This is a genomic window from Paenibacillus sp. LS1 (assembly GCF_026013365.1).
GTDB lineage: Bacteria > Bacillota > Bacilli > Paenibacillales > Paenibacillaceae > Paenibacillus.
In genome coordinates, this window is record NZ_JAPDOE010000001.1 from 288,357 (window position 1) to 749,729 (window position 461,373).

Genomic DNA, 461,373 nt, shown 5'->3' on the forward strand with positions numbered 1-461,373 from the left:
GCTGTACCTCATATTGGATTATCGGACTACCGTACATATTATGAAACCATTTTACTCTTGGAAGACGGGAGAAGTGATGAGGCGCGGGAAAGACTTCAATCCATTAAGAAAAAGTGGATGCGATCAACATTGCTTGCCTATATTGAACTCAAAGCAGAAAACCGCAATACCGCCATCCAGCACGCACATGAAGCACTTAACTCTTCCAGAGGTGTTGATCGTTATGTTTTGTATAAGGAATACGAAAGAGTATTACCAGAAGTTGTTGAGCACATATAATAGAATGGTGAAAATATTTTGAAAAAATAAACCGTGTTCCGCGGTTTATTTTTTTTCATTTGCTGGCACAAGGGCCAGTCCATCCTTAGCAAAAATAGAGGGTAGAACAGTCAATAACCTCTCACGGGTAAGGGGATCATCGTAGTTCCAGCCAGCTTCTACTATATGTACTTTACTGGGTGCTAGCATTCCAACCAAACTTTGGAGTGTAGAAGGGATATGTACATTCAACTCCTCCTGAGGTACCATCACGAAGTTTCGGTCTCCAGTGTATTGCGTGATTTTATTAAAATCGATTTGTATCCACGGTCTGCCATCAACGATCAGCTGATTTACGGATTCAGTGGGTCGAAAGCCAAGTGATTCATACACGGTAGCGGCAAATCCCGTCTGTCCCATAACATATATGTTCTTGCCCAGCACCAGATAAACAGTTGCTCGTTCTCCTGCAATGTAATCATCCGCCAATTGTCGCCGTATCCTCCTGACACTCTCCTCATAGCGGTCGATCCACTGTTCAGCCGTTCTGCTTCGACCGAAAAGATCCGCAATATAACGAAGACGCTCAAAAGTGCTGGTTGATTCGCGATAGACGATGGTAGGGGCAATGGCGTCCAGTCGAGGTAACTGCTGCTCACTATAGTTGCCTAGCAGGATAAGATCAGGCTTCAGTAGGGAGACTTGTTCTGGTGCGCCTTGCAGTCCAATGTCCGGGATCTGATGCAGTTTGTTTCGATATATGACTTGTGATTTCATTGTAGTTATACCCGCGCCGACTGGACGGATACCGATAGCAAGCAACTCACCAAGGGTATTGGTGCCTGTAGCTACGATACGCAAAACCGCATCAGGAAGAGAAATCTGCCTGCCGAGGGAATCGGTTATCGTTCTTTGCCTGGTACGCCTTAGTATATTGGCGTATTCCCGTGGAGGGTGTCCTGTGAGCTGATGAAAGCGCCGACTGAAATAATACTCATCCTTAAAACCGACTTGTCTGGATATTTCACGCAAGGTCTCGGTAGAACTGGACAGTAGCCTTTTAGCATGCTCGACCCTAAGATCTGTCAAGTAGTCTGTCGGCTTCTTACCAGTTATTACCTTAAACAATTTGCTATATTGCCATCGAACCATCCCAGCCATTTCGGCCAAGAACTCTACGGTCAGATCTTCGTTGTAGTGCTGTTCCATATAGCTGAGTGTACGCTGTACCGCTTGATCATTTTGCACTGGCGGAGGAGCACTTTCAAGCTGAGCCATCAGGCCAAGTATCAGTTGCAGCCTGGCCTGAGTAACTGCTAATTTTGAATGATAAGTAGGCGTAAATTTCTTCTCCTGCAACCGATTCTGCTTGTTGGATTGCAAAGGCGTCGGAGAAATCCAGTCCTCACTTGCCAACGCAAGTTTTATAGTAGAAAGAGACAGCCTGTAAGGAAAGCCCAGAATAAGAGGAGGGCAAGCCGGAAGCAGAGTCAACTGATCCACTTGAAAAGCAAGAAAGGTCAACCGGGCTACATGCGCTGGCTCTTTTATCGTTTGGAGAATGTAGGATTGCTGAGTAGGGAGCAGAATACAACTGCCTTGGCTCAGATCTTGGGAAATCTGGTTTGTTAATAGCCGAATTCCATGATCCAGAGCAATAAGCAGTGTATATTCATTGGTATCCTTGCTTTTGGTTGATGGATTATGATGTTTGGTTTCCTGCAGTGGTGTGAGCTGAAGCAGATCATGCTGCTGCAGTTGGATGTATAGGGAAGCCATTTGCATTCGGGAGCACTCCGATCTAGTGATAATAATTCTCAATTACTAGTTTACCACATTTTACACGTTAGAGAATGTTTGGTTGCAAACCTTATTACACGCAGTATAAATTTATAAAATCAAAAAAATCCTCCATAGCCCAAAGGGTTTGGAGGATTTTGACGCCATCATCAATGCGTTATTATTGATTCATCCATTTTGGTAATTCATCAAGCAATTGCTCCAGTGCCAGCAGGTTGTCGGTATTCCATTCGGCTGAAGCTGTATAGACGTGTCCTTGCTGAACGGCAGGCAACGTTTTCCACAAAGTGCTCTGTAGCAAGCGTTCAGATTCAGCTCGACTTTCGTCATTATCGAGCGTAAGGACAAAGAGATGATCTCCTGCATAGTCCGGCATTCGTTCTTCCGAAAGTTGGATAAATGTTTGATCCTTGTCGATAATGTTTTGCTGAATTGCTGGTGGAATTGCAAATCCTTGCTCTTGATACAAGACTACACCCAAGGAGCGATTACCCATCACGTAGAGCTGTTTACCCAACTGCAAGAAGATGGTCGCTGTCTCGCCCTCTGCCACATTCAGCTTGTCCCACATCGCTTCCGCTTTTGTATCAAATCTGCTGATCCATTGCTCTGCCTCATCCTGTTTGCCAAAAATGTTGCCAAGCTCTCGTACGCGTTCTGTAAATGGCAACGCCGAGTTGAACGGAATGGTAGGCGCAATCTTCGAAAAAGCAGCGTTTCGGTCAGCATCTTGGTTATAACCATTCAAAATCAAATCAGGCTGCAAGGCCGTAATTGCCTCCAAATCACCAGGGTTCCCGACATCCTCAATACCTTCCAATCGGTCTACAATATAGCTTTCGGAAGCATGAATCAGATTGGCTCCAACGACGGGGATATCCATTGCCAGGAGATCTCCAAGTGTTGAACCAAGATAGATCACTCGTTGAGGCTGAGTTGGTATTTCGATCACTTCGTCTGTTTGGGTTGTATAGCTTTTTGTCGTTTGTTCGTTGGTCTTCACAGGTTCTTGTGAAGGAGCGCTTTCCGAACGGCTGCATGCTGCAAGGACGGATAGAAGAAGAAAGCATGCTCCCCATATGAATAGGTGTTTCTTAATTGTACTGTTCATCATTGTTTCCCCCTGAGTTCTCTTTTTCCCATTGATAACCATTATCAATTACAATGTAATTATAGGTGCCATTTCCGGGGCTTACAATGAAAAAAACGCAGTGAATTTATTTGTACATATGTCAATGCGTGCATCTAATTGTTCGTTGCATTATTTTCGATCCGCAGGTGCGCTGTCATCGGAGTATGCGTGATCAAAAACAGCTTGCTATATAAGGAATTAATAACCTTGGATAATAATGACATTGACAACTGCAGGTTTTTCCAAAATAATAGGATGTAATTGAATACTGGTACCTTTAATTCAGTCCAGAGAGGCTGGCAAGGGCAGCGGATTTCATAATCACGCGAGAATCAGGGCATATTTCGTAATAGGATGCTCTGTGTCTTCGCGCGGATTATGATGCAAAAAGAGGCTACTTGTCAGTGTATAACTTGACGAGTAGCCTCTTTTTTCTGCTTTTTTTGGTATCAGATACACTTTATGTTGGGGGTATTCTGATGAGCAAACAAGATCAAGAGTTTTCATGGCAAGCTGTGCCGAAATCGCAAAGAAACCACTTTTGGAAGACGTTATCCGTCATGCTCGGTTTCACATTTTTCTCGGCAAGTATGTTGGCAGGAGGGACGTTGGGCGTAAGCTTGACGTTCATGGAGTTCATTGGCATCGTACTTGCAGGCAATCTGGTGCTCGGTATCTATACAGGGGCACTGGCACATATCGCTGCCAAAACGGGCCTGTCCACACATTTGCTTGCTAAATATGCGTTCGGTGCAAAAGGGTCGTATCTGCCTTCGTTCCTGCTGGGATTCACACAGGTTGGATGGTTCGGAGTCGGCGTAGCCATGTTCGCGATTCCGGTCGCCAAAGCCATGGATTGGAACGTGTACCTGTTGATCATCGTGTTTGGACTTGCCATGACAGCGTCAGCCATCTTCGGCATGAAGTCACTCGTCATTCTTGGATATATCGCGGTTCCTGCAATTGCCATTCTCGGTGGTTACTCCATGTTCGAAGGCGCAGGTTCGCTGGGGGGTCTGCAAGGGTTGCTTGATTACACGCCGACTCAGTCGCTTACCGCGGCGGCAGCATTGACGATCTGTATCGGATCATTCATAAGCGGCGGAACGCTGACACCCGATTTTGCCCGGTTTTCACGGACATCCAAACAGGCAGTTACCGCAACAGTGATTGCCTTCTTCCTGGGTAACTCACTCATGTTTCTGTTCGGTGCAGTTGGTGCAATGGCTTATAACCTGGCCGATATCTCGGAGGTCATGTTCCTGCAAGGATTAATCATCCCGGCAATCATCGTTCTGGGCTTGAATATCTGGACAACCAACGATAATGCGCTGTACGCTTCAGGTCTTGGTTTTGCCAACATCACCAAAATTTCGAAGAAATTCTTCGTCATCGTAAACGGCATCGTCGGTACCGTATTCGCCATGTGGATGTACAACAACTTCGTCAGTTTCCTGAACGTACTGGGCGCGGCGGTACCATCCATCGGGGCTATTATTATCGCAGATTACTTCATTGTAAAACGGAGAAACTATAAGCCATTTGCCGACATGTCATTCAAAAATGTAAACTGGATAGCGATGGTCGCATGGGCCATCGGCGTGGCATTCGCCCAACTGGCTCCTGGTGTAACACCATTGAACGCACTGCTTGGTACAGCAGTGGCCTATATCATCCTGATGCTGATTGTTCCTGCGAAAGAATCCAAAGAAATGGGGAAAATAAATGATTATACAGAACGCAAAATTGCGGGGTAAAGAAGGACTATGGAATATCGTTGTGAAAGACGGGAAGTTCGAACGAATCACACAATCCCTGGAAGTGACCGAAAATGAAGAGATCCTGGATGTCAACGGATCGCTTGTACTCCCACCGTTCATTGAACCGCATATTCATCTCGATACAACGCTCACAGCAGGCGAGCCGGAGTGGAATCTAAGCGGAACGCTGTTCGAAGGTATCCAGCGCTGGTCAGAGCGCAAGGCTTTCTTGACACATGAGGATGTCAAAACACGTTCCAAAACGGCACTGAAGTGGCAATTGGCACAGGGAATCCAGCATGTGCGGACCCATGTGGACGTTACCGATCCAAGCTTGATCGCCGTTAAAGCGATGCTTGAAGTAAAAGAAGAAATGGCTCCATATATGGACATCCAGCTTGTTGCTTTCCCACAGGAAGGCATTCACTCTTATCCAAACGGGGCAGAATTGCTGGAAGAGTCGTTGAAAATGGGCGTTGACGTGGTCGGCGGCATTCCACACTTCGAATTCACACGAGAATACGGCGTTGATTCAATGAAGGTCGCGTTTGATCTGGCCGAAAAATACGATCGTCTCATCGATATCCATTGCGATGAAATCGATGATGAGCAATCCCGTTTTGTTGAAGTCGTTGCCAAGGAGGCTTACGAGCGTGGACTGGGTTCACGCACAACAGCAAGTCACACGACAGCGATGGGGTCATACAATGACGCTTATACGTACAAATTGTTCCGTTTGCTGAAGATGGCTGATTTGAACTTTGTCTCCAATCCGCTGGTCAACATTCACCTGCAAGGGCGCTTCGACACGTATCCGAAGAGAAGAGGTCTGACGCGTGTCAAAGAGTTGCAGGAAGCAGGTCTGAATGTATGCTTCGGTCACGATGACATCTTCGATCCGTGGTATCCGCTCGGCACAGGCAACATGCTTCAAGTGCTGCATATGGGGATTCATGCTTCCCAGTTGCTTGGTTATGACCAGATCGTGAATTCAATCGACCTCATTACGAAAAACAGTGCAAGAACGTTACACATCGAGGATGTATACGGAATTGAAGAAGGTAAGCCTGCCAACTTCATCGTACTTGAAGCAGAGAATGAATATGAGGCTGTTCGGAAACAATCCGGTGTACTTTATTCCTTCAGAGGCGGCCGTAAAATCGCGGAATCGAAGCCGCGGGACACATCCATCATTTTTGAAGGCGGTACGGAGAAGGTTACGTTCAATAAATAAGTAGCTTACATGACTTGGGTCTCAAACTACATCACACAGAAATCATATAACCATTAAAAGTCGCTATTAGAGCGGCTTTTTTTGCTTTTTGTGTGGTCTATGCAGTATCCTATATGGATTACGAAAGGTAGTAACAATCAAATTGAAAAGACCTCTACATATAGAAGAGGTCTTTTTAGCATTCATATTCTTACATAAAGGAGGGTGCTTTACTTCTCTACAACAAACCTGCCCATTTCAGACCATGCCAGATCCCGTCTTGCTCCGCACTTGCTGTAACATGTGACGCCAGTTGTTGTAGAGGATGTGGGGCGTTGCCCATGGCAATGCTGTATCCTGCATAACGGAACATCTCCATATCATTGAAGTTATCGCCAAAAGCATACACCTGTTCAGGGGAAAACCCCAAGCGGTCTGCGAGTCGGGAAACCCCTTCGGCTTTGGAGCCTCCTGCAGGTAGAACGTCCATGGACAACGGATGCCAACGTATAAAGTGTAGATCACGGAACCTATCTCGATATACCGTTTCCTCTTCTGAGGAGCAGAATAACATCGTCTGATAGATGAGTCTGTTTGTACAAAAGCTCCTTCTATACCCAGGATGCGTGACACCAAGCGAAGTTAGACAAAGGTCTACATGTGCATGATACTCCTGACTGCAACTCATCTGTGAATGATCCAGATAAACGAGTGGATGTCCCGACAACTCAGCGAATGCAGACAATTGATTCAAAGCATCCGAACGAATGGCTTTACTGTGAATAAGTTCTCCTTGATGCATCACATATTGTCCATTGAAACTAACATAAGAATCCAGTTCCAGATCAAGCCGAATCTGTTCCAACATAAACGGAGAGCGCCCTGAAGCTAAAGCGACCGTATGTCCGGCTTCCTTTAAGGCAAGAACGGCTTGTTTCGCGGAAACGGGAATTCGATTATGGCGGTCGAGCAGCGTACCATCAATGTCAAAGAAAATCAGTTTTGGACTTTGAGCCACAACGTCACACTCCTTCCCCGTCGACGGAAGAAAGACTCAGACTGACTTGCTCATTCAAGCCGAAAGGAAAAGGGGAGATGACTTCCCAACGTTTCGTATCACTGCGAATATCATAGTGAAATTCTTTCCCTTGAAACTGGACATTGGCGATCTCGCCCAATATTCCAGCTTGACTTGAAGGCTGTAAATGGAACTGATCCGGCCTAACAGGATACAACCCGTTGGATTTAAAATAGTTTGCGACCTGCTTGCCAGGCCAAGCAATATTCATACCGCCCTCGGGGATGAACATGTCTCTATCCCAGTGACCTTTGACCAAATTGGACTTCGATACAAACCTCGCCACGAATTCGGTCTCTGGTCGCAAATAAATCTCCTGCGGAGTTCCAGCCTGTTCAATCCGGCCATCCTTCATTACGATAATTCGGTCAGCCATGGCAAGGGCTTCCCCCTGATCATGCGTCACATAGACTACAGCTGATTTCGTATTCCGATGTACTTGCTGAATCTCACGCCGCATATCCATACGAAGCATGGCATCCAAACTACTGAGGGGTTCATCCATCAGCAACAAAGACGGTTGGGGGGCGATGGCGCGTGCGATAGCAACGCGTTGTTTTTGTCCTCCAGATAGCTCATGCGGCATACGTTCTGCCAGATGGGACAGCCCCGACATGTTCAGGACTTCCTGAATGCGGTTCTGCTCGTTATTTTTAATATGGGAAGGCGTTGATTTATGCGTTCGGATGGGAAAACGGACATGCTCCGACACATTCATATGCGGCCAAAGTGCGAAGGACTGGAACACCATGCCGATTCTGCGTTTTTCCGGAGGTAGCAATGTCCCTGAACCGGCCACTACCTTGCCATCCATCAGAACATTACCACTGCTTGGCTGCTCAAATCCGGCAAGGATACGCAGTAATGTGGTTTTTCCACAGCCTGATGGTCCAAGAATCGCCACGAATTCGCCATCCTCAATCGTTAAGTTAATGGAATGAAGGGCCTGATAACTTCCGAATGATTTGCTAACCTGTTGAATCTGAATACTCATGACTTCACTCCCTTACGAGTTGCCCAGCGTTGAGCAATGAGCAAAATTACGCCGCCTGCCGCAATAAGTGCGACAATCAGACTGGACAAGGCAGTTGAATAGAGGGTATCTCCCGCCTGTTCAAAACTAAATATGGTAACACCAATGGTCTGTGAACCTGATGAATACAACAATGCCGATACAGTAAGTTCGGTCAAGGCGGTCAGGAAGACCAACATACCTCCGGTCAGAATACCCGGCAGCAGTAAGGGTAACAGAACAGCAGTCCATTTACGCCAGAAACCGGCTCCGGAGATCCGCGCTGCTTCTTCCATGGATGCATCCAGCTGCATAAATGAAGTGACACTTGAGCGGATCTGAAGAATAAGGAATCGACAGATGTAGGCAATAAACAAGATGGTCATGGTGCCATAGATGCCAGGGTTCCAGCCAGGAACCGGCTCCATCCACACCAAAATCATGGACAGTGCGAACACAATACCGGGAAGGGTATAGGGAACAGCAGTGGCCAGCTCCGCCATTTTATTGAATCGATTAGGCTTACGTACCCGGATATAAGCAAACCCTGAGCCAATAATCAGACAAGCCAGCATCGTGACAAGAGAGAGGACAAGGCTGTTCTGAATCGCCTGCCATACACGTTCATTCTCAAAGAGGATATATCTATAATTATCCAGGGTCATATTGGCACGAGTCAGACCGAGACCATACGCTCTTTTTAAAGACATCGAGATCATTGAAGATAACGGAATAATCGTAATCAGTGCGAGACCTGCCCATATAGCGAAGGCTAGCGGCTTACGCATGCGACCTAACTCATATCTCGGGGTAAGGTCGGGTTGCATCGTATCCGAAGCATGACTTTTTCGTAAAAGAATCCATTGCAACAGACTGCCGACTACCGCAGCAGCACCGAGCAACACAGATAACGATGCCCCACGGGCAAATGCCGAAGGTCCGAATCCGATAATCTCTTCATATATAAGTGTACTGAGAACAGAAATATTCACAGGCGTGCCAAGGAAGGCAGGTATCCCGAAATTGTCCAGCGAAGCCAGGAAAACCAGCAATCCGCCTGCCGTTAGACCCGGAAGGGCAAGTGGCAACGTAATCCGGCGGAAAACATCGATCCTGCTTGCACCGCCGGCTCTAGCCGCCCACTCCAGATCACGAGGAATTTTACGTAGTACATCCAACGTAAACATATACACTAATGGAAAATGGTGAATCCCCATTACAAACACAATACCGCCCATACTATACATGCTCCAAGGAGCCAGATCAGGATGAATCCATTGCAATACATGTGCAAGCCAGCTCTGTGAACCGGTAAAAGAAGACCAGGACAACGTGAGAACATAAGAGGGAAGAATAAAACAAAGCATGATTCCCATATGCAGAGCCGATTTGTGTCGTATATCCGTATAAGCGACGACCCAGGCTAGTGCGGTTCCAATCACGAGTGAGAATACAGTTGAACCGATGACGATATACACGGTATTGCGCAGTGTGGACCAGAAACGTTCCTGTTGAAGCAATTCGTTATAATGAGATAACGTTAAGCCTTGTTCACCCTGAAAGCTGAGAAGAACCAGCTTCAGGATGGGGTATACAAAGAATAACAGGACAGCTATAGCACTCAACAGGGCGATCAATCGATTCCAACGAAACAGGCCGGGGAGGGAGAAAACGGACTTACGCCCGTTATCTTGTCCCCTTAGAACGATCATGTTTCTCTTCAATTTCTCCATTCCGACAGCTCCAATCCTTACTCGCCAAACACATTAATGAATTGCTGTTTATCTGTTTCCCGATCAGCTGCAAGTTTGGCCGCATCGCCAGACAAAATCTTCATCTCCGATACACCTTTCAATCCTTCCGGTGGTGCAACGCCTTCGCGAATAGGGGAGTAACCGATCTCAGCAGACAACTTCTGCCCCTCTTCAGAGAGAATGAAATCTACAAAGGCTTGAGCAGCCGGCACATTAGCAGCTTCTTTCATGATCCCGATCGGTTCTGTGATGATGGGAACACCTTCTTCTGGATAGATCAGTTCAACCGGAGAACCTTTCGCTTTTTCACGTGCCACGAGGTAATCCACAACAACGCCATATGATTTTTCACCGCTGGCTACAGCCTTCATAACCGCACCGTTTCCTTTAATTACGGACATGCCGTTCATCTTCGTCTCCTGAAGAAAATCCCATCCAAATCCATCTGTACGGCTAAATACACCGATGTTGTATGCTGCTGCGCCAGAGTATAGGGGACTCGGCATAATACTTGCATCCTTACTGTCCGGCAGGGTCAGCACTTGCCACGATGTCGGTTGAGTTGTGACCTTTTGGGTGTTGGTAGCGAGTACCGTTGCCATAACCTTCGTGCCGGCGTACATGCCATCCGGATCAACCAGATCGGTGGGAATTGCACTTAGTTCCGGCGACTTGTAAGCTTGAAGAAGATCGTCCTTTTTCAAATTTTCAAAGGTAACTGCATCGGCCAGCAGGAGTACATCCGCTTGAGTTTTACCAGCTTGGCGTTCTGCCTGAAGTTTCGCAGTGACTTCTTCTGTTCCAGAACGGAAGATGCTGACTTGAACATCTGGATATTTATCGTTAAACGCATTGACCAGTTTGCCTGCATCTTCCTCAGGCTGGGATGTATAGAAGGAAAGCTTACCTGAGACTGTGCTCGAAGCTGCACCTGAACTATCTTGATCTGGGGTGGCTTGTCCCTGTGCAGAACAACCGCTGAATACAATCATGCCTGCCAGAAGGGGCAGTAGTAACGACTTTTTGAATGGAATCACAGATAATCTCTCCTTTGGTGTCTAGCTGATCATGTATTGGGTTACGAAATTGGGAAAGTGAAAGTAATAATTAGAGCAAGTTATAACAAGTACGTATGGATTGCCTGCGCAACACCATCTTCAGTGTTACTGCCAGTAACAACATTAGCGATTTCCTTCACATGAGGCTCTGCATTTCCCATGGCGATTCCTAATCCTGCCCATTGCAGCATGTCCAGATCATTATCATAATCCCCGACTGCAGCTACCTGCGCACGTTCGATATGATGTTCATGACACAATCGCTCCAGTGCTCCACGTTTACTAACTCCGACGGAATTAACATCAAATCGCAAGCTTCCGGTCCGTGTACACCGGAACACCCCTGATTCATCAAGGATACGAAATAGTTTCTCGCGTGAGTCTTGGTCTGTACAGATAACCGCTGCTTTGAACAGCATGTCTGGCATCTGGCTTACAAAGGTTCTGAAATCCTGTCCAACTTCGACGAAGCGAATAAAATCAGCCTGTTTAGCATCAAGTTCTTCTGGCGAATCTAATTCCGGTCTGTTGACCTTATTGTTCACGGCCCAGTTTCTATTGATATCATTAATCTCTTGAACATAGAGGACATTGTATCCATAGAAATGGATGTAGACGCCTTCTTGCTCGATGATATCCAACATAAACAGCAGATCTTCTATTTTGAGTGCAACACCATCAAGCAGTTGTCCTGTCAAGGGATCTACTGTCACTGCCCCGTTCAAGGCTACCAGTGGGAAATTCATGGAGACTTCCCGAGCGTGTAACCATACGGAAGCGGGGAAGCGTCCGGATGCAATCGTGACATTCACATTTGCTGACATTAATTGTTGAATGGAGCTTCGTGTCTTGAGGGTTATCACTTTGTCTGGATTAAGCATCGTGCCGTCCAGATCAAGGGCTAACAATTTGTACATGAACATATTCCTCCTGGAGGGATTAACTTACACAACATACATACGAAGTGGTTCGGGTATATCCACAGGCCCTTGGAAAGAGCGACTTGCTTCATCCCGCATATACTCCAGATCGCCATCTCCGGGAAGATGAACAAGGACAAGCTGCTTGACGTTTGCCTGACCAGCAATCATGCCTGCTTGAAGGGCATTCATATGTCCTTTGCCGGTCGTGTGCACGCTGCCCTCACAGATCGTAGCCTCGCATAGAAAGATGTCTGCATCACGAGCAATTTCGATCAGGGAATCACAGTAGGAGGTGTCACCGGAATACACCAGTACTTTGCCTTTATATGTGATCTTAACGGCGTAACATGTAATGGTATGCTTCACCTGTACGAATTCGATCTCCGCGCCAGCAAGCTGAATCTTGGATGAAGGATCAATGGAGATGACCTCGGTATGTTCACCATATAGACCATTCAGAATTTCCACTGGACTATCCGGCGCATACAACTTCAGTTTATTCACCATACGACCATTGCGAATCGCTCCTGCTACAGCATATTGGAGGACTCCCAGATCCGCGATATGATCATGGTGCAGGTGAGACAAAATAACACCGGATAGATCTTCCACGCATGTCTCGGTGGGGAGCTTACTCATCACGCCGCTGCCACAGTCCAACAAAATCTGCCCTTCATCTGTGGTTACAAGGTATCCCGCAGTTGCTCCGCCAGCGGCGGGATATCCACCCCAGTAACCTAATATCTTCACATTCATCTTTGCACCTCTGTCTGTCTTGATCTGCATTCTTTACAAATGTTCCGTACAGTTACAATTGTAAAAAGGGTTTGTTACTCTCGTGTCAAACGAAAGTCAATCTTTTGTAAAAATGCTTTTGGAAAAGTTATCCTGGCTTGACTCCGCCGCGAATCCCATTTTATAGTGGGAAATGTGTTAGCAGGGAAATTTAAACGTAAAAGGCGGACTTATATGTGAATATAGACGAACGCAAAAATATGATCAGAGTCTGTAAGATGTACTATTATGAATCCTGGACACAGGAGAAAATTGCTGAGAAGCTTGGTGTATCCAGGCCGGTCATATCCAAGATGCTGCAGCATGCGAGGGAAGAGGGCATTATTGAAATTGTCATTCACGATGATGATTACGAGACGTCCAAATTGGAGAAAAAACTGGAAGACTTATTTAACCTCAAACAGGTACTGGTCGTTCCAACGAAGGATCTGAATAAAGAGTTGTTGTCGAGTGCAGTAGGCAAGGCTGCCGCGCAATTTGTTCAAAAACTGATCAAAAACGGTGACCGTGTTGGTGTCTCATGGGGCAATACGCTCTATCATATGGTGCGAGAGTTCCCTTTGGAGAAAAAAGAGAACGTCAAAATCATTCCACTGGTCGGTGGAACAGGAAATTCACGAAATGAGATGCACTCTAACCAGATCGCCTATGAGTTATCCAAAAAAATGGGTGTGACCTGCGATACATTGTATGCTCCCGCAGTCGTTGAGACAGAAGAGCTAAGGGAGCAAATTATTGGCATGTCTAATATTTCGGCTGTTCTGAAAGAGGGGGAGAATATCAATCTCGCTCTGGTGGGGATCGGAAATCCGTATTCCATGTCAACGATGGAACGATCGGGTTATCTGAATGAGCAAGTGTTAGCTGAATTAGAAGCATTGAATACGGTTGCGGATATTAATTCCGTATTTATCACTCGTGAAGGAACGATCACAGATCATCCCATTAATCATAAAGTGATTGGCCTTGGACTTGAGCAGTTAAAGAAGACAAAAACAGTGGTGGGCATGGCCTTTGGTCTGCATAAAATCGACTGCATTCTGGCTGCTTTACGCGGGGGATATATTAATATGCTCATTACGGATGAAGCGACAGCTAGTCAAATTACGAAAATTTGATGTTCGAGGATTATTATTTCGATTCACACTTGAAGCCAGGAGAACGAAAAAGTTCTCCTGAGCCCATCCATGAAGAAGAACACAACATTCAGCCTGCCTTTAGGGCTTCACTAGATGCTTGCTTTCCGCCTTTTTTACGTATTAAACTAATAATCAGCAGCAACAACGGCAACAGGCCAAATAAAAAAATGGACATATTGCCGAGAAAATCACCCAAAGCTAACGTTTCCTCCAGGTTTTTAGGCAAGTACGCAATGACATACAAGACAGGTAACATCGCGAATTGTATGCTGGTAATAGGTTTGATACGAAACAAATCTCGAATACCTATAGACGCAAAATAGTGCTTAAAGGCATAGGTCGCGAAAATTTGCATCAGCCAAAACACGATGAACAACGATTCATAGCGCTCAAAAAGAAATCCCTCAATTTCAAAACTTCGAACCATGTCGAACGTCGGCCACATCCGCGTCTGAATTCCTGGCAAAGATAAATTTCCTACCACGGTGACAATTGTGATCAAATATATGATCGTACAACTAAGTATGCTATATATAGCGGCTTTATTGCTGGCTTTTAGGTCCGCCATATAAGCTGTAATAATTAGCAATACTTCATATCCGGAATAGGAGAGACACGAAGGCTTAAGCCCTTTCAACACAGGCATAAATCCATCGCCAAGTAGCGGCCGGAGATTGTTGAGTTCAAACATTTTGCTGCTTAAAAGGAAAACCAACGCGAGTAGCAATAGTGTAACAGGCATGACAAGCGCAAAGACTCGGGTGATGACCTTAAGGCCGCCGCTTAACATGTACATGCCAATCCACAAACTAACCATGATGGTTACCCAGCTAGGTGTACGCTCAAGAATATACATGCTTGTAATTTCAGCCATGACTCTGACTTCGAATGAACAAAGAACAACAAAATATACGATAATTACAAGTCCCAACAGATAAGAAATCCAATGACCTGTGATTTCAGGAAGAAACTCGAACACCGTTTTACCGGGAAATCTGCGACATAACGTTACAAGCATCAGGCTGATGACGGTCACGATAACCCCAGATAGAATGACGGAGATCCATACATCTGGTGTTCCTACTGCTTTACTAATCGTCCGAGGGAGTGTTAGAATTCCAGCTCCAAGTATTGAGTTGATAACCACAACAATAACCTCAGAGGTATTGATTTTGGTTGTGGCTTGTTTCATTGGCATCACTCCAAACTGGAGATTTTTTTGTAGTATCGCCCATTGAAGTTATTTTATGTAAGATGTTGAAATCAAACAAGGACTCGTTGTTATTCAAGTTTGTTTTTTTCCTCAAGGAGAATATCCACTTTTTGAATCAAAACCATTAGTTTCTTGTCGTAATGTCTATAGGTATAAAATCCAATCAAGGCCTTACACACAAAAAATAAGACAGCTGCAATGACAATAAGGAGATAATTATGTGCGAATTGCTTTAACCATGTATTGATCTCATTCAATCTTATAACCCCCTCTGTTTAGGCTCTCATTCAACATAAGTTACCCTTCAATATGCAATTGTATTAGCTAGTCTTATATGAAATTTATAAAATGTAATTCTTTACATAAGTTTTACCTTTAGGAAATGAACCCTTGATCTCCTCTTGTTATGCTAGGTTTGTTTGGAGTTACATAAGCCAATCTATCAAACAGATAAGGGAGAGAATTATGATCAGTCACCTCTACAAAAAGATGTTACCCATCCTGTTATCGCTTTCTTTGGTATTCGGATGGTTCGCGGGATTTGGGGGAGCGAGTTCAGCTCAAGCCGCATCGTTATCTGAGCCTGACATTCTGTTAGAACGCAACGCCAATTGGAAATACTTCGATCAGGGACAGAATCTGGAATCGCAATGGCGGGCTTCATACGATGATTCATTGTGGGAGTTTGGATCCGCTCCTTTTGGCTACAAGGATAACGGCAATGGCATAAGCACTTCCTATTTCGGACCTCTCAAAACGGAAGTAAGCTATGGTCTGGACAAAAAATTAAAACACCGTACAACCTATCTAAGAACAAACCTGACCGTCAACAAGGATGTAATTGATGGTTACGGACAGATTCTCGGCACATTCGGTATTGATGATGGGGCAGTAATCTATGTGAACGGTGTGGAAGTCCGCCGCTTTGGCATGCCTGAAGGCGAGATTCAGTACACAACCAAAGCAACCTCAAGTCAGGACCTACCTGTAATGTATGAGGATATAGATCTGACTGAGCCGCTGAAAGCCTACTTGCAGGATGGCAACAACGATATTGCAGTCGAAGTTCATCAACAAAGCGACAGCAGCTCAGATTTGTATTTTGACATGGAGCTTAAAGCATTGGCGGAAGCGCCATCACTGGATATCAGTAAAGTAACGGTTACCTTCTATGGTGATGCAACAACGAGTAAAGGCTTCACTTGGTATACACCTCTTGCATCCACACAAAGCACTGTCCAAGTGGTACCAAACCAAGGATCGGCTGCTGACTTCAGTCAGGCGCAAAGCTTCAATGGACGCTCATCCGTGGCTTCCAATTCCCCGGGAGAGATGGTGCATAAGGCCGAAGCAACAGAACTGACACCCGATACCTCCTATTATTTTCGCGTTGGCGATCAAGACTTAGGCATATGGAGTGAGGTTGGCACATTCAAAACAGCTCCCACTAACGGAGCCTTTACGTTTATTGACCTGACGGATACTCAAGCGAAGGAAGAGGATGAGGCTATTCTATCTGGCGCTACACTCTCCAAAGCGTTGAGCCAGGTTCCAGATGCAGAGTTTGTTGTTCATAATGGTGATGTTGTAGAAAATGGAACGTCAGAGCAGGAATGGAACTGGTTACTTGGTCATTCCCAATCCAGTTTGATGAACACGACCCTTGCACCATCCGCAGGCAATCATGAGAACAAAAATTATGCATTTTACGATCACTTTAACCTGAAGCAGCCAGACAATGCTGCAACAATAACAGGTGCATATTATTCTTATAATTACAGCAAAGCTCATTTTATCGTACTGAATTCTAATGAAAACTCCTCTGAGTATGCCAACTTCTCTAATGAACAAGTGGCATGGATGAAGCAGGATGTTGAAGAGGCAAAAGCTGCCGGAGCAGAGTGGATCATCGTTAACATCCATAAAGGGCCGTATACAACATCCAATCACGCTACGGACAGCGACATCATCGGCGCGAATGGTGTACGAAAGAAAATTGCCCCGTTGATGAACGAACTGGGTATCGATCTGGTACTTCAGGGACATGACCATATCTATGCACGGACAAAACCAATTAAGAGCGACGGTACGGCTGAAGACGTTACCAAAATAACGGAGACGCTGAACGGTCAGAGTATCGAATACGCAGTTAAGCCAGATGGAACGATCTATATGATTCCAGCTACCGCAGGGGCAAAAGTATATTTCAAGAACCAAAAACCCGAACTAGGTGAAGCATATTTCAGCTTGTTCGAACGTGCTGAAGAGAACCATGCAAGGCAGTATGGTGATACTACGAGTGCAGCCAGAGGACAGGTTCAGAATTTCGTGTCATTCACAATCGATGGCAGCAAGCTTACTGCTGTAACGTATGAGATTGACCAACATACCCATAACGGTGAGCCATTCATTGTAGATCAATTCGGAATTCTCAAAGAAACAGATACAGTTCCCGTTCCGGAACCAATTAGCAAAATAACGGTAACGTTCCATGGAGATCCGACCAAGAGCAAAGGTTTTACATGGTATACTTCCGATAAATTAGTGCAAAGCGACCTTCAAGTCGTAGAGAAAACAGCAGCAACACCTGATTTTAAACAAGCCAAATCGTTTGAAGGGCGTTCTGCCCAGCCTGCCAATGCTCCAACGGAGCGCATGCACAAAGCAGAAGCGACAGATCTGAAAGCGAATACGACCTATTTCTTCCGTGTTGGCGACGCTAACAAGCAAGTATGGAGTGCAACAGGTACGTTCCGTACAGCACCGGCAAAAGGCAAATTCACCTTCATTGATCTAGCGGATACGCAAGCTAAGGAAGAAGATGAGGCTATTCTGTCCTCCGAGACATTGGCCAAAGCACTAACAACGGTACCCGATGCTCAGTTCGTTGTGCACAATGGTGATATTGTTGATAAAGGTGTCAAAGAAGAACAGTGGAACTGGCTGCTTGGACACTCACAGGAAAGCCTTTTGAATACGACCATTGTCCCTTCCTCCGGGAATCATGAGGATGAAAACTATGCTTTCATCGATCATTTTAATGTACAGCCTCCGGCGAATTCGGCAACAGAAACAGGAGCTTATTATTCTTACGATTATAGCAATGCGCATTTTGTGATATTGAATTCCAATGAGGATTCAACGGAGTATGACAACTTTTCGTTAGAGCAAGTCAAGTGGCTGAAGGAAGATGTTCAGGCTGCCAAGAAAAAGGGAGCAGAGTGGGTCATCGTTAACATTCACAAAGGCCCATACACAACATCTAATCATGCAACAGACTCTGACATTATGGGAGCAAATGGGGTACGCTCCAAGATTTCTCCGATCATGGCGGAACTTGGCATTGATTTTGTTCTCCAGGGGCATGATCATATCTATGCCCGCACGAAACCGATTGATCAGAAGGGGAAGGCACGTCAACCAGAGATGATCACGGAAATACAAAATGGACAGAAGATGGAGTACTCTGTGAATCCCGATGGCACAATCTATCTGATTCCGGCAACAGCGGGTCCAAAAGTATATTACAAAAATCAAAGCACAAGTCTGGGAGAGGCCTACTACAGCCTTTTTGAGCGCGCGGAAGAAAATCATGCGGCTCAATATGGCCCGGACCCAAGTGACAGCCGTCGTCCAAAACGTAGCCAGGTCCAAAACTTTGTGGGTATTACGATAGAGGGTAGCAAACTGACCGCGATAACGTATGAAATTGATCAGAATGTGAATGGGGCCACTCCGTTCATCATCGATCAGTTTGGTATTGTGAAGAAGACAGAGACAACGAATCCCGGACCTGGTACATCCAATCCAGGAACGTCGAATCCAGGCACAGGTAATGGGTCCAGCAGCGGAAATAACTCCTCAGGAAACGGTGCAGATACGGCAACCGACAACGGTCCAGACAACGGTACTGGCAACGGAAGTAATCCGGGGAATGAGACGGATACAGGATCAAGCAATAATGGAAATGGTGAAAATACACCACCATTGAAAGATACGGCCGGGCACTGGGCCAAGTCTGCCATTGATCGGGCGCTTGCAGCTGGATTCGTGAATGGTTATGGCGACGATACATTCCGTCCCAACCAGAAGGTTACACGTGCGGAATTCATCACAATGCTGGGTCGTGCGTTGAATCTGAATAACGTAACCGACAACGTTCAGTATACGGATGAAAACAAGATTCCATCTTGGTCCAAGCCTTACATTACAGCTGCTGCATCCTTGGGTATTATCAATGGTTACGCAAATGGTTCTTTCGGTCCAGGCAAAACATTAAGCCGCTCCGAGATGGTCACCATGATCGTGCGGGCAGGCGGAATCCCTACGGATTCTAATGCGAAACTAAACTTCAAAGATGCCAACGGTGTTCCAGCATGGGCAGTTCCGTATGTAGCTTCTGCTGTAGAAGCCGGACTGGTAGGCGGTGTGGGTGGTAATCGTTTTGCACCAGCGCAGACAGCTACCCGGGCGGAGGCAATCACACTTATTATCGGGCTTCTGGATAAGGTAGAATAACTTAAAGGAAATAATACAAAAGAAACCAATGGGAGACTTATCTTCTCTCATTGGTTTCTTTTTGTGCAATGTAACAGCAATTATTCTTTCCATAAATGGTATACTGAACGCAAAACTAATATTTTTTCAGATAAGGATGTAGGTTATGCCAAAGAACGATAATATGTTAGCGATTCTATGGATGCTCAATTCAGGCACCAAAGTAACTGCAAAACAAATGTCCGAAAAGTTAGAAATCAATATAAGAACTGTATATCGATATATTGATGCATTATGTACCAGTGGAGTACCGATCATTTCAGATACTGGACACAATGGTGGGTATAGCTTGCTGAATCAGCATATCAAAGCACCTCTCTTATTCGATATTGAAGAAAAAAAGGCACTTCTCCAAGCTGCTGTGTTTGCAAAAGAAGCTGGATACCCTTTGAGCGAGGCATTGGATAATGCGACATCCAAGTTGAAAATGTATTCGAATGAGGAGCAGGAAAACACACTTCGTCGTCATTTAGCCGGATTTAACGTTATTAATCGCATGGGAGACCCTTCCGTTCAGCCGATCTTGGCGGAATTGGAACAAGCCGTGGCTAACTGTTGCTCTGTCGAAATTGACTATCGCACAAGCGGTGAAGAACAACCCAAGAATAGGGTAATAGACCCCTATGGAATGGTTCACTGGAATAATAAATGGTATACCATTGCGTTTTGCCATCTGAGACATGAATTCCGCAGTTTTCGGGCAGATCGTATTCTTCGAATTAAGCGTACTCCGCTCCGTTTTGAGCGTTCGGAAGCTTTTTCAGCTCGTGAATATTTTATGCAAAATTTGTTACCCGATGTAACGGGAAAAGAGGGGTTAATTTCCTTAGTTATCGAAGGTAGATCAGAGGCATTAGATGACTTGGGGTTACATTGGTTTATGGGACATTATCTGAAAGAACGGACGCCCAATCAAGCCATCTTTTTATTTGAGGAAGAATCAATTGATACATATGTCCCCTATTTTCTCCTATCCTACGGGAAATCCATTCAAGTCATCGAACCACAGCGTTTGAAGGACAGACTTGTTGCTGTTGTGTCCGAGTTAATGGAATACTATCAACGTTAATAACTTCACTGACAGTAGATGTCAGTGAAGTTATTTTATAATTAGGACAATCTCGGATTACTGAGAAGGAAGGCGGAGTAGAAACATGAGTGAACAGTCAAAACATCAGGCAGTATCAGGAAAATATACAATGAATGGTACACCTAACGGCGTTACATCGATTACCCCATTTATAACAGTGAAGGACCCTTCTGAAGCAATAGAGTTCTACAAATTTGTTTTCAATACAAGAGTGAAGGATATCACGGAGCATCCGGATGGAAATGGTAATACAATGATCGTTCATGCGGAATTAGATTTTGGAAATGGTTTTTTACAGCTGGGAGCAGCGAACCCGGCATATCAATTGGCTCTGCCGCCAGATCAAGATCATGCATGTTATTCTTTAGGGATTTACGTCATGAATGTGGATGAAACCATTGCAACCGCCGTATCCAGAGGGGCGAAAGTAAGAGAAGAGATTATAAACTTTGCGTCGGGTGATCGATTCGGAAGTATATTGGACCCTTTTGGCGTGAGATGGTCTATTCTAACCCGGATTGAAGATTTGTCGGAAGAAGAGAGTAGTCGGAGGGTTGCTGAGTGGGCCAAAAGTGTTAGCGGATGAATAGTGGAGTTTAGAATAAACCCCTCTAAGGTAGAATTACTAGCAATAAACTGATTGAATTAATAAATTTATCATAACGAAACATGAAGCCTTCTTTCCTTCGGAGAGGAGGTTTTTATGATTCGAAAGAATTTTAGTTGACACATAGCCTAATGTTAGGATATATTTACCCTAAAGTTAGGATAAATAATAATAGGATAAAGAGGAGATTGAATTTATGAGTGTTCTATCCATTGTTTTGCAAGTGATTTTAGGGTTAGGTTTTCTTATGTTTGGGTTTATGAAGTTTGGGTCCAAGCAGATGGTGGAGGGATTTAAGCACTATGGATATCCTGGAGCGTTCCGAGTATTTACAGGGTTGATCGAAGTCATTGCAGGAGTTTTAGTTATTGCAGGTATTTGGAATGAGGGTTTAGCTGCATGGGGTGGTTTACTCATCGTGGTAACGATGATCGGTGCGATCATTACTCACATTAAAATAAAGGATCAATTGAAACAAATGCTCATGCCGATCATTCTACTAATTCTGGGATTGGTCGTATTGCTAATCAATTACGGATCTTTGTTTGTGTGAATGGTCCGTTAAACTAAGGAGTGAGTATAATGGGAATCCAAATTATTAAACCCAAAGATCAAGCGAGTGGTCAGTTCGATGGTGGTAAAATCAAAGAACAAAAACCAATCGGTTTTTCGGGAGAAGGCTCCATCATTACTCGACTAGGACCCCTATTTTACTGGGCTTGGGCTTATTCTCAGGAACCAGCAGAAATCGGCTTCCATCCACATCAAGGCTTCGAAATCATCACTTATGTAATCAATGGTAAGGCATATCATCGGGATACACTGGGTACGGAAAGTGTTGTACAAGAAGGAGGAGCCCAGCTCATGCAAACAGGCTCTGGTGTGCAACATGCTGAGGCGTTAAAGGAACCGACTGAAGCCTTTCAAATTTGGTTTGAACCACATCTAAGCCAAGCCGTTAAACGTACACCTATTTATTCGCAATTTGATTCTAATCATTTTTCGTTAGTAGATATAGATGGTGTGAAAATCAAAACACTTTTAGGAAACGATTCTCCTATGCAAATTGTGACTGATGCTCAAATGTGGGATGTACGTATTTCTAAGGGAACAGTATATACGCATAGCCTTTCCTTGGGTCATACATTGGCTGGTTTAGCCATTAGAGGAGAAGGATCTCTTTTATCAGATACAATCGAAACAACTCATTTTTCACAGAAGGATTTTATTATCGTTCAACCAGAGGAAGAGGAGAAAGTAGCCATACAAGCTATTGATCAAGACCTTCGAATCTTGCTTATTGAAGTTCCGACTGAAGTTGATTATCCTTTATACAGAAAACCAAGATGACAAATACTGTTTTTTGGGAAGGTATCTAATAGGAGGTCCTGTACATGTTTCAAGGAGATGAACAAAGTCAGATCGATTTACGGCTTTTCCGTGTGTGGGTAAAGGCTAGTAAAACTGTTTTTGATGATGTTGTAAAAGATATAGAGCGATCCGGCATTAGTAATGAGAACTTTATGGTTCTGGAACTACTCTACAATAAAGGACCACACACGGTCCAAAATATAAGCGAGAAATTTTCGATCCCAAGCGGGAGCATCACATATGTAGTGGATAAGCTTGAAAAGAAAGAATTAGTAAAGCGAGAACCAAGTCCAACAGACCGTCGATCTTCAAATGTAGTCATAACGGATCAAGGTCAAAATTTATTTAAAGAGATATTTCCTCAACACGTTGAGGTGATATCTAAGAATCTGTCTTCGATTACCAATGAAGAAAAAATACAGTTAACCAATCTTCTCAAGAAACTCGGACTAGGCGCTAGCAAGATCAACGAATGAATTGAGATGAAACCGATTTTTGGTTTCTAGGCCTCCATGGAACTCATATGGAAGGACAGACTAAGATGGAACAATATCGTATTCACCAAGAAAAAGGTATGGAGATCGGTCTCTATTCCATTGGAGATCATTTAAGTAATCCACTAACAGGGCATCGCATCTCTGCACAGCAACGGATTAATGAATTAATCGAAACTGCCCAGCTGGCCGAAGAAGCAGGACTTGATGTATTCGCAGTAGGGGAGAGTCATCAGCCGTTATTTGCAACCCAGGCACATACTGTGATCCTAGGAGCAATTGCCCAAGCAACCAAAACCATTAAAATCGCCAGCTCGGCAACAGTCCTGAGTACATCCGACCCGGTCCGCGTATATGAAGACTTTGCAACGTTGGATCTCATTTCAAATGGACGTGCGGAGATTGTAGCAGGACGTGGTTCACGTCTAGGTGCATATGAACTATTAGGTTATGATGTGCGTAACTATGAAGAATTGTTTGAAGAGAAATTGGCTTTACTGCTGAAGATTAACGAAGAAGAGCATGTTACATGGCAAGGGGAATTCCGGGCACCCCTACATCATGCCGAAATCATTCCCCAACCATTACATGGGAAAATGCCGATATGGCGTGCAGTAGGAGGACCACCAGCAAGTGCGATTAAAGCAGGTTTAGCAGGGGTACCCATGATGCTAACGACACTTGGTGGACCGTCAACAGCATTCAAAACTGCTGTAGATCGTTACCGTGAAGCTGCACGAAGCGCAGGCTTTGATCCTGCAGGATTACCCATCTCCACCACGAGTCTCATGTACGTAGCTGAAGATAGCCAAACAGCCTTACGCGAATACTACCCACATATTAATAACGCTACGATTCAATTAAGAGGTAGTGGTTACCCTGAGCAACAATTCTTGGCTTCTACCGATTATCGAGATGCACTCATGGTGGGCTCTCCTCAACAAATTATTGAAAAAATGTTGTATCAATACGAGATGTATGGTCAACAACGATTCTTAGCTGAGATCGATGCAGGTGGCGTCAGTATGGATCAGATTAAAAAGAACATTGAACTACTAGCAACAATCATTATGCCTGCTGTTAAGAAACATACACAAATCTAATGAATAAAATGATTGCTAACTAATTTATTGTGTGATACTATGATCCAGTAAACGTTTACATCGATAACGAATTGAATATTAGCAGTGTTTGGCTGTTACTGGTAAAGCAGGCATGACCAAAATGATTTTGCATTTTCCTTATGTGAGTAGGGGAAGGCATATCGTTTTGGTCTTTTTTATATCCAAATTCAGAAATGGGGCATAGGCATGGATTATCGCAAGTTGGGACAAGACATAACGGAATTGGTTGGAAAGAAGGATAATATCGCTCGGCTTACGCACTGCGCAACCCGACTTCGGTTCGAATTGCACGACATCTCCAAAGCGGAGACTGAAAAACTCAAAGCACTCCCAGGTGTCATTACCGTTGTGAACAATGGTGGACAATACCAGGTTGTCGTGGGCAATGAGGTGCAGCAGGTCTATCGTGTTATTACTCAGCAGATGGGTTCGGCAACCCGGAGTGCAGACTCCAAATCAGATTCTGGCAAAAATAACGGACCAAAACAAAAACAGAGCTGGATTTCCAGATTCATCAGCGTGATCTCAACGACATTTACTCCGGTCATTCCGGCAATCATTGGCGCGGGTATGATCAAAGCAATATTGGCCGTACTTGTGCTGACAGGCCTCGTAACGACGGAAAGCCAAAACTACTATATCCTTAATACCATTGCGGACGCGGCTTTTTATTTCATGCCTATTCTGCTGGCTTATGGAGCTTCCATTAAATTTGAAACTAGCCCCATTCTGGCGATGACAGTTGCCGGCGTGTTATTACATCCGGGATGGAGCGCCCTGATGGCGGAAGGAAAAGACGTGTTTTTCATTGGTGTGCCAGTTCGACTAACCGATTACGCGGGCTCCGTGCTGCCAATTATTATCGTCGTTTGGCTCATGTCCTATATTGAACGTTTCGCGGATCGGGTATCGCCCTCGATGATCAAATTTTTCACGAAACCAATGATTGTACTATTGATTACAGCACCACTTGCATTGGTGGCGATCGGGCCTTTCGGAACGTACCTGAATGATCTGGTTGCGATGGGTGCAGAAGCGATTAATGCCAGAGCCAGTTGGCTGATTCCTTTGTTAATGGGAACTTTACAACCATTCCTGATCGTAACAGGTACCGCATGGGCGATGACGCCGATTGCAACGAGCCAACTGACCAAAAATGGATATGAAATGATTAACGGTCCGGGAATGCTCGCGTCCAATATTGCTCAAGGTGGGGCTACGCTTGCTGTAGCATTGAAAACGAAAAACAAAAAACTGAAGCAGCTCGCTGCTTCATCCGGTTTCACTGCTGTGTTGGGTATCACTGAACCATCCTTGTACGGCGTAACGCTGAAACTGAAGAAACCTTTGATTGCCGCAATGATTGGTGGTGGTGTAGCAGGAATATATGCTGGTCTGACCGGATTAGTACGTTATGCCTTTGTTTCTCCGGGACTTGCCGCATTGCCGGCCTTCATTGGTAGCAATCCGATGAACATTGTTCATGCTATTGTCACTTGTCTGATCGCCTTTGTCGTTACCTTTGCTCTGACATGGATCATTGGTTTTGAGGATCCAGTGGATGATGATGAAGGCAATACCATCGTTAATGATGACAAGACGCATTCCGGCCAGCCTGTACAAGACAACACCCCAGGCACGAAGTCTGCTGCAACAACAAATGCAAATGTACCGAGCCAAAATGAGATACGCCCACTTACGATTGGCAGCCCGATGCAAGGAGAATTAGTGCATCTGGACCGTGTACCAGACGATGTCTTCTCTTTGGGATTACTGGGTAAAGGCGCTGCGATTATTCCTGCAAAAGGAGAACTGTATGCACCGATCGCAGGTGAAGTTACGGCATTCATGGACTCCAAACATGCAGTCAAATTAAATGGTTACAATGGAGAAGAGTTACTCATTCATATTGGCGTTGATACCGTCAACCTGAAGGGGCGGCATTTCGACTCTTCCATTAAAGTAGGGGATCGGGTACAACAGGGTGACTTGTTGATCAGCTTCGATATCGACGCCATCAAAGCTGAAGGCTACGAAGTCATAACCCCGATCATTATCGCCAATTCGGATCGTTTCCCGGACATTAAGCTGGAGAAACGGAGTTCTGTGGAGGTTGGAGCCACCATTATTCACCTTTCATAACAACCGTAATACGGTCTCTCACATATCTTGATTAATATTAAAATGAAGGAGGGTTTGAGATGTTATATCAACACATCAAACCATTCCCCAATGAATTTCTGTGGGGAGGATCTACCTCGGCTTATCAGGTGGAGGGAGCCTGGAACGAAGATGGCAAAGGCTTGTCCGTCATCGATATGTGCGATCATCCGGCTGGAACCGCCGATTTCACAGTTGCGAGCGATCACTATCACCGATTCAGAGAAGACGTGAAGCTCTTTGCAGAGCTGGGCCTCAAAGCGTATCGTTTTTCCATTGCATGGACTCGAATCTTGCCTGCAGGCACTGGGGCTGTTAATGAGAAAGGACTCGATTTTTATCACCAATTGATTGACGAATTACTGCTCCATGGCATTGAACCCATTGTGACCATGTATCATTTCGACTTACCTTACGAGCTTGAGAAAACCGGAGGATGGAACAACCGAGAGACGATCGATGCCTTTGTCGAGTACGGGCGTATCTTGTTTGAGCAATACGGGCATAAAGTGAAATATTGGTTGAACATTAATGAGCAAAATACGATGATTCTCCATCCTGGTGCCATTGGTACACCGAAAGGCGGTCGTTTGCCTTCCAATAAGGAACTATATCAGCAAAATCATCACATGTTTGTGGCTCAAGGCAGAACGATGAGACTATTTCATGATATGATCCCGCAAGGCAGGATCGGTCCTGCATTAAACATGACTTCCATGTACCAGGCAACCTCCAGACCAGCAGATGCAATCGCTGCACATAACTGGGAGACGATTCGTGGATGGGGGTTTCTCGACTTATCGGTGTGGGGACGGTATAATCCATTATTCTGGAGTTATTTGCAGGAACGTGGCCTCGAGCCGGTTATTGAGCAGGGCGACATGGAGGACATCCAGTCCGGCCGTCCCGATCTGGTAGCTATCAATTATTACTCTACGGCAACCATTGCCGCCAGTATGGGGGATGCATCGGATGTTACAGCTCGTGCAGGGGATCAGCAAATTATGCTTGGCGAGCAGGGAGTGTACCGGGCAGCGGAGAATCCATATACGGAAAAAACGAAATATGGCTGGGTTATTGACCCGGTTGGCCTAAGGCTGACATTGCGTAAGGTATGTGAACGATATGGTCTCCCGATTTTAATTACCGAAAATGGCATAGGAGCTCCGGATGTACTGGAAGCAGATTACACGGTTAACGACACGTACCGAATTGATTTTATCGAGAAACACCTGGAGCAGATCAGACTGGCTCTAACGGATGGCGTGGATGTGATTGGTTATTGCCCTTGGTCCGTCATTGACGTAGTAAGCACCCATCAGGGGTATGGGAAACGCTACGGCATGATCTATGTCAACCGTGGTGAACAGGATCTGAAAGACTTGAAGCGCTTGAAAAAGAAAAGCTTCTCGTGGTATCAGGAGGTCATTAAACAGAATGGCAGATGTATCGGAAATTCGGATCAGGCGGTCACGAAAGAATAAAGGATCGTGATGAATGCATGAAAGTAATCAAAATATTGAATAATAGCTTGCTTCTGACCAAAGATGAACAGGGACAAGAAGTGATTGTCATGGGAAAAGGCTTGGCATTCAAAGGCAAAGTCGGCGAGCGACTGGATGAAGAGCACATCCAGAAACGATTCATTTTGCAAAATAATCCCTCTGCCCAGGCTTACGTACGAACCATCGAAAACATGCCGGAATCACATGTGAACGTCATTAACAAACTCATTTCCAATGCCAAAGAAAAGCTCTCACTTGATGATCAAATCTTCTTTACACTTATGGATCACCTGTCATTTGCCATTGAACGTTGGAAAAAAGGTGTATCATTACAGAATCGTATGTTGTGGGAGATCCAAAGGTTTCATCCGGTTGAATTCGAAATGGGCATGGAAGCCGTCCACTTGTTGAATCAAGAACTTGGCATTAAGCTTACGGAAGAGGAAGCGGGCAATATTGCCTTTCATTTCGTCAATGCTCAAAGCCATGAACAGAATATGGAGCGCACGATGCAATCCGTTAAAATGTTAAAAGATATTTTTAATCTTATTCAATACAGCTTTGACATGCAGTTGAATAAAAACTCCATCCATTATGTGAGACTCGTCACACACCTGCAGTTTTTCATCCAGCGTTTACAAGAGGGCCGCTTGGGCAATTCGCCGAAAGATTTCATCTTTCAGCACATGGTGAAGGAGCATCCACTTGAGTACAAATGCGCGGAGATGATTAAAACCTACGTGCAAAACATGCTGGATATCTCCATCTCAAACGAGGAATTATTATATCTGATGATTCATATTGCTCGAATTGTGCAGGAGGAGCAAGGTGACGAGGGGCAAATATAGCGTTGATATGTTTGCGAATATAAAATAACGAAATGATCATGTAGCTACGACCGTTCTCTGGTATTTCACCGGAAAACGGTCGTTTGGTTTGACTACCCTTGGAAGACTATGTTCATCATTGTGGCTTCACGTCTAACTCAAATGTTGGTCGAGGTAGCATTTTCACACTTGATTTTAATCGAATGATCGTTTAATATAGGTCCAGTGAATGATACGTTGTCTATGAGGTGGAGGGATACTTGGGTATCAAAAAACGACGTTAGAATGCTCTTCATATAGCGCATCCTGGATTGACTTTAATCAAACGATTATTTAATATCATGTACATGAGACATAAAGATGAGAATAAAAGAGAGCGTATTTTTAACGCAGCAATTCAATTAATTAATGAATATGGTTTATCGGAAACCTCGATGTCCAAGATCGCCAAAAAGGCTAACGTATCGGCTTCAACGATATACGTTTACTTCGAAAACAAGGAGGACATGCTGAATAAACTGTATTTAAGCATCAAGAAAGACATGAGTCTGGCCGTATTCCACAATTATGATGAGTCGATTTCGATCCAATCTGCTTTTGAGCATACATTGAAAAATTTTTCGGACTTTATTTTAAGCCACAAAGATGAATTTTTATTTGCCGAGCAATTCTCCAATTCACCACTTCTTCATAAGTTGTCCCTGATGGAAGGAGCCAGTTTATTCGAACCTCTATTTAAGTTGTACGAGAAGGGCAAGCGCGAACAGGTCTTTAAGCAAGTGGATACGAGTTTGCTTCATATGTTTACGTTCAATCCAACCATGCAATATGTTAAAGAGGTTTTTGGCGGCCGGATCGAGTTGGAGCAAGTTCGCTTGGACGAACTAGTTCAGATGACCTGGGATGCGATTAAAGCTTAATAAAGTATTATGTTAGAGGGAATTACATTCACTATGGAAATCCCTCTGTTTTAACACTATATATTAATCGAATGATCGTTTATTTATAATTGAAAACTGATTCACACTTACTATTATTTAGAAAGAGGTAATGTAATGAACTCACAATACAACAACATGTTTGAATCTTTTACACTCAGCAACGGAGTAACGCTTCGGAATCGAATCGTTATGGCACCTATGACCACTTGGTCCAGTAATGATGATTATACCGTTTCAGATGCGGAAGAAAACTATTATAAAAAAAGAGTAAGTGGTGTAGGGCTGGTTATTACAGGATGCACACATGTCCAACCTAACGGGATCGGCTTCACGAATGAGTTCGCCGGTTACGATGATACGTTTATTCCGAGCTTGCGTAAATTGGCAGAGGCGGCAAAAAGTGGAGGAGCTCCTGCAATACTTCAAATTTTTCATGCAGGTAACAAGGCACTTCCAAATCTAACTCCCAATGGAGAAGTAGTGAGTTCCAGCGCTGTACAGACGGAAGCCACAGGATTTGCACCTTCCGTTCTACCTAGAGAGCTTTCGCATGATGAAATATTGGACGTGATTCACGCGTTTGGGGAAACGACCAGACGTGCAATTGAAGCAGGCTTTGACGGGGTTGAAATTCATGGTGCTCATGGATTCCTGCTGCAAAACTTCTTTTCTCCATTCTTCAACAGACGAGAGGATCAATGGGGTGGTTCCATAGAGAATCGCTTACGCTTTCCACTGGCTGTCATTAATGAAATGAAACGTGTCATACAAAAACATGCTTCCAAACCGTTTATTCTCGGATACCGGATTTCTCCTGACGAACATCAGGAAGGTGGTCTAAGAATGAAGGATACCTATGTGCTGATTGATCGCCTGATTGAAGTGGGTGTTTATTATATCCATGCTTCACTGGGGGATGTCTTTACATCCAAGCCAACTGATACTCAAGGTGACAAAACACATCTGGAATTCATTGCTGAACATGTGAGTGGTCGAGTAACTCTCCTGGCTGCAGGTTCGATGGTAACTCCAAATGATGTTAATAAAGCTATGGATCAGGGCGTATCGCTGGCTGCGATCGGACACGCGCTCATCATGAATCCGGACTGGGTCGAGAAAGTTCAAGCTGGACAGGAATCCGAAATCACAACAACGATCAAGGCTTCACAGGTAAGTGAGCTTGAACTACCAGAAAAACTGTGGGGCTTCATTCAAGCTTCTGGTCCATGGTTCAATATCGAAGAATAACAATTACCATCAGACTGAAATATCCTTTCATGTGATAAGAGAATTAGGCAAACATGTAAGACAATCAATATACTCGTATTATGGGTGACCATGACATAATAAAGAAGCAGTTTCCCACACATGAGAAGTGAAATACGAAACAAATGTGCGGAGACATTATGCTGGATAAAAAATGGTGAGATGATAGCGGGCTACGACAAATATAAAATTTAGACGGTTCACGTATACTACTCATTTTACTAGGAAAGGGAGTTATTCATATGTCAGTTTGGTTAATTACGGGTTGTTCCAGTGGTCTCGGCCGCAGTCTTGCAGAAGCTGTACTGAAGCAAGGAGATCAAGCGATCATCACAGCCAGAAAAATTTCGGATATTCAGGATATCGTGGATGTGTATCCAGATTCGACATTAGCTCTCCAATTGGATGTCACAAACCATGAGCAGATTACTCAAGTCGTGCAAAAAGCAGAATCCCGTTTCGGGCAAGTGGATATTCTTGTGAATAATGCAGGGTATGGCTACCGTGCTGCTGTGGAAGAAGCGGATGAAGCACAAGTAGACACATTGTTTGCTACCAATTTCTTCGGGCCGGTCGCCATGATCAAAGCCGTATTGCCTGGCATGAGAGCTAGACGCAGCGGAACTATCATGAATGTTTCTTCCATTGCCGCTCGTAACACTGCACCGGGTTCCGGTTATTACGCGGCAACAAAATGTGCTCTGGAAGGTATGTCCAGAGGGCTGAAAAAAGAAGTCGATCCGCTAGGCATTAAAGTGATTATCGTTGAACCGGGCGCATTTAAAACTGAGTTCTCCGGTCGCTCCTTGGAGCAGTCTAAAATCACTTTGGCCGATTACGCAGAAACATCTGGAAAACGTCGAAAAGAACATGATCAATCCCATGGACTGCAGCCGGGTGATCCCTCTAAAGGAGCTCAGCTCATGATTAAGGCAGCCGAAGCTGCCGATCCGCCCTCATTATTATTATTGGGAAGCGATGCAGTCCGAGTGGTCAGCACTGCGCTCGAAGATGATCGTGCTCAAGTGCAGGCTTGGAAAAAGGAAAGTGTAACTACTGACTTCTCCAGTTAACGCCTGTGGGAGTCGTATCCCAGTAATATAGAGAAAAAAGGTACTATTGTAGCTGTATTAAAGAAATTCGTTGAAGAAGCCATCAGCTTTATGTCTGGTGGCTTCTATTTTTGTAGAATCAAAACGTTTGACATATAAATCGTTAAAACGTATTATTACGATATAACGATTTAGGAGGAATACATTTGAACACTCCCGCTTTTGATAGCACTAATTTAAAACAGTTCGACGAACCTGCTGATCTGCTGAAAGCTTTATCTCACCCCGTTCGTTTGTGCATTGTACGTGGACTGATGCAAAAGAAGAAATGTAATGTTTCATATATGCAAGAATGTCTGGATCTTCCCCAATCCACTGTATCTCAGCATTTGCAGAAGCTTCGCAGTGCCGGTATTGTCGCTACTGAGCGGAATGGTCTTGAAGTGTATTATGTGCTTGCCGATCAACGGATTGAACAGATTATAACGATTTTATTTGGAAAGGAAGACGGTGAATCATGAGTAAAAAAATACTGATTGTTGGCGGTGTGGCTGGGGGTGCATCTGCGGCTGCACGGCTACGCCGTCTGGATGAACATGCCGACATTATTATCTTTGAGAAGGGACCCTATATATCATTTGCCAATTGCGGCTTACCCTATTATATTGGGGGCTCGATTGATGATCGAGAGCGTCTTCTGGTACAGACGCCTAAAGGCATGGCAGATCGCTTTCGTATCGATGTGCGTATAAGAAGTGAGGTCGTTGCTATAGATCCGCACAAGCGTACAGTTACGGTACAAAGCCAAGAGCGTGGTCAATATGAAGAAAGCTATGATGAGTTAATTTTGTCACCAGGTGCAAAACCAATCATTCCCGATCTACCGGGCAAGGATAATCCACTGATATATACCGTGCGAAACATTCCTGATATTGATCGAATCAAAGAACAAATAAATGCAGATAACAACAGTTCTTCAATCGTTATAGGTGGAGGATTTATTGGAGTTGAAATGGCAGAGAATTTAAAGGAAGCCGGGTTAGATGTAACGTTAATCGAGGGGAATGGACAGGTACTCACTCCATTTGATCCTGAATTGGCAGCAGCGCTGGCACAGGAAATGGAGCAGAATGGAGTAAAGTTGCTGTTCTCTCAGCGTGTTCAGGGATTCCATTCACTTGAAAAAGGCATTGGAGTAGAGCTTGCGGATAGTCAGGTTCTGACTGCTGATCTGGTTATTCTGGCAATAGGGGTAACTCCAGATACTTCTTTTGTGAAAAGTAGCGGCATTTCCCTAGGCGCACGAGGACATATTATTGTAAATGAAGCGCTGGAAAGCAGTGTGCCGCATATCTATGCTGTCGGTGATGCCATCGAAGTAACTGAAACCATTCATGGAACAAAGACAGCTATTCCACTAGCAGGACCTGCGAACAAACAAGGAAGAATTGTTGCCGGTCGTATTGCAGGACTTCGTTCCACCTATAAAGGAACACAAGGTACATCCATTATCAAAGTGTTTGGAATGACAGGAGCAACTACGGGTAGCAATGAAAAAACATTAAAACGTCTTGGTATTGATTATAGAACTGTAATCGTGCATCCGGCCTCACATGCATCGTATTATCCAGGTTCCAGCGCGATTACGCTTAAGTTACTTTTCACACCAGAAGGCAAGATTTTAGGTGCACAGGCAGTCGGTTATGACGGAGTGGATAAGCGGATTGATGATATAGCTGTAGCCATACATTTCGGAGGACACATCCAAGATTTGACCGAGCTTGAACTGAGTTACGCACCCCCTTATTCTTCAGCAAAAGATCCGGTTAATATGGCTGGCTATGCAGCAGAGAATATTATAGCTGGACGTGTTCAAACATTCACCTATGATCAGCTGTCTGAACACCAGCCGGACCATTCTATACTACTGGATGTTCGCAGTGATCTGGAGCATCGCAATGGCAACATTCCGGGTTCGATAAATATATCGGTGGATGAGCTTCGTCAGCGGTTAGATGAACTAGACTCATCCAAAGATATCTGGGTATACTGCCAGGTTGGTTTACGTGGATATACAGCTTCACAAATCCTGCGTCAGCATGGATTTAGCGTCAAAAACTTGAGTGGAGGCTATAAAACATATCGCCAAGCCCAGTTTAAGCCAGCTCCATTTTCTCCTGCAAAAACAAATCATCATGAACCTGGGCCAGGCTTGAAGGAATCAGGGCCAATTCCCACTGCTGCGACTGAGCCACAGCGTATCGATCATGAGTTGAACGTATGCGGTTTAAGTTGTCCCGGTCCGCTGATACAAGTGAAGCAGAAGATGGATCAACTATCGAATGGAGAGACCTTGCGGGTAAAAGCCTCCGATCCAGGGTTCTATGAAGATGTAAAAGCATGGGCAACCATGTCTGGCTCCATACTCGTACACCTGGAACGAATCAAAGGCGGAGTTATTGAGGCTGTAATAGCCAAGAATACCGCCCCAACCGTATCTGATGCACCTAATAGTGAGGCTGCCAGCACGATGGTTGTCTTCAGTGGCGATCTGGATAAAGCCATTGCTTCTCTTATTATTGCGAACGGGGCAGCAGCAAGTGGACGCAAAGTAACGATGTTTTTCACATTTTGGGGATTGAGTGTTATTCGTAAGCATCAACCGCAGCCTGTACCCAAAACGATGATCGGTCGGATGTTTGATATGATGCTGCCGCGCAGCAGCCATAAGCTTGGCATGTCCAAAATGAATATGCTTGGAATTGGTCCGAAGATGATTCGTGGCCTTATGAAGAACAATCATGTTGCTTCGTTGGAAGAATTGATTCAGACTGCATCTGCGCAAGGCGTTGAGTTTGTCGCCTGCCAAATGTCCATGGATCTGATGAGTATCCAGCGTGAAGAATTAATAGACGAGGTCAATATTGGTGGAGTAGGTTACTATCTAGGACAAGCATCTCAAGCCAATCATAATCTGTTTATTTAGAGTAGGCTTGTTTATTCATCCATTCATGTACTTATTAGCGGTGTTCTAAAAAAGACAATTTAAGCCCCTGTCGAGCTTTAGCTGTAGCTAATAGTTCGGCGGGGCTTTTCGTTTCTACTTTTTAAATTTCTCTTCCATATGCCTCGAACTGTGTCAGTGCTGGAAATAATGCAGGATCATCCGACTGAATTAATTCGCTCAGTTTCACCCATTCCACTTGCCTTGGCTCTAATAGGATTTCCTGTGATTTTCCAGATTTCTCAAGAGATACAGTCTTAGAGCTACCATCTGAAAAAGACAAGGTAACCTGCTTCCAGTAATTATCATGGGGGAAGTCGGCTCTCAGGTACAATACGATTTTTTCGATTTCAACAAGTCGTCCAAAATGAAGGATGAATTCTGCATCTAATCGTTGGTTAATTCCCCATGATTCGAATGGCCACTCTCCATGGGAATAGGTTACTGTATTGCCGTTAATGGCATTACGCGCAGCAAACACGGCCTCACCACGAGTCTCGACATTAGCCGAAGCATGAGGATATAACGTTGAGTTGGTATGGTGATCATGTGAATTTACAGCCAAATTTTTGTAGGAACGGATCTCCTCAGTGGATGCAACCCGGACAGTTAGCAAATGTAGTTGACCTGTAAATGACTTGGGAGAGTATGAGGTTTTCTTTTCATTAAAAGGGATGCGTAGACGGTACTCTAGCCCGGACAGATATACAAAATCCGGATTCAAAGCATCATCCAGCTGAATGTACAAATACACATTTTCCCTAGAGCTTCTCAGAACAATAGAATCCCCGGGTTGATACGGTTGATCGTATACCAGATGAGTGTGGTTGGTATCGGTATGTTCGGCAAGGATCGTTCCATCCTCACGCTGTACTTCAATCGTTAAATGAATCATAAATACACCTCGATTTAAAAGATTAGAATGACGTTCACTGTAGGGATGTGAACTACTTACAATCCATATTTTTTCAAAATTGTAGCACTCGTCTCCAGAACTCACAAGAGAAATTTTCCAGGCTATCGAAGAACATGAAAAAAATAGAATTTGCCTACTTTTATCATCGGAATTTGGGTTCACTTCTGGTCGATTTTTCTATACGCTTCATGAAGAAAAACAATCCAAGGGAAGGAGATATTAGTTTTTGGAAGCGTTTTCTTATAAACTCGACATTTTAGCGAACCAGGAGGCTGTGAAATGAAGAAGTGCTGCAACCTTATGAAATGGATGGTCATTCGTGTGTTGGTCGTAAGCCTCAGTGTGGTTATAGCATCTGTCCCTGGCAAGGTGGCCGCCGATGATTCGGTGATTCATTCCCAGCCTGCAATTTTGGAGACGATTAGCCCGGAAGGGTTCGTTCATCCTTCTGTGGGTTTCACTGGAAATGCACTGAAGCTGATGCAGGAGAAGGTTGCCATTGGCGCAGAGCCATGGGCGAGCGCTTTCGAGGAATTCAGGACTAGTCCTAGTGGATCACTGGATTATGATATTCGGAACCAAAGCAAACTTGATAAAACAAAACCGGCATATACGAAGATCGATAATGATGCCAAAGCCAAGGAAGCTAAGGTAGATGCGGAAGCTGCATTTACTGATGCCGTGATCTGGGCAGCGACAGGTGATGTTCGTTACCGTGAAAAAGCGATGACCATTGTTCGTCTGTGGTCTCAGATTGATCCGGCCAATCCGAAAGGATTTACAGATTCGCACATTAGTATCGGTGATGCCATGGCGAATATGGTGAGAGCTGCCGAATTGCTTCGTTATACGGAAAGCAGTGGGGAATGGGCGTGGACGGATGAGGACACGACGAATTTTACGCAGAATTATCTGATGGCCTTTTACGATGGTAACTTCTATCATAACAACGGCCGCTGGATGAACCAGCATGGTATTATCACCCAGGCCTATATGATGGCGGCTGTTTTCTCGGATAATCAGCAATGGTACCAAGAGGCTGTGGAGTGGGCTACCGCCAACAAAACGGCTACGTTCAAAGGGCAATCCGGTGATATTTTTCATCAGATTCGTTATGTCACGCAAAATGAACGAACGGGTGCACCGGTTGAGCCTCATGTACAACTTGTGGAAATGTTCCGCGACATGGGCCATGCTTCGGGGAATACAGCAACCTTATCCATGATTGCCTACATGGCTGAAATCCAGGGCACCAAAGTTAATCCGGATATGGCTTCACCAACGTTTGGAGAAGTAACGAATGCTGCGGACGGTGTGGGCATGTTCGAATTCCTCGATAACCGGATATTGGCTGGAGCCAACGAGCTCGCCAGATATAATCTGGGTTACGATATCCTGTACACCCCGGTAAATATCAGCAATGCTGTTATTGGCGATCCGGCCGGAAATTACGCAGATACGGTCAGTGATAACGGCAGAGGCTTGGGTTACGCGTCAGAGGTCACATACGGATACTATATGCATCATATGGCTCAGCCAATGGACCCCGACGATGAACGGATTAAGTATTTAGCGCAAGCTATTGAAAAGCAAGGTGGATTGGAAACGATTCCATCTTATGTTCTGTTACAGGGAACAAAGGACTTGGCGACAGGTGAGGTGGTTGGTCCTCCGAAGCCGTTAAGCAATCCGCCATACACGGAAGTAAAAGCGGCATATGATCGATTGCAGGCGTTCGATTATATTGGCAGGAGCGCAACAACCAGCACGAGCACGTTTCAGGATTTGGACGGTATGCGTTCGGTGCTGTATGACGTTCGTTATGAGAATCAGTACACCTGGTATGATCTCGATTTGGATGACAGCTACAACGAGATTACGATTCGAGCTGCAAGCAACTCAAGTGTGGGCACCAAGGTGGACGTGATTCTGCTGGATGGTGTAGACGGGCTTGACCACACTAATGTTACGACAGCCGATCTTGCCAAAGGTGAAGTGTTAACCACATTACAGGTTCCGAACACCGGATGGTGGACTAATTATGCAACCGTCTCAGGCAAACTTAGCAAGCCTCTGTCGGGCAAGCATCTGATCGCATTCAAATACTATGGCAGTGCAAATTGGCTGTCCTATCAGATTGCGTTTGACTGGTTTGCATTCTCGGATAGCTATGCAGGAAATGAACATGCTGCGCTATCAGGTGTTCTCTCTGGAGGAGCTACAGAGACTTCGGACGGTGTGAAGCTGAATGACGGAGGGGAGATCTCATTCAGCAAAATGAATTTTGATAGCGGTAATAACAGCATTGAATTACAGGCCAAAACAACGGATGCGGCGGGCCAACTGCTGTTATACAGCGGTGAAACGCTGGTATCAACCTACAAGTTGCCAAATACGAGCAATGCCATGGTGAAATTCACCTCCGAAGTTGCAGCAGCAGACTTGGCCAAGATCAAGGGCATTCATGATATTACCCTAAAGTATAAAGGCAGCTCACCGATTACAGTCAAGTCATACCGGAATATCGAGCGCAACCGCTTGGCTAACGTAGATACATCCGGCAGTCAAGCCAATTCTATCGCTGATCAGGCCATTTCGATTTCAGGTGCATTTGAAGTAGGCAAAGAAGGCAGGCGCTCTTATATTCAGACCAAGAATGGAAGCCTCGTTTATTTGAGCAAGGCTGCACTTCAAGTGGATCGTACCAAGGACAGCATCGTTTCCTTCACGGTCAGAACCAATGGGGAGGCCACATTGCAGCTGCAAAGAGATTCATCGACTGCCCCTTTTGCTACGATTCGAGTACCGGATACAAACGGTGAGTGGCTTCGAGTAAGCACGAACATATCAGATCAATATGTGAAACCGGATGACTACCCAACCTATGTGAAAAGTCTTTTTGTGTCCATTATGACGAATATGGAAGATACGGAAGTCATGCTGGACAGCTATACACTTGATCCTGCGGATACCCCGCCGGTAATCAGATTGAAGAGTGAACAAGGATTCGAGCTTACAAGTGTAGCAGCTTATGAGAATGGCGCTGATATGAATTTGAAAGTATCCGTTGAAGATCCAGACTCGGTGAATGTGTCTTTATCAACGGATAATCAGGCTTATATTGACAGTAGCGGACTGAATCGCAAGGCAGGCGGGACGTTAATTGTTAAACCGGCCGGACTTGCGCCAGGTGAATATGTTTTCCATATCTATGCAGAAGATGATACATCCAATTATGTCGATAAGGAAGTGAAGCTGACCATATACCCTGAGGAGGAGAATAAGGCCCCTGAAGGACTGACCGCAACTTTAACCGGGCCGAATTCCGTTCTGCTGAACTGGCAGGAGGTCAAAGGAGCAACCTACTACGCTATCTATCGCAAGCAAGGATCAGCGGGCACCTATACGAAATGGAAAGAAACCACTTCGACTGAATGGACCGATGCTGATCTGAAATCCGGTACTCTATACGCTTACCAGGTTGCTGGTGGCGGCAATGCAGGAGAAACGGCGAAAAGTGAAGCTGTGAGTACAACCACCCTTTCTGCCATTCAAGTTACGGAGTCGATGGTCAAGGCTTCATCCAAGCAATGGGATGCAAGCGACTCAACAGGAATCGGGACTCCCGAGAGTAATGGATGGCGTGCGTTCGATGGCAATACAGAAACGGCACCTGATGCTTTGACCAACCCAAGCTGGATTCTGATTGATTTAGGTCAAAACAATGCACCGATCCTGAGCGGTGTGAAATTTTATCCGCGCAGTACACATCTTAATCGAATGAAGGATGCTGTCATTCAAGGCTCGAATGATGGTACAACGTTTGAAAATCTGTACACTGTCGGAACCATCTCTACTGCCAAATGGTACTTTGCTGGAATTATGAACGATAAGGGATATCGATATCTTCGGTATTACACACCTAAGGGCAATGCCAATGTGGCAGAACTTGAATTCTACCAAAAAGTAGTACACGTAGATGAGCCTAACCAAGCCCCCATGTTTGCCGATTTGGCTCCAGTGACGGTGACGGCAGGGCAAGAGGTGAAGCAGACGCTTATCGCTACGGACCCGGAAGGGGATTCCATCACGTATGCGGGTATAGATCTGCCAGCAGGAGCGAAGTTGGATACAGCTACGGGTGAATTCAGCTGGACGCCAGAAGTAGCAGGGAGCTATGTGCTCCACTTCAAAGCGAGTGATGCCAAAGGTGCAGCAACAGCTGTTATCTGGACCATCACGGTAAAAGAAATAGCAGAACCGCAGCCAGAAACGGAAAATTCGGCTACGCTACGCGGACCCTTAACAGCTGCGCCGGGGCAATCAGTGGACTTGAACATCGGTGTACATGGCGTCACGGATGGTTTCACAACGGCACAATTGACCGTAACTTACGATACGTACAAGTTGCAATTCCCCACAACCGAGGATGAACAAGGACATATTATTCTGGGTGATGAAGCAGTGACTTCTTCAGAAGAAGGCTTGCAAATCATCGGAACAGGGGTGAGACCGGAATCCGGTGAGATTCTCCTTATTGTGGCTAACACGAACCAGAATCAAATTACCAATTCTGGCGATCTTATCGCTCTGCATGGGCAAGTCAAGGCAGATGCGACCACTGGGCAAGCACAAGTCAGCTTAAGTGATTTCGAAGTTTCCGCAGACGGAAATTCTAACATGCTGGATACCTCGACAGCGTCAATCGCTATTCAGATTCAAGTCGATAAGACACAGCTGACGGCTGCAATCCAGTCCGCACAATCCCTGCATGCCACGGCAGTGGAAGGAAGCGATATAGGACAGTATCCGATTGGGTCCAAAAATATATTTGATGCCTCAATTCAAAGTGCAGTGACCGTTCGTGACAATAGTGGAACCACTCAGGCGGAAGTGAACACAGCAGTCACTGCTTTACAATCGGCGATTACTACATTCCGAAATAGTGTTCATACGGCAACACCTCAGCCGACAGACCATACTGCGTTGACAGGACAGATTCAGTCTGTGCAGGGCAAACTGGCTAAAGCTGTCGCAGGAACCAAGATTGGTCAATATCCGCAGCAAGCTATAACGAGATTACAGACCGTTCTCAATGCGGCTATAGAGGTGAAAAACAATAACTCAGCATCACAAGCGAATGTGGATGCAGCGGTGGCCCAGCTTCAATCGGCAGTAAATACATTTGCATCCCAATTGATCACCCTCATATCAGGTCAGATACACGTGAGCATCAAGGACTTGTCACTGATTGCGAAGTATTATGGCACCAAATCAACGGATGCAGGCTGGAATGTTATTGAGAAAGCTGATTTGTTTGACGGAGGTGAAATCACAATCCGTGAGTTGGCTGCTGTTGCTCAAATGATTGTTGGTGACTGGCTGGAAAAATAAAAATAGGAGTAATCATGGGTTGGCGCGTAATGGCGCCTTCCTTCTGATTATTCATGTGACGGGGAGGGCCTCCATTGAGTTTGAAGGCGAGCGTGAAGAAAATGAAAATGAGAAAGGTCTGGACAAGTCTTCTGGTGCTACTGATGTCTTGTGCAACGAGCGTGAATGCAGCCACAGAAGCAGAGCAGTCAACACGTCCAAGTTTTGAGTTAAAGCCGGTGTCTGTCGACAACACACTGGTTGAAATTTCGGTCATCGGACATGATCTTGAGGATCTGTACGCTTATGAAATGAATCTGCAGTTTGATGCGAATACGCTTCGTTTCTCCAAAGCAAGCGCAGGAAATGCTGGATATACGGTCGTGCCGAAAGTGGAGGGGAACAATCTCCAGATTGCGCATACCAAAGTAGGCAGCGTGAAAGGCGATAGCGGGGATCAATTGTTGACGACCCTACAGTTTAGCGTGCAACGTGCCGGTAAAAGCACGATTACACTTCAGAATCTCAAGCTCGTGGATTCAAAGCTGATTATGTCTAAAATGACACCTGCATTGCAGGAGACCATACAGACGGAATCAGGGACCATCTTTAGTGATATAACGGGGCATTGGGCAGAGGATTCCATTCAAAAGGCGGTAGCAGCCGGATTTATCGACGGCTATACGGATGGCACGTTCCGTCCCAAGCAGGAGGTCACCCGTGCCGAGTTTGCTGTTATGTTTAGCAGAGCGCTTAAGCTTGACGTGAATGATTTGCATGCAGCATTTGCCGATGCGAACCAGATCCCGGCTTGGGCTTCCTCTCATGTGCAAGCAGCAGTGCAGAAGCAGTTTATTACCGGTTATGCTAATCACACGTTCCGACCAAGCACGAAAATGATTCGTGCCGAGATGGCGTCGATTGCTGTTCGCGCACTTGGCAAGGAAGGCCATGATGTGACTAACGTGAATGAATTTGCTGATGCAGCCGATATTTCTGCTTGGGCGAAGCCTTTCATTTATGAGGCTATAGAATTAAACATTATGCAGGGTATAGGGAATAATCATTTTTCGCCAAAAACGAATGTGACCCGCGCAGAGGCAGTTACCGTGATTTTGAATGTGTTGGGTAACAAAAATTAATTCAACCATAATTTTAAGATCGATTACATTTTGTTTTTTGTTGTCCATTCACAACTATTAAAGGAGTGATTTTATGTCACAACGGTCTACCAAAGCAAAGCTCATGAGTACCATGCTAATCATCATCATGCTTCTGATCCCCGCATATGGTGTAGTTTTACCGAAAACGGCAGAAGCAGCTACATTCGCTCATCCCGGGATTATGCACAATGCTGAGGATCTCACCCGAATGATTGCCAACCAGAACACAGAACCCTGGAAATCAGCCTTAGCCAATTTCAAAACAGATAGCAAAGCCTCCTCAACTTATACCAAACAAGGACCTTTTAGTATGGTTTGCAGGAACGATTCGACACTTTCCACATGCACGAATGCCAACAACGGAAACAGTGCTTTAGAGAATGACGCGCGAGCTGCATATTATAACGCGCTTCTGTGGAATGTGACCGGAACACAAGCGTATGCCAACAAAGCCATTGAGATTTTGAATGCCTGGTCAAGCACATTGACTACCATTGCTGGAACTGATGCACAGCTTGCTGCGGGAGATAATGGCATTTTCCTGGCTAATGCAGGCGAATTGTTACGCTATAGCAACTCTGGCTGGGCTTCGGCGAATATTACACAACTGGAAACGATGCTGACCAACGTTTTTTATCCTCATATTCAATCACCCGGAGATGCCAATTGGGGTGGATCAGCGATGAAATCCATGATTTCCATCGCTATTTTCTCGAACAATCAAACGATGTTTGATTCTGCAATATCCAATTTCAGAACGAATGCTTGTGCTTCGGTTACACGAAACGTAATGTCTACGGGACAAATTTCTGAATCCGGTCGGGATCAGATCCATGCACTTGGCGGACTTGGTAACTTGACAGTAGTCGCAGAAATCGCATGGAAACAGGGTGTGGATTTGTTTGGAGATGGAGATAATCGACTCTTAGCTGGTTCGGAGTATTGGTCTAATTATAATCTGGGTAATGAACCAACGTCATGGGATTCAACATACGGACGTTGTACCATGGGACCTTGGAGTGGCATTAATGGAACGGGAAGAAGTGCTTCCATTGGATGGGCTCAAAATGAAATAATATATGCTCACTATGTAACGCGTAAAGGATTGACCGCGCCGTATACAACCAGTTATATGAATGGCATGCCGGCGACAAATACCGATAGCGCGCTGCTCACATTTGCATACAGACTGGGCACCATTACCGATTCAACGAAACCATCAGCACCATTGGGGTTAACAGTCAAGCCGTTGTCAGACAAAGTCGTTAATCTAAGCTGGTCGCCTTCAACCGATAATGTTGCTGTGAGTGGTTACAAAATATACAAGAATGGGACCATTGTGGGGTACTCACCAACTACGGACTATACCGATGCAGGACTGACTGCTTCCACAGCTTATAATTATCAGGTAAGCGCATATGATGCAAAATCGAACACATCTACAACAAGCAGTACGGTGACTGCCACAACACTGTCCTCTGCGACTGCGCAGATTTCGTTCTCTTCACAGGACATTGGCAGTGTAGGCGTTGCGGGAAGTTATAGCTACAGCGGCGGAACATATACAGTCAAAGCTTCGGGAAGTGATATATGGGATTACGCGGATCAATTCCGATTTGCTTATGTACCGTTAAAAGGGGATCGCACGATTACCGCTCGGGTTGCCAGCCTGACGAATACACATTCGTCTGCCAAAGCAGGGGTTATGGTTCGGGAATCTCTGTTTGAGGATGCCAGCAATGTGTATGCCGCTATGAAACCAGGACTCGCCGTATTCCAAAATCGGACGGCACCAGGTGCAGTAACGAAATCTACAACATCCGCAACGGTAAGTGCACCATATTGGGTTAGAGCGACCAGATCAGGGAACACTGTTACAACATATATTTCTGCAAATGGCACGACATGGACGCAGACAGGTTCGTCATTAATTTCTGCTGCGAGCACAGCCTATGTAGGTCTTGCTGTGACATCTCATGCGAACACGACGCTTACAACGGCTACATTTGATAATGTAAGTATCCAGTAGAGACATTGTATGATTGGTCTGGTTCGGATCACTTAATATTGATGTCATCATCGTAAAATAGAGCGAGCCAAACACTCTTTATCCGTATTATATTTCAAATAAGAAACAAGAAACCTCCAGATTCCACTTTATTAGTGGGGTTTGGAGGTTTTTTCATGACAAATGTTTTGGAGGCTAACTTATCTTAGATCACATTATAATGCATTCTTTTTCTGATTTATCTTGTACTTCAAAGGTGTGACTTGATACGTTTTTTTGAAACACGAGATAAAATGTGAAACATTCTGGAAGCCAACGCGATGGCTTATTACTTCCACGGGCAGGGTTGTCGTTTCAAGCATATGAGCGGCTACTTTAATTCGTTTTGCAGTAAGGTACTCGCTCAAATTACTCCCAGTTTCTTTTTTGAAAAGCCGGGATACATAGGATCTTGTAAAATGCAGTTGATCTGCCAGCTTGTTGAGTATGTTAGATTCCATATAATGTTCGTCCAGCCACTGCATAATCAGTTCGGAATGTTCTTTCTTACGACGTGTAAGCGTGGACTCCAATTGATTTTCAGGGAAGATCCTTGCCACAGCACTAAGAAACTGAAGAATAAATACGGTAATTTCCTCTTGAGTGTCACCTTGTTCCATATGAGCAATTTGTCCATAATCCTCCATACAGTAGTTAAAGAGGTTCATATCTCTGCTGAAGTCAAATGCGCGCTCAATCTCACTGGAATAGCACAAACGATCAAACCATTCTCTGCGACGTGGATATTCTTTCAAATATTGATTCATAAGCGAATGGTTTACATGGATCACTGCACGTTCGTAAGGACATTCATGAGTTACTTTAGCAAAGACTTTGTGTATTTCGAAAGGTTGAAATACAAAGAGCATACCTTTCTTGATTGGATACGTCTTGTTATTCATCACCACAGTGCCATTGCCTTCAAATACAATCAAGAACTCGCAGCACTGGTGCCAATGATAAAAACTGCTGTTTGATTGACTCGTTCGATGACGATCTGTCCACACCACAGGTTTTCCATGAAACGGGACTGATTCAAAACCGACTTCCATGAAAATCACTCCACACCATTTTTACTAGATTGTAGCATTGCTTTATCTTTTGTCAAAAGTGCAACAGAACGGTATTTTCATTAAACGCAGCAAAACTATTGCGGGTTTTAGCATGATACACTGATGCTGTTCTAACTAAATGATGAATGAGAATCCAAAACAGGAAAGCGGGAACTGGCATGTTAAATACAGAAGAGCAACGAGTCTGGTTACAAGATATTGAGCAACGGATCATTCAAAAATTAGACTGGGTGAGTGACAAATCCAAAAATAAAATTCCATACACAACCGTTCATGGTGTACATGATGACCGTTCTGTTGAAAATCCCAGTGGTACACATGCAGATGGCATTAACTGGTGGACCAATGGTTTCTGGGGCGGAATGATGTGGCAGATGTACCACAACACGGGTCAGGAGAAGTACCAAGCTATTGCAAATATCTCAGAAGACAAGCTCGATGCGGGCTTGCAACAGTATTACGGTTTGCATCATGATGTGGGGTTTATGTGGCTGCCAACCAGTGTCGCAAACTATAAACTGACCAAGAATCCTGAATCTCGAAAACGGGCGCTGCATGCTGCCAACCTGTTGGCAGGACGCTATAATCCGATGGGTGAATTTATTCGCGCATGGAACGACATCAGTGGAGAAGACACTCGAGGATGGGCCATAATTGACTGTATGTTTAACATCCCCTTACTCTATTGGGCAACGGAAGAAACCGGAGATCCCCGATTCATGCAGATTGCCCTCAAGCATGCGGATACGGTCATGAAGACATTCGTACGTCCTGATGGTTCCGTCAATCATATTGTAGAGTTCGATCCGTTTACAGGAGATGTTGTAAAATCATATGGTGGGCAAGGCTATGGTGAGGGCTCTTCCTGGACGAGAGGTCAGACGTGGGGATTATACGGTTTTATGATGAGTTATATTCATACAGGCAAAGCAGAATATCTTAATACAGCGAAGCGCATTGCACATTATTTTATCGCTAACATTCCTGACAACGGAATTATTCCGATTGACTTTAGACAACCGAAGGAGCCAGCATATGAAGATTCAACGGCTGCAGCAATTGCAGCCTGCGGACTTATCGAGATTTCCAAGGCAGTCGAACTTCATGAGAAGGATCTCTATCTGAAACCTGCACTAAAATTGTTGAAAACGTTGGACGAGGACAGAGCAGACTGGACCGAAGATTGCGATTGTATTCTCAAAAATGGATCGGCAGCGTATCATGCCAAAGAGCATCATCAATCCATTATTTATGGAGATTATTACTTTATCGAAGCCATTTATAAGTTAAAAGGAACCGACTTGTATTTCTGGTGAACTTTGGAGGACTTGCTTATATAGCTTGTCCTCTTTTTATGTTTGATTTTTTATTACAAAACAAAGTTGTTTTTCCGTACTAAGGGCGTTGGATTTTACCTCTTAGGTTATTTGTGTTCCATGTTAAGATGGGTTCACAACCAACAAACAAGCATATACACAAGGATCTGGAGGAGGCCTTAGACAAAGTGACGACAAACACAAAAGTTCAACCGTACACTGCCAAGAGCATGAAGAGAACAACTACATTTTGGGCTTTGATCAAAAGAGACTGGTTCCTTTACCTGCTGCTGGTTCCCTTTTTATTATGGTATGTCATGTTTGCATTCAAGCCGATGTATGGCATACAGATTGCATTTAAGGACTACAGCATATTCAGAGGCATTCAAGGGAGCGAATGGGTAGGTCTTCAACACTTTCAGGATTTTCTGCAAAGTGAGTATTTCTACAGGGTGTTAAAGAATACGTTAATCATCAGCTTGTACGCGTTATTATTTGTATTTCCTGCACCGATCATCTTCGCTCTACTTCTGAATGAAGTGAAGAGTTCCAAATTCAAAAAAGTTGTGCAAACGTTTACTTATATGCCTCACTTCATATCAGTTGTTATCGTTGCGGGTATCGTTACGAACTTCCTGGCTCCCGGCAATGGAATAATCAATCTGATTATTGAGAAGTTTGGCGGTGATAAAATATACTTCCTGGCTGATGCCAGTTTCTTCCGAACTATCCTGAACTCCATGAGCATATGGCAGGGTACCGGGTTTGCGGCCATCATATATATCGCAGCGTTATCAGGTGTCAATTCGGAACTGTATGAAGCCGCAGTTATTGACGGAGCAAGCAAATGGAAGCGTACACTTCACGTCACGATCCCGGGAATTCTGCCTACGATCATGATCATGCTCATTCTACAGATCGGTAGCTTGTTGGAAGTGGGCTATGAAGCGATCATTCTTCTCTACCAGCCAGTGACATATGCAACTGCGGATGTGATTAGTACCTATGTCTATCGTGAAGGTATCGTAAACGGAAGGTATGATATGGCAGCAGCTGTTGGACTGTTTAACTCGGTTGTTGGATTTATTCTAATCATCGCTGCAAATAAACTAAGCAAGAAATATACAGAATCTGGACTATGGTAGGTGATCGCTTATGATGGAGAGTCGTGGAGAAAAGATATTCTATGTATTCAATTATATTATTCTGGGGTTGTTCGCCTGTCTGACCCTGTATCCGTTCTTATATGTTCTGTCTGCGTCAATAAGTTCCCCGCAGGCAGTGGTGACAGGGGAGGTGCTTCTGTTTCCAAAAGGAATTACATGGGAAGCGTATACTTCCGTGCTGGGTGAGAAAGGGATTTGGACCGGTTACGGCAATACGATTTTCTATACCGTTGTTGGTACGTTGACAAGCATGATTTTGACAATCTGTGGTGCATACCCACTGGCGAAGAAAAGGCTGAAAGGTCGGACAACGATTAACCTGATCATTTCGTTTACGCTCATTTTCAACGCTGGCATGATTCCGATGTACCTGAACTTCCAAAGCCTCGGTTTGCTGGATAACCGCTTTGGTATTATTATCGGGTTTGCAATCAGTACATTTAACTTCGTTATTCTCCGCACGTTCTTCCAATCACTTCCGGAGGAGATTGAAGAGGCTGCACGCATTGATGGTGCGGGAGATATCGGCGTGATGATGCGTATTGTCATTCCCCTTTCAAAAGCACCGCTGGCTACAATTGGATTGTTCTATGCCGTAGCCAGATGGAATGGTTACTTCTGGTCGATGATCATGTTGAGGGATGAGAGCAAGTTTCCATTACAGGTTCTGCTGAACAGACTCGTCGTACAGATGAAACCGTCTGAGAACATGATGAACGATGTATCCTTTACAACAGGAGAAACCGTCATTTATGCTACAATCGTGATTGCTATTATTCCAATTATTGCGGTGTATCCATTTATTCAGAAATATTTTGTTAAGGGTGTCATGATTGGTTCGTTAAAAGGATAAGGATTATCCGAATGTTGTCCCATCCGACTACATTTTGATATAGAAGTTTGACTATCACAGAGGGGGCATTTGTGTGAAAAGAAAAACATTATTATTAATGGCATCTCTATTGTTAAGCGCATCCGTACTCGGAGCGTGTAGTTCAGACAATACCGCGAACAACACGCAAACTCCATCCCAAGGTTCACCAAGCCAAGAATCAGCTAATCTGAGCATCTTCTATTTTGATGATGCGGGTGTAGTCAAGATGGACTCTCCTGTTCTGAAAAAAGCGGCTGAACTCACCGGAGTAACCTTGAACAATGTGGCTTCGGCTGGTGGGGAAGAGAAGCAGGCCTATAACCTGATGCTCGCTTCCGGAACACTGCCGGATATCGTTAGTTATTACACGGCTGACTTGAATTCCATTGGAGCCGAGGGTGCATTGGAACCACTGAATGATTATATCGATAAACTGGCGCCTAACTTCAAGAAGTTCCTGGATGAACATGAAGAAGTAAGAAAAACGATCACCGCTGCTGATGGAAATATATATGCTATTCCTTTTGTCGCTGATGGTAGCGCTTCCACTGGTTGGTTTATCCGCCAGGATTGGCTGGACAAGTTGAATCTGGAAACGCCAAAAACGGTAGACGAATATTACGAAGTATTGAAAGCTTTCCGTGATCAGGACCCGAACGGAAATGGCAAAAAGGATGAAGTACCTTTCATGCAGCGCGACAATATAGTCGGTGCGTATAGCTTGTTACCCCTATGGGATGCTTATCATTCTTTCTATATTAAAGATGGAAAAATTGTATTCGGCCCCTATGAGGATCAATTCAAGACCGGGATTGAGAATATTGCCAAATGGTACAAAGAAGGTTTGATTGATAAAGAGATCTATACCCGTACCAAGGCTCGTGAAGTATTGCTAGGTAATAACACGGCCGGTTCCACACACGACTGGTTTGCAAGTACATCTAATTTTAATCAGTCTCTGAGTAAAGATGTACCGGATCTGAACTTTATCCCATTTGCTCCACCTGCAAGTACATCTGGCAAAGTCTATGAGGTCGGCAAACGTGCACAGCTTAGCGGATTTGGCTGGGGTGTTACGTCGCAAAGCAAGCATATTGAAGATGCGGTGAAATACTTTGATTTCTGGTGGAGTGAAGAAGGACGCCGATTGTTCAACTTCGGGATTGAGGGCGAGTCTTACACCATGGTTGATGGCAAACCAAAATTCACAGAGGAAGTGTTAAGCCAACCGGCGGTTAACGGATATCTGGTTGAAGCCTTTGGCGCACAGCTGCCGAAGATGGGGGCATGGCAGGACTTCTCATACGAGGAACAGTGGACCAATGAAATTGCATTGAAAGGTATTAAAGAATACCAGGAGAACAACCTGATCTCCGATGATTATGTACTGCCAACATTGAACTTCACGAAAGATGAACAGAAACGTTTGGATGCGTTGAAAGGGCAGATTGATACGTATTTTGCAGAGAAAGCACAGACCTGGGTTATGGGTGGTGAAAGTGTGGAGAGCGGATTCGCTGCTTACCAGGCTCAACTGAAAAATCTCGGTATTGAAGAATATATCCAAATCTACAATGATGCGTACGCTCGTTACTTAAGTATTCAATAGTGGTGTAGCGGTGCAGCAGAGCAATAGGGAAGCCAATTGGCTTCTCTATTGCTATATATTCTTATTCGGCAAGTGCGTTATACTATGAATTATTGATTAGCGGGAGAATGCATATGAAAAAATGGCTACATTCCACTACATTTCGAAAGCGTATTCAATTATCGTTGATTTTGTTTACGATGATCGCTGTGGTTGTCTGCGGAGGAACATCCTATCTTATTGCCTCCCGAATATTAGAGAACAAATCGTATTCACTGAATCAGGGCATTATCGATAAATCAGCGCAATCCCTGGAAGAAAAGCTGCGCAAAATACGACTTGCCGTACTGACCTTTATGTCCAGCGATCAGTTTAATCAGCTGCTCAAGAAAACCGCTAAGGTAGATGAACTCAGCTATTATGATCATTTTAAGTTGAACCAATCGTTACAAACGCCGATTTTTCAGATGAAGCTCATTGAGCCTGGCATAACGTCCATTTTGATTAACACACCTGTTGGTGAGTACTTTTCCAATCCGGATAATCGAACCGGGAGAATCCCGTTCTCTGAGAGCAACGTATATCCTTTTCTGGACAAGGTTCATCTCCCAGGATGGGTGGAGTCACACCCGGATGATCTATTTGGAACCGGGCAGAACGTGCTGAGTTTGATGTTTGTACCTATTGTGCAGAATGCGCCCGCAGACACACATATTGTGGTGGATGTGAGTGAGAGTGCTTTGAAGGAGTACTTGCTCAAAAACAGTGGAGACGCTATCCCCGTTGTGTTTACGGAGAATGGCAGACTGGCGTTTGAGGCCGATCCCCTCTCCAGTCAACTTGCGGCCGACGCGGATTTCAGAAGCCGTTTGAAGGACAATAAAGGGCATTTTGAGTATACAGTCAACCATATTCGTTATCTGGTAAATTACTCTACGGTGGCCTTCCCGGATAACTGGTTGATTGTGCACCTTACAGAACGAAATGTGCTTTTGAAAGACGTACGTTTAATTCAACTCGTCACGGTCAGTGTCATCGTCATTTTCGGTCTGTTAGCACTGCTGATTTCGGGGAAATTAACGAGTTTGCTGCTACGTCCATTAAATCAGCTACAATCCGTCATGAAGAAGGTCGAGCATAATGATTGGTCTGTTCGATTCCAAGGGGAATACAAGGATGAATTCACTCATGTTGGCTTCAGGTTTAATAGCATGCTGGATCAGATTGAAATCCTCACAAGGGAACGGATGGATGCACAGCATGCCGAACGAATCGCTGAGATGAAAGTATTGCAGGCACAGATGAATCCGCACTTTTTGTACAACACGTTAAATACCATATTGTGGAAATCTCACTCCAACAAACAAGAGGAAGTTCGCGAGATGATTATGTCCTTGTCCGTATTGTTCCGCGTAGGGCTGAACAATGGGGAAGAACTCACAACGGTAGCCAAGGAACTGGAACACGTAACCCAGTATTTGAAAATTCAAAAGCTTTGTTATGCGAGTCTGTTTGAATATACGATTGAATGCGAAGAGGAGATCAAACCGCTTCCAACGCTTAAACTGCTCCTGCAACCGTTAGTAGAAAACAGCATCCTGCATGGTTTCAAAGACTATCGCAATGAGGGGCAGATTCATATACGGATTACAGTAGTCGATGGATTCCTGCAGATGAAGGTGAGTGATAATGGTCAAGGATTCGATACTCTTGAGCATGATGTTAATGATCCTCATTTTGATGTGTCTGCGTGTGAAGGTTTTGCGCTTAGAAACATAGGTAAGCGGCTTTCCTTGTACTATGGAAACAGAGCAGAATTCAATGTCAACAGTACACCATTCCAACAAACAAACATCGAAATTCTCATTCCGCTTGAAATCGAGGGGGCATCTTAAGATGAAGCAAACATTTTCAATGGTCGTAGTCGATGATATTCCTGCTGTCGTTGATGGTATAGCACATGACTTGCCCTGGGGAGATCATGCGATCGAAGTGGTAGGTACCGCGTATGATGGTCTGGATGGATTGAAGCTTATTCAGGAGAAACAACCAGATATCATCGTTACAGACATACGCATGCCGAAGCTGAGTGGAATCGAAATGATCGAACAGGCGAAGCATTCAGGTGCCAAGCTTATTTTCATCAGTGGATATTCAGACTTTAGCTACGCACAGCAGGTTCTTAATCTTGGCGGGTTTGATTATATTTTGAAGCCTTTTACACCCGATGAGCTATTGGAGACCATATGCAGAGCCAAGGCACAGTTGGAAAAAGAAAAAGAGAGTCGTCATCATCTCATGGATGTGGAACGGAAATTACGGGAGAGCATGCCCTTGCTAAGGCAGGAGTACCTGAATCTGCTGGTGCGATATTCTTCCCATCCGGAAACGGTGAAGGAGAAGTGGAATTTTCTCAACGTCAACATGAATGACCATTATTTCACAGTATTTACCGTGGAGATGGATAATTATTATACGAATAAGGCAGGAGTAAGCGAGGTTGAATTACAGCGATTCTCATTACAGAATATTTTGGAGGAAACGATTCGTACATACACTGGAGCCGTTGTATTCAGGGACGATATTAACCGGTTCGTGTGTATTGTGAACGATCGTCCGGACGCAGAGAATGATGAAATGCTCAAGATTGCTGAAGCTTGTCGAGAAAATGTGGAAAGATACACGCGGTACTCGATATCCATTGGTGTCGGCACCAAGGTGGAGCATATCCACCAATTGCCCATAACGTACCAACAGGCCATGTATGCCTTATCATATAATTTTTACACTGGCGGTAACAGTGTATTTGCCTATCCAAGTTATGCTGACAATCATGCGACCTATGTGAAGTTTTCATCCGAAAAAGAGCGTGAACTGGTCTATTTGCTTCGTTCAGGGGCTACCAGCAAAATCAATGAAGTGCTGGACGGCATCTTTAGTGAATGGAAAGATAGTCAGGCTATGCCTACACCCGATAAAGTCAAAGTGTTCTGGATTGAGTTGATGGTCAACGTTCGTAATGCTATTAACGAAGATCTGGAGCTGGAAGAACCACATTTCTTCGATCGCAAGATTCATAAGCTGACGTATGATACGGACTCAATAACCGAGTTACAGTCCATCGTGGCCGAGATCTGTCATATGTATTGTGAGAACATAGGCAAGAAGCAGAAAGAGACGGCACATGTGGTCATTAATGAGTCCATCGCCTACATTCGAGATCACCTGCACCTGAATGAATCTGTAGCCGATTATGCCAAACAGGTACATCTAAGCACGAGCTATTACTCCAACCTGTTCAAAAAAGTAACCAACCAATCGGTATTGCAATTTGTGGTGCAAGAACGAATCGAAAAAGCCAAAATTTTGATTTTACAGGGAATAACGCTTCAGGAAGTTGCCATGGAGGTGGGATATGATGAACGATCCTATTTCAGCGACGTCTTTAAGAAAAAAGTAGGCATGACGCCTTCCGAGTTCAAGAAACAATATCAAAATTAATCATTGGCGTTCGTACATTTCGCCAATCAAAGCAGAGGGCTAAGGAGAAAATCCTGAACCTCTGCTTTTTGGAATTCAGTTGTTTTTTGGTACCATTGCAAGCGGATTTTGGCTTCTCTTGTCACTGAAAAATAGTTAGGATACACATAGATAAGCATTTTGCATTAAATCCAGGGAGAGTCTGTCAATCAGAAAAAGTATGATTACGTTTGTTGCAAGCGCTTTACTTTATAGCCGGAATGTGAATTCAATAGTGATTCCATATAACAGATCGAGAGGAATGTTGACATGCTGAATGTTACAAAACACTGGGAAGATCCGACCACCCTTCATGTAAATCGAGAGGACGCAAGAGCCTACTATATTCCTTATCAAGATGATGTGACTGCCAAGACACGTAAGAGAGGCAGATCCCCTTATTTTCAAACACTAAACGGTCAATGGAAATTTCAATATCATGCTAGTGTGGCACAAGTGCATGAAGCTTTTTATCAGGAGGGTCATGATATTAACCAGTGGGACGATCTAACCGTACCTTCCTGTTGGCAAGTCAATGGATATGATCAGCTTCATTATATTAACTACAACTACCCGATTTCATGTGATCCGCCATTCGTACCCGATGATAATCCTGCGGGCTTGTATGTAAGGGATTTCGAGGTGCCATCGGAATGGGATGCCAAAGAAAGGTATGTTGTATTTGAAGGTGTGAATTCCTGTTTCTATCTGTGGGTCAACGGTCAATATGTTGGATACAGTCAAGGCAGCCGAATACCAGCAGAATTTAATCTGTCGACATATCTTCAGTCTGGATCCAATCGCATGGCTTTGATGGTACTCAAGTGGTGTGATGGAACCTACATTGAAGATCAGGATATGTGGCGATATTCAGGAATATATCGGGATGTGTATCTGTTGGCACGGGACAAAACACATATTCGCGATGCATTTCATAAACAGCAATTTGCGGCAGGGGGCAATCAGGTCACGCTGGTGTCAGAGATTGAAACCACAGGCCGTTTGAACGTGAAGGCTGAACTTAAAGATGCCACAGGCAAGCCGGTTGCAGCAGCCGAGGGTGTAATTGAAGACAAAGGTTCGTTGAAACTGGATGTGGATCAACCCCGGATGTGGAGTGCAGAAAATCCGGTCCTGTACGATTTATATGTTACAGCAGGGGATGAAGTACTGCTCTCTTCTGTAGGTTTTCGAACGGTAGATGTAGATAAAGGCGTATTCCGGATCAATGGCAAGGCAGTCAAGCTGAAGGGAGTAAATCGTCATGATTCCCACCCGGCGTTGGGACAGACCATTCCATTGGAAGCGATGATCGAAGATATCAAATTGATGAAGCAATATAATGTCAATACGATTCGGACAGCTCACTATCCCAATGACCCACGTTTTCTGGAGTTGTGCAATGAATTCGGCATGTATGTCATTAATGAAGCAGATCTGGAATGCCATGGCATCGGGCAAGCAGGTAATTTCAAGGATGGCTGTCACCATCAACTATCTGGCGATCCGGCTTGGAAGGAAGCGTTCCTTGAACGGGCGGTTCGCATGGTAGAACGCGACAAAAACCAGGCCTCAGTCATCATGTGGTCGCTGGGTAATGAATCAGGCTATCACGTTAACCACATCGCTATGGCTGAATGGATTCGAAGCCGAGATGAGTCCAGACTGGTCCATTATGAAGGAACAGCACCACAAGCCGGAGGACATCCCAATACGGAATCACTTGATATCGAGAGCAAGATGTACTTTACCTACGATGAAGTACGCAATTATGTCGAGGATAATAATAACCATAAGCCGTTGTTCCTCTGTGAATACAGCCACTCCATGGGCAACAGTTGCGGGGATCTAGGGGACTATTGGGATCTCATCTATGCACATCCGCAGCTTATGGGGGGATGTATCTGGGAATGGACGGATCATGGAATTGCGACCAAAACAGCGGATGGTGAACCTTACTATGCTTATGGCGGAGATTTTGGAGATTCTCCAAATGACGGGAATTTTTGCATCGACGGGCTGGTCACACCTGATCGAAAGCCACACTCGAGTCTGATTGAGCTGAAGCAAATCCATGCACCGATTCGTGTAGAAGCTTTCGATCTGTCGCAAGGATTGTTCAATGTGATCAACCGTCATGATTTTGTAGACCTGTCCCATATTGGACTACATTGGAAAATCACATCGAATGGAGTCACTGAACAGCAAGGGCAGATCTGGCAACTTGAAGCAGAAGCCGGAAGTGAACAGCATATTTCTCTTCCATATGACTTTACTGCATTGAACGGTCAGACGGCGGAGCTGACCCTGTCCTTCTGGAACAATCAGGAGACCACATGGGCGAGTATGGGGTATGAAGTTGCTTTTGCCCAGTTCGTCATTCATGAAGCTCAATCCTTAGCCCGAATTCAAGAGGAGATTACAGCGAGCCCCATAGCATATCGCCAGATTCAGGCAGAAGAGGTTCAAGGAGCTTTGGTAATAACAGGTCAAGGATATCGTTATGTGTTTAGTCTGGATAAGGGAGCTTTTGCAAGTATTACACGGGAAGGGCTGGAGATGCTTGCGAGTCCACTTCGTTTCCACATTTGGCGTGCACCGATTGATAACGATACTTATATGCTGGGCAAATGGCGTGAAGAAGGGTATGACCGTGCCAAAACGAAAATATATGGAACGACATGGGAGCATACGGAAGACGGTGTGTCCCTGAACGTCCAATTCTCGATCGGTGCATCGGACAGGTATCCGATTGTGCGGGGTGAAGGGGTCTGGATTGTGCATCATAACGGTGTAATCCAATTGCAAACCCAGGTGAATGTACGTGAGAATTTCCCTTATCTGCCGCGGTTCGGGTTGGAATGGATCATGCCTGCCGGGAATGAGGAAGTTGAATATTACGGGTATGGCCCACATGAGAGCTATCTGGATAAACATCGGAGTGCACGCAAAGGCAGATATCTCACTTGCGTAGATGATCTTTTCCAGGATGATTATGTGATGCCACAGGAGAATGGTTCTCGTTATGGAACAGAATGGGCGATGGTTACGAATATGCTCGGCATGGGTATGAAATTTGCTTCTTCCCGTCCGTTCTCGTTCAATGCATCACACTATACACCGGAAGATCTGGCAGCTGCTTCCCATACGTATGATCTAAAACCGAGACAGGAAACGGTCGTTCAACTGGATTATAAAATGAGTGGCTTGGGTTCGTCGTCCGTTGGGCCGCAATTGCTGGAAGCTTATCGACTGGATGACAAAGCATTCACCTTCGAACTGTGGCTGAAACCGATCTTCAAAGAGGACGAATAGGCGTGATGGATACAGCATGTGGAAAGGAGCTGGAAACATGAGCGTAGTCAAGAACGCTGCTAATCATAATGGGTCTGCGATATGGTTCGACGAGCCAGCGAAAGAATGGAACGAGTGTCTGCCCATTGGTAACGGTACTTTGGGAGGCATGGTCTACGGCGGTATAACTCAGGAAGTTATTCAATTGAATGAGGACAGCTTATGGTATGGCGGTCCTACGGATCGGAACAACCCGGATGCTGCTGCAAACCTTGGACGTATTCGGGAGTTACTTATGGAGGGGCACCTTCAGGAAGCTGAACGTCTTGCATTACTTTCTTTGTCGGGAGTTCCCGAATCTCAACGTCATTATTTGCCATTGGGTGATCTGAATTTAACCTTTCGATCCGCATTGCCGGGAGAGGCTATTACAACCGAGTCCTACCGCCGTGAGCTGAACCTGGATGAAGGGCATGTCGCGGTAAGTTATACGCAGAACGGAATAACACATCGGCGGGAAATATTTGCTAGTTATCCTGACCATGCAATTATTATTCATCTGACAGCTGATCTGCCAGGAAGCATCGATGTGGATGTACAATTGTCGGGCGGTGTACGCAAACGTCATATGGATGGAATAATTCGCTTAAGCGACAATCGCATGGCGATGCATGGAAGTACTGGCGGGGGCGGAGTCAACTATGCGGCAGCCTTACAGGTACGTTCCGTTGGAGGCTCCGTACAGATGATTGGGGAAACAGCGGTTGTAGATGGCGCAGATGAGGTCATCATTTCACTCACTGCGGCAACCTCATTCCGGTACGACCAACCGCTGGAGGAATGTGATACGCGTCTGCAACAGCTTGCAGACTATACGCTGGATACGTTGAAAGAACGGCATCAGGCCGACTATCAGGCATTATACCAGCGAATGTCACTCCAGCTAGGACCATTAGATAAAGAATTGGAGCATCTTCCTGCCAACGCACGACTGGAACGTGTACAGGCGGGAGAATCGGATCAAGGGTTGATTGGTCTGTACTTTCAATTTGGTCGGTATCTTCTTGTAGCAAGCAGTCGGCCCGGATCATTGCCTTCCAACTTGCAGGGCATCTGGAACGAACATCTTAACCCTCCATGGGATAGTAAATATACGATCAACATTAATACCCAGATGAATTACTGGCCAGCAGAATTATGCAACCTGTCTGAATGCCATGAGCCGCTGTTTGAGCTAATTGAACGGATGCGAGTGCCCGGGCGACACACAGCCAAAGTTATGTATGGATGCGAAGGGTTTGTCGCTCATCATAATACGGATATCTGGGCAGACACCGCTCCACAGGATACGTATATGCCAGCTACACATTGGCCGATGGGCGCGGCCTGGCTATGTCTTCACATGTGGGAGCACTATCTGTACAGTGGCGATTTGCCCTTCCTTGGACGAGCGTATGAAACGATAAAGGAGTCCGCTGTCTTTTTCCTCGACTATCTGAGTGAACTTCCAGACGGGAGACTGGTGACGAGTCCGTCTGTTTCTCCAGAAAATACGTATATGTTGCCCAGTGGTGAAAAAGGTACGTTATGCTTCGGCCCAGCCATGGACAGCCAAATTCTGCATGAGTTATTTACAGGTTGTATCGAGGCATCGATTCAATTGAACAAGGATCAGGAGTTCCGAAATCAACTGGTTTCGGCACGAGATCGCCTTCCAGGGATCGAGATTGGGAAACATGGACAGATCATGGAATGGCTGGAGGATCACGAGGAAGCGGAACCGGGACATCGTCATATGTCCCATCTGTTCGCCCTGTATCCTGGTAATCGCATTACACCAGCGAATACACCAGAGCTAAGTCATGCTGCACGAGTAACACTAGAACGTCGATTGGAGAACGGAGGAGGTCACACAGGGTGGAGCCGGGCATGGTTGATTAATTTCTGGGCGCGGTTGCTTGATGGAGAACAAGTCTATCAAAATCTGATATCTCTGTTACAACACTCTACGTTACCGAATCTGCTGGATAATCATCCGCCATTCCAGATTGATGGTAACTTTGGTGCGACAGCCGGCATCGCCGAGGCATTACTGCAAAGTCACACTGGAACATTGTCACTTCTCCCGGCGTTGCCTCCAGCATGGTCCGCGGGGAAAGTAACGGGCCTGAAGGCACGCGGAGGCTATATCGTGGATATCGAATGGTTTACAGACGGTCGTCTAATCGCCAAATTGATCGCTACACAGACCGGGATATACAACATTCAGGCACAGAAGATCAACGAGGTCAGACAGCAGGGAGATCAGGGAGGAGCTATTCTGTCAGACGATTTAAGCACAAGTAGCGAGCCAATAAAGTTGAATATGGAAGCAGGATATACCTATGAGATATTTGGCAGATACCGTGACTAAAACGAATGGACAACGGAGGGTTACAAATGAATATTAATTTTCAGGGCAACTCGAAACCATTAAATCATATATGGTCTGCATGTGTGGGGGCAGGTAGAGCGAATGAAGGACTGCGTGCAGACTGGCAGAGTCACTTGTCCAAGGCAGTAGAACATGGAGGATTCAGATACTTGCGATTCCATGGTTTGCTTCACGATGATATGCATGTATACAAAATCGTTGATGGACAGGAAGTGTTTAATTTCCAGTATGTTGACGCACTGTTTGATGCGATGCTGGATCGGGGAATTCGTCCTTTTGTCGAATTTGGCTTTATGCCAAGTGATCTAGCGTCCACGGAAAGAACCCAATTTTGGTGGAAGGGTAATATTGCTCCTCCGAATGATTATACCAAATGGGCGAATCTGATCTCGAAGCTGGTGAAGCACTGGGTCATTCGATATGGTCTGGAAGAAGTGAAGAACTGGTACTTTGAGGTGTGGAATGAGCCAAATCTGAGTGCATTCTGGGATGGGACGAAGGAGCAATATTTCAGGTTGTATGAAGTGTCTGTTGCAGCAATCAAGGCTATAGATGACTCTCTTCGTGTCGGTGGACCGGCTACGAGCAACTTTGTGCCGGATGCCCGGTTCGATGGTGAGTTGGAAGATATATCCACCCATCTAACACTGGTGACAGAAGACCTGGATTCGCTGGAATGGAAGGGGGTCTGGATCGAGGATTTCCTCGCTTTTTGTGAGCGAAAGAAACTTCAGGTTGATTTTATCTCAACTCATCCATACCCTACAGACTTTGCACTGGATGGACATGGCGAGTTTCAGGGAAGATCGAGACATGCCGGCTCTACCAAAGAAGATATTGAATGGCTTAAACGTGTGATCGCGAGCAGCGCCTATCCCGATGTGGAGATTCATCTCACTGAATGGAGCAGCAGTCCTTCTTCCCGGGATTGCAGTCATGACTATTTGCCCGCAGCAGCATATGTGGTCAAGACGAATCTCGACGTGTCTGAACTGATCAATTCGCTGTCCTACTGGGTGTTCACGGATGTATTTGAAGAGGTAGGTGCAGGGCCGGCAGCTTTTCATGGGGGATTCGGCATGCTGAACTTGCAAGGTGTACCGAAACCGACCTTCCATGCGTATTCATTCCTGAATCAACTCGGACAGCATGAACTTGCACGTAGTGAGGGTTCGGTGATTACTCGTACAGATAACGGAGGACTTCGCGGGTTGTTTTACAATTATCCCGAAGACTATACAGGGACGGTACCTATGTCTGTTTATCCAGATCAAACGGTAGCACAGACAGCACAATCACTTGGCAGCAGCAGAACGTTCAATCTGGTTGTAGAGCAGATTGCGCCAGGTACCAAATTTGTATTAAGAACCGTAGATCGTGACCATGGTGTTGCTGTGCAGTTGTGGAACGAGATGGGCAGTCCCAATTCCCCGAGCAGGGAGCAAACTCAGCAATTGATTGCCTACGCAAATCAACTGAACGAACGGGAATTCATTGCGGACAGCGAGGGTCGATTAACACTCGATTTCAATATTGGCGCTTGGGCGATCGCCTTATTGTCCGAAAAGGTATAGCGGCGAATATGTTCAAGGGAAGGGAATAGTATCATGGTGAAAACGAAGGAAACTGGCTCCGTCCTGACATTAGCCAAACGTTGGGTGGAGCGTGCAGTAGTAGGAACTGAACCGGGGCAATACGCCGACTACGATTGGAAGGTAATTGTCGCGCTCCTGGAAGTAGAAGAACACGCGCAGCGAGACAAGTCGTGTACCCGGCAACTACTCGATGGAATGGACCAATTCCTGAGCCGGGTACATTGTTCCAACCGGATCATCAATGAAGAGAAGAACCTGCTTGAATATTCAACATATCGACGAGAGCTTACCCGTCTTGTATTCAAAGCCCGGGCCATACTGCTCATAGAGGCAGAGCAATACACGGAAGGTGCAAAGATAGCCCTGCTGGATCAGATCGAGCGGGCAGAGGCCGCGCTGAATGGAACGTACACAGCGCCATTTGTTCGCAATCGTGCTTTTGTGAAACCTCGAGCGGATGAAGATATCCAGGCAGTGACGGAGCATTGTACGATGGCACCCAGCTACAGCATGGGCACATACGGGCTTGGACCTGCACTGGAGTGGTACACCTATCAGCACATTATGACGGACTGTTACCAGACGGAAACGGTATATGCTTCTTCCATCGGATGTGTACACGAAAGTAGTCCAGAGCTGTCGCAGGGTGACCGACCAACCGTAGAACTTAATCCGGGTAGCATAGCCTATTTATCATTTAAGTTGCCTTCTGTAGGTCAACGTAGACTTCGCCATGCTCGTCTACGGCTAGTCAATCATCATATCGATGGTAAACGCGCAGATCTATATGCTGTAGATCATTCCAATCGCGATTTCATGACACTGGAGCAGCTGACATATCGCCAGGTAGAACAGCAACTGGAGATGATGCCTGGTACGGATCATTATCTTCGTTCTTTCCAGCTTGGCTTCGCTGAAGGGTTCAGTTATGCCGATCTGTCCAGGTATGTCATTCGTTCTATCGAGGACGGTGAACAAGTACAGCTGGCACTGTCCCTCGCAGAAGGAGAACTGCCTTGCGGATTCTACACCTGCAATCACCCCGAGGAGCAGAAGAGACCGCTGATTGAGCTATTCTGGGATGATGTGCAGAAGGATGCATGGCAGCAAAAAGCAATCGAACTTTGCCAGCGAGCGAAGCGAATCCTGGAGGATGAACAGCCGGGTAGCGGACTGGGACAGGTTAAACCTGAAGCTTATCGGCAGTTAGAGCAGGAATTAGCCAATATGGAATGTATAGCCCGCTCATCGCTAGAGCGGGAAAGCATATCAGAGTCCGGCAGGGCGCTGGTTCGTCTTCTCAACGCGATGCGTGATCTGCGGCATAGCCGGGTATTACGCAGCGATTTTCCCGGAGCGTGGAATTTGTTTTTCACCGAACAGGGACTGGATGACCTTAGAGCAAAAATTGAACAAAATGCGGAGCTTTCGCGTGAATTCGGGAAGGTCAGGGAATGGACTGAACGCAGAAGTCTGTCCGATCTGCAATCGTATGTATCCGTCATGCAGGAACAACCGGACTGGACTTTACTCAATGAACAATTCGGTTTGTGGACCCGCTCACGGCTGCTTACCTTTACCCCGCCAGAAAACGCAGTGTCAGCATCCCTCGCCTTCGTTCTTCCTTCAGAAGAGAACAAGGAACATGGCAAACTGGGGCATGTCTGGATTGATCGTGTAGACATTCTGCCTGCACATGATGCCAATCTGGAGATTGAAAATAGCGGGTTCGACGAAGGAAATCAACTTCCGAACCATTGGACGCCCGTGGCAATCAAGGGGGAGCCCATACTGCGCAGGGAAGATCAAAAGGAATATGTACAGGAAGGCAATCATTCCATATATCTGGAGAACCCGACGTCGGAAGACGAGGGGGCTTGGGCGTATGAGAAGGACATCCCGCTGCAAGGCGGGGTGAACTACACGCTCACTTATTTTGCAAAGGTCGAAGGGAAATTTAAGCAGGGAGTTCAGGCTGTACTCACGTTCAAGGATGCCTCTGGGAGAGAGGTAGGTTCTTTCCGAGGCCTTCATAACAAGAAATCCCTGCCAGGAAATCCTGAGCTTCAGCTCACGGTGTCTTTTCAGGCAGATGCATTGATGTATGCTTTGACGGGCGAGCGGAGTTATGCTGAAAAGGTAAAACTCCAGATGTTATGGCTGCTGAATGATTATTGTCAGGGTGTAGAGTCCTGGCTTGTTCATAATGTACGTCCTGACGGGCTGGATGCATATGGTGCAGTACAGATCGGACGTGTCACTACGCTGATTGCCACCTCATATTCACTGATCCGGGAAGCGAATGTATTCTCTCATGAGGAATACGACCGGATGATGGCGCAACTGGATTATCTGATCCGTGATCTGATGGATCTGCGTGATCGAACCGAACTTGGAGCATATCGTGCCCAGCAGGGGACCAGTAACTGGCAGACAGACATGGCGGCAGGGGCAGCTATGCTGGCGATGGCATTTCCGGAGATGCCACATGCAAGACAATGGCTGGATAATGGCCGCTTAATCCTGAAAGGTCAGCTGGACTATCACATTAACGAGGATGGCTCCTGGCCCGAGTCGATCCGTTATCTGTTCGCTGTCATTCAGCGTTATGGCACATTCGCCAAGACGCTTCGTCACATGACGGGAGAGAATTGGTTCCAGGGTACGCGCTTTAGCAGTACATTCCAATATGCGTTGTCGGTACAAACACCGCCCTATGTGTTTTTTGATAACAAAATCAGTACACCCAACTTCGGAGATCATACGCTCGATGACGGTGTGGGCTTCGCAGTTCTAGGACTTTATGTGGATGAGATTTTCTCTTCTGATCCTGAACTCGGAGCACAGGTATATGAGACATGGACGAGGGCTGGAAAGCCTTTATGCGGATTCGGGGTGGAATCGAATATGCTGGAAAACTTTTTCATGCCATCCCGGATCGATACCTTGGCCTCTGATTCAAAAACACTGAATTTGACTTCACAACGTTTCGAAGATATTGGTTTATATTTGTTCCGCCAGAACTTTAATAGTCCGAATGAACGCTACCTGTCGGTAATTTCAAGCCAGACACCTGTAGGACATGGACATCATGATCAGGGTTCCTTTATTTGGTATGTGAATGGGATTCCACTGGTTGTCGATCCAGGGGTGGAAAGTTATTTTGACAGCACATTCGCTTGGTATAAAGGTTCATCATCCCATAGCGTAGTACAGTTCCGTCATAAGGGGCAATACGTCGATATGCCGCGGGTGAGTGAAGTCCAGCATTTACGTACTTCTGATCTGTTAGATGAGATTACGATACGTATTCAGAGTCCAACAGGTGCAGGCAGCCATACTCGTCATATCGCATACGTGAAAAATGGACTGGATGCCCTGATTCTATGGGATGTGATCCGGGATGCGCGAGAAGGAACGAGAATGAATCTACCCTTAGCCGCTACATCAACGGTCATTGAAGACCGTCGTGCTTTGTCGAGTGGCCATTATGGGATAGACGTGGAGACAACCAGCCTGCTTCCGCAGCGTGTTGACATCACCCATGAGTGGGGGAGAAGCTGTGCCCTTGCACCACCGGTGGAAGGAAAGTCACAGTTAAGCTATCTGAGAGTAAAGGCTGGAGAAAACGAGCCAATACTGACAGTACTTTATGCTCATCCAACAGGTAGCGAAGGTCTGCACATTAAGCCAATACCTTGCTCGGAAGAGCGTATATCAGCTTACCAGATCATGAATATGGATCGTGTCGAAGCCATACTGGTTGTCAACACAAGTGACGAGCGTACAATAGCAGAGTTGAATTACATGTACTCGTTAATGGATACACGCAACAAGGAGATCATCCCGGAAATGCAGAGCCAGATCCGCTTATCGCTGGATGGAGGACAATTGCGCGTATTCGTTCCGTTTCAAGATACAGATCAAATCTAATGACAACTCATACAGGAGGGAGAGCGGTTGGAAAACCTGCCATCAGACCTATATGCGCAAAGAAAACAATGAACATCGTTATATAAACTCGGGGTTCCCCCAGCCTTGGGGAGACCAAGGTAATGGTCGCTATTGTAATCCTGTACTTCCAGGTGATTATAGTGATGCAGATGTGGTACGGGTGGGGGATGATTATTATTTGGCCTCATCGACCTTCCAGAATTCTGGCGGCGTAGTCATCCTTCATTCCAAGGATTTGGTGAATTGGAAGACGATTAGTTATGCCATCAAGCATGTCTCTGTGCTTGGCCCCAAATTCAATTGGGATCAGATGGATAATTATGGCCATGGAATTTTCGCACCATCCATTCACTATCATGAAGGAGTATTCAGAGTATACGTGAATTGTTATAAAGGGGAAGGTTTCTTCGTTGCCACAGCCAAACAGGCGGAAGGTCCATGGCAAGTAAACCAGTTAAAAGACAAGAATGGCAAGCTGCTTCGAGTAGAGCCATGGACAGACCCGGATGCATTTTGGGATGATGATGGAAAAGCTTATCTTGCCGCGGCATATCTCGGGACCCACTCTCTTTACATCTTTCAAATGAGCCCGGATGGCGCCCATCTACTCGACGTGGATGTGGATGACCTTCCAGGTTCAGGTACGATTTTTTATCAGATTGAAGGTACGGAAGGTAATAAAATATTTAAGCATAATGGTTATTACTTTTTATTTAACGTCGATTTTCAGGGAAGAAGTCCTGCAGGACGCGGAGGTTATATCAAGCGCTCAAGGCACTTATACGGTACCATGCCTGACGGATCGGCAGGAGGACCAGGCGATCTCGGATCGTATGACATTCGTTTTATGGGTCATCAGTTTCCCTCACAGGGTGCTTTCATCGATACACCGGATGGAAAATGGTATTTTATCGGCCAATACGATGACGGTGGCGTAGCCGGACGCAAAGTACATCTGATTCCTGTGACATGGATTGATGACTGGCCTTATTTTGGCGAAATCGAGCATGGTTTTCCTAATGGCAGAATGACTTGGGAAGCTCCAAAGCCTGTGCAAGGACATCCTGTCGAACAACCGCAAGGAAGTGACGAGTTTGATCAGCTTCATCTGTCACCTAGGTGGCAATGGAATCATGAACCTCGTGCAGAATATTGGTCTCTCGCCGAACGGCCGGGACACTTGCGACTGAAGGGTTTCAGGCCTCTCAAGGGAGGCGGCTTTTTCCGGGCTGGCAATACGCTATCTCAACGATATCTCATGACAACAGGGCTACAGGTTGATACCAAGCTTGATCTAGCGGGAATGTCGGATGGGCTTCGAGGAGGCCTGGTCCATTTTAATGGGGGCGTGGACTATGCCATGATCGGCGTTGTACAGCAAGATGGAAAGAGGAGAATGTATACTGAGGTAAACGGTAAATCGGAATATGGACCAGAGTTGGATGCGAATCAGACAGAGATCTGGCTGGCTACCCGAGTGAATGCCGAGTGTGTCAGTGTGTTCTATTACAGTACGAATGGGACAGAATGGTGTAGATTCGGTAACCAGTACCCTTTGCGGTGGGGAGGGTATCGCGGCAACAATATAGGGCTGTATTGTTATAATCAGACGGAAAATCAGGGCTATGTAGACATCGATTATTATTATTATTCTCATACTGGCCCGCGAATGGAGGGAGAGGTATATGTTCCTCATAACGATATTGTTCTTCGCCAAGGTGAGCAGATCAGGCTTCCGCTGCTAAAATCCGATGGATTTGGGCGCACAATTGAGATAAACTCCGAAGCCACGTTTCATTCCATGAACTCTCGGGTCGCCACGATACAACTAGACGGTACGATAACGGGCGTCGGAACAGGAGTAACAGATGTTGTTATCATGTTGAATCAACGTCCGTACATTGTGAGCGTACGTGTCATTAAACAGATATAAACACTATCGTCATGATAGTGTTTTCTTCGTTTTAATAGGAATCATCCCTTAATGTATCTCTATTAATAAACATTTGGAATAATATGTACCCTAATAATTTAATTGAATAATTTTTGTTAGTATGTTTGAATGTAAGCAAATATGATATAGGCTCGAATCGTGAGAGCTAGCCAGAAGGGTGATTTATATATGGAAATTCTACTTGTAGACGATGAACCGCTTGCCTTGGAAAATGTATACGAAATTGTTCCATGGGAGCAGTATGGATTTCACGTCATAGCCAAAACAACAAGTAGTTTGAAAGCGCTTGAATTGTTTCGCAAATACCGTCCGCTTATCGTCATAACAGACATTTCCATGCCGAATATGGATGGGCTGACATTAGGCAGAAAAATACAAGAATTGAATCCGGGAACCCGCCTGATCTTCCTGACGGCCTATCGCGATTTTGATTATGTACGACAGGCTCTTGAATTGAAAGCATCCAACTATGTCCTTAAGCACGAAATAAGTCAAAATCGCCTGCTCGATGAACTACTGCAAATCAAAGAAGAAGTCCAATTGGAGACAACCAAGCTCAACCGGTTGAAACAAAATATCATTTATGACATGGTTGCAGGCAAGGCTCAGTCCGAAGAACACACAGATGTCTTGCTCAGACCATTCCTTAAGGAGCTTAACGGATTACTTATTATGATTTATCTGAAGATCCCATCCCTGTACACGCTAGACGGAGAAATTCGCCACGAAGTGTCCCCACTGAATGAAATGATACTTAAAGAATTGGAGAAGTTACACGCGAACCAACATCAAGAGTTACATTGGCTTTCCATGTTTGCTACAGAGGATGGTGGACATATAGTAGTCCTTAAATGTATTAATCATCACAGCTATTTATTTTGTTGGAATGAGGTCCAGAGCTTTTCAAGATGGTTGCAGTCTCAATACGCAGTGTACACTCAAGCTCCAATTAGACCCAACCTATATGTGACTTTACTGACGAAACGGGAAGAACTGCACAGTAGCTTTCTAAAACTCCTCAGTGCATCGCGGAATGGTTTATTTTTGACCAATGGTACGGTATTCGCTGTGCAAACAGAATCTGATTCCTCTTTTTCTAATCAAACGGATGATCATCAGTTGTTACAATCCAGACTTAAACCTGTTATTGAAGCTCTGAACAAAGGTAACGCAGAGCTTTCCTTGTCTCTGCTCGATAGACTTTGGGATGAAATACTGGACAAGAATCAGGATGAGAAAGGACTGCGTTACGTTTTGCGAGAGCTGGGACGCGTCTTGTCAGATCAGTATCAAGCAGCACCTCATCTCTTGCTTGGGCGAAATAGTATGGAGATTAGAGATACCTTGAAGCAACTTATTCACACCTCCCTGGCTTCAAATCAAACGTATTCTCGTTGGGTGCTGAAAGCGATGGAATATGTTCAGGAACATTATGGGAATTCTGATCTGTCACTAGAGTTGATTGCTCAACACTTGCAAATTAGCATTGCCCATCTACGCGCCTTATTTAAAAGAGAGACGGGGCAAACTTTATCGGATTATATGACGGAGTATCGGATCGAAAAAGCAAAAGAAATGCTTCGACAAGGTCATTATAAAATTTATGAAGTTTCCGAACGAGTCGGGTATAACTCAAGTCAATACTTCTCAAAAGTATTTAGAAAATCAACCTCCAAACACCCAAAAGACTTCACGTAGGAAGCGGTGAAACAACGATGAAACAACGAATCAAACACAAAATTCTAGGCAGTGTTATTCTTATTGTCACATTATCATTAACTGCGTGCGGATTGCTCGCTTTAGGTTACTTTTACTCTTTACTTGAACGACAGACCCTCCGAGACGGGGAAATCCACTTGCAGCAGATCGAGGTGCAAATGAATCAACTTATTGAAGATATCCGCAAATATTCTGCTAATATGGCAAACGACGAATTGATCCAACAGTTTGCGACCAAGACCAACTATGATTCGATCTATAGTGAACTTTCCGCATATTCAGATGTTGTACAACAACTGACGAAATTCAATGTATTACGGGATTATTTGGATTCATCCGCTATTATTCGGACGGATGGCAGGGTGTTCTGGTCATCCCTTACCTTTGATACGTATTACCAGGATGAAATGAATAAGCCCTGGTTGCAAAATGTCCTCCATAATTCAGCCAAAAGCGGATTTACCCTTCCTCATAATTCGTCTCTTTCTGAAGGAAAACAGGTTATTAGTTTTTTTATTCGAGTGAGTGATACTTCAGGTGGAAGTGGGCTATTACTTCTAAACATTAGAATGGAAGCGTTCACGGATATTATCGGATATTTGGATTTGTCATTTGATCGATACGCCTGGTTTAACAACGGTACAGATTTACTTTTAAATCATGGTTTTACATCGGAAGACCACCCGATTATTGTAGAACAAGCGAAGAAGGCACTGCCTGAGAAGGTAGAACAGAAGGGATTTTACCTGAGCAAAAGTTTGCATAATACCGAATGGTCAATCATCACCTTCATATCTCGTGACCGTTTCTACGAGTCTATTCAGACTGCAATTATATATTTTTGCTTCTTTTTTGCTGTCTGCATAATATTATGCTTCTTGATGTTCACACCCCTTATTTCCAGTATGACAAGACCCATCTCATCCATGTCACGAGCGATGAAACAGGTCAGCATCGGTAATTACGATATTCAGTTAAACTTTAATACCAAAGATGAACTGATGATATTAAAACACGGATTTGAATCCATGATCAGCAGCATTGAACAACAAATGAGAGAACAACGGGAGCAAGAAAAGCGCCAACGTCGTATGTCCTCTGAACTCCTTTTCGCTCAGATTAACCCCCATTTTATATACAACACACTTAACACCGTGGTCTATCTATCACGAAAACGTCGACTCGAGGCGATAGAGGGCATGGTAGAAGCACTGATTGCCATTATGCAGGATGCTGTTCATGTAGGCGGACAAGACTTATTTACAAACCTTGAAAAGGAACGGACTCTTACACGACATTATGTAGTCATTCAACAATATCGTTATGCAGATCGTTTTGAGCTGGAGTGGGATGTTCCCGATGAGTTACTTGGCGCATGGATTCCGCGAAGTCTGCTGCAGCCGTTAGTAGAGAACTCCATTTTTCACGGGTTGTCTGAACTTGAGCATGGCGGACTAATTCGAATAAGCGCAATGCGGGAAGGTGATTCAATTATCGTTTCCGTAGCCGATAACGGTAGTGGAATGGAAGCTTCCACGTTAGACCGTCTGTTGAATGGAGGAAAGGGTCAACTAGCACAAGTGAATGAGAGTGGTACGAAAAATATCGGCATCCGTAATATTCAGCAACGAATTCAATATTTGTGTGGAGAAACTTATGGATTGGAAATGAGAACGGGAGTGACAGAAGGCACAGAACTGCGATTACGATTACCTTACATGGAGACACCTCCAAATTTGTAAGCGGAATCATCGAATAGTATACAAAACCATCGATTTGTCCCATTGTTCCGAATTTTGGGGTTAGATAGACTAAAAGAGCAGGGAAACAAGCACAACTGATGGTCGAACTACACAATGCAAAAGGGGGAATTCATCATGCAAAACACAATGAAACAAAAGCGATGGACTATCATGCTGTCAATCTTTATGGTAGTTGCATTACTGGCCGGCTGTGGTTCTAAAGATGAAGGTTCAGACAAGGCTGCAGAACAAGGTCAGGCGGTGGATTCAGGCACAATTACAATGTGGGGGTGGAATAAAGCTTTTTATGAGCCCACAGTCGAAGCTTTTAGCAAAAAGTATCCAGACATTAAAATCAATTTTGTTGAGGTTGCTGCCAAGGATTACTTGAAAAAAATCCAAACTTCCGTTGCTGCTGGAGGCGATCTGCCTGATATTATTTGGGGAGAAGCAGGCTTTCGCGGTGCATTATTTGCATTAAACATCCTCGACGATCTCGAAAGCGCACCTTACAACTTTGATAAGTCATTGCTATTGGATTCAGTAGTTCCCCAGTTGCAAAATGACGCAGGAAAACTCGTCTCACTTCAATGGTCTGTTTCGCCAGGTGCGATGGCATACAAACGCGATCTAGCCAAGCAGTATTTTGGAACGGATGATCCGGAAAAATTGGCAGCTATGCTACCGAATTGGGACACATTCATCGCAAAAGGTAAGGAACTCAAAGAAAAAAGTGGTGGCAAAACGTCTATGCTCGCTGGCATGATGGACGCTTACACCATCGTATATCCACAATACCCTGAGCAATTTATTAAGGGGGATGAAGTGGATACTCAAGCAGTCACTTCTATTTTCACTACTCTAGAAAACATTAGAAATGCGGACATCACTGCTAAGCTGGACATGTGGTCTCCGACTTGGAATGCTTCGTATGCTCAGGATAACGTATTGTTCTATCCTGCTGCAAACTGGACACCAGAATTCGTCATTCAGCCGAATGACAAAAACAGCGACGGGCGATGGGGACTCATGCTTCCTCCAGATGGCGCGTACAGTTATGGAGGAACATCGCTCGGAATTTGGAAAGATTCGAAGAACAAAGGTATCTCGTGGAAGTTCCTGGAGTGGTTTGCTGCAAGTAAAGAGGGTGGCGATCTGAATATGAAAATTGATGAATCACTCGTACCTTTAAAATCCTTGTTCGAGGATCAGACTATATTCTCATCCGGAGCTGACAGTTATTATGGCGGCCAAGATCTTGGCTTGTTCTGGACAGAAAAAGTTCTTCCAACAATGAAGAGTAACCCGTACACCAGATTTGATCAGGATATTTACAACGCTTCATCTCTTGCGATGCAAACGTTTACGAAAGATCCTTCTTATCATGCTGGACAAGCTCTAGAAAACTGGAAGAAGGAACTGCAGAAAAACCATCCGGAAATTCAGTTTAAATAGCAATCCAGTGATGGATAACCGGCAGAAAGTTGCCGGTTATCTTTTATTAGAACACACAGAGAGGAAGTCAAATCATGAAAGTCATGGCAAAACACAAATGGCCGTATTTGTTTATTACTCCGTACTTCTTAGCCTATGCCGTATTCGGTCTGTTCCCGTTGCTCTTTACATTGTACATCAGCTTCACGAATTGGGACTTGTTTGGCAATCACGATTTCGTTGGCTTCGATAATTACAAGCAGTTGTTTTTTCATGATGCCTATTTCTGGAGGTCTCTAGGAAATGTACTTTTATATCTTGTTGCATATTTACCGGCGCTCGTTATTGTCGGGATGTTATGCGCCAATATGATCGAGAGCAAATTTATCCGAAGTAAAGGTTTATTCCGTTTGGGCATTTTTACACCTTATATGACAACTCCGGTCGCTATAGGTATTATATTCGCCATGGTTTTTGACTGGCAGGGTGGAATGTTGAACAACTTCCTCGTTCAGATTGGTATTATTAGCGAGAAAATTAACTGGATGGGAGAAGCAGATACGGCAAGATGGATCATTATTTTGATGATGTTCTGGAAAAATCTCGGTTACTTTATTATGTTCTACTGTGCTGGTATGGCAAGTGTGGAGCCATCCATATATGAAGCAGCTGTTGTCGACGGCGCCTCACCTAAAGACGTATTTCTTCACATTACGATCCCTTTGCTGAAACCCATTAACCTATTTCTAATCATCACTTCAATTATTGCAGGACTGCAGCTCGTAGAAGAACCGATGCTAATGTTTAGCGGATGGGCTTCAGGCTCAGCTCTTGTGGGAGGACCAGAAGGTTCAGCATTTACACCCATTTGGTACATGTTTGATGCTGCATTTAATGGCTCCTCATTCAAATACGGTAAAGGCGCAGCAATTGCCTATTCGACATTCTTGTTTATTGCCCTATTCTCACTTGCAGGCATCAAATGGCTGAATCGGAAGGAGGACTAACATGAGAATTTCAAAATGGTCCGTTATGATCATTTTATCGCTGATCACGATCCTGTTCCTGCTTCCATTTTACATCATGGTCGTTATGGGGACCTACTTCTCTGAAGATTTGTTCAAACAGCTTCCTTTACTCCCAGGCAGTTATTTTATCAAAAACCTAAAAACTGTTCTGTCTGGCGGCTTCCTGCTTAATTACTGGAACAGCTTTTATGTCGCCGTGCTATTTACTGTGATTTCTGTCGTGATGTCAGCCATAACGGGATACGCATTCGGGAAGTTTAATTTTCCAGGAAAAAAAGTGTTCTATTTGATCATTTTGTTTACGATGATGGTGCCTGGACAATTAGGGCTCATTGCCTTTGTTATGGAAATGAAGTTCTTTCATTTGAACAATACGCATATCCCGCTGCTTATCGGAGCATTGAACAACGCGTTTGGCGTTTTCTTCATGACACAATTCAGCCAATCCAGTGTGCCTACGGAAGTGATTGAAAGTGCACGTATTGATGGATGTGGAGAGCTTTCGATTTTCTTCCGAATTGTTACGCCTTTTTTAATGCCTGCCCTCAGCACACTTGGGTTGCTTGCATTTCTGGGTTCGTGGAACAATTATCTGCTACCGCTTGTAACGTTAAACGAACCTGAACTGTACACCCTTCCGCTGGGTATTGCTAATTTATCAACCATGTTCCGTACCGACTATTCGGCCAGTATCCTTGGCCTTACACTAGGAACGCTTCCGTTAATCGTTATTTTTATGTTCGGTTCTAAAACACTCGTTAGAGGTTTGACTGGAGGCGCAGTTAAAGGATAAATATACAAAGACTGTCCGCTTTAACATATCACTATGATCATAGGAGGCACATTCAAATTATGCTAAAAGATCAAAGAAGATACGAAGGAAATCAATTTTTGCTTGGCGTTTGTTATTATCCGGAACATTGGAACCAGAATATGTGGAAAGATGATTTTGAACGAATGGCGGAAATGGGATTTAACGTCGTACGAATGGGTGAGACGGCTTGGAATATTATGGAGCCGAGCGAAGGGGATTATAAGTTCGAGATGTTCGACACAGCAATCGAACTGGCTGCTGCCGCTGGACTGAAAGTTATTATGGGAACACCCACGTATGCCCCTCCGGCATGGTTGACAACGAAATATCCAGAAGTACTTCGTGTGGACTTTCGTGGCGTTCAAATGGAGCACGGTTCCAGAAGGCATTACAACTATACTTCTGCAGAGTACTTGCGTCTCTGCGAGGCTATAGTTACAAAAATGGCGGAACATTATAAGACGAATGATTCTATTATCGGTTGGCAGATTGATAATGAGTTGAACTGTCACTCAGATGTTAGTTTCGCAGACAGTGACCATAACGTTTTCCGTCAGTGGTGTAAAGAGAAGTATAAGGGCGATCTGAATGAACTGAATATCGCTTGGGGGACGGCTTTCTGGGCACAAACTTATAATTCCTGGGAGCAAATATGTCTACCAAAACCCACAGTCACGTATCATAGCCCAAGTCAGTTGCTAGATTTTTACCTTTTCACTTCTGAAAGCACCATTCGGTTTGCGGAATTGCAATATAATATATTAAAGAGAACCCTACCCGAGGAACAGTTTATCACTCATAATGGACTATTTAGCAATATTGATAACTATGAATTAACGGAGCGTACCGTCGACTTCATGTCATATGATTCCTACCCTGCATTCCAGCTGCTTCGTACAGACATTAAATATCCGAATAAGGACCGACTCAGTGGTAAACATCTCAGTCGTGTGCGAGGTTTATCGGCTAAATTCACTGTATTAGAGCAACAAGCTGGACCAGGTGGTCAAGTCGGAAATGTGTTGAACGCGGATCGTAATGATTATTTACAAGCAACACCAAAACCAGGTCAAATGAGACTCTGGACTTGGCAATCCATTGCTCACGGAGCAGACGGAATTCTGTACTTCCGTTGGAGAACATGTCCTTACGGAGCTGAATCGCTGTGGCATGGGCTTAATCTATATGGAAATCAGCCGCATTGGAGGCTGGATGAAGCCAGACGTGTCGCTGAGGAAACCAGCAAGCTGGAGCAAATAATCATCAACACGGACGTCGAGGCAAGAGCAGCAATTATGTATGATTACGCCAATGACAGTAACGTAAAAATTGAACGATATACCGGTTATGAATATTGGAATAGTGAGGAACAGGTGTATTTATCCTTGTCCGAGCGTCATCTGGGTATAGATATGCTGTCCAAGCAAAATTTGAATACAGTTCGTGACCTGAGCCAATATGAGCTTTTGTTTTATGTAAATGCTCAACTGCTAACTGTTGAAGATGCGGAGAAGCTGACGGCTTATGTTGAGCAAGGAGGAACGCTTGTACTTGGCCCACGAAGTGGTTATAAAGATGATCGAAATCAGGCTTATATGACTGCTTCTCCTGGCGTATTACAACATTTAACCGGCGTTCACATCAGTGATTTCACGATGCTTAATCCGGATGAGAAGAATGAATTATGTTTTAATCATAAACCGGCACAGACGCCAAGTCATGTGTTTAACGAAATATTAAAGCCGGATTATACCCGAGGTGTAGAAGTTGCTGCCACATATCAGAGCGACTATTACGCAGGTGAACCCGCAGTAACGATCAGGAAGCTGGGCAAAGGAAAAGTCATCTATTTTGGTACATTCTTCACTTTTGAAAGCACAAATATGTTACTTGATATGCTTCAAATAGCGGACCCGGTTATGCCTTGGGCAGAAATTCCGAAATCCGTTGAAGTTATCACAAGGAAAAGGGCTGCAGGAGAGTACTATATACTGCTAAACTATGCTAAGGAACCTGCAACTGTCCAATTAAAGCAGGCTATGACTGAAGAAATATCCGATAAGCTTCTTGAAGGTAAAGTAGTGATTAACCCTTATGATGTTTGGGTGTTGCGTGCCTAAATATGTATAATCTCTTCGGACGTTGCCATGAATTTATGGCAACGTCCTTTTTGGGTTGAATTTGATTAGCCTTTTGTGGTCGAACTCCAACTTCCTAAACTCATGCGAGATTACCAAATGATAACATTTTGTTATCATTATTAGCATTTTGTTATATGTAAGCGCTATCCAAAGAAATATAATCCATTTATCTGGATGTTAATCCGTTCAGAAATACTGAGACCCAATCAAGAGGAGGAATTGTATGAAACGGTTACGTCAATGGAATATTGCAGCTTTGGTTCTTGTGCTTGTACTCGGGATGCTTCCATTTTCAAATGTCTCACATGCAGCCAAGGCAGTTACGGAATTGGAGGGAAATCATGTGAGTACAAACTTTGAAGACGGTACGCTTCAGGGATGGACTCCACGTATCGGTAACGAAAGCCTGACAGCGACACAGCAGGAAGCACACGAAGGTCAGTCCAGTATGCTGGTTACCAACCGTGAGCGCTCCTATCATGGACCAATGCTATCCATGAAGGATCTGCTTGAGCGTAATCAAGAGTACGAAATTACGGCATATGTAAGACTTACCCAGGAGCCCACCACGAATCAAACACTACAGCTCACCGCATATAAAAAAACAACTGCCGAAAGCTGGAATCCGATCGGCAGCGTGAAGATTGCCAAGGCAGAATGGAATACCTGGCACAAGATCACCGGAAAATTTCAGTATAGCGATGATCCCACTGAATTGAATTTGTTCATCGAAACACCATACATCTCCGATGATAGCGTAGATACGTTATCGTTCTATGTGGATGATGTATCATTTACTCTGGCCAAGCAACTGGAGATTGAAGAAGGGATTCTGTCTCTGGAGGACCTGTATCAAGATGATTTCCCCATTGGAGCAGCGGTGTATCGCTGGCAGTTGGATGGCGCATATGGACAACTGCTCACGAAGCACTTTCACAGCCTAACAGCAACCTATGAGATGAAACCGAAGTACATGTCTCCTTCCGAAGGTGTTTATGAGTTCGAGGCAGCGGATCAATATGTGCAGTTTGCCGAAGAACATGGGATGGGTGTACGCGGACATGCGCTATTGTGGCATATTGACGCAGCAGAGTGGATGCTAAAGGATCCCCAGGGTAACCCTGCGAGTCGAGAATTACTGCTTGCCCGGATTCAGAATTACGTTGAAACCGTTATGACCCGATACAAAGGTAAGATCTATGCTTGGGATGTGGTAAACGAGGCGATTGCGGATAGCAATGGTGACGTCAACGGTTTACGTAAAAGTCCCTTTTATGAACTCATCGGGCCGGATTACATTGAAAAGACCTATGAATTCGCTCGTGCAGCCGATCCGGATGCCAAATTATACTACAACGAATACTTCACGGAAATCCCTGAGAAAAGAGAGCATATGGTTCAGTTGGTCAAACGACTGAAAGAGAAGGGCCTCATCGATGGAGTAGGTTTACAATCCCACTATAACCTGGAATCCCCGCCCATCGAGGAAATTGAAAAAACGATCAACATGTTCGCCGAACTTGGATTGGATATTCAGATCACGGAACTGGATGTCGATAGCGGAATTCCATTCGGTGAAGATATGCCGGAAGAAGTTGCAGTAAAACAGGCGTATCGATATAAGGAACTGTTGGATTTGTACAAAAAACATAAAGACCACATTTCTTCAGTTACCTTATGGGGACTTCAGGATGAAAAGTCTTACAACAATCAGGCGATGCTTTTTGATTCAGCCCTAAAAGCCAAAAAAGCATACTGGGGACTCGTGGATGAATCCAGCTTGCCTGTTATGACACAGAGAGCCGTATCACTTTCAGGTAAACCGGATATCAAAAAACAGTCCTATGATCTGCTCTGGAACAAAGCGGTGTCTACTCCACTGAAGGGCGATTCTTCGGCATCAGCCAGTTTTCGCACCTTATGGGATCAAAGTAACCTGTATATCCTTGTGGATGTTCAGGATGCGAAGGCAGATGTGAATGACAAAGTAGAACTCTTTGTCGATCTCAATAATGGCAAGACCACCTCCTATGAAGCAGATGACCGACACATAATCATAAAGCGCTCGGGCAAAGCTGAGGGCGCGGAGCGGCGTTCATATCGTGTACGTGAGACAAAAACTGGATATTCGGTTGAATTGTCCATTCCATGGGGTGGTATACAAGTCGGATCAGAATATGAAGCCGGTTTGGATATCCGTGTGACTGATGGCGCTGCAAGTGGGACACAACCTTATAGTCCACTGTACTGGAATGATCGAACACAATCTCAGGAACAAGATACAAGCAAATACGGCGTGATTCAACTTGCCCCTATGCCCAAATCTGCACAAGCTGTGCAAGGGATTATTCAGATTGATGGGAAGAAAGACGCCCTATGGAATAAGGCTGTACCATTTGAGGTAAAACGGTTGAATCAGAACGAAGGTGCAGAGGCAGTGGCTCGCGCAATGTGGTCAGGTGAGTATCTATATCTGCTGATCGACGTCACTGATCCAAACATCATAACAGATAGTATCAATCCATGGGATCAGGATTCGGTTGAGATTTTCCTGGATGAGAATCACCAGCGCACACCGTATTTTCAATATGATGATGCCCAGTTCAGAATCAGTGCAGACAATGTGGGAACCTTTGCAGGCAGTGCCTCACCCGGACGTCTTGTAAGTGCTGTGAAGAAAACGAATAAAGGATATCTCGTAGAAGCCAGAATCAAATTACATTCACTGACGCCCAAAGCAGGAGATGTTCTCGGTTTCGATCTTCAAATTAATGACAATCAGGGCGGAGGCAAGCAGAACGTAGCCAAATGGAATGATACGACCAATGAAAGCTGGAGAAATACTTCCCAGTACGGAATACTCACTTTTGTCGGAAAGAACAAACTCGGGCATTAAACCGTTCGCAGTAGCAGCAAAAATGGAAACTATCATGACAATGGTAAAACTCAACCTTTGTTATGATGGTTTTCATAGTTTAAATACGTCACCGAAGCTGATGAGGGGCGATAAAATCTGTCTTGACTATATTTAACAGCCATTGATATACTAAATGGACGTTATTTTCAACTACATACAACCGTTTGCGAGGGAGCCTTAACCGGCTGAGAGGGTGTTAAACCGACCTTACCTGATTTGGATAATGCCAACGTAGGGATGCAACGATGAAACGCTGTACTTGGGTAGCTCATGCCAATCCCTTGTTGTAGTGTATTTGTCTGCGAAACATCCTATGGATGTTTCGTTTTTTTGTTTTTAGATCGTACAATCTGAATTGGAGGAACACATGTTGACTATTTCAGAGCGACTATACCAGGCAGCACAGCCTGTGTGGAAGGAATGTCTTGAGCATCCCTTTGTTAAAGGGATCGGAGATGGTTCCTTACCGGTTGAACAATTTCGTTATTATTTGCTGCAAGACTACTTATACCTGTACGATTATGCCCGTGTATTTGCACTTGGCATCGTCAAGTCGCACGACCCCAAATTGATGCAGTTTTTTAGTAAAAACGTAGATAACATCCTGAATGGTGAAATGAAAATTCATCGTTCTTATATGGAGCGATTAGGAATTACAGAGGATCACGTTTTTCAGGTAAAACCTGCACTGAAAAATGCAGCCTATACTAACTATATGCTCTCTGTTTCCCATGCGGGCGGCATAGCAGAAGTACTCGTATCCATTCTGGCCTGCTCATGGAGCTATGCAGAGATTGGTCAAGTCCTTGCCCAAAAACCAGGTGCAGCTGATCATCCCTTTTATGGAGAGTGGATTACAGGATATGCTTCCTCTGAATACAACAGTAGCAATCAATCCCTTGTGACGTTAACGGATAAGCTATTAGAAGGCTGTAGCGAGGAAACGTACCAACGGATGGAAGATATTTTCGTGATGTGCAGTCGCTTCGAGCTTGATTTTTGGGAGATGTCATGGAGGCTGGAGCCTTGAGTTCACTGTTTGTTAATTCAATTAGAGAGTAGCGTCCATAAACAGGATGTTGCTCTCTTTTTCTCTATCCGTTGTGCAAAACAGCCTGCTAACCTTACTTCTATATTAACAATTTGTTATGGAAGTTATTGTTTTATCATGTTGACTTCAGAGCGACGAATCTATACTGAATATACGGAGATACACCTGAGTACGGCTCGTATCTCTGGAGACAGTAGAGAAGGGGAGCGCACGAATGAATAATGCAAAAGAGACAACACCAATTGGAGCCGAAGTGAAGCGTCCGAGTCCTCGGCGTCCCCATCGCAAAAAAAGCTTCAAGCGTACGCTGGTACTGGATCTCATGTTGTTGCCAGCGGTAGTCTTGACGTTCATATTTGCGTACATACCGATGGGCGGATTGGTCATTGCTTTTCAGGATTACAAGCCCTGGCTTGGGTTTGCCAAATCTTCCTGGATTGGCCTGGAGCATTTCCGATTCTTGTTCAGCATGCAGGAGAATGTGCAGGTGATCTGGAACACCCTGATTATTGCCGGCATGAAACTGATAGGAGGTCTGATTGCACCACTGATATTTGCCTTGCTGCTGAACGAAGTACGAAAAGAACCCTTTAAGAAAACAATACAGACTTTCGTTTATCTGCCGCATTTTCTCTCCTGGGTTATCCTTGGTGGAATATTGCTGGACATGCTGGCAACGAAAGGCATGATCAATCAATTTCTCGGAGCAGTGTTTGGTCTTGAACCTATCTTTTTTCTGGGGGATGGTACCTGGTTTAGAACGGTCGTTGTCACAAGCGATATCTGGAAAGAATTCGGATTCGGGGCGATTATCTTTCTCGCCTCGCTGGCAGGGATTAACCCGGCGCTGTATGAAGCTGCTGAAGTGGATGGAGCGAACCGCTGGCAACAAACCTGGTCCATTACGATTCCTTCCCTTATACCGATTATGATCGTAGTAGGAACGTTATCCCTGGGCAATATCTTGAATGGAGGATTTGACCAAATTTTCAACCTGTATAATCCGCTGGTTTACGATAAGGGTGACATCATTGATACCTTTGTCTATCGAGTAGGTCTTGTGGATGGCAAGTTTGGATTCTCGGCAGCAGTCGGCTTGTTCAAATCGGTGGTCGGATTCGTTCTGATCGTGATCGCATACCGAGCAGCTTACAAATTTGCGAATTATCGTATTTTCTAGGAAGGAGACTTGATGACATGTATCATAAAACCAAACCCTACAAAGTATTCACTGTGTTCAATTATACGTTTCTTATTCTGTTATCCTTGCTCTGTATCATTCCATTGATCCATATTCTTGCGGTCTCCTTCAGCGGGAAAGCAGCTGCCAACGCCAACCTGGTTGGACTCTTTCCGGTGGAATTTACGTTAGACGCGTACGCCAAAACATTAGTTAATGAAAATTTCTTGCGTTCCCTGTGGATCGCTGTACAACGAACGGTACTGGGAACACTCGTGAGTATGATCGTTGTGACTCTCGCGGCATATCCACTATCCCGGGAGAATCGTAATTTCAAAAGGCGGAATCTATACACGTGGTTTTTTGTATTCACGATGCTGTTCAGTGGCGGATTAATTCCATTCTACATTCTAATTCAGAAGCTGAATTTGTTGAATACGATGTGGGTGCTGATTCTCCCTGGAGCGGTATCCGTCTGGAACATGATCCTGTTGTTGAATTTCTTTCGCAACGTCCCCAAAGAGCTGGAAGAAGCAGCCTTCATTGATGGTGCAGGTTACTTTCGAACTTTGATTCTTGTGTTTTTACCTGTGTCGATGCCAGCCATTGCCACGCTATCCCTTTTCTCGATGGTAGGCCACTGGAATGCTTGGTTCGATGGATTGATTTTTTTGACGGATCACGAAAAATATCCGCTTGCGACTTTCCTCCAGACAATCATTGTACAGCAGGACTTTAGTAAGGTGTCCGTACGTCCTGAGGACCTGGAAAATATCTCGCAACGAACGATCAAAGCCGCTCAGATTTTCATTGGCATGGCGCCCATTTTGATTGTGTATCCATTGCTGCAGCGCTTTTTCGTTAAAGGGATTGTGCTTGGTGCTGTGAAGGAATAACACGAGGTCAATGCATTTAATAGGTTAATTCAATTAATTTCATTTATGGGGGAGACAAATATGTTTAAAACATGGAAAAAGCCGCTTCGTATTTTACTGGCTACCACGATGCTGTCCGGTGTACTCGCGGCATGTAGCAGTGAACCTACATCTGAAACCGAGACTAGCGGTGGTGATGGTTATTATTCCGCCCAGTTTGAGAATGGAAAGTATGTAGAGCCAGTCACGATCTCAACAGTTTTTCCGATCACGAGCAGTCTGAAATTCAAAAATGGGGAGAACATCGAGAATAACGTCCATACCAAGTGGGCCAAAGAAACGCTCGGAATCGACATCAAATATCTGTGGACCGTCAGCGAACAGAATAATGCGTACCAGACCAAACTTCGTCTCATGTTGACATCTGGTCAGAAAATGCCGGATATTATCTCCTTCCGCGGTGACCCTACGCTAATCAGTGATTTAATTGAATCGGGTCAATTCACGGATGCGGGAGAACTGTTCGATAAATATGCATCGGATACGTACAAAAAAGCAATGGCGGAAGATCCGAACGTGTGGAATCCATATATCCGTGATGGTCAAAGAATGGCACTTCCCATCCTGGAGAACGCACACAACAATGATCCAGTAATGTACATTCGGGAGGACTGGCTCAAAAATCTGAATTTGAAAGCGCCAACAACACTCGCCGAACTGGAAACAGTTATGGATGCTTTCGTAAACCAGGACCCGGATGGAAACGGTGTGAAGGATACCATTGCTTTATCCGTAGGTTTTAAGAATAACCTGAATACATGGATGTCCGATTCCGGCTGGATTTTCGGAATGTTCGGAGCGATGCCTAATCAGTGGAACAAAGCGCCGGACGGCTCGCTGGTTTACGGCTCAGTTCAGCCTGAGATGAAGCCAGCACTTGCCAAGATGAACGAATGGATGACTAAGGGCTATATTGACAAAGAAGCAGGCCTTTATGACGAGACCAAGGCAACTGAGGCATTCACCGCAGGAAAGTCCGGTATCATTGTTGGCCCGTACTGGATGACAGGCTGGCCCATCCCGGATCTGGAAAAAAATGTGCCGACGGCTGAATACAAGGCTTATCCGCTTCCCGCCGGTCCTGACGGCAAGATTGGACGTCATGGAACGCCAATTAGTGCAGGAGCTGTTCTGATCAATAAGGATATGAAGCATAAAGACGCTTTCTTTGTATATCAGAACTATCTGTACGATAACTGGGCTAATCCAGAGAGCACAACATTCGTAAACGGATTTGCTAAAGGCTATGACTATGAGATAGGTCCAGACGGAGAGGTATATAAAGAGCTGCAAAGCGACAAGATCCCAGGTGGTTGGATCGATGCTATACGTTATACGTTAACTTTTGATGGGGCGATAATACCTAATCTGATGATGAGTACATTGGCCAAGCTTGCAGACGGTCAAAAGCCAGCCAATCAGTATGAGAAGAACTTGTCGGAACGAATACCTGAACAGATCATGGCAGCCAAGATTGTCATCGACCAGAAAGATATTGTTATGCCTGAGATGTTCACGGGTGTACCAACAAAAACGCAGGTATCCCGGGGCGATATGCTGAGCAAGTTGGAAAAAGAAGTATTGAATAAAATCATTTATGGCCAATCCCCAGTCGATGATTTTGACAAATTCGTTGAACAACACTCGACTTCGGGAGGCAAAGAAATTACTGAAGAAGTGAACGCGTGGTATGATACTGTGAAATAAATTACTAACCGCACTCGATGTACACTGGCGAATGAAGCCTGTGTGCGTCAAGTGCGGTTTTTTTCTTCATTGCTCCCGGTAATCTTGAGGCGTCATACCGAATTTGTCACGGAATACCTTGATAAAATATTGGGAGTTAGCGTATCCCAGTTTGTCGGAAATCTCATAAATTTTATCCTGCGAATGGTTAAGCAAGTACACGGCAAGGTCCATTTTGACGCTTAGAATATACTCACTCAAGCTTATCCCTTGAAGTTGTTTGAACAGCTTAGAGACATAGACCGGATGCAATGACACATGATCTGCAATGGACTGAAGACTGAGCGAATCCAGACTATTGGATACAAACGTCTGGATTTGATGAATGACATCATGTTGTTCATCAAAAGACTGTTCTTCCAGCTTCGTTCGCAGCCGTTCAAGAATATTTCCAGCCCAATCCGTAAGTTGCGATACCGAACGAAATGCAACACGTGGAATCCATTCGTTACCGACCAGATCTGATAACAGCGTATGATTTTTGTGGGCAATGTAATGATAGGCGGATAATAATACAATTCGAATCTCATCCAGATGTTCTTCTGTTTGTTCAGGCAGAGCACTGTATGCAGCCTCAATTCGGTGCAGACGCTCTTGGAACGATTCCCACTGTCCCGTCTCGAGCAAGTGATTAAAGGTTGGTGGTTCATACAGAATATGCAATGACCGAACGGAAAGGGTACGTGACCTCTCTGCGAGGGAGAGGAAATACCCTGTGCCATTGCCTACTTGCTTTTTTAGCGCCGAAATGGCTTGCTCATGCATATCACGGATATCCTGCTGGAGTGTGCCCCTATGGCTGAGGATAACGGAAATACCTCCGTTCAGGTATTCGTTGACATTGTGATGCAATTGCAAGGAAAGATGTGTAAGATCCTGCTGCTGCTTCATAGACTGCTCGTTGTGCATCGTCACTGAAGGGGCACTTAACGCGCTCGTCCCAACAGGCTTCAACAGAAATACCAGGTAATCGTGATGATCGCGACAATGCCAGGTATGAAAAGCCATGTTGAATAACTCACATGCAATATTGGTCACGGCATATTCAAACAGCTGCAGACTGCTCGTTGTATGTCGGGTGAAATGTTCTTCCAGCCGAACGAGAATGAGCTGAACATCATCTCCGTCCCTGAAGGGCAGATGATAATGTTGCAACTTGTCGTTCAGTAAATCTTCTGTATAACGGTTACCCTCAATCAACTGATTCAGCAGCTTGTCCTTCAGCGAAGGCAGATGTTCTCGAAACGAGTTCATTGCTTGTTCATAGGATAAGGCTCTGCGAATCTGATCTTCGATCGATAGCACCGTTTTTTCTAGACAGGCTCCTAATTTTTCCACATCAAGCGGTTTTAACAAATATTCCACAACGCCATGTTTGGTCGCTTCTTTAGCGTACTCGAACTCGGCATAACCGGTGAGCAAAATGCAGGGCAGGTTGGGTTTTACAGCCTTGATCTGTCGGATCAGTTCCAATCCGTTTAAGACAGGCATTGAAATATCGGTAATGACAATATCTACGGTCTGTTCATCCAGAATCGATAAAGCTTGCATACCGGAGTAAGCCTTGTGAATGCGCTCAATACGATATTGATGCCATGGAAACGAGATCTCAAGATCGTCAATAACATATGATTCGTCGTCAACTAATAGTACCTGATGCATCTGCAATATCCTCCTTATGTATGGTAATGATGCACAGGGTTCCTTCGGATAAGCTGGAATGAATAAACAATCCCGATCGTTTGCCGTATGTGAGCCTTATTCGCTGATTCACATTACGTACCCCTGTTCCGATTTGTTCTTCCGGACGGGTCAATACATCCATATGTTTGCGAATCTGTGCTAGTCGGTCCGCCGGCATTCCTACGCCGTTGTCCGCAACCGTTATACGTATAGCCTCTTCATTTTGCTCCGCTCGAATCGTAATTTGGCCTGAACCCATGGAGGGCTCGATGCCATGTTTGACGCCATTTTCAACCAGCGGCTGCAAAATCATGCGCGGGATACGGATGGAGAGAAGTTGGTCCGGCACATGGATATCAAAGGTAATACTTTTTTTACGCATATGTATGATGGACATGTAATGATTCACAAAACGAAGTTCTTCGCCCAATGTGGAATCCATATCTTCAATTCGGTGAATGTAACGGCAATAGGAAGCCAGCTCCAAGGTCATGGCTGTAACGGATTCATAATCCTTTATACTGGATTTGCTTTGAATATAGTTGAGGCAGTTGTACAGGAAATGTGGATTGATCTGGGCCTGATATTGCTTCAGCCGGGCCTCTTTGACGGAAATCTCCCCAAGCAGAACCTGTTCAATCAACGTCTGGGTATTCTCGGCCATCCGATTGAATGATCGACCCAATATTCGGAATTCCAGGGTGTGTGTTTCATCGACACGGCTTGAGAAATCTCCCCGGTCGAATCGGTCAATTGCTTTACGCAAACGAATGATCGGCTGTTGAACCTGATTACGCAGAGCCAAGCTGTACAAAAGAGAGAGCAGAAGCAGAGCAATAAGTGCCAGCACAAACAATGTATTGTTACGTGAAATCGATTGTCGAAGCTGACTGGTGGGATGATAGTCGATAAAGTACAAGTCCAGAATACTCGCTTTCATATAACTAATGAAATAGTCCTTGTCCTGAAATGAGATATCGAAGAAGCCACTATCATTCCTGATCTGTGGAATAACCTGAGAATCGGCTTGTGCAAGTTGAAGAGAGCCTGTTCCCCGGATCGCGGTTCCATAATGGGAATCATACAGCATCGGGGTCCCGGAAGTGTATTCTGACATCATTTTCTGCAGCACATCCAGTGAGATCCTGATTTCGATGTACATGGGACCTCGATGTCCTTTGGTAAGATGAGAATAATATCCTGTACCGTCCTTGTTCATGTGCAGCGTCCATTGATTGAGCGGATCTTCGGACATGGAGAACGGTCGAAATGAAAATTCGGGATCAGAAGATACGGTATCCTCTTGGTCCGGATAATAGAGAATAATTGTATTGTTCCATGAGGTTGAAGCACTGTTAAGAGCCAACTTGTCAATCAGCTCAAGTTTGGCTTTATATTTCGCAAAGTCATTTCCGTAATGAAGTACATACGTGTAACCCCTGACGGATTGATCCTCCGATAATGTGAGCGCATTCATTAATACCTGTTCAAATTGATTAGACAGTTGAGAGGACATGAATCGTACTTCACCGAGTTTGTTCTTTTGCAACTCACGCTGAATTTCTTTTACGTTTAATTGATAGATCCACCAGAAGATAAGCACGATGAGCACAAACATCAAAACCAGACCCAGCGCCAGTTTTTGAAAAATAGATCCATTCTCTATTGCATACTTTGCTTTCAACATGTGGTTTCCTCCCATACAACGAGAACGATAAAGCTAAGCTTTATTTTACAATATCTTTCTCTATTAATCACCCAATTCCCTAATCTGAAGATAGTGCAATGGATTGTAAACATAAGCGAAGCAATGTGCTCCAGCTATACATATAATGAAGAAAAAAGGCACACAACACATCCATGAATATTCGTAGAGTGAAGGAGATGAATATCAATATGAATCCTATAGAAAATTCATATAACAACGATATTGGAGAATGGATGAAAGATACAGTAGGGCTTCCTTGTTTCGATTATATCGGGGAGATTCCTTATTCCTCCAGATTACCTGACGGTAGAGCCGTTAAACTACCCGAAGATCCGTGGTTTCTATTAGGAAATTATCAGCTAACACTTTTTACACATGTCAGTGGAGAGTATGAGTTAATTACAGGACAGCGATCCTGGGGACGCATGAATCAGGGCGAGACCAAGAACTCCGGGATGAATCGGTCTGTGCTGGATATTCTGGATGGCGGTAATATAAAAGAATCCATCACGCTAACCGGAATGCAGTCTCTGTCTGCAGATCCATCTGTATGCAAACGCAGCTTCGGTTGCGGGTTCGCGAATTATGCATACACGATTGGAAACCTGTCGGTCGAAAGGAATTTGTCTGTCAAGCCATCGCTTTCTCCCTATGACGGAGCATCAGCTTTTCTGCTTACAGTGACGATCCACAACAGAGATGATCAAGAGGTGGACTTGGCTTATTTCGAGGCAGTAACCGCGAAATACAAGGAGATTCAGTATCAGACTGTAGCACCGGAATCTGCCAAAGTACAGTATCAAACTTCGGTATTTCGCGATGATAAGAACCAGCGAATCGGGGTTCAATTTCAAAGTGTTGCGGATGATCCACTGTTGTTCCCTTCCAGAGAATCGATGTCCCAATACGAGGGATTTCCACCGTCTCTGTTCATGCAGTCGGTTTCTGGCGATACAGATCTAAGCCATAACAACAGTGAAATCTCTGCCCGACATGCGTTTACGATACCAGCCGGCGAGAAGAAAGTCGTTCAGCTGATCATTGGATTCGCGTTCGAAGATGAGCCCGTTGGCATTGAAAAAATCGTAAAAGAGCTTGCGGTACAGCCAAGTGAGGGAAGTACGCTGGATAATCGGCAAGGTCCAGCTTCCGCATTTGCCCAAGAATGGTTGAATATTATTCCTTCATTTGAAGATGAAGCGGATAATCAGCTCAGGCAGGAACTGAGGTGGCATGCTTACGTCTTGGAGGCCATGGCAACCTATAGCCATTTTTACAAAGAGACCAAGATTCCTCAAGGCACCATTTACGATTACGATTGGGGAGTTCATGCCAGTGCGAGGGACAACTTTCAACACGCGCTCCCATTGGTGTACTACAATCCGCAACTGGCGCGCAGCGTGCTGCTCTACATGCTAAAGCGAACAACGCCGTTCGGAGAGATTCGTCTGGTGGAAACGGGTCATGGGTATGCGGGGAACGAACGATACTTTACGAGTGACCAACAATTGTTTTTCTTCATGTTGATCTCTGAGTATTTGAGCGTTACCGGTGATTATGCATTTTTGAAAGAGGAGACTGAGCCATATCCTGTCATTGATCAAGCCAAGACAACTGTACTGGATATGGTGGAAAAATGTTTCCTTTTTCTGCTAAGCGATATCGGAGTGGGTTCACATGGGCTGGTCCGGCTACTGAATTCAGATTGGAACGATGCAGTCTATTATATTGTTGACGTTCCATATAACAAGGTGTTATTCACGGGTGAATCTCACATGAACTCTGCGATGGCCATTAGCATTCTCCAACAACTGATCCCTGAACTTCGTAATGCGCAAAAGGTACCTGCCATGGCAACGTTCGGAGCCAAAATCGACAACCTCTGCACCAGTATGAATCTGTATCGATCGTCTGTTCTGGATGCATTCATGAAGGATATGGGGAGCAGGGCATTTCCAAAGCGTATGTATTTCAATGATCAAGCCTATGGCGAAGACAATATGTTTCTTGAACCTCAGGGTTACACATTAATGATCGATGAGCTGCCCATTGAACGAAAGCAAATATTGTACAGTGAGCTCTCTCAACGGCTATATTCGGGAGAAACCTTGGGCGCACGTGAGCAGCAGCAACCTGAATTTGAAGATGAACACTTCGATAAAGGCTCGAGAGAGAACGGAGGATTCTGGTGGGCATTGAATGGTCCTGTCATACTGGGTGTTTTGCAATTTGACCGTGTAGAAGCCAAGAGACTACTTCAAAACATGACATTTGCTAACTACGCCCAATCGTTCCCGTCATACTGGTCCTCTTATTGGTCCGCTTCTGACAATGTGGAGTCTTCCTTAATTCCCGAAGTTGGATTACCTGACCAGTCAGATGACTATGCCGCCATCCCGGTCTTTTGCGCTCATCCTCACGCCTGGATTCTATACTGCTGGCTGAAACTCAATACACCATCGGCCTAATTCATTTGCCGTCTGTATTGTTGCGGAGTCATTCCAAAATGTTTTCTGAAGGTTCGGTTGAAGTATGACACATTGTTGAAGCCGGACTCCATGGCGATGCTGATGATACTATCCTCCGATGTGGTGAGCTTGAGACAAGCATATCGAAGTCTTCTTTTGATGATATAAGCAGAGACAGGCGTGTTCATGACGTTACTAAAAAAAGTGGAGAAGTAATTTGGATTCATATGCACTTTATCAGCTAGTTCCTGAAGGGTTATCGACTCTGTAAAATGGTTGTCTATGTGGTTAATAGCCTCAATAATCCGTATATATTCATTCTGAAACTGAAGCACTTTCTCGGAATACTGGCTGGTTGTTTCGAAGCTTCGGTACAATATCGCAAGCATTTTCAAAAGAAGAGCTTTGATGACCAGTCTATATCCGGTTGCTTGTTCATTCCATTCCTGTTCGATATCGAAAATGATCTGACCGATATTCTCTGAAATCTGGTTGTCTCGGGTCAGACGATGCTTAAAATGGTCAGACCATTCATAGAAGGCCTTGATATATTGATAATCCATCTGCTCATTCTGCCAGATCAGATCTGGATCAAAAACAATGATCTTAAGTTCCATCTCTTGCGAGGTGCTTAGAGCGGCGTGGTATTCGTAGTTGTTGATGATAAAGATATCATCCTTCTCAATAGGATAAGAACTGTCACCAATGAGATACGTGCCGCCAGAAGCCACAGCGTAATTAATCTCAAGACAATAATGATTATGCATAAACATCGTTCCATTTTCACGGTCATCCCTTGAGAAACCTTTACCATTGTAAAATGCGAACGGAAAGTTTTTTTCCAGGAGAATGAATTCGGTTTTGTATTCCATCGATATTCCCTCTTTTGGCGTAATGGTATCAACCGTATCGTATGCTATATCTGAAGATCGTGCAATTACTTATTAAATGAGGGCAAGGCGCTGGCAGGGCGGCCATGATTGGACGTTCGATGGGGTATACACAAAACCAATAGAAAAGGATGGTAAATAAACATGGAAAAAGTGTACAGCGACTATTTCAAAGCCGGAGAAAACATCATTCGAGATATTCACGATACGCAGATTGAGCATATTGAACAAGCCTCGCAACTGTTTGCACAAAGTATTGCCTCGGATGGGTTGGTACATATGTACGGTTCCGGACATTCGCGTATGGCCGTTGAGGAAGTGTTCCCGCGTTACGGGAGTTTCCCAGGTTTCCATCCGATCGTGGAACTGTCCATGACCTTCCATAATCAGGTCGTCGGTGCAAACGGTCAGCGTCAGGCGATGTTTATTGAAAATATAGAAGGACTGGCGAATCGGATCATGCGCAACTTTGTGTTTAAACCCGAGGACAGTTTCCTGCTCTTCTCAACCAGTGGAACCGGAAATGTCGTCATTGATATGGCTTTGGAAGCACAGGAACGCGGACTGCCGGTAGTGGCAATAACAGGTGTGGAGAACAGCATTCAATCGGCGCCTAAACATTCCACTGGCAAAAAACTATTGGATATCGCAGATATCATCATTGATACATGTGTTCCTCCTGGCGATGCAGCTGTTCAGATTGATACACTGAAATATCCTGTGGGGCCAACATCCACCATTGCTAATACGTATATTGTCAATCTGATCAAAGTACGTACTGCCGAATTATTGACTCAAGCAGGCCAGCCACCGCTGGTGCTCACAAGTGCTCATTTTATCGGTAAAGAAGCATCGGAACAAGTATTTGAAGAAACTTATGACGATTACCGAAGAAGAGTGTGGCGTAATCAGTAAGAGTGAACCAACCCATGGTACAAGAGTCAAACTTCTACAAAGAGAGCAGGGACACGGGTGAGTACAAGTGTTATACAGACCACTTCCGGTAAAATACCAGTGGATGCCATTCATTACGCACATAGTCATGAACATCTCTATACACATGCTACACCAGCCATCGCAGCTGAAAAACCGGAAATGGTGTTGGACAGTGTCCAACGAATCGGTGAAGATATTCAGCTATTCAAGGCTGCTGGCGGAAACTTGATTGTTGAGATGACAACGGTGGACTACGGAAGAGATGTTGCAAAATTGCATGATATAGCAGTTAACAACGACATTCACATCATCACCGCCGCAGGTTTCAACAAAGGATCATTTAACCGTGGCCTGCTAGAACACCAAACTATTAATGATGTGACAGCTTATTTACTACATGAACTCGTTCACGGCGTTGGAGAAACCGGGATTTTGCCTGGAGTATTGAAAATAGGAACCAGTCTGCGCTGTATCCAGCCATGGGAAGAGATCGGATTACGCGCTGTCGCCAGAGCGAGTAAGGATAGCGGTGTCCCGGTATCCACACATACCCAAGAAGGTACGATGGCTGAAGAACAACTCGATTTGTTTAAGGCCGAAGGACTGTCCCCGGATCACATTGTACTGTGTCACCTGGATCAAAATCCAGACTTGGAACTGCATCGAAGACTTGTGGAACGGGGCGCCTTTCTAAGCTATGATTCGATCCCCAAACCGCAATATAAAACGGAGCTGCGTTCAATCCAGTTTATATCGAAATTGGCTAAAGCAGGGCTTCACACTCAAATTGTAGTTGGTGGTGATTTTTCGAGAAAAGGGTACTACAAAGGATATGACGGCACCATTGGACTGGATTACATTCTAAAAACCTTCATTCCTAAACTCCGGTCATACCTCGAAGATGAGGGACAGAATGCTCAGAAGATTATCAACGACATCATGCGAGAGAATCCCAAGCGAGCATTCGCACTGCGTCATCCATGAAATTGAAGCATCTGGAAAGGCGATCCAAAGATTGGAGGAGCAAGTATGTGTTTTGAAGATAAGGTTATTGTTGTTGTCGGAGGCACCAGTGGTATTGGCCGGGAAACGGCCTTTCAATTGGCAGCTGCCGGGGCAAGTATAGTTATAACGGGACGGGATCAGAACAAGGCTGAGGATACACTAAAAGAACTGAAAAGTAAGGCTGTTCACCCGGATCATATGGTCGCCATTGCAGGGGACGCGACCAAGACAGAAGATGTGAAAGCAGTATTCCATGAAACGATGCATCGGTTTGGCAAGCTGGATATTCTCGTTCATGTGGCAGGCATCAGCGGAAGGAAATTCGGTGACGGCCCCTTGGATGAGTGTACGGAGCAAGGCTGGGATGTTGTCATGGAGTCCAATCTGAAGAGTGTATATTTAACGAATCATGAAGCATTGAACCTTATGAAAGCACAACATCACGGAAACATCATCAATGTTTCTTCCGTTTTGGGACTAGTCGGTGCCCGTGAGCATTTTGTAACACATGCATATGCAGCCAGCCGTGCGGCAGTGATTCAGCTCAGCCGATCAGCTGCGGTGTATTATTCCAAGCATAATATTCGTATTAATGTGGTGTGCCCTGGTTTACTGGATACGCCCATGTCACAACGAGCCATTAACGACAATGAAATCAGGGATGCGCTGACCTTGCTGCAACCATTAACACCGCATATCGGTTATCCCGATGATGTCGCACAAGCCATTTTATTTTTAGCTTCGGAAGAATCCAAATTTATCACAGGCATTGCACTGCCTATTGATGGCGGTTGGACTGCGCAATAAAAGACCTGTACCGACCACTTTGTGTATCACAACAGTTATAGGGGAGGTCATTGAATGACCACGAATATTATGGAAACCGATGTATTGGTAATTGGTGGGGGTGCTGCCGGAACCATCGCTGCTATATCTGCGGCAAGAAGAGGTTTGCGCGTTATATTGATTGAATCACAAGGATGTCTGGGAGGCTCCAGAACCGCAACCGGCGTAGATACATTTTATGGATTTTATACACCAGGGGAGAAGAAACAAAGACTTGTTGGTGGCATTCCCTGGGAAGTTGTTACCCGTTTGAGACAGGATACTGCTTGCTTTGAGCGTCCCAATACGTACGGAGCAGGAACCGGAATTACGTATGACGTGGAGAAATTAAAGGTGATATACGAAGACATGGCCATCCAGGCAGGCATCAGGCTGCTCTATCATACGTATGCATGTGAAGTGGAAGTGAAGGCAGGGGATATTGCTGCAATTACAATTGCCAATAAATCCGGTTTAACCCAAATCAAGGCCAAATGTTACATTGACACTTCCGGAGATGGAGATATTGCGGCCCGTAGTGGTGCTCCATTTGAAAAGCTTGACGTGGATCAACTGCAATCGCTGACCACCATTTTTTTCATGGGTAATGTAGATGTGGAGAAGGCGAAGAAAACAACCCACGCTGAAATGGCTCACAAAATGAAAGAGAGCAATCGTAGCGGTGGTTATGTCTTGCCAAGGGAAGATGGTTCCTGGCATATCACGCCACATCCGGGGGTTATTCAGACCAACATGGTCCGTGTCCCGTCTGTGGATGCTACTGATCCCTTTGCTTTGACACTTGCAGAGATTGAAGGCAGGAAACAAGCGCAGGAATACGTGAGATTTCTCAAAAATGAAGTTCCCGGATTTGAAGAATCGTTCTTGATATCCACTAGCCAGCATATAGGCGTGCGTGAAACCCGTCGAATTCTAGGCGAATATATTCTGACAGAGGAGGATGTGATCCACGCAATCAAATTCGATGATGGTATCGCCTGTTGTGGGGCACCTGTTGAAGATCATACCTCGGGAACAGAGACTCGCTGGGCTTATGTACAAGGAGACGGATTCTATCATATTCCATACAGATCATTGATACCTAAACAGGTCAGTAACTTGTTGGTAGCTGGCCGCTGCTTGTCCGCGACACATGGCGCTCACGCATCTGCAAGAAATTCAGCTCAATGCATGGCCATGGGAGAGGCAGCTGGAGTAGCGGCCGATTGTTATATTCAGGATCAGAAACCATTTCGCGAATTAGACTTCACCCAATTAAAGGAAGCCTTGATTGCACAACATGTGATTTTGAATATCTTAGAAGAGTAAGTTGTCATTCAGGAAGTATTGCTCCATGATCTGCTCGGGAAACCTGGTGCTCTGAAGCTTCGTTTCAAATAGGTCGCTTGAACCGAACAGTGAATGGAGTAACCCTTTATTCAACACTAATATCAAATGATCATCCCTATAGTCAAAAAGTATATCTGCTATCCTGTGCAGGAATCAGACCATGTTTGATGAAACTCTTAAATAATCCATCACCTTCAACTGTATCGGTTATGTCATCTGCAATTTCAAGGAGACCTGGTTTGGCATTGCCCATGGCAATCCCTAGTGAACAATATTCGATCATTTCGGCATCATTCATGCCATCTCCGATGGCTACCGTTTGTTCACGAGATTCATTTAAATGATCCAGCAGATCAGCAATAGCAATTGCTTTATGAATACCTGGAATCATAAGTTCACCGCTATCCTCACCAAAGAGGGAGACAGTGCACTGAATGACCTCGAACTTTCCTTCAAACTCTTCTTTGATCCGTTGAAATGGGACATGACTTTCTAAGAAACAAACCTTATTTACATCATCTTTATATAAGTTCGTTTCTCCATACGTAAGGCCGGTAATAAAAGGGTGAGGAGAGTTTTCCATTTTTTCTCTGGCAGCACTATCGTTTATCACATCTCCATACACCAATTGTTCCAAATGAGGCTTTAAATGCTTACTTGCATAAAGCGCCGAATTCGATTCTAAATAGAAATCAATCTTATGTTCATTAAAGAAATCTACCATATGCCGAACATCTTCGGGCATTACCTTTTTATGATAAATTACCTGATGATCAGACTCTACATATCCTCCACCTGCACCTATGAGACCATCAAATCCAATCTCCCAGATCGCATCGTAGACTTCAGCTTTTGAACGTCCTGTACAAAGGTATAACAAATGACCATTTTCTCTCGCTATTTTGCAAGCGATTTGTGCTGACATGGGGACTTTACCGTCATTGCCAACCAAGGTTCCATCAATATCAATAAAAACAATTTTTCTCTGATCCTGTTTCATATCCAATCTGCCCCTTCTCTTATGTGTTATCGTCTGATATGCGTTACAAGACAACCGTAACTCTTGGAACCCGTTTCATGTCAAATGTTTTTTTTCGTGATTTTTAATAATTCAGAAAAATGACCTATTAAGCTCCCATGCAACTTCATGTGTAAGTTTTAGTCTACGGTGAAGCGCTCAACAAAATTGCGTCTGATCCGCCAATTCAAGCGTACGCCTCCTAAAGTGAACACCTTAGCAAATATAGCCACATACCTATTAATTTGTATCATTCAAGTCCGCTCTGTGCCTTATCATCTTCCAGTAAACGTGAAACGGCTTCCTGATGCCTTCTGAGCAGTTCTTTGTGAACTTTCAGAGGTTTCACAACCTTAACTTCCGAACCAAATGACAGTAAGAAGGAATACAACCGTTCACCCTCGTCCAAATAAAAGACTATATTCAGCTTGCCATTGGACTCTCTCCGGATCGAATCAGGATCAAAGAAGTCATACACCCGATAAGCAATGGTTTGTTCAAACAATAGCTCGATCCGAATCTGTCGCGGCCCCACCTGACCCTCTTCGTCTACAATTGTTTCTTTTAAAAAGCTCTCAAATTCCCCGGGGACGAAGCGAAGTTGCGTGATGCGCTTGATTTTATACGTTACGAACGGTGCAGGCTCATTTTCAATTTGTTTTACTCCTTTGAAGTACCAGGTGTTGTTTTTGAAGATCAGCTTAACGGGCAAGACCGTCTCCTGGCTAGATTCCCCGTTGGAGTTCACATAGTGAAACGAGAGCAGTTGGCTGGCAAATATGGCCTGCTTCATCTGATTGAACAGTTCCATTTCTTGTTCAGGGACACTGCCCCACGGAGAGTATTCGAACTCAATCCAGTCTAGTTTGTGCTCAAACAATGTGGTCAATCTACTTAGTATGCGAGCACTGTTTAAGTGCGGAATTGCACTGACACTGTACAGTCCGAGCAAAATTTTGTTTTGTTCATCCTCACTTAGTAGCGACTTATCCATGACAAAATTGTCCATCAGATGGATCCCGCCGTGTTTTCCGGTTGTAGTATATACGGGAACTCCTGCTGCGCTCAACCTGTCAATGTCGCGGTACACTGTACGGGTGGATATTTCAAATAAACCCGCTACTTCTGAAGCCGTAACCTTCTTTTTTTCTAACAACAACAAGAGCATCCTGAATAATCGATTATTTTCCATTCCATAATTATATCATGACAAGATGTGTCAAGATAAGGTTGTTACACTATAAAAGTAAAGTTTATTATTAAAATACGAGGAGGATATATTATGAGTATGAAAGATGGTTTCTTCTGGGGTGGAGCAACAGCTGCCAATCAATTCGAAGGTGGATGGAACAAGGGCGGTAAAGGTCCAAGCATTTCCGACATGGTGACAGGTGGAACCCATGCAGTACCGCGGCGCATTACGCCTGAGCTGGAAGAAGGGACATATTATCCAAGCCATGAGGCTGTAGATTTTTATGGACACTATAAAGAAGATATCGCACTAATGGCTCAAATGGGCTTCAAGATGTTTCGCATGTCCATCAACTGGTCGAGAATCTATCCAACAGGCTATGATTTGGAGCCAAATGAAGAGGGGTTGCAGTTCTACGACAACGTCTTTGCTGAGTTGAAAAAGTACAACATAGAGCCGCTTGTGACCATCTCCCATTATGAGACACCTTTCGGTCTCACCGAAAAGTACAACGGCTGGGCTTCCCGCGAAGTCATCGATTGTTATATCAGATATTGTACAACCCTTTTCACTCGATACAAGGATCAGGTCAAATACTGGCTGACCTTCAACGAGATCAACAGTCTAGCACTGCCGATAGGATCATTCTTGGCCGGAGGCATTCTGTTTGAAGGTGCGAAGTTGCTTTATGATGATAAGGATACTCCGCAAACCCGGTTTCAGGCGCTCCACCATCAATTTGTGGCAAGTGCACAGGCTGTCAAGCTCGGACATGAGATTAATCCGGATTTCAAAATCGGCTGTATGATTGGTTATCTTACAACATATTCCAACAGCTGTAACCCGGATGATATTTTGCTGGCACAGAAAAGAGACCAACTTTCAAACCTGCTTTGTGGGGATGTGCAGGTTCGCGGTGCTTATCCGGGATTCGCTAAACGTTTCTTTGAAGAGCAGGGAGTTGAAATCAATATGCAGCCCGAAGATGCAAAAACATTACGTGAAGGCTGCGTTGATTTCTTTTCCTTCAGCTACTACATGTCTATAGTAGAAAGCACAGATGATTCGCTTGAGAGAACCGGCGGAAATCTGTTTGGAGGCTATAAAAATCCATATCTGGAGACGTCCGAATGGGGCTGGCAGATTGATCCTAAAGGCTTACGTTATACGCTGAATCATGTTTATGACCGTTATCAGATTCCATTGATGGTGGTGGAGAACGGCTTAGGTGCTGCAGATGTGGTGGAAGCAGATGGTTCGATTCAGGATGATTACCGCATCGAATATTTGAAAAGCCATATTGAACAAATGAAGGAAGCAACGGCAGACGGCGTGGACCTCATTGCTTATACCATGTGGGGCTGCATTGATCTGGTCAGTGCATCAACTGGTGAAATGAAAAAACGATACGGCTTTATCCATGTCGACAAAGACAATGATGGCAACGGCGACTTGAGCAGAACGCCGAAGAAGAGTTTCTATTGGTACAAGCAAGTCATTGAATCAAATGGTGAGCAACTATAAGTTGCAATGAGTGTGTTTTTGAACGTTATACTAGTTGATACACAACCTAAACGCATACTTGAATTAACCGAAAGAGCCTGCCAACAGCAGGCTCTTTCCTATTATTGGGTCATGTAGTAATTATTGCTTATCCTATTTAAGTAGGGACAGTATAACAAGAAAAGCTATGGGTGTGGTACCATCGTGAAAGGATACAGTGAAATCAAAGATAAGAAGTGAGAATCTAAGAGTCCCAGACATTTTTTTGTATTTAACCGTTCAATTCTGTGCACGGAAGAACATGAATGGAAAGAACGTTCACACTGCGAAAGAATTGAATAAGAAAGTCAGCCTCAACGTTATTTAATCCCAAAACATAGGAGTGTTTTTTGCGTATCTCAATGAAAGGAGAATAATTTTAACCTGAACTAAGTGCTACTAATTATAACCCAGTGAACCTTTAATAAGGTCTATCATAGGTGGTTATTCATATAGAAATAGAGCGAGTGGGCACCTCATTTCAATAGGTGCCCACTCGCATTGTTTTTTACATAATTTTAAATTTAATTCTATGATTACGGGAAATGATTTTGCAAATAAGTTGAACAGTTGCATACTTAGCTTTCAGTACATTCAGAACTTCGTCAGGCAAGCGGTCATTTGCCTTTACTCTAGTCTCTTCAGATCAGTTGGAAGTCACAAGACGCTGTTGTATATTGGCATAGTTTGCATACATGTCTAAATCACAACAGTCAGAAGATCTTCATTGAATGAGATACTCTTTTTCTCGGTTTCTATAACATCAAGATAGTTATGCGAGTTGGTGATAATCACAGGTGTGGTTAAGATATAACCGGCCTCTTTTATTGCATTTATATCAAATTCCAATAGGAGATCTCCTTTTTTTACCTCCGCACCTTGTTTAACTATAGGCGTGAAATGTTTGCCCTTCAACTTTACAGTATCCTTGCCAACGTGAATGAGAATCTCCACACCGTTGACACTTGTAACGCCGATGGCATGACCAGATGGGAATACATTTGTCAAAACACCATCTACTGGAGAGTACACCTTACCCTCGGTCGGTTCGATAGCAACTCCTTTACCGAGTGCACCACTAGAGAATGCTTCATCATTTATTTCGGTTAGAGAAATTACGTTGCCTTTGAGTGGGCTAATGACAGTTTCCTGTTTGACCAGTACCTCGGTTTTTACAGCCTCATTATTTTCGATTTTGACTTCATCATCCTTGAATTTTCCAAAGAACATCAGCAGAAAACCTAGGATAAAACTAATGATCATTCCGATAATTGCACCATAAAATCCGCTGTCTATGCCCTCAGGGTTAATATAGCTTGGAATACCGAAAATGCCTAAACCGGCAAAAACATAGGTTTTGGTTCCCATTATACCGATAATGCTACCACCGACCGCTGAGGCGATACAGCTTAGAATGAATGGTTTTTTGCGTGGTAACGTAATTCCATAAATCCCAGGCTCTGTTACACCGAAGATTCCTGAGATAAAGGCCGGTATGGACAGGGATTTCAATTTAATGTTCTTGGTTCTAAGCAAAATCGCTAGTATGACACCTGTTTGAGCGAAAGAAGCAGCGAAGGAACCCGTAAGAATTGGATCGTATTTCAATATACTTAAGTTGTTGATTATGATGGGCATAAATCCCCAGTGCAGACCAAAAATTACAAATACTTGCCAGAATGCACCCATGAGAGTGGCTGTAATTACCGGACTCAAGTTATAAAGAGACAGTGTGCCCTCTCCCAGAAGCTGGCCCGCCCATGTTGAAATCGGTCCGATGAAAATCATTGCGAGTGGAACAACGATCAGCAAAGTACAGAATGGAACTAAAAAGGCTCTTACAACACTTGGAATAATTTTCTTGAAAAAGCTTTCAATCTTGGAACCCACATACGTCGAAATGATGATTGGAATAACGCTAGATGTGTAATTCATTAGAATGACCGGAATACCCAAGAAAGTCAGATAGACCGGCGATTCAATAACTGTTCCGCTAAATAACGTATACAACGGCTGGCCAGACGCTGTTATGCTTGAGAAGGTTGGGTAGACCAGAGTTGCGCCGATTCCCATTCCGATAAAAATATTGGCATTAAATTTTTTGGCGGATGTGTACCCCAAAAAGATAGGGAAGAAGTAGAACAAACAGTCTCCAATTGCATTCAGAATTACATAAGTACCTGATGTGCTGGTAAGTAAGCCGATAGAAAGGAGTAGCGCTGTAAAACCTTTAATCATACCTGTAGCACACAGAACTCCCAACGTTGGTGTGAATACGCCAGAAATGACTTCAATAAATTTGTTGAACAACCCAGTCTTTTCATCGGATTTTTCTTCGGAAGCTGTTTGAAATCCACCGGCAGTAGCGATTTCTGCATAGACATCGGGCACATGGTTGCCTATTACAACCTGGTATTGTCCGCCACTCTCAACAACTGTGACGATACCGTCCATGTTTTTCAAGATATCGGTATTGGCTTTGCTTGTATCTTTCAGTTTAAATCGTAGACGAGTGACACAGTGGGACAGGTCACTGACATTTTCTTTGCCTCCGACATTTTTGATGATATCTTTAGCTAATTTTTCATATTTCATAAGTTTGTGCTCCTTCGTGTTGAGTCATATAAAAAAAGGCAAGACTTATAGCTCAGCGTGAGGCACGCTGTCTATTCTAGTCTCGCCTGCATTACCAGTAACAATCCGTATTTTTATTATATTGATCTTTCTGTAACTCTGTGAACGTGAATGGTTAAATACAATTGTTCATCATCAGATAGTTTAGTGTGGAGATATTTCTCTATCTTCAGCATGCAGTCATAAGCTTTTTTATACTTGGACTTCACCTGCTTAAGTAGAAAATCATCGAGTAATATCACTTTCTCTCTGTGATTCAGCCTTTGAAAAAAAAATCTCAAGTGGGTGATAAATCGTTCATAACTGATTGATTCTTCATCAAGATCAATATTATACGAATATCTAACAATATTTAATATGTCTTGAATCTTCTCCATTTGTTGCGCGATATTCGCTACATTGGCATATGAGCTATTCACCTGAGCATTTATAAGATGAAGGGCGATATTACCTGCTTCATCCTCCGGCAATTTTTTATCTACAGTTTCTTCAATGAATTCCAATACCTTTAGGCCAACAGCGAACTCTTTCGGGTAGAATTTTTTAATTTCCCAGATCAAAGGATTAACAATTTTGATTTCTTCGTCGAACATTTTGAACGTGTTGTTAATGTGATCCGTGAGTGTAACATAAATGTATTCACTAAGAGGTGCTTCCAGCCGATTCTTAGCGTACTCTATAATGTCATAGCACAACGATACATATTCGGATGGAACATCTTCCAAGAGTAATTTGAATTTCTCAGAAGCATCTCTCTGTTCAAGAATAAAAACCTTTTCTATTAGAGTTTCATCAACCAAATCTCCAATATTTTTCTTGAATCCAATACCGCGACCCATTACGACAGATTCCTGTCTGTGAAGGTCTTTGGCTACAATCGCATTGTTGTTGAATATTTTTTCTATAATCATCTGATTGCTCCCCTTCATCGGGTATAAAGGTAACCTCCATTAATTCAAAAGAGAATATTATAAAATACTCATTTTTCTGGCTCGACCTTTTTCTATTGCACATCACTCATTCCAAAGCAAAGTTTGGTAACTAAGGTAAAAACGAGAAAAGGCGAAATCCAAAACATGTGCTTCCACATGTTTTGGGTTTCGCCTTTTCAGTAACAATCCCAAAATCATGATATCATGCACTTAACATTTAAGCAATCGCTTTCTTCAATGTCACCCTCCTACTTAAGATTTAGTTAATCGACAACCATGGTAAATGGTTGATTTCATTTTACATGGAAGAGCGAGGGGGGGGGGGGATAGCATGCATAATATGCGTAAAGAATTAGGAATGTCGATTTAAAAATGACCCAATGTAGTATCTTTGTGACCTATGGCCAATATCCCTTATATGAGACCTGAGCTCTTACTCTTGATAACGGAAGTAGGAGTCTAGGTCTCTAAGGTCGTTTCACAATTCAGAAAGCGATTTCAAAACCTGCGGAATTACTGCTCTTAAATTCAATTTTTTATCTGCCAGCAACATAACCACCATCTACAGACAAAGTAACGCCTGTAATCTGACTTGCTAGGTCTGAACATAGAAAAACGGCTGCATTAGCTTGATCCTCAGCGGTTTGCAATTTACCAGATGGAATACTTGATTTGAAGACATCAGCTTGTTCAGGTGCATCATCCAACCAACTCAAAATTGGAGTCGCTGTCATTCCTGGACAGATTGCATTGACACGGATGCCATGCTGAGCATACTCCATAGCAACACTTCTTGTCATTCCATTCATTGCGAATTTTGTAGCGGAATAGATCGCTTGATTTTGTCCACCAATCAAACCAAATCCAGAGGATGTATTAACGATTGCGCCTCCACCCGTTTTTAACATCGCTTGAATTTCGTGTTTTATTGCGTAATATGTTCCATACAAGTTTATTTTAACTACACGATCAAAATCTTCTGAGGAAGATTCAGCCATTGGGGCTGGGGGCAATGTAATTCCTGCATTATTGTGAGCAAAACTCAGTTGCCCAAATTTTGATACGGTAGCTTGCACGAGTCCAATAATATCTTCTTCTTCAGCTACATTACATTTGAAAAAACTTGCAACGCCTCCGAACGCCTCAATTAGTCGTACAGTTTCAAGTCCCGCTTTTTCATTGATATCTGCTACCATAACCTTCGCACCCGCTTGGGCAAAAGCAAGGGCGCTTGCTCGACCAATACCTGAGCCTGCTCCTGTTACTAATCCTGCTTGTTCTGTGAAGTTTAAATTAAACATCGTTGTGATCCTCCTGCAATATAGTATATTTTTCAGTTTAGAATTCAATTGAGCTTGGAAATAATAATCTTTGCTTGAATAACTCTGTGATGTCTGTATATCATTTGAAATGAAGCCATTTCATTTCTAATGCACAGATTAATCATTACCATAGAGAAACAGATTATCCCAAACATGAATCCGTCACATCTCTAATTATAGAATTTTAAATATAAAATTTAAATAATCAGAGATAGTCCGATTTGTAGGATAATAGACATTTAAACAATCATATGTTGGATTGAAGAAAGGTGTTATTGATGAAAGCTGAACATGACCTTCGGGTAGTAAAAACACGTGAACATATTAAAGAGGGTTTTTCTTTATGTGTGAGACAAAAAACATTTCGATCTATTACCATCAAAGATATTTCATCAGCCGCCAGGGTAAACCGCTCCACTTTTTATACTTATTACAGTGACAAATATGAACTACGTGATGAACTTGTCCTAACAACCTTGAAAGAGCTCGATAACGTAATTAATTTGCCATTTATCACGCTTGCCCCTCAAAGCTCACATCAGACACGTCTTCTGATTACACAGCACCTTATGTATTTAGGTAGTCAAAAGGACTGGTACATGAGCATATGGAATAAAAACATGGAACTTTACGTATTCGAGGATATGCAGTCCTTGCTGGAAGACAAAATCAGAATAAGCTTGAGCCAGGGAAAGGGAGGGGAAATTAAAGTGAGAACTGAGCTTTTTGCTCGGTTATATGCTTCCACAGCGATGAGCATCCTGAAGTGGTGGTATGAGATATCTCCCACAACTTCCGCAGCAGAAGTAGCTGATATTATATATGATCATTGGAAATTAGGGATGCAAAGGACATTTTTCCACGGTGATGAGACCTACTAAGCTTTTCGTTTTCCAAGTTGAAAAATGACTGAGATGAGGTTAAAAAGGAGAATAGCAACTCGTTCATCAGCATGTATCATGGAGTCCTGAAATTAGAATGACATAACTCTCCCGAGTATACAGTTTTAGAGACGCTCTTTAATAATGCGTTGGCAAAAGTTCAATTGCCAACGCATTATTTGCGTCTTAAGCCTATATGGTGATAAAACGTGCGATTTTTCTTCCAGATTACGTCCCCTATTTAAACGAAATTACGCCTAATCGACTGTAGAATATCCAATCATTTTTGAAATAAACTGTTCCTTCAAATTAACTAAGTTCTTACATGGTAATAATGTACATAGTTCCTTTGAATATGCTGGAAAGAATGAACAAGCCTGATCGTTTGCCATGTGTGAACAACCGATTTCCCTACGCCGTTGTCAGAAATTGAGTCTAAAGACCCTTATTTTTTTGTCGAATTTTAAAAAAACACAGGAAAAAAGTATTGCTTTGCGATATAGTTTCGTTATAGAATAGTTTCACGGAAGAACAGTTCATAAAGTGAACTAAATTTCGAAAGGAGGATGAAGATGAACACACCGGATGCGAAAAGCTTGGTGAATCGTTATTTAGATGCTTCTTTTCTAGTAACCAAGCAGTTTGATAACCGAATACGTGATCATGTAGGGCAAACTATGACCATAGACCAATTCTGTGCACTCCGTCTAATTGAGGAGAAACCTTCCTGTACACCCTCTGATCTAGCAGAACTTCTATGCGTAGGTAAGAGCAGCATTACAGCCATGGTCAATAAGCTTGTTGCTAGAGGATTGGTACACCGTGAAGGTGATGAGCGTGACCGCCGGGTAATCTATCTTAAACTGACGGATACTGGACACCAGGTATACAGGGAGACAGAGCGGGAAATTCAAATGCTTCTGGAACCGTATCTAGTTCATTTTACACCTGAAGAGGTTCGTAATTTCATTGAATCTTTTGAGAAGCTTGCAGCTTTGCTAACACATGAAGGAGGACGGGAGAACAAATGACAACGATATTGAAAGCACGATGGTGGTTAATGGGGCTATGGGTAGTTGTAACCGCGGTATTGATGTTTACTGCCCCAAATATGAGTGAACTGATTCGGGAGAAAGGACAGATTTCGGTTCCGGAAGGGTACTCTTCCACCAGGGCATCGGCGATTTTGGATGAAGCTGCAGCGCAAAAGGGAGAACAGCAGGGCAGCCAGATCGCCCTTGTATTTTATAATCCGGATGGTCTGGGTACCACGGGGATACAAGAGGCAGAGCAGGCTGTTAAGCAATTGGAGGCTGACAAGGAAAAGCTGGGAGTTCTGTCCATTCTGGAACCTTTCTCTGAGCCTGAATTGTCCGAGAAGATGATTTCAGCTGACGGCAAAACCATTCTAACGTCGCTATCCGTTGATCAGGGAGATCGCACAGTCAAGGAAATGCGGGACGACCTGAATGAAGCATTGAAGTCCGTCAATGTAGAACACTACTTAACCGGTAAAGGTCTGATCGACGAGGATACCATTGACAGTTCACAAGAGGGGCTTAAGAAATCGGAATATATTACCGTTGTCTTTATTTTACTTATCCTGTTCCTGGTGTTCCGTTCGTTTGTAGCTCCGTTTGTACCCCTGTTGACGGTGGGGATCAGTTACATTGTATCGCAACAGATTGTCTCATTCCTGGTGGATAGGCTCGACTTCCCGATATCCACGTTTACCCAGATCTTTATGGTCGCTGTTATGTTCGGGATTGGTACAGATTACTGCATTCTGCTGATCAGTCGGTTCAAGGAAGAACTGGCTCATCATGAGAATACTTGGGATGCTATCATTGCTACCTATCGTACTGCCGGTAAAACGGTACTCTTCTCCGCACTTGCGGTGCTGGTTGGATTCATTGCCATCGGCTTTGCCCAATTTATTTTGTACCGCTCTGCGGTTGCTGTAGCTGTTGGCATTGCAGTCATGCTGCTTGCCCTGGTGACGATCGTACCATTCTTCATGGCGGTGCTGGGCAAAAAGATGTTCTGGCCATCTAAAGGTTCACTTGAACATGCCGAGAGCAAGATTTACGGCGCAGCAGGACGCTTCTCTCTGAAACGTCCATGGGCTGCGTTGCTCATCATTGCAGCTGTCTGTGTGCCTCTTCTGGCAACCTATGATGGCAAACTGTCGTTCAACAGTCTGGATGAAATTGGGGAGAAATATGATTCAGTAAAAGCATTCAACATTATCTCCGACAGCTTCGGTCCGGGGGAATCACTTCCAAGTCAGATCGTCATTCAGAACGATGAAGCGATGGATAATGCGAAGTATATGGCCGTTGCTGAGAAAATTAGCCGGGAAGTAGAGAAAGTACCTGGGATTTCCGGTGTCCGTAGTATGACACGACCTACGGGTGATGAGATCAAAGATTTTGAAGTTACACAGCAAGTGGGAACATTATCGGATGGACTGGGAGAAGGCAAGACGGGTCTGGACAAAATCCGTGATGGTCTGAGTGAAGCCAGCAGTCAGCTGAGTAAAAATGAACCACAGTTAAAAGAAGCTGCCGATGGAGCCGGTGAACTGACCAAAGGAACCACTCAGTTGCAATCGGGTATCGCGCAACTCAGTGACGGGCTTAAGCAGATTGAAAAAGGTATCCGAGATGGTTCCGCAGGTGCGGGTGATCTGAAAGCAGGACTTCAGCAAGCCAAAACGAGCGCAGATCAACTTGCACAAGCGAACAATCAGTTGCTTGAAGCCTATCGTCAGGCGGAAGCAGGAGTCGCTGCATTGGGCGAAGGAACCCGCGAACTGGAGCAACAGCTGAACGGGGTTTCAACGGCTTTAACCAGTCTGTCTGAATCTTTCACAGCACTCGAAGAGCGTTATCCTGAATTGCAGCAAGATGCGGACTACCAGCTTATCAAAGGCACGATTGGTGAAACTGGTTCTGGTACAGCGCAGCTCGCTCAAGGTCTGGGTCAGATTAAGACCAAGCTTGGAGAAGCCGCTGCTGGAATTAATCAGGCCAATGAAGGCTTTGCCTCCGCAGCAGCCGGACAGAAGGCTCTTGCCGATGGTCTAAGCCAGATTGTAACGGGAATCAGTCAGCTTGAGACAGGTCTGAAACAGGCCGCTGATGGTCAAGGAAAAGTCATTAAGGAGATACCTTCCATCCAGAACGGGCTTGGTCAGCTTCAAGGTGGACAGGAGAAAATTCAGCAAGGCTTCTCGGATCTGAGTGGTCAACTGACACAATTGACAGATGGTTTGAATCAAAGTGTCGATGGTATTAAACAGGTATCCGGGGGACTGGATTCAGCGCAGGACTACCTGACGCAATTACAAAATTCACCGGATTCCGATCTGGCAGGCTGGTACGTTCCTGAAGAAGCCCTGAACAGCAATGACTTCACACAGGTATTTGATACGTATCTGTCCCAAGATCGGAAGACGATGACGATTGATGTTATTTTCGCCGAAAATCCATACGGAACAGAAGCCATTGATCGTGTTCCTGACATTGAGGCGGCAGTACATCGTGCGGTACAGGGCAGTACGCTTGAAAAAGCCGATATTGCCGTAGGTGGAGTTACCAGTACGTTTGCAGATCTGCAGGAGATCTCAAATAACGACTATACACGTACTGTAATGCTGATGCTGGCGGGCACATTTATTATTCTGGTCGTGCTGCTTCGTTCCGTGATTATGCCATTGTATCTGATCGTTTCCTTATTACTGGCTTATTTCACATCGATGGCGGTAACCGAAGTGGTTTTTGTTAATATTCTCGGATTCGCAGGCATTAGCTGGGTTACTCCGTTCTTCGGATTTGTCATGCTAATTGCACTGGGTGTGGATTATAGCATCTTCCTGATGGACCGTTTTAATGAAAACAAAGGCATGAAAGTGCAGGATGCTATATTGTACGCGATGAAGAACATGGGGACCGTGATTCTATCTGCAGCCGTCATTCTGAGCGGTACATTTGCTGCCATGTATCCATCTGGTGTTCTCTCGATGATGCAAATTGCCACAGTAGTCCTTAGCGGACTGATCTTGTACTCTCTGTTGTTCCTGCCATTCTTCGTCCCAGTGATGGTGAAGATGTTTGGCCGCGCCAATTGGTGGCCATTCCCTAACAAGGAACAGTCAGAGTCTGTTGAATCGAATCATACGCTCAAGATGTAATTACATTTTAATAGATGAGTTCTGTTGATAATGACTCACTAAGCAAATAACAAAAGAATTGTATAAGTGGCGACTTTCTCCGACATTTAACCTAGGAGAGGTCGCCTCTTTCTGCCGATTTGACTCTTTAAAAATTGATTGTTGAGGCAACACTATAACACTCGGTTGTTTTCAAAACTATTGTAGGACAAAGACCTAATTCATGTTCGATGTCCTGAATACTTGGAGCACTATCACGATACTATCTCTTAGTTGGGGCTTTCTTCTTTAGAATGTCTAGCCATAAATAGGGTTCATATTATCTCTACTCGAATTAAATACACATAGTCATGACAAAAAGGATCAACCAGATAGAACTGGTTGATCTCACATTACGAAAGGGCAGGATAGCGTAGAGCTAATATTTCAAATATATTATTTTTGGTTTTTCCCGGGACCGCAAGTTTTCAAGCCCAGCCTTAGAGCCATCCGTTTGAATGTTTCTTTAGAATGCTTACATTGGGTTCCCAATGTCGCTAATGAGAATTCCATAAAACCATATCAGCATAAGTATCTCACTTACGAAAATGATTTCTCAATATTTATAAGAGCAGCGGCGGGCGTTGTATTAAATTTGGCGGAAGGAAAAGAGAGTTCTAACTTTTTGCTGAAGTATCTCTATTAAATGCTAAGAAAAAAACCATTATAATAATACAAGCTGTTCCAATCCATTGAAAGAATCCAAAAGAATCTTTCAACCAGAATACTGTGGTCAATACAGCTGCTAATGGTTCCAGGCTCCCCATAAGACTTGATTCTTTTGGAGATAAGCTGTTTAAACTTTCGATATAAAACCAAAAGGCCAGCATCGTTCCAAATATAATCACGAACATCAAGTAAAAATAGGCTTCAGGCGGCAAGTTTACAAAATTCATGTCCCAAGGCGGATGTATAAAACTTATAGCAACTCCCCCGATAATCATCGCCCAGCCAACAATAATTAACGAATCGTATTTTTGGAGAAAACGAATAGCATACAGGGTATAAAAAGCGAGGGCAACACCTGATAATATTCCCCAAACAACTGCATCAGAGGGTACGGATAATTGCGACAATGAACCATTTGTTAATAAGAAAAAACTGCCAATGAGAGCAAGCGTTACTGTATAAACATCTTTCTTGGTTGGAGCTGATTTTTCACGGATTAACAGGTACATAATGATCATGACAGGAGCAAGATATTGTAATAACGTTGCTACAGCAGCGTTTCCCCTTTCTATAGAGGCCATATAAGTATATTGAACCCCAAGCATACCAACAAGCCCTAATATAATGAGCTGGAACGAGAGCTTTTTATCAATCAATATCTCAAAAATATTTCTGCAACTACCCGTTTTCCAGCATTGTATTGAAAGGAGTAATATTCCTGCAATGAGTAATCGAATCGTAACGAGCCAACCCAGATCGATGGCATATTGTTGGAACAGCTTCTTTGCAACAGTTCCACCAATGCCCCAAAATATAGCTCCAATAAAAACGAATAATAAGCCTTTCCCTCTATTCATATTCAACACTCCATTAAAGTATTAAAATAGTATCTTGCTTTGACTATAATAAATTGAAAAGGCATAATTATATACAAATATCAGATATTAAAATATAAATATATTGATTTCGGGGTGGAAGCGATGCAAATTAAAGACTTCATAGTAGACAAGAATTTTAAAGAGCTAACCCATCATCGTACTACCGTAATATCAATGGCATGTTATCGCACAACGATCAATCATAATATAAATGGATATATTCCTATGCACTGGCACGAAGAATTTCAATTTGTTCTGATCATTAAAGGACAAGCAATCTTTCAAATACAAGAAGAACAAGTGATAATGGATGAGGGAGAAGCCCTATTTATTAATAGTGGCTGCCTGCACCTTGCTAAAGATTTAAACAATTCTGGATGTATCTATACTTGTTTGAATGTTTCTCCGAGTTTTATTCTTTCTCAAGAGCTATTTAGAACTTATGTATACCCTTATATAGAGGCGACTAACTTATCCTACATTCTCCTGACTACAAAAGAACAGTGGGCAACAAATATTATTGATGCCATATTGGAGATCGACCGATTGATCCAGCAGAGTCCAGCTATATATGAAATAGATATTTCAATAAAGTTAGCTCAGATATGGAGGAATCTGATTGTTAATGGTTTTCAATTAGAGTACAAAGAATCCGAGATGTTAAAAAATCAAAGAATGAAGGAAATGTTGAATTGGATACATTTACATTATACTGAAAGAATTGTTTTAGAGGATATAGCTAGGGCAGGACACCTCAGCAGGTCTGAGTGTTGCCGATATTTTAAACGATTTGTGAAGGAAACACCCTTAAATTACGTGATGGAATACCGGATTCAAAAAAGTCTGCTCTTACTGCAGCAACCCCAATATAATGTCACTGATGTTGCTTATCAAGTCGGATTTAATAGTACAAGTTACTTTATCAATCAATTCAAAAAATCTATGAACATCACACCATTAGCATATAAAAAAAAAATGAAGTGAGGTAATACGTTACAAAACTTCTGATTCAATGAAAGTAAAACAAAGGCGGTTAGTAACAAATTTAGATAAAGTGAACTATTACAACCAATCTAAGACAAAAGTAGAATGTAGCCTTGTCAAGTGATTATCAGAAACTTTAAAATCCCACTAAGTTGTTCATAACCGTGCCATACCATACAAATTGCATAACTAGTTCAGATATTTCTTGCGAAACTGGAGGGGAGATATTCCAACACTTCGCTTGAAACAGGTAGAAAAGTAAGGGGAATATTGAAAGCCCACTTCTGCCGCTATACGATCAATCGACCATTCCGTGGAGACTAGAAGCTGCTTGGCCCACTCAATCCTGAATTGTAGTGAGTATTGAACCGGTGTAACACCATATTTCATTTTCATACAGCGAACGATGTAGCTAGGGTGGAAGTGTAGTGCCGACGAGAGTGTTTCATTGGTGATCTCTTCTTGGTAGTGTTGCTGGATAAAAACAGCTACTTTCTCGGCAAGCCGTGAAGCAGGTGTTTTGGCCATATCGGAGATGCCATTCTCGAGTATAGCCAGAAAGCGGAACAGGAGTTGCTGCTTCTCCCAGAAGGAATCACCTACCGGCAGTTCCAGAAGCTGTTGCATTAGATCAAATGCGAGCTGGGGACTTAGCACCGTGGATTTCTTAGGTATTCGTATGGATTTTGGCTTATCGAATGGCGATAAAGGACTTACCACTTCCGATTCTTCTATTAAGGGACTCTGATGCCAGTCCACATGCTCAAAATGAACCCAGTAAAACGTTGTTTCCTGTTCGCAGGGCCTGAATGAATAATGCTCACCTTCCGGCAGTAATAATAGTGCATCACCTATGCCGAGTGTCCATTCCGTCCCGTTCTCACCGATATGTAATTCCCCATCAACCACGAGCAGTACATCAAACAGGCCGAAGTTTCTTCGATTAGGATGACGGTCGCCTACACGAAACGTTGAACGACCCGATTCCCAGTAATATGGAAGAGGTGGGGTTTGTAACGCAACAATTAATTCTTCCTTCAATGAATTAACCTCATTTTTTAGTGTCATTTTGTATAGAAAAAAGCTCATTCCATTCCTATTCTCACTTTAAGAAAAAGCATATACTCGACTTTGGAAAGAGTCAAATTTTATACTTTTGAGGTGTGTATAATGGGACAGAATCAGATCCAAATTCAAGACCAATTTTGGAATACATATTCCGATCTTGTACGAGAAACGGTTATTCCCTATCAATGGGAAGCTCTGAACGATAGGGTAGAGGACGCTGAACCTAGTCATGCTATTCGAAATTTCCGTATTGCTGCTGGCTTGGAGCAAGGAGAGTTTGGCGGATGGGTATTTCAGGACAGTGATCTCTACAAGTGGTTGGAGGCCGTTGCTTATTCGCTCCGTCATCATCCAGATCAGAGGCTAGAGCAGATCGCCGATGAATCTATCGAATTGATCGGCCAAGCCCAACATAACGATGGTTATCTGAATACCTACTTCACGATCCAAGAACCTGGAAAGCAATGGACCAATCTTTACGAAGCTCATGAGCTGTATTGTGCAGGTCATTTAATTGAAGCAGCGGTTGCTTATTATCAGGCGACAGGCAAGCGTAAATTGCTAGATATCTCTTGCCGATTCGCTGATCTGATTGATCGTATGTTCGGAACCAAACCAGGACAGATAAGGGCTTACTGCGGTCATCAGGAGATTGAATTGGCTCTGGTTAAGCTACACGGGATTACGGGAGAAGAGCGTTATTTGAACCTTAGCCGATACTTCATAGATGAACGGGGAAAGCAGCCCAATTATTTTATCGAAGAATGGGAAAGCGGAAGACGAACAAACATCTGGTCCCAGGGAACGCCTAATCTTGAGGTCTATCAATCTCATCTTCCTGTTCGTGAGCAGAAGGTAGCTGTTGGGCACTCCGTTCGGGCAGTTTACATGTACACGGCGATGGCTGATCTTGCGCGACTAACAGGTGACGAAGAGCTGAAGGAGGCCTGTGAAAGACTCTGGTCGAACACAACAGGCAAACAAATGTATATTACCGGAGGTATTGGTTCGACACATCTCGGGGAAGCCTTTACGTTTGACTACGATCTTCCGAATGATTCCGTTTATGCCGAGACCTGCGCCTCGATTGGCTTGATTTTCTGGGCACGTCGCATGCTTCAATTGGAAGTTAAGAGCGAATATGCGGATGTGTTGGAGAGAGCACTGTACAACAATGTGCTGGGCAGCATGTCTAAGGATGGGAAACACTTCTTCTATGTCAACCCACTTGAGGTATGGCCAGAAGCAAGTCTCAAAAATCCAGATAAACATCACGTAAAGCCCGTCCGACAAAAATGGTTCGGTTGCTCCTGTTGTCCTCCAAATGTTGCACGGTTGCTAGGTTCGTTAGACGATTATATTTACGACGTGTCTGAGGATGGCAAAACGATCTATACCCATTTGTATATAGGAAGTAAAGCCTCGTTCGAGCTTACCGACACCACAATAACTTTGCATCAACGCTCTGAGTTACCGTGGAACGGTCATGTTGAATTCTCGGTTCAGCTTCCCAAGGACAGCGAATGTGCGGAGTTCGAGCTTGCGCTGCGTATACCGGATTGGTTTCAGAACGGACAGCCCACTTTGAAAGTGAATGGTGAACGGCAAGATATTTATGTTGAGAAGGGTTATGCGAAAATAAAACGCAGCTGGTCTGATGGAAATACTGTGGAGTGGCTGCTTCCGATCGAGCCGAAGTTAGTTGCTGCGCACCCTTCAATTCGGGCAAATGCAGGCAAGGTGGCTATTCAACGCGGCCCGCTCGTTTATTGCGTCGAAGAAGCAGACAACGAAGCACCGCTCACTTCACTCGCGTTGGCTGCGGAGCCGCAGTTAACAGCGTATGCTGATCCAGATTTGCTAGGTGGTTGTGTCGTGGTAGAAGGGGACGGTCTCGTGACTGACGACAGCGATTTATGGTCAGATGAGAAGCCGTACCGTTCTTATATTAAGCAAAAAAAGGAAGTACGTTTTAAGGCCATTCCCTATTATCTGTGGGGCAATCGCCTTGCTGGTGAAATGAGCGTGTGGCTGCGTTATTAAAGAGAAAGTACGGACAATTGAATCTTTCTTAGCGTTCTATTCGCAAACGAGTATAATAGAAAAAAACGAAGGCGGTTAATCCACCTTCGTTTTTTTCTGTTTCATGACACTGCCTAACGATTAACCGTTTTTGTGTGCTGCCAAAAATGGTTTGATACGCATTGGATTTTGACCTGTGAGTTCTTTCAAATCCTGAGTTACCAGCTCATATTCTCCTTTAGCTGAAGCCGCATCATAAGAAGCGAGAGCTTCAACTTAGCTCTCCAATATGTTTGATGAAACGCTCGAACGAATTAAATTCGCTCGATTTTTACGTTTACGAATGATGCCCTCCAGCAGAGGTTTTTCAAATATGAATGGATCATGTATAGTTTCCAACAAAAAACAGCTCCCATATAATTAATTATTATAAATGTAATATTCCCTTGGCTTTAACATTTAACAAAATGATACAACACCCCTCCTGACAACAGCATGTCAGTAGCATTTCACTCGATTATCTTAATTAAATCCAGGGTGGAGCAGAGGGGAGGATTATTAGCATATTAATCCATACGAAATGAGAAATCTTCCGAGGCAGATACAACTATAAAACCACATTTATCCATATGTATAACTATCTATTCGGTGACGAAATGAGAACCTCTTCTTAATTAGTAGACACAACTAATAAGAAGAGGGAATTTTGAGCGGTTATCATTTTCGTTCAACTAACTTTAGTTGCTGTTTACTTTTTTTCGTATTCTCAGACTAAGCAATGCTCCTATAGCAGCAATACAGGCAGCCAGCACAAAGGTATCTCCAAATGCTCCAATACTAAACAATTCCACTTGGTTGTTATCTGAATCATATACGCTAGATCGATACGTTAGGAAGCTCGTTAATCCTGCAATAGCAAAAGAAATCACAATGCTGGATGCTGCAGAAGTTAAGGGTGTGACTCTGCTAATGAGTGAAGACGGTGCAGATTGAAGGATAAAAGTATTCAGGGACATCATGCATAATCCCATGCCCATCCCTAATAGTGCTATGGAGAAAACAACGAATGGTAACGAAGAGTCCATGTTCAGGTTTGATAAGATAAGCAATGCGGTGGCGATAATAGACAGTCCCGAAAAAGCTAAAGGACGAATTCCTAAATAATCATACATTTTTCCACCGATGGGCATGAGGACTCCTGAAGTAATAGCCATCACACTCATAATTAACCCTGTTGTGAGAGGGCCATATCCTTTGAATAATTGTAAATATTGCGGAATAAAAACTAATGAGCCGTTCAGAGCCATGTATTGTATCCAGCTCACCGTAATTCCTTTCCTAAAGTCAGCAGAAGAAAATGCACGCAGTTCCAATAGGGGATGCTTATGTTTTAGCTCGTTGATAATAAAGAGGGTCAGTACTATTCCTCCACCAATCAAAGCAGTTAATCCCATAGTATTCATTCGCAGACCATCACTAATATGGGTAATGCCATAGGTGATACTAACAAATGACAAGGGGCCTAATATCATACCTGGAATATCCAAAGCCAGGGTTTCTTTTTTTTCTGTGACGGGTAAAAATTTAATTCCTAACACGAGAGCAAGTATCCCGATTGGAACATTAATAAGGAAAATCCAATGCCACGTTACAAATTCAACCAGCCATCCCGATATAACCGGACCACTAGCGGGAGCTAATAACATAGGAATACCGAGCAAACCCATAACCTGCCCTTTTTTTCCCTCCGGAGCGATTCGAAATACCATGGCCATCCCGATGGGCTGCACCATTCCTCCTGCCAAACCCTGAATGACTCTAAACGCAATCAATTGTTCTGCCGTCTGAGCAAACGAGCAAAGTAGTGAGCTGAGAGAAAATAAAACAACGGTGATCAAAAAGGCTTTTGAAGCGCCCAGCCGATCCGAGATCCAGCCAGCGAGCGGGATCGTTGCTGACATAGCTAACATATAACCCGTTATTGTCCATTGTAATGTTGCAAACGTGGTCTCTAAGTCATGCGTTAATTTGGGAATCGCTACATTCATGGCTGTACTGTCCAGCATAACCATCATCATACCTAGAACAATAGCTATCAATGGACGAATCAATGCCCCTAATCTAATTTCTGAATCCAAACTCAACGTATCTTTACTCATCATTTTTCTCCATTCCCGCATGGTGTTGATCTTCATAATTGATTATTGATCACGTCGATCATTATAATAAAAGAAGGTAGCAACTCAATGATCATTCATTCACCCTGTGTTCATTAATCAACATAAACCGGGGAGATGATCAGTAAATGACAGAGGAATTTTTGAAAGGGAAATGAATATATGGATATAAACGAGGATAAACGTATTATTCGGACGAAACAGATTCTTAGATCCGTTTTTATAGAACTCGCCACGGAAAAGGGATTAGCGAATGTAACCGTAAAAGAGTTGACGGAGCGAGCAGGGCTAAATCGGGGAACGTTCTATCTACATTACAAGGACATCTATGATTTTTGTGAACAATATACTAACGATATCTTACATGGCTATAAAAAAGTCATCATGAAACTCAGTTTTCTACGCAACACGCAAAAACCCTTTATTGAACCTCCTTATGCTTATATCAAACCCTTTGATTACGTGATTGAGAATAAAGAATTTTTCAAGTTCTTTATGGGACCACATGGCGATCCTGCTTTTGCGGTAAAATTAAGGGAACTGCTGAGAAAGCAGCTGCATCAGTCATTTCAGGCGAGACACGGTCAGTTCGTTGAAATTCCGACAAAACAACAATACGTATTTTCCTATATCTCTTCTGCCTATGTCGGCACTCTGGAATTTTGGATATCGCAAGGAATGGATTTATCATCTAAAAATATTGCTGTTCTTTTCTCTGAAATATCACAATTAGGTTCGTCCAGTTTGGCGTGATCTGCTTCAAGAACCGTGTTGGATGTAACTGAACAAACAAAACGATTTAAGCTGCGACCATTTCTCGGTATTCTACTGGGGAACGGTCGTTTTATTTATTTTGAGTCAATCGATGATAACTATGTAAAGGTCATGAATGCATGAATTGTAGAATATTGGTCATTCTACTTGAAAACAGTATGTGATGTAAGGAGATCTGATCAGGTGATGTGGAAACAAATACTGGATCATATACCTGACTGGAATGCCTGGGCGGGCACCGTGTGCCTAACGTTAGTACCTTTTCTCATTATGGGCCTGTTTCGCCAGATCAAGCTTATGGATGCGCGGCTGGGCCAACGAAAGCAGAGAATGGAGAGTCCTCCCGCTGCAGAAGAACAGTCGGGTGACCCTAGTCCTGTTCCAACGGTCACAGATGATAAAGCTTTGTTATATACAGATGAACTTGTGACCAACATGAATCGCTTCAAACAGGTTGCGCTGGATATGGATGATATTAATGAACGAACATTTTACCTAAGTAACCTGGATTGTCGTGCTGTCTTGTATTTTGTCGATGGTTTAACCGATAAGATGGCGCTGGATCATAACGTGCTGAAACCAATGTTGGAGTGGGGAAACACGCCACTTGAGCACGGGAAGTTCACTCCCGAACAGCTGGTACATTTACTGGATCAGCAGCTGTTACTCGTATCTGAAACAGAATTTGTGAAGGAGGTCACTCCGAGCTTGCGCAAGGTACTATTTGGCTCCGTAATCCTTTTGCTGGATGGAGTTCAAGGGGCGCTAATTCTGGGAACGCCAAAGGGGAAATCAAGATCGATCGAGGAGCCAGTATCGGAATCGGTTCTTCGGGGGCCAAGGATTGGCTTCACGGAAGTGCTGAGTGACAATACAGCCATGCTGCGCAGACATGGGGAAACCAATGAACTTGCAATGGTCTCCTGCAAAGTGGGAAGCAGAGTCGAGAAGCAACTGATGATCGTCTATTTTCGGGATATTGCTAATCATGAACTGGTCGACGAAGTCAAACGGCGTGTGCGCGCAATTGATGTAGATGAAGTACTGGAGTCTGGTTATGTGGAGCAGTTAATTGAAGATAATTTCCTTAGCCCATTTGCTCAGATTCAAAATACGGAACGACCAGACAGGGTCATGGGGGCCTTGTTGGAAGGAAGGGTTGCCATCCTGCTGGACGGGTCACCGTACGCCCTGTTAATGCCGGTTACCTATGCCATGATGCTGCAATCACCCGAAGATTATTATGAACGCTGGATTCCCAGTTCGTTTATTCGATTTTTACGCTTTGTAGCGACCCTGATTTCGCTATTTGCCCCAGCCATATACATTTCGTTTATCTCGTTTCATCCTGGACTCATTCCTACCAACTTGGTGATCTCAATCATCGGAACGAGGCAGGGTGTGCCTTTTTCCACGTTAATTGAAGCACTTATTATGGAACTTGCGATTGAGATTTTGCGGGAGGCGGGATTACGTTTGCCGAAGCCTATCGGCCCAGCCATGGGGATCGTTGGTGGTCTCATCGTTGGACAAGCTGCGGTGGATGCCGGCATTGTAAGTCCTATCCTGGTCATTGTTGTTGCGGTGACGGCGATATCTTCTTTTGCCACACCTATGTACAGTGCCGGTATTGCGATGCGGTTATTACGCTTTCCCATCATGTTCACCGCCGCGATGTTCGGATTATATGGTGTGATCATGGCTTTTTTGTTCTTGGTCATCCATATGTTCAAATTAAAAAGTTTTGGCATTCCCTATGTAGGAATGGCTGCCCCGCCTTCCATTAAGGAATGGAAAGATTACTTGATTCGTGCTCCGCTACAGTTCATGCGGCAAAGGCCTGGGCTGTTACAGACCAAAGACCGGAAACGCAAGAGTTAACACGTAACACTTACAACAAGGAGGAACCATAATGGCATCTGGGCTGAATGATTCAGGCAAGCTTACAACATTACAGGGCGTAAGTCTGATCATTAGTTTTATTGTTGGTGTGGAGCTCTTTACGTTACCCAGAGAAGTCGTACATGCTGTTAAAAGCGCAGATGCCTGGTTGTCCGTCATTCTCGGAGGATGTGTAACGTTGGTTCTGGCGTGGATGATGATACGGCTAGCCCGAAAATTTCCAGGGATGAACTTCTATGAATTTGTGCAACAGATTGTAGGTACATGGATTGGCAAGATGATTGGTTTGGTCGTGATAGTCTATTACATTCATTTGGGAAGTTATGAAATGCGGGCGATGGAGGAAGTTACATCGTTTTTCCTACTTGAAGGTACACCATGGTGGGCCATTCAGGCCCTATTTGTCTGGATCTCCTTGTACTTATGCATGGAGGGCACGGATGTGATCGCAAAAGTATGCCAGATCATTGTTCCGATCACGATCGTAATCTATCTCCTTATTTTATTACTTGGGGTGAAAAACTTTGACGTTAGCACCTTGCGTCCTTTTTTATCCAAAGGCATGTCTCCCGTCTTTCATGGCATGAGTACCACTACCTTGGCATTTAGCGGGAGCGAAATCATGTTATTTATATTAGCCAAAATGGAAAAACCCGAAAAAGCAGTTCGAATTATGGGATGGGGAGTTGGCGTAGCTATCGTGCTCTATACAACCGCTACTATTCTGTGCATCGGTGCATTCACTGCGGAGGGGGTTATGACTCGTGTATGGCCTTTTTTCGATCTCACACGCAGTGTTGAAGTAGATAATTTACCGTTGGAACGGTTCGAATCCTTACTCTTGTCAATCTGGGTACTAGAGATTTTCGCGACATTTAATATCGCTTTTTATTGTGCGGCATTGGGATTATCCCATGTGACAAAGCTTTCTTATGCACGAAGTCTCTGTATTCTACTGCCCATCATGCTGATCGTATCTCGCGTCCCTCGGGATATCAACGAACTATTCCAATTGGGGAGATATATTGGTAAAGCCAACCTCATTCTATTCTCCGGTTTGTCTCTGATCCTGCTACTCATTTCGCGCTGGAGGTCAAAGTCGACATGATCTATTCCCGAAATGTTGCTCTGTTTATATTGGTCGCAGTAGCAAGTATGTTAATGACCGGATGTTGGAGCAGCTCACCTATTGAAAAGCGGTATCTGGAGGCAGGTATTGCCTACGATAAGGTACAACCTGAAGAAAGAATTGCTTCTGAGCGCGTAGATTACCCTCAAAAACAGAAGATTCGGCGAACCGTGCAATATATTTTGCCTGAAGCAGGAGCTAAATCCAACAACTCTCCAGGGAAAAAGTTTTATAACAAAGAGGAGATCGGGGACTCCATTATGGAGATGACAAGGGAGACGTATCTTACGAACCGTTCACCTGCCGGTTTCCATCTAAAGACAATTGTGATCAGTTCCAAGCTACTGCAAGAGATTCCGATGCATGAGTTACTTGATTTTTATCTAGCAGATAATGATATTCGACTTAGTCTCCAGGTATATACAACGACAGGAACAGCTAGTGACGTCCTTAAGGAAAATGCCTCCGGAGAGATTCCTGCTTTCCTGCTCAAAGAGCTGTCTGCCAACCGCAAACGAATCTCCCGCCTCATCAAACCCGTTACACTTGCGAACCTGATCGGACCACTAAAATCGGAATCCAGCTATCTTCTGCCAAATGTCAGTGTGGAACAAAGTGCCTTAAAGATCAAAGGTGCGGGGGTGATGAAAGGCAACACTCAAAAGTACGGTGGCTATTTAAATGAATCCTATGTGGAAGGTTTGCAATGGATAAAAGGTGATATTTCAGGGGGCATATACAAGATCAAAGAACCTGAGTTACAGCAGCAATTCGTATATGAGATCAAATCCGTCAAGAGCAAAATCAAGGCAACCGTGCACGGGGATGATATCTCATTTCACGTTGACATGAAGTCGGAAGGGCGCCTCTCTGAAGTCTTTGCATCCGACGTTAAGAAGATGAATAATCGGACGCTCGAACAGCATTCCGAAATCGTGGAAGGTGAGATTAAAACGCTCGTAGAGAACACCATGGACAAGCTAAAAAAAATGCATGTTGAGGTGGCTGACCTGGGTAAAGCGCTGCGCATTCAGCATCCGGCCGTATGGGAAAAGGTCAAAGGAAATTGGGATGACACATTCACCACAATTCCAGTGACCTTCAGTGTGAAGCTGCATATCGATGATTATGGAGCCTCTACCATGAGTATGGATTAAGTTGGAGGCCTATTGACACAAGATCTGCTTGGCCTCCTTTATTCTGATTTGATTGATGAATGGGTACTGGCTAAGGATTTTTGCATAAATATCACTTTTTTGAAACCTGCTTTGGCAGTAAATGGGCCGGATTTCAGTTCTTTTTGGAGCATATAACCGAACCGCTCATATAATTTTTGTGCTGAAGGATTCGTATCCACGACCTCTAGATTGATTTTAGGAATTTGCTTATTGATCGCAACTTGTTCCAACGTACTTAATAACAATTTACCAATTCCACGACCACGAGCTTTTTCAGATACGGCAATAGGGTCGATGTGCAATACATGTTCGTGATACAAATGAAATTTTAAATAAAACGTATAAAATAAAAATCGCCAAGTCGCTACAAATGGGGAGTACACGTTCCGAAAAGCTGCATAATTGGCAGGTGTGAACGCTTTTTTTCCTATATTGTAACCGAGAAATCCGACCACTTCTCCATTTCTTAATGCGTAAATACCTTGTTCAAATTGAATAGACTGAGATAATAGTTGTACTGTTTGTTTTTTCGTTTTTGCATAAAACCACAGATGTGTTACTTTCAATGGAAAAGCTTCGTAAAATAAATGAGCAACTTGTTCTTGTTGTTGTGCATTAAGCTGCTGTGTGATTTGAATTTGGTCCATGGATATCTCCCCAATCCTTCATTTAAGAGTTAGTTGATGTTCTATCATCATTTTCCTAAAATGCAGTAACGTGAACAATTCACATTTCTTTGGGTTGTAGGTACATTTCTTAGATTTCTTCGTATGTTGCTCGAATGTTGCTTGGGATTCGTTGAATTGGAGTGAAAGGAGGAGCTCACAAGATGAGTAGTACGGGTTATTTCACCGCCAGTTCTCCCATGAATGTAGAGTTTCTAAACGTAAAAGATGAACCCTTCCGATGGCATAATTCCATTGAAGTGGTAATTGTGTTGGAAGGTAGCATTCATATTGCCATTGCAGATGAGCAAAGAACATTAGGTGCTGATGCAATAGAAATTTTCAACATCAATCAAGTTCACCGTCTATGGCAGACCGATGAAAACAATGTCGTCCTCCAAATAAATATCGATGCTGAATTTGCAAAAGCTTATTTTCCGGATTTATCATATGTCTGGTTTGCGCATGAATTTAGCCCTGGGGCAAATCTAGGGATAGAACGAGTAGAAGGAATTATTGATGCCATATGCACGTTAATAACTCCGATTGTAGCTACGCGTGAGATGCCATTTTTAACGTTAAAGAATACAGTCGAACAATTGTTGGACCTGCTCATTATGAATTTTGATGCGAAAAGAATGTTTGGAGGGAACCCGACCAAGCTGCAACGAATAGGAAGAATATATGATTACTTATTCAATAACAGGGGCTTTATTAACAAGGCATCTTTGAATGAGATCGCCAAACATACTGAGGAATATTTAAATTTGGATTATTTGTCATCACAATTCAAGTTACTAATAGGAGACACGCTGCAAAACTTACTTCATTACTTGCGTATTGAGCATGCAATCAAACAATTATTGACGACTGATCGGAGCCTGGTAGAAATATCAACAGAGAGTGGTTTTTCTTCGCCTAGATATTTTTATCAACGATTTAATAAGATTTTCCCTGAAGGACCGAAAGTATTTCGTGAACAACATAAAAAGAAACAGAAGATGAAAGAACACTGTAGGGAAATCATCGATCCGGCATTCGTTCTTGCAAGGCATCATGTATTATTTAAAATTCCGGATACTATAGACAGCGCACTAAATAAATGGATTCACATCGATATATTTGGACCTCATGAACAAAATTCAACTTCTCCATATCTGATTAAGGTATCTGAATTGGTAAAAGGTGATTCACATGCGTATTTTAAAATGATCCTTCAGGTAAATAACTTATGCCCCAACAACGTTTTTGGATTGGAAGAAACTTTGGATACAGCAAACCGTGAGGATATTCAAGTTTTGACATGGTTAATCAACCAATTCAGGGAAAACGGTATTTCTCCTGTATTTCTTGTTAGAACGAGTAGTAACGCTATTTCAGAACAGATAACCACCATACAAGGACTACTTCAAAACTATATTCTCACTTATGGCGCAGAACATATGAAGGGATGGAGAATTGAACTTCAATAATAGAAGGAACAAGAGAACAACCACACTCATGATGTTGATAAAAAAGTTGCGAAGCTTTGCTGCTTTGGATATGATTATCTAATGTGCAATCAAGGATAACACTTATGTAATCAATTGATGATAAAGATAGTGAGGTAGAAAAAATGATCGCAAGAACAGAAGAAGATTTTAATGGTTTGAAGGAAATAGGCAAAATTGTGGCTTCAATTCGAGATGAATTGGTTCAAAAAACCATTCCGGGCATAACGACTAAAGAACTTGATGATCTGGCCGGAGAGCTTTTTGAGAAAGCTGGCGCAGTCTCTGCTCCAAAAAGTGAATATAATTTCCCAGGGTTCACTTGTATTAGTGTTAATGAAGAGGTGGCACATGGTATTCCCGGAGAGCGGGTTATTCAAGAAGGGGACATCGTCAATATTGATGTGTCTGGCTCCAAGAATAGTTATTTTGCAGATACGGGAATCTCGTTTGTCGTTGGCGAAGGCGAAGAAGTGTTAACGAAAATATGCGATGTTGTTAAACAAGCATTTGAAGCAGGTCTTAAAAAAGCAAAACCAGGTTCCAAAAAAAGCGGGATCGGAAAAGCCGTATTCCAAACTGCCAGACAGCATGAATTAACGGTTATCAAAAACCTAACAGGACACGGTGTTGGACGTGCGATACACGAAGCACCTGACCACATCTATAACTATAATGATCCATCGGATGATGAATTGTTAAAAGAAGGCATGGTTATCGCATTCGAGCCATTTGTCTCCACTTCAGAAGAAGAAGTATTCCAAACAGGAGACGGCTGGACCTTTGCTACTAAAAACAGCTATGTAGCTCAAATCGAACATACAATAATCCTTTCTAAAAATGGTCCAATTATTGTTACCCTTTAAAATGTTCCAATTAAAAGTCGCTAATTTAGCGGCTTTTCTTGTTTTATTGGTACGTTATAACAGATCGTATTATAAACCCTTGCATATTAATTTATGTTGAAATTATGGAAGGATTTAACGTATATTAAGGACTGATCTTTACGTTATATACAGAGGTGATTGATTGAGTACATCAAAAAAGCGCGTCCAATTAATAGATGGACTGCGCGGATTCAGTCTGGCCGGCATTGTGCTGGCGAATATGCTGGCTTTCCAATACGGAATGTTCGGCCAGAGTAAACCCCAACTGTTCGGGATCGCCGGTGCAGACCAGGCCTTTCTCTCGTTCCTGCTTATTACTGTAGTGGGCAGTTTTATGCCGATTTTTGCATTTATGTTCGGCTTTGGCATGATTAAGCTATCGGAAAGCCTAAAATCACGAGATTTACGACCCAAGTGTCATCTGGCTCGACGCTTTCTACTGCTGTTTGGTATCGGATTGCTGCACATCATCTATCTGTGGGAAGGGGACATCCTGACGTTCTATGGCGTACTCGGTTTCTTCCTGCTGATGTTTCTTAATCGGAAGCCCAAAACACTGCTCATTTGGGCGTTAATACTACTCGCCGGAGCGGGGTTGCTAGGTCTACCGGCATCCAATCCGACGAACCCGCTGGCTATTGAGTCCACGCATATGGAGAACTACATCATTCAAAGTCAGGATGTATACGGCAGCGGCACCTACGCGGAGATCAGGGATTTCAGCAATAACGGCGATCCATTCGGTGGGGATTTAGAGGTGTCATACGCCCTCATAGCCTTGGTGCTGGCCCCACTTATGACGATACCGATGTTCCTACTCGGTATGCATGCTGCAAGAATTGGTACGTTTAACGATCCGCAAGCGATGCGCCGTATATATCTTCGCCGGGCATCGTTATTGATTCCAGTTGGTTTGATACTCAAAGCATACGGTGTATTGGCGCCACAATTGGGTGCGGAAGGATCGCCAGGAATCGGAATCGGGGGAACGCTTGGAGGAACATTGCTTGCACTCGGATACATTTACGCTTTTGCGCTGTTGTATACGGGAAGTCGTCGTTCCAGCCTGATAGGCAGGTTCGAGGCGGTTGGCCGTCTCTCGCTGACGAATTACCTGATGCAGAGCGTAATCTGTACGACCATCTTTTATGGATATGGCATGAGACTGTTTGGTCGTGCTGGCGTGTTCATCGGAGCGATTATTGCACTTGCTGTCTACGGCATTCAATTGTGGCTCAGCCCATTATACCTTAAGAAATTCAGCAATGGACCGGTCGAGTATGTTCTACGAATTTGGACATACCTGTCTTGGAAGGGTCAGCCCAGAAAGAAGAAAAGATCGAACACAAATTTGCATGAAAACGCGCCTGGTGTGAACTGAGATTAAAGCGTTACTGTAAAACGTCAAAAGAAGCCCGTTCTGATAAAGAAAGGGCTTCTTAATCGTATTGATTACTTTCCTAAACTTAAAGATAGATACGTATTTCTACACTTATCTTCAACGTTAGTTAAGAGTAGATTGTTTGTATTAGCTTGGAGAATTACCAAAATTAATTTTGTGTGCTTATATTACCTTTATTTGTTATACTCACTGAAGAAATAAGAAATCCCCCTAATGTTTCCTAATATAATTAGTAATTATTTATAGATTCAACATATCAACACGAATACATAAGCTAACTATCATAGTGCAGGCAGCGTTAAGGTATACGAAATAAACGATGTAGCGTATATCTCCGACTGTTTCCACTCGGACTTGAAAGGATCGTTATTGTGCTAAAAATAATTAATTTTCTTCTTTTCTTGCTGATCATTTGGGTAGTAATTCTGTATCCTTTTCGTTTAGCTTGGTTTGAAGGCTTAAAGCAGATTCCTGCAGATCTTCATGGTATTTATTTACTTTTCTTGTTCTTTGGATATCTGATCTGTTCATCTGGTATGGGACTTATCGTTGGCAAGATGTTTTTTAAACGGAAAGAACAGTAATTTCGGGTGAGTATCGATATATTTCGCAAAAAAACACAAAATTATATGAAGCCACGTACTAAAAGACTCTCTCAAGAAATAGAAGATTTGCACTCAGGGAAATATTTTTCATAGATTAATGTGCAGGAGATCAGGTTGAATTTTCACAGTGATAAGGGGGATTCTGCATGTCCGTTTCAATATCTATTGAAATCAGTTTATCAAAGCAAATCTCAAGAATGGATATTCTTCACAAACTAGAAGAATTTGGTTGGTCATATAACGATCAAGGAAAAGTAACTTTTCTACCTGTTGGGGATGAGGATGACTTTGATTGGCAGCACAAAGATATTCCTATAGACGAGTTACTAAAAATTCTAGCTATAAAGGATAATCAAGGAGAATTACTTGGAGTGGCTATGACTTGGAAGGATACACATGTAGGGGGCACTTTTTTAATTAAAGAGAACGGCACCATACTGATAAGCCCTGATATCAATCGAAAAGTCCTTGATGTAGAAAGTTATAATAAAGTTACTGATATAAATTGGTATACAACTAAACTAGTACCTATATTTGGTCCATTGTTTCAGTCGATTTCTTATGGAGAACATGTGTAATTTTTTATAAGATATTAAAATACTCCCTTGGAGCATACGGGAATAACCTCAACTAAGAAGGATTCCCCGCAGGGATTCATGTCTGATCTAAAGAGAAGAAGGAGCATCGAAATGCCCCTTCTTTTTTCAACTTTTTTTTAACTTATTCTAATGCTGTATTGCCATTACGTTGACTTTGTTTTTCTACATACTTTTCTTCAAGATCGTCGAAGTAATCGAGTTTTTGGGCTATTTTTTTAAAAGCTTTGTCTAATTTATGTTGCTCTTCCATTAATTTAGCTTTGTGTTCTAAAATAATCTCTTTCTTGCTTGAATAGTCCAATCTCCCTCTTGAGTAAGCTCAACGATCTTTCGCAAGTCTGCAATAGATATATTCGTAATCCGCAAACAAGTAATCAGATCCAACCAACTTAAGTCCCCTTCGTTAAAAACTCTTCTTCCACCTTGATCACGTTCAACGAACGGCAGTAATCCTTCTTGTTCATAATACCGTATCGTATGAGCTTCGATTTTAAATATCTTGCTGGGGAAGCGTTTTGCTTTTTAGATCCAGAGATTGCTTCATTGAAAGAAAATGCAACTCGTCTATGTAAAAAATTCAATGAAATTGATACTGTAAATATCCAAGAACAACAAGAAGTAATCCGAAGACTATTTGGTTCCTGTGGTACTAAAGTTTATATGCAGCCACCGTTCAATTGCGATGTGGGTAAAAATATTCATGTAGGGGAAGATTTTCTGACCAATTACAATGTTACAATTCTTGATGTCGATACAGTAACGATTGGGGATTATTGCATGATCGGCCCTAACACTACGATCTCTACGGTAAGTCATCCGATGACAGCCAAAGGAAGAAGAGAGAAGTTGTCCATCACGAAGCCTGTTAAGATTGGTAATGATGTTTGGATCGGAGCAAACTGTGTGATTCTACCAGGCGTAACGATAGGAAACAATGTAATTGTTGCTGCCGGCGCTGTTGTATCCAAAGATGTCCCTGATCATTGTGTTGTTGGGGGTGTACCTGCCAAAGTAATCAAAGAGCTTGAATCGTAGGTCATCACCAGTCGCGGGACAAGAACATAGTATCATTCAAGTCGCTATTCAAGCGGCTTTTTTTTATTTTATCCATGTAATTTCCTATCTAAGGTGGCGAGAACAAGAGCTTGTTCTAATTTCGATTAGATAATTATGCATATCCAATTCGTCACTTGTGCATTCAAATGGAGTTAAATCCTTGTTAAACTTTATTTCTGATAATGAGAATCATTATTAATTATCAAAGCATAAAGTTTTACCTCAGGTCTCTTAGGAGTAAATTATTGAAACGAAAGGTTGGTAGAAATGAATTCAAATCGACAATTATGTATTGGATTATCCTTAAATGCAACATGGAATAAAGGTGACGGGTGGCGGCACCCGGATAGCGGAGTGGAGCAGTCAGGAAGCATTGACTATTATATTCATTGGGCAAAAATAGCGGAGAAGTTCAAGCTCGATTTTCTTTTCAGAGCGGATTATCTGTATATTAGCCCGCAGATGTTAGGCGATTCCTCCAACTTTGGTAGCCCGGATCCTACACTGTTCTTTGCAGCAATCGCTCGTGAAACGAACCGGATCGGACTGGTTACGACCATCTCTACCACGTTCAATCCACCGTATGTTGTTGCCAGACAGCTTCAGTCTTTACACTGGCTAAGCAATGGACGTGCAGGCTGGAATATTGTCACTTCTATTGAAGGAGCCGATAATTTCGGCAATTCACCTATGCCATCACCGGAAGAGAGATATGCAAAGGCAATGGAGTTTACGGATGTGGTATGCAAGCTTTGGGAGAGTTTCCCGGATGAAGCCATTGTCATTGACCGCAAATCAGGCATGTTCTCAGATAAGAATAAAGTGACTGCCATTAATCATTCTGGTGAATTTTTCAATGTAAAAGGGCCGCTAACGTTACCTTCTCATTCATCCGGAAGCATTCCTTTGTTTCAAGCTGGTGCTTCAGATATCGGGCGGAATTTTTCCTCTTCCGTCGCGGATGCTATTTTTGCAGCAATGCCTGATCTTGAATCAGGAGTGGAATTACGAAATGATTTGCGAAGAAGAGCTTTAGAACATGGGCGCGATCCCAATGCCATCAAAGTTTTGCCGGGTCTGTATTTTTTCCTGGGCGATACGCACGAAGAAGCGCTTGAATTGCATAAGGCTGCACATTCACACTTAAGTCTTGAACGAAGACATGCCTCACTCCAATCGGTAATGGGTCTTGATTTAACAGGTTGTCCATTAGATCAACGGGTAACTGCTGCAATGCTTCCCGATCCTAATCAAGCTGTCCGCAGCCGTACACATGCAGAATTACTACGCCGCTTTATTACAAAATATCAGCCGACCGTGAAAGAAATCCTGGATCGACCGGAGGTTGTTGGATCAGCTCATTGGGTATCTGTGGGGACCGTCGAGACTGTAATGAATGATATTATCGAGCGGGTTGAGGCTGGTGCGATTGATGGATTCATAGCGTTGCCGGGCGGTTCAGAAAAATCGATGACAATATTCTTCGAACAGCTGATTCCAAAGTTGGTTGCACGAGGAATGTTCCGGAGCGAATACGAGGGAACTACTTTACGAGATCACCTAGGGATTTAATAGATCAATCATTAATGAAGCAGTGGTACAAAATAATTGATAACTTATCGGATGGGGAGCCATATGAACAGACTAATTGGATGGATTGCAACATTAATGATACTAACAGGAGTACTGGCCGGATGTTCCCAAACTTCCAGCACCGTTACGCCTGAAACCAGCAAGAGCGAGGGGGAGGCATGGCCAAGAACCATTCAGGATGCTAGCGAAAATGGAGTGGTGCTTGAGAAACGACCAGAGCGCATAGCGGTGCTTCATCCTTTATACTTAGATTACTTTTTTGCTTTGGATACACCTCCAATTGCATCAACTAGCGCGGCAGAAGCGATGAAGGAGTTTGCTACATTACAGCCTTACGCCGGATCTGCCGAGATTATTGACTTGGGTAGTGACTCAGCGAATCTGGAAAAGATTATGGAGGCTAACCCTGATGTAATCGTGACCTTTAAGGGTTCAGTGGATACCATATATGATGAGTTGAGCAAGATTGCACCTGTCGTCTTAATCGACTACACCGACACATGGGAAAAAACGACCAAGCTTTGTGCTCAGATTGTTGGTAAAGAGGAGCTTGCGGAACAATTGATTCAGGAAACCCAAGAAATGATCGCAACCACGAAAGAGCATTTAAGTACACTTGAGAATAAAACCTTTGCCTTGTTGCGGGTAGACGGAAAATCCAATTTTAATGCGCAAGGATCTAAAAACACGATGTACTACAATCAAAATGCAGGTTTTGGGTTGTTGGCACCAGAGGGATATCCTGAGGGAGGAGAATCCCTTACGTTAGAGGGGCTTTCCAGCATGAATCCTGATTATATTATTATCCAGCATCGTATTGACGTCGCAGAGGCAGCAGTCAAGGATAAGCAATCTTCAAAGGTATGGAACTCACTGGAAGCGGTCAAAAACAACCATGTGGTTATCTTTGATAATTCCCTGAATAGCGCAAGTATCCTGGCTGTCCGTTTGGCTTCAGAATATTTTGTGAAATTGGCTGAACAATAGATAGGGAATATGGACAGATTTATGTGAATACGTTACGTTTCTTCTTGTACCCGCAGCCAAAAGGCTTGCGGGTTTTCTTTTCTTTTTCTCCATGGATTTGTTATTTACAAATCTTACTTCATATATTATAGTCATTAGAGATAGATTATATCTTTAATTCAAATCCCAAATAAGGGATCCGAAAATGTTCTTACAAAATACGATTAGAAGAGGAGTATGAATATGAATCCAAAAGTACAAAGAAAAATTGAGCACTTGGAGAATATTGAGAGGTTCCCGGCAGAGGAGTTATTTGAGTTCATACAGCTTAATAAAGAGGACGAACTATTAGATCTTGGAGCTGGTACAGGTTATATAAGCTTTGCTTTTGCTAAATATGTAAAAAACGTAGTTGCATTCGATTACGATGAAGATATTTTAAAGTATCTTGAGGTAAAAGCTAAGGAGAAAGGCATAACCAATATTGAAACCACTGCCGCGAATTTTAAAGAAATGCCACTCGCGAACGAAAGATTCGAGAAAGCTGTTGCTTCCATATCGTTACACGAGGTTCAACCTCTTTCAATTGTACTGAATGAAATCCACAGAGTATTAAAAGACAAGGGGATCTTTTTGTGTATTGAATTAGAGAAGTCAGAGGTGCCTACTGTACCTACTGGACCAAGAGTTTCATCGAATGAAATGAAAGAGGAAATCATTAAGGCAGGTTTCTCGGTTATTGACACGATTCATTCACCGACGCAAGTTGCTAACCAACCCGTCTATATCATCATTGCACAGAAGAATAAATAAGTTCAATTTACAGAAGCCACTCCATTACTAATGAGTGGCTTCTTCTTTACATGCCAATGTAACTGATGTGGTCTAACTGCATCTACAGCTTTATTTATTGATCATATTCCTGCGGAACTACATACGTTTGAATTCTAACGAATCACGGAGACGTTATTTCATTAAGTTGGTCCATTTTTATAATGTTTAGGCGGTTTTATGATGGAATAACGATACATGCTGTATTCCTTAAGAATCCGCCATTTAGAGTACGATAGGTGATCCCTTTGGAAAAGGGATCTAGTTACTAGGTCACGAATATTAAATATGGGCCATAATTTGCTTGAGACACTTTGAGCTAAAGAGGAGGCAATCCATGTTTGATATTGAAAGAATAAAAGAGTTAATTCCTCACAGATATCCATTTCTTTTGGTTGATAAAATCTTGGAAATTGATGAGGGCAAGAAATCTGTCGGAATTAAAAATGTAACAATCAATGAGCCTTATTTTATTGGTCATTTTCCCGACCATCCGGTAATGCCTGGAGTCGCGATTATAGAAGCGCTAGCACAGGTCGGTGGTATCGTCATGTCTAAAGGAGAGATCATTAATCATGAAATAGGTTTATTAACTGGTATTGATAATTGTCGATTCAAACGGCAAGTAGTACCTGGAGACCAACTCCTTCTTACATTTCAGACAACTCGTATCAAGGGGCAGATTGTTAAAGGGAGAGGTTCCGCCACAGTAAACAATGAACTGGTTTGTGAAGCTGAAATAATGTTTGCATTCAGTTCAATTTAAGATTTAAGTTCACGGGAAAGATTGTTCCAATTTTTATATTGGGGGTGGGGTTAGGTATGGATCTTAAAATACGAGAAATTATATCAGATGATTATGCTGAAGTTGTTTTTTTATGGAACGATGTACTTGGAATTCGTAATGTTAATGATGCAAACTTCCGAGTGACTATGGAAGAGATGAATAAGGACGGGAAATACAAAACATTTGTCGCATTAATAGAAAATGATGTGGTCGGTTTTGTAACTATTGTTCAGGCATTATCCGTAGGAGTTCCAATTGGTTATCTACATATTCAAGCACTTGCTGTTAAAAGGGATTTTCAAAATAGGGGGATAGGTACAAAACTACTAAGGCACACTGAAAATTATGCTAAAGAACGGGGAATATCAAGTATTATTTTATGTAGTGGAGTTAAGCGAACCGATGCCCATGCTTTTTATGAGCATAACGGCTATGACAGAGATTCATACTGCTTCGATAAGTTGATCGACCTAACCCAAGGTTAAACGCTTATTAATTCACCTCCACAGCTTCCTAAACAAATTAAACAAAGATCATTGCGTCATTCATGAAAGTTTATTTATTAAGTTTCTTTATTAATTGCACTAAAAAGACCCAACTCACTCTTTAAACACAAGAGTAGGAAGTTAGGCTTTTTCGGTACTACATTGGACATATAATTTATGTGAAATTTATTCTAACGAAGTCATTTGTGGATCATATTTCTGCGATACTGGTAGGGCGTAACCCCGTATTCCACTTTAAACAATTGGATAAAATACTGATTCTTTCTGTAACCGACCATTTGCGCTATATCGTTGACACGGAGTTCAGAATCTTGAAGCAGTTGGGAAGCTTTCTCCAGCCTCTTCTTAGAAATGTAATTTGACACATTTTCGCCCGTCTCTTGTTTAAACAGTTTGGAAAAGTAAACGGGATGTAGATGTGCGACTTTCCCCAACTCATCCAGACTAAGGCCATGTGACAGATGATCTTCGATATACGTTTGCACTTTGTCGACGATGGTTTGAATGGACATCTGTTTGTTGTTTCTGATTCGACTGACCCGATGCATGAGGGTTGACCTTAGTTCATCAGGTTGACCTAACTGGTTGAATATCCAATCCACGGTTTCAGAGTCATCCCGATCCGTGTCCGCCAGATATACATATAACATCGTCTCTAGGAGAAAGATTATTTTTTGCTTTCGGAGACGGAGTTGATCATATTTTTTAATGATATTTCCGGCAGATTCCCAATCACTGCATGATGGAGAATGGTTGAATATGCCAATGAAGTCTTCTGAGCGTACGTCCTCATTAAGGAAAAACCTGTAGAACATCTGCCGGGTCACGTTACGTTCGGTCAATGAAAAGGGAGGGGACACGACCGATTGCTCCAGTTCGATAGTCAGTTCCTCAGCAGCTTCTTCCGGAACAAGAGCGAACAGTCGGGTACCCGCAGTCCAAATGAGACGATCCAATTGGTCTCCGACTGTACGTTTTATAACGTTCTCATGTTCTGGTGTGAACCCCTCCAGCTTGAAGCAGCAGAAACGTTGTTCCCCTAAGAATTCAGTATAAGCATCATATTGCCTTCTCAATGTCTCGTTTTGACCAAGCAGCGAAAGCAGGTACCCCAATCCATCGAAGTTCTCCCATGCCATAGGTTGAGCGGGTCGTGTCTTTGTAATATTCTTGATGGCTTTAGACATGGCTTTCTCCACATCATCTTTGTCTACAGGTTTGAGCAGATAGTCAAGCGCACCTAAACGGATTCCTTGCTGTGCATACTCGAACTCGGAGTAGCCGGAAAGGATGATGACTTTGGTTGGCAAACTATGTTGGTGGATATGTTGAAGCAGATCAATACCCGACACCTCGGGCATTCGTATGTCAGTGATCAGAATATCGATATGGTTTTGAGTCAACATGTCACGGGCTTCAATCGAATTGGTCATCGTCTCGATCTGATGAATGCCGAAGTTTTTCCAATCGAGCAAGTGCTTCATATACTCAACGACATAATGTCCGTCATCCACAATTAATAATCGCATTAGTTATCTCCTTTCACCTCGGGTATGCTGATGAGCAGCAAGACGGACAAGCCGTCCCAATCATTCGTAGCAAAATGTAGCCCGCTACGTTCGCCGTACGTATTTTTCAGACGCCGATTTACATTCCAGAGCCCTACGCCTTTAATTCCTTCAGGCGGGGTATCGCTCTCAAGCCGAGCCTCCAGGCTGCGGATATCATCCAGCGACAGACCTTTACCGTCATCGGATACCTTGATCGTTATCGCAGCTTTCGTCTGTTTGACATCAATCGTCACCCGATGGGCCCCTTGTTGTCCTTCAATTCCATGTTGAATTGCATTTTCAACCACGGGCTGGATGATCAGCGGCATGAGGGGAAGGGAGGCCAGTTCTGGCGGCAGATTAATGCTGTACTCCATTTTTTTGCTGAGAGCCATAATAATCAGGAAATGTTCCGCAAACTGGAGCTCGCTTTCCAGCGTGACTTCATGTCGGTCCAACTTGGTTAAATAACGATAATATTCAGCTAGATGCTTGCTCATGCGCATGACAGAATCAGGTGAAAACTGAGCCACCGACATGATGAAAAACAAACTGTTGTATAAAAAATGAGGGTTAATCTGAGCTTGAAGTTGTTGAAGTTCCGCACCTCGTCTCAGTTCCGTTTCAGTCTTCAAGGATACGAACAGATCCTGGATTTCGGTAACCATATGGTTAAAACTTCTGAATAGGCTGTAAAACTCTTTGCCCGTATTTTCGGTGATCCGCGTGTTGTGATTACCTTGCTCGACCTGTGAAAACTTTCTCTCCAACAAACGGAGATTACGGTAGTAGTTCCGATAAAACGTAAAGATCACAACCAGACCAAGCGTGAACACGGCTAAAATGCTGGCAAAGAAAACTTTGCGATTGCGGTCAAGCGGTTGCAGAAAATCGTTCGTCTGTGTATATGTAATCAGGTAACCGTCGATCGATTCAATATATCGCGAAAGAACATAGTAGTCATCCGAATTGGTATGATAATCATATTTTAAAGTGACTTCTGGCTGGGGCGTAAGCATTTCAGTAACCGCTTTCAACAGATCGGTGTCAATTTCTTTCTCACTCCATAACTGCTGGGGGTCAAAAAGAAAAAAAGCGTTCGAACTGTCGTTATTCACAGCCTTTTTTAGCAGGCTTTTTAAATAATCGGTATTCAGCTTTACACCAACCACGTACTGAGTCGGTTCATTTTGTCCTGATTTCTGGATGTAAGGGTAGAGGGCAAAGTAATACAAGCTGTTACCGACGATTTGCCATCCCCGCTCATGAACATCCTTGAACGGAAGTCTTGCCTCCTGGGTATTGTTCGCGGAGAGAAACGCTTCTTCAGTCTTCCAGTAAATGCCGATCGATTCAATGGATCGACTGGAAAGGAGCGTTTGCCGCAAGCGATCCACGATATCGTTTTTTTTCATTTGGGAATCGTAATTGCTCAGCTCGATAACATGCCTCTGGTAGAACCGCACATCACTGTCAGCTGCATACTGAACCCCGTACATATTAGCCTCGTATATAATTCCGTCTAGAATGCCTTTCACATAATCAAGCTGGTTTTTGGAAGCGCTGATCAGATTTTCTTCAAGTGTTTTGGAGCTCAATCGGTTCATCACGAAAAACAAACTCAACGTCAGCAGCAGAAAAAAAACAAAGAAATAGATGAATCGCTTCATATACATTTTTCTGATCATATGCGTTTCCTTTCATATCGCCAAACGTAGAAGTTTAAAATCCATATCGGATTAACTTTAATATAAGCCAAACCTTCGAAAAGCGGAAGGGCAGCATCCGCGATAAATGAAAGCGTTTTTAAAATGCTTCAGCGTGGGGTGATAATCTTGAAATTTTGGCATTTTGGAGTGAAAGCGCTTTTGTTAAGCTTATCTTCAAGGATCGCTTTCGAAGAGCCATCATAGAGGAGGTATGCAACATTAACGAGATCGTGCCCGCCAGATCCGCAAAAAAAACAAAAACAAAGCTTCCCCAGCGAACTTCATTCAAAAAGGAACTCAAGAAAAGCTGGCCTTTGTATGTACTGTGTATTCCCGCTTTTGTATTTGTCTGCATCTTTTCTTACGGCCCGATGGTAGGTTTGCTCATGGCATTTCAGGACTACAAACCATGGCTGGGCATCACAGGTTCACGGTGGATCGGGTTAGATAATTTCGAACGGATTTTCCAGTACAAAGAAGCTACACAAGCGATCATTAATACGCTGATTATCGCCGTTTCCAAAATTATCGTCGGTATTATCGTTCCGATCGTCATGGCTATTCTGCTGAGCGAGATCCGAAATATGGGCATTAAGAAAAGTGTTCAGACACTGGTGTATCTGCCGCATTTCTTGTCCTGGGTTACCGTCGCGGGGTTGATGATCGACATTCTCGGATTAGACGGAGGAATCAATCACATCTTGACCCGGATTTTCGGGAACGATCCCATTTACTTCCTGGGTGATCCTGATCTGTTTCGATTCACGGTTGTGATCAGCGACGTGTGGAAGAGCTTTGGTTTCGGCATGATTGTTTATCTGGCGACTATTGCAGGGATCAATCCTTCTTATTACGAAGCGGCCGAGATCGATGGCGCCACACGCCGGCAGCAAATTCGATACGTCACCTTGCCTAGCATGTTGCCTATGATTATCGTCATTTCTACACTGAGTCTGGGCAATATTCTGGATGCGGGCTTTGATCAGGTCTTCAATCTGTACAATCCGCTTGTCTACAGTACAGGAGATATCATTGATACCTATGTTTACCGTTCATCCTTGTTAAACGGGCAATACGGGTTCGGGACAGCAGTAGGACTGTTTAAATCGGGAATCAGCTTGATCTTGATCGTTGTCTCCTACAGGCTGGCCTATAAATATGCCAATTACAAAATATTCTAACAAGGAGGGAGAGGGATCATGTACCATAAGACGACAGGCTATAGAGTATTCTCCTATTTTAATTACGCATTCATGATACTGGCGGGTCTGGCGTGTTTTCTTCCACTGCTTCATCTGCTCGCGCAATCGCTCAGCAGCAAAGCGGCCATTAGCGGTAATATGGTTTCATTTTGGCCGGTCGGGTTCAACGTGGACGCCTATATCAAAACGTTCAATAATTCCAACTTCAACGGTGCCATGCTGACATCCATCACTCGGACCGTTTTGGGTACGACCATCAGCATGTTTATCCTTACCTGTGCAGGATATGCCCTATCCAAAGAATTCCGGGGACGCAACGTGCTCATGTGGTTTTTTATCTTTACCATGCTTTTCTCGGGGGGATTGATACCTTCTTACATATTGATCACTGCCCTTGGATTAAAGGATACAATTTGGGCACTTGTGCTGCCAGGAGCTTTCGGTGCTTATAATTTGATTCTTCTCGTCAATTTCTTCAAAACGATTCCCAAAGCCTTGGAAGAAGCAGCTTTCATTGACGGAGCGTCCTTTTTCGTAATCCTCAGCAAAATATATTTACCATTATCTCTGCCTGGCATCGCAACCGTATCCTTGTTCATTATGGTGGGGCACTGGAACTCCTGGTTTGACGGAATTTTGTACATGTCCGATGCGAGCAAGTATCCGCTGGCTTCGTTCCTACAGACTGTTGTGGTACAGAGCAACATGCAGAATATGGCGATGAGCCAATCCGAAGTCGCAGCCATGTCGGAACAAAGTATCAAGGCAGCTCAAATTTTTGTCAGCACGCTACCCATCATTTTGGTCTATCCATTTTTACAACGATATTTCGTGAAGGGAATTGTACTAGGAGCTGTAAAAGAATAGAAAACAAATTGAGTGAGTGAAGGGGGCATGTTTCCATGAAGAAAAGAAACGAGTTATGGAAAATGGTAAGTATGGTTATGCTGTCGGCTGCTCTTGTGGCTGGCTGTAGCAAAGGGGAGAGCGCATCCGAAACCGCACCGGTATCGGTGCTTAAGGACGGAAAATATGATCCTCCATTTACGATCACCATCGCCAAACAACAGGATGAGAATGCTGGAAAATACATCAATGGTGAAACGTTGAATGACAATGTGTTGACCCGTTGGGGCGAAGAAAACCTGGGTATCAAAATTCAAACCACCCTGCTGGGAGGTGATGCTTCACAATATAATACCAAGCTGCGGCTGGCCCTGACAGGTTCAGAGAAGCTGCCCGACGTTCTGCCCGTTTATGATACCATGCTGGTCAATGATCTGATCGAGTCGGGGCAGGTCAAGGAGATTACGGAAGACATCTCAACCTACATGCCTGACCGGATAAAAGAAATATACAAACAATACCCGACCACCTTCAATCCAGTGGTTAGGGAGGGTAAGGTCTACGGGATGGCGATCGCGCCGAATCTGACGGAAGGCGAAGTCATGCTGATTCGCCAGGACTGGTTGGACAAATTAAATTTGAAAGCGCCAACAACGATTGAAGAGTTTGAGCAAGTCATCGCGGCGTTCACCAATGAGGACCCGGATGGGAACGGCAAGAAAGACACATATGGCTTTACATTTTCGGGGAAAGATTCCTACAATACGGGCTGGGTCAGCGATCCGGTCATGATATTCAGCGCATACACGGGCAAGCACCTTCCAAGGCAATGGTATAACGAGAACGGCAAACTTACTTATGGATCTGTGGCTGATGGCAAAAAAGAGGCACTGGCCAAGTTACGCGATTGGTATGCGGAAGGCTACTTGAACAAAGAATTGGCCACCCAGGGGGCCTGGGACGCACTGTCCGATTTTACGGAGGGGAAAGCAGGCATTATCATTGGTCGTCCTTGGCTATACGACAGTGTGAAAGACGTAGAGAAAAATGTTGAGGGTGCGAAAATTAGTGCTTATCCGACTATTCAAGGCGTGAACGGAGATAAGACCTATCAGTCCGCCCAATTGAACGATGGGGTGTTCATGTTTAACAAGGACTTTCAGAACATGGAAGCCTTCTTCCTGTACTACGATAAAATGTACGATGCGGCGTTCAGCACGGGAGATTTCAAATTCGGCTACGCTCAGGGATATGATTACGATATCGTCAACGATGAAGTCACTTTCGATCCAACGAAATTCAATACACCATTAGAGGCTGTGCAAGGCGTTGGGAAAATGGCATTTACCAAAAACACACCGAGCGTGGACGGTCCCGGCCAATCTTACTTCGATCTGGCGAACGGTGTCGAAGCCGATACAGGCGTCCTCATTCAGAGCGCTTCAAAGGATCAAACGACCCAAGATGGATATCGAATTTCGTATGAAAACAGGGATGTTTTACTGCCAAATGAGTTCAACGGTCCACCAACGCCAACGATGCAAAATGTGTGGGAACAGTTGACCACCATGGAACAAGAGACATTCACCAAAATCATATATGGCAATGAGCCACTTGAAGCATTTGATACCTTTGTCCAACAGTGGCACGAAAAAGGTGGAGACACCGTTATCCAAGAAGTTAACGATTGGTACAACCAAGCCAGTGAGACCGATGTTATGACACTGATGAATTTGAAATAAAGTCAAGTTTCACCTGGATCAACCTTCCGGCAACAGGAAGGTTGGTCTTCTAAAAAAGGAGATGATGAGACATGATCAAAGGTAAATCGTGGATGGCTATCGTCATTGCATTGATGTTGTTAACAGTTCATTTAACGTCCTCAGCTCAAACCGTTCACGCTGCTGGTGAAGAGACCCATATTGCTGCAACACTGTTTGTGCTGAAGAATGAATCCGAAGTATCCAATGCCAAAATCCATTGGGCACCTGTGCAGGGAGCGACTGCATACGAGTTGTATAGATCCGAAAACAATGAGCCCTATCATTTATTACAGACCCTAACCGGTACAACGACGGATGATTATGACCTCAACATAGGTAGTAACTACAAGTATCAAGTGAAAGCATATGGCGGAACTTCCTTGTTAACCTCCGCTGTTTCGCCAGAATATACCCCCTACAGCCTTCCAGAGAACCTCACAACTTTTGATAACACAACGCAATCAACGCTTATGCTCCCGAATGAACTTAAAGTTGGAGACACCTACTACAGATTCAATTTTGTGCAAAAGTCATCAGGCGGTTTTGGTGAAATGATTCAACAGACGTCAACAGATGACATCACCTATGGTAACGACAAAGTGGTCCTGTCCTACACGGATCATCCCGATCTGGCGAATTCTAAATTTGAGGGGATCAATATCCTCTACCATGCGCCAACGAACAAGTTTGTTTTTTGGGCTCACTATGAAAACAGTACAGACTACACACTTGCCAGAGTATCGGTGGCTTCGGCCACGCCTGGAGAAGACTTTACATTTCACAAAAGCTTTCGGCCGGAAGGGAACCAATCCCGGGATATCTCCATTTTCAAAGATGATGATAATTCGGCGTATCTAATCTCTACGGCCAATAATAATTCGGACACGATTTTGTATAAGTTAACCTCCGATTGGTTGGATGTGGATCATCAAGTTTCTGTTATTTATCAAGGTCAACATAGAGAATTGCCTAAGATGATCAAAAAAGATGGCATTTATTATTTGTTCTCTTCCCAAGCGGCAGGGTGGTATCCGAGTATACCTTTGTATTCTTCAGCAAATAGCATAGACGGAGATTGGTCTGAATTACGGACGATTGGCAACACGTCAACCTTCTCCGCTCAGTCGGGCTCCGTCATGCGGGTGAAGCCAGATACGGGCAACAACGTCGTTATGGTTGCGTATCGCTGGCTGTTCGGTTGGGCAGGCACGCAAAATGGAACAACGGAGGAACGACTGCTTCCCGTTTGGTTCTCTGATGGTTATGCATTTTATGATTATTTTGATCAAGTCCTATATAACACAAGCGATGATGTTGTCGTTCCCGTTCAAAATGGAAAACTACTGTCACAAGGTAAACCGGCAACAGCGCAAACGGCTACCGGAACGAATCCGGCAAGTTATGCGAATGATGGTAACTATCAAACCGAATGGGTCGGCACAGGCAGTTCCTGGCCACATTGGTGGAAGGTCGACCTCGGCTCCGTTCAGCAATTAAATAATGTGCAAATCTCTTGGTGGATGCAAAAAGGCTCCGAAGGTTTTTACAAATATAAAATAGAGACCAGTACGGATAATGTAAACTGGACCGTGGCATTGGATAGAACCAACAATACATCTTACGGTTTCACCTCAGATACGCTATCGAGCACTACTGCCAGGTATGTACGAATTAATATGCAAAATGCGGCACTTCACAACAACCCTAACAACTGGTACACACCAAGATTATGGGAGGTAAAAATATTTGGAACAAGCACAGAATAATCAATTAACCAATGGTGGCATCTGGAATGATTCAAGTGGTCAGCCGATCCATGCCCATGGTGGACATATGTTATTCCATGACGACTATTATTACTGGTATGGCGAAGATCGGAGGGACGATATATATGTGAGTTGTTACCGTTCCAAAGATCTATTCAACTGGGAGTTTCGAAACCATATCTTGACCACCTCTACACCAGCTGCACCCATTCGAGTCCGGACGAATCTGGCATTAGTGAACGATAAAGGTGGAAAGGTGAATCTTGAACGGCCTAAAGTACTGTTCAACACGGTGACAAAGAAGTTCGTCCTCTGGGTTCACTATGAGAATGGTAATAATTACAACGATGCCGCATGCGCCATTGCCACATCTGATTCTCCGGATAGCCATTTCATTTACCATGGCAGCTTTAATCCATATGGTTATATGTCGCGTGACTGCACACTCTTTCAGGATGATGATGGAACGGCTTATTTTATTTCGGCTGCCAGAGACAATGCGGACCTTCACATCTATCGTCTACAGGAGGATTACCTTAATGTCAAAAGCCTTGTCGGAAAGCTATGGCAGGGGGAGTATCGAGAAGCCCCAGCCGTCTTCAAGCGGAACGGGAAGTATTATATGGTGACCTCATTTTGCACGGGTTGGGCTCCCAATCAAGGGAAATACGCGATGGCTAATACGATGGATGGTCCATGGGGGATGCTCAGCGATTTTGGCGATGAAACGACGTATCTAACGCAACCAGCGTTTGTGTTGAAGCGATCAGAGGAGGAGTACCTGTACTTTGCGGATCGGTGGAACAGATCGGATTACTTTCAGTCCAGCTATGTGGTACTGCCCATTGAATTCAATGGGGACATTCCGATTCTAAATGATTATTTCACGTTATCTTTGGGAGAGGATACACATTTAATTCATTTTGAACGATAATTTGAACGATAAAACGACTGATGAGAAAAGACTTTGATCCTACTGAGAATGTAGGTTCAAAGTCTTTTGAATGAATTTTATAATTTCAAATCCAGCGAATAGCCATCACGAAGTACGGATAAATGGTGGAGCTCATGTCCAACCATAATAACGGCGATTGATCGAGCTGAAGCAGGATTATCACTGACGATCCCTCTACAGAGCCAAGCTTCCGGCGTGAGGTGACGAAGCATAAGGAGGGTTGAGCGACGTGTGACGGCATATTCTTCACTCAAATCGGCCAGGGTATATGCATTGAACGGGTGGGTCTGCATAAACACGTCCTGATCGTAGCCGGGATGATTCGCTTGGTCGCCTCTGGCGATACGAAGCAATCGGCTGCTCATGATTCGTTCGTTATCCAAAAGGTGGCCGATGACCTCTTTCACGCTCCATTTTCCTTCGGCGTAACGATAATTTGCTTGATCCTCTGCCAATGAAGAAAGCAGATTTTGTACGATGTTGGCCTGTTGCTCCAACATTTCAATGATGTTCCCTTCAGGAACAAGCCGGATATAGCCTTCATAAAAAGCTGCATATTCATCTGTAGTTGGTCTTTCAACCATGGTAATGCCTCCTTTGGGGTTCGTAGATCTGGAATATATTGTAGCATAAATCTTACTTCCAGCATCTAAATTGGCCCTTCCGCTTGATAGATGGAAGGGCTGCTTCATGTAATTTAGGCAGTTTTTCAAGGTTACGTGTTATTCCACTCCTAATCCGTTCGTCGTATCCCCTTATTTTGAACAAATTTCTCCAAAACCGCAATATCCTCCGTCACTTTTTTGAACGGCAACGTGTCCAGCACCTGTTCCCGGTAACTCTTTTTTGCCGCTGCGCTTAGACGGGAGTCAAGTATGCTGAGTATGCCAAGGTCCGTTTCACTGCGGATCAAGCGACCCGTTCCTTGCCGTAACCGCAGAAGCATGTCCGGTACAAACACCTCCATGAACGGATTCTCCGTTACAGATGCCTTATATTCATAAACAGGATCCGATGGAACAGGGAAGGGCAGACGGAAAATGATAACCTGCGACAGATCAGGACCCTCGATATTCACGCCTTCCCAGAATACACCGGTACCCAGGAGTACACCTTTGCTTTTCCTGAATTCGGCGATGACACTGTCCTGGGAAGATCCTTCTTTTTGAACATGCACTGCCCATGAATTTTCATTAGCACTTGAAATCAACTTCTTGTGAATGTACTTCATGTCCTCCTTTGCTGAAAAAAGGACGATTGTTCTTCCGTGAGTTAAATTACAGAGTTGAACCATTTCCTTATAAGCTGCTTCAAGATAGTTTTCGCGCTGGTCATGGTGGTAATAGGGAACTTTGTTCGAGATGTACATCATGGCATGGTTGGTATAGTCAAAAGGGGAGGATTTGCGATCCATAAAATCCCCCTTATAACCGAGGGACTGCGTCAAATAAGAGTATTGTTCCTCCAATGTATCCCCGCCTTGGCACAGCGTTGCCGACGTCAGGATTACAGGTACCTTGGCATTAAATAAAATGTATTTCAGAAATTGGCTTATATCTTTGGGACAGATACTGATCGTGGCTATTCCCAGGGGACTGCTTGCCCATAAGAGATAGTTGTCCTCCAGTTCAGATAAGACACGAATGAGAGTGACAAGCCCGTTGATGGCTTCAAAAGCGTCATCGATCTCCCGTTCGTGGCGGGAAGTCAAAATGGAAAGCCGTAGACTGAGATCTTTCAAATTGTTCGAGACTTGGTTTAAAGGTATTCCTTTGATATCCGACACTTTGATTCGGTCGTTATCCTGCTTGGCATGGTGGAGCAGATCCGCGTTTACCTGTTTGAAGATGCGCTCAGCGCAGTTTTTTATGAACTTAGATTGTGAGAAGAGACTTTTATCCCCAGACTGCTTCATGAGAAGCTGCACAGTGGTATCGAGCGTGCGGCAGATTCCCCGATAAGTGAACTCAAGCGTTCTGGCATCTCGAACTTTTGCTTCCAGATTATGCGCTTCATCAATGACGATCAGAGCAGGCTGTTCCGAGATAATGCTCTTCGTACCTTCTTTTTTCTTCATCAAATCCCGTATGAGCAGATCCTGGTTCACGATAATAAAATCAATCTCGTGAGCTTTTGCATTTAATTTCGCTCTCATATCGTAGAACAAGCATCCATTTTTATGATGGCAACGTTCGAATTTGCAATCATTCACGGAAACGTGTGACCATTCAGCATCACTAATTCCAGCTTTAATATCGGCTCTTTCATCAATTTCATAATCTAATATGCGCTGGGCGAGGGTAGACACGGAGGAGTTTGCATCACCAGGACTGATTAATTCAGCTGCTCTGCTTCGGCAGGCATACTGACCCATGCCTTTGCCCACGACGGAACGAACCATTGTGAATCCCAACCGGCTACCAATGATCCTTAAATCTTTATGTATCTGTTCCGAAAGCTGAATGGAGGAAGTAGCTATAATAACTGGTTTTTGAGACATTTGATTCGTGAGCAGACTTGGGATCAGGTATGCAAAAGACTTACCGATTCCGACACCAGCTTCAATCATGGCATTATGTCCATGGATATAAGCATCGGCTATATCGAGAGACATTTCTTGCTGTCCGATCCGCTCTCTAAGACCAATTCGGGGGAATCGGTCATAAATTCGGAAGATGGCGTTAACCAAAGAACGTTCGATTTCCTTGTTCGGTTCCTGCTTATTTATTTTATAGAGTCCATTTAACCAATTCATAACGATCGCCCCTCTTCCGAATGATGATCTTCTTGTACTATATTTTGGAGACGATGTACCTCACAATGAGGCTGTGACGGCATTTTTCAATCTGGATACGCCTTCCTGTAACTGTTCATCTGACAAATGTGCAAAAGATAAATATATACCATACTTCGTACCAACTGACGTTGAACTGCTGACTTCTGAGTATACCACACCTTGTGACTTAGCCGATGCCCGAAAGGCCTCATACGTGGACACATTACCTCGCCACCAGCCAAACACGTGCAGACCCGCTTCATTCTCCACCCAATCAAACCATGTAGAAAGTTGCTTGTTCAAAAGTTTGAGTAACAGATCGAATTTGCGACTGTATAATCGATTCATCCTGCGCAGATGACGCTCATATTGACCGCTTGTCATGAATGCAGCTAATGCCCGTTGTTCGATCAGGTTGACGGGTCTTGGCTCGTATAATGCCTGTGCCTTTCTAAAGGTATCTGCCAAGGTAGGTGGAAGAACCACAAAACCAAGTCGTACTTCAAAAGGCAAGGTTTTCGTAAAGCTGCCCAGGTAGATTACACGTCCTGCTTTATCAAGTGTTTTCAGCGGTTCAACATGCATTCCGCGATATCGGAATTCACTATCATAGTCATCCTCGACAATCATGGCATCATGACGATGTGCCCAGTCCAGCAAGGTTTGTCTGCGTTCAAGGCTGAGCATTTCGCCAGTGGGAAACTGTCGTGACGGCGTGACAAACAACATACGCGCTTCCCAGTCTTGGGGCACAACACCCTGACCATCTAGATTGGCTTCAATCAACTTTGCACCCGCAGCCAAAATGGCTTTAGAAATCCCGACATAACAAGGGCTTTCCGTCACGACATGATCCCCAGGATCTGCAAGTAATTGAGTGAGAAGAGCTATAGCTTGCATGGAGCCTGCAGTCACTGCAATATGATGCGGATCGACTTGAATTCCCCGCATTCTTCGAAGGTAGGCGGCAATGGCTTCTCTCAATCTCGGATCCCCGGTTGAACTAACCATCGCAGAGGTTGTTTCCAGGTGATGCTCACGCTGCCGTATCTCTGCATACAATCGATTATTCCATTCATCGTAAGGGAATTTGGATAAATCAGGTTGGTATTTGCTAAAGTCGATCACTTCGTCGCGATCCATTCTGGAATCATGTGTATGAGCATTGGCTGGTGCATTTCTTTGAATCGACTGCTGTTCAAACTGCTGAATACGATTTCCCCAGGCTGATAAGTGATGGTTACAAGCTTTCACGGTGGACGAATCATTGCTTAAATCCAACTGATAAGCAACAAAGGTTCCTCTTCCATGCTCTGATTGAATGTAACCTTGAGCAGTCAACGTATCATAGACCTGATTCACGGTTCCTCTGGAAATGTGATACGTCGCGGCTAACTCTCTAGTCGAGGGTAACTTCTCACCATGCATAAGATTGCCTTCATGAATAGCATCACGAATGGCATGGTAGAGAGCCTTCATCTTGGTATATTTTCGGTTCAAATATGAACTGTAAGCTACATGAAATTGCATAGGACCTCCAGAGTTATAATTGAAGTGGTACAATAAAAACCGAAAATATTGGATCTTTTTATATGACCATTCTCATTTTATACTAAATCATAGATTAGAGCGATGCCTTTATTGAAAACCACCCAAAAGTTACTTAGGAGGACTACAATCATGCAAACAGGTACAGATCGTGTAAAAAGAGGAATGGCTGAGATGCAAAAAGGTGGCGTCATCATGGACGTTATGAATGCAGAGCAAGCTAAGATCGCTGAGGCGGCAGGGGCAACAGCTGTTATGGCTCTTGAACGGGTACCTTCCGATATTCGCGCAGCCGGCGGTGTAGCTCGTATGGCAGATCCAACCATCGTTGAAGAGGTTATGAAGGTTGTATCTATTCCAGTTATGGCTAAAGCACGTATCGGTCATTACATAGAAGCCAAAGTGCTTGAATCCCTAGGTGTGGACTATCTCGATGAAAGTGAAGTTCTTACGCCTGCAGACGAAGTGTTCCATATTGATAAACATGAGTTCACTGTACCATTTGTATGTGGAGCGAAAGATTTGGGAGAGGCTCTTCGCCGTATTGGTGAGGGAGCATCGATGATTCGTACAAAAGGTGAGCCTGGAACGGGTAACATTGTTGAGGCAGTTCGTCATATGCGTCTAATTAACAGCCAGCTCCGTAAAGTGCAAAACATGTCCAAGGACGAGCTGTACGCTGAAGCAAAAAACCTGGGTGTAGCTTATGAGCTACTGCGCGAAGTACATGAAAATGGAAAACTTCCTGTCGTTAACTTTGCAGCAGGCGGTGTAGCTACACCAGCAGACGCAGCACTAATGATGCACCTGGGAGCAGATGGTGTGTTTGTAGGATCAGGTATTTTCAAATCAGATAGCCCGGAGAAATTCGCTCGTGCAATCGTTGAAGCGACTACACATTACACGGATTACAAATTGATTGCCGAAGTATCCAAAAACTTGGGTGCCCCTATGAAAGGGATCGAAATTTCTAAATTGGCTCCAGAAGAGCGCATGTCCAACCGCGGTTGGTAAGGGGAATAGAACATCGGTTTGAGAATACATGGAATATGAATGATATCGAGCAAAGCCGATCAATGGATACAAATTGATCGGCTTTTTTGGTTATTCTTGACGAAAGCAAAAGCAAAGACGAAGAGGGGAATGTCCATTTTTTCATCAATTGAGAATGATTATAATTATCATTTACGAGATTCGACATTTACTGTATACTGACAATAACTATTTTACATAATGCATAAATAGAAAATTAAGAATCGAAAAGGGAGAGAATTAAATGTCTACACGCTTTAAAAAAGGAATGTTATTTTGTTTTATTGCTGCTCTTGTTTTTGTACTTGCAGCATGCTCCAGTAATAATGGCGGAACCGATGAGGCAAATAATAGCTCACAGGAAGCAACGAATAATGTTGCAACAGATGAGGAGACATCGGATGCAAATGCTTCGGGTGCTGCTCAAACCGCATATCCATTAACCGTTTCAAACTATACGACTCAAAATGGGACATGGGTCGCTAAAGAACAAACTTTTGATAAGGTACCTGAACGGGTTGTTGCCAATACACAAGGTGCGGCTGAATTAATGATCCGTCTTGGTTTGACTGACAAAATTGTTGGAGTTGCAGCGCTTTTCGGTAGTGTACCTGACGATATCGCTGATGAATTCAAAAAAATTCCTGTGTTGGCTGAAGGCTATGTCGGTAAGGAAGTGACCATAGGCGCTTCGCCTGACCTGGTTGTGGGGCGTGGTGGATTGTTTGAGGATGCTGATTGGGGCGTTGGAACAGTAAGCAGCTTAAATGATATGGGGATTAAAACGTACGTGCAAAGCACCAGTGTTCCTGATGCATCGTTAGATAGTCTGTATCAGGACATTACTGAATTAGGTGAGATATTCAACGTACAGGCGAACGCAGCGGCATATATTGAGACGCTTAAAGCTCGCGAGACTGCGTTGTCGGCCCGAGCTAGCGCTGAAACGATCAACTATGCATCTTTTTCAGATAATGGTGATGGAACGATTGGAATTTATAACGGAAATGGTGATACGTTTATTGAAAGTGCAATGTCATTAATCAATATGCATAATATGCTGATTAATGAAACCGGCACACTCAGTCTGGAGAAACTAATCGAGATTAATCCGGATGCCATGATTATTTCTAGGTATGCTGGTGGTATTGATCCAGAAGAAACGATTGAAAAGCTGTTAGCCAACAAGCAGGTACAGAACATTAACGCAGTTAAAAACAAGAAAATCTACATTATTGATTTCAACAACTTCTGGGGTTACGGAGATTCCATCTTCACAGGTGTAGAAGGACTCGCCGATGATCTCGGGTTGTAATGAAGCCAAGAACAAAAACATAGTACCATTAAAAGTCGCTATTTTAGCGGCTTTTTTTGGTTATCAGGGACCTAATTTCTGTTTCAAGCTGTTCCCGGTCAGCCCGCTGAATGATAATGAGTTTCTGAACACGCTATCTTAATACAACTTGACTTGTGAATGTATTATCATTATAGTGTGAATCAGTTCACACTTCACATTAAGGAGTAGTCTATGCCAAAAAATACTTTCTTTCGTTTAGATGAGGCAAGGCGCGAGGAAATATCGAATAGCGCTATGCAGCTTTTTGTTAATAGCCTTTACGAGGATATATCTATGAAGATGGTTTTGGATAGTTTGTCCATGCACCCCGGAACATTTTATCGGTATTTTGAAGACAAAGATGACCTATATTGTCACTTAATACGTAATGTGACCCAGAAAAGAGCTGCATATTTTAATAACAGTAATGAAGATTCCCTTTACAGCTATTTCCTTACTGGCTTATTTGGTAACGTTAATGGCATGGTGACCGAGCCACTGAATGAGTTGGAAATCAAACTAACTAAAACATTTTCATATATTCCTGAGGACATTTTACTGAAAGTATATGTGAATGTGTTAAAGGGCGAGTCATTCCCCATGATCAAGGACATTTTACGCCGAATGAGGGTTGATGGATATCTAAGGCCTGATGTTGACGACGATCTGATTTCTTTTATGTTTGAGTCAATGCAGCTTAATTTAATCTTGTTTTTTAGGGAATTCGATATTAAGGACTCTAAGCTGCAACATAAGATCAGCAAGTACTTTGCTGAATTTATGGGTCATGGGCTGCTTGAAGATCATAAATATTCTGAAATGGTTAGCGATCTCAAGGGGGAAAGAAAATGAAAACCTATGACGTATTTCCAGAACCAATTGGCGGCTATACTGTCGGTCGAACCCAGATGGATTTTGAGTACACGGCATCAGATTACTCAAAAAGAGAACTGACCGCTTTTGTGTACTATCCGTCTGACAGTAGCGAAGGTAAGACTACATCAACGTACATGTTTCCTGAAGTCTACGGGATGTTTAATGAGCAGCCACTTGTCACTGCATTGAAGGATGTTTTCTCTATAGATATCAAGACCCAGTGTTATGACGACCTTGCTCTCTCTGGGAAGCAAAAGCGCTATCCGGTGTTATTCTATGTTTGCGGTGGGGGTGGTTCTCCAGAATGGGGTACAGTGCTCTGTACAGACTTGGCAAGCATGGGGTATGTTGTGGTAAGCATCGGCCATCAGAATAGCACGATGTATAAACGTAAAGATGGGCGCCTGTTTAATGTATCCAAGGATTTTTCGGATGTCATTACAGCGTTTGGTGAAGATCCGGAGATGCTGGCGTTGGCTGGTAAGATGGAGATGCGTCCTGACGATGAAACTGCCATTGAGATGTGCCGTAACGTGCTTGCACTACCGATACTTTCCAAGATAACAGAGTATAGTGAATTACAGGCAGAAGATGTGAGGTATGTAGCCGATTATCTTTACAAACTGGACTCTGGAGAGCTGAATTCCATCTTTAAGGGTAGATTACTGCTTGACATCGGCATGGGTATAGTCGGACATTCTTATGGAGGGCCTACGACGGCGATGGTTTGCCGGGATGACGACCGGTTCGCCTGCGGGATTGGCTTGGATAGCAGTGCGTTTGGACTTCTTGACAGCGATCTTAAGAAACCCTTCTTGTTCCTGTTTTGTGAACCTAACTATAATATGAATGCGGTTATTGGCGCTAACAATAGCATGGAAACCTATTATTTCTCAGTTGATCGTGTTGCACATTTGGATTACTGTGACATTGTGTTTACCAGTGTTAATGAGGAACTCAGAGGTGAACGGGATGCTATGGAGATGCGAAATCTTGTTACAAACTATGCGAAGAACTTTTTTGATCATTACATACTGCAGAAGGCAACAAGTGTGGAAAGTCTGGCATACGATGGTGTGGAATTGATCAATAAGACCAGCAAAAATTGACATAACCGAGAGGCTACTGATTAATATATGTAAATTAATGCATGTCCAAGAGCTAGCCGTACAGACGCAGAGCCGATAACCTATTACGCGGTTATCGGCTCTCTGATATTACAAATTGAAATCCTGGTTCCAATAACTGACGCTTATTCGGCCTTAGTCCCGCCAGTGTTTACTTCGCTTCCAGGCTCCATCAACATGATATGACATTCCTTTTCGGCGGAAGGCTTGATCTCAACTCCCTTGGGAACAATGTACATCTCACCCTTAGAAATCTTCACTTGCCCATCACGAAAATCAATAATCATTTCCCCTTCGAGCACGAAAAACAACTTATCGGTTTCTTCATGAACGTGCCACTCAAAATCTCCAGCAATCTTAACGATCTTAAATTGATAGTCATTCATTTCACCAATGAGTTTCGGAGACCACAGATCGTTTAATTTTGAGAATTCCTCATTTAATTTAATAGCTTGATAGTGCATCGTCATTCCTCCTGTGTATTAAGCCTTTATATTCAGTATACGGATTTAATTTTTGGTATAACATGGATGCCTGTTGAAATCAGGATGGATTATTGATGAACTTCTGGCGATACTCCGTAGGAGAAATACCATTTTGTTTCTTGAACACTCTACTAAAATAGAAGGGATCAGCAATGCCAACGGTTTCAGCAATGTGTTGTACAGACGCGTCACTTGCAGACAACATTTGTTGCGCCATGTTTATACGATATTTCAATATATAATCTGCTGGCCCCATGCCCGCATGTCTTCTAAATACATAAGAAATTCGATTACGATTCACATTATATAGCTCTGCGAGCGATGTTACTGTCAGGCTTTGATCATAGTTTTCATGAATATGAGTAGAGACCCGTTCGAATAAAGCATCAGATTCATTACTATTTTGCCGATGATCCACACATATTAATGCCTCATTCAGCACATCACGGAAGAGCATCTCGGTCTGAAACTTTGACATGCCTCCACGCTGATTATACACATGCCAGAGTCTCGTAATTAGTTCGATCAGACGAGGGGATTGACCCGTTGATAATTCGAAATGCTGATGGGAAAAGCTTGATTCATCGAGATCTGAACTACATATTCGGTATAAAACAAGGATGTATTCCCAGTCGTTTTTATTAAACACGGTTTGGTCCAGTTTCATTTTCGCACCCCCGTGTACAACTTTTCCTGGTGAGAAGATATAGGGTGTACCATCAAATTGGAATTGAATCTTTCCTGTCAAAGGAAATACAAATCCAGGAAAAGAATCGGTAAAGTCGGCGTGGGGCACGCCTGGATTTCTAGCATATCGATATATTCCTTCTACTTGAAAAGGAATATGTGCAAAATGCGCTGCCAACTGATTCACATCTACTTTCACATTTCGTACCTCGTTTCAAAAGTGTTTGCTGGTCATGCTGAGATAAATCGCTGTATATCTTACTCCAACACTATTGATAATCATTATCACTGTCAATATATAAAATGAAAAATGATGCTTTTGGCTACGCTCAAACCAGCATTAAACGGTTCCATGCCGGGTAAGCGAACCAACATGGCGAATGCGCAAGCACTTTGTAAACTATGGGCAATGAGGTCCATCTCGTGTTAATATGTGCACTAACTAATTCAATAACAAGGTACTACGTATACAATAAACCCAGTTGGGGATTGGAGTATCGCTTCTTCGGTCACCTTGACACTGGAGTAAAGGAGGCAGTATGAGTAAATCGCTGATCATCGTTGTCCTGATAAGCAGTATGTTGATCGTTCAAGGTTGCGTGCCTGAAATGAGAAACGACTCCAGTGTGGAGGAAAAGGCCATGACTTCAGCAGATGAACAGCTGTTCAAGGCAGTAGAGGACAGCGATACTGAACGCATCGAACAAATGATTCAAGCAGGTGCCAATATCAATGCTCAAGATCAGAGTGGACGAACGGCTGCCATGATTGCAACCTACAACAATGATTTGGCATCAGCTACACTATTAATTGAAGCGGGTGCAGATGTGAATATACAGGACGATATGAAGAATAACCCGTTTCTGTATGCTGGAGCTGAAGGATACTTGGATATTTTGAAGCTGACAATTGAGGCGGGAGCGGACCCAGCGATAACGAATCGATATGGAGGGACAGCGCTTATTCCAGCTTCGGAGCATGGATATGTGGATGTAGTGAAAGAACTACTAACTCAAACTTCGGTGGATGTGAACCATGTTAATCAATTAGGATGGACAGCACTACTCGAAGCGATCATTCTTAACGATGGCAATGTACAGCAGCAGGAGACGATACAATTACTCATTGAGCACGGAGCAGATGTCAACATACCGGATCGTGATGGGATATCACCGCTCAGTCATGCGAAGAATAAGGGCTTCAAGGAAATTGAAAAGATTTTGGTTGGGGCTGGTGCGAGGTAGATCACTGTTATATGGTCAAAGAAATACAAGTTAATGTTCAGTTTTCGGTGGGAATTGATGCCGGACCAGATCATCGTATTACACACAAAAGCCGCTATAATAGCGGCTTTTGTAGTATAAAGAACCAAGTCTACATCCCAAGCAAGAACAGGATTAGAACTTACATTGTATTTAATTGGATGATTATATATTTAGATATCAAGCTTACGATTACTAATCCACTTCACCATTTCAGGATCGTTATGGGAGAAGAACAGGCTCTGTTTGGTATCTAGCGCAGTAATCGACTCGATATCTCCGTGGCTTAATTCGAAATCAAAGATATTGAAGTTCTCAATAATTCTTTCTTTACGAACCGATTTTGGAATGACAACGACTTCTCTTTGGGTCAACCAGCGCAAAACCACCTGAGCAACCGATTTGTTGTACTTTTCACCTATAGATACCAGTACCTCATTCTGGAACAAGTCATTTTTCCCTTCAGCAAAAGGTGCCCAAGACTCGATCTGAACATTATTTTCTTTCATGAATTGTCCAGTTAAGATCTGTTGGTTGAAGGGATGCGTTTCGACCTGGTTTACAGCAGGAGTTACTTTGTTTTGCAGAATCAAATCGATTAGACGATCAGGCTGGAAGTTACTTACTCCGATTGCACGCACTTTTCCTTCACGATACAATTCCTCCATTGCACGCCAAGAGCCATGTACGTCTCCAAAAGGCTGATGAATTAAATATAAATCCAAATAGTCCAATTGCAATCGTTGCAAGGATTTCTCAAATGCTAATTTTGTACGTTCATAACCTGTATCCTGAACCCAAAGTTTCGTTGTAACAAATAATTCTTCTCTCGCCACACCGCTACGTTTAATGGCTCTACCAACGGCTTCCTCATTTAAATAAGAAGCGGCTGTATCAATGAGTCGGTAACCTGCCGATAGGGCATCTATAACACTTTGTTCACATTCGTTTGCATCTGCAATCTGAAACACGCCAAAGCCGAGGATCGGCATTTCAACACCATTATTTAAAGTTACTTTTTCCATTTGTTTTCCCTCCAGTTATAGCATGTCTATATTATGGCACTCCTGATCCAAAAACAGATATCTAATTCGTCTTACATGCTTGCCTAATCCTCTTAGCACCATACTTCTATTAATAACCCATCAAAAAAACGAATGAATAAAGTCTAAAACATCCACATAGTTCGTAAATAACTGTGAACAAATCGTTAATTCATTGACATTTCATGTTAATTTTATTAGAATACGAAATGGACTTCAGGTTAAAACAGATATGAGTATCCTTAGTTTTGGTTTAGACTTAGCTGTTAAATCCTAACGACGAATATAGGAGCGATAATAATACAATCCTATACGAAGATTAGGATTTTTTGTTTTTAGCTTTGGAGTACAATTTGAAGGTTGGAGGCTGGCTTTACCATGGACAATTGGTTCAAACTAAAAGAACGAGGCACGAGCATTTCCACAGAAATTATCGCAGGGGTTACAACATTCTTCACAATGGTATACATAGTTATCGTAAACCCAGGAATACTCAGCAGTACGGGCATGGACTTTAACGGAGTATTCATAGCAACGGTACTGGCTAGTATTGTGGGAACTCTGATTATGGGGCTATGGTCCAATTATCCGATCGTCATCGCGCCGGGTATGGGTCTGAATGCATTCTTTGCCTATAGTGTAGTTGCCGGATATGGCGTGTCTTGGCAGGTTGCACTGGGAGCTGTATTTATAGCAGGGATTTTGTTTATTATTTTATCGCTTACTTCATTCCGTTACATGTTGCTTGATGCAATTCCCGCAAGTTTAAAACATGCAATAACAGCAGGGATCGGATTGTTTATTACAACGGTAGGTCTGCAAAATGCCGGCATAATTGCCGATTCAGAATCGAATTTGATTACGATCGGGAATTTGGCTGAGCCAATGACTTATCTGACCATTATCGGATTGATTATCACCGTTGTGCTGATGGCTTACAATGTGAAAGGTTACCTGTTCATCGGCATGGTCGTTACAGCGATACTTGCCTGGATCATGGGACTATTCCAAATGCCGGAATCGATTGTATCCATGCCGCAAGGCCTCGCGTCAACGGCTTTGCAACTGGATCTGGCTGGCGTATTCTCAAATGGCTTGTATACGATCATATTTACGTTCCTGCTGATCACACTGTTTGATACAACGGGCACGATGCTCGGCGTTGCTGAACAAGCAGGATTGCTCAAGGAAGGTAAATTCCCACGCTCGCGTGGCGCACTGTTGGCCGATGCCGTAGGAACAACGAGTGGCGCTTTGCTCGGAACAAGCCCAACCTCTGCTTACATCGAATCCAGTACAGGGGTCGCTGCAGGCGGAAGAACAGGACTGACGGCGGTAACGGTAAGTGTGCTGCTTGCGCTGACATTGTTCTTCACACCGATCGTAAGTGTAATTTCAAGCATTCCGGCGATTACTTCTCCGGCACTGATCATTGTTGGGTACTTTATGATTAACGTTATCAGCAAAATCAAATGGGATGATCTCGAAGAAGCATTTCCGGCCTTCCTGATTATCATCCTTACTCCGTTGACGCATAGTATTGCGACAGGTATCGGCGTAGGTTTCATCTTTTATCCGGTGCTCAAGCTGCTTCGTGGAAAAGGTAAAGATGTTCATCCGATATTCTACATTTTTGCGGTATTGTTCTTCATCCAGCTTGTGTTCCTGGACCACTAAATGGTCTAATCATAAGGAGAACTGCTCTAAACAAGCAGCTCTCTTTTTTTTGTTTGTTCATATTCAGTTCATATTCCCGTCACGAAGGGTACATCTTACATGGTTACACTATACCTATGTCGCAAGAGCGGCTCTACAGATATAAAGACAGGAGAAGATGGATGTGGCAAAAACAGTAGATATAACAACAACGGGGACTAAGGGCCGTAAAAAACGGAACTTATGGTTAAAAATAATTGGAGGTATTGTCGGCGCGCTGGTGCTATTCATGGGCATCACGTTTGTCGTTCATACAATCAGTAATGGGATCGAGAAAAAGAAAATTGAATCGTATGGCCAATATGTCAACGTTGATGGAAAAAATATGAATGTGTCCATTCAAGGCAGCGGAGAACAAACCATTGTGCTTCTGCCTGGACAAGGAACCCCGTCGCCCGTACTTGATTTCAAATTGTTAATCGATGAATTAACCTCTGATTATAAAGTTGTGGCAATCGAGCCTTTCGGTTACGGATTAAGCGATAAAACCGAGACGGAGAGAACAACGGAGAATATCGTCAGCGAAATTCATGAAGCTGTACAGCAGCTCGGAATTGATCGTTATATTCTGATGGGCCATTCCATCACGGGACTATACGCTGCGACTTATGTGAACACGTATCCGGATGAAGTTTCTGCTTTTGTCGGGATCGATAGCAGTGTTCCAAATCAACCTGGCATGGATGTTAAATTACCTTTGAACTTAATGAAGTTCCTGCAAAAATCAGGTCTAATGAGAGTGATTCAAAAAGTGAGCGGTGATTCCTATAAATCACTTGCATACGATGAACATACTAAAGAACAGATGAAGTTGATTGCGAATCAAGTCTCGACGAATCCGACACTGATTGATGAGCTTAAACACCTGGGTTCCAATTTCAAAAATGGAGAAAATCTCACGTACCCTCGTGATCTGCCGATGCTTCTCTTCGTACAGTCCAATAACGAGCACAATCCACAGTGGATTCCGCTACATGAAGAACTAGTGAAACAATCGGCACAGGGCAAAATGATCCCAATGGAGGGATCGCATTACCTTCATCATACGAAATTTAAAGAAATCGCCGAGGAATTCAAATCTTACATGAAACAAATTCAACCCATTAGTAATTAACTGTAAACGAAAAAACATAAAAAAACGAGTCACCACAAGGTGACTCATTTTTTTGTTTACTGCGATAAGCCTTCTGTTACTTTGTCGATGTTCCATTTGACCATGGTGATGTATGTGTCTCCGTCTTCACCTTTTTTAGCCAGGGAGTCTGTAAAGATTTTCGAGTGAATAGGGGCACCTGTCTCAGTAGATACCGTCTCCATCGTCTTCGGATTAACGCTGGTTTCTACAAACAGAGCTGGAATCTGGTTTGTTCTGATAATATCAATAATCCGGTTCATCTGATCAGGAGTACCTTGGCTATCCGTATTGATTTCCCAAATGTACGCCGCTTCAAAACCATAAGCCTTGGAGAAATACTTGAATGCACCTTCACTTGTTACCAGAATCCGTTTCTCCGCGGGAACTTTGGCAATTTGATCTTTGGCATACTGATCGGCTTCCTCTAATTTGGTAACATAAGCAGCTTGGTTGTCCAAATAATACTGCTCATTTTCCGGATCTTTCTCAATGATACGCTTCGTAATAATGTCCACATACTTGATTCCGTTTTGAATGTCTAGCCAAGCGTGTGGATCTTCCTGCGTTTCTTTGCCTGCTTCGCTAAGATACATCGGTGTTACTTCTTCCGAAACTACGAACGCAGCGTCCGTTTTGTTAGTAACCTTCAGGAGATCCTGGAACCAACCTTTTCCCGTTTCGAGGTTAAGTCCGTTATAGAAGACCAGATCCGCCTCTGATATTTTTTTTGTGTCTTGTGGTAAAGGGTCATACATGTGCGGGTCGGTTCCAATGGGAACCATGCTGTATACTTCGGCTTTGTCACCCGCTACATTCTCCACCATATCCGCAATAACGGAATACGTGGCTACAATCTTTAATTTATCATCTGGTGTAGTCGATGCCTCTGTGCTATTAGATGTTGTATCGGAACATGCGGATATAATAACCATAAGGGTAATAAAAACACCAATCATTTGTTTTTTCATTGTGCTTTCAATCCTTTCTTAAAAAAGTTGTTTTTCGGTGTCAGAATAAAGGAAATGGCGAACCCACTTACACCAACAAGCACAATCGTTGCACTCGTTGGAAGGTTGAATTCAAAACTAAGTATTACGCCAACGACTCCGGATAATGCTCCGTATACCGAAGCAAAGATGATCATATGAAGCAATTTGTTAGTCCATAGATAGGAGGTCGCTGCCGGTATAACAAGCATCGCAATTACCAGTACAATCCCCACCTGGGAGAGGGAAGAGACGGTGACGACGGAGAGCAGAAGCATGAGCAAGTAATGATAAAAGTTGGTGTTCAATCCGTACGCTTTGGACACGACCGGATCAAACGAACTGATCAACAACTCCTTATAGAACAAGGATACGACAGCGATTACGGCAAGCATGATGACAAAGGACTGCGCTAATTCTGACTGTGGAACAGCCAAAATATTACCGAACAGGATATGCGTTAAGTCCAGACCGCTTTTTGCAAACGTGATGAGAACGATGCCTAATGCGAAGAACGAACTTAAAACAATTCCGATGGACGTATCACTTTTAATCGTGCTGCGGTTGGTGATAAATTGAATCAGAATGGCAGCAATAAGTCCGAACACTGACGCGCCAAGCAGCACGTTGATCCCCAAGATGTAGGATATGGCTACTCCCGGCAAAACAGCGTGTGACAACGCATCACCCATCAACGACATTTTCCGAAGCACGATGAAGCTGCCGAGTACCCCTGATACAATACCCAATATAATCGCAGATAGACCTGCGTTCAGTGCATACACCGGAATATCGAGCCATGTTGACAACATGTTAATCATTCTGAACATCTCCCAACCCTTTAATCTGGATATTGCCTAGAGATGATCCATACGCGGCCTGTATGTTCTCCGTTGTAAAGGTGGTGGATACGTCTCCAAAAGCAACCAGCTTTTTGTTGAGAATAATGATCTTGTCAAAATACTCTTCAACCTCATGCAAGTCATGGTGAACAATTAAGATTGTTTTACCTTGCTCCCGAAGTTTTTTCAGCAGATCCACAATGATTCTTTCGCTCACGAGGTCAATACCTACAAAGGGTTCATCCAGAAAGAAGATATCTGCCTGCTGGGCGAGCGCTCTTGCAATGAATACCCGTTGCAGTTGTCCCCCGGAAAGGTTGCTGATTTGTTTGTTCGCGAGATCAGCGATATCCACCAGTTCCATACAGTGGTCCACGTAGGCTTTTTCTTTTTTTCCGGGTCTTCTGAAAAGCTTCAGCTTAGGGTAAGTTCCAGTCAGGATCGTGTCCTGTACCGTGATGGGGAAAGTCAGATCAACATCGCTTTTCTGTGGTACATATGCGATGTTCTTTTTTTCTTGAGCAATCGCGGTGCCGTTAACGGTAACGTTACCCGTACGTTTCTTGATGACGCCCAATAAAGATTTGATGAACGTTGATTTTCCCGCTCCATTAGGTCCAATGATACCGATCGTGAATCCGAGTGGAATATCGATATCTACATTTTGAAGCGCAGGATTACCAAAGTAATCCACATTTAGTTGACTGATTTGTATCATGGTTTTTCGCCCCTTCAAACGTTGACTCTATTAAAATATATTTCCTTAGTATAAAAAACATTCGCAAGCGCTAGTTTGTTTCCTTAGGGAAACTTTATTTCCTTAATCAATATATTATTGAGGCGGGCTTTTTGTCAACCATAAAATATTTTGTTGCGACAACGGATTGACCACAACGTATGGCTTTTATGGCACAACAAAAACCCTTCTATAATTTCTTGGGAAAGAAGAGAAGGGCTGATACTGATTATTTATGCTTAAGTTGAATGATGTCATCCAATCAAATAAAACGTATTTTTTTGCTACTGTACCAAATGTTCCAGATCCGGCTGCAACTTGTTTCGTAGAACATACAGCATGATGGCACCAACAAGGAACGCGACGACATCCGCAATGACGAGTGACCAGATCACTCCATGAAAGCCGCTCATTCGATTGGCGATATACAACACAGGAATCAGCGTGATGCCTTGAATGATGGACATAATAAACGCGGCGGTTCCTTGGGCTGTTGCTTGGAAGATCCCCATAAACAAAGAAGTCATTCCTGTAATGAACAAGGATAAGAAGGTTACATGAAGAATGTAGCTACCCATTTCAATTAATTGCGGGTCACTTGTAAATAAACCAATTAAGTGGTCGGAGATCAGATAGACGATAACGCCGAACACGACGGCTAACCCCAAAATGGACTTGATCGTAAATCCAATGGTTTGTTTCATACGTAATTTGTTCGCTGTAAATGAGAAGGCAATCAACGGCACAACTCCCTCGCATAAGCCCATCAGAATAAACTCAGGAAATTGCAATAAACGTGATGAGATTCCATATCCAGCTATAGCCTGATCGCCATATTCGGCAAGAAAAAGGTTAAGAATAAGCGACATGGCACCCAAGAAGACACTCATAACAAAAACAGGAACTCCGATTTTGAAGACGTTACTCAAGATGTCCTTGGAAATTTTGAACCATTTTAAGGAGACGGTTAAGAATTGACTCTTATAACTCATATGGAACGCGTAAAATGCACTCGCTACCAAGTTAGCAATGACCGTAGCAGATGCAACGCCGATCACACCCCAATGGAAGACAAAGATGAATAGCGCATCGAGAATAATATTCACGACAACACTGAGAATCATACCGATCATCGACGTAATTGCTGCCCCCTCGGAGCGTACGATATTCTCCAGCGTGAAGAATAATATGACGAATGGTGAACCAATAAGCATAATCGTGACATAGTCTTTCGTAAATCCAAAGGATTCAGGCGTTGCCCCCAGCCCATGAACGATTGGCTCAATCAACGGGAGTCCGACGGCAATCACAATAAGTCCGAGAACTAAGCTGCTGTAAAAGGCAAATGAAGACACATGCTTCAGATCATCAACTTTTTTCTCACCCAGCAAACGGGAGATGAATGTACCGCTACCTATACCAATTAAGTTGCCTAGCGCCATGATGACCGCGAATAACGGCAACGTTAGTGCGAGTGCGGTTAACATTGCCGTATTCCCCAGTGTACCAAGGAAATAGGCGTTCAAGATGGAATAGATGACACTCATTGACGTGCCTAGCATCATCGGAACTGCAAAGTGAGCTACGGCTTTGGCGATCGGTGCTTTTTCAAAGTAATGGAGGTTTTCTGCATCCATGTGAGTCACTACTTTCTGCGTTAATATTGATCTAATCTAACACCGTTAGATTGAACCTTACAGTGTTAGATGTTATCATGAACTTATGAACCTGTAAAGCATAAACTTACACTGTTAGATAAAAGGGCGGATACTGATGAAAAAACAACAGCCTCACATTTCGGAAGATAAGATTTTGGAAACTTCGTGGGAGCTTTTGGCGGAAGAGGGGATTGAGAAGTTCAGCATGAGACGCTTGGCAGACAAGCTGGGGATTCAGGCTCCATCTCTATACTGGTACTTCAAGAGCAAGCAGACACTCTACCAACGGCTGGCCAACCAGATATCGAAAATTATTTTGGACGAGTTTCAGTCTGAAGGGGACTGGAAGGAGCAGATGGAGGGGCTTGCGATCACCGTAAGGAGTGTGCTTAGCCGATACCCGTGTTCCACACAACTCATGATGATGACGCTGCCCCACGAACCGGACATGATTCGATTTACCAACCGCATGTTGCTCTGTATGGAATCAACACCACTAGAGCAAGAGCAGAAATTACAAGCAGTTCTCACGCTTGTGAACTATGTATTCTATTTTGTTCTGGACGATTATCAGCATCAGCGCAATATTTCTGCTGTTCTTAAGGACCAGGAAGCACTTCAGGGTGAAGAGATGATCAGCCTTCTGGACTCTATGAGTGAGAAGGAAGCTGGACTATTCAGCAAAATGTATAAGAATGGTCTATTTGAGGTGATGGGAACCGACGGAGCGTTTGAGTTCGGCTTGAAGCTGATTCTGTTGGGCATCGAACAAGTGATAAAGGAAGAAGAGAAGTAGAAGCTCATCGGATTCAAATGAATGGTATGATCCCCTCAAGGTAGACAGTGGGAAAAGAGAACATTTTAGAATGATCTCAACCATGTAAACCGGAGGGGATTTTTGTTATACGAGGAGGACAGCTGGCTTTCGAGAGCAGTGTTCGAAAACAAATATCATGTCATGGGTAAGAAAATAGTCCCACAGAATGCGATTACATATCATAGACTTTGCACAAAAAATCAATATATCTTAGATGGCGTGACGTTATGATCAATTGACGACAAAGAAAAATAAGGAAAACTTCCTATAAAGAAGGAGTTATAAATCAGCGATATAATAAAAGGAAACTTGTTCAACTATTCTATTGATGTGGGGAGATTTTTTCAGTGAAGAAAGTGGCTAGTTTATTAGTGATTGGTTGCATGTTTACAGCATTGTTTATGACATTTTCTGTTTATGCGGCCGGAAGTTCAAACATCTATTATGTTGCTTCAACGGGTAGTGATACGAATGCAGGCACCAAAAATGCACCATTTAAAAGTATAACAAGAGCACAGTCAGCGGCATCTTCTGGAGATACAGTATACATTCGAGGAGGAGTGTACGACGATTTTGAGATCGCAAGAATCGACAACACTTATAATTACGTACATGATATAACAAAGAGCGGGATCACTTATGAAGCATATCCTGGAGAAAGACCGGTATTTGATTTTAAAAACGTACCAACGAATCTGCGCGTAGCAGCATTTTTTGTGGGGGATAAAGTAACCGACATCACATTCAAAGGATTCGATGTAATAGGTATCAAAGTAGGCGATCAAGCGCAATCGGAAGCTTTCAGAATTAGAGGACAAGCTGATTTTGTACATATGGCTGCTCATGATAATGAAGCTATTGGTTTCTACTATACTGGAAATGGAACAGGAACCGTTCTGAATTCAGATGCGTATAACAACATCGGCCCAACGCCACTATCTGCAGGAAATATTGATGGATTCGGTGCTCATGGAGGGGACGTCTCATTCATTAACTCCCGTGCATGGAATAATAGCGATGATGGATTCGACAGTATCAGCTCCAAAGGGACTGTAATATATGACTATTGCTGGTCGTTTAACCATCGGGGCAATCAGGATGGGGTCGGTGACAAAAATGGATTCAAAGTCGGGGGCTATGCCTATAGAACAAGCGGGTTCCCAGATACACTACCTGTTCACACGGTTAAGTATTCTCTTGCTGTGAATAATGGAGCGAATGGCTTTTATGCCAATCATCAACCTGGACAATCAGCTACCTGGACGAACAACACAGCCTACAATAACAGTAGAGCAAATTTTGATATGCTGGAGCGTGTTAGTCTAACGGACATAACGAATATTCCAGGGTACAGAGAAGTATTACATAATAACATTGCGTTTACGGGTCGGGCAATCGTTAATGATAACAATTTGCCGGAGAATGTAACTAATAATTCGTGGACGATTAACGGAGGTCTTGAGATCACAGCTGATGATTTTGTGAGTTTGGATACAACTCAACTATCAGCGCCAAGAAAATCGGACGGTACTTTGCCTGATGTTTCATTCATGCTTCCTGTATCTTCGAGTCCTCTTAGTCAATACAACTTAGGCTATCTTGCTGACTAATCATTTGTGTGTTGAAGAACGACAATTGGTTGAGAGAAACAATGATCCAAATGATCGTAGAACAATCTACCTGTCCCTGACTGATGATGGAAAAGACCTTTTTCTCAGGCTTGATCGAAAACTTCGAGAACTTGTCCAACCTGTCATTTATATGATAATCAAGAGAAAGTGAAGTGCACCCCTAGAATTTCATCGGATAAACCAGTTGTTGATTCCAATGTCTATTCTGAGGGGTGCACTTCTTTATTATCCTAATTTTCTGAATCGATTAAAGCGCAGGAACTTAGGCAGTGCAGTATGGTAAGATTTCAGCCCAAAGTACATCAGCATGCCTGACAACGTAATTAATCCGCCTATGAATTGAAAAGGAGAGATGGTTTCTTCCAACAGTAGATAAGCCAGCATAATGGCCAGAACAGGTTCACCGATAATACCTACAGAAACCGTTGTTGCCCCAATGGATTTGAGCAGCAGATTGAAAATGTACTGACCAAAAATGGTGGGGATGATCGCAAGTAGTAGGAAGTACATCCAATCGGATGATTCGTAATTGGTTAAAGAAAGGTTATTCCATAAACTGTAGACCAGCAGGACACTTCCGCCAATAATAAAGACAACAACACTATATATATTCGCATCGATTTTTCGACTCACTTTCTGTCCCACCAGCATATACGCCGACACCAGTATGGTTCCTATCAGTGACAGACCGTCTCCGATCAGAGCTTCTCTTGACACGCCAATATCTCCCCAGGCGATAATCACCGAACCGAATAGGGCGGTAATCAAACATAGCACGGTAGGTATACTTGCTCTTTCCTTAAACATAAAGTATGACCCGATCATCACAAACAAAGGTTGCAGCGCCAGAATGACCATGGAACTGGCCACTGAAGTATACACCAGCGATTCCATCCAGAACAAGAAATATAGACCAAGAAGCAGGCCAGCCAGAAAAACGGTGCTCCAATCCTTTGAATTCATTTTTAAGAAACGAATCGTTTTCCAAGGGATAAACGGAAGCATAATAATGGCTGATATATACAGCCTGTACATACCGGCTATAGCGGTCGGAGTATCCGAAGATTTGATCATGATTGAAGAGACGGATACCGACAAAATGGCGATAAAAAGCAATACATAAGGATGAAAAAACAGCGACAATTTATTATCTTTCACATATAAGCCTCCAAAGTTCTTATCCGGTCGTCTGTGCACAGGCTATTGTGATAAGTCAAAGATTTGATATAATAATATCATTATTTTTGTGAATTTCGTGCAGTTAAATCGCTATATAATATAGATATATCGTCAAAGAAAGGAACATCATAGCATGGTGAAGCAACTTTATGAGGATATTTTGTATTCCGATCTTTCGTTTCCCTATATCATGTACACACATACACGTCATGCAAGTATCCCCGAAGGCAGAGGGTTCAACGATCTGCATTGGCACGAAGATCTACAGATCACATTAGTCACGAAAGGTAAGCTGGTTATTCAAATTAACGGAATTGATCATACATTGGAAACGGGTCAGGCGATCCTGATCAACAAGAGAATTCTTCATATCACAACAGAGCTGACGCATGATGGTCAATATGTTAGTTTCAACTTTCCCGAAAAGCTATTAGCCTTTCATGTAGACAGTGCAATGGAAAAAAATTATGTACTGCCTTATACCAATTCTTCTTTGGTTTCGCTTGTGATTAAAAAAGATTCGGAGTGGGAAACACAGATATTAGACATGCTTTGGGATATGAGGGAGACGTTTAATGCAGATAAAAAATGGGGATGGGAATATGAAATTTCAATTAAAACAGTACAGTTATGGTTTGTATTAATATCCAATATTTCAGTTCCTCCCGGAGAAACCCCAAGAAGCGAGAAGCGTCAGCAGGAAAGATTACAGTTAATGCTCAGTTTTATCCATCAAAATTACGCTCATCCAGTCACGCTTCGTGAGATTGCTGATGTAGCACATTTGAGCATTTCAGAGTGTACCCGATGTTTTAAGAAAACGGCTCACATGACACCTTACGAGTATTTGATCAAATACCGAATCAAGAAGAGCAAAGATCGCTTATTATCGACGAATGATACAGTAACCGAGATTGCAGAAAAAGTAGGCTTTAATCACGTGAACCACTTTATCCAGTCTTTCAGAAAGCACGAAGAAAAAACACCGAAAGAGTTTCGGTGCTCTCCATACCCTGATAGTCATGCATAAACGCTAAACGAATATTCTTTTACGTTTATAGCGAATTTTAAAATTTTGCCTGAATTTCTTTTAAAAACAAATCCGCAGCAGTCGAAAAGACCTGATGTTTTTTCCAAACCATATTCAAGCCAGATTCAAGTCTCGGCTCTAGGGGTCTGAAACAAAGGTCGCTTTCACTGGACGTATTCACTATTTTATCAAGTGTTAATGCATAACCAATGCCTTCTTCAACCATAATGGCAGCATTATATGCAAGATTGTAGGTAGTAACGACGTTTAATTTGTCAAAATCTTCACCAAACCAGTCCGCAAATTCATTTTTCGAAAATGTCTGCTTCATTGACTGTCGTGAACAGATCAGTGGAAGATGTAATAAGTCTGTAGATCGAATCGTATCTTTGGAGGCGAGTGGACTTTCTTTTCTCATAACCACTCCCCAAACATCCTTGTCGGAGAAGTTGATATAATTATATTTGGAGACATCCGCTGGCTGGATTAGAATACCGAAGTCAAGGAGTCCCTTGTCAAGCCGCTCAGTTACATCATCTTCGTTACCACTGTAAAGGTGATAGCGTATATTGGGATATTTATTTTGAACTTCTTTTGCCACTCTTGCAATCTGTTTCATGGCTTCCGTTTCTCCACCGCCTATATAAATATCTCCACTTATGGTTTCTTCCATGGATTCAAATTCTGCCTCTAATTTATCGACCATACCCACAATTTCTTCAGCCCTATTTCTTAAAAGCATACCTTCATCTGTGAGAATAATACTGTAACTACTGCGAATAAATAATTTCTTTCCCAACTCTTGTTCAAGGTCTTTCAATTGTCTGGACAAGGTGGGCTGCGTAACATGCAAGAAATCAGCAGCGCGTGTAATACTTCCTTCTCTCGCGACCGTAAGAAAATAACGCAATACTCTAATCTCCATCGTAACTCCTCCTTTATCCTTTACATTCTACAATAAACCTAACAGAAATGCCTTTTAAGCATATCTTGATATAAGATATGAGTATTTGCTATGTGATGTATAAACGCTAAACTAAAGAGCGTGGCAACTAGAGAAGAAACTGAAGGGAATGAAGGATATGGATAAGACAAAGGTATGGTTTATTACTGGCGCTGTTCGAGGTATGGGCACAACTATTGCGAAGGCTGCTTTAAATGCTGGACACAAGGTTGTGGCTACCGGCCGGAATCCCGATGCGGTGGTTCGTGCGATCGGTGATTCCGAGAATGTAATAGTTGTCCCATTAGATGTTTGCCAGCCTGCAGATGCACATTCCGCAGTCAAGGCGGCAATTGAACGGTTCGGGGCGATCGATGTACTCGTAAATAATGCGGCACATTTCTGTGGAGGGTATTTCGAGGAACTGACCCCTGACCAGATTGAACATCAGCTACAGGTGGCATTGGTTGGTTCCATGCACGTTACCCGGGCCATATTACCTGTGATGCGCACCCAACGTTCAGGACATGTTATCTCGATCTCTTCGGGCGCTGGCATTTCAGGATTTGAGTTTAATTCGGCCTATAGTGCAGCGAAATTTGCGCTTGAGGGATGGATGGAGGCACTGGCTCCTGAGGTAGCTCCATTCGGTATTTATACGACTATAGTCAATCCCGGATTTTTCCGAACAGAATTTCTTACCGATACATCCTCGACTTTCGCTAAGCCCTCAATTGAGGACTATGATGATCGGAGAGCTGGTCATCTGGAATTTTTCAATAATCAGAACGGGCAGCAGCCTGGAGATCCAAAAAAACTTGCCAATGCTCTCCTTCAAATTGCAAACGAGGCCCAACCGCCGCAACGCTTCATTGCAGGAGCCGACGCGATCGACATTGCAGAGCAGAAAATTGCTAATCTTAAGACAGAGATCAATGCTTACCGGGATCTCTCTAAATCCATGGCATATGACAACTAAACGAAACCACCTGCTTGTATTCATTCTGACCTTTGGTGTATTCGGTATATTAAATACGGAAATGGGCGTAATCGGAATCTTGCCTTTGATTGCAGAACATTACCAGGTCAGCATCTCAACCGCTGGTTTAATTGTGAGTCTTTTTGCGCTTGCGGTTGCTGTATCTGGTCCGATTTTGCCCTTATTATTTTCGGGCATGAACCGCAAGCATGTCATGTTGTTCGTGCTTGGTATTTTTATTGTGGGAAGCCTGGTCTCCGCCATCACATCAAACTTTACAGTATTAGTCATTGCACGTGTCGTTCCGGCCTTTTTCCATCCTGTCTATTGCTCATTGGCATTTACCGTCGCTGCGGCGTCAGTCCCCAAGGAAGAAGCGCCGAAGGCTGTGGCTAAAGTATTTGTTGGCGTGTCGGCAGGCATGGTGCTTGGAGTACCCCTTTCGAGCTTAATTGCTACCAGCACATCGTTGTTCTATGCGATGTTGTTCTTTGCCGCCGTAACAGTCATCGCATTCGTAGCAACACTTCTGTTCGTGCCCTCAATGCCAGTTACGAAAAGAATCTCGATCGGTACTCACCTATATGTATTGAGAAGATCCGTGATTTGGTTATCCATTGCTGGTGTGATCTTCATGAACGGAGCCGTATTTGGGGCCTATAGTTACCTTGCTGAGTTTCTGAAAACCGTGACCAGATATGACTGGAACACCGTCAGTGTGATGTTATTTCTATATGGCTTGGCCAATATGGTTGGGAACATGCTGGCAGGGAAACTGCTCGCTAATCACCCGTTAAGAACAGTCAAGATGTATCCAATTGCACTAATTGCGGTTTACATCTTGCTGTTCACCTTCGGACAATTCAGCGTGCCAACAGCCTTCCTTATTTTCATTTGGGGAATCTTAGGAGGCATAGGGGGCAACATTACTCAATATTGGGTGGTATCTGCAGCACCAGAGGCACCCGAATTGTCGAATGGGATCTTTCTAACCTCTTCCAACCTGGGAACAACACTTGGCGCTAGTGTATGTGGACTAATCTTAACTGGAATAAGTACACAATATATTGTAGTTGGAGGAATCGTATTTCTAATATTTAGTATTGTAACGAATTACTTCAGAATCTCCATGACTGGTCGAATAAAGAGTTCAAATGTCGAAGGATAAGCAGACGAACGTAGTGACAGGCGTTTTAATTAGTCTTTCGGCATTTTGCTCTCGTCCATGTACAACAGGTTCCAGCGGTGACCGTCCAGGTCAGCAAATCCTGCACCATACATCCAGCCGTCTATTTCACCCGGCTTGCCAAAGATGGTTCCTCCAGCAATCTCTACTTTTTGAATAAATGCATCCACTTCTTCTCTGCTATCAGCACCAATGGAAAATATCACTTCTGCACTATGAGAAGTATCTGCGGTTTTGGCACCTGTAAATTTCTCAAATGTTGCGTCCGGAAATAGTAGAATCGTCGTTGAGCCTATGACAAGCTGGGCTCTCTCGTTGCCAACATTCTCCCCATGGAATCCAATCGCATTGAAAAAGGTAGTGGATTTCACAACATCTTTCACTGGTAGGTTCATCCAGATTTTTTGTGACATGGCTGCAGCCTCCTAGTATATACTTTCAACTACGTTTACTATACTCTACTTCTAGCAGGGTTTGAACCCTGAGAGTGTTCTCTATATAATAACCATAACGCTTACCTAACTTACCTAAGTGAGGGATAATTTGAAAGGATGGCGATGGTGGATGAGCGAACCTTGGGCTGCTTCAATGAGTGGTGTTCCGTGGGATGAGGAAAAAATGAAGAACGCTATTACGCAATTGCGAAACCGCGCTACGATAAATTTTGTTGTTGGGCTGGATGAGATGCATAATCTACGTCAACTGGATGAACATGTGTTTGCCAAACGCCCGGATCTGATTCTATCTATTTCTAATACCGACATGAAGGGGCGTTATACTGAAGAATTTCTGGAGATACTCGCCACATTAAAGCATGTCACCGCTTTGCAGCTGGATCTCAAGCAACCACAAGATCTGAGTATACTCGGTGCGATGAAAAGGATGGCGTTTCTCACCATTCGCTCGCCCAAAATTCAAAATTTGGATTTCATCCGCAACTTTAAAACCTTAGACTATCTCGCACTTAGCGGGAAATATTCGGATCTCTCACCAATCGAGGACTGTATTCGCCTACGTACGCTTGTTTTAAATTGTGCCATTGATCAGCTTGATTTTGTTGTGGACCTGCCGTTCATCGAGTATTTGGCTATCGATCAATGTACATTGAATGGTTCACTTGAGGTGCTGGCTGAATCGAATATCCGTATGCTGAGATTATCCTCGGTCCGTAATCTAACCCAGATTGATGCACTGGGGGCGCTGCAAAATCTAGTCTATCTACATCTATCATTACCTAAGATCGAGCGATTGTGTGACTTTTCAGGGATGAACAATCTCCGTCAGCTAGAACTGGATTTCATGAAATCATTACAGAAGATCGATAACCTGTGGACTGCGGATCAATTAGAGGTACTGGTCTTGAAAGAGATACATAAGGGGATCAAGGTGGAAGCTTTCGAACGTTTGACCGAAATGCAAAGTCTTCGCCAGGTGGATTTCCGTTATATCGATCACAGCAAAGGACGTATTGCGGCCATGCGTAAACGAATGATCGATTTAGGAAAAGAGCACCTTCTCTATGAGAATATTGCTGAGGAAGAAAGAATACCTTCCACGGGACTGGTGCATTTGTCAAAAATCCTAATGTAAACATGACATGACTACATACTCAGTTATCGGAGTATAAAAAAATGGTTCGATGGAAAGTCGCTATTTTAGCGGCTTTTTTTCGTGTTTTATACATGGATTGAACATTTTGTTTGAAAATAGCCCTTCATTTGAATGAATATTGATCAATTAGACCTTTTTGTCCGTCCTGACTTCACACGTCCATTTTTTCTCGTATAATAACAAAAAAGATATAAGGGGGAACTCAAATGCTTACAGTTGGATACATTGGCAATGGCAAGAGCACAAATCGATATCATCTTCCTTTCGCGTTGAACCACGATCATGTGATGGTAAAAACAATATATGCCCGTAACCTGGATAAAACGGAATGGGATCGAGTACCGGATGTAAAATACACGAGTGATCTTGATGTCTTGATGAATGACGATGAGATTCAGCTGGTTGTTGTATGTACGCATCCAGAATCACACTTTGATTATGCCAAGACAGCACTGGATCACGGTAAAAATGTGCTTGTTGAGAAACCCTTCATGTTGGACAAGAAGCAAGCTGAAGACATTTTCCAGTACGCCAAGGAGAGAAATCTAATTGTCGAATGTTTTCAAAACAGACGTTATGATTCGAACTTCCTGACCACACAAAAGGTAATTGAATCCGGAAAGCTTGGAGAGTTACTGGAAGTAGAAATGCATTATGATTACTACCGTCCTGAAATCCCAAACAACACCAACCATTTTTCCAAATACAACAGTTATCTGTACGGACATGCCAGCCACACGCTTGATCAAGCCATATCCTATTATGGTAAGCCGGAACGAGTTCATTATGATGTCCGTCAGTTGCTGGGCGAAGGCAGAATGAATGATTACTTTGACCTCGATCTGTATTATGGAACGTTAAAAGTATCTATTAAATCGAGTTTCTTCCGTTTAAAACCTCGGCCATGTGCGATCGTTTATGGTAAAAAAGGGGTGTTTGTCAAAGAAACGGAAGATCGTCAGGAAGAGCATCTAAAGTTATTCCACTTGCCTAAGGGTCATCCTGACTTCGGAATCGACCTGCCACAACATTATGGGACCTTAACGTACATGGATGATGAGGGTGTGTACCATGAGGAGAAAGTCGTTTCCGAAAAAGGAGATTATACCCGTGTGTATGACGCTCTCTATCAAGCCATCATCCATGGCAAGGAGAAAGTCGTCAAAGACGAAGAAACGTTAGCTGTTATGGAAATCCTTGAAAAAGGGATTGAAGCCTGCCGCTAAGATAGGCTGGACCTACCCAAGGAGATTATATACTCCCTACGGATCTCAATATGTCCGTGGGGGGAACACTTTTAACAAAGAAAAGAAAGCGCTTGCTATAAAGTTTAACAGATGTATGATCGCCAAGAAATGACTGCTCCCACCTAAAACACAACATTTTGAGAGTCTTATACTTGATGAAGGGAGGCATTGGATGATCATCCAAAAAATCTTTAACAATAACGCCATTGTAGCTAAAGATGCGCTCCGGGAAGAGTTTGTAGTTATGGGTAAAGGCGTTGGATTCAAGAAAAGTGTAGGAGACACACTAGATGAAAACCTGATCGAAAAACTATTCATTCTGAAACCCAAAGAAACATCAGAAAAAGTGCATGTTGAAAAACGAGAAATATCTGAATACTGAATTAACAGATGAAGATCAATTATATCTCACGATTCACATCGAAAGAATCACACGAAAATCAATTGAATAAAATCTGGGATTGTTACTGGTCATGCAGGCGAGACTCATTGGACAAGGCGTTTTCCGCTTTGTTCCTATGGTCTTGCCTTTTTATTTATATCCAATGTTGGAAGGATGATCACTCATGAAGTATGAGGAATTGGCAAAAGACATTATTCATCATGTTGGTGGAAAAGAGAACGTAGAAAGCCTGGCGCATTGTGTAACTCGTCTGAGGTTCAAACTGAAAAATGAGGGTAAGGCAAACACCGATGTCCTGAAAAATATGGACGGCATCATCACCGTAATGCAAAGTGGAGGACAATATCAAGTCGTAATTGGCAACCATGTTCCTCAGGTTTATGCTGATGTTGTGGCTATAGGCGGACTTCAACTGGACTCCGAACAGTCATCTGGAGAGTCCACCAAAGAAAAAACGAACATTTTCAACACCTTTATCGATGTAGTTTCCGGCGTGTTCACCCCGGTGCTTGGCATCTTGGGAGCAACCGGAATGATCAAAGGGCTAACTGCTCTCCTCGTAGCTGTCGGATGGCTCAGTACAACATCAGGAACCCATCAAGTGCTGAGCGCGATAGGTGATTGCCTATTCTACTTCTTCCCGATCTTCCTGGGATATACGTCAGCGAAGAAGTTTAATGCTAACATTTTCATCGGAATGGCGATAGGTACTTGTCTGGTGTATCCAAGCTTCTCAAGTCTGACCTCAACAGGCCAACCGCTGTACACCATATTTGGTGGGTCTGTGATTGAATCGTCTGTGTATCTGTCCTTCTTGGGGATTCCGGTTATTCTGATGAATTATGCATCCAGTGTCATTCCAATTATCATTGCGACGTATGTTGCTTCAAAAGTTGAAAGGGTTTTCAAGCGAATTATTCCGAACGTTATCAGTAACTTCTTTGTTCCATTCTCTACATTGCTGGTGGTTGTGCCAGTGGCACTGATCGCAATCGGGCCGGCTGCGACTTGGGCAGGTCAATTGCTCGGGGCAGGAACGATGTTCCTCTATAACTTGAGTCCGGTAATCGCAACAACTTTGCTCAATGGATTCTGGCAGGTGTTTACTATTTTTGGCGTACAGTGGGGATTAGTACCGATTGCTTTCAACAATCTTGCCATACTGAAGTACGATCCAATGATCATTACCGCTTCCGTGCTTACTGTATTCTCACAAGTCGGTGTGGTACTGGCCATTTTAATTAAAACCAAAAACAAGAAATTGAAATCCTTGTCCATTCCTGCCATTATCTCGGGTATCTTCGGAGTGTCAGAGCCTGCAATTTACGGGATTACGTTACCACTCAAAAGACCGTTTATTATGGGATGTATTGCAGCAGCTGTCGGCGGTGGTATTACCGGCCTAATGGGAACCAAAGCATATATGGTTGGTGGTATGGGAATCGTTGCTTTTCCAAGCTTTATTGGACCAGAAGGAATAGACAGCGGATTCTATGGCATGATTCTTGGCTCTATTGTGAGCTTTGGTCTAGGATTCCTGCTGACGTTCTTCCGTGGATTTAAAGATCCTCAGCAAACGAACAGCAATCAAGATAGCGATGGAAAAGAAAGTGCTGGCAACGAGGTAGCAGTTAAGCATGACATCGTACAAAGTCCGATGAAAGGTAACATTATTGCTCTAAGCGATGTAAAGGATGAGGCATTCTCCAGCGGTGCGCTTGGTAAGGGGGTAGCCATTGAGCCCACTGAAGGCAAAGTATACTCACCTATCGACGGTGTGCTAACGAATGTGTTCCCATCCGGTCACGCCATTGGCATAACAAGTGCACACGGCATTGAAATTCTTATTCATGTCGGAAAGGACACGGTCAAGTTGAAAGGGAAACATTTCACACCCAAAGTGAAACAGGGAGAAGCCGTTAAACAAGGAGAACTTCTATTGGAATTCGACATGAATGAGATTAAAGAAGCTGGATTCAGTCTAATCACACCTGTTATTGTGACCAACTCGAGTGATTACCTGGATGTCATTGAAACGGAGAAAACAAGTGTCATGTATCATGATGATTTGCTTAAGGTCGTGAACTAATGAGCGTATTTAAAAACGGATTTATGTGGGGCGGTTCAGTTTCCAGCATGCAAGTGGAGGGAGCTTGGGATGAAGATGGCAAAGGTCTTACCGTGTACGATGCGAGTCAGATGAAAAGCAATGCCGAGACCGCTTCGGATTGGAAAGTAGCCATTGATTTTTATCACCGTTACAAAGAGGACATTGCTCTGTTGGCAGGCATGGGCTTTACAGCTTATCGATTTTCGCTCAGCTGGGCCCGCATTTTGCCGGACGGAGAGGGGATTGTGAACGAAGCGGGGTTGCAATTTTATGATCGTGTCATAGATGAGTTATTAAAATATAACATCGAACCCGTAGTTTGCTTGTACCACTTTGATATGCCGCTTACTCTGGCGAATAAATATGGAGGTTGGCAGTCACGGCAAATATTCGAGGCCTTCAAAGCCTACGCTCAAATCGTGATCAAGCGCTTCGGTACACGCGTGAAATATTATATTCCTTTTAACGAACAGAATGCAGCCGTGTCCATCCAGATGAAGAATCTGGAAGAGGTTATCCCGCAATCACACACGCAACATACGGTCGCAGCGGTGCAACATCATATGTTCATGGCTTCGGCAGCAGTACGAAACATCGCACGGGAGTATGCACCACACGCCATGGTAGGGGGCATGGTTAATTTTGCACCCTTTTACCCGGCGACCAGTAAACCGGAAGATGTACTAACCGCTCAGAAAGCGAATCGCAGATATAATTACCGGATGTTAGATGTATTTGCGAATGGAGAGTATCCGGCAGATCAACTGCATGAATGGCACTTGAATGAGGTAACACCGCCCTTTCAGGAGGGCGATCTCTCTTATTTGAAAGAGGGCAAGATGGACTTTCTGGCTCACAGTTACTATCAATCCTTAACGATTCAGAGTGGTATGGAAGTGACTATCGAATCCATTTGGGACTTTTTTCTTGGAGGGAAATCACTAAACAATGCATATTTGAAAACAAGCGAATGGGGCTGGGCTATTGATCCGGTTGGTCTGCGGCTTACGGTCAAAGAGATATATGACAACTATAAGTTACCGGTATTCACCATAGAGTGTGGAATTGGCGTCAAAGAAGAGCTGGATGAGAATGATACGGTGCTAGACGATTATCGCATAGCCTATTTTCGCGAACATATTGAGCAACTCAGACTAGCAGTTTCTCAGGACGGCGTAGATCTGATGGGCTTTCTCACATGGGGACCTATCGATATATTAAGCTCACAAGGTGAAATGAAGAAGCGTTACGGGTTTATTTATGTCGATCGCACCGAAACAGATCTGAGAGATTTGAAGCGTTACAAGAAGAAAAGTTACAACTGGTTTAGAGAGGTTATTTCCAGTAATGGAGAAGACCTGTAATGAATAAATGAATGAATGAACGAAATGATCATGTGGTTACGACCGTTCTCTGGAATACTTCCGGAAAACGGTCGTTTGTTTTGTTTAGATTCACTATTGCACAAATGAATGTTCCACCCAACGGCTTACTTTCTCAATAAATTGAGCTATTTCTTGCGGAGTTTCCTTCATTCCATGTTTAATCCAATTTTTAACGACTGCTGCACTGCCGCTTGAAATGAATGAATAGTATGATTCAAGCGTATTCACATTCATGTGAGGCATTTGTTCCTTCCATACTTCAATACTTCGATCATGCAAAATATAGATCACCCGTTCCAAATAATCTCCATTCCCGTGATCAGAGAACAGGATGGTACACAGGTCACTGTTATCAGCAATATGTTCGCAGATTTCAACGAATGAACTTTTAACATGTACATCATCCAGTATAGAACGTTCTATAAGCTCCTTAATAACCGCAAAAAATGATTCTTCAATGCTTGAAAGCAAATGAACTGGAGAATGATAGTGCATATAGAACGTATTACGATTAAGATTCGCTTGTCTGCATAAGTCAGTCACGGTAATTTTGTTAATTGGACGCTCTTTCATAAGTGCTAAGAGACTTTCTCTTAATACCATTTTGCTATATTGAATTCTGCGGTCTTCTTGCATTCCCCTTAATTACCCTCCTAATGATGCAAAATCATCGAGCTAACAGACACCATTCGTTGTTTCGTTCGTTAACTATCATTTGTTATCGAACTGCCTGTTGTTTATCGAACAGTGTGTACATATACTATAACCAGAGTAACAGATTATTAGCTTTTGGAGGAATAATTAATGAAAGTAACCTATGCAATGATAGATAAAGAATTACGTCTGAAAGGCAGGATTTTGAACATCTTAATGAGTTCATCAAGTGAAGACCGATTCTTAAAAGATATGCTCAAAAGAAAAAAACAAATTGAAAAACGAAAAGGGAAGCATCTGGAAGGGATGCACTGTCGGGAAGAATGGATTGAACGTAAAGACGGATCTAAACAGCGTATGCTTATCTATAGACCTCATCATATCCAAGAAAACCTTCCGGGTATCCTTTGGTTACATGGAGGAGGCTACGCACAGGGAATACCAGAACTGTTCGAAAACATGTACCAAAAGTTAATGGATACAAGTAATTGTGTTATTATCGCGCCGGATTATCGTTTATCTATTGAAGCACCGTATCCAGCAGCGTTAGAGGATAGCTATGACGCTCTTCTGTGGATGAAGCAACATGCTAAGGAGCTCGGAATTCGGAGCAATCAACTCATGGTAGGTGGGGAAAGTGCAGGAGGAGGGTTAACCGCAGCTCTTACTCTCTATGCGAGAGATCAGGGGGAAGTGAATATCGCATTTCAAATGCCGCTGTACCCCATGATCGATGACAGAATGATCACTGAATCAGCCCAAGATAATAATGCCCCCATATGGAACTCTGACATGAATGCATGGGCTTGGAAGCTGTACCTCGGAGAGAATTACGGAAAAGAGGTATCTCCTTATGCTTCAGCTGCAAGAGCTACCGATTATAGTAACCTTCCACCCACAGTCACTTTCGTCGGTGATGTGGAACCCTTCCGGGATGAAACGATCGAATACGTTAAGCAATTAAAAGAAGCCGGCATTCCCGTTGAATTCACGTTATATAAAGGCTGTTACCATGGATTTGATATCATTAATCCCAAAGCCGAGGTAAGCCAGGAAGCTACTTCATTCTTAATGAAATCTTACAAGTATGCAGTAGCGCATTATTTTGCCGAACAGCATCACACTTGAATAGAGGGATGTATGTCTGGAATGGAAATAAACCAAAAGAGCAATCTCCAATGAGGTTGCTCTTTTGGTCATGGTTTATTTTGCGTAACGGTGTATACGCAGTTTCTTCCGCCGGCTAAAATGTATTCTCCCCGTTCAATATGAACATTATCGCCTAGAACCGTTTTGAATAAATGTAATTCATTCTTGCATAGTCCGGTACATACCGCAGCCGCTTCACAGATGGGGCAATGCTTCTCAATGAGTAGGAGACTGCCATCATCCTGCTCCTTAACCTCAGCCATATAACCCTCATTGGTACGAATCTCAGCCAATTTCTCCAATCTCTCTCTAACTTCCGATGCATCGCCAAGATGCTGAAGATATTGTTCTTGCATATTTTTATTTCGCACATCCAGCAGCTTGTCCAGCCCTTCAATACCAAAAGCTTCTTTCATCGAATTGATGAGGCTAACGGATAAATCCGAATATCCACTTGGGAAAAAACGATTAGCCGCAGGAGTTAATATCCATAGCTTGGTAGGTCGACCCATGGGACGTGCCTCATCCACAGTTGTAACCAATCCTTCTTCTTTTAGAGCATTCAAATGTTGCCGAATAGCCATTCCGGATAACGAAAACTGAGTGGAGAGTGCCACAACATCCATTCCCCCGCGCTCCTTTAAGAGATCAATGATCGCTCTCCGGGTACTGGTCGAGGCATCCTTTTTGGTTTGATTTCCGCTCATGGTGCACCTCCTTTTGAAGCAATTGAATCTACATCACTCCCTACATTTTAAACAAAAATGTTGACAAAGTCAAAGTCGAACTGTAGCTTAGACATTATAAACAAAAATGTTTACTAAGTATCCGGATACGATGTATACATACCAATTTTCTTGGAGGTCACATTTCATGTCGTCTAATCATCAAAGTATTTTCAGCCCGCGTTTTTTTGCACTGTCCATAGGAATCATTTTGTCAGTGATGGCCGTTGGATTCGAAGGTCTATCCGTCACCACCATTGCTCCTTCGATTGCTGGAGACTTGAACGGCCTTAGCCTGTTCGGGTGGATATTCAGTACGTATCTGCTTGCGCAGATTATCGGGACGCTGGTCGTCGGTCGGATCATTGATAAAAGAGGACCTGCAGCACCGTTCACTTATGCACTTCTGTTGTTTATTGTAGGGCTGATCGCTGCCGCAACCGCAGGCGACATGTATACCATGATAGGATCACGGGCCCTGCAGGGTTTGGGTGCCGGAGCTATGATGACTTGTGTGTATACGGCTATATCCTTAAGTTACCCGGATGAGTTACGTGCCAAAATTCTTGGAGCATTCGGTACAGCCTATGTTCTTCCGTCCATGCTTGGTCCATATGTAGCCGGTCTTATCGCAGATCAGTGGTCCTGGCGCTTTGTTTTCTGGGGGATCTTACCCGTGCTGGTGGTTTCAGCATTGCTTAGTTTACCTGCCTTTAGGAAATTGAAAGTGCAGAAGACGGGAGGGGATACCGGATCTTCATCCACTTGGATGGCGCTACTCTTAACGTTAGGTACAGGGATTTTCCTGGTTGGTTTAAGTATGCTTCCGAGCATTATGGGATTTGTTTTAGTCGTAATTGGCCTAGTATTGATGTTATTTCCGCTCCGTAAATTGCTACCGAAGGGAACACTTACGTTGCGAAGAGGTATGCCAGCAATTCTGGCAACACGTGGGTTGTTCTTCGCTGCCTATACCAGCACACAGAATTTCCTGGTATTAGCTCTAATCGACGTGAAAGGAATTACACCTTCACAGGCCGGATTAATTGTCGCGAGTGCTGCATTAAGTTGGTGTATCATTGCGTATCTGCAAGGACGGTGGGATGCGGCAGATCAGGGCCGTGGACGTCATATGAGAATTATTCTCGGGGTAGGGCTGCTTGCCATAGGGATTGCCATCGTATTTTGGGTACCTGTTGTGACAGTTACCATTGCAGTCATTGGTCAGATCATTGCAGGAGTCGGTATTGGATTGGCGCATCCGATTAGCGGTGTTGTCGCATTTTCCCAAACGGGGGAGGAAGGCGTAGGCCAGACCTCTGCCAATCTGCAATTTGCAGATTCATTTACACCGGGGGTAGTGATCGGTATTGGTGGTTCCATCCTTGTAGTGTGTCAGGCTGGCGGTATGTCACTTCAATCCGGCTTAATTGTAGCCATGGGGTTCCATCTCTTGTTGATCGTCATGAGTATCATTGCCAGCACTCGGATCTCACCACGCAGATGAATATGAAAGTGGGTGTACAGACCATTGTTCACTGAAGATCCGAATAAACTATTTACAGCTTATCGCATCATCGGAACGAAATGGACCATCCATATTTTATGCACTCTTTCTCAAGGTCCGAAGAAATTCGGTGAAATTTGCGATAACATTCCTTCCATTTCCGAAATGATCCTCTCCAGACGTTTAAAGGGTCTTCAACATGATCATTTGGTCAAAAGAACAATACGGACACGCCCTACACAAATTATTTATGAACTTACGCCAAAAGGAGCTGCTCTTGCAGCATTCATACCTTGTCTAATGGACTGGGATACCAAATTTCAAAATGATACCACCGGGAGGAATAAAAATGATCATTGAGGTCAGTGATACAGCATCGGACAAAATCGTTGAGATCTTATCAAGTGCGGATATCCAAAATGCCTTCCTTAGAGTAGGCGTTGATGAAGGGGGATGCAGTGGTTTATCTTATACCCTTATCGTGGACGAACAGCAGTCAGAAGAAGACATTGTGTTAACTAAAAAGCAATTCAGAATATTGGTTCACACCAATAGTATTCCATATATTGATGGCCTTGAAATTGACTATGAAGAGAGCGGAATGTTAGGCGGATTCACCATGAATAATCCAAATGCCAAAGTTTCGTGTGGATGCGGGGCCAGTTTCAGAATGGCCAACTATCGTGGCGAAGTGAAAAAATGTGATTAAACGGAAGGATTGAGCACGATTCCACTTTTTAAACATATATCTTCACAAAGTAGAGAGAACTGCTTTGTGAACGATATCCGCAAACCGTGTACATTGCTATGGGTACGATCTTAAATAAAAACTTGGACTTCTATCAGCTTTGCTTTGAAGCATTAGGGGATCTACCCGTGAATGTTGTTCTATCTTCAGGAAAATACACAGACATGGAGGCACTGGCGGATCAGATTCCTCCTAATTTTATCGTCAAGCCCTACATCACACAGTTAGACATGCTGCAGCATACAGATGTTTTTATTACACATGCTGGAATGAACAGCACGAGTGAGGCTTTATATTACAACGTTCCGATGGTAATGATTCCGTTAACATCGGATCAGCCTCTTGTCGCCAATCGGGTACAGGAGTTGGGCGCGGGGATTACTTTAAATAAACATAACCTCAGTGCAACTGATTTGAGAGAGGCATTAACAGAAGTACTACACAATTCGCAATATAGACGGCAGGCTTATCTCATTGGTGAATCTTTAAGGCAGGCTAGCGGTTACAAGCGAGCTGCTGAAATGATCATGAATCGTATGGGTTCAGGAGGAGTACTTAATGAGTTTTGATAACGCAGCCAGCTTCATTTAGGCATTGAAAATAGACGATCCTGTTAATCCAGGGTCGTCTATTTTTTAACGTTGAATGATCTTCTGTGAACTTATAACCAAGCTGTACGAAATAGATAATGCCTCTGATCCATGATCAGTGAGTCTAGTTCGTCACCTCGGCCTTTTTAATTGGTAGTAAACGGTTTGTTGCGAATACGACCATTACAACCAGAAGAGCTGTTATCCCGATCAAAAGTTGGATATTGCCTAAAGGATACAAAAAACTCCCAATTAGTGGAGCAGTAGCCATACCAAGATAACGAACAAAGTTATAGACACCCATTGCCGTAGCACGCTCTTCAACAAATTCTGAGGACAAGAGGGTTGGCATCACAGGTGTTGCAAGTCCCATAACAAATCCAGTAAGCATCAGAGAGAGAAGCAAACCAATTAGAGAGTAATCTGCAGCAAAAATAAAAATCACAAGACTCACAATGGTCATTATACCGGCCCAGAAGAGTGTTCGAACTGAACCTATACGGGTTTGTAAACTTCCACTCATTTTACTTCCAACAAGATTGAATATCATGAGGGCGAGGGAGAAAAATCCAATGCTTGCAGCGCCTAAAGCATACTTCGTTTGTAATATTGTAGGTAAAAATACGATGAATGTGTAAAAGACATCATACATGATAAAACCACTCAAAAGAACTACAACGCCGGTTTTATTTCCTAGAATTTTTCCAAATGCTTTTAAACCTAGTCTTGTTCCTGTTGGTTTTATGTTGACCGGTTTTGTCTCAGGTAATATAAATATGGCTGCTATCAGGATGAGAAGAGCACTGACTGCTGCAAAACCAAACGTACCCGTGTAACCGAATTGACTACCGATAATGCCACCGATGAGCGGACCAACTGCTGGTGAAATTCCAAGGATCATCTGATATGTAGCCATACTTTCGGCACGCTCTTTACCCTCAAAAACATCTCCGATCATTGTAGCAGCTACTAATGGAACAGATGATGCGCCTATTCCTTGAATGACTCGAAAAATGAGTAACATTTCTATTGAACCTGAAAACATGCATCCTATAGTAGCAATTACGTAAATAATTATACCCGGGACTAGAATTTTCTTACGTCCATTACGATCAACAATGGGGCCAAGTATGATTTGCATGGTTGCCATGGCCACAGTGAATAAAGTAACCGTCAGATTTACTAAATGTAATGACGTATTTAGATCTTGTTGCAGATCAGGTAGCAAAGGAATGTACAGGCTTTGAGCAAGTGATACAATAGCGGCAGAAATTCCCAAGATGAAGAGCAATCGTCGTTTGTTCATAAAACACCTCCAAATTATATTGACTGACTGTCAGTCATATTGTATATTGAGCTTATAACATTGACTGACAGTTAGTCAAGTTGTACATTTAAACTAATATAAAGGAGTGACAAAGGAGATCTGACAATGACACGTGTAAGCAAGAATCCCCAGGAACGAAAAAATGAAATACTGACTGTGGCTATGGAATTATTCAACTCGAAGGGCTACGAAGATACATCCGTCAGTGAAATCGTAAGAAAAGTTGGTGTTTCACAAGGAACTTTCTACAATTATTTTCAATCCAAAGAAGATGTACTTCATGCTGCTTGTGAACGAACACTAGCATCTCGTTTGGAAGCAATACATCATTTAGTTGAAGATAGCGAGCTCAACGCGCGAGAAAAACTCATTCGTATTTTTATGGATGCAACCCCTGACGAACATGATGAGGATGTATTTGAATATCTTCATAAGGAAAGTAACAGTACTTTGCATCAAAAATGGATTGTTATCGAAATTAATGCATTGATTCCCTATATCAAAAAAATCGTTCAGCAGGGGGCAGAAGAGGGAGAGTTTCTTGCTCAACAACCTGAGCTTAAAGCGGAGTTTCTTTTGGTAGGTGCTGCATTTTGGCTTGATCGTGGTGTGTTTACCTGGAATGAACAAGAATATCTGGAGAGAAAAAATGCTTTGAACGGGATCATTGATCAGCTACTTGCTGTTAATAAGCAATGATTTGCATAGCTTAAACAGACTACGGGAAGAAGGAATACAAGAATGACTGCATTAACAAAAGATTTTAGTGAGGTTTTACATGGCCGTCGTACGATAAAGAAATACGATCCATATTTTAAAATTAGTCGGGAAGAAATTATTGAAATGCTCGAAGATGCTGCTTTGGCACCGTCAGCATTCAATTTACAGCCTTGGCGATTTGTTGTTATTGAAAGTGACCAAGGTAAGGAAGACCTGCTCGAAATTGCGCCTTTCAACTTTTCACAAATTAATACTTCGTCAGCGGTTATCGCCGTCTTTGGTGATCTGAATTTTGTTGACAGCGCAGAAGAGATTTACAAGGAAACCGCTGATCTTGGCTATATAACGCAGGAAATTAAAGATAAGATGCTGGCTATGGTTGTACCTATGTATAATCAATTTTCGACGGATAAGAAAAAAGAGTCTGTGTTGCTGGATGGCGGACTTGTCTCTATGCAGTTTATGCTTACGGCACATGCTCATGGTTATGCGACAAATCCAATGTCTGGCTTTAACAAAGAGAAGATTGCAGCAGTGTTGGGATTAGATCCAGAACGATATGTTCCAATACTGCTCATTTCAATCGGCAAGGCAGCTTCAGATGCGCGCCCGCCTGTTCGTCTTCCGATCAGCCAAATTACAGAGTGGAAATAACAGAATTTTCACTCGAAAAAATGCCTCGACTATAGTACCAATGAAAGTCGCTATTTTAGCGGCTTTTTTTGTTTTAATAGTCTCAAGACTTGACCTACAGTCAACTCTATGTCTTATACTTCGAATAGGCTTGAAAATTATATAAAGAATTGGAGATTTATTTAACATGACGAAGAGTACAAATTGGAGTGTTTTTGGACTGGCAATACTCCTTGGTTTATTTTCTACATTAGGTCCATTCACGATCGATATGTATTTACCGGCATTTCCGGAGATTGCACAAAATATGAATACAACAGCATCACTTGTACAATTTAGTCTTACTGCTTGTTTATTAGGACTAGGTGTAGGACAACTTGTTATGGGTCCTTTGAGTGACGCGTACGGTAGACGTAGACCATTGTTGATCTGTATGGCAGCTTATATTATTTGTTCCTTGGCATGTGCTTTTGCTCCGAATATCGGACTATTGATTTTGTTTCGTTTCACACAAGGATTTGCGGCTTCAGCTGGAATTGTCATTTCCCGTGCGATAGCTAGAGATCTGTACAGTGGACATGAACTCACCAAATTTTTCTCTTTGCTTTTACTTGTAGGGAATTTGGGGCCTTTGGCAGCACCGATTGCAGGAAGTGGGGTTCTTTCATTCACGACATGGATTGGCGTGTTTATCTGCCTTTCATTCCTGGGGATTTTCTTATTAATCATGACAAAGTGGAGTTTAAAAGAAACACACCCCGTAGAAAAACGTATGGTTCCCGACTTCAAACAACAATTGGGGAATTACAGAATGCTTCTGCGTGACCGTAAGTTTGTAGGCTACATGCTGGCACAGGGAATCATGACGGCAGGGGTCTTTGCTTATGTGGCCGGAACACCATTTATTTACCAAAATATATATGGCGTTACACCCACTGTATTTGCTATATTGTTTGCTTCAAACGGAATCAGCTTAATCATCGGATCTCAAATCGTGGGTCGATTGGCAAAACGCATACCTGAGCAGACCCTTCTATTATCTGGTCTATGGCTTGCTATAATAGCAAGTGTGGCTGCTTTGGTGGTAACTCTGGCTCATGGTCCACTTTTCGCTTTGGTCATTCCATTGTTCTTCTTTGTTTGCTCGATCGGCATTACGTCTACAGCGGCATTCCCGCTTGCTATGGAGAGTCAAGCCAAGATGGCCGGAAGTGCAGCAGCACTGCTCGGAGTCGTTCCTTTTCTTCTGGGTGCATTGGTCGCGCCTCTGGTCGGTATTGCAGGTGAGGACACTGCCGTCCCGTTAGGACTCACTTTATTAATGACCAGTATCATTGCAATTGTTACTTATTTCCTACTCGTTAAAAACGTCCCGCAACATACACCTAATCATGCCCAATCTAATGCTGACTTCTAAATAGAAGGAACAGCTGGACAAGCATTGGCGTGAGACATGAACATGATCCCATTAGAAGTCGCTAGCATAGCGGCTTTTTTTGGTTTAAGGGCAGAATAAGTTTAATCTCTCTTGTACAGCATTCTGGACTTCTTCCGGAATCTCCTTAACCTTGAGATCTTCACCTAGGAACAGCAACCAATTGGTGATTTCGGTTAATTCTTCTGAATTATGAACATTCATATATGTCTTTAGCACGGCTGTAGTTTGGTACGGATTCGTATAGGCAATTGTAAACTTCAGAGGATGGTATTTTTTGAATTGGGTAATCGCCTTTGGACCAAGTTCCAGCACAAGATTGATAACTTCTTCCTGTGTACTTAGTTGCTCTATAATCTTTTTAGGACTCAACCTTTTTTTCGTCGGGTATACTTCTACATGAGTGACGTTGTCGACAGATACGATACGTCTCTTTTCTTCCTCTAAGTCATAACCTTCAATGATCCAATGGCCTTTTTGATGATGAAGGTGCAAGAGCACCATGGGATAGGACTTTGTTTCCTTCTCTTCTTGGACAGTAACTAACAAATAATTCTCTAAGAGAAGAATTTGGATGAGTTTTTCCAAGGTAGGGTGGGGCAGGTCTGACAGATCAAGCAAGTCTGGATTATGGGGATTGGTGCCTTCAAAAAGCAATATTTGATTCAAATGTACCAGGTCATCTTGCTGATTTTCGGAGATAAGACCCAATAATTTTTCAGCTAAAGATTGACGACTCTTCAGATAAGGAAGCTGTTGATTTCTTGTTGCCATAAAGGCAATAAATAGCGCTTTGATTTCATTATCGGTAAACCGGACAGTGGGTAAGAGAGAATTGTTCATGACAAAATATCCGCCATCCCGACCAACTTCAGCGACAAGCGGCATTCCCATGGCTTCAATTTCTCTGATATCTCGAATAGCCGTTGAACGAGAAATGTTAAATTCTCGCATGATTTCAGAAATGGTAAAGTGGGCACGGTTATTGATATATCGCGTGATGATATTAATGCGTTCAACTTTTTTCATGGTGCCCCCCTAAACAGTATCAATTTTTGACATGATTTAAGGTTATTATAAACCCATCAAGTGAAAAGACAAATCAATTGATAAACTAAAGAGGACGGTGTAAACCATGAGTAATTATCATTTTGAAGAAAAAGAGAGCTTTATCGTGTTAGGTATTGGAACAGATCTTAAGAGCGACTATACAGACTATGTTGGCATCAGCAAGGAGAAGGCGGATTTTTGGTCCACGGTGAAAGAGGATGGAAGCCTGGACAAATTAAAGTCCCTAGCAACAAACGAGTACATTTTTGCTGTAAACGAAGCAGTGAATAACAAGATGATGCATTATGCTGGTGTCATGACAGAAGAAACTTTGCCAGAAGCAACGAGAGTCATCCAATTTCCTAGGGGAGAATACCTGGTTGTGAAGGGCGAAGCAGAGACAGCTGATGCGTTAAGCAATATGCTAACGGGCATTGCCTTTGGTCAAGCCCTACCGACAGAAAAGGATTATGCCTATGTTGGTGGACCAAATACAACGGTTGAAATGGGGGAGAGAAACGGTATCGTATATGGTGAAATGTGGATTCCTGTTGTAAGGAACTAACGAGAAGGGGAGACTGGAGAGTACGTCGTATATCGTTGATTGAAAGTCGCTAATTTGATGTATCCTCTGTTGGTAGGTAAGAGTGGCGTGCTCAGGAGTACGCCACTCTTACCTACACAACTTCTTTATAGTTTTCCCGCTGTAACCATCTGTCTTATCGTGGAAAGGGTTGTCTCTACCGCTTCTATATAACTCTTTTCCATCTTACTTGAGAACTCTTTCTCAGCTGCTTTATCTTGTTCTCCACTTCTTAGTTCGAAGGTAAAGGTAAATCTCACAGATAAGTTACCATGTTCATCTTCTTCGATTTCGTTTTTAATAAACCCTTTAGTTGGCCCACCTAGTGGTTCAAAGACGATCATCTGTTCAGGGAAAAAATTAACTCGTTCATGCATTTTCTCTCCGTACAGTACGACTTCACGCAGTAGAGATCTATCGTCCTGTTCTATTACTCTGCATTCAGTTATCGCACCTACAAAACGGGTTGCATCTTCTGCTTTCATAACAAGACCTGTCCATACTTGATTTCGATTCAAAAAGGGCTCATTATTCGTGCTATTGTTGACAGGGATACTACTCGATACAGTAAACATTGATATCACTCCTATTTTTTGATGAATTTATCGTTTTCTACCGCTAAATTGTCCGGCCAGCGTCATTGGAGCATCAAGTTTGACGAGGAAGAGCACAAGCGAAGCATCTTTATGAATAAGCATTGTAGACATTTCGGAAGGCGAGTACGTTACCGCGTCCCCTTTATTTATGGCAATGTCCTTAATTGAAATGCTTCCATCCATTACATATAGCCAAGGCTCCATGCCCTCTATGATAGGAGGCTGCAACATAGTCCCCGCTTTAGCATGAGCATCATAAACCGCTACTTGTTGTCGAAGCTCCAGCGGAGCCTTCATTTCTTTCGGTCCTGCAAGTAACGTCCATTCTCCGTTAGCAGGGATGACAGATCGCTCATAGAATTGAACGTTTGAAGGAAGATCAGTCTCTTCCGGTCGAATAAAGATTTGTAGCATTTCAACACTACTATCTGGAGTGGATTCCTCATGATGTATACTTTTCCCAGCATTCATCATCATTAGATGGTTGGGAGATACTTCAATTCGATGTCCTGTTGAATCTTCATGAAGCATTTTTCCTTTCCACATATAACTAAAAATCTCATCATTACTATGTTCATGCATTCTTACAAGCGTTCCAGGTCCAAGAGTTGCGTGATCAATCCTGCTTAAAGGGCCAAAAGCATAATCTTCCAATGAAGGATCTCCCCATATTAATCCCGGACGCAACAAAGTAATTTGAAATTTCCCTTGGTCGATTCGATGTGCTTGATCAGCTTTGAATATTTGCATTTAAACTCCTCCTTGATTGTGTAAAACAATTCCATAGATGCTATCTGTGTATAGAAAAGGGTACTTAGCTCGCCACAGTTCATATTGAGCGTCATGGGCACAGAGTTATTTCACATAAACGCTCTCTAAAATTAAGTTGCCAACCACTTAATTAGTGTAATGGATTATTAAGTGGTTGGCAACCTTTATTTCGATTTGGGAAATTTCTAAGTTTCCTTTCTTTTGCTGTTGCCAAAAAATAGTGCTACAATAGCTAAATTATTGAAAACACACTAATGTAACGTTGACGCTAAGTACGTTGGATTGGATTCTACATAAAATCAAGAAAGATACTAACTAGAAATTTATGAAAGTGGAGTGCACAAATGAGTAAAGATAAAAAGATGCCAGCACCTCACGAGATTCAAGAGGTATTTAAATCGCTCGATTATCCTATAAATTTTGCGATTTTGGCCATTATGCGTTCTCACCGTGCTGTAGCAGCCAGTTTACTTCGGGAGATCGGTTTATTTCCTGGACAAGAACTTATGTTAATGCAGCTATGGGAGGAAGATCACCAGTCTCAGATTTCATTGGGGAAAATATTACGTCTCGACCATTCAACAGTTGCGAAATCCGTGCGAAGACTCGAGGAATCAGGTCTAGTTAGTCGGAGCCGATCAGAAGAAGATAAGCGTGTGACCATCGTTTCACTTGCACCGGCAGGTCATGATTTGAAAATTCATGTTTTAACTGCATGGAGCAAACTTGAAGCAATGACTACAGAGGGACTCACAGAAGAGGAAAAATCAATTTTTATAAATTTGGTGAAGAAAATGGTGTCTAACATTGACTCTTCGTATGAAATTTGACTTTTAAAGTCACGAACATAGTACTATATAGTTCTGGATTATAAGATGATTCCAGTCTTTATTGGCTATGCTTACAAACTTTTTTTATATACATAAAGTCAATGGAAGGCAGGAGATATGGCAGTATGGTTACGCTGATACTTTCGCTCGTTATGATTATGAACATATTACTCTCAGCGGTATTTTTGTTTTTTGAAAGGAGAGACATCGGTTATACCTGGGCCTGGCTCATGATTTTTTACTTCATTCCTATTTTAGGTTTTATCGTTTATCTCTTTCTGGGCCGTAACCTCAAAAAGAAAAATTTCTACGGACTTTCAGCTGAAGAGAGAAGTTCACTCAAGTTAATTGTCGAGAACCAAATAGTGACATTGAAGGAGCAACGTAAGGAAAGCAACCCCCTGCTCATGAAATATGCTGATCTGATTCAATTGAATCTCACTTCATCCAATGCAATCCTAACCAATGACAATGAGATATTCATCTTCGATGATGGACAAGAGAAATTTGATTCTTTATTTGCTGATATCAAGCATGCCAAGAAAGAGATTAACATCCAATATTACATTATACAACCGGATTCCTTAGGGAAGAAATTACGAGATGAATTAACCATTAAAGCTAAAGAAGGCGTAAAAGTGCGAGTTCTCTATGACGAAATTGGTTCAAAGAAACTTTCACTGAAATTTTTCAGAGAACTGATCTCTGCCGGTGGAGAAGTGGAGGTCTTTTTCCCATCACTGATTAGGCCTTTAAATTTCCGCATGAACAATCGAAATCATCGCAAACTTTGTATCATTGATGGAGAGATTGCTTATATCGGCGGATTTAATCTGGGAAATGAGTATCTAGGCATGGATAAAAAGTTTGGATACTGGCGTGATACACATTTTAAAATGCACGGAGATGCCGTTAATCATATTCAAGGTAGGTTTATTTTGGATTGGAAACACGCCAGCAAATCCGGTCAAGTAAGTTACGAACAATTCTCCTTCAACACAGTCAAGCTTGGCGGTTCAAGTCCAGTTCAGATTGTGTCTAGTGGTCCTAACTCACAGGTAGAACACCTGAAGAATATGTACATTAAGCTTATAGTAAATGCTAAAAAGAGTGTGTATATTCAAACGCCTTACTTTATTCCTGACAGCACGTTTATGGATGCATGTAAAATCGCTCTCCTATCCGGGGTGGATCTGCGCATTATGATTCCCAATAAGCCCGATCACCCGTTTGTATATTGGGCAACTTGGGCGTATGCTGGTGAATTATTGGACTATGGCGCGAAGATTCTGTTATATGACAATGGTTTTTTACACGCAAAGACCATTGTAGTTGACGAAGAAGTCGCTTCAGTAGGCACGATGAATATTGATTCCCGGAGCTTTAGGTTGAATTTTGAAGTGAATGCAATTGTATATGATGAGCGAGTTGCGAAACAACTTCAAGAATTGTTTCATCAAGATAGCCAGTTAAGTTCAGAGCTTACTTCTGATCGTTATAAAAATAGGTCCCTTATTATCAAGTTTAAAGAAGGAATATCACGTCTTCTTTCACCTATTTTATAGCTCAGCTTCACTGCCGATGTTATACTCAACCAGGCACGATAAAACTTTTACTGAAGTGCTTCTTAACGACTAGAGTATTATCAAATCTTTCTTTTTAAGTCAACAGTTAAAAGCTCTCTTCCAAATGGAAGAGAGCTTTTCCAATTACACGACAGCATGTAATTAATTTAAAACACCGCTGCCGACTATTTTAACCTTTACTTCTGGGTGAAAACGAACTTGAGCATATTGTTTATTCCAGTCAAGGCTTTTCCACAAGTCAGGGTAATGGGCAATTAAATGTCTGCCAATCCCGAAGGAATCACACCCACTTTGCTGAAGTGTTTTGATAATTTGTTCTGCGTCCTGAGTCATGTCATCGGATAGCTTACGGTTCAGACGATCAATCGTCTCCTTTTCCTGCAGATGGTTCATTGCATACTCAACAATAGTTACAGGAAGTTCAATATGAAGATTTACATCAATCTGACTGTCATCAGCCACTTTTACAGCGAGTTTGCGCTTAATCTGTTCGGTATTCGCTTCGTAAGTGACATAGTTCCGTGGATTGTTGGAAGGGCCAGAATGAATCTTTTTGACAAAACGTGCCGCTTTATTCCATTTACCACTCATAATAATGTATAGAGGCGCCTGTTCGGTATTGAGACTCCCACTGAATCTTTGCCCATGAAACAGGGCGATTCCCCGAGCATCAATTTCTTCTCCATCCTTATAGAGGTATGGTAGCGTAAAATCCTGTCCCGGATCCAGCATGGGAGGGAGAAGAGTCTCTAACGTCATTTCAGGAAAAATGCATAATTCCTCCAGACTCTTAATTTTTTTCGTAATAAACTCACCAATTAATATGCTGCCAACTCTTTTCTGGTGTAACAACTCTCCGGCATCGCCATCGACAATCCCAATTTTCACATGCGAGGTCGGGTAATCGGGTTCCCGATATAAGACATCTAAGTAAGGATAAATGTCATTTTGTGCAAGTTTGTTCCCGTATAAGATCATCCCATATTTGAAGAAACGAATATCGCCAGTCACTTTAGCGCGGATTCTATCTGTGCTTTGACGAACGGATCTCCCGGTACCTGAATGGACTTCATTAACGCTCCCTTGTTGACTCTCAAAATCATCGACAATTTCAAGCGTCTGTTTAATTTCACCTTCTGAGGTGATATCATACGCTGAAGCATTAGCCAGTCTTGCATCTTTTAGACTATCCTGATCCCAGCAACCCGTTACCACCATGAGCAGGATCAGCATACCAAGAGCTATTCCTTGTTTGCTCATATCATCTTCTCTTTTCGTTTCAATATATAAGACAGAACCAGTAGCAATAGAGGTAAAATCATGAGAAAAAAGTAAGCCGATCTATTGGCAATCGTACTAATCAACTCAAGGTTTTCCTTCTGTTGTGGCAGATAGGCAATTACGCAAGAAGCAAGAACGACATAAGGCACGGCTTTTTTATGGTGTTTTTGTTTGAAGAGGTAACTTATACCATAGGATGCCGTATAGTAGTAGCCACAAATGGCCCCAAAAATTGAAATTAACCAGATGGGAAGGAACAGGAAATCGGCCCGATCCATTGTCCCGAGTGGGATAGAGCGGAGCAAATAAATGACAGGTTCAGGCATTAAGTCAACTTGCTGGGGACTGAAAGCCGTTGAACAGATAAACACAGTAAATGCATACAACAATACGACTACAGCACTTGCAGAAGCAACGGACTTAAGTTTACCACCGCTGTTACCTTCAACCATGGGAAACACAACGAGAAAAAATTCAAATCCGAACATAGCCATTAATGTTTCAGTTGATCCACTAATGATATTGGGCCAACCTGCTTCAGTCATAGGCAAAAGATATAACAGATTTATTTCCTTGAGTCCGTAACTGATCAATACCATCATGGGTAAGACCAAAAAAGAAATAAGTACAAGCACGCGGGCAATAACTCGCAATTTTTGACGAACCAAATAGATGCTGCTAAACAAAAAAAGGGCTAGTATAGCCCACCGTGGAGTATCCTGTAGCATCCAGCGATTAATTACACCGTAGGCGTTCACCAGGACAGAAGTGCCCATTAACAGGAAATATCCGATGTAAGCAATAATCAGTATCTTCCCAATCCACTTCCCTGTAATCAGCGTTACAATTTGGTAAATGGAAGAACTAGGGAATCGTCGCATCAAAAGCCAGCACAGCAGTATGACAAGTTGAATCAGGAATCCTCCAAGGAAAACGGAAATCCAACCACCGCCCTTGGACAGAAGGTGTATCCGGTATGGGAGGGACAAAATATCTACACCGATTTCGAATTTGAGGATGAGAAAGAACAATTGTCCCCGAGTGATCGTAGTTTCCTTATTCACGTTTTTTCCAACTCCTAGAGAACTTCTGTTGATTCAACTGCTGCGGACGGGCATCATGAGGACGCTGACGAAGCGCCCAGATGGGAAAGCGGATCCATACATCCTTCATGTCCTTTAATCGGAAAGGGGCGACTGGAGCAAAATAAGACGATCCGAAGTTTTCCAGCTTACAGAGGTGAATCGTTAGAATCACCAGACCAAATGCGATGCCGATATATCCAAAAAGCGCCGCTCCAATCATCATTGGAAAACGGAGGATACGTACTGCTGAACTCATCTCATGCGAAGGTACCAAAAATGACGAGATGGCAGTTAGTGATACTACAATAATCATCGTATAGGATACAAGCCCTGCACGAACAATGGCATCTCCGATAACCAAACCGCCAACGATGCCGATGGTCTGGCCCACTCGGCTGGGAAGTCGGACCCCGGCTTCTCTTAATACTTCAAAGATCAGTTCAAGCAACATGGCCTCTACAAGAGCAGGAAAGGGGATGCTTTGCAATGATTTTTTAATGGTGTGTGCCAGCTCGATCGGTAAAATAGCGGAGTGAAAGGAGATGGTTGCTATATAAACAGCAGGTAATGTAAAAGCAATAACAAAACTCATCATGCGAATTAACCGTAAAAACGAACTGACAATCCAGCGACCATGATAATCATCCGGGCTTTGATAAAAAGCAAAAAACGTAACTGGAGCGATAAGAGCAGAGGGACTTCCTTCGGCAAGTATGGCGACGCGTCCCTCCATCAAGTTGGCAATAACCCTGTCAGGTCTCTCTGTACTCAGCTGCTGGGGGAACAGAGAGAAGGGATTATCCTCGACAAACTCTTCAATAAAGCCTGGAGCCAGGACCATATCTGAGGATATGGATGTAATTCGCTCTTTCACCTCGTTCACCAACTCCGGATTGGCCAAATCTTGAAGGTATACAACTGCGATTTTGGTATGCGTCTTCTCACCGACGTTAAAATATCGAACGATTAAGGATGGACTGATAATTTGTCTGCGGATCAGATTCAAATTAACGGAAAGCTGCTCGATGAATCCATTGTGCGGCCCTCGAATAACACCTTCGTTTTCCGGTTCGGTTGTGCTACGGGCATACGTTTTCTCGGTAGAAAGAATATAAAACTCCGGGTATCCGTCGAGTATGTAAAGACATTTTCCTTGAATGAGTGAGTCTATTCCGCTTTGCAGATCAGTATCTTTTCGACTTTCTAATGTGGTGAACGATGGATAGATTTCCGAATGAGCTTGGTTATTCAGTGCTGTTAAGACATGTGTCTGAATGATCTCCTGATCTACAAGAGAATCGATGTAGAGAAGCACACTCTGTACACCATTGAATAGAAGTGGTTGTTGTTTCAAATCGTCAGTACAATAGAGTGACTGCTCCACATAAGAAATATTCATTTGTAATTCAGAGCATGCATGATTGGTTGGAGTCATATATCCACCTCGTTTCAAAATGCGACATGGATTATTTTGTGCAAAATCTAGACTATTATTCAATAACTCACAATTGAATTAGAAACTTTTTCCTAAATCTAGCGTCTAATACTATGACTTTTTGAGGGGATAAAATTACTAGAGAGCAGAAGGAGCCAAAGACAACGCATGAATATGAAGAAGAAATTGTCCATTTTTACCGCTTTAGCCGTTTTTCAAGCATTTGCAGTCGGTTCTGTAAGTGCGCAGTCAACACCGCAAAGTGACACAGCATCAGTAAACACAGCCAACGTAGAATCGGTTGAGGTGCTAAAGGAAGTGCAACCGATTGCAGAGCGTGAAGTGAAGACGGAGAGCACTAATGCATCGCTCAATACTCCGACCTCTGATGAAACGAAAACTGAGGTGGAGAAACCCGCGGATTCTGCCACTCAGGATGGAAGCACAGAGGAGGTTGAAACGCCAGCTACGCCTGCTCAAGTAGAGCAACCATCCGTTGATGGGAAGTCTCCAGTAGGTTCGGGCGGAAACCTAACGTTGTACATGAATAGCAACAAAATGGAGCAGGATGGAAAAACATATCTTGCTGGTCAGCCCATGACAGTGAAAAACGGTGTATCCTATGTTGCGATTCGTGCATTGGTAGACCGTGTGGGATATGGCGTCAAATATGATAACAAAACCAAGGAAACCATCATTATCAGCGGTGACAATGAGCTTCGATTCACTACAAACAGCAAGGACTATACCGTCAATGGAGAGACCAGAACGATGAAAGGCCCTGCTTATCAGCAAAAGAATACGTTCATGGTGCCGCTAACTTCAATTACTCAAGCTCTGAACATCACCTATAAAGTGAATCAGCCAGCTAAGACGGTTGTGCTGAATCTCAATACGAAACCTGTTGCAAGCTTTACGATTACCCAAAAAGAAATCTTTGCGGGTGATAAAGTGGACTATGTGACTTCTTCCAGTTCTCCAAATGCACTGGATATCGTTGACGAACGCTGGACTGGTCGTCAGGAATCATTTGATCAAGCAGGTACATATACAATTTCATATCAGGTTCAGGATTCCAACGGTCAATGGAGCGATCCCTATTCAACTACGATTGAAGTTTTGACTCCTAATCTTCCTCCTGTAGCCATGTTCTCTACGGATAAAGAACAATATAAAATGGGCGAAAAAATAACATACACAGATCAAAGTACAGATGATGAAAATAATATTGTTAAAGCGGCATGGGAGAACAATTCACTTGCTTTCTTTGAACCAGGTCCAAAAACGGTGACACTTACGGTTACTGACAATCACGGCGCTACAAACACGTACTCCAAAGTCATCACCATAACGAATGAGACCTTATATTCATTTACCGATTTCAATCTACTGTTCACGCCGGTAGGACAGAAATTTACCTTTAACGGCGGCGAAGTGACTACGATGGAAAAAGTACCTTATACGTACATGGATGAGCCCAGTTTGCTGATCCGTAGCAACAGTCCGGAAACCGTAAATACGGAAGGCATCGTATATAAAGAATCATCTTCGGGGCAGACCCGTTTCATGATTCACCACGTAAACAATACAGGCAAAAGAGTGAAAATGTATGTAATTGCAACCAATAACAACCCAAATCCGGCAGTATTTGAACAACAAAATATGGGCTTTGCAGGACCTACACCATACGCTACCGTAGCTGGGAAATTGTCTATTGATAAGTGGTTCAAGTCGATTCAGACCGGAGCTGATCAAAAGAAAGAGTACCTCCAACCTGGAGAAAGTAAACTGATCTTGACCGAACTTAATAAAACGCCGATGAAAGAAGGACAAGTCATCTCGCTCTATTCGGATGCTTATAGTGACTATTCTCTGGACTATAACGTTATCCTGGTGGAAGAAAATAAAGATCCGTTCGAGGCTTTGCCATTGCTACCTGTGCTTGATCGTGACGGAGTGCATAACCGTGGAACGTACCCGAATGCGACTCGCGTCATAACGTACGATCAACAAGTGGGAACCAAGCCAGCACGTCTGCCACTTGGCGACAATTCAAGCGATCCCAATCTGGTAGGAACAGATCCTATGGCTTACACAGACGCGTCCAATGCGGGTAATTTCGGCGTATTGTACAAAATAACGTTGAATAATGTCGCTCCGCGTACACTTATCTCCTTTAACCCTCGTGGTGGGAAGTACTCCGGAGTAGCTCTGGTAAATAATCAGTTGGTTGCGATTGCCGAAGGTAACGTCGCGGTTAGCAATTCAAGTGAACAAAGTGTTCTTTACCGCACAGGGTTAACTGGAGAGAGCGTAACGATTCTTTTCTCTGCCGCGCCAGGAAGCAACCTGCCGGTCAATCTGCTCTTTACACCGCTCCCATCGGAGAAGTAAATGTATATAAGGCTTTATAATTAAATCAAAGGCAACCGAACAGGATGATTCGGTTGCCTTTTTCCGTTTTCGCTAACTAATTCGTTAAGCTAACCGGCAGGAAAGCTGAATAATTAATCGAATTGATTGAAGAATGGCTTTAAGTAACGAAGTTCGCGGAAGGAAAGAGGAGGAAATCGTAATGGATTTGGGATTAAAGGATAAAGTAGCGCTAATTACAGGCGGCAGCAAAGGGATCGGGCTAGAGACAGCAGTGATTTTAGCAGCGGAAGGTGCAAAGGTGGCAATCGTTGCCCGCAACAAAGAGGCGCTCCAAGCTGCGGCGCAACGAATTAAAGAAGCTACTGGTACAGATGCACTAGTCATTTCTGCAGATATTTCAGTAGAAGCAGAGGTACGAGGTGCGGTGGAACGGACTGCAGAGCATTTCGGTGGACTGGATATCTTGGTCAACAATGCGGGAACCTCTGCGGCTAGGCCGTTTGAAGAGGTCGGTACCGAAAGCTGGGCTGCTGACCTGGATTTGAAATTGTTAGGAGCAGTCCACAGTTCTAAGGCGGCAGTTTCTCATATGCGCCAAAGAGGTGGTGGTTCTATCCTTAATGTGACGGCGACTGTTGGGAAGACACCCTCTGCGTCATCTTTGCCAACATCAGTCAGCCGAGCTGCAGGTCTTGCACTTACGAAGGCGATGAGCAAAGACCTCGCCAAGGACAATATTCGTGTTAACGCGGTGTGTATCGGTCTGATTCGTAGCGATCAGATTGAACGGAAATGGCAGGCTTCAGCACCAGAGAAAAGTTGGGAGGAGTTCGCTTCCGACCCAATTCATGACATTCCACTTCAGCGAATAGGTCAGACCGAAGAGGCGGCAAAAGTCATTGCTTTTCTCGTGTCAGGAGCAGCCTCCTACGTAACAGGAACTGCCGTTAACATAGACGGCGGTAAATCCTCTGTACTATAAAAAAAACGATTTAAGCTGCGGGCGTTTCCCGGTATTCCACCGGGGAACGCCCGTTTAGTCTTTTCTGGAATCGGTTCTGGTTATAGAACAGAATATATTCTCTCGCTGACACACTTCCTTAAAATCTTATAAGAAATTCTTGATATCTCAGAAATTTATCCAATAGGCGGGTGCTATTATACAAATACAAACAAAGACGAGGTGATGAAATGCAAGCAAAATTGGCAGCGGACGCCATTCCCATCTCCAAAAAGCGAAAGACATGGATAAGGACGATACAAAAGCACAAAGTGATGTATGCTCTCTTATTACCAGCTTTAATTTACTTTGCGGTATTCAAATACATTCCTATGGCGGGAATCATGATTGCTTTTAAAAACTACAACCTGGCTCTGGGACTATGGGATAGCCCATGGGTGGGATTCAAAAATTTTACGGATTTTATGAACGGAGTCTATTTCTGGGACATCATGAAAAATACGATCATCATATCGTTGTATAAGCTATTGTTCGGTTTCTCCGCTCCCATCGTACTTGCTTTACTCCTCAATGAAGTGTATAGCCAATGGTTTAAAAAAATCGTACAGACAATCACTTATTTACCTCATTTTCTATCATGGGTCATTGTTTATGGAATTATGGTAGCATTACTAGCTCCAGGCGATGGTCTCTTTAACATGATTTTGAAAGATTTTGGTGTTGAACCCATCTCGTTTCTAACGGAACCTGCCTGGGGCAGAATGCTGATCATCTTATCTGAAGTATGGAAGGATATTGGATGGGGGGCGATTTTGTACCTTGCAGCCTTAGCAGGAATAGATCCAAGCTTATATGAAGCGGCTAGAATGGATGGCGCTTCCAAATGGAGACAGCTCTGGCATATCACGTTACCCGGCATTCGAGGAGTCATTATTCTGATGCTGATTCTTAAATTAAGCCATATCCTGGATGCGGGTTTTGACCAAATATTCATGTTTGCCAACACCTTTAACCAGGAAAAGATCGATATTATCGACACATGGGTATACCGGGAAGGGTTGGAGCGTCTTAAGATTGGCTTGGCTACTGCTGTAGGATTGTTTAAAGCTGTCATCGGATTTGCTTTAGTATTGGCAGCGAATAAGCTCGCCAAAAAATTCGATGGGCAAATCTGGTGAGGTGGTCTTTAGAATGATCCATTTGACAATCGGGGAAAAAGTCTGGCAAACCGTCGTTTATGTGATTCTTATTTTTTTATCGCTACTTTGCGTGCTGCCCTTCCTATATGTGGTTGCTGTTTCCGTGACGCCTGAATCGGAAGTACTGAGAAGAGGAATTGTGATTATACCCGAATCCTTCACCTTTCTGGCCTATAAAGAAGTATTCATCTCACATGGGATCTGGCAGGCGTATAAAATTACGTTATTTCGAACGATTGTAGGCACGGCGTTAAATGTGTTTTTTACCGTAATCGCGGCCTACCCGTTATCCAAAAAATATTTGCCCGGAAGAAGTCCGTTTTTACTCTTCATTGTGTTTACCATGATGTTCAGTGGGGGGTTAATTCCAACATATTTGCTAATCCGCTCTCTGGGATTGTTAAACAGTCCTTGGGTATTGATCATTCCAAATCTCATTAGTGCATTTAATCTGGTGATCATCAAAGGTTTTTTTGAGCAATTACCTGGTGAAATTGAGGAATCGGCTAGGGTAGATGGTGCAAGTGAGCTTCAAACGTTATGGCGGATCATTTTACCCTTGTCCTTACCCGTCCTGTCCACCATTTCTTTATTTTACGCAGTTGGGCATTGGAACAGTTATTTTGATGCCATTGTATATATCAATGATTCCAACTACATGCCACTTCAAGTGATTTTGCGCAACATCCTGCTTAACGTCGCAACTCAAAGCGCTGATTCCCTCGCCAATTCCGGGGCTGTCAGTACGTTCGCTGTGCAAATGGCTACAGTTGTCGTGACTACGGTCCCGATTTTGATCGTTTATCCATTTTTGCAAAAGCATTTTACCAAAGGTGTGCTCCTGGGATCCGTTAAAGGTTAAAAGTTGTTCCAACCTAACTTATTACGGGGAAACCGTGATAATATACAAGCAAAGGAGAGGTCAATATGCAGCGTAAAAAGATTTCATTTGCTATTCTGTCGGCAATCTTAGGACTTGGAACGCTTTTGTCAGGATGTGGGGGAAATGAAGAAGTTACATCGACAACTTCGAATAATTCGCAAGGCCAGTCTGGTCAGTTTGCAACCAAAATGAAGATCTCAATGTTTAACCAAGGCACTTTTAACGCTGCTGCTCCGGTACCTCCACGTGATGAAGATATTCAACGCCAAATGTTGGAAGAAGAGATGAATATCGACTTGGAGATGATGATTCCTCAAGCGGGTCAAGCAACAACCAAACTGAATACACTCATTGCAGGCGGGGATATTCCAGACTTAATCTTCTTGAAGAGCCGTGCTGATCTCGCGCAATATTACGACCAAGGTGTTCTTGCGGATTTGACACCGTATTTGGATCAGTTTCCTGAACTACAGAAACGGTTTGGCAACGACTCATGGGAGGCCATGTCCTACCAGGGGAAAACGATTGGAGTTCCAGGCTATGATAATGTAAACGGTATCAGTCGCAGCTTCTTCATCCGCAACGATTGGCTGAAAAAGCTGAATATGGAGGTACCAACGACACCTGATGAGTTGTTCGAAGTTATGAAAGCCTTTACAGAGAAAGACCCGGACGGGAATGGCAAAAACGATACGTACGGATTCATCGGCGGTATGAATAAAGAAGGCAATCTGCAAACCTACGGCTTTGATAGCTTGATGTGGATGTTTGGTGTAAATCCTCCTTCGGCCGTTGAGATAAAAGATAATGAACCGGTATTTCTGTTTATCGATCCCAAAATGAAAGAAGCGCTTGCTTACATTAATAAAATGATGGCAGCCAAGGTTGTTGACCCGGACTGGGTGACGATGAATTCACCTGATTTGTTGGACCAAAAGATGTTTAAGGGTAAAGTTGGCTTCATGATCAGAGATGCTCGTAGACTGGAACCGGATTATCAACAGAAAATGAAAGAAATTAGTGGAGAGGTGCCCGAATGGATCGTTATTCCTCCGATGAAAGGTCCTTACGGGGATCAGATTGTAGAGAGAAAATCATTCCAGGGCAATTCATGGGCCATATCCGCAAAAGCGGACGAGGACAAAATTATTCGGATCTTGTCCATGCTAAATTATCTCTTTACGGACGAAGAAGCCTATCCGAACTTTGCATACGGAATCAAAGGGATTCATTGGGATGTTGTAGACGGCAAGATCAAAAATAAAACCTCAGAGTTATCGAAGGAAATGAAAGAGAAGTACCTGTGGGTTGATCATTATAGAATGCCACGCCGTGGTGATGATGCGGAGTACTTCAGTTTCCAGAATCCGAAGACAGCGGAAGCTTTCAAAAACAATCAGCAATATGTGGGGCCAACGTTGCCCGGAAATTTATTGACCCCAGACCCAAGCGATACCTTGGATGCTGACCGCACACGTTTCATTAATGAAAGCTTAGTTAAATTTATGACGGGCAAAGAGCCTCTTTCCAACTGGGACAATTTCCTCCAAACGTTAGATACCAAGTTTGACATGCAGAAATATAAGGAAACAGCAATCCAGCAATTTAAAGAAGCCGGTCTTATCAAGTAAAATAAACGAAGAGAGAGTGGCTATTCGTAGCCCCTCTCTTTATTAGCATATGCTATTCTTAGTTTAAAACGGAACTAAAAGGAAGATGATGGATGCGAAGAAGAATCAGCTTGCCTTTAAAATTATTTTTTATCGTGTTTGCCTTTGTATTAAGCTGCATCATCTTGATAAGCCAATTGTCTTATCGCTATGTGCAAAAGGAAATAAGAAACAATGACATTTTTTACACCAATCAAATCCTTGACAAGGTAGACCAGTATTTCACCGTTAATTTTTCCTCCTTCCAAACGATCCTCTTCTCGGTCGAAACTTCGGTTAAGGCAAACATTAACAATACCGAAGTGATTAAAAAGCAATTAAGAGAGCTCTATGAACTCAACAGTACTTACGTCAGTAATATTTATTTGATCAAGAGTGATTTATCCATTATAGGCGGAAGTACACCTACCCGAATATTCGATGAACCTTTATCTGAAAGAGAACCTTTATTTGATGCGGCTGATAAGAATAGAAGGGCTACCTTTGTTAGTGAACCTTACAAATCGAAGTATTCCGGCTGGACCGTTACGATGGTTCGATATCTGAACGGTGCTCCGTTTCCTATGGCCATTGCGGTTGATTTGGATCTAAATGCCATCGAAGAAACCTTGTTCAAGATTAATAAACAGGAACAAATGAATCTGGCTCTGATCACCCAGTCAGGTAAAATCATTGCCGGCTTTTCTGAGAATAAAGGACCTCTGAATATTCAAGATCATTCTTTTTCGATCGGCGAGACGTCAGCGGAAGAAATTCTGGATACGGCAGAAACAAGCTTTCAACTGAATACCAAGGATGGCATTCCGGTTTCCCTTTTGAAAAAACCAACGGAGAAATTCAACTGGACTATTATCTCGATCAATGATGAATCACGCTTGAAAGCAGCATTGTCCAGATTGGAAATCTATTATATTGAGCTTCTTGCTGCAGGTCTTCTCTTAAGTTTGTTCATTTCTTTATTGGTTGCTAAATATATCAGGAAACCACTCTATACGCTCAAAACAAAAATGAAACAGGTAGAGCAAGGCATCCTCACAACGAAAATAACCATTAACCGAAACGATGAGTTTGGAGATCTTTCACGAGCATTCGATCGTATGTTACAGCAAATTGTGGAACTGATTCGCCGGGCCGAGCTTCATAATGAGCTTGAGCGGAAGTTGGAAATCCAGGTGTTACAGTCTCAAATTAACCCACATTTTCTGTATAACACACTTGGTTCGATCAGCAATGTGATACGTCTCGGACAAATAGAGAAAGTAGATGTGGTGATCGGGTCGCTTATTTCATTATTGGAATACGGGATAGATGACGCTTCAGAGAAGGTTTCCCTACGTCAGGAACTACGCAATGTAGCGGACTATATCGAGATCCAGAACATTCGGTATAACCGAAACTTCAATCTGATTGAAGATATCGAAGCAGGGTTGATGGATTTTCCGGTTTTCCGAATGCTGCTGCAGCCTCTTGTGGAGAATAGTATCTTCCATGGTTACAACGGCGGGGGAATTGAGGGCCCTATTACGATTCATGCCTACAGGGAGGGTGGCAGCGTCATCATCGAAGTTGTTGACCAAGGTGAGGGAATTCCGGCCGATAAAATAAAGCATATTTTAACCTCAGAACCGAGTGAAGAGGAAGTGAAAAGAAAAAGAATCGGGCTGAATAATATTCAGGGTCGAATAAGACTTCACTACGGAGATCCATTCGGACTGGATATTATTAGCATACCTAAGGAAATAACCCGTATACGCGCCTTATTCCCGGCAGAATTGCAAAAAGGAGATGCATAATGGGGAGAGACTATACCTGCTTCATTGTTGACGATGAAGACCTGATCATTCAACGATTGGAATTGTTTTTTAATGAGCTCTCTCATAGGGATCGACGATTTGTTCTGGTGGGAAAAGCGAATAATGGGCTGAATGGGATCGAGGAGATCATAAAACTTAAGCCGGATATCGTCATATCCGATATCGTAATGCCGCGAATGGATGGCATCTCCATGATTGAGCAGCTAAAGGCAGAGCTCCCCCATACCCAATACATACTGCTGACCGCCTATTCATCCTTCGAATACGCTCAGCGAGCGATTCAAGCCAACGCATTGGAGTACATTGTAAAGGTTCCACTGAGGGAAGCCGATTTGAATCGAGCGTTGGATAAGGCAGCCGGAATTTTAAATGAGTTTGAGAAAAAAGAAGCGGAATTTCACTCGTTAAACGTATCCGTGCTTGAAAATAAATACAGAGTCCGCAAGCAATTTTTTAACGAATTGATCCGAGGTGAAATTCCTTCTCATCGGGCATCGGATTTTGCCAATCGCATGCAGTTTCATTTCTTTCAAGCGAACTATTGCTGCTTCATCGTTGAAATGAATACGTATGAAAGTTTCCGAAACGAATACGCGGCTGCAGATCAAAACATCTTGAAGTATGCGATTACCAATATCATCGAAGAAACGGTGATGAATGGTAGTAGTGGGGTAGCTGCGGATCTGTCCGATAATCGTTTTATTGGCTTTTTATCCTGGGAAAATAACCGCAGTGATATGGAAACGGAATATGCTTGCCTATCCTTGGGAGGGCAGATCATCTCTCATTTGCATCATTATTTGAATAAAAGGGTGTCTGTCGCTTTTGGTGGTCCACATCGAGGCTGGGAATCGATCAAACAGGCATACACGGAAGCTAAAAATGTGAGTGAGGACTTCTATTATCATACCGAGAAAGTCGTGAAAACACCGATGCATCGGTTCCAATACCATAATGACAAAAAAGCAGACTTTCAGCAGAAGCTGGCTGATTTTCTTATACGGCTAAAACGAAAGGTTTCTAAGGAAGAGCTGGACAATGCACTTGCTGATCTGTCGCAATTTGTTACGGACCATAAAATCCACAAGTCTATCATGGCGCCAATGATTAGAGACTTGTACAGAGACATTACCGTGAAATTTAAATCGGGGAATAAGATGGCCACGGAAGTTCCAGACTTCCCCATGGAATTTATGGCTTTTCAGGAGCAGCTCGCCTATATTGGCGACTTCACATTCCAATACGTGCATGCGGGCCAACTGTTACATCGTGCAGAAATTATGAGTGCTATGCATTTTATAGAGACAAACTTGAAACAACGTTTAACGTTGGAGGCAATTGCGGAGGAAGTGAATCTAGCGCCATCGTATTTTAGCAGCTTATTCAAAAAAACAATGAACGAAGGCGTGATCAGCTACATCAACCGTAAAAAAATCCATCTTGCTCTCGAGTTGTTAAACGTCCGGGATTATTCTTTATTGGAATTGTGCGAAGAAGTAGGTATCGTCAATGAAGGGTATTTTTGCAAACTGTTTAAAGAATATACGGGGGATACACCTAAGCAATATCGGATAAAAATGACACGGTAGGAATTCAAATAAGGATGCAAAAAATGTATGATTTTTTCGCGAAATCCTGTAAAAAAAAAGGGGCCAAAACCATTACCATGATAGTAGCATCTAATCATGGAGGTTATCCAAATGGAACTTATGAAAGCAGATTTAACCGTCGTAGGTGGAGGAATTGCCGGGATATGTGCTGCCATTGCTGCCGCACGCCAAGGTCTGCAGGTTTCACTTATTAATGATCGGCCGGTGCTTGGGGGAAATGCGAGCAGCGAGGTCAGAGTTCATATCAACGGGTCGGCATATCTCGGAAATAGTCCATCCTATTATGCCCGCGAGGGCGGGTTGGTAGAAGAACTCAAGCTGAAGATCTTTCATTATAATCCGTTATACAACAAGAAGCTTATGCTTTCGCTATCGGATACGGTCTTGCTCGACATGGTTTATGATGAGCCCAACATTTCTCTATTTCTGAACACATGCGTGCATGAAACAGGCATGGAGAACGGCAGAATTCAATGGGTGGAGGGCCTTCAATTGGCTTCCGAAAGAAAATTCCGTTTTGAAAGCCCTACCTATATCGATTGCTCCGGTGATGGAATTGTTGGATACCAAGCAGGTGCTCACTTCCGATGGGGAAGAGAGGCGAAGCATGAGTACCAGGAGGAGCTGGCTCCAGAAGTGGCGGATCATTACACGATGGGCGATACGATTCTGTTTCAAGCCCGTGACGTAGACTATGCCGTTCCTTACAAAAGGCCTGGATTTGCGTATGATATTACGAAATTGGAGTTTTTCGATAGTATCAGAAAAGGATTAAACCATCGGTCTTTTCCAAGGAAAATCAACGGGCTTGGCGGATTGTGGTGGCTTGAATACGGCGGACATATGGACATTATCAAGAATAATGAAGACATCGCATTGGAACTGCGGAAATTGGTGTACGGGATCTGGGATTATATCAAAAATAGCGGTGAGTTCGATGATGTAGACAATCTCATCCTGGATTATGTATGCCCGATTCCGGGAAAACGGGAGTCGAGACGGTTTATAGGGGAACACATGCTGTCTCAGAACGATCTTACAGTAAAGCCTCATTTCGAAGATGCGGTATCTGTCGGAGGGTGGTATATGGATCTGCATGCGAATAAAGGCATCTACGATGAAGGGCCAGCTACCGCGTGGAACTTTGTGCCGGGATTGTATAATATCCCTTTTCGTAGCTTATTTTCACGCAATATTGCTAATCTCATGTTCGCTGGCCGTAATATAAGTGCTACCCATGTTGCTTTTGGGTCTACAAGGGTCATGTCAACTTGTGGTTGTATGGGGCAGGCGGTAGGAACGGCTGCTGCGTTATGCGTAAAATATGATACAGGCCCTGCGGACATAGTCAAAGCCCATATGGGTGAACTTCAGGCGCAGCTGCTTCGAGACGGGCAAACAATTGTAGGGCTTCAAGAGCCGTTAGAACCTTATTTCGCTGACGGATTAACGATTCGTGCCTCGTCTCAGCGAAGCTATGAACAACTTTATCCAACCGAAGAGATCTCCTTGGAGAAAGCGTTATGTTTGGTCTTGCCGATTAAGACATCTGTGGTTGAGAGTGTGCAGATCAAAATTAAAAATAGATCCGAGCATTCGGAAATGCTGCAAGTGAAGCTGTATGGCGGGGATCGGAAGGAAAACTATATTCCCACCAGCGAGCTGAAGGGCTACAACTTAGTGATTTCAGCGGGTCACGATGACTGGATTACACTGGACCTCAGCTGCAAGAAGCCAGAAGATGACAAAATCTACATCGTATTGGAAGGTACGGCGGGCCTTACTGTGCACAGCAATGAGGAGAAAATGACTGGAGCGGTGAGCTTCCTTTATAAGCCGGAAGAGCCATCCAGGCTGAAGAAACTTAATAAGAGCATTTGCTTCAAAGACCTGATACCATCCCAGGATATGTATAATCCCGCAAATGTCATCAACGGTTTTTCCAGACCTTATGGTTTGCCGAACAGCTGGATTTCGGAACGTATAGAAGGACAGGAATGGTTGGAATTTGGTTTTGCAAGCCCTAAAAATCTGGATGAAATCCATCTTGTTTTCAATTCACAACTGAATTTGGAGCATTTCGACGATCCGATCGAGCCACTGATCCAAGATTATGATGTGACTTTAACCTTGGAAGACGGAACCAAGAGTGAAATTAAAGTCCGTGGGAATTATCTTTCGTTGAATAAACATCAGGTGCATGCACAAGGTGTAACCCAAATCCGGTTTGATTTTTGTGCAACGTATGGTTCGCCTTATTATGAAGTGTTTGCTGTAAAATTTTTTGCTCCTAAAAACGCTAAGTGAGGTCGGGTGAAGTCGAGATGAAGGAATTTTTCCCACGAAGGGGGCTGCCTAATGTCATTCAGAAGTTGGAAAATAGGGAAACCGTGACCATCGTCTATTTTGGCGGCAGTAATACACGTTCGAAAGGATACAGGGTCATGACGGCGGATTGGCTGCGAGGGCAATATCCCCATGCGGATATCCGCTCTGTGAATGCAGCCATTGATGGGACAGGATCGGACCTCGGCTGCGCCCGTTTGGAGACAGATGTACTGCGTCATCAGCCTGATCTCGTGTTAGTTGAATTTGTTGGCAACGATGGCGGAGTTCCCGAATCCAAGGCGCGGATCGAAGGCATTGTCCGACAAATTCGCAAGCACAGCCGGTTTACCGATATCCTGTTTGTATATACGGTTAAGGAGCGGGATTTGACCTCATTTCAATCCGGCGAATACCAGAAGGGAGCTCTTATGCAAGAGGAAGTCGCCGACTATTACGGCATTCCTTCGATTCATCTGGGCGTAGCCGTCAGTCAATTGGTATCGGAAGGAAAACTTATTTTTACTTCAAGGGCAGACGTGTCCATTCCCGGAGCCGTTATTTTTACGCATGATTCGATCCATCCGACGATTCCCGAAGGACACCAGATTTACACGGACACAATCACACGGTCATTTAAGAAAATCAGTGAACTACGAGATCACGTGGGAAAAGTCGAACATCACTTGCCGCAGGACCCCTTGGTCCCGGCCAATCCTTGGGAGTATGCAACCATGCTGCCACTGGATCGTCTTACTCATTTTTCCGCAGGGTGGTCTTACGTGACCTCTGATGACTTTCCTTTAGTGCGTGAGTATGAATGGTTGTTTCCCGGTCTATGGCGAGCAGTTGATCCCGGAGAGACGATCACAGTGCAGTTTGAGGGAACCCACATCGGCTTATTTGATATTGGGGGGCCGGATTCCGGCAGATTGAAGGTGACTGTGAATGAGGGGGAACCCTTTCTTATCGATCGATTCACTTCATATAACGATCATAATCGAAATCAATATGTTTTCTTACCGGAGCTACCTAATGGGAAACATACAGTTCACTTCGAGATCGATCACGAGAAGACTGACAAAGCGGCCGTGTTTGAGGCGGTCGGCAATGAACGAAGTATGGAGCATGTTCGGCAGCATCCTGCTTGGTACGATCAAACGGTCATTCAGCTTGGAAAGTTGTTATTGGTGCAGCCTCCATTATAATTGATTAGTCCTCTTGGAACACCTATATTCTATCTGACTGCAACTGAGCAATCAATTAGGATGTAGGTTTCTTTTTTTTACTTAAAATCGTATAAGAAATTCTTAAAATGAAAGAAATTTCACCGTGATGTAACATGCTAAGATAAAAACGACAGAGCGGGATTAGGCAGAAGGGGAAGGTTAATTGCTTTTTTACAATCATTTGAGCAAAAGGCAACTCATTTTTGAAAGCGTTATCATTATGAGGAGAGGCTGTGAATTGTATGGTCAAAAGGAAGCTGTTTTTATCAATCGTTTTTATGTTGACGATCGTAGTTCCTTTCAGCCTGATCGGAATAAGGGCCGCTTATGCGGAGACCTTACCTTATCAGACCATTATCATCGATGACGGTAGCATTAAGATTAATGATGTTGTGACACCTGATGCGGGTAACGAGAACAACGGATATTCGGCTTCAAATTGGACTACAAGCACAGGGGTAAAGGGGTATGATCTTTCCAGCACCAAATATACAAGTACAGCAGGCAGGACGATAACATGGAATCCACGCTTGGAAGAAGGAACGGCGAAAATATCGTTCTATAAGCTGGACTGGGCAGATAAAGCAGATAGCAATGTGAAAATTGAGATCGTTCATAATGGAACAACGGATGTAGTCTTTATGGATCTTAGACCCTCATCTGGTGCTCCAGCAGGGTGGGTTGATTTGGGAGAGTACTATTTTTCTGGAGTTGGCGAAGAATTTGTTCAATTGACCCGGTCTACCGGCACCACAAACACGATCCTTACGCGCGCGGATGCGGTCAAGTTCGAAGGGAATATAAAGCAGAAAGAGCCACATAAGACAATTATCATTGATGATGGGAGCCTCACAATTGATAATGTCGTCACTGTTGATTCAGGCAACGTCAGTAACGGGTTCTCCGCTCCTTATTGGACGACAAGTGCAGGAGTGAAGGGATACAATAATTCCAGTTCCAAATTTACAGACGCTGTAGGTAGAAGCATCACCTGGAATCCACGCTTGGAAGCAGGGACGGCGAGAATATCGTTCTATAAGCTGGATTGGGCGGATAAAGCAGATAGTAATGTGAAAATTGAGATTGTTCATAACGGGATTACGGATGTTAAATTTTTGGATCTTAGACCTTCGTCAGGTCCATCCGTTGGATGGGTTGATTTGGGGGAGTATGAGTTTAGTGGTGATGATAGCGAATTTGTCAGGCTGACTCGAACACAGCCTTCTACGGGTACAATTATTACGCGGGCCGATGCAGTCAAGTTCGAGGGGAATATCCGTCAACAAGCACCACCGCTGCCCCCGCTAAGAAGCCGCATATTAGCGAATCTCAGTTACACGGAGAAAGGCAGCATCGAAAATGCGAACTATAAGGCAACCTTCTATGAGGCAGCATGGGATGGAGGCAAATCCATCGTTCGGGACATGTTCTACAAAAACACGGACACGGGAAACTGGGTTCCAATAAATAATGAATCGGAAAGACTTGAGGAGCAATGGGTTTTATTGGATGGGAATGCGGGCAGCAGAACCAATTACTACGATACGATGAACAAACGCTGGATTACATTCGACGGAGTCCATTTTCCAGACAGTCACACGGCGGTATTAACCGATTCCTCGCATGGAAGTGATTACGATTTTGAAGTGAACTGGTCCATGGCAGAGGATACACCCGATGTTTCCTTTGCCTTCACGCCTCGCCGCGACGGTAACTACGTGATTGGATACCAGTCCTTCACAACAGAGTCTGTCACGGGCATCAATGAAGTGTTAAATGGATTCAGGTCGCATGCCAAAATGGTAGGTACGGTTGAATCCACAAGCTTGCGAGAACTGAGCGCTCCGATGAGTCTGGTTGAGAAGAAGGATGGTGCGGGAAATCCATTGACGTATGGTGTATTTGTACCTTCGGAAGAGCTTCCGGTTGAATTTGAACCGACGGGAGGCGTTACAAAACAACGGCTTGGTATGAGCTTGGTCAACAACGAAGGCAGCGTGCAGCCCATTATTTACGCCCCTCAGTTGGGGACTTATTCGCAGATGACCGCAGAAAGTACCTATCAATTTCATATGGGGCTAATCGCGCAAAAAAGTAATCTGTATGAGTCTTACGCGGATATTCTACGCAATGAGTACGATTATTCAGCATACCGGGAAAATGTATCAGATCAGTCGCTTACTGACGCGATGTTTAATATGATCGATTTGCTTAAGATAGAGCCGCTAGGGGATGACTCTGTTAATTATGTCCCATCACCCAGCGGGTGGTGGAGCCGTGCCAAGGGCTTTATTGATATCGAAAACGAGGACAGCGTTCGAACAAGCTCAAATGCGGTTCTTTTGGGAGCTTATTATTTAACTGGGGACGACCAGCTTTACGATACGAGAGCACTACCGTCCGTCCAGTATGGCGTATCGCGTAATGGTATTGGTTGGTCGCCAACGCAGAAGAAAGTATACGGTGTGCCTTCCTTATGGAAAATGGCTACTCTGCCGTTTGATGTATCAAGTGTAGCCGCTGTTCATCAGATGATGGGCAATTCGGCAGGCATTGGTGCACTCGCTCAGGAAGAGTACCTCGTGCGTGACCCAGATCAGAAAGACCGGGGGCCTGTTATTCAGCCCCTGATGATGTATCGGATGACGGGAGATGCGCAGTATTTGCAAGCTGCGAAAGATGCAGCCGACAGCTATATCACGCAACATATCGATACGCCTGCATCCGTGGATGTAAGTAAAAATGAGTTCATTTATTATTATAGCAAGCTGTGGATGGAGATCTTGGAGCTATATGAGGAAACGCAGGATCCCAAATACTTGGATGCCGCCTATAAGGAAGCCAAACGGTATGCAACCATGTTTGTTGCTCGTCCAGTTCCTGAAGGTAACGTTACGATTCCTCAGCCGGAGACATATAATTACGCCGAGTCGTTCCATTGGCCGGAAAGTGGTAAATTTCAATATCCAAGACTCAAGCTTCCCGAAGATATTACCGGAGGTGTTCAAGCGAAGCGTTGGCTGGTTTCACCGAGCGGATTGACGTTTGAAGCAGGAAGTACAACCGGCTATTATCGGATGAATGCTCAGGAAGCGCCATTCATGCTGAGATTGTCGCTTTATACAGGGGATAAACTACTGCAAGATATTGCTCATAATGCGGTTATTGGTCGATATTCCAGCTATCCAGGCTATTATTATAAAGGCTTCGCCGTTAGCCAGCTTGAACCGGACTTTCCTCTGGAAGGCCCAAGTGGGGCTACATCTATCTATTATCACCATATCCCGGGGCAGCTGGGGCAAACGATGGATTATTTGATTAGCGAACAATCGTTGAAATCAAACGGGAGTATTACATTTCCTTCCGTATTTGAAACGAATTTTTTATGGTTCAAATATCACCTCTATGGGAATAAACCAGGTCAATTTTATGGGTTCTCCGACGTTTGGCTTTGGATGCCCAAGGGGATTATTAAGACCAACCATCCTCAATTGAACTGGATAACGGGTGAGAGCGGGGATAAATTCTACATCGGGTTAAGCAATGCATCGTCAGAAGAAGTTCAAACTCCGATCGAATTGAATGAACATATCATTGGATTCAACCCGGCACAGGATTACACCGTAACAATCATCCGCGACAATGGTACACCAGAGCAAACGGTTATGAGTGGCGGAATCATTCAAGCCACGGTTTCAAGCAAGGGAATCACCGCGATCATTGTAGAAGGACTTAACATTGATGTACCGCTGCATCAGGTCAGAACGGCTGAACCATCGGATGCAAGTTATTTCTTTGATACCCACAGTCCAATCGATGCAGTTAAAGGCATGCTGCTCGTCAAGCCTGACGAAACGGTCTACGATGCTTATGTGCAGGCAAAAACGACAAAACCCGCGACAATCCATTATTCCTTGGATGGCGGGGCAACGTATACAACTATTCCCGATACGATATACCCGATGGAATGGTCGATACGGGTTAATGATGTATCCCAAACCTTTACGTATTATGTGGAATCGGAGGGGAAACAGACCCGCAAGCGGACACTTTATCTGCCTGATGAGGTAACCGAAACTCCAGTCCAACCCGATGGGCAGGATAGTTCATCTATCATTGTGGATAATACGGAGGCCGAGACAGAAGGCATCTGGATAAGGGATACGACGGCTAACGACTATTATTATGATAATTATGTGTATGCCAAATCTACGACCGGCACAGCGACAAGCAAAATGAGATGGCGGCCTGAACTGCCGGAAAGTGTCACTTACAGTGTGTATTACAAGATTCCGCAAATCACCGCTAGGAGTGAAAATTGGGCAACGAATGCCTCTTTTACCGTTTATTATAGCGGGGGCTCCGAGACAGTTACTGTTGATGAGACAGCAGCGAATGGTACTTGGGTGCACCTAGGGAATTATCCTTTTGCTGCAGGCGATAGCGGGTACGTGGAACTAACCAATAAGGCCAATAAGTCCAGGGTCATTGCCGATGCAATCATGTGGGTGGACGCGAACAGTATCCCCCAATTGGAGTCTGTCTTGATCCTGTCCGATCGGAACGAGCTGCAGATGACTCAAAACGCACAACTGAGTGTAATCGGCTATTTGGATAACGGTTTGATTGGTGATCTAACACAGGCCAATGTACAATATTTCGTTGATCGTACGGATCTGGCTGAAGTGGATAGCGATGGTAAATTGACTCTGCTCGATCTCGATGGGGATACGGATCACATTGAGGTATGGGCTACGATCACGATTGACGGAGTGACCTTAACCACACCACCTTTGAACATCACGATCAAGGACCTAACGGTTATCGTCGATAGTACGAATACAACTGGGTTATATACGACAGAAGGGTCATGGAGTCAAAGCAATTTAGCCGGATACAAAATTGGGGTTAAATCCCGATACTCAACCGTTCAAGGATCATCTGCAACGTGGAAAGGCCAGTTCCCAGAGGGGAACTATACGGTCTCGATCTACAAGCTCGTCCATACGACGGCAAACGATAATAATGTCAAAGTGGAAGTGAAGCACAAGACGGGTACCGAAATCACCTATATCGATGCAACGGTCGGCTCATCGGGTTGGGTTAATCTGGGAACGTTCGACTTTACGGGTGACGGCAGCGAGTATGTCAGGTTAACTAGGGTTACGCCTACAACGGTAGACCCGCCAACGCTTCCTGCGGATATGATCTATACGAGAGTTGACGCAGTTATGTTCGAACGGCAATCCGATGGTTCAGAGCTGCTTGCAAATGAGCCGCCAGGTGAGCCAACACTTTCTGAACAATAAAAATAACCCTAAGAGCCGAGTGGATGAGAACGATCCATTCGGCTCTTTTTGTCTAGGGGCATAGGTCTAGTTATATATCATAAATAACAACCAATCACACATTAAACACTAAAGTTTGCTAGATCCAACTTTTTTGGATTCCCGTAAAACTCTTGCCGCATTCAGATTATGTTTCGCAACACTTAAAACGTTTCTCTAGACCCACACAAATCTTCAATGATACCATCATAAACGTGCTAGAAATGAAGATAGCAGGGGGATATTCATTGTGGATCAACTAAAATACGATAATCTAAAGTTGGGAGAGCGCGGAGCAGTCATCAGCATTATCGCCTACATATGTTTGACGGTATTAAAACTGGTCATTGGAAACATGGCCGGATCAGAAGCACTCAAGGCGGATGGATTAAATAATGCTACCGATATTGTGGCATCCATTGCCGTACTGATTGGTTTGAAGTTTGCCCAACGCCCAGCGGATAAAGATCATAGATATGGTCACTGGAGAGCAGAGACCGTTGCATCACTAGTTGCTTCTTTCATTATGATGGCGGTAGGTTTGCAAGTACTGTTTGAAGCCATTGGTTCTGTGTTTCAGGGTACGCATGAATCTCCGGATATCATCGCCGCGTACACAGGTATTTTCTGCGCGGTTATCATGTATCTGGTCTATCGCTATAACAAGAGACTGGCTACCCGCATTAAAAGTCAAGCGGTCATGGCTGCAGCTCGTGATAATATTTCCGATGCCTGGGTAAGTACCGGTACGGTAATCGGGATCGTAGGTTCCCAATTTGGCCTTCCATGGCTTGACCCTGTAACTGCTGTGATCGTAGGTTTCCTGATCTGCAAGACCGCTTGGGACATTTTCAAGGAAGCCACGCATCATCTGACCGACGGTTTTGATGTTGAACTTATTCAGGAGTACAAAAAGACGATTGCCGGAATTGACAGCGTAGAGACGGTTAAAGACGTAAGAGCGCGGAATTATGGTAATAACGTCGTAGTAGACGTTGTCATAACAGTCCATGCTGGCCTGGACCTTCAACAAGCACATGATATCTGTACAGACGTAGAGAACGAGTTGATGGAGGAACATGACGTATACACCGTTCACGTTCATGTGGAACCTGATATGCTGAAAGAGTGCATTTAATATCAGGAACATAAAAGAGAGACTCAGTAAAAAACCAGTGAATGAGATTACAGTTCACTGGTTTTTTGCTGATATTCATTTTTCATCGCTTCAGTGAACGTTCACTTGGTATACCTTCAATAGTTTACTGTATCCATAAGCAAGAACAAATGGCAGAAGGTATGACAAAAAGGTCCAAAGAATATTCCATCCATTAAAATAAATGACATGCCCCATCATTTTGGCAAGCCATTCTATCAATGTCAGCAACAATGATACAACGAGGATAGCCAACCATGGATTGGCATTTTTGACTAAGATGGCATACATCATCAAGCAGCCAGCGATCGGATAGACTCCAAGATCCATTGGAAGAGCAGCAAAGGATTGGTTACGAGTATTCGGGAGAATATTCCAGAAGTAATTAAACCCGATATTGTTGATGCATGCTGCAATGGCCACACCAAGTGGATAATATAGAATAAAGATTGTAAAGTTCCGACGCAGAATCCATATACCCAATATAATGGGAATGACCATACCCAACAGAATATTTCCTAACATGCACTTCTCCTCCATATATAAAATCCCATGATTGCACGGATGATTATGTTAAGGTACCCATCACCAAGGATATAATGCATCATAGTAAATCAGGGTACATGCAACGCTCTCTCCAGAAATGAAAAAAAGCCCTTTTCTTCGTATAAAAGAAGAGAAGGGCTGATCCTGAGAATTGGATTACTGATGTTTCTTGAGAATATCGAATATGATCTTTGCGTTATCTGTATTGTCGATTAACCCGGAGAACCGATGACTTGCCGGGCCGTAGGCATATACCGGAACATCTTCGCCTGTATGACCACCTGTTGTCCAGCCCGTAAACGAACGATTATCGATAATCGCTTCAATGGCATTATCAATCTTCGTTACATCCGCACTTTTGGCTGCTTCTTTCACCGATTGAATCTCTTCCGCCTTTAACTCCAGTTTCAGATAGCTTTTCAGTGTTTCTTCAACTGAAGCACCTTTCGCAATTTGTGCTGCCATGAAGTCTGGAGTACGAAGTGCAGCTTTGATCGGGTCTACGAAGAAGTTGTATTCTCCATCTTTCCCTAGAGTAAGTCCGCCCGTGGAGTGGTCGGCAGTAGCTACGACAAGTGTTTCACCGTCTTTTTTGGCGAAATCAATGGCTGCCTGAAATGCTGCTGCAAAATCCTCCATCTCACTCATCGCGCCAACGATATCATTATCATGACCTGCCCAGTCGATCTGACTGCCTTCGACCATAAGGAAGAAACCTTTGTCGTTAGAGCTGAGGCGATCAATAGCTGTATTTGTCATCTCAGCCAATGATGGAGTTGCGGCAGTGCGATCAATAAGCTTGTCCATTCCTCCATCCGCAAACAGTCCAAGAACTTGTTGATTCTTATCGGCAAGGAGAGCGGAGCGATCCGTCACATAGCTGAAGCCGGCCTTCTGGAACTCCTTCGTCAGGTCACGACCCTCACGTACAAAATTGGATTTCCCTCCACCCAGCAGCACATCAACTTTATGTTTGCCATTAATCAACTCATCATAGTAATCATCTGCAATCGCATCCATGTTCTTCCGACTAATATCATGGGCACCGAATGCAGCTGGTGTGGCATGAGTAATCTCCGATGTAGCCACGAGCCCCGTGGACTTCCCGTTTTCTTTCGCTTGCTCCAGTACGGTTTTGACTTCTTTCTGTTCAGGGTCTACAGCAATGGCCGCATTATAGGTTTTTACGCCTGCAGACATAGCCGTTGCTGCGGAAGCAGAATCCGTCACATTTTGCTTGTCATCATCCGGATAGGTCATTTGTGCTCCCACAAGATAAGGGTCAAATACAGTTCTGTCCATGCCCTTCGTCGAAGGATCATCCTTCATATAACGGTAAGCGGAGGTATAAGAGGTTCCCATACCGTCCCCAATGAGGAAGATGATGTTCTTGACCTGTTTTTTCTCCACACTTACGGCTTGAACGGCACTTGCTTGTCCGGCTGACAACAAAGTAGAAGCTGATACAGCCAGAGTTAGCGCCACCGCTGGTAATACTCTTTTGGATAATTTCACAAATAATTCCTCCTCGTTATATCTCAAACATGAATGCATGAATCTATATTCATTTGTTCAACATTAAAAAGATTATCATTTATTTGTAAATGCTAACCAGGTTTTTTGTATACCTGAAGTAAAAACAAAATAAGGAGATGGCTTCATTGTAGTACAAAAATATACTCATCCCCGTGTTTTTGAAGTATGATAAAACATAAGTAGAACGCTTTCATTCTTGTATGATAACTACCATAAAGTCAAAATTCATTTCCAGGAGGCTCATACCATTGTCCAAAACAACTCCAAATTATGATGGGTATCTCTTTGTACATTTTATTGGCGAACAGCCAGACGGAGAGCAAGTCTATTTCTCCTATAGCAAGGACGGCCTTCACTGGAAGGACCTTCATGGCGGATTACCTGTACTGTTTTCCGACCTTGGGGAAAAGGGGGTAAGGGACCCGTTTCTGGTTCGGTCGGTCAAAGATAATAAATTTTATCTGATCGCTACGGATCTCCGCATTGCTAGCGGGAAAGGATGGACTCATGCCGTTCATGCCGGGAGCCGTGACGTCATCGTGTGGGAATCCAGTAATCTTGTGAACTGGTCATCCCCATGGAACGTTACATTGGGTATAGAGGATGCCGGATGTGTTTGGGCACCGGAAGCGGTGTATGATGAAGCAACAGATGAGTTTCTCGTATTCTGGGCTTCCGCGACACAGGAACCTCACGAGCATGAACGAAAGCAAAAAATATACAGCGCCCGTACAAAAGATTTTCGCACGTTCTCCGCATCGGAAAAGTACATAGAGCGGGATAATCATATTATTGATACAACGATTCTCCCTTCTGCCAGTGCTTACTATCGGTACTCCAAGGATGAAACGACCAAAAACATTCGGGTAGAAAAAGGGGACTCTCTCGACAAAGAGGCGTTCGATACGCTTCAAGCTCCAGTACTGGAGGCTCTGGCGGGTGTTGAGGGACCTCAAATCTTTAAATTCAATGATCGGGAGGAATGGTGCCTGATTGTTGATCGGTTTGCAGAAGGTAAGGGTTATCTTCCTCTGTTGACTAGAGATCTGGGAAGCGGAGAATTCCGGATTGTGCCTGAAGGTGATTTTGATATGGGAATGACTCAAAAGCGGCATGGGAGCGTCCTGCCAATCACAGCCGAGGAATGTAGCCGGCTTCTAGCGGCTTTCGGATAATCATCAGATGCTTCTCGGAACAATATTTATTTCGATCACAACAACACAAGGATGTCTCCCGATATGCTCATGGCGGGGGACATCCTTGTTTTAACCTATGAATACAAATTATAGCTCTTGGTAACGATAACCTGTAAATCGTAATATGAAAGGAACATCTAACATGCCAGAATGGGCGGAAGTTGCATTTCGAACTTTATCTGCTGTAACTATTTTATTTTTAATCACAAAAATTTTGGGCAAGCGTCAAATCTCTCAATTATCTTTGTTTGAATATATTACGGGTATTACTTTAGGGAATTTGATAGGATACATCTCTTTAGACACGGATACGAAGTGGTATCTTGGTTTTGTGGCACTTTTTGTATGGGTATCTGTATCTACAGGAGCGGAGTTTTTAACGTTGAAAAGTAAAAAGTTTCGAGATATTGTTGATGGGAAATCAACGATACTAATTGAAAATGGAGCAGTCATCGAAAAGGCGTTAAAGAAAGAACGATTAACAATTGATGAATTTTTGGAGCAGCTTCGAAAAAAAGATGTGTATAGAGTTGCCGATGTTGAGTTTGCTGTAATGGAACAGAGCGGAGAGGTCAATGTTATGCTGAAAAAAGAGTATCAGCCACTTACCGCCGATTCGTTAGGCTACCATATTTCCTCAGAGAAAGAACCAAAAACCATCATTATGGATGGGCATATGTTGCCTGGAATTTTAAAAGAAGCAGGATTAAGTGAAGACTGGGTCCAGAAAGAACTTCGCAAGCTTGGTGTGACATTGAATCAAGTGACCATCGGACAGGTGGAAAGTAACGGAGAGCTCTCTGTACAGACGGGTCAAGATTTTTTGCCTAAGTCTGCAAATTCAAACCCTAATGATCAAATAACCGAGTTAGTTAAACAATTGCAAGATGAGTTGAACATGCGTAAGCAGCTTGCATTAAATGATAAGGATCGGCTGAAGTATCAGGAAGCGCTAGATCAATTTCAAACTGCAATGCATGCGTATCAAAAACAACAATAGATACATTCCTTAATCCAATAACATTAATGGGATGAGTGTACGCTTTCTACCTACAGCAAGTGAAGATTCGGAAAGTTACATAGACTGGTGAAAATCGTTTATATCGGAGGGACAGAAAATGGCCCTATTGTAGGTCGCTATAATAGCGGCTTTTTTTACTGTTCGGGAAATGTCACATTATTAAATAAATATTGGTTGAAATTGTTAGAAGGATAATCTATTTCATTACCTTCTGGATTGGACTTATTGACACTTCGTACATTAACATAGATTGAGTGAGTCAATGATCTGTACAATCATGTACCGTTTTTTTGTGTCCAGGGAGGCTGTTTTTCTAAATAGTACCTGATAGAGGTGATCAAGTATGAGTGATAATTTGATAAACAAACCGTATACAAGTTCCCGATCTGATATCCAGGATGTTTTGCGTGATTCTCGTCTGCCTGCTTTGATCTGGGGCATTCTGATTTATTTTTCTGCATTGTACTCCCAGCTACCGATGTTGCCCACATGGTTTGAATTTATGATGTTTACAGCTCTCATTCTGGTTCACATTCTGCTGCATTGGTATGCCGGATACGTTGTTGATCGAAGACCCTGGATTTATTTTGTGACACAAGGAGGTATTGTCTGGGGGTGTGCGTTATTTATGCCTAATGCTCATTCGCTCATCTTTGTAAGCCTATTGACGGCTTTGGCCGGGCAGAGCATTGGCGTATACGCTCAACGGATGAAGGTGCTCCTAGTATGTACCTTTTATTGCACCTTGTTTTCTGTCTCCCTGGTTTGGATCGGGACTACCGAGGATTTGCCTTCTACGGTACCATCTCTTTTCTTCGTCATGTTTTTCGTAATCGGCTATGCTTCTTTATTCTATAAACAAGTTCGTGCCAAGTTGCGGACCCAGTCATTTTTACATGAATTGGAACGAGCGCACAGGAAAGTGGAGGAGTTAACGATTGCCAATGAACGTCAACGGATGGCCCGCGATTTACATGATACCTTGGCACAAGGGCTCGCAGGTCTTATCATGCAGCTTGATGCCGTGGATGCACATTTGGAAAATGATAATAACCATCGTGCCCACGAGATTGTTCAGTTGTCGAAAGCCCAAGCAAAGCGCACGCTTTCAGAAGCGAGAAGCGCAATTGACGACTTGCGTTCGTATTCTGCAGAGGTCATAGATATTTCTAAAGCGGTACAGGAAGAGGCTGAACATTTCTCACATATGACAGGGATTCGTATTGCCACTCAGTTATCGATCGCCCATCATGTGGTGCCGAAGTTGATCTTCGAACATAGCTTACATATCATCCGAGAATGCTTGGCCAATACAGCAAAATATGCTAATGCTACGAACGTGGAGGTTGTGGTTGTAGCACGCGAAAACATCATTGAGCTAAGCATTGCGGATGACGGAATAGGGTTCGATACTAATCTGATCGAGAAACAATCTGGCAGTTATGGTTTAATTGGCTTATATGAACGAACCAGAATTATGGGTGGGGAGATCAAAATTGAAAGTGGAAAACAAGGAACCGACATTTCAGTTCGCATTCCATTACAACAGGAGGACACCAACGTATGACAATTAGGATTCTTATCGTGGACGACCACTTCGTCGTTCGTGAGGGACTTAAGCTGATCCTGGAAACCAATCAAAGGTACGAGGTTGTCGCAGAAGCATCCAACGGTATGGAAGCGGTTCGACGAGTGGACGCTTACAAACCGGACATTATCCTTTTGGATTTAAACATGCCTGAAATGGGCGGCTTAGATACCATGACAGCGCTCAAAGCTAAAGGAGTCGATATACCGGTCATTATTTTGACTACATATAACGAGGATGAGATGATGATCCGCGGACTGGCATTAGGTGCTAAAGGGTATTTACTGAAGGACACGGGAAGAGAGATGATATTTCGCTCGATTGATGCAGCGATGCGGGGTGAAACGTTGCTATTACCAGAGATCAGCGAAAAAGTATTTGCTCACAAGGCATCAGAAAAGGGGAAAGAGTCACCCTCATCGAAAATATCACTTACAAACAAAGAGCTGATCGTGCTTCAAGCGATAGCCCGTGGATCTCGAAGTAAAGAAATCGGCTTCGATATGGGCATATCCGAACGGACTGTAAAGACTCATTTAACGAGTATCTACAATAAATTAAGTGTAGATTCGAGACCGCAGGCCGTTGCCGTCGCGGTGGAACGTGGAATCTTGCATTTATAATCGAACGATTCATATATTTGCCCGATCGTACATTTGGGTTTGCCCTTTTGTACGATTTTTTATTGTTCTCCTCCGTTTATGATAGATGCATGAACACAAATTGGAGGAAAAATGATGAAAAAAAGACTGACAACGATTCTGGCAACTGTTCTCTCACTGACCATGCTCTCTGCCTGTAGTAGCACTAATAGCGGGACTTCCACACAGGAGGGAATTCCAAAAACTTCCAATAACGTTGCTTCCGCACAGAATGAGTTTCCAAAACCGATGGGAAGTTATACGGTCGGGCGTACACAGATGGACTTCAAGTACACAGCATCCAACCATTCAGAAAGAGAACTGACAGCATTATTTTTCTATCCGTCCGACAGCAATGAGGGCAAGCCAACGGCAGAGTATGCATTTCCAGAGTTTCATTCACTGAGAGATGAGCTTCTAGTTAAATTAGGGGGTACAGCGGGTGGTGAGCAGCTGTTTGATTCCAATTTCAAGACATGGTCTTACGACGATCTGGACTTGTCTGAAAAGGAAAAACAGTATCCGGTTTTATTCTTTGTTCATGGCGCAGGCGCTTACCCGCAACAAGGTACTTTGTTCGCTCAAGACCTGGCAAGCGCCGGCTACATTGTGGTATCCATCGGTCATGCCGAAAGTGGTGTGTACAAACTTAAAGATGGACGAACGGTTGGGTTGTCAGATGAATTTATGGACGAAGTAACGAAATACGGAATGGAAGCGGCCACCCTAACTCCACCTGAAATTGTGACAGAGAAGCTTGAGGAAGAAGAAGCTATTGAGATTGCTCGCAAATTAACTTCGGCGCCTGAAGCAGTCAAGTTTGCAAAATATGCCGTTTTACAGAGCGAGGATATTCGATATGTTGCAGATAATTTATACAAAATGAATACAGGTGACATGGAATCCATGTTTAAAGGTAGATTGCAGCTTGACCTCGGTATGGGTGTGTTCGGACATTCTTTCGGAGGAACGACAGCAGCGATTGTTAGCCGTGACGATGACCGATTTGTCGGCGCTGTGAATCTAGACGGTAATATGTTAGGTGCCCTGGATAGCGATTTTAAGAAACCCTTCATGCAGCTCAGCACCGTGCTTGCCTATAATACGAATGCATTTCTGCTTGAATCCAACAGCAAGGACACCTATTTTGCCATTATTGATAATGTAGTCCATGGTGACTTCTCCGATTCCTTGTTTACAACTACGGATAAAGCAGCCAGAGGAACCCGGGACGCGATGGAACAGCGCAACATTATCACTTCTTATACAAAGGCGTTCTTTGATAAATATATGTTGAAAAAGGATACGGATATTGACAGCCTTACCTTTGACGGCGTAGAGATGATTAAAAAACCTTAAAAGCCTTAGCATTGATTGGCCTGGAGTTTGGAAAGGGTAACGAGAGAAGAGGGCGGACGGATATAACCGCACGAGATTTAACTCCGGACTCTTGAAACCAAAATGTAAAAAGACCTTACGTTTACTTTGAAACGTTAAGGTCTTTCTATCATCCAACAGATTCGAGATCATAAATCATACTTGTTACCCACATAATGAAAAGAGTGAATATGCGTTTTGGTGAGTTCAATCACGTTCTTGATAAATGACTCACGTGACTCACGATATCCGCTTAATATCCAATTGTTCAATAGTCCAAAAAAACCGTATGCTGTATAGTACTTAAAATAATCCATGTTAACTGGGGAGTTGTTGATCGTCTCAAAGACAAATTGCTCCTGATAGATTTTGAGTATGGTTTGTGGAAAGCCTGTATGCAGACCAGGTAACGTATCATCGTACTGAATCAGTTCGAAGAAGTCACGATGTTCGTATATATAATCCACGATTTGAAAAGATTCGACATCAAGCTTGTTTGTTAAGACCTTTTGACCATGCCAATAGGGTTTACCTACGGCGCACCTCAATCCTTCGAGTGTCATACTCAGCAATTCTTCGGCGAGAATGTACTTATCCTGATAGTGTAAATAAAATGTACTGCGATTATAACCCGCCTGATCAACGATGTCTTTGACAGAAACACCATGGAAGCCTTTCTTCTTAATGAGCTGAATCAGAGCAGTTTTTAGATGTTCCTTGGTTCGATTACGATGTTGAGTTGTCACAATAAGTTCATCATTCATTCAAAAAAACTCCTATAAATATAGACATAGTTTTATAAAGTGTCTACGAGGTAGACACTTGGTCATATCTTAATGATTGGATTGTTACAATTTTAAGCATAGAATTAGTTTTGTAAACATCATATAGCACTATTTATATAGGCGCTATTCAAAATATTATACTGGGGGATTTATTTATGGGCAAACTTCAAGATAAAGTTGCAGTCATCACAGGAGGAGCATCCGGGATTGGTGCAGCGACAGCTCGCTTATTCGTTTCCGAAGGAGCTAAAGTGGTTTTGGTGGATCTGAATGAAGAAAAAGGCAAGGCGTTCGAGCAGGAACTGAAAGCGCTTAAAGCAGAGGCGCTCTTTATTAAAGCAAACATAACGAGTGAAGAAGAGGTTTCTGAGATTTTTAAACAAACCGTAGAAGCATACGGTCAAGTGGATATCGTATTCAACAATGCAGGAATTGGACGTGTTCATCCGACCCATGAGCTTGACTATGCCGAATGGCGCAATACAGTCAATGTTGACCTGGACGGCGTATTCTTGGTCGCTCGTGAATCGATCCGCGAAATGCTGAAAATTGGCGGGGGCACCATCGTCAACACGGCGTCCATGTACGGATGGGTTGGATCGCCTGGTTCAGCAGCCTACAATGCAGCTAAAGGCGGCGTTGTGAACCTGACTCGTTCGCTCGCACTCGAGTATGCTGAGCAAAATATTCGGGTGAACTCCCTTTGCCCAGGCTTTATCGATACACCGATTATCCCGGAAGAGAGCAAGCAAGCACTTTCTGCGGCAACACCGATGAAACGTCTTGGTCAAGCAGAAGAGATGGCGAAAGCCGTTCTGTTCCTAGCTAGTGACGATTCTTCATATATGACAGGAAATAGTCTGATCGTAGACGGAGGATACACCGCTCAATAAGAGCAGCGTTGTCGAAGTACAAGAACGTAGTCCCATTGAAAGTCGCTATTATTATAGCGGCTTTTTTTTATTTTATCGGAAAAAGTGTAGCTCCCGCACAAAGACAACTAGCACACAGCGAGTTTGGCTATTCATAATAAATGGCCTCGTACGGAAATTCTAACTTATTCATGCGATATTCTTTGGGAGACATGGACATATATTGCCGAAAAACTTTGCCGAAATAGCTGGGACTATCAAAGCCGCAATGTTGGCCAATCTGGGAAATCGGAAGTTCGGTCGTGCGGAGTAGTCGGATTGCAACTTCAATTCGTCTGTCTTTGAGATAGGCTAGCGGTGAAGTTTTCTCGGATTTCTGAAATAACCTGCACAAGTAATGTTTATTGATATCACAATGGGTGGCGAGCAAATCCAGCGTCAATGGAGATGCATAATTCTCTCGGATGAACTTTTTACATTTCTCAATCGTTGTTATGGATAGGGCGCCGATATCCTTCTCCGCATCCCGACTCGTCTGTACCAGTATAAGCAACCACCGATAGACTTGCATGGACAAGCGATACTTGTCCGTAACCTTCTCTTGATGAATCAAATGGATAATTTGCCATAATTCTTGAATCAAGGGAGAGTCCGCGTTTCGTCGTATGACATGTCCCTCAGTATCATGGATCATATCCCAGATTCGATTGGCTTCATCCCCGCGAATGTTTATCCATATAAATTCCCATGGTTCGTTGTTCTCTTGTTTATAGTAATAGCAATGTTCTCCGGAGATTTTAACAAATAGGGCGTGTCCCTTTGGTAAAGGAATCGTTTGATTTTCAATATCCAGATAACCCTGACCATTAAGCGTGTATTGAAAAACCACGTGCCCCGGGTCCGGTCTATCATCACTTGGACAACGGTATTCCTCGCTAGAAACGATCTGCCATCCAATAGAGTCAAGTGTCATGATTGATGTATCGTCATTCCGAAAAGCATAAGAAACCGTATGAACCATCGTTTCATCTCCTTCCTAAAAAAGTCAATTATATTATATAATACGTCACATTTTTTAGATTGTCTGTCTTTTTTTAGACCTGTAAGATAAATGTAAGCGGTAACATAAAGAGGAGGTGGCTGTAAATTGTGTTCATTTGACAACAAACAGGGCAGGATCGAACTGATGATTCTAAAAATGAATTCTTAGATAAGGAGGAGTTAATCGAATGATCCGAAGAACTGTTTCCATCCAGAAATCGATGTTTGTCTCTTTTTTAGCACTCCTTATGGTTATTTCACTGGCTGTTCCTCCAGCGCCGATACGTGCAGAGTCATCAAGTAGCCAGCCGGGTCGCCAAGCTGAATATCTTAACCGGGGTTTGGTTGCGGTTCTTGTAGACAACGGCGTTTTTTTAAGCTGGAGGTATTTGAACAATGATCCGGATAATATCGCTTTCAATATATATAAAAATGGAACCAAAGTGAACACGTCGCCCATAAGCGATGTGACAAACTATGTAGACACCACTGGTTTCGACAGCTCACAATATCAGATCTCCACCGTTATTGCTGGCAAGGAGCAAATGCAGCCGGAGGTTGCATCGGTCTGGCATAACGATTATCTGCCTATCCCGCTGGATAAACCAGCCGACGGACGGACCAAAGACGGTGGAACCTATACGTATTATGCAGGTGACGCTTCCGTAGCTGACTTGGACGGCGACGGTGAATATGAAATCGTATTCCTGTGGAGTCCGAGCAATTCCAAGGACAATTCGCAGGCAGGTTATACCGGCAATGTGTATATCGATGCCATCAAACTGGACGGCACCAAGCTGTGGAGGATTGACCTGGGAGTCAACATCCGCGCCGGAGCACATTATACGCAGTTAATGGTGTATGATCTCGATGGCGATGGAAAAGCCGAGGTGGTTGTCAAGACGGCTGACGGCACTAAGGACGGCCAAGGCACGGTCATTGGTGACGGCACTAAGGATTATCGCAACGAAGGCGGATACATACTGTCAGGACCGGAATATCTCACGTTGTTTGATGGTGAGACCGGAGCGGCCGTATCCACGGTGGACTATGATCCACCAAGAGGCAACGTCAGCGATTGGGGTGATGGCTACGGCAACCGTGTAGACCGGTTCCTCGGCGCGATTGCTTATCTGGATGGCACGAAGCCAAGTGTCGTGATGAGCCGGGGTTATTATACCCGCACAGTACTTGTTGCTTATGATTATGTTGGCGGGGAACTCGTCAAGCGCTGGACGTTCGATACAAACGAAGCAGGATCACAATACCAATCACAGGGCAACCATAATCTAAGTGTGCTGGATGCCGACAATGACGGCAAGGACGAAATCATGTTTGGCGCCTTGGCCATTGACGATGACGGCAGCTTATTGTACAGCACCGGACTCGGTCATGGCGATGCCATGCACGCCGGCCAGCTCGATCCGAACCGGGATGGCTACCAGGTCGTAAGCGTACATGAGCATTCGGATGCGGCATATGGACTGGAGATGCGCGATGCGGCAACAGGTGAAATTCTCTGGGGTGAGAAAACAGGTTTTGACACCGGTCGCGGCATGTCAGCGGACATTGATCCGAACTATCCGGGCTACGAATCATGGGCCACAACCATTACCAACGGGCAAAGTGTCCCTGTAACCAATACCTACTCAGCTGCCGGAGAGGCTATCTACACTGCGGAAGAAGGACCCAAAACTGCCAATTTTGCGATCTGGTGGGATGGAGATCTTCAGCGGGAGCTGTTTGACCATGAGTGGGATAACAGCACAGCCAAAGGAATTCCACTCATTTATAAATGGGATTACGAAAACAAAAAGCTGGATGAAATCTTCCGAGCAACCGGTACGTTAACGAACAACCATACCAAAGGCAATCCGGCGCTTCAAGCGGATATTCTGGGTGACTGGCGTGAGGAGATTCTGCTGCGGAGCGAAGATAGCTCGGAGTATCGTCTCTACACAACGACCATTCCTTCAGACTATCGCATCCCTACGCTGATGCAGGACCCTGTGTACCGACTTGGCGTAGCTTGGCAAAATGTAGCCTACAACCAGCCGCCTCATACCGGCTTTTATCTTGGAGCGGAAGCTACAGCATTCCCTAAAGCCGATCTCGCGCTGACCCGCGAAGCAGAAATGCCGGAGCCGGTTTACCGCTTTGATTTCGGTACAGAGACAGCGTCGGGAAATACAGCTATACAGGACACTCTTTACAACCAAGAGACGGGGTACGGATTCAAGGATACAAGCGGTGTTACCGTAGGAGAAAATGAGGTTTCGGTTGCGACAGGTACAACATTTGCTGTTGACCTGCCCAATGCCAACTACAAGGTGACGCTACGATTAGGCAATGATGCGCATGACTCGAACGTCGGGGTCAAATCCGAATTCGTCCAGAAGATCGCCGTAACCAATGTGACAGCGGGAACACCGCTAGAGTATTCCTATAATGTTGCATTGGTAGATGGACAGCTCGATTTTCTATTCACGGGTACAGCCATAGACATCCAAGACGTTATCATCGAGAAATATCCAGAGAAAGCGGCTGGTGCGGCAACGACGATCTATATGGCCGGTGATTCAACCATGCAATCTTACAGTGAAATACAGGCTCCTCAAGAAGGATGGGGGCAGCAGTTCGGACGTTATTTCTCCAATGGAGCAGTGATCGTGAACGATGCGATCGGTGGTCGAAGCAGTAAATCCTTTATGGTAGACGGTCGTTTGGATACGATCCTGCAGCGAATTAAGCCGGGGGACTTCTTCTTCATTTCCTTTGGTCATAACGACGCCAGTGCAGGGATACCGGACAGGTACGCGTCACCAGAAGACTATAAGATCTACTTGGCTCGTTATGTAAACGGTGCCAAACAGCGCGGCGCTACACCGGTATTGCTCACTCCGGTTGGACGCAGAGATTTCAACACGGTGACTCAAGAATTCAACGTCAGCTTCCCCGCCTATGTGCAGGCAGCCAAAGAAGTGGCGGCGGAGCTTAATGTGCCGCTGATTGATCTCAGCAAGCTAAGTATTGCGTACTATGACAAAATTGGTAATACAGCTACGGAGAAAGTGTTCCTTTATGCTAATCCGGGTGAATATCCAAAATACCCGAATGGGATCAACGATAATACGCATTTCAGCAGCTATGGTGCGCAGAAAATTGCCGGACTCGTTGCCGGTGCGGTCAAAGACTTGGAGCTGAGCATTTCATCGCTGGTCATTGACCCGGATATTACCGAACCTGAGCCTGAGCCGGAAATCCAGCTCTATGAGGAGGATTTTGAAGGCGATGCTGCCAACTACCAGTATGCGATGGTCAATGCCACGGGTATTGCAGGAACCATGACCGGAACGGTAGTTGAAAAATCCGGAAATAAGGTACTTTCCGTCGCGGGTTCCGGATCGGGCAATCGGGCCAAAGTGTTCCGTCTGTTCGATGCCGTGAACGGCGATCAGGTGAACGTGAACTTTGACTGGCAATCCGGTAATGTGAGTGCCTATCCATCAGAAGGTCATCTCACGGTTCAGGATTCGAACGAAAATGCCCTGTTCACGCTGTTTACGAAAACTGGAAGCACCAAAATTCATTATTTTGTCGGTGCATATAATCCGGATTACGGCACAGGTGATACAGCCATACCTGAAGGGGGAACGGCTACAGATATTTCCAAGAACCAGTGGGTCAATGTGGATGCTACCGTTAATTTTGCCGAGAAAACACTTGATCTGACATTAACGAACCTAGCGGATCCGACAGTTACACAAACGATTGCAGATATCTCACTGAGTTCCGCCGCATATGCGGACAATGTCAGATCCATGCGGTTCCTGGGAACGAGAAAAGGCGGTGGAGGCACGTTGAACTGGACTACCCAGATCGACAACGTGCGAATTGAAGGCACGCAGCTCTCTTCGGAGGGTGGCGATCAGACTGCATTGATCACTCTGTGTGATGAGATCAAAGCACTAGATCTGTCGGATTATACAGATGCATCGAAGGCCGTAGTGAACCGGGCTTTGGCAGCTGCGGAAGCCATTTTCAATACGGAAGCTACCCAAGCTCAAGTTGACCATGCGTTTAACATGTTAACTGTCGCGAAGGATTCATTGACAACTGAACCGGACGAAGAGATTAACGAATACAAATTCGACTTTGGTTCTGGCGGCGCAGCCGACGAATACATCAAAGTCGATGCCAAAAGAGCGTACATCGAAGGCAATGGGTATGGCTTTGCTGATACTGCGCTGACCAAAGATGAGAACAGGGAAACTGGAGATTTGCTCAAAGAGGATTTCACACGGGTAAACGGCACCTCCTTCCTGGTGGAAATGGAGCCGGCTAATTACCGGGTAACGATGACCATCGGGGATGCGGAGGAATCGACCAGCGCGAATGTCGTTGTAGAGCAGATGACCAAGCTGCCGCTTACAAGCATTGCCAAGGGCGAATTCAAAGAAATCACGTATGATATTGCCCTGATCGATGGTGTCTTTAACTTCAACTTCACCGGAAATGCACCGAAGATCAATGCGCTGAAGCTGGAGCGTCTGCCAGATCACAGTGCAAGCGATAAACCGGTTATTTATTTGGCTAGCGATTCCACCGTGGCTAATTACGCGGAGAACTATCGTCCGCAAGCGGGCTGGGGCGAAACGTTGGGTGAATATTTTGATCCAAATGAGGTCAGTATTGAAAACCGGGCAGTCGGAGGATTGAGCAGCAAGACCTTCCTGAACGGCGGATATCTCAACAATATTTTGCTCGACATTCATGAAGGTGATTATTTGTTTATGCAGTGGTCTCATAACGACTCCACACCTTCACGTCCAGAGCGTTATCTTACGCCCGAGCAGTTCAAGGTATATTTGAAAGAATACATTAACGGCGCTCTGCAAAGAGGTGCGATTCCGGTTCTGGTCACGCCAGTGAACCGTCGTGATTTTACCGGAGAGGTGCTGAACAAGAGCTTCCCGGAATACGTACAGGCGATGAAAGAAACGGCGCAGGAAACAGACACGCTCATCATCGATCTGAACCAAGCCAGTTGGGAGCATTTCCAGGAGCTTGGCACAGAAGGAACCAAATCGATATTCATGTGGGTAGGTACAACCGAAGACAATACACATTTGCAAATGAACGGTGCAATCAAGGTGTCTGAACTCGTGGCACTACTTGTGAAGGAATTGAATATACCGCTGTCTGACTTTGTTACGCTGGAAGGAGAATCTCCGGAGCAGGAAGCCCCGCATACCACGGCAACTGTACAAGGAGAATCGCAAAACGGCTGGTATACTTCTCCAGCACAAGTAACCTTTACAGCAAGCGATGAAGATTCCGAAATCGAAGGGACCTATTATCAAATCAATGGTGGCGAAACGGTGAGTGGCACACAGTTGACCCTAACTGAAGAAGGTACACATACCATCACCTACTGGAGCGTTGATGTTGACGGTAACAAAGAGAGTGAACAATCTTTGTCCATATCCATTGATCTCGTACCTCCAACCATTGAAATTCAAGGTCAAACCGAGTACACCATTGATCAGCACGTGGAAATTGGCTATACAGCCTCCGATACGGGTTCTGGTGTGGCAGAACCCGAGGGTGTACTCCTGGACACACCGGCCTATACACTGGATCCCGGTCTAAACCAGGTCACGGCAACCGTCTCCGATATGGCTGGCTGGGAACAGACGGTTGAATATAGTTTTGCGGTTATTGCTACGTTCGATAGTCTGATTAATCTGACCAACGCCTTTGCGGATGAATCGATCGATCCTAATGCCGGCGTTCTCGCTGATCAGCTTGCGAACACGATACAACAGGCCAAACAAGCAGCAAACGATCGTGAGGGAGCAAAAGCGCGTCAACTTCTTGCATCCTATGGTAATGACGTTCAGGCAGCTAGAGGAACCGTATTCACGGATGAGCAGGCAATTGTGCTGCTTAAGTGGGAAGAGTGGCTCCATCAGGCAACGCCACTAGCGAACGGGGCCCCTGGCACTCCGGTGTTATCTGATAATAATGGTTATGACACAGGACTCAAAGACGGAGACTATACAGTCACGATGAATCTGTGGTGGGGAAATAACGGCAATCAGTTCAAGCTGTATGAGAATGGAGAATTGATTAAGGATATTTCTCTGGTCGATCAATCCCCATCCGCCCAATCTGTTCAAGTTGATATTACTGGAAAGAAAAATGGCACCTATATCTATACTGGGGAATTGATCAATGCACTGGGCACAACCATGAGCGTCCCGCTGACAGTCATCGTCACGGATGCTTCCCCGGGGCAAGCCGTTCTGTCGAACGACAACTGGGACGGTGACGGCAACTTTAATGTCACCATGAATCTGTGGTGGGGAACAAACGCAACCGAATATGAACTTTACGAAAATGGTGTATTAATTGACACACAATCTCTGCAATCTCATTCGCCTGGTGCACAGGCTGCGGTTACCGCAATCTCTGGAAGGGGACCTGGAATCTACGAGTATGAAGCTGTACTTCGTAATTCTTCAGGGGAAACCAGATCGTACAAATTAAATGTAACGGTTCGCGAGTAGGTTAGGTATATCAAAAGTGCTATTCCTCAACATGTTGAGGCGTAGCACTTTTGTCTTTTTCGAGAATTCGAACGGTACATGTTCTATCCCCAGACTAGGGAGAAAACATTGTATCATCGATTAAGATACCGGTCAGGATGATGCCACCGTTCGGTATGAAAGCGTTTGACTTATTTGAATATCAATCTATAATGATGAAAGGAAATTGGACTTGGACGAGGCCTATGGAGAGAACGATAAACGGCATAGCTGTATGTATATTCACAGCAAGCTTCCATAAGCAGGAGGCTTGCTGTTTCATTTTCAGAAGGAGAATAGGTCCCCATGACACTCAAAAAAAGAATCTTTTTATTGTTCTTTCTCAGTGCGTTTATCCCCTTTATCAGCATATTTGCTATTTCTTACTATACTATTGACTCTATTTTCGCAAATAAGATCGATGATGGCATCCGTAGCAATTTACAGCAGGTGACATCCTCATTGGAGAACTCCATCACCAATCTGAATCACGTTACGCAGCAATTATCTTACAGGGGTACTTTAGGCAAAAAGCTGGATGAATTCTTGAATCCGTCCTCCGATATCTTTGAATTGATTGAGGCCAGAGACGAATTAAAGAGTGAGTTAAGCGTAGTCACGTTTACCAATCCGAATATCGGATTGACCTTATACTATTTCCAGAAAGAAGGCACTACGCAGTTCGGCAACTTTCCGATTAAGGATCATTTTTCTCCTGAGTCTTTGCCGGTGCTCTTCCAAACCTATGGCATTAAGTACTATGGTCCCCACACCAGTATGAACCGATTTGATGACCAACTCGTTCTGTCTGCCATGCGAAAAGTACAACTGTCTGAAAGGAACGACGTTTACATTTATGTAGAATCCGGCTTTCGCCTTACACAGGATATCTTGGGTTACAATCAATACAACGGCGCCTTATCTCATCTCATCCTGGATGGTACAGGAAACATTGTGTACAGTGAAATACCCGAGGCCATGAAGGTCGGGGAGAATTTTTCCAGCTTAACGGTCGATCTTGCCAAGGACGGAATATCCCGCGGGTATCATTGGTTCAAAGAGGATGCCTCACAGAAATGGAGTGTCGTATCTGTCATTTCACAGGCTCAATATCAACAGGAGAAAAACCAGTGGTTGCTTCAAATATTGCTGGTCGCTTTATTTTTCCTGGGCTTTACCGTGTTTCTTGCTTGGCTTCTGTGGAAGATGGTCTACAAACCACTCGGTCTGTTCCATTCGGAAATCAACGGGATGTCCAAAAATCCACAAACGACAGGGAGTCGAGCGCGCACTCAGATTCCCGAATTCGATTTTCTGTTGGGTGAATTTTCGAATATGCAGCATCAAATCGGTGACCTCTTCAAAGAAGTGCAGCAAAAAGAGAAGATTCGTGCAGACCTGGAAGTGGAGAAGCTACTCTATCAGATCAACCCGCACTTTCTAATGAATACGCTGGATACAGTGCACTGGCTGGCCGTCATGAACGGACAAGGGGAGATCGATAAACTGGTGCAGTCCTTGAACAAACTGTTGTATTACAATCTAGGCAAATTAGGGCAAGTATCCACAATGGAAGAGGAAATTGATGCGTTAAGGCAGTATCTGATTTTGCAGCAAATTCGCTATGACTTTGAATTTGACGTTCGCATCACAGCAGATGAACAAGTGCTTCAAATTCCTGTGCCCCGCTTTATTCTGCAACCGCTGGTTGAAAATTCACTATATCATGGACTGAGTGACGAAGGGTTTATTCAAATTGAAGTGACATGCACCTCAACGCTGAACATTATGATCCAAGATAACGGTGCAGGCATGACCGAAGAAACCATTCATAATCTGCTAAACAATCGTGTAGCTGAACATCAAAAAGTCGGAATGGGTATCGGACTCAATTACGTTCACCGCATGTTGAAGGCACAGTACGGGGATCAAGCACAACTGGTGATCGAGAGTGAATTGGGAACAGGGACAAGCATACTGCTCGTATTGCCTATTAAAGGAGAAGATATCTCGTCATGATTAAAGTATTGATTGTAGATGATGATAAGTTGGTACGCAAAGGCATTAGCTCTGCGATGCCATGGAACGATTTCAACATGGAGGTTGTAGGAGAGGCAAGCAACGGTGCGAAAGCACTGGATTTCCTGAAATCCCAACCGGTGGATATGATGTTGACGGATCTTGCGATGCCGGTCATGTCAGGGATTGAACTGATGCGTGCTGCGAGGCAACTCTATCCGGAACTTCATATCGTTGTGTTAACACTGCATCAGGATTTTGATTATATCCAGGAAGCGCTCAGACTCGGAGCCATCGACTATATAGCCAAAGTCCAGCTGGAGAAAGAGCAATTCGAACATGTTCTGCAGCGCATACATACCCGGATTAACGGGTTGACAAACACGATCAGAAAGATGCCTTCGCAGAATGAAATCAATGTCCATTATCCCAATGTGTATGCACTTGTTTCACAGGATCGCAAATCCGAGCATACGTGGCCAATGGATATAACTGCGCATGAAGATGAGATGAGGTGGGAGGTTGAGCGTAATAGCTGCATGTGGGCTGCACCCCCGTCGGAAGAGGATCAACTATTCCATCAATTGAAGGAGTCTCTCCATCAAGTTCCCCATAGTACGTTGTTGGTTTTGTCTGATGTACATGAGCGAACATGGTCACAAATCAAAAACTGGATTATAAATTATACAGAGACGTCTTTATTCTATGCGTACAACCCCAATAACCAAGTCATTGACGTTTCGATGAATGAGGAAGATACATTTTCAAAAGAACCGCAGGATGAAGACATGGACCTTATTAAGCAAAGTTGGTTCCAAACACCCTGGACCCACCATGACAGTTATTACAACCAACTTATGGACCAGTTCAAATCATTACGATTACATAAAGGTCAGTTGATGGGTTTACTTTACTCAATCGTTATGGAATGGAACCACCTGTTTGCCCAAACTTCGCTTGGAAGAATCGCCATGATCCATTCTTTCGATTCCTGGTACGAAGTTGAAGAATGGATCAAACAGACCGCTGCAAGCATTCGCAAGGCGGATGAACAGAGCTCGTATTCGCAGGAAATCGTCGATGCCGTTAAAAAAGCGGTGATGATCGTGCAGCAGGATTTGGAACAGGCCTATACAGCTTCAGGTCTCTCCCAACAACTCAATATCAGCCGAAGTTACTTCAGTCAATGTTTCAAAGATCTGATGGGAAAAACCTTTAATGAGTACTCCCGGTTCATCCGGGTAGAGAAGTCCAAAGAGTATTTGCTCAATACAAACAACACGATTTTCTGGATTGCGGAACGAGTGGGTTATACGGATGAAAAATATTTCAGTCGGATTTTCCGCGAACTGACAGGTCTTCTGCCAAGCGAATATCGGCAGCTAGGTAGAGGAAATAAATAGCCGACAGTTTCCTGTTTTAGGAGCTGCCGGCTTTTGTTTTTGATCGAGACAAGGGGAGATAGACGAATGTCGGTCAGTAGGTAGGATAAATGCTCACAAGTTTACAATGCTTTGTAATACCAATTGAAAACTGTAACCATTTCTCTATCCAAACGGACGTGTAATCCCTATCACGAGGGGTCTTCACTCCATTTTATAATGAAAGCGTAAACATAATTGAACATCAGAATAAAGGGGAATCGAACGAGATGAGAACAAAATGGTCCATGAAAAGCAACCTGTTAACGAAGCGTCTGGCTGTACTATCCATGTCTGCCTTGATGATTGCAACCCTCGCGGCGTGTGGAGACTCTTCCAGTCCTCCTACTGCAGAGGAAGCAGGCAAATATGAGGTAACGCCCGGAGATCCGTTCAGTGCCTATAAAGACGAAATCACCGTAACCATGGGACGGGTGACCACAGCCAATCCAAAACTTCCGGCTGGAGATACTTACGAGAACAACGCGTATACTCGGCTGGTCAAAGAAACGTTTAACGCTCAGATTACAGACCAATTTGAAGCCAATGGTGAAGATTATAGCCGGCAAGTTTCGCTCGCCATTGCATCAGGGGAATTGCCTGACATGATGCGTGTCGATTCCAAAGATGAACTCAAAGAACTGGTGGATAATGATCTGATTGAGGATCTGACAGCCATTTATGATCAATATGCTACGGATGATATCAAGCAGATGTACGATTCCTACGATGGCCGCGCATTAGACAATGCAACGATCGATGGACGTTTGATGGGACTTCCGGCAACTTCCCTCGATTCCGCACCTACGATGGTTTGGGTCCGCCAAGATTGGCTGGACCTGCTGGGAATTCAACTGGATGCAGACGGAGATGGCGCCATCTCGCTCGAAGAAGTGGAGAAAACAGCGCTGGAATTTTTAAAAAGAGATCCTGGCCAATCCGGGAATCCGGTAGGTATTCCGTTTGTGAACACGATGAATACAACGGATTATAATGGTTCTGCCTATACGATGCTGGGTGTAGCCTCAACCGAGGGAGCCTTCCCGCAATATTGGATGAATGGTGAAGATGGCAAAATCGTGTATGGTTCCACGACAGAAGAAACGAAGAAAATGCTGGGCACCATGGCCGATTGGTTCAAAAATGGCATCATTGACCCGCAATTTGGAACCCGCACGTTTGATGATATTACCGCACTCTACGCCAATGGCCAAAGCGGTATTGCTTTTGGACCGTGGCATATTCCAGACTGGGGACTGATCAGCGCGAAACAGATGGATAAAAATGCGAAATTCTCGGCTTATACACTGGAGGATGCAAACGGCAAGGTCAACGTAGCCCATGCCAATCCATCCAATCAGTTTATCGTGGTGAGAAAAGGGTATGAGCACCCTGAACTGGCCGTTAAGATTCTTAATTTGTTCTACGATAAACTGGCCAATGATAAAGATGCCGCAACAACCATGCCTGAAGCTGCCAAGTATCAGGAGACCGGGGTAGACGGATCTACGAGACCTTTTAATATCGAAGTCAACTCGGCTACATCGCTGCTGGATGATTACTCTGACGTTGTTCGCGGGATTAAAGGAGAGATCGGCCTCGACGAGGTTCGCACAACCGAATCGAAAAACAACATCGGAAGCATCAAAACCTATTTGAGCGACATGGATACGGATGATGTGACTGCTTGGTCCAAATATCATTCACGGATCAACGGAGTGGGACTGATCGACAAACTGACACAGGAAAACAAATTTGTCTGGATGACACCTGCTTACTCTGGCACTACACCGAGCATGAAACAGACATGGGCCAATCTGACGAAGTTGGAGCAGGAATCGTTTATCAAAATCATAACGGGTTCAGAACCGCTTGATTACTTCGATACATTCGTCAGCAATTGGAAGAAACAAGGCGGTGATCAAGTTATTCAGGAAATTGAAGACGAGATCGCATCGAAACAATAACATCTATGAACTGTGGCAGGGCTGCGATTCGCAGCCTTTCTTCAACGAAAGGGGTTCGTCCATGAAACAGGGTAACTTGAAAACAAGGGGCCGTCTTGGCCCAGGTGCCATGTACCATATCATGATGCTGCCAGGCATTTTGTTTTTGCTTGTATTCAGCTATGTTCCGATGGTCGGCATTATTACGGCTTTTCAGGACTATATACCGGCCAAGGGCATGTTCGGCTCCGAATTTGTAGGGCTGAAGCATTTTATGTATATGTTCAAGCTGCCGGATATCGCGCAGGTCGTCAGCAATACGTTGGTGATTGCGATTGGCAAGATTCTGCTCGGAACGATGATGGCCATCATTTTTTCCGTTTTGTTAAATGAAATTCGTATTAAATACGTGAAAAAATCCGTGCAGACGATTGTTTATCTACCGCACTTTCTATCCTGGGTTGTCCTAGCATCCGTCGTTGTCAACATGTTCAGCTTGGACGGAATTGTGAATCAAATGTTGGCGTTCTTTGGCCTGGAGAATATTAATTTCCTTGGCAGCAACACCTGGTTCCAGCCACTGATTATAGGAACTGACGTGTGGAAAGAGTTTGGTTACAGTTCCATCGTTTATTTAGCTGCGATTACATCGATTGATCCCGGTCTATACGAAGCGGCAGGAATGGATGGAGCCAGTTGGTGGAGAAAAGTGTGGCATATTACGCTGCCGGGCATGCTCCCCATCATTCTGCTCATGGGTGTAATGAGCCTGACGAATATTTTGAGCGCTGGTTTCGATCAAATCTATAATCTGTATAACCCGGTTGTCTATGAGACGGGCGACATTCTGGATACCTATGTCTATCGGATCGGTCTCGTTGGACGACAGTATAGCTTCGGTACGGCAGTTGGCTTGTTCAAGTCGGTCATCGGCATTGTTTTGCTCATGTCTGCCAACCAGTTGGCCAAAAAATATACGGACCGAAAAATATTCTAAGGAGGCCAAACCTGTGTCCTATTCTGCAAACTTCAAAGAACGAATTGGCCGGTTTGTCATCTATGCCATCGTTATCATGCTGGCATTGGTCTGCCTTCTTCCGTTATGGAATATCGTTGCCATTTCATTCAGCAGCAGCGAGGCGGTAACCGCGAATGCAGTAGGTCTCGTTCCAGTTAATTTCACAACTGCGGCGTATACCAAAATTATCGATGATGCACAGTTCTGGCGTTCCTTTGGCATATCTGTTCTACGTGTTGTGCTTGCCCTTGTGCTTAATATGATTCTGATTATTCTGATGGCTTATCCGTTATCCAAATCGAAGAGGGATTTTAAAGGCAGAAACATTTATATGAATATCATGATTTTTGCCATGTTGTTCAGTGGAGGCATGATTCCAAGTTACCTGCTGATCAAAAATCTGGATATGCTGAATACGATATGGGCACTTGTTCTACCAGGTGCTGTCCCGATATTCAGAGTCATCCTCGTGATGAACTTCTTCTCCGCTGTACCTAAAGCGCTTGAAGAAGCAGCGTTCATCGACGGGGCCAATCCGCTTCAGGTCTTGTTCAAAGTGTATGTTCCCGTGTCTATTCCTGCACTGGCGACCGTCGCCTTATTCAGTATTGTGGGTACATGGAATGACTTTTTCGGTGGTTTGATCTATATGACCAAAGTCAGCAATTATCCGCTAATGACCTATATTCAGTCCCTTAACGTGAATATTGCCGACTTGCTTCAAGCCGGTACAAATTCCAGCGAACTCAGCAACCTGACTGAAATTTCGAACAAAAACCTGAATGCGGCCAAAATCGTAATCGCTGTTATCCCGCTATTGCTGATTTATCCACTGCTGCAAAAATACTTTGTAACTGGCATTGTCGTAGGATCGGTCAAAGAATAACATTAGAAAGGTTGAATGGAACATGGAAAATAAAAAATGGTGGAAAGAAACTGTTGTATATCAAATATATCCACGCAGCTTTCAAGATCATAACGAAGATGGCATCGGCGACTTGAAGGGAATTATCTCGCGATTGGATTATTTACAGGAACTGGGCATTGGTGCAATCTGGTTATCACCTGTTTGCAAGTCCCCTCAAGATGATTACGGATATGATATTTCAGATTATCAGGATATCGATCCGATGTTCGGGTCTTTGGAAGATATGGAAAACTTAATTCACGAAGCCAAGAAAAGAGACATTCGGATCATCATGGATCTGGTGTTGAACCATACATCGGATGAACACCCCTGGTTTCAAGAAGCCAAAAAAGGCAAAGACAATCCGTACCATGACTACTACGTCTGGAGAGATGGCGTGGAAGGAACGCCTCCAAACGACTTGGGGTCCACCTTCGGTGGTTCAGCCTGGGAATGGGTGCCTGAGATCGGGCAGTATTATTTACATCTATTTTCCGTAAAACAGCCAGATCTCAACTGGGAAAACCCAAAAGTCCGGCAGGAAATATACGATATGATCAATTGGTGGATCGACAAGGGTGTTGGTGGTTTTCGACTTGACGTGATCGACTTAATCGGTAAAGAACCGGATTTGAAGATTACGGGAAACGGACCTAATCTGCATAAATACATCAGGGAACTGAGCAAGGAGACCTTTCAGAAAGCGGAAGACCTGCTAACCGTTGGAGAAACATGGGGTGCAACTCCGGAAATCGCCAAACTGTATAGCAACCCGGACGGCAGTGAATTTTCAATGGTATTCCAATTTGAACACATCAGCCTTGATGAACAGGAAGGTAAAGGAAAGTGGGCTCTTAAACCTTTGGATGTGATGGCATTAAAAAAAGTGCTGTCCAAGTGGCAGACGGAGCTCAAAGGAGATGCCTGGAACAGTCTGTTCTGGAACAACCACGATTTGCCTCGAATTGTATCTCGTTGGGGAAATGACGGAAAATTCAGGATCGAATCGGCTAAAATGTTGGCCACCCTTCTTCATGGCATGCAAGGTACGCCTTACATATATCAGGGTGAAGAATTGGGGATGACGAATGTCCAATATGCGATAGAGGATTATCGAGATATAGAATTGCTCAACTTTTATAAGGAAAGAATGGGGAAGGGTTGTCCTGAACAAAGCGTGATGGAGTCAATCTACGCCAAGGGCCGTGATAACGCGCGAACACCTATGCAATGGGATACTTCTGATAACGCAGGTTTTACACGAGGGGAACCTTGGCTTAAGGTGAATCCGAATTATGAGCATATCCATGCCGAGCAATGTTTGAATGACCCTGAATCCATATTCCATTATTACCGGAAGTTAATTCAACTAAGAAAAGATCATGAAGTCATCGTATATGGCGATTATGAGCTGCTCTTTCCAGAGAACCCTGACGTGTTTGCTTATACTCGCACGTTGAACGGTACTACGATTCTTGTGGTATGCAATTTCCAGGAATATACGACCGAATTCCCGCTTCAGGAGCAATTAACAGAATCCAATCAGCTTTTGATATCCAATTATACAGGTGAGCTGTCGGATCGTGAACTGCGTCCATACGAGGCAAGAATGTACCTTATTCATATTTAAAGCATAATACGTAATACGTTATATCATGTTCAGTTCTCAAGAAAGAAGGATTGTATTCAATGAAAAGAGTATGGTGGAAAGAAGCAGTAGCCTATCAGATCTATCCGAGAAGTTTTATGGATTCCAACGGAGATGGAGTTGGTGATATCAAGGGGATCATCTCAAAACTGGATTATATTCAAGATCTCGGTATTGATCTGATATGGATCTGCCCGATGTATAAATCACCAAACGATGATAATGGTTATGACATCAGTGATTACTGTTCCATTATGGATGAATTCGGCACGATGGCGGACTTTGATCAATTACTGCATGAAGTGCATCACCGTGGCATGAAACTCATCATGGATCTAGTAATCAATCATACAAGTGATGAACACCCTTGGTTTATTGAATCCAGAGCTTCGCTGGATAACCCCAAACGGGATTGGTACATCTGGAGAGATGGAAAGAACGGAGATGAGCCGAATAACTGGGAGAGCATCTTTGGCGGTTCTGCTTGGGAATATGATGAAGTCTCCGGACAGTACTATCTCCATCTGTTCTCCAAGAAACAACCAGACTTGAATTGGGCAAATAAAGAAGTTCGGAAATCCATATATGAAATGATGAATTGGTGGCTGGATAAAGGGATTGATGGTTTCCGTGTCGATGCCATTAGCCATATTCACAAAGAAGAGGGTCTCTTGGACATGCCGATCAGAGAAGGCGTCAAATACATCTCTTCTTTTGAAAAGCATATGAATGTCAAAGGAATCCAGAATTATCTGCAAGAAATGAAAGAGAATACATTATCCAGATATGACGTTGTGACTGTTGGGGAAGCGAATGGAGTAAAGGTAGAGGACCAAGAAGATCTGCTGGATTGGATCTGTGAAGTCAGAGGGAAATTTAATATGGTCTTTCAATTCGAACACCTGGACCTTTGGAAAAATAGCACAGACAGGCAACTGGATGTTCCCAAATTGAAAAACGTCTTGACGAAGTGGCAAAAATCACTGGAAGGCGTCGGCTGGAATGCTTTATTTATTGAAAATCATGATCAGCCTCGCAAAGTTTCAATTTGGGGAAATGATACGGAGTATTGGTATGAAAGTGCCACAGCACTTGGAGCCATGTACTTTTTCATGCAAGGCACACCTTTCATATATCAGGGGCAAGAGTTAGGCATGACGAACGTGGCTTTCCCTACGATAGAGGATTATAACGACATAGCCGATCGAAATTTATATCAGATCAAACGCGAAGAGGGGATGTCGCATGAGGAGATCATGAACATCATCTGGGCTTCAAGTCGTGATAACTCCAGAACGCCGATGCAATGGTCTTCAGCGAGCGAGGCCGGATTTACCAACGGTACGCCATGGCTGAAGGTGAATGACAATTACGTCAATATTAATGTAGAGAAACAACTTCAGGAACCACGTTCCATCCTTCACTTTTATAAACAAATGATTCAGCTGCGAAAAGAGCACGATACGTTGACTTATGGGATCTATGAGCTTCTTATGCCTGATCATCCGAGTGTATTTGCTTATACACGTACACTGGCAGACCAACAGGTGCTGGTAGTAAGCAACCTTACTGAACACATCGTGGAGCTTGAGGAAGAGGAGATTGGACTGAACTTCTCAGAAATCTGGCTTACCAACTATGAGAATGGCATGCTGCCAAGGATATTGCGACCATTCGAAACAATTGTTGGTTTAAGCGATAAAGTATAAGTAGCATAGGCAAAAAGGCGTCTTATCATTGTCTGAATGATATAGACGCCTTTTGCTGAGAATATTCGTTTTTGCCCCCGAAGTGTCACCATCAGGATTAATATTCAATTAAACCTGATCATTCTCTTCTAGATAAATAAATGCCTCCTCCAACAGGTGGATCAGCTGATCACTTTGTACTTCACCAAGGTGATGGATCAGCCCTTCAAAGATCGAAGTGTATTTCTCATCCGCCTCGTCCGCACAGGCATTCCCTTTCTCAGTCAATGAGAGAATAGATACCCTATTATCCTTGGGGGAGGTGGAGCGAGATACATAGCCAAGTTGGATCAGATTATTAATCATCTGCGTTACCGTCGGAGAGGTCACCTGCAGCACTCTACTTATTTCAGAGACGGTTGCGGTGTGACTTTCTCCTTTGCGGATGGCGAGTAGAGCACGTACTTCACTAGCTTTTAGTCCCCACACCGTTTTCTTTCTCCAATTCATTCTGGCCATCTTGGAAAACAATTCGACGAATTTGTCGATATTCGGATCTTTCTCTTTCGTATATGTCAAATCTTACACCTCATTTATGTATTTCATTTATTGCTTCATTGTATACAACATCAACCATTCGATTCAATCCCAACACGGATGCTTGAGCTTTTTCGGTATTAGAGTTATAGTATACTATAATTTAATTAGGTTGGTAACCTATATATTTAAAAATGGAGAGTAATCTAATCCCGAAGGAGGATTCATCATGTTTGGAAATCTCAAAGAATTGCCCAAACCAATAGGGAAATACGTCGTTGGTCTGACAGAAATGTCTTTTACGGATGATACAAGAGTGGGTATATTTGAATTTGCTTCAGAAGAGCCGCGACACGTTCCGGTTATGATTTTTTACCCTGCGGACCAGCATTGCGGCAAGCCCCAGTCATCCTATACCTCAAAAGAAGAGGCTGAACATTTCAACAAATCCTCGCGCGGTTTGATTTCTTCCAAAGTCCAACATCTTAAAACACATACTTATCGAGACATTCCACTGTCTGCCGAGTGCGAAAGTTATCCCGTTATATTCTTCAATCATGGTTATTCAAGTCAGATGTCGCAAAATACAGTGTTATGCTCCGATTTAGCCAGTAGCGGTTTCATTGTCGTTTCCATAGGGCACCCGTATGAAGCAAGCATACTGAAGTATCCTGATGGCCACATCGTCAAATCCCATACATCTCTCATTAATGAGTTCAAACAAACCATGAGTCCTGAAATTCAAAAGAAATTCAAAGGCATGAAAAAAAGAGAGTACACAGACGAAGAGATTCTTCCCGCTGCTGCTGATTTTTTTGATTATTTCAAATCCACCAAAATCTGGATCCATGTTCAAATCTGGGCGGACGATAATCAGTTTATCGCAGACAAGCTTGAACAACTGAACGACGGAATCCTGCCATCCCCGCTTCAAGGGAAATTAAACTTTCAAGCCGGCATTGGGGTTACCGGACACTCTTATGGGGGATGTGCTGCAAGTCAGGTATGTCTTGATGATGCTCGTTTTAGCTGCGGGATTAACATCGACGCCCCGACATACGGAGAGTTTTGGGACAAGGATCTGCGTACACCATTCATGGTTATAGGTAGCAAAACGGTAGAGTACCTTGCCAGGACGACTTTCCTGTTGAATTCAGAGGATAGTTATCTCATCACAATCGATCAGACGGAGCATATGGATTTTACGGATTACATCTATTATGCTCGGCAGTTTAAGTATTTGAGATTGCTGGGCAAACGAAAGATGGATCTATTGCGTGATGTAGTGTCTCACTATCATATTTCTTTTTTTGATCATTACTTACGTGATGATCGTAGTGCTGACCTTCTGCAGTTCCGATGGGATGGCGTGCACACACGCAGCAGAATAAAGTAACTTTGTCGAAGGACAATAACGTAATAGAAGGCGTGATTGCTGGGTATGGTTGAGGGGAAAAGAACTAAGCGGTTTTGTCCCACGTTGTGATCAGTGTAGATTTCGAATTATGAAATTTAATGAAGCTTGCCATTCTCCAAATGGCAATATAGGACAGGGCGATTACATTATTCAGGAATCCCAGTGTTTTGGGATCAATGTCTGTGATGAACATGAAGTCAAGAAAGCGGATCGCAAAAATAACAACAATGAACACATAGAGAGATGCACTCCTTTTATAATACATCCCGCCATCTGATTTCCGTTCAAATTGCGTCACCAGAATTAATGGGATCGATAGAATCGCACCTATCGCATTCATAGTAAGCACCTCGTCTGTTTTTGTGTAACCTAAGTATCAAGGATATTTAATTTTTTTATAAGTGAACAAAGTCATTCGTTTGGATGACTTTTGTCATCCCGACAGGATAGAGCAACACAGCTAGAAGTATATTAGTTATCGTTCTTTTCCATGGCAGTGTACTACTTTCGTATGACTACAAGCTCCTATAAATCTCTCTACAATGTTAGATGGGATTGAATTATAGGAGCTTTTTTTGTGCGAAGACAATCAGGATACTTTTATCGGTTGTTGTGCAATGAATGAATACAAGGAGCGATTATCAGTGAAACAAACGGTTACAAATAAAGTGACAGGTGAGCAAATTACGTTTATAGAGACGGCAAAAGATACGAACGGTGAATATTTATTAATTGAAGTCGCACTTCCACCACGGGGCAAAGGTCCCCCCCTACATATTCATGATCACTTCGAAGAGGAATTTGAAGTGATCGCTGGTACGCTCACAGTTACCTTGGGTAAAACAAAGCACTTGTTAGAGACTGGAGAACGTTGCATTGCCCCGCTCAGAACGCCACATACATTTACAAACGATCACGATTATCCTGTTGTATTTCGCGTTCGATTAACGCCACCAAGCAAGTTCGAGCAATCCGTACGCATTCATTACGGGCTTATGCACGATGGATTAACCGATGAGAAGGGCAATCCTAGATCTCTCGCCCATACCGCTTTAGTATTAACATTACAAAACACACTGATCATTGGTATTCCACTGTGGCTGCAACGCTGCCTCTTTGGACTAATCATCAAGCGTGCCCGCAAAAAAGGCATTTATGCATCGCTAGAAAAGTATACCGGACAGGAAGTCTGAATAGATAAACGATGAAGAGTTGACGGTTTTCAACAACTATTGAAGAACTAATCGAGTTGATCCAATAACACTGATCACAGATTACTAGAGCAAGAATTAATAACATTACAATAAAAGGCGTTTGCTCAGAAATTGAGCAAACGCCTTTTATTATTTAAGTTCTAACCATTCATACCTATTTAAAAGTGTAACGTCTGCTTCCTCTTCCTGTATTATGTAAGCTAGACTCTACATGCATCATAGATTAAAATTCATTTAAGTAAGTATCTTAATAAATCCATTTCATCAAACCAAAATTTTGATTATTAAATTCTGATACATATCCTTTTCCCGAAACGAAATAAAACTTAGATAGGTGTGCATGAACATCAAGATTTTAAGAGACTACATCACAGATCCTCCAATAGAGCTTACTATGTTCATTGAACTGTCTATTATGCTGGCAGAAATGGTGCAGCGTGAACACGAGCAGAATAGGATCATTGCATACCTTAGTCCTGACCATATCAGCGTGCAGTGGCAGGGGAAAACGGCGCATATAACCTGGCATACGAAAAGTCATGCAGCTTATCATTCTCCAGAGCAATTTGGGCGACTCAATCTCGTGCCGAGTGAACGCAGTGATCTCTACGCATTAGGTGTTATTCTCTACGAGTTGTTGACCGGGCAATTGCCCTTTCATGCTGACAATGATGAAAACTGGGATACCGTACACACCCGTAAGGTTCCTCAACCCTTATCCGATATTCGACCGGAATTAGACAAAACACTGCAAGCGATACTGATGAAATTACTCGCCAAATCACAGGTGGAGCGTTATCAGAGTACATATGGGGTGCTTGAAGATCTGAAGTTGTATCAGAACATGATGAATAACGGTGGAGCGTTTACGCCACGGGAAGTGGGACGTTTAGATAAAATCCGGACGCTTTCCCTATCCGATTCATGGTATGGACGTCGTGCCGAAGTGGTGCAAATGGAGGCCGGACTGGAACAGGCTTTTCAAGGAATGGATGCCTTTCGTTGGGTGATAGGCAGAGAGGGAACGGGTAAAACGACGCTTGTCCATAGAATCCAACAAAACGTCGTGCGTCATGGAGGCCGGCTGATTACTATGAAAGCGGAACCTTCTCAACAAAACATGCGGTGTGGGCCGATCCTTCAGGGGATGCGGGAATGGATCTATCAACTGTGGAGTGAGCCGGTTGAACTCATTACACGTCTGAAATCCAAAATTCAAGCCGAGTTCGGACCAGAAATGCAGGTAATCGTCTCCTGCTGGCCCGAGGCCAAGCTGTTGTTCAACAACGATGCAAAGGTAGCACATATCTCGGGGGAAGCAAAGGTCTGGGATCGGTTTGAAGAATTACTGCCCGACTTGATCTGTTGTATGGCAGAATGTAAACCACCGCTTGTTCTGTTTATGGACAATCTGCAGTGGGTTGACAGTGGTACACAAGACATCATTCGTGAACTTGTATTATCACAAAAAACGCATGGATTATTCCTAATCGGGGCTTATCGTACGGAAGAGGTAATCACTTCCGCTGAGGATGAAACGAATGCTGATCAAGAGGGATTTCTGGCTTGGTTAAGCCAAAGATGCCTTGCGAATCCAGAGGAACAAGTGACTCTGCCGCCTCTGGCTTACGAGGATGTAAGGCAGCTGATCTCGGATGTTCTATATGAAAAATCCGCTCGCATTCAACTTCTGGCACGGTCTGTCTACGATCAAACAGGTGGTAATCCCGGCTCGGTTCATCGCTTGCTGGATGGATGGTTAAAAGAGAACAGATTAAGCTTTGATGAGAAACGACGTCAGTGGGTATGGGACTCAGAAATAACCCGGCAACGAAGCAGATCGGAAGAACATCTGCGTCTGCTAGAGACAGACTTCTCCAAACTTGAGGAAGATCGTAAGGAGTTCTTGGCTATGGCGGCCACAATAGGTCCGGTATTTCCGTTAACACTCTTGGCCGAAGTGTGTGGCATAGCAGTGGATAGGGTATTTCGTAATCTTCAAGAGGCGGAAGCGGAAGGGTTTATTTATCCGGAAGACGAAGCAGGGCAAGAACATGGACAGGATTCAAATTATGTGTTTGCCCATGAGTTCATTCACCGAATAGCATATGCCTTCGATTCAGGACGCAATATCCACCGACACCTAGCAATTGGACGGATGCTACTGGATCGCACGCCGGAGTCGCGTGATGACCTGTCAAGAACAGCGATTGATCATCTGAACTTGGCAGCTTCCGTATTATCAGAGCAAGAATCGAAGCAATTAATCGAGCACAATCTTCAAGCGGGACAAGAGGCGTTGGCATCCGCGAGTTATGCGAAAGGGAAGCACTATGCCGAAAATGGGCTTCATCTGTTGGCAACATGCAAAGTTGATGTACCAGATACACTCGATGTCGGATTGCAGCTGGTATTAGCATGGACAGAATATATGGGTGGCAATAGCGCACGTGGGAAAGAACTGCTGGTGGACTTGAACCAAGACAGCGATCGACTGAGCCGATCAGAGCGGCTCAAAATCTGGGTACCTTTAATCCGATTCCATGCACTCGCGGACAATGAGACTGCGGTTCAATTTGGAATGGAGGCGCTAGGATCCTATGGTTGGAAGCTTGGGAAGAAAAGTACACTGTTGTCTATAGGAAAGGAAGTGACCCAAACCGCGATCCTTTTACATCGAAAACGGGAGAAGCATCTTCTGCTGTCCGACCCACTCGATGAGGATTATGAAGAATTATGCCATGTAATGGAGCTGTTGTTTCTTCCATTGCTTGCACACGATGCACGATCGCTTCTGGAATTGTATGCCCGATTTATTCGTTATGGGTTGCATAAAGGGGTGAATGAGTCCCTAGCCGCAATGATCGGAGCATACGAACTGATTGTGCAAAGGTCATTTCCTAGCTTCGTTCGAGCGACTCCGATTGCTGAACAGGTGTTTCTACAAATCGCCAACACCTCTACATTCAGGAAAAAGCATGTATTTACGTTTCTGAGCGGAATGATCAAGCAAATGGACAGTCCTTTGGAATCTTCTGTTGTCCTGTTCATTGCGATGCGTCAAGCGATGGAAGCCGGTGATCATGACTTTGCTAATCCTGCCTTAATTTTCAGTGTTATGTGTAATCATGGGAATGTATATGCCCTGAATGATTTGCTCCAATACTTTGAGGAGAACATGCGACAGGTTGCCGACGACAAGATACTGGACATGATGCGGCTGACGAGCAGTTACGCAGCAGTGCTGCAAGACGATTCTCTGATCGACAGTTTTGTTGCTATTCCACAAGTGCCGGCTGACAGCGAGTTGGAGCAACGGGACGAGGACAATTATAGCTGTGGTCGCCGGCTTGAGGTGGCGTATCTGTCGGGCAGGTACAAGGAAGCGCTATATTGGTCGCAGCGAGGAAGGGGAAACGAATTACATCTGGATTGGATGCAAATTCGTAAACACCGCGTTTACGAGGCTTTGGCATTAGCTGGATTATATTTCGAAACAAATAGAGAAGAACGTAAGCGGATCCGCAAGGCCATACGCGCGCAATTGCGATTGATGAAGAGTTGGCGAGGATTCTTGGACAGTACGTCCTCCGCTTACTTGCTAATCAAAGCAGAGGGTGAACGGATCTCAGGGAATTCGGTGGGCGCCATGCAACAATATACGGCTGCAATCAGGCTGGCGAGAACCGAGAAATACGTGTTGCTGGAAGCCATTGCTTGCGAACGGCTTGCGGTATGTTATCAAGATGATCTGCTCAGCCGATCCGGAGCCGCAATTACGATGATGGATGCATGTGCGGCATACGCCGAATGGGGAATCACCTTCAAAGTAACTCAGATTAGAAGCAGAGATGCTAAATTGCTGGACCCGATATACAAGCGTTATGAAGGTCCTGTATTAACGGATCGAATCCAAATGACTCAAACCGGCACATCGTTACCTCACCAGAACGGCTCCAAGACGGGTGAAGGCTTGAAAAGTGAAGAGGAACTCGAGCTTGTGCAACGATTCTTCCATGGGTTAGCACAGACGAATCCGGCCGACTGGAAGGTAAATCTCTTGGAAACGGCTTTACGACAAACTGGAGCAGAGCGTGTTCTGTTGTTGAAGCGTCAACATAATGAATTCCTTATTGAAGCTAACCGTTCTGAATGGACTGATCAGGAAAAAGGAGCCGGCTTGTATGCGGAGAGCGTCTTACGTCATACAACAATGACGGGCAAACCGCTAATTTTGCATGACGCGCTTCAGAGTTTTTGGGTGAAGGATGCTTATATCGCAACAAGAAAGCAGCGGTCGCTTCTGTGCATGTCCATTGATGTTCCGGGAGAACAAACCTCCTATCTACTCTACTTGGAAAATAAACAGATGCCGGGTGTGTTCACAAAGAGGGATGTTCAGATGTTGGAGCTTATTGCAACACGGATCATTTATCTCAAGCTGCTGGAAGACGAAGCTGCGAATACAACAATCCCATTTGCTTCCGAAAGTAACGCCTCGTCTGTGGTTCCTAGTCCCAGTCAACCAGGGCTGACGGAACCGCTGACGGAACGAGAAACGGAAATTATAACAGCAATTGCAAAAGGCTTGTCGAACAGAGAAATTGCCGATCTCTTTGGCATCGCAGAGACGACGGTCAAGACACATACATCTAGAATATACGGCAAGTTGGGTGTAAAACGGCGGGGGCAAGCTGTCGTCCGTGCCAGAGAGTTACAATTGATAGAGTGACTAACAAGGAAGCGAGCCTAAAAGGGCCGCTTCCTTGTTTTTTTTGTGGAGTACTACTTTCGTAGGACTTAAATATCCTATGACGAGACTATGATGTTGAGATGGAGTCAAATGAAAAGAGGTCATTCTGAACAATAGGAATGGTATGAAAGGAAGTGTACATGGTGAGAAAGAGAGTTGTCTCGATTGCAAGTATGCTCGTTGTAATCGTGTGTATGGCATGCATCGTAATTTTTAATAATCAAAGTTTAGCTTCTGCCAATGTAGTTTCATCACCTATTTATGCAGCAGAGGATACAACGATCATTTATGAGTCTGGAATGATTTATGAAGATGGGCACCTCGGGTATCTGGATGTAGGCTATCAAGGAACATTTGGTGTTCCTTTAGAGGCTCAGGTATTACTAAAGTATAATTTGCCAACAATCCCTGCAGGGTATGAAGTTGAAACTGCGAGTCTGTATCTGCCTGTAACAGGTGGTACTTTTCAGGCAACAACTAATTTTTCGCTAAAAGTTTCAACGAGTAAACAGCATAGCTGGGCACAGGATAGTGGAATAACATCGCCACCAGCTCTAACGTCAGGTTCTACACAATCAAGACAATTAGCCAATAATGTACCTCTACTTAAACCTACATTGGCTCCCTTTAATTTTACTAGCTACATATCGGGGGAATCCGCGAAACCTGATCCTAGAGCAACCTTCATTCTAACGGGGATGACGGCTCAAGAAGCAACTGAAGCAGGAATAACATATGCTGATCATTTTATACAAATGACCGAAAATCATGCACATGATGGCAGTTTGGGCCCGTATTTAATTATTACGTATTCTGAAATTGTTGATATTAAAATAACTGGAGTCGAAGATGGCGGTCTATACAATACAAATATAACACCAACATTAAACACTGGTACAGCAACTTTGAATGGAAGTCCATTTACAAGTGGAACAACAATTACTGCTGAAGGTTCATATACACTAACAGTTACAGCAGGCAGTCAATCAGAAACAATCCAATTCCGAATAGATAAGACCCCTCCAACTGGAACGGTCATAGTAAATCAAGGTAACCAATACACAAATAGTTCGTCTGTACTTATTTCAATAAGTCCTGATGCGGGAGTAACTGATATCACGCATATCCAATATTCGATTAATGGAACCCCATTTTCAGAAATAGCTTATGTACCAGTCTTTATGTTATCTATAGGAAGTAATGATGGAGATAAGGTCTTAAAATTTAAACTAGTTGATCGCGCAGGGAACCAATCAACTGAATATCATAGAACTATAACACGGGATACCGAAGTGCCAACAGGCTCTATTGTTATTAATAATGGCAACGTGTATACAACTAATCGTGAAATAACGCTTAATCTATCTTTAGGCAACGGTGTAACAGATGTGGTAGCGGTACAATTTTCTAATAACAATAGTTCTTGGTCAGGAGTTGAAGCCTTTAGTTCCATAAAGAGCTATACGTTACCAACTGGAGATGGTAATAAAACGGTGTATGTTCGCTTCATCGACCGAGCAGGAAATATGGGCTCGGCCGAAGCAAGTATTGTACTGGACACTACAGCTCCGATCGTTACAGGTGTAAAAGATGGAGAGAGCTATAACTCCTCCCGAACCATTATCTTTAATGAAGGTACCGCAACATTGAACGGCCAATATTTTATAAGTGGCTCACCTGTAAATGCTGAAGGTTTCTATGTACTTGTTGTTACAGATGCCGCGGGTAATACGATCACCCTTTCATTCACCATTATTAGGTATAGCGTAGGCTATGATGGGAATGGAGCTACTGGAGGAGCGGTACCCCTAGATAATCAAACCTATGAAGCGGGGAGTAATGTAACAGTTGCCGATAATGTTGGAAGTCTAGTGAAGACTGGATTTACGTTGATTGGTTGGAATACGGAAGCAGATGGAAGTGGGAAAAGCTATGTAGTGAATGATACTTTCCATATAAACGAAGCTGATGTCTTGTTGTATGCGGTGTGGGAAATTAATCACTATACTTTGTCATTTGAATCAAATGGAGGCAACGTTGTCCCAACTCAGAATATTTCATACAACGTATTAGCAACAGAACCGACTGCACCAAGTAGACCAGGTTATTCGTTTGGTGGTTGGTTTAAAGAGGCAACCTTCATTAACCAGTGGAACTTTACGAAAGATGTCATTACAACGGATAAGACGTTGTATGCGAAGTGGATTATAAACAATTCTTCTAATAATAATGCAGGAGGAAATAATCCAACGCCTCCCCAAAATTCAATTGTAATTTTCGAAACGAATGGAGGGAACGTATTAGATCAACTGTCTGTCGCTTATGATACAAAGCTGGCAGAGCTGCCAATTCCCACAAAAGAAGGTTATACATTTGACGGATGGTATCATGATTTGGCGCTGACTAACAAGTGGGACATCACCAAGGATCGAGTGACCAAGGATGCAAAACTGTATGCAAAATGGGTCAAACACTTACCACCGGTAACAACACCAGAAGAACCAAAAACTGAACAACCTATTGTTACCTTTGACGACCTTTCAGGACATTGGGCAAAAGAAATGATTGAGGAATTAGCGAGTCAAGGGATAATTGCAGGGTATCCCGACGGTTCATTTCATTCAAATGAAAATATCAAGCGCCATCACATGGCTCTACTATTCACACGTGCTTTCGAGTTTGAATCCATACGTGAGGCAGTTTCATTTTCAGACGTATCACCGAGCCATCCTTCCTATGAAGCCGTCATGTCACTGCAACAAGCAGGAATAGTCGATGGAGCAAATGGGGCTTTTAATCCAAATCATTCACTGACTCGTGCAGAGATGGCCAAAATTTTGACGCTGGCCTTTGAGATAAAACCAGGTGGAACAGTTGCTTTCCAAGATGTACCTGCAACACATTGGAGCTATAATTACATCGCTGCACTGGCAGAACTAGAGATTGTACTCGGGGATAACGGCAAATTTAAGCCGAATGAACTTGTGACACGTGCACAGTTTGTGGCAATGATGTACCGAGCATTGAATGTTATACAATAATCTTCTGAGTACATTAATCAGCAACGTACTCGCAAGGTGTGTACCCTAGTTACGGTAAATAGAAAAACACGAGGGACTGCATTCACGCCTCGTGTTTTTTCTGTATCATCCTAACTCGTGGATGTCTATTGCAGAAACGGTCGATATAATCGGAACATTGCCCAGGTTCATCTTCCATGATACGAAATTCGCCTTACTCACTTCAACTGCCCTTCAAGGCCTGCCACTGAATCGTTGGATTGCTTCCTCGGTCACCGGCGTGAAGAGGTTAACGAGATTGCCGTCAGGATCGCGAAACAGCAGAGCACGATTCCCCCACGGCATTGTGGTAGGTTCCTTCACCCACTCATCGACAAACGGCTGCAATCTCTCGTATTCGGCATCGACATCCTGGACGTGGAACTCGATGATGACAGTATGATTGTTGGCCGCCACAGCGGAACCAGCGCCGAACAGTTGCACCGTCTGGGAGTGGCCGATCGCTAGAGTGCACGATGGCATAACGAGTTCGGCAAAGACAGGTGCAGGGCGTTCCGCCGAAACACCCGTGATTTTCTCATAGAACTCGACGAGACGATCCACGTCATCAGTAATGATGCGCACAGAAGCAAAATTCACGAGATATCATCCTTCCTATAATAAGTATTACGATTACTTATTCCGACTATACGAAAACACTACTGACAACGGTATGTCAGTAGTGTTTTATGAAGAAACCACCGTCCACTAGCCATCATTCTATAGAAAGTATTAGAGTTTCATAGTGAGGGTAAGGGCTAAAAATCCATTGTACTTGGTGGTAAACAGTGTTACTCTAAAGGTCTGTGTTCGACAATATATTCAATACTAATCACCAATTTAGTTATAAAGAAAGGTAACACTATGATAAAACTTGAAAACTTATCCTTCTCATTTCCACAAAAGGAACTATATAAAAACATTTCATTTACGTTTGAAGAGGCACAACATTGTGCTTTTATCGGAACAAGCGGCAGTGGGAAAAGTACACTGATCGATATTCTAATGGATCCGGAACGATATTTGTTTGAGGGCAAGTTAGAGATAGACCCCGATTGCAGAATCGGGTATGTGAGTCAGTTTTTGCAAGTAGACAAAACAAAAGAAATGACCGTTTTTGAATATATCGCAGAAGAATTCATCAAAATACAAGATGAAATTACAGCGATTTATGCGGAGATGGCCACCACATCGGATATGGATTCCCTGATGGAAAAGCTTCAATTGGCTTTGGATGCCTTCGAAGCGATGGATGGGGATAATTTCGAAAAAAACATCAATAAACAGTTAAACCTTGCCAACCTCATGAAGCTCAAAGATCTTAGTATATCCGCCATAAGCGGCGGGGAATTCAAACTTATTCAAGTGATGAAAGAAATGCTAAATCGTCCAGACTTCATGATTATGGACGAACCCGATGTATTTTTAGACTTTGAAAACCTGAACGCGCTTAAAAAATTGATCAACACCCACAAAGGAATGCTGCTGGTCGTTACGCACAACCGATATCTATTGAATCATTGTTTCAACAAAATCATACACCTAGAAAACACAGAGCTCCAAGAGTTTGACGGGCGCTATATCGATTATAACTTCTCGCTGCTTCAGACGAAGATTGAGCTGCAAGAAATCGCGGTTGCTGAAGCTGAAGAAATTGAGAGATACGATCACATCATCGACAATCTTAGAGAGATTGCCACGTATAATTCGGAAGCCTCCAGAGGCAGAGCGTTAAAAGCCAGAGTCAAGTTTCAAGAGAGATTGGAAGCACGTCGAATTAAAGAGCCATTTGTCGATATCAAACAGCCGAATATCCGTTTTGGAATCGATAAGGAAATGGAAGACACCGTTGTGGTTAACGTCAATAACTATAGCGTTTCCTTTGACGAGTTGCTTTTGGAAAATGTGAACTTCAAGATCAAATCGACAGATAAAGTAGCCCTGATCGGTCCTAACGGTACCGGGAAAACGACTTTACTCCGGGAAATCTTTAAAAACAATCAGGATTCCATTGAAATCAATGCAGATGTTAACGTGGCTTATTTATCTCAGGTTCAGGGCGAAATGCTAAAAGATTCGAATACCATCCTAAATGAATTCATTGATTCCGGGTTTCAAACGTATGATGAAATTAGATCATATCTTCCAAACTATGGCTTTGAAGGAGAAATCCTTGATCAAAAGATCGAATCGTTATCTGGCGGAGAAAAAAACATGCTTCAATTGGCTAAAGTTTCTGCCAGTCAAGCCAACATATTGCTCCTGGATGAACCGACAAGCCATTTAGACATCTATACACAAATCGCATTGGAGAAAGCCATTGAGGACTACAAAGGTGCGATTATCATGATTTCTCATGATTTCTATTCTGTTGTAAATGGTATGGATTATGTTTTAATTATCGAGGACAAAACGATTAGTAAAATGAGTATAGAAGAATTCAGACAGATGATTTATGCAAGTCATTTTGATGAAAACTATCTAGAAAATGAACAAAAGAAAAAGTCTGTTGAAATGAAAATTGAATTGGCTTTAAAAGATACCAATTTTGAACTTGCAAAGAGTTTGGTTGACGAGCTAGAAGAGCTGATTAAGTTGCTTTAAGCTACAACGCTTTGATTGAAATGATAGACCAGAAAAAAGTCGCTATTTTAGCGACTTTTCTTATTTAGTAATCCAATCCAAGGTCAATCATGTTTATGCTTAATACATCGCAACTGTATCTAATAAGAATCGGATCAGAATCACATGGCTTGATCCGTTGGACGAACTAAAATCTCGTTGACCGCAACGCGACGTGGACGAGTTACAATAAATTCAATCGTTTCTGCAATATCTTCTGCTTCAAGAACTTCAATATGGCTCAGAATATTGGAAAGTTGCTCACGCACGTCTTCACGTAAGTGATTACCTAGTTCCGTTCCCACTGCACCTGGCTCTAAAACAGCCACACGAACGTTAAGTCCGGCCGTCTCTTGCCGCAGTGCTTCAGTAAACGCTGCAACACCAGATTTCGTGAGACTATATACCGCTTGCCCTGCCGATGGTTTGCGTCCAGATACTGAACTAATATTAATTAAATCAGTAACTTTCCGGTCGGAAGTCAAGGCTGATTGGATTAGATACGGTAGTGCAGCATGGGATATGTATAACAACCCATTTATATTCACGGATATCATTCGTTCCCATTCGATTGAGGGCGCCTCTACCACACCCCCGATTAACATGAGTCCTGCATTATTGATAACGGTGTCCAAACGTCCATATTTATCTATAACCTGCTGAACTGCATGTTCCGCTTGCTTCTTATCTGTTATATCTGTTTCTATTACAAGAACTTCACCTCCAAGGTTTTTTAGCTCGGAAGCCAGATTCTCCAATCGATCTTTACGACGTGCGACAAGGACAACGGTTGCTCCTTGAGCAGCGAGCCTTCTGGCAGTGGCTTCACCGATTCCACTACTTGCTCCAGTTACCAACGCCACCGTATCTTGCAATTTCTTAAACATGTTATATTCCTCCTCAAATTTTATTCGCTAAGCGCTAAGATGTTACTGTTGTAACGTCTTGTTGAGCTCAGTATAATGTGTATAACATAAAGATATCAATGCATTTGAAGGCAAGTGTGACATAAAAGGAGATGTTGTAATGTCAAACCCATCTAATCAAGTCAGAAGTGCATTGACGAAAGAATGGATCTTCAATGCACTCATGATATTAATGCAAACCAAAAATCTAAATAACATATCTATTACCGAGGTGTGTACAAAAGCTGGTGTTTCACGCATGGGGTTCTATAGAAATTACAACATCATTGAGGATGTAATCGTGGAACGCATTGATCAAGTGTTTACTGACTTTTTTGATCAGGCATTAGCAGGGGAGAACTTTGATAATTATTATTCAACCCTATTATTTTTCAAATGTTTCAGGAATGAGAAAATCTTAGTAGAAAATCTGGTCAAGTCCAACGTTAGTTACTTATTGCTGGCCAAGTGTAATGAATACCTGCACAAATTAGCCACAAGAATTGTAGTTAAAACCTACGACGATTCTTTCAAAGAAAACTATATTGCTAAGTTTTATGTAGGTGGATTTTATTGCGTTTTAATCGAATGGGCGTTAAATGGCATGAAGGAAAGTGATACGTACATGGCTGATATTTTGTATGAGTTCTGTGGCGTCACTATTCCGAAGGGCAATGCTGAAAAAATAGTGTGATAACAGGTGGGGAACAGCTCCTGGTGAAGCTCCTAATAATCCACTTTGGGTTTATTTATTGATTCCTCTTGGCGCTATTGTAATTACGTCTCTTTTTGATGATCCTCAATGGTTGAGTAGCTAACGTATATTTATTCTTATAAGATAAATGTAAATCACCCTGTATGCGGATTGATCCGCATACAGGGTATTTAATTCTAGAAACAGCTAAACGAGCTGATTTGCCGCAGATCAATGCCGCTGTACAGCCAGAAGAAGCCATTCCAGCGGAAGCCAGCCACCGAATTTCTGCCGACAAATACCGGGAACATCCAGAAGCCGGGACCACGATTCGGCCAAATATATGTGTAGCGGAACAGACAGCCGGATATGGCTCTTGGATCTACCGCAAATAGCGAAGCGGGTTGCTGTGGAATGAATGATGGTGGCGGCCCGGTAGGTGCCTGTATGCCTTGTGGTCCGCCGCCTCCACCCCCGGGGAACGATGGAGGACCGGGCATTCCACCGGGTCCTCCTGGACCCCCAGGTCCGCCGAATCCTCCACCAGGTCCAAAAGGTGGCAAAAATGTCATATAACATCACTCCTGTTCATTTGTCTAGTGTATTGTATGTAGGCAATTGAACAGGGGAATGGGTGGGAGCCTATAGAAGGTCGCAACAAATGGAGATCATCCATCTGCTCACTTATTATATTGTTTGTTTCAGATAAGTTCTTACGAAATGAGCTATGAAGCTGTTCGAGCTGGTGGGGATATCCGTCTTGTTGAACGCAATCCATTTATCCTTTATGCATAGACGTAAAGTAGGTACCGTTCTTTACCAGTGGGATGTGGGTAAATGAGCGTACCTATCTCTTGTTAAATTTTATTTGGATTCAATTCGACCGATTGGATTTGGATCTTCTGACAAAGACTTTTGAACTGCGGACCAGCTGTCATGTTCAATATCGAGCGCATGACAAAGATAAGCCCATGAGGCCAGCTGAATTAAGGATACATATTCTGGATTTTCATCTGTTGTTTCCTTAACCTCATAACCTGGTATTCCGCCAAGTGAGTGTTCTGCACCGAATAGGGTGAGCAGGCTCTCGGCTCCTGGGCTTAAGAAGTAGGGGTCAGACATCCATTCCGGACCGCGGACGGTCAACTGATACTTTTGCGGGGTGTAGTCCTGGTCCCCAACGATCACAAGCGTGGGCGTGGTCATGTGCGTGAAGCTCACGTTCAAGTGAGGCATATTCTCTGCCGCGAACAGTGTCAGATTGTCTCCACCTTGTCCAGCAGTGGCGAACAGCACGCCCGCTTTGATGCGCGAGTCGGACAGGTCCACGTCTTTCTTAGTTTCTGGGTCGAGGACTCGCAATCCCAAAAGATTACCCGCTGTTTGTCCGCCGAAGGAATGTCCGGCGGCTGCTATTCGGCTTCGGTCAGTACGTCCACTGAGGCCAGGTACGGCAGATTCAATAAGGTCTAAATTATCAAGGATTCGCTTCATGTCCTCGACTCGGTAACGCCAAATCCGTGATTTACGAGGATCATCATGAGTAAGGCCAACCGTTCTCGAATCGAGGAATGTAGGTTGAATGACCACGAAACCGTGAGCAGCCCAGAAGTCGGTCAAAGGGCTATAGCCGTCAAGCGAAGATCCATTACCGTGTGCGAAAAGAATTATTGGCAAATTTCCTCCAGTTATTGGGGCGGATATTTTCACTAACAAATCCTCACCACGACCTGGGGCTTCTAGTGCTATCGACTTCACAGAGACGATGGTAGAGGGAGCGTTCATTTTGATTTTCATATTGAATATTCCTTCCTTTTTCTTTTAACAATTAATATTTATGAGTTCGCCTTTGTTCTGTTATAACAGGACATAAGTGGAACGGCGTTCCTATTATATACGGAACGTCGTTCCACTTGCAATGTATTTATAAAAACCCTTTATATTGAAAGTAATACTTCCTAAAAGGCTTGATGGAAGATGATTTTATAATACCCACAGTATTTTTAGATTATATTGGATTATGTAATACTCCTAGTTTGAAGCTATGATTATGTCTTGTTAATATTAAGAATAGGACAGTAGCTAATTTCCATTGACGTAATGTAGAATTAACTTATGGGGGATATAACTTATATGAACGACAAAACGGAAGACCGCAATGAAGGATTGGAGCCTCGTCAGCAGGCAGTTCGAGGAGTCCGTGCCGATGCACAACGCAACATTAATGCTTTGCTACAATCAGCAATGACAGTGTTCGCAACTTCGGGGGTAGATGCTCCAGTTCGCGAGATTGCGGATAATGCTGGCGTAGGAGTTGGAACTGTTTACCGTCATTTTCCACTACGATCAGACTTAATTGAAGCTGTTTTTCGTCAAGAGATTGATGCTTGTGCAGATGCTGCAGTAGACTTGGCCAATAAATATAAACCTGTTGAGGCACTAGAGCGATGGATGTTGTGTTACTTGGAGTTCATAGCAACTAAACGCGGACTTGCTGCAGCTCTACATTCTAACGATCCGACATACGGAACCTTACCTATTTGCTTTGTAGAGGAATTAAGTCCAGCTCTGAAGACATTAATTGAAACGGCAACAGCGGCAGATGAAGTAAGTGTCAAGATTACACCAGATGAATTGTTGTGGGCCGTAGCAAGCCTCTGTACAGCAGTAGACAACGGTGATATAGAGCATGCCAAAAATACTGTTTCTCTTCTTGTAGATGGGTTGCGTTACCGTGCGAACCGTTAACACTTTGACAGAATCTATGTCGAGAGACATGAATATGTATTCCCGTAAAGCCGCTATTTTAGCGGCTTTCGTATTATAAGGAACCAAGTTCTTTTCCCAAAATAAGCATGCTTGCCGATTTGTTTGTACTGATGACGTGACTGGAATCCGAAGGAAGTCTGTATTTACAGAATGCACAACCTTAAGAATAGGACGTAATCCCTCTTGAATATAGGTTCTGGACTAACTTGAATAATTCTTCTGACGCTGGAGCCAAAGACGAAGAACATTGGGATGTTTCCCAGCGGCTTATCTACTTTATTTGTACAGGTTATTTTCCAGAGCAGAGAACAGGAACATAGTCCGATTAGTAGATACCTTATGCAGCTTGATTTAATTGATGAGTATAAAACTACGGTGTCTCCCGTCCTGACCAATAACACATTCGTCCATATCATCTTAAAATTTTATAGAAGATTAATAAGCTAAGAAAAACAGAATGACCCTTCTCAGAAATGAGGTGGGTATCCTGTTTATAGATGTTTGGATTTTAAAGTGCCCTCAATCATTATGGAGAGCATTTTATGGGGGAGTAGTGTAGTTTAGTGTTAACCTTCTGATTTAGTGTTAATCTTCTGAACTAGTGAGTTGAAATTTTCCGATAATGTTCTCGTTGCTATCGTACAAGTTTATATACTTATCTACTTTTGGTTTATTCATACTCTGAATTGCTTCTTCCGGAGTTTGTGGCAAATCTTGATTCATATCTGAAGTCTTGATGTAACCTTCAATTCCGTCTACACCAATAGCCTTAACTAGATCTAATTCTGTTCCATCATGATAAATAAATGAACCATATGTTTGACCGTTATCATTGATTTTTATTTCCATTTGATCTTTAGAGGGACTAGTATCAGCAGATGCAGCTCCCCAGCCATAAACACCTATTCCAACCCCTAAAGCAAACGTCACACCAACCGCTATTAATTTTAATGATTTTATTTTCATTAGAATGTCCTCCTATGTTGAATGGTAAACATCAGTCCAATCTATTAAATCACTCAATTTCAAATAAATGTAACATTGCACTTCGTAATTGTAAACCATTCGGTGAAGATAGGCCGGTTGCTAACTGCAGGATAGTTGCAGTGGAATATGACGATGTAGTCAAAGGTGCTTTTTTATTTTATTTGAACACAAGGAAAAAATACTTTTACAATCATTGTCAGTGAGTTATAATACAATCACCAGATGAATTACCCAACAAAGTGAAATATTGTAATTAGAAATCGGAGGTATCGTTATGGTCAAGAAGAAAATGTCCAAAGTTCTTAGCGCAGCTTTAATCGTTTCTATGCTGGCTACTGGCGTAATAGTCGCTCTTCAAGGTAAAACAACGTTAGAGGCATCTGCAGGGGATAAAAAGGTTGAAGTTATTAAAGCACAAGCGTGAGACCTTACTATGAAGAAGCTTAGGTGCGACTATACAGTCCCAATTAGAATATTCGAAGCACCTGATACGAAAACCTCAGCTCGGTTAACCCAGCTGAGGTTTTTTCATTATCATTATGAATCGATACCGAGGGACGAGATCATGGTTCCATTAGCGATTAAGAATATAACTAAACGGTTATTTTCCTCGTTAATTCATTAAGCTAACGAGCAGGTTAGCTTAAATTATACTTGTTAGACGGAGATTGAGTAGCATAATTAACTCATTGTGAATTCGACCATTTCGTTGGTCGAATTCTTTTTTTCTATTGCGCGGTCAGAATTTGTGGACCTTCAGCTGTGATGGCGATTGTATGCTCGTATTGAGCGGCGAGCTTGTTGTCCTTCGTCCGTGCGGTCCAGCCGTCAGAATCAAGTGTCATGAAGTAGGTGCCTTCGGTGATCATAGGCTCAATCGTGAACACCATACCCTCCTTGATCCGGAGACCTTTTCCGGGCTTGCCTACATGCATATACGTTGGCTCCTCGTGCAGGTCACGGCCTATGCCATGAGCTAGAAGGTCGCGCACAACACCGAAACCGTGCGATTCCGCATGCCGCTGAATCGTGCTTGTTACATCGCCGAGTCGATTGCCGGGCTGCGCCTGCTCAATGCCCATATCAAGGCATTCCTTCGTAACACGCATCAACTTTTCGGCCGTCGGTGAGATTTGCCCAACCGCATAACTCCAAGCCGAATCGCCGAGCCAGCCGTCTAGCTCCGCGACCGTGTCAATCGTCACAATATCGCCTTCCTCAAGTGGCTTATTGCTAGGGAAGCCATGCGCGATTACATCGTTGATCGAGGCACAGGTCGCATACGGATAGCCCTTGTATCCCTTTTGGTATGGCTTGGCACCGTGCTTTAAAATCATTTCCTCGAATATGCGCTCTATCTCATTGGTTGTGATGCCCGATTGGATGAGCGGGGCAATTGTACGATGGCATTCAGCCACCACTTGGCACGCCTTACGAATGGATTCAATTTCATGCTTGCTTTTTAGAATGATCATGTTCGTATCAGGCCCCCTTCGTAATAGCTTTCATAGCGAGTCGGGCAATTCGATCAACGTCCAGGTCGGAATTGCCTGCATAGTAGTGGACTCCACAGCAACCGACAAGCACAGCAAGCATATGGTCGACGCTGTCGTCTTCGCACTGGGCGATCGTTTGGAGTGGCACGTACAGTCGTTCCATAAACCTACTCTTGGCGTGATGTCGATCCCTCTCAGGCAAGCCTGTATAATGTTCCGTTGCCATTTTGTAGACGAGATATGCGCGAGCATCTGATTGCCACAGCCGGAGCAGCGCTGCACAATACGTCAACAACTGCTTGTCATCCGAGGGGCTGTCGGTGATCTTCGCCCATTGTGTGATAACTTGCTCGCATCGCTCGAAGCCGCTCCCCAACACATCTTCTATTAATAAATGCCGATTAGGATAATAATGGTATACTGTGCCGTAACCAAGCCCTGCCTCGCGGGCGACATCCCGAATATCAAAGCTGCCTCCGGTGCGAAAGGAGGAGCGCGCGGCGACGTCCAGGATCTGTTCTCTGCGCTGCATACGGAGAAACGCAAAACATCTGTTGTGTTCAATAAAATGAAGGCTCAATCAGTTATAGAAAAGAGAAAAGACAAGCGGCATTACACAAAGAGAGAAGGGAGTGTAGGCTGTAATGCCGACTCAGAATATACATGGGGAAGACTGGCGAGAAATTTAAATCAAAGGAGATACACAAGAGAATGATTTATTGGAGTATACAGACATTAGAGGTTTGGAACCAAGCCAAAAAAAGGTGAGGATCCAATCTGGCTGTGGATCAAAAAGCTAATGTAAGAAGTAATTGAAAACTCCTGTGTAAATCTCAAGTCGCTAATAAATGTAAATCATAGAGAAGTAGAGTGAAGTTGTAATGTCAGATACTATAGTTGATAAGCATTATCATTCATGATATATTGTTCACAAGTAAATAATATAATAGTGATTATTTAAAAAAAACCTATTATTTAAGCGATATTTTTGTTTATTAGTAAAACAAGGGGCGATCAAAGAATGATTTCAAAAGATCAATCAAAGCAGTTGCTATATGACCAATTTATCCGTTTTTTACATGTGTATGAGAACCACAAGGATACAGAAATCGAGCATTTCCTAAGTGTCGCCCAGCGAGAAAGCATCGAGAAAATTCCTCAGCATTTGACCGCAGTTCATATGATAGATTGCATAGGCAAGCATGAGCCTATTAACAACACGGGTATTGCCGAGGCGATGAATTTGTCCAAGGCAAGTATCACCAAAATAGGAAACAAACTGCTGGAGGAAGGATTCGTCAAACGCACGAAAATGAATGACAACAAGAAGGAGAGCTATTTCCGGTTGTCACCGCAAGGCAAAAAAATCTTTGAACTGCATGAACGTCTGCACGTTCATGAGGCTGAACGCTTCTATCGTACTCTCGACAAATATTCGGAAACAGAGCTAAAAGTAATCCATCAATTTCTTCAAGACAGCAGTATAACTATTGAATCCAGAAATAACGAAGGAGAGTGAAGCATTTGAGTCTTACGGAATTGATCAGGGCGCGCAGGAGCATTCGCAAATGTAACTCTACGCCGGTGGACCAGGAGTTAGTTGTTGAATTACTGCGTAAGGCTAATCGGCTTCAACCATTTGTTGAGGATGGCTCGTGGCGAGTGGTATATGCCGGAACTTCAGAAGCTCGCAAACGGTTGGTGGACTGCATGCTGGAAGAGATGTCGCAGAGCAAGCTCGGCAAGCTTATCCCCGGGAAACTTCTGGATGTTTTTAAAAAGAGATTTACCGATATTCCTGCCCACGTCATTGTTATGTCGACTGTAGGACCGGATCGTCTGACCAATGATCGCAATTATGCAGCTGCCTGCGGGATGATGCAGAGCTTCCAACTGCTGGGTTGGGAACATGGGTTAGGCATGTTATGGGATACAGAGCCCATGATTCAGCATGAAGGGTTTTTCAAAGGAATTGGACTGCGTGAGGATGAAAGATTTGTTGGTATTCTTCATATAGGATATTACGACAAAGTGCCAAGAAGTAGGAAAAGAACGCCAGCCGAGCAGAAGTGGACTGTATTGCGAGGGCAGTCCACATAGAAGAGGAGGATGATGTTAAGATGAAATTGTCAGATCTGGAAGGAGACATGGAAGCTCCGAGTGAGTTTTTGGAGCGACCGGTATCGCAGGATTTAATCCTTGAATTGCTCAATCATGCTGTATGGGCGCCAAATGATGGACTCCGAGAGCCGTGGCGATTTATCTTTGCTGATAACCGGTATGGGGACATCATGCAGGGATTGCAGGAGAAGGCTCCTGCGTATCTTCTGGTCTTGGTGAAGGAAGAGGCGGATCAACATAAGCGGGAAGAGGACTTTGCAGCTGTCTGCTGCCTTATTCAAAATTTCCGCTTGCTGGCTCATGAACAGAGACTGGGTGTGCGTAGTACCTTGCATGACTGGATGTACGACCCGAGCCGTACTGAAATGTTTGGGGTAGCCAGTAACGAGCGCATTGCTACAGTTCTAGAATTGGGATACGTTGCAAATCAGTCGAAAGGGAATACGGGGTTACCTGAGACTCAACTTCATTTTGAACTTCTTTAGGGTGGATATGATGGGATGAGAGTCCAGAGGAAAATTTTTTTTACAATCATTGTCAGTACGTTATAATACAATCATTAGGTGAATTACCCACTCGGCTCGTCATCGTCTTGAGCCGCTTATTACATAATAAATATAGGAGGTATGATCATGGTCAAGAAGAAAATGTCCACAACCCTCAGTGCAGCTTTAATCGTTTCTATGCTGGCTACTGGCGTAATAGTCGCTATTCAAGGTACAACAACGTTAGAAGTAGCGAAGTCCGCAGGGGATAAAAAGGTTGAAGTTATTAAATAAATCATACGCGAGACCTTACTGAAGAAGGTGCGATTCTAGTAGTCCCAATTAGTGGGGGTAGTTAAAAGAACCTCAGCTCGGTTAACCCGGCTTGAGGTTTTTTTCTGTATTACTTGGCAGAGCTTCCATCCAACCTTAAAATAGAACTTATGACGATGCAATTCACGCAGGAAGATGAAACGTTGAACATGATGCTACCAGTAAAAACCTTCAAGCTTAGGTATGAATTGGCTAGGACTGAATTTTTATGGTTACCGTTATTCTCTGACTCTCGTTGCTTTTAGCGGGAGTTTTTTTATGATGGGGAAAGGCAATGCTAATAATCACCATATAAATAATATTATTTTTTCCTTGAAGGGGGACATCTGTTATGGATGAGCAATTTTTAGATTTATTGGCCGAGAAATATGATACAGAAGAAAAAATTATAACAGAGATTATCAACCTTGAAGCGATCTCCAATTTGCCGAAGGGAACCGAGCATTTTGTCAGTGATTTGCATGGGGAGTTCCAGGCTTTTCAGCATGTACTACGGAACGGTTCAGGTACCGTCAAAGAGAAAATCAAAGAATTATTCCGGGACGCTTGGACGGATCAACAAATCAATGATTTTGCGGCGCTGGTTTATTATCCAGAAGAAAAAATACAGTTGGTTATAGGGGAACTGAGCAATAAACAGGCTTTAAACCAGTGGTACAGACAAACGATTGAGCAAATGCTGAAACTTATTTCTTATGCCTCTTCCAAATATACGCGCTCGAAATTGCGTAAAGCTCTGCCAGAGCAGTATGTATATATTGTAGAAGAGCTTCTATATAAGACGGATTCGACCAACAATAAAGATCCTTATTACGAGGAAATATATCGGCAAATTATATCCTTGGGCCAGGCGGACAAGCTCATTATCGGCCTGTCTTATACGACCCAGCACCTGGTCGTTGACCATCTTCATGTGGTTGGAGATATATATGACCGGGGGCCGGACCCCGATAAAATTATGGATACGCTAATAAACTACCACTCTGTAGATATTCAGTGGGGAAACCATGATGTCCTCTGGATCGGTGCATACGCGGGTTCTCTGGTCTGCCTTGCAAATATTATCCGAATCTGCGCCAGATATGATAATCTGGACATCATTGAAGATGTCTACGGAATCAATCTACGCCCACTGCTAAACTTGGCGGAGAAATACTATGAAGACAATCTGCCCTTCAGACCTAAGCTACAGGCTGGCCATAACGTGTCAGAGCAGGAAATTCTGCAGATCACCAAAATTCACCAAGCCATTGCCATGATTCAATTTAAACTTGAAATCCCGATTATCAAGAGACGCCCATATTTTAATATGTCGGAAAGAATTTTGCTAGAGCATATTGATTACAACAAAAATGAAATTAACATCTGCGGGAAAACGTACCTGCTGGAAAACACCTGCTTCGCAACCGTAAATCCGCAGAAGCCTGAACAATTGCTGGAGGAAGAACGCCAAGTGATGGAAAAGCTGCTATTCTCCGTTCAGCATTCTGAAAAGCTTGCTAGACATATGAACTTTCTCATGAAAAAGGGCAGCCTTTATTTGAAATATAACGGGAATTTGTTAATCCACGGCTGTATTCCTTTGGATGAAGAAGGAAATATGGAGGAAATGCAGATTGAAGACAAGACATATGCGGGCCGTCAATTGCTTGATGTCTTTGAAGAGTATTTACGTTACGCCTATGCGCATCCGGAAGAGACAGAAGATCTGGCGACGGATATGGTATGGTACATCTGGACAGGGGAATGTTCATCGCTCTTTGGAAAGAGAGAAATGACCACTTTTGAACGGTATTTTATCCAAGATAAAGAAGCACATAAGGAAAAAAAGAATCCTTACTACCATTTACGTGAAAATGAAGAGATCTGTCGAAAAATCTTGCTGGAATTTGATTTGAATCCGGATCATGGACATGTCATTAACGGCCACACACCAGTCAAAGAAATTCGTGGAGAGAGCCCTGTTAAAGCAAACGGAAAAATGATCGTAATTGACGGCGGTTTTTCCAAAGCCTATCAATCCACAACGGGCATTGCCGGATATACCTTGTTGTACAATTCCTTTGGCATGCAGCTCGTCGCCCATCAGAAATTTAATTCAAAAGAAGATGTATTACGTAACGGAACGGACGTGTTATCTCTAAAAAGATTGGTGGACAAAGAACTGGCGCGGAAGCTAGTGAGGGAAACCAATGTCGGGGAGAAACTGCTGCAGAAAATTTCAAATTTGAAGGATCTACTCGAATATCGCTACATGAAATAAAACGATTGCTAAAAGTACACACCCGGATCATTAATGTTGACCTCGAGTGTCGAGGGACACGAACGTATTCCCAGGAAGTCGCTATTTAAGCGGCTTTTTTTTATTTTATCGGTACAAGTTCTTATCCAAACTAAGGACAAGAACTTGTACCGATTGCCAGAATGGACAAGACCATAATCCGATTGCCTGAAGGCAGGTACCATTTCTATAGAGGTCAAGTATACATTACCTGCCGGTAATTTCATTTAGCGAGATTTCTTGTTCCTCCAGCAGTCGTTTCAGCTTTTGGCGCTGCCGTTTTTCCTTCTGACGGCGCTCTCTGTCTTCAGCCTGCAGAGCCTTGAGTAGGGAGACACACATCCCGATAAGGACAACAGCGAACGGCAGGGCGGCCACAATGGAGGCCGTCTGGAGGCCGTTCAATCCCCCGCTAATCAGCAGTACTACCGCGATGGCGGACTGCAAGATTCCCCAAGTTAATTTCACTCTTGTACTCGGGTCCAGCTTGCCATCTGAAGTCAGCATGCCCAGCACAAAGGTAGCCGAATCAGCCGATGTAATAAAGAAGATCATGATCAGGAGTGTAGCGATGAATGCTACGATCGTGCTCAAAGGCAGATGCTCCAGCATAAGGAATAAAGCGGTTGTCGTATCTTCCTTGACGGCCTCTGCCAAATGAGCGGCATTGAACAATTCCAGGTGAAGTCCTGTTCCGCCGAAGACTGAGAACCAGATAAATCCGAAAAGGCTTGGAATAACCATGACGTAAATTACAAATTCCTTGATAGTTCTTCCTCTGGATACCCTTGCGATAAAAGTGCCGACAAAAGGAGCCCAAGAGATCCACCATGCCCAGTAAAATAACGTCCATGTTCCAATCCAGGTTTCTCTTGAGAACGGCGTCAATCTCAAACTCATATTAATAATATTTTGCATGTAACTGCCCAAGGTTGTCGTGAATGTGTCAAATATAAAAGAAGTCGGTCCAGTCACCAATACAAACAACATTAATAGCACTGCTATAACGAGGTTGGTATTGCTCAGAATCTTAATACCTTTATCCAGACCGGAGGTTGCCGATATTAAAAACAGTACGGTTACAATTGTGATAATGACAACCTGGGACATTGTCGAGTTAGGAATACCGAATAAGTAATTCAGACCCCCACCGATCTGAAGTGCACCCAAACCAAGCGAGGTCGCAACACCGAAGATGGTGGAAATGACCGCCAGAATATCAATGAACTTACCAATCCACCTTGCAGCAAGGCGCTCACCTATCAGAGGAATAAAGGTGGAACTGATCAGCCCTTTGTAGCCTTTCCGGAACTGGAAGTAAGCAAGCGCTAATCCGATGACGGTATAGATAGCCCAAGGATGCAATCCCCAGTGGAAAAAGGCATAACGCATGGAAAGTCTTGCTGCTTGCGATGTTTCGGGTACCGCCCCTTCTGGTGCAGATAAATAGTGGGACAGCGGTTCAGCAACTCCCCAGAAAACCAGCCCAATGCCCATACCAGCGCTAAACAGCATGGACAGCCAGGAAACCGTAGAATATTCTGGTTCATCATCGTCATCCCCGAGTCGAATACCCCCAAATCGGCTGAACGCCAGATAGAAAGCGAAAATCAGGAAGAAAAGTGTCGCTAGCAAATAAAACCAGCCAAAATTCTGAATAGAGAAGTTGTAGGCAACGTTAGCCACATCCGCCAGCTGATCAGGAGCGACCGCTCCCCATATTGCGAACAGTACAACGATGATAATTGTGATTGTAAATACCATGAAGAGACCTCCGTTATGTAAGCTTCATCCAACTGTTCCTTATTATGCGCTATTCCAACTTCTAATATTTTGGAAAGCCAGCTGTTGATAAATTAAAACAAACCGCCGTGTAATGAAACACCCGCGGTTTGTTTTGATCTTGCCCGAATAATATATTGCCTATCATCGCTTGCTAATCTGAGATTTTGGATTGAAGAGACGTTGTTCTTGAGTAGATGCGATTTTTAACAGAAGTCGTATAATAATCCAATGATAGTACGTTCAACTGAACCAAAGTTTGATGTGATGGGATCAAGATCGCAAGAGTAGTAAAATACAACGTCGAATAAAAATAGGAGGAAGATATGGACTACAATTCACTGAAGGAAGCGGTGTTCGAGACGAAACGGTACCGTAACTGTACCATAGCGGCAGGTCGTCGTCATACCGTTGCTCTTAAATCTGACGGAACAGTAACAGCTGTGGGTGATAATAAATACGGTCAATGTAAGGTGAGCGATTGGTGTCATATCGTCGCAGTTGTTGCTAGTAATGTTCATCTGGCTACGAACACCGGTAATGCCCATACCGTTGGTCTTAAAGCTGATGGTACTGTAACAGCTATAGGTTGGAATAAGCATGACCAATGTAATGTAAGCGAATGGCGCGATATAGTAACAGTTTCGGCAGGTTGGTGCCGTACGGTTGGGGTTAAATCAGATGGTACCGTGGTTGCGGTGGGGCGAAATAATGAAGGGGAATGCAACGTGAGCAACTGGCGCGATATTGTATCGGTCACGACGGGGGACTGGCATACAGTCGGTTTAAAATTAGACGGAACGGTAACAGCAGTTGGTAACAATAAGTATAACCAATGTAACGTAAACGACTGGGACGACATATTGGCTGTTTCGGCGGGGTATCTCCATACTGTTGGGCTTAGATCGGATGGTACGGTAGTGGCTGTGGGTAGAAATCATGAAGGTGAATGCGACGTCAGTGGTTGGCGCGATATTGTAGCAGTTGCAGCGGGGAGTTATCATACGGTTGGTCTTAAGTCTGACGGTACAATGGTTGCTGTGGGTTCGAATAAACATCATCAATGCGATGTAAATGGCTGGCAAGAAATTAGAGCTGTTTCAGCGGGGTGTGCCCATACGATTGGACTGAAATCGGATGGTACGATGGTTGCTGTGGGTGATAATGATTATGGACAATGTGATGTAAGCGGATGGAGTAGCATCCAACAATAAAATGGTGAAGTTGAAAGTAGATCAGCCGGTTTCCTACTTTTGCAGATTGAGTATAGTATAGATTCGTTTGTATCTCAGAGAGATCTCCCATGAAAAAACGCATGAAAGATCTTCATTATTAAATGCCTGAAGTAATAACTTTCTTCCTCACTTGGTTAACGTCTTCGGAAGGCTCCGCCGCGTGCCAGAGCAAAAAAGATGAGCAGGGCAATAATCGAGCCAACGATGGCTGGAATAATATGAAATCCGCCAATCACGGGCCCCCTTGGTCCCAGCAATTCCGTTCCTAACCAGGAACCGATAAAACCCGCAATAATGTTCCCAAGTACACCGCCCGGTACGTCCCGCCCAATCAAGTTGCCGCTTAACCAGCCAATAAGTCCACCAACAATGAGTACCCAGAGCAGATCCATGGATTGTTCTCCTTTCTTCGGGGTTATTACAAGTTATGTTGGGCTGAGTGGAATATACCTCACCTTCCAGTTGATGGAGGAATCTAAAGCGCCTGTGCTAAGATGGGTTAATAATTGATTGAAGCTGGTGAAAACAAGGCTAGATAGGGGTGTACAGTTGAAGAAAATCCTAGTCATTGATGATGAAATCGCAATTCGAGATTTAATTGAGCTGGTGCTAAGGCGTGAAAACTACGATGTACAGACCGCAGAGGACGGCAAAACGGGCATGCAGCTGCTCGACTCTTTTCAACCCGATATAGTGGTACTTGATCTGATGCTGCCAGACTGCTCCGGATATGACTTGTGCAAGGAGATTACCGGACAGCGTGCCATTCCAGTGATCATGCTTTCTGCCAAAAATGAGATAATCGACAAGGTGCTCGGACTAGAGCTAGGCGCGGAAGATTACATGACCAAACCCTTTGACAATCGTGAATTACTCGCTCGGATCAAGGTGATTCTGAGAAGAAACGAGAGCAAGGAGGAATCAAGTGAAGGAACAGAAGTGAAATCTACACGCATCATTCATGAAGAGCTGACATTTGATCTGGAAAGCCGAAGGGTGCTGAAAAACGGTGTACCCGTGTCTTTAACGGCCAAAGAGTTTAAAATTCTGGAAACGTTACTGAAAAGGCCAGACAAAATCTTTACCCGGGATGAGCTATTGCAGATTGGATGGGGATATGACTTTATGGGAGACAGTCGCAGTGTGGATATGACCATCATGCGATTACGGAAGAAGCTCGAGGATAACGCGGACGAACCGAAGTATGTCAGAACGATCTATGGATTTGGCTATCAACTTGGAGGTGGCGAGGCCTGAAGTATGCAACCCGGTTACTGCTGAATTATTTATTCTTCTCCGTGCTGTCCTTTGGCATCATCATTTTTGCGGTGAATAAAGCTATCGATTACTACAGCTTCATTACCATTGAGAAACAGATGATGGAGAAGGCAGATCTGTCGGAGTTGTCCTTCCGTGAGGTGTTGGCACAGCACAGGTCATCGTCAGGAGAGCCCCAGACGAAGGAAATTGTCAGACTTGCTCTGGAGAAGCTGAAAGCTTCAGGCAAGGAAGTACGGATTTATGACAGTTCCATGCAATTGCTGGGCCTGGCTGTGGATGGCATCATCATAAATGATGGCAAACCGCTTATTTTTGACAAAAATATTGAGAAAGCACTGAGCGGCAGTTATGCCTACACCGTCACGGAAAATCATCTGCTTTATTTTGCGACGCCTATTCAGGATCAATTCTACGAAAACGCTTATGTGTATGAGTTCGTGGAGGACATTTCCTACTTTTATGCAATTATGGATCAAATCCGTTATATCCTGTTTGTCGGCGCAGGCGGATTTATTATACTGATTACGTTATCCAGTCTGTGGATTGCTCGCAACACAACCAAGCCGATTAAACTGTTGCTTGGCGCTGCGCAAAGTTTCGCTAGACAGGAGTTTCGGAGAGTTCATCTAAACCGGAAAGATGAGCTGGGCATGCTGGCAGATGGGCTGGATTCCATGGGGCGGCAGCTTCATGATTACATTCAGTACCAGAAACAATTTGTCTCCAACGTATCTCACGAGTTAAAAACACCCTTGGCAGCCATTCGTGGTTTCTCTCAATACTTGGTTGAAGGGGAGACGGAGAACAAGGAGTTGCAAAAAATCTATGCTCATCTGCTGCAGGAATCAGATCGGCTGACGCGCTTGATTAATGAACTGTTGTTGCTATCCCGATTCGACAAGGCTGGTTCTAACGAACTGGAAGCCCGGAAGACGGAAATGAACGAACTAGTTCAGCAAGTTGCAATGAATATGGAAGCGAAGGCCAAGGATAAAGGGATCGAGATCAGCGTCAGTCAAGTGAAGGAAGAACCGGATGATGAGGGTACGACAAGAGTTTACGCCAACGTAAATCCAATGCTGATGTCCCATGCGATCGCCAATCTTGTGGATAATGCCATCAAATATTCAGGCAGTCCATCGCTAATTGAATTGAAGTTGGAACATACGCCAAGCGAGGTAGTTATACGGATACGTGATCAAGGGATCGGTATAGCGGGCGATGAGCTGGAGAGAGTGCAGGAACGTTTTTACCGCGCAAAAAATGCAAGCACAGCGAACGGTTCAGGTCTTGGACTTTCCATTTGCAAAGAGATTGTAGAGCGGTTTAATGGATATATCGACATGGAAAGTATAATCGGGGAAGGAACGACCGTTACGATTGTGTTCCCCCGTGCGTAGTCCTGCATCTAAACCCAAGCCTGAATAGGTAACGTTACAAGATTGGTACATTTCTGTTATGAGACTAACAAATGTTTTATTTATAATCACTTCATAAGAACAAATCACACATTTATGGAGGGATCATGATGAAGTTAACAAAGAAAGCTGCAGGTTTTATCGTACTAGGTGCTTTACTAACGGTGGCATTAACTGCCTGTCAGTCCAGTGATGCTACATCTCCAGCAACCGGACAGAACACAGCGAATGAACAAAGCAAAGGTGAAGGAGCAACCAATTCTACTGCGCCTTCTTCAGAAAATTCGGAAGAAAAGGGTACTGAAGCGATTAAGGAAGGTTCGATGGAAAAGGAAGGCAATGTGGTGCTAAAGGAGCTTGCTTTTGTCTATAATGAGCACACCATTGCGATTTCGGATACAGCAAATGAAGAGCAGATGGAACAGATGCTGGGCAAACCGGATAACCTGAAATCTCATACGTACAGTGCCGACGATGGAACAAACATGGATACGTTAATCGGTTTTACAGAAAAAGTTTATACGTATCCTGGTCTGGAGATTAAAACAATCAGTATACCAGAGGGGAAACAAGACTCCATCTTTCATATTGAAATCACAGACCCCAAGTATGCGACAGTGCGAAACATTAAAGCAGGAGATAGCCTGGATACACTCAAAAACGCCTACCCTGAGGGGAAACTGCTTGGTGATGGAGCCCCTAATGAGGAGGATGACTTCCGTTACGAGCCATCCAATTATGTGGATGTGATGTCGTTTCATATCAAGGATGCCAAGGTGGAGAGCATTCAGATCTACAGCCTTCTGGACTAACATTTAGTGATCGATATTGGTAATCCATTCATACAATTTACCTTTAATACCTGCCCGGAGAAGGGCAGGTATTTTCTCGTACTCCATAACAGAAATATCTTCATACATTTGGAATATTAAACCATACAAAATGAAAGGAATTACGAGGAATATAGATACTAATAGACACATTTATCCATATCTTTCGACGCAAAATCTATAATTTTTGAATCTATTTACATTTCTCTTCCTACAATTGTTCGTTTTGTGCTATTTTCTCGTCGTGATAATCCTATCATGCCAATCATCCGCTAAGTTACAATGATATCAGTTAAGACAAGAGAGAGCTGCTGACACGAATCCGGAAATAAGTTGAAACTAAATAAGCGTAGAGAGGAAGACTATGATGTATAAATTTAAGCGATATCAGAAACCTGAGATTTTGAATAATCATTTGAATCTTGGCGGGGAAAATCCTGAGGGCGAAAAAATTGAAGTGACAAGTTTATATATAACGCGTAATGGTAAACCTACTATTCCTGTCATGGGTGAATTTCATTATTCCAGATATAATAGAAGCGACTGGTATGAAGAACTTTGTAAAATGAAGGCAGGCGGGATTACGCTTGTATCTAGCTATGTATTTTGGATCTATCATGAAGAGAGCGAAGGGCAATTCGACTTCTCCGGTGACAATGATCTCCGTGCATTTATATTGGAATGTAAGAAGGCCGGGCTTGAAGCCGTCATACGAATTGGACCATGGGCTCATGGTGAATGCAGGAATGGCGGACTACCCGATTGGCTGCTCCAGAAACCATTTAAGCTACGTGAAAATAATCCAGAATATCTTAAGAAAGTACGTACCTTTTATGAGAATATTTCGAATCAGGTACAAGGGCTTTTCTACAAAGATGGAGGAAACATCATTGCCGTTCAGTTGGAGAATGAGTTAACGAATGATGATGAGCATCTGGCCACGTTAAAAGAAATTGCTATGGATTGCGGCATGATTGCTCCAATATATACGGTAACTGGATGGAATGCTGTTGAGGGTGCACGCATTCCTGTTGATGAGGTGTTTCCTGTATTTGGAGGATACTGTGATGCTCCATGGGACGATCACCTAAATCAACTTCCGCCATCTCCTCATTATTTCTTTACTGGTATGAGAAATGACACAGGCATAGGCACTGATCTCCTTCCTCAAGAAATTGAAAATGATGAGCAATGGCGATTGCCGTATGAAAGATATCCATTTGCAACTTGTGAATTGGGTGGAGGTATTCAAGTCACACATCACCGCAGACCCATAATTAGAGGTATGGATATCTATAGCATATCACTTGTAAAGATTGGTGATGGTAACAATCTGATTGGCTACTACATGTACCATGGTGGAACCAATCAAATTGGCAAGCTTTCGACTTTCCAGGAATCCAAATCAACAGGTTATCCAAATGATTATCCCATCCTTTCATATGACTTTCAGTGTGCATTATCAGAGTATGGAGAAGTTCGAGAGCAGTACAGACTACTGAATACTCTGCACTTGTTTGTACAGGACTTTGAGGAGACACTTGCATTGATGACCAGAGTAGAAGCTGAGAACTCAGTTTCAAGAGAGGATACTTCATCTTTGCGATATGTGATGCGGACAGATGGTGAGAGTGGATATGTATTTGTTAACCATTATCAAAGGCTTTCTAAGCTTCAGGATATTCGAAACGTTGTCATTGATACAGGTAGTGTCATCTTCCCGTCGATTGATGTATGTGGAGAAGTAAGCTTTTTCATGCCGTTCCGTATGGAGCTGTCAGGTATTGTTCTCGACTATGGCACAGTGCAACCGTTATGCAGAGAAGGAGATACCTACTTCTTTGCTCAAATTCCTGGAATTACACCAGAATATCAATTTAGTGATGGACATAATATAACAGCTCAGGCGGGGTTAGAATCTGCATTCCAGGTCCATGGCACCACAATTGTTACACTGAGTTGGGATCAGGCACGATATTTGCGCAGACTGGATGGGGAGCTTTATGTAGGTGATGAATGTGACCTGTACAAAGCTGGTGACGAAATTCGTTCTGTGGAAGAAGGTGAATTTCAATATTGGTATTGGAACGGTGTAAGATTTAATCAAAAGTCCATTCAGCATTCTTATACAGCACCTACTATTACGTACGATGATATAGAACAGCCTCCTTTTGAGCCGAAACATACAGAGCAACTCCATATTGGCGGAGAGCGAAAAGTCAAATGGCAAAAAATCTCCGTTATAGGATCCGAAGGGTTTTTAGATATTGATTATTATGGTGATGTTGCGCAAATTTACGCAGATGAAGAACTCGTTGCTGACAGTTATTATTACGGAGATGTGTGGAGAATACCAGCAAGACTACTGGATGGTAAGGAATGTTACCTTGCGATATCGGAATTGCGAAACGATTTCTACAGAGAGTTTGAAAGTTATAAACAACATTCATGAATTTTTCAAAACAAGGCTCCTGCATTGATGAGGAGTCTTGTTTTTTTAACCAGAGGATACTAATCATTAATTTTGTCCATAATCTCGTTGGAAAAATAAGTTATTCCGAGTTTCTTTCCCACAATTCCTAATTTATAATCGTATATGAGTATTAGATACAACGTACTTTCAACATCAAGCACTTCAGAACAGTATTGTCTTTAATCTTAAAGGAGAGATCTAGCGGGAGCATGTTACCATTTAGGCTTTTTCATAATAAAACCAACATCGAATTACCTTTGTCATTGTACAGCTGCGGATTACATCACCAGCACCCGATGTATCGACCTATTGGTTATCCAACATTTCAATGCATGATTTGCTTTGCAGGATCAGGAACCTTTCACTTTGATAAACAGCCTTATATCAAGATGAGGAGGGGAGATATCTTATTTGTACCAAGCAAACTCGCTCATGATTATGGTCCTTCGACAAATGAACCCTGGTTATTAGGATTTATAGGAATTGAGGGGAGCTTTGTTGAGTCCCTTGTTAACGCACTTCAACTTCCAATCATGAAACCAATCTCAATGAGTGAACCTAAATTACAGCAGCTGGAATCAGATATTAGGGAGCTATGGTATGTAAGTGAGCCTAAGGAGCGTGATCCTTACCATGCAGCCTCGACCAAAATTTATAGTATGTTAACCTACATCGCCACTATGACTCAAAGTGAGAAGCCCATACAAAACTATCGAAGTAGTACAAGTGCAAAAGATATGCTTCCCGCCTCTGTACAATATATGGAGCAGCATTATATGGAAGACTTAAGCCTTGCTAATATTGCCGATACGGTCGGTTATTCAAAGCAACATTTTCAACGCAAATTTAAAGAGATTTATGGCGTTAATCCAAGTCATTATTTGCAACGCCTCCGATTACTTAAAGGGGCAGAGCTACTGTCTGAGCATACAGAGCTGTCTGTAGGTGAGATCGCGATAATGGTAGGCATGGATTTAAACTATTTTGTACGTTTATTCAAACGTGAGCATGGAATCACTCCTGCTAAGTATCGTGTCAAGGTTAAATAAATTAATCCCGTATCAGTGAGTAGTGATCTTACAATTAGGAAGATATAATCTACTAGTTTTAGCCTAGTTTTTGCAAACCATTGAACCACACGGATTTGATTGACAAGGTATCAGGAACGACTCTCTTATCCCGAAAAGGAGAGTATAGAACTTCTTTGACCTATCAGGAGACGTCACTTCTTCACATTTTGAAAAATGAATTTGAACCAGGGGTCAGTCTCACTTTTCCTGTTGATGATTTGCAACAAACCATGCCATTTAACATCGACAAAGTGAGTTTTTCTTAGGGGATATATCGGTAAAAACGAAATCCTCTCATGAAAATGGCAGATTTCAATTCAACATTAAAGTGAAGTCGATCGTCAGCATAACTGAAAAGTTTCTTGAATTTGAGCTTTTGGGAAATTCCGAGGAAATGGCAAATAAATTAAGCAAGGAAATGAAAAAAAGCATGGAGGCGCTTATTAAAAAGTGTCAAAACTATAATATCGATCCTTTCGGGTATGGCTTTTATGCCAGGGCATATCAGTATCCCTTATACAAGGAAGCACAGGCCGACTGGGGGAAAGAACTATCTCGAGCGCATTTTGATGTGGAAGTTGATCTTCGAATCGGCTCCACTGGAGCAGTAGAGTAATTGAACTAACGAGAAATTATAATTGAACAAAAACAGGGAGCATACCACCGCGGTATTGCTCCCTGCTTTCGTTGAAGATAGCTATAATTTCGGAGGGCACCGGATGATACAAAAGGTGTCCATTCCGAATTCAGACAATTTTACCGGAACGATCGTTTTTTTTCAGGGCAGCGTACTACTTTCGTATGACTTCAGCTCCTATAATTTTGTCTACAATGTCTACGTGGAGAATGATACGATCCTTTGGTTGTTCGATGATAATAAGGAACGTTCTATCCGTTGTTTGGAGCTTTAGTTGAAATCGCAGGGCTCGAATTCTGCAGATGATCGCAACCGAGATGAAGGAATAATAATTCATTAATATGGGGGAAAGTTAAGTGATAAAAAGATTGAAATTATCCATTGTATCTTTGCTTGTAATGACGTTGGTTGTGGTTTCTGCTGCTCAGGCGTCTCCAATCGGCCAAATAGACGAGATCTCTATTATTGTTAATGATAGTGTAGTCCAGAGCGACGTCAACCCCGTTGTCCATAAAGGAACCACACTTATACCTTTAAGGGTCCTTGAAGAATCGCTCGGTGTATCTCTTAACTGGAACAGTTCTACACAAACCATAACGGTTATTAAAGGAGATGCATCGGGTATTCTAATTATTGGCAACCCGACTGCCAGCGTTAAAATCGGTGATGTAGAGGAAAAGGTCGCGCTCGATCAACCTGCTAAGATCATACAGGGCCGGGTTATGGTACCAGTACGTTTTATTGCGGAATTATTCGGAGCAAAAGTAGTATGGAATTCCACTATCAAAACCATCATCATCAATACTTTGCCATCAGTTGTCGAAGAATCGCAGAATTCGACAGGCGATGGAGCGAAGGGAGATAAAGGCGATACCGGAGCGACTGGACCAGTTGGAGCACAAGGAGCTTCGGGTCCAGCAGGACCACAAGGCCACGTGGGACCGCAAGGAAATCCAGGGCCAGTAGGAGCGCAAGGTCCAGCAGGGCCGCAAGGAGATCCAGGCCCAGCGGGGACTTCTTTTACCTCGGAAGGATTTTCTGTTACCCGTACGAAATACTCAATCAATAGTAGCACGCTATTTTCGAATTGGAGCGAGGCGTCTCCATATTACGGAAGCCCTACATTTAATCCTGCTACAGGGATATTTACGGCACCGGATACTGGTAGATATGCCATACATGCAACTGTTAATTATAAGATTGACGCGCCAATCAATGTAAGCATGGGAAGAGAGATTGATCCGGTTTTTACTGTAAAGAAGAATGGCAATATTGATTTAATAAAAGGTTATATGCCTTTCCTTGACGTTAATATAGCGTTAGTTTTAACTATGAGAACTGTACTAGGTAGTGCGACGGTGACGTTAACCGGTGATGTAGAGCTGCAGGCAGGTGATCAAGTCGGGTTATATTACGAAGCTGATGGTCTACCCATTGGATTCAGTACGGATATAGTATGGTCGATTCATCGGCTATCCTAATACAAGGTTACATGAGGTGGGGTTACAATAATAGAGCCGCAGAGCGGCTTTCGTATGATCAGGTTAGCCGGTAATTACTGGTTAGCCTTTTTTTGTGGTCGTTTTACGATGAGGGGAGCAGGGAGGATCTGCGGCTTTAGACTACCGGCCCCCTCGGTCCCAACAGTTCATACCCTAACCACGATCCAACAAAGCCAGCAATGATATTTCCGAGTATGCTACTAAACCATTTCCATTTTAATCCAAGGGTAGTAAAATCGGTTGTACCACCACTAGTCTGAATGCTAGTGCAGATGGGGAGGGAAATGGAAAGTATAGAAAGGAGGCGCGCAGGTGTTCATGTTTCGACGTCCTTTTATTTTAGCCTTGTTGATGATATGCCTGATGTCAGGCTTGTCTGCTTGTTCTGAGTCAGAGCAATCGGAAGATAGGGGTGCTCCGACAAAGGCTGACTTCACGGAGCAGATACAGAGCCTTAATCTGAATCTGGAAGAACCGTCATGGAAGCTGGATACCACCCCCGTGAATCTAACGTGGTTCGTTGGAGCCGAATGGTACGGGCACACTTGGGGTGAGAGCCTGACTTCCAAATATGTCACCCAAAAAACAGGGGTCAATATCGAATTTGAAGTATCAACTGGTGAACCAAGCGAGATGTTATCACGGATGTTGACGACCGGTAGTCTGCCGGATTTGATAACCATCGGCTCCTGGGAGAGTGCGGTTAACAAACTTCGGGAGAGTAATCTCATCTATGCCCTGGATGAGCTAGCCAACCAGTATGATCCTTACTTTTACAAGGTAGCAGGTGATGGTGCTCTACAATGGTATCGGCAGGAAGACGGCCATACCTATGTCATCCCCAATGATGCGTACAGTCCCGAACAGATGCGTTCAACCGGCTTGACGGGAGCGAACCAAACCTTTCTCGTACGTAAAGATCTGTATGAGTCAATGGGCAAACCGGACTTTACCACACCGAAAGGTTTTCTAAATGCACTGCAATTGTTGAAGAATCAATATTCTGTTTATAAAGGCCAGCTGATCAGTCCATTTTGGGCACAGGGGAATGCATTCTATGGGATGACCGAATATTTGCAAAATCTGCTTGCGATCCCCCATGAACAGAACGGTAAAGTATACGACCGAATGACAGATCCCGATTATATTAAGTGGCTGAAAACATTTCGTACCGCTTACGAGCAGGGCCTGATTAATGTGGATTTTCTGGTCGACTCCAGTGCACAGGTGCAGGAAAAAACCAACCATGCCCAATATTTTATGATGATTCGGGAATGGACAGATATATCGGACCTCAATTCGAAATTGGAAGTCCTTACAAATCAGAGTTCATACTATATTGCTGTAGATGGACCTCGGAGCAGCAGGGGAGAATCCGCCAAACTGTTTCCCGGCAGCATGGATGGCTGGATGGTTACGATGATTAGCAGATCCACGGAAAACCCTGAACGAGCCATCCGATTTTTGACCTATCTGACCAGCGAAGAAGGCCAAAGGGATTTATTTTTGGGCAAAGAAGGTGAAACCTGGGCAATGAAGAACGGCAAACCCCAGTTGACGGCGGCAATGGTTCAGTTGCATGACACGGATAGGGAGCGTCTGGAAAAGGAATATGGCATTATGGATACCTACTGGATGCTGCGAAACCCTGCTTTCGTTAACAAGTGGAGACCAGAGAATGCGCCATCCATTAAGCAAATGGAAGAGTTCGCCAACCAACAGGCCGATCTGGACAGCGGCATCTATAAGGGACTAGATCCTATAGGGGATTCCGATATTGCGTTAGCTTGGTCACGTATTTCTCAGAATTGGGAAGAAGTACTGCCAGAACTGATTACAGCGAAGGATGAAGCTGCCTTTGACAAAATTTTCGAAAATTTTCTGATACGTCGTGTGAACTACGGCTTTAATCAGGTGATGGAATATCGCCAGGCTGAACTGGAACTGCGGAAAGCCAAGATAGCCAGATAACCATTCCCTACATTGTTAACTATCAGCAAAATAGTAATATATGGTATAAAAAAAAGGTGGTGAATGCATCAGAATGAAATACCTACTAACGAGATTGAGGAAGCTTTATCGCAATGCCCGTATATCCCAAAAATTGTTTCTGGCATTTAGCCTGATGATTGCCATACCTGTTATTTTGATATCCTTTGTGTATATCCGCATGCAAGAAACCCAGCTATATAAGGACGCTATGGCAACGGGCAACAGCCACGTTTCATGGCTGAATGAACAATTACGCAGAAGAATGGACATGATTGAGAACGCTTCCAACACAACCCTCACTCAGAAATCTTTTGTGGATTTTATTCATTCCAATATGCTTGTAGATGGACTACGTCTGGTGAAGTTTAAGCAGAACCAGTTTGAGCAAATGCTTAATATTATTCAAAGCAATGTGATGATCAGTGAGCTTAGCTTTTACGTCGATAACCCAAACTTGTATGAAATCTGGCCTGAAATCTATCATTATAAGAAATTTTGGCCGCAGGATTATTGGGTAAAGCTTCGGGACGAAGGTGGTGCGGCTTACCGCTTATTTTCTTTTAGGGATGGTGAACACACATTATCCTACTATCGTCTGGTTCGCCTTCAAGGGCAGGAACAAAAACGCCCTAGTATTATGGAAGTGCGAGTCCCACACAGCATGTTTTTCAGCAACCTGCTCCAGGAGAGCAAAGGGGACTTCTTTTCAGTGTTGATGAACGCAAGCGATCCTCCCCAGTATGTTTACAATCCCCAACATGAGTTTTCTGAGAAGTATGGGCAGGGGATGGAGGAGATCCTTGGCAGTATTCATCGCCAGCTGGATGTATCTCCGCAGAAAAGCCCACTTCAGGTCGAGGTAGGAGATCAGAGCTTCTATGTATTGTATCGATACATCGCTCCGTTGAACACTTATGTGGTCGATATCGCTTCCCATCAGGCATTGATGAAGGGGCCGCGCAGTTGGTATGCATTTGTGGTAACGATTACATTAGGTGTATTGCTGCTGATTATGCTACTCGTATCCCAAACGACGCGGCGTATTTTCCGGCGGTTGGACAGCGTACTGGGTTCCATGCGTCAGGTACGGAAAGGCGAGCTGGATGCAATGATTGATACAGGCCTTGATGAGAACGAAAAAGGGGATGAAATCGATGAAGTGGCGGTGAATTACAATAAAATGTTACATGAGGTCAAACGTCTAATGACACAGGTCGTGGATAAGCAGTTAATTGCCAAAAACGCACAGTTGCACTCCTTGCATTCGCAGATTAATTCTCATTTTTTATATAACGCCCTTGAATCGATTCGCATGGTGGCAGAGGTACAGAGGCAACCTGCTATAGCCAATTCATTGGTGTCGTTGGGCTCCCAGCTACGTTACAGTATGCAGTGGCGTAGCGATACCGTTGCTTTTCGTGAGGAGCTTGCCAATATCCAAAGTTATATTGAATTTATCAACTTTATGGAAGGCGGCAGTATCGTTATGACGGCGGATCTTCCTCAGGAGATCCTTCGCTACGCCATTCCCAAGATGTGTATGCAGCCCATCGTTGAAAATGCAGTTCATCACGGGGCACCTTCAGGCGGCAGGGTAACTATAGGGATTACCTTTTCTGTGGAGAATGACAGTCTGCTTTTCATTAACATAAGAGATAACGGAGAGGGGTTAGATCCTGAGATGTTACACCGTCTTCAGGCAATACTGCGGAGCGAATCAGATACGCCCATGGTTACTAGCAGGAGCGGACTTGGTTTGGAAAACGTGAATAAGCGGTTGCAGCTTCATTATGGCAAGAATTGCGGTCTTTGGATTGATAGTGTGCAAGGTGCATATACCTGCGTAACGATACGCTTGCCTTGGGAAAATGTAAATCTTGGAGGGTGGTAGAGCATGATGAATATCCTGATTGTGGACGATCAAAAACACATTCGTGATGGCCTGCAGGCCATGCTACATCAATTTCCTCTGGAGCTGAGCAACATATACTGTGCCGCGAGCGGGATTGAGGCGCTGTGCCTATTGCGGCAGCATTGCATTCACATCGTGATTACCGATATTAGGATGCCGGATATGGATGGGTTGGCACTCATGGCTCAAACTAAAGAGGAATACATGGATGTGGAATACCTCATTATCAGCGGTTATAGTGATTTTACATATGCCCAAAAAGCGATCGGGCTTGGGGCAAAGGGCTACTTGCTCAAACCTTTGAAGCGAGAGGATCTGCAAAATTCCCTAGAGCTTGTATGGCAAGAGATCCAGACACGGCAGGCACTTACGCATAATATGCAGCATGTATCCCGTCTCGCCCAAGAGACTGATCGTAAAGAATTAAGAATGTTTATGCAAGGTGCGTTAAGTGATGACGCATGGATTCTTCAGATTGAGGAACAAAATGATGCGTTATGGCGTAATTATCGCCTCGCCCTGCTGCGGGAAGAAGTTAGCATTAACCAGCCCGGAGCCAGCAGCGCTCATAACATGGAAGCCATTGCTTATCGCGTGTTTGGCAGAGAAGGTTGTATTTGCCTGCAACATCGCCCACACCTGATCCTTGCGGTGGATGCGTCCATAGATCCAAGTGTTTTGCCTGCATCGCTCAAGGAAGAAAAGATCAGTGCCCTAACAACCATGACTAACCCGATTCAGGGGTTAAAAGACCTACCAGAAGGCTATAACCAAGTGCTTGAGCTCTATCGCCACAGTTATCTGTTTCCTGATCAGTACAGTATCTCCCCAGCACATATTGAGCATATGGAACAACAGTGGCAACTTCCCTATGAAGACTTATATGAACTGTTCCAGTCGATTGGAACAGATAACAGTGGAACAATTACTCAGGGTATTTCTGCAATATTTCGCAAAAAGGTGCTGCAACGTTATCCTATTCGCTATACCCAACAGCTCTGCGCCGCCACCGTTCAGATGATGGAGGAATACGAACGAGTTATCCGGCCTTACATGGGGGAAGAAGTACTGGACCTTGAATCGTTGCGTAATCTCTTTGATTATCAAGGGATGCGTGATTATATACAAGCACTGCAACAACAGCTGCTTCGGCTGAATCAGTTATATTATGACTATAAGTGCAGCTATCGAAATTCGCAGGATCTAAATGAAGCCATTCGTTTCATACACGAGAGTTACCACAAACCGCTGGACCTCGCGATGGTATCCAATCATGTATCGCTTAATTATGCTTATTTTTCAAATCTGTTTAAGAAGAATATTGGTAAAGGTTTTGCTGAATACCTACGAGATGTACGTCTGGATAAAGCCCGCAAGCTTCTCGCCGAAACCGATCATAAAATTGTTGAGGTGGCTGCTATGGTTGGCTATGAAAGCTACAAAAGCTTTACACGCGCGTTCCGACTTGTGATGCAGATCCAACCCACAGAGTACCGACAGATGATGCGGCAGAAGGCAGATTGAATCAAAAGCCAAAAAAATGGGATACCACAAAAACAATTGTACCTTTTCAGCAAATGAACCTATTCGATAGAATAAAGATATTCCCATATGTAAGCGATTTCCTTAATGCACATGGATTGGGAGAAGCTATTATTCTATTAAAGGAGGGCAATTATGAAACCATCTCACTTTACGGCTAAACGGTTTATGAAAAAGGGACTCGGTATGTTCCTTGTGGTTGTGATGCTGTCTAGTATTGGCATACTTCCAGCTTCAAAGGTTCAGGCAGCGGGAACGACAGTTACCTCAATGGAGTACTTCTCACCAGCAGATGGACCTGTTATTTCAAAATCAGGCGTTGGCAAAGCCAGCTACGGATTTGTTATGCCTAAGTTCAATGGAGGCTCCGCGACATGGAATGATGTTTACAGTGATGTAGGCGTTAATGTAAAAGTGGGAAACAACTGGGTTGATATCGACCAGGCAGGCGGTTATATCTATAACCAAAACTGGGGGCACTGGAGCGATGGCGGCTTCAACGGCTATTGGTTCACCCTCTCCGCAACAACCGAGATTCAACTGTACTCCAAAGCGAATGATGTTAAGCTGGAGTATCAACTTGTATTCCAAAACATCAACAAAACAACCATCACAGCGATGAATCCAACACAAGGTCCACAAATCACAGCAAGTTTCACAGGAGGTGCAGGCTTTACATATCCAACGTTTAACAATAATGCTGCGGTAACCTATGAAGCCGTAGCGGATGATTTGAAGGTGTATGTCAAACCTGTAAACAGCAGCACATGGATTGATATTGACAATAATGCAGCCAGCGGCTGGATCTACGATCACAATTTTGGCCAATTCACGGATGGCGGCGGTGGGTACTGGTTTAACGTAACGGAGTCGATCAATGTCAAATTGGAATCAAAGACTACTTCGGCTAACGTTGTTTATACGATTACCTTTAATGAACCTACAAGAAATTCATATATCATTACGCCATACGAAGGAACAACCTTCACAGCAGATGCGAATGGTTCCATTGGGCTTCCGCTTCCCAAAATTGATGGGGGCGCGCCAATCGCCAAGGAACTGGGCAATTTTGTATACCAAATTAACATCAATGGGCAGTGGGTTGATTTGAGTAACTCCAGCCAGAGCAAATTTGCATACTCCGGTAATGGGTATAACAATATGTCTGATGCCAATCAGTGGGGATACTGGGCCGATTACGTCTATGGTCTTTGGTTCCAGCCAATCCAAGAAAATATGCAGATCCGTATTGGATATCCACTGAACGGACAGGCGGGTGGAAATATGGGCAACAACTTCGTCAACTATACCTTCATCGGCAATCCAAATGCTCCGCGTCCGGATGTATCCGATCAAGAGGATATCTCCATCGGAACACCAACCGACCCGGCTATCGCGGGCATGAATCTCATCTGGCAGGATGAATTCAACGGAACTACGCTGGATACAAGTAAATGGAACTATGAAACAGGCTATTATCTCAATAACGATCCGGCTACCTGGGGATGGGGTAATGCAGAGCTGCAGCACTACACCAATAGCACCCAAAATGTATATGTACAGGACGGGAAGCTGAATATCAAAGCCATGAACGATAGCAAATCTTTCCCGCAGGATCCAAATCGGTATGCACAGTATTCTTCAGGAAAGATTAACACCAAGGATAAACTGTCCTTGAAGTACGGCAGAGTAGATTTTCGTGCGAAGCTTCCTACAGGTGATGGCGTATGGCCAGCACTGTGGATGCTTCCAAAAGATTCGGTATACGGCACTTGGGCTGCATCAGGTGAAATTGATGTTATGGAAGCGAGAGGACGTCTGCCTGGATCAGTAAGCGGTACCATACACTTTGGTGGACAATGGCCCGTGAACCAGTCTTCGGGCGGCGATTATCACTTCCCGGATGGGCAAACTTTTGCCAATGATTATCATGTATACTCGGTAGTCTGGGAAGAGGACAACATTAAATGGTATGTAGACGGCAAGTTTTTCTATAAAGTCACTAACCAGCAATGGTATTCCGCAGCTGCACCGAATAATCCGAATGCACCTTTTGATGAGCCGTTCTACCTCATTATGAACTTGGCAGTCGGCGGAAACTTTGACGGAGGCCGTACTCCAAACGCCTCCGATATCCCGGCGACGATGCAAGTGGATTATGTACGCGTGTATAAAGAACAGTAATTTGCGATTTCGGATACAGCGAATGAAGATCAGATGGAACAGATGCTGGGCAAACCGGAGAACCTGAAATCTCATACTCTACAATAGGCTTATGACCGATTCCCAATATTTCTACCTGGGAATCGGTCGTTTAAATTTAGACTTGATAATTTAGTTCATCGGCTGCAACTCTTGTCGAAAGACAAGAACTTGGTTTCTTTGTCGAAAAGGACAAGAACATTGTGTCATTTCGAATTAGATTGATATTTTATCTGTTTCATTTAAGTTAACTGGCAGGTGATTTGGATGTCAGTATACCATATCTCAACGATTATAAATGAGTTGTTAAGTACAAATGCAATTATTGTGCACTACGCAATTTTAATGCTAGGACTGGCAGTTGCCGTCCACAGTAGGTGCAAGAAGTATAGAAAAGAAACCCCTGAATTTCTCATCATGAGAGATGCAAGGGTTTTTAAGTAACTTATTTTCGAACCATATGGAAGGCAGGTTAAACCTTGCATATGCATTTACGCAGGTCTGGTAACTCGATCTATCTCCTGCAGCGAATGTGTGTAGTGCCGATTCCAGAAACGAAGAAGATCAGCAATAAGTGTTCCTAGCCTACCCCTCTGTGGTGTTGGAAACTGATTATCAACATAAAACGTCAAATGAGCTGGTAGCGCTACACCGGCTGGGGTAGCTGGAATTGTAATTCGTGTATAAGACTGAGTCAATACGCTGGACGTAACAACAATCTGAGAATGATATATTATTTTAAATTAAGAGGCAGATTTATATAAGTAACTGTCTCTGTTAAATAATTTAGCACCAGTAAAAAACTGCTTTAATGCTAGATATTCTTAATACTGTCCTCAAATTTAAGCGATTAAATATTTATGAAACTATACAAAATCGGATAGGGTGGTTTGCATTATGAAAAATGTTTTGGTATATAAAAAAGGCGAAGATTACTCGAATATAGATATTTTCCAAAATTTCACACACATTTGAGCATTTCACGGATGTAGAACAAATGACCTCGACAGCTATTATACTCATGGAATCAGACCAATGGTAAACGTTATAATTCATATAAAATAACCTTGACTTAATAAATGTCTTCCGTATGTCCAAAAGTGTGCACGTAAGATCTGCTCACTTTTTTCTGGACTGATCGGTTCAGATATGTTATATTTCTGAAACGGGAGGTGTTACTTATCGCCAGGACTAAAGAATTTGACAAAAATCAAGCGTTACACGAAGCAATGCTGTTGTTTTGGAAAAAAGGATACGAGGCTGCCAGCATACCGGATTTACTGGAAGTGATGGGCATTAGCCGATCCAGCCTTTATGATACGTTTTCCGACAAGCAAACCTTGTACAGAGATGCCCTGGAGCATTATAAAAAAGGGAGTTCCAATAAGCAGACCATTCTTGAACAAGCATCCAACGTTAGAGATGGAATTCTTCAATTTTTTGAATATCATATTGCTTCAGCATACGATACGAGCCTACCGGGCGGATGTTTTGTAACGAATACAGCTACAACATTGGAGTCACCAGATGAACAGATAAATGTCTTGATACAGACTAGTTTTTCGGATTTGGAACAAGCATTTTGCGAGCTTTTGGAGAAGGGCCAACAATCGGGAGAGATAGATAAAACAACAGATATCAAAACATTGTCTTATTTATTGCTGAATTTACATCAAAGCATAAATATTATGGCCAAAACAGGTCATAATCCAGAACGTGCAAAAGAGATGATTAATTTTGTAATTGCAGGGATATAATTTTTTTTAATGATATTGGAATGATTGTTCCGTTATTATATTCTTCATATTTTGAAGTTGCCATTTGAAGAGTATCTGTAAGACCATTTTTTTTTTGATCATTCTGGAACATTCATTCCGTTATGGAAACAATCCATCAACAATAAGGAGATGCAACCAATGAAGGTATCGTTTATTGGACTTGGAAATATGGGCCTTCCAATGGCACAAAACCTGTTGAAAGCGGGTTATGACGTAGTCATTTTTAATCGGACCCCTGAAAAAGTTGAACCGTTAATAAAACAGGGAGCACATTATGTCCAAACACCACTAGAGGCGGCGAAAGAAAGCAATCTTGTAATTACCATGTTATCTGATGATGCTGCTTTGAGAGAGATTGTTGAGGGACCAAATGGTGTTCTGAACGGATTATCTGAAAATGGAATCCACGTATCTGCCAGTACGATCAGCGTAGATCTGGCTCGGAAATTATCCGCTTTGCATGCGGAGAGAAACCAGCACTTTGTGTCTGCCACCGTAATGGGGCGCCCGGATGCGGCTAAAGCAGCTACATTGCGCATTATTTTAGCTGGTCCTGAACACGCAAGACAACGAGTACTTCCCATGTTAACAGCACTAAGTCAAGAGATATTTGAGATCGGGGATCATGGTGAAGAAGGTAACATTGTAAAAATAGGCGTTAACTTTTTGATTGCATCAATGCTGGAAGCTTTGTCGGAAGCGCAGCTCATGGTTGAAAAGCACGGCATTAAGCCGTCCCGATATATGGATGTTGTGAATGCTCTTTTTCAATCTCCGGTATATCAGAACTATGGCGCGATCATGACTGAACAGCGCTTTGAACCAGCCGGTTTTAAAATGAAGCTCGGGTTAAAGGATGTTGCATTAGCTATCGAGGCAGCCAAGTCAGTTCAAGCTCCACTACCTTTAGGTCAGCTTATTCATCAACACCTCTCTGAAGGAATTACCCATGGTTATGGTGAGTTGGATTGGACGGCTTTAATCCGTTGTCTTGAGCATTCCTCTTAAAGAAAGAAAATATAAGGAGAGATTAATTATGGAAATAGGTGTTACTTCATTCGTAGAAACAAAGCCTGATACTAAGACCGGAGTTGTGATGAGTCACGCTCAGCGATTGCGAGAAGTCGTGGAAGAAATAGTCCTTGCAGATCAGGTAGGACTTGATGTGTTTGGCATAGGTGAGCATCATCGTGATGATTATGCAGCATCTTCACCAGCCATGGTGTTGTCCGCTGCGGCGCCCCTCACAAAACGAATTCGATTGACAAGTGCTGTGACGGTGCTTTCTTCAGCAGATCCTGTCCGTGTGTTTCAGGATTTTGCCACGCTTGACGGTCTCTCCAATGGACGTGCCGAGATTATAGCCGGTCGTGGTTCCTTCATTGAGTCCTTTCCACTGTTTGGTTATAACCTGAATGACTACGAGGATTTATTTAATGAAAACATTGAACTGCTTCTTAAATTACGGGAATCCGAGAAAGTAACTTGGAGTGGAGGCCATCGACCAGCGATACATAATCTGGGGGTATACCCGCGTCCTGTTCAGAATTCTATACCTGTATGGATCGGTAGCGGCGGTACTCAGGAGTCTGCCATACGTGCTGGAATTCTAGGTCTGCCACTAGTTCTGGCAATTATCGGTGGTAATCCAACGAAATTCGCGCCACTTGTAGAACTGTATAAAAAGGCGGCAACTCATGCTGGTCATGATGTATCGCAGCTTCGGGTAGGTTCACATTCTATCGGATTTGTTGCAGAAGATACAGAAAAGGCCGCAGAACTCTTTTTTCCGTCCACTCAGTACGGCATGAATAAACTCGGCAAAGAGCGGGGGTGGGCATATTACGACCGTTCCAGCTATGACGCTGCCCGCAGCTCTGATGGTGCGTTGTATGTAGGGGATCCGGAAACAGTTGCTCAAAAAATTATTCATCTGCGCAAGCATGTAGGAATTACACGTTTCATGATGTATGTTCCCTTAAGCACGATGCCACATGAGTTAGTAATGCGGGCTATAGAATTGCTCGGTAAAGAGGTTGCACCGCGAGTACGAGAGGAAATTTCCAAGTGGGAAGCTGAAATGAGATAAGAATTAACTAAAAAAACATAAATGAACGAATTCATTATTATATTTGGAGGAATTATCATGAGTATTGAGACACGTATATTACCAGAATTAAAAGAGGTATATTCACAATTTCCAGGGTTTGAATTGGAGAAAAATTTAGAGTGGAGCAGAAACTTGGTATCGGCTACCTCTGTGAGTAAATCAGAGCATGTAAACACAACTAGCCGGAAAATTCCGAGAGATAAAGGTGAGATGCTGGTCAAAATATATGAACCTGCCGATCGAACGAATGATTTACTGCCAGCCATGTTATGGATTCACGGGGGTGGATACGTGTTAGGACATCCCGATATGGACGACAAATTGTGCGAACGTTTTGTTCAGACAGCAGAATGTATTGTCGTATCAGTCGATTATAGGCTCGCTCCCGAGCATCCTTATCCTGCGGCAATTGAAGATTGTTATGCTGGGCTGGTATGGATGACGGAGGAAGCAGCAATGCTTGGTATTGACGTGAATCGGGTTGCAATTGCCGGTGCTAGCGGTGGTGGAGGGCTGACAGCAGCACTCGCGCTGATGGCACGTGATAAAGGAGGTCCATCCATTATTCTCCAAATGCCACTATACCCGATGCTTGATAACCGTAACATCACGCCATCCAGCCATGAGATTACGGAAGTGGACGCAATCTGGAGCCGAACGGACAACATTGCTGCTTGGAATATGTACTTGGGCAAGGAGAACGATGTCAGTGGAGGATCTACTTATGCAGTACCATCGAGAGCGGAGAACTTGGCAGGATTGCCGCCAGTCTATACTTGTGTAGGTCAGCTCGATCTATTCCGAGACGAAACGATGGAGTATGTGGCACGTCTTGCTCAAGCAGGTGTGGACGTAGAATTTCACCTATATCCGGGTTGCTTCCACCTTTTCGAAAGTCTTGCTCCAGAAACAGAAGTGAGTCAGCGCGCTGTTCAGAGTTATATGGATGCGATGGCCCGAGCACTTCATCCCAACAGGGTTCTTTAAAGCTGCAGAGGGAAGCCGATCCGCAGTAAAATAGCTAGAGTTTATTGTCCAAAGACAACTTTGTATGCTGCTTCTAACAAGTCGGTGAGTCCTTCTTCAGAGAATCTGTTAAAAGGTATTATTGCAGGTGCTTACGAAATTGAAGCTGAAATTGAAATCCCTGAAGCCAGCACAGTGACCGAGTTTGGTTTTAACATTCGTGAAGGTGCAAATCAGAAGCCGGTGGATTTAGACCTCCGCTCTTGGAAATTCAAGTCGCTATTTTAGCGGCTTTTTTTATTTTATTGGTACACGTTCTTTGCCTCAGGCCAAGGACAAGAACATGTACCAATACCGATTAGGCGTATATCTCATCGTTGTTTTGCGTTAATTCATTATGTGAACGGTCAGGTTAGTTGAAGCTCATTCACGCTGAAGCGCATCACAAGTGAATAAAAATTGTTGCGGCATACTACTTTAGTAGGACTACAATCTCCTTTAGTTGGCTTTAAAATGTCTTGGTAGACTTGAAGAAAATCTATCAAATAGTTTGTGGAAGGATGAGAGAACATAGTGCAGAAATATGCAAAGATTTTATTTATGTTTTTACTAGTTATTGTCCTGCTGAGCAGTTCGATTTCAAACGTATTCATTACATACGTATCAGCTGCTGGTAACGATGTGACGAGTCAAGTAGCTTCTCAATTTATTCAAAGTGTAGATATCAGAACAAAGGTAGGAACAATGCCAGAAGCTACAGTTATTGATACACCTGATCTAGAGAAAGATACGGTACCGTTAACCTTCAATACAGATCAGGCTTTTCAGGGGGATCTTGCTCTCCAGCCAGATAAAGTTACTGTGCAAAAGAATGGAGCATTAGTTAACGGAACAGACATTGGGTGGACAATTACAGTAAACAAGGAGAATGTTGCTGTTAATAATGCAGTGCTCGTTGATATGATTCCAGATAGCCAGATTCTGAATGAATTATCGATACGAGTGAATGGAGGGTTACCATCAGGATCTATAATAGATAACGGAAGCAGCTTATCTATTGCATTGGGCAATATTACAACGCAGCAGATCATTACCTTTACTACGTCATTAAAGGAAACAGCATTACTTGCGGCGCTAGAAGCAGGAGATCCGTCCATTCCTGTAAGGAATACCGCTTATCTTGAGCATGACGAAAACCAGACAACGAATGTGGATAGCCCAAAAACTGTAAATATTCCACTAAATATTTTAAGTACATCGGGAAGCTATGGTGCTACAACGACAGTGAATAATACAAAAAATATTACTTGGACGGTTATCGTGAATGAAGACGAACTAGCATTAAACAATGCTATTATCAAGGATACGCTTCCTGCCGGGTTAACTTATAGTGCTGGAACAGCAACTGTAAATGGGGCTGGTGTTACTCCAGTAACAAGTGGCTCAATGCTTACTTTTAACCTAGGTAATATTAGAAACGAGGTTACAATTACGTACGAAACTGAAATTGAGCCTGCTCGTTTCCAAACAAATGGCTCATATAATTTCACAAACGAAGTAGTGCTTACTTGGGATGGTCTTACTGGAACTGGAGTAGTAAAAAATGCTTCAGTAGGTGTTGGAAGTAACTTAATCAACAAGTCAGGTTCAGGCTATAACCGGGCAAACGGTGTCATTTCATGGTCAATTGATATTAACAGTGAAAATATTGGATGGGCTGCACCAACGATTACGAATATGATTCCAAGTGCACAACAGTATATTCAAGGGTCTGCTCGAATTGTGGACCATCAGGGAAATGCTTATTCTGGCGGTAGTTTTCAATTTAATTCTGGAACTTTAATACTTAATTATAATTTTAATTCTGCTATTGATTCCAAATACACCATTACTTTTGATACAAAGCCAGCTACTACAGAGAACATGACAGCTAATTCTAGCGGTAGCTTTTCAAACACAGCAAGCTTTAGTAGTGGTGCAATTGAACGTAGTATATCAGGCATGCAGAACTATACAAGTAATGTGTTGAAAAAGGATGCGGAAGGTTATGATCTAAATGTAGCTGACCGTAAAATTACGTGGAAGTTGACTGTCAATGAAAACGGAGCAACAACTCCAAGTGCACCGAAAGCAGGAACTGATCCTAGCTTGTACGCTGCTATTGCACTTCCAAATGTACGCATTGTTGATACTATTCCTGACGGACTTACCTTTATACCTGGTAGCTTCAGGGTACTGGATCGCAACAGTAATCCTGTCACGGGTCTGGTAACGGTAAGCGGAACAGATGTCGTAACCTTTGATTTTAATTCCAGTATTACGGAGCAATACACAATCTACTTCGATACTGCCGTCACGGATCTATCCAAGTTTATTTCACAAAACAATACGCTTAATAATGGTAATTTTAACATTACGAATAAAGCGACATTAACCCATGATAAAACGACCAGATCCACTACTGTTTCAGCAACTCAAACTGTCAGCAACTATATTGTAAGTAAGAAGGGTATTCCAACTGCTAATGGAAACAAGTATATTGATTGGGTTGTCTATTTGAACTCTAATGCAGTTAACCTTAATCAGTTGCTGGATGTCGATAGATTCTGGTTAATCGATACGCTGCAAGCGGGTCTGGAGCTTGACACGACAAGTGTAGAAGTAATCGCATACAGTGGAGCAATTAATGTACCTAACAATATTCAGGCAAACGGAAATGATGGTTTAGGCACAGGTATACCAGTACCACTTAATGGCTCTCATATTGTCTATGATGCTACAACCAGAGAATTTAGATTCAATTTGCCGAATGGTACAATTGACAAGGCATATAAGCTCTCGTTCCGTACGTATGTAACAGAAACGGTAGCCTCTGGATCTAGCTTTTCCAACATCATTAATCTATTTGGCTCTAAAAATAATATAGCTGTTCCAATCGATAGTGCTTACCAGTCTAACGATTCACGCCGAGTAACGTTCTTGGAAGCTGGAAGTATGGGATACGGTAATCTTGGTAAATTTATTGTTAAACAGGCAGATTTAGATGATAACAATGTTAAATTATCTGGTGCAACCTTTGCCTTGTATGATCAATATGGCAATAAGGTTCAAGAAAAAGTAACCGTAAATGGAGAACTGGAATTCAATCGAATTAAATATGACTTGCCTTACTATGTTAAAGAGGTAGCGGCGCCAACAGGATATCTACTGAGTGGAAATGCAAGTGTGGACGGCACTCTAACAACTGTTACGCCAATAGGAGCTGTTGTAGAGAATGCGATTCCATTAACACTAACAGCTTCACATACTCCTAATTATTTGGAATTAGTTTTTGCTAATGAAGAGATTAGATCAACGGTGTTCATCAGCCCTGTGAGCGTAAACTTTGATAAGAAGATATCCGCCCAAGCAGATGTAAGGACAACGATGACGCTGAATGGAAACACATTAACAAGTGTCGTTAACGGTTTAACTTTGCTAACGTTAGGGACGGATTATACGGTTGTGGGCAACACAGTTACAATCCTGAAGGCGTACTTGGCGAATCAGCCGGTCGGCACGACAAATTTGATATTTACATTCAGCGGAGGAGCAACACAAACGCTTGCAATCACGGTAAGTGAAACGACACCAGCACTAGGTTCAGGTTCTGCATCAGTACCAAGTTCAACACCAACACCAGAGCCAGCACCGGAGCCAGAGAAAGAAATTGGTTCAACGCCAACACCTAAACCATTCTACATTGATGGAGTTAATATGGATGTAATTAAGGCACTGGTAGCAAAAGCAAATTCTGTACCTGTAGTATCATTTAAGGATGTACCGGCGATTGCCCCGAATGCTAAAGCAATCGGGTTTGCGACTAAGCTTGGGATTATCAATGGATATGATGATGGTTCATTTCGTGCTCGTGCTACGATAACTAGAGCAGAGTTTGCATCTATGCTGGTAAGAGCACTTGGATTAACGTCAGAAGGTTACGCCGAATTTAAAGACACTCAAGGTCACTGGGTGGCCAATGCCATTGCTACATTAAAAACAATAGACATCGCTAAGGGTTACTCAGACGGAACGTTCAAACCGGATCAGTCGATCACCAGAGCGGAAATCGTAGCTATGCTTTCAGAAGTAATGAATACTTCCTTTGAGAGAAACAATAAGTTCAAAGATGTTATAGGCCACTGGGCCGAGGCAGAGATTGGTACATTATCCGATATGGGAATTGTGAAGGGTACACCGGATGGTGTATTCAGACCGAATGCTAATGCTACGAGATATGAATCGTTACTCATGATCTTACGTATGCTGAATGCCAGTCTTGATCATTCGCTAAACGTAGAATAGAGGAATAGAATTATGGCAGTATAAATATGACCTAATCAGTTTTTGTAGCTTATCGTATTATTGTGTTATAGATAATTAATATGATAAATTAAATTGAATGAGAGTTGAAACTGAAGAAATTACTATCGATTCATTAAGCTAACATGCAGGGTAATTCAATCAATTTTATCGAACAATAGGTAGTAAGATGAAATACGAAGTACCAAGTGAATAGGAGTGAGGTTATGAAATTATTGCTAACATCTGCGGGCGTGAATAACAAAAGCATACACGACGTGCTAGTTGATATGTTGGACAAGCCGATCGCCGACTCCAACGCTCTGTGCATTCCCACCGCGATGTACGGACATCCCTGGGTCGGGCCTGGGGTCAAAACGTGGCAGTTCATCAGCGGGAAATCCGAGAATCCTATGGTCGACCTAGGCTGGAAGTCTGTTGGTGTACTGGAGCTCACCGCGCTGCCAAGCATCAGTAGAGACCGCTGGGTGCCGCTGGTTCGGGAAACAGACGTCTTGCTGGTGGCAGGCGGCGACGCCCTCTTCCTACACCATTGGATGCGGCAATCCGGATTGGCCGACCTTTTACCTTCACTGAAGGCGGTTTATGTGGGAATGAGCGCGGGGAGTATGGTGATGGCACCTAACATCGGGGAATTATTTGTTGGTTGGACTGCGCCCACTGGTAGTGATGAAACACTGGGGCTGGTTGATTTTTCAATTTTTCCGCATCTAGAGCACGAAATGCTGCCAAATAACACCATAGCTGCTGCTGAGAGCTGGGCCACAGAGATTCAAGGCCAGGCATATGCGATTGATGATCAAACCGCCATTAAGGTGATTGATGGAACAGTGGAAGTTGTCTCCGAAGGGAAGTGGAGGCATTTTACGCTTTAAGATCCCTCGCTGGTGAATTAACGGAAAATGATAACTGAAGTCGCTATTTTAGCGGCTTTTTTATTTTATCGGTACAAGTTCTTGTCCCAAGCAACGGACAAGAACTTGTACCGATTGCCGAAAAGCTTGCTAAAATGTTCAGCCCGCCAGCTGATTTTTGGCTGGAGCTAGAAGAACTCCCATGATTCTCTAAAAAATGTAGGAACTCAGTGATTAGTCTCTTCAAAAAGGTGGTGGATTGGAAAAAACCACTTTACACCTTTTTGCTAATGATGTTGGAGTCTTAGCCAAAAGGCAGCTAGCAATGACAATAAATTACCGCTCATTTACGTTGCGTAGAGTTACTTGGAATATGGATGATCCTTGTAAATTAATTAGATATATATCTAATTAATTTATGTAGAAAGTCAGATTTTATAACAACATAACAATGGGATAAAATACCTATTTATAATCTATAGTACATGGTAAAATATTCTTACTATTGCCAAGTTTGTCTGATATTTAGGATTTGTTAGACCTATGCAAAGAAAAAGATACTGGGAAGTGATAGTGAGAAAAAGTACATATGGAAAGCAGAGGGATTTAGATCATGAAGAAACTTTTATCAACTGTATTAGCAAGTATATTGACTGTAATCATGATAGATTCGGGAAACGAAGCAGTTGCAGTTGCAAGCACTCCAAAGCAAGTAGAGGTTTTACTGAATACCGTTAAAATGAAGTTTCCAGATGCGAAGCCATTCCAGGATGGCCAAGGTAGTGTCATGGTTCCGATCCGTTTTGTATCTGAAGCACTGGGTGCAAAGGTGACGTACTCCAAAGAAGGCAAAGTTTCCAAAGTTGGGATGGTCAGCAAAGATCATAAAGTGGACATGACGATCGGGCAGACTTCAGCCCTCGTCGATGGCCAGAAGAAAGACTATGGCACGCAGATCATTCTGAAACAAAACCGGACTTTCGTTCCCCTGCGTCTAGTGAGTGAAGGACTTGGCCAGAAGGTAGAGTGGGACAAGATTGGCCGTTGGGTTTGGATCGGGAACAAAGACTTCCGTAGTACAGATGATAAAGAGTTTAAGGTCACGAAGCTGAGTGACTTCAAGGCATACGAAAAATCAAATAACGTTTTCAATAACATCAAAGATGAAAATTATAATGGAATTAAAGTCATTAAAGAGAGTGATCTTCCTTTGAGGTTGGCTAACGGTCAAGTGATATATAGTTTAGAAATGGTCCAACGCACTGGGGGAAACTACATTAAAATTAGGAGTACTCAGAGAGGAACAACGATTCAATTGTTGGTCAAAAATGAGTTTTCAAAGGTACGTAGCCATGTTGAAAATGCCTTTGTTAATAATGGTGATCAAACTGGTTTGAACTTTTATCCAGAGAACAGCAGTACCGATAAGTTTCAGAACCGCAAGTACATTGATGGATATGATTATACAAAATTTAAATTTATCCAAGCCGATTATATCTTATTTTCTGCAGCAGAGCTAGAAGATTATGGTGTCGCTATAGTTAATCCGTTCAAGTAAGGGGCAAAGATTGAATGCAAAGACAATCAGCTCGATACTGACAACTCGGTTTGCAAGATTCGTAAAAAGGGAAGATGAGGGGGAGAAACACAATGAAAGCAAGCGAACGCAGCAAGAACAACAGGCCGAATCGGGGGATCGGCCGGAGATCGGGGCGCAGGTGGGCAGCTTGTCTGCTCGCCGCGGTTCTGGGCCTTACGGTCGTGATACCGGCTTATTCGGCAGAACGCGCATCGGCGGCCTCGGCTACGATGGCCTCGCAAGGAGGGTTTACGCAGGATCAACTTGAAGGACTAGCTTATCTAAACGAGATTCGGGCTAAGGTAGGCGTAGGCCCGTTGGAGCTGGATGCGAGATTAACGCAGGCGTCGCAGGCGCACGCGGCTTATTACAATACCACCCACTTCGAAGGAGTGACGGCCCATCGGGAGGAACCGGGTACGTCAGGATTTACGGGAGTGACGCCGGGAGATCGGGGCAAAGCAGCCGGATGGCCAAACACTTCGGTAGCTGAAGTCATGTCTTATAATAATGCAACAACACGCGAAGCAATCGATTCCTGGCTTAGCACCGCTTATCATCGCGCAATTATATTGGATGACAAATATATATCGGTTGGCATCGGGTTGCAAGATGGTACTGCGGTCATGAATCCGGCCTATGTGAAATTCGAAAAGAATGGTCCGGAAGCCAAAGTGTATCCGTATGACGGCATGAAAGGAGCCGACGTTGGATTCTACGGAAACGAGACTCCAAATCCGCTTGTCCGCTTCGGTGTTGAACACTCGGGTGGCATTATATCGGCTGCGGCAGGCTTCGCCATCGATTCGTTCGAAGCGAGCATCGTGGACTCGCAAGGGCAAGAAGTCCCGTACAACAGTGAACTGAAAGGGGATACGGTATTCTTGTATCCGAAGGATGTGCTGGACGGGTACAGCGTCTATACGGTGAAGCTCGATTATACGCTGTATAAGGAGTCGCAGCTTCGCAGCAAGTCCTGGTCGTTCACGACAGGCAAAGGGCGCACGTTAAAGGGCTTATCTGCCCAATACGACGAATTGGTGCTGAGTCCGGGAAGCAAGTTGCCTATTCAGATCACGGCAGCTTACGATGATGGCACATTCGGAACCCCGAAAACGGCGATCACCTACTCCAGCAGTTCGCCTGCCGGTTTGAAAGTCTCGGCGGACGGCACGCTCGAAGGGGTTAAGCCCGGCAGTTACAAGGTGACGCTCAGCTCCGGAGCGGTGAGAGGGACGGTGCCAGTGCGGGTATTCGAGCGCCTCAAGAGCAAGAGCTATCCAGCAACTAATCCGACTAAGGTCAAAGATATCGCAGGACGCGCCGATCAAGCGGCGATCGAGTGGGCGCTTCGTTCGGGCGTCGCAGGAGCGGACGCAAACGGCAAATTCCGCCCGGAAGATTCCGTGAGCGAAGCGCAGTTCCTCATCATGCTGCTGCGCACCTACAAAATCGATGACGAATCGTACGCTTCCAAGAAGAAGAAGCACTGGGCGGAAGGCGCCTACAACGTGGCGACGGCCCGCAACCTGCTGCTGTTCAGTGCAAGTCCGGGCAAAAGCGACTTCCGGGACAAGCCAATTAACCGTTATCGCGCGGCTGGCCTAATCGCGTCGGCGGACGGCGTGAATTTCGATTTTTCGAATGCGGTGAACTACGTGCTGGCTCATAATTACATGCGCGGGACCGAAGGCAATCAGAGCTGGATGTTCGGTTCCAACGATATCGTTACTCGGGCACAGGCGGCAGTGATATTGATGCAATTGCAGTCCGGCATGAAGCAATTCATCGGCGCACCGAAGTCGGTCACGTCCGAGAAGAAGCTACCTGAACGTCTGTTTCCAGAAGTGTATATCAAACCAGCGCTCGGCAGCAAGACGTTGATCGTCGAATTCCACACGGACGGCACGCTGTCGGTGGAAGGACAATTCGCGGATCAGGCGAACAAGCAGTTGGAGATTCAGATTGATCAACACAAGGATAAAGTGCAAAGTGGGAAGATGCTAGAGAAAACTCCAGTACAGACCGATTCGTCGGGGCGATTCTCTGTATCGTCCACAGGTACGTATAGCGACGCGATCCTGAATGTGTACCTAAGAACGGAAGGAACGACCTATGCTATCGGGGTCAAAAGAGGCACTATGAACGCATCGGATTATTCAAGCTAAGAATAAAGTCCCCACGAACGCGTTCGCAAACTCAACATCAAAAGACGAAGAAGCCTCCGCCTAGGCGGGAGGCTTCTTCGTGTCGCGTAGTAGTTTTTTTATGTTTTTATCGGTTGTTGAATGACATAAAGTTCCCTCCTGCCCTGGAGAGAAGGGACTTGTAAGGTTAATTATCCATATATTGAAACCGACTTCAACTGTCGAGGGACATGAACATGTTCCTATTTCCGGTTAGACGCATAACTAATCGTCATCTTGCCCTTCAATTCATTAAACTAACGGGCAGTAGAGTTCCAATATGTGGTACTATTTGTTTGGGCATTGATGGGGAAATTGTAGTCATTAAGGGGGCAGGTATGGCGACCACAATAGGTCTTATTAGACATGGGGTTACTAAATGGAATAATCTTAGCAAGGCTCAAGGAATATCTGATATACCGCTAAACGAAGAAGGAATAGAGCAAGCAACTGTACTGGCAAAAAGACTTTCAAGCGAAGAATGGGATGTTATATTCTCCAGTAATCTAATGAGAGCTAGGCAAACTGCCGAAATCATTCAGCAATGTTTAGGAGTACCCTTATTCACTGATGAACGTATTAGAGAGATTAATTGCGGGCTAATTGAGGGCACCACCGAGGAAGAGCGTATCACTCGTTGGGGAGCAAATTGGCGTGAGCAAAATCTTGGTATGGAAGATTTCAAAATGGTCGCAAAGCGAGGTCTAACTTTTCTCGAAAAACTGATTAAAGAATATGTTGATAAAAGAATATTAGTTATAAGTCATGCAGCATTGATTGGGCTGTCATTACAACATCTTTTGCCGCAATATTTCCAAAAAACGTATATAGATAATACTTCTATAACCATTCTTACACACACTAACAACAAGTGGGCATGCCAATTATATAACTGTACCAAACACCTTTAGCTATTGTGGACTAAGCTAACGGGAAACGTTAGCTCAATAAAACAAAAAAAGCAGCCGATCATTGTGATTGGTTGCTTTATTGTAGAATGACATAAAGTTACCAACCATGAAATCCCTTATAGAATAAGGTTTTTTTATTTTTTGGTAGGGAACTTTGTGTCAATCAATGTACTGTCGCAGGACAAGAACATTGTACCATTCCTGATTAGAATGTTATCTAAATAGTTGCATGATAGGAATTATGTCGATTGAAAAGAGCACATTACCATAAAAAGTCGCTAAAATAGAGGGCGTGTGAGCTAAGAACAGATCACAAAAAAAAAAACTAATTGTAAAGTAATATCCATTTTTAAAGTTAACGGGCAGTTTAGTTCAATGAACGATGCTAAAAGAAAAAATTGAGGTAAGAAATTAAAAACAAAGAAAAGTATGAGACAGATATGCCCAAATTGTGGGTACGAGAAATGTGTTCCCAAACTGTATATCGATAATCCAAAATATCCTTCTGGTTCGATTCTGAGATGTAAGCAGTGTAAATCGCTTTTTTCGCTTAAAAATGGAGGATGGGTCTTTTGGAAGGAATGGGAATAAGCTAACGAGAACCATATGCGTTTGGCTTCTTTACACCGTGATCCGTGAGAAGTGCAGTATAATAACATGGCGATTTGTGGGTCTGTGTCGCGAGACAAGAACATTGTTCCATTCAAAGTCCTATTATAGCAGTTTTTTTGTTTTAAGGAACCAAGTTCTTGTCCCAAGCTGAGGACAAGAACTTGGTTCCTTTGCCGAAAAGGACAAGAACATTGTGTCATTTCGGATTAGGTAATTATCTAAATAGTATTTTTTGCTTGAGTAAGTTTTTTTGTATCATGAACTAACTTTTCTAGGCAGACAATCATGAACAACATCGCCGGTAAAACCAAACAATATGCCCAGTTCATCTATCGCCTGGCTGCAACCTTTGTCGTGTCAAGGGAAGATGAGTTGCACGGGGATGACGGCGTTCTTAGGAGAATAAATATCTTCCATCTGTTCACATAACAGCTTGACGGCTGTTCGTGCCATTTCCTGTTCATCCTGCTGCACATAAGCTACGCCTGAAAGATGTGGATTATCGAAAGATAGTAAATCGATATTTGAGTGTTCGTTCAGAAGACTGATCGCGGCGGATGTGAGGCGTGCTGTTTCTTCAGTCAAGGAGAAGGCTGCCGAAATTCCACTGTGGTTCTGCAAGAAGTTGCTTACATAGTCCAATGCTTGATCGCTACGTAGAATGTCGAGAGGAATGTGACACCACAAGCTCTTGTCAATCGAGATGCCTTGATCTGTGTACGCCTGCTCGAAGCCGAGCGTGCGGTCCTCGACGGCTGTATTGGCATTTTCAGGTGAGATGAGCGCAATCTGCTGATGACTCTTGGATAGCAAATGGGATACAGCCTTATACGCACCGCCGTAATTGTCGGATGTAATGGTGTACGTCTCAATGTTGCGCAGATAGCGGTCGATGAACACACACGGGAATTTATCGAGCGACAGACGCAGTAATGATTCGTTGTACTTCTCATCTTCTGTTGGAAAAACGATCAGCCCCTTCACACCGAGCTCCGTTAGTGTACGAATGACGTTTGATTCGATCGAGGAGGACTCGCGCGTGATGCTTAGTACCATGCTGAGGCCGGCTTCTTGCAAGAAGTGTTCCGTGTAGTCAACGAGCTTCTGAATGACACGGGTTCTCATCGTCGGAATGATGAAGCCAATGAGCGGCATCGAGGACGCGCTACATGGGGATGGGGAGAAATTGATGCTAGAAACAACAAGACTAGAAGAGACGAATGAGCCTTTGCCTTGTACGCGTATAATTAATCCTTCGTCAGCTAGTAGGGTTAGGGCGTTCTTGACGGTAATTTTACTTACTCTGAATTCGTCCATTAGTTCTTGCTCAGAAGGAATGCGATCCGTTGGCCGAAGCTGCCCTGATTTAATTTTTTGCATAATATTTTCTCGAATTTGTTTGTAGAGCGCCAGCTTTTTCAAATAGTAGCATCTCCCCATAAACTTTATGATTTTATAATCAATTGGTTATATAAAGCTTATTTCATATATATTATAATACGGCGTGTAAAGCGCTTACAATATGGAATCTGAGAAATTCTTGCGAAGGGGTCTTTTCTTTGAAAGGTTAGAATTATGTTAAGGATGGTGGTGCCAAGGTGTATTGAAACCGCTTAAATTAACAGAACTAACTAGTCAGCCGACTTTTCAAATGCATAACAAAAAAAGAGAGGATGACGAACAAATGAAAAAACGCAGTGCTTTAATCTCCATCGTTACACTCCTTATTATGTCACTTGTTTTTACTGCATGTGGTAATCCTTCCGGTTCAAAAACGGAAACGCAGCAATTAGGCGCTAATGCCGGCGAGAATGCAACAGAATTATCATTTTGGACATTCGTAGATTTGCACGGCAAGCATTTGGATAAAATGCTGGGGTTATGGAACCAACAGAACCCAGACAAACAGATTAAGTTAAATGTAACGGTTATGCCTTATGATGATATGCACAACAAGCTCTTGTTGGCAGTTACCAGTGGAAAAGGTGCTCCTGATATCGCGGATATTGAGCTTGGTCAATTCCCTAAATTCTTGGAAGGTGACAACGTTCCACTGGAATCTTTGAATGATGTATTTGCACCATACAAAGACGTGGTTGTTCCCTCACGTGTCGAGATTTATTCCAAAGCCGAACAGGTTTATGGATTCGATTATCACGTAGGTGCAACGCTTGCTTTCTACAATACTGAAATTCTCGAGCAAGCAGGTGTTGACTACAAGACAATCAAAACGTGGGAAGATTACAAACAAGCAGGTATCAAGGTTTATGAAAAGACTGGCAAGTACTTAGGTACTGCTGATACATCAGCTACGTGGCAAGCATCGCTGCTGCTAGCTCAGCAAAACGCTGATTTTACAGATGAAAATGGTAATCCAAAAGTGAACTCGCCTGAAATGATTAAAGCGTATGAAATGTTAGTCGATCTGCAGAAGAACAATGTTATTCATACGATCCCTGGCGGACAACCCGACACAGAAGAAGCAAAAGGCGAATACAACAAAGGCAACTACGCAAGTGCATTGATGCCTGAGTGGTATATGTCCCGCTTTGTAAACGAAATGAAAGACCTTAAAGGTAAGTATGCAATAGCTCCATTGCCTGTATTTGAAGAAGGTAATCCTCGTTCCGTTGGCTTAGGCGGTACTGGTACAGTTGTTACTAAGAATAGTAAAGACGTTCAGTTGGCAAAAGAATTTGTAGCCTTTGCTAAGCTTTCAAAAGAAGCTACTACTGAAATCTGGAATACACTTGGATTTGACCCAATCAACATGGAAGTATGGAAAGATGATGCAGTTACGAAAAACCCTGATAATGAATACGTCCAATACTTTAAAACAAATGCATTTGATACTTTGAATGAAATCAAGGACGAAATTAGAGCGATTAAGTCCGTTAAAGCCTCACCAACCATCGGCAATATCTTCAATACGGTAACTTTGAATGCTATCTTTGAAGATGGCCAAGACGTGAAGGAAGCTTTGGATGAAGCACAAGCAGCAATTGAACAAGAATTGAAATAAATATAATAAGTAAATGATTTGATTAAACCTGTCGGCAGGTATAGTGGTCGGCAGGTTTAACCTTAGTCAGGGGAGATTGAGAATATGATAAAGAAATTTGTATACTCTCAAAAAGTTGCGCCTTATGTTTTTGTATTGCCATTTATACTTATATTTTTGATATTCTGGTTTTTTCCACTTGTAAATTCATTCGTAATGAGCTTTCAAGATAGAATGTTAGGACAGGATCCTAAATGGATTGGTGAAGCGAATTATTCGAAATTACTTACTGATAAAGTGTTTTTGACATCTATTAAAAATAGCGTTGTGTACATGTTAGGAACCTTAGTGCTGTTAATTCCTTTTCCCATGTTATTCGCCGTTATGATCAACAGTAAGTTAATGAAGGGAAGAGAGTTTTTTAAATCTTCGTTCTTTCTCCCTGCATTGACTTCTGTCGCAGTTGCGGGTACCATTTTCCGCCTTACATTCGGTGAAATGGAAGGTTCATTAATGAATACTTTCCTGGGTCTATTTGGTATAGAGCCTATTAAATTTTTGAAAGACGGAAATTGGAGTATGGCAGCGCTGTTAATCCTCGCATGTTGGAGATGGACAGGTGTTAATATGCTTTACTATCTATCCGGTTTGAAAAGCATTGACAATGAGTATTATGAGGCTGCTTCAATTGACGGGGCATCTGCTTGGCAGAAGTTTAGAACGATCACAATGCCATTATTGAAGCCGACCACGGTATATGTTACGACAATTAGTGTTTATGCAGGTTTAGCTATGTTTACCGAGAGCCTGATGATGTTTAACGGTAACAATTCACCCAAAAATATTGGCTTAACCATTGTTGGATACCTGTATAGACAAGGGATTGAGCAGAATAAGCTGGGTTACGCAGCTGCAGTTGGTATCGTTCTGTTAGTCATTGCTATGGTTATCAATTTAACGCAGTTGAAATTTAGTGGAATGTTCAAAAAGGAGGAGGATTAAAGTGGGCAGAAGTCAGACGAGGAGTGATTTCATCTCTAGAATAGTAATTATTTGTTTATTCATTATACTATTCGTTATAATTATGATCCCATTCTACGCAGTGGCCCTATCTTCCTTTAAACCCGGTGAATCATTAGTTAGATATGGTCTTAACCTAGGTTTGGATTTTGAAATCATGAGTTTTGATAATTTCATCTATCTGTTTACTGGACAACATGATTATTTTGTTTGGTTTTGGAACAGTATGATTTTAACAATCGTTCAAGTGGTTTTAACACTTTTTGTAAGCGCATTTGTTGGATATGGTTTTGCAGCATATCATTTTAAAGGTAAGAACTTCCTCTTTATATGTGTTTTGCTCATTATGATGGTGCCTTTCGAAATACTGCTGGTTCCCTTGTACAGCCTAATTAATGATTTGGGAATGGTGAATAGCTATTCGGCAATCATTCTGCCCGGTATAGCCAATGCCGCGACAATATTTTTCTTCAGGCAATATCTACGAAGCATACCCAAAGAGATTATTCAATCTGGGCGGGTTGATGGCGCAAACGAGTATGCGATTTATTTTAGACTAATTATGCCGATTATGAAGCCATCCTTTGCAGCAATGGCCATTCTGAATGGTATGAATAGCTGGAATAATCTATTGTGGCCATTCATGGTGCTCGGAGATCAGAGTAAATATACACTTCCAATCGGTTTGAAAACGTTGTTAACTCCTTATGGCAATAACTATGACCTATTAATCGTGGGCTCCTTCTTCTCCATCATTCCAATTTTCATACTGTTCATTGCTTTTCAGAAATATTTCATAGACGGTATGACTGCAGGCGCTGTCAAAGGGTAGTGTAAATTATGATGAAACAGGTGATAAGATGGAAATCCAACAACGAGCGTTACACGACATTCAACCATTGATTAAGCAAAGAGCTGATCCTTTTATTTACCGACATTCGGACGGTTATTATTACTTCGTAGCATCCGTTCCGGAGTATGATCGGATTGAAATCCGTAGAGCCCAGAACCTTGAGGGGCTTGTTACCTCAACTCCTGTAGTGATCTGGAGAAAGCGCGAGACTGGTATCCTTAGTGCTAATATTTGGGCGCCCGAACTGCATTTTATTGATGACAAATGGTACGTGTATTTCGCTGCCGCACACACGACGGAAACGAATGAAGGCTTGTTCGACCATCGGATGTACGTGCTAGAGAATGAAAATGCCAATCCACTCGAAGGCATTTGGACGGAAAGAGGGCAGGTTCGTACCGAGTGGGAAAGCTTCGCCCTCGATGCCACTACCTTTGAGCATAATGGAAGCCGTTATTACGTATGGGCACAAAAGGATCCGAATATTGAAGGTAACTCTAATCTGTATATATCTAAAATGCGCAATCCGTGGACGTTGACTGGGCCGCAAACGATGATTTCGCTGCCGGAATATGACTGGGAAATCATTGGTTATAAAGTGAACGAAGGTGCGGCATTTCTTCGCAAGGGTAATCGGGTATTCCTCTCTTACTCGGCTAGCGCCACCGATTTCAATTATTGCATGGGCCTGCTTGAAGCCGATGCGGATGCTGATTTGCTCGATGCCACCTCATGGCACAAGTCGCAAACAGCAGTTTTCTCGACAGATGAGCGCATCTCAATGTATGGTCCCGGTCATAATTCCTTCACGGTGTCAGAGGACGGCGAAGAGACGCTATTTGTATTCCACGCAAGAACGTACAAGAACATTATAGGAGATCCGCTGTACGATCCGAATCGCCATACATTTGTGACGGAGCTTTTGTGGACGGCTGACGGCAAACCCGATTTCCGCGGCTCTGTTGCAGCACTTGCACGTTCTGTACAGTGAACGAGTGTCCCAATAAGATTGGTTGATGGATTGGAGTTCGTTTATCCAACTTGCCAAAGAGAGACAGTTAGAACATCGAAGGCACCCTATTGGGTGCCTTCAACTCGCTCAACAGATAATGCGTCGAACCGAATTACCCGAGAGCGTTATGAAATATCTATAGTTGTAGGTTGTCTTCAGCTTACGATTATTCCTGGCATATTCCTATTGAAAGTCGCTAATTTAAATCTTAACAGGCAGCCTAAATTTTGCACAGTTTTCAAATTTCTTATAGGTTGTAATTATGTAAATTTCAGTTGGAAATGATGATTTCAGCTTGATGTAATGATTTGTAAAATAAGGTTATCAAAAAAGAACAAGGAGAGGTTCCCATGACAAAGCCAGACGTCACGCACCATCCACAGACATCAGGTTATAGCCATAAAATCAATGATCCATTCTGGTCGCATTATATTGAACTGGTCCGCAACGTAGTTGTTCCTTATCAATGGGAAGCGCTCAATGACCGTATCGAAGGAGCTGAACCAAGCCGGGCCATACGGAATTTCCGCATTGCTGCAGGGGATGAAGAGGGCGTTCATTATGGCATGGTTTTTCAGGATAGTGATGTTGCGAAATGGATTGAAGCAGCTTCGTACCTGCTCTCAGCGAAACCCGACCCGGAACTTGAAGTCCTCGTGGATTCTGTTATTGAGACCATAGCTCGGGCACAGCAAGCCGATGGTTATTTGAACACGTACTTCACCCTGCGTGAACCTGGGGTGCGCTGGACGAACCTCGCCGAGTGTCATGAACTTTATTGTGCAGGACATATGATTGAGGCTGGTGTGGCGTACTATCATGCCACGGGCAAGCGCACGCTGCTGGATGTGGTTATTCGCTTGGCCGATCATATAGGCACCGTGTTTGGTACAAAGCCGGGACAATTGCCAGGTTATGATGGACATCAGGAGATTGAACTTGCACTCTTCAAATTGTATGAGACGACAAAAGAAGAGAAATATCTGGAACTGAGCCGTTATTTTCTGGATCAGCGGGGAGCGAGTCCGCATTTTTTTGTAGAGGAATGGGAGCAAAGAGGCCGTACCATACATTTTGGCGAGTTGGATATGGTTCACCGGCACACGTACTCGCAGTCCCATCTGCCTATTAGGGAGCAGTCGACAGCAGAAGGCCATTCGGTTCGACTGGTTTACATGTGCGCGGCTATGGCAGATGTAGCTGCGAAGACGGAGGATACATCGCTGAAAGAAGCCTGTGAACGGTTGTGGAGCAACATCGTAAGCAAGCGAATGTACATTACGGGAAGCATTGGTTCATCAGCCAAAGAAGAAGCATTTACAGGCGATTATGATCTGCCTGGAGATACCGCCTACGCAGAGACCTGTGCCTCAATTGGCCTGATTTTTTGGGCGAAGCGCATGCTGCAGATGGAGCAGGATAGCCGGTACGCAGATGTTATGGAGCGAGCCCTGTACAACACGGTGATTAGTGGAATGTCTCTGGATGGTCAACGTTTCTTCTATGTGAATCCGCTTGAAGTCGATCCGAAGATGCAACGTGTAAATCCTAATTATGCCCACGTGCGAACACGCCGGCAAGGGTGGTTTGGTTGTGCTTGCTGTCCGCCGAACATTGCGCGATTACTTGCCTCATTGGATCAATATGTATATACCCCGGCTGTGGAACAGGCTACGTTGTATGTACAATTGTACATCGGAGGGGAAGGGGAATTCACACTTGAGGGTAGGAGAGCAGCCTTAACCATGGACTCTGACTATACCTCCACTGGAGATGTGAAGCTGATCGTTCGGCCTGATTCCCCAGAGGGAATGCAGTTTACGATAGCTCTGAGAAAGCCGGACTGGTGCAAGATTCCCGAGCTGTGGATTAATGGGGAGAAGAGCGAACAGGATGGTTTTAATTTTGAATACGGTTACATAAAAGTGACCCGATCGTGGAAACCCGGTGATGAGATTAAACTTCACTTCCCTATGGAGTTGCTGCGGATGAAAGGGCATGATCACATCAAAGCCACTTTCGGAAAAGTAGCCATCCAGCGGGGACCGTTTATGTACTGTCTCGAAGAAGTCGACAATGGCCGCGGATTGCATCGCATTCAGTTACCCCGGCATGCCGAGTTTCATATCGGTAGCGGGGAACAGATGCCTCTGGGGGTTCCGGCTCTTACAACCATTGGGCAGAGAATCGTATCCCAAGAAGACTGGGGAATACATCTGTATCGCAGTGATGTTCACTGGGATACACAGCCTGCCGAGCTTCGGTTCATTCCTTACTTCACTTGGGCCAATCGGGATGAGGGAGAAATGAGCGTTTGGATTCGCGAAAGCGAATAAGAAGAAGTCTACTAGCGCTGCTGTAATAAGGTATGCAAAGGGAAAGCTCCCGACAGACCCACAATACGCGCTGTAGGATAACGCGATCTTTGATGAGCGGACAAATGGGCGGGGTGATGAAATGAAGGATGGGCGAGACCAATCCGGCACCTCAGTGGAGTAACGGTTATAGGATTCGATTATCTTAACAATCGACTTAGAGATTCTACTTTAGACGAAAGAATGAACGTCATTTTCGCTGGATCGGTCAAAGGTATTTCGTAAAAGAAACTATACTTACCGGTTTAAGAGAATTAAACCCCTAATGGATATGATCACATATATACAGGAGGTTATAATGACAATGATTTCGAAGAAGTGGAAGCCGCTCATGATCGCGCTGCTCCTGGCATTTTCAAGTCTGCCGCTGCAGGTTAACGCTTTGCCTGAGGCAGCGACGGCTGCGGTAAAGACCGGTATCTCCAATGCCAGCCTGTCGGCCAGAGTCGGCGACTTAGGTCAGATTGAGGAGCTCTATATCAACAACAATCCTACCAATAAACAGGGGAAGCCAATCAATTTCGTCCTGCCTAACACTACATCGCCGCAGAATGGTACCCAGCACCAATGGATGGGGGAACTGATCTTCTCTTACCGTACGGGTGCCAATGGACAATTCCCTGATAACAGGGACGGCTTTGTAGAAGTTGATACCAATAAAACATTGGCTGCCGGGGGATCTACACAAGTCTCGACCATTAATCCGGATAACCGCTATATGAACAAGACCGCATCAGCAGACGGCAAGAAGGTAGAAGTCAACTTTATTGGACAGAACCTGAATTCTACAGACCAGCGGGTAATGAAGGGCTTCGATGTGAAATCCGTTTTTGATATGCAGACCGATGATGGTTCAATGCTTTGGGAAATTACGGTGAAGAACAAAAGCAATCAGTATATCGAATTCGGGGATATCGGCTTGCCGATGCCTTGGAATAACAAATATCAGACCTTATCCGATACCTATGATGACCGTGTGACGGTGCATAATTTCGCAGGTGCTGACAGTGGATATTCTTATGCCATCCGCACCAGTGGTGAGGGGAACTTCATGCTCTTCACTCCGGTGCCGGAGAGCGGCGCTCGAATCGAGTATGTGGATTATTGGATGCATGAAGCAGGAGAGCGACGTGCTGCAGATACCTTTAAGAACTGGACAGGAGACAGTGGTGGCTGGTATCCAGGGCTGAACGTGCTCTATATTCACTCCAAAGAAATCCAGAAAACGGGACGCGGATACTTCACTGATGCTTCCAGCCTCGTTCTAGGACCGGATGAGTCCAAGACGTATAAGTTCAAATTCTCAGCAGTCCGAGGAGGAGACAACACGCCGCAGGAAAGTACCCAAAGCCCAAATAACAGTTCGACCTCGATGGAAGACCGTGAAGCCAATCTGCGGTCCATCCTATATAAATCAGGCATGATTGATGCCGTAGCGGTGCCGGGCTTCCAGACTGCAATCAATATGCCTGTCAAGCTAGACCTGCACTATGACGACAATATCGTTGATGTACAATCCATCGATATTCAAAATGTGGCAGAGAATGATCCGTTTGATGAAGCGCATATTCCGGATATCAAGCCTGGGAAGAGCAGAAAGGAAATGGTTGACAACTCGCGGGCCGGACGTGGACTGTCTGACGGGAACCCTGGCTACAACGAGTCGGTTGAGTTTGTGGAGACCAAGATCGTAAATGGTGAACAGCATCACATCTATTCGCTTCAGTTTGATTCAATCGGCAATAACAGCGTGCGTATCGAATATAAGCTGAAGGACGGCAACGAATGGGTGGATAAATTCACTCAATTTGAATTCAATGTTCTAGCCGAGCTGGATGCAATCTCGGATGCCCATTCCGAATTCATGGTCCAGAAAACACAGGATAAGAACCCGGAAAGTCCGACTTATGGTAACTATTTCGACTGGTATCTTACAAGTGGCATCGATCTCAATACAAGCCATTGGGGGGATGACTGGAGCCATGATAACATCAACTTCATGACGATGAAGAACTATCTGGCTCCAAGTCCCGATGAAATTCGCTCTATCGAGACATACCTGATCGATTTCATGTGGGAACGATACATGAAGAATACGCAGGATAGCTACATCGTTGCGAACTGGCTGAAAGATTCTGGAGCGTACACCGACAAAGATAAGCCTTATACACGTACGTTCTCCGAAATCATGGAAGCTACCGGATTTTTCAACATGTACCGGATTCAGAAGGCTTATCCTAATCTGATCGAGTACCGGGAATCGCCTCAGTTTTATCTGGAGAAAGCTTATAACATCTACTATAAGCGTGTTTCCACCGGGGCCATCGGATTCTATGGCGAGCAGCAAATCCCGCATATGATTGAAGCACTGAAGGAAGAGGGGATGCTGAACGAGTCAGCCAATCTGCAGAAAAAGTTCGCCCTCGACAAGGGACGGAATATGACTAGAGCCACTTATCCTTACGGGTCGGAATTTGAATATGACAATACTGGCGAAGAAGGGGCTTATGCAGCAGCGAAAGCACTGCGCACGTACTATCCAGCAGACGCACTTACAGGTGCAGCTGAGAAAAGTATGGAAATGGCCGATTGGAAAACACGTGCCATGCGTGGTATTCAGCCTACCTGGTTCCATTATTCCGTGCCCGTTTTCCGCGGCGGTGAAGGCTGGTGGAATTTCCAATATACTGCGTCTCTAGCAGGATACATTATGGATGACTGGTTAAGGTATGAGAATGATGGCAGATCGGTGGAGCAGAAGGCCATTGCACAGCAGCGAAATTATGCCGCGAAGATTTCGAACTTCAATGCCGTCAATATGGGACAGATTTCGGCTAATTCAGTTGGCAGTACCTCTTGGAGATATTCGATGTATAAGGGAGGTACAGGTACGAAGGACGTATACGATGGCGGCTCACGCGTCATGAGTAACGGCTGGAATGATTTTTCGGGCGAATCGGAAGAAGGCCTCTATGGTTCCCTTCTCAGCATCAGTTCCGATATTGTCACAGATCCGATATTCGGGCTCTTTGGTTATGGAGCGCTGGTGAGTGACCAAGGAGACAGCTACAACATTACGCCGAAAGACGGTTTCGGCAAACGAATCAATCTGATCGATGAGAAAATCTATTTGGAGCTGGAAAGTGATAAAGTAGAAAGCGCGCAAATTCAAAAAGATGGTAAGGGTTTTACACTTCAGCTCCTGAATCCATCAGGGAAAGAGCATACTTCACGGATTTTGTTCGATGGAGTGGGGATGGAGAATGGCTACTATACCATGAAGCTGGATGGTGCAGCTGCCGGACAGTTCTATGTTCAGAACAATGAAGGCGTTGCCATGTTTCAGATGGGTAGCGTGCAGCGTGCTGAATTGATCATTGAAAAGTCAGCCGGCGGCGAAAATGAAGCTCCGCAAATTACTGTAGAGCTGGCGACACAACATCCACAGGCGTTGATTCCATTTATGCTGAATGGGATTGTAACCGATGATGGCGCGCCTGAAGGGACTCTGTCTTATCAATGGGAAGTGGTCAGCGCTCCGGAAGGCGGCAAGCTAACCTTTACTCATCCGAAAGCAAGCATTACACAGGCTACGGGTACCAAAGCAGGTTCGTATACAGTTAAGCTTAGCGCAAGTGATGGACAACTGATTGGCTCCAGCCAAATCATCTTCGAGCTGGCTTCCCCGCCGGATAAACAGCCTCCGGCAATTGGCCAAGTGATTGCGGTTCAGGATGTTTCCAATAACAGTATCGTAGTATTGTCCGGGGAGGCCATTCCTGACCCTGTGCATAGCGAGGCAGAAGAACCCCAGTTGAAGTATACTTGGGCCGTCAAGCAAAAGCCTGAAGGTTCAGCGGACATTTCATTTGTGGATGGTGACAAAGCAGCAGGCTATGCTCGTGTAAGTACGGCAGGCACCTACACGTTTACCTTCAGTGCGGCAGACGGAGATAAGAAGACCAGCAAGGATATAACGATAGAGATCAAGGAAGATACCGTTGACGTTTACCGGGCATTAAGCGTAGTGACCAAGAAGGATATTGAACCAGAACTTCCTAGAAAAATCTATATTTTGTTAGAGGAAGGGTATCTAGAGCAGGAAATCACTTGGGATGCTATTGATCCAAGAAGCTATGCTAGTGTAGGCCAATTTGAAGCCAGAGGAACGGTCAATGGAAGTGCTTTGGAGGTATGGGCTAGCGTACATGTCGTGAATACTGAGCTGCAAAATGCGGCGCTGACAGCCAAGGCTTCCGCTAGCTTCTCTGGTGGCGACGGATATCCGGAAGCGATGAATAACGGCATTGAACCTAAAAGCTCGGCAGATTTCTCTCCGAACCGAGGTGCCCCCAACAGTGCTTGGCATAACTGGGGTAGAGAAGGAGATCCAGCATGGGTGACGTATGAATGGGATCAGCCATTCCTGGCCTCATCCATGGATGTATATGTATTTCAAGACAACGGCGGGAACTTCCGTCCGAAGGATATGCAGCTTATGCTTCGCGGCGAAGATGGGAAATGGTATACCCCTCGGGACATAAAGGGATTGGGCAATGAACTTAATAAATACAATACAACGACCTTTGAGCCAGCCTATATTACAGGTGTTCGTATGGACATGAAACCTTCCGTTAATGGCAGTGGTATTCTGGAATGGAAGGTATACGGCTATACCGGAGCGGTAGATAAGACAGAACTGATCAAGGTCTATAACTATGTAAATACATTAAATGCTTCGAACCTTGCAGATCCAGGTCTTGCGCCAATCGAAGCGGCGAAGACGGAAGCATCTGCTGTGATCAAGAATATAAATGCCACAGACGAGGAAATTGCCCTGGCGCTCGAAAAGTTGCTGACGGATTTGCGTCTGCTGAGTCCGAATGACGGTAATATGGCTTTCCTCGCGAATGCTTCTTCCAGCTTCACCTCACCTTGGGAGAGTCTGGCGGCAGTGAATGATGGAAGGAAGGATAGCAACAACATTTTGCATTGGGGAACCTGGGGTCATGAAGGCGCAGAGGAGTGGGTGCAATATGAATGGCCGCAGGGTACATCTATCCAGAGTTTGAATTTGGTGCTGTGGTCAGATGGCGGCGGAATCAAGCCGCCTACCCAAATTGTATATTCCTACATCCCGGCGGATAGTGCAACTGATGAATGGGTAACAGCAGGAAAGGTTACGGAGGGAATCAAAGTGGTTGAACATACTCCAGCGGAATCCTCCAATCCTTACACGTTTGACTCGGTGCTGAATGTAAAGGCAGTGCGGGTTACCCTGACCAAACAATCGCGGGCAGGCGATAACGGTGTAGGCCTATGGGAATGGGAAGTTCACCAGGCCATACCCAATCCTGATCGTGAGGCTCCAGTAACACCGGCCGGTGTGGCACCGTCCATTCCTGATGGAGATGACGGCAAATTGATCGGTGTGACAACAGAAATGGAGTATAAGAATGAAGGCGAAGAAGAATATATTGCAATTGCAGGAATTGAGGTCACAGGTCTCACCGCCGGTAAATATTATGTCCGGTATATGAAGAACGGTTCGCTGAGCGCCAGCCTGGATAAAGAAGTCGTTATTCCGGAAGGGCAGACTCAGGAGCAGGCTTCACCCGATGCGAGTGGGTGGGTAATCTCACACGCCAATTCGGATACCGGCTTAAAAGGCATAATTGAGGGCTTGGATGATACGATGGAATACCGGAAGCTGGGCGAAGAGGACTACACGCCTGTTACAGGTTCAAGTATCAACGATCTGGAGCCTGGCAGCTATCAGATCCGGTATGCAGCCACAGACAGCCTAAAGGCAAGTCCGCCGGTAACCGTGGACATTCGCAATGAAGCCAAGGCAGACAGAGAGGCACCAACAGCGGAAGGACTCGTCATTACACCGCCTACAGCGGCAGGCGAGAATGATGGCAGAATTGAAAATGTGACTGTCGATATGGAGTACCGAAAGGCGGATCAAGGTGGTTACATGCCGGTTAGTGGATCCAGTATTGAAGGCCTTGAGGCCGGCAGCTACGAGCTTCGGTACGCCGGGACGGATATGAGCAATCCAAGTCCTGCTATCCTGATCGTTGTGCCTGACGGAACCAAGCAGGAGCAAAGTCCGCCGTCCAGTGCAGAGGTCAAGGCTGTAAATGTCAGTGCAGCCGGGGCAAAGGATGGTAAGATCACTGGTGTAAGTCCTGTAATGGAATATCGGCAAGTAGGAGTGAACGCTGGCAGCTGGAATGCGATCACAGGCACAGAGGTTACAGCTCTTGGTAACGGACTCTACGAAGTAAGATATAAAGAAACGACAACTCAATATGCGAGCCAATCCCTTACTGTCGCTATCAGCAATCCAGCAATCAATCCGAAGCCTACGGAAACACCGCCGTCAACGGATGCTCCTGTGTCAGTGACCACACCTTCACCGGCTCCTGAAAACATCAAAGTCGAAGGAAATTGGATTAAAATTGTGGCACCGAAGACGGATACCAAAACTGGTAAAGCTAAAGGTGCACCCATCCGTCAGGAAGACCTTAATAAGGCTCTGGAGCATGTAAAAGCGAATAGCAGTAATATTAAAACAATCATGGTGCACATTCCGAAAGCAGAGGGAGCCAAATCCTATGCGGTTGAGCTTCCTGCAGCTGCACTAACCGCAGCGCATGCCAACATCAAGATTGAGATTAACACGGAATTTGGAACCGTTGCAGTACCTTCTAATTTGCTGAAGTATGTATCAGGTGCCAAAAATGTGGAACTTTCACTGAGCCAGCTAAATACTATAAAGCTTCATTCAGATGTAAAATCAGTGATAGCCAGCAGACCTGTTATTGTATTCGCTGTGCAATTAGATGGAGAAGAAATGGCAACCTTGAATGCACCGGCTGAAATCAGACTGCATTATACTCCTGATGTTGAAGAATTGGCCAATTCCAAATACCTTACAGTTTCGTACGTGGCTGCAAACAGTACATTTGTTCAGCTACTGAACGGCAAATACAACAGTACTCTACAAGCCATGATTTTCCCAGCGGCAAACACAGGTCAATATGCCGTTGTTTATACGAAGAAATTCTTCAATGATGTCATCAAGGATTCGTGGTACACACCAGCGGTTGAAACAATGGCGTCCAAAGGAATCATCGACGGGACATCAGCAACAAGCTTTAGTCCCGGGCAAAAGGTCACAAGAGGTGAGTATCTAGCTTGGTTGGTAAGGACACTGGATCTCCAAGCAGAGTTTAACACTACTTTCAGTGATATGAAGCAAACAGACCTCTATTATGAGGAAATCGGAATCGCCAAAGCACTTGGGATCGCCCTGGGCACGAACGGCAGCTTCTATCCGGGAACGGAAATTACTAGACAAGATTTAGCTGTGCTGACCATGCGGGCTTTGCGGGCAGTGAGCAAAACCGAGCAGACCCCTTCAGCTGAGGATCTCAAGAGATTTACAGATGCGGCAAATGTAGCAAAGTACGCAGTTGATGACATGGCTGCAATGGTTACAATGGGTTTCATAAACGGGCGAAGCAATGTCATCTTGAGTCCTGGCGGAACGACAACCAGAGCAGAAGCTGCTCAAGTTCTGTATAAGATTTTCTTGCAGCTATAATTAAAGAAACCGACCTTGATCCTGTTTTATGCAGGACCAAGGTCGGTTTCCGTTTAAGGGAATGCTTCAAGCATGATGCTGTGCCAATGTTAATTACCCCATACCTAGAAAAGCTCAAAAACCTAAATTATCCCGTTGAATCGGCGTAGTTAAGTTGAAATTTGCGGTTCATCTACAGGCTGTCGTCCACTTACAACAAGCATAATTACAGCAACAATGATAAGTATAAAGCAGAAGATAAATGAGTATCGGTAACCCACAATGCTGGCTACTCCACCACCAACAAGACTACCAATCAGCCTGCCGATAGTGGATGAATTCGAATAGAGTGTGGAAGCATATCCCGGCATACTAGGCAGCAGGTCCTGAATGTAGCTAATTCCAATCGCAGAAATGACCGCGACAAAAACAGCGAGCAAAATTTGTGCTGCAAGCATTTGCCACATCTCGTTTGAGATAAGGATAACGAAATAATAAGCTCCTCCAAAAATAGCCCCGCAAAACACCAAGATTCGGTTACTATACTTTGCACTAAGTAGACCGAGTACAATCATAAAGGGAATTTCCAGCGCAGCACATATACTGCTGACTAAACCGACATGACTTGTCGTTCCCCCAAGATTGTTTGTAATAAAGAGAGCCGTGTTTATGCTGCTCATCCAATGAGCCGTATACATGAGTACCATAATGAGAAAAGGAATTAGAATATCCCGGTTTTGAGCCAGTCTGAAACTTTTTATATTCGCTTCAGCATTACTGCTCTTCATTTCTGTGTTTGATTTGAGAAACAGGAAAACAAGCAGAGCTACGAGCAGGAAAGCTCCGATCGTTCCCAAAAAAATCCCCTTAAATCCAATAGCAGTGAGTAATAAAGTGCCGATTAACGGACCTGTAATAAAGCCGAGAGAGAAAGCAGAACGCAAGGTAGAATTAGCAAACGCACGCTCCGTAAAATGACTCTTTATCACTGCTTCTCTAGAAATAGCGAACAACTGGGGCATCCCTGGTGCACCAAGGGCAGTAAACACAGTCATGTAAATGAACAACATCGGAAAATCTTGAATGAACAAGTATCCACTAAAGGCCAAGACATTAGAGAGAGTAGAGAAAAGATAAACGCTCTTCCGATTCAAGCCAAGGTCAGAACGTCTCCCGATTAGCGTGCTGATCCATATTCCTGCAATTAGTGTAACGGCTAGATAAAGACCAAACATTCCAATAGATACGCCAAGCTGTTCCGTGAAATAAATAGATAAAAAGGGGGTGCTGAGTGAAATGCCCATTCCCTGTAATGCCATACACATAAAGAGTAAAGCATACGAAGGAATAGAAAATAAGCTGATGAATCGATTGATCATAGTGTAAAATTACTCCTCAGAATTTGTTGTTGTGTAATCACCATTAAATGCTCACATTCATGGCTGAATAGAATCAATCGTACATCTTTATTATGTACTAAATGACAACACAAACAATATAACATTCGTGCCAAATGCTTGCTTAAACCTACCATAGACTCGTGTGACTATACAGTAAATTAAAGGCAGGATCACACCTTTGGAGTTCTATATATACGATTCAAAACAAGAGATCTGATTTTCTAGATCTCTTGTTTTTTGCTAATGTGTCCGACATGGACGATGAGTTCGCGGTGAATGTCCGCTACAGGATTGGCAGTAGGAACTGGTTATCCAAGGGCAAGGATATCCGTTGAGAGGCGAAATCAGAAGATAATCTTATTTAGCATATTAAACCATATAAAATGTAAGAAAAGACGGGTTCTATAATTTCTTATAGACACATTTATCCATACAAAGAATCAAAGTAATTCATCCGATTTCCGATTAGATGTATACCTCGGAAGGATTATCTCCAATCAGCTTTAATTTTGTTTTATAAATTCCACAGATGCGAACTCCCCAGCGCTTGGACCGCAAGTTGCACTGCTTAGTGACGATATGCTGTCCTTCCAGGGCAAGCCTGCCGAGATATCGATTTCATAGTGAAGATTTTTATAGTTCTACAGTTAATAAGAGGGATTTATACCAAACTAAAATGAAGACTGACTATTATAAGGTAGCCAGTCTTCATTTTTAGTTTGGTGAGCGATTGAGCGGTTGCATATTATATTGGCGACTGTTCAAATGAGTATTGGATCATTTATATTTAAATGCTTACAAGACACGTACCAAACACCTTTAGCTATTGTAAATTAAGCTAACGGGAAACGTTAGCTCAATAAAACAAAAAAAGCAGCCGATCATTGTGATTGGTTGCGTTATTCAACTAACGGATAGGATACTTTCAAGATTAGACGCGGTGAACCACACTAAAAGTATCGACGAGTTTATCGTTGTTAGCAACTATTAAGCAGGATAAATACAGTTTCTGGGTCGAATTTGGTTGGCGGTAAGTTAGAATGGGGGGATAAAATATGGAAATGTACGGAAGTGACAAGGTACATTTTCTAAAAGAAATAATGGATTTGATGGAACCCCTAGAAGGCGGATCAATTGAACTACGCGATTTTCTTAATACAGATAAATGGCTTAGTACTGATTACACTTTATCTAACCCAGGAAGTTCTAAAGCTGCATTTGTAAGATTTGTGGGTCTTATACATATGTACAAAATACGAGTTTTGTGAAATAGTGCTAATGATTTAAAAGCTGCACAGTGATTTTCACCCTTGTACAGCCAATTCTTTATAATCTCCGACTTAATCCCAGACTACTTCTGTTCCTGCTATGAAGTCGTGAATCGCACGTCGATCCTCACGCAGACCGACCATAAAAGCACTCACAATAATTCCGATACCTAAAGTTATTACATACACAAGTCCAGCCACAACAACTCGCATCAGCATCGTACCAATTTTTGGCGGTTCGTGTGTGTCATATTTACGGATTCGAATTCCACATATACGCTTACCGATGGTTCGACCATACCAGTAAACTGGTAATAAAATTGAGTATAACGCACTAAGCAGTTTTGCAATCGGCTCATCCGTATCAAAGTTGCCCGTAAGAATACCTGCAATAATCACTAACGGAATTGAAATAATAAGACTATCCAACACATTTGCTCCTAATCTAATCCAAAAACCTGCTTTATACAAAATGCTTTCCTCCAAACTACAATTTTAAACTAAACGGCTAATTTACTTCATGAACTCCCTTCATAAAATATCTAACTTTATGTACACAACTCAGATAGTATAACAGAAAATTTTACCTATTTACGATATAACTCCTATTTCTTATCACTTTCACTCTTTGTGAATTTTATAACAAACTATCGAATTATCTTAACTGCTGTCCGTGTTTACTACTTACTCTTACATTATCGTCCTTAATTAATGCGGCTCCTCACTCTCCAACATAAACACAATAATAATTATGTAAACCAAAAAGGCTACTCAACTTTTGTTAAGTAGTCTTCTGTTCGTTCTGCATCTGCCCTTTTCGCCAAATCTTATTCTCCACAATAGCATAGACTAACCCAACGACGGCAAATATCCATATCGATGTTACTTGGTTCAGATGGTATCCATTCACAAAATATGGATTGTACATGAGATCAAAAACCCACAGCCCGCCCCATCCAAACCCAACCATATAGATGACGGTTCTCACCATAGGAAAGCGTACATATTTCTGTAACAGCCATGCGATCGGGCTAAGAATAACAACATAAAAAGCGAGTAAATAGTGACCGAATCCCAGGATGAGCGATAAAATATATATCAGGCCCCCTGCATTACGTAAGCCGTAATACTCTGTCGTTGTAATTTGGTATCCTTCAATCCTTTCAAGAATGAAGCCTGCCGTTAAGCTTATACCGATAAATATAAATGCTAACACCATGTACCGTTGAACCGCGTTCACCAACATCAGATCACCCCAATGTCTAAACGCAACCCGAACCGCTCAAGTTGCATGTTTTCGAACAAACTACACATTTACACATATGCCGCCATTAAGTTCTGTTAATTGTTAAAGTTAATCCATAGTGAATGCTCTAATCCACCTACACTACTTTTGCCCTTCAAGAATCATCGTACCCAGGCGGTCCATAAGCTCCATTCTTCCCATGGCTGTGTACGAGTAGTTGTAATTATCGACATTGGAGATTTTATAGATCTTGCCATTTTTCACGGCGTTCATGTTATTCCACACTTTGCTATCGACCATCTTGTTCTCACTATTCTCCATCAATAGCAGACGATCCGGATTAACGGTAACCAGAGCCTCCAGTGCGATCTGTTTACCGCCCCAGCCCTCTGGATCAGGGATACCCTCTGTGCGCTTCAGGCCCCATTCACCGTATAACATCTCAGCTGCACCTTTATTGGAATAGATGACCAGATTGTTTGGATATGTCTCAATCACGGCAAAGGATTCACCGTTTACTGCCGCCTCCAGCTTTTGTTTCCACTCTGCAGATTTCGCATCATATTTGGCCAGATATTCATCTTTCTTGCTTTCTTCTCCAAACGTGTCTGCCAGGAACGTCAAACGTTCTCTCCAATCAAAGTAGGAGTATGGCAATGCAATCGTAGGCGCGATTTTGGATAAAGTTTCATACTGATCCGTGTTAAAATCCTTACCCAGGATAATCAGATCCGGATTGGCACCCGCTATAGCTTCAATGCTTAAGGGGAAACCATACCAGCCCAGATTAACGGTATCTGCACTCAGCTGATCCTTAATGGTTGGCGTGAGCTCCTCCGGGTTACCGTAATCCGCGCTCATTGTCGCTACAGGTGTTTTCCCAATGATCAACAGTTCTTCTGTAGAGCCGGATAGATCAACAATACGCTCTGGATTCAAGGGGATCGTAATCTCTTCTCCATTCGGGTTGGTAATCACTTTGGTCGTCGCTTGTGCTGTTGCCTCTGAGGAGTTAGCCACTTCGCTGGTGGTCTGGTTCGTTCCACAGGCCGTCAAGGTGAGCATACAGCATAGTGCAATCCATACAGGAATTCGTTTAAACATCGTCGTCATTCTCCTTTTATGTCAGTTCATTTACTACATCAGGCTTATTTACTTCATTCATCTCATCGAACACTCATCATCCGTTCACTTTTACCTGCCAGCCTTCCGCATCCTGTTGTAATTGCCACAGACGAGCGTAGATACCCGAATAATCTAACAATTGCGTATGAGTACCTTGCTCTACGAGCTGACCTTGGTCCAGTACAAGGATCTGATCGGCATTTTGAATGGTCTTTAATCGGTGTGCAATCAAAATAACCGTCTTGTCCGCGACCAGCTCATTAATCGCTTGCTGCACCGCGGCTTCGTTCTCCGGATCAAGTGAAGCTGTAGCTTCGTCAAGCAATACGATTGATGCATTTTTCAACAAAGCACGTGCAATGGAAATACGCTGTTTCTCCCCACCAGATAACGTCGATCCACCCTCGCCAACGAGCGTATCGTACCCTTGAGGCAGACTGGAGATAAACTCATGACAACAAGCTCTGTGCGCGGCCTCTTCAATCTCGAATTGCGTAGCGTCTTTCTTTCCTACACGAATGTTGTTGCCGATCGTATCCTGGAACAGATACACGTCCTGGAAGACCACAGAGATATCCTGCAACAGCTTCTCCGGGTCCATCTGATCAACGGGTCTGCCACCAATGCGAATGCTTCCTTGCTGTACATCCCAGAAGCGGGCAATGAGACGTGTGACTGTACTCTTACCACTACCGGATGGTCCCACCAGCGCAGTAATGGTATGCGGCTCAATCGTAAAGGACAAGTCTTTCAACACCGGCTGCTGGTCATCATATCCAAAGGTCACCTGGTCAAATGAAATCGCCTGATTGGGCTGTACATGTACATCTCCCGTTCCTGCCATCGGGGCTTCCTGCTGCACATCCATAATGCGTCTTGCACTATATGCAGAGTACCGCATCTCCCCATAACTCATCAGTACAACCGTCAACGGCTCAAATACCTTCGTACCTACCAGCAAAAATAGCAGAAATACCGGTAGGGACAACTCACCGCCTGCAAGCAAATAACTGCCCACGAGAATCATCCATGTCATTCCTGATCGTGCAAGCAACATCGCGCCCATGATCATCGGTCCCATAATGCCTTCCAACCGAATGGAAGCTGATTTCAATTCGTCAAAAGAACGACGCAGCCGTTCAAAACGTTTGCCCCCCATATTGTGGGCCTTAATCTCACGAATACCGCTCAGATACTCCTGCAGCCGACTGGCGGCTTCGTTTTTGGCTCGAACATGGTTCTCACTCAGTCGTGCCTGAATGGAATCCGTAAGCCATAACAACGCCACACCAAAGGGAACCGCAACAAACATGGCTACGGCCATTCTCCAATCCACCAACAGAAGTCCGCCAAAAGCGAGCACCGGAAGCACAATCGCGCTGATCAGCTGCGACAGATTATGAGAGATCGTATGCTCCACCTGACCATAATCACTCAGGATCAGGTTCGTCAGATCCCCAGGATCACGTTTTCCGAAGAATCCTAGCGACAGATGGCGAATATGTTCGGCCAGCTTTAACCGTCCTGAAGCCGCGAGGCTGTAAGCTGCCCGATAGGTCTTGTCATAGAGCGAAGCATAAGCCGCATACTCCACCAGAAGCCAGGCAAACAGGATGCAGCATACAATCCACATTCGGTTGATATCCAATCCTTTGTCCGGATCAGCGAAAGACTTATAGATCGTATTGAATATGTCCACAAGCAGCGCCGCAGGAACGATCTTTGCAATCCCGTCCAGAATCGCTGCAATTACCGAAGGAAGCAGACTACGAGGGTTACCGCCAGATATATTGTATAGATAATTCTTCATCGTACTGCACCTCCAAGCTTCCAGGAAGCCGCACTGATATGGGCCTGCCACATGTGCTCATATACTCCGCCTAATGCACACAATTGATCATGTGTCCCACGCTCGGCAATTGTTCCCTTGCGGATCACGAGTATTTGCTCAGCTGCCCGAATCGTTGTTAGACGATGAGCAATAATCAGTACCGTTTTGCCTTGAACCAATTGGGCCAGACCTTGCTGGATCTTGTGTTCATTCTCTGCATCCGCGTAGGCTGTCGCTTCATCCAGGACCAGAATCGGAGCATCTTTGAGCATCGCCCGTGCAATCGCAATTCGCTGTGCTTCACCGCCGGACAGGTACGTGCCGCCTTCTCCGATTTTGGTATCATATCCGGCATCCAGCTTCTCAATAAATTCATGACAGCAAGCAGTTTGAGCCGCAGCTATAACGTCCTGTAGTGAAGCCGATGTATTACCCATCCGAATATTTTCTTCAATCGTATCGTAGAACAGATGTACATCCTGAAATACAAAGGACACGGTATCCATCAGCTTCTCCGTACCCATCTTCTGAATCGGAATCCCACCAATCGTAATCTCACCTTCCTGTACATCCCAGAAACGAAGCAATAGATTGGCAATGGTCGACTTTCCTCCACCAGAAGGTCCGACAAGTGCAGTCATCTCTCCTGCTTTGGCTACAAAATCAATCTGTTCAAGTACGGGTTTATATGCTTCGCTCTCCTTACGCTCATAAGCAAACGATACCTGCCGAAAGGCAACCTCATATGTATCCGGAACTTTGGGCAACTCAGGTTCTTGAACAACCGGCTCGGCAAACACCGATTCAATCCGCTTCTGTCCTTCCACAATCTCTCGCATCCCACTACCCAGATACATTAACTTCAATAACGGTGCAGATAGACTCGGGGTAATGATCAGAAACAGAATAAACGTGATCGCAAACGACTGATTCCCCGCATTTCCACTCGACAGAAGAATACCCACCGGAACAATGAAGGTAAATAACGAGATCATGATTACAAAAAACAGCCCGTAAGATGTTTTACACAAATCTGTTATTCTCAACGAAATATCTCGGTACCGCGTTACCGCCTGTTTAAAGGTCAGAAACGAATCAGCTGTAATGCCAAATACTTTCACCGCAGGCATACCTCTCACGTACTCAACACCCGTCGCATTCATCTCTTCAATGGCAAGCTGAAAATCACGATAAGCCTGACGGCCTCGTTCGCTACGGAAGATACGGCTTTGTAGCCAGAACCCGATTCCAATCGGAACCAACAGCGTCAGCGCCATACGATAATCGAGCCAGAATAAGTATCCCAGCAGCATTAACGGAATGACGATCGCACTCACCAGATCCGGCAACTGATGGGCGATAAACTTCTCAATTTTCTCCACACTGACTTCGATGATCTTCTTCAGCTCACCGGTTGCCGTTCGGGTGTGATACCCCATGGGTACTTTGGCAACATGTTCCGCAAGTCTCACTCTGAGCTGGTACAAAATGTTGAACGCAGCGATGTGTGAGCACATCCCCCCGATATAGAGCGCAATAAGTCCTCCAATCAGGGCTACGAATGCCACGATCCCCCAATAGATCAACAGATCTCTGTCCATGGCAGAGGGTTGCCCCGCATGAGTTAGCAGTTCCTCGACGATCTTGTACACCCCGATAAAAGGAACAATCTGCAACAGACTCGACAGGGTCGAGAAGATACTTGCTGTGATCAGCAAACCTTTACGCTCCTTCGTCACTTGCATTAACCCGGACACTTCAGATGTGTTGTTCATCTCATCCCTCCTGATATTAATAATCATTCTCAATATAGCGCAGTGCTATATCCGCACATTAATATCTCACAGGGACGTGGGCAACCGCTACCCCAATCCGGAGCAAAAATACCTCAATACGGATTATAAGTAAATGCCACACGAAGGCTACTAGAAAGTTGGATTAAAATATGTGGATGGTGTCATGCCATACTTGCGTTTGAATTGCGCTGAGAAGTGACTCGTTTTATTAAAACCAACCGCTGCAGCCGCCGTAGTCACGTTCATCTGTCTGGTCTCCAGCAGGTAATACGCTGCCTCTAGTCTTTGCTCAATGACATACGCATGTACAGGAAGACCGAACAATTGCTTGAATCCTTTTTTTAGCTTAAATTCATTCAGACACACTTGTCTAGAGAGCCCTTCAAGAGTTGGCGGATGTGCCAGATTCACATCGAGAATCTGCTTCGCCTGTTGCAAGCTGGATAGGTCCGTCCGGGACAACCCATCCTGATTCGCAGGTAACTGGCGCTCCAGAATGCATTCACTGAAATATACTGCGAGCAGCTCAAGTGCTTTTCCGTTTAAATACAGTTGTTTCAGTTCTCCCGAGTACGGGCATTGTGTCATCTCGTTAACAATTCGAATCATCGTGGGTGTCATCTTCGCATTATAGAAACCTCCCCCACTTCCAGCGATGGCTGTCATGAGCTGCTGTATGGGAAGCTGCTGCATCATTCCACTGATCGGTGTCTGATCCAACTTCAACGTAAATCCTTTGAAGTGCTGCTGTAATCCAAAATCACACGTACTGCTCGTATATCGACTGCCATATGCAGAACTTTCCTGGGTATGTACATGGAATTCCCCCAGCTTGCCATCAATGTTCCATGATATGCTCTCACCAATGCAGAAGCTTAACTTGATACTGTCATCCTGCTCCAGACTGCTAAAAGCGGTTGGTCGGTGGAATATCGCATCACTATACACGAGTTCCATAGAGGGATGAATGCGATTCAACTGCCAGTAACCCTGACCAATCTCTTCAGGAATATGAATGATTCGTTCAGCAGAGCTGCTTTGGTAAAATGTATTTAATCTCGCTGCCAATGCACAGCGCTGATCTTCTTTATTTTGAATGGCGTACCATGTCTCTGACACCTTGGATTGCATCTGACTTCTCCTCTCGTTGTCTGTTGTTTCAGCTAATTATATAAGAAAGAAGCCATATTGGACATATGGCCTCGAAGAGATGATTACACACAATCACATATGAAAAGCGTTCTGGAACGCTATCTCAACAATAGCTTGAAAATAAGTCATAACACATACCTACTCGTACTATACGTACCGTTCCAGTTCCCGCTGACCAAGTAACTCCAGATGTTTGTCGACGGGGTCGTGCAATGTCAAAGTTCTCGCATTCCGGTAATACATGTCGAAGTTATTGTCCCGCGTAGCTGCCCTTGCCCCCATCACCTGAAATAAGGAACTGCTCACCTCCAACGCAGCTTCGGTCGCTATTATCTTCGCTTGGGAGGCTGCGATCTGAACGGTCTCCCGCAGTTCTGGTTGGTCATACGAGGCACCAAGCACCCGCGAAGCCTGAAGCACCAATTCTCGCGCAGCGGCAATCCGGGCCGAGCATTCTCCCAATCGAACTCTGACGATAGAACTGTCCTTAGGTGCTATTCCATCTGTTGACCAAGAGCGGGAACGTTCATGGACATAAGCAATAGCTTCCCGATACGCCCCCATGGCAATACCGGTAAATTGTGCGGCAAAATGAATGTTGAACTGGGCGGAGAAAAAAGAATCTACCGTGCCATAGCTCCCTGGTTCACCGATAAGATGCTCTGTCGGGATGTGCACGTTATCCGCCAGCACTTGTCCACTTCCGGTTCCACGCTGCCCAATGCCGTTCCAATCATCCACGATGGTGATGCCGCTGCTCGTCAGATCCACAAGTGGCATGACATATCGCTCATTCTGGCTTCCCTCTGTATCAGCTAAGACCGAGCGCCAGAACGCCCATTTTGCACCGGGAGAGCCGGTAGCGAAGATTTTGGTTCCATTTAGTACATAACCATCCTTGTTCTGTCGTAGCTCACTTTCTAACTTGAATCGGTCTTTACCCGACTCACTTCCGAAACTCGCGAACCAATGCCCTGCACGTGCCTCTTCAAAAAAGAACTCCTGCTGCTTGGCAGACCCCAGTGCATGAACCAACTGAACGCCCGTATTATGCAGTGTGAATACTTGAGAAGTGGACGAGCACCAGGATGCCAGTTCCATGAGGATGAGCGGGATCATCTCAACGTCCCCGGCGTATCCTGCTCCCCAACCGCCCATTGCAGTCGGAACAGCAAGCACTGCTAGACCCGAATCCGCCAAAGCTTGCATCGATTCAAACGGATATATCCCTTCTTGGTCAATCCGCTTGGCATGTACACCAATGACCTGCTGACCCAGTTCTCTCACTTTGGCGAGCAAGTCTTGCTGGGAAGCAGAGTACAAATAACGTTCAGCATTGATCCGCGGTTCACTATATTTTCTAGCCTGCATCTTGTTTCCCTCCAGTGACCTGTACCTTATGTCTGACGTACGCCGACTCGATAATCTGAACCCGGATGATGCGCAGGCAGGAGGGCCTGCCCTTTTCCAAATAACCGTTCACGGAAGGTTCCTTCCTCATACTCCTCTTTGAATATACCTCTTCTCTGCAGAACAGGAACAACCAGGTCCACAAAATCAACATAGGATTGGGGCAGCACATAGGGCTCCAGATTGAAACCGTCCAACCCTGTGAACTCCACCCAATGTTCGATCTGATCCGCTACATCTTCCGGCGTGCCTATAACGGTCAAGCCACGAAATCCTTTTTGCAGAAAATCATCAATCACTTCCTGTACCTTCTTCTTGTCCTTGCTATGCTTCGTGAAGCGGTCTGTATGTGTCTGTCCCATCTCGGTATGAATATTCTCGAAGTATGCATCCGGATCGAGCGCAGTCAGGTCTATACCTGTTACCCCTGCATAACTCGCCAGTGTCGCTTCACGGCTCTGGTAACTTAAGTACTCCTCATGTTTGCGCTGTGCTTCTTCCCGTGTAGGAGCAACAACAACAGAGAGTCCGGTAAAAATCTTGATTTGTTCCGGGTCTCTGCCAAAAGCAGCCGCCCGGCGGCGAATATCCTGTATCTGATCCCGCAGCACTTCAAGTGTCGGAGCTTTCAGGAACACTCCCTCAGCATGTTTGGCGGCAAAGGCTCTCCCCCGCTCCGAGCTTCCAGCTTGAAATAGTACTGGCGTTCTTTGCGGCGATGGCGTCGCTGCATGATAACCCGCAGAGCGGAAATACGTTCCTTCATGCTCCACCTTATGAACCTTCCCAGGATCAGCGAATACTCGGTTGTTACGATCCACGAGCAGTGCATCTTCTTCCCAGCTTCCTTCCAGGTACTTGTAGCTTACCTCCATATATTCCTCTGCCCGGTCATATCGTTCATCATGTGGAATGAACTCGTCCTTGCCGAACAGATCGCCGGCGGAACTGTTACTCGTAGTTACGATATTCCAGCCGACCCTTCCTTGGGTCAGATGATCAAGGGTGGAGAATCGGCGTGCATTCGCATAAGGGGGCTCATATGTGGTTGACGTTGTCATCGTGAAGGCCAGATGCTGGGTTGATACAGCCAGCGCGGGAATCAGCAGCATCGGATCATTGGACGGGGTGCCCGCAGCTTCGCGGAAAGCCAGCTCTTTTCCCTTTTTGGGATAACCATACGTATCGGCAAAAAACATAAAGTCGAACTTGCCCCGTTCCAGAATTCGGGCAATATTGATCCAATAGTTCACATCGTTATAGTTAACCCGATGCTGCTGCGGATGGGCCCAGATGCCTTGTGTCAGATGATTGACACCGTTGACCTCGAATACGCCCAAATGGATTTTTTTCATGCTCAGTCAGCTCCTTCATACATCAAAATATAGTACGGATGGTGATCATCCGCCGGGAAACTTGTGCGTAACACACATTTATTTAGAACTTTCGCTCAAAGCCTATTCACCTTGTCGTATTAACCTCATTGGACATGAGGATTAGTTTCTGATTTCTGATTGGCATCCGTAACCGTACATGTCATCTACTGCTCATCTATACCCATCGCAGCATGATGACAAGCCACCCAATGTCCTTCCTTCACCGAACGCTTTACTGGAACGATACTTCGGCATTGTTCATCCGCGAGCGGACAACGGGTATGAAACGCACAGCCAGATATCGTTTCAAGCGGCGAAGGCATATCCGTATCCGTTACAACGGAAGGCCGCTTCATGGACGGATCAGGAATCGGGACGGCGGACAGCAACAGTTGGGTATAGGGATGCCGCGGCGAATGAAACAGACTCTCGGTATCGGCCTCTTCCACCAGTTTCCCGAGATACATCACACCGATTCGGTCCGAAATATGCCTCACTATGGCTATATCATGAGCAATGAACAGATAGGTCAGATCCATCTCCCGCTGGAGCTTTCGCATCAGGTTAATGATCTGTGCCTGAATAATCACATCAAGGGCCGACACGGGTTCATCACAGATCACCAGCTTGGGATTCAGAATCAACGCACGCGCAAGTCCAATCCGCTGACGCTGCCCTCCCGATAACTGATGAGGAAGTGAGTAGTAATGCTCATCTTGCAGACCAACTGCTTGCAGCATCTTCAGCGCCGAACGAGTTCGTTCCTCAGGCTTACCGATCCGGTGAATGACCAGTGCTTCCTCCAATGCCTCTCCCACCGTAATCCGGGGATTCAGTGATGAATAGGGGTCTTGGAAAATCATTTGCATCTCCTGCCGATACGCTCGCATCCGGCGACGGGACAATCGGTGAATTGGCTGGCCGCGATATCGAATCTCACCGTCCTGCGATGACAGGAGGCGCAACACCGTTTTGCCAAGCGTGCTTTTGCCACAACCCGATTCGCCCACCAGACCATAGGTCTCGCCTTCGTAGATGTTCAGGGATACGTCATCCACGGCTTTGACCTGTTGCTTGCGATAGCTGGTTTTGCTTTTGATTGAGTAATAGGTTCTGAGTCCTGTGATTTGAAGTAACGGCTCTTGCGATCGCGTCTGTGAATCCGGGGTCGCCATCTATCTCACCTCCTGTAACGGAATCGTATCCGCATACCAGCAACGTACGGAACTATCCGCATCCGCAAGCTGGCGAAGCGGTGGCATGTCCGTATGGCATTTCGCATCTGCATACGCACAACGGGAAGCGAAGCGGCAGCCGGACGGGATGTGATGGAGCGAAGGTACACTGCCTTCAATCACAGGCATGTTCTGCTTCCGATCTCCATCGATCCTTGGTAACGACTGAAGCAGTCCAATGGAATACGGATGACGGGGACGCTTGAACAAGGTAGCCACGCTAGCCGTTTCCACAATCTGACCAAGATATATCACTGCAACACGATGACAGGATTCAGCAACGACTCCCAGATCGTGAGTGATGAGCATAAGTCCCATCTGTTCCTGCACACATATGTCCACAACCAATCGCATGATCTGTGCCTGAATGGTCACATCGAGAGCTGTTGTCGGTTCGTCGGCAATCAACAGTTTAGGACGGCAGGCTAATGCCATGGCGATCATAATTCGTTGCCGCATGCCGCCTGAAAGTTGATGTGGGTACTGGTTCACTCGCTGCTCCGGGGATGAGATACCCGTCATTTTCAACAAAGCGATGACCCGTTCGCGGGCCTGACGCCGATCCATCTTTTGGTGTAGCCGCAATGCTTCCATAATCTGATCTCCGATCGTATACACCGGATTCAAGGAGCTGAGCGGGTCCTGAAAAATCATGGCGATGTCATTCCCCCGTACAGCCTGCATCTGCCGTTCAGAGAGCTGAAGCAGGTTGGTGCCTGAGAGGCGAATCTCTCCTTCGTATTCAACCTCCCGCTTCTCATCGAACAATCGTAATACGGATTGGGCGGTAACACTTTTACCACAACCGGATTCGCCGACCACGCCTACAATTTCGCCTTTCTGCAAAGTCATGGACAACCCGTCCACCGAAGTGACCTGCCCCTGTGGCGTATGGAATCGGGTAACCAGTTCCCTGATGTCCAGTAGCGGTTCTTCTACAGAATCAACAGTCACATCAACGACATTCATATCAGACACCTCCCTTGCGAGTTGGCATCCATGCTCTGAAGCCAAACTTGTTTTTCTTCGGTTTCTTTACAGCGGCAGCGGTGTGGGGATCAAGCATGTCACGCAGGCCATCACCAAGCAGATTCATAGCCAGTACCGTCAGAATGAGCGCAAACCCGGGGAATAACGTCATCCACCAGGAGTTGAAAATAAACATTTTGGCCTCGGACAATTGATTGCCCAGGCTTGGCGTAGGCGCCGGAATGCCGGCACCGAGAAAACTCAATGCCGCTTCCACAATGATAGATTCCGCAAATACAAAACTCGCCTGCACCACCAACGCCGGTAGCGCATTCGGTGCCAGATGCCGCCAGATGATCCGAAGGTTCGATGCCCCAAGTACCTCCATGGCCTCGATGTATGTCTGCTCCCGAGTCACGATGGCAACTGACCGAACAATTCGTGCGACCGCCGGAATGAACACGATGATCAGACAGATCGTCAAGTTTTGCATACTTGGACCGAGTGCAGCCATAATGGCGATAGCCAGCAGAATAGCAGGAAAGGCGTAGAGTGCATCCATCACCCGCATCAGAATCTGATCCAACCACTTATACATGCTGGAGTACAGCCCTACGACAAGACCGATGACTGAAGCAATCAGGGCAACCACGATTCCGATCTGGGCTGAATTCCGAGTTCCATGAACCACACGTGACAGAATATCCCGTCCAAAATTATCCGTTCCGAACCAGTGCTGCGCTCCTGGAGCCGTCAGGCGTCTGACAATATCAACCTCCAGTGGCTGGTAGGTGATAATCCACGGCCCAACCAGGCTCACGAAGAGCACAAGCAAGGTCAAGCCTATTCCCCAGACAGCCGATGCATTGGACAGAATCTGCCTGAAGGCCTGCCTGCGCCGAACAGATCGAAAATGCTGTCTTTGAAGTCTTATATGTTGAATCTCCGTATCAGCCATGGATTGCCTCCTCTCGGGTTGTTTTTGTTTTCGTTATTGTTCAAGCCGTACTCGCGGATCAACGACCGCATACAGCAAGTCGACGATCAGATTAACCAACACATAAATCAATGCAATGAACAGCACAACGCCCTGAATAACGGCATAATCCCTCCGCTCAACCGAATGAACAAGCAGCTGACCAATGCCTGGGATGTTAAATATGGTTTCAATAACAGCTGCACCTGCCAGCAGGGTACCGAAAGTCCCTCCGATGACCGTAATGACTGGAATAAGTGCATTTCGCAGAATATGCTTGTAGACCAGCCTTCTCCGGCTTACGCCTTTGGACCTCGCTGTCTTGACGTAGCCCTGATTCATGACCTCAAGAACGGATAATCGCACCATACGGGCAATAATGGACGACATGACAAGACCGATGGAGATGGCAGGCAGTACCAGATGACGCAGAAAGGGAATCATTCCGGACTGGATCGAGGCATAACCTGACACCGGCAGCCACTTCAGTTGAACGGCGAACAACAACACCAGGAACAGACTGAGCAGAAAACCGGGAATCGTAATCCCGAGTAGCGAATAGACGGTTAACAGCTTGTCTGCCCAACCTCCACGGTTCATCGCTGCACTGATCCCGAGCGGAATGGCAATCAGTACACTGAACACCATCGCCAGAATGCTTAGGGAAAGCGTAGGTTGAATATACTCTCCAATCGCGGAAGCCACTGATTTCCCCAGAAAATAGGACTCACCCAAATTACCGGACAAGGCTCCGGATACCCAGATAACGTATTGTTCGAGTAATGGAGCATCCAGACCCATTTGTGAGCGAAGCGCAGAGATTGTCTGTTCATCCGCACCATCGCCCAGCATGACACGGGCCGGGTCACCGGGAATCAGATAGACGATTAGAAAAACAACCACGGACATGATAAACAGTGTAGGAATGAGCGCCCCAATCCTTTTGATAATGTAAATGGTCACCGATTCACCTTCTTTCGGGACAATGCGTCAACCGCGGACCAGAACCTCAGCAATTGAAGGCTCCATTCCGCGGTGCGCATCCGGTTATTTTTGCGATACACGGGTGTTGGCGAGATTCGGAATACCATACAGTGTCGTTAATCCTTCGATGTTCTTCCGAATGGCACTGTATTTGTACACATCACCGATCTTAATCGCAGCAAGATAAGTCCATTCATAAGCCTGAAGCTCATCGTTAGCGGCTTGAATGTCCTCATCACTCTGAGCAGCAGTAGCCTTGGAGAGGAGTTCAGCAAGCTTCGCATCGTCCGCGAATCCGTAAGTTGGATTCAGATATAACAATTGTGATGGTGTGGAAGGTACGATGAACGGTCCCAGATAGATGTCCCAGGCGCCGGCATCTGCACGTTTGGTGAGCATCGTGGCATAGTCATAGATATCGATCTGGGTCTTCACTCCAATGCTCTCCAGCTGGGATTGCAGCATTAATGTGGCACTGTAGAAGGTTCCCGTATCCTTGGTCGTGAGCAGACGTACCACTTCTCCGTTATACCCCGCATCTTGAAGCAGCTGCTTCGCCTTGTCCGGGTTGTTCTGGTTATACGCCTCACTACCCGCTTCGCTGTACCACTTGGTATTCTCTGTATACATATAGCTCGGATTCAGACGATACAACTCTGGTGTGGACGTAATACCCAGCAGAATATCTTCCGCATTGATTACAGCAGCCACAGCCTCCCGATTTTTCAGATTGGAGAACAGAGGTGACTTCTTGTTGAAGACCAGATTGAAGTCTGTCGAGAGATCTTTCACCAGGCTGATCTCGGGATCATTCTCCACTTGCGGCAAGTTATCGACACCAATGTCGATATAATCAAAATCGCCAGCCAAGAAGGACGAGAAGCGCGTAGCATTATCTGTAGCCAAAGTGAAGTAAACATCATTCACCAGTGCTTCCTTATGTCCGGAGAAACCATCAGCTGGTGTGTCCACCGGCTTGAAATCGTCAAATTTGCTAACATGAACGTACTGATCCGTTTTCCATTCCACGAATTTGAACGGTCCTGTGCCGATGTACTCTTTGACTCCCTCAGGACCTGCTGCATCCACAATCTCTTTTGGCATGATCGCAGCAAAGTTCAGCACATGGCTCAACTGGGCCAGAATATCGTTTTTAGGTTCGTTAAGCTTCAGCTGCACAGTGTAGTCATCCACGACGTTAAACGTCGACTCTCCAAAAGAACTCTTGGCACGTGGCGCCAGATCCTTCCAGCGATTCAGTGAAGCCGTCACGTCTTCAGCTTTCATCTCCTTGCCATTGTGGAACAGTACACCTTGGCGAAGATGGAAAGTGTAATCCTTGCCGTCCTCGCTGACCTCATAAGATTCCGCCAGATTCGGTACGGGCTCGTATTTGGAATTGAAGGCGAATAAACCTTCATAGATATTCAATCCAATAGTGGCATTACTTCCCCCCAGGGACAGATGCGGGTCCAAGGTTGGTATCGTTTGGGTGAGTGGAAATTTAAGTTCGGTTGCAGCCGCAGCGGCCGGGGTGTCTCCTGAAGCCGAGTCTGATCCGGAACCTGTCTCTGTACTGCTGCCTCCACTGGAGCAACCAGCCAGGAGCAGAACGGCAACCAGTGCCATGATCCATACTCGGTGGTGAATGATTCTCTGAACTAACGTTTTCATAAAAATCCCCCTTTGATTATAGATAACGGACTTTTCCAACAACATATATAAGTATTCTTATTTATTTAATCGGATTAAAGGCTGCTATACATCATGACAAACGTTTTGTGTACGTTCGTATGATCAGGAAGCTGTTGGATATAAGTTGACTCAGGTTTCGTTCCACTCAAGCAGACTCTCTGCAATCTTGACGTACACCAGAACACCAATGGGCAGCGCTTCTTCATCAATAGCGAATTTGGGATGGTGATGCGGAAAGACAATGTCCTGATCCACGTTGCCCGCCCCAATGTTAATGAACGTACCTGGAACGACCTGCTGATACGCTGAGAAATCCTCTCCACCCATGCCTGGCTGCACATATTCGATCGCATCCTGTCCCAGCACGCCAACAATGATGTCTTCCACACGACGCGTCAGCGCTTCATCGTTCACGACAGGATGATAACCCCATACATAATCCAAGGTGACCTCGGCACCATGCGCATGGGCGATACCTTCAGCGATTCGGCGAAGCTGTACCGGCGCCTCTTCGCGGATTTGTGCGTTAAAGCTACGTACTGTACCCTTGATGACCACTTGATCTGGAATAACATTATGGGATGATCCACCCGTGAATTGCGTAACCGATACAACCAGTCGCTCCAATGGATCGGTGTAACGGGACACGATGTGCTGTAGATTCGTTACGATCTGGGCCCCGATGGAGATCGTATCTACCGAGCGATGCGAGAAGCCTGCATGCCCACCATAGCCTTGTACCGTCAGTGTAAAATTATCTGGCGAAGCCATCATCTCCCCATAGACGATGCCCACTTTTCCAATCGGCAATAGGGAAGCCAGATGCTGTCCCACAATCCAGTCGACACCATCCAGAACACCTGCTTCGACAAGCTCTATAGCTCCACCGGGAGGACTTTCCTCCGCATGCTGGAAGATGAAGCGAATCTCACCATGCAGCTGTTCCTTTCGTTCTGCGAAAATGCGGGCTGTAGCGAGCAGCATAGCGGTGTGACCGTCATGGCCACAAGCATGCATCACACCTGGGCGAGTCGATACATAATCACTTTCTGTCGCCTCGGTAATCGGTAGTGCGTCGATATCCGCACGCAGGGCGAGCGTTTTGCCCGGTTTGCTTCCAATCAGTCTGGCTATAACACTGGTCGGTGTAGGGCGACTGATCTCGAGTCCGGCAAACGTCCGAAGAGTGTTATCAATATATTGAGCTGTCTCTGCCTCCTGAAAGGATAACTCAGGATATTGATGAAAATGCCTCCGCCATGCAATGGTCTGTTCGCGTATTTCGGAAGGTAACTTTTGCAAAATATTGAAAAGGGTCATCATTCATCCTCCTTCGGAATGTAAACATGCTTTTGCTCTCTCAGACTATTATCATTCAGCTGTGATTCTTACTATTCCCGTTCATAGGCAGCGAGAGCATTGACACGATGTGCAATGGCTGCGCCTGCTTTGAGTGCACTGGCAACCAGAATGGTCTCAGCGAGCTCTTCGAGCGTAACACCTTCCGCCTTAGCTTTGCGTGTAAAGATCTCGATGCTGTACGCATTACCGGTCACATGACTGGCCCCAACAGCGATCAGGAGCTTGTCTTTCACACCGATTCGTTCAGGTACGAGCGTACGGTTGATATACTCCACAAAAGACGTATACAACCCTTCATTCGTTTCCTCCAGCCGCTCAATCCGTTCAATGTGGTCCAATGCATACAGTTCGGTATTCGCTTCTTCGTTATATGCATTCCAGGTGTGAATTGAATTGTAAAAGGCTGAGTGTGCATTGATGGCTGCAGCTACTGCAACAGCTTCGAGCAACTCTTCGAACGTAGCTTCTTGTCCTTTGGCTTTGCCGACGTGAGCTTCGATGCAATATGGGCATCCGGTAATGTGTGCTGCTGCCACAGCGATGTACTCCTTCACTTTAACGGTCAGTGCGCCTTCTGCGAATGTCTGTTTGTTAAATTCTCCAAAGGCTTGAAAAGCTTCAGGTGCATAAGCAAACAGTTTGGTAGAAGCTGCGGGAGTTGGACGTGTATACAAATTTTGAGTCATGGTAAAGCCTCCTGTGACATAACGGACTCAATTAAAAGGTATTCCTACTGTTTTAATTGGATATCTGCTATAATAATTGAAAATGTCGGACATGTATAATTGAAAAACATAAATCTCTAATTTATAAATTTTAATACGAGAGGGTTGAACGCTTTGGAAATCCGGCTCATCAAGACATTTCAGGCCATTGTGAAATACGGTAATTTTCAACGCGCCGCTGAAGCTCTTCAATATTCGCAACCTACAATTACGATGCAAATTAAAAAGCTGGAGGAAGAGCTGGGCATGAAACTCTTCGAACGCGGCAAAACGATTACCCTGACCAGCGCGGGCCGGCTGCTGAACGAACGTGCAGATCTGTTATTGAGAGAATACGATGAACTCAATGTCGCCCTGACCGATTTCATGCATGGGGATGCAGGCATCATTCGGATCGGTGCATCGGAGCCTTCGGCTAGCAGCCGTCTGCCGGAGATTTTACGCCGTTTCTCCGAACAAAAGCCCAAGGTTCAGGTGCAGGTCAGAATCAGCACAACCAAAGATTTGATGCGCATGTTATTGGATGATGAGATTGATATCGCACTGTGCAATGAAGCCGAACCTCATATCCAGCTGGATTTCCAGCCCCTTCTATATGAAGAAATTACATTGCTTTTGCCCGCCTCGCATCCCCTTCAACATAAACAAGAAATACATCTGAAAGACCTGAAGGGCGAAACCTTTCTGTTGACTCCGGGAACTTGCTCGTTCCGTATTCGGATTGAAGAAATGATCAGTAGCCAGATTGGACAATTACAGCGGAGCCCGATTCTGGTGGACGGCATCACGGTATTGAAATATTTTGTACAGGCCAATATGGGGATCGCTCTGGCTCCGGTTGTTGCGGTCTCACCTCCAATTCCCGGCACGATCACTCGCCCGGTTCGAAATCTCATGAATGGTCCTAGGCTTGGTGTGTTAACCCGGAAGAACAGCTCAACCTCAAGCAAGATCACCGAGGAACTTGTGGATGAAATCAAACGTCTACGGACAATTCCAGATGAACCTGTCATGGCTCAATCTCTTTAAATGTAATGCTATAGCATCAGAGTAATCACCAGAAGACCCGTTCTTTTCGGAACGGGTTTAATTTTGTAATTTGTTTTTTATAAATGGTGAATTTACATTTTTCAATTGTACAAAATCGGGGTATTCCTATAAGCTCACTTGAAAGTACTCAGAACGGTTGAGCCTACTTGTATGCATCGAAAGGAGTTCTTCTAATTATGAAAAAAATACATCTGGGTGTATTCGACATCCATACTCCGAATCAAATGACCCAAGGCCTATGGGCCCACCCTGCCAATCAGAGCCATCACTATAATCGTCTGGATTTATGGATTGAATTGGTCCAGATTCTGGAGCGTGGCAAATTCGACTTTATATTTTTTGCAGACTCTTACGGTTATCCGGAATTAAAGCCTGAGCTCGCATACCGTGAAGCCGTATACACCCCTTCCAATGATCCCATGCTGGCGCTCTCCGCTCTTGCGTCACATACAAAACATCTGGGTTTTGTCACTACAGCTTCTCCCACGTATGAACAGCCCTTCCCGAATGCGAGACGCTTCTCAACGCTCGACCATTTGACACAGGGCCGCATTGGATGGAATGTGGTAGCTACAGGTGGAACAAGCGGCGCCGCCGCCTTTGGCAGAGATCAGGTGCTGAACCATCAGGAGAGATATGATCAGGCCGAGGATTTCATGGAGGTGAGTTATAAACTGCTGGAAGGAAGCTGGGAAGATGATGCTGTCGTTGTGGATAAAGCCAGTCGGTTATACGCCAGAGCGGACAAAATTCATGTTGTTGATCACGAAGGTCCCTATTTCCGGCTAAAAGCCACTCACGCAAGTGAACCCTCCATTCAGCGCACGCCCGTTCTATTCCAGGCAGGAAGCTCGGATCGGGGACGGGATTTTGCGGCCAAGCATGCCGAAGGTGTATTTCTGAAAGCACCTACGATAGAAGCACTCAAAGCACAAGTGGATGACATCAGACGTAGAGCAGTTCAACATGGAAGGCAGCCTCATCACATCAAAATATTTACCGGGCTATCGGCTATTGTTGGTCATACCCGCGAAGAGGCCACGAAAAAGTATGAGGAGTATCGTACATACCGAAGCAGGGAAGCAGCACTGCTCACCTATCAGTCCTCGACAGGCATTGATCTGACGGCACTTGATCCGAATGCGCCATTCACCGGAATCAAAACGGAGCAAGGCCGTTCCCACACCGAACGTTACACGAAGCATGCAGCGCATATTCCAACGGTAGGCCAAGTCATGGATGATTTTGCAGGCAAGGAATACAGGGGAATTGTCAGTGTAGGTACTGCTGAAGAGATTGCAGATGAGATGCAGCGTTGGGTGGAGGATACGGGGATTGACGGATTTAATCTGGAGCGATACATTCTGCCTCAGACCCATCTGGATTTTGTCGATCTGGTCGTTCCAGAATTACAGAAACGCGGCATGTTCCGAACTGAATATGAAGAAGATACGCTGCGCGAAAGATTATTTGGCAAAAACATCACACGACTGCCCGATGATCATCCAGGTGCTGCATACCGTTATTTCCCAGCAAATTCGAATCGATGAAGCTTTCTTACCACTCGTTAAATAGTCATATATATAACTTATGATCTTACTTATAATGCATGTTCAAAAAAATCTAATTTCCGTACCCAGAAAAGGGGATGAATTTAGTTTTTTAAGACGGCTTCTTCGTATTCCTCTTTTTAACCATGACAGTTGTTGTAAAAGGCAGCTTGCGTTGATCGCAAGCTACCTTTTTTAGTCTCATTACACATCAAAAGCCCCTCAACTATTGTTGAGAAGCTTCAATTTTGACACTCTCATAGTGAATACTCACATATGGAATGCATTCCAGAATGAACCTTCTGTATCAATGATATCTTTGATCTGGACGAAAGGAATCGTAAACGTTGGAAATCCTGCCGCGTAGGGAGCGATATCATATGGATTGAAATAGAGATGCAGAGCATCTGCTGTAACAAAGAACGGCTGATCCGCACTAATCCCCGTATAGGTGTCTGGAAACACATACGAGTATTGAGGATCATTTTTGATCTGATCTCCCACAATCTGGCTCAACACTTTTACATAGTCACTATTTGGCTTAAATAAATCTTTCAGCTCATACAACTGACCATTCGTCAGATTAATGATTGCATAGATCATCGTAGGCATACCGTGTGCAGCACCCGCCGGATAGTTATAACCTGTGAGTTGCAGTTGCAGCAATTGCTGCTGATAGAACGTAATATCAAAATCCCCTGTATACGTGTAATCCAGCTGCTGATCGGCAGGGATTGGTTTAACCTGAGACAGCTGCTTCAACTTGGCATTCAGCGCAAGCTGCTCCGCTTGGTTTGTCAATCCCTCCACCTGCGGATAATATACGAGATAATCCCTGTTCGGTTTGTACTTCTCTTCGCGTACACGGTACGGCGTATGAAGAGGAACGATCGTCTTTTGCCGCCAGATGACCTGACCGGCGCGGTTCACATAAGATAAGCGCTGGTCTACATACGCCTTAATTAGATCTGGTGCCACAACTTCTAGCGTACCCGAACCTTCTACATGGGGATATCCAGTGGCAGGTCTGCCACTCAGATCCAGCAGGTAGGTCTGTCTGCCATCCGATGCGGAAGCAAGGCCGTTTTTGTAATTGCCCACATCACGATAAACGAACTCTGTAAGCCTTCTACCGCTGGTATCTGCAATCGCATACACAGAGCCGATATAAGGCTGCTCCGGGTTAATCGCTTGCCCCAGCGCATAACGATGCTCGCCTAGTTCGCGGATGTCATTATAGGCAGGTTGAATGATAAATGATCCTTGCGTATTAATGACACCATAGTTCGATTTGTAATCCTCTGCTGTATTAACAATCGCTTGCCCGTCGCTAAAAGGAAATGCCGATGAAAACTTGGGCTGAATGCGAATATTACCCCGTTCGTCGATGTACCCGTATTTGCCCGAGGCCTCTTTTTGAAAAGCGAGCAGTCCATCTCCTAATGGTCCCACATAAGCAAATGGATACGTCGCAAGCCGATGTCCATTGCGATTAATGAGCGCATATTCATTGTCCTTGATCTGCACAACCGCTTTGCCATCTTGAAAATCGTTCGCTGACACGAACTGTGCCGGAATCACCTCATTGCCTGAGGCATCCAGATAACCATACAGACTCACCGATCCATCTGTCTGACCAGGATTAGAATCGTAAAACAGCGCTCGGCCGTCCTTCATATTCGAGATATACGAGTATGGACGTTTGGTCAGGACCGTGCCTTGTTCATTAATCATCTTAAATCCTTGAGAATCAATCACCATCGCCCGTTCTTCAGAAAAGGAATTGATGGAATCGTATACAGGTTGAACGACATACTGCCCTTGAAGATTAATCACACCGGCATGGCCGTCCTTCACAACCACAGCTAATCCATTGGGCTGAAACGCTTGCGCGTCATCCAGAACCGGCTCTAGCCGAACATGTCCCTGTGCATCCATATACCCCCAACGAGTCCCACTCGTGGTTCGAACAGAGATCGGATATAACCATGTCGCAACCCTGGCATGACTTATAGGGACCATCGCCTGCTTAATTTTCTTTTCCAGCTCTTGTAGTACCTCTCTGGAAGGATACGCTTCCGGGAAACTGAGTGCCTTCTGAACGGAAACCAGTGCTGCCGGATACTGGCCTGCGTGGAACTGAGCATCCGCAAGGTAATACCAATAAAAGATATAATCAGGGTAATGCTGAGTTAATTGCTCGTAATATTGCACCACTTTGGGATAGTAGGCTGCATATACGTCCGGGGCGGGAACCCATTTCCCATTCTGCCATCGGATAATCTCCACGCGGTAGGCTTCTCCTGTGTCATGAATCCAGAGTGCAATCTCCACTTTCCCATCTCGGCCATGCGGACCAGGCATATCTATAATCTCTGCATAGCTATAATATAGATCGTCAGGGGCCAGATCTTTGAGCCCTGATTCGGTCCACTCATACACAGCGAGCTTAGACCAGATCGCACCAATTCGCCAACCGATGATCAGATTGTTCCTTGCTGTTGAGGTTACAGGGGCTGCAGTCATTAAAGTTACCCCATACCCCAATCCCTTGATTAGTGCCATCTTGATCCAATGTGCTTGAACAAATTTCAGAATGAGCAGGTACAGCTCACCATTCAACTGGTAGACTGTAGCAATCTCCGGCATACCGTCACCAGTAAGGTCTGCCGCGTAGATCGCTGGATGTTGAACAGGTTTATCAATGGTGACGACTGTTGCACCAGCCGGAATATGTTGATTCACAATTTGCGTTAACAGCGGTTCGCTCATGGACATCTCAGTTTCCTCCCTTATGACCGCATTCGCCTAATGGTATGCGTCATAAATCGGGATATGACATCAGAACGAATATAACTGAGAACAATTGAAATTCTCATCCTTTTTCTAAACAAACATTAAATGAAGATATTTTTCGATCTGTAATACATCGAATTCCAGAATAGCAAAAAAGATTTGCAGTGGTCTTGTGGCCTTCTGCAAATCTTCTTATCTTCTATAATTCATCTTATTTACTACATCATATCGCTTCATGTGCCTTCGCTTCGATTACTAGCCAATATCACGCCTCTTCTTGCACACTGAGCTGTACATATTGGGTGAGACGACAATACTGAAATAACAGCAACTCTTCATTACCTTGTCCAAGAGCCACGCTACGCCCTTCCTTGATGAGGTGATTCAACAACTCATCAAGGAAACTCATCTGCAAACGCAAGGATTCCGCAGCGAGCTGCTCAAGTACCTCAATATCTCGGATCGTAAACTGGGATAACCCGCGCAATAGCAACTCTTCTGACCAGCCGCTAATTTTCTGCATGAACTGATTATGCTCTTCCAAGTCTCCCCATCCTTCCATTGCCGATATCCAGTTTCAGACTGAGCACCGTTTGACCCTTCATGAAACTGATCGGGCTAATCCGTTTGGGTTCCACACGAACAAAGGCATAGAAGTGTTCAAGCGATTGTGAACCATATCCTGACTCCAGTCTTTGGATCATCGTTTGCCAGTCAGTTGAGTACGGGAGAGTAAGTGCCAATCGTTCTCCTTCGACACTCTCAACCGTCAGGACAAGATCCTGCGTTTGTTTGACAAAGTTATGGTCCACGATTCGAGCAACTCTGATCACAGCCAGTCGTTCTCTAGGAGCAGCAAACAAATCAAAAGAACGCGATTCCTCTTGAAGTACTGACGATACATCTTGCATGTACTTGCCCATATTCAACGCTTCCACACCCGTTCGTGGCAAAATCGCAAGCTTGGCACCTTCCCCGGAAGAGATCCGGCGCTCTTCATTCACTTTAACTGAATGGAATTGAACTTCTTCACCCACGAACTGGCGAAAGGTCAGATTAGGTAACCATGGTGTGTATGCACCATAATGCTCTGCATACGAGAACTGCTGATCATCATAATATACAGCACGTACATCGCTATAAGTGTAGATTTCCTCATCATCGAAGCAATAGAAGTAATAAGTGATTCCACGGAAACCGGATCGTGTCTCCCACGCATCAGCTCCCAGTCCATACAAGTGAAGTGAAGGCACCGTAAAGTATTTACTGCGAAAACTGCCAATGAGCTGACTCTGCTGAATGACAGATACCTTTTCTTCTTCAAGAACCTGGAGTGCAAGATACAGCTTGCTTACCCGATCCAGCATGGATTGCATGGAGAAACGTATATGTCTGTTGAAAAACAACTGTAGTTCTCCTTGTATCCCTCGTAAACTGCGTTCTATGTCAGGCAGGTTGCCACTATGAGCTGCGATTGCCAAGGTCTCCAGTTGTGCCATATAAGACTGAGGAAGACGGGCCAGTCCCGTCTTCAACAATCCTGCCAGCATAATACGACATTCCTGCACCGTCTGCAGAGAGAACTTGGCTTCGTACACTCGTCCGCTTAATGCATCCGTATCATCCAGGCCTCTTAGTACCCTATATCGTAGCAAAGCTTCAAGCTTGGCCATCTTCCCGGCAGTCTGCGGCACTTTACAAAGTGCTTTTGCAAGGCTCGCTTCCTCCGTAAAAGATACCTCGATATTCTGGCTTTTCAGATGCACCGTAAGAAGTGAATCTTCGATGATCTTAATTTCTTCTGGGTATCTCAATCGGAAAACAACTTCCTCAATCATAGAAGAACTATATGACTTAATTAACACGGTAAGGTCAGACTCCGTCATCCAGCGGAAGCGAGACTCAATTTCACGTGATACCGTATGCGGAATTTCGCTTGGATCGTCCACGTTGGATACTAAGTTTGACTTTGCATCTGTTACGGATACGTCTTTTGGTAAGTCCAACGGATCATTATCCGATATCGCTGAGTCCTTATCCAGCGCATGCTTCTCGTCTGCATTCATCGAATCCTCTGACGAATGTTCCCGTTGATCATATAGAATTGCGATCAGCACATGCTTGCAGATATGTTCTGCCGGGCAGGAGCATTCCCAATGGTCCAGCGTATTTTCGAGCGTACAGTGTGTCCCGTCACTGAGCTGACAACTCACAGATGATTGATTCCATGCGTAAGTTACACTCACACCATTGTCCAACTCTTTCAAAGACCTTTTGTACAACCCCTTGTTGGCATAACGAATCAGATAATCCTCTGTACACAGCTTCGAAAAAATCCGGAATTTCTCCTTGAATCCACTCACGTCATCAAAGCCCCGTTGCTCTTAGAATGTCGTAGATCGTTTCACTGAACACCCGACCTGGAACGTTGCCAAGAGCAATGGATTTGTTATCACCATAGTAATAATATTGCTTGTTACTTGGTTTGAAGAAATGTAGGGATTCCAGTGTAATGTCATCCAATCCCTCGTAATACGTGATGCTCGTACCGCTGAATTGCAATTCTGCAACAAGATCTCCGTACTCTTTATAAAATTCATGATACCAGCCGCCGTCCTGTGCCGGTCCTTTGATCCAACCGTATTTCTCCAGTGCTTTGGGGAAAGCCGTTGGTGAAAAATCAGACTCGGGCAGATGATCGTATTCATTCTTCGTTTTATCCTCATCTTCCGGCTGGTGAATCTCACGATTTAATTGCTCGAATGGCTGCTTGATCTCGTAATCCTCCAACTGCGTTGTCCAACCTTCAAGGGTAGCCTGATCCAATTCCAGCGGGTGTATAAGTCCCACCTGCGCACCTGAAGGCAGATCAACCTCATCCTCGTCCACTGTATTGAATGTGCCATCCTCCATATAACGGAACTTGCTGATCAGAGCGCCATCCTCATACGTTCCCCAGATCAGACCAACAGCAAATTTCTGCATAATTACATTTTGTACAAACAGGGCTTTCCACTCATCAGCAGACCATAGACGTTGTTTGGACAATGACTCTTCCAGACGCTGTGCCTGAATGCTAACCATGGATTTGAGATCTTTTTTCAGTTGCGTGAAACGTGCCTTGGACTGCGCTGCCAATTCAGGATCATCTTTCTGTGCAGGAGCAGGCAGACTCTTCACGGATTTGCCTGTTTCTTCATTTAAGACAACGACTTGCAAGTCTCCATTCACCTTAATCAGGAATGAGCGCTCTCCGTAACTAAGCTGCATGGTTCCTTTTTCATCAAAACCAAGTGTGGTGACCAGACGATCCTCCAGTTGTTCCGAGGTAAGTCCCATATTATCGGCTGCAAGCTGCAACGCTTCTTCTGCTGCACCTTTCACCTGACGGTTCTTCACGCCACGTTTGATCTTGTCAATCGCCATAAGAGCAGATGGATCTTTCAGGTAAGCGAGCACTTTCACAGCATCTGCAGCAATCGCGCCGCGGCTATTTTCTGTCCATTCCTTAATTTGCGGAGCTAAAATATTTACAATCTGAATATCGCCAAAGAGTGCTGATACATACATCACCCATTTCTCTTTTGCAGGAGCACCTTCTTGAATCCAGACCTGGAGCAGTTCACTTGCAAAACGAGCGAGCGATGCCTCACTTACGTATTCACGTAATTCATTTAATCTTTCATTGGGTCCTGAGGTGTGATCCAGCGATTGCACCAATGCATACTGCTTAATCCGATCATCTAAAGGCTGATTGTCTTCATTACGTATAAGTGAAGGGAGATCTTTTAAGGACAACCAGCTCAGTCTCGACAACTTTTTGGCATCTGCCTGATCAGCGAGTGCAGCATGGGCATACTCTGGACTTAAATCTGCGGTATCCAGCAGAATTTGGATCAAGCTCTTCCACTCATCAGACTTCTCTTTCTTCAAAAGCTCACCGTACAGCTCCTTGCTGTTTTCCAGACTGCGGATCGCGGTCAAAGCCATCTCTTTAATCGCCACTTTTTTCTCCGAGAGGTATACGAGTGTATACAATTCCTGATCAGGGATTCGGTTGAATTCGGCTAAGGCCACACCGTTGGCCTTTTTGGAAGAATCCTGCAATCCGGCACGAATCGCTTCAGCCAGTTGTTTCTTCGTTAGCTCATCACGTTGTTCAAAGGTAAGCTCCAGAATTAAAATGCGTGTATCTGTTGGCAGTTTCTTGTACTGTGTCAGCGCATAGTCCAGATTTTGCTGAATGATTCGGCGGTATTCGTCATGTGGCATGGATTTGTATCTGTAGTCGGTCATGCCATTGAGAGAAAGCAGACTGGTTAGCAGTTTCTCTCGTTGCACCTCAGGATCTTGCCCATAACGTTGAAGCAGTTTCTCTCCACTGAATGCGTACGAATTGTACATGTCTGAGACAATATCCAGCGTCCAATCGGGATGGGTGGTCAGGATTGCGAACCTGCGCATTGCCTCCGACTCCAAGGGCAGGAAACTGATGCTTATCAGATTGTGAATACGCTTCTTGTCCCGATTAAGGTTATTAAACAGACCACGACTATTCGGGTCCTCCCAATATTCCTCAAGGGAGTTCTCCCCGCTTAAGTATCTTGCAATCGTAAGTCCTTGACGTCCCCCATCCAAAGGATGCCGAAGAGCGTTGAATACTGCTTGCTCCAGGGACCCCTCCGCATTAGGCAATGTCAATCCTTGATCATCCATGAATTTCTGAATGCAAAGTTTGAGGAATGGTGGTTTGATAATCTCGTATGCTCGAATCGCTTGTTCAGGACGATGCGCGATCGCGGATTGTAACATGTTCCAAGATACCGTGTACGAATTAAGCTCGTCCCGCAACATTTCAACCAACTGATAAGGCTCATCCAGAGGCACAAGTCCAGCAAGCAGATCATTTTGACTCTTTGCTCTAGGGTCCATACTCAGCAAGTAACGGCGAACTTCAAGTGGATAAATCTCATGTAATTGATGTATTGTGTGAAGCAAAACATGTCCAATATCACTATTCGTATCAAGGAACCATTGTTTACCTCCACTAATGTTAATCAGGTACAACAAGGCACCACTCACAAGTACCATAGTTTGATGGAATACTGTGTTTGAACATTGCTCTTTTGAAGAGAAAGACGTATTGGGATACAGCTCAGCTATGAGCCGACTGCGCTTTTCTTTGAGGAATTCATCCTTCAATTCTTGGGATGATCCGTTATGCTTTCCTTGAATATTACTTACCACTACAGGTTCAATCAACGTATGTAGCTCGTCCCGCAACTTATCTGGATCATTAGCCATCACATGTTGAAACAACACGGGTAACGATTGAGCAGAAGATTGAACCTCTGCAAGATGAGAAGCCGTGTCACTGAGTTTTGAATAGAGTTGTAGCAGCATTAACGCATTGATTACATCTCGATAATCCCCCTGGGTGTCAGCCTTTTTGGAATCAATAAGCCACTGGGCACGCTTTAATTTGCTCTTTAATTCAGCCGAGATTTCGTTCTCGCCCGCAAACTGTTTGATCTTCTCCAACCGGGCCAACAACCCACCCATGCGATCAGCGCTTTTGCTCTTCCCGCTCAATCCGTAGGCTTCTGAATCATTTCCCATACAGACAGTAAAAGCATCCGTTCTCCATGAACTTCTTTTGGAATAATTGGATTCCAGATATATCACAATAGCCCCGGCCCGGTAAAATATATCTCCATCATCTTTTTTGGCGAGCTTCATAAGCAGATCAATCGTTTGATACACATAATGACTCGAATTTCCCATCATATTCGGGAACTTGTCTGTCGTTCCCAATACATAATCAATAATTTCGGAGCTTCGGTCTGTTTTTAAAGAATACTCGTTGGAACAGGTCACTGCGAATTTCTCCACCAAAGTTTCTACTGCACGGTCTGCGGTAAGCATTACACGTTCCTCCTCAAATTTAAGTGATGATCTCGCCAATCCAATCTGCCAACTCATTTGGGGTAATTGCGGCTACATGAGCGCCCATATTCGTTAAGGTCTGTGCTGCATGTTTGTTATAGACTGAATCCCCGTTAAAATCGAGTGCGGTGAGAACCAGTAGCTTGCATCCTGCATCGATGATATCTTTACAGGCTTTGTACATCTGCGCAATCGGGTAACCTTCCTCCAGATCACTGACCAGAATAAAGATGGTTTTGCCCGGATTATCGATTAGCGTCTCGCCATAACGCAACGCTTTGGTAATATGTGTTCCCCCGCCGAGCTGTACATTCATGAGCACATCTACGGGGTCTTCCAGCCTGTCGCTCAGATCAACAACCTGCGTATCAAATATAAATAATTTCGTGCGTAGCGCATTCAAGCGATAGAAGATGCTCGCCATTACCGAACTGTAGATGACTGAATCCAGCATACTGCCACTTTCGTCCACACCAATGATGATGTTCCACTTGTTATGAGGCTGTATACTCCCGTCGAAATACAGACGATCAATTACAAACCTGCGCTTGTTTTTATCGTAATTCTTCAAGTTCTTGGTGATGGTTCGCTTGAAATTCAGATTGCGCAAGGATCGTACTGAACTGGAGGTATAGCGACTGCGTTTGCCCATGATACTGGCTCGGGTCTGCGATTCCAGCTTGCTGCGGAGCTCTTCAACCACAGTTCGCACGATATCCTTGGCGCTCTTTAATACCTCACCTTTCATCCGTCCTTTGAATTGCATAATATTCTTGAGCAGATTCATGTTCGGTTCAAGGGATTCAAGCAACTTTTTGTCCGTTAATAATTCTGTCAGCCCATAGCGGTCAAGCGCCTGTTTCTCCAATATTTCTACCGTTGGTTTGGGAAACAGGTCCCTGACTTTGTGCAACCATTTCGGGACAGTCAGATTAGACGCACCGCGTCCTCCCTCTTTTCGGTAACCTTGTTCTTCACCGTATTCACGGTTATAGAGATAACCCAGAATCTCATCGATTTCCGTATATTGAAATTCAGCCGAAGTGTATTGGTCTGTATTACACAACCCTTCTTCGGCGGATTCACCAAGAATCAGACGCCATCGATTCAAGGTTTCAGCAGAATGATGATCTCCTCGGTTGCTTCCATCCGGATTGGAGGTTTTGTCCGTTTCTCCGGTTTCTTTCGTTATCCGATTCGCTTCATTCATATTAGCTTCCATGCGGCAAACTCCTTTCGAAGCGCTTCATCCCATGCTTTGGACTGAATTAGCATCTGTTCATCGACCGCAGGTCTTAACATCTCTTCCGGTTCAACCTGATGCAGACTCGCCACCCGCTCAGCAATCAAGCCCGTCTCCATTGGTGTAAAATAGGTGAATGCCAACCGTAATTCCGGTACCATACTGATGAAGTCGTCGTAGGATAGCTGTTCTATCAAATAATTCAACTCGGACAACAGCTGATCTTCATATAAAAAAGCGTCACGTGCTACAGAGAATACTCCCTGTAAAAAAAATGCCGTTTGACGGGTCTGATCCGGTGTACCATGGATATACCCACGTGCACGATCAACAATCTCTTCCCTGGGCCTGTCGCCGAGCCCTGAGGAAATAGCAACACACACACCCTCCAGCTGAGCCGGAAGCTGGTGATCAGACAAAAGCTCATTCAGGTGAATTCGGAATGTCTCATCCTGAAAATGCTCCTCTGATGACTCCGCGAGCATGGCTAGCAACTTCAATCCCTGAATAATGGCTTCATGCTCATCCGGGTTGGCTCTAGAGAGCTGTAGCAGCTTGTCTACGGCATTCCTGTAAGCCTCGGATACCAACTCAGGGAGTTGTTGCTCGTCAGATAATCCCAGTAGCCTGCGGTGCTGATGAATTCGGTTCAAGACTTGCAGACTGTTACATAAGGAAAGGAAATTCCCGTCGGTTCTCAGCGCCGAGCGCACCTGTTCATAAAGCTTCATCGCAGTGTCCTGAAGCCCCATGAGCAGCGCTTGGAGCATTAGTCGGGAAAGTTCACCGCTATGATGATCCGGTATTTCTTGCATCTGTTCTTCCATTTTGCGTGTAGCCGCCCCGGCAAGCGTTCCGCCATAGAGAGAGTTCTCTATCAATCTGGCTTCAATACGGGATGAGTACATATAAACCCAGGTTTCGCGTACAAGATTCATGTCACGTTCTGCGATCCAGTCCGGCCCGGATTGCCGTTTAGCGAATTCCGGAACCAGATACGTGATACACTGAATCAATTGACTTATCTGACGGTGTTCCGGTTTCGCATACAGATCCAGCACTTTCTTGTGTTGTCCTGTTGTGCGGATCTGCAGTTTGTGTCCTGTACAACGCACCTTGAAGTCCTCCACGATGGGAATACTGAATGAATTGGGAGCCACGCTTCCAATGACGTCTCCTGTCAATAACTGCTGAAGCTCTTGCAACGGTTTATCGGTCGCTAGGGTAAGTTCCCCCTTCACAAAGGAAGAGAGTGCTGCATCCATCAACTCATAGACGCCGCCTTCCCTTTTCCCCCGAAGCCCGGCAAGACCCTGTATCATGCTGTACGCCTCAATCGCATCACTCGTTGATACATGCTCGTGTCCGTCCCGTAATTGGCGCATCAGCCGGGATAACAAGTCCAGAGCCGTTAGATTATATGGTGTACTCTTCTTGCGAAGCAGCTGGTTCCAGATCTGATCGTAATAATTCACATAAGGCATGCCGCTCGCATATCCATTGAGCCGATCCGCTTCAGCAAAGGTATAGACCATCGGGTACATTTGTTGGTGAACCGGATCTGGATCAACTGCACTTTGTTGAGACGTACCTGGTTTACCTCGTCCATCCAAACGTTGATCTGCATGATGTTTCTCCATTTCCGGCTGTTCCAATTCGGATTCAAGTTTCTCTGATATCAACAGTCCATAGGTATGAAATCCACCGGTAATGACAAGCACACGGTCATGCTCCTGTACCGCTTGTTGAATACGTTGTCTCATATGTGCTTCTCTTGCCAGATCACCTGAAGACTGTAATCTTTCCGTGGAATAGCACATTCGGGATAACGTACAATACGTGAATACATCCTGCACGAACGCCCGAGTGGATTTCTCCAGACCGCCAATCTCAAACACCTTTTCCCACAATTCATCAAAACTGCGACAGTTTGTTTTTTGGCACAACCGATTAATGAAGTCAGACCCCGCAAGCAAGGTCTCGTCCTGGATGGAGATCTCCTTTTGTTCTGTCTGACCAGACTTGGATGCACGAGTGGAGAAGTGACGATAGTCCAGATCAATAAACTTTGCCGGAATGTCCAGACGTTTTGCTTCTTTCAAAGCGACATATTCAGGCGAATACCGAAGCATCGGATAATAGCAGGCTTCTCTCTCCAGTTCACTCTCATAGGTATAGTACAGACTGACAGGCGGTATGGTTGCCTCATCACTCAGCACCGAAATTAATGGATTACCACTCTCTGGTCCTTCGATTAGAATGATATCCGGCTTGTACTCCCCAATTAATCGTAATAAGTGATACGAACATGCAGGGCTGTGGTGTCTAATAGGATAATAGACCGTATGATTACTCAGGTTATATACCTGGGACTCGAACAAGGATTGTAACTGATCAACATCAGGGTCCAGTACTGCTGTTAACCGATCCATTTTCTCTCCTCATAATAGTCCTTCCACATTCCCTCTTCTCTAGAACGCTCTTTTACGACCTTGGAGAAGTAGGTTTTGAGAATGGACAGATCCTTGTCGTTTTCCTTCGCAATGGTTCCCAGCATGTTCTGCACCAACCGATCCAGCGCAATAGCCTTATCTTCGTAATAATAGGAAGTCATCGCACTCTGAACATAGACAGACACCGCTTCCGCCGTACTCATGGATGCTTGAGGGGTATCGAGCTTGTATCCTTCCCGTGTCATGCCGGTGCGCAGTTCCATAAATGTTGTAGCCAGCAATTCAACCACATCCGGATTAATTTCAATATCAATTCCACTATGTAATAACAGACTTCTTGCCTGAGATTCAATTATTTTGGCTTCCATCTTCACGTTATGAATGGGCTTGATCGTTTCGAAATTGAACCGACGCTTCAAGGCACCGCTCATTTCGTTAACACCTTTATCCCGAATATTTGCTGTAGCAATGACGTTAAATCCCGGTTGGGCAAACAGTACACCACCGTCCAGTTCAGGAATGCTCATGACCTTGTCACTGAGAATACTGATCAGACTGTCTTGCGCTTCGGCGGGACAACGTGTAATCTCTTCAAAACGGGTAAGAATGCCTTTTTTCATTCCGCTATATAACGGCGATGGCACAAGCGCAGCTTCCGAAGGACCTTTATCGAGCAGCATGGCGTAATTCCATGAATACTTGATCATATCCTCCGTCGTGCCTGCTGTACCCTGAATCGTGTTCAGACTGGTTCCGGAGATCGCTGCGGTCAGCAGTTCGCTAAGCATGGTCTTGGCTGTTCCGGGTTCTCCCACAAGCATTAACCCTCGATTGCCTGCCAGAGTGACCACGGCGCGCTCTATTAACACGTCATTGCCATAGAATTTACGAGTAATCGGGATCTCTTCTCCATTTAATAACGCCGGCTTATCCCTGCCAATAATAAAATCGCGCACATAGGCAGGAGATAACAGCCAGTTTGGGGGACGTTTCCCCTGATCTTCCTCTCGCAATGCACGTAATTCAACCTCGTATAATATCTCGGCGGGTGGTTTAAGCATCTCCATCGTCAAGGTGTCTCCTCTCACATAAACAGATCGTATGTTCTTATTCCTATCATTTTATCACAGCAGTCCAGCAACTACCCGGTAAAACGATAAAAATGGTTGAAACGTCCTTCTTATCAGCACTCTTCCTAAGTCCTTGGACATAGTGTATAGCACAAATATGAAGGTGAAATATCCTTACAGCCGTTTCAACACACTGGTTTCGGCTGTGAATCAGTATGCTTATTACCTATTTAAAAGCATTGTAGGCCATATGACCTTAGGATTCATTACACTTTCGATCATGTGTTTCAACCAAATGAAGCCGATTATTACAAAGAAGACACAGGCCATCAGCAGCCTGTGTCTTCTTATATGTTAAAATTTCACCCAACATCTATGAATTTTGATCGAAACTATCCACTCTCTCAGAAGTCCCTAATTACATTCTGCGACCACACGAAGCTGAATACAGCTCGTACCACTCATACCGGGTTAGCTCAATCTTCGTCGCGTCACGACAGGCCAGAATACGTTCTGGCCGAATCGAACCAATCACAGGCTGAATACCTGCTGGATGTTTCATTAACCAAGCCAATACAATAGACTCCGGTGTCACCCCACGCTCCTTGGCCATTCGATCAACCAATTGAGCCGTATGCTCAATTTCAGGGCGCTGTCCCTCAACTACCCTGCCAGTAAATCGCCCCTGAGCAAGGGGACCCCAGGCTTGCAGTTGAATATGCTCTGCCTGACAATATTCCATCGTACCATAAGGAAACACGTTGTCTCTGGCTTGGGGTCGATTCACCGTCACACCAGCTTCTACGAACCCGATTTTGTCAAGACTCATCTCCAACTGATTCACAATCAGAGGCACTTTACTATGAAGCTGAAGAAGACGAATCTGTTCAGAACCCATGTTGGACACACCAAAATGACGCACTTTACCGGAATGGTGCAGCTCAGCCAGTGCTTCCCCAATCTCTTGTGGATGGGCGAGCGGATCAGGACGGTGCAGCAGCAAAATATCCAGATAATCGATGCCGAGCCGTTCCAGGATACCATCAACACTCGCCAGGATATGTGCACCTGAGGTATCATAACGCTGCGGTCCTGCATCATCACCTACAAGGCGTATACCACACTTCGACTGTATAATGATCTGTTCACGCAAGCCGGGAGTTTCAGATAAAACTCGCCCCAAGACATGCTCTGCCTTACCACGTGTGTAAATATCCGCCAGGTCAAAGTGATTAATGCCTATTTCGATAGCTGCTTCTACAGCTCGATGACCTTCTACGACAAGATCTGAAGTAATGGGGAACCCATCCCATTCACCCCCAAACCGCATACAGCCAAGAACCATTCGACTTGCCGGAATCTGGTGATGATGCAAAGGAAGTTGTGCGTAAGACATATCAGCATTCACCTCATTTTCATTTTTACGAAGCACAATGATCAATCTTCTCTACATGTCTTCTTCTATCTTCCTCTATTTTCCTGCTCCTTCATCCGTACGGCTCAAAAACAAGGTTTCAAAAGCTTGTCTATTGAATATATAGAGGGTGCAGGTATTATGCAGGAATATGAGAGGAGATTTTGCATTTGAATCCGAATGAAACCAACGAGTCCTCAAAGCCAGCGTTTTTCACCAAAGAATTCACGCATAACCCTTACCCGGTATATGAAAACTTAAGAAAAGAGGAGCCTGTTTTTAGAGTTATGTTTCCTCACGGGGAGTTCGGCTGGATCATTACCCGATACGAGGATGCAGTTCAGATCCTGAAAGATCCTCGCTTCACTAAGGATATCGCCAAACGTTATGGACCTGAAAATCAAAGTATCTTTGTCAATAACATGCTGTTCTCCGATCCACCAGATCATCGCCGTCTTCGGGGACTTGTACAGAAAGCGTTCACCCCTAAGTTGATTGCAGACATGAGAAGCCATATTCAGGACATTGCTGATGAACTACTGGACAACCTTCCGTCACAGGAAAAAATGAATCTGATCGATGACTTCGCCTTCCCTCTGCCCATCATCGTCATTAGTGAAATTTTGGGCGTCCCTATTGAGGATCGTGACAAATTCCGCATGTGGTCCAATACGGTAATCGATGCTTCCACAGCTGAGAGCGCAGAGCTATTCGAGCAGCATGCCAGGGAGTTTACGGAATACCTGACGGCTTGGTTTGCGAAAGTACGCAAAGAACCCGGCACTGATCTGATCAGTCAGCTCGTCATTGCAGAAGAATCCGGGCAGCAGTTGACTGAACAAGAACTGCTTGGTGTAGTCTCCTTATTAATTATTGCGGGCCATGAAACGACGGTTAATCTCATTGGCAATGGAATTATGGCTTTGCTGGAGCACCCTGAGCAACGTGAGTTGCTCATTAAACAGCCTGAGCTTATTCATAAAGCCATTGAGGAGATGCTGCGATACAACGGACCAGTGGAGTTTAGTACATCTCGATGGGCTTTGGAAGATATCGAATTCCGTGGACAACATATTGCTCAAGGTGAACTTGTCATCGTTGCGCTTGATTCGGCTAACCGGGATGAGGAGCAGTTCAAAGATGCTGATGTCTTTGACATTACCCGCGAGAAGAGTTCGCATCTTGCATTTGGTAAAGGCATTCATCTTTGTCTGGGAGCACCGCTTGCACGTCTGGAAGGCGAGATTGCGGTCAGTACACTTCTGAATCGTTTTCCAAATATACAGCTTCAGGCAGACGTGAATGAACTGGAATGGAGACCTGGCATGATTGTGCGTGGTGTCAAGGAGATCCCCGTTCAACTTAAATAATGGCTATTAAACATGAATACATGAAAGTGAGGCACATGACATCATGGAAATGAACACCTTGGTATGGATCGTTTTGCTGCTTCTGATTCTTGTGTTACTGGTCAGAGTCACCAGCCTGCAACGCCAATTGAATGAATTGAAAAGAGATGTCGAGCGTCTGGAGAACGGTTCGACCGACAGCGCTCGCTCTGACTTCAATTACACATTATCGCCGAAGGAAGCACCCCCTTCCCACACAAGCCAACCAGCACCAACGGATCTGGATCAGGAGCTTATTGCACTTATACAACAAGAGAAAAAAATTATGGCAATCAAACGACTGCGTGAAGCCAGAGGTCTTTCGTTGAAGGAAGCCAAAGACTATGTCGATTCCCTGGATCGGTAATATACAACTCACATAACTCTCGAGGAAGTTATTCCAGACTTTCGGCTGCTAAACCAGAAGAAAGGTGGAACCTTCACCGAGAGTTTACTTTTCAAACGACATATGATACTGTTATTTCTATATTACTAGAAATAAGAAATAAAGACGAAAGGACAGATCATGATGCAACCAAACTCGCATGAACTCGAACAAGTCGTCAAAATTCATAAAGCACTGGGTGAGCAAACACGCTACAAAATCATTCAGATTCTATCGGGCGAAAGCAATCTGTGTCCTGCCGATCTGGAGAGCCGCCTTGTTACCGTTGCCCTATCGACTCTGTCTCATCACCTGAAGCAGTTGTCTGATTGCGGCCTACTTACATCGCAGAAGAAAGGTACGTATATTTACTACAGCCTGAACACGGAGACTGCGCAAAAGTTTGTTCCCTATCTGCTAAATAAATAAAAAAATTTGAGTTATATTTCTATATAATTAGAAATATCGAAACAACAACGTACAATATTTCATAGCAGAACTAGGTCGCGTAAGTTTACGGTTATACCATTATTCATTATCTCGGTTGTAACATTACTATTCTCGCAGATGGTTGCATTCAAAGCATTCATGTCTTGTTCTCTTGTCTTTATTTCTATATTTCTAAAAATATAATAATTATAATCAGAAAGAGGTTATGTTTCCATGTCTTCTACGTTTAAAATCTATGTTCTTGCCTTGGTCAGCTTTCTTGTAGGAACGTCTGAATATGTCATTGCCGGCATTTTGGATCGTATTGCAGATACCATGAATATTTCTTTAATTGCTGCCGGGCAGCTCATTACAATTTTTTCGCTCGTATATGCGCTCGGTACACCTATCATTATTGCACTGACTTCTCGCTGGGACCGTCGCAAGCTGTTGCTATACTTCCTCGGTCTATTCGTTGTGGCTAATGTTCTTGCCTACCTGTTGCCGGGTTATGGACTGTTCGTCGCAGCTCGAGTGTTAATGGCTTTAGGAGCGGGCGTTGTTGTTGTCACAGCATTAACGGTCGCTTCTCAAATAGCGGCTGAGGGCAAACAGGCTAGCGCAATCGCCACAGTAATCACTGGATTTACAGCTTCTTTGATTGTTGGCGTTCCGCTCGGAAGGCTTGTGGCTGCATCTTGGGATTGGAAGCTTGTTTTTGCCGGCATAGCCGTTCTTGGTGTTCTCGCCATGCTGGTGATCGCGGCCGCCATTCCGCCTTCCATAGCAGAAACACCCGTTCCGCTGAAGAAACAACTATCTTTACTCAAACAGCCACGAATTGTTTGGGCACTGCTGGTGACATTTTTCTGGTTAGGTGGGTATTCCATTGCCTACACGTATATTTCACCTTACCTTGTATCCGTCGCAGGAATGAGCGAAACACTGCTCAGTTCAGCTTTACTCGCATTTGGCATAGCAAGTCTAATCGGTTCAAAAGTTGGCGGCTTCAGTGCGGACAGATTGGGTGTCAAACGAACGTTGATTACAGGCATGACATTGCATATCGCGAGTCTGGTTCTGCTGAATATAACAACAAGCTCTCATCTCGCTGTCTTCCTTGTTCTGATTTTGTGGTCTTTTGCCGCGTGGTCTTCTGGTCCAACTCAGCAGTATAATCTGGTCACCATGGCTCCGGAATCCTCAGGCATTATGCTTAGTTTGAACAGTTCAGTGATGCAACTAGCGATGGCTGCCGGAGCAGGCATTGGGGGAATCGCGGTCAGCAGCATTTCATTGTCATCCATTACCTGGATTGGAGCTGTCGGGGTCGCTGTTGCCATCATCATCGTTATAGGCTCGTATCGTTCAGCATCTGCGAAAAGTACACAAACCGAGAAATCGCATAACGCTGCCTGATATGAGTTCGTTGTACAAAAGACAAACAAAAAGAGAGGCACTGTACGTATACAGTGACCTCTCTTTAACCATTTTAACGGCTATTCTTTTACAGTTAAGTAGAACTCTTATTGGGCTGTAACTGCTCCATCGATCGGATATACTGCACCATTGATATATGGCGCTTCATCTCCCAGCAGGAAGGAAACGAGGTTCGCGATCTCTTCCGGTCTGCCGAGACGTCCAGATGGAATGCTGTCAACGGTTGCCTTGAACACTTCAGGGTTGTCTTTACCGAACTGAACAACCATCGGTGTCTCAATTGTACCTGGCGCAATCGCATTTACACGAATGTTGTCCTTGCCGTATTCAATTGCAGCTGTGCGGGTCAAGCCCACCACGCCATGTTTGGTTGCTGCGTAAGGTGCAACTGCGGCTACACCAACAATACCGGCTGTGGAGGCCGTGTTCAGAATGGAACCTCCGCCGGTTTTGAGCATTTCCGTAATCACATATTTCAACCCGTAGAATACACTTCTCAGGTTGATATCAATAATCTGGTCAAACTGCTCGATTGTATGTTCGATCAACTTGATCCCAGGACCGGCAATACCTGCATTATTAAAGAACATATCGATTCGTCCGAACTCTTCGACTGCTTTTTTCACATAATTCTCAACTTCAGGTGCTTTACTCACATCTGATTGTACAAAAATGGCTTTACTTCCCAGCTTCTCAATCTGCTTAACCGTTTCAAGACCTGTCTCTTCGACAAGATCCACGACGACAATGGATGCACCCTTCTCAGCCAGCTTCAATGCTGCTGCTTGGCCCAATCCACTTCCTGCTCCAGTAATAATGGCTACTTTTCCTGCGTGACTCATGTTGATCTCCTCCATGTGTGTGTGTCATCTTGTGATTGGATCGATGAATACGATATGAAACTTCGTACATTTAATGATGCAATATGTAGGTCAAAAATGGCATAAAACCTTCCTGACTTTACCTATTCTAATAGACTTACGACATAAAAACAATTCATATAATATGGATTCATACTATATCATATGTCACATATACAGCACTAAGTTGGAGGAGTAGGTAACCATAATGGCCTCTACCCGCTCCTCCTTTGTATGCTAGACGCAATTTACGTCGATTTTCTTAACAACAACTTCGAACGTTGCATGTCCACTTATCGAAACGCCTATCTTAGCAAATTGGTTTTAGCCAATTCAATAATCTCGTCCCCGCGACCATTCAGCACGGCTTTCATCATCCATAGGGTGAATCCTTCGGCTTGTTTGATATCGATCTTCGGAGGTAAGGACAGTTCCTGTCGATTCACCACCACGTCAATCAGCACAGGACCATCATGCTGAAGCGCACGCTGCACAGCCCCTTCCAGTTCAGCCGGATCCTCAACACGAATGCCTTCCATACCCATGGCTTGAGCAACCATTGCAAAATTGGGATTAACAAGCTCTGTCCCGGATTCCAGGAATCCGGCAGCCTTCATCTCCAGCTCAACAAAACCGAGTGCTCCATTATTAAACACCACAACTTTAATCGGTAGATTATGCTGTTTCAATGTCAACAGATCTCCCATCAACATCGTAATACCACCATCACCCGACAAAGAGATGACTTGTCTGCCCGGATCAGCGACCTGGGCACCAATCGCCTGTGGCAAAGCGTTTGCCATCGTACCGTGACTGAATGAACCAAGCAGCCTGCGATTGCGAGACATCTCGATATAACGGGCCGCCCATACTGTCGGAGTACCGACATCACAGGTAAAGATTGCATTTTCAGCTGCGGCATCACTAATGACCTTGGTCAGGTGCTGCGGATGGATCGGCTTTTTACCCGGTTTGCCAACGGCAAGCTCGTCCAGATCTTTGCGTACTTTCACATAACGGTCCACACTTTTACGCAGATGTTTGTCACTGTGTTCTTCTGTCAGATAAGGAAGCAAAGTTTCAATGGTCGCTTTTACATCCCCACATACGCCATAATCCAGCTTCGTACGCCGACCCAGATGGGAAGATTGAATGTCGACCTGAAGGACTTTCGCATCTTCGGGATAGAATTGACGATATGGGAAATCCGTTCCCAGCATCAATAGTACATCACAATCCATCATCGCATGATAACCCGACGAATACCCGATTAGACCCGTGAGGCCCACGGAATAGGGGTTGTCATACTCCAAATATTCCTTGCCTCTTAGCGCAATAACCATCGGGGATTTCAACCGATCACAGAGCTGCATGAGGGGTTCCCGAGCGCCCGCGCAGCCTGCACCGCACAACAACGTGATTTTTTTGCCTTGATTCAGATATTCCGCCAGTTTCACGAGTTCCGGCTCAGAAGGATGTACCACTGGATTGGTCGAATGATACACATGCTCAGGCACAGGCAGATCCGCTGCTTCAAGTCCTGCTACATCCCCCGGCAATACAACGACAGACACACCTGAACGTGCGACTGCTGTCTGGATGGCCATCGTGAGGGAACGCGGCATCTGTTTCGCTGTCGTAATCACTTCACAGTAATCACTGCATTCCTGGAACAGATACTCGGGATGTGTCGCCTGGAAATATTCACTGCCAATCTCGTCACTTGGGATATGTGCAGCGATAGCGAGTACAGGAACACGGTTGCGGTGACAGTCGTACAGACCGTTAATCAGATGCATGTTACCAGGCCCACTGCTACCTGCGCAGACAGCGATACTTCCACTGACCTCAGCGTCTGCCCCAGCGGCAAATGCCGCCACTTCTTCATGTCGTACATGAATCCACTCGATCTTGCCCGAACGACGGATGGAGTCAAGTACCGCATTCAAGGAGTCTCCAACAATGCCATATATGCGTTTGATGCCAGCGTTCAATAAGGATTCAACCAGAACGTCCGCGACTGTTTTTTTCATAAGTGATGGGTCTCCTTTAATTGCTCATTTTGATTATGTTTCCACTCTGTTAATATACCTATTCTTATACCCCAATCTTCTGAAATTCGAACCAAACCATATGTATTTATGGATATATGAAACGAAAAACTGCCCCTTAAACTGTTATTCCAGCGTTAGAAAAATGCCAAAAATCCGTTTGTCGAATGACAAACGGATTACGATTAAACTTGATTGATTCGTATCTCATGTGGATTCCTGAATCTAAAGCGTACACTAGATGGCAGGCATCACATTGCCACCACTTACCGGGATATAGGCACCCGTGATAAATGAAGACAGATTCGAGGCGAGAAAAGCCACCGCATTGGCGATTTCCTGATCTTCACCCCTGCGCTTCAGTGGCACGGTACGTGTATATGCCTCATCATGTCCAGGCTCACTGGAGCGATCACGTTCACTAATCGTCCATCCAGGTGCAACCTGATTCACGGTAATCTGATACTCGCCAACCTCTTTGGCAAGCACTCGATATACCCCATCCATTCCACGCTTACCAGCGGTGTAAGCCGACTGGTGAGCGAAATTTTGCATCGCACATTCTGTATTGATGCCAATGAAGCGACCGGCTCTGACGTTTTGCATATGAGGAATGAATGCTTTGGCAAGATATACACTCTGCATGACACAGGATTCGAACTGGCTCAAATAATCTTCAGGCGACTGCTCCAACACCGTTGTCCATTCATACTGAATGACCGCATTGGCAACGACAATATCCACTCCGCCGAGAACAGACTGAATCTCATCACGCATCCGAAATGCCGTATCCTGCTTCGTAATATCTCCCTGTACAATAACAGCCTGACGACCGAGTGCTTCAATCTCACCCTGAAGCTCCCGAGCCTTCGTATCATTATTTATGTAATGTAGAGCCAGATTGGCTCCACAGGCTGCCAACGTGCGGGCGATCACTCTCCCCAGTTGACCGGTTGCACCTGTAACCAGAGCCGTTTTTCCTGTGAGATCCAATTGCATAACAGCAAAAACCTCCTTAAATTCATTTTATCGAAAACGATTTCAAAATTACATGTTTTTCATCACGAATCAACTTCATGCTAGAGGGATATACAGCATTATTCAATGCTGTATATCCCAGTTCAAACTTATATGCTCTATGAGGAACGATTATTTATTATTATGTTGAATGAGATCAATTTCCTGGAAGCGACTGACTTCCTTTTCCCAACGCTCTGCTACATATTGACGGTGAACCGGGTGATTGTTGTATGCATCATACGCAGCCTGATCCGCAAAGACCATTGAGAAGCTGTAATCGAACTCATTTTTCTCACTGACCTGTCTCAGAACCTGAAACTGCTCTACCCCAGGAATGACTGCCAGTGCATCTGAACTTTCCTTCAAAAAGGCTTCCGCCTCCGGTGTATCTTTACCTGCGTAAAGTGTAAACGTTACCATATGTGTGATGCTACTCATCTCTATTTCCTCCTCCAATATGTCTACTCTGTTTCCTAGTGTACATCCGAATGTGTTGTAAGCGCAATAATTGGTTGAATTAATTTTATGAAATGGATATTTCTATATAAATTGAACTAAGGAATATTTACACCTAGTCACTTCGATGACAGAACAACCTTCCGATCGCTGTTATCCCCAGATTTTTTTGATTCCTTCTATAAAGGTTAAATCCGGGGATAAAGGCGAACGCTCTGCTTCTTCAGGTTCTTTCTGTCCTCTCCGTTTTGTGTAAATGTTTATCTCAATTTATATAGTCACAAATATTAATTTCAAGTAAAATTCAAAAGCCTTTACCCTGAATATGTACACAAAAAAACCTCAGGACGAATCCTGAGGTTTTCTTGTAATGTATGGACAAACTATTTGTTCATGTTGTATTTACGGTTAAATTTATCAACACGGCCACCGATATCCACGTTTCTTTGTTTACCAGTGAAGAACGGGTGGGATGCGGAACTAGTGTCCACACGGATTACTGGGTAAGAGTTACCGTCTTCCCATTCCATAGTTTCGTTAGAGAACTTCGTGGAAGAACTCAGGAATTTGAAATCAGCACTTGCATCGTAAAAAATTACGAGTTGTGTCTTTGGATGGATGTCAACTTTTGGCATAATCTATTTACACTCCTTTAATATGGGTACTTCTTTAGAATCAAACTACATTTTATTATACTCTTTTTTTGTACAAAGTACCAGCAAGATTTGAGGAATAGCTAAAAAAATTATGATTTCTGTGATTTTGCACCCAATTAGGTGTCACGCCGTCCCTTTCTCCAGTACATTTAGCATGTACTCCAGTGCCTCCAGCTCATCCCTGCCTCTTGTCTGTAATCTGACAACACTACCATATCGAATGGGAAGTAACGCCATTCCAAGCAGGCTTTTGACATCTACTCGATGTTCATGCTCAGACTCCATATACGACAAAATAATATCCGAGGAAAAACGTGACGCTTGAGAAGATACCGACATCAGATCATCCCGATGAAAATCAGCGTGAATCATAAATTCATGTACTCTCACAACCTTCAGTTCCTTTCGCTAAGTACTTGTTCACCTATGTGGTGTGTATCATTTTATATATTAAAATCTTCATGAATTATACCATGTTATGGGAGCTTATCTATCCCTTTATTTTGCGAAAAAAACAAAAAAAAGAGTCCTGAACTCCAGGACTCTCACAGTATAGTCTTATCTACCGTTCGGATATACCATGACCTTGAGACTTCCACTCTTATTGTGCAAAGCACGCTCCATCGCCTGTTGTGTCTCTTCCAGTGAATAACGATCTGTAATAAGGGACATCACGTCATGCTGGCCAGAGCTCAGGAACTCAATTCCTGCCGGATACGTGTTGGCATAACGGAATATACCGTAGATATCAACTTCATTGTCTGCGATAAAGGGAACATTAAGTGCAATCTCGTCCTGTGCCGGTAGGCCAACAATTGCAAGCTTGCCTCCACGTCGAAGTGAATACAGAGCGGATTGTAGCGCCTTCGGATTTCCCGCTGTTTCCCATGCGGTATCGACACCCACACCACCTGTTAACTCGCGAATCACAGCCAGCGCATCTTCATTACGCACATTAATGGTATGGGTGGCACCCATGCGGCGAGCCGCTTCCAGCCTAACTTCCTCCAGATCCGTAACAATGATTTCCTTTACTCCAAATGATTTTGCAGCTGCAACCGCCATCAGTCCAACCGGCCCCATACCCATAATCGCAAGAGTCGTACCCGGAGCCAGCTTGCTCCGGCGAGCCGCGTGAATCCCAACGGAGAATGGTTCATTCATGGCCGCTTCCTCGTAGGACAGATGGTCAGGAATCGGGAATACCATATCTTCACGCATCGTCATGTATTGTACAAATGCCCCGTCCACCGGAGGAGTCGCCAGAAATTGTACATCCGGACACAGGTTATAGCGGCCCTCCTTGCATGCCGTGCAACGTCCGCATGTGACACCAGGCTCAATGGCAACCCGATCTCCTATTTTCAGACGTGATACGTTCTCGCCAACTTCAGCAATCATCCCCGCACACTCGTGTCCCAGGATGATCGGTTTCTCCACCACAAACCTGCCGATGCGTCCATGTTCAAAATAATGCACATCCGATCCGCACACCCCCACAGCCATCACCTGAATTAACACTTCATCCGCTGCTGGTTGCGGGACGGGTTGTTCCTCAATAATAATGTTTCCTGGCTCTGTCATGACAGCAGCTTTCATGGTCGCGGGCAGTTGATGTTGTCCCATACGTATCTCCTCCTCATGTATGTCCATGCTGTCTATTGTACATCAAAGAAAACAAGGTATCTTCTTTCTTCATATCACCAAGTTCATCCGCATCTGCAATTCGACTCAATAAATTGTTCTACCCTGTTCATCCGCAATACCACTCTTGCGATAGAAGTACGTATTGATCATGTCCCGCCATTCCTTCGCATGTTCGGCCTGATTGTATTGTAATGAAGCAACTTTCTCGAAGATAACTGGGTCCACTTTCCCCTCCAGTTGTCTCCATGTCTCGGCTAGCGCCTCTGCCTGCGCAGCACCTTCAAAGTGTGTATCATAAATATGCTGAATGACTGTCTTACCTGAATGCAGAACATGGGTGTACGGCACGTGATGGAAAAATAAGATCAACTCATCCGGACAGGTGTCCAAGGACTCATAGTGCTCAGCATTCTCAGGATGATACTGCGAGGTATACCCTGTGCCGCTCTTCACGGTTCGATCTACACCAATGCCGTGACAATCGGCAAAGTGATACGTTCCCCATTTAGAATACTCATACCCATCTACATTCGGCCCATAATGATGCTCCGGGTTAACCATCCAACCCACACCGAGAGGTGCCGTATAATTTTCATAGATATCTAGCGAATTCAAAAGCATACCCGTAATCTGCCGCACGACTTCGTCCTCATGTCCAAACGTCAGTCTCACCCACTCATCGGCAATCTCTTCCGCGGACAGCTTCGGATTCCACGCAAGTCTGCCATATCCATACAGATTCGCCTGCGCGAGCGGATGTCCTGTCCAGCAGGCATCTGCACCAATATTGGATACTGCAGCGAAGCCACTATAAGGTCGTTTATACAGAGAACCATCTGCGATTCGTTTGATCTCTGAACCTTCGCCTTTGGCGTATGTGTCAAAGTCCAATACTTCTTTCCATTGGGGAACCAGATAACATAGATGACGCTGCTGCCCGGTATACTCCTGTGTAATCTGAAACTCAATGACCTGATTCGTATTTTCCATGGCGCCGAAGAGCGGGGATACTGCTTCTCTCACCTGAAAGTCCATCGGCCCGTTCTTAATCTGCAAAATGACATTATCGGCAAACCGCCCATCCAGCGGCGTAAAGTGGTCATACGCTGCCCGCGCACGATCTGTGGAGCGATCCCGCCAGTCCTGCTTGCAGTTATAGACGAAGCAACGCCAGATCACCAAGCCACCGAATGGTCGAAGCGCTTCGGCCAGCATGTTCGCACCATCGGCATGATCCCGGTTATACGTGAAAGGCCCTGGACGATTCTCAGAGTCTGCCTTGATCAGGTATCCGCCAAAATCCGGAATGGTTGCATACACCTTGGCTGTTTGAATGTTCCACCATTCCCGGACCTGCGCATCCAGCGGATCTGCCGAATGCAATCCACCAATCTCGATTGGGCTTGCGTAGTTGGCGCTCAAGAACAGTCGAATGCCATAGGCTCTGAATTCAGCGGCGACCTTCGCCACATCACCCAGATAACGTTCTGTCAGGAATAGGCTCTCACGCCGATGGACGTTAACGTTATTGATCGATATGGCATTGATGCCCGTGGATGCGAGTAAACGTGCGTAATCCCGTATGCGTCCCAAGTCCAACGTAAATTCTCCGTTATCATAGAAAATGGAGTCTCCTGCGTAACCACGCTCAATACTGCCGTCCACGTTATCCCATTGATTAATCATCCGTAGCGCATTGGTTGGCTGCTCGGTAATAAAACTCCACTTGCCGGCAGCTTCATCCGCTTCGCTGGTACTATCTTGTTCCAGTGTCAGCTCTCGCAGCAGATGGAATGTACCATACAGCACTCCTTGGGGCGTCTCTGATCCAATGACCAGTACACCTTCTGCCTCGTCCCTGCGAATGATATAGCCTTCCCCTTGCACAGCAGAGCGCTCGGTTTCGCTAAATGCTTCGGCCACAAAATGGCTTCCAGCCCAAGTGCCTATCTGGATTGCAGAAGGCTGCTCGTTCCGCTCACTAGCTTGAACAGCAGTCAGCTGACTGACCGTCGGTTTCACGCAATATAACTTCTCCAATCCCTGTGAAAGTTCGGTCAGAGCTGTCGTAATGATCTGATGCTTCTCTTCAGCCAAGATCAGCCTGCTCCAGAGTGGAGCTGTCTTCTTGGCAAACCCATTCTCTCCTGACAATGTGGAGTGATACCCCAGCCACGCATCGTATTGTGGACCTGACAGACCAGAATGAACGACGGATTGGCTCATTGTACCGCCTCCTTGCTAGCATAGATCTGAGCAAGGCGATTTCCTTTACCTTCGAGTAGCCATAGAATGGACGTTACTCCACGCGGATAATACTTGCTGCCAACCGCCACACCAGACAGAATCTGGTCACTCCAACACCAGTAGGATTCCTCCGGATGCAACAGCCAGTTGACATGAGCCGCGTCTGCTGCCTTGCCTGTCTCATCCCATTCCACACCCAGCAGTTCTCTGGTGATAAACTGGGACAGATAGATTTTGCTCAGCCACGAGTTATTGCTTGTTGAGGACAGTTTCCAGCCTCCATCTTCGAACAGACAAGTCCCAGGTACAAGAACCGTTTTCAGATGGGTTTGGAGTGCCTTCAGGTAAGGTCCAAAACGACCATTCACATCCAGTGCTGCTTCACAGCCTGTAAAGTAAGGGAACACTAGACCTTCAATCGCCGGAATGATTCGAGAATCATTATTTTCTGCAATAACAGCTGGAATGTAGCCGCCATCAGTCAACTGTGCAGCAATACTGGCAGCGCAGCGATCCGCTTGAAGCCCTGCTTGATGGGACAGATCTGCCAACTTCTCAGTTGCAAACAGCTTCTCCAAGGCAACATAGACCGCCCAACATTTACCTGCCAGATAGATATTATTGCGAGACTGTCCAAGTGACACATCCAGACTATCGTAGGTTGTAATCTCCGCTCCACCTTGGGTACGGCTGCTATCCAGACCCATCAGACCGTTACGCTGATCTGCGTCGGGATGGTCACGATTAAGCATGCTTTCGAAGCAATCCCGGATAACAGGCAGCATGTCTTTCACAAACGCTTGATCCTGTGTCTGTTCAATGTATACTGTCGCGCAACAGAGCCAGTTCACCAGTTCCTCATGACTCATCTGTGAGAAGCAGTCATCAATCCCAACTAGCTCATATGCCGAGTGTCCGGCACGAGAGAACACATTGGCTACACCAATATCATGGGTAAAGGTAATTCCGCCCGGATATAATTTTTCTTCTCCCGGAAAACGAACCTGATCCGTATAACTGTAACGTTTCACAAACCACTCCAGCTCGTTCCGCACCGTCCAAGGATTCAAGGCAAGCTCGAAATACAACTGATCAGCCGTCAGATCAAGTGTGTTCATCATCCGATACTCCCCTTCGTTCACCACCCAGAGTGGCTCTCCATCGGCATCCAGCAGTTGAGTGCTGGCATAATAGCTGTGAATGGAATGAGCAAGCATGAAGGATTGATCTTCGCTCAAAGCAGCCGTTCCAAGGCGCTGTTCAACCTCTTCACAGGATGCGGTCAACTCACTGAAACGTTGTAATGCATACTCTCCTGCGGCCTGAATATCTGCAAAATACCGCGTATACCAATACGTTGTATCCATTCCGGTCGTCACAATACCCCCACGATAGAAACATACAGCGAATTGATATGTACGTTTCTCTCCAGCCGGTACCTCCATCAGCAATGCCGCAGTTCCGCCAAGTCCAAAAGCCAGATTCTCCCGATGCTTCTCCTGTAGCAGCTTCTCCAACGTAAATCCGCGCGCAGGCCATAGTCCATCATCTGCCGACATAATCGCTGTAAGCCGACCTTGTCCAACTCCTGTGATGGAACCACCTTCTGATCCTCCAATCAGACGCATCGCAGAGTACGGATCATTGCCCTGGTAACCAAAGTAGGCTTTGCGGGGTTGTTGACCTTCCGTATTGTCAATCGTCATCTCAACCAATACGGCAGGTACGAGTGCATCCATTAATTCTTCACGATCCCCACTCGTTGGATCAGGTACTGGACGTACAGGCGAGTAGATACGGAACGTCAGATCTCCCGCAATCCACGTATCCGTACCCGAGGTGAATTCACGGGTAATATCTTCATCACGAAAAGCTGTAATAAGAGGTCGTGGAACCTTTGACGCAGTCGTCGACGCCGTGTCCCCATTCTCCAACTTCTCTACATCATAGCGGCTACTCTCATCCTCGGAAGCTTCATAAAAAGGAAGTGCCTGATAATTGTCGCCATCACGAGATTGTAATCCAATATATACATTCTGGTCAGCCGGCTTGCCGAGTTCAAGACCCAGCCCGCCTTTGGCTCCTTTGTAACCCAGTGTAAAACTCGCAAAAGCACCAATCGGTGCGTGATGTGCATTATAAAAGATGGATTTGAAAGTACTCATGAATCATAACCCCTCTCAGAATGGTATGCATACGTTTTCATTAGCCCCATCCTAACATGTGGTTCCACCTCAGACCATGATCAAATCAATCGGATATTTACCCAAATCAAGCTGATAGACTATAATGGATTAAAGCGGTTACACAAAAGCATTCTGTTTGATATAAATTCGAGTTCAAAAAGAGTGGTTTTCAGTACCAAGAAGATGGGATGAAGCTAGAAATGGAGTAGCGGAGCGTAGATAGAGCTACGAGAGCAACCGCAATGTTTCCAAAGGAAACATACTTCGTAAGCCCTACACTTATTTCGGCTGAATGCCATATTCGATGCTGATGATGCCACTAGGCATCCTACGTAATCAAAAGCGCTTTTTTTGAACAACCTCTATAAAGGGGGATCTTCCATGTCTTCAACGTATTTGCCTCCCAATTTGGGAGAAAGTGTACATGAAGTTTTTTACCCGGATGTGCAAACAACGGTCAATCTGTTCGCCATTCATTTGCGAAGTGTCGGTACAGACTGGGATTACCCGGCGCATGAGCACCCTCAATATGAATTGAATTATGTCACGGAAGGCGAGCAACGCATGATGGTGAACGGTACACTGTATATTCAAAAGGCTGGCGAACTGCTCCTGATTCCTCCGGGAAGCATTCATTCAAGTCAGAGCCATAACGGCAAGGGATTCACGTATTTTTGTATGCATTTTGATATTGATGATCCGTTGTTCCTATCACTGCTGGCGCGCATCAAACAAGTACGATTTAGTGCAGATAGTCCGGTTACGCAGCAGATTGAGCCCGTTTTGCGCAAATTAATGTCATCTGCGGATGATGTAACAGCAAGTACGATGATGCAGCGAATGCAGCTGCAATCTGCAGTATTCGAATTATTCGGCCATCTGTGGGAGGCGGTCTCGCAGGAGGCAGCGCAATGGTTTACGGAAGGACACGAGAAGATCGAACTTGCCCATAGGATTCGTAATCGATTGCAAGGCCTGATGAGTCAGCAATTCAAACAAGGACACGAATCGGAAGGACACTATGGCATTGATGATATTGCAGCAGAGCTGGGCATCAGTTCTTCTCACTGTAATCGTGTCTTCAAGCAGGTATTCGGTCAGTCTCCCCGCGCTGTACTGTCCCAGTTGGTTCTGCATGAAGCGAAGCTTCTTCTGGTCAATCCGAAGCTGTCTGTTCAAAATATTGCAATCATGCTTGGGTATAAGGATATTGCCCATTTCAGTCGTCAATTCAAGCGCTGGTCCGGCATGTCACCATCCCGTTACCGACAGGAACAGCCTGCTCTGGAATAAGGTCCAGTAGCAGGCTGTTTGGCTTGATTCAACATTTTGCATAATTCAATTGGAGATGTTCTCTGTATTTATATGAAATGTTATTTCAACAAACGCTTAATCAGCTTCAGCTTGTTATCATATGGTGGATACAGAATCGGCAGATTCAATTTGGTGCTTTTTTTCAGAACACTTTTGAAATGGGAGAAGGTCTCGAAGCTATAATGCCCATGATACGAGCCAACACCAGAATGACCAACACCGCCAAATGGCAGACGCGGATTCGCTACATGCGTAATGGTATCGTTAATGCAGCCGCCTCCAAATGAAACTTCGCGCAGCACTTTATCCTGGACTTGGGTGTCAGAAGTAAACAGATACAAGGCGAGCGGTTTTGGCCGTTTTACGATCTCTGTAATGGCTTCATCCAGGTTACGATAGCTGATGATCGGCAGAATCGGTCCAAAAATCTCATCTTCCATCGTCGCTGCATCCCAGGACTCCGCATCAATCAGCGTAGGTTCAATGAATCGATCTTCCTCATCCGATGCTCCCCCATATATCACTTTGGCCTGATCCCGTTCAATCAGCGTCGTCAAACGTTTAAAATGTCCCTTGTTCACGATACGCCCATAGTCCTTGTTGTGTTGGATATCTGATCCAAAGAAAGACACGATTGCTGTTTTCATCTCCGAAACTAACTGTTCCTTCACGCGCTCATGCACGAGTAAATAATCAGGTGCGATACAGGTCTGTCCTGTATTGAGCAATTTGCCCCATATGATGCGCTCCGCAGCTACTTTGATATCGGCCTGTTCATCCACAATGACTGGGCTCTTGCCGCCGAGTTCCAACGTAACGGGAACCAGATTTTTGGCAGCTGCCTCCATCACAATCTTGCCTACCGGTACACTGCCTGTAAAAAAGATATAGTCGAACGGTGCGTTAATCAGCGCAGTCGTTGTGTCTTTGGCACCGTCAAGTACCTGCACGTATGCCGGTTCGAACACGGTCGCGATCATTTCACGTACAACAGCAGACACCGCAGGTGTATTCTCTGAAGCTTTGAGCACGGCTGTGTTGCCTGCTGCAATCGCACCTACCAATGGTTCGATTAAGAGTTGAAATGGATAATTGAAAGGTCCAATGATCAGAACGGACCCATAGGGTTCAGGTATAATCACACTCTTGGAACCCAAGAGTGCCATTTGCGTTTTGACTTTAACGGGTTTCACCCATTTCTTCACTTTACGAATGGTATGTGTAATGCTGTCCATCATAAATCCGATCTCGGTCGTGTAGGATTCGAACTCACTTTTTCCCAAATCCTGATAGAGGGCTTCTGTGAGTCTGGTCTCGTACTTTTGAATCGCCTGCTTCAGTTGGGTCAGACGGGCAATTCGGGCTTCTGCCGATCGTGTGGCCCCGGAACGAAAGAATTGTCGTTGCTGCTCCAAAATCTCTTCAACTTCCTGACTGGTTACTTCCTGTATCGTCGATGTCATATATGCATACTCCTCTACTCATTATTGATTAAATGTTTAAACTTACGAACCTATAAGGTACATGCAAAAGCATGTTTGATCACCATTAATCTACAGACACTCTTCTTCCAAAGCAGCTACCAATTCCTTCAGCAGTTCCACTGAAGCATTCAATGAAGCCGAATAATAGCGCTGTGTGCCCTTCTGTTCCACAGATATAAGCCCCTTCTCTAACAACAGCTTGAGATGATGAGATATCGCTGGCCGGGATAAGCTGGATTGTTCGGTAATTTCATTCACCGTCATTCTGCCCTTCTCGGTAAGTGTCAGCAAAATGGCTTGACGATGGTTGTCACTTAATACTTGAAATAACGGGATACAGGTTTGAAAAACGCTAATCGCTTTTTGTCCCATGGTGTTCACCTCTGTACTATTCTTCATATATTATTCTCTATTCGATGTCTGTTGGTTTAAACATTCGAACCTAATGATTGAATTGTACTCTCTACTCCTTTGAACTGCAAGTAAATCATTAAATAAATTCAATATAATGACGATAAAGCGCTTCCATACTACCATACAAGTATGGTAGTATGTCAATGAAGGAGTTGAAGTTGTGGAATATACCCCAAAGTTATCATCCAAAGCCGGCTTGTCGCCTGCTGCGAACAGTCTGTCTTCTCTGAACAAGCAATCTTACTCGACACGAGATGCCGTGTACATCACGCTGAAGCAGCTCATTTTGAACCTGAAAATGCCTCCGGGAACAGCCATTTCCGAGAAGGAAATTTCGCTGGAGTTCCAGGTCAGCCGGACCCCGGTTCGAGAAAGTTTTGTAAGGCTTGCTCAAGAAGGTCTGCTGGAAGTGTATCCACAGCGTGGCACATACGTCTCTCTGATCCAGCTCGATCTGGTTGAGGAAGCAAGGTTCATGCGAGAACAGCTCGAACGAGCCGTAATCAGACTCGCTTGCAAGCATTTTCCGGACGAACAGATGATGGCACTTGAACAGAATCTGGCCCGTCAACAGGAATGCAGGGTCAACCCGGATGATCAACGAATGTTCCAATTGGATGAGGAATTCCATAGCACTCTTTTTGCAGGCTGTAACAAAAGCAACACCTGGACTGTCATCCAGCAGATGAATGTGCATTTGAATCGCAGTCGCATGCTTCGCCTGTCCTCGGATCACCAGTGGGATCATCTGATTGAACAGCACAGGTCCATGGTAAACGCTATTCAGCAGCATGATGCCCAGACGGCAGAGCGACTGATGCAGGAACACCTGCATTTAACTGTCACTGATTTGGCTGTCCTGCAGGATACATATCCTTCCTATTTTCAATGAATGAATGCTTCTTACTACTATTCATGATGAGGTGAACGTGATGAGAATGGTGTTTCGCTGGTTTGGCGAAGGCAATGATACGGTAACACTGGATCACATCCGGCAGATTCCGGGTGTTGAAGGTATTGTGTGGGCGCTACACGATGTTCCTGCTGGCGAGGAATGGCCAATGGATAAGATACTCGCTGTCAAAGCGGCAGCAGACAAGGCCGGGTTACATCTGGATGTCGTTGAGAGTGTGAACATCCATGAGGATATCAAATTGGGGCTGCCATCAAGGGATAAATACATTGCGAACTATATTAAAACAATGGAGAAACTGGCTCAGGTGGGTGTGAAGGTCATTTGTTACAACTTTATGCCGATCTTCGATTGGCTTCGCACGGATATGCACAAGGAAATGGAGGATGGCTCAACTGCCCTCTTCTATGAGCACAGTAAACTTGCAGATATAGAACCCCTGGAACTGGTTCGTCGCATTACCGAAAACTCTGAACTCACCATGCCAGGTTGGGAACCGGAACGATTGCAGTATTTAACAGGTCTGTTCGAAGCCTACAAAGATGTGACCGAGGAGCATATGTGGGAGCACGCACGTTATTTCCTGCAAGAGATTATTCCTGCAGCGGAACGGCTGGGGATTCGAATGGCGATCCATCCGGATGACCCGCCATGGCCGATCTTTGGATTACCGAAAATTATTATAAGTCAGGAGAATGTTCGCAAATATCTGAATCTTTATGATAGCCCTTACAATAGCGTGACGCTGTGTAGCGGCTCCCTTGGAGCGAATGCCGACAATGACATTATCGGGATGATTCACGAGTTTAAGGACCGGATTCCATTTGCTCATATTCGTAATGTCAAAATCTACGATAACGGCGACTTTATTGAAACGTCACACCGCAGTCAAGATGGAAGCGTCGATATTGCGGGGGTTGTTGAGGCTTATCACGATATCGGTTATGAAGGTTATGCGAGACCCGACCACGGTCGTCACCTCTGGGGAGAACAGTGCCGACCTGGTTATGGACTCTATGACCGGGCTTTGGGGATCATGTATCTGTGGGGCGTCTGGGATTCCTTGCAAAGGAGGGCAAAAGCATGAGTGAACGCCAATATGAACGCTCATCTCGTCTCGAAGGCAGAACGGCTGTAATCACCGGAGGTGCTGGAGTACTCTGCCGCTCCATGGCGGAAGAACTTGCTCGGCATGGTGCAAGTGTAGCCATCCTGAACCGTACCGTGTCCAAAGGTCAAGAGGTTGTAGCTGCAATTGAAGCTGCCGGTGGCCGAGCGATTGCTATTGCCTGTGACGTAACCCAGGCCGATAGTGTGCAGGCGGCGGCAGATGCTGTGCTGGAACAGCTCGGACCCTGTGATATTCTCATTAATGGCGCGGGTGGTAATAATGCTAGTGCCAACACGACGAATGAAATATTCAGACTGGAAGATCTGGAACAGCGCGACGTCACTACGTTTTTCGATGTGAGTGTAGAGGGATTTCGTCAGGTGATGGATCTGAATTTTGTCGGTTCCCTCATCCCCACTCAGATCTTTGCAAAACATATGATTGAGCGGGATGTGCCGGCAACAGTTATTAATATTTCTTCCATGAGTGCCCCATCGCCCATGACCAAAGTTCCAGCCTACAGCGCCGCCAAAGCAGCGATTAACAACTTCACGCAGTGGCTCGCCGTGCATCTCGCAGAGTCCGGTATTCGCGTCAACGCTATTGCACCCGGGTTCTTCCTGACTGAACAAAATCGCAATCTATTGCTGCAACCAGATGGCTCACCTACGGAACGTTCTAGTAAAATCATTGCGCATACTCCTATGCGCCGCTTCGGCAAACCGGAGGATCTGCTGGGCACATTGATGTGGCTTGCGGATGAAAGACAATCCGGCTTCGTCACAGGCACGGTCATCCCGGTAGATGGCGGATTTATGGCGTATTCTGGTGTTTAACGATTTCTTACACAGACACTCCGATGAAAGAACAACCTTCCAATCGCTGTTATCCCCAGATTTTATTGATTCACTTTTTAGAAGGGGAAATCCGGGGATAAAGGCGAGCGCTTCGCTTTTTCAGGTTTTTTCTTTCCTCTCCTTTACGTGTAAATGAATCAGTTCAACTAATATAGATGGTTAATGAAACCGAAGCTTGGGATACATACCCAGGTTTCGGTTTTTGGCGTTCAAGCATAAGATCATCCAGCGCAGGAAAAGCTTGTTATAATGCATGTTCAAAAGCAAACTTTAGAAACGATCTCTTCATAGAGCTATGGTGAAATAAAGGAAGGTGATACATACATGATGGAAGAAACATGGGTTGTTGCCGTACGGTCTATTATTGCCTTTCTGACTCTGATCATCTACACAAGGGTACTGGGCAAGCAGCAGATGGGTAACTTGACGTATTTTGATTACATTAACGGTATCACAATCGGTTCCATTGCGGGTACGTTTGCAACCGATCTCTCGTCCAAGGCGTGGATTCATTTTGTGGCCTTGACCATATTCACAATTATTACGATCATCTTTCAGTCTATTACACTGAAGAATCGCACCATCTCCAAACTAATGGACTCTGATCCTACCTTGATCATCCAGAACGGTAAAATTCTCGAACAGAACCTCAGGAAAATGCGAGTCAAATTTGACGAATTGACCATGATGCTACGGCAAAAGGATGTATTTGATATTACGACGCTGGATTATGCGATTCTTGAACCTGACGGAAGCCTTTCCGTTGTGTTGAAACCCGAGAACCAACCGCTAACCGCGAAAGACATGCATATGCACCCGCCCAAGAGCAAGCTGATGACCGAGATTATTATTGATGGCCTGCTGATTAAGCAAAATCTGGAGGAAAGAAACAAAGATATCAACTGGCTCAGTGAGCAGCTGAAAAAGCAAAACATCACGATTCAGGATATCGCTTATGCCGCCATATTACCCAATGACAAATTGTATGTTGATCTGTTCAAGGATAAAATCACCGAAAAAATCGATATGGGCGATTATGAGGGACCTTTCTAAACCTTTACATGAAGGAGGCGGTTGAATGAAAACGCGTTTCTGGCTGCTGTATGTGCTTCCGATCTTCCTCATACTTTTGTTCATTGCGATTATGGCTAGCGGAGCCATTCTCAAAAAGCCCTTTGGCACCGATGATCGCTTGCTTGAATCTATACAAACATTGGAGAAACAGGTCGAAGGAAAAAAATGGACTGAAGCCAAGTCTCAGATCGATTACGCAATGCAGGCCTGGGATAAAATCGTCAACCGTATTCAGTTCAGTGTGGAACGTGAAACAATTTACGATATTCTGGGCACCCTTGCTCGGATCAAGGGCGGCGTTGCAGCACAGGATGATAAGGCGATTATGGAAGAGGTTTATTACTTTTATGTACTATGGGATAATCTTGGAGATTAGGTTCAATATATATTCAATAGCTGATATAAGTCCACAAGCAAAAGGCACTCTCCTCTCATGAAGAAAGGGAGTGCCTTCTTTGCATTGATTTCCTTTATAACTGTTACGCTCTTCGTAATCCCCGAGACCGTGACGATCGCGAAGTGCCTTCTTTGCGGAAAAAGAGAGTGAGCGCTCTGTTCGCACACCACAGTGCAAACAAAGCAAACAGCGTGCCCCAGAACAGCGCGGGAAGGAATGTCTGTTGAGCGAGATTCGCTGCATCCCCTGCCCGTGAAGGCTGAGTCCAGGACATAAATCCAACGTATACAGCACTAACAACCGACTCTTCCAGCGTAAGAAACGCCAATAGCAGATAATAGAACTTCACGATCTTGGCACCAAATATCATAATGACCACATTCAGGACAATGAACCCGGTCAGCCATAACATGCCGAACTCCCCTCTTACATATAACAAGAGCGACACCAGAGCTACAGCCGTCATAATCCCAAGTCCCCACATATGCAAGCCTTTGCGATATAAGTAGAACAATAGCCAGGCGAACAGTGATGCACTGATATATCCCGCGAGAGAAACCAGGATCGATCTACCTGGCGTCAGCATGGATGAATAGGTCACGCCGCTATGATCAGCGTACAACTCAATCCGCAGCACTTTACCTGACAATACCAGTGTCATTAGTGCATGACCGAATTCGTGAATCATCGTATCCAGATTACGGAACAAGGACGAGAATGGGATGAATCGTGTTAGAAAGACGGAGCCTAGCAGAAACAGTATCGTTTTGACCCACTTATTCAATCGTGCCATACCTCCTTTACCTTCAAGTAAACAAAACAAGCCTATCCTTTATACTACGCTTTTTTCACTCGATTCGTTTCGGCTTCCGAACTGTAGGGCACAGTACTCCATCCACCAGCAGAAGCTTCGATTGTGCCCAATGAAAAAAGAAGATAGATCATAGCGGCCCTTTTCGGCCTCTAGCGTAACGAGCAGTCGATTCCGCATCCGACGGAGTGCATAGTGTACGAATTGATCTGCAACCTCACTTTGTATCAGGGTAACATAAGCATAGAGGGAATGATCGACAGGTTCATCGAGCGGACTCACCCCTGCACATGAAAATTCCGTCCTCACGCCCGCACTCTGAAGTATGGACAATGCCTTCACAAGTTCAGCATCGACTTCAACACCGTTCCAAATCACTGTTCTCTTCGCGGATACCGTATGTTTGTCACGTTCCGTCCATTGCATCAGCTCGAGCTTGCGCCGTCTCCAGAGATGGGCAGGCTGTTCACTTAACAGCACTTCATGTTCCTCATTTAAATTCATCTAATGCGTCCTCCTGTTCTCCTTGATCCGGTCACCTTATTCAACAAAGCAGAGAGCACATCACTGTGCTCTCTGCTTTGCAAAAAGGCAAAGGAATGGCGATCCATTCCTCAGCATGTTGTATTATTGTACCTTTTTCGGTGAGAGGCATCAAATCGATCTTTTATTATTCGTTCAGCGCCAGTTTCAGAGCCTCCAAATTTTGTCTCATCACGCTAATGTAGTCCATTCCCGCCGCGATCTCTTCCTCGGTAAGTCCCTCAATAGGGTTTAATACAGCCGTTTTGGCCCCCACTTCACTTGCAATCGTCTCAGACACTTTGGATGAAACCAGTGTTTCAAAGAAAATCGTTTTCACCTGATGCTCTTTCGCAAAATCAATGACAGATGCCATCTGCGCTGCTGAAGGTTCTTGCTCAGGAGACAATCCTGCGATGGGCACCTGTTGCAATCCGTATTCCTGTGCAAGGTAACCAAATGCAGCGTGTTGTGTGATGAAATCCTTGCGCTTGCTATCCGTCACAGCCGCTTTGAAGTCCTGATCCAGTGACTCCAGTTGAGCAACGTAGGCATCTGCATTCTGCTTGAACTGTTCAGCATGTTCCGGGGCAGCCTGTGCCAATCCCGCTTCAATATTACGCACTTCCTTTACAGCCAATGCAGGTGACAGCCATACATGGGGATCGAGTCCACCGTGGTCGTGATCATGTCCTGCTTCTTCTGCCTCGGCGTCATGATCATGGTCGTGTTCTTCAGTAGTCGCTTCATCCGCATGATCGTGATCGTGTTCTGTGGCGTCAGATTCACCATGCTGGTGATCATGTTCTCCACCTTCAAGCAAATCGATGTTTTTGCTTGCTTCTACTTGAACAAGTTTTTCGCTACTAAGGCTGTCTTTTACTTGATCAATCCATGATTCCATACCCGCACCGTTGTATACAAGCACATCCGCTTTTTCTATGCTGGCAATATCTTGTGGTGTTGGCTCCCAATCATGAGGCTCCATTCCTGCTGGAACGAGGGTATGCACCTCAGCCAGATCACCTGCCACATTTTTGGTGAACTCATACATCGGGTAGAAGCTGACCTGCACGTTTAATTTTGCTGCTTCACTCTCCACTGGAATGGAAGTGCCTGTCGACGCCGTATTTGCATCAGAAGCGGATTTTTGTCCGCAGCCTGCGACGATAAGTGTGAGACTGAACAACAATCCGAGCGTAGCTTTTTTACTGAATTTCATGTGATGTATTCCTCCTAGAATGGTTGACCAAGATGACGTGCTGTGATTTCGTTTCTTTGCGATGACGCTTGCGGTTATATCGTGCAATCAGCTTTTGCGCTGATATTCCAGTCAATAGGATGACCAACAGGATGAGTGCAATTGTTCCTCCCGGTGGTGTATTTAGATGGTAAGATGTTGTGAGTCCGCTAAAAATACCGATTAATCCTGTAATTACCGCTACAATAATCGCTGCTGTAAAACTACGAGACACTCTTAGTGCCAAGGCAGCAGGCAATACAATGAGAGCAGAAACCAGCAACACACCAACGATCGGCATGGCTGAAGCTACAGTCATTCCTGTCAGAATGGCAAATGCAAACGATAAACCTCTCACCTGAACGCCTCCAATGGAAGCTGTCTCTTCATCAAAGGTAAAGCTATACAACGGTCTCCGGAGCAGGATGAAAAAAAGTAGACCTATGACACATACTCCGGCCATCATCCACAACTGTATATCACTAACCGCGACAATAGATCCGAATAAGTATGAGCTGAATGTTTTGGACAGATTGGTTTTGAGACTCATCAACACTACAGCAAGAGCCAGCCCCGAAGTCATGATGATTGCTACAGGTATCTCGCTGTAGGTTCGGTAACTTCGCCGCAGTTGTTCAACCAGTAATGCACCGATAATTGCTATGGCGAATCCGCAAATCACCGGGTTAAGATTCATGACCGAACCGAGCGCAACCCCTGCGAGTGAGACATGGGATAACGTGTCTGCCATAAGGACCTGCCGCCTGAGCATCAGATAGACCCCGAGAATTGGAGCGATGACTCCAATCAGTCCACCCGCCCAGAAGGCACGTTGCATGAATTCGTACTCAAACACTGCCATTCCTCACTTTCTTGCCGCTCCAAAGTAATCGTTCGATCCAATCGATCCCCCATTTCTTCCAGTCCATGAGTAACCATAATAATTGTTATCCCATGAGCATCAACATAGTGGTGCATCAGATTGTAAAATCCTTCACGGCTGTGGCGGTCCATTCCCGTTGTTGGCTCATCCAGTACCAGAACCTGCGGTTGCCCAGCCATAGCTCTGGCAATACAGATCCGCTGCTTCTGTCCGCCAGACAGCTCACCGACGCGTGTATTCCGATATTCCCACATACCAACTTCCCGCAGACTGCGTTCAACGATGGAATCCTGCTCTGCTGTGAATCTGCGGAATAATCCCAGCCTGGTGTAACAGCCGGACCGGACCAGTTCATTCACCGTACTGGGAAATCCACTATTGAACGATGCCACCTGCTGGGGCACATAACCGATATTGGACTTATTCCCACGTTTCAACTGTGGATTCATATGTATCGTGCCGCTCCAGGGCTTCAATAGCCCCAGCAGCAGCTTTAACAGGGTCGTTTTGGCAGAACCATTGGGACCTGTGATGCCTATGAACTCTCCCACATGGATATCCAGCGACAGTTGATCAATGACCGGCTCTTTGCCATATCCAAATACAACATCACGCATGGAGGATAGTATCATGCCTTTCCCTCTTTTCGTAAATATTACGATTTAAAATAACAAAAAAATTTAGCGTGTTTCCCGATGGATCGTCATTTTTTTCAAACGTGGGGAGTACTTCTTCATCTCAAGTCTCTCCGGATGGTTACGTTTGTTCTTGGTTGTTGTGTAGTTGCGGTCCCCGCACTCGGTGCAAGCTAAGGTTACAATGACTCTCATGGTTGTTGCCTCCTCTTATTTAATCGTAATTATTACTATTTAATGATATTAGCCTATGCTTTTTCGTTTGTCAACTCCATATCTGCGAAAGTAAAATTTTGTATGCACAATATAATTTCATATGATATACTGCTTTGGTATCATTATACTTTACCTACGGAGGAACTAGATGAAGATCAAAAAATCAACTTTTATTGGGTCATTGGTAGCATGCAGTTTGGCTTTCGGTGCCCTCGGTGTAGCAGCTTCAAACGGAATTCAAGATATTGAAGCAGCACTCGACAGCAACATTAGCTTTAAAGTAAACGGTTTGTCTTGGACACCCAAGAATGAAGCCGGAGACAAACTGAATGCACTGGTATATGACGGTGATGTTTACCTGCCTGTAAGTACCACAGCAGAAGCGCTGGGAGCCAACGTATCTCTGAATGTTAGCAACAAAGTGGTAAGTATAACTAATTCAGGTAGCGGTAAGTCAAGCAGTTCGAGTAGTAATAACAGCAGTACAGGTACCAAAGGTTCTGAAGATTCAAGTAAACCAAGTAGTTCAAGTAACTCAAGCACTTCTGGCTCAATCAAGATGACTGGAACTGACGCTCAGATGATAGTCAAATTGCAAAAAGAATCTTTAACATTGATCAAAATGTATGGTAAAGCACTTAAGACAGGTAGCACTAGTGAATTCGATAAATACATAGATGCTAAAGTTATTGAAAATCCCGAGATCGACATTTTTGATCTAGGTAAGCAATCCCAGAAAGATAAATTTAAGACTACAGTCAAAGGTATTATTGCAGCAAATGATAAAAAAACGCTGACTAAATATGCAGATCAGTTGATTAACATCAAATCAGCTGATTTTAAAGTGATTGCAATGAACGATAAAACCAAAACAAGACACAGTTACAAAGCCATTTATTATCCACAAGGATGGACGGGTTCCTATGGAGTGTACCTGACCTTTGTGTTTAGTCCGCAAAAAAGCGGCAATGGTGATTTTTATCTTGGCGATTTGTACTTTAGCTAAAACCCTTAATACAATATCAGCATTGATCTTCAGGGGCACTATTGCACTTGAAGATCTTTTCTTTTTACTTCAACTCCATGCCGGAAAAGGATCTTTCAGTTCACGCCAGTTCATCCTCATCTCTTCCTCCGTAAGAAGAGTCTCATCCAGTGTACGTTCAATCTCCGCCCGGTCCATATCAATGCCGATAAATACTAATTTGGTTACGCGATCACCCCACTCATCATCCCAGTCCGGTATGCTTGGCAATGTATCGCCAAAATGAAGTTGCCTTTCCTCCTCACTCATCGCACCTACCCATATTCCTGCTGGCGCAAGCTGCTTTGATGTACCTGCGTGACTGAAAGAGATCGCCATATGGTTCCTTGTCGCTAGCCACATCAGGCCTTTGGATCGCACGATGTTATCTGGCCATTTCGCAATCCAACGCAGCAACCGTTCCGGGTGGAATGGACGTTTACGATGATAGACAAATGAATGAATTCCATATTCTTCAGTCTCCGGGGTATGTTCCTCTTTCATTAATTCGCGGATCCAACCCGCGGATTGGCTTGCTTTTTCAAAATCAAAACGTCCTGTGTTCAATATCTCTCTTGGATCAATCTGCCCATGTGTCGTGCGAATGAGCTTGGCCTCAGGTTGCATCGCGTGTAGTGCCTTTTCAAGCTTCGTCAGTTCTTCCTCAGAGACCAGATCACATTTGTTCAGAATCAGCACATCACAGAATTCCACCTGATCCGTCAGCAGATGAACGATTCCGCGAACATCGTCCTCCCCCGCTTCCTGTCCACGATCCTTCAGTGTTTCTTTGGAATAAAAATCACGCCAGAACTGGGCAGCATCGACAACCGTAACCATCGTGTCGAGACGAGTGAACTTCGTCAAATCAATGCCAAGTTCCTCATCGATATACGTAAACGTCTGCGCAACAGGTACCGGCTCACCAATACCCGTAGATTCGATCAATATGTAGTCAAAAGAACCATCTAACGCCAGCCGCTCGACTTCTTTCAACAGATCCTCCCGCAATGTGCAGCAGATGCAACCATTGGACATCTCTACCAGTTTCTCATCAATGCGCGATAATCCTCCACCATCTCGTATTAAACCTGCATCAATATTAATCTCACTGAGATCATTGACGATGACAGCAACCCGCATCCCCTCGCGGTTATGAAGCACATGATTGAGCAGTGTCGTTTTGCCTGCACCCAAATATCCACTAAGTACGGTTACTGGAACCCGCTGTTGAACCTGTTGATCTGACATTTCTGCTTCCTCCACTCTGTTTAAGTTGCAAATTTAATCGTAATTATTACTATTAATGATGATCCATCCGAACTATACCGCATTTTTCTTTGGGTTGTCAACTCTAATATGATGAAGAATCTTGATTAATCGTAAAAATGTTGATTAAAACATAGGAATGATGTATGTTGCCGCACGTACAAGCATATATTTTAGCAAAGTCCTAGTTGTGGAGGTCTGTTTCATGAAAATGGCAGCCAATCTGAAGCTCCTGTCCTTCCTGATCCCTTGTGCATTTCTTGTTCCCGTGTTGATCACAATGGCTCCAGACTTGAAGGAAGCATGGAACAGTGAAGCTTTGCAAAATATGAAAACCGTATTCATAGGTATCTTTCTTGAAGCTGCACCTTTTCTGCTCATGGGTGTGTTATTATCCTCGCTCATGCAGTGGTTTGTATCCGAAGAAATGGTCCGTAAACTCACGCCCAAGAATCCGATCGGCGGTGTGCTGGTCGCAGGGCTGCTCGGTATTATTTTTCCCATCTGTGAATGTGGCATGATCCCTGTGGTGAGACGATTGATGCACAAAGGCATGCCTGCCTATATCGCAGTTACATTCATCCTGAGTGGTCCCGTAGTGAATCCCATCGTATTTACCGCAACCTTGCTCGCCTTTCCCTCCCATCCTGAGATTACCATTGCCCGTATGGGACTTGCCTTTGCCGTAGCAGCTTCCATAGGCATGCTCGTGTATGTGTTTGTTCGTCGAAATCCCCTTCGGTTGCCAAAAGTCGCAGTGACAGAGGTTAAGACACATCCTGGGTTTAAAATGGCGCAACCTCATGCACATGCAAATGCTCATGACCACAACCATGTGAAAAACTGGCGCAGCTTCTTCATTCATGCCGGAGACGAATTTGTCGATATGAGTAAATATTTGGTGATCGGTGCCTTGATTACAGCCTGCATCCAGACATTCATTAGCCGCAGCGATCTGATCTCACTTGGCAATGGTCCTGTCGCCTCCTATGTATTCATGATGGGGTTTGCTTATGTATTGTCTCTCTGTTCCACTTCTGATGCTTTTGTGGCTTCTGCATTCTCACATACGTTTGCACTGGGCCCGCTGGTATCCTTCCTTGTGCTTGGTCCAATGCTGGATTTCAAAAGCACCCTGATGCTGCTCTCGACCTTCCGTACTCGGTTTGTTATAAGTCTAAGTCTAGCCATTATCACGCTTGTCTTTGCCGGCTCGTGGTTGATTAATCTGCTGGTATAAAGGTTGAGCAAAATGCTTCATGACCTAAATGGTTAATCAAATGAATTTTCATACTGATGATTAATAGAGATGAGGTGATGATATGAACCACTCTGTCTATACGATGACAAAAGCCCCTGTTCCAAGAGCACACATCATTCAATGGCATAACCTGATTCGTGCGGTATGGATCGGCGGGCTGGCGGTGTACATTATTCACTTGAATTCAAGTGATTCGCTTCATTATTATTTGGCGCCGACCATGCAAAAACTGCTGTTATGCTGCCCTGTTCCCTTATTGTTTATTGCCGTAATTATGGCCTGGCATGGACTGTTCAGTAGAAACGAGGTTCATTGTGACTGTGAGCATCCACCACCCTCGGGGTTCCTTCGTAGTTCAATGGTATATGGTCTGATTGCTATACCCTTGTTGCTGGGGTTTTTGTTACCTGATCGGGCTCTCGGCAGCTCCATGGCCAGTCAGAAAGGCATGTCTCTCACCTACGCCCCTCCCGAAATTCGTCGGAAAGAGCCTTTACCTGATCCGTCAACGCAATTAAATGTACAAGATCTTACACAACAACCAACTGCTGTTCAGTCTGCATCGAGCACCAGAGTACAATTTATTCCCCCAGACGAGTATAGCCGCGAATTCGCTGAACTGGCGGAGAAATTGTATGCAGAACAGGTCATCCGAGTCTATCCTGAGATTTTCTCTGAAACACTCGGTTCGATCGACATGTTCCAGCGACAATTTGCAGGCAAAGATATCTCGTTAACCGGGTTTGTCTATCGTGACAAAAGCATGGATCATGAATCACATTTTGCACTAGGACGATTTCTCGTCATGTGTTGCCCCGCGGATGCGGCTCCCTTTGGCGTGATGATTCACATTCCAGAAGCGGATAGCTTCCCTACAGATAGCTGGGTGCAAATTGATGGCAGCATCGGCTCAGCACAGGTGAATGGTAAGGATACGATTGAGATTCGCGCCACAAAGGTGACACCTGTAGCCGTGCCATCCACGCCTTATATTTATACCAATGCGGACTCGGTGATGGCGTATGAGCAAATAAAGAGCGAGTAGTTGCTAGTAGTAGTAACTTGCACCTCAACGATAAAAAGCCCCAAAGTGATGGATTACATCGCTTTGGGGCTTTCATGTTCAGTCAGACATGAGATTACACCTCGTCTGCTCTAATTATATTATTCCGTTACGATATCATGAACCAATACAGGAGCATCGGCATGATCCGCAATCGTAATGTTTTCTTTGATCTTCGCGATGACGTCTGCTACGTCTTCACGATTGGCATGGATCGTTACGAGGGACTCACCAGCTTTGACTGGGTCACCGACTTTTTTGTTCAGCATCAGACCAACCGCAAGATCGATCTCGGATTCTTTCGTTGCACGGCCTGCGCCAAGCAGCATTGCTGCAGTACCGATTTCGTCAGCGACGATTCCGGCAACATAGCCGTCTTTGTCTGCCGGGACTTCAACCAGGTATTGTGCTTGTGGCAAACGATCTGGATGATCAACAACCGAAGCATCTCCGCCTTGATTGGCCAGGAAATCTTTGAATTTCTCCAGCGCTTTACCATTCTGGATCACTTCTTTTAATTTCTCCTCCGCATGCTCCAAGGAATCTGCCTTGCCAGCAAGGAATACCATCTGACGTCCAAGTGCCAGACACAGTTCTTCCAGATCTTTCGGACCTTTACCTTGCAGGGTGAGAATGGCTTCTTTTACTTCAAGCGCGTTACCAATTGCCAGACCGAGTGGTTGGGACATATCGGAGATAACAGCCATCGTTTTACGGCCAACATTGTTACCGATGCTCACCATGGCATGTGCCAATTCTTTAGCATCTTCCGTTGTTTTCATGAATGCACCAGCACCCGTTTTAACATCCAATACGATTGCATCTGCGCCTGCTGCAATTTTCTTACTCATGATGGAGCTGGCGATCAGTGGAATAGAGTTAACGGTAGCTGTTACGTCACGCAGGGCATAGAGTTTTTTGTCTGCTGGTGTAAGGTTACCACTTTGTCCGATAACCGCAACCTTGTGTTCGTTTACGAGACGAATGAACTCTTCTTTTTCAAGCTCTACGTGGAAGCCAGCAACGGATTCCAGTTTGTCTGTTGTACCACCCGTGTGACCAAGTCCACGTCCGGACATTTTGGCAACAGGAACGTCCAGCGCAGCAACGAGCGGAGCGAGTACCAGTGTCGTCGTATCGCCCACACCTCCTGTGGAGTGCTTGTCTACTTTGATGCCTTCGATGGCAGACAGGTCAATCGTTTCACCCGAGTTCACCATGGACATCGTGAGGTCGGCACGCTCTTTGTCTGTCATATCCTTGAAAAATACTGCCATCGCCCATGCGCTGACTTGATAGTCCGGGATCTCTCCTTGTGTGTATCCTTGAACAACAAAATCAATCTCAGCTGTTGTCAGTTCTTTTCCGTCGCGTTTCTTGGCAATAATGTCTACCATTCTCATGATGATCTCTCCTTGTGTGTGTATTGATTGTATAGAACACTTTGTGCACCATTCGTTCCGGCTCCGGTTCGTTCTTTCGATCGCTGTTGTCTCCAAGTTTTTTTGAATTCCATTTGCAATGGAGAAAACTCGGAGACAAAGGCGAACGCTTTGCTTCTTCAGAATCGATTCCGGTTCCTTCACTCCGTGCTTACAACAAAAGTTTCGATTAAAATCAAATGATTATTGAATATTAAATACAACAACATCTTGTTGTCATCTTATTGAACACTTTGTTGTTAATTCGTTCCGGCTCCGGATCGTTCCTTCGATCGCTGTTGTCTCCAAGTTTTTTTTGATCCATTTTGCAATGGAGAAAACTCGGAGACAGCATATCCTTCCGAAGCAGCTTTCTTTCAGAAAGCTTTTGGGCGAACGCTTCGCTTCTTCAGAATCGATTCCGGTTCCTTCACTCCGTGCTTAAGTCAAGAGTTTCGATCCAAATCAATTGATTATTGAATATAAAATACAACAATTACAGTGTGATTGCTGTGTCCAGAGCCACTACCATCATGTCGTTGAACGTTTTTTGGCGCTCTTCGGCAGATGTTTCTTCGCCTGTCAGCAAGTGGTCACTTACCGTCAGGATGGTCAGTGCGTTAACACCAAACTTGGCAGCGATGGTGTACAATGCTGTTGTTTCCATCTCTACGCCGAGTACGCCGTGTTTCATCAACTTCTCGGTTACGGAACGGTCATCGCGGTAGAAAGAATCGGAGCTGAACACGTTACCGACATGAATTTTCATGCCTTTAGCTGTTGCACGGTCATATGCTTCTTTCAGCAGGGAGAACGTAGCGATTGGCGAGAAGTCATATCCACCGAATACGTGCTTGTTCATGCTGGAATCCGTACAAGCTGCTTGTGCAAGGATGACGTCACGTACACGCACATGCTCCTGCATACCGCCACAAGTACCAACACGAATCAGGTTTTTCACGCCATATTCGCTGATCAATTCATTAGCATAGATTGCGAAGGACGGGATACCCATTCCTGAACCTTGCACCGAAATCCGGTGCCCTTGATATGTACCTGTGAAACCGAGCATTCCGCGAACCTCGTTGTAACATACAACATCTTCAAGGTACGTATCTGCAATGTATTTCGCACGCAAAGGATCTCCTGGCAAAAGGATCGTTTCTGCGATATCTCCGGGTTTTGCTCCAATATGTGTACTCATGAATGAAATTCCTCCAGTTATATATTTAGTCTAATATGATGTCAGGAACCGGAGCAGCCACAGCCACTCCGTATCCCCTATCCGGTTTTCGAAGAAATTATTTCAAATCTTTCAGGAAGCTAGTGCCGTATTCCGGCATTTTCACTCCAAAGTTCTCGGCTACAGTTGCGCCAAGGTCAGCAAATGTGCTGCGCAGATCAAGCTTTTTGCCTTCGCTGAAGCGCGGAGAGTAGGCAAGCAATGGAACATATTCACGTGTGTGGTCTGTACCACGGTAGGTTGGATCGTTACCATGGTCAGCTGTGATCAGCAGCAGATCATCATTAGTCATTTTCGCAAAAATCTCTGGCAGCCTTGCATCATAATCTTCGAGCGCCTGAGCATAACCTTGCGGATCACGACGGTGACCGTACAGGGCATCAAAATCAACCAGGTTCAGGAAGCTAAGTCCGGTGAACTCTTCATCCATCGTTTCGGACAACTTGTCCATGCCATCCATGTTCGAGACCGTACGAACGGACTTCGTAACACCTTCGCCATCGTAGATATCTGCAATTTTACCCAAGGCAATGACATCAAATCCACCATCTTGCAGTTCATTCATGACAGTACGTCCAAACGGCTTAAGCGCATAGTCATGACGATTCGCTGTACGCTTCCAGTCACCCGCTTCACCTACAAATGGACGTGCAATAATACGGCCCAGCATGTACGGATCTTCAAGTGTAATCTCACGACAGAACTCACAGATTTCATACAGTTCCTTCAATGGAACAACATCCTCATGTGCTGCAATTTGCAGAACCGAATCCGCGGATGTGTACACGATGAGTGCACCAGTTTCGACATGCTCTGCACCCAACTCATCCAGAATTTCCGTGCCGCTGGCCGGTTTGTTACCAATCACTTTGCGGCCCGTTTTCTCTTCAATTCGCTGAATCAGCTCATCGGGAAAACCGTTCTCGAACACGCGGAAAGGTGTATCAATGTATAGACCCATCAGCTCCCAGTGACCTGTCATTGTGTCTTTGCCTCTGGATGCTTCCTGCATCTTGGTATAATACGCTTTAGGTGCATCCGCTACAGGGACACCCACGATTTCTTTGATGTTGGACAGTCCGAGACTGGCCATGTGAGGCATTTTCAGACCTCCGCGTTCACGTGCAATGTGACCGAAGGTATCTACATCAAAATCATCAAATTCTGCTGCATCCGGCGCTTCGCCGATCCCTACAGAATCCATAACGATCAGATGTACTCTTTTGAATGTTGACATAACCTAAGCACTCCTTCCAATAATCCGGTTTACAAGAACAGTCCGGCGATGATCGCTGACAATACACTGACAAGCGATGCACCGTAAAGCAGTTTCAGACCGAAGCGGGCTACCACATTACCTTGTTTCTCATGAAGTCCCTTCACCGCACCGGCAATAATACCGATGGAAGAGAAGTTGGCGAACGATACGAGGAAGACGGATACGATCCCTGTTGTTCTGGCAGACAATAAGGTCTCCTTCGCTAAAGCAAGCATGGCAACGAATTCGTTGGATACCATTTTGGTTGCCATAATACTTCCCGCCTGAATCGCTTCTTTCCAAGGAACACCCATAATAAAGGCTAATGGTGCAAACACATAACCAAGCAGTTCCTGGAACGAAATACCAAGCACCGCGCTGAAAATCCCGTTAACAAGTGCAATCAAGGCAACAAAACCGATTAACATCGCAGCTACGATGATGGCAACTTTGAATCCATCCAGGATGTATTCGCCCAGCATTTCGAAGAAGGACTGTTTCTCCTCTTCCTGGACTTCCAATATATCTTCTTCCTCTGTAACCTCATAAGGATTCACAATGGAAGCAATGATAAAACCGCCAAACAGGTTCAGCACAAGTGCCGTAACCACATATTTCGGATCAATCATGGACATATAGGCACCGACAATCGACATCGATACCGTGGACATCGCCGAGGCACACAAGGTGTACAGCCGATGTTTTGGCAACAACCCAATTTGTTTTTTCACAGAAATGAACACTTCAGATTGCCCCAATACAGCCGAAGCAACCGCGTTATATGATTCCAGTTTGCCCATTCCGTTGATTTTGCTTAATACCAGACCAATATATTTTATAACAAAAGGTAAGATTCGGATATACTGCAATATACCAATGAGTGCAGAGATGACAACAATCGGCATTAGGACGTTCAGGAAGAACGGAACACCGCCAGTTGCGTCTTCAACCTTCGTCAAATCACCGAATACAAACGCAATCCCTTCATTTGCATAATCAAGCAAACTTTTAAATACGGTCGCGAAGCCGCCAATCAGCCATGTCCCGACCCCTGTATTCAGTAAGGCATACGCCAGAATCACCTGTAAAACAACCATAACGACCAGCGGCCGGTAGCGAATCTTCTTTTTACCGTTGCTTGCGATATAAGCCAGTCCAAAAACAACGAGTAAACCAAGAAGGGCAATTAGAAATTTCATTTGATCTCTCCTTTGAAGGTAGTTAAGCCGGATGTGGAATTCAGCTCAAAGGGTACTTAAGCATTATTGTCAGTAATCTTTCAGAAAACTTATGAAGCGCTTACAATAAGTTCCGTTAATTAAAATATAAGTGTAAATTGTATTCCCTGTACCTGAGCCGACTGCCCAAGTACAGAGAATATTTCATTACTTTTTACTTCATAAAGCTTGGTTTAACAAGCTCTTGTTTAGTAAGAAGATGTAGACTGACCGCCCTGCATGATCTTCACGCCAGAACTTGCACCGATCCGAGTCGCACCCGCTTCGATCATTTTCTGCATATCTTCCAGACTACGTACGCCACCGGAGGCTTTCACGCCAACCTCAGGACCTACAGTACGACGCATCAAAGCGATATCTTCTGGCGTTGCTCCACCTGTGGAGAAACCGGTAGAAGTTTTAACAAAATCAGCTCCAGCTCTTACAGCTGCCTGACAAGCACGTACTTTCTCATCATCCGTCAACAGACAAGTTTCAATAATGACTTTCACCAATGCTTTACCCGCAGCAGCTTCAACTACAGCACGAATATCCTGTTCAACGTAATCATCTTTGCCATCTTTCAAAGCACTGATATTGATGACCATATCGACTTCAGTTGCACCTTTAGCAATCGCATCCTTGGTTTCAAAAGCTTTCGTCTCTGACGTGGATGCTCCCAGAGGGAAACCAATAACGGTACAGATATCTACTCCAGTACCTTGCAACTGCTCAGCAGCATAAGCAACCCAGCCTGGGTTAACGCATACGGAAGCAAACTGGTATTGCTTCGCTTCTTCGGTTAACTTGGCCATTTCACTCTGCGTTGCGTCCGCACGAAGCAACGTATGGTCGATCATTTTAGCTAATTGTGGTGTAGTCAATTGAATCTCTCCCTTGTCTGAACTAGTTATTTTCTATACCCTTACACTAACATGAACATATGTAAAAATCAACTTGAACTTTTGTTCACGGTTCAATTTACAGTTCTTGCTTCGTTATATTTTCTGCCTTACAAAGCAAAACATCCGCCCTTTTTGCGTGGCAGATGTTGTCATCCATATCCATTTGAAATTAGAATCGCAGTAATGCCTGCGCTGTGTACTGATCCGTAACCAGAATATTGGCGTAATGACCTTTGAGCGCGGCGTGAATGGCTTCAATTTTGCGTTGCCCCCCGGCGACAAGGATTGATTTTTCCTTATTTCTCAATTCCGCCAAGTCAATTCCGACGGTTCTGCTGTTAATCTCTTCACTGATCAACTGACCTTCCGCATCAAAAAATCGTGAACAAATGTCACCTGCACCGGAGTTCATCAGCAATTGTTGCTCTTCTTCATTGAAGTAGCCGAGCCTGAACAATAAGGCATCCTCCTTCACAGTACCGACTGTGAACAAAGCGATGTTGGCCTGTCTACCAAGTTCCACGATTCTGCCGATATGCCGATCCGCTTCCACCATGTTCTTCACTTCAATATTGTCGAAAATTACGGGCAGTGGCAGATACCTTGGTACCGTGTGAAAGGCCTCAGCGAACAAATGTACAATCTCAGCCGCATACGTATTGACATGGGAGTGACTTACGCCCCCCTTCAATTGCACGACTTCGACACCTTTGACCTGCTTGGGACGAAGCTGGCGTGCTACGGCATGCATGGTTGTTCCCCAGGTCACCCCGATAATATCTGCATCCTGAACCGTCTCCTGAAGATAGTCTGCTGCTCGTTTGCTAATATGCTTCTGTATTTCCTCATCACTCTTCAACGGGGCAAAACACACAAGTGCCGTATCCAGATCATATTTCGACTTGAGTTCTCCGGCAATGATATCGATATCCTCCAGCGGGTCCATAATTTCAATTCGCACGTATCCACGATCTTTGGCGTACTGAAGTAATCTTGATACTGTTGGACGTGACACGCCTAAGCGGGCGGCAATATCCTGCTGGCTGTAATCGGACTGATAATACAATTTCGCTGCTTCAATGCTTAATCGTTGCTTCTCCAGGTCCATTCCCATGTGCGCTCATCTCACTCATCCCTATTATCGTTGGAAAATAAATACTCGTCCTGTATATTATACATGGATTGAGTATCTGGTCACTATATAGCTTCCAATTCAGTATCGTGATCATTCGACTCATATTCCTTTCTGACGTATAAAACGGGAGAAACGATGCATACTACTGCGGTCGCTTCATCATTGCCAAGATTGGTTCACCCCATTAATTGCACAGAGAGGAAGAACTACATGTCTACCTTATTGTATATTACTGCCCATCCTCATGATCATGAAACCTCCTTCAGCATGGCTACAGGTAAAGCATTTATTGACGCGTATCGCGAAAGTCACTCTTCTGATGAAATTGTTCACCTCGATCTGTATCGCTCGGATATTCCCCATATTGATGCGGATGTCTTCAGTGGGTGGGGCAAACTGCAATCGGGAAGTGATCTGACTGCCGAAGAGCAGACCAAAGTAAGTCGTTTAAATGAACTGTCAGATCAATTCGCTGCTGCAGATAAATATGTTTTTGTAACCCCGATGTGGAACTTCTCGTTCCCTCCTATTCTTAAGGCTTATGTCGACTCGATCTGCGTAGCTGGCAAAACTTTTCGTTATACCGAACAAGGTCCTGTTGGACTGCTATCTGATAAAAAAGCTCTGCATATTCAGGCTCGCGGCGGCATTTATTCCGAAGGCCCAGCGGCCCAGATGGAATCCGGTCATCGTTACCTGAGCATTATCATGTCATTCCTCGGTGTACCGAAGCTTGATGGCATTTTTGTTGAGGGGCACAATCAATATAAAGACCGTGCAGATGAGATTAAGCAACAAGCTATCGAGCAAGCACGCACTTTCGCAAAACAATTTTAAGAAAGGTAGTTCAAAAAGTCCGCTTTTGAACACTCACTTAAAGTGTAGTAAAACAATCAAACAAAACAAAACCCGCGTGCGACCTAGGGGATAATCCCAGGCAGCACGCGGGTCTTCAATGTATAATCAACCTAGAGCTTATTGCTGTCCAGCGCTGGCACGGCTCATGGTTTCAAGTTTACGTGTGATGGCATGACGGTCTACTTTTAATCCCCAGATCATTTCGATAATCTGCTCTTTCTCTTCTGGATTGTCGGCATGCTTCAGTTGCATTAACAGATCATGCATCTGTTCATTAATGCCTTCAAATTGACTCCATAAATCCTGTCTTACCTCTGTTGAATCCAGATGATGATTCGCATCGACTTCTTCCTTCAATGCTTGCAGAATAGCATCTTTCCATTCGTCATCACCTAGCTGTTTCGCTATGTTCAGGAGATCCAGATAATCGTCAACAAGAAGTGAGTTCAATTCAGCATGTGTTTTCATCGTTTATTGCATCCCCTTTTCGTCTATTTACCAAGTATTATACTCGGTATTTCAGGAGATGCAATACCTGTCGGAAAAAGTTGATTTATGTAGCCTGTCCCTTCAGCCTATGGACAAGCAAATTACACAAGACAAAACCGATCAAAACATACACGCCGATCATACCCACAATGCCTATCCATCCCAGATGACTGTAAAGCAGTCCGCCCCCGGTTCCACTTACGCTTGAACCAAGGTAGTAGAAAAACAAATACAACGCATTGGCCTGGGACTTGTGTTGATTGGCCACGAGTCCAACCCAGCTGCTTGCGATGGAATGGCCGCCAAAGAAACCGAAGGCAAACAGGGCGAGTCCGATAATTTTGACCCAAAGCGCTGGATGAACAGTAAAGACTGCACCAGCCAGAATAATGCCCAGCGCGATTCCAAGCACATGTGATCTGCCGTACCGATCTGCCAGCCTGCCCATCCAGGTGCTACTAACCGTGCCCATCAGATATACCACAAAAAGACTTCCAACAATGGACTGGCTAAGATGATAGGGTTCGCCCGTTAATTCAAAACCAATATAGTTGAACAGGGTCACGAAGCCCCCCATCAGGAGAAAACCGAGTCCATACAAGCATAGCAGCCTTGGATTGCGACACTGTGACCACAAAAGAGGTATTGGATTTTTGAATCCGGGTGCAGCTTTGACAAAATGACGGGATGGCGGGATGACAAGCCAAAAAATAACGGCTGCACACAAACCAAGAATACCAATGAAACCCACAGCGGCACGCCAACTGAACCAATCTGTCACCACACCGCTGATAAATCGACCGGCCATGCCTCCTATCGAATTGCCGCTGATATATAGACCCATGGCATATCCAAGACTTGCAGGCTCAATTTCTTCTGAGAGATATGTCATGGCTATCGCTGGCAACCCCGCGAGTGCCACCCCTTGGAAAATACGAAGCAGAAGAAGCTCCGTATATCCCGGGCTGAACGCACTTAGCAAAGCAATAACAGAAGATATTACTAGTGCCGCTGTCATAATAAAGCGTCGTCCTACAGAATCAGACAAGGACCCGATGAACAGCATCGTCAGTGCCATGGCGATCGTTGTTACCGATAGCGTAAGACTGGCGTGTGCTGGCGTAATGGAGAATGTATCGCTAATCTCAGGCATCAGGGGCTGGAGGCTGTAGAGCAACGCAAAAGTGACAAAACCTCCGGCGAACAGTGCAAGGCTAATGTTACGAAACGTCTTAGTTCCCTGCTGAATCATGGATGTTCCAACTTTCTCGGTAAGAAAGCTTCTTGGATCGACTGTGGTCTGATCGCCGGTCACTGAAGCCTTTCATTTATCGTTATTTGGTAAACAGTTTCCGTTCCATATGAGTTAGAAACTCATAACCATCTGGAGTTACGACAACTGTATCCTCGATTTGGAAGCCACCAGCACCGAGCTCGTAATAAGGTACCTCCACACATAGCACCATACCGGGCTCCAGTATGCGCTGGTCACCCGGGGAGAGGGTCATATCGTCGTACAACTCCAAGCCGATGGCATGTCCGACATGCTGACGTCGGTAATGCGGAATTCCCTCACGTTGTACGCGAGACACCGCCGCATGGAATACTTCCGACGCCTTGACGCCAGGGCGCACTGTTTCGAGTGCCGTCTCCCATCCACTTTTAACCGCATCAAAATGCTTTTTCATCCAGGCGGTAGGCTCACCTGCAACAACCGTGCGACCTGTATCTCCCCAGTATCCTTCCAGCTGGAGGCAGAGATCGAAACGGACCTGATCTCCGGTCTCAATCGTATGAAAATAATTTTCGATGAGTGGTAATGCGCTGCGTGGCCCTGCCCCTACCGCTGTCATTGCCGGAGTTCCACCTGCTCTCATCACAGCCAGACGATAATGATCGGCAAGTTGCTTCTCATGAACACCTGCGGCAATCAGGTCAATTAGTTCCTGCTCAATCCGTTCATTTAATTGGGCAGCCTGACGCAGTTGCTCGATTTCAAAAGGAGTCTTGACCAGACGGATTTCTCGGAACAACTTATATGCGGGAATTACCGGTCTGTCAGGAACCTCTTCCTTGATTCTCGTCAGAATATCGGGAGCGATCCGCATCTCATCGATTCCAATCGGCTGATCTTCGATCTCAAGCTGTTTGAATGCTGCCTTGAGTGCTTCAACAGGACCTGGATGAATAACCGTCGTTTGCAGAAGAGAATAAAAGAGATCAATGTCGTCCGTGGAAGGTTTGCCTTCAATTGAACCTTCCACGAAGAAATCACTGTAGGCGAATATATCTACCCCCGTAATACCGAACTGGGCTACAACGCCTAACCGATTCGTCGGAATGACGATACAAGGCTTTGAAGATCTGTCGGCAGGTAAAACAGCATAAATCTGCATCGTCCAGTTGCTTGCACGCAGCTGGGACCCGATGACATAGTGAATGTTCTCTGGAGTAGTTGCAATCAGGGCACTTAGCCCCTGAGCTTTCATCACTTCTTCCGCCCGATCCCGATTCAGACCTGAGCTATGGGATAGATGCTGTGAATTATTCATTTTGATCCAGACCTCCTTTTGTTTTCCTGCGACCAAACAAACTCTCAAGTCCTGGTACAGAGCGCAAAACTAGTTTAATCGTCATAAATAGAGCCAGCGCAAACGCGATCAGAACGACAGACACAACAGCAATTGTTGGGTCCTGCCATTTCTCCATATACAGGAATAGCTGTATTGGCAACGTGTAGCTGTCCTGACGAAGCAGCAGCAGTGCAGCCTCAACCTGATCGAAAGTGAAGACAAAAGCAATTGACCCTGACAAAAGCAGGGATAGTCGGAGCTGTGGCAGCGTAATTGTGAAAAAGATACGCATCGGCCCTGCGCCAAGGTCCGCGGCAGCTTCCCGGTGAGCCGGGTGCAAATTGGCTAATGCACTGCCCACAAGAGTGAGCACGAATGGAAGTACAATGACTGCTTCACCCAAAATAAGCGCAAACAATCCGCCTGCAATATGCATTTTCGAGAATAAGATCAAATATGCGATACCCAGCGTAATTTTCGGCATAACCATTGGAGATACAAAAAATGCCCTTAACATTCCAGAACCCGGGAAGGGATACTGCACGATCGCTAGCGCAGCAAGTGTACCCGTAATCAAAGCCAACAGAACCGCCCCTGTCGAAGCAATGAGGCTGTTCTTGAATGCATCGAGAAACTGGGTCTGTTCACTCAGATTGGCATACCATTTCAAGGTTAGACCTTCTGGTGGGAATTTGCTGGCTGAACCCGAGCCTACAGATGTCAACATAATCATCAGCAGTGGCAACAGCAAATAAATCGCTACGGCGCCCACAAAGATATAGAGCAGCAGTTTGATGCCCCTGTTCGACTTAACCATACGCCTGACCTCCCTTACGGGAACGACGGAACATCAACATTTCCGCCCCTTTATTCACAAGCAACGAGACAACAATTGAAGACACAAGTAAGAACAGGCTGGCAACCGCAGCCATTGGCCAGTTGGTGTCCAAGGTACGCTGATATATAAATACCGGAAGTGTCATGACTCTTCCCCCGCCGATCAGTTGAGGAGTGGTGAAGGCGGTGAGACATAGCGTGAACACAATCTGTACCCCGCTTGCAATGCCTCTTGCCGATAAAGGCAGGGTAATGGTCAGGAACGTTCGCCAGCTGCCCGCTCCCAAATCTTGAGCGGCGGCCTTAAGGGAAGCATCACTTTGGGACAACACATTCAAGATCGGAAAGACCATAAATGGCAGGAAAATATGGACAAGCGCGACAACGACACCAGTCTCGTTGTAAATCATGCTGAATCCTTCATCGGTAAGTCCCAGCCGGATGAACAACCAGTTCATGAAGCCCTGTTTGGACAGCAACAGCTGCCATCCGTAAGAACGCACAACCGCGCTGACCAGTAGCGGAAGAAACGTGAGCAGTAACAACAATTGCTTCATGCCAGGCTTCTTTAGACCCGCTATGCAATACGCCAGTGGATAGGCAAGCAGGAGACTCCATAGCGTAACCTTGAAGGCAATGCGAAACGTCGTGCCAATCAACTTCCAATAGTAAGGATCAGACAGAAACGCACGATAGGCCCCCCAATCCCAGCCCCGAATAAGCTTTCCATTCTCATAAATATCAAAGCTATATCTGCCAAAGATCAGTAACCCGCCCAGATACACGATGCCCATCAGTACAAGAGCAGGCAACAGAAGCAGCAACCGGGTTACCCATGTGCGGTTTCCAAAGGAATACAGATTCACGATCCGTTCCGTGATCCGGTTCATATTCCTGCCCTCTGTACACGGTCATGCATGGGTTCGGATAACAAGAGCGCGTCCTCCGGTTCAAAGCCAATTTGTATTGGCTCACCTAGACTATAACGTGAGGCTCCCCGCTGATGCAGTACACTGGCCTGAACCAGAAAACCTTCAGCAATCTGCACACTGTATCGAATATTTGCTCCGCCGTATACCGCTTCAATCACGTGTCCATCCAGCTTGTTCACGCAATGAGTTGCATCTTCTCCGAGTCGAATATACTCATTGCGGATCGATAAGGAATGTCGTGCTCCCGCTTTCGGTACGGCATTGCCATCACTGACTTTCACCAGCAATGGCTTGCCGAAGCAATCCACCCGAATTCCATTCACATCATGCCCCAACACTTCCGTCTCAAAGAGATTGGTATCTCCAATAAACTTGGCCACGAAGCTATCGGCCGGTCTTTCATAGATTTCATCAGGGGTCGCGTATTGCAGCAGCTTTCCGGCGCGCATGACGCCGATTCGATCAGACATGTTCATGGCTTCGCTCTGGTCATGCGTAACAAAGATAAACGTTCCGCCGAACTCACGCTGTATGCGTTTCAGTTCACGCTGCATATCGAGACGTAGCTGCATGTCCAATGCCGAGAGAGGTTCGTCAAGCAGAAGCACTTCGGGTCTGTTGATCAGTGCGCGAGCAATGGCGACACGTTGGGCCTGACCACCGGACAGCTCGGATACAGCACGCCTGCCATAGTCTCCGAGCTGGACCAGATCAAGCATTTCACCTACCTGCCGTTTGATATCGGCTTTCGGTAACTTCTTCACCTTTAGCCCGTAGGCAATGTTGTTGAATACATCCATATGAGGGAACAGCGCAAGCTGCTGAAAAATCATATTGCTATTGCGTCCATAGGCCGGAATGCCGGTAACATCCCGACCTCCCAGCATAATGGTGCCCTGATCCGGTTGCTCAAGTCCGCCAAGCATGCGCAGCAGTGTTGTTTTGCCACAGCCACTCGGACCAAGCAAGGAAACGAATTCTCCCTTTTTCACTTGGAGTGTTACTTGATCAACTGCGGCTCGCTCACCATAAGTCTTCGTGACTTCCCTTGTTTCAATGGATATGGTCTCTTGTCCGCTGCTCATCTCTGATTCCCTCCCATCCATTCCGGGTTCAGAGCAGAACCCGGAATTATTGTGTGCCTGTCAACAATCCTTTTATTGAAGCTTTGTTTTCACCAGTCGGTCCCATAGTTCTTTCCAGGAAGAGCTGTTCTGTGCAAGCACATCCCAGTCTGGATTAATGCCGTTACTTTGCGTTTCCACGGAGAAGGAAGGATCATCCTTGTACTTGTCCGGAACTGCAGCTACCGTACTGGTTACTGGCGTCCCCGTTGCTTCTGCATATTGTGACAGCGCCTCTGCGCTCAACAATTCGTTAATAATTTCGTTTGCAATACGTGTCTGCTCAGGTGTAGAGCCTTTCACGACCTGAAGTGTGTACGGGAAAGAGATGGCACCTTCACTCGGATACGCTACGGCAAGTGGAGAACCGCCATCAATCCATGTCTGTGCCACCTGTGCACTGAATGGGGCAATGAGAGCATCACCTGATTCCAGCAGTGCCTTCAGCTGATCATTGGATGAAACCAATGTGCCAATCTGATCACTGCGATCTGCCCAGAACTGGAAGGCTGGCTCGGGATTTTCATAGGATGCACCAATCTCTTGACCTTTGGTAGCAATAAGTGGGGAGATATAGGAATAGAACATGTAGTCCCATAGCGCAGTTTTTCCTTTGAACTCCTCGTTATCCCATAGATCGTTCCAGCTGGTAGGCGGCGTTTTCACAAGGTCTTTGTTATACACCAGGGCGAAGCTCGAAACGCCCCAAACCACACCTTTATTGTCTGGCTCGTGGAAGGACTCTGGAATATCCTTAATATTGGTCACGATGCTTGTATCCAGTGGCTCCCACATGTCATCATTTAAGCCTTTAGCCGTCGCATCTGCATTGAAGTAACCGAAGTTGACGACGGGATTGTTGGCATCAGCCTGCTTGCCAGCGACCATCTTCGGGTACATTACCGAATTGGAGGATTCCTCAAAAGTGACTTCAACGTTGGGATGTTCTTTCACATACTCGGCAACCACTTCTTTCGGAACGACGTCTTGATTGGAACCAGCCCAGATAAACATGGTCAGCTTAACTTTGTCTCCGCTCGCTCCTGAAGATCCGTTCTCTCCGGCAGTGTTACTTGTACTGCCTGCTCCACCGCAGGCAGAAAGCACCAATGTACCGGCCAGTGTAAGTGAAGCAAGGCTGAGAAAGCGTTTTTTGTTTGATTTGAACATGCTAATTCCCCCATCCATGTAGTTGGTTTTATCGATAAGACAAAAACTAAATAGTCTCCATACACTTGATCAATGCAACCCTATTTTCTGGCGTAACCCTTCCATAATGTCGGATATCTCCCGTGGATCTACAGATAGGGAATCCTTATACTTCTCCTCTACAACTCCCATGGTCTGACGCTTCAGGTAGTCTCTGAGTGCAAGCGGAGCACGCAGCAATGCCTGATTCAGTGATACCTGCATCTCATCGCTCCATATGGTTTCAAATTGCTCCCGTGCCTTGCCATACGCGAATTCCTCCTGCTGCCGTGGTCGCTTGGCGCGCAGTTGTTCGGTATCTCTCTCGTTCAGCTCCAGGCCGTCAATCACAACACCGTATAACTCAAGGGCTTTCTCCGGGGATACCAGCCCACTTCTTACATCTTCCAGAACCAGACGTGAATCACGCTCAAATGGATCGCCATATCCGCCCCCGCCTTGCGACAGAAACGTAACCGTTTCTCCAGGCTGAAGTAGCAACTCATCAATTCTTCCCAGATGATCCTCACTTGCACGTCCAGCATTGAGAATCGCTTCTCCATGTGAACCTACACCGCCACCGAGCCTGCCCCAGGGCTGAAACTCCATACGCTCCATGTTTCTGGCCGTCATTACGGTATCGGGTGTTAGAATTCTGACGCACAGGTCAATTCCGCTTCCACCGCGGAAGGTTCCCGCACCCGCCGAATCGGCACGAAGGCCATAATGCTCAATCAGCACAGGCATCTCGGATTCCACCGTTTCCGCAGGGATATTCCGAAGATGACCGACGGCAAAATCCATGCCATCAATCCCGTCTTTCATCGGCCTTGCTCCCGAACCTCCGCAGATTGGCTGAATTACGCCCACCTTTTTCTTGCCATCGGATGCATCTGTCATCGCCATCATGACGATGCAGGCTTGTCCAGCTCCTGCCGCAGGGACCTTGCTGGCCTGAGCTTTCCCCAAAGCACCCGTGATGACGTCCATCAGCCGGATAAAGGTCGCAGCACGTGCCCCAACAGCTGCCATCGGCTCCGGGTTGAGTACGGAAGCAGGTGGCGCGTAATTTTGCACCATACGAATCATACCCGAATTCCATGGAATGGTCGGATCGAGCGTACGGAAATAACGAATGAGTGCGGGCACCAGCATGTAATGCCCCTGTTGGTTGTGAGTAGGAATATTGAATGAAGCTCTAACCTGAGGATCGGTGCCACTAAAGTCCAGATGAATGTCACTGCCCGCAATCGTCATTCTGCAGCGCAATCGGATGGGATATCCTCCTGGGCCTTTCTCAAGGTAGTCCCAGAAGTCATAGGAACCGTCCGGAATATCCTGCACGATGGCACGGGCCTTCAGCTCGGCATATTCCAGCAAATGTTCGATGCCCTGCTGGATTTTCTCCACGCCATATCGGGCAATGAGTTCCCCAAGTCTCTGCTCTCCCCGATTTAATGCAGCCATAAGCGCTTTGAGATCACCGAGATTTTGCTCCGGAATTCGGCTGTTGTCCAGAAACATGCGCAGAATCTGCTCGTTCAGAACACCGGCTTCATACAGCTTGACTGGTGCAATTCGAATGCCTTCCATATGAATATCGTAGGCGCTGGGAGATACACTCCCCGGTACCTTGCCGCCTACATCGGATGAATGGACAAAGCACATGCCGTAAGCGATGATTCGCCCTTCGTGAAAATAAGGCTTGATGAGATGAATGTCTGGAAGGTGTGTGACCATGCCTTTGGTGGAATAAGGATCATTGCATATGACGAGATCCCCTTCTTTCCAGTCTTCTATGCTGTTAATGGTCGCAGCAGCAGGAATGCCCAAGGACAGATTGTAACCCGTCTCCAGTGGCGACCCGAACGTTTCCCCTGAAGGAGATAAGAGGTAGGTTCCAAAGTCGCCCGTTTCTTTGACAAAAGCGGTGAAGCCTGTCCGTAAAACGACATTCGCCATTTCTTCCACGGCCGCCTGAATCCGGTTGTTGAAAATCTCAAGAAAGACTTTGTCGCCGATCATGCTTCCACCTCCCCAATCACGTTCCCGTGCACATCCCGGTATACCTTATATCCAGGTGGGATAAAGATCGTTGTATCATATTCCTCCACAATAATGGGCCCGGGAATGGGAGCATCCACCGATGGAATCTGTCCCCTTTTCAGTACTTTGGCTATCTGCTGTATATGGTCAAAAGTAATGATCCGTTCTTCCGTTTCACTCTCGTCGAATGGTAGATGTACCGGATCTACCGTGTTATGGGTAGGCAAAACACCAACAATGGTCGCTCGAAGACTTACAAACATAACCTCTGCCTCTGGCTGACTAATGCCAAACACGTTTTGGTAAGACGTATGGAATTTCATCCCTGCATTTTTTGGATCTTCAATTTCTTCCAATGTCAGCGTGACCTCCAGATCAAAGGCCTGTCCTTCATAGCGCATATCCGCACTGTATAGGCAATAAATATGATCCAGTTGGACACCACCACGGGCTTCCTCATCGACCCAGCTACATCCCTGGTTTTCCAGTTCAGTGAAAAGAGATCTTAACTCACCGGGCTCCAAAGTCTGGATGCTTTTGTGTAACGTATGAACGAAATCATTGCGAAGATTGGCAACCGTGCAACCCATGGCACACAGTGTTCCAGGAGATGGCGGGATCAGCACCCTGCCAATGCCTACTTCACGTGCCATCAGAAAAGCATGCATCGGGCCAGCTCCACCATATGCAAGCAACGTAAAATCGCGAGGATCAACGCCCTTGCGGGCCATTAGAGGGGAAAACTGGGCATACATATTGGCGGTTGCCACATCGAGAATGGCTTGCGCAGTCTGTTCGGCATTCAGCCCAAGCTTCTCTCCCAGATTGGAAAGAGCACGCTCTGCAAGTTCGGGATACAGACGCATTTGTCCGCCAAGGAAACGGTCAGCATGCAGGATACCGAGCTGTAGGTAGGCATCGGTGGTTGTCGGTTCTTCTCCCCCACGCTGATAACATGCCGGACCCGGATTGGCTCCAGCGCTTCGCGGTCCAACCTTGAGTACGCCTACGGAATCAAGCCAGGCAATTGAACCACCACCGGCCCCAATGGCTGTTACATCGACAGCAGGAATGATGACAGGAAAATCCCCAACTTTGTTCTCAGATGAATAAGCCGGTTCTTTGTCAATAAGGGCGACATCAACGCTTGTCCCACCCATATCGAATGTGATGACCTGATGAATACCAGCTCGTTCAGCGATATGGGTTGCGGCGATTACACCGGAAGCGGGCCCGGACAGGAGCGTGCGTACCGGCTCATTAGCCGCTCTGGCAGCCGTCATAATTCCACCGTTGGACATGGTCGACAGCAAGTTGGCTTTGAGGCCGTAAGCCTGAATCCCTTCTTGCAGACGCAGGAAGTAAGAGCCCATTCGTTCACCTACATAAGCATTCATAGCCGTTGCGAGTGTTCGTTCGAACTCACGCTGCTGTGGCCAAATGGCGCTGCTTCGGCAGATGAACAGTTGCGGATAACGTTCCCTGATCAGATCTTCCGCAAGCTGTTCATGAGCAGGATTCACATAAGCATGTAAGAAACTGATCGCCAAAGCGGTAACACCATCCTCCACCAGCTCATCCACCGCTTGCAGCAGTTGTTCCTGATTCAGTGGCTGGAGTATTCCCCCGCTCGCAATAACCCGTTCATCGACTTCCTTGACGCGATGTCTCGGTACCAGCGCCTCGGTCTTGTGACCATATAGATTAGTTGTATCCTCAAGTCGCAACCGGCGGATTTCAAGAATGTCACGGAATCCTTTGGTCACCAGCAGACCTGTAACTGCACCATTTCGTTCGATTAACGTGTTTACGCCGAGCGTGGTTCCATGCACAAACAGATCAATCTCACGAATGTTCACGCCACTCGCCTTGAGCTGATCCAGTGCGTTAAAAATCGCCTGTTCCGGAGCTGCCGCAATCGATGGCGTCTTCAGCGCCGCAATCACCTTGCCTTGATGGTCCATCACCAGCGCATCCGTGAAAGTACCTCCGATATCTATGCCTAAACGATAGTTTGTATCCACAAGCTCAACTCCTTTATCACCGGGTCTCATTCAAGGTAATGTTATTGGTTTTGCATGGCGAAATAACGTTTGACATCATCAATCATTTGGTTGATATGATTCACCATTGCCGCTTCAGCCTGCTCCGGAGAGCCCGCTATAATAGCATCCAGAATCTGCTGATGATCCACAACTAATTCACTTCCTACTCTCCGGCGAATATACGCGGTCTCCAGAAAATCGCGGCTTGTCTCCCACACCAGTTCAACCGCATGCAGAAGAATTTGGTTTTGCGCGGCATAAGCAAGCAATCTGTGAAACTCCCGGTCCTCTTCGTATGGTATAATATTCTTGGAAAGCAATTCATGCTGGTTCGCAATCGATGCTTGCAACAGAACTATGTATTCTTTCGAGGCACGCTGTGCTGCGAGGGAAGAGATCTCCCGTTCAAGAGCCCTTCTGGCTACGAGAACATCTAACAGAGCCTTTTCCCCAGAATGGTTCAGCATCTGAATTAACTGTGAATTCACACTTTTTTGCTGTAAATCTCTCTCCAACGTCTTGATTCGCTCTAGTCCCTGTTCAGTCAAAGTTCTTCCCTTGCGACCTTCCAGAACCGTAAAACCTTCAACATCCATCTCCATAAGCCTTCTTCCGATGGTTGCCTGACTCAGACCATACGTTTTGCCCAAAGTATGAACCAACGTACTGGCCCCGATGGGAGCGCTCGCGTCTCGAAGCTGCTTCAGCAGTTCGTATTCCAACTCCATTTCGTTTAGCTCAGGACCCACTACATATCCCCCCTCTTCGTTACTTAATTATTATTTAATCGACTTTTTCGTAGTTGTTACTCATTGATGATTAACGATAGTATAACTTGCAGACATCACAATTTCAATAATTCTCATCAAATTAGTGCGAATTATTTTTTCTAGCTATATTCTGTGCCTTTCTCATTCAAAATTTAAATAAAAAAAGAGCATTTCACATCCTTTATTCCAGCATTGATCTGGAGGGTGCAATCTGCCCTTAACGTAGCAATCTTTTAATCACGATGCGTTCACGTATGAACATATAAAGATATTAGGACTTGAGTTGTTGCAGCAACTGCACACGGTAGGCTTCACTTTCAAGAGATTGGATTTCCTTATATTCTTCGGCAGTAAGCACTTTAGGCTCCCCGGCTGCCTTTGCGATCATATATACCTTCGCGCTTTCTTCCACGACCTGGGTGCGGTAGTAGGCTTCGCGGAGGTTTTTACCCGTTGTGACCAATCCGTGATTGACGAGAATGAGTGCTGAATGTTCTTCTACCCTTGCTGAGACTGCATCGGCAAGGAGTTTCGTCGTTGGCAGAACATATGGAACGAACCCGATATCGCCCACCAAAGCCGACTGATCAGGGAACAAGTGTGGCAATTCATTGAAAACGAGACTGAGTGCGATCGTATATGCGGGATGCGTGTGCACAATGGCTTGGATATCAGGATTTACACGATAGCTGTACAGATGCATCAATACTTCGGAAGAAGGGCGTGTTGCTCCGACATGAGTCTCTCCTGTCTCGATATCAATGGCGATCCATTCGTCAGGCTCCAGATCCTCAAGTGCATAACCACTCGGAGACAATAGCATCGTTCCTCCAGAGCGAGCGCTCAGATTCCCACCGGGTCCTACCACCAACCCTTGAGCAACTGCTCTCCGGGCATATTTCGTTAACTCTTCCCTTACTTGTTGTTCAGACATGTTTTCTCCACTCCTCGTACTTTTCTTTTTAGCATTTTGCATCCATACTCATTTCATTGAATCTGTTCATTACTTTTTGCTTTGATTCAGACTTTGGTAGCTTTCATAAGCTTCCTGCCACAATTCTGCATCCTCTGGCTCATAGGTTTCGGGGGAGAAGGAAACAGACATAACCTCTCGAACCTCAGCCAAGCTACTTACTTCTCCATGTGCAAGGAATTGCAGCATGCAATTCCCGGCTGAAGTCGCCTCTGCCGGGCCTGCCACCACCGGAACACCAGCTGCATTAGCCGTGAACTGGCATAGTAGACGATTGTGCACACCGCCACCAACCATATGAATTACACCAGGTCTTGTACCTGTGATCAACTGCAATTCATCCAGCGTCTGCCTGAATTCCAGTGCAAGACTTTCCAGAATACACCGCACAATCGCTCCAGTCGTTTCGGGCACTGTCTGTCCGCTGAGCTTGCATTGTTGCCGTATTCGTTCAGCCATATTCCCTGGCGCCAAATACACACCATCTCCCGGCGATACGTAACATTGATGCGGCGTTGCCAAGGTAGCCAGCTGGACCAGTTCTTTATGTGTAAAAAGTTGATTCTCCCGTTCCCACTGTCGTTTGCATTCCTGTAGCAGCCACAGGCCAGAACGATTTTTCAGGGTACGTACTTTGCCATTCACGGTCCCTTCATTGGTGAATCCCAATGCACGACTTCGGTCATCCACTACAGGGGTATCACGCTCCACACCCATAAGAGACCAGGTTCCACAGCTGATAAAAGCAAAATCCGAATCCATCGCAGGAATCGCTGCCAAGGCAGATGCCGTATCATGTGAGCCCACTGAAATGACCTGCATCGGCCCAGTCCTTAATTCGGCGCATAAGTCATTCGTTAACTGCCCCAACACAGTACCGGGCTGAACGAGCATTGGAAATAATGTTTCCGGTATACCGAGACGCCCGATTAGATCTTCATTCCAACGCGCCTCGCCTGCATGCAACAGCCCACTGGTACTTGCAATCGTATACTCACAAGCCTGCTGACCAGATAGATAATAGTGAAATAAATCCGGCATAAATAACATGCGCACATCCGGATGCAAACCTTCGGCCTGCTCTCGTACACTGCCCAGCAGTTGAAATACTGTATTGATCTGCTGCGGCAGAACACCGGACATGGCATACAGTTCCTCTTCTTTCACAATGTGCAGAACTTCTTCCATCCACTGTGCATTGCGTGCTTCCCGATAGTGACGCGGGTTCGAGCACAACCTTCCCGCACCATCCACCAGTCCATAGTCCACTCCCCACGTATCTACTGCTATAGAACGGACCGATGGAGAGATGCCTTGCGTCCCTTTCACAATGCCTTGTTTTAATTCATGAAAAAGTCGCAAGAAATCCCAGTACAAACCGTCCCCCAGCTGCACGGGTTCGTTGTTGAATCGATGCACTTCTTGTAACGAGAGTCTGCTTCCATCAAAAGAACCCCGGACTACGCGTCCACTACCGGCGCCGTAATCGGCAGCAAGCACATGTGTTGCTTGATTGCCCATTCTTTCAAGCCTCCTTAACTCTACGCGATAAGCCGTATTTGAGTCTGAACACAGCTTTCAAGAGAACACCATGTTACCTCATTTCACAAGGAACATGGCGTTTGACAGGAATGGAACTTTATTTTAACGATACAACGGACCAAATACACTGCAAGCACGATAGTCTGCGCTCTCCGGCTCACTTGTGCCGAATAATCCCCATGCACGCGGACGGAAAATTTCCGTTTCAGGGACATTATGCATATTGACCGGTATGCGAAGCATGGAAGCGAGTGTAATCAGATCCGCACCGATGTGTCCATACGAGATGGAGCCATGGTTGGCGCCCCATTGATTCATGACTTCGTATACGGAAGTAAACGCTCCCGATCCAGTTAAAACAGGTGCAAACCAGGTGGATGGCCATGTTGGATCTGTCCGCTGATCCAGCGTATCATGCACATCTTCAGGCAGATCGACCGTATAACCCTGAGCGATTTGCAGCACCGGACCCAGTCCTTTGACCAGATTCAGACGTGTCATCGTTACAGGCATGCCGCCTTTGGTCAGGAAATCCGCTGAATAGCCGCCCCCACGGAAATACTCTACGGATGCCGGTCTCCACGATGTTGCTTTCAGGCAGTCCTGAACTTCCTCATCTGTAATTTCCCAGAATGGCTTAAGTACAGGCTTGCCATCTCTGGACTGTTGTCCAGTGCCATCCAAGGCTGCGGAACCAGAGTTAATCAGATGCAAAATGCCACCCTTCGCATTTCCTTCCAACTGATGTCCCGTCACACGCTTTACCGAATCCGGACTCCAATATGTCCGCACATCAGCGAAGATCTGAGCCGTATGCGTGAGCAACGAACCAAACAACATGGACACGCCATTCAGGCTATCATTCTCCGTTGCAACCAGATAAGGCGCACGTTTGCCGTTCCAGTCAAAGGAAGAATTCAATATCGATTCGAGAAAATCTCCGTTCGGAGAATGATCCGTCCACTGTCGTTGCCCCTGGAAGCCGGATACAATCGCGTGGTGACCCATCGATTCCTCTGTAAAACCAAGCTCCGCCAATCTTGGATTGCCCGCCATCAAGTCGCGCACAATTTGGGTCATTTTCACAACGGTTTCCCATTCGTACTCTTTGCGTTTGCGATCCGTTTGTAGATGGGAAGCGTTGTTGTCCGGGCCTTCGCTACAGTTCTCCTTCACCCAGGCCAGTGCGAGCTTATACTCCTCAGGGTCGTAGATTTCTTCTTCGATACGGCGAGTGAGTTCACTCATATCCACGTATTCGTTGCGCATGCCCAGATACTCCTGGAAAAATGAATCGTTCACAATCGAACCTGCAATCCCCATGGATACTGATCCAATGGACAGATAAGCTTGCCCTTTCAAGGTAGCGGCTGCCAGACCCGCACGGCTGAAACGGAGCAATTTCTCACGCACGTCATCGGGAATCGTAGTATCTCCGCCGTCCTGCACATCCTCTCCATAGATCCCAAAGGCCGGAATCCCCTTCTGTGCATGGGCAGAAAGTACCGCTGCCAGATATACTGCACCCGGACGCTCAGTCCCGTTAAAACCCCAGATAGCTGTTGGAGTGGATGGCGACATATCCATCGTTTCCGTACCATAACACCAGCACGGTGTCACGGTGATCGTTACGCCCACGTTGGAACGGCTGAACAATTCTGACGCTGCGGCCGCCTCGGCCACCCCGCCAATACAGGTCTCAGCCACAACACACTCCACTGCGGACCCGTCAGGATAACGTAGTTCTGCTGCAAGCAACTCGGCAACAGACGTCGCCATCCGCATCGTTTGCTCTTCCAATGACTCCCGAACACCTTTGCGTCTTCCATCAATCGTGGGACGAATACCAATTTTGGGGAAAGCCTGCTTATAACGATAATCCTGATGTGTCATACTAGCGTGTCCTCCTTCAATTCGTTTCATAGAGTTTGGGTTGAATTGAGAAACCTTCTGTCTGATCCATGTGCATTGATTGGAATGAGATAATGACGGAATTACAACCGATACCCGAGTGGCACACAAGACTGCATACACAGATGACCAAGAGCAGTTCGACAATTGAATGCGTTTACATATTTAAAAAAATACCAATAAACCATTTCATTAATCAGCCTTGTATGTAGTTCCTCTCTTCAAGATGATGGAACGTGCATGAGCGAATTTAACGAAATGGTTTATGTAGTAAAGACGTTCAGAACTTATTAGGGTTATCGGTAACCCTAACATAGCACGAGCCTATCTTGCTGTCAATTGGCATTATCCTATAGAATGGTAAGACTATGTTGCGGAAAGGTTAGATTCTAATGATTACCATTTACGATATTGCCAAAAAAGCCAACGTCTCCGCCATGACGGTCTCCAAGGTCATTAATCATACAGGCCGCATAAGTTCCGCGACACGTGAACGTGTGCAACAGGTGATCGACGAACTTGGCTACATCCCGAACTCTAATGCGCGCAGCCTTGTGCTTCAACGAACCCAAATGCTTTCATTGCTCATTACGGATATTACCAACCCTTTTTATACAACCCTGGCCCGTGGTGCTGAAGATGCAGCCCATCTTCGTGGGTACCGTCTTTTATTCGGCAACAGTGACGAGGATTACAATAAGGAAAAGGATTACGTGGATGCGATTCTGTCTACTCGCGTGGATGGTGTACTCTATGCCCCTGCGGGGGATCGTTCTCTTCCTCATCTGAAACAGTTGCAGGAACGCCGCATCCCCTTTGTCTTTCTGGATCGTACCGTACCTGGCATTTCGTCAGATATGATTGCCGGAGATAGCCGGGAAGGCGCAATTGCTCTGATTCGATATCTGGTGCAATTGGGGCATCGGCGCATTGCACTGGTCAATGGTTCTTCAGAGGTTTCTACCGCCAGACTGCGAGAGGAAGGTTATATAGAGGGTTTGCGTGAGGTTGGAGCAGATATTGATCCCGAGCTTGTACTTCGAACCGGGTACCGGGATTTCAACGATGAAGTGGGACTGGATCGACTACTCTCTCAACCGGATCAACCAACAGCCATTTTTGCAGCCAATAACATGCTGGCGATTGGGGTCATCCGGCTTTTGCGCAAACGGGGACTGCGTGTGCCAGAAGACATCTCTGTCGTGTGCTTCGATGATCTGGATCTGGCTTCGGCCTTCGATCCTTTCCTGACCGTAGCTGCACAGCCCGCATATGATTTCGGATTTCAGGGCGTACAGATGCTGATTGATCGGATTGAGGGTAAAGCCCCTTCCGAAGCCCAAACTGTCATTCTACCATCAGAACTGCGCATACGTGCTTCAGCTACTGCTCCACGTGAGCAAAATTAGAGTTTAGCCCAAGAGTTGACTAAATAATATCGTGTAAATGATTAGTCCCACTTATCTGGATTAGGTCCCGTTCAAATTAGAAAAATGTACAACATGAACAGGGTGCACCGGAGATTACGCTCTCGTTGCACCCTGTTTATGTTCATTCGTTAGAATGACCCGTTCATCCTAATCGGTTAGTTCGTCAGGTTCATTCAGTTTCATTTTGGTTCCATCCATGCCGATATTTCTACCGCTCCGACTGTAATGCGAGAGCAACCTCACGAACGAGTCCCGGGAACCAGTCCATCAGAGCTTCGAACGTATACCCCGCTTGTTCTGCCTTGGTCGTCTCCATCGTCCATGATTGCTCAATTCCGAAGGGTGACATGTCCTCTTTTACAGTTTCCGTAAGGACCTGGGACTGCATGCCCGTGACGGTCTCGATCAGATGTATCATGGCTGACAGTGTAATCGCACCCTTGGAAGCTGCATTCACCGGACCGGTAATGGACGAATGTCCAAGCCAGGCGAGAAATCTCGCCGCTTCGGTGGAATTAATAAATCCAATCTCTGCATCCGGATTCGGCATGCCGATCGGTTTTCCTTTTTGCACATGTTCAATATGAAAATGAAGTCTTCTCGTATAATCATCGATCCCGAGTACAATTGGAATACGCATTGCCACAACCGGGAAATCCGCTTCCTGGAAAAATACAGCCTCTGCAAGCCGTTTACCTTCTCCATACGAAAAATCCGCAGCACTCCCATTCTGCAATGGATATGTATATGGGTCGAAATCCGTTTCCTTAAATCCAGGTCTGGGATCACCGTACACTGATAGTGTGGATGTCAGAACGTATCTTTTGGTGCGTCCTGCAAAAGCTTCACATGCTGATTTCGCCGCATCCGGTGAATAGCAGATATTATCGTACACAACATCCCACATGTCTGTCTGCGCAACCTCTGCCAGAGATTCAGGATCTTCACGATCCATCTTGATCCGGTTTACTTCGGGTCCGAAGTCAACATCCGTTTTACCACGAGTTGCGACTGTGATCTGAGACTTCCCTTCCCACAGCAAGTGATCCACCAGACGTTTACCGAAAAAACGTGTACCCCCGAGTATAAGAACTTTATTCATCCAAAAAACCTCCTATCTTGTTCGATTATGTTTAACAATTTGAAGCATGGTGTGAGCGTTCCGTTGAAATTCATATGCTGTTGGTTCTTCGGATACGGTGCACCCACGCTCTTCGAGTATTAATTTTAACGCATCCATATGCTTGTAACGTTTGCCAGACATATCCACTGTTGGAAAAATGCGAACCTCTCGTTTGGTCACACGCAGCAACTCCATTATGGTTGCAACATGAAAATCAACATCCAATCGATCCGCATACGTAAACAGGAAATGGGCGGATAACGTCAGATCGAATTGTTCATCCGCAAAGGGTAGATCCGGGAGCACAGACGCCACATAACGGTCAGGAAACATTCTCATATCTGCGATGCAATCTGTGATGGCACGAGTTCGCTCTTCCTTTAACCCCTGGATTGATCCAAATTGATCCCACACATATATGCTTTGCACCGATTCCATCTGTTTCATCGTATGCTCAATGTCCTGAAATCCCTTTACTTCAAGCTCGTCGATCTCGTATTCGTAGGCAATATCCACGGCGACGGGATCAGCACCCAACTTGCGCGCCTGGCTACTGAACGAACACGCTCCACCTGGACAATCCAGAATAGACTTGCCATTAATCTCGTCCACCGTTAAGTTGAACATCTTCATATATTCCTCGAAGGTTCTTCCTATGAAAACGATCTGTGACAGTTCCAAACCGCCAGAATCATTGGACTGATGATCTTCTCCGCTGTTCTTCTGACGCTCTCTATTGTTGCTATGCTCATCTCTGCTCATCTCGTCTCAGCTTCCTTTCCTGAACTTGAATCAATCGTTAGGGAACACAAGCCCAATCTGCTTCCGAATCTGATCCATGACCTGCATCGTAACATAGGAGCGTTCATATGTGTTCATATCAGATTCCTTTTTGCCTTCCTGAACCAGATTCACGAACTCCTCCACTTCATAATACATCGCCGGATGGGTTTGTTCGACTGTGAGTTGCTCCACCGTACCGTCATTGTATCGTATCTCTGCATGTTCCGGTGAACCAATCTTGTCAATGATGATGCTGCCCAATTCCCCCATGATTTCGCTTGGTAGATGAGAGTTGGAGATTTTGGAATATGTAACGACCGCATCCATCCCGTCATAATCCAGCAGCACGCTACCATGTCCATCCACGCCAGATTCAAGCATCATCGCTTGGGACTGAACCCGGTTAGGTGCACCGAACAATGTAATCAATGGGTAGAGACAATACACACCGAGATCCATTAACGCCCCATTAGCGAGTTCAGGCTTGAACGCATTCAGGACAATTCCCTCTTTGTACTTGTCGTAACGCGAAGAATACTGAGAGTATCCTGCTACGTATTTGCGGACAGGACCGATTTTATGCAGGCTCTTCTGCACCATTTTGAACTGGGGAACAAGGGTCGATTTCATCGCTTCCATGAGCAGAACCTCGTGTTCACGTGCTGTATCGATCATTCTCCGAACTTCGGCGCTATTCGCAGCGAGAGGTTTCTCACACAATACATGTTTGCCGTTTCTGAGAAAAAGCTCAGCCTGCTCAGCATGAACCGTATTCGGTGTTGCAATGTAGACTGCATCAATCACATCACTTGCCGCCAACTCTTCCAGATCGGTGAAGCGGTGTTCAACATCATATTTATCTGCAAATGCGTTAGCCTTATCTTCAGTTCTTGAATACACGGCGGTCAATTCGAATCCTTCAACCTGTGCTGCGGCTTCCAGAAGCCTTTCCGTAATCCAGTTGGTACCCACTACGCCAAAACGAACCATGCCTACCTACCTCTTTCATCTATAAATTTCATTTGAGTTCTAAACCTGTATACCATCCTGTATATTGTAGCTCATATTTCGTTCAGATTGAAGGAAGGAGCCATATCCCCAGATATTGATATCTTGCTTTTTAAGTTAAAACTTCGTCAATCCCTTCGAATCAAGGGTATAATTAGAGGTGAGGTGATCACCGTGGAAAGTCCAGATCAAGATCGTATACTGCCCAAATCTATAGATGAAAAATACTGGCACGCCATCATCCACAACGATAATTCTTATGATGGAACGTTCTTTTACGGCGTGCAGACAACGGGTATTTTCTGCCGACCTTCCTGTAAGTCCAGAGCACCCAAAGCTGAAAATGTGCTGATATTTCAACATGTTGAAGAAGCATTGGCACGAAAGTTCAGACCCTGCAAACGTTGTAAACCTACAGGCGAGCGGGTACCTGATCAGGAGTGGATATACGGGATCACGGATTACATCGAACATCATTACTCCGAACCTCTAACCTTGGATGTCTTAGCCACTGTAAGTCATGGCAGTCCCTATCATCTGCATCGTGTGTTCAAGCGGATTACAGGCCGCACACCGGTTCAATATATTCAGGATAAACGAATTACCGAAGCCCGGAAATTGCTTGAAAATACAAGACTTAACGTCACCGATATTGCACGCCATGTCGGTATAGCCAACTCAGCTTATTTCATCACTGTATTTCGCAAACACACAGGTCTAACACCTGCACATTACCGCGAAAGGCATGACAACTCATGAAAACCAACCTTTCTTACAAAGTACCCAAAACGTTACTCAACAAAGGAACAGGATTCCTTAATGGGTATACACATACGCTGAATCCTTACACAGGCTGCGCCTTCGGTTGTTCCTATTGTTATGTCAGACAGATGCCTGTCTCCCTCTTTCGCAAAGAGGATTGGGGAAGCTGGGTCGATGTGAAACAAGAGGCCTCCCGAGTGTTCGCCAAAGAGTTACAACGTGCCATGACGAAAGGAAAAGTCACCCTGTTCATGTCATCCAGTACTGACCCTTATCAACCCGCCGAGTACAAGGAGCGTATCACGCGTTCTTTGCTTGAAACGATGGTTCAGTATCCGCCGGATTTCGTCTTGGTTCAGACCCGCAGTCCACTGGTTACACGGGATATAGATCTGCTCCAGCAGTTAGGTGACCGGGTTCGGGTAAGCATGACCGTAGAGACGGACCTGGACGATATGCGCAAGCATTTCAGTCCTTCTGCTCCCCCGATTGCCGGTCGATTACGTGCACTTGAACAGTTGCGGGATGCCGGAATACCTACACAGGTTGCGATTGCTCCCGTGTTACCCAGCAGTGATCAATTTGCTGCCGTCTTACGGCCTCTGGTACAGCGTGTATGCATTGACGATTATTTCATGGGCGATGGCAGTGAGGGCAAACGCACCCGTCGACTCGGCATGGAGTCGCTCTATCAGCAAGTGGGGATGGAGCACTGGTATCAACCGGATGCATATCAGATTGTCGTTCAGCGGATGAGAGACTTTTTTGCCGAGGATGAGATCTGGATCAGTCAGGCGGGATTTGAGCCTTAAATGGCTATATAAGTTGAACTAAAGAATATTTACACTGGACACTCCGATGACAGAACAACCTTCCGATCGCTGTTATCCCCAGATTTTTTTGATTTAATAAAAAAACAGCCCCTTTCCTTGTTTGAAGGAAAAGGGGCTATTTATCATGACATAAACAATAATGGCTATCTTACTTATCCAATGTATACAATGGCAGATCCACCGGCAATGCAGCCGGGCGCTGACACGTGCTTTTCATCTGGTAGAATGTCTGTTCATCTGATGAATCGTGGAATGCCCACATGGCCTCAAGAACGTGGTATGCCAGCTCCCCACTCGCCCGGTGTGCACGTCCGCTATGGGCTGCATAGGCCATATCTGCTACACCGATGCCGCGTGTATTCTCCTGATACCCTGGGAGAAGCGGAACCTCCGTCCATTCCTGTTCACCCAGCAAGCGGTAACGAACTGGACCGCCGAAGGTGTTGGGATCAGGTACCTGCAATGTGCCGTGCGTGCCATATATCTCAATCGGCGGCAATGCACTTCCGCCAAATACGTCAAAGCTCGTAATCAGTGTGCCAATGGCTCCCTGTTCAAACTGTAACAGACCGGTAACGTGAGTTGGAATTTCAACGGAAACCGTCTGGCCTCTCTTTTTCTCACTCGTAATCGTCCGCTCTTCCATGGCCTTACCTGTCATGCCTGCAATCGACTTAATCGGTCCCATTAGTTGGACCAATGCGGTGAGATAGTATGGACCCATGTCAAACATTGGCCCACCGCCTGACGCGTAATAAAACTCCGGATCGGGATGCCAGTGCTCATGACCACGACTCATCATAAATGCGGTCGCCGCTACCGGCTTGCCGATCACTCCCTCCTCCACCAATTGAAGCGAAGTCTGGATGCCTGAACCGAAGAACGTTTCTGGTGCACAACCCACGAGCAATCCTTTACGCTTTGCTGTTTCGAGCACGGCCTGACCTTCCTCACGGGTAACTGCGAGCGGTTTTTCCACATAGACATGTTTGCCTGATTCGAGCGCCCGCAAGCATACATCCGCATGAACGGAAGGAATCGTCAGGTTAATGATCAGCTCAATCTCGGGATCAGCCAAGATTTCGTCGACGCTGTATACGTTTGGCACATTATAGGCAGCAGCCTGCTCCTCGGCACGTTTCCGGTCAAGATCCGCAACAGCAACAAGCTCCAGCACCTCGAACCGGTGACAGTTTTCCATATATATTCCGCTGATTTTACCGCAGCCAATAATGCCTACTTTCATTGTTTTCATGCCTGGGGCTCCCTTCGCCGTGGATCAGAAATGGTTTATCCATTGAGGATGAATTGTTGAGACTGACTTTACGTGTGCTATCAAACTACAATCTCATTAGTTCTGGTTGTCCGCCATACCTGTGTATACTTCATTCACTGCACCCGCTCGGGACTTCGCAAGCTCTTTGCCTGCTGCCGTCCATTTGAAACCACTGCGCATCATTTCAGTCACGGGTTTCATGTCTACAATGTCTGCATGATGTCCCAGTGAGTTGTAAAACACCCGTCCTGCGCCCCAGCGTTTCGTCCAAACAACCGGCATATCTACCGGTCCATTTGCTGCATGCGGACCAGTCACCACTGGAAAACGAGTCGTTGCCAGCACTTCCACTGCCGGGTCTACGTGCAGGTAGTACTGTTCACTTTTCACCTGAAAATCTTCAATATGATCCAATAACGGGCTAGAGCCGCGCTTCATGTTCACCATATACTCCACGCCATCGTTACCTGGATGGGCAACCCATTGTCCACCCGTCATAAACTGCCAGTCCACGTTATTTCGGAAGGCATCACACATGCCGCCATGAAGACCAGCCAGGCCCACACCGCTCTGAACTGCCGCTGATACGTTATTGACCAGCTCCTGCTCAATCTGCCCCATCGTCCACAATGGTACGATTAGATCCAGACCCAGCAGCTTCTCTGCATCCGCATAAGACTCCAACGTATTCGAGACTTCAACCTCAAACTGCTCTTCCTTCAAAATACGTTCAAAAATCGCTGCTACCTGCTCCGGTTCATGTCCGTCCCAGCCGCCCCATACGATCAGTGCTTTGCTCATCGTTTATTCACTCGCTTTCGCCTAGTTTAGTTGTGTTCAACCTCATCCTGACTTCGCTGTCTTGCTTGCTCACATCTCTTCAAGCGTCACCCAACGCCGCTCTGTCACCGAACGTTCTACCGCTTCCAGTACAGCCTGACAAGCGACCCCATCATAGAAACTCGGTGATGGTTGGCGTCCTTCAGAAATTGCTGTCACCAGCTCCAGCATTTCATGGGTGAACGTGTGCTCGAAACCAATCGTATGTCCGGCAGGCCACCAAGCTTCGGCATATTTGTGTGCAGGATCGGTCGCCAGTACACGGCGGAATCCCTGTACGTCCTCTTCATCTTTTGTAAAGTAAACTTCGAGTTCGTTCATCCGTTCAAAATCAAATCGTACACTGCCAAGACTACCGTTAATCTCAAACGAGTTCGTACTGCGATGCCCCGCCGCAAAGCGTGTAGCCTCGAAGCTGCCCAGCGCACCTCCTGCGAATCGTGCCAGGAATAGCGTAGCGTCGTCGACGGTTACTTCCCCTTTGGGTGCATCTGCATTCGAACTGCCTTTTGCACTCAGCCCAGTCATTTCGGCTGCAAGTGGTCGATCTTTGATGAAGGTTTCGCTCATACCGATGACTTCCTGGAACTCACCAACGAGGAAACGCGCCAAGTCGATTAAATGCGCACCCAGATCCCCGTGGGAACCGGAGCCAGCCACTTCTTTTTGCAAACGCCATACCAATGGGAACGAAGGGTCCATGATCCAGTCCTGAAGGAAAAACGCACGGAAATGATATATCTTACCGAGTCGTCCGCTCTCCACCAGATCTTTGGCTAACTGCACTGCTGGTGAGAAACGATAGTTGAACCCCACCATATGGGCGACACCAGCATCCTCTGCTGCCTGAAGCATCTCACGCGAATCCGCGAGGGACAGGGCCAGAGGCTTCTCACAAAACAAATGCTTGCCCTGACGAGCCGCTTCCAACGCAATTTCCTTATGAGCATCACTTGGCGCGTTAATATCAATTAGATCGATATCATCCCGCTTCACCAATTCGCGCCAATCCGTTACACTTTCGGACCAACCGAACTGGCTCGCTGCCTCCTGCACTCCCTGCTCGTTACGTCCACAGATCACAGACATCTCAGGCTGTAACGGAGCTGACGTGAAAAACATCGGGAGACTGCGATAGGCGTTACTGTGGGCCTTCCCCATAAACTTGTATCCAACCATTCCGACACGAAGACGATTTGACATGGTCATTTCCTCCTTTGGAATAATAAAAAGTCTTTCAATATGTGTACCAATAAATTATTGACGGATAGAAGAAGCACGGATGATCAGTTCGGTAGGCAACAACGCTCTAGCTGATTCGGTTACCGCTACAACCGGGTTATTTGCTTCAGGTGTTCCACCTACTGACCCATGCATAAGCTTCGATACTGCAAGTTCACCCATTTCAAAAAATGGAACCCTGACGCTGCTCAGCGGCGGAACTGCCATCTCGGCGGCATCGGAGTCGTCATACCCCACGAATGCCGGAAAATCCGCAGGCCCTATTCCCCGCTCACGCAAACCATGCATGACCCCAATAGCCATTCGATCATTGGCCGCAAATACAGCGTCGATTTCATGGAGCCGATCTGCTATAATTGCCGCGGCTGCAATGCCGCTTCGTCTGCTGTAATTCCCCTCAAGCAATAGGCTCGGGTCCACCTCCATACCCGCTTCTTGCAGGCCCAGACGGACACCTTCCATTCGCTCCTGGCTGTTGGAATAGCTATCCGGACCATTGAGAAAAGCAATTTGGCGATACCCCTGATCCGTAAGATGACGTATTGCAAGCCTGCTTCCTTCCACATGATCCGCATCCACTTCCGTGAACGATTGGCCCACAAAGTGCTGATTCATCACACAGAATGGATGTCCTTCCTGTTGAAGCTGCTGCATGGCCGCCAGTTCTTCATGATCATCTCTGGCGCCAAGGATGATGCAGGCATCTACTTTCTGACGCCGGAACAGATCCGTATAATTCATCACCTCACCCGGTGTCCGGAACATAACCAGCAGGTCCATGCCATTGTCTCTGGCTTTGCTTCCAATTCCACTCAGCATTTCCGAGAAAAAATACGCCGAGAACAGATGCGCCTTCGGAACATAAGGCAATACCACACCAAGGTTCCCGCTTTTACTTCTGGCAAAACTGCGAGCAAGAGCGCTGGGCACATAGCCTAACTGTTCGGAAGCTTCAAGGACCTTGCGGCGCGTCTCTTCTTTAATAGGACCTACCCCATTAAGCACCCGGGATACCGTTGCCTCAGAAACCCCTGCAAGATCAGCCACTTCTCTACGAGATGCCATTAACTTCACCCCCTTATAGCTCATCAATAAATCATATAATAATTAAAAATCAATATTTATGTACGCGCGTACATTTTCTCATGCCATGTAACCGTTGTCAATGCTTTTAACACAAAAAAGATGAGGAATGGACTCAACCCATTCCCCATCCTTTCAGCAACTACTGAAGACCAATCACAACGTCGTTGTTACGCCATGATCAACGGAAGATTGACTAAACTCAGCCTGTTCCAACGTTTTCACATGACTCGGAATGCGATCCGAAGGTTCTGGCGTGGATTGCAGCTGTCTTACTTTGTGCAGCACTTCTTTGTTCGGCAGGAAGTGCTGGGAACGAATAAACCGAATTGTTTTGGTTTTGGCACGCATAACAATCGAATCGGTCTCGGCCCGATCATCCGCAAGATACCGTACCCCTCCCAGAATCTCACCTGGCGTCACACCTGTTGCGGCAAAAATGACATCCTCCGTTCCGATCATATCCTGCATCGTTAACACTTTGTAAGGATTATCGATCCCCATCTGCAGGCAGCGCTGGAATTCGTCCGCGTTGGCAGGCATCAGGCGACCTTGAATCTCGCCCCCTAGGCAGGACAGGGCAGCTGCCGCCAGCACACCTTCCGGCGCTCCTCCAGACCCCACATACAGATCAATGCCCGCCTCCGGGAAGGCTGGTGCCATCGCACCCGCAACATCGCCGTCACTGAGGAACTTGATCCGTACGCCAACCTTACGCAGCGTCTTGATTGTGCTCTCATGTCGCACACGATCCAGAATCATCACAGTCAGATCCGAGATGTTTTTGTTCAATGCAGTAGCTGCTTTCTCCAGGGTGACTTCAACCGGGTCTTCAATGCTGACCTTGCCTACAAGCGCAGGACCTACCGCCAGTTTCTCCATATACATGTCCGGTGCGTGGAGCAGGTTACCTTTTCCCGCCACTGCAATAACCGATAGAGCGTTGTTCAGTCCTTTGGCCACGATTTCTGTACCTTCGAGCGGGTCTACAGCCACGTCAACCTCAGGGCCCTCAGCGTTGCCCACTTCCTCGCCGATGTACAACATGGGTGCTTCATCCATTTCTCCTTCACCGATTACCACCGTGCCGCGAATGGACACGGAATCGAACATGGCGCGCATGGCCAAAGTAGCCGCTTCATCTGCACTGTTCTTATCGCCTCGTCCCATCCAGGGTGCTGAAGCTAACGCAGCCAATTCTGTTACTCTGACAATTTCCAACGCCAGTTCGCGTTCCATTTTTCCCACTTCCTTTCCAATTTCCAAAAGCATAACGTGAAAGCGGTACTAAATCCATCGCAAATCCATATGAAATTGATCTATAATCGGCGTAGGAGCGCCTTTTCGGCAATTAATTCCTTATTTATCCAATTCAAATTTTAATTGATTTCACTTCTTTTTCGGCTGGATTTAACATTCCAATCCGTCCATTGTTTCACCTTAAATGTTAATATAAATTCCTATTTAAAATATAAAAATCCATATTATTCAACATGATGAATTTGGACACCCATTTCATGCGCAATAAGTTCTTTTAACATAAGGTATATACAGCTTTTAAGGTGATTATTAAGAAAGAAACCATCTCAGACTGACTACGAGCGAAAACGATTTTCGGTTAGCTCTACAAACGCAAAAATGAACTAATAAATTGTAACGGTAATCCTTGAAATCAACCTAGTCCTATCATCGTTATCCGGAAAAATTTTGATGGCCTTTATGTATTAATCAGGACTTTAACTTTTACAAATGCCATAGATGTAGCTTATGATGGTCATCGAAAATAATAAGTTTACATAATATTTATTATGTTAATTTTTTTCTTCAATTTCTCCATTTTATGATTCATCGATTCTGGCAAAAGATAAAAAAGCCTGAAAGAATTCTGCATTCAGCATATTTCATCCCAGGCTTTTCCCTACATAAACCGTCACAGTATCGTTTTGGTCATTATAAAATCAATCTGTTCCTCATCTCCCATAACAAAGGCATGGGCTCCGGTCTGAACAAATCCCATGTTTTCGTAAAATGCGATGGCATTTTCATTTTTCTCCCACACGCCTAACCAAATATTCCTCTTCTGATGTTCAGTTGCCATTTCTATGGCTTTATGGAGCAGCACCTTACCCAGCCCATGTTTTTGGAACTCTTTCTTAATGTACACCCGCTCGATCTCAAGGGATCCCTCCCCCATCTTCTCAGATTGAGCATCATTGATATTCACCTTCATGTACCCTGCCACTTTATGGTTGACGTAAATAAAAAGAAATTGTGAATCCGCAATGGATAGCTCACTCTCTAATCGTTCCCGATTAAACGCCTTTTCCAGATAAGCCTTCATATTTTCGGGTGAATTTTGCGCTTTAAACGTTTCATTAAACGTCTCATAACTAATCTTCTGCAGTTCACACACCTGTTCAACGGTACATATCTCTATACGTATCGTCATCTATCATCACATTCCTTTAGCAAGTTAATTATTTATTGCAAATGCAATAAAAAAGGATTACATTGAATCTAACTTAATTTTGTTGTATTTGCAACATAATATAGAAGATGAGGTTGAATGAATTGAAATATGTACTTTTTGTCGCAGGTATTCTAATCTTAACGCTTGGCATTTCGCTTACCATTCAATCTGAACTGGGTACCTCACCATTTGACGCACTTCTGGTAGGGCTTTCCCATCAGGTAGGGCTCAGTGTAGGAAGCTGGGAAGTCATCATTGCTTTCCTGTTAATAGGATGCAATGCGCTTTTGAAGCAGCAAAAACCCGAGTTTCTGGGGCTCGTCACCGCATTTATTACAGGTGTTGGGATTGATATGTGGCTTTATGTATCTGAATCCTTGATTACGCCCGAAGTTTGGTACAGCAAATTAATGACTTTTGTCATTGGTCTAGTAATCATAAGTATCGGCACCGCAATCTATTTACAGACCAATTTCGCACCCATTCCGATTGACCGCTTAACCTTAATCCTGCATGAACTCACTCGAACTCCATTATTTATATCGAGAACATTGATTTACTTTGTATTTTTGATACTGGCGTTTCTGCTCAGTGGACCGATCGGGCTTGGAACATTGCTAACCGTATGTTGTGCAGGTCTGCTCCTTCAGTTCATCATGGGGCATACGAAAAAGATACTAGATCGCATATTAACAGACAGAGATACATCATCACATACTGAACGTGAAAAAGAACGTTCCGTCTAACGAGTGTACCTCCGACTACACAATAAAAGGCTGAATCAGAGGTCTAACCCCTGATCCAGCCCGTGAAACACGCTTCTTCCTTACGGCTCAATTCCCCATACCAACTGACCATTCACATACCCAGTAATCTTATCATGGTTTGCGAACTGACTACCGGATGCCTTGAACGAGTAATCGTTAGTCTGAGTATAATTCGTCCAATTGTTCTTGGAGAAGCGAGCTTGAACCTCTGCGCTCTGACCTGCATTCAGTGATCCCGCCGCACTTGTAAAGCCCACTTCAAGATAATGATCCGCTCCGGCAACTGGAGTCGCCAGTTTAACGAAATTGCTCGTTACATTCGCACTACCCATACTGGCCCAGTCGGACCAGAAACTCTGAGCTTCTTCCCCATCGATCGTATAGTAATACCGGAGTTTTACATCACTCAACGAGATGGCCGAATTACCAGAGTTGACCACTTTGAATTTGGGTGAGATTCCGTTGGTGGATGCACTTGTATTGCCGTTAAAAGCTTGAATCGTCAAATCCCCTGCTGGCACAGTAACCGTGCTATCTACTACGTTCACCGTAAGCACAGCGTTATTTCCTCCATTGAAGTGAAAGGTCAATACGTTCTGACCCAAGGGCAGCGTAGCGAGATAGGATTTGTTCAGAACAACAGCAGAGCTGGATGCTGTATAATTCTGACCCGATACAAGCGTAGCATTCCCCTTCGTGATACTTGTAAGCTGGCGGCCATTTAAGGTGAGAGATACGCTAATATCCTGCTCCAGATTCGTCGCTTTATCAAATGTTGCATTCACAGGAGAAATCGAAGCATTCGTACTCGGTGTTGAATCCACAATTTTCACTTTTAACACCGGGTCCTGACCTTGATTAAAATCCAGAACAATCGAATGCTCGCCAACTGGCAGTGTTGCCAAGTAAGCTTTTTTCAGCAGCAATGTGTTTCCGTTCAAGGTATAGTCCGTATTTGCGGTCAACACATTGTTTCCTGCCCGAAGAGCAGTCAGCGTATTACCATTTGCATTCACAGTTACGGCTTTGTCACTTTGATTGGGTGTGTATTTGTCAAATTCAACGTTTGCAGGGGTAATGGATGCGCTGGGGTTGGGATTGTTAACCTTTAAATTTGGCAGCTCATCCAATGTAATGACATAATCGCTTTGATAAAGCGTTTTCAACGTTGCCGGGTAGTTAAATGCAGAACTCATCAGATGCTCGCCATACCAAGGGCAGAAGTACAGCCATCCTGATTTCTCCTCTGTCAGATTTTTCACGCTTGGAATCGTGTCGTTCTCCGTCATCGCTACCATTTTTGTACCACCTGTCAATTCAACAAGCTTATAGAAAATCGAGGTAATGGCATCCTCATTGGGCACGCCGGACAAACCGTCATAACGGTTGTAGATCGTATTGTATTTATCATACCCGACAAGATCTACCTGATCATCGCCCGGGTACCAAGCCGGAGAAGTACTGTATACATAGCTGTTGTAGGTCCAAATCAGATTATGCAAGCCATACGTTTCGGTCAGTTCCGTATATAGCAGATCCCATAGCTCTTTGTACACTTCTGCGCCTGCCGAAGCCCACCAGAACCATGCGCCTTCCCCGTTCAGCCCGCCGTTGCCTTCTGCTTCATGATACGGACGGAACAGCACCGGCACATCGTTATCTTGCAAAATCAGCAATTGCTCTGCCAGATCCTCGATGGTCATCATCACGTATTGATACTCTTTCGTACCGGGAATTACCGCATTGGCTGTATTAAAATTTGTTTCTGTTGGCTTGTAGGTAGCTTCTTTCCAATCGACAAAGTCCCCGAGCTCATACGTATTAAAATTACGAGGCACATTGATATGCCAGGAAGCTGTTGCAATACCTTCACGGTTATTCACCCAATCAATCATGCGATCGGTTGTACCGTCCTCCCAACCATACAATGGATTATAGTTCATCAAATCAAAGCCACGGATTGCCGGATACTTTCCGGTAAGATCATGAATCCACTCGAATTCAAGCTCCGTATCTCCGTCATTTCCGCCTCCATAGATCTCTTGCTGACCAGAAATGATGTTGTTCCCGTAGACCTCTGTTAAATAATTCATCAAAATTTGAGTTTCCGGTGTAGCTTCTGGATCAGTCAGAACTGGCTGCACATTCAGGGGATCCAGATCCGCATGATCCACTGTGAACGTGTCAAAATAAGCGAAGCCCCAACCCGCCTTTAGCTCGATCGTGTTGGCACCCTGATTCAGCTTATGGAAGCCAAAATCGAAGTCCGACCACGTTGTCGTGTAAGGCAGCATGTACGCCCCCTTGGTAACACCATTCACATTTAAATTTTGAGACCTTCCGTCAGCACTGAGCTCCTGCATATATCGTGTGGAGATCGCGTACATACCGGTTTCCGGGACAGTAACAGTGAAGGTTAATGTACCCGAGTTCTGCATCCAGACAAATCCGGCCCCTGAGAATCCGGGTTTGGGTTGTCCATAGATTGAAGTGACCACTTGAAGATCCGGGGTGAGCTGCGCATTTTCGCTTTCGATGGTGAACAGCGGTGTGTCTGCATGAACGGGCGCTGTCATTAATCCAAGAAGTAGGGCCAATGCCAGCATCATTGCGGTTGCCTTTTTGAGCAAATTTTTCATCAATTCCATCTTCCTTCCCAAGTGAAATATGATAATGAAATGTCAATGAACCCATTCATGATGGCGCTTTCATAGTAAACATAGCATGTGCATCAATTTTTGTAAATATATGGTGAATGTAAATGCTTAAACTTCTTTTATACCCGTATTTTGAACATCATACCTCCATTCTCTCATCAGATTTGAAAATTCACGAAAACGGTTCATTCTTTAATCAAATTAGAGTATGAAACCTCATCTCACCTTAGATGTGTAATTGGAAGAAAACCGGATAAACAACAAAAAAAGCATTCCTGTTCGAATGCTTTTTCAAGTACGTTTCTTCAATTGCCCTCGTTTATGTCTTAGGCCTGCGTCCCGGCTCAACTTACGGTTTCCTCGGTAGATGTTTCCGTTAGCGCACAACGTTCCCCTGCTTTGCGTACCGCTCGAATGATGCCCCCGTATCCGGTACATCGGCATAGATTCCCGCACAGTCCTGTTTCTATCTGATCTTGTGAAGGCTCAGGATGTGCATCCAGCAATGCCTTGGTTGAGATCACCATGCCTGGAGTACAGTAGCCGCACTGGAAACCACCTTCCTCCACAAAAGCCTGTTGAATCGGATGCAGAGTGCCTTTCTCTTCGCCGTGCAGACCTTCAATGGTCGTAATCTCACTGCCTTCACATTGATAAGCCATAACAAGACAGGAATTCACAGGCTCACCATCCATCAGAACCATACATGCGCCGCAGCGACCAACTTCGCACGATACTTTGGTACCCGTCAGCTGCAAATGAGTCCGAAGCACATCGACAAGTCGGGTCGTTTGCGCAATCTCCAGATGTTTCTGTTCCCCATTCACAACGGCTGTCCAGTGATTCTCAAGTGGTTTACTCATGATGGACTCACTCCTTCCTGCAAAGGTACATTTAAAGGCCTGACCAGTTGTTCCCTCGGTACAGGAAGACGGTTGACCCATACGCCTGTCGCCTGATGAATTGCCGCTGTAATAGCCGGGGCAAGCGCTACGGAACCAATCTCACCAATGCCTCTCGGGCCAAATGAATCACCTTCGGGCAAGTCTTCAATAGCCTCAACCTCCAGATGGGTATGAATATCCCGAATGGTTGGGATCAGATACGTGTCGAGGTTGGTCGTTAGATAGCGGCTGTCCTGCATGACCGCATCCTCGGTCAACGTAAATCCAAGGGCCATGACACTGCCGCCTTCAATCTGTCCAATGTAGCCCATAGGGTTGATGACCGGCCCTGCCGCCACAACATGACGTGTATCGAGCAACTTGGTTTCCCCGGTTAAGGTATTCACTTCAACCTCTGCCGCAACCGCCGCGTACGTATACAAATAATGTCCGCCTACCACGTTGTCCGGCGTAGTTGGGTAATCAAACTTTGTATCGAAAATCCATTCATCGGCTTCACCCTGCATCGCGAGTTCAGCATACGAGATCACAAAGCCTGATTCTGATTCTACTTCTAAAGTGTCGGCAGGAAGCTGGCCTGTGTGCCATATACCACAAGGTCCTGTTACCAGTTCATCTGTCGGAATGCCCGACATTTCAGACGCGACAGCGAGAACACGGGAACGAAACGGAGTTTGCAACCGCTGTAGAGCCATCCATGCCATCGTTGTTGAACGCGAAGCGGTACTTGACCCACTGTGTGGCACACGGTCCGTGTCTCCAATGATGATACTGAGATCCGATGTACTGCATTGGAACAGATCACATAGCATAATTTCCAGCGTTGCAACGAGCCCCTGACCGAATTCTTCGTAGCTGAACGCCACCTCAATCTTGCCTTCGTTATTCAGGGACAGGCGGCCTCCCGCAGGGTCCGGAATGCCGTAACCCAGCCCTGCACCGTGCATGGCGATGGCTGCTCCGACTCCGCGTTTGATCCACGGCGGCAGAGCAGGATCTGCCGGGGGACTCTGATGTTTTTGCCACAATTCGGAACGATCCAATGCCTCCCATACTTGGGACAGTCCATCCGTAACCAGAATCCGTTGATTCAGCGGTCCGGGATCATTCTTTTCCCTCATATTGCGCCTGCGGAACTCCCAAGGGTCCATGTTCATGATTTCTGCAAGCCGATCCATCTGGCCCTCCATGGCAAAAATCGCCTGGTTTCCGCCAAATCCGCGAAACTCACCTGACAGCCCGTTATTCGTATACACAGACACACCTTCCACATCCACATGAGGAATAGCGTAGGGTCCAAGGCAATGTTCGGTACAGAAGTTCAGCACGGGTGCACCAAGTGTGGCATACGCTCCGGTATCTGCTGTTATACGGACACGATGCGCTTGAATTATGCCTTCTCGACTCATGCCAGTCTGCATTTCAATTTTCATTGGATGCCGTTTCAGCCCTGCACGCACGGATTCTTTACGCGAATTATGCATTTTCACAGGACGTCCGCATCTCAAGGCCAGCAATGCACCATAGGGCTGTACGTTGAGTTCATCTTTTCCACCAAATGAACCACCAATCGGTGAAGACACCACCCGGATATCTTCTTCAGGACAGCCAATAATGCGTGCAAGCTGCATCCGGTCTTTATAGCCATGTTGCGTTGCCGCGTATACATTCAGCCTTCCCTCTTCATCCGGCACAAACAGCCCACCTTCTGTCTCCATGTACGCATGCATCTGGCGAGGTGTATAATACGTCTCTGTTACGATATGATCACATGTGGCAAAGGCTTGCTCGGCATCCCCACGTTTGATCTCCGTGCGATGCAGTACATTGCCTGGACCATGCTCATGCAGCTCTGGTGCGCCGGGAGCCAGTGCAGCATCTGTACTGTTAAGTGGCGTGAGTTCCTCATACACTACCCGAATCGCATCCAGCGCAAGCGCCGCACGTTCCGGGGAATCCGCAGCAACCGCTGCAATGGCGTCCCCAACATAACGTACAATATCCTCGCAGAACACAGGCTGATCCGGGGTCGCAATACCAAAACGATTCAGTCCAGGCACATCTTTGGAGGTCAGAACCGCATAGACACCTTCCAACGCCTCAGCTTCCGTAGTATCTATAGACAATAGACGAGCATGAGGATATTCGCTTCGCAATACCCTGCCATGAATCATGTCAGGTAGCGTCATATCTGTCAGATATTGAAGCTGCCCTGTTACTTTGGGTGCCCCATCTGGCCGCAGGTGCCAGCGTTTCCCGCTCTGTTCCCGATTCAGCAGCATGATCCCTCTCCCCCTTTGTGTGATCCCATTCTTCTATTCGTGAAGTGCCTCCCATAGCCCGGCGCCAAGCATGTTGCCTGCGGTCTGTTTGCGATAATGTTCTGTTGCGAATGCATCGCCATACGTCGTAAATTCGCTAGCTACAGCAGCTGCGAGAGTCGCCGCTTGTATAACAGAAGCTTCGCTACCGAGAAGCTGTTGTTCTGACTCCAAGAGACGCATCGCCATGCCTGAGCCCCCACCTGCCGCAATCGCAATCTTGGTCCAGCGGTTATCCGAGTCAATCTCCCCATATAACGCAACCGTCACCAGCGATGCACTGAACGTCTCCCGTCGACCCAGCTTGCGGTAAAAGGAAACTTCTTGTGCAACAGATCTGTACTCACCTTCCGCATCAAGCATAGAAGACGTTCTAATCGGAATATGAATCGAGATTAAGACGTCCCCTGAATTCCGGCTGCCATCCCGTCCACCCTGAAGCCAGGAAGACACACTGCGGATCTCAATGCCGCTGTCCGTCAACCAGTGCAGCTCCGCATCATATACAAGCAAAGCAGTCAGTGTATCCCCTACTCCGGATACAACATTCCCGCCAATGGTTGCCACATTACGAATGGAAGGAGCAGCAATTGCATTCACCGCTTCCTGCAGGATCGGCAGTTGATGCAGCAACGCTTGTGAGGCAGATTCCTTCAATCGGGTCATAGCTCCAATGACCAGCTCATCTCCACGAATAGATACACCGCTCATTTCAGGAATACGACCCAGACTAATCATGTGTTCAGGCGCTGAAATTAAGCCACCTTCCCACTGGGTTCGCAGCAATGTTCCGCCTGCCGTGAAACAATATATTCCCTTTAGTCTACTTCTCAACGTTAGCAGTTCTTGCAGATTCTCAGGCTGCCATACCGATGGCATGGCTCCAGAACCGTATGCCGGTGTTACCATCGCTGCACCCCCTTTCTCTCTCTTCCATGGGCAGGAAATTCAACCGTTTAATCCAGATAATTCTTCAAATCATATGAGAGTTCAGCAGCAACGTCAATTACCTTCACATCGTTTTGGATAAATGTATAAAACCTGCGTTTCGTTTGTGCTTGATGCATTATGATCTATCGAAAGCTAACACAGTCTCTCTTTAACCACACGTTAAAAGAAGACAAACAGGCCAACCAGACTGCCTGGCTGACCTGATCATGTTATTAAATTATACATGAATCAATTTCACAATACCTTTGGCTGCTTCAATCAGGGCTAGATATAGATCAAAACGATTCAATTTGTCTATATCTAGTTACAAAAATCCATTTTTATCGAGTTATGAAATTGATTCACATAATCAATAATCTTCTCCTGTTGTGTAGTCTGTCTGATACGATTCATATACATGATTCAAAATGCGTTCCAATTCCAGTTCTGTATCCGCGTCCCAGAAACTAGTCTCAGACAGTGGTACATGTACACCTGAATAGTTAGCGCTACGCATAATCTTGCGTGCCCCCTCATCTCCATGCAAGGACAACAGAGGTCCAATCATATGGGAGCGAAAAGCAACAGGCGGTTTACCTCCCTCACCGTCGGTAGCTGCGACATAGTCACTCAGCTTGTGGGTAGCCAGTGCTGTGGTCACCAGATTGATATCCTGTGCTTGCAATAAAGGCTGATCCCCCAGAAGCATGAGGATGCCCTCCGGTTTATACTCCATGGCGGACAATACGCCAGAATGAAGAGAATTGGCCATGCCGCAGGCATAGTCAGCACAGACTACAATACGAAGTCTTGCTGTGGGATGATAGGCATACGTGGCAGAATCAAACCATTTTACAGGTAGCCATGCCAACGAATCTTCCGGTTTGACCACACAAACCACTTGATCCAACTCCGAATTCAGCGCAGCTTCCAATGACCATGCAGCCAGCGACCTTCCGTCAGGCATGACAACCGAGAGTTTATCCCGACCAAGGCGACGACTCTTACCTGCTGCCAGAACTATGCCCGTCATTCGCATGTGCAACGCTCCCCTTCTGCACCTCAGAACTCAAAGAAGAGACCTTATGTTTACATGCGATCAATTCAGCTGCAATGCTGATGGCGATCTGTTCGGGACCGTCTGCTCCGATACTCAAACCAACGGGAGAATGCACATATTTCAACGGTGGGAAGCCATCCAGCAGACGGGCTGTTCGTGTTTTGGAACCCATGATGCCAAGGTACGCATACTCACAGTTCACTACCATCTCCAGCAGTTCACGTTCGCGTGGGAAATTGTGACTCATGAGAATCAGATAATCCCGATTGTTCACGTTTAACAGAGGCATAATCTCACGTGGGAAACCAAGTACAAGTTCAGCTTCAGGGAATCGTTCCGAGGTACATAAGGACTCTCGCCAATCGGCTACAACTACTCGGAATCCTGCAGATCGGGCGAGTCTGGCAACAGGAATAACATCATTCCCGGCTCCGATGATAATCAGGCGAGGTTTAGGCGTGTATAGCGAAGTATGTTGCTGCGGGAGGTTCCAGGGATTCGTTGAAATCGTGTTATTTGTCGCTATTTCAGCATCAGCCTCAGAGATATGTTGTGAATTAGCGGACAGATGGGAAGAGTGAGATCCGTTTGACGTAGCAGTTACCACTTCAGGCACAAGCGTAAGGCGAGGTATTTCGGGAGAATGTTGTGTGGATGCTGTATTCTCATGCTTGGTATTTCCGCTGCTGTGTTGTTCATCACCCTGCAATGGTGCTAGATTATGATTTACCACGCGATCATGACGAAGGACAAGCGAAGGACGCAAGTTTGGCTCGTGGCTCGTTTCCGCAGGCTCAATCCGTTTCCAGCCATATTGAACCTTCGTATAATCATCTTGGAACATTCGGGTTAACGCTGTTGTAGCCCCGGTTTGCAAACACTCATGCATCTTCTGCAACGTATGTCGGAGTTCACCACACACAGGTTCAAGCAACACAACAACGAGTCCACCACACCCGATCGTCTCACCCCAAGACAGATCATCCTCGGGACGCATATCGTATTCCGCGAATTCCATCTGCTTTGTATCCAGCACATGGCTCACCCGGGCCTGAAGATCACTCTCCAGGCATCCCGGACTGATACTGCCAACCATTTTGCCATCCTCGGTCAACAGCATAGAGACTCCCTGCTTACGGTAAGCATGACCCTCTACCTTGATCGCTGTTGCGAGCACGCAACGCGTTTCACGGGCTGCGATTGCACACAGATCATGCATTTCCATATCGGTCTCCATCCTTTCTGGAATCGCATAAACTTCCTTCAATCAGATGCGCTTCATCAATCTCGCAATGCTCTTATCCGACTCACGCAGCACAATGCCACGATCGATCGTCTGAATCTTACGATTTTTGAGCACGATACTTCCATCGATAATCACGGTGTCCACACAGCTTCGTGTTGCAGAATACACTACGCGGGAATATACATCCGTCTCATAGGAAGGATACGTGTGGAAATCATCCAGATCCAGCAGCAGCATATCTGCCTTTTTGCCCACTTCGAGACTGCCGATTTCCTTCGACAAGCCGAGCACCTCTGCACCACCCATAGTAGCCATGCGCAATACCGTCCGTGCATCCATCACCGTTGGGCCATGAGGAATCTTCTGCATCAGGGCCGTGAGGCGCATCTCCTGAAACATATCCAGATTGTTGTTGCACGCGGCACCATCGGCCCCGATCCCAACCGCGATCTGACGATTCAGCAGATCCGGAATATCCGCTACCCCGGAGGAAAGTTTCATATTTGATCCAGGACAGTGAGTGACTTTGACACCGCGCTTGCGGATGATCTCTTTCTCTTCCTCACTTAGCCATACACAATGAGCAAGCACCAATCTCGGGGTAGCCAGACCGATATGATCGAGGTATATGATGTTACGCATTCCGCGTTCGTGTTCTACCAGTTCAATCTCTCCGCGATTCTCGGAGGCATGGGTGTGGACTTTGACATGATATTTATTCGACAGGTCTCGCACCTCTACCAGCAATTCTTCGGTACACGATACTACGAAGCGTGGACAGAAAGCATACTGAATGCGTCCTCCGCCAAACCCGTTCCATTTTTCCAGCAGATCCACACTCTGTTGCAACGAAGTCGCTGTATTCTCCCGCAGGGGTTCCGGAACCTCGTCTCCATGATCCATCATAACCTTGCCGGAAATGACCCGAATGCCGCTCTGTGCCATCGCCTGAAATGCCGAGTCTGTGTGATGTACCGTCTCCATATCCAGAATGGTCGTAGTTCCACTGGAGATCAATTCGCCGAGTCCAAGCATTGCCGAATAATAGACGGACTCCTCATCATGCGCTGCTTCCAGCGGCCAGATGCGTTGACGGAGCCAATCCATCAGTTCCAGATCATCCGCACGTCCACGGAACAAGGTCTGACACAGATGAATATGCGTCTGGATAAAGCCTGGTAACAGCACTTTGCCGCGAGCATCAATGACCTGATCAGCCTGAACGTCGATGTGAGCTGCAATCTCCTTGATTTTATTATCCTCGATCAACAAATCTCCAATGAATACTTCCTCTTCTGAATTCATCGTCACAAGCTGTGCGCCCTTCAGCAGGATCGTTCCCATGCCAATCTCCCCTATCTGTGTCTGTCTGTATAGTTAAACTTATACGTGTTCAGCTAGCCGTTACCATCCAATAGCCATACCGTCGCCCCTAGGGTCTGCTGCGCCGCTAATCATGCCGTCCTCACGAATGACAATGCCTTGCGACTGTCCCATAATACCGTCCCACGGCGCTCTGGCTTCAACGTTATGTCCCCACTGGGCAAGGGTTGCACATACGTCATCATGATATCGGTTCTCCACACGCATCGTATCGCCTTCTTCACCCCAGGTACGTCCGTACACCCAACGCGGCAGGCTGATCGCTTCCTGGATGTTGAGCCCGTAATCAAGCACTCCGGTAAGCACCGATAATTGCGTCTGCGGCTGACCTTCTCCTCCCTGCGTGCCCACGAGCATATAAGGTTTGCCATCTCGTGTAACGAGGCCCGGCATGAGAGTATGGAATGAGCGTTTATTCGGTTCCAGCACGTTGGCATCTCTCGGATCTAAGGAGAAAAACGATCCCCGGTTCTGCATGATAACCCCCGTATCCCCTGGTACATACGCTGCACCGAAGTCAAAATACAGGCTTTGAATGAAGGAAACGGCATTGCCTTCGCTATCGACAACCGCTGCATACGCCGTGTCCTGACCTATCGTTTTGGACAAAAACGGCTGTGCCACAGGTGGAGCAGATTGAATCTCATTCCACAATTGGTCTCCGTATTCCTTGGATAACAGATGATCCAGCGGAATGTCCCTGAAATCCGGGTCCGTCAGATAGCGGTCACGATCCCGAAACGCCTTTTTCACAACTTCCGCCATCAGATGATAGAATTCCGGTGAGGTCCGTGCTACAGAGGACAGATCCGTATGCTCCAGCATATTTAACATCATCAGCATCGAGAATCCCTGCGAGTTGGGCGGCATCTGATGAACTTCATAGCCACGATAACCCGTACTAACAGGTTTCACCCACTCACCCCGATGACCCGCAAAGTCCGCTGGCGCAAGCATGCCCCCATCCTCACGAATAGCCGAAGCCATACGATCCGCAAGCTCCCCTGTATAAAAAGCATCTCGCCCTCCCGTCTGAATCAGACGAATGGAGGTAGCGAGTTCAGACTGGATCAGCAGCTCACCTTCCTGCAAAAGTGTACCCGAAGGGGCAAATACCGCTCGCAGCGGTGTATGACCCAGTATGAAATCTTCATCCCTTTCCATCCACAGGCGGAGATTTCGGGATACAGGGCATCCTTTCTCCGCATACTGCGCGGCAGGTTCAAGCAATTGCTCCCACGGTAACTTTCCGTATCGGGACCAAACTTCCCACCAAGCATCCACCATTCCCGGAACCGTGATGGCACTAAGCACACCGCGCTGAGGAATGGCATTCATACCCATCGCTTTGAACGTATCGGCATGAATGCCTGCGGCTGAGCGGCCACTTCCGTTATAGGCGGTAATCTCACCGCTCGTTCCATCATGAATCAGGAAGAAGGCGTCCCCGCCAAGTCCGGTCATATGCGGATATACCACACCTAGTGCTGCACTGACCGCAACAGCAGCATCGTAAGCATTCCCGCCTTGCTGAAGGATGGAGCTACCTACTGCACTCGCCAGGTAATGAGGAGTGGTGACCATGACCTCTCTGGAGATTGGCATTTGGTTTAACATAAGGCGCCCTCCTTCCCTGCATACACATCCATCGCTGCCTGCACCGCTTCACCGGCTGGTAATACGTGACGATGACGGAGAAGAACAGCTTCCAAAGCTCCGAGCACATGAAGTACATTTTTGCGTTGGCAGCTGAATCCCATCGTACCGATCCGCCAGATTTGTCCTTTCAACGGTCCGAATGAACTGGCAATCTCAATGCTGAAATCATTCAGCAACATGCTGCGCACCGACTCGCCATCGATCCCCTCAGGAATCGTGATACAAGTGACCACCGGAAGTTTGCTGGACATATCCCCATACAACTGCAATCCCATTCCCTGAATTCCGGCGACCAACGCACGTTCATTCACCCGATGTCTCTGGAACCTGGCCTCCAACCCTTCTTGCAGCAGAATGCGCAACCCTTCGTGAAGACCGTAGAGCATGGAAGTTGCCTCCGTATGGTGGTTCAACCGTGCTGAACTCCAGTAATCCTGCAATTGGCTCAGGTCAAAATAATTGCTGGCAATGGTGCGGCCTTCTGCCCGCGCACTGGTTGCATCTCGCAGTCCGCGTTCAACTGTTTTGCGGCTCATCAGTTTCTGCTCCACACGACTGTTGTACGTGAGAGGTGCCATCCCTGAAGGAACGGACAGGCATTTCTGCGTGCCGCCCATCACCGCATCCAGATGCCAGGCATCCGTCTCCACGGGTGTGCCGCCAATGGTTGCCACAGCATCTACAACGAGTAAAATATCAAGCTCGCGACAGGCTTTGCCAATCTCGGCGAGGGGTTGCATCTGTCCGGTGGATGTTTCACCGTGAACCATCGCAACCAGACTCGGTTTATGGGTATGAATCGCCTTGATCACCTCGTCCGGATCAAATACCGTTCCCCATTCCGTTTCAAAAAAGACAACCTCGGCACCACAGCGTTCCGAGATTTCAACCAGCAGATGTCCGAATCGACCGTAGATCGGGACGAGAACTTTGTCACCAGGCTGGATCAGACTGACCAACACAGCTTCAATGCCTGAACGGGATGTACCGTCTACCGGATAACACCACTCGTTTTCTGTCATGTATAACTCACGCAGCATCTCCATCGTCTCGTTCATCAAGGATGTGAATTCCGGGTCAAACTGACCCAGGATTGGAAAGGATAACGCTCTAAGTACGCGTGGATCAACCTCAACGGGTCCCGGGGTCATAATGGTCCGCAAGGACGGAGATAACTCTTTATAGTTGGACATCTGCATTCAACTCCCGTAACCATATTTATAGAGTAGCCGGACCAGAACCTGAAAACCGTGCATCAGGTCTGCTTCAGCTGTATATTCAAGTGGATTATGACTAATACCGTCCTGGCTCGGCACAAAGATCATGGCCGTCGGACAAGCCGGCTGAAAAATCTGCGAATCATGTCCCGCCCCGCTTGGCATTGGACAATAGGACAATTGCTCCTGCTCACAGATATCTTGAATGTCCGCGATCATCTCTGCACTCATAGGAATGGGCGTCACCGACAGATGTTCCTCCCAGTCCAGTCCGAGCTGCTGCTCGGCTGCGATACGACTAAAAGCCTGGAGCATATCTTTCCAGCAGCGATCAATACTCTCCTGCCGGATATGGCGGATATCCAGTGAAAACACCGCCCGGGCAGCAACCACGTTCCCAACACCCGGATCGGCTGTGATTCGTCCAACCGTGGCTACCAGCGGTTCTCCTGCTTCCAATGCGATATTCCTTACCGCAGCAATCATCTCGGCTGCTCCGGCAAGTGCGTCCTTGCGCCAGGACATCGGCGTCGTTCCCGCGTGGTTTGCTTCTCCGCTGACAGTAATACTGAACCGCTTCTGACCTACGATATCGGATACAACTCCTATCGAATGTCCGAGACGTTCCAAAACCTGACCTTGCTCAATGTGAAGCTCAATAAAGGCACCGTAATTTTTGGCGGCAGGTCTATATGCACTATCGGGTCCAAAGCCTGCATCCCGGATCGCTTGTGCAAATGTAACGCCGTCTTGATCCTTCAAATGCTCTACGTCTTCCAGAGCCGTTATGCCTGTTATACTGCGTGAACCCCAATACGCGAAAGGAAAGCGACTTCCCTCTTCTTCACATAGCGATACCACTTGAAGCGTGCGTTTCGGTGCTCCGAAATGCTTCTGTAAATACTCCAATGCCAGGACTCCCGCTACCACACCGTAAGCACCATCATACTTGCCACCATACACGACAGAATCAATATGCGATCCGGTCACAATTGGTAATTCCTCAGCACCCATCGCTGATTCCTTATCCTCGCCCTTCAGTGTTCCATACAGATTACCGGACTGGTCGAACTCGGGAGACAGTCCTTTCTCCTGCATCTTGGCAGCAAGGGCACCCTGTGCTTCACACCAAGCCGAGTCATACAACAGTCGTGTAACGCCACCCTGTGCATCCGCACCATATGTCGACAACCAATCAAGCATGGCTTGCAGCTCCACCTGTTCCACATTCGGTAAAGGAATAGGTGGATTATTCGTACCAGATGACCGGTATACTCCAGATTCTGTCATGGCTTCTCCCCCGTTCTCGCCTCAATGGGACTAGAGGAGTGGGCTGCAATGTGCTTCCCAATAGGTTCAGGAGATAATCCAGATTCCGAGTTATATACCCGTTGCCCACGACAGAATACGTCTGCAATGCGACAGTTAAATGTACGTCCCACATAAGGGCTCTGTTGATGTGTATAGAGCAGATCCTCCGTGTTCAGGGTTGTGCTTTTCTCCCAGTCAATCAAGACGAGATCGGCATCCATGCCAATTGCAATCTCTCCTTTGCTCTTCAGACCAAGCCTTCTGGCAGGTTGCAGGGAGAGCACTCTTCCGAGCAACGGGAGGTCGATATTGCGCTGAAGATGTCCGTCCTCCAGCATGATCAGCAGTGTGCTTTGTGCCCCTGATATACCGCCCCAGATTTCAAAAAAGTTATCAGATTGTTTCATGGATGGCGGACATGGCGAATGGTCCGAAGCAATAACATCAATCAATCCTGAAGTCAGTGCATCCCATAACTGCTCCTGTTCAGATAAGCTGCGAAGCGGTGGAGCGCATTTCGCTACAGCACCCAATCGGATCACATCCTGATCAATTAGCGTCAGATAATGAGGGCATGTCTCCGAAGTGACATCCTGCCCACGCCGTTTGGCCGCTGCAATCAGATCCAGTGCTTCCCGGGTACTAATATGCACGAAATGAAGCGCACAACCGGTCTGTTCACCATACTTCAACGCCCGGGCAACCGCGACGACTTCGGCTTCAACAGGACGGGACCGGACATAGTCCATTGGTCCAGTCTTTCCCTCCGCAATGCTTTTCGCGCCGAGTTCAGCAACCATGCCTTCGTCCTCTGCATGAAGTGCCAGCACCCGGTTTAATTTTGCAATTTCATGCATCCCGTCCAGTAGCGTATGGTCATCGGCTCTGGCAAAGATATCTTCCCCTTCTCCACCCGGCTCGGACATAAATGCCTTGAATCCGGCAGCACCCAACCGTGACAGTGGAGCCAGTTCCTCACGATTGCCGGGAACCAAGCCTCCCCAGAAGGCATAATCAACATACGATTGTTCTGTTGCTGCTTTCTTTTTCATCTCCCATGCGTCCGGCCGTGTAGTTGGCGGTACGCCGTTAAGCGGCATATCGACATAGGTTGTGATTCCACCTGCGGCAAGGGATGCCGATCCAGACCGAAACCCCTCCCAACTGGCGAGTCCGGGTTCATTGAAGTGTACATGAATGTCCACTACACCCGGCATCACCGTAAGGCCTTCAGCTTCTATAAGCCTAGTCGTTTCGCCAGCGGCCAGCCGTGTCGATATGTCTGTTATTTTTTCACCAGTAATGCCAATATCCAGTTGCTCTACCCGATCTTTCAGAACCACTCGGGCCCCCCGGATGATGGTATCAAATGTTGTCATATGGATGACCCTCCCCCTGAATCAGAACCGGATGTGTGCATACTCAGCTTCCCCGGTATGTACTGTAACCTCCTGGAGCAATCAATAATGGAATGTGGTAATGGCTTGAGGCATCAGATACCGCAAAACGAATCGGAACAATTGTCCATAGCGCCTGCCCCAACTCCTCCAATGAACGCTGTGCGTAATAACTCTCGACATGGAATTGAAGCTCATATATCGCTTGCTCCAGCTTGCCGCCATCCAGCAGTGGTGTATCCAAACGTCCATCCGCATTGGTCACCGACTCCGCAACTTTTGTCTTGCTTTCCTGCTCTCCATCCCTTTTCAAGGTATACAGCTCGATCCGAACACCTGCAGCAGGCACGCCTTTGGATGTATCCAGCACATGTGTTGTAATTCGTCCTTCAGACATCGACATTAGATATCACCTGCTTTCCCGGACTCACGGCCGTCTGTTCCCAGATCATCCCTGGTCATCGAGAAACCCTGGAATCCATATGGCGGTCTCGGCTCGGTAAACACTTTGCCTTCCCCCTCTTTCACTTCCTCCAGCACCGTCTCCCAGGTCCGATTGTTGGATTCAAATGAAACCTCACTCAGTTGCTCAAATCGACTTAACAACCTTCGTCCAATCTGATAGATCAGATGTTGAATGGAAGCGGATCGGCACTCATGAAATACCGCCGCAGCCAAATCCCTGACCTGTTCCGCCGCTACATACCGTCCACGCTGATCATCTATACCGTCTCTCGGGTCCTCATAACGCCAATTAATATTCAGGAAAATAAATAACGGTCGATCCCATGTCTCTGGAAGAGTCGTATATTCATCCTGCATAAATCCGGCAAATTCACTGCCTTTGACCTTGATCAGTCTTAGATCGGCTACACCACTGAAATGGTTGCTTAATTCAATTGAGTCTCCTGTTCGTTCTGCTTCCACGGCAGCTGTTGCACGATCATTCTGCGAATAACGGAATACGAGTGCACTCGGTCGATAACTTCCTTCCAATCCAATCGGTATATCTTCAAAAGGAATCTGGTCCGCTGTCATCTGAACCTTGCTCATCTGCGGATACGTCTCCAGGAAACGCCGACTTACCAGCGCAAGAAACCCTTCCACCGTCGCCCCTGTGTAATCCGCTGCATGTCTAAGAATGAAATTCTTCATCGAATCGGTTGCCACCACCAGCGAATTATCCCCTTCTGCAAAAGAAGGCAAGAATTCATCGCCCTGCACAGCGACCTTAATGTTCAATCCAAACAGAATATTGCTGCGTCCCATAAACGGAGATTCCGGAATGGACTGTATATCCGTCAACGGCTTGGCGTAGGAACGGTACATCCACACATCCCCTTTGCCGTAATACATGGTCCGCTGCTGTACTGCGGCTGGCTTGCTTACAAACTCATGTTCATGACCGATCTGTGCGAGCCATTGCTCCAAGCGAATGCCCGCAATTTTGAATACTTCCTTCAAAGCAGTCTCGAATTCTTCTTCCCTGCCTCGGCGATGACGTTGCCTCATGGATTCGAGGATGGAGCTTGCGGTATGGCCTTTCACGGCCAATATGAATGGAAAGCCAAATTGGCTTGTATATGCTTTGTTTAATTGTAGAAGTTCGTTGTATTGTTCCCGTGACAGTGAATCAAGCCCTGCACCAGCCTGTTCTTGAACGGAGTTGCTGCTCATGCTGATTCGTGCTCCAAGATCCGGGTGATTTCGAAGCAACTGCAACTTCACCTGGTCATTCGATGCATGAACCACGTTCTTCATCACATTCATCATCTGTTCAAATGAATCGAAAGGTCGTGAAAGCCCGGAACGCTCAGCCACCCATGGTGATTCCTCGAATAAGCCGCCAAACGTATGCACGAATTGCGTGATAGACCAGTTGTTAACAAGTTTAATTAAGTCGCTCATGTTAGAACCTCCGGTCTGTTGTAGATTATTGTTCTTCATTCTAAGTGTCGTTCAATACCGCGACAACAATATTTACGCAATTTTGTAATATAACATAACATCAGAGTTGTGATTTGTTTGCTGTGCACGGGAAAATCAGCTTTCGTTATCCTCGAACACAAAGAAACCGCACTCCATCAAGGGAATGCGGTTCTTGGGGTTCTGACCCGTTGCATTGTCATGTTGCACAATATGCGGTCTAGAGTTGAACATTGTGGGGTCTTGCAGCTGCTTTGTCCCGCACAAACTTGCGGAAGGTGAATACCAGCTTTAACTTAAGCAGATCATTTGTCTTTTTAAAGTCCATTTGCAGTAAGCTGCCGACTTTCTCCATCCGATAGGTGACCGTGTTCCGGTGCACAAACAGCTGCTTGGCAGCTTCATTGATCAATCCGTCATTTTCGATAAAGGACTCCAATGTATTCATCAGCACCTGATTGGGATCACCGTCCCTGGCAAGTAACGGTTCAAGTACTTTGTTGCAGTAGTTCTCCATGATGTTATCCGGTACATGTTGAAAAACGTAGGCAAATTCAAGCATTTCAAATTGCAGCGCACGGTCTTTCATACCGAACCGACGAGCCAATTGTCGAGTATCCAGACACTCCTGGTACGCTTCACGGAGCGATTTGGGCTCATGCTTCATTTTGCTGATCCAGAATCGCGGAGCCGGCGCTCCTTTCGCTTCTTGTGCTGCCAGAACATCACCGAACCGGCTCAACAGAAAACTCGACAGCTCCTCTCCGTAATCTCGCCCTGTTGGACAGGTGTATATAGACAGAATGCCATCTTCGATCTGAAAATGCTGTGAGGCCGTAAATTGCATCAGCGGATTGTATTGCAACTCGCGATGAATCTGTTTCAGTAGCTTTCCCTCGGCAAACACAGTTGGCTCAAGCGTAATCAGCACGCACTGATAGGTTCCCTGGAACAAATGGACACCTTTGTTTTCGCTCAAGGTGGTCAATTCCTGAACCGTCATTTTGTTGTCCAAATACTGTGAAAGCAGTGTGCGCATCTCATCTTGCACGGTCGGATTAATATGCTCACGATAAGTCATATCCATATAGAATGCCAGTACATCAGCAGCCTGCTGGAACAGCTCTTCTTCTGCTCGAAGCGATAGGGCTGAATCCGTAAACACAAGCAACGATCCGTACTCTTCATCATTTTGCTTAATCGGTACGCGATGACAGCTTCCCTGATTCCATTTCACTCGATGCATGACGGATTTCCAAGGCCAGCCTTGTGTTACCGCATCTCCCGCAATGCCTTCACTGCCATAGAGCACATGCCCACGAGAACCAATGACGGCAAGCGGATAGTTCAATACCGTGGCTAGTTCTGCAAACACATTCCGGTGTGGCTGCTGTTGCAGCGCAAACTGCATTAATTTCTTCTGCTTCTGCACGACCTCATGCAGCAATCGGTTACTGCGTTCATGTTCAGCCTTGAACAAGGCATTCATCTGGTCGGAGAAAGTGAATTGAAAAGGAAGCTCAAGCAGCGGTAAACGAAGTCGATCGGCTTCCTCGACAATACCTTGGGGAATGGACTGCCAGAAACGCCCCAGCTTGATGCCGAGTCCTGCACAGCCACGTTCATTCAAGCGCCGCATCAAACGTAGTGCATCCGTCTCGCTGTCTTTCATAATAAAAGCGGTGGTGAACAACATTTCTCCGGATTTGATCCAATCCGCGATATCAGGAGCGTCCATGACGTTAACGGATTTCATCATCCGTGAAGTCCCTTCTCCACCCGCAACCAGTTTGGCCTCTGACAACGGGTATACCTGTAAAGCCTCTTTGACCGTAAGTTGCATGGACACTACCTCCCATATATATAACACATAAATGTGTTATTCTCGTTCCTACATCTTTATTTTGGATTATATTTCTAATTAAATATATATTCATCCATTTAACTCGGTTTATTGTTAAGTATTATAACATCAAATTCCAGAATAAAGCTTACACGGCAAAAAAATAAAACCTATGACCTAATTACAGCGCACTCTCCTGTAATCGGCATAGGTTTTCAGATCAGATTTCCAATGTTTCGTGATTGATCCATAACTTCATTCGTGATAATACTTCTTTGATATTCAGCGGTTTGCTGAGATAGTCCGAAGCGCCTGCTGCAATACATTTTTCCCGATCCTCTTTCATGGCCTTGGCAGTCAGCGCAATAATCGGAAGCTGAGTCAGACCAAGTCGTTCGCGGATCTGGCGAGTTGTCTCGTAGCCATCCAGTTCAGGCATCATGATATCCATCATGATGATATCAGGTTTGACTCCTCCACGCTCCAACAATTCCAGACACTCGTACCCGTTCTGCGCTGAAATGACATTCATGCCGTATTGCTCAAGAGCGTTAGCCAGAGCATATACATTACGTATATCATCATCAACGACCAGCACTTGACGGCCGCTCAGCAACGATTCTTCCAACGGTGTCAATAAAATATCCGATTGAGCCGGGATCAATGAAGGAAGTTTATTGATCTCTGGCGTGGTGCTAGCCACCTCATTCAGGAACAACCGGGATGCTTGGATGGTCTCAGGTTCATCTCTTCGCAGTGGCAGGAACAGCGTGAACACACTGCCATGTCCTTCACGGCTTGTTGCCGAGATTGAACCACCCAGCAGGGTCGCAAGCGATTGAGAGATGGACAAGCCCAAACCGGTTCCTCCGTATTTACGTGCTGTAGCTCCATCCGCCTGTTTGAATGCATCGAAGATCTGCAGGAGTTTGTTATCCGCAATCCCGATCCCTGTATCACTGACGGAGAAAGCAATCACGTCGGTCTCTTGGCCGTTCTCTTCAAGGTTCGCCAGACTCATTCTGGAGATGGTTAAGGCTACTTCACCCTCACTGGTGAACTTGAATGCGTTCGAGAGCAGATTTCGGAGAATCTGATGCAATCTCATCTCATCTGTCACGATCACTTCCGGCAAAGGACTTTGGAGCTGAATACGAAAATCTATTTTTTTCTGTTCCGCTGTTTTCAAGAAATACTGATTCATGACTTCAGGCAGACTGCCCAGGTAGACATCATCGAAATCCACTTCCATCTGTCCGGCTTCCACTTTGGATAGATCCAGAATATCGTTGATCAGATTCAGCAGGTCCTTGCCTGATTTGTGAATGACTGAAGCATAGTTCTGCTCTTCACTATTCAAGTGTTGATTTTTGTTTTCAGACAATATTTCCGATAAAATCAACATGCTGTTGAGCGGTGTCCGCAGTTCATGGGACATGTTCGCCAAAAACTCTGATTTGTACCCCGAGCTCGTTCGTAACTGATCCGCCACAACCGAGAGTTCATTGGCTGATGTCTCTGCAGCGCTCTTCTGTACTTCCAGGCGATCGTTAAGCATATGAAGCTCTTCGGTCTGCATTTGCAGTTCCTCTGTCTGAGACAGCATTTCTTCGGTCTGCGCCTGAAGTTTCTCCGATTGTGCCTGTAATTCTTCATTCAGAACTTGTGATTCATCATATAATTGCTGTAATTCCATACGAGTGACGGTGGAATGTAGTGAAACACCGAAAATGTCCGTCAGTTCTTGCATCAGCTTCATGTCACTCTCTTGCAGCGGCTTCATTGAAGCAAGCTCAATTACCGCAATAGTTCTGCCTTCGAACAGGACCGGTACTACGGTAAGTGATGCCGCAGATGCATACCCGAGACCCGAAGAGATTCGGATATAGTTTTGGGGCAGATCATTCATGCGCAACACTCGCTTCTCGACAGCACTTTGACCCACAAGACCCTCACCCGGGGCAAGCGACACTTTACCGAGTGAACGTTCTTTCTCTCCATCCGCAGCATATGCAGCCACGCGCAGCAGTCGATTATCTTTCCAGTAATACAAGACGCTATAGGGAATTTCAAACAGGATGGCAAGCTCGTTCAGGAACAAGCGTGACAATCCCTCCAGCGTAGTCGGGTTCTGCAAAAGTGTGGCAATGCCTGTGATCTGGTCCTTGATCCGATTCTGTTCCTGCACTTCATCCAGCAACTTGTTCGTTTCATTCCCCAGATCACCCACTTCATCACGTGTTCGCACCTGAATTCGCTGCTTCAGGTTCCCACCTTTGGAAATATCACTGATCGTTTGCATGACATCTCGTAACGTTTTGACGATATTCCCTGAGATTACGATCGCAGCGGTAATTGATAATGCTGCAATAACACCCCAGAGCGTATACATAATCGTCAACAGTGTGGAGCTACGTGCGGCAAGATCAGTTACCCTTGCTTCCGTCAGCGCAATTTCGGTGTTACGGAAGGTCGCGAGCTGGGTTCTCAGCAAGTCAATTTCAGATTTACCCGGATCAGACTGGAAGAAAGCAATTACCTGTGCTTGATCCCCTTGCTTTTTCAAGTTTACCGACGGTTCCCCAGCGATCTCAATCCAGCGTGTAATATGTGATTTGATATTCTGCAGACTCTGCTGCTGTGAAGGATTGTCACTAATGAGAGCATTTAGCTGATCATAGTTCGTATTCCACTGCGAGAGGCCTTGGGAATAAGGCTCCAGGTAACTTTCATTGCCTGTAATCATGAATCCACGCTGTCCTGTTTCCATGTTCAAGACATTTTTTTCAATGGCGTTTGTCAGATTATGTACTTCCAGATCATGATGGCTGATAAAATCATTTTCCTTCTGTAACACATTGATTTGGGCCGTAAGCACTAGTAAAACAGCACCAAACAAAAGCACAACTACAAGATAGCCCAATAGAATTTTGGAGCGTATCGTAAATCTTCTCGTTTTTGACAACGCGGAAACCTCCAAATATATACGAATCCCATTCATGTACATTAAAACTGTTGCATATGTAGTTTATATGTATACGTATAGTCTGACAAGCTTTAAGTTCATCCATCTGCATAAGAAAAACGACCTGCTTATGCAGGTCGTCATCTTCATCCATCCGTATTACTCATTTAGGCTGATTTTAGGCCTTTGGAGCGATCATTTTGGCTGGATCGACATATTGATCAAATTGCTCTTCCGTAAGCAGGCCCGTTTGTAACGTCGCCTGTTTCAAAGACAAGCCTTCTTTATGCGCAAGCTTTGCAATTTTGGCTGCATTCTCATATCCAATGTACGGGTTGAGCGCTGTAACGAGCATAAGTGAGTTGTTCAGATTATGTTCAATCTGATCCAGGTTAGGCTCGATGCCTACGGCACACTTGTCATTAAACGCAATAATGGAGTCCGCCAGCAGTTGCACAGATTGCAGGAAGTTATAGATGATGACCGGTTTGAATACATTCAGTTCAAAATTACCCTGACTCGCTGCGAATCCAATCGCTGCATCATTCCCCATGACCTGCGTAACCACCATGGTGATGGCCTCACTCTGAGTTGGGTTGACTTTACCTGGCATAATGGAGCTGCCTGGCTCATTCTCCGGAATACGGATTTCTCCCAATCCACTACGAGGGCCACTGGCTAACCAGCGGACGTCATTGGCGATTTTCATCAAATCAGCTGCAAGCGCTTTAACCGCACCGTGCGCATACACAACCTCATCATGACTCGTAAGTGCATGGAATTTGTTTGGTGCAGATACAAAATCCTTACCTGTATGCTTGCCAATCTCCTTGGCAGTAAAGTCTCCAAAGTCCGGATGCGCATTAATGCCCGTTCCGACAGCTGTACCGCCGATCGCAAGCTCTTTCAGGTACTGCACACTTTCACGAATCATGCGCTCGCTCTTGCCCAACATGGCTTCCCAACCACTGATCTCCTGACCGAGCGTAATCGGTGTTGCATCCTGAAGGTGGGTACGTCCAATTTTGATAATATCCTTGAATGATTTCGACTTGTCTGCAAAAGTGGATTTCAATACCGCAATTGCCGGCAAAAGTTGATCCTCAACAGCCAGAACACCTGCGACATGCAGAGCCGTTGGGAATGTGTCGTTAGAGCTCTGGGACATGTTCACGTCATCATTTGGATGCAGACGCTCTTCCTTGCCCTTTTGCTCCAGCAGTTGGTTACCCAGATTAGCAATGACTTCATTCACGTTCATGTTGGATTGTGTTCCGCTTCCTGTCTGCCACACAACCAGTGGGAAATGGTCGTCAATTCGGCCTGCAATAATCTCGTCTGCTGCATAAGCAATGGCATCGGACTTGGCCGCAGATAATTTACCCAATTTATGGTTACTGGCCGCAGCACTTTTTTTCAAAATGGCAAGGGCACGTATAACTTCCATCGGCATATGTTCACTGCCAATCGGAAAGTTCTCCTTGCTACGCTGCGTCTGAGCTCCCCACAGCCTGTCGGCTGGTACTTTCATTTCGCCTAACGTATCTCTCTCAATGCGGTATTCCACTTGCTTGTCCTCCTCCAAAAAGATGGTTTGGGTCTCTACAAAGCTTGTGTATCTCGTCATATTATACATGATTTACGAGCAGGTTTTCACCTTTTCGACAAAATTGTAAGCGTAGCGCAAAATGGACATGAATTTATTTTTGTGACGCAATGGGATACAGTCGGCTAGTCTGTTCGAATAGTTCACCTGGCTCCAGACCGATCAATCCGATTTCTTCCGCCGGGATGCCTTCAACATTCGGGGCATTAACCAGGTTCATCTGTGGTTCAGGACAGAAGAATTCGCCACCCATGTTATTGTTCCAGATCATCCAATGCTTGTACGATGTACCCACATCATATACCAGTTTGTCTCCAGTACGTTGATCCGTAAGCTCCATATAGTTACGCCCATTCTGAGGTTCTGCCGTGTAATGATTATCCATAGCTGCAAAGAACGGACTACCTCCGTCTTTCTTCAATTGTTCTTCCTCAGGTGTAAGCGGTTGAAATTGTCCAGTTGGCAATGAACGCTCATTCAATTCACGGCGTTGTCCAATCGTAATTTTGGCCGTGTAGTCCGAGGCTTGGCTGTCTGGTGCGAACGGTACAGCGATCGCCGTGTGGAATGCAAACAGGTTAGGCATGTATTCCTTCCCGTTATTGCGCACGATCAATTGCTGCTGAAGTCCTTGGCTACTCAAAGAGTAACGAAGCGTTACCGTGAACGTAAACGGCAGGTACTGATGGAATGTATGTCCCTCTCTCACGTCCTGGCTAAGCAGCACATAACTCTCCAATTGGTCAGAACCGTATCCCTCAACCTTCCATTCGGCATCGTGCAAGAATCCATGCAAATGATTACCTGTAGCCGGTTCATTCACAGGCAATTGATAGACTTTACCATTCCAGGGGAAGCGACCATCCTCATAACGGTTCGGCGGAGAAAGAATTGGAATTCCATAGACCGCAGGTGCAGCCATAAACTCATCCATCTGATCCTGATTCGGCTCTCTCAAGTAACGGAATTCCTTTTCGGTATCCCGGAAAGCGACGAGGTTGGCACCCACGCTTGGAATAACTGCCGCTTCAAATTGATTAAAACGAAGCCAGACGGCCGGAATCCCTCCAAATTGTTCTTCGAATGCTGCATTTTGCTGTGTCATCGTTATATGTACCTCCTGCATACTAAGGTTATATTATACGGCTCGACTATATCATGCCCGGGCACAAAATACCAATCTATGATAGAGAACAAATTCATGATTAAACCTCAAAAAAGAAATGAAAAAGACAGCTGCAAACGGCTGCGGCTGTCTCTGTCACCATTCTTATTATGGTTCAATTAATCTACGTATTTGCCGTGATCCGGCACCGTGCTCTCTTCAAAGTCCAGATCAAGCTGCTTGAGGGATTCACTTAGCATATCTCCGCTCAAGGCATGCCCATGCCCAGTAATGGCAAGTTTCGGCTCCAGATGCCTTATATGCTGAACAGATTGATGTGCAGCCTGCCAATCGGTTGTGAAATAAGATGGCGGGCCATGCAACTGTTTGTCCTGAAGTAACACACTCCACAGCGATTCCTGCTTCACCGTAATGATCGCGTCCCCTGCAATCAGCAAACGATCCGCTTCCCGAAACAGTGACACATGTCCAGGTGTGTGACCTGGCGTGTGCACCCATTCCCATCCCGATACGCCTGGAACGGAATGATCTTTCGGCAGACTGAATATCCGATCATCCAGATTGATTGCCTCATTGGGATAAGCGAATGACAATCTGGACATTAGACCTCCACCTACAGAAGGGTCCGCCGGCGGGTAATCTTTCAATCCCGTCAAATATGGAATCTCAAGCGGGTGCGCATATACAGGCACACCCCAGAATTGTTCCAGTTCAATAACGGTTCCTACATGGTCGAAGTGGCCATGTGTCAATATGATCGCAGATGGCGGACCTTGAAAACGTTCGCTTGCAACCTGAACAATATGATCCGTGAACCTCGCCATTCCGGTGTCCACGAGGACCCAGTTCCTGCTTCCTGGCTCTCCGATGAACACGACATTAACGAATAGTGTACGCAGACTGAGAATATCGGGCGCGACTTCTTCAAGCCCCGTCAACCCTTCTGTAATCAGATTGTCAGATGCCATTCACGGTTACCTCCCATTAGGCGGATTGTCTCTCTGGTTCCATTCATCTCGTAGACTTCCCTTTTCTGGATCATCTATTCAACATTTCCAATAAAATAGACGGTATACACCCTGTTTCGGGCATACACCGTCTAGTATAGTCATCAACACGACACAATAGAACAAGAACATCTCGGCCAGTTAAGCCGGAAATGCCTCCAAAGCAGCATCGAGCAATTGATTGTACAGATCGTCATCATTCTCAAGCAGCTCGTCCATACGCAGCAACTCATCTTCATCTCCGGATTGTTCTGTGAAATGCAAGCTATAGTCCCAGTCTTTTCCGTTCTTGCTCATGAAGGTAATCTCATACACTGACTTTTCGCCTTCTGTGCGGTAAACGGTATTTCCCACGTACCCTTTTTCACCTTCACGGCGCATTTCAGTACGGATAATTTCAATATTCACAATCATTCTCTCCTTTAATCTTTCATCTACAGTAGGTCTCCTACATTTCTGGTAAACCTAGTTTGGTAATTATTATTGGTTAATTGTACAATATATATCGTAGCAACGTATACCTTATTCAATGAAGGAACCATTCTGAGTCCTTACATCGTTGTAATGAGGATTATAATACGTGTTTGAACAACATCTATATTAGCCAACAAGCTACGATATTATTATCACATTGGAGGAAAAAATAGCATGAATACTTTTGAAACGAATCTGCAGCAATATGCTGAACTGGCTGTACAAGTTGGTGTTAATGTCCATCCTGGACAGACACTCGTGGTTAACGCTCCAATCTCGGCAGCGCATTTTGTACGACTAATCGTCAAAGCAGCTTACGGTAAAGGTGCCAAATTGGTCAAAGTAAACTGGAGTGACGAAACCGTTACACGTCTTCATTACGATCTTGCACCTGATGAAGCTTTCTCTATTGAACCGAAATGGTTTGCAGCTGAAATGACGGAACTCGTTGAAGAAGGTGCCGCTATTCTGCACGTTATCGCTGAAAATCCGGATTTGCTGAACGGAGTAGCTCAGGAACGGATTATTACTAGCCAAAAAGTGCGCGGCAAAGCGCTCGAAAAATATCGTTCTTATCAGATGGCTGACAAATTCAGCTGGTCCATCGTAGCCGTTCCTTCTCCTGAATGGGCAGCTAAAGTGTTCCCGGATCTGCCGGAAACACAACAAGTGGATCGCCTGTGGGACGTCATTTTCAAAACAGTACGGATCGGTGAACAGGATGCTGTTGCCGAATGGAAGACCCATTTGCAAAATCTTGATTCCCGCGCTGATCTGCTGAACAACAAAAAATACAAAAAGCTCCACTATACAGCTCCAGGTACAGACCTGACCATCGAACTTCCAGAAGGCCATATCTGGGTATCCGGTGGAAGTGTGAATGAGCAAGGACATGTCTTTATTGCCAATATGCCTACAGAAGAAGTATTCACGGCTCCACTGAAAACTGGCGTTAACGGCACAGTGCGCAGCACGAAACCACTGAGCTACGGCGGCAACCTGATTGATGGATTCTCCCTTACATTTGAGAACGGTCGAATCGTAGATTACACCGCTGAGCAGGGACTGGATGCACTCAAAAACCTGATCGAGATGGATGAAGGAGCACACTATCTGGGTGAAGTAGCCCTCGTTCCACATCAGTCACCGATTTCCGATACGAATATTTTGTTCTACAATACCCTGTTTGACGAAAATGCCTCCAACCATTTGGCGATCGGTAATGCCTATGCCTTCTGTCTGGAAGGTGGTAAAACGATGTCCAAAGAAGAGTTGATTGAACGTGGCATGAACTCCAGTCTCACTCATGTAGACTTCATGATTGGATCTGGCGAAATGAATATCAACGGCGTGACCTCCGAAGGCGCCGAAGAGCCAATCTTCCTGCAAGGAAACTGGGCATTTTAATCCCGTTTGATGTTAATTAGAGAGAGGAGATTACTCCTCTCTTTTCCTGCGTCAAAGGATCTAAAATTCAATCATTGGAGGGAACGCATATGTTAAGTTTTGAACAAAAACTGGATCGTTACGCTGAACTAGCTGTAAAAGTAGGCGCAAACGTGCAATCAGGGCAAGTCTTTGTCATCAGTGCGATGATTGATACCGCTGAATTCGTACGTTTGTTGGTCCGCAAAGGATACGAAGCTGGCGCCAAGCAGGTTATTGTAAAATACGGAGATGAAACCGTTAATCGCTTACGGTTCGAGATGGCCCCTGAGGAATCCTTCCAAGAGCCACCGAAATGGCATGCGGCGGAGCTTGAAGAACTGGCGGCCAATAATGCAGCCTTCCTGACCGTATTATCATCCAGCCCAGACCTGATGAAAGGTATTGACCCGGAGCGGATCTCGACACATCAGCGTGCATTTGGTCAGGCAATGGCCAAGTATCGTCAGTATCAACAAGCAGATAAAATGAGCTGGACGGGTGTAGCTTGTCCTTCCCCCGATTGGGCAGCCAAAGTATTCCCGAATCTACCGGCAGCTGAGCAGGTTAGCCAGCTATGGGAAGCCATTTTCGCTGCGGTAAGAGCTGATCTGGAGGACCCTGTAGCGGCTTGGGAAGAACATATTGAACGACTGGAGACCAAGGCCGTTGCATTGAACAGCAAGAAGTATCAAGCACTGCACTTCCTCTCCCCCGGAACGGATCTGACGGTTGAGCTTCCAGAAGGACATATCTGGGCGCAAGCTGGCAGCGTGAATGAGCAAGGTACATCTTTTGTAGCGAATATCCCTACAGAGGAAGTATACACAGCTCCAGCCAAACTTGGTGTCAACGGTACAGTATCCAGCACCAAACCGCTCAGTTATGGTGGAAGCATTATTGATCGTTTCTCACTCACCTTCGAGAATGGACGCATTATTGATTTTCAAGCGAAGGAAGGTCAGGATACGCTCGAAAGACTCATCTCCATGGATGAAGGTTCGCATTATCTTGGCGAAGTGGCTCTGGTTCCCTTCCATTCCCCGATTTCTGAGAGCGGTATTTTGTATTACACCACGTTGTATGATGAGAATGCGTCCTGTCACCTTGCGATCGGCAGTTCCTATGCATCTAATATCGAAGGTGGCAAGACGATGTCTCCCGAAGAGCTTGCAGCACATGGCATGAACACCAGCATCACCCATGTTGACTTCATGATGGGCTCTCCCGAGACGAACATCTACGGTATCACGGCAAACGGCGAACGTGAAGCCATCTTCCTTAAGGGAGATTGGGCATTCTAACAGTTACGGATGAGAGTTCTCCCCCGTAATGTATTTGCACTAAATAGTAGCAAAGGCTGTCTTGCAACCATGTGTTCATGGTTGGCGAGACGGCCTTTTATTAATTTTCAGCAAACTGTCCCGGAGGCTACATACGCTCTCCTCATCTGGTTTTTCTCGGACCAACCTCCCATTGTATCGTTTCCATATTATGTTGTAAAATGTAATGATACCAATGTTTGTGGATTGTTCACCAGAAAGGAGAACATCATGGCCAATCGGCTTCAGTTACTATTAGCCTCAGATTTCCATAATTTAGGCTCTGCACTTCAAGAAGAAGTGTATTATGAATATTATAATATGGTACATGGTCTCATCGTTTATATCATCAAGGAGCGTGCTGCTGCAGAAGATATTATTCAGGAAGCTTTTATCAAAATCATTAAAAACAAACCCCTTTTCGAAGACGAGGTCAAACTGAAAGCCTGGCTCAAAGTCGTCACAAGGAACACAGCTATTAATTATCTGAGAAAAAATAAAAATAACCGTAACCAAGTGGATACGGATAGTGTTTTTATAGATATGGAGACGATGAATCAGACGGCAGCTTCCGTGGAAAGCATGGTAGAAACGCAGATGATGGAAGAGTCTATTGAGTATTATCTCAGACAGCTCAAACCGGAATATCGTGTACTGGTGGAGTTACGGTGGAAAGAAGGTCTCTCCTACCGAGAAATGGCCGAACTGCTGGATACCTCCGAAGACATTGTGAAGCAACGCTTGTTCAGAGCCCGCGGCAGTATCAAGAAGAAATTACATAAGGAATGGGGTGGGAGCATTGAGCAAAGGCAAGTCCGATAAGCACGTGGAGCCATTCGATTCAGACCTGGAAGACGAATATTTCGATGCTGCGTTTGAACTGGCTTTTGATGAAGCTTTCCATCAGGCCGTCTCTGCCCCTTCCGCCTCCCGCACCGAATCCATGCAGCAATCCTGGCAGAAGGTACACAGGGAAATTAACAGAATCGGTTTACGTAAAAAAAGAATACGTACCTTGCGACTTTCCGTTGTCGTAGCTGCATCCGTGACCATCGGGGCGGTTATTTTCAGCCTGCCATCCGGTACGCAAGCGGTATCCCCATTTGTACAATCCATCAAGGATTGGGGTAATGGCATGAAATCCATTGTCATCGAGGATCGCACGACCCATCTGGGGGCTGATCCGTCAACAGCCAAAACGCCTCCACCACCGGAAACGAGCTTAGATGACATTCTTAAAGTACAAGAAGAAGAGGCTCTTAATACACCTTCGTATGAGCTATCGAGCCACCTGCTTCGTCCAGTACTTGTTACGGAAGAAATCGCACGCGATGGATTCATGGGTGACTTTCTGTTATCCAAGGCCATTCCCGAGCGATTCAACAAGGTCAAATTCGAACTCGTGCTCGATACTGAAAACCCTGTGAATCCAGACGATTATTATGAGTCCACACAAATGAGAGTTCAATATACCAGTGAAGGCAAGAGCATAGAGGATGAGATCATCCAGTTTGATTATGTCTATGTCATGCCTGGGGAGAAGATTGAAGGGGCCATGCTTCGTGATATGAGCACCGTAAAGCTGGCGGACGGCACGGAAGCACTGATGTATATCGGCCCACCCTATAACTCCTTTCAGTGGATGATGGGTTCCAACAATATGAGCCTGTTTGGCACCCTTTCTGAAGAAGAAATGACGGCTATTGCCAACGATTTTCAAGAGCAGAAGTTTCCCGGCAGTACCCGCCGATAAGATCAAAATAACACGGTGCCAGAAACATGTTTGCTTGTATCCGTAGTACTTCCATCATACGCTGTATGAATACTGGTAACGCGATAATAATATCCTGGCATAACGGTCCAATCCGATGTGGCATTCAGTAAGTTTGTTTTCGTTGCATTGTTGGAATTGTTTTTGAAAGTTACCCATGCTGTTCCTGTCCAGCGCTCAAGCCGGTAATCTACCGAAAGTGTCTTCACTTCCACATATGTCGCGGTCTTCGTATTGACGATGGCAGAAAGTCCTCCCCCAGGGATGAGTGCACCGACCGCCTGATAGATATGTCCTCGTTCCTGAGTGGTAGCAAGCGAATCGATGGTTGGTTCGGATGGCGGTGGAGCTGTAAGTGCACCAGAGGACACGTTGATGATCGGGCTTGCAACGGCTGTTTCGGCCACAGGTACAGCAAGGATCGTTGGCACCATTAACAAGGCAGCAAGGGTTATTTTTAGTATAGATGTTACACTCTTATTATTCATTTTCCGCATATTGATCCATCCTCCGCTTCCATATTTGATTTTGTGTAAGGGTATAAACGGACGGATCGGGTGATAGGTTTCAAAAAAAATTAGACGCTCCGATGTTTCTGTCGGAAGCGTCTTTTGTCTTTGCGTGCATCTCTAGCATGACTGAAACCTAAATTATTCCAGCCCGTATGTATTGGGTAATGAATGTACGGAACGATGTTTAACAAACGAAATTGGCAAATGAGGTGTATAAATTGAGCAAACTTCAATCCAAATCCAGAAGGCATCGTCACAGCTCCAATCCGAATGAACTACACATCGAAGTTTCCGGCTCGTTCAAACGTGTTCTTCTTATCTTGGTGGGCGTGCTTACCCTCGGGACCTTAATATATTTCTTGGCTACAGCTCGGGAGAGCTGGATAAGCATGGGTCTTGACCGCTATGTATTACCCTTTATGATCTGGGGACTTGTACTTTCCCCCATCCTTGCTTTTCTTTTCTTCAAGCAGAGTCGCCGAACCCTTTCCCATGTCAAATTTTTACGAGTTTTCGGGATTGCTTTCTGCCTTCTGCCGCTGGTACTTCTGTTTTATGTGTTACCCGTAACACTTGGCATGGTGAATGATCACCTAACTCAGTATAAGCAAAATCCGGTGCTGTCCACCACTAAGGTGGGGGACTACAATTCTTATGAGGTTACTTTCGTCGATACACATATGTACGAAATCATCACCATTAAGACACCAACAACAACCCAATCCACTCGAAAAAAGTTGAATATCCAGCATGATCTAGCTCCGGGAGAGAATGTTTACGTCACTTATAAGCAAATTTCTATAGAAAATAGCTTGGTCACGGAGAATCGTTACGCCGATGTTGTCATTCATGCACCCAAAGAATCATGAGCATGCAAAAAAGCTGTACGATGACCATTACGTCATCATACAGCTTCATCCGTTACAATTTCGATCCGACTACGCGCCTTCTTCTTCAACCAACAGTTCCAGCTTAATCACATTCACTCGGGAAATCCGCTTATGCTCTGTCTCTTGAATGACAAATACATAACCTCCGTACTCCACCGATTGACCAACCTTAGGTGGAATAGCATCTACTCTGGAGTATAGCCAGCCCCCGATGGTATCGTAGTCGGCACGATCCATCTCCAGTCCGAATCTTTCGCTGACTTCTTCAATCAGCATCAATCCATCAATGGAGTATTCCATCTCATCCACTTGCTCAATGGCAGGACGTTCCTGGTCGAATTCATCCTGAATCTCGCCTACGATCTCTTCCATGATATCTTCAAGCGTGACAAGCCCGGAGGTTCCACCATATTCATCAATTAGAATCGCAATCTGTGTCTTGCTACGCTGCATTCGCTTGAGCAGATCACTAATCAGTGTGGTATCGGGCACAGCCAGGATCGGCCGGATTACGGAGATGGTATCCGTAAGTTGGGATCGCATCAGATCCTTAATGTGAATAAAACCGATAATATGATCCTTGTCTCCGTTATACACCGGATACCTTGTTCGCATACTATCACTGGCAATCTCCAGATTCTCTAGCATGGACTCATTGGCATTCAGACATATCATTTCCGTCCGGGGAATCATAATTTCACGGGCGGTTGTATCCGTAAAATCA

352 protein-coding genes, 1 pseudogene and 1 riboswitch (2 of these 354 running past the window's edge) are annotated in these 461,373 nt (G+C 44.8%); of the genes and pseudogenes, 194 read left to right on the forward strand and 159 right to left on the reverse strand.

Annotated elements, in window-relative coordinates:
- Positions 1 to 279, forward strand: partial view of a hypothetical protein gene (locus OM416_RS01260; RefSeq protein WP_264926268.1) — the 3' portion only. It extends 369 nt beyond the left edge of the window; the window shows 279 of its 648 coding nt (coding positions 370–648); its start codon lies beyond the left edge, outside the window; it ends in the stop codon at positions 277 to 279.
- Positions 280 to 324: 45 nt separating this feature from the next.
- Here OM416_RS01260 and OM416_RS01265 read toward each other — a convergent pair whose 3' ends face one another.
- Positions 325 to 2,043 carry an AraC family transcriptional regulator gene (locus OM416_RS01265; protein WP_264926269.1) on the reverse strand — a complete coding sequence of 573 codons (1,719 nt, stop codon included), beginning with the start codon at positions 2,041 to 2,043 and terminating at the stop codon, positions 325 to 327.
- 175 nt (positions 2,044 to 2,218) lie between these two features.
- Positions 2,219 to 3,172: an ABC transporter substrate-binding protein gene (locus OM416_RS01270; protein WP_319951882.1), complete on the reverse strand. Its 954-nt coding sequence runs from the start codon at positions 3,170 to 3,172 to the stop codon at positions 2,219 to 2,221.
- A 497-nt stretch (positions 3,173 to 3,669) separates the two neighbouring features.
- On the opposite strand from OM416_RS01270, the gene codB reads away from it, so the two are divergent.
- Positions 3,670 to 4,947, forward strand: coding sequence for a cytosine permease (gene codB, locus OM416_RS01275; RefSeq protein ID WP_264926270.1), 1,278 nt, complete (start codon positions 3,670 to 3,672; stop codon positions 4,945 to 4,947).
- Positions 4,916 to 6,184 (forward strand): cytosine deaminase, encoded by a 1,269-nt coding sequence (locus OM416_RS01280; protein WP_264926271.1) that lies wholly within the window; start codon positions 4,916 to 4,918, stop codon positions 6,182 to 6,184. Before codB ends, OM416_RS01280 begins: the two co-directional genes overlap by 32 nt.
- 217 nt (positions 6,185 to 6,401) lie before the next feature.
- On the opposite strand, the gene OM416_RS01285 is transcribed toward OM416_RS01280, so the two are convergent.
- The 6 genes from OM416_RS01285 to OM416_RS01310 all read right to left on the reverse strand — a co-directional run bounded on the left by OM416_RS01285 (position 6,402) and on the right by OM416_RS01310 (position 12,744).
- Positions 6,402 to 7,181 carry a Cof-type HAD-IIB family hydrolase gene (locus OM416_RS01285; RefSeq protein ID WP_264926272.1) on the reverse strand — a complete coding sequence of 260 codons (780 nt, stop codon included), beginning with the start codon at positions 7,179 to 7,181 and terminating at the stop codon, positions 6,402 to 6,404.
- Positions 7,182 to 7,185: 4 nt separating this feature from the next.
- On the reverse strand, positions 7,186 to 8,235 hold the full coding sequence (locus tag OM416_RS01290; protein ID WP_264926273.1) for an ABC transporter ATP-binding protein: 1,050 nt from the start codon (positions 8,233 to 8,235) through the stop codon (positions 7,186 to 7,188).
- Positions 8,232 to 9,986, reverse strand: a complete 1,755-nt coding sequence (locus OM416_RS01295) for an ABC transporter permease (protein ID WP_264926275.1) — start codon at positions 9,984 to 9,986, stop codon at positions 8,232 to 8,234. Before OM416_RS01295 ends, OM416_RS01290 begins: the two co-directional genes overlap by 4 nt.
- A gap of 17 nt (positions 9,987 to 10,003) precedes the next feature.
- Positions 10,004 to 10,999 (reverse strand): ABC transporter substrate-binding protein, encoded by a 996-nt coding sequence (locus OM416_RS01300; RefSeq protein ID WP_413775759.1) that lies wholly within the window; start codon positions 10,997 to 10,999, stop codon positions 10,004 to 10,006.
- A 125-nt stretch (positions 11,000 to 11,124) separates the two neighbouring features.
- A complete protein-coding gene (locus OM416_RS01305) occupies positions 11,125 to 11,982 on the reverse strand; it encodes an HAD family hydrolase (RefSeq protein ID WP_264926280.1) in 858 nt (285 codons plus the stop codon).
- 27 nt (positions 11,983 to 12,009) lie between these two features.
- The gene (locus tag OM416_RS01310; RefSeq protein ID WP_264926282.1) at positions 12,010 to 12,744 is read right to left on the reverse strand and encodes an MBL fold metallo-hydrolase; all 735 of its coding nucleotides are present in this window, start codon (positions 12,742 to 12,744) and stop codon (positions 12,010 to 12,012) included.
- A gap of 215 nt (positions 12,745 to 12,959) precedes the next feature.
- Between OM416_RS01310 and OM416_RS01315 the strand changes: the two genes are divergently transcribed.
- The gene (locus OM416_RS01315; protein WP_264926284.1) at positions 12,960 to 13,901 is read left to right on the forward strand and encodes a sugar-binding transcriptional regulator; all 942 of its coding nucleotides are present in this window, start codon (positions 12,960 to 12,962) and stop codon (positions 13,899 to 13,901) included.
- An 88-nt stretch (positions 13,902 to 13,989) separates the two neighbouring features.
- On the opposite strand, the gene OM416_RS01320 is transcribed toward OM416_RS01315, so the two are convergent.
- Together OM416_RS01320 and OM416_RS01325 are read right to left on the reverse strand one after the other, a co-directional pair.
- Positions 13,990 to 15,114, reverse strand: coding sequence for a spore germination protein (locus tag OM416_RS01320; protein WP_264926286.1), 1,125 nt, complete (start codon positions 15,112 to 15,114; stop codon positions 13,990 to 13,992).
- An 89-nt stretch (positions 15,115 to 15,203) separates the two neighbouring features.
- Entirely contained in the window at positions 15,204 to 15,392 is a 189-nt protein-coding gene (locus tag OM416_RS01325; protein WP_264926288.1) for a hypothetical protein, read from the reverse strand.
- A gap of 208 nt (positions 15,393 to 15,600) precedes the next feature.
- Between OM416_RS01325 and OM416_RS01330 the strand changes: the two genes are divergently transcribed.
- The 15 genes from OM416_RS01330 to OM416_RS01400 all read left to right on the forward strand — a co-directional run bounded on the left by OM416_RS01330 (position 15,601) and on the right by OM416_RS01400 (position 35,115).
- A complete protein-coding gene (locus OM416_RS01330; protein ID WP_264926290.1) occupies positions 15,601 to 19,653 on the forward strand; it encodes an S-layer homology domain-containing protein in 4,053 nt (1,350 codons plus the stop codon).
- 145 nt (positions 19,654 to 19,798) lie between these two features.
- Positions 19,799 to 20,761 carry a helix-turn-helix transcriptional regulator gene (locus OM416_RS01335; RefSeq protein ID WP_264926292.1) on the forward strand — a complete coding sequence of 321 codons (963 nt, stop codon included), beginning with the start codon at positions 19,799 to 19,801 and terminating at the stop codon, positions 20,759 to 20,761.
- Positions 20,762 to 20,846: 85 nt separating this feature from the next.
- Positions 20,847 to 21,368 (forward strand): VOC family protein, encoded by a 522-nt coding sequence (locus OM416_RS01340; protein ID WP_264926294.1) that lies wholly within the window; start codon positions 20,847 to 20,849, stop codon positions 21,366 to 21,368.
- Positions 21,369 to 21,585: 217 nt separating this feature from the next.
- Positions 21,586 to 21,942 (forward strand): DoxX family protein, encoded by a 357-nt coding sequence (locus OM416_RS01345; protein ID WP_264926295.1) that lies wholly within the window; start codon positions 21,586 to 21,588, stop codon positions 21,940 to 21,942.
- A gap of 29 nt (positions 21,943 to 21,971) precedes the next feature.
- Positions 21,972 to 22,739 carry a pirin family protein gene (locus OM416_RS01350; protein WP_264926297.1) on the forward strand — a complete coding sequence of 256 codons (768 nt, stop codon included), beginning with the start codon at positions 21,972 to 21,974 and terminating at the stop codon, positions 22,737 to 22,739.
- Positions 22,740 to 22,783: 44 nt separating this feature from the next.
- Positions 22,784 to 23,236, forward strand: coding sequence for a MarR family winged helix-turn-helix transcriptional regulator (locus tag OM416_RS01355; protein ID WP_076334147.1), 453 nt, complete (start codon positions 22,784 to 22,786; stop codon positions 23,234 to 23,236).
- Positions 23,237 to 23,301: 65 nt separating this feature from the next.
- Positions 23,302 to 24,357 carry an LLM class flavin-dependent oxidoreductase gene (locus OM416_RS01360; RefSeq protein ID WP_264926301.1) on the forward strand — a complete coding sequence of 352 codons (1,056 nt, stop codon included), beginning with the start codon at positions 23,302 to 23,304 and terminating at the stop codon, positions 24,355 to 24,357.
- 207 nt (positions 24,358 to 24,564) lie between these two features.
- The gene (locus OM416_RS01365) at positions 24,565 to 26,520 is read left to right on the forward strand and encodes a beta-glucoside-specific PTS transporter subunit IIABC (protein WP_264926303.1); all 1,956 of its coding nucleotides are present in this window, start codon (positions 24,565 to 24,567) and stop codon (positions 26,518 to 26,520) included.
- A 59-nt stretch (positions 26,521 to 26,579) separates the two neighbouring features.
- On the forward strand, positions 26,580 to 28,022 hold the full coding sequence (locus OM416_RS01370) for a glycoside hydrolase family 1 protein (RefSeq protein ID WP_264926304.1): 1,443 nt from the start codon (positions 26,580 to 26,582) through the stop codon (positions 28,020 to 28,022).
- Between the two features lie 17 nt (positions 28,023 to 28,039).
- Positions 28,040 to 28,891, forward strand: coding sequence for a BglG family transcription antiterminator LicT (licT, locus tag OM416_RS01375; RefSeq protein WP_264926305.1), 852 nt, complete (start codon positions 28,040 to 28,042; stop codon positions 28,889 to 28,891).
- Between the two features lie 320 nt (positions 28,892 to 29,211).
- Positions 29,212 to 29,790 carry a TetR/AcrR family transcriptional regulator gene (locus tag OM416_RS01380; protein WP_264926306.1) on the forward strand — a complete coding sequence of 193 codons (579 nt, stop codon included), beginning with the start codon at positions 29,212 to 29,214 and terminating at the stop codon, positions 29,788 to 29,790.
- A 135-nt stretch (positions 29,791 to 29,925) separates the two neighbouring features.
- Entirely contained in the window at positions 29,926 to 31,059 is a 1,134-nt protein-coding gene (locus OM416_RS01385) for an NADH-dependent flavin oxidoreductase (RefSeq protein WP_264926307.1), read from the forward strand.
- Between the two features lie 260 nt (positions 31,060 to 31,319).
- Positions 31,320 to 32,150: an oxidoreductase gene (locus OM416_RS01390; RefSeq protein ID WP_264926308.1), complete on the forward strand. Its 831-nt coding sequence runs from the start codon at positions 31,320 to 31,322 to the stop codon at positions 32,148 to 32,150.
- A gap of 185 nt (positions 32,151 to 32,335) precedes the next feature.
- On the forward strand, positions 32,336 to 32,650 hold the full coding sequence (locus OM416_RS01395; RefSeq protein WP_264926309.1) for an ArsR/SmtB family transcription factor: 315 nt from the start codon (positions 32,336 to 32,338) through the stop codon (positions 32,648 to 32,650).
- Entirely contained in the window at positions 32,647 to 35,115 is a 2,469-nt protein-coding gene (locus tag OM416_RS01400; protein WP_264926310.1) for an FAD-dependent oxidoreductase, read from the forward strand. The genes OM416_RS01395 and OM416_RS01400 overlap by 4 nt, the downstream gene beginning before the upstream one ends.
- Positions 35,116 to 35,236: 121 nt before the next feature.
- On the opposite strand, the gene OM416_RS01405 is transcribed toward OM416_RS01400, so the two are convergent.
- Complete coding sequence (locus OM416_RS01405; protein WP_264926311.1) at positions 35,237 to 36,028, reverse strand: carbohydrate-binding protein; 792 nt, start codon at positions 36,026 to 36,028, stop codon at positions 35,237 to 35,239.
- A gap of 300 nt (positions 36,029 to 36,328) precedes the next feature.
- On the opposite strand from OM416_RS01405, the gene OM416_RS01410 reads away from it, so the two are divergent.
- The 3 genes from OM416_RS01410 (at position 36,329) to OM416_RS01420 (ending at position 44,614) form a co-directional block, all read left to right on the forward strand.
- Positions 36,329 to 41,443: a carbohydrate-binding protein gene (locus tag OM416_RS01410; RefSeq protein WP_264926312.1), complete on the forward strand. Its 5,115-nt coding sequence runs from the start codon at positions 36,329 to 36,331 to the stop codon at positions 41,441 to 41,443.
- A gap of 74 nt (positions 41,444 to 41,517) precedes the next feature.
- On the forward strand, positions 41,518 to 42,564 hold the full coding sequence (locus OM416_RS01415) for an S-layer homology domain-containing protein (RefSeq protein ID WP_264926313.1): 1,047 nt from the start codon (positions 41,518 to 41,520) through the stop codon (positions 42,562 to 42,564).
- Between the two features lie 73 nt (positions 42,565 to 42,637).
- A complete protein-coding gene (locus tag OM416_RS01420; protein WP_264926314.1) occupies positions 42,638 to 44,614 on the forward strand; it encodes an alginate lyase family protein in 1,977 nt (658 codons plus the stop codon).
- 194 nt (positions 44,615 to 44,808) lie between these two features.
- Here OM416_RS01420 and OM416_RS01425 read toward each other — a convergent pair whose 3' ends face one another.
- On the reverse strand, positions 44,809 to 45,684 hold the full coding sequence (locus OM416_RS01425) for an AraC family transcriptional regulator (protein ID WP_264926315.1): 876 nt from the start codon (positions 45,682 to 45,684) through the stop codon (positions 44,809 to 44,811).
- Positions 45,685 to 45,863: 179 nt separating this feature from the next.
- On the opposite strand from OM416_RS01425, the gene OM416_RS01430 reads away from it, so the two are divergent.
- The 22 genes from OM416_RS01430 (at position 45,864) to OM416_RS01535 (ending at position 84,067) form a co-directional block, all read left to right on the forward strand.
- Positions 45,864 to 47,021: a glycoside hydrolase family 88 protein gene (locus OM416_RS01430; protein WP_264926317.1), complete on the forward strand. Its 1,158-nt coding sequence runs from the start codon at positions 45,864 to 45,866 to the stop codon at positions 47,019 to 47,021.
- Between the two features lie 188 nt (positions 47,022 to 47,209).
- On the forward strand, positions 47,210 to 48,166 hold the full coding sequence (locus tag OM416_RS01435; protein ID WP_264926318.1) for an ABC transporter permease: 957 nt from the start codon (positions 47,210 to 47,212) through the stop codon (positions 48,164 to 48,166).
- A gap of 10 nt (positions 48,167 to 48,176) precedes the next feature.
- Positions 48,177 to 49,040: a carbohydrate ABC transporter permease gene (locus OM416_RS01440; RefSeq protein ID WP_264926319.1), complete on the forward strand. Its 864-nt coding sequence runs from the start codon at positions 48,177 to 48,179 to the stop codon at positions 49,038 to 49,040.
- A gap of 73 nt (positions 49,041 to 49,113) precedes the next feature.
- Entirely contained in the window at positions 49,114 to 50,670 is a 1,557-nt protein-coding gene (locus OM416_RS01445) for an extracellular solute-binding protein (RefSeq protein WP_264926320.1), read from the forward strand.
- 113 nt (positions 50,671 to 50,783) lie between these two features.
- Positions 50,784 to 52,544 carry a sensor histidine kinase gene (locus tag OM416_RS01450; protein ID WP_264926321.1) on the forward strand — a complete coding sequence of 587 codons (1,761 nt, stop codon included), beginning with the start codon at positions 50,784 to 50,786 and terminating at the stop codon, positions 52,542 to 52,544.
- Between the two features lies 1 nt (position 52,545).
- Entirely contained in the window at positions 52,546 to 54,150 is a 1,605-nt protein-coding gene (locus OM416_RS01455; RefSeq protein ID WP_264926322.1) for a response regulator, read from the forward strand.
- Positions 54,151 to 54,438: 288 nt separating this feature from the next.
- Positions 54,439 to 57,483: a glycoside hydrolase family 2 TIM barrel-domain containing protein gene (locus OM416_RS01460; protein ID WP_264926323.1), complete on the forward strand. Its 3,045-nt coding sequence runs from the start codon at positions 54,439 to 54,441 to the stop codon at positions 57,481 to 57,483.
- Between the two features lie 37 nt (positions 57,484 to 57,520).
- Positions 57,521 to 59,875, forward strand: a complete 2,355-nt coding sequence (locus tag OM416_RS01465; protein ID WP_264926324.1) for a glycoside hydrolase family 95 protein — start codon at positions 57,521 to 57,523, stop codon at positions 59,873 to 59,875.
- A gap of 26 nt (positions 59,876 to 59,901) precedes the next feature.
- Positions 59,902 to 61,470: a GH39 family glycosyl hydrolase gene (locus OM416_RS01470; protein WP_264926325.1), complete on the forward strand. Its 1,569-nt coding sequence runs from the start codon at positions 59,902 to 59,904 to the stop codon at positions 61,468 to 61,470.
- Between the two features lie 33 nt (positions 61,471 to 61,503).
- Positions 61,504 to 65,424, forward strand: a complete 3,921-nt coding sequence (locus OM416_RS01475) for a heparinase II/III-family protein (RefSeq protein ID WP_264926326.1) — start codon at positions 61,504 to 61,506, stop codon at positions 65,422 to 65,424.
- Positions 65,425 to 65,476: 52 nt separating this feature from the next.
- A complete protein-coding gene (locus tag OM416_RS01480) occupies positions 65,477 to 67,378 on the forward strand; it encodes a glycoside hydrolase 43 family protein (RefSeq protein ID WP_264926327.1) in 1,902 nt (633 codons plus the stop codon).
- Positions 67,379 to 67,567: 189 nt separating this feature from the next.
- Positions 67,568 to 69,097, forward strand: coding sequence for a response regulator transcription factor (locus OM416_RS01485; protein ID WP_264926328.1), 1,530 nt, complete (start codon positions 67,568 to 67,570; stop codon positions 69,095 to 69,097).
- 17 nt (positions 69,098 to 69,114) lie between these two features.
- A complete protein-coding gene (locus OM416_RS01490) occupies positions 69,115 to 70,860 on the forward strand; it encodes a sensor histidine kinase (protein WP_264926329.1) in 1,746 nt (581 codons plus the stop codon).
- A gap of 135 nt (positions 70,861 to 70,995) precedes the next feature.
- Positions 70,996 to 72,315 (forward strand): ABC transporter substrate-binding protein, encoded by a 1,320-nt coding sequence (locus OM416_RS01495; protein WP_264926330.1) that lies wholly within the window; start codon positions 70,996 to 70,998, stop codon positions 72,313 to 72,315.
- A 74-nt stretch (positions 72,316 to 72,389) separates the two neighbouring features.
- A complete protein-coding gene (locus tag OM416_RS01500) occupies positions 72,390 to 73,301 on the forward strand; it encodes a carbohydrate ABC transporter permease (RefSeq protein WP_264926331.1) in 912 nt (303 codons plus the stop codon).
- A 1-nt stretch (position 73,302) separates the two neighbouring features.
- Positions 73,303 to 74,115, forward strand: a complete 813-nt coding sequence (locus tag OM416_RS01505; protein WP_264926332.1) for a carbohydrate ABC transporter permease — start codon at positions 73,303 to 73,305, stop codon at positions 74,113 to 74,115.
- Positions 74,116 to 74,174: 59 nt separating this feature from the next.
- The gene (locus tag OM416_RS01510; RefSeq protein ID WP_264926333.1) at positions 74,175 to 76,256 is read left to right on the forward strand and encodes a beta-galactosidase; all 2,082 of its coding nucleotides are present in this window, start codon (positions 74,175 to 74,177) and stop codon (positions 76,254 to 76,256) included.
- A gap of 244 nt (positions 76,257 to 76,500) precedes the next feature.
- Positions 76,501 to 79,173 (forward strand): endo-1,4-beta-xylanase, encoded by a 2,673-nt coding sequence (locus OM416_RS01515; protein WP_264926334.1) that lies wholly within the window; start codon positions 76,501 to 76,503, stop codon positions 79,171 to 79,173.
- A gap of 179 nt (positions 79,174 to 79,352) precedes the next feature.
- Positions 79,353 to 79,450, forward strand: a riboswitch (TPP riboswitch).
- Between the two features lie 111 nt (positions 79,451 to 79,561).
- Positions 79,562 to 80,224 carry a thiaminase II gene (gene tenA, locus OM416_RS01520; protein WP_264926336.1) on the forward strand — a complete coding sequence of 221 codons (663 nt, stop codon included), beginning with the start codon at positions 79,562 to 79,564 and terminating at the stop codon, positions 80,222 to 80,224.
- 343 nt (positions 80,225 to 80,567) lie between these two features.
- On the forward strand, positions 80,568 to 81,425 hold the full coding sequence (locus OM416_RS01525) for an ABC transporter permease (protein ID WP_264928763.1): 858 nt from the start codon (positions 80,568 to 80,570) through the stop codon (positions 81,423 to 81,425).
- Between the two features lie 17 nt (positions 81,426 to 81,442).
- Entirely contained in the window at positions 81,443 to 82,321 is an 879-nt protein-coding gene (locus tag OM416_RS01530) for a carbohydrate ABC transporter permease (protein ID WP_264926338.1), read from the forward strand.
- A 60-nt stretch (positions 82,322 to 82,381) separates the two neighbouring features.
- The gene (locus OM416_RS01535; RefSeq protein WP_264926340.1) at positions 82,382 to 84,067 is read left to right on the forward strand and encodes an extracellular solute-binding protein; all 1,686 of its coding nucleotides are present in this window, start codon (positions 82,382 to 82,384) and stop codon (positions 84,065 to 84,067) included.
- Between the two features lie 66 nt (positions 84,068 to 84,133).
- On the opposite strand, the gene OM416_RS01540 is transcribed toward OM416_RS01535, so the two are convergent.
- Together OM416_RS01540 and OM416_RS01545 are read right to left on the reverse strand one after the other, a co-directional pair.
- Positions 84,134 to 85,768 (reverse strand): response regulator, encoded by a 1,635-nt coding sequence (locus tag OM416_RS01540; RefSeq protein ID WP_264926342.1) that lies wholly within the window; start codon positions 85,766 to 85,768, stop codon positions 84,134 to 84,136.
- Positions 85,746 to 87,476 (reverse strand): sensor histidine kinase, encoded by a 1,731-nt coding sequence (locus OM416_RS01545; RefSeq protein WP_264926344.1) that lies wholly within the window; start codon positions 87,474 to 87,476, stop codon positions 85,746 to 85,748. Before OM416_RS01545 ends, OM416_RS01540 begins: the two co-directional genes overlap by 23 nt.
- Positions 87,477 to 87,685: 209 nt before the next feature.
- On the opposite strand from OM416_RS01545, the gene OM416_RS01550 reads away from it, so the two are divergent.
- The gene (locus tag OM416_RS01550; RefSeq protein WP_264926346.1) at positions 87,686 to 89,965 is read left to right on the forward strand and encodes a GH36-type glycosyl hydrolase domain-containing protein; all 2,280 of its coding nucleotides are present in this window, start codon (positions 87,686 to 87,688) and stop codon (positions 89,963 to 89,965) included.
- On the opposite strand, the gene OM416_RS01555 is transcribed toward OM416_RS01550, so the two are convergent.
- Positions 89,962 to 90,837, reverse strand: a complete 876-nt coding sequence (locus OM416_RS01555) for a helix-turn-helix transcriptional regulator (protein WP_264926348.1) — start codon at positions 90,835 to 90,837, stop codon at positions 89,962 to 89,964. The two genes, OM416_RS01550 and OM416_RS01555, sit on opposite strands and share 4 nt — an antisense overlap.
- A gap of 162 nt (positions 90,838 to 90,999) precedes the next feature.
- Here OM416_RS01555 and OM416_RS01560 point away from each other — a divergent pair, with 162 nt between their 5' ends.
- Genes OM416_RS01560 through OM416_RS01575 form a run of 4 tightly spaced genes read left to right on the forward strand, consistent with a single transcriptional unit; the run spans position 91,000 to position 94,950 of the window.
- A complete protein-coding gene (locus OM416_RS01560) occupies positions 91,000 to 91,770 on the forward strand; it encodes an SIS domain-containing protein (RefSeq protein WP_264926350.1) in 771 nt (256 codons plus the stop codon).
- A gap of 57 nt (positions 91,771 to 91,827) precedes the next feature.
- The gene (locus tag OM416_RS01565; protein ID WP_264926351.1) at positions 91,828 to 92,775 is read left to right on the forward strand and encodes a phosphotriesterase; all 948 of its coding nucleotides are present in this window, start codon (positions 91,828 to 91,830) and stop codon (positions 92,773 to 92,775) included.
- 45 nt (positions 92,776 to 92,820) lie between these two features.
- Positions 92,821 to 93,603 carry an SDR family NAD(P)-dependent oxidoreductase gene (locus OM416_RS01570; RefSeq protein WP_264926353.1) on the forward strand — a complete coding sequence of 261 codons (783 nt, stop codon included), beginning with the start codon at positions 92,821 to 92,823 and terminating at the stop codon, positions 93,601 to 93,603.
- Positions 93,604 to 93,657: 54 nt separating this feature from the next.
- Positions 93,658 to 94,950, forward strand: coding sequence for an FAD-dependent oxidoreductase (locus OM416_RS01575; RefSeq protein WP_264926355.1), 1,293 nt, complete (start codon positions 93,658 to 93,660; stop codon positions 94,948 to 94,950).
- A gap of 142 nt (positions 94,951 to 95,092) precedes the next feature.
- On the opposite strand, the gene OM416_RS01580 is transcribed toward OM416_RS01575, so the two are convergent.
- A complete protein-coding gene (locus tag OM416_RS01580) occupies positions 95,093 to 95,971 on the reverse strand; it encodes a Cof-type HAD-IIB family hydrolase (protein ID WP_264926357.1) in 879 nt (292 codons plus the stop codon).
- 268 nt (positions 95,972 to 96,239) lie between these two features.
- Positions 96,240 to 97,145, reverse strand: coding sequence for a helix-turn-helix transcriptional regulator (locus OM416_RS01585; protein WP_413775739.1), 906 nt, complete (start codon positions 97,143 to 97,145; stop codon positions 96,240 to 96,242).
- Between the two features lie 126 nt (positions 97,146 to 97,271).
- Between OM416_RS01585 and OM416_RS01590 the strand changes: the two genes are divergently transcribed.
- Complete coding sequence (locus OM416_RS01590; RefSeq protein ID WP_264926359.1) at positions 97,272 to 98,705, forward strand: glycoside hydrolase family 1 protein; 1,434 nt, start codon at positions 97,272 to 97,274, stop codon at positions 98,703 to 98,705.
- Between the two features lie 717 nt (positions 98,706 to 99,422).
- Here the strand turns inward: OM416_RS01590 and OM416_RS01595 are convergent.
- From OM416_RS01595 to OM416_RS01605, 3 genes are all read right to left on the reverse strand, one after another.
- Complete coding sequence (locus OM416_RS01595; protein WP_264926361.1) at positions 99,423 to 101,318, reverse strand: beta-glucoside-specific PTS transporter subunit IIABC; 1,896 nt, start codon at positions 101,316 to 101,318, stop codon at positions 99,423 to 99,425.
- A 116-nt stretch (positions 101,319 to 101,434) separates the two neighbouring features.
- Positions 101,435 to 102,268, reverse strand: coding sequence for a BglG family transcription antiterminator LicT (gene licT, locus OM416_RS01600; protein WP_264926364.1), 834 nt, complete (start codon positions 102,266 to 102,268; stop codon positions 101,435 to 101,437).
- Between the two features lie 557 nt (positions 102,269 to 102,825).
- Positions 102,826 to 103,590: an SDR family NAD(P)-dependent oxidoreductase gene (locus OM416_RS01605; RefSeq protein ID WP_264926365.1), complete on the reverse strand. Its 765-nt coding sequence runs from the start codon at positions 103,588 to 103,590 to the stop codon at positions 102,826 to 102,828.
- A 299-nt stretch (positions 103,591 to 103,889) separates the two neighbouring features.
- On the opposite strand from OM416_RS01605, the gene OM416_RS01610 reads away from it, so the two are divergent.
- From OM416_RS01610 to OM416_RS01620, 3 genes are all read left to right on the forward strand, one after another.
- Complete coding sequence (locus OM416_RS01610) at positions 103,890 to 104,492, forward strand: TetR/AcrR family transcriptional regulator (protein ID WP_264926367.1); 603 nt, start codon at positions 103,890 to 103,892, stop codon at positions 104,490 to 104,492.
- A gap of 572 nt (positions 104,493 to 105,064) precedes the next feature.
- Entirely contained in the window at positions 105,065 to 105,523 is a 459-nt protein-coding gene (locus OM416_RS01615) for a MarR family winged helix-turn-helix transcriptional regulator (RefSeq protein WP_264926369.1), read from the forward strand.
- On the forward strand, positions 105,520 to 108,687 hold the full coding sequence (locus OM416_RS01620) for an MMPL family transporter (RefSeq protein WP_264926371.1): 3,168 nt from the start codon (positions 105,520 to 105,522) through the stop codon (positions 108,685 to 108,687). Before OM416_RS01615 ends, OM416_RS01620 begins: the two co-directional genes overlap by 4 nt.
- A 635-nt stretch (positions 108,688 to 109,322) precedes the next feature.
- Here OM416_RS01620 and OM416_RS01625 read toward each other — a convergent pair.
- Entirely contained in the window at positions 109,323 to 110,231 is a 909-nt protein-coding gene (locus OM416_RS01625) for an EamA family transporter (protein WP_264926373.1), read from the reverse strand.
- A 129-nt stretch (positions 110,232 to 110,360) separates the two neighbouring features.
- Here OM416_RS01625 and OM416_RS01630 point away from each other — a divergent pair, with 129 nt between their 5' ends.
- Positions 110,361 to 111,236, forward strand: a complete 876-nt coding sequence (locus OM416_RS01630) for an AraC family transcriptional regulator (RefSeq protein ID WP_264928767.1) — start codon at positions 110,361 to 110,363, stop codon at positions 111,234 to 111,236.
- Positions 111,237 to 111,425: 189 nt separating this feature from the next.
- On the opposite strand, the gene OM416_RS01635 is transcribed toward OM416_RS01630, so the two are convergent.
- Positions 111,426 to 112,277: a helix-turn-helix domain-containing protein gene (locus OM416_RS01635; protein WP_264926375.1), complete on the reverse strand. Its 852-nt coding sequence runs from the start codon at positions 112,275 to 112,277 to the stop codon at positions 111,426 to 111,428.
- Between the two features lie 129 nt (positions 112,278 to 112,406).
- On the opposite strand from OM416_RS01635, the gene OM416_RS01640 reads away from it, so the two are divergent.
- On the forward strand, positions 112,407 to 114,347 hold the full coding sequence (locus tag OM416_RS01640; protein ID WP_264926378.1) for a glycoside hydrolase family 127 protein: 1,941 nt from the start codon (positions 112,407 to 112,409) through the stop codon (positions 114,345 to 114,347).
- Positions 114,348 to 115,063: 716 nt separating this feature from the next.
- Here the strand turns inward: OM416_RS01640 and OM416_RS01645 are convergent.
- Complete coding sequence (locus OM416_RS01645) at positions 115,064 to 116,488, reverse strand: MDR family MFS transporter (protein WP_264926380.1); 1,425 nt, start codon at positions 116,486 to 116,488, stop codon at positions 115,064 to 115,066.
- Positions 116,489 to 116,665: 177 nt separating this feature from the next.
- Here OM416_RS01645 and OM416_RS01650 point away from each other — a divergent pair, with 177 nt between their 5' ends.
- From OM416_RS01650 to OM416_RS01665, 4 genes are all read left to right on the forward strand, one after another.
- Complete coding sequence (locus OM416_RS01650; RefSeq protein ID WP_264926382.1) at positions 116,666 to 117,256, forward strand: TetR/AcrR family transcriptional regulator; 591 nt, start codon at positions 116,666 to 116,668, stop codon at positions 117,254 to 117,256.
- A 207-nt stretch (positions 117,257 to 117,463) separates the two neighbouring features.
- Positions 117,464 to 119,158, forward strand: coding sequence for a spore germination protein (locus OM416_RS01655; protein ID WP_264928769.1), 1,695 nt, complete (start codon positions 117,464 to 117,466; stop codon positions 119,156 to 119,158).
- 31 nt (positions 119,159 to 119,189) lie between these two features.
- Positions 119,190 to 120,287 carry a GerAB/ArcD/ProY family transporter gene (locus OM416_RS01660; RefSeq protein ID WP_169479335.1) on the forward strand — a complete coding sequence of 366 codons (1,098 nt, stop codon included), beginning with the start codon at positions 119,190 to 119,192 and terminating at the stop codon, positions 120,285 to 120,287.
- The gene (locus OM416_RS01665; protein WP_264926386.1) at positions 120,284 to 121,465 is read left to right on the forward strand and encodes a Ger(x)C family spore germination protein; all 1,182 of its coding nucleotides are present in this window, start codon (positions 120,284 to 120,286) and stop codon (positions 121,463 to 121,465) included. Before OM416_RS01660 ends, OM416_RS01665 begins: the two co-directional genes overlap by 4 nt.
- 38 nt (positions 121,466 to 121,503) lie before the next feature.
- On the opposite strand, the gene OM416_RS01670 is transcribed toward OM416_RS01665, so the two are convergent.
- Positions 121,504 to 122,133, reverse strand: a complete 630-nt coding sequence (locus OM416_RS01670; protein ID WP_264926388.1) for a GNAT family N-acetyltransferase — start codon at positions 122,131 to 122,133, stop codon at positions 121,504 to 121,506.
- Between the two features lie 182 nt (positions 122,134 to 122,315).
- On the opposite strand from OM416_RS01670, the gene OM416_RS01675 reads away from it, so the two are divergent.
- The 4 genes from OM416_RS01675 (at position 122,316) to OM416_RS01690 (ending at position 127,113) form a co-directional block, all read left to right on the forward strand.
- Positions 122,316 to 123,623, forward strand: coding sequence for a helix-turn-helix domain-containing protein (locus OM416_RS01675; protein ID WP_264926390.1), 1,308 nt, complete (start codon positions 122,316 to 122,318; stop codon positions 123,621 to 123,623).
- Positions 123,624 to 123,766: 143 nt separating this feature from the next.
- Positions 123,767 to 124,507, forward strand: coding sequence for a type I methionyl aminopeptidase (gene map / locus OM416_RS01680; RefSeq protein WP_062836044.1), 741 nt, complete (start codon positions 123,767 to 123,769; stop codon positions 124,505 to 124,507).
- Positions 124,508 to 124,670: 163 nt separating this feature from the next.
- Positions 124,671 to 125,909, forward strand: coding sequence for a DUF418 domain-containing protein (locus OM416_RS01685; RefSeq protein ID WP_264926393.1), 1,239 nt, complete (start codon positions 124,671 to 124,673; stop codon positions 125,907 to 125,909).
- A gap of 772 nt (positions 125,910 to 126,681) precedes the next feature.
- The gene (locus tag OM416_RS01690; RefSeq protein WP_264926395.1) at positions 126,682 to 127,113 is read left to right on the forward strand and encodes a hypothetical protein; all 432 of its coding nucleotides are present in this window, start codon (positions 126,682 to 126,684) and stop codon (positions 127,111 to 127,113) included.
- Positions 127,114 to 127,255: 142 nt separating this feature from the next.
- Here OM416_RS01690 and OM416_RS01695 read toward each other — a convergent pair whose 3' ends face one another.
- Positions 127,256 to 127,435, reverse strand: a complete 180-nt coding sequence (locus tag OM416_RS01695) for a hypothetical protein (RefSeq protein WP_264926397.1) — start codon at positions 127,433 to 127,435, stop codon at positions 127,256 to 127,258.
- Positions 127,402 to 127,632, reverse strand: a complete 231-nt coding sequence (locus OM416_RS01700) for a MerR family transcriptional regulator (protein WP_319951900.1) — start codon at positions 127,630 to 127,632, stop codon at positions 127,402 to 127,404. The genes OM416_RS01695 and OM416_RS01700 overlap by 34 nt, the downstream gene beginning before the upstream one ends.
- Here OM416_RS01700 and OM416_RS01705 point away from each other — a divergent pair.
- The 6 genes from OM416_RS01705 (at position 127,591) to OM416_RS01730 (ending at position 132,852) form a co-directional block, all read left to right on the forward strand.
- Positions 127,591 to 128,169 (forward strand): sugar O-acetyltransferase, encoded by a 579-nt coding sequence (locus tag OM416_RS01705; protein WP_264926399.1) that lies wholly within the window; start codon positions 127,591 to 127,593, stop codon positions 128,167 to 128,169. The two genes, OM416_RS01700 and OM416_RS01705, sit on opposite strands and share 42 nt — an antisense overlap.
- Positions 128,170 to 128,457: 288 nt before the next feature.
- A complete protein-coding gene (locus OM416_RS01710; protein WP_264926401.1) occupies positions 128,458 to 129,762 on the forward strand; it encodes an NtaA/DmoA family FMN-dependent monooxygenase in 1,305 nt (434 codons plus the stop codon).
- 63 nt (positions 129,763 to 129,825) lie between these two features.
- Positions 129,826 to 130,770, forward strand: a complete 945-nt coding sequence (locus OM416_RS01715) for an ABC transporter substrate-binding protein (protein ID WP_264926403.1) — start codon at positions 129,826 to 129,828, stop codon at positions 130,768 to 130,770.
- A 222-nt stretch (positions 130,771 to 130,992) separates the two neighbouring features.
- On the forward strand, positions 130,993 to 131,562 hold the full coding sequence (locus OM416_RS01720; protein WP_264926405.1) for a class I SAM-dependent methyltransferase: 570 nt from the start codon (positions 130,993 to 130,995) through the stop codon (positions 131,560 to 131,562).
- 355 nt (positions 131,563 to 131,917) lie between these two features.
- Positions 131,918 to 132,346: a 3-hydroxyacyl-ACP dehydratase FabZ gene (gene fabZ, locus OM416_RS01725; protein WP_264926406.1), complete on the forward strand. Its 429-nt coding sequence runs from the start codon at positions 131,918 to 131,920 to the stop codon at positions 132,344 to 132,346.
- A gap of 56 nt (positions 132,347 to 132,402) precedes the next feature.
- Positions 132,403 to 132,852, forward strand: coding sequence for a GNAT family N-acetyltransferase (locus OM416_RS01730; RefSeq protein ID WP_264926407.1), 450 nt, complete (start codon positions 132,403 to 132,405; stop codon positions 132,850 to 132,852).
- A 200-nt stretch (positions 132,853 to 133,052) separates the two neighbouring features.
- Here the strand turns inward: OM416_RS01730 and OM416_RS01735 are convergent, their stop codons facing one another.
- The gene (locus OM416_RS01735) at positions 133,053 to 134,402 is read right to left on the reverse strand and encodes a response regulator transcription factor (protein ID WP_264926409.1); all 1,350 of its coding nucleotides are present in this window, start codon (positions 134,400 to 134,402) and stop codon (positions 133,053 to 133,055) included.
- Positions 134,402 to 136,111 carry a sensor histidine kinase gene (locus OM416_RS01740; protein ID WP_264926411.1) on the reverse strand — a complete coding sequence of 570 codons (1,710 nt, stop codon included), beginning with the start codon at positions 136,109 to 136,111 and terminating at the stop codon, positions 134,402 to 134,404. Before OM416_RS01740 ends, OM416_RS01735 begins: the two co-directional genes overlap by 1 nt.
- Positions 136,112 to 136,518: 407 nt before the next feature.
- On the opposite strand from OM416_RS01740, the gene OM416_RS01745 reads away from it, so the two are divergent.
- The 5 genes from OM416_RS01745 (at position 136,519) to OM416_RS01765 (ending at position 142,643) form a co-directional block, all read left to right on the forward strand.
- Positions 136,519 to 137,313, forward strand: coding sequence for an ABC transporter permease (locus OM416_RS01745; RefSeq protein WP_240768014.1), 795 nt, complete (start codon positions 136,519 to 136,521; stop codon positions 137,311 to 137,313).
- An 18-nt stretch (positions 137,314 to 137,331) separates the two neighbouring features.
- A complete protein-coding gene (locus OM416_RS01750) occupies positions 137,332 to 138,201 on the forward strand; it encodes a carbohydrate ABC transporter permease (protein WP_047843039.1) in 870 nt (289 codons plus the stop codon).
- A gap of 35 nt (positions 138,202 to 138,236) precedes the next feature.
- A complete protein-coding gene (locus OM416_RS01755; protein ID WP_264926416.1) occupies positions 138,237 to 139,922 on the forward strand; it encodes a hypothetical protein in 1,686 nt (561 codons plus the stop codon).
- A 71-nt stretch (positions 139,923 to 139,993) separates the two neighbouring features.
- On the forward strand, positions 139,994 to 141,709 hold the full coding sequence (locus tag OM416_RS01760) for a discoidin domain-containing protein (RefSeq protein ID WP_264926418.1): 1,716 nt from the start codon (positions 139,994 to 139,996) through the stop codon (positions 141,707 to 141,709).
- Entirely contained in the window at positions 141,690 to 142,643 is a 954-nt protein-coding gene (locus tag OM416_RS01765) for a family 43 glycosylhydrolase (RefSeq protein ID WP_264926420.1), read from the forward strand. The genes OM416_RS01760 and OM416_RS01765 overlap by 20 nt, the downstream gene beginning before the upstream one ends.
- Positions 142,644 to 142,720: 77 nt before the next feature.
- Here OM416_RS01765 and OM416_RS01770 read toward each other — a convergent pair whose 3' ends face one another.
- The 3 genes from OM416_RS01770 to OM416_RS01780 all read right to left on the reverse strand — a co-directional run bounded on the left by OM416_RS01770 (position 142,721) and on the right by OM416_RS01780 (position 146,970).
- Positions 142,721 to 143,248 carry a DinB family protein gene (locus tag OM416_RS01770; RefSeq protein ID WP_264926422.1) on the reverse strand — a complete coding sequence of 176 codons (528 nt, stop codon included), beginning with the start codon at positions 143,246 to 143,248 and terminating at the stop codon, positions 142,721 to 142,723.
- 149 nt (positions 143,249 to 143,397) lie between these two features.
- Positions 143,398 to 145,419, reverse strand: coding sequence for an ATP-dependent DNA helicase (locus tag OM416_RS01775; RefSeq protein WP_264926424.1), 2,022 nt, complete (start codon positions 145,417 to 145,419; stop codon positions 143,398 to 143,400).
- 60 nt (positions 145,420 to 145,479) lie between these two features.
- Positions 145,480 to 146,970 carry a PLP-dependent aminotransferase family protein gene (locus tag OM416_RS01780; protein ID WP_264926426.1) on the reverse strand — a complete coding sequence of 497 codons (1,491 nt, stop codon included), beginning with the start codon at positions 146,968 to 146,970 and terminating at the stop codon, positions 145,480 to 145,482.
- 147 nt (positions 146,971 to 147,117) lie between these two features.
- On the opposite strand from OM416_RS01780, the gene pdxS reads away from it, so the two are divergent.
- The 4 genes from pdxS (at position 147,118) to OM416_RS01800 (ending at position 151,341) form a co-directional block, all read left to right on the forward strand.
- A complete protein-coding gene (gene pdxS / locus OM416_RS01785) occupies positions 147,118 to 148,002 on the forward strand; it encodes a pyridoxal 5'-phosphate synthase lyase subunit PdxS (RefSeq protein WP_200869424.1) in 885 nt (294 codons plus the stop codon).
- Between the two features lie 262 nt (positions 148,003 to 148,264).
- Positions 148,265 to 149,335, forward strand: a complete 1,071-nt coding sequence (locus OM416_RS01790; RefSeq protein WP_264926428.1) for an ABC transporter substrate-binding protein — start codon at positions 148,265 to 148,267, stop codon at positions 149,333 to 149,335.
- Positions 149,336 to 149,548: 213 nt separating this feature from the next.
- A complete protein-coding gene (locus OM416_RS01795; protein ID WP_264926430.1) occupies positions 149,549 to 150,208 on the forward strand; it encodes a TetR/AcrR family transcriptional regulator in 660 nt (219 codons plus the stop codon).
- The gene (locus tag OM416_RS01800) at positions 150,205 to 151,341 is read left to right on the forward strand and encodes a choline esterase (RefSeq protein ID WP_264926432.1); all 1,137 of its coding nucleotides are present in this window, start codon (positions 150,205 to 150,207) and stop codon (positions 151,339 to 151,341) included. Before OM416_RS01795 ends, OM416_RS01800 begins: the two co-directional genes overlap by 4 nt.
- 143 nt (positions 151,342 to 151,484) lie before the next feature.
- Here OM416_RS01800 and OM416_RS01805 read toward each other — a convergent pair whose 3' ends face one another.
- Both OM416_RS01805 and OM416_RS01810 read right to left on the reverse strand, forming a co-directional pair.
- On the reverse strand, positions 151,485 to 151,823 hold the full coding sequence (locus OM416_RS01805) for a cupin domain-containing protein (RefSeq protein ID WP_074095159.1): 339 nt from the start codon (positions 151,821 to 151,823) through the stop codon (positions 151,485 to 151,487).
- Positions 151,824 to 151,902: 79 nt separating this feature from the next.
- The gene (locus tag OM416_RS01810; RefSeq protein ID WP_264926435.1) at positions 151,903 to 152,730 is read right to left on the reverse strand and encodes an AraC family transcriptional regulator; all 828 of its coding nucleotides are present in this window, start codon (positions 152,728 to 152,730) and stop codon (positions 151,903 to 151,905) included.
- Between the two features lie 340 nt (positions 152,731 to 153,070).
- Between OM416_RS01810 and OM416_RS01815 the strand changes: the two genes are divergently transcribed.
- Positions 153,071 to 153,775, forward strand: a complete 705-nt coding sequence (locus tag OM416_RS01815) for an ankyrin repeat domain-containing protein (RefSeq protein ID WP_264926437.1) — start codon at positions 153,071 to 153,073, stop codon at positions 153,773 to 153,775.
- Between the two features lie 191 nt (positions 153,776 to 153,966).
- Here OM416_RS01815 and OM416_RS01820 read toward each other — a convergent pair whose 3' ends face one another.
- A complete protein-coding gene (locus tag OM416_RS01820; protein ID WP_264926439.1) occupies positions 153,967 to 154,818 on the reverse strand; it encodes an aldo/keto reductase in 852 nt (283 codons plus the stop codon).
- A 396-nt stretch (positions 154,819 to 155,214) separates the two neighbouring features.
- Between OM416_RS01820 and OM416_RS01825 the strand changes: the two genes are divergently transcribed.
- Positions 155,215 to 156,513, forward strand: coding sequence for an NCS2 family permease (locus OM416_RS01825; protein WP_264926441.1), 1,299 nt, complete (start codon positions 155,215 to 155,217; stop codon positions 156,511 to 156,513).
- A gap of 157 nt (positions 156,514 to 156,670) precedes the next feature.
- Positions 156,671 to 157,666: an alpha/beta hydrolase gene (locus tag OM416_RS01830; protein WP_264926443.1), complete on the forward strand. Its 996-nt coding sequence runs from the start codon at positions 156,671 to 156,673 to the stop codon at positions 157,664 to 157,666.
- Positions 157,667 to 157,722: 56 nt separating this feature from the next.
- Here the strand turns inward: OM416_RS01830 and OM416_RS01835 are convergent, their stop codons facing one another.
- The 4 genes from OM416_RS01835 to OM416_RS01850 all read right to left on the reverse strand — a co-directional run bounded on the left by OM416_RS01835 (position 157,723) and on the right by OM416_RS01850 (position 161,888).
- A complete protein-coding gene (locus tag OM416_RS01835) occupies positions 157,723 to 158,655 on the reverse strand; it encodes a metal ABC transporter substrate-binding protein (protein ID WP_264926445.1) in 933 nt (310 codons plus the stop codon).
- A complete protein-coding gene (locus OM416_RS01840) occupies positions 158,652 to 159,485 on the reverse strand; it encodes a metal ABC transporter permease (protein WP_264928773.1) in 834 nt (277 codons plus the stop codon). Before OM416_RS01840 ends, OM416_RS01835 begins: the two co-directional genes overlap by 4 nt.
- Position 159,486: 1 nt before the next feature.
- Entirely contained in the window at positions 159,487 to 160,230 is a 744-nt protein-coding gene (locus OM416_RS01845) for a metal ABC transporter ATP-binding protein (RefSeq protein ID WP_413775760.1), read from the reverse strand.
- Positions 160,231 to 160,535: 305 nt separating this feature from the next.
- Positions 160,536 to 161,888 (reverse strand): MATE family efflux transporter, encoded by a 1,353-nt coding sequence (locus tag OM416_RS01850; protein ID WP_264926449.1) that lies wholly within the window; start codon positions 161,886 to 161,888, stop codon positions 160,536 to 160,538.
- Between the two features lie 136 nt (positions 161,889 to 162,024).
- On the opposite strand from OM416_RS01850, the gene OM416_RS01855 reads away from it, so the two are divergent.
- Together OM416_RS01855 and OM416_RS01860 are read left to right on the forward strand one after the other, a co-directional pair.
- Positions 162,025 to 162,705, forward strand: a complete 681-nt coding sequence (locus OM416_RS01855; protein WP_264926451.1) for a TetR/AcrR family transcriptional regulator — start codon at positions 162,025 to 162,027, stop codon at positions 162,703 to 162,705.
- A gap of 368 nt (positions 162,706 to 163,073) precedes the next feature.
- Complete coding sequence (locus OM416_RS01860; RefSeq protein ID WP_264926453.1) at positions 163,074 to 164,336, forward strand: right-handed parallel beta-helix repeat-containing protein; 1,263 nt, start codon at positions 163,074 to 163,076, stop codon at positions 164,334 to 164,336.
- Between the two features lie 246 nt (positions 164,337 to 164,582).
- On the opposite strand, the gene OM416_RS01865 is transcribed toward OM416_RS01860, so the two are convergent.
- Positions 164,583 to 165,515 carry a DMT family transporter gene (locus tag OM416_RS01865; protein WP_264926455.1) on the reverse strand — a complete coding sequence of 311 codons (933 nt, stop codon included), beginning with the start codon at positions 165,513 to 165,515 and terminating at the stop codon, positions 164,583 to 164,585.
- Positions 165,516 to 165,669: 154 nt separating this feature from the next.
- Here OM416_RS01865 and OM416_RS01870 point away from each other — a divergent pair, with 154 nt between their 5' ends.
- A complete protein-coding gene (locus tag OM416_RS01870) occupies positions 165,670 to 166,566 on the forward strand; it encodes an AraC family transcriptional regulator (protein WP_264926457.1) in 897 nt (298 codons plus the stop codon).
- A 37-nt stretch (positions 166,567 to 166,603) separates the two neighbouring features.
- On the opposite strand, the gene OM416_RS01875 is transcribed toward OM416_RS01870, so the two are convergent.
- Positions 166,604 to 167,491 carry a LysR family transcriptional regulator gene (locus tag OM416_RS01875; RefSeq protein WP_264926458.1) on the reverse strand — a complete coding sequence of 296 codons (888 nt, stop codon included), beginning with the start codon at positions 167,489 to 167,491 and terminating at the stop codon, positions 166,604 to 166,606.
- Between the two features lie 157 nt (positions 167,492 to 167,648).
- Here OM416_RS01875 and OM416_RS01880 point away from each other — a divergent pair, with 157 nt between their 5' ends.
- Both OM416_RS01880 and OM416_RS01885 read left to right on the forward strand, forming a co-directional pair.
- Positions 167,649 to 168,488, forward strand: coding sequence for an SDR family NAD(P)-dependent oxidoreductase (locus OM416_RS01880; protein WP_264926460.1), 840 nt, complete (start codon positions 167,649 to 167,651; stop codon positions 168,486 to 168,488).
- Positions 168,478 to 169,656: an MFS transporter gene (locus tag OM416_RS01885; protein WP_264926462.1), complete on the forward strand. Its 1,179-nt coding sequence runs from the start codon at positions 168,478 to 168,480 to the stop codon at positions 169,654 to 169,656. The genes OM416_RS01880 and OM416_RS01885 overlap by 11 nt, the downstream gene beginning before the upstream one ends.
- Positions 169,657 to 169,685: 29 nt before the next feature.
- Here OM416_RS01885 and OM416_RS01890 read toward each other — a convergent pair whose 3' ends face one another.
- The gene (locus OM416_RS01890; protein WP_264926464.1) at positions 169,686 to 170,087 is read right to left on the reverse strand and encodes a VOC family protein; all 402 of its coding nucleotides are present in this window, start codon (positions 170,085 to 170,087) and stop codon (positions 169,686 to 169,688) included.
- A 151-nt stretch (positions 170,088 to 170,238) separates the two neighbouring features.
- On the opposite strand from OM416_RS01890, the gene OM416_RS01895 reads away from it, so the two are divergent.
- The 5 genes from OM416_RS01895 (at position 170,239) to OM416_RS01915 (ending at position 176,409) form a co-directional block, all read left to right on the forward strand.
- Complete coding sequence (locus tag OM416_RS01895; RefSeq protein ID WP_264926466.1) at positions 170,239 to 171,264, forward strand: hypothetical protein; 1,026 nt, start codon at positions 170,239 to 170,241, stop codon at positions 171,262 to 171,264.
- 227 nt (positions 171,265 to 171,491) lie between these two features.
- Entirely contained in the window at positions 171,492 to 172,511 is a 1,020-nt protein-coding gene (locus OM416_RS01900; RefSeq protein WP_264926469.1) for a Gfo/Idh/MocA family oxidoreductase, read from the forward strand.
- A 193-nt stretch (positions 172,512 to 172,704) separates the two neighbouring features.
- A complete protein-coding gene (locus tag OM416_RS01905; protein WP_264926470.1) occupies positions 172,705 to 172,914 on the forward strand; it encodes a CAT RNA binding domain-containing protein in 210 nt (69 codons plus the stop codon).
- A 184-nt stretch (positions 172,915 to 173,098) separates the two neighbouring features.
- Entirely contained in the window at positions 173,099 to 175,024 is a 1,926-nt protein-coding gene (locus tag OM416_RS01910) for a beta-glucoside-specific PTS transporter subunit IIABC (RefSeq protein WP_264926472.1), read from the forward strand.
- Positions 175,024 to 176,409, forward strand: a complete 1,386-nt coding sequence (locus tag OM416_RS01915; RefSeq protein WP_264926474.1) for a glycoside hydrolase family 1 protein — start codon at positions 175,024 to 175,026, stop codon at positions 176,407 to 176,409. Before OM416_RS01910 ends, OM416_RS01915 begins: the two co-directional genes overlap by 1 nt.
- A 93-nt stretch (positions 176,410 to 176,502) precedes the next feature.
- On the opposite strand, the gene OM416_RS01920 is transcribed toward OM416_RS01915, so the two are convergent.
- Positions 176,503 to 177,066 (reverse strand): TetR-like C-terminal domain-containing protein, encoded by a 564-nt coding sequence (locus tag OM416_RS01920; protein WP_264926476.1) that lies wholly within the window; start codon positions 177,064 to 177,066, stop codon positions 176,503 to 176,505.
- 168 nt (positions 177,067 to 177,234) lie between these two features.
- On the opposite strand from OM416_RS01920, the gene OM416_RS01925 reads away from it, so the two are divergent.
- Positions 177,235 to 178,212: an alpha/beta hydrolase gene (locus OM416_RS01925; protein WP_264926477.1), complete on the forward strand. Its 978-nt coding sequence runs from the start codon at positions 177,235 to 177,237 to the stop codon at positions 178,210 to 178,212.
- A gap of 68 nt (positions 178,213 to 178,280) precedes the next feature.
- On the opposite strand, the gene OM416_RS01930 is transcribed toward OM416_RS01925, so the two are convergent.
- Entirely contained in the window at positions 178,281 to 178,940 is a 660-nt protein-coding gene (locus OM416_RS01930) for a helix-turn-helix transcriptional regulator (RefSeq protein ID WP_264926480.1), read from the reverse strand.
- A gap of 166 nt (positions 178,941 to 179,106) precedes the next feature.
- On the opposite strand from OM416_RS01930, the gene OM416_RS01935 reads away from it, so the two are divergent.
- The 4 genes from OM416_RS01935 to OM416_RS01950 all read left to right on the forward strand — a co-directional run bounded on the left by OM416_RS01935 (position 179,107) and on the right by OM416_RS01950 (position 181,782).
- Positions 179,107 to 180,465, forward strand: coding sequence for an MFS transporter (locus tag OM416_RS01935; RefSeq protein ID WP_264926482.1), 1,359 nt, complete (start codon positions 179,107 to 179,109; stop codon positions 180,463 to 180,465).
- A 24-nt stretch (positions 180,466 to 180,489) separates the two neighbouring features.
- Positions 180,490 to 180,825 carry a winged helix-turn-helix transcriptional regulator gene (locus OM416_RS01940; protein ID WP_264926484.1) on the forward strand — a complete coding sequence of 112 codons (336 nt, stop codon included), beginning with the start codon at positions 180,490 to 180,492 and terminating at the stop codon, positions 180,823 to 180,825.
- Positions 180,815 to 181,174 carry a HesB/IscA family protein gene (locus OM416_RS01945; protein WP_264926487.1) on the forward strand — a complete coding sequence of 120 codons (360 nt, stop codon included), beginning with the start codon at positions 180,815 to 180,817 and terminating at the stop codon, positions 181,172 to 181,174. Before OM416_RS01940 ends, OM416_RS01945 begins: the two co-directional genes overlap by 11 nt.
- 98 nt (positions 181,175 to 181,272) lie before the next feature.
- The gene (locus tag OM416_RS01950) at positions 181,273 to 181,782 is read left to right on the forward strand and encodes a nucleotide disphospho-sugar-binding domain-containing protein (RefSeq protein WP_319951884.1); all 510 of its coding nucleotides are present in this window, start codon (positions 181,273 to 181,275) and stop codon (positions 181,780 to 181,782) included.
- 145 nt (positions 181,783 to 181,927) lie between these two features.
- Here the strand turns inward: OM416_RS01950 and OM416_RS01955 are convergent, their stop codons facing one another.
- Complete coding sequence (locus tag OM416_RS01955; RefSeq protein ID WP_264926489.1) at positions 181,928 to 183,109, reverse strand: MFS transporter; 1,182 nt, start codon at positions 183,107 to 183,109, stop codon at positions 181,928 to 181,930.
- Between the two features lie 126 nt (positions 183,110 to 183,235).
- On the opposite strand from OM416_RS01955, the gene OM416_RS01960 reads away from it, so the two are divergent.
- From OM416_RS01960 to OM416_RS01970, 3 genes are all read left to right on the forward strand, one after another.
- Entirely contained in the window at positions 183,236 to 183,829 is a 594-nt protein-coding gene (locus OM416_RS01960) for a TetR/AcrR family transcriptional regulator (protein ID WP_264926491.1), read from the forward strand.
- Between the two features lie 42 nt (positions 183,830 to 183,871).
- Positions 183,872 to 184,504, forward strand: a complete 633-nt coding sequence (locus OM416_RS01965) for a nitroreductase family protein (protein ID WP_264926493.1) — start codon at positions 183,872 to 183,874, stop codon at positions 184,502 to 184,504.
- Between the two features lie 166 nt (positions 184,505 to 184,670).
- Complete coding sequence (locus tag OM416_RS01970; protein ID WP_264926495.1) at positions 184,671 to 185,900, forward strand: multidrug effflux MFS transporter; 1,230 nt, start codon at positions 184,671 to 184,673, stop codon at positions 185,898 to 185,900.
- 84 nt (positions 185,901 to 185,984) lie between these two features.
- Here OM416_RS01970 and OM416_RS01975 read toward each other — a convergent pair whose 3' ends face one another.
- Positions 185,985 to 186,947 carry a helix-turn-helix transcriptional regulator gene (locus tag OM416_RS01975; RefSeq protein ID WP_264926497.1) on the reverse strand — a complete coding sequence of 321 codons (963 nt, stop codon included), beginning with the start codon at positions 186,945 to 186,947 and terminating at the stop codon, positions 185,985 to 185,987.
- A 106-nt stretch (positions 186,948 to 187,053) separates the two neighbouring features.
- Between OM416_RS01975 and OM416_RS01980 the strand changes: the two genes are divergently transcribed.
- Positions 187,054 to 187,533, forward strand: coding sequence for a GyrI-like domain-containing protein (locus tag OM416_RS01980; protein ID WP_264926499.1), 480 nt, complete (start codon positions 187,054 to 187,056; stop codon positions 187,531 to 187,533).
- Positions 187,534 to 187,658: 125 nt separating this feature from the next.
- Here OM416_RS01980 and OM416_RS01985 read toward each other — a convergent pair whose 3' ends face one another.
- Together OM416_RS01985 and OM416_RS01990 are read right to left on the reverse strand one after the other, a co-directional pair.
- A complete protein-coding gene (locus tag OM416_RS01985; protein WP_145148031.1) occupies positions 187,659 to 188,126 on the reverse strand; it encodes an SRPBCC family protein in 468 nt (155 codons plus the stop codon).
- Positions 188,127 to 188,153: 27 nt separating this feature from the next.
- Entirely contained in the window at positions 188,154 to 188,897 is a 744-nt protein-coding gene (locus tag OM416_RS01990; RefSeq protein ID WP_264926502.1) for a pirin family protein, read from the reverse strand.
- A gap of 365 nt (positions 188,898 to 189,262) precedes the next feature.
- Here OM416_RS01990 and OM416_RS01995 point away from each other — a divergent pair, with 365 nt between their 5' ends.
- Both OM416_RS01995 and cls read left to right on the forward strand, forming a co-directional pair.
- A complete protein-coding gene (locus tag OM416_RS01995; RefSeq protein WP_264926504.1) occupies positions 189,263 to 189,748 on the forward strand; it encodes a MarR family winged helix-turn-helix transcriptional regulator in 486 nt (161 codons plus the stop codon).
- A gap of 125 nt (positions 189,749 to 189,873) precedes the next feature.
- Complete coding sequence (gene cls / locus OM416_RS02000) at positions 189,874 to 191,313, forward strand: cardiolipin synthase (protein WP_264926506.1); 1,440 nt, start codon at positions 189,874 to 189,876, stop codon at positions 191,311 to 191,313.
- 162 nt (positions 191,314 to 191,475) lie between these two features.
- Here the strand turns inward: cls and OM416_RS02005 are convergent, their stop codons facing one another.
- From OM416_RS02005 to OM416_RS02015, 3 genes are read right to left on the reverse strand one after another with little or no spacing between them, the layout of a single operon-like run.
- Positions 191,476 to 192,594 carry a Ger(x)C family spore germination protein gene (locus OM416_RS02005; RefSeq protein ID WP_264926509.1) on the reverse strand — a complete coding sequence of 373 codons (1,119 nt, stop codon included), beginning with the start codon at positions 192,592 to 192,594 and terminating at the stop codon, positions 191,476 to 191,478.
- Positions 192,591 to 193,679 carry a GerAB/ArcD/ProY family transporter gene (locus tag OM416_RS02010; RefSeq protein ID WP_264926511.1) on the reverse strand — a complete coding sequence of 363 codons (1,089 nt, stop codon included), beginning with the start codon at positions 193,677 to 193,679 and terminating at the stop codon, positions 192,591 to 192,593. Before OM416_RS02010 ends, OM416_RS02005 begins: the two co-directional genes overlap by 4 nt.
- Positions 193,672 to 195,135 (reverse strand): spore germination protein, encoded by a 1,464-nt coding sequence (locus OM416_RS02015; RefSeq protein ID WP_264926513.1) that lies wholly within the window; start codon positions 195,133 to 195,135, stop codon positions 193,672 to 193,674. The genes OM416_RS02010 and OM416_RS02015 overlap by 8 nt, the downstream gene beginning before the upstream one ends.
- 168 nt (positions 195,136 to 195,303) lie before the next feature.
- Here OM416_RS02015 and OM416_RS02020 point away from each other — a divergent pair, with 168 nt between their 5' ends.
- Positions 195,304 to 197,529, forward strand: coding sequence for a stalk domain-containing protein (locus tag OM416_RS02020; protein WP_264926515.1), 2,226 nt, complete (start codon positions 195,304 to 195,306; stop codon positions 197,527 to 197,529).
- 181 nt (positions 197,530 to 197,710) lie between these two features.
- The gene (locus OM416_RS02025) at positions 197,711 to 198,493 is read left to right on the forward strand and encodes an SDR family NAD(P)-dependent oxidoreductase (RefSeq protein WP_264926517.1); all 783 of its coding nucleotides are present in this window, start codon (positions 197,711 to 197,713) and stop codon (positions 198,491 to 198,493) included.
- A 10-nt stretch (positions 198,494 to 198,503) separates the two neighbouring features.
- Here OM416_RS02025 and OM416_RS31875 read toward each other — a convergent pair whose 3' ends face one another.
- Positions 198,504 to 198,605 carry an IS3 family transposase gene (locus OM416_RS31875; protein WP_413775740.1) on the reverse strand — a complete coding sequence of 34 codons (102 nt, stop codon included), beginning with the start codon at positions 198,603 to 198,605 and terminating at the stop codon, positions 198,504 to 198,506.
- A gap of 97 nt (positions 198,606 to 198,702) precedes the next feature.
- Here OM416_RS31875 and OM416_RS02030 point away from each other — a divergent pair, with 97 nt between their 5' ends.
- The 9 genes from OM416_RS02030 (at position 198,703) to OM416_RS02070 (ending at position 215,667) form a co-directional block, all read left to right on the forward strand.
- Positions 198,703 to 199,650, forward strand: coding sequence for an ABC transporter permease (locus tag OM416_RS02030; RefSeq protein WP_074095193.1), 948 nt, complete (start codon positions 198,703 to 198,705; stop codon positions 199,648 to 199,650).
- A 13-nt stretch (positions 199,651 to 199,663) separates the two neighbouring features.
- On the forward strand, positions 199,664 to 200,533 hold the full coding sequence (locus OM416_RS02035) for a carbohydrate ABC transporter permease (RefSeq protein ID WP_091030152.1): 870 nt from the start codon (positions 199,664 to 199,666) through the stop codon (positions 200,531 to 200,533).
- A gap of 65 nt (positions 200,534 to 200,598) precedes the next feature.
- Positions 200,599 to 202,185 (forward strand): extracellular solute-binding protein, encoded by a 1,587-nt coding sequence (locus tag OM416_RS02040; protein WP_264926522.1) that lies wholly within the window; start codon positions 200,599 to 200,601, stop codon positions 202,183 to 202,185.
- Between the two features lie 92 nt (positions 202,186 to 202,277).
- Positions 202,278 to 204,017 (forward strand): histidine kinase, encoded by a 1,740-nt coding sequence (locus tag OM416_RS02045; RefSeq protein WP_264926524.1) that lies wholly within the window; start codon positions 202,278 to 202,280, stop codon positions 204,015 to 204,017.
- A complete protein-coding gene (locus OM416_RS02050) occupies positions 204,017 to 205,627 on the forward strand; it encodes a response regulator (protein WP_264926526.1) in 1,611 nt (536 codons plus the stop codon). Before OM416_RS02045 ends, OM416_RS02050 begins: the two co-directional genes overlap by 1 nt.
- A 111-nt stretch (positions 205,628 to 205,738) precedes the next feature.
- Entirely contained in the window at positions 205,739 to 207,955 is a 2,217-nt protein-coding gene (locus OM416_RS02055; RefSeq protein ID WP_264926528.1) for an FAD-dependent oxidoreductase, read from the forward strand.
- A gap of 17 nt (positions 207,956 to 207,972) precedes the next feature.
- Positions 207,973 to 209,181 (forward strand): SGNH/GDSL hydrolase family protein, encoded by a 1,209-nt coding sequence (locus OM416_RS02060; RefSeq protein ID WP_264926530.1) that lies wholly within the window; start codon positions 207,973 to 207,975, stop codon positions 209,179 to 209,181.
- A 263-nt stretch (positions 209,182 to 209,444) separates the two neighbouring features.
- Positions 209,445 to 214,511 carry a hypothetical protein gene (locus OM416_RS02065; RefSeq protein ID WP_264926532.1) on the forward strand — a complete coding sequence of 1,689 codons (5,067 nt, stop codon included), beginning with the start codon at positions 209,445 to 209,447 and terminating at the stop codon, positions 214,509 to 214,511.
- 268 nt (positions 214,512 to 214,779) lie between these two features.
- Positions 214,780 to 215,667, forward strand: a complete 888-nt coding sequence (locus OM416_RS02070; protein ID WP_264926534.1) for a cation diffusion facilitator family transporter — start codon at positions 214,780 to 214,782, stop codon at positions 215,665 to 215,667.
- 90 nt (positions 215,668 to 215,757) lie between these two features.
- Here OM416_RS02070 and OM416_RS02075 read toward each other — a convergent pair whose 3' ends face one another.
- Both OM416_RS02075 and OM416_RS02080 read right to left on the reverse strand, forming a co-directional pair.
- A complete protein-coding gene (locus OM416_RS02075) occupies positions 215,758 to 216,210 on the reverse strand; it encodes a hypothetical protein (protein ID WP_264926536.1) in 453 nt (150 codons plus the stop codon).
- Between the two features lie 177 nt (positions 216,211 to 216,387).
- Positions 216,388 to 217,746: an alkaline phosphatase gene (locus OM416_RS02080; protein WP_413775741.1), complete on the reverse strand. Its 1,359-nt coding sequence runs from the start codon at positions 217,744 to 217,746 to the stop codon at positions 216,388 to 216,390.
- A gap of 269 nt (positions 217,747 to 218,015) precedes the next feature.
- Here OM416_RS02080 and OM416_RS02085 point away from each other — a divergent pair, with 269 nt between their 5' ends.
- The 5 genes from OM416_RS02085 to OM416_RS02105 all read left to right on the forward strand — a co-directional run bounded on the left by OM416_RS02085 (position 218,016) and on the right by OM416_RS02105 (position 223,572).
- Positions 218,016 to 218,942, forward strand: coding sequence for a glycoside hydrolase family 43 protein (locus OM416_RS02085; RefSeq protein ID WP_264926540.1), 927 nt, complete (start codon positions 218,016 to 218,018; stop codon positions 218,940 to 218,942).
- A gap of 163 nt (positions 218,943 to 219,105) precedes the next feature.
- Positions 219,106 to 219,963, forward strand: a complete 858-nt coding sequence (locus OM416_RS02090) for a DUF421 domain-containing protein (RefSeq protein ID WP_264926542.1) — start codon at positions 219,106 to 219,108, stop codon at positions 219,961 to 219,963.
- Between the two features lie 364 nt (positions 219,964 to 220,327).
- On the forward strand, positions 220,328 to 221,551 hold the full coding sequence (locus tag OM416_RS02095) for a sensor histidine kinase (RefSeq protein WP_264926544.1): 1,224 nt from the start codon (positions 220,328 to 220,330) through the stop codon (positions 221,549 to 221,551).
- Positions 221,548 to 222,195, forward strand: a complete 648-nt coding sequence (locus OM416_RS02100) for a response regulator (RefSeq protein WP_264926546.1) — start codon at positions 221,548 to 221,550, stop codon at positions 222,193 to 222,195. Before OM416_RS02095 ends, OM416_RS02100 begins: the two co-directional genes overlap by 4 nt.
- Positions 222,196 to 222,306: 111 nt before the next feature.
- Positions 222,307 to 223,572, forward strand: a complete 1,266-nt coding sequence (locus OM416_RS02105; RefSeq protein ID WP_264926548.1) for a choline esterase — start codon at positions 222,307 to 222,309, stop codon at positions 223,570 to 223,572.
- Positions 223,573 to 223,739: 167 nt separating this feature from the next.
- Here the strand turns inward: OM416_RS02105 and OM416_RS02110 are convergent, their stop codons facing one another.
- Entirely contained in the window at positions 223,740 to 224,354 is a 615-nt protein-coding gene (locus tag OM416_RS02110) for a TetR/AcrR family transcriptional regulator (protein WP_264926551.1), read from the reverse strand.
- Positions 224,355 to 224,530: 176 nt separating this feature from the next.
- Here OM416_RS02110 and OM416_RS02115 point away from each other — a divergent pair, with 176 nt between their 5' ends.
- Positions 224,531 to 225,268, forward strand: coding sequence for an SDR family NAD(P)-dependent oxidoreductase (locus OM416_RS02115; protein ID WP_264926553.1), 738 nt, complete (start codon positions 224,531 to 224,533; stop codon positions 225,266 to 225,268).
- A gap of 127 nt (positions 225,269 to 225,395) precedes the next feature.
- Here the strand turns inward: OM416_RS02115 and OM416_RS02120 are convergent, their stop codons facing one another.
- Positions 225,396 to 226,268: a helix-turn-helix transcriptional regulator gene (locus OM416_RS02120; protein ID WP_264926556.1), complete on the reverse strand. Its 873-nt coding sequence runs from the start codon at positions 226,266 to 226,268 to the stop codon at positions 225,396 to 225,398.
- A gap of 208 nt (positions 226,269 to 226,476) precedes the next feature.
- Here OM416_RS02120 and OM416_RS02125 point away from each other — a divergent pair, with 208 nt between their 5' ends.
- From OM416_RS02125 to OM416_RS02160, 8 genes are all read left to right on the forward strand, one after another.
- Positions 226,477 to 232,860 carry a GDSL-type esterase/lipase family protein gene (locus tag OM416_RS02125; RefSeq protein WP_264926558.1) on the forward strand — a complete coding sequence of 2,128 codons (6,384 nt, stop codon included), beginning with the start codon at positions 226,477 to 226,479 and terminating at the stop codon, positions 232,858 to 232,860.
- Positions 232,861 to 233,184: 324 nt separating this feature from the next.
- Positions 233,185 to 234,897 (forward strand): sensor histidine kinase, encoded by a 1,713-nt coding sequence (locus OM416_RS02130; protein ID WP_264926560.1) that lies wholly within the window; start codon positions 233,185 to 233,187, stop codon positions 234,895 to 234,897.
- Positions 234,894 to 236,300, forward strand: a complete 1,407-nt coding sequence (locus OM416_RS02135) for a response regulator transcription factor (RefSeq protein ID WP_264926562.1) — start codon at positions 234,894 to 234,896, stop codon at positions 236,298 to 236,300. Before OM416_RS02130 ends, OM416_RS02135 begins: the two co-directional genes overlap by 4 nt.
- A 248-nt stretch (positions 236,301 to 236,548) precedes the next feature.
- Positions 236,549 to 238,285, forward strand: a complete 1,737-nt coding sequence (locus tag OM416_RS02140) for an extracellular solute-binding protein (RefSeq protein ID WP_264926564.1) — start codon at positions 236,549 to 236,551, stop codon at positions 238,283 to 238,285.
- A 61-nt stretch (positions 238,286 to 238,346) separates the two neighbouring features.
- Positions 238,347 to 239,261: an ABC transporter permease gene (locus tag OM416_RS02145; protein ID WP_264926566.1), complete on the forward strand. Its 915-nt coding sequence runs from the start codon at positions 238,347 to 238,349 to the stop codon at positions 239,259 to 239,261.
- A gap of 13 nt (positions 239,262 to 239,274) precedes the next feature.
- The gene (locus tag OM416_RS02150; protein ID WP_264926568.1) at positions 239,275 to 240,168 is read left to right on the forward strand and encodes a carbohydrate ABC transporter permease; all 894 of its coding nucleotides are present in this window, start codon (positions 239,275 to 239,277) and stop codon (positions 240,166 to 240,168) included.
- A 22-nt stretch (positions 240,169 to 240,190) separates the two neighbouring features.
- Positions 240,191 to 241,819, forward strand: coding sequence for a glycoside hydrolase family 13 protein (locus tag OM416_RS02155; protein ID WP_264926570.1), 1,629 nt, complete (start codon positions 240,191 to 240,193; stop codon positions 241,817 to 241,819).
- Positions 241,820 to 241,878: 59 nt separating this feature from the next.
- Positions 241,879 to 243,546 (forward strand): glycoside hydrolase family 13 protein, encoded by a 1,668-nt coding sequence (locus OM416_RS02160; RefSeq protein WP_264926572.1) that lies wholly within the window; start codon positions 241,879 to 241,881, stop codon positions 243,544 to 243,546.
- Between the two features lie 108 nt (positions 243,547 to 243,654).
- Here the strand turns inward: OM416_RS02160 and OM416_RS02165 are convergent, their stop codons facing one another.
- On the reverse strand, positions 243,655 to 244,104 hold the full coding sequence (locus OM416_RS02165; protein WP_264926573.1) for a MarR family winged helix-turn-helix transcriptional regulator: 450 nt from the start codon (positions 244,102 to 244,104) through the stop codon (positions 243,655 to 243,657).
- A 187-nt stretch (positions 244,105 to 244,291) separates the two neighbouring features.
- On the opposite strand from OM416_RS02165, the gene OM416_RS02170 reads away from it, so the two are divergent.
- The gene (locus tag OM416_RS02170) at positions 244,292 to 245,458 is read left to right on the forward strand and encodes an alpha/beta hydrolase family protein (RefSeq protein ID WP_264926574.1); all 1,167 of its coding nucleotides are present in this window, start codon (positions 244,292 to 244,294) and stop codon (positions 245,456 to 245,458) included.
- Between the two features lie 64 nt (positions 245,459 to 245,522).
- Here OM416_RS02170 and OM416_RS02175 read toward each other — a convergent pair whose 3' ends face one another.
- Positions 245,523 to 245,819, reverse strand: coding sequence for a cytochrome c biogenesis protein CcdC (locus OM416_RS02175; protein ID WP_264926575.1), 297 nt, complete (start codon positions 245,817 to 245,819; stop codon positions 245,523 to 245,525).
- 304 nt (positions 245,820 to 246,123) lie between these two features.
- Between OM416_RS02175 and OM416_RS02180 the strand changes: the two genes are divergently transcribed.
- The 3 genes from OM416_RS02180 to OM416_RS02190 all read left to right on the forward strand — a co-directional run bounded on the left by OM416_RS02180 (position 246,124) and on the right by OM416_RS02190 (position 254,487).
- Positions 246,124 to 246,672 (forward strand): cupin domain-containing protein, encoded by a 549-nt coding sequence (locus OM416_RS02180; protein ID WP_264926578.1) that lies wholly within the window; start codon positions 246,124 to 246,126, stop codon positions 246,670 to 246,672.
- A gap of 361 nt (positions 246,673 to 247,033) precedes the next feature.
- Positions 247,034 to 251,425, forward strand: a complete 4,392-nt coding sequence (locus OM416_RS02185; protein ID WP_264926579.1) for an AAA family ATPase — start codon at positions 247,034 to 247,036, stop codon at positions 251,423 to 251,425.
- 161 nt (positions 251,426 to 251,586) lie between these two features.
- Positions 251,587 to 254,487 (forward strand): InlB B-repeat-containing protein, encoded by a 2,901-nt coding sequence (locus tag OM416_RS02190; RefSeq protein ID WP_264926581.1) that lies wholly within the window; start codon positions 251,587 to 251,589, stop codon positions 254,485 to 254,487.
- Between the two features lie 213 nt (positions 254,488 to 254,700).
- On the opposite strand, the gene OM416_RS02195 is transcribed toward OM416_RS02190, so the two are convergent.
- On the reverse strand, positions 254,701 to 255,105 hold the full coding sequence (locus tag OM416_RS02195) for a VOC family protein (RefSeq protein ID WP_264926583.1): 405 nt from the start codon (positions 255,103 to 255,105) through the stop codon (positions 254,701 to 254,703).
- A gap of 264 nt (positions 255,106 to 255,369) precedes the next feature.
- On the opposite strand from OM416_RS02195, the gene OM416_RS02200 reads away from it, so the two are divergent.
- Positions 255,370 to 257,109, forward strand: a complete 1,740-nt coding sequence (locus tag OM416_RS02200; protein WP_264926585.1) for an ABC-F family ATP-binding cassette domain-containing protein — start codon at positions 255,370 to 255,372, stop codon at positions 257,107 to 257,109.
- A gap of 140 nt (positions 257,110 to 257,249) precedes the next feature.
- On the opposite strand, the gene OM416_RS02205 is transcribed toward OM416_RS02200, so the two are convergent.
- Positions 257,250 to 258,014: an SDR family NAD(P)-dependent oxidoreductase gene (locus tag OM416_RS02205; RefSeq protein WP_264926587.1), complete on the reverse strand. Its 765-nt coding sequence runs from the start codon at positions 258,012 to 258,014 to the stop codon at positions 257,250 to 257,252.
- A 139-nt stretch (positions 258,015 to 258,153) separates the two neighbouring features.
- On the opposite strand from OM416_RS02205, the gene OM416_RS02210 reads away from it, so the two are divergent.
- Entirely contained in the window at positions 258,154 to 258,726 is a 573-nt protein-coding gene (locus OM416_RS02210; protein ID WP_264926589.1) for a TetR/AcrR family transcriptional regulator, read from the forward strand.
- Between the two features lie 197 nt (positions 258,727 to 258,923).
- Here the strand turns inward: OM416_RS02210 and OM416_RS02215 are convergent, their stop codons facing one another.
- A complete protein-coding gene (locus OM416_RS02215; RefSeq protein ID WP_264926591.1) occupies positions 258,924 to 259,298 on the reverse strand; it encodes a collagen-like protein in 375 nt (124 codons plus the stop codon).
- A gap of 292 nt (positions 259,299 to 259,590) precedes the next feature.
- Positions 259,591 to 260,523, reverse strand: coding sequence for an alpha/beta hydrolase family protein (locus OM416_RS02220; RefSeq protein WP_264926593.1), 933 nt, complete (start codon positions 260,521 to 260,523; stop codon positions 259,591 to 259,593).
- 336 nt (positions 260,524 to 260,859) lie between these two features.
- On the opposite strand from OM416_RS02220, the gene OM416_RS02225 reads away from it, so the two are divergent.
- A complete protein-coding gene (locus OM416_RS02225) occupies positions 260,860 to 261,474 on the forward strand; it encodes a TetR/AcrR family transcriptional regulator (RefSeq protein WP_264926595.1) in 615 nt (204 codons plus the stop codon).
- 606 nt (positions 261,475 to 262,080) lie between these two features.
- Here OM416_RS02225 and OM416_RS02230 read toward each other — a convergent pair.
- A complete protein-coding gene (locus OM416_RS02230; protein WP_264926596.1) occupies positions 262,081 to 262,461 on the reverse strand; it encodes a hypothetical protein in 381 nt (126 codons plus the stop codon).
- A gap of 295 nt (positions 262,462 to 262,756) precedes the next feature.
- On the opposite strand from OM416_RS02230, the gene OM416_RS02235 reads away from it, so the two are divergent.
- On the forward strand, positions 262,757 to 262,906 hold the full coding sequence (locus tag OM416_RS02235) for a hypothetical protein (protein ID WP_264926598.1): 150 nt from the start codon (positions 262,757 to 262,759) through the stop codon (positions 262,904 to 262,906).
- Positions 262,907 to 263,210: 304 nt separating this feature from the next.
- Here the strand turns inward: OM416_RS02235 and map (OM416_RS02240) are convergent, their stop codons facing one another.
- From map (OM416_RS02240) to OM416_RS31880, 3 genes and pseudogenes are all read right to left on the reverse strand, one after another.
- On the reverse strand, positions 263,211 to 263,957 hold the full coding sequence (map, locus tag OM416_RS02240; protein WP_264926600.1) for a type I methionyl aminopeptidase: 747 nt from the start codon (positions 263,955 to 263,957) through the stop codon (positions 263,211 to 263,213).
- Positions 263,958 to 263,964: 7 nt separating this feature from the next.
- Positions 263,965 to 264,354, reverse strand: a complete 390-nt coding sequence (locus tag OM416_RS02245; protein ID WP_413775771.1) for a hypothetical protein — start codon at positions 264,352 to 264,354, stop codon at positions 263,965 to 263,967.
- A gap of 18 nt (positions 264,355 to 264,372) precedes the next feature.
- A pseudogene (locus OM416_RS31880) lies at positions 264,373 to 264,510 on the reverse strand (TetR/AcrR family transcriptional regulator); the annotation flags it as partial.
- A gap of 489 nt (positions 264,511 to 264,999) precedes the next feature.
- On the opposite strand from OM416_RS31880, the gene OM416_RS02250 reads away from it, so the two are divergent.
- The 5 genes from OM416_RS02250 to OM416_RS02270 all read left to right on the forward strand — a co-directional run bounded on the left by OM416_RS02250 (position 265,000) and on the right by OM416_RS02270 (position 269,180).
- The gene (locus tag OM416_RS02250; protein ID WP_264926603.1) at positions 265,000 to 265,497 is read left to right on the forward strand and encodes a MarR family transcriptional regulator; all 498 of its coding nucleotides are present in this window, start codon (positions 265,000 to 265,002) and stop codon (positions 265,495 to 265,497) included.
- Positions 265,494 to 266,078 (forward strand): nitroreductase, encoded by a 585-nt coding sequence (locus OM416_RS02255; protein ID WP_264926605.1) that lies wholly within the window; start codon positions 265,494 to 265,496, stop codon positions 266,076 to 266,078. The genes OM416_RS02250 and OM416_RS02255 overlap by 4 nt, the downstream gene beginning before the upstream one ends.
- Positions 266,079 to 266,098: 20 nt before the next feature.
- Entirely contained in the window at positions 266,099 to 266,584 is a 486-nt protein-coding gene (locus OM416_RS02260) for a nitroreductase family protein (RefSeq protein WP_264926607.1), read from the forward strand.
- A 147-nt stretch (positions 266,585 to 266,731) separates the two neighbouring features.
- Entirely contained in the window at positions 266,732 to 266,878 is a 147-nt protein-coding gene (locus OM416_RS02265) for a hypothetical protein (protein ID WP_264926609.1), read from the forward strand.
- Positions 266,879 to 267,248: 370 nt separating this feature from the next.
- A complete protein-coding gene (locus tag OM416_RS02270; protein WP_264926611.1) occupies positions 267,249 to 269,180 on the forward strand; it encodes a fructose-1,6-bisphosphatase in 1,932 nt (643 codons plus the stop codon).
- 225 nt (positions 269,181 to 269,405) lie between these two features.
- On the opposite strand, the gene OM416_RS02275 is transcribed toward OM416_RS02270, so the two are convergent.
- Complete coding sequence (locus OM416_RS02275; protein WP_264926613.1) at positions 269,406 to 270,962, reverse strand: glycine betaine uptake BCCT transporter; 1,557 nt, start codon at positions 270,960 to 270,962, stop codon at positions 269,406 to 269,408.
- Positions 270,963 to 271,306: 344 nt separating this feature from the next.
- Between OM416_RS02275 and OM416_RS02280 the strand changes: the two genes are divergently transcribed.
- Entirely contained in the window at positions 271,307 to 272,194 is an 888-nt protein-coding gene (locus OM416_RS02280; RefSeq protein ID WP_264926614.1) for an RCC1 domain-containing protein, read from the forward strand.
- Positions 272,195 to 272,349: 155 nt separating this feature from the next.
- Here OM416_RS02280 and OM416_RS02285 read toward each other — a convergent pair whose 3' ends face one another.
- A complete protein-coding gene (locus OM416_RS02285) occupies positions 272,350 to 272,607 on the reverse strand; it encodes a GlsB/YeaQ/YmgE family stress response membrane protein (RefSeq protein WP_024630063.1) in 258 nt (85 codons plus the stop codon).
- 157 nt (positions 272,608 to 272,764) lie between these two features.
- Here OM416_RS02285 and OM416_RS02290 point away from each other — a divergent pair, with 157 nt between their 5' ends.
- The 21 genes from OM416_RS02290 (at position 272,765) to OM416_RS02390 (ending at position 303,820) form a co-directional block, all read left to right on the forward strand.
- Complete coding sequence (locus OM416_RS02290; RefSeq protein WP_264926628.1) at positions 272,765 to 273,472, forward strand: response regulator transcription factor; 708 nt, start codon at positions 272,765 to 272,767, stop codon at positions 273,470 to 273,472.
- 71 nt (positions 273,473 to 273,543) lie between these two features.
- A complete protein-coding gene (locus tag OM416_RS02295; protein ID WP_264926630.1) occupies positions 273,544 to 274,896 on the forward strand; it encodes a sensor histidine kinase in 1,353 nt (450 codons plus the stop codon).
- Positions 274,897 to 275,021: 125 nt separating this feature from the next.
- A complete protein-coding gene (locus tag OM416_RS02300; RefSeq protein WP_264926632.1) occupies positions 275,022 to 275,726 on the forward strand; it encodes a hypothetical protein in 705 nt (234 codons plus the stop codon).
- A 382-nt stretch (positions 275,727 to 276,108) separates the two neighbouring features.
- Positions 276,109 to 278,196, forward strand: a complete 2,088-nt coding sequence (locus OM416_RS02305; protein WP_264926633.1) for a beta-galactosidase — start codon at positions 276,109 to 276,111, stop codon at positions 278,194 to 278,196.
- Between the two features lie 230 nt (positions 278,197 to 278,426).
- Positions 278,427 to 279,266, forward strand: coding sequence for an AraC family transcriptional regulator (locus OM416_RS02310; protein WP_264926635.1), 840 nt, complete (start codon positions 278,427 to 278,429; stop codon positions 279,264 to 279,266).
- 349 nt (positions 279,267 to 279,615) lie between these two features.
- On the forward strand, positions 279,616 to 279,903 hold the full coding sequence (locus OM416_RS02315) for a Ger(x)C family spore germination C-terminal domain-containing protein (RefSeq protein WP_264926636.1): 288 nt from the start codon (positions 279,616 to 279,618) through the stop codon (positions 279,901 to 279,903).
- Positions 279,904 to 280,006: 103 nt separating this feature from the next.
- Positions 280,007 to 280,198, forward strand: coding sequence for a hypothetical protein (locus tag OM416_RS02320; protein ID WP_264926637.1), 192 nt, complete (start codon positions 280,007 to 280,009; stop codon positions 280,196 to 280,198).
- Between the two features lie 82 nt (positions 280,199 to 280,280).
- Positions 280,281 to 281,405, forward strand: a complete 1,125-nt coding sequence (locus tag OM416_RS02325) for a stalk domain-containing protein (protein WP_264926638.1) — start codon at positions 280,281 to 280,283, stop codon at positions 281,403 to 281,405.
- Positions 281,406 to 281,744: 339 nt separating this feature from the next.
- The gene (locus OM416_RS02330; RefSeq protein WP_264928775.1) at positions 281,745 to 283,397 is read left to right on the forward strand and encodes an extracellular solute-binding protein; all 1,653 of its coding nucleotides are present in this window, start codon (positions 281,745 to 281,747) and stop codon (positions 283,395 to 283,397) included.
- Between the two features lie 73 nt (positions 283,398 to 283,470).
- Complete coding sequence (locus OM416_RS02335; RefSeq protein WP_264926639.1) at positions 283,471 to 285,309, forward strand: sensor histidine kinase; 1,839 nt, start codon at positions 283,471 to 283,473, stop codon at positions 285,307 to 285,309.
- A gap of 3 nt (positions 285,310 to 285,312) precedes the next feature.
- On the forward strand, positions 285,313 to 286,854 hold the full coding sequence (locus tag OM416_RS02340; RefSeq protein ID WP_264926640.1) for a response regulator transcription factor: 1,542 nt from the start codon (positions 285,313 to 285,315) through the stop codon (positions 286,852 to 286,854).
- Between the two features lie 153 nt (positions 286,855 to 287,007).
- Positions 287,008 to 289,056 carry a glycoside hydrolase family 16 protein gene (locus OM416_RS02345; RefSeq protein WP_264926641.1) on the forward strand — a complete coding sequence of 683 codons (2,049 nt, stop codon included), beginning with the start codon at positions 287,008 to 287,010 and terminating at the stop codon, positions 289,054 to 289,056.
- Positions 289,057 to 290,246: 1,190 nt separating this feature from the next.
- Entirely contained in the window at positions 290,247 to 290,831 is a 585-nt protein-coding gene (locus OM416_RS02350) for a TetR/AcrR family transcriptional regulator (RefSeq protein WP_264926642.1), read from the forward strand.
- 159 nt (positions 290,832 to 290,990) lie between these two features.
- Positions 290,991 to 291,860, forward strand: a complete 870-nt coding sequence (locus OM416_RS02355) for an NAD(P)-dependent oxidoreductase (RefSeq protein WP_264926643.1) — start codon at positions 290,991 to 290,993, stop codon at positions 291,858 to 291,860.
- 28 nt (positions 291,861 to 291,888) lie between these two features.
- On the forward strand, positions 291,889 to 292,941 hold the full coding sequence (locus tag OM416_RS02360) for an LLM class flavin-dependent oxidoreductase (RefSeq protein WP_133384898.1): 1,053 nt from the start codon (positions 291,889 to 291,891) through the stop codon (positions 292,939 to 292,941).
- A gap of 57 nt (positions 292,942 to 292,998) precedes the next feature.
- The gene (locus tag OM416_RS02365; protein ID WP_264926644.1) at positions 292,999 to 293,949 is read left to right on the forward strand and encodes an alpha/beta hydrolase; all 951 of its coding nucleotides are present in this window, start codon (positions 292,999 to 293,001) and stop codon (positions 293,947 to 293,949) included.
- Positions 293,950 to 294,501: 552 nt separating this feature from the next.
- Positions 294,502 to 298,272 carry an S-layer homology domain-containing protein gene (locus OM416_RS02370; RefSeq protein ID WP_264926645.1) on the forward strand — a complete coding sequence of 1,257 codons (3,771 nt, stop codon included), beginning with the start codon at positions 294,502 to 294,504 and terminating at the stop codon, positions 298,270 to 298,272.
- 224 nt (positions 298,273 to 298,496) lie between these two features.
- Positions 298,497 to 299,165: a Type 1 glutamine amidotransferase-like domain-containing protein gene (locus OM416_RS02375; RefSeq protein WP_264926646.1), complete on the forward strand. Its 669-nt coding sequence runs from the start codon at positions 298,497 to 298,499 to the stop codon at positions 299,163 to 299,165.
- 592 nt (positions 299,166 to 299,757) lie between these two features.
- A complete protein-coding gene (locus OM416_RS02380; RefSeq protein ID WP_264926647.1) occupies positions 299,758 to 300,702 on the forward strand; it encodes a copper amine oxidase N-terminal domain-containing protein in 945 nt (314 codons plus the stop codon).
- 92 nt (positions 300,703 to 300,794) lie between these two features.
- Positions 300,795 to 302,891 (forward strand): CAP domain-containing protein, encoded by a 2,097-nt coding sequence (locus OM416_RS02385; protein ID WP_264926648.1) that lies wholly within the window; start codon positions 300,795 to 300,797, stop codon positions 302,889 to 302,891.
- 356 nt (positions 302,892 to 303,247) lie between these two features.
- Positions 303,248 to 303,820, forward strand: a complete 573-nt coding sequence (locus tag OM416_RS02390; protein WP_264926649.1) for a histidine phosphatase family protein — start codon at positions 303,248 to 303,250, stop codon at positions 303,818 to 303,820.
- Between the two features lie 969 nt (positions 303,821 to 304,789).
- Here OM416_RS02390 and OM416_RS02395 read toward each other — a convergent pair.
- Positions 304,790 to 305,854, reverse strand: coding sequence for a GntR family transcriptional regulator (locus OM416_RS02395; RefSeq protein WP_264926650.1), 1,065 nt, complete (start codon positions 305,852 to 305,854; stop codon positions 304,790 to 304,792).
- 262 nt (positions 305,855 to 306,116) lie between these two features.
- Here OM416_RS02395 and OM416_RS02400 point away from each other — a divergent pair, with 262 nt between their 5' ends.
- The 6 genes from OM416_RS02400 to OM416_RS02425 all read left to right on the forward strand — a co-directional run bounded on the left by OM416_RS02400 (position 306,117) and on the right by OM416_RS02425 (position 320,308).
- Positions 306,117 to 307,454 (forward strand): ABC transporter substrate-binding protein, encoded by a 1,338-nt coding sequence (locus OM416_RS02400; RefSeq protein WP_264928776.1) that lies wholly within the window; start codon positions 306,117 to 306,119, stop codon positions 307,452 to 307,454.
- Positions 307,455 to 307,538: 84 nt separating this feature from the next.
- Positions 307,539 to 308,435 (forward strand): carbohydrate ABC transporter permease, encoded by an 897-nt coding sequence (locus OM416_RS02405; RefSeq protein WP_264926651.1) that lies wholly within the window; start codon positions 307,539 to 307,541, stop codon positions 308,433 to 308,435.
- Between the two features lie 31 nt (positions 308,436 to 308,466).
- Positions 308,467 to 309,285 (forward strand): carbohydrate ABC transporter permease, encoded by an 819-nt coding sequence (locus OM416_RS02410; RefSeq protein WP_413775761.1) that lies wholly within the window; start codon positions 308,467 to 308,469, stop codon positions 309,283 to 309,285.
- Between the two features lie 28 nt (positions 309,286 to 309,313).
- A complete protein-coding gene (locus OM416_RS02415; protein ID WP_264926653.1) occupies positions 309,314 to 310,297 on the forward strand; it encodes a family 43 glycosylhydrolase in 984 nt (327 codons plus the stop codon).
- Positions 310,298 to 310,668: 371 nt separating this feature from the next.
- Complete coding sequence (locus tag OM416_RS02420) at positions 310,669 to 312,654, forward strand: glycoside hydrolase family 127 protein (RefSeq protein WP_264926654.1); 1,986 nt, start codon at positions 310,669 to 310,671, stop codon at positions 312,652 to 312,654.
- 337 nt (positions 312,655 to 312,991) lie between these two features.
- Positions 312,992 to 320,308 (forward strand): DUF5695 domain-containing protein, encoded by a 7,317-nt coding sequence (locus OM416_RS02425; RefSeq protein ID WP_264926655.1) that lies wholly within the window; start codon positions 312,992 to 312,994, stop codon positions 320,306 to 320,308.
- Between the two features lie 149 nt (positions 320,309 to 320,457).
- Here the strand turns inward: OM416_RS02425 and OM416_RS02430 are convergent, their stop codons facing one another.
- Positions 320,458 to 321,666, reverse strand: a complete 1,209-nt coding sequence (locus tag OM416_RS02430) for a sugar efflux transporter (RefSeq protein ID WP_264926656.1) — start codon at positions 321,664 to 321,666, stop codon at positions 320,458 to 320,460.
- A 1,076-nt stretch (positions 321,667 to 322,742) separates the two neighbouring features.
- Between OM416_RS02430 and OM416_RS02435 the strand changes: the two genes are divergently transcribed.
- Positions 322,743 to 322,955 carry a hypothetical protein gene (locus OM416_RS02435; protein ID WP_264926657.1) on the forward strand — a complete coding sequence of 71 codons (213 nt, stop codon included), beginning with the start codon at positions 322,743 to 322,745 and terminating at the stop codon, positions 322,953 to 322,955.
- Positions 322,956 to 323,027: 72 nt separating this feature from the next.
- Here OM416_RS02435 and OM416_RS02440 read toward each other — a convergent pair whose 3' ends face one another.
- The 15 genes from OM416_RS02440 to OM416_RS02510 all read right to left on the reverse strand — a co-directional run bounded on the left by OM416_RS02440 (position 323,028) and on the right by OM416_RS02510 (position 340,798).
- On the reverse strand, positions 323,028 to 323,426 hold the full coding sequence (locus OM416_RS02440) for an RDD family protein (protein WP_264926659.1): 399 nt from the start codon (positions 323,424 to 323,426) through the stop codon (positions 323,028 to 323,030).
- A gap of 310 nt (positions 323,427 to 323,736) precedes the next feature.
- Positions 323,737 to 324,201, reverse strand: a complete 465-nt coding sequence (locus OM416_RS02445) for a hypothetical protein (RefSeq protein WP_264926661.1) — start codon at positions 324,199 to 324,201, stop codon at positions 323,737 to 323,739.
- Positions 324,202 to 324,342: 141 nt separating this feature from the next.
- Positions 324,343 to 325,305 (reverse strand): ABC transporter substrate-binding protein, encoded by a 963-nt coding sequence (locus tag OM416_RS02450; RefSeq protein ID WP_264926662.1) that lies wholly within the window; start codon positions 325,303 to 325,305, stop codon positions 324,343 to 324,345.
- Positions 325,306 to 325,381: 76 nt separating this feature from the next.
- Entirely contained in the window at positions 325,382 to 327,136 is a 1,755-nt protein-coding gene (locus OM416_RS02455) for an ABC transporter ATP-binding protein (protein WP_264926663.1), read from the reverse strand.
- Complete coding sequence (locus tag OM416_RS02460; RefSeq protein WP_264926664.1) at positions 327,133 to 328,932, reverse strand: ABC transporter ATP-binding protein; 1,800 nt, start codon at positions 328,930 to 328,932, stop codon at positions 327,133 to 327,135. The genes OM416_RS02455 and OM416_RS02460 overlap by 4 nt, the downstream gene beginning before the upstream one ends.
- A gap of 150 nt (positions 328,933 to 329,082) precedes the next feature.
- A complete protein-coding gene (locus OM416_RS02465; protein WP_264926665.1) occupies positions 329,083 to 330,084 on the reverse strand; it encodes a helix-turn-helix transcriptional regulator in 1,002 nt (333 codons plus the stop codon).
- A 168-nt stretch (positions 330,085 to 330,252) separates the two neighbouring features.
- Positions 330,253 to 331,476 carry an acyl-CoA dehydrogenase family protein gene (locus tag OM416_RS02470; protein ID WP_264926666.1) on the reverse strand — a complete coding sequence of 408 codons (1,224 nt, stop codon included), beginning with the start codon at positions 331,474 to 331,476 and terminating at the stop codon, positions 330,253 to 330,255.
- A gap of 26 nt (positions 331,477 to 331,502) precedes the next feature.
- Positions 331,503 to 332,870 (reverse strand): LLM class flavin-dependent oxidoreductase, encoded by a 1,368-nt coding sequence (locus tag OM416_RS02475; protein WP_264926667.1) that lies wholly within the window; start codon positions 332,868 to 332,870, stop codon positions 331,503 to 331,505.
- 185 nt (positions 332,871 to 333,055) lie between these two features.
- Positions 333,056 to 334,066: an ABC transporter ATP-binding protein gene (locus tag OM416_RS02480; protein ID WP_264926668.1), complete on the reverse strand. Its 1,011-nt coding sequence runs from the start codon at positions 334,064 to 334,066 to the stop codon at positions 333,056 to 333,058.
- A complete protein-coding gene (locus tag OM416_RS02485; protein ID WP_264926669.1) occupies positions 334,067 to 335,095 on the reverse strand; it encodes an ABC transporter ATP-binding protein in 1,029 nt (342 codons plus the stop codon).
- Between the two features lies 1 nt (position 335,096).
- Positions 335,097 to 336,053 (reverse strand): ABC transporter permease, encoded by a 957-nt coding sequence (locus OM416_RS02490; RefSeq protein ID WP_264926670.1) that lies wholly within the window; start codon positions 336,051 to 336,053, stop codon positions 335,097 to 335,099.
- Positions 336,054 to 336,086: 33 nt separating this feature from the next.
- Positions 336,087 to 337,034, reverse strand: coding sequence for an ABC transporter permease (locus OM416_RS02495; RefSeq protein WP_264926671.1), 948 nt, complete (start codon positions 337,032 to 337,034; stop codon positions 336,087 to 336,089).
- A gap of 84 nt (positions 337,035 to 337,118) precedes the next feature.
- On the reverse strand, positions 337,119 to 338,729 hold the full coding sequence (locus OM416_RS02500) for an ABC transporter substrate-binding protein (protein WP_264926672.1): 1,611 nt from the start codon (positions 338,727 to 338,729) through the stop codon (positions 337,119 to 337,121).
- A 150-nt stretch (positions 338,730 to 338,879) separates the two neighbouring features.
- Positions 338,880 to 340,070: an amidohydrolase gene (locus tag OM416_RS02505; protein WP_264928777.1), complete on the reverse strand. Its 1,191-nt coding sequence runs from the start codon at positions 340,068 to 340,070 to the stop codon at positions 338,880 to 338,882.
- Between the two features lie 71 nt (positions 340,071 to 340,141).
- Positions 340,142 to 340,798 (reverse strand): carboxymuconolactone decarboxylase family protein, encoded by a 657-nt coding sequence (locus tag OM416_RS02510; RefSeq protein WP_264926673.1) that lies wholly within the window; start codon positions 340,796 to 340,798, stop codon positions 340,142 to 340,144.
- A 153-nt stretch (positions 340,799 to 340,951) separates the two neighbouring features.
- Between OM416_RS02510 and OM416_RS02515 the strand changes: the two genes are divergently transcribed.
- Positions 340,952 to 341,866 (forward strand): LysR family transcriptional regulator, encoded by a 915-nt coding sequence (locus tag OM416_RS02515; RefSeq protein ID WP_264926674.1) that lies wholly within the window; start codon positions 340,952 to 340,954, stop codon positions 341,864 to 341,866.
- 197 nt (positions 341,867 to 342,063) lie between these two features.
- Positions 342,064 to 343,437 (forward strand): LLM class flavin-dependent oxidoreductase, encoded by a 1,374-nt coding sequence (locus OM416_RS02520; RefSeq protein WP_264926675.1) that lies wholly within the window; start codon positions 342,064 to 342,066, stop codon positions 343,435 to 343,437.
- Between the two features lie 270 nt (positions 343,438 to 343,707).
- Here OM416_RS02520 and OM416_RS02525 read toward each other — a convergent pair whose 3' ends face one another.
- From OM416_RS02525 to OM416_RS02560, 8 genes are all read right to left on the reverse strand, one after another.
- Positions 343,708 to 346,215, reverse strand: a complete 2,508-nt coding sequence (locus tag OM416_RS02525; RefSeq protein ID WP_264926676.1) for a WG repeat-containing protein — start codon at positions 346,213 to 346,215, stop codon at positions 343,708 to 343,710.
- Between the two features lie 283 nt (positions 346,216 to 346,498).
- Positions 346,499 to 346,777, reverse strand: coding sequence for a hypothetical protein (locus tag OM416_RS02530; RefSeq protein WP_264926677.1), 279 nt, complete (start codon positions 346,775 to 346,777; stop codon positions 346,499 to 346,501).
- Positions 346,764 to 348,596, reverse strand: a complete 1,833-nt coding sequence (locus OM416_RS02535) for a hypothetical protein (protein WP_264926678.1) — start codon at positions 348,594 to 348,596, stop codon at positions 346,764 to 346,766. Before OM416_RS02535 ends, OM416_RS02530 begins: the two co-directional genes overlap by 14 nt.
- Before the next feature lie 4 nt (positions 348,597 to 348,600).
- On the reverse strand, positions 348,601 to 352,158 hold the full coding sequence (locus OM416_RS02540) for a DUF4132 domain-containing protein (protein ID WP_264926679.1): 3,558 nt from the start codon (positions 352,156 to 352,158) through the stop codon (positions 348,601 to 348,603).
- 19 nt (positions 352,159 to 352,177) lie between these two features.
- Positions 352,178 to 353,401, reverse strand: coding sequence for a VWA domain-containing protein (locus OM416_RS02545; protein ID WP_264926680.1), 1,224 nt, complete (start codon positions 353,399 to 353,401; stop codon positions 352,178 to 352,180).
- Positions 353,386 to 355,854 carry a DUF5682 family protein gene (locus OM416_RS02550; RefSeq protein ID WP_264926682.1) on the reverse strand — a complete coding sequence of 823 codons (2,469 nt, stop codon included), beginning with the start codon at positions 355,852 to 355,854 and terminating at the stop codon, positions 353,386 to 353,388. The genes OM416_RS02545 and OM416_RS02550 overlap by 16 nt, the downstream gene beginning before the upstream one ends.
- Positions 355,842 to 356,942: an ATP-binding protein gene (locus tag OM416_RS02555; RefSeq protein ID WP_264926683.1), complete on the reverse strand. Its 1,101-nt coding sequence runs from the start codon at positions 356,940 to 356,942 to the stop codon at positions 355,842 to 355,844. The genes OM416_RS02550 and OM416_RS02555 overlap by 13 nt, the downstream gene beginning before the upstream one ends.
- A 421-nt stretch (positions 356,943 to 357,363) precedes the next feature.
- Entirely contained in the window at positions 357,364 to 358,341 is a 978-nt protein-coding gene (locus tag OM416_RS02560) for an aldo/keto reductase (RefSeq protein WP_264926684.1), read from the reverse strand.
- Positions 358,342 to 358,529: 188 nt separating this feature from the next.
- On the opposite strand from OM416_RS02560, the gene OM416_RS02565 reads away from it, so the two are divergent.
- From OM416_RS02565 to OM416_RS02580, 4 genes are all read left to right on the forward strand, one after another.
- Entirely contained in the window at positions 358,530 to 359,729 is a 1,200-nt protein-coding gene (locus OM416_RS02565; RefSeq protein ID WP_264926685.1) for a cytochrome P450 family protein, read from the forward strand.
- 43 nt (positions 359,730 to 359,772) lie between these two features.
- On the forward strand, positions 359,773 to 360,114 hold the full coding sequence (locus tag OM416_RS02570) for a ribosomal protein L7/L12 (protein WP_264926686.1): 342 nt from the start codon (positions 359,773 to 359,775) through the stop codon (positions 360,112 to 360,114).
- Between the two features lie 159 nt (positions 360,115 to 360,273).
- The gene (locus tag OM416_RS02575) at positions 360,274 to 360,561 is read left to right on the forward strand and encodes an ArsR/SmtB family transcription factor (RefSeq protein WP_264926687.1); all 288 of its coding nucleotides are present in this window, start codon (positions 360,274 to 360,276) and stop codon (positions 360,559 to 360,561) included.
- A gap of 234 nt (positions 360,562 to 360,795) precedes the next feature.
- A complete protein-coding gene (locus OM416_RS02580) occupies positions 360,796 to 361,980 on the forward strand; it encodes an MFS transporter (protein WP_264926688.1) in 1,185 nt (394 codons plus the stop codon).
- 107 nt (positions 361,981 to 362,087) lie between these two features.
- Here the strand turns inward: OM416_RS02580 and OM416_RS02585 are convergent, their stop codons facing one another.
- The 9 genes from OM416_RS02585 to OM416_RS02625 all read right to left on the reverse strand — a co-directional run bounded on the left by OM416_RS02585 (position 362,088) and on the right by OM416_RS02625 (position 373,103).
- Positions 362,088 to 362,843: an SDR family NAD(P)-dependent oxidoreductase gene (locus OM416_RS02585; RefSeq protein ID WP_264926689.1), complete on the reverse strand. Its 756-nt coding sequence runs from the start codon at positions 362,841 to 362,843 to the stop codon at positions 362,088 to 362,090.
- 323 nt (positions 362,844 to 363,166) lie between these two features.
- Entirely contained in the window at positions 363,167 to 364,894 is a 1,728-nt protein-coding gene (gene poxB / locus OM416_RS02590) for a ubiquinone-dependent pyruvate dehydrogenase (RefSeq protein WP_264926691.1), read from the reverse strand.
- A 255-nt stretch (positions 364,895 to 365,149) separates the two neighbouring features.
- Positions 365,150 to 365,911: an SDR family NAD(P)-dependent oxidoreductase gene (locus tag OM416_RS02595; protein WP_264926693.1), complete on the reverse strand. Its 762-nt coding sequence runs from the start codon at positions 365,909 to 365,911 to the stop codon at positions 365,150 to 365,152.
- A 150-nt stretch (positions 365,912 to 366,061) separates the two neighbouring features.
- Positions 366,062 to 366,370, reverse strand: coding sequence for a Dabb family protein (locus OM416_RS02600; RefSeq protein ID WP_264926695.1), 309 nt, complete (start codon positions 366,368 to 366,370; stop codon positions 366,062 to 366,064).
- 401 nt (positions 366,371 to 366,771) lie between these two features.
- A complete protein-coding gene (locus tag OM416_RS02605; protein ID WP_264926697.1) occupies positions 366,772 to 367,023 on the reverse strand; it encodes a type B 50S ribosomal protein L31 in 252 nt (83 codons plus the stop codon).
- Positions 367,024 to 367,167: 144 nt separating this feature from the next.
- Positions 367,168 to 367,434 (reverse strand): HPr family phosphocarrier protein, encoded by a 267-nt coding sequence (locus OM416_RS02610; RefSeq protein WP_026081056.1) that lies wholly within the window; start codon positions 367,432 to 367,434, stop codon positions 367,168 to 367,170.
- A gap of 168 nt (positions 367,435 to 367,602) precedes the next feature.
- Positions 367,603 to 368,670, reverse strand: coding sequence for an NAD(P)-dependent alcohol dehydrogenase (locus OM416_RS02615; RefSeq protein WP_264926706.1), 1,068 nt, complete (start codon positions 368,668 to 368,670; stop codon positions 367,603 to 367,605).
- Positions 368,671 to 368,775: 105 nt separating this feature from the next.
- On the reverse strand, positions 368,776 to 370,917 hold the full coding sequence (locus OM416_RS02620; protein ID WP_264926709.1) for an alpha-glucuronidase family glycosyl hydrolase: 2,142 nt from the start codon (positions 370,915 to 370,917) through the stop codon (positions 368,776 to 368,778).
- Positions 370,914 to 373,103 carry a glycoside hydrolase family 52 protein gene (locus OM416_RS02625; protein ID WP_264926711.1) on the reverse strand — a complete coding sequence of 730 codons (2,190 nt, stop codon included), beginning with the start codon at positions 373,101 to 373,103 and terminating at the stop codon, positions 370,914 to 370,916. Before OM416_RS02625 ends, OM416_RS02620 begins: the two co-directional genes overlap by 4 nt.
- A 402-nt stretch (positions 373,104 to 373,505) precedes the next feature.
- On the opposite strand from OM416_RS02625, the gene OM416_RS02630 reads away from it, so the two are divergent.
- Complete coding sequence (locus tag OM416_RS02630) at positions 373,506 to 374,417, forward strand: AraC family transcriptional regulator (protein ID WP_264926712.1); 912 nt, start codon at positions 373,506 to 373,508, stop codon at positions 374,415 to 374,417.
- An 80-nt stretch (positions 374,418 to 374,497) separates the two neighbouring features.
- Here the strand turns inward: OM416_RS02630 and OM416_RS02635 are convergent, their stop codons facing one another.
- Together OM416_RS02635 and OM416_RS02640 are read right to left on the reverse strand one after the other, a co-directional pair.
- Positions 374,498 to 375,901 (reverse strand): aldehyde dehydrogenase, encoded by a 1,404-nt coding sequence (locus OM416_RS02635; RefSeq protein ID WP_264926714.1) that lies wholly within the window; start codon positions 375,899 to 375,901, stop codon positions 374,498 to 374,500.
- Between the two features lie 90 nt (positions 375,902 to 375,991).
- Positions 375,992 to 376,294, reverse strand: a complete 303-nt coding sequence (locus tag OM416_RS02640; RefSeq protein ID WP_076331658.1) for an ArsR/SmtB family transcription factor — start codon at positions 376,292 to 376,294, stop codon at positions 375,992 to 375,994.
- 259 nt (positions 376,295 to 376,553) lie between these two features.
- Here OM416_RS02640 and OM416_RS02645 point away from each other — a divergent pair, with 259 nt between their 5' ends.
- The 5 genes from OM416_RS02645 (at position 376,554) to OM416_RS02665 (ending at position 380,667) form a co-directional block, all read left to right on the forward strand.
- Positions 376,554 to 377,228, forward strand: coding sequence for a GntR family transcriptional regulator (locus tag OM416_RS02645; RefSeq protein ID WP_264928779.1), 675 nt, complete (start codon positions 376,554 to 376,556; stop codon positions 377,226 to 377,228).
- A gap of 40 nt (positions 377,229 to 377,268) precedes the next feature.
- Positions 377,269 to 378,336 (forward strand): mannonate dehydratase, encoded by a 1,068-nt coding sequence (gene uxuA / locus OM416_RS02650; RefSeq protein WP_264926717.1) that lies wholly within the window; start codon positions 377,269 to 377,271, stop codon positions 378,334 to 378,336.
- Positions 378,333 to 379,196 carry an SDR family oxidoreductase gene (locus OM416_RS02655; protein ID WP_264926719.1) on the forward strand — a complete coding sequence of 288 codons (864 nt, stop codon included), beginning with the start codon at positions 378,333 to 378,335 and terminating at the stop codon, positions 379,194 to 379,196. Before uxuA ends, OM416_RS02655 begins: the two co-directional genes overlap by 4 nt.
- Before the next feature lie 345 nt (positions 379,197 to 379,541).
- The gene (locus OM416_RS02660; RefSeq protein WP_264926722.1) at positions 379,542 to 380,270 is read left to right on the forward strand and encodes a DUF421 domain-containing protein; all 729 of its coding nucleotides are present in this window, start codon (positions 379,542 to 379,544) and stop codon (positions 380,268 to 380,270) included.
- A 25-nt stretch (positions 380,271 to 380,295) separates the two neighbouring features.
- The gene (locus OM416_RS02665) at positions 380,296 to 380,667 is read left to right on the forward strand and encodes a DUF4363 family protein (RefSeq protein ID WP_264926724.1); all 372 of its coding nucleotides are present in this window, start codon (positions 380,296 to 380,298) and stop codon (positions 380,665 to 380,667) included.
- Between the two features lie 103 nt (positions 380,668 to 380,770).
- On the opposite strand, the gene OM416_RS02670 is transcribed toward OM416_RS02665, so the two are convergent.
- The 6 genes from OM416_RS02670 to rpmG form a co-directional block, all read right to left on the reverse strand.
- Positions 380,771 to 381,472: a M50 family metallopeptidase gene (locus tag OM416_RS02670; protein ID WP_062834767.1), complete on the reverse strand. Its 702-nt coding sequence runs from the start codon at positions 381,470 to 381,472 to the stop codon at positions 380,771 to 380,773.
- A gap of 48 nt (positions 381,473 to 381,520) precedes the next feature.
- Entirely contained in the window at positions 381,521 to 382,003 is a 483-nt protein-coding gene (locus OM416_RS02675; protein WP_264926727.1) for a hypothetical protein, read from the reverse strand.
- A gap of 166 nt (positions 382,004 to 382,169) precedes the next feature.
- Positions 382,170 to 383,243 carry a metal ABC transporter substrate-binding protein gene (locus OM416_RS02680; protein WP_264926729.1) on the reverse strand — a complete coding sequence of 358 codons (1,074 nt, stop codon included), beginning with the start codon at positions 383,241 to 383,243 and terminating at the stop codon, positions 382,170 to 382,172.
- Entirely contained in the window at positions 383,230 to 384,123 is an 894-nt protein-coding gene (locus OM416_RS02685; RefSeq protein ID WP_264926731.1) for a metal ABC transporter permease, read from the reverse strand. The genes OM416_RS02680 and OM416_RS02685 overlap by 14 nt, the downstream gene beginning before the upstream one ends.
- Entirely contained in the window at positions 384,069 to 384,776 is a 708-nt protein-coding gene (locus OM416_RS02690) for a metal ABC transporter ATP-binding protein (protein WP_264926733.1), read from the reverse strand. The genes OM416_RS02685 and OM416_RS02690 overlap by 55 nt, the downstream gene beginning before the upstream one ends.
- 48 nt (positions 384,777 to 384,824) lie before the next feature.
- Positions 384,825 to 384,974, reverse strand: a complete 150-nt coding sequence (rpmG, locus tag OM416_RS02695; protein ID WP_036613813.1) for a 50S ribosomal protein L33 — start codon at positions 384,972 to 384,974, stop codon at positions 384,825 to 384,827.
- A 169-nt stretch (positions 384,975 to 385,143) separates the two neighbouring features.
- Between rpmG and OM416_RS02700 the strand changes: the two genes are divergently transcribed.
- Entirely contained in the window at positions 385,144 to 386,001 is an 858-nt protein-coding gene (locus OM416_RS02700; RefSeq protein WP_062834772.1) for a stalk domain-containing protein, read from the forward strand.
- A 69-nt stretch (positions 386,002 to 386,070) separates the two neighbouring features.
- Here the strand turns inward: OM416_RS02700 and OM416_RS02705 are convergent, their stop codons facing one another.
- Positions 386,071 to 387,270: a GTP-binding protein gene (locus OM416_RS02705; protein ID WP_264926746.1), complete on the reverse strand. Its 1,200-nt coding sequence runs from the start codon at positions 387,268 to 387,270 to the stop codon at positions 386,071 to 386,073.
- A 223-nt stretch (positions 387,271 to 387,493) separates the two neighbouring features.
- Between OM416_RS02705 and OM416_RS02710 the strand changes: the two genes are divergently transcribed.
- Together OM416_RS02710 and OM416_RS02715 are read left to right on the forward strand one after the other, a co-directional pair.
- Positions 387,494 to 388,528 (forward strand): permease, encoded by a 1,035-nt coding sequence (locus tag OM416_RS02710; RefSeq protein ID WP_264926748.1) that lies wholly within the window; start codon positions 387,494 to 387,496, stop codon positions 388,526 to 388,528.
- Between the two features lie 82 nt (positions 388,529 to 388,610).
- On the forward strand, positions 388,611 to 389,594 hold the full coding sequence (locus OM416_RS02715) for a TIGR03943 family putative permease subunit (RefSeq protein ID WP_264926750.1): 984 nt from the start codon (positions 388,611 to 388,613) through the stop codon (positions 389,592 to 389,594).
- A 119-nt stretch (positions 389,595 to 389,713) separates the two neighbouring features.
- Here the strand turns inward: OM416_RS02715 and OM416_RS02720 are convergent, their stop codons facing one another.
- The 6 genes from OM416_RS02720 to OM416_RS02745 all read right to left on the reverse strand — a co-directional run bounded on the left by OM416_RS02720 (position 389,714) and on the right by OM416_RS02745 (position 396,764).
- Positions 389,714 to 391,015: a pyrimidine-nucleoside phosphorylase gene (locus OM416_RS02720; protein WP_036613808.1), complete on the reverse strand. Its 1,302-nt coding sequence runs from the start codon at positions 391,013 to 391,015 to the stop codon at positions 389,714 to 389,716.
- Between the two features lie 514 nt (positions 391,016 to 391,529).
- Positions 391,530 to 392,237: a purine-nucleoside phosphorylase gene (gene deoD, locus OM416_RS02725; protein ID WP_056691414.1), complete on the reverse strand. Its 708-nt coding sequence runs from the start codon at positions 392,235 to 392,237 to the stop codon at positions 391,530 to 391,532.
- A gap of 97 nt (positions 392,238 to 392,334) precedes the next feature.
- Positions 392,335 to 393,513, reverse strand: coding sequence for a phosphopentomutase (gene deoB, locus OM416_RS02730; RefSeq protein WP_264926757.1), 1,179 nt, complete (start codon positions 393,511 to 393,513; stop codon positions 392,335 to 392,337).
- A 29-nt stretch (positions 393,514 to 393,542) separates the two neighbouring features.
- Entirely contained in the window at positions 393,543 to 394,733 is a 1,191-nt protein-coding gene (locus tag OM416_RS02735; protein WP_264926759.1) for a NupC/NupG family nucleoside CNT transporter, read from the reverse strand.
- 227 nt (positions 394,734 to 394,960) lie between these two features.
- Complete coding sequence (deoC, locus tag OM416_RS02740; protein ID WP_264928781.1) at positions 394,961 to 395,611, reverse strand: deoxyribose-phosphate aldolase; 651 nt, start codon at positions 395,609 to 395,611, stop codon at positions 394,961 to 394,963.
- A 214-nt stretch (positions 395,612 to 395,825) separates the two neighbouring features.
- Positions 395,826 to 396,764 carry a sugar-binding transcriptional regulator gene (locus tag OM416_RS02745; RefSeq protein ID WP_062836066.1) on the reverse strand — a complete coding sequence of 313 codons (939 nt, stop codon included), beginning with the start codon at positions 396,762 to 396,764 and terminating at the stop codon, positions 395,826 to 395,828.
- A gap of 237 nt (positions 396,765 to 397,001) precedes the next feature.
- On the opposite strand from OM416_RS02745, the gene OM416_RS02750 reads away from it, so the two are divergent.
- The gene (locus OM416_RS02750; protein ID WP_062834779.1) at positions 397,002 to 397,628 is read left to right on the forward strand and encodes an FMN-dependent NADH-azoreductase; all 627 of its coding nucleotides are present in this window, start codon (positions 397,002 to 397,004) and stop codon (positions 397,626 to 397,628) included.
- A gap of 138 nt (positions 397,629 to 397,766) precedes the next feature.
- On the opposite strand, the gene OM416_RS02755 is transcribed toward OM416_RS02750, so the two are convergent.
- From OM416_RS02755 to OM416_RS02815, 13 genes are all read right to left on the reverse strand, one after another.
- The gene (locus OM416_RS02755; protein ID WP_264926762.1) at positions 397,767 to 398,117 is read right to left on the reverse strand and encodes a hypothetical protein; all 351 of its coding nucleotides are present in this window, start codon (positions 398,115 to 398,117) and stop codon (positions 397,767 to 397,769) included.
- Positions 398,118 to 398,202: 85 nt separating this feature from the next.
- Positions 398,203 to 399,453: an MFS transporter gene (locus OM416_RS02760; RefSeq protein WP_264926765.1), complete on the reverse strand. Its 1,251-nt coding sequence runs from the start codon at positions 399,451 to 399,453 to the stop codon at positions 398,203 to 398,205.
- A gap of 19 nt (positions 399,454 to 399,472) precedes the next feature.
- The gene (locus OM416_RS02765; protein WP_264926768.1) at positions 399,473 to 400,690 is read right to left on the reverse strand and encodes a M24 family metallopeptidase; all 1,218 of its coding nucleotides are present in this window, start codon (positions 400,688 to 400,690) and stop codon (positions 399,473 to 399,475) included.
- Complete coding sequence (locus OM416_RS02770) at positions 400,683 to 401,528, reverse strand: ABC transporter permease (protein WP_264926770.1); 846 nt, start codon at positions 401,526 to 401,528, stop codon at positions 400,683 to 400,685. Before OM416_RS02770 ends, OM416_RS02765 begins: the two co-directional genes overlap by 8 nt.
- The gene (locus OM416_RS02775; RefSeq protein ID WP_264926772.1) at positions 401,521 to 402,438 is read right to left on the reverse strand and encodes an ABC transporter permease; all 918 of its coding nucleotides are present in this window, start codon (positions 402,436 to 402,438) and stop codon (positions 401,521 to 401,523) included. The genes OM416_RS02770 and OM416_RS02775 overlap by 8 nt, the downstream gene beginning before the upstream one ends.
- Positions 402,435 to 403,565, reverse strand: a complete 1,131-nt coding sequence (locus OM416_RS02780; protein ID WP_264926775.1) for an ABC transporter ATP-binding protein — start codon at positions 403,563 to 403,565, stop codon at positions 402,435 to 402,437. The genes OM416_RS02775 and OM416_RS02780 overlap by 4 nt, the downstream gene beginning before the upstream one ends.
- A 72-nt stretch (positions 403,566 to 403,637) precedes the next feature.
- Positions 403,638 to 404,774, reverse strand: coding sequence for an ABC transporter substrate-binding protein (locus tag OM416_RS02785; RefSeq protein ID WP_264926778.1), 1,137 nt, complete (start codon positions 404,772 to 404,774; stop codon positions 403,638 to 403,640).
- 69 nt (positions 404,775 to 404,843) lie between these two features.
- Positions 404,844 to 406,817 (reverse strand): hydantoinase B/oxoprolinase family protein, encoded by a 1,974-nt coding sequence (locus tag OM416_RS02790; protein ID WP_264926781.1) that lies wholly within the window; start codon positions 406,815 to 406,817, stop codon positions 404,844 to 404,846.
- Entirely contained in the window at positions 406,814 to 408,862 is a 2,049-nt protein-coding gene (locus tag OM416_RS02795) for a hydantoinase/oxoprolinase family protein (RefSeq protein WP_264926784.1), read from the reverse strand. Before OM416_RS02795 ends, OM416_RS02790 begins: the two co-directional genes overlap by 4 nt.
- Positions 408,863 to 408,903: 41 nt before the next feature.
- Entirely contained in the window at positions 408,904 to 409,632 is a 729-nt protein-coding gene (locus OM416_RS02800; RefSeq protein WP_264926787.1) for an FCD domain-containing protein, read from the reverse strand.
- A gap of 292 nt (positions 409,633 to 409,924) precedes the next feature.
- Positions 409,925 to 410,587, reverse strand: a complete 663-nt coding sequence (locus tag OM416_RS02805) for a class II aldolase/adducin family protein (protein ID WP_264926790.1) — start codon at positions 410,585 to 410,587, stop codon at positions 409,925 to 409,927.
- 69 nt (positions 410,588 to 410,656) lie between these two features.
- Positions 410,657 to 412,147 (reverse strand): rhamnulokinase, encoded by a 1,491-nt coding sequence (locus OM416_RS02810; protein WP_264926792.1) that lies wholly within the window; start codon positions 412,145 to 412,147, stop codon positions 410,657 to 410,659.
- Positions 412,148 to 412,270: 123 nt separating this feature from the next.
- A complete protein-coding gene (locus tag OM416_RS02815) occupies positions 412,271 to 414,061 on the reverse strand; it encodes an L-fucose isomerase (RefSeq protein WP_264926795.1) in 1,791 nt (596 codons plus the stop codon).
- 410 nt (positions 414,062 to 414,471) lie between these two features.
- Here OM416_RS02815 and OM416_RS02820 point away from each other — a divergent pair, with 410 nt between their 5' ends.
- A complete protein-coding gene (locus OM416_RS02820; RefSeq protein WP_264926798.1) occupies positions 414,472 to 415,488 on the forward strand; it encodes a LacI family DNA-binding transcriptional regulator in 1,017 nt (338 codons plus the stop codon).
- A 229-nt stretch (positions 415,489 to 415,717) separates the two neighbouring features.
- Here OM416_RS02820 and OM416_RS02825 read toward each other — a convergent pair whose 3' ends face one another.
- From OM416_RS02825 to OM416_RS02835, 3 genes are read right to left on the reverse strand one after another with little or no spacing between them, the layout of a single operon-like run.
- Complete coding sequence (locus tag OM416_RS02825) at positions 415,718 to 416,611, reverse strand: NAD-dependent epimerase/dehydratase family protein (protein ID WP_264926801.1); 894 nt, start codon at positions 416,609 to 416,611, stop codon at positions 415,718 to 415,720.
- A 12-nt stretch (positions 416,612 to 416,623) separates the two neighbouring features.
- On the reverse strand, positions 416,624 to 417,394 hold the full coding sequence (locus OM416_RS02830; protein WP_264926803.1) for a class I SAM-dependent methyltransferase: 771 nt from the start codon (positions 417,392 to 417,394) through the stop codon (positions 416,624 to 416,626).
- 30 nt (positions 417,395 to 417,424) lie between these two features.
- Positions 417,425 to 418,405 carry a Gfo/Idh/MocA family protein gene (locus OM416_RS02835; RefSeq protein WP_264926805.1) on the reverse strand — a complete coding sequence of 327 codons (981 nt, stop codon included), beginning with the start codon at positions 418,403 to 418,405 and terminating at the stop codon, positions 417,425 to 417,427.
- Between the two features lie 192 nt (positions 418,406 to 418,597).
- Here OM416_RS02835 and OM416_RS02840 point away from each other — a divergent pair, with 192 nt between their 5' ends.
- Together OM416_RS02840 and OM416_RS02845 are read left to right on the forward strand one after the other, a co-directional pair.
- A complete protein-coding gene (locus OM416_RS02840) occupies positions 418,598 to 419,182 on the forward strand; it encodes a bifunctional transcriptional activator/DNA repair enzyme AdaA (protein WP_264926807.1) in 585 nt (194 codons plus the stop codon).
- Positions 419,179 to 419,997: an SPL family radical SAM protein gene (locus OM416_RS02845; protein ID WP_264926809.1), complete on the forward strand. Its 819-nt coding sequence runs from the start codon at positions 419,179 to 419,181 to the stop codon at positions 419,995 to 419,997. Before OM416_RS02840 ends, OM416_RS02845 begins: the two co-directional genes overlap by 4 nt.
- Positions 419,998 to 420,166: 169 nt before the next feature.
- Here OM416_RS02845 and OM416_RS02850 read toward each other — a convergent pair whose 3' ends face one another.
- The 6 genes from OM416_RS02850 to OM416_RS02875 form a co-directional block, all read right to left on the reverse strand.
- Complete coding sequence (locus OM416_RS02850) at positions 420,167 to 421,273, reverse strand: Gfo/Idh/MocA family protein (RefSeq protein ID WP_264926811.1); 1,107 nt, start codon at positions 421,271 to 421,273, stop codon at positions 420,167 to 420,169.
- Positions 421,274 to 421,369: 96 nt separating this feature from the next.
- Positions 421,370 to 422,095 carry a ThuA domain-containing protein gene (locus OM416_RS02855; RefSeq protein ID WP_264926813.1) on the reverse strand — a complete coding sequence of 242 codons (726 nt, stop codon included), beginning with the start codon at positions 422,093 to 422,095 and terminating at the stop codon, positions 421,370 to 421,372.
- A gap of 69 nt (positions 422,096 to 422,164) precedes the next feature.
- Entirely contained in the window at positions 422,165 to 423,337 is a 1,173-nt protein-coding gene (locus OM416_RS02860; protein ID WP_264926815.1) for a Gfo/Idh/MocA family protein, read from the reverse strand.
- A 54-nt stretch (positions 423,338 to 423,391) separates the two neighbouring features.
- Positions 423,392 to 424,441, reverse strand: coding sequence for a LacI family DNA-binding transcriptional regulator (locus OM416_RS02865; RefSeq protein WP_264926817.1), 1,050 nt, complete (start codon positions 424,439 to 424,441; stop codon positions 423,392 to 423,394).
- A 174-nt stretch (positions 424,442 to 424,615) separates the two neighbouring features.
- Positions 424,616 to 425,698, reverse strand: coding sequence for a class II fructose-bisphosphatase (gene glpX, locus OM416_RS02870; RefSeq protein WP_264926819.1), 1,083 nt, complete (start codon positions 425,696 to 425,698; stop codon positions 424,616 to 424,618).
- 691 nt (positions 425,699 to 426,389) lie between these two features.
- Positions 426,390 to 426,908 carry a GNAT family N-acetyltransferase gene (locus OM416_RS02875; protein WP_264926821.1) on the reverse strand — a complete coding sequence of 173 codons (519 nt, stop codon included), beginning with the start codon at positions 426,906 to 426,908 and terminating at the stop codon, positions 426,390 to 426,392.
- Between the two features lie 122 nt (positions 426,909 to 427,030).
- Here OM416_RS02875 and OM416_RS02880 point away from each other — a divergent pair, with 122 nt between their 5' ends.
- Complete coding sequence (locus tag OM416_RS02880; protein WP_264926823.1) at positions 427,031 to 427,675, forward strand: YczE/YyaS/YitT family protein; 645 nt, start codon at positions 427,031 to 427,033, stop codon at positions 427,673 to 427,675.
- 80 nt (positions 427,676 to 427,755) lie between these two features.
- Here the strand turns inward: OM416_RS02880 and OM416_RS02885 are convergent, their stop codons facing one another.
- The 19 genes from OM416_RS02885 to OM416_RS02975 form a co-directional block, all read right to left on the reverse strand.
- Entirely contained in the window at positions 427,756 to 430,335 is a 2,580-nt protein-coding gene (locus tag OM416_RS02885) for a X2-like carbohydrate binding domain-containing protein (RefSeq protein ID WP_264926825.1), read from the reverse strand.
- A 362-nt stretch (positions 430,336 to 430,697) separates the two neighbouring features.
- Entirely contained in the window at positions 430,698 to 431,216 is a 519-nt protein-coding gene (locus OM416_RS02890) for a (2Fe-2S)-binding protein (protein ID WP_264926827.1), read from the reverse strand.
- A complete protein-coding gene (pucD, locus tag OM416_RS02895) occupies positions 431,213 to 433,540 on the reverse strand; it encodes a xanthine dehydrogenase subunit D (protein ID WP_264926829.1) in 2,328 nt (775 codons plus the stop codon). The genes OM416_RS02890 and pucD overlap by 4 nt, the downstream gene beginning before the upstream one ends.
- A gap of 33 nt (positions 433,541 to 433,573) precedes the next feature.
- Entirely contained in the window at positions 433,574 to 434,488 is a 915-nt protein-coding gene (locus OM416_RS02900) for an FAD binding domain-containing protein (RefSeq protein ID WP_264926830.1), read from the reverse strand.
- A 391-nt stretch (positions 434,489 to 434,879) separates the two neighbouring features.
- Entirely contained in the window at positions 434,880 to 435,548 is a 669-nt protein-coding gene (locus OM416_RS02905) for an NTP transferase domain-containing protein (RefSeq protein ID WP_264926832.1), read from the reverse strand.
- Complete coding sequence (locus OM416_RS02910; RefSeq protein WP_264926834.1) at positions 435,514 to 436,794, reverse strand: XdhC family protein; 1,281 nt, start codon at positions 436,792 to 436,794, stop codon at positions 435,514 to 435,516. Before OM416_RS02910 ends, OM416_RS02905 begins: the two co-directional genes overlap by 35 nt.
- 42 nt (positions 436,795 to 436,836) lie before the next feature.
- A complete protein-coding gene (locus OM416_RS02915) occupies positions 436,837 to 438,159 on the reverse strand; it encodes a 5'-deoxyadenosine deaminase (RefSeq protein ID WP_264926836.1) in 1,323 nt (440 codons plus the stop codon).
- A gap of 60 nt (positions 438,160 to 438,219) precedes the next feature.
- Positions 438,220 to 439,815 carry a gamma-glutamyltransferase gene (gene ggt, locus OM416_RS02920; protein WP_264926838.1) on the reverse strand — a complete coding sequence of 532 codons (1,596 nt, stop codon included), beginning with the start codon at positions 439,813 to 439,815 and terminating at the stop codon, positions 438,220 to 438,222.
- Positions 439,809 to 441,050, reverse strand: coding sequence for a pyridoxal-phosphate-dependent aminotransferase family protein (locus OM416_RS02925; protein ID WP_264926840.1), 1,242 nt, complete (start codon positions 441,048 to 441,050; stop codon positions 439,809 to 439,811). The genes ggt and OM416_RS02925 overlap by 7 nt, the downstream gene beginning before the upstream one ends.
- Before the next feature lie 6 nt (positions 441,051 to 441,056).
- Positions 441,057 to 442,364 carry a Zn-dependent hydrolase gene (locus OM416_RS02930; protein WP_264926842.1) on the reverse strand — a complete coding sequence of 436 codons (1,308 nt, stop codon included), beginning with the start codon at positions 442,362 to 442,364 and terminating at the stop codon, positions 441,057 to 441,059.
- On the reverse strand, positions 442,361 to 443,764 hold the full coding sequence (gene allB, locus OM416_RS02935; RefSeq protein ID WP_264926844.1) for an allantoinase AllB: 1,404 nt from the start codon (positions 443,762 to 443,764) through the stop codon (positions 442,361 to 442,363). Before allB ends, OM416_RS02930 begins: the two co-directional genes overlap by 4 nt.
- 43 nt (positions 443,765 to 443,807) lie before the next feature.
- Entirely contained in the window at positions 443,808 to 444,185 is a 378-nt protein-coding gene (uraH, locus tag OM416_RS02940) for a hydroxyisourate hydrolase (RefSeq protein ID WP_264926846.1), read from the reverse strand.
- Entirely contained in the window at positions 444,185 to 445,690 is a 1,506-nt protein-coding gene (gene pucL / locus OM416_RS02945; RefSeq protein WP_264926848.1) for a factor-independent urate hydroxylase, read from the reverse strand. The genes uraH and pucL overlap by 1 nt, the downstream gene beginning before the upstream one ends.
- Positions 445,691 to 445,928: 238 nt before the next feature.
- Complete coding sequence (locus OM416_RS02950; RefSeq protein WP_264926850.1) at positions 445,929 to 447,551, reverse strand: PucR family transcriptional regulator; 1,623 nt, start codon at positions 447,549 to 447,551, stop codon at positions 445,929 to 445,931.
- A 220-nt stretch (positions 447,552 to 447,771) separates the two neighbouring features.
- On the reverse strand, positions 447,772 to 450,516 hold the full coding sequence (locus OM416_RS02955) for a CHASE3 domain-containing protein (RefSeq protein ID WP_264926852.1): 2,745 nt from the start codon (positions 450,514 to 450,516) through the stop codon (positions 447,772 to 447,774).
- A gap of 178 nt (positions 450,517 to 450,694) precedes the next feature.
- Complete coding sequence (gene fumC / locus OM416_RS02960; RefSeq protein WP_264926854.1) at positions 450,695 to 452,083, reverse strand: class II fumarate hydratase; 1,389 nt, start codon at positions 452,081 to 452,083, stop codon at positions 450,695 to 450,697.
- Between the two features lie 133 nt (positions 452,084 to 452,216).
- Positions 452,217 to 453,227, reverse strand: coding sequence for an aldose 1-epimerase (locus OM416_RS02965; protein ID WP_264926856.1), 1,011 nt, complete (start codon positions 453,225 to 453,227; stop codon positions 452,217 to 452,219).
- A gap of 179 nt (positions 453,228 to 453,406) precedes the next feature.
- Positions 453,407 to 454,216 carry an MBL fold metallo-hydrolase gene (locus OM416_RS02970; RefSeq protein WP_062834815.1) on the reverse strand — a complete coding sequence of 270 codons (810 nt, stop codon included), beginning with the start codon at positions 454,214 to 454,216 and terminating at the stop codon, positions 453,407 to 453,409.
- 180 nt (positions 454,217 to 454,396) lie between these two features.
- The gene (locus OM416_RS02975) at positions 454,397 to 454,669 is read right to left on the reverse strand and encodes a hypothetical protein (protein WP_319951885.1); all 273 of its coding nucleotides are present in this window, start codon (positions 454,667 to 454,669) and stop codon (positions 454,397 to 454,399) included.
- A 234-nt stretch (positions 454,670 to 454,903) separates the two neighbouring features.
- On the opposite strand from OM416_RS02975, the gene OM416_RS02980 reads away from it, so the two are divergent.
- The 4 genes from OM416_RS02980 to OM416_RS02995 all read left to right on the forward strand — a co-directional run bounded on the left by OM416_RS02980 (position 454,904) and on the right by OM416_RS02995 (position 459,229).
- Complete coding sequence (locus OM416_RS02980; protein ID WP_264926862.1) at positions 454,904 to 456,136, forward strand: aminopeptidase; 1,233 nt, start codon at positions 454,904 to 454,906, stop codon at positions 456,134 to 456,136.
- Positions 456,137 to 456,225: 89 nt separating this feature from the next.
- A complete protein-coding gene (locus OM416_RS02985; protein WP_264926864.1) occupies positions 456,226 to 457,458 on the forward strand; it encodes an aminopeptidase in 1,233 nt (410 codons plus the stop codon).
- A 249-nt stretch (positions 457,459 to 457,707) separates the two neighbouring features.
- Positions 457,708 to 458,298, forward strand: coding sequence for an RNA polymerase sigma factor (locus OM416_RS02990; RefSeq protein ID WP_264926866.1), 591 nt, complete (start codon positions 457,708 to 457,710; stop codon positions 458,296 to 458,298).
- Positions 458,276 to 459,229, forward strand: a complete 954-nt coding sequence (locus tag OM416_RS02995; protein ID WP_264926868.1) for a hypothetical protein — start codon at positions 458,276 to 458,278, stop codon at positions 459,227 to 459,229. The genes OM416_RS02990 and OM416_RS02995 overlap by 23 nt, the downstream gene beginning before the upstream one ends.
- Before the next feature lie 2 nt (positions 459,230 to 459,231).
- Here OM416_RS02995 and OM416_RS03000 read toward each other — a convergent pair whose 3' ends face one another.
- Positions 459,232 to 459,744 (reverse strand): hypothetical protein, encoded by a 513-nt coding sequence (locus tag OM416_RS03000; RefSeq protein WP_264926871.1) that lies wholly within the window; start codon positions 459,742 to 459,744, stop codon positions 459,232 to 459,234.
- A gap of 233 nt (positions 459,745 to 459,977) precedes the next feature.
- Here OM416_RS03000 and OM416_RS03005 point away from each other — a divergent pair, with 233 nt between their 5' ends.
- Positions 459,978 to 460,628, forward strand: coding sequence for a hypothetical protein (locus tag OM416_RS03005; protein WP_264926873.1), 651 nt, complete (start codon positions 459,978 to 459,980; stop codon positions 460,626 to 460,628).
- 69 nt (positions 460,629 to 460,697) lie between these two features.
- Here OM416_RS03005 and OM416_RS03010 read toward each other — a convergent pair whose 3' ends face one another.
- Positions 460,698 to 461,373, reverse strand: the 3' portion of a protein-coding gene (locus OM416_RS03010) for a hemolysin family protein (RefSeq protein ID WP_264926875.1). It continues 641 nt past the right edge of the window; the window shows 676 of its 1,317 coding nt (coding positions 642–1,317); the start codon falls outside the window, past its right edge; it ends in the stop codon at positions 460,698 to 460,700.

Excerpts from the sequence above, each read along its gene's own strand:
- OM416_RS01920 (WP_264926476.1), bottom strand. The coding sequence starts at position 177,066 with ATGCAAGAAGACCGCAGAATTCAATATAGCAAAATGGTATTAAGAGAA.
- OM416_RS02115 (WP_264926553.1), top strand. The coding sequence starts at position 224,531 with ATGGGCAAACTTCAAGATAAAGTTGCAGTCATCACAGGAGGAGCATCC.
- OM416_RS02615 (WP_264926706.1), bottom strand. The coding sequence starts at position 368,670 with ATGGGACAACATCAACTGCCCGCGACCATGAAAGCTGCTGTCATGACA.
- OM416_RS02105 (WP_264926548.1), top strand. The coding sequence starts at position 222,307 with ATGATGAAAAAAAGACTGACAACGATTCTGGCAACTGTTCTCTCACTG.
- OM416_RS01460 (WP_264926323.1), top strand. The coding sequence starts at position 54,439 with ATGCTGAATGTTACAAAACACTGGGAAGATCCGACCACCCTTCATGTA.
- OM416_RS02705 (WP_264926746.1), bottom strand. The coding sequence starts at position 387,270 with ATGTCAGATCAACAGGTTCAACAGCGGGTTCCAGTAACCGTACTTAGT.
- OM416_RS02675 (WP_264926727.1), bottom strand. The coding sequence starts at position 382,003 with ATGAATTTAAATGAGGAACATGAAGTGCTGTTAAGTGAACAGCCTGCC.
- OM416_RS01640 (WP_264926378.1), top strand. The coding sequence starts at position 112,407 with ATGGGACAGAATCAGATCCAAATTCAAGACCAATTTTGGAATACATAT.
- OM416_RS02015 (WP_264926513.1), bottom strand. The coding sequence starts at position 195,135 with ATGACTCCAACCAATCATGCATGCTCTGAATTACAAATGAATATTTCT.
- OM416_RS01975 (WP_264926497.1), bottom strand. The coding sequence starts at position 186,947 with ATGAAAAAAGTTGAACGCATTAATATCATCACGCGATATATCAATAAC.
- OM416_RS02140 (WP_264926564.1), top strand. The coding sequence starts at position 236,549 with ATGAGAACAAAATGGTCCATGAAAAGCAACCTGTTAACGAAGCGTCTG.
- OM416_RS02780 (WP_264926775.1), bottom strand. The coding sequence starts at position 403,565 with ATGAGCAGCGGACAAGAGACCATATCCATTGAAACAAGGGAAGTCACG.
- OM416_RS02200 (WP_264926585.1), top strand. The coding sequence starts at position 255,370 with ATGATAAAACTTGAAAACTTATCCTTCTCATTTCCACAAAAGGAACTA.
- allB (WP_264926844.1), bottom strand. The coding sequence starts at position 443,764 with ATGACAACATTTGATACCATCATCCGGGGGGCCCGAGTGGTTCTGAAA.
- OM416_RS01455 (WP_264926322.1), top strand. The coding sequence starts at position 52,546 with ATGAAGCAAACATTTTCAATGGTCGTAGTCGATGATATTCCTGCTGTC.
- OM416_RS01545 (WP_264926344.1), bottom strand. The coding sequence starts at position 87,476 with ATGTTGAAAGCAAAGTATGCAATAGAGAATGGATCTATTTTTCAAAAA.
- OM416_RS02505 (WP_264928777.1), bottom strand. The coding sequence starts at position 340,070 with ATGACCCTTTTCAATATTTTGCAAAAGTTACCTTCCGAAATACGCGAA.
- OM416_RS01365 (WP_264926303.1), top strand. The coding sequence starts at position 24,565 with ATGGATTATCGCAAGTTGGGACAAGACATAACGGAATTGGTTGGAAAG.
- deoB (WP_264926757.1), bottom strand. The coding sequence starts at position 393,513 with ATGTCAACATTCAAAAGAGTACATCTGATCGTTATGGATTCTGTAGGG.
- OM416_RS02925 (WP_264926840.1), bottom strand. The coding sequence starts at position 441,050 with ATGTCCAACTATAAAGAGTTATCTCCGTCCTTGCGGACCATTATGACC.
- OM416_RS01555 (WP_264926348.1), bottom strand. The coding sequence starts at position 90,837 with ATGGAATACAAAACCGAATTCATTCTCCTGGAAAAAAACTTTCCGTTC.
- OM416_RS01335 (WP_264926292.1), top strand. The coding sequence starts at position 19,799 with ATGCCAAAGAACGATAATATGTTAGCGATTCTATGGATGCTCAATTCA.
- OM416_RS01900 (WP_264926469.1), top strand. The coding sequence starts at position 171,492 with ATGCTTACAGTTGGATACATTGGCAATGGCAAGAGCACAAATCGATAT.
- cls (WP_264926506.1), top strand. The coding sequence starts at position 189,874 with ATGGTTACGCTGATACTTTCGCTCGTTATGATTATGAACATATTACTC.
- OM416_RS02305 (WP_264926633.1), top strand. The coding sequence starts at position 276,109 with ATGATGTATAAATTTAAGCGATATCAGAAACCTGAGATTTTGAATAAT.
- OM416_RS02805 (WP_264926790.1), bottom strand. The coding sequence starts at position 410,587 with ATGTCTGAACAACAAGTAAGGGAAGAGTTAACGAAATATGCCCGGAGA.
- OM416_RS02900 (WP_264926830.1), bottom strand. The coding sequence starts at position 434,488 with ATGGTAACACCGGCATACGGTTCTGGAGCCATGCCATCGGTATGGCAG.
- OM416_RS01525 (WP_264928763.1), top strand. The coding sequence starts at position 80,568 with ATGTTGTTGCCAGCGGTAGTCTTGACGTTCATATTTGCGTACATACCG.
- OM416_RS02655 (WP_264926719.1), top strand. The coding sequence starts at position 378,333 with ATGAGTGAACGCCAATATGAACGCTCATCTCGTCTCGAAGGCAGAACG.
- OM416_RS01510 (WP_264926333.1), top strand. The coding sequence starts at position 74,175 with ATGCTAAAAGATCAAAGAAGATACGAAGGAAATCAATTTTTGCTTGGC.
- OM416_RS02355 (WP_264926643.1), top strand. The coding sequence starts at position 290,991 with ATGAAGGTATCGTTTATTGGACTTGGAAATATGGGCCTTCCAATGGCA.
- OM416_RS02040 (WP_264926522.1), top strand. The coding sequence starts at position 200,599 with ATGCAGCGTAAAAAGATTTCATTTGCTATTCTGTCGGCAATCTTAGGA.
- OM416_RS02640 (WP_076331658.1), bottom strand. The coding sequence starts at position 376,294 with ATGGGACAAAAAGCGATTAGCGTTTTTCAAACCTGTATCCCGTTATTT.
- OM416_RS02230 (WP_264926596.1), bottom strand. The coding sequence starts at position 262,461 with ATGAAAATAAAATCATTAAAATTAATAGCGGTTGGTGTGACGTTTGCT.
- OM416_RS02835 (WP_264926805.1), bottom strand. The coding sequence starts at position 418,405 with ATGGTTCGTTTTGGCGTAGTGGGTACCAACTGGATTACGGAAAGGCTT.
- OM416_RS01970 (WP_264926495.1), top strand. The coding sequence starts at position 184,671 with ATGACGAAGAGTACAAATTGGAGTGTTTTTGGACTGGCAATACTCCTT.
- OM416_RS02500 (WP_264926672.1), bottom strand. The coding sequence starts at position 338,729 with ATGAAAACGTTAGTTCAGAGAATCATTCACCACCGAGTATGGATCATG.
- OM416_RS02735 (WP_264926759.1), bottom strand. The coding sequence starts at position 394,733 with ATGAAATTTCTAATTGCCCTTCTTGGTTTACTCGTTGTTTTTGGACTG.
- OM416_RS02660 (WP_264926722.1), top strand. The coding sequence starts at position 379,542 with ATGATGGAAGAAACATGGGTTGTTGCCGTACGGTCTATTATTGCCTTT.
- OM416_RS01750 (WP_047843039.1), top strand. The coding sequence starts at position 137,332 with ATGTACCATAAGACGACAGGCTATAGAGTATTCTCCTATTTTAATTAC.
- OM416_RS02100 (WP_264926546.1), top strand. The coding sequence starts at position 221,548 with ATGACAATTAGGATTCTTATCGTGGACGACCACTTCGTCGTTCGTGAG.
- OM416_RS02865 (WP_264926817.1), bottom strand. The coding sequence starts at position 424,441 with ATGGCATCTCGTAGAGAAGTGGCTGATCTTGCAGGGGTTTCTGAGGCA.
- OM416_RS02550 (WP_264926682.1), bottom strand. The coding sequence starts at position 355,854 with ATGGATCGGTTAACAGCAGTACTGGACCCTGATGTTGATCAGTTACAA.
- OM416_RS02810 (WP_264926792.1), bottom strand. The coding sequence starts at position 412,147 with ATGGGCAATCAAGCAACACATGTGCTTGCTGCCGATTACGGCGCCGGT.
- OM416_RS01965 (WP_264926493.1), top strand. The coding sequence starts at position 183,872 with ATGACTGCATTAACAAAAGATTTTAGTGAGGTTTTACATGGCCGTCGT.
- OM416_RS02425 (WP_264926655.1), top strand. The coding sequence starts at position 312,992 with ATGACAATGATTTCGAAGAAGTGGAAGCCGCTCATGATCGCGCTGCTC.
- OM416_RS02770 (WP_264926770.1), bottom strand. The coding sequence starts at position 401,528 with ATGGTTAAGTCGAACAGGGGCATCAAACTGCTGCTCTATATCTTTGTG.
- OM416_RS02340 (WP_264926640.1), top strand. The coding sequence starts at position 285,313 with ATGATGAATATCCTGATTGTGGACGATCAAAAACACATTCGTGATGGC.
- OM416_RS01610 (WP_264926367.1), top strand. The coding sequence starts at position 103,890 with ATGAAAGCTGAACATGACCTTCGGGTAGTAAAAACACGTGAACATATT.
- OM416_RS02985 (WP_264926864.1), top strand. The coding sequence starts at position 456,226 with ATGTTAAGTTTTGAACAAAAACTGGATCGTTACGCTGAACTAGCTGTA.
- OM416_RS02680 (WP_264926729.1), bottom strand. The coding sequence starts at position 383,243 with ATGAAATTCAGTAAAAAAGCTACGCTCGGATTGTTGTTCAGTCTCACA.
- uxuA (WP_264926717.1), top strand. The coding sequence starts at position 377,269 with ATGAGAATGGTGTTTCGCTGGTTTGGCGAAGGCAATGATACGGTAACA.
- OM416_RS02060 (WP_264926530.1), top strand. The coding sequence starts at position 207,973 with ATGAAGGAATTTTTCCCACGAAGGGGGCTGCCTAATGTCATTCAGAAG.
- OM416_RS01360 (WP_264926301.1), top strand. The coding sequence starts at position 23,302 with ATGGAACAATATCGTATTCACCAAGAAAAAGGTATGGAGATCGGTCTC.
- OM416_RS02300 (WP_264926632.1), top strand. The coding sequence starts at position 275,022 with ATGATGAAGTTAACAAAGAAAGCTGCAGGTTTTATCGTACTAGGTGCT.
- OM416_RS02720 (WP_036613808.1), bottom strand. The coding sequence starts at position 391,015 with ATGAGAATGGTAGACATTATTGCCAAGAAACGCGACGGAAAAGAACTG.
- OM416_RS02415 (WP_264926653.1), top strand. The coding sequence starts at position 309,314 with ATGGAAATCCAACAACGAGCGTTACACGACATTCAACCATTGATTAAG.
- OM416_RS01905 (WP_264926470.1), top strand. The coding sequence starts at position 172,705 with ATGATCATCCAAAAAATCTTTAACAATAACGCCATTGTAGCTAAAGAT.
- OM416_RS01420 (WP_264926314.1), top strand. The coding sequence starts at position 42,638 with ATGTCACAACGGTCTACCAAAGCAAAGCTCATGAGTACCATGCTAATC.
- OM416_RS01370 (WP_264926304.1), top strand. The coding sequence starts at position 26,580 with ATGTTATATCAACACATCAAACCATTCCCCAATGAATTTCTGTGGGGA.
- OM416_RS01825 (WP_264926441.1), top strand. The coding sequence starts at position 155,215 with ATGGACAATTGGTTCAAACTAAAAGAACGAGGCACGAGCATTTCCACA.
- OM416_RS02250 (WP_264926603.1), top strand. The coding sequence starts at position 265,000 with ATGATTTCAAAAGATCAATCAAAGCAGTTGCTATATGACCAATTTATC.
- OM416_RS01760 (WP_264926418.1), top strand. The coding sequence starts at position 139,994 with ATGATCAAAGGTAAATCGTGGATGGCTATCGTCATTGCATTGATGTTG.
- OM416_RS02095 (WP_264926544.1), top strand. The coding sequence starts at position 220,328 with ATGAGTGATAATTTGATAAACAAACCGTATACAAGTTCCCGATCTGAT.
- OM416_RS01405 (WP_264926311.1), bottom strand. The coding sequence starts at position 36,028 with ATGATTCATTTAACGATTGAAGTACAGCGTGAGGATGGAACGATCCTT.
- OM416_RS02045 (WP_264926524.1), top strand. The coding sequence starts at position 202,278 with ATGCGAAGAAGAATCAGCTTGCCTTTAAAATTATTTTTTATCGTGTTT.
- OM416_RS02130 (WP_264926560.1), top strand. The coding sequence starts at position 233,185 with ATGACACTCAAAAAAAGAATCTTTTTATTGTTCTTTCTCAGTGCGTTT.
- OM416_RS02690 (WP_264926733.1), bottom strand. The coding sequence starts at position 384,776 with ATGATACTATCCTCCATGCGTGATGTTGTATTTGGATATGGCAAAGAG.
- OM416_RS02265 (WP_264926609.1), top strand. The coding sequence starts at position 266,732 with ATGGTCAAGAAGAAAATGTCCACAACCCTCAGTGCAGCTTTAATCGTT.
- OM416_RS02430 (WP_264926656.1), bottom strand. The coding sequence starts at position 321,666 with ATGATCAATCGATTCATCAGCTTATTTTCTATTCCTTCGTATGCTTTA.
- OM416_RS02830 (WP_264926803.1), bottom strand. The coding sequence starts at position 417,394 with ATGAGCAGAGATGAGCATAGCAACAATAGAGAGCGTCAGAAGAACAGC.
- OM416_RS02220 (WP_264926593.1), bottom strand. The coding sequence starts at position 260,523 with ATGAAAATCAAAATGAACGCTCCCTCTACCATCGTCTCTGTGAAGTCG.
- OM416_RS02555 (WP_264926683.1), bottom strand. The coding sequence starts at position 356,942 with ATGGAGATGCTTAAACCACCCGCCGAGATATTATACGAGGTTGAATTA.
- OM416_RS01410 (WP_264926312.1), top strand. The coding sequence starts at position 36,329 with ATGAAGAAGTGCTGCAACCTTATGAAATGGATGGTCATTCGTGTGTTG.
- OM416_RS02930 (WP_264926842.1), bottom strand. The coding sequence starts at position 442,364 with ATGACAGAATCTGGAGTATACCGGTCATCTGGTACGAATAATCCACCT.
- OM416_RS01595 (WP_264926361.1), bottom strand. The coding sequence starts at position 101,318 with ATGAAATATGAAAAATTAGCTAAAGATATCATCAAAAATGTCGGAGGC.
- OM416_RS01995 (WP_264926504.1), top strand. The coding sequence starts at position 189,263 with ATGAGTAAAGATAAAAAGATGCCAGCACCTCACGAGATTCAAGAGGTA.
- OM416_RS01320 (WP_264926286.1), bottom strand. The coding sequence starts at position 15,114 with ATGAAACAAGCCACAACCAAAATCAATACCTCTGAGGTTATTGTTGTG.
- OM416_RS02745 (WP_062836066.1), bottom strand. The coding sequence starts at position 396,764 with ATGGACCTGGAGAAGCAACGATTAAGCATTGAAGCAGCGAAATTGTAT.
- OM416_RS02275 (WP_264926613.1), bottom strand. The coding sequence starts at position 270,962 with ATGGTATTTACAATCACAATTATCATCGTTGTACTGTTCGCAATATGG.
- OM416_RS02525 (WP_264926676.1), bottom strand. The coding sequence starts at position 346,215 with ATGTCCATGAGCGAACCGCTGTTAACGCAAATTGTGAATCAACATATT.
- OM416_RS02570 (WP_264926686.1), top strand. The coding sequence starts at position 359,773 with ATGGAAATGAACACCTTGGTATGGATCGTTTTGCTGCTTCTGATTCTT.
- OM416_RS01515 (WP_264926334.1), top strand. The coding sequence starts at position 76,501 with ATGAAACGGTTACGTCAATGGAATATTGCAGCTTTGGTTCTTGTGCTT.
- OM416_RS02755 (WP_264926762.1), bottom strand. The coding sequence starts at position 398,117 with ATGAAAACACATGCTGAATTGAACTCACTTCTTGTTGACGATTATCTG.
- OM416_RS02950 (WP_264926850.1), bottom strand. The coding sequence starts at position 447,551 with ATGCAACTTACGGTCAAAGAGGCTTTACAGGTATACCCGTTGTCAGAG.
- OM416_RS01745 (WP_240768014.1), top strand. The coding sequence starts at position 136,519 with ATGGCATTTCAGGACTACAAACCATGGCTGGGCATCACAGGTTCACGG.
- OM416_RS02620 (WP_264926709.1), bottom strand. The coding sequence starts at position 370,917 with ATGAGCCAATCCGTCGTTCATTCTGGTCTGTCAGGTCCACAATACGAT.
- OM416_RS02585 (WP_264926689.1), bottom strand. The coding sequence starts at position 362,843 with ATGAGTCACGCAGGAAAAGTAGCCATTATTACTGGAGCAGGAAGTGGA.
- OM416_RS01495 (WP_264926330.1), top strand. The coding sequence starts at position 70,996 with ATGCAAAACACAATGAAACAAAAGCGATGGACTATCATGCTGTCAATC.
- OM416_RS02625 (WP_264926711.1), bottom strand. The coding sequence starts at position 373,103 with ATGAGTACTTTCAAATCCATCTTTTATAATGCACATCACGCACCGATT.
- uraH (WP_264926846.1), bottom strand. The coding sequence starts at position 444,185 with ATGTCGATGTCTGAAGGACGAATTACAACACATGTGCTGGATACATCC.
- OM416_RS02605 (WP_264926697.1), bottom strand. The coding sequence starts at position 367,023 with ATGCCAAAAGTTGACATCCATCCAAAGACACAACTCGTAATTTTTTAC.
- OM416_RS01290 (WP_264926273.1), bottom strand. The coding sequence starts at position 8,235 with ATGAGTATTCAGATTCAACAGGTTAGCAAATCATTCGGAAGTTATCAG.
- OM416_RS01505 (WP_264926332.1), top strand. The coding sequence starts at position 73,303 with ATGAGAATTTCAAAATGGTCCGTTATGATCATTTTATCGCTGATCACG.
- OM416_RS01855 (WP_264926451.1), top strand. The coding sequence starts at position 162,025 with ATGAAAAAACAACAGCCTCACATTTCGGAAGATAAGATTTTGGAAACT.
- OM416_RS02710 (WP_264926748.1), top strand. The coding sequence starts at position 387,494 with ATGAAAATGGCAGCCAATCTGAAGCTCCTGTCCTTCCTGATCCCTTGT.
- licT (WP_264926364.1), bottom strand. The coding sequence starts at position 102,268 with ATGATTATAGAAAAAATATTCAACAACAATGCGATTGTAGCCAAAGAC.
- OM416_RS01500 (WP_264926331.1), top strand. The coding sequence starts at position 72,390 with ATGAAAGTCATGGCAAAACACAAATGGCCGTATTTGTTTATTACTCCG.
- OM416_RS02915 (WP_264926836.1), bottom strand. The coding sequence starts at position 438,159 with ATGGGAACGATCCTGCTGAAGGGCGCACAGCTTGTGACGATGAATTCA.
- OM416_RS02135 (WP_264926562.1), top strand. The coding sequence starts at position 234,894 with ATGATTAAAGTATTGATTGTAGATGATGATAAGTTGGTACGCAAAGGC.
- OM416_RS01930 (WP_264926480.1), bottom strand. The coding sequence starts at position 178,940 with ATGAGCGGAAATCAAACCAAAAAGGATGCCTCGACCAGTACCCGGAGA.
- OM416_RS02465 (WP_264926665.1), bottom strand. The coding sequence starts at position 330,084 with ATGCAATCCAAGGTGTCAGAGACATGGTACGCCATTCAAAATAAAGAA.
- OM416_RS02205 (WP_264926587.1), bottom strand. The coding sequence starts at position 258,014 with ATGTTTAAGAAATTGCAAGATACGGTGGCGTTGGTAACTGGAGCAAGT.
- OM416_RS02025 (WP_264926517.1), top strand. The coding sequence starts at position 197,711 with ATGGATTTGGGATTAAAGGATAAAGTAGCGCTAATTACAGGCGGCAGC.
- OM416_RS02285 (WP_024630063.1), bottom strand. The coding sequence starts at position 272,607 with ATGGATCTGCTCTGGGTACTCATTGTTGGTGGACTTATTGGCTGGTTA.
- OM416_RS01480 (WP_264926327.1), top strand. The coding sequence starts at position 65,477 with ATGCGCAAAGAAAACAATGAACATCGTTATATAAACTCGGGGTTCCCC.
- OM416_RS02260 (WP_264926607.1), top strand. The coding sequence starts at position 266,099 with ATGAAATTGTCAGATCTGGAAGGAGACATGGAAGCTCCGAGTGAGTTT.
- fabZ (WP_264926406.1), top strand. The coding sequence starts at position 131,918 with ATGTTTGATATTGAAAGAATAAAAGAGTTAATTCCTCACAGATATCCA.
- OM416_RS02055 (WP_264926528.1), top strand. The coding sequence starts at position 205,739 with ATGGAACTTATGAAAGCAGATTTAACCGTCGTAGGTGGAGGAATTGCC.
- OM416_RS02435 (WP_264926657.1), top strand. The coding sequence starts at position 322,743 with ATGGAAATGTACGGAAGTGACAAGGTACATTTTCTAAAAGAAATAATG.
- OM416_RS01535 (WP_264926340.1), top strand. The coding sequence starts at position 82,382 with ATGTTTAAAACATGGAAAAAGCCGCTTCGTATTTTACTGGCTACCACG.
- OM416_RS02170 (WP_264926574.1), top strand. The coding sequence starts at position 244,292 with ATGTTTGGAAATCTCAAAGAATTGCCCAAACCAATAGGGAAATACGTC.
- OM416_RS01720 (WP_264926405.1), top strand. The coding sequence starts at position 130,993 with ATGAATCCAAAAGTACAAAGAAAAATTGAGCACTTGGAGAATATTGAG.
- OM416_RS02390 (WP_264926649.1), top strand. The coding sequence starts at position 303,248 with ATGGCGACCACAATAGGTCTTATTAGACATGGGGTTACTAAATGGAAT.
- OM416_RS01840 (WP_264928773.1), bottom strand. The coding sequence starts at position 159,485 with ATGTTGTCAACATGGCTCGATATTCCGGTGTATGCACTGAACGCAGGT.
- OM416_RS02155 (WP_264926570.1), top strand. The coding sequence starts at position 240,191 with ATGGAAAATAAAAAATGGTGGAAAGAAACTGTTGTATATCAAATATAT.
- OM416_RS01775 (WP_264926424.1), bottom strand. The coding sequence starts at position 145,419 with ATGAATTGGTTAAATGGACTCTATAAAATAAATAAGCAGGAACCGAAC.
- OM416_RS02855 (WP_264926813.1), bottom strand. The coding sequence starts at position 422,095 with ATGAGCAAAGCACTGATCGTATGGGGCGGCTGGGACGGACATGAACCG.
- OM416_RS01675 (WP_264926390.1), top strand. The coding sequence starts at position 122,316 with ATGAGTAGTACGGGTTATTTCACCGCCAGTTCTCCCATGAATGTAGAG.
- OM416_RS02890 (WP_264926827.1), bottom strand. The coding sequence starts at position 431,216 with ATGAGTAAACCACTTGAGAATCACTGGACAGCCGTTGTGAATGGGGAA.
- OM416_RS02210 (WP_264926589.1), top strand. The coding sequence starts at position 258,154 with ATGTCAAACCCATCTAATCAAGTCAGAAGTGCATTGACGAAAGAATGG.
- OM416_RS01835 (WP_264926445.1), bottom strand. The coding sequence starts at position 158,655 with ATGAAAAAACAAATGATTGGTGTTTTTATTACCCTTATGGTTATTATA.
- OM416_RS02385 (WP_264926648.1), top strand. The coding sequence starts at position 300,795 with ATGAAAGCAAGCGAACGCAGCAAGAACAACAGGCCGAATCGGGGGATC.
- OM416_RS02765 (WP_264926768.1), bottom strand. The coding sequence starts at position 400,690 with ATGAATAATTCACAGCATCTATCCCATAGCTCAGGTCTGAATCGGGAT.
- OM416_RS01490 (WP_264926329.1), top strand. The coding sequence starts at position 69,115 with ATGAAACAACGAATCAAACACAAAATTCTAGGCAGTGTTATTCTTATT.
- OM416_RS01465 (WP_264926324.1), top strand. The coding sequence starts at position 57,521 with ATGAGCGTAGTCAAGAACGCTGCTAATCATAATGGGTCTGCGATATGG.
- OM416_RS02540 (WP_264926679.1), bottom strand. The coding sequence starts at position 352,158 with ATGCTTACCGCAGACCGTGCAGTAGAAACTTTGGTGGAGAAATTCGCA.
- OM416_RS02400 (WP_264928776.1), top strand. The coding sequence starts at position 306,117 with ATGAAAAAACGCAGTGCTTTAATCTCCATCGTTACACTCCTTATTATG.
- OM416_RS01755 (WP_264926416.1), top strand. The coding sequence starts at position 138,237 with ATGAAGAAAAGAAACGAGTTATGGAAAATGGTAAGTATGGTTATGCTG.
- OM416_RS01790 (WP_264926428.1), top strand. The coding sequence starts at position 148,265 with ATGTCTACACGCTTTAAAAAAGGAATGTTATTTTGTTTTATTGCTGCT.
- OM416_RS02280 (WP_264926614.1), top strand. The coding sequence starts at position 271,307 with ATGGACTACAATTCACTGAAGGAAGCGGTGTTCGAGACGAAACGGTAC.
- OM416_RS02980 (WP_264926862.1), top strand. The coding sequence starts at position 454,904 with ATGAATACTTTTGAAACGAATCTGCAGCAATATGCTGAACTGGCTGTA.
- OM416_RS01925 (WP_264926477.1), top strand. The coding sequence starts at position 177,235 with ATGAAAGTAACCTATGCAATGATAGATAAAGAATTACGTCTGAAAGGC.
- OM416_RS02310 (WP_264926635.1), top strand. The coding sequence starts at position 278,427 with ATGTTACCATTTAGGCTTTTTCATAATAAAACCAACATCGAATTACCT.
- OM416_RS03000 (WP_264926871.1), bottom strand. The coding sequence starts at position 459,744 with ATGCGGAAAATGAATAATAAGAGTGTAACATCTATACTAAAAATAACC.
- map (WP_062836044.1), top strand. The coding sequence starts at position 123,767 with ATGATCGCAAGAACAGAAGAAGATTTTAATGGTTTGAAGGAAATAGGC.
- OM416_RS01805 (WP_074095159.1), bottom strand. The coding sequence starts at position 151,823 with ATGCACTATCAAGCTATTAAATTAAATGAGGAATTCTCAAAATTAAAC.
- OM416_RS02110 (WP_264926551.1), bottom strand. The coding sequence starts at position 224,354 with ATGAATGATGAACTTATTGTGACAACTCAACATCGTAATCGAACCAAG.
- OM416_RS02825 (WP_264926801.1), bottom strand. The coding sequence starts at position 416,611 with ATGAATAAAGTTCTTATACTCGGGGGTACACGTTTTTTCGGTAAACGT.
- OM416_RS01440 (WP_264926319.1), top strand. The coding sequence starts at position 48,177 with ATGATGGAGAGTCGTGGAGAAAAGATATTCTATGTATTCAATTATATT.
- OM416_RS02065 (WP_264926532.1), top strand. The coding sequence starts at position 209,445 with ATGGTCAAAAGGAAGCTGTTTTTATCAATCGTTTTTATGTTGACGATC.
- OM416_RS02375 (WP_264926646.1), top strand. The coding sequence starts at position 298,497 with ATGAAATTATTGCTAACATCTGCGGGCGTGAATAACAAAAGCATACAC.
- OM416_RS02560 (WP_264926684.1), bottom strand. The coding sequence starts at position 358,341 with ATGTCTTACGCACAACTTCCTTTGCATCATCACCAGATTCCGGCAAGT.
- OM416_RS02750 (WP_062834779.1), top strand. The coding sequence starts at position 397,002 with ATGTCTACCTTATTGTATATTACTGCCCATCCTCATGATCATGAAACC.
- poxB (WP_264926691.1), bottom strand. The coding sequence starts at position 364,894 with ATGAAAAAAACAGTCGCGGACGTTCTGGTTGAATCCTTATTGAACGCT.
- OM416_RS01540 (WP_264926342.1), bottom strand. The coding sequence starts at position 85,768 with ATGCATCAGGTACTATTAGTTGACGACGAATCATATGTTATTGACGAT.
- OM416_RS01350 (WP_264926297.1), top strand. The coding sequence starts at position 21,972 with ATGGGAATCCAAATTATTAAACCCAAAGATCAAGCGAGTGGTCAGTTC.
- OM416_RS02975 (WP_319951885.1), bottom strand. The coding sequence starts at position 454,669 with ATGATTGTGAATATTGAAATTATCCGTACTGAAATGCGCCGTGAAGGT.
- OM416_RS02575 (WP_264926687.1), top strand. The coding sequence starts at position 360,274 with ATGATGCAACCAAACTCGCATGAACTCGAACAAGTCGTCAAAATTCAT.
- OM416_RS01795 (WP_264926430.1), top strand. The coding sequence starts at position 149,549 with ATGCCAAAAAATACTTTCTTTCGTTTAGATGAGGCAAGGCGCGAGGAA.
- OM416_RS01655 (WP_264928769.1), top strand. The coding sequence starts at position 117,464 with ATGTGGAAACAAATACTGGATCATATACCTGACTGGAATGCCTGGGCG.
- OM416_RS02990 (WP_264926866.1), top strand. The coding sequence starts at position 457,708 with ATGGCCAATCGGCTTCAGTTACTATTAGCCTCAGATTTCCATAATTTA.
- OM416_RS01605 (WP_264926365.1), bottom strand. The coding sequence starts at position 103,590 with ATGTTTAATTTAAACTTCACAGAACAAGCAGGATTAGTAACAGGAGCA.
- OM416_RS02445 (WP_264926661.1), bottom strand. The coding sequence starts at position 324,201 with ATGTTGGTGAACGCGGTTCAACGGTACATGGTGTTAGCATTTATATTT.
- OM416_RS02345 (WP_264926641.1), top strand. The coding sequence starts at position 287,008 with ATGAAACCATCTCACTTTACGGCTAAACGGTTTATGAAAAAGGGACTC.
- OM416_RS02785 (WP_264926778.1), bottom strand. The coding sequence starts at position 404,774 with ATGTTCAAATCAAACAAAAAACGCTTTCTCAGCCTTGCTTCACTTACA.
- OM416_RS02330 (WP_264928775.1), top strand. The coding sequence starts at position 281,745 with ATGTTTCGACGTCCTTTTATTTTAGCCTTGTTGATGATATGCCTGATG.
- OM416_RS02910 (WP_264926834.1), bottom strand. The coding sequence starts at position 436,794 with ATGGAAATGCATGATCTGTGTGCAATCGCAGCCCGTGAAACGCGTTGC.
- OM416_RS02600 (WP_264926695.1), bottom strand. The coding sequence starts at position 366,370 with ATGAGTAGCATCACACATATGGTAACGTTTACACTTTACGCAGGTAAA.
- OM416_RS02335 (WP_264926639.1), top strand. The coding sequence starts at position 283,471 with ATGAAATACCTACTAACGAGATTGAGGAAGCTTTATCGCAATGCCCGT.
- OM416_RS02480 (WP_264926668.1), bottom strand. The coding sequence starts at position 334,066 with ATGGCGACCCCGGATTCACAGACGCGATCGCAAGAGCCGTTACTTCAA.
- OM416_RS01575 (WP_264926355.1), top strand. The coding sequence starts at position 93,658 with ATGACCACGAATATTATGGAAACCGATGTATTGGTAATTGGTGGGGGT.
- OM416_RS01590 (WP_264926359.1), top strand. The coding sequence starts at position 97,272 with ATGAGTATGAAAGATGGTTTCTTCTGGGGTGGAGCAACAGCTGCCAAT.
- OM416_RS01380 (WP_264926306.1), top strand. The coding sequence starts at position 29,212 with ATGTACATGAGACATAAAGATGAGAATAAAAGAGAGCGTATTTTTAAC.
- OM416_RS01550 (WP_264926346.1), top strand. The coding sequence starts at position 87,686 with ATGAATCCTATAGAAAATTCATATAACAACGATATTGGAGAATGGATG.
- OM416_RS01330 (WP_264926290.1), top strand. The coding sequence starts at position 15,601 with ATGATCAGTCACCTCTACAAAAAGATGTTACCCATCCTGTTATCGCTT.
- OM416_RS02215 (WP_264926591.1), bottom strand. The coding sequence starts at position 259,298 with ATGACATTTTTGCCACCTTTTGGACCTGGTGGAGGATTCGGCGGACCT.
- OM416_RS01340 (WP_264926294.1), top strand. The coding sequence starts at position 20,847 with ATGAGTGAACAGTCAAAACATCAGGCAGTATCAGGAAAATATACAATG.
- OM416_RS02665 (WP_264926724.1), top strand. The coding sequence starts at position 380,296 with ATGAAAACGCGTTTCTGGCTGCTGTATGTGCTTCCGATCTTCCTCATA.
- OM416_RS01650 (WP_264926382.1), top strand. The coding sequence starts at position 116,666 with ATGGATATAAACGAGGATAAACGTATTATTCGGACGAAACAGATTCTT.
- rpmG (WP_036613813.1), bottom strand. The coding sequence starts at position 384,974 with ATGAGAGTCATTGTAACCTTAGCTTGCACCGAGTGCGGGGACCGCAAC.
- OM416_RS01430 (WP_264926317.1), top strand. The coding sequence starts at position 45,864 with ATGTTAAATACAGAAGAGCAACGAGTCTGGTTACAAGATATTGAGCAA.
- OM416_RS02850 (WP_264926811.1), bottom strand. The coding sequence starts at position 421,273 with ATGAAAACAATGAAAGTAGGCATTATTGGCTGCGGTAAAATCAGCGGA.
- OM416_RS02190 (WP_264926581.1), top strand. The coding sequence starts at position 251,587 with ATGGTGAGAAAGAGAGTTGTCTCGATTGCAAGTATGCTCGTTGTAATC.
- OM416_RS02595 (WP_264926693.1), bottom strand. The coding sequence starts at position 365,911 with ATGCAATTGGATCTCACAGGAAAAACGGCTCTGGTTACAGGTGCAACC.
- OM416_RS01945 (WP_264926487.1), top strand. The coding sequence starts at position 180,815 with ATGATCATTGAGGTCAGTGATACAGCATCGGACAAAATCGTTGAGATC.
- OM416_RS01270 (WP_319951882.1), bottom strand. The coding sequence starts at position 3,172 with ATGATGAACAGTACAATTAAGAAACACCTATTCATATGGGGAGCATGC.
- OM416_RS02700 (WP_062834772.1), top strand. The coding sequence starts at position 385,144 with ATGAAGATCAAAAAATCAACTTTTATTGGGTCATTGGTAGCATGCAGT.
- OM416_RS02875 (WP_264926821.1), bottom strand. The coding sequence starts at position 426,908 with ATGACGATACGTATAGAGATATGTACCGTTGAACAGGTGTGTGAACTG.
- OM416_RS02225 (WP_264926595.1), top strand. The coding sequence starts at position 260,860 with ATGAACGACAAAACGGAAGACCGCAATGAAGGATTGGAGCCTCGTCAG.
- OM416_RS01570 (WP_264926353.1), top strand. The coding sequence starts at position 92,821 with ATGTGTTTTGAAGATAAGGTTATTGTTGTTGTCGGAGGCACCAGTGGT.
- OM416_RS02630 (WP_264926712.1), top strand. The coding sequence starts at position 373,506 with ATGTCTTCAACGTATTTGCCTCCCAATTTGGGAGAAAGTGTACATGAA.
- OM416_RS01580 (WP_264926357.1), bottom strand. The coding sequence starts at position 95,971 with ATGAAACAGGATCAGAGAAAAATTGTTTTTATTGATATTGATGGAACC.
- pucD (WP_264926829.1), bottom strand. The coding sequence starts at position 433,540 with ATGCTGCTGAATCGGGAACAGAGCGGGAAACGCTGGCACCTGCGGCCA.
- OM416_RS02455 (WP_264926663.1), bottom strand. The coding sequence starts at position 327,136 with ATGAAGAATTATCTATACAATATATCTGGCGGTAACCCTCGTAGTCTG.
- OM416_RS01895 (WP_264926466.1), top strand. The coding sequence starts at position 170,239 with ATGAGCGAACCTTGGGCTGCTTCAATGAGTGGTGTTCCGTGGGATGAG.
- OM416_RS02470 (WP_264926666.1), bottom strand. The coding sequence starts at position 331,476 with ATGCAGGCTAGAAAATATAGTGAACCGCGGATCAATGCTGAACGTTAT.
- OM416_RS02580 (WP_264926688.1), top strand. The coding sequence starts at position 360,796 with ATGTCTTCTACGTTTAAAATCTATGTTCTTGCCTTGGTCAGCTTTCTT.
- OM416_RS01740 (WP_264926411.1), bottom strand. The coding sequence starts at position 136,111 with ATGATCAGAAAAATGTATATGAAGCGATTCATCTATTTCTTTGTTTTT.
- OM416_RS02485 (WP_264926669.1), bottom strand. The coding sequence starts at position 335,095 with ATGAATGTCGTTGATGTGACTGTTGATTCTGTAGAAGAACCGCTACTG.
- OM416_RS02820 (WP_264926798.1), top strand. The coding sequence starts at position 414,472 with ATGATTACCATTTACGATATTGCCAAAAAAGCCAACGTCTCCGCCATG.
- OM416_RS01885 (WP_264926462.1), top strand. The coding sequence starts at position 168,478 with ATGACAACTAAACGAAACCACCTGCTTGTATTCATTCTGACCTTTGGT.
- OM416_RS02520 (WP_264926675.1), top strand. The coding sequence starts at position 342,064 with ATGAAAAAAATACATCTGGGTGTATTCGACATCCATACTCCGAATCAA.
- ggt (WP_264926838.1), bottom strand. The coding sequence starts at position 439,815 with ATGTTAAACCAAATGCCAATCTCCAGAGAGGTCATGGTCACCACTCCT.
- OM416_RS01400 (WP_264926310.1), top strand. The coding sequence starts at position 32,647 with ATGAGTAAAAAAATACTGATTGTTGGCGGTGTGGCTGGGGGTGCATCT.
- OM416_RS01390 (WP_264926308.1), top strand. The coding sequence starts at position 31,320 with ATGTCAGTTTGGTTAATTACGGGTTGTTCCAGTGGTCTCGGCCGCAGT.
- OM416_RS02050 (WP_264926526.1), top strand. The coding sequence starts at position 204,017 with ATGGGGAGAGACTATACCTGCTTCATTGTTGACGATGAAGACCTGATC.
- OM416_RS01450 (WP_264926321.1), top strand. The coding sequence starts at position 50,784 with ATGAAAAAATGGCTACATTCCACTACATTTCGAAAGCGTATTCAATTA.
- OM416_RS02125 (WP_264926558.1), top strand. The coding sequence starts at position 226,477 with ATGATCCGAAGAACTGTTTCCATCCAGAAATCGATGTTTGTCTCTTTT.
- OM416_RS02715 (WP_264926750.1), top strand. The coding sequence starts at position 388,611 with ATGAACCACTCTGTCTATACGATGACAAAAGCCCCTGTTCCAAGAGCA.
- OM416_RS01770 (WP_264926422.1), bottom strand. The coding sequence starts at position 143,248 with ATGGTTGAAAGACCAACTACAGATGAATATGCAGCTTTTTATGAAGGC.
- OM416_RS02775 (WP_264926772.1), bottom strand. The coding sequence starts at position 402,438 with ATGAACCGGATCACGGAACGGATCGTGAATCTGTATTCCTTTGGAAAC.
- OM416_RS02815 (WP_264926795.1), bottom strand. The coding sequence starts at position 414,061 with ATGACACATCAGGATTATCGTTATAAGCAGGCTTTCCCCAAAATTGGT.
- OM416_RS02120 (WP_264926556.1), bottom strand. The coding sequence starts at position 226,268 with ATGGTTCATACGGTTTCTTATGCTTTTCGGAATGACGATACATCAATC.
- OM416_RS02545 (WP_264926680.1), bottom strand. The coding sequence starts at position 353,401 with ATGGAAGCTAATATGAATGAAGCGAATCGGATAACGAAAGAAACCGGA.
- OM416_RS01310 (WP_264926282.1), bottom strand. The coding sequence starts at position 12,744 with ATGAATGTGAAGATATTAGGTTACTGGGGTGGATATCCCGCCGCTGGC.
- OM416_RS01660 (WP_169479335.1), top strand. The coding sequence starts at position 119,190 with ATGGCATCTGGGCTGAATGATTCAGGCAAGCTTACAACATTACAGGGC.
- OM416_RS01960 (WP_264926491.1), top strand. The coding sequence starts at position 183,236 with ATGACACGTGTAAGCAAGAATCCCCAGGAACGAAAAAATGAAATACTG.
- OM416_RS01355 (WP_076334147.1), top strand. The coding sequence starts at position 22,784 with ATGTTTCAAGGAGATGAACAAAGTCAGATCGATTTACGGCTTTTCCGT.
- OM416_RS01880 (WP_264926460.1), top strand. The coding sequence starts at position 167,649 with ATGGATAAGACAAAGGTATGGTTTATTACTGGCGCTGTTCGAGGTATG.
- licT (WP_264926305.1), top strand. The coding sequence starts at position 28,040 with ATGAAAGTAATCAAAATATTGAATAATAGCTTGCTTCTGACCAAAGAT.
- OM416_RS02235 (WP_264926598.1), top strand. The coding sequence starts at position 262,757 with ATGGTCAAGAAGAAAATGTCCAAAGTTCTTAGCGCAGCTTTAATCGTT.
- OM416_RS02510 (WP_264926673.1), bottom strand. The coding sequence starts at position 340,798 with ATGACTCAAAATTTGTATACACGTCCAACTCCCGCAGCTTCTACCAAA.
- OM416_RS02685 (WP_264926731.1), bottom strand. The coding sequence starts at position 384,123 with ATGGCAGTGTTTGAGTACGAATTCATGCAACGTGCCTTCTGGGCGGGT.
- OM416_RS01690 (WP_264926395.1), top strand. The coding sequence starts at position 126,682 with ATGTCCGTTTCAATATCTATTGAAATCAGTTTATCAAAGCAAATCTCA.
- OM416_RS02365 (WP_264926644.1), top strand. The coding sequence starts at position 292,999 with ATGAGTATTGAGACACGTATATTACCAGAATTAAAAGAGGTATATTCA.
- OM416_RS02420 (WP_264926654.1), top strand. The coding sequence starts at position 310,669 with ATGACAAAGCCAGACGTCACGCACCATCCACAGACATCAGGTTATAGC.
- OM416_RS02185 (WP_264926579.1), top strand. The coding sequence starts at position 247,034 with ATGAACATCAAGATTTTAAGAGACTACATCACAGATCCTCCAATAGAG.
- OM416_RS01475 (WP_264926326.1), top strand. The coding sequence starts at position 61,504 with ATGGTGAAAACGAAGGAAACTGGCTCCGTCCTGACATTAGCCAAACGT.
- OM416_RS01530 (WP_264926338.1), top strand. The coding sequence starts at position 81,443 with ATGTATCATAAAACCAAACCCTACAAAGTATTCACTGTGTTCAATTAT.
- OM416_RS01470 (WP_264926325.1), top strand. The coding sequence starts at position 59,902 with ATGAATATTAATTTTCAGGGCAACTCGAAACCATTAAATCATATATGG.
- OM416_RS02175 (WP_264926575.1), bottom strand. The coding sequence starts at position 245,819 with ATGAATGCGATAGGTGCGATTCTATCGATCCCATTAATTCTGGTGACG.
- OM416_RS01730 (WP_264926407.1), top strand. The coding sequence starts at position 132,403 with ATGGATCTTAAAATACGAGAAATTATATCAGATGATTATGCTGAAGTT.
- codB (WP_264926270.1), top strand. The coding sequence starts at position 3,670 with ATGAGCAAACAAGATCAAGAGTTTTCATGGCAAGCTGTGCCGAAATCG.
- OM416_RS01265 (WP_264926269.1), bottom strand. The coding sequence starts at position 2,043 with ATGCAAATGGCTTCCCTATACATCCAACTGCAGCAGCATGATCTGCTT.
- OM416_RS02790 (WP_264926781.1), bottom strand. The coding sequence starts at position 406,817 with ATGATCGGCGACAAAGTCTTTCTTGAGATTTTCAACAACCGGATTCAG.
- OM416_RS01625 (WP_264926373.1), bottom strand. The coding sequence starts at position 110,231 with ATGAATAGAGGGAAAGGCTTATTATTCGTTTTTATTGGAGCTATATTT.
- OM416_RS01910 (WP_264926472.1), top strand. The coding sequence starts at position 173,099 with ATGAAGTATGAGGAATTGGCAAAAGACATTATTCATCATGTTGGTGGA.
- OM416_RS02360 (WP_133384898.1), top strand. The coding sequence starts at position 291,889 with ATGGAAATAGGTGTTACTTCATTCGTAGAAACAAAGCCTGATACTAAG.
- deoC (WP_264928781.1), bottom strand. The coding sequence starts at position 395,611 with ATGATCGACCATACGTTGCTTCGTGCGGACGCAACGCAGAGTGAAATG.
- OM416_RS01820 (WP_264926439.1), bottom strand. The coding sequence starts at position 154,818 with ATGGAAAAAGTAACTTTAAATAATGGTGTTGAAATGCCGATCCTCGGC.
- OM416_RS01980 (WP_264926499.1), top strand. The coding sequence starts at position 187,054 with ATGAGTAATTATCATTTTGAAGAAAAAGAGAGCTTTATCGTGTTAGGT.
- OM416_RS02965 (WP_264926856.1), bottom strand. The coding sequence starts at position 453,227 with ATGACACAGCAAAATGCAGCATTCGAAGAACAATTTGGAGGGATTCCG.
- map (WP_264926600.1), bottom strand. The coding sequence starts at position 263,957 with ATGATCATTCTAAAAAGCAAGCATGAAATTGAATCCATTCGTAAGGCG.
- OM416_RS02090 (WP_264926542.1), top strand. The coding sequence starts at position 219,106 with ATGCCAGAATGGGCGGAAGTTGCATTTCGAACTTTATCTGCTGTAACT.
- OM416_RS01875 (WP_264926458.1), bottom strand. The coding sequence starts at position 167,491 with ATGGAGATTAGAGTATTGCGTTATTTTCTTACGGTCGCGAGAGAAGGA.
- tenA (WP_264926336.1), top strand. The coding sequence starts at position 79,562 with ATGTTGACTATTTCAGAGCGACTATACCAGGCAGCACAGCCTGTGTGG.
- OM416_RS02145 (WP_264926566.1), top strand. The coding sequence starts at position 238,347 with ATGAAACAGGGTAACTTGAAAACAAGGGGCCGTCTTGGCCCAGGTGCC.
- OM416_RS01385 (WP_264926307.1), top strand. The coding sequence starts at position 29,926 with ATGAACTCACAATACAACAACATGTTTGAATCTTTTACACTCAGCAAC.
- OM416_RS01915 (WP_264926474.1), top strand. The coding sequence starts at position 175,024 with ATGAGCGTATTTAAAAACGGATTTATGTGGGGCGGTTCAGTTTCCAGC.
- OM416_RS01800 (WP_264926432.1), top strand. The coding sequence starts at position 150,205 with ATGAAAACCTATGACGTATTTCCAGAACCAATTGGCGGCTATACTGTC.
- OM416_RS02405 (WP_264926651.1), top strand. The coding sequence starts at position 307,539 with ATGATAAAGAAATTTGTATACTCTCAAAAAGTTGCGCCTTATGTTTTT.
- OM416_RS02450 (WP_264926662.1), bottom strand. The coding sequence starts at position 325,305 with ATGTTTAAACGAATTCCTGTATGGATTGCACTATGCTGTATGCTCACC.
- OM416_RS02020 (WP_264926515.1), top strand. The coding sequence starts at position 195,304 with ATGAATATGAAGAAGAAATTGTCCATTTTTACCGCTTTAGCCGTTTTT.
- OM416_RS01300 (WP_413775759.1), bottom strand. The coding sequence starts at position 10,999 with ATGATTGTATTCAGCGGTTGTTCTGCACAGGGACAAGCCACCCCAGAT.
- OM416_RS02035 (WP_091030152.1), top strand. The coding sequence starts at position 199,664 with ATGATCCATTTGACAATCGGGGAAAAAGTCTGGCAAACCGTCGTTTAT.
- OM416_RS02905 (WP_264926832.1), bottom strand. The coding sequence starts at position 435,548 with ATGCGAATGACGGGCATAGTTCTGGCAGCAGGTAAGAGTCGTCGCCTT.
- OM416_RS01670 (WP_264926388.1), bottom strand. The coding sequence starts at position 122,133 with ATGGACCAAATTCAAATCACACAGCAGCTTAATGCACAACAACAAGAA.
- OM416_RS02270 (WP_264926611.1), top strand. The coding sequence starts at position 267,249 with ATGGATGAGCAATTTTTAGATTTATTGGCCGAGAAATATGATACAGAA.
- OM416_RS01665 (WP_264926386.1), top strand. The coding sequence starts at position 120,284 with ATGATCTATTCCCGAAATGTTGCTCTGTTTATATTGGTCGCAGTAGCA.
- OM416_RS02460 (WP_264926664.1), bottom strand. The coding sequence starts at position 328,932 with ATGAACAACACATCTGAAGTGTCCGGGTTAATGCAAGTGACGAAGGAG.
- OM416_RS01425 (WP_264926315.1), bottom strand. The coding sequence starts at position 45,684 with ATGGAAGTCGGTTTTGAATCAGTCCCGTTTCATGGAAAACCTGTGGTG.
- OM416_RS02970 (WP_062834815.1), bottom strand. The coding sequence starts at position 454,216 with ATGGCATCTGACAATCTGATTACAGAAGGGTTGACGGGGCTTGAAGAA.
- OM416_RS02030 (WP_074095193.1), top strand. The coding sequence starts at position 198,703 with ATGCAAGCAAAATTGGCAGCGGACGCCATTCCCATCTCCAAAAAGCGA.
- OM416_RS02635 (WP_264926714.1), bottom strand. The coding sequence starts at position 375,901 with ATGACATCGACGATACAGGAAGTAACCAGTCAGGAAGTTGAAGAGATT.
- OM416_RS02320 (WP_264926637.1), top strand. The coding sequence starts at position 280,007 with ATGATACAAAAGGTGTCCATTCCGAATTCAGACAATTTTACCGGAACG.
- OM416_RS01645 (WP_264926380.1), bottom strand. The coding sequence starts at position 116,488 with ATGATGAGTAAAGATACGTTGAGTTTGGATTCAGAAATTAGATTAGGG.
- OM416_RS01850 (WP_264926449.1), bottom strand. The coding sequence starts at position 161,888 with ATGGATGCAGAAAACCTCCATTACTTTGAAAAAGCACCGATCGCCAAA.
- OM416_RS01345 (WP_264926295.1), top strand. The coding sequence starts at position 21,586 with ATGAGTGTTCTATCCATTGTTTTGCAAGTGATTTTAGGGTTAGGTTTT.
- OM416_RS01710 (WP_264926401.1), top strand. The coding sequence starts at position 128,458 with ATGAATTCAAATCGACAATTATGTATTGGATTATCCTTAAATGCAACA.
- OM416_RS01735 (WP_264926409.1), bottom strand. The coding sequence starts at position 134,402 with ATGCGATTATTAATTGTGGATGACGGACATTATGTCGTTGAGTATATG.
- OM416_RS02475 (WP_264926667.1), bottom strand. The coding sequence starts at position 332,870 with ATGAAAAAAATCCATTTGGGCGTATTCGAGGTCAACGGTGTCAATCAT.
- OM416_RS02885 (WP_264926825.1), bottom strand. The coding sequence starts at position 430,335 with ATGAAAAATTTGCTCAAAAAGGCAACCGCAATGATGCTGGCATTGGCC.
- OM416_RS01890 (WP_264926464.1), bottom strand. The coding sequence starts at position 170,087 with ATGTCACAAAAAATCTGGATGAACCTACCAGTGAAAGATGTTGTGAAA.
- OM416_RS01615 (WP_264926369.1), top strand. The coding sequence starts at position 105,065 with ATGAACACACCGGATGCGAAAAGCTTGGTGAATCGTTATTTAGATGCT.
- OM416_RS02075 (WP_264926536.1), bottom strand. The coding sequence starts at position 216,210 with ATGTTAGGAAATATTCTGTTGGGTATGGTCATTCCCATTATATTGGGT.
- OM416_RS02860 (WP_264926815.1), bottom strand. The coding sequence starts at position 423,337 with ATGTCAAATCGTCTTCGTGTCGGAATGGTTGGATACAAGTTTATGGGG.
- OM416_RS01620 (WP_264926371.1), top strand. The coding sequence starts at position 105,520 with ATGACAACGATATTGAAAGCACGATGGTGGTTAATGGGGCTATGGGTA.
- OM416_RS01830 (WP_264926443.1), top strand. The coding sequence starts at position 156,671 with ATGGATGTGGCAAAAACAGTAGATATAACAACAACGGGGACTAAGGGC.
- OM416_RS02160 (WP_264926572.1), top strand. The coding sequence starts at position 241,879 with ATGAAAAGAGTATGGTGGAAAGAAGCAGTAGCCTATCAGATCTATCCG.
- OM416_RS01305 (WP_264926280.1), bottom strand. The coding sequence starts at position 11,982 with ATGTACAAATTGTTAGCCCTTGATCTGGACGGCACGATGCTTAATCCA.
- OM416_RS01280 (WP_264926271.1), top strand. The coding sequence starts at position 4,916 with ATGATTATACAGAACGCAAAATTGCGGGGTAAAGAAGGACTATGGAAT.
- OM416_RS01485 (WP_264926328.1), top strand. The coding sequence starts at position 67,568 with ATGGAAATTCTACTTGTAGACGATGAACCGCTTGCCTTGGAAAATGTA.
- OM416_RS01715 (WP_264926403.1), top strand. The coding sequence starts at position 129,826 with ATGAACAGACTAATTGGATGGATTGCAACATTAATGATACTAACAGGA.
- OM416_RS01780 (WP_264926426.1), bottom strand. The coding sequence starts at position 146,970 with ATGCAATTTCATGTAGCTTACAGTTCATATTTGAACCGAAAATATACC.
- OM416_RS01870 (WP_264926457.1), top strand. The coding sequence starts at position 165,670 with ATGGTGAAGCAACTTTATGAGGATATTTTGTATTCCGATCTTTCGTTT.
- OM416_RS01985 (WP_145148031.1), bottom strand. The coding sequence starts at position 188,126 with ATGTTTACTGTATCGAGTAGTATCCCTGTCAACAATAGCACGAATAAT.
- OM416_RS01950 (WP_319951884.1), top strand. The coding sequence starts at position 181,273 with ATGGGTACGATCTTAAATAAAAACTTGGACTTCTATCAGCTTTGCTTT.
- OM416_RS02490 (WP_264926670.1), bottom strand. The coding sequence starts at position 336,053 with ATGGCTGATACGGAGATTCAACATATAAGACTTCAAAGACAGCATTTT.
- OM416_RS01955 (WP_264926489.1), bottom strand. The coding sequence starts at position 183,109 with ATGAACAAACGACGATTGCTCTTCATCTTGGGAATTTCTGCCGCTATT.
- glpX (WP_264926819.1), bottom strand. The coding sequence starts at position 425,698 with ATGGAACGCGAACTGGCGTTGGAAATTGTCAGAGTAACAGAATTGGCT.
- OM416_RS01560 (WP_264926350.1), top strand. The coding sequence starts at position 91,000 with ATGGAAAAAGTGTACAGCGACTATTTCAAAGCCGGAGAAAACATCATT.
- OM416_RS01815 (WP_264926437.1), top strand. The coding sequence starts at position 153,071 with ATGAGTAAATCGCTGATCATCGTTGTCCTGATAAGCAGTATGTTGATC.
- OM416_RS02380 (WP_264926647.1), top strand. The coding sequence starts at position 299,758 with ATGAAGAAACTTTTATCAACTGTATTAGCAAGTATATTGACTGTAATC.
- OM416_RS02845 (WP_264926809.1), top strand. The coding sequence starts at position 419,179 with ATGAAAACCAACCTTTCTTACAAAGTACCCAAAACGTTACTCAACAAA.
- pucL (WP_264926848.1), bottom strand. The coding sequence starts at position 445,690 with ATGAGCGACTTAATTAAACTTGTTAACAACTGGTCTATCACGCAATTC.
- OM416_RS01935 (WP_264926482.1), top strand. The coding sequence starts at position 179,107 with ATGTCGTCTAATCATCAAAGTATTTTCAGCCCGCGTTTTTTTGCACTG.
- OM416_RS02005 (WP_264926509.1), bottom strand. The coding sequence starts at position 192,594 with ATGAGCAAACAAGGAATAGCTCTTGGTATGCTGATCCTGCTCATGGTG.
- OM416_RS01990 (WP_264926502.1), bottom strand. The coding sequence starts at position 188,897 with ATGCAAATATTCAAAGCTGATCAAGCACATCGAATCGACCAAGGGAAA.
- deoD (WP_056691414.1), bottom strand. The coding sequence starts at position 392,237 with ATGAGTACACATATTGGAGCAAAACCCGGAGATATCGCAGAAACGATC.
- OM416_RS01295 (WP_264926275.1), bottom strand. The coding sequence starts at position 9,986 with ATGGAGAAATTGAAGAGAAACATGATCGTTCTAAGGGGACAAGATAAC.